At 49.9% G+C, this 423,362-nt stretch carries 371 protein-coding genes, 2 tRNA genes and 2 pseudogenes (1 of these 375 only partly in view); 146 read left to right on the plus strand and 229 right to left on the minus strand.

Translation table 11 applies throughout. The features are described from left to right. From FCL47_RS04445 to FCL47_RS04485, 9 genes are all read right to left on the minus strand, one after another. Nucleotides 1–662, minus strand: partial view of a zinc-dependent alcohol dehydrogenase family protein gene (locus FCL47_RS04445; protein ID WP_136812272.1) — the 5' portion only. The gene continues 367 nt to the left of window position 1, outside the view; the window shows 662 of its 1,029 coding nt (coding positions 1–662); its start codon is at nucleotides 660–662; the stop codon falls past the left edge of the window. Nucleotides 663–804: 142 nt separating this feature from the next. Further along, the gene (locus FCL47_RS04450; RefSeq protein WP_136812273.1) at nucleotides 805–1,098 is read right to left on the minus strand and encodes a Smr/MutS family protein; all 294 of its coding nucleotides are present in this window, start codon (nucleotides 1,096–1,098) and stop codon (nucleotides 805–807) included. After that, the gene (gene lpxB / locus FCL47_RS04455; protein ID WP_136812274.1) at nucleotides 1,095–2,249 is read right to left on the minus strand and encodes a lipid-A-disaccharide synthase; all 1,155 of its coding nucleotides are present in this window, start codon (nucleotides 2,247–2,249) and stop codon (nucleotides 1,095–1,097) included. The genes FCL47_RS04450 and lpxB overlap by 4 nt, the downstream gene beginning before the upstream one ends. Next, entirely contained in the window at nucleotides 2,246–3,232 is a 987-nt protein-coding gene (locus tag FCL47_RS04460) for a Gfo/Idh/MocA family protein (RefSeq protein WP_136812275.1), read from the minus strand. The genes lpxB and FCL47_RS04460 overlap by 4 nt, the downstream gene beginning before the upstream one ends. A 233-nt stretch (nucleotides 3,233–3,465) precedes the next feature. After that, nucleotides 3,466–4,173 (minus strand): ABC transporter ATP-binding protein, encoded by a 708-nt coding sequence (locus FCL47_RS04465; protein ID WP_136812276.1) that lies wholly within the window; start codon nucleotides 4,171–4,173, stop codon nucleotides 3,466–3,468. After that, the gene (locus tag FCL47_RS04470; protein WP_136812277.1) at nucleotides 4,166–4,957 is read right to left on the minus strand and encodes an ABC transporter ATP-binding protein; all 792 of its coding nucleotides are present in this window, start codon (nucleotides 4,955–4,957) and stop codon (nucleotides 4,166–4,168) included. The genes FCL47_RS04465 and FCL47_RS04470 overlap by 8 nt, the downstream gene beginning before the upstream one ends. Before the next feature lie 80 nt (nucleotides 4,958–5,037). Beyond that, complete coding sequence (locus FCL47_RS04475; RefSeq protein WP_136812278.1) at nucleotides 5,038–6,267, minus strand: branched-chain amino acid ABC transporter permease; 1,230 nt, start codon at nucleotides 6,265–6,267, stop codon at nucleotides 5,038–5,040. Between the two features lie 25 nt (nucleotides 6,268–6,292). Continuing rightward, nucleotides 6,293–7,195: a branched-chain amino acid ABC transporter permease gene (locus FCL47_RS04480; protein ID WP_136812279.1), complete on the minus strand. Its 903-nt coding sequence runs from the start codon at nucleotides 7,193–7,195 to the stop codon at nucleotides 6,293–6,295. A gap of 80 nt (nucleotides 7,196–7,275) precedes the next feature. Then, nucleotides 7,276–8,406 (minus strand): branched-chain amino acid ABC transporter substrate-binding protein, encoded by a 1,131-nt coding sequence (locus tag FCL47_RS04485; RefSeq protein ID WP_136812280.1) that lies wholly within the window; start codon nucleotides 8,404–8,406, stop codon nucleotides 7,276–7,278. A gap of 292 nt (nucleotides 8,407–8,698) precedes the next feature. Here FCL47_RS04485 and lpxK point away from each other — a divergent pair, with 292 nt between their 5' ends. Continuing rightward, nucleotides 8,699–9,760: a tetraacyldisaccharide 4'-kinase gene (gene lpxK / locus FCL47_RS04490; protein WP_136812281.1), complete on the plus strand. Its 1,062-nt coding sequence runs from the start codon at nucleotides 8,699–8,701 to the stop codon at nucleotides 9,758–9,760. Between the two features lie 214 nt (nucleotides 9,761–9,974). Further along, a complete protein-coding gene (lpxC, locus tag FCL47_RS04495; RefSeq protein ID WP_136812282.1) occupies nucleotides 9,975–10,958 on the plus strand; it encodes a UDP-3-O-acyl-N-acetylglucosamine deacetylase in 984 nt (327 codons plus the stop codon). A 98-nt stretch (nucleotides 10,959–11,056) separates the two neighbouring features. Here the strand turns inward: lpxC and FCL47_RS04500 are convergent, their stop codons facing one another. Further along, nucleotides 11,057–11,473 carry a secondary thiamine-phosphate synthase enzyme YjbQ gene (locus tag FCL47_RS04500; protein WP_136812283.1) on the minus strand — a complete coding sequence of 139 codons (417 nt, stop codon included), beginning with the start codon at nucleotides 11,471–11,473 and terminating at the stop codon, nucleotides 11,057–11,059. Nucleotides 11,474–12,150: 677 nt separating this feature from the next. On the opposite strand from FCL47_RS04500, the gene FCL47_RS04505 reads away from it, so the two are divergent. Continuing rightward, nucleotides 12,151–12,513 carry a cell wall hydrolase gene (locus FCL47_RS04505; protein ID WP_136812284.1) on the plus strand — a complete coding sequence of 121 codons (363 nt, stop codon included), beginning with the start codon at nucleotides 12,151–12,153 and terminating at the stop codon, nucleotides 12,511–12,513. Nucleotides 12,514–12,578: 65 nt separating this feature from the next. On the opposite strand, the gene FCL47_RS04510 is transcribed toward FCL47_RS04505, so the two are convergent. Next, on the minus strand, nucleotides 12,579–13,781 hold the full coding sequence (locus FCL47_RS04510; protein WP_136812285.1) for a DegT/DnrJ/EryC1/StrS aminotransferase family protein: 1,203 nt from the start codon (nucleotides 13,779–13,781) through the stop codon (nucleotides 12,579–12,581). Between the two features lie 39 nt (nucleotides 13,782–13,820). After that, on the minus strand, nucleotides 13,821–14,516 hold the full coding sequence (locus tag FCL47_RS04515) for a tetratricopeptide repeat protein (protein WP_136812286.1): 696 nt from the start codon (nucleotides 14,514–14,516) through the stop codon (nucleotides 13,821–13,823). Between the two features lie 197 nt (nucleotides 14,517–14,713). Between FCL47_RS04515 and xseA the strand changes: the two genes are divergently transcribed. Continuing rightward, nucleotides 14,714–16,078 carry an exodeoxyribonuclease VII large subunit gene (gene xseA, locus FCL47_RS04520; protein ID WP_136812287.1) on the plus strand — a complete coding sequence of 455 codons (1,365 nt, stop codon included), beginning with the start codon at nucleotides 14,714–14,716 and terminating at the stop codon, nucleotides 16,076–16,078. Nucleotides 16,079–16,146: 68 nt separating this feature from the next. Here xseA and ndk read toward each other — a convergent pair whose 3' ends face one another. The 17 genes from ndk to FCL47_RS04605 all read right to left on the minus strand — a co-directional run bounded on the left by ndk (nucleotide 16,147) and on the right by FCL47_RS04605 (nucleotide 33,860). Then, complete coding sequence (ndk, locus tag FCL47_RS04525) at nucleotides 16,147–16,560, minus strand: nucleoside-diphosphate kinase (protein WP_136812288.1); 414 nt, start codon at nucleotides 16,558–16,560, stop codon at nucleotides 16,147–16,149. A 27-nt stretch (nucleotides 16,561–16,587) separates the two neighbouring features. Then, nucleotides 16,588–17,577, minus strand: a complete 990-nt coding sequence (cbiB, locus tag FCL47_RS04530; RefSeq protein ID WP_136812289.1) for an adenosylcobinamide-phosphate synthase CbiB — start codon at nucleotides 17,575–17,577, stop codon at nucleotides 16,588–16,590. 28 nt (nucleotides 17,578–17,605) lie between these two features. Further along, nucleotides 17,606–20,170 carry a cobyric acid synthase gene (locus FCL47_RS04535; protein ID WP_136812290.1) on the minus strand — a complete coding sequence of 855 codons (2,565 nt, stop codon included), beginning with the start codon at nucleotides 20,168–20,170 and terminating at the stop codon, nucleotides 17,606–17,608. Between the two features lie 21 nt (nucleotides 20,171–20,191). Next, entirely contained in the window at nucleotides 20,192–20,971 is a 780-nt protein-coding gene (cobS, locus tag FCL47_RS04540; protein WP_136812291.1) for an adenosylcobinamide-GDP ribazoletransferase, read from the minus strand. Between the two features lie 15 nt (nucleotides 20,972–20,986). Further along, nucleotides 20,987–22,054, minus strand: coding sequence for a nicotinate-nucleotide--dimethylbenzimidazole phosphoribosyltransferase (cobT, locus tag FCL47_RS04545; RefSeq protein ID WP_136812622.1), 1,068 nt, complete (start codon nucleotides 22,052–22,054; stop codon nucleotides 20,987–20,989). A gap of 33 nt (nucleotides 22,055–22,087) precedes the next feature. Further along, nucleotides 22,088–22,630 carry a bifunctional adenosylcobinamide kinase/adenosylcobinamide-phosphate guanylyltransferase gene (cobU, locus tag FCL47_RS04550; RefSeq protein ID WP_136812292.1) on the minus strand — a complete coding sequence of 181 codons (543 nt, stop codon included), beginning with the start codon at nucleotides 22,628–22,630 and terminating at the stop codon, nucleotides 22,088–22,090. 4 nt (nucleotides 22,631–22,634) lie between these two features. Further along, entirely contained in the window at nucleotides 22,635–23,222 is a 588-nt protein-coding gene (locus FCL47_RS04555) for a histidine phosphatase family protein (protein WP_136812293.1), read from the minus strand. 222 nt (nucleotides 23,223–23,444) lie between these two features. Continuing rightward, nucleotides 23,445–23,906, minus strand: a complete 462-nt coding sequence (locus FCL47_RS04560) for a universal stress protein (RefSeq protein WP_167496362.1) — start codon at nucleotides 23,904–23,906, stop codon at nucleotides 23,445–23,447. A 17-nt stretch (nucleotides 23,907–23,923) separates the two neighbouring features. Beyond that, nucleotides 23,924–24,406 (minus strand): universal stress protein, encoded by a 483-nt coding sequence (locus FCL47_RS04565; RefSeq protein ID WP_136812295.1) that lies wholly within the window; start codon nucleotides 24,404–24,406, stop codon nucleotides 23,924–23,926. 18 nt (nucleotides 24,407–24,424) lie between these two features. Continuing rightward, entirely contained in the window at nucleotides 24,425–25,276 is an 852-nt protein-coding gene (locus FCL47_RS04570; protein WP_167496363.1) for a universal stress protein, read from the minus strand. A 233-nt stretch (nucleotides 25,277–25,509) separates the two neighbouring features. Then, complete coding sequence (locus tag FCL47_RS04575; protein ID WP_136812297.1) at nucleotides 25,510–26,895, minus strand: sigma-54 dependent transcriptional regulator; 1,386 nt, start codon at nucleotides 26,893–26,895, stop codon at nucleotides 25,510–25,512. After that, complete coding sequence (locus FCL47_RS04580) at nucleotides 26,895–29,420, minus strand: PAS domain S-box protein (RefSeq protein WP_136812298.1); 2,526 nt, start codon at nucleotides 29,418–29,420, stop codon at nucleotides 26,895–26,897. The genes FCL47_RS04575 and FCL47_RS04580 overlap by 1 nt, the downstream gene beginning before the upstream one ends. Before the next feature lie 343 nt (nucleotides 29,421–29,763). Beyond that, nucleotides 29,764–30,978, minus strand: a complete 1,215-nt coding sequence (gene ahcY / locus FCL47_RS04585; protein WP_136812299.1) for an adenosylhomocysteinase — start codon at nucleotides 30,976–30,978, stop codon at nucleotides 29,764–29,766. Beyond that, entirely contained in the window at nucleotides 30,914–31,711 is a 798-nt protein-coding gene (locus tag FCL47_RS04590; RefSeq protein ID WP_136812300.1) for a putative manganese transporter, read from the minus strand. Before FCL47_RS04590 ends, ahcY begins: the two co-directional genes overlap by 65 nt. Before the next feature lie 89 nt (nucleotides 31,712–31,800). Next, nucleotides 31,801–32,283, minus strand: a complete 483-nt coding sequence (locus FCL47_RS04595) for a flavodoxin family protein (RefSeq protein ID WP_136812301.1) — start codon at nucleotides 32,281–32,283, stop codon at nucleotides 31,801–31,803. A gap of 75 nt (nucleotides 32,284–32,358) precedes the next feature. After that, the gene (locus FCL47_RS04600) at nucleotides 32,359–33,408 is read right to left on the minus strand and encodes an Mrp/NBP35 family ATP-binding protein (protein ID WP_136812302.1); all 1,050 of its coding nucleotides are present in this window, start codon (nucleotides 33,406–33,408) and stop codon (nucleotides 32,359–32,361) included. Continuing rightward, nucleotides 33,405–33,860, minus strand: a complete 456-nt coding sequence (locus FCL47_RS04605; RefSeq protein WP_167496364.1) for a NifB/NifX family molybdenum-iron cluster-binding protein — start codon at nucleotides 33,858–33,860, stop codon at nucleotides 33,405–33,407. The genes FCL47_RS04600 and FCL47_RS04605 overlap by 4 nt, the downstream gene beginning before the upstream one ends. A gap of 599 nt (nucleotides 33,861–34,459) precedes the next feature. Between FCL47_RS04605 and FCL47_RS04610 the strand changes: the two genes are divergently transcribed. Next, nucleotides 34,460–35,956, plus strand: coding sequence for an SDR family oxidoreductase (locus FCL47_RS04610; protein WP_136812304.1), 1,497 nt, complete (start codon nucleotides 34,460–34,462; stop codon nucleotides 35,954–35,956). A gap of 5 nt (nucleotides 35,957–35,961) precedes the next feature. On the opposite strand, the gene FCL47_RS04615 is transcribed toward FCL47_RS04610, so the two are convergent. The 4 genes from FCL47_RS04615 to FCL47_RS04630 are packed head-to-tail and all read right to left on the minus strand — an operon-like array spanning nucleotide 35,962 to nucleotide 40,239. Next, nucleotides 35,962–37,161 carry an ABC transporter permease gene (locus FCL47_RS04615; protein ID WP_136812305.1) on the minus strand — a complete coding sequence of 400 codons (1,200 nt, stop codon included), beginning with the start codon at nucleotides 37,159–37,161 and terminating at the stop codon, nucleotides 35,962–35,964. Nucleotides 37,162–37,167: 6 nt separating this feature from the next. Further along, nucleotides 37,168–38,373 (minus strand): ABC transporter permease, encoded by a 1,206-nt coding sequence (locus FCL47_RS04620; protein ID WP_136812306.1) that lies wholly within the window; start codon nucleotides 38,371–38,373, stop codon nucleotides 37,168–37,170. 4 nt (nucleotides 38,374–38,377) lie between these two features. Next, complete coding sequence (locus FCL47_RS04625) at nucleotides 38,378–39,091, minus strand: ABC transporter ATP-binding protein (RefSeq protein ID WP_136812307.1); 714 nt, start codon at nucleotides 39,089–39,091, stop codon at nucleotides 38,378–38,380. After that, nucleotides 39,088–40,239, minus strand: a complete 1,152-nt coding sequence (locus FCL47_RS04630; protein ID WP_136812308.1) for an efflux RND transporter periplasmic adaptor subunit — start codon at nucleotides 40,237–40,239, stop codon at nucleotides 39,088–39,090. The genes FCL47_RS04625 and FCL47_RS04630 overlap by 4 nt, the downstream gene beginning before the upstream one ends. 620 nt (nucleotides 40,240–40,859) lie before the next feature. Here FCL47_RS04630 and FCL47_RS04635 point away from each other — a divergent pair. From FCL47_RS04635 to FCL47_RS04645, 3 genes are read left to right on the plus strand one after another with little or no spacing between them, the layout of a single operon-like run. Beyond that, nucleotides 40,860–41,741 (plus strand): metal ABC transporter solute-binding protein, Zn/Mn family, encoded by an 882-nt coding sequence (locus FCL47_RS04635; RefSeq protein ID WP_136812309.1) that lies wholly within the window; start codon nucleotides 40,860–40,862, stop codon nucleotides 41,739–41,741. A gap of 13 nt (nucleotides 41,742–41,754) precedes the next feature. Beyond that, complete coding sequence (locus tag FCL47_RS04640; RefSeq protein WP_136812310.1) at nucleotides 41,755–42,516, plus strand: metal ABC transporter ATP-binding protein; 762 nt, start codon at nucleotides 41,755–41,757, stop codon at nucleotides 42,514–42,516. After that, nucleotides 42,509–43,360, plus strand: coding sequence for a metal ABC transporter permease (locus tag FCL47_RS04645; RefSeq protein WP_136812311.1), 852 nt, complete (start codon nucleotides 42,509–42,511; stop codon nucleotides 43,358–43,360). Before FCL47_RS04640 ends, FCL47_RS04645 begins: the two co-directional genes overlap by 8 nt. Nucleotides 43,361–43,389: 29 nt before the next feature. Here the strand turns inward: FCL47_RS04645 and FCL47_RS04650 are convergent, their stop codons facing one another. The 8 genes from FCL47_RS04650 to FCL47_RS04685 form a co-directional block, all read right to left on the minus strand. Continuing rightward, nucleotides 43,390–43,980, minus strand: coding sequence for a class I SAM-dependent methyltransferase (locus tag FCL47_RS04650; RefSeq protein WP_136812312.1), 591 nt, complete (start codon nucleotides 43,978–43,980; stop codon nucleotides 43,390–43,392). A gap of 88 nt (nucleotides 43,981–44,068) precedes the next feature. Further along, a complete protein-coding gene (locus tag FCL47_RS04655; protein WP_136812313.1) occupies nucleotides 44,069–44,596 on the minus strand; it encodes a (Fe-S)-binding protein in 528 nt (175 codons plus the stop codon). A 75-nt stretch (nucleotides 44,597–44,671) separates the two neighbouring features. After that, nucleotides 44,672–45,205 (minus strand): hypothetical protein, encoded by a 534-nt coding sequence (locus FCL47_RS04660; protein ID WP_136812314.1) that lies wholly within the window; start codon nucleotides 45,203–45,205, stop codon nucleotides 44,672–44,674. 134 nt (nucleotides 45,206–45,339) lie between these two features. After that, on the minus strand, nucleotides 45,340–45,936 hold the full coding sequence (locus tag FCL47_RS04665) for a class I SAM-dependent methyltransferase (RefSeq protein ID WP_136812315.1): 597 nt from the start codon (nucleotides 45,934–45,936) through the stop codon (nucleotides 45,340–45,342). Between the two features lie 220 nt (nucleotides 45,937–46,156). Next, nucleotides 46,157–46,459: a ferritin family protein gene (locus tag FCL47_RS04670; RefSeq protein ID WP_136812316.1), complete on the minus strand. Its 303-nt coding sequence runs from the start codon at nucleotides 46,457–46,459 to the stop codon at nucleotides 46,157–46,159. 234 nt (nucleotides 46,460–46,693) lie between these two features. Continuing rightward, entirely contained in the window at nucleotides 46,694–47,152 is a 459-nt protein-coding gene (locus FCL47_RS04675; RefSeq protein WP_136812317.1) for a cupin domain-containing protein, read from the minus strand. A gap of 61 nt (nucleotides 47,153–47,213) precedes the next feature. Next, nucleotides 47,214–47,798: a uracil-DNA glycosylase family protein gene (locus FCL47_RS04680; protein WP_136812318.1), complete on the minus strand. Its 585-nt coding sequence runs from the start codon at nucleotides 47,796–47,798 to the stop codon at nucleotides 47,214–47,216. Nucleotides 47,799–47,953: 155 nt separating this feature from the next. Then, on the minus strand, nucleotides 47,954–48,439 hold the full coding sequence (locus FCL47_RS04685) for a BCAM0308 family protein (protein WP_136812319.1): 486 nt from the start codon (nucleotides 48,437–48,439) through the stop codon (nucleotides 47,954–47,956). Between the two features lie 76 nt (nucleotides 48,440–48,515). Between FCL47_RS04685 and FCL47_RS04690 the strand changes: the two genes are divergently transcribed. Next, the gene (locus tag FCL47_RS04690) at nucleotides 48,516–49,073 is read left to right on the plus strand and encodes a hypothetical protein (protein WP_136812320.1); all 558 of its coding nucleotides are present in this window, start codon (nucleotides 48,516–48,518) and stop codon (nucleotides 49,071–49,073) included. Between the two features lie 35 nt (nucleotides 49,074–49,108). Further along, complete coding sequence (locus FCL47_RS04695; RefSeq protein ID WP_136812321.1) at nucleotides 49,109–49,528, plus strand: VOC family protein; 420 nt, start codon at nucleotides 49,109–49,111, stop codon at nucleotides 49,526–49,528. Nucleotides 49,529–49,698: 170 nt separating this feature from the next. Here the strand turns inward: FCL47_RS04695 and FCL47_RS04700 are convergent, their stop codons facing one another. The 4 genes from FCL47_RS04700 to FCL47_RS04715 are packed head-to-tail and all read right to left on the minus strand — an operon-like array spanning nucleotide 49,699 to nucleotide 54,103. Next, nucleotides 49,699–50,373 carry a lysophospholipid acyltransferase family protein gene (locus FCL47_RS04700; protein WP_136812322.1) on the minus strand — a complete coding sequence of 225 codons (675 nt, stop codon included), beginning with the start codon at nucleotides 50,371–50,373 and terminating at the stop codon, nucleotides 49,699–49,701. A 7-nt stretch (nucleotides 50,374–50,380) separates the two neighbouring features. Next, nucleotides 50,381–51,691, minus strand: a complete 1,311-nt coding sequence (locus tag FCL47_RS04705; protein WP_136812323.1) for a glycosyltransferase — start codon at nucleotides 51,689–51,691, stop codon at nucleotides 50,381–50,383. Further along, complete coding sequence (locus FCL47_RS04710) at nucleotides 51,688–53,943, minus strand: hypothetical protein (RefSeq protein ID WP_136812324.1); 2,256 nt, start codon at nucleotides 53,941–53,943, stop codon at nucleotides 51,688–51,690. Before FCL47_RS04710 ends, FCL47_RS04705 begins: the two co-directional genes overlap by 4 nt. After that, nucleotides 53,903–54,103 carry a hypothetical protein gene (locus tag FCL47_RS04715; RefSeq protein ID WP_136812325.1) on the minus strand — a complete coding sequence of 67 codons (201 nt, stop codon included), beginning with the start codon at nucleotides 54,101–54,103 and terminating at the stop codon, nucleotides 53,903–53,905. The genes FCL47_RS04710 and FCL47_RS04715 overlap by 41 nt, the downstream gene beginning before the upstream one ends. Between FCL47_RS04715 and FCL47_RS24310 the strand changes: the two genes are divergently transcribed. Further along, nucleotides 54,095–54,262: a hypothetical protein gene (locus FCL47_RS24310; protein ID WP_153306348.1), complete on the plus strand. Its 168-nt coding sequence runs from the start codon at nucleotides 54,095–54,097 to the stop codon at nucleotides 54,260–54,262. The two genes, FCL47_RS04715 and FCL47_RS24310, sit on opposite strands and share 9 nt — an antisense overlap. Nucleotides 54,263–54,508: 246 nt before the next feature. Here FCL47_RS24310 and FCL47_RS04720 read toward each other — a convergent pair whose 3' ends face one another. From FCL47_RS04720 to FCL47_RS04740, 5 genes are all read right to left on the minus strand, one after another. Then, nucleotides 54,509–54,979 (minus strand): GtrA family protein, encoded by a 471-nt coding sequence (locus FCL47_RS04720; protein WP_136812326.1) that lies wholly within the window; start codon nucleotides 54,977–54,979, stop codon nucleotides 54,509–54,511. A gap of 50 nt (nucleotides 54,980–55,029) precedes the next feature. Continuing rightward, a complete protein-coding gene (locus FCL47_RS04725) occupies nucleotides 55,030–56,712 on the minus strand; it encodes a long-chain fatty acid--CoA ligase (RefSeq protein ID WP_136812327.1) in 1,683 nt (560 codons plus the stop codon). Between the two features lie 317 nt (nucleotides 56,713–57,029). After that, complete coding sequence (locus tag FCL47_RS04730; RefSeq protein ID WP_136812328.1) at nucleotides 57,030–58,133, minus strand: carboxypeptidase-like regulatory domain-containing protein; 1,104 nt, start codon at nucleotides 58,131–58,133, stop codon at nucleotides 57,030–57,032. A gap of 200 nt (nucleotides 58,134–58,333) precedes the next feature. After that, nucleotides 58,334–58,597, minus strand: coding sequence for a hypothetical protein (locus FCL47_RS04735; protein ID WP_136812329.1), 264 nt, complete (start codon nucleotides 58,595–58,597; stop codon nucleotides 58,334–58,336). 175 nt (nucleotides 58,598–58,772) lie between these two features. Then, nucleotides 58,773–59,840 carry an RES family NAD+ phosphorylase gene (locus FCL47_RS04740; RefSeq protein WP_136812330.1) on the minus strand — a complete coding sequence of 356 codons (1,068 nt, stop codon included), beginning with the start codon at nucleotides 59,838–59,840 and terminating at the stop codon, nucleotides 58,773–58,775. A gap of 714 nt (nucleotides 59,841–60,554) precedes the next feature. Here FCL47_RS04740 and acsA point away from each other — a divergent pair. Both acsA and FCL47_RS04750 read left to right on the plus strand, forming a co-directional pair. After that, entirely contained in the window at nucleotides 60,555–62,324 is a 1,770-nt protein-coding gene (gene acsA, locus FCL47_RS04745; protein WP_136812331.1) for an acetate--CoA ligase, read from the plus strand. 18 nt (nucleotides 62,325–62,342) lie between these two features. Continuing rightward, nucleotides 62,343–65,036 carry a bifunctional acetate--CoA ligase family protein/GNAT family N-acetyltransferase gene (locus tag FCL47_RS04750; protein ID WP_136812332.1) on the plus strand — a complete coding sequence of 898 codons (2,694 nt, stop codon included), beginning with the start codon at nucleotides 62,343–62,345 and terminating at the stop codon, nucleotides 65,034–65,036. Nucleotides 65,037–65,057: 21 nt separating this feature from the next. Here FCL47_RS04750 and FCL47_RS04755 read toward each other — a convergent pair whose 3' ends face one another. Then, on the minus strand, nucleotides 65,058–65,309 hold the full coding sequence (locus FCL47_RS04755; protein WP_136812333.1) for an acyl carrier protein: 252 nt from the start codon (nucleotides 65,307–65,309) through the stop codon (nucleotides 65,058–65,060). A gap of 164 nt (nucleotides 65,310–65,473) precedes the next feature. Here FCL47_RS04755 and FCL47_RS04760 point away from each other — a divergent pair, with 164 nt between their 5' ends. The 4 genes from FCL47_RS04760 (at nucleotide 65,474) to ppsA (ending at nucleotide 69,703) form a co-directional block, all read left to right on the plus strand. Further along, nucleotides 65,474–65,962: a ferritin family protein gene (locus tag FCL47_RS04760; protein WP_167496365.1), complete on the plus strand. Its 489-nt coding sequence runs from the start codon at nucleotides 65,474–65,476 to the stop codon at nucleotides 65,960–65,962. 621 nt (nucleotides 65,963–66,583) lie between these two features. Then, nucleotides 66,584–66,985 carry a response regulator gene (locus FCL47_RS04765; RefSeq protein WP_136812335.1) on the plus strand — a complete coding sequence of 134 codons (402 nt, stop codon included), beginning with the start codon at nucleotides 66,584–66,586 and terminating at the stop codon, nucleotides 66,983–66,985. Nucleotides 66,986–67,018: 33 nt separating this feature from the next. Next, on the plus strand, nucleotides 67,019–67,216 hold the full coding sequence (locus FCL47_RS04770; RefSeq protein ID WP_136812336.1) for a hypothetical protein: 198 nt from the start codon (nucleotides 67,019–67,021) through the stop codon (nucleotides 67,214–67,216). Nucleotides 67,217–67,288: 72 nt separating this feature from the next. Further along, nucleotides 67,289–69,703, plus strand: coding sequence for a phosphoenolpyruvate synthase (ppsA, locus tag FCL47_RS04775; protein WP_136812337.1), 2,415 nt, complete (start codon nucleotides 67,289–67,291; stop codon nucleotides 69,701–69,703). 12 nt (nucleotides 69,704–69,715) lie between these two features. Here ppsA and FCL47_RS04780 read toward each other — a convergent pair whose 3' ends face one another. The 15 genes from FCL47_RS04780 to FCL47_RS04850 form a co-directional block, all read right to left on the minus strand. After that, complete coding sequence (locus FCL47_RS04780; protein WP_167496366.1) at nucleotides 69,716–70,588, minus strand: F0F1 ATP synthase subunit gamma; 873 nt, start codon at nucleotides 70,586–70,588, stop codon at nucleotides 69,716–69,718. 1 nt (nucleotide 70,589) lies between these two features. Then, the gene (locus FCL47_RS04785) at nucleotides 70,590–72,128 is read right to left on the minus strand and encodes a F0F1 ATP synthase subunit alpha (protein WP_136812339.1); all 1,539 of its coding nucleotides are present in this window, start codon (nucleotides 72,126–72,128) and stop codon (nucleotides 70,590–70,592) included. Then, nucleotides 72,118–72,885 (minus strand): hypothetical protein, encoded by a 768-nt coding sequence (locus FCL47_RS04790; protein WP_136812340.1) that lies wholly within the window; start codon nucleotides 72,883–72,885, stop codon nucleotides 72,118–72,120. The genes FCL47_RS04785 and FCL47_RS04790 overlap by 11 nt, the downstream gene beginning before the upstream one ends. A gap of 3 nt (nucleotides 72,886–72,888) precedes the next feature. Continuing rightward, a complete protein-coding gene (locus FCL47_RS04795) occupies nucleotides 72,889–73,167 on the minus strand; it encodes a F0F1 ATP synthase subunit C (RefSeq protein WP_136812341.1) in 279 nt (92 codons plus the stop codon). Between the two features lie 14 nt (nucleotides 73,168–73,181). Further along, nucleotides 73,182–73,865, minus strand: a complete 684-nt coding sequence (locus tag FCL47_RS04800) for a F0F1 ATP synthase subunit A (protein ID WP_136812342.1) — start codon at nucleotides 73,863–73,865, stop codon at nucleotides 73,182–73,184. Further along, complete coding sequence (locus tag FCL47_RS04805) at nucleotides 73,849–74,151, minus strand: ATP synthase subunit I (RefSeq protein WP_136812343.1); 303 nt, start codon at nucleotides 74,149–74,151, stop codon at nucleotides 73,849–73,851. Before FCL47_RS04805 ends, FCL47_RS04800 begins: the two co-directional genes overlap by 17 nt. Further along, complete coding sequence (locus FCL47_RS04810; protein ID WP_136812344.1) at nucleotides 74,144–74,467, minus strand: AtpZ/AtpI family protein; 324 nt, start codon at nucleotides 74,465–74,467, stop codon at nucleotides 74,144–74,146. Before FCL47_RS04810 ends, FCL47_RS04805 begins: the two co-directional genes overlap by 8 nt. Nucleotides 74,468–74,557: 90 nt before the next feature. Further along, nucleotides 74,558–74,941: a F0F1 ATP synthase subunit epsilon gene (locus tag FCL47_RS04815; RefSeq protein WP_136812345.1), complete on the minus strand. Its 384-nt coding sequence runs from the start codon at nucleotides 74,939–74,941 to the stop codon at nucleotides 74,558–74,560. 24 nt (nucleotides 74,942–74,965) lie between these two features. Continuing rightward, nucleotides 74,966–76,348, minus strand: coding sequence for a F0F1 ATP synthase subunit beta (gene atpD, locus FCL47_RS04820; protein WP_136812346.1), 1,383 nt, complete (start codon nucleotides 76,346–76,348; stop codon nucleotides 74,966–74,968). A 37-nt stretch (nucleotides 76,349–76,385) separates the two neighbouring features. Then, nucleotides 76,386–77,834, minus strand: coding sequence for an efflux transporter outer membrane subunit (locus FCL47_RS04825; protein WP_136812347.1), 1,449 nt, complete (start codon nucleotides 77,832–77,834; stop codon nucleotides 76,386–76,388). A gap of 72 nt (nucleotides 77,835–77,906) precedes the next feature. Next, nucleotides 77,907–79,745 (minus strand): ATP-dependent zinc metalloprotease FtsH, encoded by a 1,839-nt coding sequence (gene ftsH / locus FCL47_RS04830; protein WP_136812348.1) that lies wholly within the window; start codon nucleotides 79,743–79,745, stop codon nucleotides 77,907–77,909. A gap of 23 nt (nucleotides 79,746–79,768) precedes the next feature. Further along, nucleotides 79,769–80,893 carry an ABC transporter permease gene (locus FCL47_RS04835; RefSeq protein WP_136812349.1) on the minus strand — a complete coding sequence of 375 codons (1,125 nt, stop codon included), beginning with the start codon at nucleotides 80,891–80,893 and terminating at the stop codon, nucleotides 79,769–79,771. A 2-nt stretch (nucleotides 80,894–80,895) separates the two neighbouring features. After that, nucleotides 80,896–83,634 carry a ribosome-associated ATPase/putative transporter RbbA gene (gene rbbA / locus FCL47_RS04840; RefSeq protein WP_136812350.1) on the minus strand — a complete coding sequence of 913 codons (2,739 nt, stop codon included), beginning with the start codon at nucleotides 83,632–83,634 and terminating at the stop codon, nucleotides 80,896–80,898. After that, a complete protein-coding gene (locus tag FCL47_RS04845) occupies nucleotides 83,631–84,629 on the minus strand; it encodes an HlyD family secretion protein (protein WP_136812351.1) in 999 nt (332 codons plus the stop codon). Before FCL47_RS04845 ends, rbbA begins: the two co-directional genes overlap by 4 nt. Before the next feature lie 348 nt (nucleotides 84,630–84,977). Then, entirely contained in the window at nucleotides 84,978–85,421 is a 444-nt protein-coding gene (locus FCL47_RS04850; protein WP_136812352.1) for a universal stress protein, read from the minus strand. A 709-nt stretch (nucleotides 85,422–86,130) separates the two neighbouring features. On the opposite strand from FCL47_RS04850, the gene FCL47_RS04855 reads away from it, so the two are divergent. Beyond that, complete coding sequence (locus FCL47_RS04855) at nucleotides 86,131–88,827, plus strand: bifunctional acetate--CoA ligase family protein/GNAT family N-acetyltransferase (protein ID WP_136812353.1); 2,697 nt, start codon at nucleotides 86,131–86,133, stop codon at nucleotides 88,825–88,827. A 214-nt stretch (nucleotides 88,828–89,041) separates the two neighbouring features. Here the strand turns inward: FCL47_RS04855 and FCL47_RS04860 are convergent, their stop codons facing one another. Further along, entirely contained in the window at nucleotides 89,042–89,272 is a 231-nt protein-coding gene (locus tag FCL47_RS04860; protein WP_136812354.1) for a hypothetical protein, read from the minus strand. A 288-nt stretch (nucleotides 89,273–89,560) separates the two neighbouring features. Here FCL47_RS04860 and FCL47_RS04865 point away from each other — a divergent pair, with 288 nt between their 5' ends. The 4 genes from FCL47_RS04865 (at nucleotide 89,561) to FCL47_RS04880 (ending at nucleotide 94,060) form a co-directional block, all read left to right on the plus strand. Continuing rightward, nucleotides 89,561–90,907 carry an ATP-binding protein gene (locus tag FCL47_RS04865; RefSeq protein ID WP_136812355.1) on the plus strand — a complete coding sequence of 449 codons (1,347 nt, stop codon included), beginning with the start codon at nucleotides 89,561–89,563 and terminating at the stop codon, nucleotides 90,905–90,907. After that, nucleotides 90,904–91,572 (plus strand): response regulator, encoded by a 669-nt coding sequence (locus FCL47_RS04870; protein WP_136812356.1) that lies wholly within the window; start codon nucleotides 90,904–90,906, stop codon nucleotides 91,570–91,572. The genes FCL47_RS04865 and FCL47_RS04870 overlap by 4 nt, the downstream gene beginning before the upstream one ends. Before the next feature lie 205 nt (nucleotides 91,573–91,777). Next, the gene (locus FCL47_RS04875) at nucleotides 91,778–93,463 is read left to right on the plus strand and encodes a murein L,D-transpeptidase (RefSeq protein ID WP_136812357.1); all 1,686 of its coding nucleotides are present in this window, start codon (nucleotides 91,778–91,780) and stop codon (nucleotides 93,461–93,463) included. Nucleotides 93,464–93,529: 66 nt separating this feature from the next. Then, nucleotides 93,530–94,060: a DUF882 domain-containing protein gene (locus FCL47_RS04880; protein ID WP_167496367.1), complete on the plus strand. Its 531-nt coding sequence runs from the start codon at nucleotides 93,530–93,532 to the stop codon at nucleotides 94,058–94,060. Nucleotides 94,061–94,174: 114 nt separating this feature from the next. Here FCL47_RS04880 and secD read toward each other — a convergent pair whose 3' ends face one another. Next, complete coding sequence (gene secD / locus FCL47_RS04885) at nucleotides 94,175–96,736, minus strand: protein translocase subunit SecD (protein ID WP_136812359.1); 2,562 nt, start codon at nucleotides 96,734–96,736, stop codon at nucleotides 94,175–94,177. A gap of 408 nt (nucleotides 96,737–97,144) precedes the next feature. On the opposite strand from secD, the gene FCL47_RS04890 reads away from it, so the two are divergent. From FCL47_RS04890 to FCL47_RS04915, 6 genes are all read left to right on the plus strand, one after another. After that, nucleotides 97,145–98,029 carry a universal stress protein gene (locus FCL47_RS04890; RefSeq protein ID WP_136812360.1) on the plus strand — a complete coding sequence of 295 codons (885 nt, stop codon included), beginning with the start codon at nucleotides 97,145–97,147 and terminating at the stop codon, nucleotides 98,027–98,029. A 21-nt stretch (nucleotides 98,030–98,050) separates the two neighbouring features. Next, a complete protein-coding gene (locus tag FCL47_RS04895) occupies nucleotides 98,051–99,298 on the plus strand; it encodes a cation:proton antiporter (RefSeq protein ID WP_136812361.1) in 1,248 nt (415 codons plus the stop codon). 223 nt (nucleotides 99,299–99,521) lie between these two features. After that, nucleotides 99,522–100,151, plus strand: a complete 630-nt coding sequence (locus FCL47_RS04900) for a DUF47 domain-containing protein (protein WP_136812362.1) — start codon at nucleotides 99,522–99,524, stop codon at nucleotides 100,149–100,151. Then, nucleotides 100,144–101,154 (plus strand): inorganic phosphate transporter, encoded by a 1,011-nt coding sequence (locus FCL47_RS04905; RefSeq protein ID WP_136812363.1) that lies wholly within the window; start codon nucleotides 100,144–100,146, stop codon nucleotides 101,152–101,154. Before FCL47_RS04900 ends, FCL47_RS04905 begins: the two co-directional genes overlap by 8 nt. Before the next feature lie 33 nt (nucleotides 101,155–101,187). Beyond that, nucleotides 101,188–103,461 (plus strand): NADP-dependent malic enzyme, encoded by a 2,274-nt coding sequence (locus FCL47_RS25405; protein ID WP_136812364.1) that lies wholly within the window; start codon nucleotides 101,188–101,190, stop codon nucleotides 103,459–103,461. An 83-nt stretch (nucleotides 103,462–103,544) separates the two neighbouring features. After that, on the plus strand, nucleotides 103,545–104,708 hold the full coding sequence (locus FCL47_RS04915) for an AI-2E family transporter (RefSeq protein WP_136812365.1): 1,164 nt from the start codon (nucleotides 103,545–103,547) through the stop codon (nucleotides 104,706–104,708). Nucleotides 104,709–104,729: 21 nt separating this feature from the next. On the opposite strand, the gene FCL47_RS04920 is transcribed toward FCL47_RS04915, so the two are convergent. The 7 genes from FCL47_RS04920 to nhaD all read right to left on the minus strand — a co-directional run bounded on the left by FCL47_RS04920 (nucleotide 104,730) and on the right by nhaD (nucleotide 113,291). Then, nucleotides 104,730–105,371 (minus strand): septation protein A, encoded by a 642-nt coding sequence (locus FCL47_RS04920; protein WP_240744136.1) that lies wholly within the window; start codon nucleotides 105,369–105,371, stop codon nucleotides 104,730–104,732. A 182-nt stretch (nucleotides 105,372–105,553) separates the two neighbouring features. Further along, nucleotides 105,554–107,035: an SLC13 family permease gene (locus FCL47_RS04925; RefSeq protein WP_136812367.1), complete on the minus strand. Its 1,482-nt coding sequence runs from the start codon at nucleotides 107,033–107,035 to the stop codon at nucleotides 105,554–105,556. Between the two features lie 23 nt (nucleotides 107,036–107,058). After that, entirely contained in the window at nucleotides 107,059–107,601 is a 543-nt protein-coding gene (locus FCL47_RS04930; protein WP_136812368.1) for an HPP family protein, read from the minus strand. Nucleotides 107,602–107,687: 86 nt separating this feature from the next. Next, a complete protein-coding gene (locus tag FCL47_RS04935; RefSeq protein WP_136812369.1) occupies nucleotides 107,688–108,128 on the minus strand; it encodes a response regulator in 441 nt (146 codons plus the stop codon). A 133-nt stretch (nucleotides 108,129–108,261) separates the two neighbouring features. Continuing rightward, nucleotides 108,262–110,103, minus strand: coding sequence for an ATP-binding protein (locus FCL47_RS04940; RefSeq protein WP_136812370.1), 1,842 nt, complete (start codon nucleotides 110,101–110,103; stop codon nucleotides 108,262–108,264). Nucleotides 110,104–110,475: 372 nt separating this feature from the next. Beyond that, nucleotides 110,476–111,825: a sigma-54 dependent transcriptional regulator gene (locus tag FCL47_RS04945; RefSeq protein WP_136812371.1), complete on the minus strand. Its 1,350-nt coding sequence runs from the start codon at nucleotides 111,823–111,825 to the stop codon at nucleotides 110,476–110,478. Nucleotides 111,826–111,998: 173 nt separating this feature from the next. Next, the gene (gene nhaD, locus FCL47_RS04950) at nucleotides 111,999–113,291 is read right to left on the minus strand and encodes a sodium:proton antiporter NhaD (protein WP_136812372.1); all 1,293 of its coding nucleotides are present in this window, start codon (nucleotides 113,289–113,291) and stop codon (nucleotides 111,999–112,001) included. 423 nt (nucleotides 113,292–113,714) lie between these two features. Here nhaD and FCL47_RS04955 point away from each other — a divergent pair, with 423 nt between their 5' ends. After that, nucleotides 113,715–114,977, plus strand: a complete 1,263-nt coding sequence (locus FCL47_RS04955) for a putative sulfate/molybdate transporter (protein ID WP_136812373.1) — start codon at nucleotides 113,715–113,717, stop codon at nucleotides 114,975–114,977. Nucleotides 114,978–115,325: 348 nt separating this feature from the next. Here the strand turns inward: FCL47_RS04955 and FCL47_RS04960 are convergent, their stop codons facing one another. Beyond that, entirely contained in the window at nucleotides 115,326–116,573 is a 1,248-nt protein-coding gene (locus FCL47_RS04960) for a YibE/F family protein (RefSeq protein ID WP_136812374.1), read from the minus strand. A gap of 78 nt (nucleotides 116,574–116,651) precedes the next feature. After that, nucleotides 116,652–118,145: an alkaline phosphatase gene (locus FCL47_RS04965; protein ID WP_136812623.1), complete on the minus strand. Its 1,494-nt coding sequence runs from the start codon at nucleotides 118,143–118,145 to the stop codon at nucleotides 116,652–116,654. A 498-nt stretch (nucleotides 118,146–118,643) separates the two neighbouring features. Here FCL47_RS04965 and FCL47_RS04970 point away from each other — a divergent pair, with 498 nt between their 5' ends. The 3 genes and pseudogenes from FCL47_RS04970 to FCL47_RS04980 all read left to right on the plus strand — a co-directional run bounded on the left by FCL47_RS04970 (nucleotide 118,644) and on the right by FCL47_RS04980 (nucleotide 120,711). After that, nucleotides 118,644–119,024, plus strand: coding sequence for a helix-turn-helix transcriptional regulator (locus FCL47_RS04970; protein ID WP_136812375.1), 381 nt, complete (start codon nucleotides 118,644–118,646; stop codon nucleotides 119,022–119,024). Between the two features lie 39 nt (nucleotides 119,025–119,063). Beyond that, on the plus strand, nucleotides 119,064–120,167 hold the full coding sequence (gene arsB / locus FCL47_RS04975; protein WP_136812376.1) for an ACR3 family arsenite efflux transporter: 1,104 nt from the start codon (nucleotides 119,064–119,066) through the stop codon (nucleotides 120,165–120,167). 108 nt (nucleotides 120,168–120,275) lie between these two features. Beyond that, nucleotides 120,276–120,711, plus strand: a pseudogene (locus FCL47_RS04980) (arsenate reductase ArsC). Here the strand turns inward: FCL47_RS04980 and FCL47_RS25565 are convergent. Further along, nucleotides 120,651–120,917: a DUF533 domain-containing protein gene (locus FCL47_RS25565; protein ID WP_205747228.1), complete on the minus strand. Its 267-nt coding sequence runs from the start codon at nucleotides 120,915–120,917 to the stop codon at nucleotides 120,651–120,653. The pseudogene FCL47_RS04980 and the gene FCL47_RS25565 sit on opposite strands and share 61 nt — an antisense overlap. Nucleotides 120,918–121,126: 209 nt before the next feature. Here FCL47_RS25565 and FCL47_RS04990 point away from each other — a divergent pair, with 209 nt between their 5' ends. Beyond that, nucleotides 121,127–122,806: an LTA synthase family protein gene (locus FCL47_RS04990; RefSeq protein WP_167496368.1), complete on the plus strand. Its 1,680-nt coding sequence runs from the start codon at nucleotides 121,127–121,129 to the stop codon at nucleotides 122,804–122,806. 230 nt (nucleotides 122,807–123,036) lie between these two features. On the opposite strand, the gene FCL47_RS04995 is transcribed toward FCL47_RS04990, so the two are convergent. Beyond that, on the minus strand, nucleotides 123,037–123,576 hold the full coding sequence (locus tag FCL47_RS04995; RefSeq protein ID WP_136812378.1) for a bifunctional 2-polyprenyl-6-hydroxyphenol methylase/3-demethylubiquinol 3-O-methyltransferase UbiG: 540 nt from the start codon (nucleotides 123,574–123,576) through the stop codon (nucleotides 123,037–123,039). A 769-nt stretch (nucleotides 123,577–124,345) separates the two neighbouring features. Between FCL47_RS04995 and pyk the strand changes: the two genes are divergently transcribed. Then, entirely contained in the window at nucleotides 124,346–125,773 is a 1,428-nt protein-coding gene (gene pyk, locus FCL47_RS05000) for a pyruvate kinase (protein ID WP_136812379.1), read from the plus strand. Between the two features lie 72 nt (nucleotides 125,774–125,845). Continuing rightward, nucleotides 125,846–128,548: a cation-transporting P-type ATPase gene (locus FCL47_RS05005; protein WP_136812380.1), complete on the plus strand. Its 2,703-nt coding sequence runs from the start codon at nucleotides 125,846–125,848 to the stop codon at nucleotides 128,546–128,548. Nucleotides 128,549–128,613: 65 nt separating this feature from the next. On the opposite strand, the gene FCL47_RS05010 is transcribed toward FCL47_RS05005, so the two are convergent. The 8 genes from FCL47_RS05010 to FCL47_RS05045 all read right to left on the minus strand — a co-directional run bounded on the left by FCL47_RS05010 (nucleotide 128,614) and on the right by FCL47_RS05045 (nucleotide 135,527). After that, nucleotides 128,614–129,654, minus strand: a complete 1,041-nt coding sequence (locus tag FCL47_RS05010; protein WP_136812381.1) for a GGDEF domain-containing protein — start codon at nucleotides 129,652–129,654, stop codon at nucleotides 128,614–128,616. Then, nucleotides 129,590–130,450, minus strand: a complete 861-nt coding sequence (locus FCL47_RS24750; RefSeq protein WP_205747229.1) for a hypothetical protein — start codon at nucleotides 130,448–130,450, stop codon at nucleotides 129,590–129,592. The genes FCL47_RS05010 and FCL47_RS24750 overlap by 65 nt, the downstream gene beginning before the upstream one ends. Nucleotides 130,451–130,674: 224 nt before the next feature. Continuing rightward, complete coding sequence (locus FCL47_RS05020; protein ID WP_136812382.1) at nucleotides 130,675–131,127, minus strand: DUF302 domain-containing protein; 453 nt, start codon at nucleotides 131,125–131,127, stop codon at nucleotides 130,675–130,677. Between the two features lie 153 nt (nucleotides 131,128–131,280). Then, nucleotides 131,281–131,769: a hypothetical protein gene (locus FCL47_RS05025; protein WP_205747230.1), complete on the minus strand. Its 489-nt coding sequence runs from the start codon at nucleotides 131,767–131,769 to the stop codon at nucleotides 131,281–131,283. A gap of 117 nt (nucleotides 131,770–131,886) precedes the next feature. After that, nucleotides 131,887–132,918, minus strand: a complete 1,032-nt coding sequence (locus tag FCL47_RS05030; RefSeq protein ID WP_136812383.1) for a mechanosensitive ion channel family protein — start codon at nucleotides 132,916–132,918, stop codon at nucleotides 131,887–131,889. Nucleotides 132,919–133,053: 135 nt separating this feature from the next. Beyond that, the gene (locus FCL47_RS05035; protein ID WP_136812384.1) at nucleotides 133,054–133,512 is read right to left on the minus strand and encodes a DNA-binding protein; all 459 of its coding nucleotides are present in this window, start codon (nucleotides 133,510–133,512) and stop codon (nucleotides 133,054–133,056) included. A 190-nt stretch (nucleotides 133,513–133,702) separates the two neighbouring features. Further along, nucleotides 133,703–134,203 (minus strand): GNAT family N-acetyltransferase, encoded by a 501-nt coding sequence (locus tag FCL47_RS05040; RefSeq protein WP_136812385.1) that lies wholly within the window; start codon nucleotides 134,201–134,203, stop codon nucleotides 133,703–133,705. A 1,090-nt stretch (nucleotides 134,204–135,293) separates the two neighbouring features. Continuing rightward, the gene (locus FCL47_RS05045; RefSeq protein ID WP_136812386.1) at nucleotides 135,294–135,527 is read right to left on the minus strand and encodes a hypothetical protein; all 234 of its coding nucleotides are present in this window, start codon (nucleotides 135,525–135,527) and stop codon (nucleotides 135,294–135,296) included. A gap of 281 nt (nucleotides 135,528–135,808) precedes the next feature. Here FCL47_RS05045 and FCL47_RS05050 point away from each other — a divergent pair, with 281 nt between their 5' ends. Continuing rightward, nucleotides 135,809–136,426 (plus strand): hypothetical protein, encoded by a 618-nt coding sequence (locus FCL47_RS05050; RefSeq protein WP_136812387.1) that lies wholly within the window; start codon nucleotides 135,809–135,811, stop codon nucleotides 136,424–136,426. A gap of 11 nt (nucleotides 136,427–136,437) precedes the next feature. Here FCL47_RS05050 and FCL47_RS05055 read toward each other — a convergent pair whose 3' ends face one another. From FCL47_RS05055 to FCL47_RS05105, 11 genes are all read right to left on the minus strand, one after another. Then, nucleotides 136,438–137,007 carry a glycogen-binding domain-containing protein gene (locus FCL47_RS05055; protein ID WP_136812388.1) on the minus strand — a complete coding sequence of 190 codons (570 nt, stop codon included), beginning with the start codon at nucleotides 137,005–137,007 and terminating at the stop codon, nucleotides 136,438–136,440. Continuing rightward, nucleotides 137,004–137,483, minus strand: a complete 480-nt coding sequence (locus FCL47_RS05060; protein ID WP_136812389.1) for an RNA polymerase sigma factor — start codon at nucleotides 137,481–137,483, stop codon at nucleotides 137,004–137,006. The genes FCL47_RS05055 and FCL47_RS05060 overlap by 4 nt, the downstream gene beginning before the upstream one ends. 191 nt (nucleotides 137,484–137,674) lie before the next feature. Then, nucleotides 137,675–138,583 carry a hypothetical protein gene (locus FCL47_RS05065; RefSeq protein WP_136812390.1) on the minus strand — a complete coding sequence of 303 codons (909 nt, stop codon included), beginning with the start codon at nucleotides 138,581–138,583 and terminating at the stop codon, nucleotides 137,675–137,677. A gap of 191 nt (nucleotides 138,584–138,774) precedes the next feature. Beyond that, nucleotides 138,775–139,191: a septal ring lytic transglycosylase RlpA family protein gene (locus FCL47_RS05070; protein WP_136812626.1), complete on the minus strand. Its 417-nt coding sequence runs from the start codon at nucleotides 139,189–139,191 to the stop codon at nucleotides 138,775–138,777. A gap of 272 nt (nucleotides 139,192–139,463) precedes the next feature. Beyond that, nucleotides 139,464–139,850: a response regulator gene (locus FCL47_RS05075; RefSeq protein WP_136812391.1), complete on the minus strand. Its 387-nt coding sequence runs from the start codon at nucleotides 139,848–139,850 to the stop codon at nucleotides 139,464–139,466. Next, entirely contained in the window at nucleotides 139,843–142,443 is a 2,601-nt protein-coding gene (locus tag FCL47_RS05080; RefSeq protein ID WP_167496369.1) for a PEP/pyruvate-binding domain-containing protein, read from the minus strand. The genes FCL47_RS05075 and FCL47_RS05080 overlap by 8 nt, the downstream gene beginning before the upstream one ends. Before the next feature lie 84 nt (nucleotides 142,444–142,527). After that, nucleotides 142,528–143,187, minus strand: a complete 660-nt coding sequence (locus FCL47_RS05085; RefSeq protein ID WP_136812393.1) for a hypothetical protein — start codon at nucleotides 143,185–143,187, stop codon at nucleotides 142,528–142,530. Nucleotides 143,188–143,227: 40 nt separating this feature from the next. After that, the gene (locus tag FCL47_RS05090) at nucleotides 143,228–144,571 is read right to left on the minus strand and encodes a sulfite exporter TauE/SafE family protein (RefSeq protein WP_136812394.1); all 1,344 of its coding nucleotides are present in this window, start codon (nucleotides 144,569–144,571) and stop codon (nucleotides 143,228–143,230) included. A gap of 69 nt (nucleotides 144,572–144,640) precedes the next feature. Next, nucleotides 144,641–145,069 carry a sigma-54 dependent transcriptional regulator gene (locus FCL47_RS05095; RefSeq protein ID WP_136812395.1) on the minus strand — a complete coding sequence of 143 codons (429 nt, stop codon included), beginning with the start codon at nucleotides 145,067–145,069 and terminating at the stop codon, nucleotides 144,641–144,643. 53 nt (nucleotides 145,070–145,122) lie between these two features. Beyond that, nucleotides 145,123–146,778, minus strand: coding sequence for a PAS domain-containing sensor histidine kinase (locus FCL47_RS05100; protein WP_136812396.1), 1,656 nt, complete (start codon nucleotides 146,776–146,778; stop codon nucleotides 145,123–145,125). Nucleotides 146,779–146,789: 11 nt separating this feature from the next. Beyond that, nucleotides 146,790–147,401, minus strand: coding sequence for a hypothetical protein (locus FCL47_RS05105; RefSeq protein ID WP_136812397.1), 612 nt, complete (start codon nucleotides 147,399–147,401; stop codon nucleotides 146,790–146,792). A gap of 585 nt (nucleotides 147,402–147,986) precedes the next feature. Here FCL47_RS05105 and FCL47_RS05110 point away from each other — a divergent pair. After that, nucleotides 147,987–148,379 carry a hypothetical protein gene (locus tag FCL47_RS05110; RefSeq protein ID WP_167496370.1) on the plus strand — a complete coding sequence of 131 codons (393 nt, stop codon included), beginning with the start codon at nucleotides 147,987–147,989 and terminating at the stop codon, nucleotides 148,377–148,379. Nucleotides 148,380–148,389: 10 nt separating this feature from the next. Here the strand turns inward: FCL47_RS05110 and FCL47_RS05115 are convergent, their stop codons facing one another. The 10 genes from FCL47_RS05115 to FCL47_RS05160 form a co-directional block, all read right to left on the minus strand. Continuing rightward, nucleotides 148,390–149,796, minus strand: coding sequence for a sigma-54 dependent transcriptional regulator (locus FCL47_RS05115; protein ID WP_136812399.1), 1,407 nt, complete (start codon nucleotides 149,794–149,796; stop codon nucleotides 148,390–148,392). Further along, on the minus strand, nucleotides 149,774–151,264 hold the full coding sequence (locus FCL47_RS05120; protein WP_136812400.1) for an ATP-binding protein: 1,491 nt from the start codon (nucleotides 151,262–151,264) through the stop codon (nucleotides 149,774–149,776). Before FCL47_RS05120 ends, FCL47_RS05115 begins: the two co-directional genes overlap by 23 nt. 119 nt (nucleotides 151,265–151,383) lie before the next feature. Further along, nucleotides 151,384–152,028 carry a HAMP domain-containing histidine kinase gene (locus FCL47_RS05125; protein ID WP_136812401.1) on the minus strand — a complete coding sequence of 215 codons (645 nt, stop codon included), beginning with the start codon at nucleotides 152,026–152,028 and terminating at the stop codon, nucleotides 151,384–151,386. 86 nt (nucleotides 152,029–152,114) lie between these two features. Next, nucleotides 152,115–152,537, minus strand: a complete 423-nt coding sequence (locus FCL47_RS05130; protein WP_136812402.1) for a response regulator — start codon at nucleotides 152,535–152,537, stop codon at nucleotides 152,115–152,117. Beyond that, the gene (locus FCL47_RS05135; protein WP_136812403.1) at nucleotides 152,524–154,245 is read right to left on the minus strand and encodes a PAS domain-containing sensor histidine kinase; all 1,722 of its coding nucleotides are present in this window, start codon (nucleotides 154,243–154,245) and stop codon (nucleotides 152,524–152,526) included. Before FCL47_RS05135 ends, FCL47_RS05130 begins: the two co-directional genes overlap by 14 nt. Further along, on the minus strand, nucleotides 154,242–154,601 hold the full coding sequence (locus FCL47_RS05140; RefSeq protein WP_136812404.1) for a hypothetical protein: 360 nt from the start codon (nucleotides 154,599–154,601) through the stop codon (nucleotides 154,242–154,244). Before FCL47_RS05140 ends, FCL47_RS05135 begins: the two co-directional genes overlap by 4 nt. A gap of 10 nt (nucleotides 154,602–154,611) precedes the next feature. Next, on the minus strand, nucleotides 154,612–156,015 hold the full coding sequence (locus FCL47_RS05145) for a sigma-54-dependent Fis family transcriptional regulator (protein ID WP_136812405.1): 1,404 nt from the start codon (nucleotides 156,013–156,015) through the stop codon (nucleotides 154,612–154,614). A gap of 95 nt (nucleotides 156,016–156,110) precedes the next feature. Next, nucleotides 156,111–157,634, minus strand: a complete 1,524-nt coding sequence (locus FCL47_RS05150; RefSeq protein ID WP_136812406.1) for an SLC13 family permease — start codon at nucleotides 157,632–157,634, stop codon at nucleotides 156,111–156,113. A 165-nt stretch (nucleotides 157,635–157,799) separates the two neighbouring features. After that, nucleotides 157,800–158,240 carry a response regulator gene (locus tag FCL47_RS05155; protein WP_136812407.1) on the minus strand — a complete coding sequence of 147 codons (441 nt, stop codon included), beginning with the start codon at nucleotides 158,238–158,240 and terminating at the stop codon, nucleotides 157,800–157,802. Nucleotides 158,241–158,311: 71 nt separating this feature from the next. After that, nucleotides 158,312–159,538 carry a response regulator gene (locus FCL47_RS05160; RefSeq protein WP_167496371.1) on the minus strand — a complete coding sequence of 409 codons (1,227 nt, stop codon included), beginning with the start codon at nucleotides 159,536–159,538 and terminating at the stop codon, nucleotides 158,312–158,314. 673 nt (nucleotides 159,539–160,211) lie between these two features. Between FCL47_RS05160 and FCL47_RS05165 the strand changes: the two genes are divergently transcribed. The 4 genes from FCL47_RS05165 to FCL47_RS05180 all read left to right on the plus strand — a co-directional run bounded on the left by FCL47_RS05165 (nucleotide 160,212) and on the right by FCL47_RS05180 (nucleotide 165,142). Next, complete coding sequence (locus FCL47_RS05165) at nucleotides 160,212–160,697, plus strand: universal stress protein (RefSeq protein WP_136812409.1); 486 nt, start codon at nucleotides 160,212–160,214, stop codon at nucleotides 160,695–160,697. An 11-nt stretch (nucleotides 160,698–160,708) separates the two neighbouring features. Next, nucleotides 160,709–161,173: a universal stress protein gene (locus FCL47_RS05170; RefSeq protein WP_136812410.1), complete on the plus strand. Its 465-nt coding sequence runs from the start codon at nucleotides 160,709–160,711 to the stop codon at nucleotides 161,171–161,173. Between the two features lie 25 nt (nucleotides 161,174–161,198). Continuing rightward, nucleotides 161,199–163,898: a sigma 54-interacting transcriptional regulator gene (locus FCL47_RS05175; protein ID WP_136812411.1), complete on the plus strand. Its 2,700-nt coding sequence runs from the start codon at nucleotides 161,199–161,201 to the stop codon at nucleotides 163,896–163,898. Nucleotides 163,899–164,494: 596 nt separating this feature from the next. After that, nucleotides 164,495–165,142 carry a histidine phosphatase family protein gene (locus tag FCL47_RS05180; RefSeq protein WP_136812412.1) on the plus strand — a complete coding sequence of 216 codons (648 nt, stop codon included), beginning with the start codon at nucleotides 164,495–164,497 and terminating at the stop codon, nucleotides 165,140–165,142. Nucleotides 165,143–165,169: 27 nt separating this feature from the next. On the opposite strand, the gene FCL47_RS05185 is transcribed toward FCL47_RS05180, so the two are convergent. From FCL47_RS05185 to FCL47_RS05210, 6 genes are all read right to left on the minus strand, one after another. Next, nucleotides 165,170–165,472 (minus strand): Dabb family protein, encoded by a 303-nt coding sequence (locus FCL47_RS05185; protein WP_136812413.1) that lies wholly within the window; start codon nucleotides 165,470–165,472, stop codon nucleotides 165,170–165,172. A 157-nt stretch (nucleotides 165,473–165,629) separates the two neighbouring features. Next, on the minus strand, nucleotides 165,630–166,268 hold the full coding sequence (locus tag FCL47_RS05190; protein WP_136812414.1) for a flavodoxin family protein: 639 nt from the start codon (nucleotides 166,266–166,268) through the stop codon (nucleotides 165,630–165,632). Nucleotides 166,269–166,300: 32 nt separating this feature from the next. After that, entirely contained in the window at nucleotides 166,301–167,221 is a 921-nt protein-coding gene (locus FCL47_RS05195) for a bile acid:sodium symporter family protein (RefSeq protein WP_136812415.1), read from the minus strand. 82 nt (nucleotides 167,222–167,303) lie between these two features. After that, nucleotides 167,304–168,605, minus strand: a complete 1,302-nt coding sequence (locus tag FCL47_RS05200) for a radical SAM/SPASM family putative metalloenzyme maturase (protein ID WP_136812416.1) — start codon at nucleotides 168,603–168,605, stop codon at nucleotides 167,304–167,306. A 111-nt stretch (nucleotides 168,606–168,716) separates the two neighbouring features. Beyond that, nucleotides 168,717–169,391 carry a nitroreductase gene (locus tag FCL47_RS05205; RefSeq protein ID WP_136812417.1) on the minus strand — a complete coding sequence of 225 codons (675 nt, stop codon included), beginning with the start codon at nucleotides 169,389–169,391 and terminating at the stop codon, nucleotides 168,717–168,719. Between the two features lie 114 nt (nucleotides 169,392–169,505). Next, nucleotides 169,506–170,159 carry a flavodoxin family protein gene (locus FCL47_RS05210; protein ID WP_136812418.1) on the minus strand — a complete coding sequence of 218 codons (654 nt, stop codon included), beginning with the start codon at nucleotides 170,157–170,159 and terminating at the stop codon, nucleotides 169,506–169,508. Nucleotides 170,160–170,465: 306 nt separating this feature from the next. Between FCL47_RS05210 and FCL47_RS05215 the strand changes: the two genes are divergently transcribed. The 10 genes from FCL47_RS05215 to FCL47_RS05260 all read left to right on the plus strand — a co-directional run bounded on the left by FCL47_RS05215 (nucleotide 170,466) and on the right by FCL47_RS05260 (nucleotide 181,105). Then, complete coding sequence (locus FCL47_RS05215) at nucleotides 170,466–171,212, plus strand: N-acyl homoserine lactonase family protein (RefSeq protein ID WP_136812419.1); 747 nt, start codon at nucleotides 170,466–170,468, stop codon at nucleotides 171,210–171,212. Nucleotides 171,213–171,454: 242 nt separating this feature from the next. Next, nucleotides 171,455–173,368, plus strand: a complete 1,914-nt coding sequence (locus FCL47_RS05220) for a hypothetical protein (RefSeq protein WP_240744139.1) — start codon at nucleotides 171,455–171,457, stop codon at nucleotides 173,366–173,368. 492 nt (nucleotides 173,369–173,860) lie between these two features. Beyond that, on the plus strand, nucleotides 173,861–174,337 hold the full coding sequence (locus tag FCL47_RS05225) for a hypothetical protein (RefSeq protein WP_136812420.1): 477 nt from the start codon (nucleotides 173,861–173,863) through the stop codon (nucleotides 174,335–174,337). Further along, entirely contained in the window at nucleotides 174,327–174,833 is a 507-nt protein-coding gene (locus tag FCL47_RS05230) for a cytochrome c3 family protein (RefSeq protein ID WP_136812421.1), read from the plus strand. The genes FCL47_RS05225 and FCL47_RS05230 overlap by 11 nt, the downstream gene beginning before the upstream one ends. A gap of 10 nt (nucleotides 174,834–174,843) precedes the next feature. Beyond that, nucleotides 174,844–176,163: a 4Fe-4S dicluster domain-containing protein gene (locus tag FCL47_RS05235; protein WP_136812422.1), complete on the plus strand. Its 1,320-nt coding sequence runs from the start codon at nucleotides 174,844–174,846 to the stop codon at nucleotides 176,161–176,163. Then, on the plus strand, nucleotides 176,160–177,155 hold the full coding sequence (locus FCL47_RS05240) for an RnfABCDGE type electron transport complex subunit D (protein WP_136812423.1): 996 nt from the start codon (nucleotides 176,160–176,162) through the stop codon (nucleotides 177,153–177,155). The genes FCL47_RS05235 and FCL47_RS05240 overlap by 4 nt, the downstream gene beginning before the upstream one ends. After that, nucleotides 177,148–177,735 (plus strand): FMN-binding protein, encoded by a 588-nt coding sequence (locus tag FCL47_RS05245; RefSeq protein WP_136812424.1) that lies wholly within the window; start codon nucleotides 177,148–177,150, stop codon nucleotides 177,733–177,735. Before FCL47_RS05240 ends, FCL47_RS05245 begins: the two co-directional genes overlap by 8 nt. 13 nt (nucleotides 177,736–177,748) lie before the next feature. Beyond that, the gene (gene rsxE / locus FCL47_RS05250; RefSeq protein WP_136812425.1) at nucleotides 177,749–178,366 is read left to right on the plus strand and encodes an electron transport complex subunit RsxE; all 618 of its coding nucleotides are present in this window, start codon (nucleotides 177,749–177,751) and stop codon (nucleotides 178,364–178,366) included. A gap of 11 nt (nucleotides 178,367–178,377) precedes the next feature. Further along, nucleotides 178,378–178,950, plus strand: coding sequence for an electron transport complex protein RnfA (locus FCL47_RS05255; RefSeq protein ID WP_136812426.1), 573 nt, complete (start codon nucleotides 178,378–178,380; stop codon nucleotides 178,948–178,950). Nucleotides 178,951–178,972: 22 nt separating this feature from the next. Beyond that, a complete protein-coding gene (locus FCL47_RS05260; protein ID WP_167496372.1) occupies nucleotides 178,973–181,105 on the plus strand; it encodes an FAD-dependent oxidoreductase in 2,133 nt (710 codons plus the stop codon). A 128-nt stretch (nucleotides 181,106–181,233) separates the two neighbouring features. On the opposite strand, the gene FCL47_RS05265 is transcribed toward FCL47_RS05260, so the two are convergent. Both FCL47_RS05265 and FCL47_RS05270 read right to left on the minus strand, forming a co-directional pair. Then, nucleotides 181,234–181,998, minus strand: coding sequence for an acyl-CoA dehydratase activase (locus FCL47_RS05265; RefSeq protein ID WP_136812428.1), 765 nt, complete (start codon nucleotides 181,996–181,998; stop codon nucleotides 181,234–181,236). 18 nt (nucleotides 181,999–182,016) lie between these two features. After that, nucleotides 182,017–183,294: a double-cubane-cluster-containing anaerobic reductase gene (locus tag FCL47_RS05270; RefSeq protein WP_136812429.1), complete on the minus strand. Its 1,278-nt coding sequence runs from the start codon at nucleotides 183,292–183,294 to the stop codon at nucleotides 182,017–182,019. A gap of 538 nt (nucleotides 183,295–183,832) precedes the next feature. Between FCL47_RS05270 and FCL47_RS05275 the strand changes: the two genes are divergently transcribed. Then, the gene (locus tag FCL47_RS05275) at nucleotides 183,833–186,247 is read left to right on the plus strand and encodes a Lon protease family protein (RefSeq protein ID WP_136812430.1); all 2,415 of its coding nucleotides are present in this window, start codon (nucleotides 183,833–183,835) and stop codon (nucleotides 186,245–186,247) included. Nucleotides 186,248–186,719: 472 nt separating this feature from the next. Here the strand turns inward: FCL47_RS05275 and glgB (FCL47_RS05280) are convergent, their stop codons facing one another. From glgB (FCL47_RS05280) to FCL47_RS05315, 9 genes and pseudogenes are all read right to left on the minus strand, one after another. Then, on the minus strand, nucleotides 186,720–188,624 hold the full coding sequence (gene glgB, locus FCL47_RS05280; protein WP_240744140.1) for a 1,4-alpha-glucan branching protein GlgB: 1,905 nt from the start codon (nucleotides 188,622–188,624) through the stop codon (nucleotides 186,720–186,722). A gap of 52 nt (nucleotides 188,625–188,676) precedes the next feature. Next, nucleotides 188,677–188,826, minus strand: a complete 150-nt coding sequence (locus FCL47_RS24315) for a hypothetical protein (protein WP_153306349.1) — start codon at nucleotides 188,824–188,826, stop codon at nucleotides 188,677–188,679. Between the two features lie 28 nt (nucleotides 188,827–188,854). Beyond that, complete coding sequence (locus FCL47_RS05285) at nucleotides 188,855–190,105, minus strand: glucose-1-phosphate adenylyltransferase (protein ID WP_205747231.1); 1,251 nt, start codon at nucleotides 190,103–190,105, stop codon at nucleotides 188,855–188,857. 285 nt (nucleotides 190,106–190,390) lie between these two features. After that, nucleotides 190,391–191,413, minus strand: a complete 1,023-nt coding sequence (gene gap / locus FCL47_RS05290; RefSeq protein WP_136812431.1) for a type I glyceraldehyde-3-phosphate dehydrogenase — start codon at nucleotides 191,411–191,413, stop codon at nucleotides 190,391–190,393. 242 nt (nucleotides 191,414–191,655) lie between these two features. Beyond that, the gene (pfkB, locus tag FCL47_RS05295; protein WP_136812432.1) at nucleotides 191,656–192,585 is read right to left on the minus strand and encodes a 1-phosphofructokinase; all 930 of its coding nucleotides are present in this window, start codon (nucleotides 192,583–192,585) and stop codon (nucleotides 191,656–191,658) included. Nucleotides 192,586–193,270: 685 nt separating this feature from the next. Beyond that, nucleotides 193,271–193,828, minus strand: a pseudogene (locus FCL47_RS25570) (PTS transporter subunit EIIC); the annotation flags it as partial. 1,451 nt (nucleotides 193,829–195,279) lie between these two features. Further along, a tRNA-OTHER gene (locus FCL47_RS24320) sits at nucleotides 195,280–195,373 on the minus strand. 46 nt (nucleotides 195,374–195,419) lie between these two features. Continuing rightward, entirely contained in the window at nucleotides 195,420–196,757 is a 1,338-nt protein-coding gene (locus tag FCL47_RS05310) for a (Fe-S)-binding protein (RefSeq protein ID WP_136812433.1), read from the minus strand. Between the two features lie 93 nt (nucleotides 196,758–196,850). Further along, nucleotides 196,851–197,192 (minus strand): IscA/HesB family protein, encoded by a 342-nt coding sequence (locus FCL47_RS05315; protein WP_136812434.1) that lies wholly within the window; start codon nucleotides 197,190–197,192, stop codon nucleotides 196,851–196,853. Between the two features lie 680 nt (nucleotides 197,193–197,872). On the opposite strand from FCL47_RS05315, the gene FCL47_RS05320 reads away from it, so the two are divergent. Further along, entirely contained in the window at nucleotides 197,873–198,319 is a 447-nt protein-coding gene (locus tag FCL47_RS05320; protein ID WP_136812435.1) for a hypothetical protein, read from the plus strand. A 65-nt stretch (nucleotides 198,320–198,384) separates the two neighbouring features. On the opposite strand, the gene FCL47_RS05325 is transcribed toward FCL47_RS05320, so the two are convergent. From FCL47_RS05325 to FCL47_RS05345, 5 genes are all read right to left on the minus strand, one after another. After that, nucleotides 198,385–199,050, minus strand: coding sequence for an amino acid ABC transporter permease (locus FCL47_RS05325; RefSeq protein WP_136812436.1), 666 nt, complete (start codon nucleotides 199,048–199,050; stop codon nucleotides 198,385–198,387). Between the two features lie 18 nt (nucleotides 199,051–199,068). Further along, nucleotides 199,069–199,854: an ABC transporter substrate-binding protein gene (locus FCL47_RS05330; RefSeq protein WP_136812437.1), complete on the minus strand. Its 786-nt coding sequence runs from the start codon at nucleotides 199,852–199,854 to the stop codon at nucleotides 199,069–199,071. Between the two features lie 32 nt (nucleotides 199,855–199,886). Then, nucleotides 199,887–200,405 (minus strand): CD3072 family TudS-related putative desulfidase, encoded by a 519-nt coding sequence (locus FCL47_RS05335; RefSeq protein WP_136812438.1) that lies wholly within the window; start codon nucleotides 200,403–200,405, stop codon nucleotides 199,887–199,889. 433 nt (nucleotides 200,406–200,838) lie between these two features. Next, nucleotides 200,839–201,918 (minus strand): hypothetical protein, encoded by a 1,080-nt coding sequence (locus FCL47_RS05340; RefSeq protein WP_136812439.1) that lies wholly within the window; start codon nucleotides 201,916–201,918, stop codon nucleotides 200,839–200,841. 9 nt (nucleotides 201,919–201,927) lie between these two features. Beyond that, nucleotides 201,928–203,067 carry a cysteine desulfurase family protein gene (locus tag FCL47_RS05345; RefSeq protein ID WP_136812440.1) on the minus strand — a complete coding sequence of 380 codons (1,140 nt, stop codon included), beginning with the start codon at nucleotides 203,065–203,067 and terminating at the stop codon, nucleotides 201,928–201,930. Nucleotides 203,068–203,530: 463 nt separating this feature from the next. On the opposite strand from FCL47_RS05345, the gene FCL47_RS05350 reads away from it, so the two are divergent. Beyond that, the gene (locus tag FCL47_RS05350; RefSeq protein ID WP_136812441.1) at nucleotides 203,531–203,788 is read left to right on the plus strand and encodes a hypothetical protein; all 258 of its coding nucleotides are present in this window, start codon (nucleotides 203,531–203,533) and stop codon (nucleotides 203,786–203,788) included. Nucleotides 203,789–203,864: 76 nt separating this feature from the next. Continuing rightward, nucleotides 203,865–204,575 (plus strand): GAF domain-containing protein, encoded by a 711-nt coding sequence (locus FCL47_RS05355; protein WP_136812442.1) that lies wholly within the window; start codon nucleotides 203,865–203,867, stop codon nucleotides 204,573–204,575. 93 nt (nucleotides 204,576–204,668) lie between these two features. Here FCL47_RS05355 and FCL47_RS05360 read toward each other — a convergent pair whose 3' ends face one another. Beyond that, the gene (locus FCL47_RS05360; protein ID WP_136812443.1) at nucleotides 204,669–204,920 is read right to left on the minus strand and encodes a hypothetical protein; all 252 of its coding nucleotides are present in this window, start codon (nucleotides 204,918–204,920) and stop codon (nucleotides 204,669–204,671) included. A gap of 213 nt (nucleotides 204,921–205,133) precedes the next feature. Here FCL47_RS05360 and FCL47_RS05365 point away from each other — a divergent pair, with 213 nt between their 5' ends. After that, nucleotides 205,134–206,774, plus strand: coding sequence for a glutamate synthase-related protein (locus FCL47_RS05365; RefSeq protein WP_136812444.1), 1,641 nt, complete (start codon nucleotides 205,134–205,136; stop codon nucleotides 206,772–206,774). A gap of 130 nt (nucleotides 206,775–206,904) precedes the next feature. Here the strand turns inward: FCL47_RS05365 and FCL47_RS05370 are convergent, their stop codons facing one another. The 6 genes from FCL47_RS05370 to FCL47_RS05395 all read right to left on the minus strand — a co-directional run bounded on the left by FCL47_RS05370 (nucleotide 206,905) and on the right by FCL47_RS05395 (nucleotide 216,498). Continuing rightward, nucleotides 206,905–208,218, minus strand: a complete 1,314-nt coding sequence (locus FCL47_RS05370) for a helix-turn-helix domain-containing protein (protein ID WP_136812445.1) — start codon at nucleotides 208,216–208,218, stop codon at nucleotides 206,905–206,907. 407 nt (nucleotides 208,219–208,625) lie between these two features. Beyond that, nucleotides 208,626–209,468, minus strand: coding sequence for a universal stress protein (locus FCL47_RS05375; protein WP_136812446.1), 843 nt, complete (start codon nucleotides 209,466–209,468; stop codon nucleotides 208,626–208,628). Nucleotide 209,469: 1 nt separating this feature from the next. Further along, on the minus strand, nucleotides 209,470–211,887 hold the full coding sequence (locus FCL47_RS05380; RefSeq protein ID WP_136812447.1) for a Lon protease family protein: 2,418 nt from the start codon (nucleotides 211,885–211,887) through the stop codon (nucleotides 209,470–209,472). Between the two features lie 490 nt (nucleotides 211,888–212,377). Further along, on the minus strand, nucleotides 212,378–213,814 hold the full coding sequence (locus FCL47_RS05385; protein WP_136812448.1) for a carbon starvation protein A: 1,437 nt from the start codon (nucleotides 213,812–213,814) through the stop codon (nucleotides 212,378–212,380). A gap of 181 nt (nucleotides 213,815–213,995) precedes the next feature. Beyond that, nucleotides 213,996–215,720: a LytS/YhcK type 5TM receptor domain-containing protein gene (locus FCL47_RS05390; protein WP_136812449.1), complete on the minus strand. Its 1,725-nt coding sequence runs from the start codon at nucleotides 215,718–215,720 to the stop codon at nucleotides 213,996–213,998. Nucleotides 215,721–215,724: 4 nt separating this feature from the next. Then, nucleotides 215,725–216,498: a LytTR family DNA-binding domain-containing protein gene (locus tag FCL47_RS05395; protein ID WP_136812450.1), complete on the minus strand. Its 774-nt coding sequence runs from the start codon at nucleotides 216,496–216,498 to the stop codon at nucleotides 215,725–215,727. 516 nt (nucleotides 216,499–217,014) lie between these two features. Between FCL47_RS05395 and FCL47_RS05400 the strand changes: the two genes are divergently transcribed. Together FCL47_RS05400 and FCL47_RS05405 are read left to right on the plus strand one after the other, a co-directional pair. Continuing rightward, nucleotides 217,015–218,271, plus strand: coding sequence for a putative DNA modification/repair radical SAM protein (locus FCL47_RS05400; protein WP_136812451.1), 1,257 nt, complete (start codon nucleotides 217,015–217,017; stop codon nucleotides 218,269–218,271). A gap of 1 nt (nucleotide 218,272) precedes the next feature. Further along, nucleotides 218,273–219,076 carry a TIGR03915 family putative DNA repair protein gene (locus FCL47_RS05405; protein ID WP_136812452.1) on the plus strand — a complete coding sequence of 268 codons (804 nt, stop codon included), beginning with the start codon at nucleotides 218,273–218,275 and terminating at the stop codon, nucleotides 219,074–219,076. 237 nt (nucleotides 219,077–219,313) lie between these two features. Here the strand turns inward: FCL47_RS05405 and FCL47_RS05410 are convergent, their stop codons facing one another. Beyond that, entirely contained in the window at nucleotides 219,314–220,513 is a 1,200-nt protein-coding gene (locus tag FCL47_RS05410; protein ID WP_136812453.1) for an MFS transporter, read from the minus strand. 573 nt (nucleotides 220,514–221,086) lie between these two features. On the opposite strand from FCL47_RS05410, the gene FCL47_RS05415 reads away from it, so the two are divergent. Both FCL47_RS05415 and FCL47_RS05420 read left to right on the plus strand, forming a co-directional pair. Next, entirely contained in the window at nucleotides 221,087–221,329 is a 243-nt protein-coding gene (locus FCL47_RS05415; RefSeq protein ID WP_136812454.1) for a hypothetical protein, read from the plus strand. Between the two features lie 166 nt (nucleotides 221,330–221,495). Beyond that, complete coding sequence (locus FCL47_RS05420; protein ID WP_136812455.1) at nucleotides 221,496–222,497, plus strand: NAD(P)-dependent alcohol dehydrogenase; 1,002 nt, start codon at nucleotides 221,496–221,498, stop codon at nucleotides 222,495–222,497. Between the two features lie 123 nt (nucleotides 222,498–222,620). Here the strand turns inward: FCL47_RS05420 and FCL47_RS05425 are convergent, their stop codons facing one another. From FCL47_RS05425 to FCL47_RS05440, 4 genes are all read right to left on the minus strand, one after another. Further along, the gene (locus FCL47_RS05425; RefSeq protein WP_136812456.1) at nucleotides 222,621–224,366 is read right to left on the minus strand and encodes a YcaO-like family protein; all 1,746 of its coding nucleotides are present in this window, start codon (nucleotides 224,364–224,366) and stop codon (nucleotides 222,621–222,623) included. Between the two features lie 74 nt (nucleotides 224,367–224,440). Then, a complete protein-coding gene (gene tsaE / locus FCL47_RS05430) occupies nucleotides 224,441–224,926 on the minus strand; it encodes a tRNA (adenosine(37)-N6)-threonylcarbamoyltransferase complex ATPase subunit type 1 TsaE (protein WP_240744141.1) in 486 nt (161 codons plus the stop codon). Between the two features lie 165 nt (nucleotides 224,927–225,091). After that, nucleotides 225,092–225,307 (minus strand): cold shock domain-containing protein, encoded by a 216-nt coding sequence (locus tag FCL47_RS05435; RefSeq protein WP_136812458.1) that lies wholly within the window; start codon nucleotides 225,305–225,307, stop codon nucleotides 225,092–225,094. A 199-nt stretch (nucleotides 225,308–225,506) separates the two neighbouring features. Continuing rightward, the gene (locus tag FCL47_RS05440; protein ID WP_240744142.1) at nucleotides 225,507–227,324 is read right to left on the minus strand and encodes an extracellular solute-binding protein; all 1,818 of its coding nucleotides are present in this window, start codon (nucleotides 227,322–227,324) and stop codon (nucleotides 225,507–225,509) included. 210 nt (nucleotides 227,325–227,534) lie between these two features. Between FCL47_RS05440 and FCL47_RS05445 the strand changes: the two genes are divergently transcribed. Both FCL47_RS05445 and FCL47_RS05450 read left to right on the plus strand, forming a co-directional pair. Continuing rightward, nucleotides 227,535–228,818 (plus strand): 3-isopropylmalate dehydratase large subunit, encoded by a 1,284-nt coding sequence (locus tag FCL47_RS05445; protein ID WP_136812459.1) that lies wholly within the window; start codon nucleotides 227,535–227,537, stop codon nucleotides 228,816–228,818. A 22-nt stretch (nucleotides 228,819–228,840) separates the two neighbouring features. Continuing rightward, nucleotides 228,841–229,377, plus strand: a complete 537-nt coding sequence (locus FCL47_RS05450) for a 3-isopropylmalate dehydratase small subunit 2 (protein WP_136812460.1) — start codon at nucleotides 228,841–228,843, stop codon at nucleotides 229,375–229,377. Between the two features lie 61 nt (nucleotides 229,378–229,438). On the opposite strand, the gene FCL47_RS05455 is transcribed toward FCL47_RS05450, so the two are convergent. The 4 genes from FCL47_RS05455 to FCL47_RS05470 all read right to left on the minus strand — a co-directional run bounded on the left by FCL47_RS05455 (nucleotide 229,439) and on the right by FCL47_RS05470 (nucleotide 233,218). Then, entirely contained in the window at nucleotides 229,439–230,365 is a 927-nt protein-coding gene (locus tag FCL47_RS05455; RefSeq protein ID WP_136812461.1) for a DnaJ C-terminal domain-containing protein, read from the minus strand. Nucleotides 230,366–230,560: 195 nt separating this feature from the next. After that, nucleotides 230,561–230,989: a single-stranded DNA-binding protein gene (locus FCL47_RS05460; RefSeq protein WP_136812462.1), complete on the minus strand. Its 429-nt coding sequence runs from the start codon at nucleotides 230,987–230,989 to the stop codon at nucleotides 230,561–230,563. A 245-nt stretch (nucleotides 230,990–231,234) separates the two neighbouring features. After that, nucleotides 231,235–232,356, minus strand: a complete 1,122-nt coding sequence (locus tag FCL47_RS05465; RefSeq protein WP_136812463.1) for a spore photoproduct lyase family protein — start codon at nucleotides 232,354–232,356, stop codon at nucleotides 231,235–231,237. After that, the gene (locus tag FCL47_RS05470; RefSeq protein ID WP_240744143.1) at nucleotides 232,349–233,218 is read right to left on the minus strand and encodes a glycosyltransferase family A protein; all 870 of its coding nucleotides are present in this window, start codon (nucleotides 233,216–233,218) and stop codon (nucleotides 232,349–232,351) included. Before FCL47_RS05470 ends, FCL47_RS05465 begins: the two co-directional genes overlap by 8 nt. A gap of 161 nt (nucleotides 233,219–233,379) precedes the next feature. Between FCL47_RS05470 and FCL47_RS05475 the strand changes: the two genes are divergently transcribed. Both FCL47_RS05475 and FCL47_RS05480 read left to right on the plus strand, forming a co-directional pair. Continuing rightward, nucleotides 233,380–234,879: an Rne/Rng family ribonuclease gene (locus FCL47_RS05475; RefSeq protein ID WP_136812465.1), complete on the plus strand. Its 1,500-nt coding sequence runs from the start codon at nucleotides 233,380–233,382 to the stop codon at nucleotides 234,877–234,879. A 50-nt stretch (nucleotides 234,880–234,929) separates the two neighbouring features. Then, nucleotides 234,930–236,303, plus strand: a complete 1,374-nt coding sequence (locus FCL47_RS05480) for a M23 family metallopeptidase (protein ID WP_136812466.1) — start codon at nucleotides 234,930–234,932, stop codon at nucleotides 236,301–236,303. Nucleotides 236,304–236,372: 69 nt separating this feature from the next. Here FCL47_RS05480 and FCL47_RS24325 read toward each other — a convergent pair whose 3' ends face one another. After that, entirely contained in the window at nucleotides 236,373–236,540 is a 168-nt protein-coding gene (locus tag FCL47_RS24325; RefSeq protein ID WP_153306350.1) for a hypothetical protein, read from the minus strand. Nucleotides 236,541–236,693: 153 nt separating this feature from the next. Here FCL47_RS24325 and lptF point away from each other — a divergent pair, with 153 nt between their 5' ends. Both lptF and FCL47_RS05490 read left to right on the plus strand, forming a co-directional pair. Next, complete coding sequence (gene lptF / locus FCL47_RS05485; RefSeq protein ID WP_136812467.1) at nucleotides 236,694–238,121, plus strand: LPS export ABC transporter permease LptF; 1,428 nt, start codon at nucleotides 236,694–236,696, stop codon at nucleotides 238,119–238,121. Nucleotides 238,122–238,167: 46 nt separating this feature from the next. Next, nucleotides 238,168–239,772, plus strand: coding sequence for an NAD(P)H-hydrate dehydratase (locus FCL47_RS05490; protein ID WP_136812468.1), 1,605 nt, complete (start codon nucleotides 238,168–238,170; stop codon nucleotides 239,770–239,772). A gap of 7 nt (nucleotides 239,773–239,779) precedes the next feature. On the opposite strand, the gene ung is transcribed toward FCL47_RS05490, so the two are convergent. The 9 genes from ung to FCL47_RS05535 form a co-directional block, all read right to left on the minus strand. Continuing rightward, nucleotides 239,780–240,481 (minus strand): uracil-DNA glycosylase, encoded by a 702-nt coding sequence (ung, locus tag FCL47_RS05495; protein WP_136812630.1) that lies wholly within the window; start codon nucleotides 240,479–240,481, stop codon nucleotides 239,780–239,782. Between the two features lie 20 nt (nucleotides 240,482–240,501). After that, complete coding sequence (locus tag FCL47_RS05500; RefSeq protein ID WP_136812469.1) at nucleotides 240,502–241,737, minus strand: chemotaxis protein CheB; 1,236 nt, start codon at nucleotides 241,735–241,737, stop codon at nucleotides 240,502–240,504. A gap of 66 nt (nucleotides 241,738–241,803) precedes the next feature. Then, a complete protein-coding gene (nadD, locus tag FCL47_RS05505; RefSeq protein ID WP_167496373.1) occupies nucleotides 241,804–242,457 on the minus strand; it encodes a nicotinate (nicotinamide) nucleotide adenylyltransferase in 654 nt (217 codons plus the stop codon). Further along, nucleotides 242,454–243,710: a glutamate-5-semialdehyde dehydrogenase gene (locus tag FCL47_RS05510; protein WP_136812471.1), complete on the minus strand. Its 1,257-nt coding sequence runs from the start codon at nucleotides 243,708–243,710 to the stop codon at nucleotides 242,454–242,456. The genes nadD and FCL47_RS05510 overlap by 4 nt, the downstream gene beginning before the upstream one ends. A gap of 36 nt (nucleotides 243,711–243,746) precedes the next feature. Continuing rightward, nucleotides 243,747–244,904 carry a glutamate 5-kinase gene (gene proB, locus FCL47_RS05515; RefSeq protein WP_136812472.1) on the minus strand — a complete coding sequence of 386 codons (1,158 nt, stop codon included), beginning with the start codon at nucleotides 244,902–244,904 and terminating at the stop codon, nucleotides 243,747–243,749. A 105-nt stretch (nucleotides 244,905–245,009) separates the two neighbouring features. After that, entirely contained in the window at nucleotides 245,010–246,014 is a 1,005-nt protein-coding gene (gene obgE, locus FCL47_RS05520; RefSeq protein ID WP_136812473.1) for a GTPase ObgE, read from the minus strand. Nucleotides 246,015–246,147: 133 nt separating this feature from the next. Beyond that, nucleotides 246,148–246,405: a 50S ribosomal protein L27 gene (gene rpmA, locus FCL47_RS05525; RefSeq protein WP_136812474.1), complete on the minus strand. Its 258-nt coding sequence runs from the start codon at nucleotides 246,403–246,405 to the stop codon at nucleotides 246,148–246,150. A gap of 73 nt (nucleotides 246,406–246,478) precedes the next feature. Next, nucleotides 246,479–246,790, minus strand: a complete 312-nt coding sequence (rplU, locus tag FCL47_RS05530; RefSeq protein WP_136812475.1) for a 50S ribosomal protein L21 — start codon at nucleotides 246,788–246,790, stop codon at nucleotides 246,479–246,481. Between the two features lie 269 nt (nucleotides 246,791–247,059). Then, entirely contained in the window at nucleotides 247,060–247,506 is a 447-nt protein-coding gene (locus tag FCL47_RS05535) for an AP2 domain-containing protein (protein ID WP_136812476.1), read from the minus strand. 287 nt (nucleotides 247,507–247,793) lie between these two features. Between FCL47_RS05535 and FCL47_RS05540 the strand changes: the two genes are divergently transcribed. The 9 genes from FCL47_RS05540 to dusB all read left to right on the plus strand — a co-directional run bounded on the left by FCL47_RS05540 (nucleotide 247,794) and on the right by dusB (nucleotide 256,502). Then, nucleotides 247,794–248,189 (plus strand): MazG nucleotide pyrophosphohydrolase domain-containing protein, encoded by a 396-nt coding sequence (locus tag FCL47_RS05540; protein ID WP_136812477.1) that lies wholly within the window; start codon nucleotides 247,794–247,796, stop codon nucleotides 248,187–248,189. A gap of 207 nt (nucleotides 248,190–248,396) precedes the next feature. Beyond that, nucleotides 248,397–248,816 (plus strand): 30S ribosomal protein S6, encoded by a 420-nt coding sequence (gene rpsF / locus FCL47_RS05545; RefSeq protein WP_136812478.1) that lies wholly within the window; start codon nucleotides 248,397–248,399, stop codon nucleotides 248,814–248,816. 48 nt (nucleotides 248,817–248,864) lie between these two features. After that, nucleotides 248,865–249,110, plus strand: a complete 246-nt coding sequence (gene rpsR, locus FCL47_RS05550; RefSeq protein WP_136812479.1) for a 30S ribosomal protein S18 — start codon at nucleotides 248,865–248,867, stop codon at nucleotides 249,108–249,110. A 26-nt stretch (nucleotides 249,111–249,136) separates the two neighbouring features. Then, the gene (locus FCL47_RS05555; RefSeq protein WP_167496374.1) at nucleotides 249,137–250,108 is read left to right on the plus strand and encodes a DUF2232 domain-containing protein; all 972 of its coding nucleotides are present in this window, start codon (nucleotides 249,137–249,139) and stop codon (nucleotides 250,106–250,108) included. Nucleotides 250,109–250,181: 73 nt separating this feature from the next. Further along, complete coding sequence (gene rplI / locus FCL47_RS05560) at nucleotides 250,182–250,634, plus strand: 50S ribosomal protein L9 (protein ID WP_136812481.1); 453 nt, start codon at nucleotides 250,182–250,184, stop codon at nucleotides 250,632–250,634. Between the two features lie 193 nt (nucleotides 250,635–250,827). After that, nucleotides 250,828–252,213, plus strand: coding sequence for a replicative DNA helicase (gene dnaB / locus FCL47_RS05565; protein ID WP_136812482.1), 1,386 nt, complete (start codon nucleotides 250,828–250,830; stop codon nucleotides 252,211–252,213). A gap of 192 nt (nucleotides 252,214–252,405) precedes the next feature. Then, entirely contained in the window at nucleotides 252,406–254,898 is a 2,493-nt protein-coding gene (leuS, locus tag FCL47_RS05570; RefSeq protein WP_136812483.1) for a leucine--tRNA ligase, read from the plus strand. A 61-nt stretch (nucleotides 254,899–254,959) separates the two neighbouring features. Further along, a complete protein-coding gene (lptE, locus tag FCL47_RS05575) occupies nucleotides 254,960–255,484 on the plus strand; it encodes an LptE family protein (RefSeq protein ID WP_167496375.1) in 525 nt (174 codons plus the stop codon). A gap of 85 nt (nucleotides 255,485–255,569) precedes the next feature. Next, a complete protein-coding gene (gene dusB / locus FCL47_RS05580; RefSeq protein WP_136812485.1) occupies nucleotides 255,570–256,502 on the plus strand; it encodes a tRNA dihydrouridine synthase DusB in 933 nt (310 codons plus the stop codon). 16 nt (nucleotides 256,503–256,518) lie between these two features. Here the strand turns inward: dusB and FCL47_RS05585 are convergent, their stop codons facing one another. The 4 genes from FCL47_RS05585 to FCL47_RS05600 are packed head-to-tail and all read right to left on the minus strand — an operon-like array spanning nucleotide 256,519 to nucleotide 261,421. Then, nucleotides 256,519–257,943, minus strand: coding sequence for a M48 family metallopeptidase (locus FCL47_RS05585; RefSeq protein WP_136812486.1), 1,425 nt, complete (start codon nucleotides 257,941–257,943; stop codon nucleotides 256,519–256,521). Further along, complete coding sequence (locus FCL47_RS05590; protein ID WP_136812487.1) at nucleotides 257,925–258,947, minus strand: NAD-dependent epimerase/dehydratase family protein; 1,023 nt, start codon at nucleotides 258,945–258,947, stop codon at nucleotides 257,925–257,927. Before FCL47_RS05590 ends, FCL47_RS05585 begins: the two co-directional genes overlap by 19 nt. Then, the gene (locus FCL47_RS05595; RefSeq protein WP_240744145.1) at nucleotides 258,914–260,548 is read right to left on the minus strand and encodes a fatty acid CoA ligase family protein; all 1,635 of its coding nucleotides are present in this window, start codon (nucleotides 260,546–260,548) and stop codon (nucleotides 258,914–258,916) included. Before FCL47_RS05595 ends, FCL47_RS05590 begins: the two co-directional genes overlap by 34 nt. A gap of 18 nt (nucleotides 260,549–260,566) precedes the next feature. Next, complete coding sequence (locus FCL47_RS05600; protein WP_240744146.1) at nucleotides 260,567–261,421, minus strand: alpha/beta fold hydrolase; 855 nt, start codon at nucleotides 261,419–261,421, stop codon at nucleotides 260,567–260,569. A 531-nt stretch (nucleotides 261,422–261,952) separates the two neighbouring features. Between FCL47_RS05600 and FCL47_RS05605 the strand changes: the two genes are divergently transcribed. After that, nucleotides 261,953–262,153: a cold-shock protein gene (locus FCL47_RS05605; protein WP_136812488.1), complete on the plus strand. Its 201-nt coding sequence runs from the start codon at nucleotides 261,953–261,955 to the stop codon at nucleotides 262,151–262,153. A gap of 82 nt (nucleotides 262,154–262,235) precedes the next feature. Here the strand turns inward: FCL47_RS05605 and maeA are convergent, their stop codons facing one another. After that, complete coding sequence (gene maeA, locus FCL47_RS05610) at nucleotides 262,236–263,972, minus strand: oxaloacetate-decarboxylating malate dehydrogenase (RefSeq protein WP_136812489.1); 1,737 nt, start codon at nucleotides 263,970–263,972, stop codon at nucleotides 262,236–262,238. Between the two features lie 76 nt (nucleotides 263,973–264,048). On the opposite strand from maeA, the gene FCL47_RS05615 reads away from it, so the two are divergent. Beyond that, nucleotides 264,049–265,098: a KamA family radical SAM protein gene (locus tag FCL47_RS05615; RefSeq protein WP_136812490.1), complete on the plus strand. Its 1,050-nt coding sequence runs from the start codon at nucleotides 264,049–264,051 to the stop codon at nucleotides 265,096–265,098. A gap of 138 nt (nucleotides 265,099–265,236) precedes the next feature. After that, nucleotides 265,237–266,787 (plus strand): GGDEF domain-containing protein, encoded by a 1,551-nt coding sequence (locus FCL47_RS05620; RefSeq protein WP_136812491.1) that lies wholly within the window; start codon nucleotides 265,237–265,239, stop codon nucleotides 266,785–266,787. 17 nt (nucleotides 266,788–266,804) lie between these two features. Here the strand turns inward: FCL47_RS05620 and priA are convergent, their stop codons facing one another. Both priA and galU read right to left on the minus strand, forming a co-directional pair. Next, on the minus strand, nucleotides 266,805–269,339 hold the full coding sequence (gene priA / locus FCL47_RS05625; protein ID WP_136812492.1) for a primosomal protein N': 2,535 nt from the start codon (nucleotides 269,337–269,339) through the stop codon (nucleotides 266,805–266,807). Beyond that, entirely contained in the window at nucleotides 269,336–270,208 is an 873-nt protein-coding gene (gene galU, locus FCL47_RS05630; protein WP_136812493.1) for a UTP--glucose-1-phosphate uridylyltransferase GalU, read from the minus strand. The genes priA and galU overlap by 4 nt, the downstream gene beginning before the upstream one ends. 147 nt (nucleotides 270,209–270,355) lie before the next feature. Here galU and hrpA point away from each other — a divergent pair, with 147 nt between their 5' ends. Next, the gene (gene hrpA / locus FCL47_RS05635) at nucleotides 270,356–274,111 is read left to right on the plus strand and encodes an ATP-dependent RNA helicase HrpA (protein WP_136812494.1); all 3,756 of its coding nucleotides are present in this window, start codon (nucleotides 270,356–270,358) and stop codon (nucleotides 274,109–274,111) included. A gap of 154 nt (nucleotides 274,112–274,265) precedes the next feature. On the opposite strand, the gene FCL47_RS05640 is transcribed toward hrpA, so the two are convergent. The 3 genes from FCL47_RS05640 to kdsB form a co-directional block, all read right to left on the minus strand. Next, on the minus strand, nucleotides 274,266–276,263 hold the full coding sequence (locus FCL47_RS05640) for a response regulator (RefSeq protein WP_136812495.1): 1,998 nt from the start codon (nucleotides 276,261–276,263) through the stop codon (nucleotides 274,266–274,268). Between the two features lie 20 nt (nucleotides 276,264–276,283). Next, on the minus strand, nucleotides 276,284–278,563 hold the full coding sequence (locus tag FCL47_RS05645; RefSeq protein ID WP_136812496.1) for a gluconeogenesis factor YvcK family protein: 2,280 nt from the start codon (nucleotides 278,561–278,563) through the stop codon (nucleotides 276,284–276,286). A gap of 67 nt (nucleotides 278,564–278,630) precedes the next feature. Continuing rightward, complete coding sequence (gene kdsB, locus FCL47_RS05650) at nucleotides 278,631–279,392, minus strand: 3-deoxy-manno-octulosonate cytidylyltransferase (protein ID WP_136812497.1); 762 nt, start codon at nucleotides 279,390–279,392, stop codon at nucleotides 278,631–278,633. Nucleotides 279,393–279,476: 84 nt separating this feature from the next. On the opposite strand from kdsB, the gene FCL47_RS05655 reads away from it, so the two are divergent. Then, a complete protein-coding gene (locus FCL47_RS05655) occupies nucleotides 279,477–280,271 on the plus strand; it encodes a class I SAM-dependent methyltransferase (RefSeq protein WP_136812498.1) in 795 nt (264 codons plus the stop codon). Between the two features lie 196 nt (nucleotides 280,272–280,467). On the opposite strand, the gene FCL47_RS05660 is transcribed toward FCL47_RS05655, so the two are convergent. Beyond that, nucleotides 280,468–280,932, minus strand: a complete 465-nt coding sequence (locus FCL47_RS05660) for a 23S rRNA (pseudouridine(1915)-N(3))-methyltransferase RlmH (protein WP_136812499.1) — start codon at nucleotides 280,930–280,932, stop codon at nucleotides 280,468–280,470. A gap of 9 nt (nucleotides 280,933–280,941) precedes the next feature. Next, nucleotides 280,942–281,340, minus strand: a complete 399-nt coding sequence (locus FCL47_RS05665) for a YkgJ family cysteine cluster protein (RefSeq protein ID WP_136812500.1) — start codon at nucleotides 281,338–281,340, stop codon at nucleotides 280,942–280,944. A 702-nt stretch (nucleotides 281,341–282,042) separates the two neighbouring features. Here FCL47_RS05665 and FCL47_RS05670 point away from each other — a divergent pair. Continuing rightward, on the plus strand, nucleotides 282,043–282,927 hold the full coding sequence (locus tag FCL47_RS05670) for a glycosyltransferase family 10 domain-containing protein (protein WP_167496376.1): 885 nt from the start codon (nucleotides 282,043–282,045) through the stop codon (nucleotides 282,925–282,927). A 7-nt stretch (nucleotides 282,928–282,934) separates the two neighbouring features. After that, on the plus strand, nucleotides 282,935–284,140 hold the full coding sequence (locus FCL47_RS05675) for an O-antigen ligase (RefSeq protein WP_167496377.1): 1,206 nt from the start codon (nucleotides 282,935–282,937) through the stop codon (nucleotides 284,138–284,140). Nucleotides 284,141–284,183: 43 nt separating this feature from the next. Here the strand turns inward: FCL47_RS05675 and FCL47_RS05680 are convergent, their stop codons facing one another. Further along, nucleotides 284,184–284,759 carry a YqgE/AlgH family protein gene (locus FCL47_RS05680; protein WP_136812503.1) on the minus strand — a complete coding sequence of 192 codons (576 nt, stop codon included), beginning with the start codon at nucleotides 284,757–284,759 and terminating at the stop codon, nucleotides 284,184–284,186. A 244-nt stretch (nucleotides 284,760–285,003) separates the two neighbouring features. On the opposite strand from FCL47_RS05680, the gene glgB (FCL47_RS05685) reads away from it, so the two are divergent. Continuing rightward, the gene (glgB, locus tag FCL47_RS05685; RefSeq protein ID WP_136812504.1) at nucleotides 285,004–287,217 is read left to right on the plus strand and encodes a 1,4-alpha-glucan branching protein GlgB; all 2,214 of its coding nucleotides are present in this window, start codon (nucleotides 285,004–285,006) and stop codon (nucleotides 287,215–287,217) included. Nucleotides 287,218–287,468: 251 nt separating this feature from the next. After that, nucleotides 287,469–287,615 (plus strand): hypothetical protein, encoded by a 147-nt coding sequence (locus FCL47_RS05690; RefSeq protein WP_205747232.1) that lies wholly within the window; start codon nucleotides 287,469–287,471, stop codon nucleotides 287,613–287,615. Between the two features lie 38 nt (nucleotides 287,616–287,653). Here the strand turns inward: FCL47_RS05690 and FCL47_RS05695 are convergent, their stop codons facing one another. The 7 genes from FCL47_RS05695 to FCL47_RS05725 all read right to left on the minus strand — a co-directional run bounded on the left by FCL47_RS05695 (nucleotide 287,654) and on the right by FCL47_RS05725 (nucleotide 296,530). Then, nucleotides 287,654–288,802 (minus strand): glycosyltransferase family 4 protein, encoded by a 1,149-nt coding sequence (locus tag FCL47_RS05695; protein ID WP_136812506.1) that lies wholly within the window; start codon nucleotides 288,800–288,802, stop codon nucleotides 287,654–287,656. Beyond that, entirely contained in the window at nucleotides 288,778–289,779 is a 1,002-nt protein-coding gene (locus FCL47_RS05700) for a mitochondrial fission ELM1 family protein (RefSeq protein ID WP_136812507.1), read from the minus strand. The genes FCL47_RS05695 and FCL47_RS05700 overlap by 25 nt, the downstream gene beginning before the upstream one ends. 18 nt (nucleotides 289,780–289,797) lie before the next feature. Further along, a complete protein-coding gene (gene pilB / locus FCL47_RS05705; protein WP_240744147.1) occupies nucleotides 289,798–292,005 on the minus strand; it encodes a type IV-A pilus assembly ATPase PilB in 2,208 nt (735 codons plus the stop codon). A gap of 422 nt (nucleotides 292,006–292,427) precedes the next feature. Continuing rightward, a complete protein-coding gene (gene nifS, locus FCL47_RS05710; RefSeq protein WP_136812509.1) occupies nucleotides 292,428–293,609 on the minus strand; it encodes a cysteine desulfurase NifS in 1,182 nt (393 codons plus the stop codon). Then, nucleotides 293,609–294,451: a Fe-S cluster assembly protein NifU gene (gene nifU / locus FCL47_RS05715; protein WP_136812510.1), complete on the minus strand. Its 843-nt coding sequence runs from the start codon at nucleotides 294,449–294,451 to the stop codon at nucleotides 293,609–293,611. Before nifU ends, nifS begins: the two co-directional genes overlap by 1 nt. Before the next feature lie 95 nt (nucleotides 294,452–294,546). After that, nucleotides 294,547–296,283, minus strand: coding sequence for a phosphoglucomutase (locus FCL47_RS05720; RefSeq protein WP_136812511.1), 1,737 nt, complete (start codon nucleotides 296,281–296,283; stop codon nucleotides 294,547–294,549). An 82-nt stretch (nucleotides 296,284–296,365) separates the two neighbouring features. Next, nucleotides 296,366–296,530, minus strand: coding sequence for a Trm112 family protein (locus FCL47_RS05725; RefSeq protein WP_136812512.1), 165 nt, complete (start codon nucleotides 296,528–296,530; stop codon nucleotides 296,366–296,368). 232 nt (nucleotides 296,531–296,762) lie between these two features. On the opposite strand from FCL47_RS05725, the gene proC reads away from it, so the two are divergent. Then, nucleotides 296,763–297,578, plus strand: coding sequence for a pyrroline-5-carboxylate reductase (gene proC, locus FCL47_RS05730; protein WP_136812513.1), 816 nt, complete (start codon nucleotides 296,763–296,765; stop codon nucleotides 297,576–297,578). Beyond that, entirely contained in the window at nucleotides 297,575–298,444 is an 870-nt protein-coding gene (locus tag FCL47_RS05735; RefSeq protein ID WP_136812514.1) for an NAD(+)/NADH kinase, read from the plus strand. The genes proC and FCL47_RS05735 overlap by 4 nt, the downstream gene beginning before the upstream one ends. Before the next feature lie 6 nt (nucleotides 298,445–298,450). Here the strand turns inward: FCL47_RS05735 and FCL47_RS05740 are convergent, their stop codons facing one another. Both FCL47_RS05740 and FCL47_RS05745 read right to left on the minus strand, forming a co-directional pair. Beyond that, nucleotides 298,451–299,839, minus strand: a complete 1,389-nt coding sequence (locus FCL47_RS05740) for a sigma-54 dependent transcriptional regulator (protein WP_136812633.1) — start codon at nucleotides 299,837–299,839, stop codon at nucleotides 298,451–298,453. A 16-nt stretch (nucleotides 299,840–299,855) separates the two neighbouring features. Continuing rightward, nucleotides 299,856–300,722, minus strand: a complete 867-nt coding sequence (locus tag FCL47_RS05745; RefSeq protein ID WP_136812515.1) for a PHP domain-containing protein — start codon at nucleotides 300,720–300,722, stop codon at nucleotides 299,856–299,858. A 366-nt stretch (nucleotides 300,723–301,088) separates the two neighbouring features. Between FCL47_RS05745 and FCL47_RS05750 the strand changes: the two genes are divergently transcribed. From FCL47_RS05750 to FCL47_RS05760, 3 genes are read left to right on the plus strand one after another with little or no spacing between them, the layout of a single operon-like run. Continuing rightward, nucleotides 301,089–301,868, plus strand: a complete 780-nt coding sequence (locus FCL47_RS05750; protein WP_136812516.1) for a hypothetical protein — start codon at nucleotides 301,089–301,091, stop codon at nucleotides 301,866–301,868. A gap of 14 nt (nucleotides 301,869–301,882) precedes the next feature. After that, nucleotides 301,883–302,548 (plus strand): FlgO family outer membrane protein, encoded by a 666-nt coding sequence (locus FCL47_RS05755; protein WP_136812517.1) that lies wholly within the window; start codon nucleotides 301,883–301,885, stop codon nucleotides 302,546–302,548. A gap of 8 nt (nucleotides 302,549–302,556) precedes the next feature. Next, the gene (locus FCL47_RS05760) at nucleotides 302,557–303,387 is read left to right on the plus strand and encodes an SDR family NAD(P)-dependent oxidoreductase (protein ID WP_304992066.1); all 831 of its coding nucleotides are present in this window, start codon (nucleotides 302,557–302,559) and stop codon (nucleotides 303,385–303,387) included. 50 nt (nucleotides 303,388–303,437) lie between these two features. Here FCL47_RS05760 and FCL47_RS05765 read toward each other — a convergent pair whose 3' ends face one another. The 3 genes from FCL47_RS05765 to FCL47_RS05775 form a co-directional block, all read right to left on the minus strand. Further along, on the minus strand, nucleotides 303,438–304,136 hold the full coding sequence (locus tag FCL47_RS05765; protein WP_136812518.1) for a DVU0298 family protein: 699 nt from the start codon (nucleotides 304,134–304,136) through the stop codon (nucleotides 303,438–303,440). A gap of 65 nt (nucleotides 304,137–304,201) precedes the next feature. Continuing rightward, nucleotides 304,202–305,275: a DUF4388 domain-containing protein gene (locus FCL47_RS05770; RefSeq protein ID WP_136812519.1), complete on the minus strand. Its 1,074-nt coding sequence runs from the start codon at nucleotides 305,273–305,275 to the stop codon at nucleotides 304,202–304,204. A gap of 11 nt (nucleotides 305,276–305,286) precedes the next feature. Further along, nucleotides 305,287–305,616: a hypothetical protein gene (locus FCL47_RS05775; RefSeq protein WP_136812520.1), complete on the minus strand. Its 330-nt coding sequence runs from the start codon at nucleotides 305,614–305,616 to the stop codon at nucleotides 305,287–305,289. Between the two features lie 221 nt (nucleotides 305,617–305,837). Here FCL47_RS05775 and FCL47_RS05780 point away from each other — a divergent pair, with 221 nt between their 5' ends. Both FCL47_RS05780 and FCL47_RS05785 read left to right on the plus strand, forming a co-directional pair. Next, nucleotides 305,838–306,386, plus strand: a complete 549-nt coding sequence (locus FCL47_RS05780; protein WP_136812521.1) for a shikimate kinase — start codon at nucleotides 305,838–305,840, stop codon at nucleotides 306,384–306,386. Between the two features lie 258 nt (nucleotides 306,387–306,644). Then, on the plus strand, nucleotides 306,645–307,004 hold the full coding sequence (locus FCL47_RS05785) for a nitrous oxide-stimulated promoter family protein (protein WP_240744149.1): 360 nt from the start codon (nucleotides 306,645–306,647) through the stop codon (nucleotides 307,002–307,004). A 106-nt stretch (nucleotides 307,005–307,110) separates the two neighbouring features. On the opposite strand, the gene FCL47_RS05790 is transcribed toward FCL47_RS05785, so the two are convergent. The 8 genes from FCL47_RS05790 to FCL47_RS05825 all read right to left on the minus strand — a co-directional run bounded on the left by FCL47_RS05790 (nucleotide 307,111) and on the right by FCL47_RS05825 (nucleotide 315,606). Next, nucleotides 307,111–308,007, minus strand: coding sequence for a phosphoribosylaminoimidazolesuccinocarboxamide synthase (locus FCL47_RS05790; protein WP_136812523.1), 897 nt, complete (start codon nucleotides 308,005–308,007; stop codon nucleotides 307,111–307,113). A 37-nt stretch (nucleotides 308,008–308,044) separates the two neighbouring features. After that, nucleotides 308,045–308,896 carry a DUF3108 domain-containing protein gene (locus tag FCL47_RS05795; RefSeq protein ID WP_136812524.1) on the minus strand — a complete coding sequence of 284 codons (852 nt, stop codon included), beginning with the start codon at nucleotides 308,894–308,896 and terminating at the stop codon, nucleotides 308,045–308,047. Further along, nucleotides 308,896–309,774: a UbiA-like polyprenyltransferase gene (locus FCL47_RS05800; protein ID WP_240744150.1), complete on the minus strand. Its 879-nt coding sequence runs from the start codon at nucleotides 309,772–309,774 to the stop codon at nucleotides 308,896–308,898. The genes FCL47_RS05795 and FCL47_RS05800 overlap by 1 nt, the downstream gene beginning before the upstream one ends. 127 nt (nucleotides 309,775–309,901) lie before the next feature. Further along, nucleotides 309,902–310,750: a menaquinone biosynthetic enzyme MqnA/MqnD family protein gene (locus FCL47_RS05805; protein WP_136812525.1), complete on the minus strand. Its 849-nt coding sequence runs from the start codon at nucleotides 310,748–310,750 to the stop codon at nucleotides 309,902–309,904. 27 nt (nucleotides 310,751–310,777) lie between these two features. After that, nucleotides 310,778–312,013 (minus strand): amidohydrolase family protein, encoded by a 1,236-nt coding sequence (locus FCL47_RS05810; protein ID WP_167496378.1) that lies wholly within the window; start codon nucleotides 312,011–312,013, stop codon nucleotides 310,778–310,780. Between the two features lie 26 nt (nucleotides 312,014–312,039). Then, complete coding sequence (gene mqnC, locus FCL47_RS05815) at nucleotides 312,040–313,101, minus strand: cyclic dehypoxanthinyl futalosine synthase (protein WP_136812527.1); 1,062 nt, start codon at nucleotides 313,099–313,101, stop codon at nucleotides 312,040–312,042. A gap of 25 nt (nucleotides 313,102–313,126) precedes the next feature. After that, nucleotides 313,127–314,224 carry an aminofutalosine synthase MqnE gene (gene mqnE / locus FCL47_RS05820; RefSeq protein WP_136812528.1) on the minus strand — a complete coding sequence of 366 codons (1,098 nt, stop codon included), beginning with the start codon at nucleotides 314,222–314,224 and terminating at the stop codon, nucleotides 313,127–313,129. 53 nt (nucleotides 314,225–314,277) lie between these two features. Further along, nucleotides 314,278–315,606: a sigma-70 family RNA polymerase sigma factor gene (locus tag FCL47_RS05825; RefSeq protein ID WP_136812529.1), complete on the minus strand. Its 1,329-nt coding sequence runs from the start codon at nucleotides 315,604–315,606 to the stop codon at nucleotides 314,278–314,280. 395 nt (nucleotides 315,607–316,001) lie between these two features. Here FCL47_RS05825 and malQ point away from each other — a divergent pair, with 395 nt between their 5' ends. Both malQ and FCL47_RS05835 read left to right on the plus strand, forming a co-directional pair. Then, the gene (malQ, locus tag FCL47_RS05830) at nucleotides 316,002–317,552 is read left to right on the plus strand and encodes a 4-alpha-glucanotransferase (protein ID WP_136812530.1); all 1,551 of its coding nucleotides are present in this window, start codon (nucleotides 316,002–316,004) and stop codon (nucleotides 317,550–317,552) included. An 87-nt stretch (nucleotides 317,553–317,639) separates the two neighbouring features. Continuing rightward, nucleotides 317,640–317,715: transfer RNA gene (locus tag FCL47_RS05835), tRNA-Glu, on the plus strand. A gap of 82 nt (nucleotides 317,716–317,797) precedes the next feature. Here FCL47_RS05835 and FCL47_RS05840 read toward each other — a convergent pair. Together FCL47_RS05840 and FCL47_RS24330 are read right to left on the minus strand one after the other, a co-directional pair. After that, on the minus strand, nucleotides 317,798–318,181 hold the full coding sequence (locus tag FCL47_RS05840; RefSeq protein WP_136812531.1) for a DDE-type integrase/transposase/recombinase: 384 nt from the start codon (nucleotides 318,179–318,181) through the stop codon (nucleotides 317,798–317,800). Nucleotides 318,182–318,203: 22 nt separating this feature from the next. Continuing rightward, entirely contained in the window at nucleotides 318,204–318,365 is a 162-nt protein-coding gene (locus FCL47_RS24330; RefSeq protein WP_153306351.1) for a hypothetical protein, read from the minus strand. A gap of 545 nt (nucleotides 318,366–318,910) precedes the next feature. Between FCL47_RS24330 and FCL47_RS05845 the strand changes: the two genes are divergently transcribed. From FCL47_RS05845 to FCL47_RS05890, 10 genes are all read left to right on the plus strand, one after another. Next, complete coding sequence (locus tag FCL47_RS05845; RefSeq protein WP_136812532.1) at nucleotides 318,911–319,510, plus strand: YceI family protein; 600 nt, start codon at nucleotides 318,911–318,913, stop codon at nucleotides 319,508–319,510. An 81-nt stretch (nucleotides 319,511–319,591) separates the two neighbouring features. Beyond that, entirely contained in the window at nucleotides 319,592–320,380 is a 789-nt protein-coding gene (locus tag FCL47_RS05850; RefSeq protein WP_167496380.1) for a tyrosine-protein phosphatase, read from the plus strand. Then, the gene (locus tag FCL47_RS05855) at nucleotides 320,377–321,615 is read left to right on the plus strand and encodes a CDP-alcohol phosphatidyltransferase family protein (protein WP_136812534.1); all 1,239 of its coding nucleotides are present in this window, start codon (nucleotides 320,377–320,379) and stop codon (nucleotides 321,613–321,615) included. Before FCL47_RS05850 ends, FCL47_RS05855 begins: the two co-directional genes overlap by 4 nt. A 59-nt stretch (nucleotides 321,616–321,674) precedes the next feature. Then, complete coding sequence (locus tag FCL47_RS05860; protein ID WP_167496381.1) at nucleotides 321,675–322,712, plus strand: lysylphosphatidylglycerol synthase transmembrane domain-containing protein; 1,038 nt, start codon at nucleotides 321,675–321,677, stop codon at nucleotides 322,710–322,712. 150 nt (nucleotides 322,713–322,862) lie between these two features. Then, entirely contained in the window at nucleotides 322,863–323,591 is a 729-nt protein-coding gene (locus tag FCL47_RS05865) for a dihydrofolate reductase family protein (protein WP_167496382.1), read from the plus strand. Further along, nucleotides 323,588–324,640, plus strand: a complete 1,053-nt coding sequence (locus FCL47_RS05870; RefSeq protein WP_136812537.1) for a zinc-binding alcohol dehydrogenase — start codon at nucleotides 323,588–323,590, stop codon at nucleotides 324,638–324,640. The genes FCL47_RS05865 and FCL47_RS05870 overlap by 4 nt, the downstream gene beginning before the upstream one ends. A 4-nt stretch (nucleotides 324,641–324,644) precedes the next feature. Beyond that, complete coding sequence (locus FCL47_RS05875; RefSeq protein ID WP_136812538.1) at nucleotides 324,645–325,022, plus strand: 6-carboxytetrahydropterin synthase; 378 nt, start codon at nucleotides 324,645–324,647, stop codon at nucleotides 325,020–325,022. Then, a complete protein-coding gene (locus FCL47_RS05880; protein WP_136812539.1) occupies nucleotides 325,022–326,182 on the plus strand; it encodes a glycosyltransferase family 4 protein in 1,161 nt (386 codons plus the stop codon). The genes FCL47_RS05875 and FCL47_RS05880 overlap by 1 nt, the downstream gene beginning before the upstream one ends. Continuing rightward, nucleotides 326,169–327,134: a bifunctional 2-polyprenyl-6-hydroxyphenol methylase/3-demethylubiquinol 3-O-methyltransferase UbiG gene (locus FCL47_RS05885; RefSeq protein ID WP_136812540.1), complete on the plus strand. Its 966-nt coding sequence runs from the start codon at nucleotides 326,169–326,171 to the stop codon at nucleotides 327,132–327,134. The genes FCL47_RS05880 and FCL47_RS05885 overlap by 14 nt, the downstream gene beginning before the upstream one ends. Next, a complete protein-coding gene (locus FCL47_RS05890; RefSeq protein ID WP_136812541.1) occupies nucleotides 327,131–328,729 on the plus strand; it encodes a hypothetical protein in 1,599 nt (532 codons plus the stop codon). The genes FCL47_RS05885 and FCL47_RS05890 overlap by 4 nt, the downstream gene beginning before the upstream one ends. A gap of 1,006 nt (nucleotides 328,730–329,735) precedes the next feature. On the opposite strand, the gene FCL47_RS05895 is transcribed toward FCL47_RS05890, so the two are convergent. Then, a complete protein-coding gene (locus FCL47_RS05895; RefSeq protein WP_136812542.1) occupies nucleotides 329,736–330,257 on the minus strand; it encodes a hypothetical protein in 522 nt (173 codons plus the stop codon). 229 nt (nucleotides 330,258–330,486) lie between these two features. Here FCL47_RS05895 and FCL47_RS05900 point away from each other — a divergent pair, with 229 nt between their 5' ends. After that, complete coding sequence (locus FCL47_RS05900) at nucleotides 330,487–330,714, plus strand: RNA-binding S4 domain-containing protein (protein WP_136812543.1); 228 nt, start codon at nucleotides 330,487–330,489, stop codon at nucleotides 330,712–330,714. Nucleotides 330,715–330,755: 41 nt separating this feature from the next. Here FCL47_RS05900 and FCL47_RS05905 read toward each other — a convergent pair whose 3' ends face one another. Both FCL47_RS05905 and FCL47_RS05910 read right to left on the minus strand, forming a co-directional pair. Then, a complete protein-coding gene (locus FCL47_RS05905; RefSeq protein ID WP_136812544.1) occupies nucleotides 330,756–332,303 on the minus strand; it encodes an adenylate/guanylate cyclase domain-containing protein in 1,548 nt (515 codons plus the stop codon). 79 nt (nucleotides 332,304–332,382) lie between these two features. Continuing rightward, on the minus strand, nucleotides 332,383–333,903 hold the full coding sequence (locus FCL47_RS05910) for a leucyl aminopeptidase (protein WP_240744152.1): 1,521 nt from the start codon (nucleotides 333,901–333,903) through the stop codon (nucleotides 332,383–332,385). 193 nt (nucleotides 333,904–334,096) lie between these two features. Between FCL47_RS05910 and FCL47_RS05915 the strand changes: the two genes are divergently transcribed. Then, nucleotides 334,097–335,164 (plus strand): hemolysin family protein, encoded by a 1,068-nt coding sequence (locus tag FCL47_RS05915; protein ID WP_167496383.1) that lies wholly within the window; start codon nucleotides 334,097–334,099, stop codon nucleotides 335,162–335,164. A gap of 116 nt (nucleotides 335,165–335,280) precedes the next feature. On the opposite strand, the gene mgtE is transcribed toward FCL47_RS05915, so the two are convergent. Further along, nucleotides 335,281–336,663, minus strand: coding sequence for a magnesium transporter (gene mgtE, locus FCL47_RS05920; protein ID WP_136812546.1), 1,383 nt, complete (start codon nucleotides 336,661–336,663; stop codon nucleotides 335,281–335,283). A gap of 260 nt (nucleotides 336,664–336,923) precedes the next feature. Then, nucleotides 336,924–337,124, minus strand: a complete 201-nt coding sequence (locus FCL47_RS05925; RefSeq protein ID WP_136812547.1) for a DUF2065 domain-containing protein — start codon at nucleotides 337,122–337,124, stop codon at nucleotides 336,924–336,926. A gap of 200 nt (nucleotides 337,125–337,324) precedes the next feature. Between FCL47_RS05925 and purM the strand changes: the two genes are divergently transcribed. Then, the gene (gene purM, locus FCL47_RS05930) at nucleotides 337,325–338,380 is read left to right on the plus strand and encodes a phosphoribosylformylglycinamidine cyclo-ligase (protein WP_136812548.1); all 1,056 of its coding nucleotides are present in this window, start codon (nucleotides 337,325–337,327) and stop codon (nucleotides 338,378–338,380) included. Nucleotides 338,381–338,440: 60 nt separating this feature from the next. On the opposite strand, the gene FCL47_RS05935 is transcribed toward purM, so the two are convergent. Both FCL47_RS05935 and fusA read right to left on the minus strand, forming a co-directional pair. Further along, complete coding sequence (locus FCL47_RS05935; protein WP_136812549.1) at nucleotides 338,441–338,941, minus strand: molybdenum cofactor biosynthesis protein B; 501 nt, start codon at nucleotides 338,939–338,941, stop codon at nucleotides 338,441–338,443. 129 nt (nucleotides 338,942–339,070) lie between these two features. After that, a complete protein-coding gene (gene fusA / locus FCL47_RS05940; RefSeq protein WP_136812550.1) occupies nucleotides 339,071–341,134 on the minus strand; it encodes an elongation factor G in 2,064 nt (687 codons plus the stop codon). A gap of 463 nt (nucleotides 341,135–341,597) precedes the next feature. Between fusA and murJ the strand changes: the two genes are divergently transcribed. Then, nucleotides 341,598–343,190: a murein biosynthesis integral membrane protein MurJ gene (gene murJ, locus FCL47_RS05945; RefSeq protein WP_240744153.1), complete on the plus strand. Its 1,593-nt coding sequence runs from the start codon at nucleotides 341,598–341,600 to the stop codon at nucleotides 343,188–343,190. 127 nt (nucleotides 343,191–343,317) lie between these two features. Here the strand turns inward: murJ and FCL47_RS05950 are convergent, their stop codons facing one another. The 3 genes from FCL47_RS05950 to FCL47_RS05960 all read right to left on the minus strand — a co-directional run bounded on the left by FCL47_RS05950 (nucleotide 343,318) and on the right by FCL47_RS05960 (nucleotide 347,117). Beyond that, nucleotides 343,318–343,644 (minus strand): phasin family protein, encoded by a 327-nt coding sequence (locus tag FCL47_RS05950; RefSeq protein WP_136812551.1) that lies wholly within the window; start codon nucleotides 343,642–343,644, stop codon nucleotides 343,318–343,320. A 108-nt stretch (nucleotides 343,645–343,752) separates the two neighbouring features. Continuing rightward, entirely contained in the window at nucleotides 343,753–344,742 is a 990-nt protein-coding gene (locus FCL47_RS05955; RefSeq protein ID WP_240744154.1) for a tRNA-dihydrouridine synthase, read from the minus strand. Nucleotides 344,743–344,762: 20 nt separating this feature from the next. After that, complete coding sequence (locus FCL47_RS05960) at nucleotides 344,763–347,117, minus strand: Crp/Fnr family transcriptional regulator (RefSeq protein ID WP_136812552.1); 2,355 nt, start codon at nucleotides 347,115–347,117, stop codon at nucleotides 344,763–344,765. 392 nt (nucleotides 347,118–347,509) lie between these two features. On the opposite strand from FCL47_RS05960, the gene FCL47_RS05965 reads away from it, so the two are divergent. The 14 genes from FCL47_RS05965 (at nucleotide 347,510) to FCL47_RS06025 (ending at nucleotide 360,397) form a co-directional block, all read left to right on the plus strand. Beyond that, a complete protein-coding gene (locus tag FCL47_RS05965; RefSeq protein WP_136812553.1) occupies nucleotides 347,510–348,748 on the plus strand; it encodes a beta-ketoacyl synthase in 1,239 nt (412 codons plus the stop codon). Between the two features lie 164 nt (nucleotides 348,749–348,912). Continuing rightward, nucleotides 348,913–349,164: an acyl carrier protein gene (locus FCL47_RS05970; protein WP_136812554.1), complete on the plus strand. Its 252-nt coding sequence runs from the start codon at nucleotides 348,913–348,915 to the stop codon at nucleotides 349,162–349,164. Nucleotides 349,165–349,168: 4 nt separating this feature from the next. Continuing rightward, a complete protein-coding gene (locus tag FCL47_RS05975) occupies nucleotides 349,169–350,569 on the plus strand; it encodes an NAD(P)/FAD-dependent oxidoreductase (protein ID WP_136812555.1) in 1,401 nt (466 codons plus the stop codon). Nucleotides 350,570–350,722: 153 nt separating this feature from the next. Continuing rightward, the gene (locus FCL47_RS05980; RefSeq protein ID WP_136812556.1) at nucleotides 350,723–352,126 is read left to right on the plus strand and encodes an NAD(P)/FAD-dependent oxidoreductase; all 1,404 of its coding nucleotides are present in this window, start codon (nucleotides 350,723–350,725) and stop codon (nucleotides 352,124–352,126) included. A gap of 32 nt (nucleotides 352,127–352,158) precedes the next feature. Then, nucleotides 352,159–352,899 carry a 3-oxoacyl-ACP reductase FabG gene (gene fabG / locus FCL47_RS05985; protein WP_136812557.1) on the plus strand — a complete coding sequence of 247 codons (741 nt, stop codon included), beginning with the start codon at nucleotides 352,159–352,161 and terminating at the stop codon, nucleotides 352,897–352,899. After that, complete coding sequence (locus FCL47_RS05990; RefSeq protein ID WP_240744155.1) at nucleotides 352,896–353,363, plus strand: beta-hydroxyacyl-ACP dehydratase; 468 nt, start codon at nucleotides 352,896–352,898, stop codon at nucleotides 353,361–353,363. The genes fabG and FCL47_RS05990 overlap by 4 nt, the downstream gene beginning before the upstream one ends. 354 nt (nucleotides 353,364–353,717) lie before the next feature. Continuing rightward, nucleotides 353,718–354,419 carry a protein TolQ gene (tolQ, locus tag FCL47_RS05995; RefSeq protein ID WP_136812558.1) on the plus strand — a complete coding sequence of 234 codons (702 nt, stop codon included), beginning with the start codon at nucleotides 353,718–353,720 and terminating at the stop codon, nucleotides 354,417–354,419. A gap of 1 nt (nucleotide 354,420) precedes the next feature. Then, nucleotides 354,421–354,837 (plus strand): protein TolR, encoded by a 417-nt coding sequence (tolR, locus tag FCL47_RS06000; RefSeq protein WP_136812559.1) that lies wholly within the window; start codon nucleotides 354,421–354,423, stop codon nucleotides 354,835–354,837. A 31-nt stretch (nucleotides 354,838–354,868) separates the two neighbouring features. Continuing rightward, nucleotides 354,869–355,969 carry a cell envelope integrity protein TolA gene (tolA, locus tag FCL47_RS06005; protein WP_136812560.1) on the plus strand — a complete coding sequence of 367 codons (1,101 nt, stop codon included), beginning with the start codon at nucleotides 354,869–354,871 and terminating at the stop codon, nucleotides 355,967–355,969. A 34-nt stretch (nucleotides 355,970–356,003) separates the two neighbouring features. Continuing rightward, on the plus strand, nucleotides 356,004–357,287 hold the full coding sequence (gene tolB / locus FCL47_RS06010) for a Tol-Pal system beta propeller repeat protein TolB (RefSeq protein ID WP_136812561.1): 1,284 nt from the start codon (nucleotides 356,004–356,006) through the stop codon (nucleotides 357,285–357,287). A gap of 37 nt (nucleotides 357,288–357,324) precedes the next feature. Continuing rightward, nucleotides 357,325–358,437, plus strand: coding sequence for a tetratricopeptide repeat protein (locus FCL47_RS06015; protein WP_167496384.1), 1,113 nt, complete (start codon nucleotides 357,325–357,327; stop codon nucleotides 358,435–358,437). Nucleotides 358,438–358,449: 12 nt separating this feature from the next. Beyond that, nucleotides 358,450–359,196 carry a TlyA family RNA methyltransferase gene (locus FCL47_RS06020; protein ID WP_136812563.1) on the plus strand — a complete coding sequence of 249 codons (747 nt, stop codon included), beginning with the start codon at nucleotides 358,450–358,452 and terminating at the stop codon, nucleotides 359,194–359,196. A gap of 55 nt (nucleotides 359,197–359,251) precedes the next feature. Continuing rightward, nucleotides 359,252–359,407, plus strand: coding sequence for a hypothetical protein (locus FCL47_RS24335; RefSeq protein ID WP_153306352.1), 156 nt, complete (start codon nucleotides 359,252–359,254; stop codon nucleotides 359,405–359,407). A gap of 66 nt (nucleotides 359,408–359,473) precedes the next feature. Further along, nucleotides 359,474–360,397 (plus strand): hypothetical protein, encoded by a 924-nt coding sequence (locus tag FCL47_RS06025; RefSeq protein ID WP_136812564.1) that lies wholly within the window; start codon nucleotides 359,474–359,476, stop codon nucleotides 360,395–360,397. Nucleotides 360,398–360,581: 184 nt separating this feature from the next. Here the strand turns inward: FCL47_RS06025 and FCL47_RS06030 are convergent, their stop codons facing one another. After that, complete coding sequence (locus tag FCL47_RS06030) at nucleotides 360,582–361,511, minus strand: manganese-dependent inorganic pyrophosphatase (RefSeq protein ID WP_136812565.1); 930 nt, start codon at nucleotides 361,509–361,511, stop codon at nucleotides 360,582–360,584. Nucleotides 361,512–361,828: 317 nt separating this feature from the next. Between FCL47_RS06030 and FCL47_RS06035 the strand changes: the two genes are divergently transcribed. From FCL47_RS06035 to ettA, 7 genes are all read left to right on the plus strand, one after another. Next, complete coding sequence (locus FCL47_RS06035) at nucleotides 361,829–362,842, plus strand: hypothetical protein (protein WP_136812566.1); 1,014 nt, start codon at nucleotides 361,829–361,831, stop codon at nucleotides 362,840–362,842. Nucleotides 362,843–362,854: 12 nt separating this feature from the next. Next, complete coding sequence (locus tag FCL47_RS06040; protein WP_136812567.1) at nucleotides 362,855–364,168, plus strand: M18 family aminopeptidase; 1,314 nt, start codon at nucleotides 362,855–362,857, stop codon at nucleotides 364,166–364,168. Further along, nucleotides 364,169–364,801: a lytic transglycosylase domain-containing protein gene (locus tag FCL47_RS06045; protein WP_136812568.1), complete on the plus strand. Its 633-nt coding sequence runs from the start codon at nucleotides 364,169–364,171 to the stop codon at nucleotides 364,799–364,801. Between the two features lie 293 nt (nucleotides 364,802–365,094). Further along, a complete protein-coding gene (locus FCL47_RS06050) occupies nucleotides 365,095–365,685 on the plus strand; it encodes a molecular chaperone (protein WP_167496385.1) in 591 nt (196 codons plus the stop codon). Beyond that, nucleotides 365,660–367,903: a molybdopterin-dependent oxidoreductase gene (locus FCL47_RS06055; protein ID WP_136812570.1), complete on the plus strand. Its 2,244-nt coding sequence runs from the start codon at nucleotides 365,660–365,662 to the stop codon at nucleotides 367,901–367,903. The genes FCL47_RS06050 and FCL47_RS06055 overlap by 26 nt, the downstream gene beginning before the upstream one ends. A gap of 35 nt (nucleotides 367,904–367,938) precedes the next feature. Then, nucleotides 367,939–368,754 (plus strand): 4Fe-4S dicluster domain-containing protein, encoded by an 816-nt coding sequence (locus tag FCL47_RS06060; protein WP_136812571.1) that lies wholly within the window; start codon nucleotides 367,939–367,941, stop codon nucleotides 368,752–368,754. 210 nt (nucleotides 368,755–368,964) lie between these two features. Further along, nucleotides 368,965–370,650 carry an energy-dependent translational throttle protein EttA gene (gene ettA, locus FCL47_RS06065; RefSeq protein WP_136812572.1) on the plus strand — a complete coding sequence of 562 codons (1,686 nt, stop codon included), beginning with the start codon at nucleotides 368,965–368,967 and terminating at the stop codon, nucleotides 370,648–370,650. Here the strand turns inward: ettA and FCL47_RS24340 are convergent. From FCL47_RS24340 to purD, 4 genes are read right to left on the minus strand one after another with little or no spacing between them, the layout of a single operon-like run. After that, complete coding sequence (locus tag FCL47_RS24340) at nucleotides 370,637–370,795, minus strand: hypothetical protein (protein ID WP_153306353.1); 159 nt, start codon at nucleotides 370,793–370,795, stop codon at nucleotides 370,637–370,639. The two genes, ettA and FCL47_RS24340, sit on opposite strands and share 14 nt — an antisense overlap. A 9-nt stretch (nucleotides 370,796–370,804) precedes the next feature. Continuing rightward, nucleotides 370,805–371,128 carry an Hpt domain-containing protein gene (locus FCL47_RS06070; protein WP_136812573.1) on the minus strand — a complete coding sequence of 108 codons (324 nt, stop codon included), beginning with the start codon at nucleotides 371,126–371,128 and terminating at the stop codon, nucleotides 370,805–370,807. A gap of 36 nt (nucleotides 371,129–371,164) precedes the next feature. Further along, a complete protein-coding gene (locus FCL47_RS06075; RefSeq protein WP_167496386.1) occupies nucleotides 371,165–371,797 on the minus strand; it encodes an L-threonylcarbamoyladenylate synthase in 633 nt (210 codons plus the stop codon). Continuing rightward, nucleotides 371,790–373,565: a phosphoribosylamine--glycine ligase gene (gene purD / locus FCL47_RS06080; RefSeq protein WP_136812575.1), complete on the minus strand. Its 1,776-nt coding sequence runs from the start codon at nucleotides 373,563–373,565 to the stop codon at nucleotides 371,790–371,792. Before purD ends, FCL47_RS06075 begins: the two co-directional genes overlap by 8 nt. A 186-nt stretch (nucleotides 373,566–373,751) precedes the next feature. Between purD and FCL47_RS06085 the strand changes: the two genes are divergently transcribed. Next, nucleotides 373,752–374,354 (plus strand): TetR/AcrR family transcriptional regulator, encoded by a 603-nt coding sequence (locus tag FCL47_RS06085; protein WP_136812576.1) that lies wholly within the window; start codon nucleotides 373,752–373,754, stop codon nucleotides 374,352–374,354. Between the two features lie 50 nt (nucleotides 374,355–374,404). Here FCL47_RS06085 and greA read toward each other — a convergent pair whose 3' ends face one another. The 4 genes from greA to FCL47_RS06105 all read right to left on the minus strand — a co-directional run bounded on the left by greA (nucleotide 374,405) and on the right by FCL47_RS06105 (nucleotide 381,329). Next, nucleotides 374,405–374,890, minus strand: a complete 486-nt coding sequence (gene greA / locus FCL47_RS06090) for a transcription elongation factor GreA (RefSeq protein ID WP_136812577.1) — start codon at nucleotides 374,888–374,890, stop codon at nucleotides 374,405–374,407. 76 nt (nucleotides 374,891–374,966) lie between these two features. Beyond that, nucleotides 374,967–378,923 carry a hypothetical protein gene (locus FCL47_RS06095; protein ID WP_136812578.1) on the minus strand — a complete coding sequence of 1,319 codons (3,957 nt, stop codon included), beginning with the start codon at nucleotides 378,921–378,923 and terminating at the stop codon, nucleotides 374,967–374,969. Between the two features lie 119 nt (nucleotides 378,924–379,042). Beyond that, entirely contained in the window at nucleotides 379,043–380,230 is a 1,188-nt protein-coding gene (locus tag FCL47_RS06100; RefSeq protein ID WP_136812579.1) for a DegT/DnrJ/EryC1/StrS aminotransferase family protein, read from the minus strand. Between the two features lie 82 nt (nucleotides 380,231–380,312). Next, nucleotides 380,313–381,329 carry an RNA polymerase sigma factor RpoD/SigA gene (locus tag FCL47_RS06105; protein WP_136812580.1) on the minus strand — a complete coding sequence of 339 codons (1,017 nt, stop codon included), beginning with the start codon at nucleotides 381,327–381,329 and terminating at the stop codon, nucleotides 380,313–380,315. A 253-nt stretch (nucleotides 381,330–381,582) separates the two neighbouring features. Here FCL47_RS06105 and lepA point away from each other — a divergent pair, with 253 nt between their 5' ends. The 4 genes from lepA to FCL47_RS06125 all read left to right on the plus strand — a co-directional run bounded on the left by lepA (nucleotide 381,583) and on the right by FCL47_RS06125 (nucleotide 386,663). After that, complete coding sequence (lepA, locus tag FCL47_RS06110; protein WP_136812581.1) at nucleotides 381,583–383,376, plus strand: translation elongation factor 4; 1,794 nt, start codon at nucleotides 381,583–381,585, stop codon at nucleotides 383,374–383,376. A gap of 38 nt (nucleotides 383,377–383,414) precedes the next feature. Next, on the plus strand, nucleotides 383,415–384,047 hold the full coding sequence (locus FCL47_RS06115; RefSeq protein WP_136812582.1) for a DUF4136 domain-containing protein: 633 nt from the start codon (nucleotides 383,415–383,417) through the stop codon (nucleotides 384,045–384,047). Then, nucleotides 384,044–384,670 carry a lysophospholipid acyltransferase family protein gene (locus tag FCL47_RS06120; RefSeq protein WP_136812583.1) on the plus strand — a complete coding sequence of 209 codons (627 nt, stop codon included), beginning with the start codon at nucleotides 384,044–384,046 and terminating at the stop codon, nucleotides 384,668–384,670. The genes FCL47_RS06115 and FCL47_RS06120 overlap by 4 nt, the downstream gene beginning before the upstream one ends. Nucleotides 384,671–384,902: 232 nt before the next feature. Beyond that, nucleotides 384,903–386,663: a DUF342 domain-containing protein gene (locus FCL47_RS06125; protein WP_136812584.1), complete on the plus strand. Its 1,761-nt coding sequence runs from the start codon at nucleotides 384,903–384,905 to the stop codon at nucleotides 386,661–386,663. A gap of 3 nt (nucleotides 386,664–386,666) precedes the next feature. Here FCL47_RS06125 and FCL47_RS06130 read toward each other — a convergent pair whose 3' ends face one another. Further along, a complete protein-coding gene (locus FCL47_RS06130; protein WP_136812585.1) occupies nucleotides 386,667–387,332 on the minus strand; it encodes a Crp/Fnr family transcriptional regulator in 666 nt (221 codons plus the stop codon). 444 nt (nucleotides 387,333–387,776) lie between these two features. Between FCL47_RS06130 and dinB the strand changes: the two genes are divergently transcribed. Both dinB and sppA read left to right on the plus strand, forming a co-directional pair. Further along, nucleotides 387,777–388,868: a DNA polymerase IV gene (gene dinB, locus FCL47_RS06135; protein WP_136812586.1), complete on the plus strand. Its 1,092-nt coding sequence runs from the start codon at nucleotides 387,777–387,779 to the stop codon at nucleotides 388,866–388,868. Nucleotides 388,869–388,968: 100 nt separating this feature from the next. Further along, on the plus strand, nucleotides 388,969–390,819 hold the full coding sequence (gene sppA, locus FCL47_RS06140; protein ID WP_136812587.1) for a signal peptide peptidase SppA: 1,851 nt from the start codon (nucleotides 388,969–388,971) through the stop codon (nucleotides 390,817–390,819). A 7-nt stretch (nucleotides 390,820–390,826) separates the two neighbouring features. Here sppA and FCL47_RS06145 read toward each other — a convergent pair whose 3' ends face one another. The 12 genes from FCL47_RS06145 to ileS all read right to left on the minus strand — a co-directional run bounded on the left by FCL47_RS06145 (nucleotide 390,827) and on the right by ileS (nucleotide 404,609). Beyond that, nucleotides 390,827–391,201 (minus strand): hypothetical protein, encoded by a 375-nt coding sequence (locus FCL47_RS06145; protein WP_136812588.1) that lies wholly within the window; start codon nucleotides 391,199–391,201, stop codon nucleotides 390,827–390,829. Between the two features lie 147 nt (nucleotides 391,202–391,348). Then, nucleotides 391,349–394,255: a pitrilysin family protein gene (locus tag FCL47_RS06150; protein WP_136812589.1), complete on the minus strand. Its 2,907-nt coding sequence runs from the start codon at nucleotides 394,253–394,255 to the stop codon at nucleotides 391,349–391,351. 121 nt (nucleotides 394,256–394,376) lie between these two features. Next, a complete protein-coding gene (locus tag FCL47_RS06155; RefSeq protein ID WP_136812590.1) occupies nucleotides 394,377–394,586 on the minus strand; it encodes a hypothetical protein in 210 nt (69 codons plus the stop codon). A 30-nt stretch (nucleotides 394,587–394,616) separates the two neighbouring features. Continuing rightward, on the minus strand, nucleotides 394,617–395,303 hold the full coding sequence (bioD, locus tag FCL47_RS06160; RefSeq protein ID WP_136812591.1) for a dethiobiotin synthase: 687 nt from the start codon (nucleotides 395,301–395,303) through the stop codon (nucleotides 394,617–394,619). Nucleotides 395,304–395,317: 14 nt separating this feature from the next. Then, nucleotides 395,318–396,106: a malonyl-ACP O-methyltransferase BioC gene (bioC, locus tag FCL47_RS06165; RefSeq protein ID WP_167496387.1), complete on the minus strand. Its 789-nt coding sequence runs from the start codon at nucleotides 396,104–396,106 to the stop codon at nucleotides 395,318–395,320. A gap of 22 nt (nucleotides 396,107–396,128) precedes the next feature. Next, nucleotides 396,129–396,818: a DUF452 family protein gene (locus tag FCL47_RS06170; protein WP_136812593.1), complete on the minus strand. Its 690-nt coding sequence runs from the start codon at nucleotides 396,816–396,818 to the stop codon at nucleotides 396,129–396,131. 13 nt (nucleotides 396,819–396,831) lie between these two features. Next, on the minus strand, nucleotides 396,832–398,016 hold the full coding sequence (locus FCL47_RS06175; RefSeq protein ID WP_136812594.1) for an 8-amino-7-oxononanoate synthase: 1,185 nt from the start codon (nucleotides 398,014–398,016) through the stop codon (nucleotides 396,832–396,834). Further along, complete coding sequence (gene bioA, locus FCL47_RS06180; protein WP_136812640.1) at nucleotides 398,013–399,302, minus strand: adenosylmethionine--8-amino-7-oxononanoate transaminase; 1,290 nt, start codon at nucleotides 399,300–399,302, stop codon at nucleotides 398,013–398,015. The genes FCL47_RS06175 and bioA overlap by 4 nt, the downstream gene beginning before the upstream one ends. 37 nt (nucleotides 399,303–399,339) lie before the next feature. After that, nucleotides 399,340–400,311 (minus strand): biotin synthase BioB, encoded by a 972-nt coding sequence (gene bioB, locus FCL47_RS06185; RefSeq protein WP_240744157.1) that lies wholly within the window; start codon nucleotides 400,309–400,311, stop codon nucleotides 399,340–399,342. Beyond that, nucleotides 400,308–401,255, minus strand: coding sequence for an ACP S-malonyltransferase (fabD, locus tag FCL47_RS06190; RefSeq protein ID WP_136812596.1), 948 nt, complete (start codon nucleotides 401,253–401,255; stop codon nucleotides 400,308–400,310). The genes bioB and fabD overlap by 4 nt, the downstream gene beginning before the upstream one ends. Before the next feature lie 50 nt (nucleotides 401,256–401,305). Then, nucleotides 401,306–401,764, minus strand: coding sequence for a signal peptidase II (lspA, locus tag FCL47_RS06195; protein WP_136812597.1), 459 nt, complete (start codon nucleotides 401,762–401,764; stop codon nucleotides 401,306–401,308). A 22-nt stretch (nucleotides 401,765–401,786) separates the two neighbouring features. Then, on the minus strand, nucleotides 401,787–404,609 hold the full coding sequence (ileS, locus tag FCL47_RS06200; protein ID WP_136812598.1) for an isoleucine--tRNA ligase: 2,823 nt from the start codon (nucleotides 404,607–404,609) through the stop codon (nucleotides 401,787–401,789). Between the two features lie 537 nt (nucleotides 404,610–405,146). On the opposite strand from ileS, the gene ftsE reads away from it, so the two are divergent. The 4 genes from ftsE to FCL47_RS06220 all read left to right on the plus strand — a co-directional run bounded on the left by ftsE (nucleotide 405,147) and on the right by FCL47_RS06220 (nucleotide 409,403). Next, on the plus strand, nucleotides 405,147–405,848 hold the full coding sequence (ftsE, locus tag FCL47_RS06205) for a cell division ATP-binding protein FtsE (protein WP_240744158.1): 702 nt from the start codon (nucleotides 405,147–405,149) through the stop codon (nucleotides 405,846–405,848). Next, the gene (locus FCL47_RS06210) at nucleotides 405,845–406,732 is read left to right on the plus strand and encodes an ABC transporter permease (protein WP_136812599.1); all 888 of its coding nucleotides are present in this window, start codon (nucleotides 405,845–405,847) and stop codon (nucleotides 406,730–406,732) included. The genes ftsE and FCL47_RS06210 overlap by 4 nt, the downstream gene beginning before the upstream one ends. A 64-nt stretch (nucleotides 406,733–406,796) precedes the next feature. Further along, nucleotides 406,797–408,014 carry a murein hydrolase activator EnvC gene (locus tag FCL47_RS06215; protein ID WP_167496388.1) on the plus strand — a complete coding sequence of 406 codons (1,218 nt, stop codon included), beginning with the start codon at nucleotides 406,797–406,799 and terminating at the stop codon, nucleotides 408,012–408,014. Nucleotides 408,015–408,083: 69 nt separating this feature from the next. Then, nucleotides 408,084–409,403, plus strand: coding sequence for a S41 family peptidase (locus FCL47_RS06220; protein ID WP_240744159.1), 1,320 nt, complete (start codon nucleotides 408,084–408,086; stop codon nucleotides 409,401–409,403). Nucleotides 409,404–409,437: 34 nt separating this feature from the next. Here the strand turns inward: FCL47_RS06220 and era are convergent, their stop codons facing one another. Continuing rightward, nucleotides 409,438–410,355 (minus strand): GTPase Era, encoded by a 918-nt coding sequence (era, locus tag FCL47_RS06225; RefSeq protein ID WP_136812601.1) that lies wholly within the window; start codon nucleotides 410,353–410,355, stop codon nucleotides 409,438–409,440. Between the two features lie 235 nt (nucleotides 410,356–410,590). On the opposite strand from era, the gene FCL47_RS06230 reads away from it, so the two are divergent. Next, nucleotides 410,591–412,591: a ribonuclease catalytic domain-containing protein gene (locus FCL47_RS06230; RefSeq protein WP_136812602.1), complete on the plus strand. Its 2,001-nt coding sequence runs from the start codon at nucleotides 410,591–410,593 to the stop codon at nucleotides 412,589–412,591. A gap of 106 nt (nucleotides 412,592–412,697) precedes the next feature. Here FCL47_RS06230 and FCL47_RS06235 read toward each other — a convergent pair whose 3' ends face one another. Beyond that, on the minus strand, nucleotides 412,698–412,904 hold the full coding sequence (locus FCL47_RS06235) for a hypothetical protein (RefSeq protein WP_136812603.1): 207 nt from the start codon (nucleotides 412,902–412,904) through the stop codon (nucleotides 412,698–412,700). 340 nt (nucleotides 412,905–413,244) lie between these two features. Between FCL47_RS06235 and FCL47_RS06240 the strand changes: the two genes are divergently transcribed. After that, nucleotides 413,245–414,192, plus strand: coding sequence for a helix-turn-helix transcriptional regulator (locus FCL47_RS06240; protein WP_136812604.1), 948 nt, complete (start codon nucleotides 413,245–413,247; stop codon nucleotides 414,190–414,192). Between the two features lie 13 nt (nucleotides 414,193–414,205). Here the strand turns inward: FCL47_RS06240 and FCL47_RS06245 are convergent, their stop codons facing one another. Beyond that, entirely contained in the window at nucleotides 414,206–414,433 is a 228-nt protein-coding gene (locus tag FCL47_RS06245; protein WP_136812605.1) for a hypothetical protein, read from the minus strand. 447 nt (nucleotides 414,434–414,880) lie between these two features. Here FCL47_RS06245 and FCL47_RS06250 point away from each other — a divergent pair, with 447 nt between their 5' ends. Together FCL47_RS06250 and FCL47_RS06255 are read left to right on the plus strand one after the other, a co-directional pair. After that, complete coding sequence (locus FCL47_RS06250) at nucleotides 414,881–415,324, plus strand: YMGG-like glycine zipper-containing protein (RefSeq protein WP_167496389.1); 444 nt, start codon at nucleotides 414,881–414,883, stop codon at nucleotides 415,322–415,324. A gap of 233 nt (nucleotides 415,325–415,557) precedes the next feature. Beyond that, on the plus strand, nucleotides 415,558–416,997 hold the full coding sequence (locus FCL47_RS06255) for a DNA integrity scanning protein DisA nucleotide-binding domain protein (protein ID WP_136812607.1): 1,440 nt from the start codon (nucleotides 415,558–415,560) through the stop codon (nucleotides 416,995–416,997). A gap of 42 nt (nucleotides 416,998–417,039) precedes the next feature. On the opposite strand, the gene FCL47_RS06260 is transcribed toward FCL47_RS06255, so the two are convergent. Both FCL47_RS06260 and rpmB read right to left on the minus strand, forming a co-directional pair. Further along, complete coding sequence (locus FCL47_RS06260) at nucleotides 417,040–417,294, minus strand: hypothetical protein (protein WP_136812608.1); 255 nt, start codon at nucleotides 417,292–417,294, stop codon at nucleotides 417,040–417,042. 88 nt (nucleotides 417,295–417,382) lie between these two features. After that, complete coding sequence (rpmB, locus tag FCL47_RS06265; protein ID WP_136812609.1) at nucleotides 417,383–417,577, minus strand: 50S ribosomal protein L28; 195 nt, start codon at nucleotides 417,575–417,577, stop codon at nucleotides 417,383–417,385. A 374-nt stretch (nucleotides 417,578–417,951) separates the two neighbouring features. Between rpmB and FCL47_RS06270 the strand changes: the two genes are divergently transcribed. From FCL47_RS06270 to FCL47_RS06280, 3 genes are all read left to right on the plus strand, one after another. Then, nucleotides 417,952–419,274 (plus strand): cytochrome c biogenesis protein ResB, encoded by a 1,323-nt coding sequence (locus FCL47_RS06270; protein WP_136812610.1) that lies wholly within the window; start codon nucleotides 417,952–417,954, stop codon nucleotides 419,272–419,274. Nucleotides 419,275–419,310: 36 nt separating this feature from the next. Further along, nucleotides 419,311–420,162 (plus strand): c-type cytochrome biogenesis protein CcsB, encoded by an 852-nt coding sequence (gene ccsB, locus FCL47_RS06275; RefSeq protein ID WP_136812611.1) that lies wholly within the window; start codon nucleotides 419,311–419,313, stop codon nucleotides 420,160–420,162. Nucleotides 420,163–420,312: 150 nt separating this feature from the next. Continuing rightward, complete coding sequence (locus FCL47_RS06280) at nucleotides 420,313–420,744, plus strand: cytochrome c3 family protein (protein ID WP_136812612.1); 432 nt, start codon at nucleotides 420,313–420,315, stop codon at nucleotides 420,742–420,744. A gap of 94 nt (nucleotides 420,745–420,838) precedes the next feature. Here FCL47_RS06280 and glyS read toward each other — a convergent pair whose 3' ends face one another. After that, complete coding sequence (glyS, locus tag FCL47_RS06285) at nucleotides 420,839–422,914, minus strand: glycine--tRNA ligase subunit beta (RefSeq protein WP_136812613.1); 2,076 nt, start codon at nucleotides 422,912–422,914, stop codon at nucleotides 420,839–420,841. Between the last annotated feature and the right edge of the window lie 448 nt (nucleotides 422,915–423,362).

The raw sequence follows: 423,362 nt of genomic DNA on the forward strand, positions 1-423,362 counted from the left end.
TCTCCTGCCCAGACCGCGCCAAGTCCTCTTGCGAACTCCTGTTGTTCTCCTCCCCTGGCAAAAACAAAAACTTCCGACTTCGGATACAGGTGGCGGACCATTTTTAAAACGAGATGGCCGGAGGCCCCGAATCCGGTGAGTCCCAGATTTTGCCCATCCTGAAGCCCGGTCAGCCGCAGGGATCGATACCCGATCGCCCCGGCACAGAGCAGAGGCGCCACCTCCGTATCGCTGAGACCTTCGGGGATGGGATAGGCAAAATCTTCCGGAACTGTCATATACTGCGCATAACCGCCGTCGGCATCCCGGCCTGTGGCCTTGAAGTCGCAGCACAAGTTCTCCCGGCCACTCCTGCAGAACGTGCAGGCTCCGCAGGCGGAGTAAATCCAGGCAATACCGACAGTATCGCCGGTTTTAAAGACGGTGGCTTTTTCGCCCGATGCCTGGATCCGACCAACCACCTGATGACCTGGAATCAAGGGCAAGCGCGGCGGAGGCGTGCGGCCTTCAATTATGTCAAGCTCGGTATGGCAGACCCCGCACACAGCAACCTGCACCAGGATGTTATCCCCCGTGGGCACCGGATCGGGCAGGTCCATCAGTTGCAACGGTATCGTGTTTTCCTTGAGATTACAGAGCTGCTGTAAAACCATCGCTTTCATTTGCTGGCCGCCTTGTGGTTTCTGCTGATTTTTCCACCTTGAATTTTTCCTGTTGGGTTATTGACTTAGACTAGTTCGCGCACTGGAAACAGTTGAATGAGGAGTGAATGTTTTTTACAATCAACGCATGCCGATGATTGTCTCACTGATTCTTCAGGCGCACAATGGTCGCCCCCCAGCTGCCGGAGTGCAGATCGGCCTGCCGGTATTCTGCGACCAGAGGATCACGTTCCAGAAGAGCATGTACGGAACGCCTTATGTTGCCTATCCCTTTGCCGTGGATGATTTTTATGTCCATGATTCCCTTTTCTTGACACTCCTGCAGATAATCGGGGATGAGCGTCTTCAAATCTTTTGGTGAAAAGGCATGGAGATCGAGAATACCGTCTATTTCTATGGCGAAGGGATCATTTTCATTGGGGGTGTCATCACTCATTTTGAACCTTCCAGCATCTGCAGGGCGACAGCCGCGGCCTTTGCCGATGCTCCCTGCTCACCGAGTTTATCCCTTACTTCTTTCAGGGCCTGTTTCATTTTGTTTTTTCTGGCGGGCAGTGTGGTTATTGCGGAGAGTTCTGAAGCAATACCGATTGCTGTTACTTCATGCTGCAGAAGTTCAGGAACCGCAGCGTACCCGGCAATGAGGTTTACCAGCGAAAAGTGATCAATTTTAACGAGAAGTTTACCCAGGCGGTAGGTAAGTGGAGCCAGCTTATAGACCACAATCATGGGGACCTGGAGGATGGCCAGTTCCAAGGTTACGGTACCGGATGCGGTAACCACCGCATCGCATGCGGCCATCATATCATATCGGTCCTGCTCAATAATTCGTATGTCGAGAGTTTGTTGATATTTATCAAGTCCGGCTGCAGTAAATTCCTGTATCCCGATAGTCGAAGCCCTGGGAATAAAAAAAACGATTTTTTCGGCGGAATTTTTCTGTAAAGACGCTGCTGCGCGCAGGAAAATGGGGAGAAGAGAAGAAATCTCTCGCTTCCTGCTGCCGGGGAAAAGACCGATACATCGAGTATCTGGCGGGATGTTGTGCAGTTTTAGATATTGTTCCCTGGTTGTACTGGTAGTGACGGTATCGAGTAAGGGATGACCTACATATACCGCCTCAACGCCCCGCTGATGATAGAACTCTTCCTCAAAGGGCAGGATGACACCTAGCCTGTCCACCCTCGCCTTGATCGTCTTGACCCGTCCTGAGCGCCAGGCCCATAACTGCGGGCTGATATAGTAAAATACGGGAATGCCGAGTTTTTTTGCCTTTTTAGCGAGCAGCAGATTAAAATCGGGCAGATCGATGAGAATAACAAGATCCGGAGGATCTTCAGTTAATCGCTTTCTCAAGGCTCGCTGGGCAAGCCAGATATCTTTCAGATGGACAAACACTTCAAAAACCCCGACCACCGAGACCTTCGCCGCATCATAGAGAATTTCCATGCCAAGCGCGGCGAGCTCCGGCCCGCCCATGCCGCAAAATTGCAGTTCGGGTTGGTGTAGCCGTAAGGCTTTGACCAGATTTGCCCCATGAAGGTCACCGGAAGCTTCACCGGTGACGATCATGATTTTGCGGTTCATGCTTTCTTCTTCGGCAGAAGGTTTTTGAATAAATCAAGTTTCTGATGCTCTTTAATCTGCTCCATAACCTGCAAGGCTACAGCCAGTGCCCTCCGGCCTTCATAACCTGAGACGGCCGGTTTGGTTCTCTCCCGGACGTGCTGAACAAAGGATGTAACTTCACTCAGCAAGGCGTCTCCATCGGCAAAGGTACGCATTTCGACCGCCTGTTTGGGCATGCCGCTATCCTCGCGCAGGTCCTCCGAAAGTTGTATAGTCATCACACTTTTATTGCCAAAATCGACGTTTATATAGGACCCTGGCTGAAAGATGCGCATTTTCCGTACATTTGTTCGGGAAATCCGGCTGACGGTAACATTGGCGGTTGCGCCGTTTTCGAACATCAAACGGGCGTTGGCGATATCGGTATTGGCTGTTGCGACGGGAGCGCCGACGGTGTGGATGGCCTTAAGCGGCGACTTGATAATATTTAAAATAATATCAATGTCATGGATCATTAAATCCAGAACGACATCAACATCCGCGCCTCGGTGTTTGAAGGTGGCAATTCTATTGCTTTCGATAAAGACCGGCGTGGTGAGAAAAGGCTCCATGGCCTGAACCGCCGGGTTGAATCGTTCAAGGTGGCCGATCTGCAGGATGAGTTTTTGGCCCTCTGCCTTGGCGATGAGATCATCTGCTTCACCAAGAGTGACGGTCATTGGTTTTTCGAGCAGAACGTCGATACCTGCATCCAGACATGCACCGGCAACTTGATGATGGTAGGGCGTTGGCACGACGATAGACACGGCGTCAACTGCGGGCAGCAGTTGCGTATAGTCGGTAAAGCTCTGACAATTGCACTCTTGTGCAACCTGCTGACTCTGTTTGCTGTCGATATCAGCGACCCCGACCAGGTCAACCCCCTCGAGCGCCGCATATTTCTGGGCATGAAACCTTCCGAGATAGCCTACCCCGATAACTCCGACCTTTATGTTTTTCATGTTAAAAATTCTCTCTGATAGTTGAACTGCATTGCATGAATGACTGAGATATAATTTTCTTGTGCGGTGTACGAGAAAATTATCTCGTGCGGGGGCCTGTACCCCCAAGGGAAATGAAGAACGTACCCGTCAGGCGAGTACTAAAAAGAGTACCCGTCAGGCGAGCATTAAACAGCATCCCGGCTTATCCCCCGTTTGCCGGGGGGAGTCAGTAAGGCGGCAAACACTCCCTGCTATATACCCAGGTATGCCTTCTGGATATCTGTATTGGCGAGCAATTCCTGTGCTGGTCCAGACAGAGTAATTCGGCCATTTTCCATGACATAGCCCCTGTCTGCAATATGCAGAGCCTGATTGGCGTTCTGTTCAACTAGAAAAATGGTCGTATTATTCTCTTTATTTATCTGCTTGATGATTTCAAATATCTGCCTGATTACCAGGGGTGCCAGGCCCATCGACGGTTCATCCAGCAAGAGCAGTTTTGGTTTTGCCATAAGGGCTCGGGACATGGCCAGCATCTGCTGCTCGCCACCGCTCAGGTTGCCGCCGTCCTGATGTCTTCTTTTGTAGAGGATAGGAAAAAGAGAGTAAACATAGTCCATATCCTTTTTGATGGCCTCTTTGTCGTTTCTCAGAAACGCCCCCATATCGAGATTTTCCTTAACGCTCAGCTGGGGGAAGATATGGCGCCCCTCCGGAACCTGACAAAGCCCCATCTTAACGATGGCATCAGGTGCCATCCGGTGGATTTCCTTATCCTGAAATTTTATGGTTCCAGCACGGCATTCCACAACATTGCAGATGGTCATAAGCGTGGTGCTCTTCCCTGCTCCGTTGGCGCCGATGAGGGTGATTATCTCCCCATCTTCTACCTTCAGAGAGACGTCTTTAATCGCCAGTTTATTGCCATATCCGGCCTGTACCTTGTCTAACTCAAGCATCGACTTCCTCACCCAGATACGCTTTTATAACTGCAGGATTAGCCCGAATTTCAGCAGGGGTGCCCTGGGCTATTTTTTTGCCGTAGTCCATTACAAAAATACGGTCAGACAAACTCATGACCAGCTGCATATCATGCTCGATCAGCAGTATCGCCTGCCCTTCCTGGGATATTTGTTTGATTAAATGATCCAGATCCAGGGTTTCCTGCGGGTTCATACCGGCCGCGGGCTCATCGAGCAGCAGGAGCAGTGGCTCGGTGGCGAGAGCCCGGGCTATCTCCAGGCGTCGCTGTGCCCCGTAGGAAAGATTATCGGCAAATTCATTTGCATGTTCGGCCAGACCTACTTTTTCTAAAATGGCATAGCTGGTCTCCAGGATACTCTCTTCTTCCCTGCGCGTTGCTGCTGTTCTGAAAATAGCCCCGAAAATAAATGCCTTGGTCCGACAGTGCCGTCCGATCATGACATTTTCCAGAACGGTCATCTTGGGGAAAAGGCGAATATTCTGGAACGTACGGGCAAGTCCTCTCTCCGTGACTTTATTGGGCTTTAGTCCTTTGAGAGAGACTTTTTTCGATTTATTGGGCAGACTGAGCAGGATGTCACCGCCCGTTGGCTGGTAAATTCCGGTTATACAGTTAAAAAAAGTCGTTTTTCCTGCACCGTTTGGTCCAATGAGAGCTACGATTTCGCCACTGTTCACATCAAGATCAACGGAGTCAAGGGCGCGAATTCCTCCAAAATCCATGGTGAGATTCGTTACGTTTAATATGGGTTGTTTCATTATTTAGTGCCTTACTTCAGAAATTCCATCAAGAAAACAAGAAAACCGAGAGTATCTTTAACATTAGGAAAGAGTTCCTCCTACCTGACCGGTGGGGGCGATTTTTTCTCAAATTTATAGGTGCGCCGAATATTGGAAATCAGTCCCTGGGGTCTGAATATCATCATACAGACAAGAATTGCGCCAAAGGCCAGCATGCGGTATTCCGACAGCGCCCGCAGATATTCCGGCAGCAGGATGAGGATCAGGGCGCCGAAGACCACCCCAACGATAGAGCCCATTCCTCCGAGCACGACGATAGACAGGATAATAGCCGATTCGAGGAAGGTGAAACTCGCCGGATTGATAAAGGTTGTCTTCGCCGCAAACATGACGCCGACTATGCCGGCCCAGAATGCCCCAAGTGAGAAAGCGACCAGTTTTGTTTTCCGCTTGTCGATGCCCATGGCCTGGCAGGCAATTTCGTCCTCGCGCAGGGCAATCCACGCCCGCCCCAGCCTTGAGTCCTGCAGCCTGTTGACGATAAAGATTGTCACGATGACTAAAATTATCATCAAATAGTAGGTATAGAGCACAGACTGCTCAAGATTGAAATGCATACCGAAAAAACCGGGGCGCGGGATGTTCGAGATGCCGCTTGGTCCCTTCGAAAATTTTCCCCAGTTCTCCAGGATAAGACGAATGATTTCGCCAAAACCCAGAGTGACTATCGCCAGATAATCACCACGGAGGCGAAGGACGGGAAAGCCCAGCAGGATACCAAAAGTTGCCGCCAGAAGGCCACCAATGGGCAGAACTGTCCAGAAGCCGAGGCCGAAATGAAGATTCAGCAGCGAGTAGGTGTAGGCGCCGACGGCATAAAATGCCACAAACCCAAGATCGAGAAGTCCGGCCAGCCCGACGACAATGTTCAAACCAAGACCCAGGACAACATACATCAGGGCGGTGGTCATAACATTGGTCTGGTAGGTAGAAAAAATATGTGGAAAAACAATGGAAATTGCAGCGACGATACCGATAAAGATGTTCCGTTGAACGGGATTAAGGAGAATTCTATGGATCAGCGAGCTGATTGGCAGCTTATTTTCGCCGGCGTCACTACTTTTGGGCTGGTTTTCTTTTCTATGTTGATAAAATTTAACCAGCAAATAAATAGAAAAAGTACCAACCGCCATATAGAAAGCATTCTGCCAGCGCCAGAAGACTGTTCTTTCTATGGGGTCCACTTTAATAACAACAATGGGAAATGTTAAAAAAACGAACCAGAGAGAGGTAAGCAGAGCTTTTTTGAATTCTTTTAATAAAACCATAACTGACGTGTGTACACTTTTTGGTTTAAACTTTTTCGTTAGATGCCCTGCCGAGCAGGCCTGATGGTTTAAATATGAGAATCAGAACAAGCAGGGAGAAGGCAAAAACATCTTCATAGTCACTCGAAACATACCCGGTGGCAAAGCTCTCCGTCAGTCCCAGAACAAAACTGCCGAGAACGGCACCCGGTATTGAGCCGATTCCACCCAGAACCGCAGCCGTGAATGCTTTGATTCCGGCAAGAAAACCGATGTAAAAATTTATCTGGCCGATATGCGCCGCAACAAGCATCCCGCCGATCGCGGCAAGGCCTGAGCCAACGATGAAAGTTGCCGAGATCACGTTGTTGACATTGATTCCCACCAGGGTAGCCATCGTTCTGTCCTGAGCGGTGGCGCGCATTGCTTTGCCAATTTTAGTAAATTTTATAATCAGGGTAAGCAGCACCATGACAACAATTGTGGTTACCAGGATAATAACATCCGTGGTGCCGATAATATGGGCAATCGGCTCCATGAATTCAAGATCGGGAAAGAGCGTGGGGAAAGGCAGAAAATCTGATGTCTGGGCCAGCAATACGTAATTCTGCAGGAAAATCGACATCCCGATAGCGCTGATAAGAGGCGACAAACGCGGTGCATGCCTGAGTGGTTTGTAGGCAATTTTTTCGATTGTATACCCATAGGAACTCGCCCAGACGACTGCAGCCAACCCGGAAATGATCACGATGGAGACGAGAGGGAAACCATAAACCGAGAGTACCGTGGCAACGATAAAAGCGGTAAACGCCCCGATCATATAGATTTCCCCATGGGCAAAGTTGATAAGCCCGATGATGCCGTACACCATGGTGTAACCCAAGGCGATAAGCGCGTAGATCGAACCTCGAGTCAAACCGCTGAAAAACAATTCAATAAAATAGTCCATGCCTGCATAAAAAAATATCTGAAGTAAACAAAGAAAAATCTATGTTTACTTCAGATATTAAAAGGTTAACCAAGGAAATGTTATTTGACGACGACGTATTTGCCGTTTTCTACAACATACATTGAAAATCCTACACCGACTGCGTCGCCATTCTTGTCAAAGCTGATATTGCCGACAGGAGTCGCCACTTTTTCTGTTTCCAGAACTTTCTTCAAATCGGCAAGTTTGGTTGAGCCGGACTTCTCGATTGCATTGAGTATTGCCACAGTCGCAGCATACGCGCCATCATAAAATGCACCGGGATCACTGCCAAACTTTGCCTTATGCTCCGCTCTTGCTTCGGCAGCCTGGGGATTGTTAGAGTTGTCCTGCGGACCGGCAGCGTAGACACCTTCCGCGGCATCACCGGCAACCTTGATAAAGGTATCGTCTTTAACGCCATCATCAGACACGAATTTGGTCTTGAGACGCTTTTTCTTCATAATTGTGACAATTTTGGAAGCTTCTGGATGATACCCGCCAAAGACGACAACATCTGCACCTGACTGCTTGATTTTCTGGACGATAGCTGAATAGTCCATGGCACCGGGAGTAATACCTTCGAACAGAACAACCTGTCCTTTGCCGGTTTTTTCGACATACTTTTTGGCACCTTCGGCAAGCGGTTTGCCATAGTCGCCTTTGTCGTGGATGATGGCAATTTTTTTCAGCCCCAGTTTATCAACGGCAAAATCAATCATCGCCGGTGACTGCGCAGCATTGGGGGCAATGGTCCTGAAGAAATTAGGATAGTCGCCGCTCAAAGTCAGCTCATCGCTGGTGGCAGATGGCGACATAACCAGAATTTTGGCATTTTTATAGATAGGCATTGCCGCTTTGGTCGCACCGGAACAAATATGGCCCAGGACCACTTCCGCACCGTCCGAGACCAGTTTGGTTGCAGTATTGGTGGCAATTTCAGGTTTGCAGACATCGTCCTCAATGAGCATCTCCACCTTTTTGCCGTTGATTCCGCCTTTGGCATTGACTTTGTCAATAACGACCTTGGCGGCATTGACACTGGGCAGACCATAGGACGCGAGATCACCACTATGCGGACCAGCGACACCAAATTTTATTGTATCGCCGGCAACACCAAGTGCCGGAGCCGACAGTGCCAACAAAGCACAGGCTGCAGTTGTTAGCAATTTACCACGCAGATTAACCTTCATCCTTTCCTCCCTGAAAATTGTTATGTACCTTACAGATTATTTTTGTTGGATTTTACTAAAAAACAATCTATCTCAAGCCAGCCTCGCCCTTCGATGGACCGTGCAACACGACCGGGGGTGGTATCCCGGCTGTTGGATCGTTGGAGCGTATTATTTGCGGATCAAAGCAGAAAGTCACCCGAAAAGAGCGAGCATATACCGCGAAGTCATGATATTAGTCTTTTACACACTGTTTTGCAAAATCTAAAGTGAAAAACTGTCCTTTCTGTAATCAATTTTATCTTTTAAAGCCATGTCAAAAGGTTTGGATCTCTTCTTTTTCTTTGGTCGCCCCTTCAGTCCTGTCTATAGTGTTCTCATGAAATCGCGGGAAAAACTCTATCGTCGAGGAATATTTCGCGGTCATTCATTACCCGTCCCGGTCATCGCTGTCGGCAATCTTGTTTTGGGTGGGACCGGTAAAACGCCTACAGTTCAGCATATTGCCAGGGTACTTCTGTCTAAAGGTTATCGCCCGGCAATTATCAGCCGAGGATACGGCGGCAAAACCAAAGAAGCGGTGAACGTCGTATCTGACGGGGAAAATATTTTTCTGTCGCCGGAGATAGCAGGAGATGAACCGTGCATGCTTGCCGAGAGCTTAGCCGGGGTAGCGGTACTCACCGGAACACGGCGTATTTTCCCCTGTCGGCATGCTATTGATCACCTCCATGCCGATGTCATTATCCTCGATGATGGATTCCAGCATCTCAACGTCAAGAGAGATATTGATATAGTTCTCTTTGATGGCACCGTCCAGGCCGGAAACAGCCGGGTTTTCCCCGGGGGTCCCCTGCGGGAACCGGTTTCCGCTCTGAAGCGGTGTCATGGCTTTCTTTTAACCGGGGAAAATCCGGTGAACAGAGAAAGAACGCAAAAATTTGCCACCCTTTTGCAGAAAAAATTTCCGGCAAAACCGGTATTTATTTCTTCTCTGGAGGCATATGAGCTTCAAGGACCGGATGGGTCGGTTGCCGCAGAATCTGTCTCGGGCAAATTTTATGGTTTTTGCGGCATCGCCAATCCTGGGAGATTTGCGAAATCTCTCGCCGATTATGGACTGCCGCTCGCAGGCTTTCATGCTCTAAAAGACCACATCTCATACAATCAGGAGTCAGCTGCGCAACTTAGTAAAAAAGCGATCGATTGCGGCGCGGCAAACCTGATAACGACAGAAAAGGATTACGTTAAGCTGCGTACGCTCGACTTGAGTCTGCCGCTCTTTGTTCTCAAGGCACATCACAAGGTGGAGCAGGCGTTTGATGACTTTCTCCTCGCAGAATTAGAGAAAACAGGCAAGCCCCATCCTGGATGATCCCGGCAATCAGTACATTTTTGTGTGTGAAAATCGACACATCAGCGTATTGTGTTGCTTTTCACACACTCTGTGTTGGGGGTGCTGGCTCTGCGTGATCTGCTTACTACTCCGATATCTATGGATTTATTCAAAGGTAAAAACCGACTGCTTTGGCGGCATGCAAATTGCATATGAGGGGGTGCTTCACACTCTTACCTCATAAGGAATAGCTATGTCTGCACAGATGGATCCATATCAACATACTTTACGAAAATCAGCGAGCTGTTGCGGAGTCGGCCTGCATTCCGGCCGAACCGTCAATCTCGCAATAAAACCGGCGCCGGTTAACAACGGCATCCGTTTCTTTCGGTCCGATGTGCCGAATGGCGGCCATATTCAAGCGTACATGGACAGGGTCGTTGACACGCAGCTGGCGACAACTCTTGGCAATGAGCACTTCAGGATTTCAACGACGGAGCATCTCTTGGCGGCTCTGCGGGGGGTTGGCATCGATAATGCCAACGTGGAATTGGATTCGGGTGAAATTCCAATCATGGATGGCAGTGCCGAGCCGTTTTTCAAATTACTGAAGATGACGGGTAGGTCGAGGCAAAACGGACTTAAAAAAATTCTGCGCATTATAAAGCCTGTCACCCATAAAGACGGTGATAAACATTTGACCATATCACCTTACAATGGTTTCAGGGTGACCGGGGAAATCTGTTTTGACGACACTCTGATCAAGAAGCAGCGATTTACCTACGATCTTGCTGCTGATCGCTTTGGTGATGAAATAGCCCGAGCCAGGACCTTTGGCTATGTCGAACAGGTCGAGGAGTTATGGGCTAACGGGCTGGCTCTAGGCAGTTCGCTGGCAAATGTCATCGCTATCCACTGGAATCGCAAGTCAGTCCTCAATGAAGACGGTTTGCGATATGATGATGAGTTCATCAGGCATAAAGTTCTGGATCTCGTTGGAGACCTGACACTCTTAGGCTACCCTGTTCTGGGGCATGTTACGGCCTATAAAGTCGGCCATACGCAGCATCTGGGCCTGATGCAGGCTATCGCTGCTGCACCGGATTGCTGGGAAATTGTGCAAATGAAAAAAAATGGGCAGAGTACCGCCCTCTCTCGTATCGCTGCGAAGTCGCGAGAGGCAGGTGATGCACCTGTGCCTCTTTTCAATTACGAGCCCCGCGCCTCTGCCGCCTGATCCGTCAAGTATCACCCCGCACTGTATATAAAGGCAGGGTGGTGCCTATTCTTGCGGCGCCGAATCGGCACAATAGCACAACACGTGCACCGGCTATGTCATTCTCCAATTATCTTGACTAAGACACGTTTTTTCCGCTTGCCATCAAATTCTCCATAAAATATCTGCTCCCATGTTCCAAAGTCCAACCTGCCTTCCGTAATCGCTACCACAACTTCTCTTCCCATTATCTGACGCTTCATGTGCGCATCGGCATTATCCTCGTACCCATTATGTCTGTATTGCTCCACAGGTTCATGGGGTGCAAGCTTTTCAAGCCATACCTCATAATCATGGTGCAGCCCGGATTCGTCGTCGTTTATGAAGACAGATGCCGTTATGTGCATCGCGTTGACAAGGACTAATCCCTCAGTAACCTTGCTTTCTAGCAAACATGTTTCAACCTGCGGGGTAATGTTTACGAACCCTCTTCTGGCCGGGACTTCAAAAAACAGCTCTTTCCTGTAGCTTTTCATTTCTACCTCCTGCTCATGTCATCTCTTTGAAAACGGGACATACATCTACGATCTTCGGCTCTGGTACAATAATAGTTCGTGATATTTTCAGGTCAGCTCACCATAGCAATATATTAAATTTTGTCTGGACTGACGCTGCGTAACAATATCAATTAAAGGTAATTTTGCGATAGTATATGGTAAAAGCAAAGCAACATGAAAGGCGAAATGGGAATCTAATCTATAAAATGGAAATGTATGAAATATTTATCAACAGGAGACAGAAGCATGGTTGTGCATTCATCAACGAAATCGAATTTTGCGAGGGTACAGGACATCTAATACAATATTAGAAAGATAGGATGGTTTTAACTCTCCATGCTCGTTCTTTAACATCTGAATCTGAACCAAATTTTATACATTATCTATCTGATATTATATCACAATTTTAAAAAACTATTTCTTTTGAGAAATATTCTCATATACTCAGCTAAAAGTTGACGACATATCCAGATGTTGTATATTCACCAGTATGAGGTGCCTTCAGTTACCCGTAAAAACAGTTAGGTATTTTCGCATACATGATCAGTATTGGGGAGAACATTGCTTGTTTTCCTTTGTACTTAGACAGGGCCGTAAAGTGATCGGCTTTGGGCTTGTTGAGTAGTACATACCGAAAAAATCAGGAGAAATTACGAATGACTTTACTTGAAGGCTTATTGTGGCTGACTCTCAATGTCTACCACGAAGCACGCTCGGAACCACAGATCGGCCAGATGGCGGTGGCTTTTGTCACCTTGAACAGGGCCAATGAAAAACATCGGCCGATAAAGGAGATAGTTCAGGAACCCTACCAGTTCAGCTGGACCTTCCAGAAACAGTCGTATCTGCCGGATGACCCGAAAGCATTTTTGAACTGCATGAAATCAGTGTATATTGCCCTTCAGACCAAAGATTTCACCGAGGGAGCGACGCATTATCATCTGGACAGTGTCAATCCTCACTGGTCAAGCGAATATACCTACCTGGAGCAATACGGTTCCCACAAATTCTATAAGTGATTGCAGTCTGCAAAAGGCGGCAAGGGCAGCCAACATGCTGCATTTGCCGCCTTTTTTATTTCCTCTTACACCTTCGTGGCATTTTTTAAAGCCCTGCATTGCGCTTCGAGTTTTTCAGCCGGCATTTTGATTCCAACAGGATATACGAGCGTTCGCTCAAGCAGAGCCGAGGATTGAGGCAACGCAAGAGGATCGTAGACAATTCTTCTCTTTCCACCCGGTTCGGCAAATGGATAGCCGGATTTGGTCAGAGTCTTCCCACCGAGCAAATGTTCCCACTTCGGATAAAAATGCCAGGTATTCTCTGCAAAATTGATTGCCCCATGCCCGTCTTTTCGAAGTGATTCATTCACTCTTTGACAATGCTGACGATCCTGGAGAGTGAACGTCAAAAAAGTCGCTGAATCACCTTTTTCATCGATCAGCTCCCGAAATGCCACTCCAGGTATACCGGCAGCGGCCTCTTTGAGTATTGCTTTGTTCTTTTGTTGTGCAGCAACAATATTGTCAAGCTTGGCAAGTTGCGCGATGCCGATTGCTCCCTGGAGTTCCATCATCCGGTAGTTGAATCCGATAAAATTCCTGCCTTCCCCCCCTCTTGTCCCGGGATTCACTTTGTGGTCGTGTCCATGATCATGGTATTCCGACATGGCCCGCCACAGCTCGGCATCATCGGTAATAATCATGCCGCCCTCACCGGTCGTTATCGTCTTGACCGAGTCAAAGGAAAAAGTGCCGCATGTTCCAAAAGAGCCAAGGTGTTTGCCTTTTATCCGGCCACCTGCTGCCTGGGCGGTATCTTCGAGAACAGGAATTCCGTGTTGTGCGGCGATATCGACAATAGTCTCAATTCTTGCCTGGGCACCAAGCATATGGACGGGAATGATGCACCTGGTTTTGGCGGTGATTTTCTTTTGCAGATCCACCGGATCCATGTTCAGTGTTGCATCGACCTCGGTAAAAACAGGCACAGCCCCAACCTCAAGAATTGCTTCCCAGGTGGCGACAAAGGTAAACCCCTGGGTGATCACCTCATCACCTGGACCGACTCCCAGCGCAGTCAGCGCGACCTTCAGGGCGGCGGTTCCCGACGTTACCGCCTGAGCATGTGATGCATCACAGTATTGAGCAAATTTTTCCTCAAATTCCCGAACCTTATATATTCCCTTTCGCTGATCATTGAATTCATATCGAAAGAGAACACCCGTATCGAGGACATCCATGATTTCTTTTTTTTCTTCTTCCCCGAATAGTTCAAATCCCGGCATGACTCACTCCTCTCATTGTACGTTGTATGGAAAATATTTTTATTGCCGAGCCTTTAAGCGGGCAACCTTGGCCTTGATTTCTGCTTGCGTTTGCGCATAAGCCGCATCGTCGCCCATAAAGAGCAGGAAATCATTATAGATGGCAATTGCTTTATCGATATGGCCTTGTTCTTCTTCGATTCTCCCCCTGCTGGTAAAGGCTATTTGCTCATATCCTTTGATATCTTTTAAAGTATCATATTGTTTGGCAGCCTCTTCGAAACGCTTATCGCCTTCCAGGGCCTGGGCCAGACCGAAAACCACCAGCGGGTGCAAGGGGTTGGAGGTTTTGACGTCGGGCAATACCTCGGCATATTTTTTTGCGGCATCGGCATAGGAGCCGTTCTTCATATCCAGCTGAGCAATATCAATTCTGGCCCAGAGTGCTGACGGGGTACCGGAATATTTTTCAACAACGGCGCTGAGTGCCGTGGCCTGAGTGGCCTGGTCGGCTTGCAGAGCCGTTGCCAAGGCAGTTGATGACTCCTCTTGAATGCGCTCGCGATATGATCCGTACAGTGCCCAGGAGACTATGGCAATAACGATAATCACTAAACCAATCTGCAGGATCCTTTGATTGTCTCGAATAAAATCTATCGCTTTGGGAGGAAGATTGAAATGTTCCAACAGTCCTTCAACCTTATCCATATTTGATTCGGCAGTCAGTTTTTTATCAAACGCACTCTCACCGGCCATGCTGCTTACCTCCAGGTAATTTTTATGTTATGATGGCCTCGCAAACCGGGCCATCTTAAAATCGAGATTTTTACGAGATGATGTCTTGGACAACACATGTTAATTTTGGAAACAAAGAAAGCAATATAATATATAGCTGTATCTCTGTCCATGCGTAAACAAGCCGCCATCTCTTTCGTTGCATCAAATACGGGCCAATGAACACATCAACCACGCCAAATATCCTCACGGTCAGTCAACTGACCCGGTCCATAAAAACAATTCTTGAAAGTGAGTTTCGATTTGTCCGGATAAGCGGTGAAATCTCCAATTTCAAAATGGTCTACTCCGGACATTCCTATTTTACTTTAAAAGACGGCGCGGCGCAGATACGGGCGGTACTTTTCAAACAGCAAAAACGATTTGTCGAATTGGCCTTGCAGGATGGTCAGGATGTCGTCTGTTTTGGCAGAATTACCGTGTACGAGCCACGAGGGGAATATCAGCTCGTGGTCGATTCGGTAGAGCTTTTTGGCACCGGCAGGCTGCAAAAAGAATTTGAACAGTTAAAACTCCGATTAGCCCAGAAAGGTTATTTTGCTGCCGAAGCAAAAAAAACGCTGCCGCCCTACCCGGGAAAAATTGTTGTCATCTCTTCACCAACCGGCGCTGCCATCCATGATTTTCTGAAGATAGTTACCTTGCGAAAATCACCAATTCTGATCCAGATTCTTCCAGTGAAGGTGCAGGGCAATCAGGCCGCCGGTGAAATTGCCGAAGCAATCCGGACCGCAAACAGTCTTGATGATGTAGATGTCATTGTCCTGTGCCGGGGAGGCGGATCGCTCGAAGACCTCTGGGCCTTCAACGAAGAGGTGGTCGCCGAGGCCATCTATCACTCGGTCGTGCCAATTGTGACGGGAATAGGCCATGAAGTGGACTTTACTATTGCCGATTTTTGTGCCGATTTTCGTTGTCCGACCCCCACCGGAGTCGCCGAAAAACTGATCCCCGACACCCATGCCTTGCGTCAGCATCTGGCGGCGCTGCAAAACAGCCTGGTGAACAGGATGCAGCGGAAAATGTCGTTTCATGAGCAGCGTCTGCGCCATAGTCTCCGTATGCTGGGCAATATGAAAAACATATTCAAGGATTCTGAATTGCGGCTCCAGCTCAGCAAGTCCTATCTGTATCAAGCAGCAACAAATAATCTGCGCCGGAGGGAGGGGAAACTGGAAGCCTGTATCCGCAGACTGCAGGGGCAGGCACCTTCCCGTTGCATCGAATTACAGCAGAAACATCTCCATTTTCTGACCGCGCAACTGCACAACCATATCCGACGGATCCTTGAGCGAAAAGAGATGGCTCTCGCCGAACAGGCCACCCTGCTCAACAGCGTCAGCCCCCTGGCCACCCTTGGCAGAGGCTATTCCATCGTCAGAAAATTCAATTTACAAGATGGTTCCTACCAGGTCATTACCAGATCCGCCGATACTTCCGTGGGCGAAGAACTGAATATCCTGCTTCGTGAAGGGCAACTGGACTGTGTCGTCCAAAAAAAAGTAATAATTTACCGGCAATGACAATCAGGTGCAGGCGATATGGGCTCAGGCCGCCTTCGTGTCGGCAGCCTGAGAAGCAACTGTGCTGTTTACAGCAGCTCGAGGCCTGAGAAAAAGTAGCCAATTTCAAAAGCTGCGGTTTCCGGGGCATCGGAGCCATGGGTGGCATTTTCGCCAAGAGAGGCACCATACAGACGCCTGAGGGTCCCTTCGGCCGCATCAGCCGGATTGGTCGCCCCCATCAGATCGCGCCACTTGGTTATTGCCTTGTCTGCTTCCAGGACCATCACGATGCAGGGTCCGCTGGACATGAAATCGGTGAGTTCGCCAAAGAAGGGCCGTGCTTTATGGACGTAGTAGAAACCCTCTGCTTCGACTTTGCTTAAATAGAGTTTTTTAATGCCAACAATCTTGAACCCTTCCTCATAGATGCGGCTGATTATTTTACCGCTGTTACCATCGGCAAACGCATTTGGTTTAATAATGGCAAATGTCCTCTCCATATTCATTTTCTCCTCGAATAAAGTTTTTTAGATAAGCACCAAGCGTACGCCGGTTAAAAGGATACAAAAAATGATTGAACCCACTATGACCAGACGGTTTACTCTCTTGATATCTTCCGGAACAGGTTCACAGGCCGCGATGCCGATATACGGTTTTTCAACCACTTTATCAAAATACACCGATGGGCCGCCAAGTCGGACACCAAGTGCCCCGGCAGCGGCCGCCTCGGTATGACCGGCGTTCGGGCTTGCGTGATGCAGTCGGTCTTTTAAAAATACCTTTGCGGCTCCTCTGTAATCCAATTTCAAAAAAAATGCAGCTATTATCAAACAGGCGCCGCTGAGCCTGGCCGGGATAAAGTTTACCGCATCATCGAGTCTGGCGGCAACTCTGCCGAACTGGAGATATCGTTCATTTTTATAGGCGATCATCGAATCCATGGTGTTGATGGCCTTGTACAAAAAGGCGCCGACAACGGAACAGCTGATGGGGGAGAGCTCGAGAACAGGCGCAAGGCAGCCGGCAAGAACGGCGAAAAAAATTGGCGCGGTGATCCCATCGACCATGTTTTCAGCAACGGTTTCAATTGTGGCGCGGCAGATACCGTCTTCATCCAGTTTACTGGTATCGCGACCAACTATCCTGCCAACAGCATTACGGGCGTTTACCAGAGAAATATCCTCCTCCAGGTGAACATATACCGCATTGCTGTGCACCAGCAGGTCTCTGGCGGCAATGGTGGTATAGAGGAGGAATACGGCGACAAAACCGCCAAGGACCGGAGAAAATGAGGCAGCGATGAAGAGTATCAGGGAGACGATCCCTGCCGTCGCACCGATAACCATCATAACGGTCAGCCCTCCCGCCAGATAAAGATTACCGGTTTTCGACCGGGTGATACGTTCACTCCAGGCAATCAGTCGGCCGATTGCCCGCACCGGATGCGGGAACCAGCAGGGATCACCGATAAGGGCGTCTAAAACAACAGCTGCGAGAAGTTGCAGATAATAGATCATAATCGTCAGGAGGTTGAGGTATCGGCCATTATATTTTCAGCAGGCGATAGAGAGCGTCCATATCGACATTTTCCCGAACACAGGCGGCCAACCGGTCAAAGCCGATTTCCAGGTTATAGGGCGCGAGTATTTCGCCTGCCGGCTGCAGCCCGGCCCTCTGGCGCAGGTTGTCAATAAACCATCTTCTGAACTCATCGCTGTCAAAGATGCCATGGAGATAACAGCCCCAGATTTTTCCCGAATGCTCCATCTGGCCGCAGCTGGTCCCGTCATCAAAGTGCAGTACCGGCCTTCCGCTTATGGATGAAATGCCGTGGTGTATCTCGTAGCCGAAGATTTTTTTGCCGGAGAGTTGGTGTGTTCCGGATTTGCGGGTGAGGTTTTTGTCGCGCTCAATAACGGTTTCCATCGCGAGATAGCCAAGGCCCGACAGCTGGCCGTCGACCGATTCAATTTCGTACGGATCGTGGATCAGAGTGCCAAGCATTTGATATCCGCCGCATATGCCGATGATTTCACACCCCTTCTCCAGGCACCTGCCGATTTTCTCGGCAAAACCGCCGTCTTTGAGAAAGCGGAGATCATGAATGACATTTTTTGATCCCGGGAGGATAATTGCCTGCGGCGAACCTATATCCGCCGCATTGTCGACAATGCGCAGCGTGACATCCGGCTCTTCCAGAAATGGCTCGACATCGGTGAAATTGGAGATATGCGGAAGGTTGATGACGACAATTTCAATACCGTCTCCTGCGTGTTGCTTGTTAAAGCTGCCTTTTTTAAAGGAGACCGAATCCTCTTCCGGCAGCCCTAAGTTTTTCAGATACGGGACAACGCCGAAAACACTGCGGCCGGTATGCATTTTCACATAGTCGTGGGCGGCTTCAAGCAATGAGGCCTGACCGCGGAATTTATTGACCAGGAAACCAGCGACAAGCTGTCTTTCCCACTCGGCAAGCACCTCCATTATCCCGACAAAGGAGGCATACACCCCCCCGCGGTCGATATCGCCCACTAGAATAACCGGTGCCTCGGCGTATTGAGCCATTCTCATATTGACGATATCATCGGCCTTGAGATTGACTTCTCCCGGGGAACCGGCTCCTTCGAGGACGACAACATCAAATTCCTCCGCCAGGGCGTCATAACTTTTACAGACAGACCCCCAGACCTTGGGTTTATAGCTGTTATAATCGAGAACCGACATGTTGCCGACCGGCTTGCCGCAGACAATAATCTGGCTTCCCGTGTCAGAATTTGGCTTGAGCAGGATCGGGTTCATCCGGCAATCCGGATCCAGGCGTGCCGCCTGGGCCTGAACAACCTGCGCGCGGCCCATTTCGTCGCCCTGCAGCGTGACAAAAGAATTCAGGGACATATTCTGGGCCTTGAAAGGGGCAACCCGCACCCCGTCCTGATATAAAATCCGGCACAGGGCTGCGGTCATTATCGATTTTCCGGCATCGGAACAGGTTCCCTGAAACATGATAGACCGGGCCTTTCTGCGCGGCGTCTTTTTGATCCCATCCCGGGCAAAAAAGTCATGGAGCACGGCAACCAGGCGCTGATTTTCCTTTGCAGTTCGAACCGCCACCCGAAAAAACAGGTGCGAGGAGGCAAGCCCTTGATAGTTCTCACAGCGACGAATCATGATGCCATGCTCAAGACAAAAATCCGCTACCGCCCCCGCGTCGCCGCCGCTGACAACCTTGACAAAGAGGTAATTCGCCTCGGCATCATACACTTTCAGCTGGGTAATATTGCGCAGTGCCCTTTCCAGCTCCCGGCGCAGGTCGCGGCAGATCTGCCGCGTTTTTACCTGATACGCATTATCTCGAACCGCCGCCGTGCCGACCGCCTGGGCCAGGCTGTTCACCGTCCAGGGCGGAAGATTTTCTTTTACCTGAAGTGCAAGAGAGGGCGATACGACCCCGTAACCAATACGCAAGCCGGGAACCCCATAGAATTTGGTCATGGAATTGAGGGTCAGGATATTGGCTGCCTCTGCACCCAGCGAACGGCTTGCCTCGATAAAATCGAGAAAAGCTTCATCGATTAAGAAATAACTGTCCGGAAAATCCTTGATGAGTGAGAGCAACTCCGCGCGGTCAACGGACTTACCGGTGGGATTATTGGGGGTGGCAATGATGACCAGATCTTCCGGCTGAATCATGGCGCTGAGGGTGCTCAGATCAAGGGTGAAATCATCTTCTTCCCGGATAGTGCAGAGAGCAACCGGCCATCCGGCTATTGCTGCCGCCCGGGCATAGTCGACATAGGAAGGTACGGGAATAACGACCCGTTTACAGGGAAGCACCCGCATAAAAGCATACAGCAGCTCAGTGGTGCCATTGCCAACGACAATATGTTCTTTCGATATTTTGGTATGTTCGGCAATGGCCTCGATAAAACTGGTATTCTCGGGGTCCGGATAATGGATAAGCTTTTCCAGCTGGCTGCTGATCAGCGGGCGAAACCATTCCGGGGGGCCAAGTGGGTTTATATTCGCACTGAAATCGAGAATCTGCCCGTCTTTGTCTGCTGCTTCGCGGAGTGTTTTATGGATATTGCCGCCATGTTCGAACGTATTCATAACTGTTTTATTGCGTTGCTGTTATAAAAAAGAAAAGGAAGCGGTAAAGGCGACAGCCGTAATCGCCTCGGTCAGTTCGCAGACCGCCCCGAGGGTGTCGCCCGTCGCTCCCCCCAGGCAATTCTTGCACCATCTGCCAAAAAAATAATTCATCGCCAGTATCGCGATAAGCGTTACAATTAACCGCGACGGCGCCAAGGCTGCAAGCAAAACTGCCAGGAGCAGAAAGGCTGACAATGCCGCGGTCTTGCTCCGGTCGGAATAAAAAAGATTGCCCAGGCCTCCTTCGGCTCTGGCATACGGCAGACGGGCCATTGATAAAAGGATCGCACTTCTGCCGGCAAGCGGCATGAAAAAGATTGCCAGGCACAGCGTTTTCGGGGCCATTGCGCTGAGGGCGCTGTATTTGGCAAGAAGAACACAGACCACGACGACCACGCCCATCGCCCCCGCCCGACTGTCTTTCATGATACGCAGACAATCTTCGCGGGGCCGGGAACTCAACATCCCGTCAGCGCTGTCGGAGAGTCCGTCGAGGTGAAGAAAACCCGAGATAAACGCAAGATAGACAAGGGCAATGACAGCCACGACCTGCTGCGGGAAAACGAGCAGGAGAAGATGTGCCCCCAGGAATCCCGCAGCACCGATAAGCGCCCCGACAATTGGAAAAAAGATCAAGCATTTATTGAAATGGTGCAGGTCGTCTGCTGCCCGCCAGGATACCGGCACAATAGTGAGAAACCGGATGGCGGTGCACAGCTGCGCCAGTCGACGTGGCCATCTTTTTTCCGGGGTGATCATAATGTCCTGAACCGATTATTTGTCGGCCTGGGCGACTGCGGCTTCCGCAAAGGTTGCCATCTTGGTCAATATCGCAGCAGCGCCCTCAACCAGATTCATGGCCACTGCGGCTCCGGTGCCCTCCCCCAGACGGAAATTCAAATCGAGCAGTGGTTTTTTACAGCCAAGGGCCTGTTGCATCGCTTCGTGGCCGGGCTCGACGGATCTGTGGGAAAAAATCAGGTAATCCCTGGTAAACGGTTCAATTTTATAGGCTATCAGGGCCGCTGCTGTCGAGATAAAGCCATCTATTACCACGGGTTTGCCGTTCGCGGCAGCACCGAGGATCAAGCCGGCCAGACCGCCGATTTCAAAGCCGCCGACCTTGGCCAGGATATCGAGTCCGTCCTTGGGGTCTGGTTTATTCACTTCCAGGGCTCTTTTAATGACCGAGATTTTATGTTTGACCTGCTCGTCATCCAGCCCGGTTCCCCTGCCGGTCAGCCCGGCAACATCTTTACCGGTGCAGACAGCAGCAATCGCCGTGGACGGCGTCGTATTGCCGATCCCCATATCGCCGGTACCAAACACATCGAAACGGGTTGACAGATCGTTGGCGACATCGATGCCGGACTCTACGGCCCGTTTGGCCATGGCCTTGCTCATGGCCGGTCCGACCGCCATGTTGTCGGTTCCCAGGCCGACCTTTTTGTTGATGATTTTATTGCTCTCGACCAGATCTTTCAGGTCGGCTGCGACCCCCATGTCAACGACGAAGACTTCAGCTCCGGCCTGGGTCGCGAGCGCATTAATGCCCGCCCCGCCGGCGACAAAATTGTAGACCATCTGCGGAGTCACTTCACTCGGGTATTTGGAAATATTTTCGGCAACCACGCCATGATCGCCCGCCATGGTGACAATTGCCTTTCGCTGCACCCTGGGTTGCGTTGTCCTTGTCATACCGGCAATATCAATGGCCAGGTCCATTAAATCGCCAAGGGCCCAATAGGGGATGGCGAGGTTGTCCAGTCGATTTTTTGCTGCATCCCGGCTCGCTGAATCCTGCGGGTAAATTTTTGCAATTGTTCTTTCCAGAAGGCTCATGATTTCTTTTCCTTTAGCAGTCATTCTCGGTTCTTATTTTTTAAGCACGAGAGGTATCCCACAGCTCACCAGGATAACCTCATCTGCCCATTTTCCTATCATTTGATTGCAGGTTCCGACGAGATCGCGGTATTTGCGGGCCAGTTTATTGTCCGGCACGATCCCGAGCCCCACCTCATTGGTGACACAGATCACCGTGCCGGTAAAGCTGCGGGTAGCCTCAAGCCATTCGCCACAAAGTACGCCGATGCGGTGGTCATTTATATCGGCTCCCTGCCCTTCATCGGTAAAAAGAATATTGTTCACCCACAGGGTGAGACAGTCAATCAGCACGACATCAATTCCCTCGTTCGGCTGTTGGAAAACGGCAGCTAAATCCGTTTCGCTTTCTCTGGTGATCCAGCCCCGCCCGTGTCGTTCCTGTTGATGGCGCCTGACCCTCTCCGACATTTCAGGGTCAATTTTCGGGCAGGTTGCCACAAAAAGACGTTTGGTCGACAGTGACTCGGCACGCTCCAGAGCATATGAGCTTTTACCACTTCTTGCTCCTCCGGTCACAAGAATAATTTTTGCCATTTTCTCAACCTTTAATATTAAAACCGGTAAGAACCCCGCCTTCGGGATAAAGACGAATCGAACAGAAACAACCCGGTCTGATATCAAAAACCAGGTATTTTTCGGCAGGAAGCCTCAGCAACTGGCAGAGGAGATGCCGGATAACCCCGCCATGAGCTACCACCAAGAGAGTATCTTCTCCCATCTGCTCCAGCTCGGTCTTAAAAGCTGCTATGCGGTCGGTAAAAGAAATCAGGGATTCCCCGTCAGGGAAAGTAAAACGATGGGGATCTGCCACCCAGGCATCAACGAGGTCTTGATCACATTGGACAATTTCGGCGAAATTTTTTCCTTCCCAACGACCGAAATCTATCTCCCGCAGCAGGTCATTGAAATTGCAGGCTGCCGGAAGATTGAGCTCTGTCATGGTCTGTCGGCACCGAAGCAGTGGACTGCACTGTATCCGGGCAATACCTTTTTGCCGCAAGACCATGCCCGTTTTACGCACCTGTTCCCTTCCCTGTCGGGTCAGCGGGGCATCCGTTGCACCAATGTAGCGGCCCTGCAGACCGGTATCGCCATGACGCAAAAAGTAGAGCTCTTTTTCCTGCATACGTATCTATCCTTTGGAAAATCGGGGAGCAGGATTCTGCTTTCCCCGTTCTTCAGTACCCTGAGACAGATTATCTTCCTGTAAAAATAGCGGAAAGTAATCTTTCAGGCACTAAAAGTCTACGATATTTAAAGGATAGAATTGGAAATGTGGCAGATCCGGGGCAAATCCGGGGGAAGAAAAAAGCGTTTACAGCAGAGGTCGGTAAACGCTTGCCACCTTTTATAGCAGGTTGCAGCTCAACACGGAAATGGGGGAATGCCGGAAGATTTTTTCCGCTGTCGTACCAAACATATAATCCTGGAAATTGGTCCTGCCCCGTGAGCTTATGACCAGGATATCGGCTTTTTCATCATCGACAACCTGCAGAATCTGTTCATATGGAATTCCGTTTTTGACGACGGTCCTGAAAGAAACCTCTGCCGATACCCATTGCGGCAGGAGTTCTGTCAGTTGCTGCTGACGTTTTTGGGTCTCGTCCTGGATAAATTTCTGCACGACTTCGCTGGTAAAATGTTCATCATTCAAGTCTGCAGCCACCTCTTCAATACGGGTTTGATTAATGACATTTACCGCCACAATTTCCGCCGAATTATTTTCTGCAACCCACGAGGCGTATTCGAGGATTTTGGGGGAATAGTCAGAAAAATCGATACCGACCACAATTCGTTGGATGTTTTTCATTGGTATTCCTCTCCGGATCATTGATGCCGACTGAATTTTTCGCGGTTTCTTACACTGAGCACAGGGACCGGTGCATGCCGAAAAACTTTTTCCGCAGTGGAGCCATGCAAGGTCCCGATAAGATTGCTTCTGCCCTTGCTGGCGATCACCACAAGATCAATTTTTTCTGTTTCTATGGCATGCAGTATTGCATCATAGGGGATGCCGACGTGAAAAAGAATTTTCAGCCGCGCCCTGTCATCCTGGAAATGGTCCATGATCATTTTCTCGAGTAATTTTCGCCGTTCCGTCTCCACTCCTTTTACATAGTCCTCAGGACTGATCATTTCCGGAAAATTATGACTTATTTTCTCCACCACATTGACATCTTTTTTGTCGATAACATTAAAGAGTACAATTTCCACCTGCTGCCCTTTCGTCATCGTGAGGGCGGATTCTATAGTTTCTAACGAATAATCGGAAAAATCGACGCAAGCCATGACTCTTTTGACAGTCTTCATTGAATCGCCCTCCTTTTTCTACAAGCCTTTGGCAATCAGGACATCGCAGGGTGGATCGGACAGAATTTCCTTCGCCGTTCCGCCAAGTTTATAGGGCATGATACTGACCTGGCTATGCGTACCGATGGCAATCAGGTCGGGTTTTATCTTAGCCGCCGCATTCAGCAGGCAGGCATACGGTTCGCCTTTTACCGTACCAGGATGAAAATCCTGTGGAGAAATCTTATGTTTTTTAAGTATTCCCTTGCTCTTTTCGACAAATTTTTCCAGTTTGTCCCTGGCCAGATCTGCGAGAACGTCTTCCATATACCTGGCCATATGCCCCCCCATATACATGTACGAATGGACCAGGTGAAACTCGGCCTTGGGAGCGAGATCAAGCGCGATATGGAAAGCCTGGGTCGACCCGTCGGAGAAATCAGTCCCGACCAGAACCTTGCCATACCCGGCGCTTGGTTTATCCCTGACCATTAAAACGGGAGTCATTCCTTTGCGAATCACCCTTTCAATTGTTGTTCCGACAAACATATCAATCAATTTCACCTTGCCATGGATCCCCATGACAATCAGTCCGGCCTTGACTTTTTTTGCCTGGTCAATAATTTCGGCAAACGTTTCGCCACCTTCGATCACGGTAAGGGAAGTTTGTGATTTTTTTAATCCTTTGACGGCTGCCAGAGCATTTTTCAAAGTTTCTTCAGCATCCTGTTTAAGGGAAATTGTTGTCTTTTTCTTGCTGGAGAAGGCGTAGACCGGGCAGATATGGACGACGTGCAATTTGGCCGCAAGGGTTGACGCAAGGTGAACTGCCCGGCCCAACGCACGATTTGTTTCGGTTGAAAGATCTGTCGCCAGAAGTATATTTTTCATATTTTGCTCCTTTTCTATTGATACCTGCAGGGCCCACTCCGGCTCTTCCATAGAGTACGCATGTCTTCATGGTGATGAATTGCAGAGAATGTGCCAAAGCCTGAAAATTTGCAAATGTTTAATAATTACAGATTAATATACGAGTGTATCAATACAATTAAAGCAGAGGTGAAGGTGATCTACAAAAAATTGCAGATTGTGCTTTGCAGCTTTTTGCAGGCTGGAGCTGCCTGTTAAGGAATGTTGAGAATTCTTCGACGGTAGCGAAGCGTTGAATATTTAACACGAAGCAGCTTGGCTGCACTGGTTTCATTGGCACCTGTCAGCCGCAGGGCTGCCGCGATATACTCTTTTTCAATAGATGCCAACAGGGAAGGCAGGTCAATCCCTTCCTCCGGGAGGGTGACGGTCAACTGGTCAGGCTGGTGCTGCACATTCTGGTCGGAACAGATATGCTGGCCACCGAGATCTTCCAGGGTCAGTTGCGGCCCTTTGGCAATAAGGGTCGCCCTTTCGATAATGTTTCTTAATTCACGAATATTTCCCCGCCACTGAATGTGTTGCAGTTCTTGTTCGGCCCTGGGCGTCATACCCGTCAGCGACTTGCCGAATTTGTTGTTGAATTCGACCAGAAAATGTTTGGCGATCGGCAGAATATCTTCCGGACGCTTATTCAGGGAAGGAATTTCAAGCTTGATAACCCCGATCCTGAAAAAAAGATCTTCGCGAAAAGTGCCTTCATCTATCATTTTTTCCAGATTTTTGTTGGTAGCCGACACCACCCTGGTCTGGACGTGCACTATTTTTGTGCCCCCGACCTTATAAAACTCTCCCGATTCTAGAAAACGCAGCAATTTGGCCTGGGCGGCCAGGTCCAGATCGCCAATTTCATCGAGAAAGAGCGTCCCGTCAGCCGCTTGCTCTATTAAGCCTTTTTTGCCGGAGGAATGTGCGCCGCTGAAAGCCCCTTTCTCGTAGCCGAACAGCTCACTCTCCAACAGGTCTTTGGGGATGGCTGCGCAGTTGACCGGGATGAGCTTGCCTTGAAAATTGGGACTTCGGAAGTGGATGGCACTCGCAATGAGCTCTTTGCCGGTGCCCGACTCCCCGAGAATGAGAATAGGGGTATCAGGGCTCTTGGCGACGGTTTCAATGTAGTGCATTACATCCTGGATAACCTTGCTTTCGCCAATAAAAAATGGCAGATTTTCCTTGAGATATTTTTCCTGCAGCGACTGCACTTCCTTTTTCAGCCTGATGCTCTCCAGCCCATGTTTTATGGTCACCTCCAAACCATCCATCTGCAGAGGTTTTACCACATAATCGTAGGCCCCGAGACGCATCGCCGAAATAACCGTTTTAATATCCTCAAAGGCGGTTATCATGATGACCACAACGTCAGGATATTCCTCTTTGATCTCCCGCAAGGCATCAATACCGTTCATTTTCGGCAGGCCGATATCAAGCAGGACCAGGTCGGGGACCTCTTTTTTCATGGCGTTGAGAGCTGTTTCCGCGGTGAGGAAAAACTTTGTCTGATAGTCCTTTTGCAGGCTTATGGCTATTCCTCTGGCCAGAGACTGTTCGTCGTCAACGATATAAAGGGAATATGGTTCCATCAGCTAGTGCCCTCGCTTTTGACCGGAAATTCAGCTGTAAAAAGTGCCCCCCCCCAATGACTTGCGGCTACATGGAGAGAGCCGTGGTGGTCACTGATTATTCGGTGGCAGATACTGAGTCCGATCCCAGAGCCATAATTCTTGGTGGTGAAAAACGGATCGAAGATTTTGTCTCGCAGCTCAGGACCAATGCCTGACCCGGAATCAGCAACGGTTATGACTATATACAGTTGTCCATCGGCACCGATTTTTTTTGCTGTCTGTACCAGCAGCTGTCTTTTTCCCTGGATCTCCATCAATTCTTCTATGGCATTGGTGAGCAAATTTAATACCAGTTGTTCCATCAACTGCCCGTCCAGATAACATTCAGGAAGGTTCTCCGCCAGCTGAATTTCCAGGGCAACTCCGCTTTTTCGTATGGTCACCGCCGAAAGATCGATAGCATTGCGCACGCACCGGTTCACTTCCAATAACTGCATGGTGTGCTGGCTCGGTTTGGAAAAATCCATCACCCGCCTCACCACAGTTTCAATTTTATGCGATGCCGTGTCCATTTCGGCAATGGCTTCTTTAATATCAGGTAAGCTGGCTGTATCCAGATAGTCCCCGGCCAGCAGCCTCTTTAAAATGCTTAAATAAATATTGATGGTCGAGAGAGGATTTCTGATTTCATGCGCAATACCTGCAGCAACCCGACCAAGAGAGCCCATCTTGTCCTGGATGGCGACAAGACGCTCCAGCTCCCTGCGCTCCGTGATATCGCGGGCGAAAATGCAGTTGTATTCCCTGCCGCTAAAGGCAATATGATTAATATGGATCTCAACCGGGATGGCCTCCCCTGCCATGGCAGAGTGGCTGGTTTCCATTCGCCAGTTTTCCTGTTGTTTTATGATTTGCCAATCCTGCAGAAACCTGGCAAGAGTCAGGCCGGGGGTGATGTCGAACACGGTCATATCCAGAAGTTCTTCTCTGCTATAGCCAAGCTTGCTGCAGGTGGTGTCGTTCACATCAACGATTCTGCCCTCAGGATCGACCCAGTAGATCATATCATTGGCGTGATCTATCGAAAAACGGGTGAACTGCAGGGCCTCGTTTACCTGGTGTTTTTCGGTTATATCCTGGGCGGTGGAGATAATCAGATTCTGTTCAAATAACGGAATCCCGCGAACCGTGACGATCCGCTGTTCCCCGGATTGGGTGGTGGGAAGGAGGTTTTTCCATATCATTTTTTCCGGGTCGCGGGTTGCGATATCGCGCAAGACTCTCTTTTTGATCACTTTCCTGTATTTCGGATCAGGGTAGACGTGATCGAAAAAAGCATCGAAACTGGTCAGGGCATCTTTGGGCCAGCCGTAAATATGGGTGAATTCGGCATTCATATAGTGGACAGCGCCGCTGTCGAGCGTATGTACGGCGAGCCCAATCGGCAAATTGTCGAGGATGGTTTCGATGAATTTTTTGCGTTTTCTCAACTCCTCCTCGCTGGCTTTGAGTTCTTCGTAGGCTTTTTTGCGCCCATTCCCTTCTGCTAAAAGCCGGGAATAGGCGGCAGAGAGTTCTTCGGTTCGTTCGTTTACCCGTATTTCCAGCTCTTCCCGTTCCCGACAGAGAACCGACTCAAGCTGTTTGCGCTTGGTAATGTCCCGATTGCTTGCCCGTCGACCGAGGTTTTCTCCCGCACTGCCAAATACCGGCTGGCAGGAATGCGATATCCACTTTTCTTCGCCCTGGCGGGTAATAATACGAAAATCCAGGTGCGATGCCTCGTCTCTTTTTATCTCTTTGTGCAGATGGTGGGAGAGCACCGGCTGATCGTCCGGATGCGTTATAGACGCGAGCAGGTCTTTATTTTCGATAAACTCTGTTGGGTCATACCCGGTGATCCGCTTACAGGAGGGGGACGTGTAGATATGGGTGCCATCGGGCCCTATCCAGTATTCCCAGTCATAGGTGAACTCGGCGACGGCGCGGAATTTGTTTTCGCTGAGTCGAAGCGCCTCCTCAACTCGTCTCCGCCGGACAATCTCCATTTTCAGATCCGCATTCATTGCCGTAAGCTCTGAAGTGCGCTCGTCAACTCTTCTCTCTAGTTCCTGTTGCGCCCTGCGCAAGGCCTCCTCGGTTTGCCTGCGGACGGTGATATCCTGTAAGGTTTCCACGGCGCCAATGATGTTTCCCCGGACATCTTTTAACGGTGCAGCGGTAAAGAATACCCACCTGCCGTTATCACCCAGACCGGCAAAGAAACACTCAGCTTCATACGCGCCGTCAACGAGAGTCGATGCTACGATTTCCTGGCCAAAATGGCTGATCAGGGTTTCTTTTGATGCTTGATCCACAATAAGATCGGCCAAGACCGGTTTTTCTTCCCGATAGAAGGCCTGCCACTGTTTTCTGGTGCCAATGATACTGGCCGCGGCAATTCCCGTCAGTCTCTCACAGGCAATATTCCAGTGGGTGACCCTGTGGTTGTGGTCTATCACAAAAGTTGGGATCAAACTGCCTTGCAGAATTTGTGCAATCATTTTGCCCCCTTGGACAAAGTAAGGCCTGCCTGTTCTCTGTACTCCGATTATCAATTAAGTTCAGTACAGTAGGTCCATAGGGATATGAATTTACCATCTTTTCCCGTAACACCAATATTTTTTGTTTTTTGTCCGTCATAAAAGCGGTACGATCCTCGACAAATCGAGGCCGGATCTGCAAAAAATTCCATTCTGGTAAAATTTGCAGGTATCAGGGAGAAGACTGGGTGGAAGTGGAGGTCTTCAGCCAGAAGAGACTGAAGATATCGAAAACATATCCGTAAAGGATCTTATGGCGCCCAAATTTATGGACGCCGATCCGGGCAGGAACCTGAAGGCGTTTTCACGTACCTTCCCGCCAGGAAGATACATAAATTTCCTGTTCTTTTGTAAGCGTATCGATAGGTATTTGCATGGCTTCAAGCTTCATGCGGGCAATTTTCTGGTCAATTTCGGCAGGGACAGGATGGACTTGAGGCGCCAGCTTCGATGTATTGTTGCAGATAAAGGCAGCACAGAGTGCCTGATTGGCAAAACTCATGTCCATCACTGCAGCTGGATGCCCTTCGGCTGCAGCCAGATTGACTAACCTTCCCTCGGCAAGCAGGCGGATAGTTCGCCCCCCGGGCACCAGGTACTCATCAACATACGTGCGCGGCTGCTTTTTCTTGCGCGAAAATTTTTCCAGCGCGCAGATATTTATCTCAATGTTGAAATGACCGGAATTGGCGATGACGCAGCCGTCTTTCATCACTTCAAAATGAGCCAGGTCGATGACATTTTTATCTCCCGTGGCCGTAATAATAAAATCGGCCAGCGCTGCAGCCTCAAGCATCGGCATGACCCGAAAGCCATCCATAACCGCCTCCAGTGCTTTGAGTGGATCAACTTCAGTGACAATTACATTTGCGCCATGCCCCTTCGCACGCATGGCAATACCCCGGCCGCACCAGCCATAACCCGCCACGGTAAAGACTTTTCCGGCCAGTAAAATGTTGGTGGCCCGGACAATCCCATCAATGGTGCTCTGGCCGGTGCCATATCTGTTATCAAAGAGATGCTTGGTCATTGCATCATTGACAGCAATAACCGGAAATTTCAATGCGTTATCGCGGGCCATTGCCCGCAGGCGGATAACTCCGGTTGTGGTCTCCTCCGTCCCACCCAGCATGTCGCCGAGCAGTTCGGGACGACCTTTATGCATTTCGCTCACCAGGTCGGCTCCATCATCCATGGTCAGCTGCGGCTTATGATCAAGCGCTGCGGTAATATGTTGATAATAGGTGTGATTGTCCTCTCCCTTAATGGCGAAGACGGGAATGCGATAGTGTTCCACCAGCGCTGCGGCCACATCGTCCTGAGTACTGAGCGGGTTGCTGGCACAGAGCACCAGATCGGCACCTCCAGTCTTCAACACACGGGCGAGATTAGCGGTCTCGGTGGTAATATGCAGGCACCCGCTCATGCGTATCCCCTCCAGTGGCCTTTGCCGCTCAAAACGTTCCAGGAGATGCCGCATGACCGGCATCTCCTTCAAGGCCCATTCCGTCCAATACATATAGCAGCAGGAGGGCGCCGAAGGTCCAGAGAAAGATTCTTAACACATGGGTTTTCAGCACATGATTCCACAGATGCTCATCCAGAAAGTGTTCCGGAACCGTCGACACAATAAAGAGCGCAATGGAGGAAAGGATAACCAGCGTCACCCGAATCCAGTTCCAGGCAGTTGGACCTAACTGACCGCTCACAACGCCAAAGAGAAACAACAGGACGATGGTCCCGAGAACTCCTCGGGCCAAGGAACACTGTGTCCATTGCTCCCGGAGCTGCCCCCAGGGAAAACACCTGCAGACATTCTTTTCATGAAGATAAAACTGCGTCGGACAGGCTGCCCGGTTTGATGCTTTCTTGCCAAAAAAGATATCAGTGAGAAAGCCGGCAGCAATACCAATAAAAAAAAGCAGGATAAACACAGATGGTGCCTGTTGCGGAATCATGGACAGCATGACAAATGCTTCATCACCACTGGTGGCCACCATGGCTGCCACCATCGCCCCCAGAGACACTTCTCTGTGGGCATACAGAGAAACGACAGCGAAGGCACCCAGGCATCCCGGACTTGCCCCTAAAAAGCCCGCCAGTACATACTGTCGCCAGCGGCCGCCACGCAAACCCCGTTGCAGGACGCCCCGGGAGATAACATTGAGGTATTCGATGATCAGCATCATCATGAACACAAAGCCGGTTATCATTATGGCCTGTGTTATTGTCTGCTGCAGTACGGTACTCATGTGCGTGTCTCTTCTGAAGGGATCAAGACCTGCGTCGCCTCATTACGGCAAAACGGTGTCGTAATGGACCTTCCGTCAACGAATCTGACTCAAGGTAAATTCAAATCGTTAAATAAATGAATAAACTGCCTGATGTCCTCTGCATCCGGATGTCCTTTGGCCGCAGGCGCATCGGCTAGCCACACCGGCTTCGGATCTCTTTTTCCTGCTTTTTCGAGCACTTCTTCAGCCACCTGGCCGGGACAGCTGAAAACGCCGCAGATTCGTGCCGGGGAAGCCAGTTCCTTCGCCTTATTTAAGCCATTTCTTGCATGGTCCGAATCCCTTGCCGCACCATGGGTGGCAAATAAAAAAACTTCCTTTTCGCCAATCTTCGGTAAAAAATCCTGGGATGCGGTATCCGGCAGGCCTCCCCTTAGCCAGAAACCAACTGCGACAAAATCATAGCCCGACGGGTCCGGGTTGTCAGAAACGGAGAGTAAATCTTTTTCACACTGCAGTGCGCCAAAGAGTGCTTCGGCCAGCTTTCTGGTATTTCCGGTTTTGCTTGAATACACAACAAGTGCTTTCATTATATATGCTCCTGATTTGAAAAATGAGTATAGGCGGTTGCATCGTTTCATCCGATGGTGGTGGTGCGGGCTGCATTATTGGCAGGACGGCAGCCGGTCGGCCACCTGCCTCGCTATCGTCAGGAAAATCGCGCCGGTGGCAGAATCCGGTGCCGACACCATCAATGGCACCCCACTGTCTCCCCCCTGGCGCACCTCGAGATCAAGAGGAATGGCACCAAGCAGGGGAATATCCGATTCCTTACTGAGCTTCTCCCCTCCTCCTCTTCCGAAAATATCGATCGGTTGAGTCGAATGCGCGCAAAGAAAATAGGACATATTTTCAACAAGACCGACGATTGGATGTCCGGTCTTGTTAAACAGCGAAATAGACCGCCGCACATCCGCCAGGGCAACTTCCTGCGGCGTGGTAACCATGAGTATTGCGCAATGGGGCAAAGCCTGGGCAATGGTAATAGACGGGTCGCCGGTTCCCGGGGGAAGATCAATGACCAGATAATCGAGTTCCCCCCAGTTTACCTGATCGAGCAACTGATGAATCATCTTCGAGACCAATGGGCCTCGCCAGATAAAAGCATCGTTTTGCCCGGCGGTCATACCAAGGGACATGATGCGCAGGCCATACTTTTCTCTGGGCACAATCATATTGCCCTGCTGCTCCATGGCGTTTGACAGAGCAAGCATCACGGGAACGCTCGGTCCATAGACATCTGCATCCAAAAGACCTACGCTATATCCCTGTTTGACAAGGGCCAGGGCGACATTAACCGCAATTGTCGTTTTGCCGACACCGCCTTTCCCGCTGGCTATTGCCAGAAATTGTTTTACTTTTGCAATACCTCGTAACGGGGCTTTGGGAAATAACTTCTCTGCTTCTTCCTGACTTAAGGTTGCAACCTGCACTGTAACTGCAGAAACCCCGGGCACGGCCGTCACCGCTTTTTCAATTTCGTCGATAAAAACCTTTCGCAGCGGAGAGCGATCATTTTTAAGCGCCAGGGTAAGCGTGACAACATCTCCTTGTGTCGAGATGTTACGAATCATGCCGATATCGATGAGACTTTTTTTAAGTTTAGGATGCAAGACTGTCTGCAGGACCTGGCGGATTATGTTTTCCTCTATCATTGTCTTCCTCTGCCCCCGCCCATCCCGCGTCCTTGTCCCTGTCCTCGCCCACCCCCTCCGCCCCGACCAAGACCTCTGCCTCCACCCGTCCCGCCTGACGGAATATCTGCCTGGGCCGGAGTGTCGCGATATTCGCCTTTATTGAATCTGGCCAATGCCTCCTGTACCGTATCTTCAGGTGAGGCATCCTCGAAAATTTTAATACCCGATGTTTGAAATACCCTCAGGGCATTGGGCCCGACACGGCCAGTGAGAATCCCATCCACACCTTTATCCAGCATCTGGGTGGCCGCACCAATCCCTGCCCCCTGTCCCTGTGCGGCAGCACTGTTTTCAACAACTTCCACCGAACCGGTGTCCGTATTAATAATCAGGAAATAAGGTGCCCGGCCAAACCTGGCATCTACCTTTGCTCCCATTTCCTGCCCTGTGGACGTTATGCAAAGTTTCACGGTATCCTCCTTGAGTTGATGGCTTTCAGGTATCCTGCCTGGTTTTTCTTGCTCCATCGTCTGTCAGCTTCTACCGCAAAAGAGGAGCAGAAACCGTGCCAGCTGGAAATTTCAATCTGATTACCCCTCATGTTCAGCCGCTGCACCAGGGTGTGCACTGTTCGTGTCCCGGGACGCCGTAAACCCATCCCTGGCTGCATGCATCGTGCCCGACAACATCTGAACATCTATGGCCCTGGTCGAATTGCTGGAGAATTGGAGTTGGCAGAGCCGGCGGCCCGGTAATCTGCAAAAAATTGTAAATTTAATATGAGAATTTTAGCAGTTTTCCCTGAGGTGTGGGCGAGTGCGGTATCAATCGCGCTGCAATATACCCAACTATTCGGAATGATTTTGTTTTTAATTTACTGAGAATGCTGGCACTGGTGCGTTGCCGGTGTTTGTTAACCGCACAGAAAGATTGCGAAAATCAATTTTGAGTGGTAGTTTCGCGCTCTGTCTTGAGCAGCCTCCAGAAAAAAGATGTTCTGAACCGGTGCCTTGCTATAGCTCACTGTCTAACAAAGTTACTTGCATCAAACGGGAGAAAAAGGATTAAAATGGATTGCGGGGATAAACCGGTACTGGTATTGGGAGCCACCGGCTATGTTGGTGGGAGGCTACTGCCCGTTCTGCTCGAACGAGGCTGGAAGGTACGCGCGGTCGGACGTTCCGCAGGCAAGATCCAGTCCAGGTCCTGGGGCAGCCATCCCAACCTGGAGATCATTGTCGCCGACGCCCTGGACACTGCGGCGCTAACCGAGGCCATGCGCGGCTGTCGGGCAGTGTTTTACCTCATACATTCCATCAGGCCCGGGGAACATGATTTTGCCACCCTGGACAGGCGAATAGCTTACTCCGCGGTACAAGCTGCGCGAGCGGCCGGGATGGACTGGTTTCTTTATTTCAGCGGCCTGGGCAATCCGGCGCATCTTTCCGAGCAGCTGCGCTCGCGTTATGAGGTCGGAGAGATCCTGGCCCTGGGTGGTGCCAGAGTAACTCAGCTGCGTGCGCCTTTTGTCCTTGGCTCGGGTGGAGCCTCTTTTGAGATGATACGCGCCTTCTGCGGCTATCTGCGGATTATGCTCGCCCCGCGCTGGATGGATACCAAATGCCACCCCATCGCCATCGCCAACGTGATCAATTACCTGGCCGGCTGCCTGGAACACCCGGAGACTGCCGGGCAGATCTACGAGATCGGCGGCCCGGAGGTTCTTTCCTGGCGGGCGCTCTTTCGTATATATGCCGAAGAAGCCGGGCTGCCGCCCCGTCTCGTCCTGGTTCTGCCCCTGCGCATCAACCTTATTTCCATTGGCTGGATGAACCTGGTCACCCCCGTCTCTGTGGCTCTTATCCGCCCCCTGATAGAGCGCATGCGCGATGAAATTCTCTGCCGCGATGAGCGTATCAAAGAGATTGTGCCGCAGAGGCTCCTCTCCTGCCGCGAGGTCATTATCCAGGCCCTGGACGAGGTGCGTCAGGGTGAGGTTGCGTCCAGCTGTTTTGACGCCGGCTCAACCCGTCTGCCGGAGTGGATTGAGGGGCAGGCCCACTCTGAGGCCAGGTTTTTCCGGGACACCTTCTTTGTCACCCTGGACGGCCCGCCGGAGCTTGCCTGGAACGTAGTCAAGCGTATCGGCGGCAACACCGGATGGTACTTTGGCACCTTTCTCTGGCAGGTGCGCGGTTTTGTCGACAAAATGCTCGGTGGTCCGGGCCTGTCCCGGGGCCGCCGCCATCTGGATTCCGTGGGTGTTGGCGACAGCCTGGATTTCTGGCGGGTCGTTGCGGTGGAGGAGTGCAGCCGCCTGCTTCTCCGGGCTGAGATGCTGGCCCCCGGGGATGCCTTTCTCGAGTTCCGGGTGCAGGTGCTAGGTGACGGCTCCACCGAGTTACGCATGACCCCGAGCTTTGAACCACGCGGTGTCTGGGGAAGGGTGTACTGGTGGATCATCGCCCCGTCCCATGCCCTGCTCTTCGGCTCTATGCTCAGGCAGATGGCCAAAGCTGCCGGTGCCAACGTTCTGAGCGGGCCGTCATGCGTAAGACAATGCTGACCCTGCTACTCCGCCCGCAAGGCCTCAACCGGATTTAGACCGGCTGCATGGCGAGCCGGGAGTACGCCGGCCAGAAGACCTATGCCGATCGCCAGGAGTTCGGCATAGACGGCATAGATCCAGGGGGTATGGGTTGGCAGGGCCGGAACAAATGTCCCCAGCAGCCAGGCGATCACCGTGCCGAGAAGAAGCCCGGCGAGTCCGCCGATTCCAGCCAGCACCGCCGCTTCGCCGATAAAGAGCCAGAGGATCTGCCGACGGTCGGCGCCGATGGCCCGCAACAGACCGATTTCCGGCGTTCGTTCATTGACGGCAATGGTCATGATGGTCACGACCCCTACCCCGCCGACCAATAGAGATATGGCCCCCAGCCCGCCGACTGCCATGGTCAAAATACCCAGTACCGACCCCAGGATCTCCAGCATCTCCTCCTGGGTGGTGATGGTAAAATCTTCGGCTCCGTGTCTGCTTTTCAGCAGTTTTTTGGCCCGTTCGGCGATGGTCTTCGATTGCAGATCGTTCTGGTACAGAAGATCGATCTCCATCAGGCTTTGCTGGTTGAAAAGACTCATCGCCCGAACCGTGGGAATATACACCGCATCATCCAGATCAAACCCGAGCATCTGGCCCTTTGACTCCATCACCCCGACCACCCGATAGCGTTCGCCGGCAACCCTGACGATCTGGCCAAGGGGGTTGGCATCTCGAAACAGCTCATTTTTCACCTTGCTGCCCAGCACCACAAAGGACCGGGCCGCACGGCTGTCATCCGACGGCAGAAAACGGCCTTTTGCCACCTTGATCTGCCAGACTTTGGAGGCTGATGGGCCCGCGCCGAGTATGGTGGTCCGGCGGCTGCGCTTGGCAAATTCGACCGGTCCATTGCCCTGAATCACCGACACCGTATCGAGCACGCCGGGGATCCGCCGCAGCGCTTCTTCGTCGGCAATGCTGAGTGGGCGGACATTGTTGATAATCGCCCCCGAGGTGCCGAGAGTGGTCGACCGGCCTGGATTTATGCCGATCAGGTTGGTGCCGAACTGGGTGAATTCAGCAAGGGTAAACTTTTGTATTCCCTCGCCGATCGAGGTCAGCAGCACCACGGCGGCGATACCGACGCTGATGCCCAGAATGGTCAGAAAACTGCGCATGCGCTGGTCCATCAAAGAGCTGAGGGAAAGCCTGACAATGTCACGAATAAACATGAGTTCTCACCGCCGTGAAAGCGAAAGTACCGGGTCGAGCCGCGCGGCGCGCATCGCCGGCAAAACCCCGAAAACAAGACCAGTGACAAGTGACACAACCACTCCTGCCACCAGAGACCATAAAGGCATAGTGAGCGGGAATTCCGGGAATGCCCGTTCAATGCCCCAGGTACCGGCTGCCGCGACCAGCAGCCCCAGGGCCGCACCGAGAATCGACAGGATGGCCGACTCGGCCAGGAACAGGGCGATGATCTGGCCATTTCTTGCACCGATGGCTTTCAGCAGGCCGACTTCGGCACGACGCTGCGAAACGGCGATGAGCATAACATTCATGATCAGGATACCGGCCACGGCAATACTGATGGCGCCGATCCCGGTCACCGTCAGGGTCAGGGTGGTAAAGATACGATCAAAGGTTGCCAGTACCGCGTCCTGGCTGATAACGGTGACATCATCCTCGCCGTCATGCCGCGCCCGGATGATTTTCACCACCGTATCCTTGGCCCTGGCAATGGCATCCCGGTCCACGGCCTCAATCATAATCCTGAACAGAGACGCACTGTTAAACAGCGCCTGGGCCGAAGCCACCGGAATTATCACGATATCGCCCATATCCATCCCGATTGACTGCCCTTTTTTCGCCAGAATACCGATCACCCGAAAACGCCAGTCGCCAATGCGAACCGTCTCCCCAAGGGCCGGGGTACTGCCAAAAAGCTCCTGCTTAATCTTATATCCCAGGACGCAGACGGCGGAAGCTCGGCTGGCATCGCCCTCCGGCAGAAAGCGCCCCCCTGCCATTTCCAGCTGGCGGACCTGGAAAAGATGCGGGGTGGAACCGAGAATCGTCACCTCTCTTTCCAGTCCTGCCCTGGAAACGGGGGCGGCGCCGAGGGTAATCGGTGCCACATAGCGGATATATGAGGATCGGAGCAGGGCCGTGGCATCCTCCAGGGTCAGGTCCCGGGGGGTGATTCCCAGCAGAGGCGGCGGCCCGCCGACCGTCTCGGAGCGGCCCGGCAAAACGATGAGCAGATTGGTCCCGAGCGAGCTGAACTGGCTGATAACATAGTTGCGCGCCCCATCCCCCAGAGTCGAAAGCACCACCACCGATCCCACGCCGATAGCCATGGCCAGAAGCATCAGCAGGGTCCTGGTCGGATAGCCGACGGAGGCGCGAACGGCAAAGCGTATGATATCGGTTATCTTCATACCGTTATTCTCGTGGCTGCTCTGCCGGGCCCTTCTCGTTAATGGACGGACAGCGATCCGACTCGATCCGGCCATCCACCATATGGATCTGCCGCCTAGCCCGCCTGCCAAGTTCCGGATCATGGGTCACCATGATCAGCGTAATCTGCTGCCGATTGAGACTTTCCAGAATGTCGATAACCTCGTTGCCCGAGACCCGATCCAGGTTGCCGGTGGGTTCGTCGGCCAGCAGGATATGGGGCTGCATGATGGTCGCCCTGGCAATGGCCACCCGCTGCCGCTGCCCCCCCGAGAGCTGATCCGGCCGATGGCGTGCGCGATCAGTCAGGCCAAAGGCCTCGACCGCTTCCTCGACGCGTTTTTTCCTCTCTGCCACAGCCATGCCAGCGAGCATCATGGGCAGTTCGATATTTTCCGCCGCCGACATCCTCGGCACCAGGTGAAAAAACTGGAAGATGAAGCCGATCTTATGGCGGCGCAGGGCTGCCTGCTGGCTGTCGTCCAGCCTGGTCATATCCTCGCCTTCCAAAAGATATGTGCCGCTGTCCGGCCGGTCGAGCAGGCCGATCATGTTCAGTAAGGTGGACTTCCCGGATCCCGAAGGCCCCATGATCGAGACATACTCCCCGGTGTCGATATCCAGGTCAACATCACGCAGGGCGTTCACCTCTTCGTCACCCACGGTAAACACTCGTTTAATCCGGCTCAGGCTGATCACGGTGACTCCTTGGCTCTCATCGCCGATACACCGTCCTTCAAGCCGGGTTTATCGACATTGACCACCACCAGCTGATCTTCTTTCAATCCCGTAACGATTTCGGTAAAAGCCCAGTTGGCAAGCCCCAGGGTGACCTCAACTTCATGAACCTTCTGCTCATCAGCCATAAAAACAAAGACCTTCCTGCCGTCAATAATAGCTTCAGTGGGGATTTGCAGCCTGTCGGGCCGACTGGCGATGATGATTTCGACATCGGCGCTGTACCCTGCCAGCAGATTTTTGAAATCATCCTTTCTGGCAAAAGAGGTCTCGACGTCAACAGTCCGGGCCTGTTTCTCCACATCAAGGACATACGGGGAAATACGTCGCACAGTCCCGGTAAATTTTTTGTCTTTAAAGGCATCAAGGCTGATTCGGCTGTCCATGCCGACGCGGACCGCCGCCGCATCCACCTCGTCGATAGGAGCAGAAATATAATAGCAGTTGTTTTCGATGAGATCGATCGCCGGAGGAGTCGGGACGCCGATGGGGGACGGGGTGACATACTCGTTCAACTCCCCTTCTATCTTGGCAACCACGCCATTAAAGGGGGCCACAAGGCGGGTCCGGGAAAGATTTGCCCGGGCGACATCAACGCGGGCACGGCCCATGAGTTCGGTCGCCCGGGAAGCCTCGCACTGGGCCTGAAGCGACTGGGCCTGGGTGACGGTGCGATCGGTCTGCTCCGCTGAATCAACCTTGTTGCGGAAGAGCCGCTGCGCCCTTTTCGCCTGCCGGCCTGCTTCCTCCGCCGACAAACATGCGGCTCTCGCCTGAGCCTCGGCGACCGCGGCCTCGCGCTCTGTCAGGTTCAACTGGGCTATGAGGTCATCGTTCCAAATCTCCAGCAACAGGTCGCCGGTCTTCACCTGGTCCCCTTCATGGACAGGCAGACGCGCTATCTGCCCGCCAATACTCGGCGAGAGCTTGGCCCTGCGGCAGGCGTTCACGGTTCCGGCCCGGGTATTGGCGACAGTCTTTTCAATTACGCCGCGGGTCACCGGTTTGACCACCACCTCAAGGGGGGATGGCCGGGTCTTCTGCCAGATAAAAAAAGCAATACCTGCTACAACCCCCAGGGCTACCAGCCAACGACTCAGCCTCCCCATCCCTGCACTCCTTTCGGTTGATATCAATTAATTCTTTTTTAAGTTTATTCTCAAATGTGATTACGACTAAACCTCAGCTCTATAGGGATATGAGATGCCCTATGCACGGGACGCCATAAACCCATCCCTGGGGGCTTGACCGCAGCCATCCAGGCTGCGGAACACCCGTGCAAAGGGCATCTCATATCCCTCTGGACACCTACTAAGCTGAACTTTAGTGGTCATCACATCCTCAAATGGATATGCGTTGGTACTGTTCGTCTCCGATCTTACATGGTTTTAAAATCTTTTGACATGCAAGTTTCAGGACATGCATCAAACAGCACTGCCTGGGAATTAATAAAATAGCGCAATTTGTGAAATGATAGTACCTTGATATTTATTAATAAATGTTCATAGTTAGACTGCTTGTCAACAAAAGGCACCTTGCTCTTTTCCGGCATAGAAACAGTAAGAAACAAGAACACCGATTCATAATGATGCCAGGCCGCGTAACAGGGGCCATTTGCCAGCTCGAGATCACCTTTATCATCACGATAAGAAAAATCGCTCGAAAATGGTTTCCAAGTTTGTAACAGGATAGTAAAAGGAGTGTCAAACAGTGACACCGGGGAGACAACGTGACAACATTCTTAGGAAAAGCTATTAGAAATACGGTACTTTTAGGTACTTTTTTGGGGGGTATGCTCTTTGTTGCCCAGCAAGCAGTGGCTGCGGTCGAGGTCTTTGTCTCCATTCCGCCTCAGAAATGGCTGAGCGACAAAATTGGCGGCGAACATATCACAACCGGCGTATTGATCCAGAAAGGACAGGATCCGCATACCTTTGAGCCAACGCCCCGACAGGTAATGGCACTGACCCGTGCACAGCTCTACTTTACGGTTGGAATGGAGTTTGAAAACCAGATTATCGAGAAACTTCGGCAGAGTTCCATGGAGCAGAAAATTGTCGATTCCACGGCCGGTATACAAAGAATCGCCCTCGTGAAACATGATCACAATCACAATCACACCGGGTTCGACCCGCATGTCTGGCTGTCGCCTGTCAATCTGAAAACCATGGCGGCCAGAATGACCAGCGCCCTGATTGGTATAGATCCGGAAAACAGCAGTGACTACAAGGTAAACCTCGACAAGCTGAACCGGGAACTGGATGCGCTGGACAGCGATATTGCCAGCCAGCTGCAAGCCTATGCCGGGGCGACATTTTTTGTATTTCACCCATCCTTTGGTTATTTTGCCAAAAGATATGATCTGCACCAGGAGGCGGTTGAAGTAGAGGGGAAATCCCCGACTCCGAAACAGCTTGCAAACCTCATCGCTGAGGCGAAGGCCGATAAGGTAAAGGTTATTTTCGTGCAGCCGCAGTTCGACCCTCGCAGCGGTCAGGCGATCGCCAGGGCCATTGGCGGGGAAGTGGTTCCGCTGGACGCCCTGGCTGAAGATGTGACAGGAAATCTTAAAACTATTGCAGCGAAAATATCTGCTGCTCTGGCCCAATAGCAGCAGGAGTACCATGACCGGAAAAAACGCAGCCATCGAGATCCAGGGGGTTTCTTTCCGCTACGATGAAAGGCAAATTCTTGAAGACGTTAATCTGACGATTGATCCTTACGATTCTGTCTGTATCGTCGGACCGAATGGCGGCGGAAAAACCACCCTGATCAAATTGATCATCGGCCTTCTTACGCCAAATACCGGATCAATCACCATTTTCGGTAAACGTCCGGAGGATGCGCATCGACTTATCGGCTATGTGCCGCAATTCGCCCAGTATGACCGCCAGTTCCCGATTTCGGTGCAGGAAGTGGTATGTATGGGCCGGTTGGGAAACTCCTTTACCGGCCGATACAGCCGTGAAGATAAACAAAAAACCCTCGATGCGCTGGGGGAAGTGGGCCTTGCCGGTCTGCAGGACCGTTCTTTTTCCGCACTTTCCGGCGGGCAGCGGCAAAGGGTGCTGATTGCCCGGGCCCTGGCCTCCGGCGGGAAGATACTCATATTGGATGAACCCACCGCCAATATTGACCGGGAATCGGAAACGCAATTTTTTGATCTATTGCGAGAACTGAACAAGCGGATGACCATCCTGATGGTCACCCATGAAATAGGCTTCGCTTCATCTTTTTTCAGTCGGATTGCCTGTGTTAATCGGGAAGTAATTATTCATCCGACCAGTGAACTGACCGGCAGACTTATTCGGGACATGTATGGCGGTGACCTGCAGATGATTCGCCACGACCATAGATGCAGTGACGAAGGACATAAACATGTTTGATTTTTTTGCAGCACTCGGCGATCCGAATCTGCCTTTTTTTCGCTACGCGGTAATCACCGGCCTGCTCGCTGCCGTGCCTTTTGGCATTATCGGCACCTATGTGGTGGTGCGGCGAATCAGCTATATTGCGGGGGCTATTTCACATTGCATGCTTGGCGGTGTCGGACTGGGCCTGTATCTCCAGAATGCCGTGGGAGTCACCTGGTTCGGCCCGCTGCATGGCGCAATTCTTGTCGCCCTGCTGTCGGCGGTAATTCTGGCCATGGTGAGTTCTTTTGCCAAACAGCGAGAGGACAGCGTGATCGGGGCCCTATGGTCCGCCGGCATGGCCATTGGTCTGCTCTTTATCGCCAAAACGCCGGGCTATACCGACCCGATGAGCTATCTCTTTGGTAATATACTGCTTATTACCCGCAACGATATCTTTTTTGTTCTCCTGCTGGATCTGCTCGTCGTCTGTATTGTCGGAATTTTCTACAATAAATTTTTAGCGATTTGCTTTGATAATGAATTCGCTGGATTGCGCGGTGTCCACACCAACTTGCTGTACCTGACCCTGCTCTGCCTGACCGCCCTGACCATTGTCCTGCTGGTGCGTATTGTCGGTATCGTCATGGTAATCGCCCTGCTGACCCTGCCCGCGGCTATCGCTGGGAATTTCGCGACGAGTATCCGGCAGATGATGCTGCTTGCGGTCTTGCTCTGTGCGATTTTTATCCTGTCCGGCCTTGGCATAAGCTACGAACTCGATCTGCCCAGTGGTCCGGTCATAATTACTATCGCCGCCGTGGTCTATCTGCTGGTATCCGTCGGGTTGAAATATCTGCCCGGCGGCAAGGCATAACTCCCGCGCCTGACTGGCACCGAGACTCGTCAGGAACTCTTTTCCCACTGGAAAATGCGCATAGGCGGAATGTTGCGCAGCTCGATCGAGGTGCGCCAGGGCCCCAGGAAAGGCTCGCATAATTCGGCAACCTGATCTTTCACCTGGTATGCCACAAAGCGTCCGTTGGGCGGGAGTACAGAAGACACTGCCGCAACGATCTGCGAGCCGGTGTCGCGGCTCATGGTTGAAAAAGGGATGCCGGAGATTATTGCATCCGGGGGATCCAGATCATATTGCGCGATGATTTCTCGCAGTTCACTGGCGCTGCCCAGATGCACTATGAGCCGGTCGTCTTCAATTTTGCTTACCAACCCATGGAAATTGGGATTTATTTCGATACTGAGAAGCCTGGCCCGCTGCGGCATCGTACGCAATATTGCCCGGGTGACTCCTCCTATGCCAGGCCCTAATTCGATGATGACCCTGGCCGAAGCAACTGCAGAGGCCTGCACAATCCGTCTCTCCAAAAATCGAGAACTTGGAATAATCGATCCGATCTCCAACGGGTGTTTTAAAAACTCCCGAAAGAAAAACAGGCGACCATTCATTTTAAAGATGTTACCTTTCTTGTCTGGCATCGGTTTATTCCTGAGGATGTATCCTGAAGAGTCTGAGGAGAAGCCATCTTTCAGACTGGTGAGCCCTCTTTGCCGGGCAATATTCTGTTTAACAATCGGTAAAATCGAACTGGCTGAGATAGTTGGTTAAGAGCTGTTTCTTCTCACCGGCCAATGAAGGACAATCCTCTATGCCCTTTGCCCCTTGAAGAACCAAGGTTGAAAATACAAGGCAGGTTGGCTGCCCGCATTCCCGGCAGTTGGTTTTCGGTAAAAGCTTTAAAATCTGCATTATTTCCGGTTTTTTTGGGACATCGTATTTCGGTGTTATCCGGTGTCGATTCTCCCAGGCATCATTAATCTCATTTTTCATCCATGCCACAACTTTTTCAGCTTCACTGGCATCCTTTAACGCATTTACGGAGATTCTGTCCGGGTGCACAGTGATAAGCCGGCCATGAATTTTAAACATAACGGAAAGTGGCGATGCGGTGAAACCCGTGCCGCCAAGTACACTGTTCAGGTACGGAATGACTTCACTGATATCCTGTTCAAGATGGGCATAACAATTGAGGGATTGAAAGCTAGCATTACACCCTGGCCTGAACATTTCGATTCTGTATTTTTTCAGCAGCATGGCGGGTCCTGATATGTTTGTTGCGCAATATTTTAACGCAGCGTTAAATCGTTGTCTGTCCTCTTGGACAACGGGTTAGGCGCCTGGCTGGTCAGCTGGCCCGGGAGCGGTCTCAAATTTACTGATGATGTCGGTCACGAACCTTTCAGAGAAGCCGGCGACAAAAGACCAAAACATCATTTTTGCATAATCGACCGATTCCCCGTGCACCGCAAAGATCGTCGAGAAGCCTTTCTTTACTTCAATACACAGCTCATTGCTATCGGGAATAAATTTTGGAAACAGGTCTCCGCTTATGAGTGTTGAAATGAACAGCACGTAAAGCACCACCGCGAGGATTCCGCCGACGAGTGGCGACAGGCACACATATACCCACGAATTTGCCAGCAGTGCCAAATCATCTTCCGACATGAGTTTCAATCGACGCTGCAGACCAACAAAACCGCCGATAATTCCCGCCGAAAACGCCGCTATAGGCGCAGTGACGAACTTGCCTTCGGGTCTGTGGAGCGTCAAAAATGCGCCACAGATCACCAGGAGCACCAGGACCGCCAGCGCAATTGCCAACCTGTTGCTGATTTTGCGAATAGCCTGCAATTTTTCAGTCATGGGGCTCCCCCTCCAAGTGTGAGGTGGCTACTCTTCAGTTTCAAGGTCACGTCCGGCGGCGCAATCAATGCAGCATGAAAATGTAGCCCTGCCGGGATCAGTCTTCCTTTTGATTGGTGTCTTGCATATATTATTCAGGAGATTTTAATCATTTTTTTGAAATTAATCGTATAATTTCGCTTGCTGCCAAATACCGCGCTTACGGTAAATCCGTGGGCTATGACGAGAGACTGCAGCTCATCCATACTCAGCTTGTCTGGATCACCGGCCAATTCTGAAATAGACAAGATTCCGTCTACCTTCAGAATTCTATAGATTTCCTTCAGGTAGCCCGTTTTATTTTCGACCTCGCCAATGACCGTCACCATAAAGACTCTATCGAAAAAATCACTTTCAAGATCCAGGCTGATACCATCCGTTAATGTGTAGATAACGTTGGTTATTTTTCTTTTATCGAGTCGTTTTTTGGCGATATCCAGCATTTCCTGCTGGATATCGAGTAAATAAAGCCTGCCTTTCCGCAACTTCCTTGCGACATAGGTGCTGAAGTATCCGGGGCCCGGGCCTATTTCCAGGATTGTATGGTCTTCTTTTAGATCTAATCTTTGGATCAGCTTTTGGGGAGAGAGAAAGATGTTTCTGAGAGGAAACAGCAAGGTAAAGGCATATTCAGGGGGAAATACACCTTTTCCTGAAAAACTATTTTTGTATGGTTTCCCGGTTTTTGCCATTGTTAACCCTCGCAGGGAGTACGGTAAGGCAATTGTGGTGCTGGTGATGACGTCGTTTCATTATGAGATGCAATGGAACGAGCAGGTAGTCTCCCTGAAAGTTGTGGCAAGTTTTGTCTGAGGGGGTCTGTTTGCTCGCGCCAGCGCGTACTGCGCTGCCGGTCAACACGAAGCCCTGTCATGGGAGAAAGGCACGACTTGGTGTTGACCGGGAGAAAATTTATTTCATTTTCTTGATTTCTTCTTCTACCTCTTCTGCTCCCTCAGCATAAAATTTGCCTTCGTCCGGAGCAAGCTCTCGAAGCAGTCGGAGAAACTCGCCTGCATGCACACGCTCCTCGTCGGCTATATCCTTGAGCACCTCGATGGCAAGTTTGTTATCTGTTGACTCAGCAAGCTGCATGTAGAGTTGAATCGCTTCATACTCTGCGGCAATCATGAAACGAATTGCCCTGATGAGTTCCTCATTGGTCAGTTTCCTGTCATGTGCTAATCCTGAAAACGGTGTTCCAAATTCTGGCATGATCATTCTCCTCTACGTGTGTTTGTACGATTTCCGCCCGACGGCTGAGGTGTGCGGAAGTGGCCCCGTGCGTCCGCGAGTGATCGGTATCGCCCGGCTTGCATGGAGATTATGGGGTTACGGTTCACAGTGCGTTATTTCATGTGAAGTCTGCAAGTTAACACAGGATACTAACTGATTTCAAGAGCATTGTCGCCCGCCGGCAGCATCGGTCGTTTGTTTTGCAGTCGCTCGTTAAGGAATAATGAATTTGACACATTCTGGTGCTATGGAGGCCAGCAGTTTGCCGGCACCCGACTCGGGAGCAATGAGCTCAAAATCGGCGAACTCAAACCCTGGCGCGACAGTACAACCAAGCAGAACCGTATCACAGACTGGTTCCGCAGCCTGCCAGACACCTGCAGGTATGACAGTACAGAAACAATTGTCCCGGAGGGATAATGTTATGCACTCCGGCGGCGTCTCTGTGCCGTCCCAGGTGTAGAGACGCAGTCCTGTCCCTTGGTAAAGGTTCCAGACTTCATCCGATGTAACCTTGTGAAATCTGCTTTTTTCATCTGCATGGAGAGAAAAATAAATATGGGTCAGTGCCGACCGCTCTGCTCCCTGATCTGTAACAATGGTTTTCGCGGACCTGAAGACCTCGCGATACCTGCCTCCTTCGGGATGTTCTGTGAGATTAATAGGCTTCATGGCTCTGGGGCGTGCAGCTCCTCAAGGTGTAGAGTGATTCAGATATACCGCCGGTGGATTTTTAGCAATAATCTGAATGATGTTCGGCGTTTATTAATTCACGGTATTTAACAACCACACGCTTGAAGTCTTCCCAGCCAGGACGTTTCAGCTGCGGATTTCGCAATAGTGCGGAAGGATGATAGGTAGCGAGTGCCAATCTACCCCTCCAGTCGATCCACTGTCCCCGTATCTGGGTAATTTTGGCGTTTGGATGAATCAATCCTTTTACTGCTGTTGCACCCATAAGTATAATGATTTTAGGGTCTATTATCTCTATTTGCTGATATAAATACGGCAGGCATGCTGTTTTTTCGGTTTCGTTGGGTGGTCTATTCTTCGGTGGGCGGCATTTCACAATATTGCTGATGTACATATGTACATTTCTGTTAAAACCACTTGCCGCAAGTATTTTATCTAAAAGCTCACCTGATTTTCCTTGAAATACCTGGCCGCTTTTATCTTCATAAAAACCGGGAGCCTCTGCGATGAGCAGTATCGCAGCATGAGGATTGCCATTACCAAATACGGCATGCGTTCTCGTTTGATGCAATGGACATTTGGCACAGGACAAAACTTCCTGTTTTAATTCTTCAAGATCACGCATCACAATCACTCAGCTGACAGTCAGGCACCCGGAATTATTATATTTTTACGCAAAATGATCATGTGCCTGCACAGCCGTTGCAGGATGGATCTTTTCCCAACATGCCCTTTTCTCTATTGACGAATGTCGTACTCCTGGTCCGTCCAGCCAGCTGCTCAAGGACGTTCCCACACAACGCGGATCGATTTTTCTCCGTCCCCATAGGTGAATGACAGCTCCCCTTTATAGGCCCGGGAAAGCGCCTCGCCAATGCGGCGGGCGATATGAATACCGGTAGTCGTTATCAGGGTCTGCTCCTCATCCTCGGCTATGTCCATGATTCTTTCCAGCGGACGCTCACCTTTTTCGTCCTTTTCTTCGTTGCGGATGAGATTCAGCATCTCCTCCTGATGCTCCTTGAAAAAGGATCCCTTCAACTCCAGGTACCCGGCCGGGTAGCTTTCGGCAATGCGTCGACAGGCGGGGCAGACCACCTTGTTTGCCTTAAAGGGTGGTTCATACCAGGTCCAGCGGCCCTCGATGTAGACAGCATTGCATTCGGTACATGCTGTCGGCTCCGGCCACTTCTTATTGTCTCCGTAGGTATCGTGATGTTTTTCCTGCACTAATCTGTCTCGTCGTCCGTATTGACTCTTGTCCATTGAGCATCCTCCTTTGTCTGTCGAAACATTGCCGGCCAGTTCAGCCGGAAAGCAATTCCGGGGATGATTCCCTTACATGGTCTTCAAGACTTCAATACCGCTTTTCACCTCCCGTTTTTATCCTTGCTGGTCCTGTCATTTTTTACCTGGTGTCGCTGGCATTGCCGCACTGAAACATCCCCGTACCATTTCTTTCACCGGTCGTAAAAATTGCCAAAAAACAGCGAAGCCCCCTGGGGATGGCTTTACGGCCTCCCGGGCAACGAACGGTCCACTCCCTGGTTCAGCGGCTGAACATGAGGGGCAATCAGATTTTATTATTACAGTATACTCCATCGCCGTCGAAATCAACCATCCGTCTTCTCTGACAGGGAGAAGGCGCTCTCTCGCCTTGCCTGCCAATCTTCAGGGAGTGCAGACCAGTTTTGATATTGACCTCCAGCGATTCAATGCTAATGATTGCTGGGTACCGCCCGGGTGCGACTGGTTTATCGTCGATACCGACGGGGTAATCAAAAATACTGAAGGTCATGCCGACCAAACCCGTCGGCCGGAGCCTGGCGAACTCGTCGATTTCTCGCAGTCAATTGCTGCACAGATATGGCTGCGTCCGATTGGATCGGTCGCTGCGTGAGGGCCATCAACTGGAATTTAAGTGGAGAAGGAAATATGAAGTTTCTGCATACAATGGTGAGGGTGAAAGATCTGGATCAGTCGGTTGATTTTTTCACAAAAAAACTCGGCTTGATTGAAACGAGGCGAAAAGACTACGAGGACGGGCGTTTCACACTTCTCTATCTTGCAACAGGCCCGGGAGAACCTGAAGTAGAGCTGACCTACAACTGGGACCAGGAGACCGCTTACAGTGAAGGGAGAAATTTTGGCCATTTAGCGTTCAGTGTCGAGAACATCTACGACTACTGTCAAATGTTAATGGACAAAGGGGTTACCATTTTAAGACCGCCCAGGGACGGACATATGGCCTTCATCCGTACCCCTGATCAGATTTCGATTGAACTCCTGCAGGAGGGAGAAAAACTGCCTGTCCAGGAGCCTTGGGCCTCCATGGAAAACAAAGGGAGCTGGTAGCGCTTCAAGCCGTCATCGACGGCAATACACTGGACGCATTTGCAAACCCCGCATTTTCGGCAACGCTCAAGGGGTTCGCGGCGGGAAAGTTCCTACGCGCCCTTGCCAGCATTTTTTTCAAATGATCATTCTAACAAGCCGCTTGGGTCAATTGTGGCAGTTCAAAAAGCTCACAGCAATAATTTTTCGAGCAGGTAATCGGTATTGTCAATATGCGCCTGCACCTTGTCGGTCCAGTTCCCGAGCTCGTCCGGCTGTACCTCGGCAGGTATTCTGAAGGGCTCCCCGACGCCCAGCAGGACACGACTGAAAGGAAGCGGAAACTCCATTTTGTCCCACCTTTTTTTCATAATGAGTTTATGGCGGGCTGCCATAGAGAGCGGCACCACCAGAAGCTGGAGATGGGAAGCAAGACGAACAAGGCCAAATCTTGCCAGATGATAAGGCCCGAGAGGACCGTCGACCGCGATAGCGAGACAACGGTGCGTTTGCAGAAGGTCGTCAAGCAACTCCTGCAGGGCACTGCCGTGCTGGTGATCCAGGATAATACAGTGATAGCCAAAGCGTCTGCAGAGGCCGGCAATCACTTCACCCCGGAATGATCTGCTGGTGAGGACACAGGCATCATATCCCTCCACCAGAGGGAAAAGCGCGACATGCTTGCCGTGCCAGAAGGCAATCAGCAGACGCTCCTTCCTGTCCAGGGCCTGACGGATGATGTCCAGACCGGTCATTTCCAGGCGCCAGGACGCCTTTGCCAAACGAAGCAACACGGCAAACACCGCAGCAATCCCATCGGCTGCAACAGATGAAACTTTCGGCCAGGTGCGAGGCTGTCTGCTCATGGATCTCTCAGTCCTCTTTTGGTCCCTCTGGTTTTTGCAGCTCTTTTGTCAGGGGCAGCCAATGGATGGTATCTTCTATTGCATGTCCGTAATTCTTTAAAATTTCAAACTCGGTGGAAATCCGTTTTCCTGCTTTCTGCCACAGGCTGTCATTTATTTGCGGCACGGACGATTCAGCATTGATATATTTGTTATACAGGTCAAGCATTTTCCGGACAGTGTTCTCAAGGGAAAACTGCTCCGCAGTCTGCTTGGCATTTTGCCGCAGTCGATCCCGCTTCTCCCCGGGAAGCTGCGCTACCCAGTCCAGGGCCTGAACAAAACTGCTGAGTTCCTCGACCGGAAGAAGCCGGCCGTTCTCGGTATCGACGACTACCTCCCGGACTCCCGGCGCATCAATCGCCACCACCGGTGTCCCGGCGGCCATGGCTTCGGCTATTACCAGCCCCTGGGTTTCTGACTGCGAGGTGAAAACAAACACATCCATGCAGCGGTAGGCTTTTGCCAGGCTGCGACGATCCAGGACCCCCTGCAGATGAATCCTTTCCTGAAGACCCTGTCGAGCAAAAGACGCAATCAGCTCCTCTTTGGCGGGGCCCTCGCCAATGAGCAGAAAATGAGCGGCGGGGTTCTGCTGCAGAAACCTGCAGACCGAGTCCCCGAGAAAGGAAAGATTTTTCTCCGGAGCCAGGCGGCCGACGTGACCGACCATAAAAACATCCTTTGCAAGACCAAACCGATCGCGCCACGAGTCTTCTTTCGATGCTGCAAAATACAGGGGATCGACGCCGGTTGGAATCACCTCAATCGGTGCCTCAATCCCCTGCTCCTGCAGCATATCGGCAATCGACCTGCTGGGAGCGATCACCGCATTGCAGAGGTTGCAGTAACCGCCTACCAGGTCAATGACAAAATGTTTAAGCGGGGCGGAATCGCCGGGCAGATAATGGGTGTACTGTTCGTAGCGGGTATGATGGGTAAAGACGACAGGCACATCACAGGAGACCGCAATCCGCAGGGCAGTTTCGCCGAGGAGGAAAGGATGGTGACTGTGGACAATATCCGGCTGGAAATCTTTAAGGACCCGGGCCACTGTTATCGGCACCGGCATCGGCAAAGAAAAATCGCTCCCGTTAAAGTTCTGCACCGCAGGTATCCGCAGCACACCGTTTTCGTTTTCATCCACACCCTCAAAGCGTGGCGCTACCACCAGTACGTGGTGGCCAAGCCGCCGCAGTTCATCGACCAGCCCCTGGACACTGCGGGCCACCCCGCCCACATGGGGAGTAAAAGTATTGGTGAACATGGCGATATTCATATTTTATCACTCCTGTTGATTTTCACATGAGCGGCCCCGGCCTCCGGAAAAACGACGGGAAAATTTGGCAGGCAGACAGATATCCGGGGGGGCACAGAGTGCCATTCCCCCTGCCAGGCAACGGTGATAGAGTCATCCTCCGGCGTAACCCGTACCGTCACCTTGCCAAAGGGAGTGGGGGTCGGCCCGAAGGATAATGGTTTGGGCTGGGACAGCCATTCCCGGAAAAGACCGGCTCCCAGCACCAGACTCTCCCCTTCTTCGCGGACGAAGCTGTTCCGCTGCATAACCACCCACTCTGCCGAAGCCCAGACATGATGACCGTCTCCCATGCAGCCGCCAAGTGTACGAGGATGTATGGCCTCGGGCCACTGACCGGTTGGCGAGGCGAGTTCGGCCACGGTACGAAAGAGAGCGAGTCCCCTGAGATCGCCTGCCCGCAGCAGTATCTGGGCCATGTGCAGCGTCAGGTAGCAGTTAATCCCGGAATGGATGACATCCTGGAAAAAGCCGCCTTGAAAAGTGCATTGCTCAAGGAGAAAATCAACGGTGGCCAGCAGCCTCTGATCATTGGCGGCGAAAAGCTGCAGCGGATACCCGGCGACCAGGGAACCAATCGCACCCGGATCCATTCTCCTGAAGGGAGAGGCCGGCATCCCCTTCTGATTCAATCTTTGAGCGACACCAGCCAGGCTTTCCTGCACACAGTCAAAGAGATGGTCGGCCTCCCGGCGAAAACGCTCGACAAATGGCAATTCCCCTGTTCGTTCAAACCAGTCGGCTGCTGCCCGCAAGCCGGCCACACCCCAGAAATCATCCCAATAATAGTAGTCGTTCGGTCCTAAGTGTTCCGCTGAAAATCCGGCCGGCAGCAAGCCGGCAAACGGGGTCCCGGTACCAGCAGGCAGCCGTTTGCGAATGATCCATTCCGCGCCGCGATGGATGGCGTCACTCCATTGCTTTCTGGGGGCCTTCCCCGACAGTCTACAGTATTGCCGGAACATCCACAGGACCTCCCCATTGGAATCCCACTCCCCCTCCTGGGAGTGAAAAAAACCGGTTACCGACTGGCGGCCGGGGAAGCTGTCGAGAAGGCGCTCCACCCGTGACAGTAAACCAGCCGCGAGCATGGCATGCAGAGCAAAGACCGCATCCCTGAACCAGAATCGTTTATAGGTGAATGGACCGGGGTAGATCTCTGCGGGGGAATGCAGAACAAGTGAGCGCAATGCTGCATCATAGAGGTATTGAAACAATGGCTCCGGGACTTCCAGCACTGCCGCCTCGGCAAGCGCCCCGCTCCATCCGGCAATCGATTCGGCAGAATGCTGTTTGCTTTCGGCGGCCAGAGGAATTGTGGCTTTTACCGTGATATTTCCTTCGGATACCCTGAACAGGGCAGCGGCGGTTGCCATCCCCACACGACATTGGATATCCTGCCGATCAGGAGCGGTGAACAGGCTGTTTTTCACATCTCCCTGACGGTAATAGGAAAAACTGGTCTTATCCGGATGCCGGGAAAACCTCACCTGATGCTTCCTGTCCACCAGCCAGCCGTCTTTTTCCGGCAGCAGATTGATATCATTTATAAAACTGACTCCTTCCGGATTATACGGCCGCAGGGCGACAACCAGCCATCCGGATTCCTGACTGCCCACCGACAGGTCGATGACACAGGCGGGAGAACCATCCTCCGGCAATTGAGCCGTCACCCGGGAAATCAGCTGGAGGCTTTTGTGGTTTACAACCGTCACCACGGCAACTGCCCCGATCATATCGAGATACTGGTTAACGGCAGCAAGTCTGGACGGATAAATGTTTTCCCCCTGGTCCGTCACAATCCAGGCATCGATGGACCAGCCGTCCCAGAAGGGGGTAACCAGGCCCCGAGGATCGACGATTGGCAGTGCATCAATGCCGGGAATGCCAACTGCGGTCCAGTTCCGGCAAGTCAGGTTGACGTGGGTTATGGAAAATGATCGGGGAATAAAGGCATCATCATGGGGATTATACTGGCGTTCTACCCAATAGGGCCAGACCCAGTCAAGATTGTGTTGAATGGCACCGGTATTCAACAGTCCACGGGCGTGAAAGACCATACCGGCCCGCAGCAGTTCCAGCGGTTCCCGAACTTCCAGAGGCTGTCCGAAGCCCTCCAGGCGGGACAGCAGCGAAACCGGATCAATAAACCCTCGGGATCGGGCAAGCGAGCTAATTATCCGTTTCCAGGGAACCCATCTGCGCAGTATCATAGCAGTTCCTCCCACAGCGAAAAGATCGGCGTATCTCGTGTGTTTCGGGCTTGTCAGGGGTGAAAATCAGACAGCCCATGGCCAACTGGGCGATATGGTGTCTGCCGATCACCCGAACACTGCTTCTTGCCCTGGGGACTTCACTGTCTTCATGTTGCACAAAGCGGACCTCCATACCGACCGCCAGATGGTCAAAATCACCGGCGGGAAGACTGTTCCGGTGAAAAGGGATTTCCTTTCCGTCAGAACGTTCGATCGTGCCGCTGTCGTCCGCCGGGAACAGGGTGAGAATCCATCGATATTTTTAAACTGGATGTGAACTGGTGATTGCATGGCGCCCCCCTTGTCAGAGTAAGTAAAGGAGTGGAAAAGCATCAGCAATAGGAGTATCGACGAAATAACTTGCCGACATCAGTTAAAGGATAAGAACATACTGAACGAATACAACTAAAAAGGCCGCTCATGAGAAGGTGTCGGATCAGATGGCGTTGTACTCGTAAAACAATTTTTCAGAGCATTGCAGGAAAACTGCTGCTTATTGCATGACCGACCTCACTTTTGTTCTCTAGCCTTTAAAAATAAAAAACTTGCGCATGGCGAAGTTGAAAATGACTGCGGTCAAAATGTTGGAGGCAAAGGCGTAGGTGGTGAGGAGGCCAAAGCGCCTGATGAGGATACCCATCAACACTGTGCCAAGGAAAGTACTTACGCTCGAAACCGCATAAAAGAGCAGGATTTCAACAACGAAATGGTATTTGCCGCCTTGAAAGACATAGAGAATGTTGATGACATAGGCAACCATGTTGGCAAAGAGAAAGGCGATAAAATTGCCGATCATCGAATTGCGGGCCCTCGTGGCGTCATTGATTTTCCGGATGGTCAGATTGAAAAACCGAACAGCGTGATCCTTTTCCTGCAATGCGGGAAAGATCTTCCAGGCAACAAGATGAAAAACTATGATATGGGTAATGCCGGCAAGAACACCGGCTAAGGCGTATTTAATAAACTGGCAGATGAAAGGGTTGGCTAAGCTCATGTTGTATCCCTTTGCGGAAGCACCTATGTCGACTATTTGCCGTTCTTTTCTCAGAATGGAGCATTTTTTCTTGCAACCTCCCCTTCAAGCAGCTTGCGTCGAAGGAGTTTCCCCATGACATTCTTTGGCAGTGACTCGACAAATTCTATGGATGAAGGGACTTTGAAACGTGCAATGCGGCTTTTAAGGTATTCGGTAATCTCCTCGCTTTCTGCACTTTTCCCCTCTTTGAGCAGCACGTACGCCTTGATTACTTCACCACTGTATTCATCCGGTATGCCGACAACTGCGGCGTCCTGCACACCGGGGTGGGTGCAGATGACTGTTTCCACCTCCGTTGGGTACACATTGAACCCTTTGACGATTATGATATCTTTCGCCCGGTCAATGATCTGGAAATAGCCATCCTCGTCCATCCTGGCGATATCTCCGGTATAGAGCCATCCGTCCCGGAGTACTCTATCCGTGGCTTCGGGGTGTTGCCAGTAGCCTTTCATGACCTGGGGGCCTTTGACAATCAGTTCGCCTTCTTTGCCTGCCGGGACATCCTGCCTTCCCGTTTCCATATCGACGATCCTGCACGCAGTATCCGGCATGGGAATACCGATATATCCTGTTTTATTGACCCCGTTGATCGGATTGGAGTGCGTAACAGGTGACGCTTCGGAGAGGCCGTATCCTTCAACCAGCTGAGCTTCGGTGACCGTCTCGAATCTCTGTTGAACACTCTTCGACAGCGGTGCACCGCCGCTGAGGCAGGCTCTGATGGATTTGAGATTATATTTTGCGACGTTTGGGTAATTCCCAAGCGCAGCATACATAGTCGGTACGCCCGGCAGGATCGTTACATGCTCTTTTTCGATCATTTTGAGAATATAGGCCAGATCCTTGGGGTTGGGAATCAGGACCAGTTCGCCCGCACAGGAGATGGTAAAACTGAGGCAGGCAGTCATGCCGAAGCTGTGAAAGAACGGGAGCCAGCCAAGGGTGACTTCCTCGCCGTCGACAATATCGGTGACCCAGCTCTTACATTGGAGTGCATTGACGACGAGGTTATAGTGGCTCAGCATGACGCCTTTTGGCGTTCCGGTCGTGCCACTGGTATACTGGAGAATGGCAATGTCTTCATGATTGACGTTGATTTTGGGTCTGGCAGCAGAACATTGCCTCAGCAATGTATTCCAATCATGATCTGCCGCATCGAGGGTGACCCGATCCTCTTTTTCTTTCAGGAGGGTGAAAAGGATTCTGGTAATTGCCGGAAAGTACGTTTTGACATTGGTGACGATAACGTTTTTTAATCCGGTGTTCTTTCTTATCTTCTGGATGATCGGATAGAAACGGCTCATAACAATGATGGTTTCAGCACCAGAGTCATTGAGTTCATATGCCACTTCGGAGGACTGGAAGAGCGGATTGACCGGAACGGAGATGGCTCCTATTTTTAAAGCCCCGTAGAGTGCAATGATAAACTGGGGTGTATTGGCCAGATAGATCGCCACCCTGTCGCCTTTACGTACCCCAAGCTGGAGGAGCATGTTGGCCGCTTTGTTGACCAGTGTATCAAGTTCGGCGTAACTGATGCGACGTCCCAGATAGGAAAGTGCCTGGTTGTCGGGAAATTTTTTCGTCGCCTGTTCCAGGAAATCATACAGCGGCACCTGTGGATATTCGAGCCCGGCGGGAACATTTTTTTCATAATGCTGCAGCCAGATCTTTTCTTCGTATCCCATGTTTTATTTCCCCAGGAAGATTTATGATCATTGGCCCGATCGAATTTTCATTACATTGAATGCTCCTTTTATCTATAACGTATTGTGCTGATGTCCCCCGTAGTCAAGAAAGCACCGTTGCCTGTAGTTCAACCATCTAATCGCCTCAGCAAAAGTCCTCATATTCACATATAACTGATCCAGGGTGTGCGCTGTTCGTTTCCCGGGACGCCGTAAACCCATCCCTGGGGGGCTTCGCTGCAGCCGTCCTTGGCTGCAGAGACCCGAAAAACGAACAGCGCACACCCTTCCATTCCGATAAAAATTGCCCGGCACCTTTATTTTTCTAAAAAATTCGCCATGCCTTTGTCCTGGGCCAGGGGGGCTGCCGTATTTGCCGACAGGCACTGCTTCAGCAGGGCAATGGAGGCACGAAGACGATCGACCTCACCACTGGAAAGAGAAAAATCGCGATGGAAAGTCTTGGCTTGATTTTCTGCAACCACGTCAATCTTCAAATGCCATTCCCCTTCGCGCCAGGCGAAATGTTCTTCGGCGAACGCCTTGGAAATCGCGTAGGCATCGTCGCTCATTGGATCGACCGAGCCGTTGAATTTCTGCACACATGGCGGCTGCAGCTTATATTCCGGCAAGGCACCAACCTTGCTGTAGAGACTGGCAAAGTTCATACCCGGCATCAGAAACACTCGCAGATCCAGCCTGGCCCCGGCAAGAATCGGGAACGGCCCCGTTACCGGGGCAAAAGGGCCAAACGGATTAACGATTGTCCAGAAGGCAGGTGACAGAACGAATGAAGCATCTTTGGTTACCAAGGTGGCGCGTATTTCGTTGATCGTGGTCAAGGATGCACCGGCATTCTCGACCCGCAGAGACACCAAAGCAAAAGGATTTCCAAAATATTGCCCGATATACAGCGGCGGTCCGAGGGTCTTGACAAGTTCCGGAGGAGCCGGCTGCAGACGTATCTCGACATTTTGCATCTCCGCGGCGCTTTTCGTCATAACATCGGGTGTTTCATAGCCGGGCGCCTTGACCTGAAGTTTGTATTCCTTCTGCATTCGATCTTGGGGCACGGTAATGTCGAATTGGCCGACCCCATTGGTCGATACCGTCGCGATGGTTATCAGATTGACAGTCGCGCCGGCAATGGGGTCACCCGTCGTTGACAGAACTGCCCCATGGAAGACTTCACTGCTGTTCATCCAGCGATTAAATGATGGTCCCAATGTGGAACTGAGCACGCCAAGGACCAATGCAATGATGGCCGTCTGGAAGATACGGTTGATGACGAGGCGATTGATCGCCGCAGAAGGAGTCCATTTTCCCGAGCGCACCAGAAGCCGTAACACGCCAAAGACCAGGAGAAGGAACAGGGCCGCGAGCTGGAGAGGTGTACCTATTTCTTGTATTATGGATGCCATTGAATGTACCCGGTTGATTCATTGTTTAGTTGAAATCCGTAGATCCCTGCCCTCTGCCGTTTCCTTACGCTTAATCTTTACCCCGCATCTGCTATATCGATCCCCAGGTCGCCGTGTCCCGTCAGCTGGATGCTTTGCATTACTTCTGGTATGTCGTGCATAGTGGTTTCCTTTGAGTGCTGCGTCTTGTGAGACGTACTTCATGGAGTTGACCACACTGCACCATTGTCCGAGGCAGACTGGTCAAAAGTATTGGCAGCTCGTCCCATGATATTTCCTATATCCTGGAAAACAGGTGCATCCGTCGCGTTATTGGGAAATCTTTGATCAGAGAAGCAAAGATCCAGCTTGCTATCGATGAGATAACAGAGGGAGTACGCAAAGGTACCCTCCTGGATCTGTTTGATGAAAAAGACAGGGATAAACTGATCGTGGGAATTAGGGTACGGCTGGTATTTTGCCACAGCTTCCCTCCCCTGTTTGTCATGACTGAGTGGTCAACTGGCTGGTTTTACGTGATATCATACCAGTAAAGGTCAGTTTTTACGATACTTTTTACCTTTTCCTACAGGCTCAACATTGAATTCACTGGTTTCGCGCTGTTTGCGAAACCCAGTGGAATAACTGGTTAGGTAAATATTATAATACTTCAGCAATTCCAAAGTGGAAGTCATACGAAACTTTACGCATAATTAGCTTATTAATGCACTTTATGCTAACTTTACCTTCAGCGACAGGCCTACCAAATATTGCCAAATTTGGAATTGATTTTGCTTCTTCATAATCCCTATACTGAGGTATCATCCTATGCGAAATTCCATAAACAGTTTCGAAAGGCGTTGCTCCCGTACGTAGTAAACTGAAATACGAAGGATATATTATTCCGTCATAACCTGCATCATGTGCAGAAATTGCAATGCTTTTTGTTATGTGATATGAATGAGATGATGCAAGAAATAACATATGAACTGCCATATCAAGGCTTTCAAACTCCGTTACGCCATTTCCCTCATTTAGCAGTACAGACATATCAAGCAGGTTTAGCTCAGATGATGCGGAAAGCGTTGCCACGTACAATTCATCCTCTGCCGTAAATCTACTCTCATGAACGCAAACTTCTAAGTCAGGGCTAGCATACAAAACAGGTATTTTATTTGATTCGAATCTTCCTGAACCTGACAAATTAGATGGTGGACTATCGTACTCCTCAGGATTAGTTGGTTTTTTTGGTTCCTTCCTGATTCTATAGAATAAAGTATTTTGGTCTAAAATCCTTTGAGGATACTCAGACACTATTCGTTTAACAATTTGTGGCCGAGTGGCATCTTTTTGCAGATCTTTCAATGGTTCAACTTCACCCACCATCCACATTCGAGGACCATAATGAAAAAAGCCTACACCTAATATTTGACTTATTAAATTTACGTCGTTTTTACACCATTCAGGTACTCCTATGCTATTTTTTTGATGATTATTGAATTGCACACAAGGAGCGGCTCCGTAATCACAACGTACTAATGATCCCCAAACGAAATAGCCATATGCTAGCGTTTCTAGATGCACCATTTTTAGCTTATAGCCGTCCACTGCTTTGCATACAGGACAAGTTATATCATCGACTATTCCAATTTTTTGAGCATCTATTTTTAAACCGTGATCTTCGAAACAATTTGAACAAGCAACTATGTCTACACTTTCATCAATCATTGAATACCTAACATTTAATATGCCGCGTTGGCTTTTCGGGGGATATCGAATCAATCGTGGCAATTTTGATGCTTCTTTGACGGGGAGAACACAGGCGATAAAGCTGCATGATCCACTGTAACCCTGTAACCCTGTCTGGGTGTTCCTTCATATCTCATAGAAATTAAATAATATTTCTGCATAATAAGTGAGATATTTGTCACTTGCAAGAAAATTCAGTTAGGAATTTATTATGCCGCTTTTTGGTAATATAGCCCTGTTATATCGCGTCTGTATAACAGGGCGTTCTGTTATTTTTGAATACAATTATTAGCCAAATTGGGCCTATTATCTGCGCTCTTTGCGTCATTTGGGGAAATATCGACTGTTAGACGGAGGCTGGGATATGTTGGAAATAACTGGTTCAGGTTGGATATCTGCTATGAAAACCGACAATTGAGACGGGCTGTTTATGGGGGGATTGATCCTCGCACTTCGACCCCTCATGGTTCTGCTGATGCAACCAGGCAAAATGAGCATGTTGCTGAAAAAATGGGCTCGTGCTGGGGGGTATAAGCTGGCATAGATTCTGCAAAGATTATCGTTGAGAAGGCACCGAAAGGGTATGGAAACCATCTTTTTATAATATCGATGCCACTACTGGCTTCTCAGTGCTGACTGTACCGTTGCACAGGCTGTTTCCTTCATTTCCACCTTATGCGAAAAGGAGAGACTATGCACTGGCCCCCAATAAAAAAAATTCCAGAGGCTTTGACCCCTCAACCACATTTGGTGGATTATGATCAGACTTGTGCAAATTTTTCCTGGGAGGATGTTCTGCGTGAACTAGATGGCTCCGAGGGCAGTGCGGGGTTGAATATTGCCCATCTGGCGGTAGACCGGCATGCCGATGGACCCTTGTCTGCGCATCTGGCTCTGCGCTGGCTTGGCGGTGACGGGACCACCATCGATTTCAGTTATCGCGATCTCCAGGAAGAGTCCAACCGGTTTGCCAACCTCCTGGACCAGTTGGGTGTCGGCAAAGGGGATACGGTATTTTGCTTTACCGACCGGATTCCGGCGCTCTATTTTGCCGCCCTGGGGGCCTGGAAAAACCTCAGTGTCTTTTGTCCGCTCTTTTCGGCATTTGGCCCGGAGGCAGTTTATCAGCGCATGCAGCGTGGAGATGCCAAGGTTCTGGTAACGACGTCCCGGCTCTATCAACAGAAAATTGCAGCCTTGCGCAAGCGTCTGCCGAAGCTTGCGCATGTGCTCCTTGCCGATGTTGCAGAAGATCTGCAGGAAGGGGTGTGGTCACTGCCCGGCCAAATGGCCGCGGTTTCCTCTTCTTTTACTCTTCCGCCAACCGACCCGGAAGATATCGCCCTGCTGCACTTTACCAGCGGCACAACCGGCATGCCCAAGGGAGCCCTGCACGCGCACAAGGCGGTACTGACCCATTATATCACCGGCAGATATGTGCTGGATTTTCATGGGGACGATATCTTCTGGTGCACGGCCGATCCCGGCTGGGTCACCGGTATTTCCTATGGCATTATCGCCCCGCTGGTTTGCGGGGTCACCAACATCATCGATGCGGAAGAGTTTGATGCGGAACGCTGGTACAACATTCTCGAGAGCGAGAAGGTCACCATCTGGTATACCTCGCCGACCGCCGTGCGGCGGTTGATGTGCCTGGATATCAAGCCCCTGGAAATCTTCGACTTACACCACCTGCGGGCAATTCACAGTGTGGGCGAACCTCTCAACCCTGAGGCGGTGTTATGGGGGCAGAATGTCCTTGGCCTGCCAATCCACGACAACTGGTGGCAAACGGAGACCGGGGGCATCATGATCGCCAACTATCTGGCCCTGGAGATTCGACCGGGTTCCATGGGTCGTCCCCTGCCCGGCATTGAAGCAGCTGTCGTGCGACGAGTTGATGATTCGGCAGAAATTATCGAAGACGTTGAGGTCCAGGGAGAACTGGGCTTGCGTCCCGGCTGGCCGTCGATGTTTCGCGGCTATCTGCATGAGGAGGACAGGTATACTAAATGCTTTGCTGGCGACTATTACCTCACCGGCGATCTGGTTCGGCGGGATGCCGACGGGTACTTCTGGTTTGTCGGCCGGGCCGACGATATCATCAAGACTGCGGGTCATCTGGTCAGCCCCTTTGAAGTGGAAAGTCTTTTGATGACCCATCCGGCGGTCGCCGAAGCCGGGGTGATCGGCAAGCCCAATGCCATGCTGGGGGAGCTGGTCAAGGCCTTTGTCGCGGTCAAGCCGGACATTACTGCCGATGACCAGCTGCGTCTGGAGTTGATCGGCTTCACCCGCCGCCTGCTCGGCCCGGCGATCGCCCCAAGAGAGATTGAATTCAAGGCCCATCTTCCCAAGAACAAGGCCGGAAAAATCATGCGACGCCTGTTAAAGGCCCGGGAAATGGGTCTGCCGTTAGGCGATATTTCGACGCTGGAGCTCGAGGGTAACAATAAAAAATAGTTTTTCGGAGATGCAGTTATGACGATCAGAAACCTCAATTTTCTCTTTGACCCGAAGTCGATAGTCCTGATCGGCGCCAGCCAGACCCCCGGCACCGTCGCCGGCGTGCTGACCGGGAATGTATTCGGTGCCGGGTTCAAGGGCGAGATCTTTCCCATCAACCATATAAACCAGAACAGTGAAGGTATCGCCACCTACCGGGATATTGCCAGCCTTCCCCTGGCCCCTGATCTGGCGGTAATTGCCGCGCCGCCGGATACAGTGCCGGGTCTGATTGACGAACTTGGTAAGCGGGGCACGAAGGCGGCGGTGATCACTGCGCCAAGGCTTGCGACAATCGCCGGGCCACAGGGCCAAAAAGTGAACAGCGCCATGTTGAGCGCAGCCAGGCCGCATCTGCTGCGCATCCTCGGACCAAACTGTCTGGGCATAATGGTACCCGGAATCGGCCTGCATGCCGGCTTTGGCCATCTTCATCCCCTGCCCGGAAACATTGCCTTTGTGTCGCAATCCGGGGCCGTCCTGACAACGGTGCTCGACTGGGCCACCTCACGAAAAATCGGTTTTTCCCATTGTGTTTCCCTGGGCGATATGATCGATGTCGATTTTGGCGATATGCTCGATTATCTGGCAAACGATTACTCCACCCGGGCAATCCTGCTGTATCTTGAAAATGCAACCAATGCCCGAAAATTTCTCTCCGCCGCCCGGGCAGCCGCCCGCAATAAACCGGTGATTGTGGTAAAAACGGGAGAAAGTGGTGAGAGGTGCCGGTTTGCAGATGCCCCTGCCGGAGTGACCACCAGTTCCGATGCAGTGTACGAAGCTGTCTTCCGGCGGGCAGGCATACTGCGGGTTAAAGATTTACAGGCCTTATTCGATGCGGTCCAGACTCTTGCCATGACCAGGCAGGTAGCCGGGGACCGCCTGGCAATTGTTTGCAATGGCGGCGGTATTGGCGTCATGGCTGCCGACACCCTGATCGATCGCGGCGGCCAGCTGGCGTTGCCGGGCCAGGCAACCATGGAAAGCCTTGACCAGCTTCCTGCAGCCAGCTGGTCCCAGACCAACCCGATAGTTATCGACAGTGATGCGGCCGACAACCACTATGCCGATGCCCTGAGAATTCTCGACCAGGACAAAGAAACAGACGCCATTCTGCTGCTCCACTGCCCCACCGCCCTGACCTCGCCCACCACGACGGCCGAGGCGGTAATAAATACGGTTAATGGCCGAACGTCCACCTACCGGCAGAAAGCGGTATTGACCTGCTGGCTGGGCGATGCCTCGGTTGCCGAGGCCCGCACTCTTTTTGCGCAAAACAACATCTGCACCTATGCCACCCCTACCGAGGCCGTGCGCGGATTCATGCAGATAGTGCGCTACCGGAAAAGTCAGCAAATGCTGATGGAAACACCGCCCAGCATCGCCGATAGTTTTACCCCGGACACCTCCGGGGCCAGGCAGATCATCGCCGGTGCACTGGCGGACAACCGTACCTGGCTGTCGAGCGCGGAGGCCAGGGAACTCCTCATCGCCTACGCTATCCCCTTCGTCGATTCCTATACGGCCAGCTCTCCGGAAACGGCGGCCGAGCTGGCTGGCAAAATAGGCGGGTTAACGGCGCTTAAAATCCTCTCCGCCGATATTACGCATCGATCCGAGGTGAGCGGGGTCAGCCTCAATCTTGAAACCCCGGTGGTGGTGCGGGAGAACGCTGCTGCCATGCTGCAGCGGGTGACAGAAATACGGCCCGATGCGCACATAGAGGGGTTTACGGTTCAGCCGATGGTGCATCGTCCCCATGCCCTTGAATTGACGATCAGTATGGTGGAGGACGAACTGTTCGGTCCGGTTCTTATGGTCGGTCAGGGGGGGATTGCCGACGAGGTCATCGGCGACAAAGCACTCACCCTACCGCCGCTCAATTTGCATCTGGCCCATGATGCGCTATCGCAGACCAGGGTGTACAGGCTTTTGCAGGGTTACCGGGGAATACCGGCCGCGGATCTTGCATCCATTGAACTGACCCTGATAAAGGTATCGCAATTGATCTGTGATATCGCCGAAGTGGCCGAACTGCATCTTAATCCGCTGCTGGCCGATGAACATGGGGTGCTGGCTCTCGATGCCCGTGTCAGGGTGGCCAAGGCGGAGGGTGCGGCAGTCGACCGGCTGGCGATACTGCCCTACCCCAAGGAGCTGGAAGAAAGTCTGCGCCTGCCGGATGGGCAGCTCCTGCTGATCCGGCCGATCCGACCGGAAGACGAGCCGAATTTTCAAAATATCTTTGCCGGACTCACCCCGGAAGAAATCCGCCTGCGGTTTTTGCATCCGATGAATACGCTGCCGCATAGCCTGGCGGCGCGGCTGACCCAGATCGATTACGACCGGGAAATGTCTTTAGTTGTGGAGGGGAAAAATCCCGTTGGAGAGCCGGAACTGTATGGCGTTGTGCAGATCACCGCCGACCCGGACAAGGAACGGGCGGAGTTTGCCATCATGCTGCTCCATGACATGACCGGCCTGGGTCTCGGACCCATGCTGCTGCGACGCATAATCGAGTATGCCCGCAGTCAGGGCATTGGCGAGATTTACGGCGAGGTCCTGGGTGACAACAGATCGATGCTCAAGCTCTGTCGCGTATTCGATTTTGAAATCAGATCGGACCGGGAAGACCCAGGCATCAAGCAGGTTTTACTAAAACTCTAAGGCCTGTACTATTCGCCCGTCTCACTTGCCGCCCGATAATTTTTCCAGGTAGGCAACGCAGCCGTCCAGGGTTATCAGTTGCGGGTAGTCTGTTTCCGGGATTTTCACCTTGAGTGCCTGCTGGAGATGCTGCACCAGGTTCACACAGTCGACTGAGTCGAAGTCGAACTGGTCCCGGAACCGGGCCGCCGGATCCAGGTTTTCAAGATTCGCTTCTGGGGCAATCTGGGCAATTGCCTGCAGGACTAGGGCTGAAATTTCTGCGGGTTTCATAATTTTCTCATCCAGATATGGTTAGAAGAAGTTATGTTTTCAGAAATATTTCTTTCACTATTAGGATCGTATTACTATAACATAGCCAGAAAGTTTCGTGTGGTAAGATTTGTCCGCAACGACAGTTGCCGCATAGCGCATTAAAAAAAATGAGGAGACTTATCATGAACGTATTTGAATTTGCGATGCAGATGGAAAAAGACGGGGAAGCCTTTTATCGGCAGATTGCCGCAAAAACCAAGAATCCCGGCTTGCAGAAGATTTTCACAACCCTGGCAGACGAAGAAGTGGAGCACTACAAGACCTTTAAAAAATATTATGAGAAAACTCCGGTTCCGGTCAGCGAAAGCAATGTGTTCGATAAGGTGAAAAATATCTTCGTTGAGCTGAAAGACGCCGGGGGCCTGGATGTAACCGCCGAAACCCCGCAGACCGAAGCCTACCAGAAAGCAATGGAAGCCGAAAAGGAAGCGTATACCTTCTATGAGAAAAAAGCGGCTGAGACCGATTCTGCCGACGAAAAGCAGGTGTTTCTCGCATTCGCCAAGGAAGAACGGCGCCATTACCGACTGCTGGAAAACGTGATCGACTTCGTCGCCAGACCGCAGGAATGGCTTGAAAACGCCGAGTTTGCTCACATGGGGGAATTTTAGTGAATTAGAAATAATATTCTTGTGTGCTGTGCACAAGAATATTATTTCGTGAATGAACTTATCCCGCAATGCTGTTAGGCGGGATTAGTGAGAATGAGAAGAATGAACTTACACCCCTCAAGGGGGTACTGAACAGAGTCCCGCAATGCTGTTAGGCGGGATTAGTGAGACCACCTCCGAACATCACCCGCAATGCTGTTGGGCGGGATTAATGAGACGACCTCCAAACCTACACCCCTCAAGGGGGTACGAAACAGAGTCCCGCAAAGCTGTTGAGCGGGATTACCCAAACCACCAGCAAATCACTTACCCCGCCATCCAGCGGGGTAAGTGATCCAATCCTCTCGAAAGACAGCTTCACCACCACTAAGCACCCCACCCCCACCACCCAAAATAATCTGCAAAAATCTGCAACTCAAAATAACAATTTTAGCAGTTTCCCCCACCTCACACCAGCCACCCACTCCCCACCCTCAAAAAACCCGACCGGCAACTGGCAAACGAGTCACTATCGGCTGGCATAGTTTCTGCAACATCCAATACTGACGAGAACCATGGAGAGTGCTTTCGTGGAGGAACTTGTCCCGTAAGGATCTTTGAACGGCGCTAGTGAGGAACATCTTGATTTTAACCCATAAAAAAATGCTTCTTATCGATGGCGATGAAGGGATCAGAAAATCGCTGTCACTATTTTTCGGGTCACGTCATTGTCGCCTGGACACCGTGGAAAATGGTGCACAGGCGTTGAAGGCAGTAAGCACCGAACCGTATGACGTCATCCTTTGTGAAGAATTATTGCCCGACATGAACGGCCTCATTTTCTTCAAGATAGTAAACGATCGTTGCTGCGATGCGATAAAAATCCTCATTAGCTGGTACGGCAATAACACTGCTTTTGCTGATATTCATGGCAAAGGAATCGATTTTCTGCTGACAAAACCTTTTTCCGGTGATGATGTCGAGGCCGCAGTTATCAAGTTGGTCAAAGCCAGATCTATCAGGAACGGATCGGACTGTACTTGAAAGTATGACAGAAAAAACAAAGGGGAAAAAACTATGAGAAAAAAAGATGATTCAAAAATGGTACGCAGGGGCGTTGATTCCGGTGCAGCGGCAAGTCATAAATCACTTTACTTCGATAAGCATTTTCCATTTCTGCACAGGAAACAAACCGCTCTTCTCACGTCGCCGATTGGCACCCAGCCGTTACTGACGGCGTCGTCCCCGGCCTATCCAATTATAAAAGCCATTTAAATTGTCGGTAAAGAAATGCTGCAAACGTTGTAAGTCAGAATTGACGGCTCAGTCCGTCCTGGAGAAAAACAAATGAAGCTGGATGCGAATTATATACGCTGGTTTAAAGAAATTACTCTTGAGGATGTTCCCCTGGTTGGCGGCAAAAATGCGTCCCTGGGGGAAATGTACTGTGAACTTACCCCGCAAGGGGTAAAGGTTCCCAATGGTTTTGCGACAACGGCTGCAGCATACTGGCATGTGGTTCATTCGGCATCGATACTCGAGCCACTGCGAGACGCCATGGCTGGTCTGGACAAGACGGATGTCGACAATCTGGCAATTCGGGGGAAAAAGGCCCGCGAGCTTCTTGTCGGCGCCGGGATTCCCGATGATTTATGGGCGGAGATAAAAGCGGCCTATGACAGCCTCTGCGAGGAGTATGGCCCGGAGACCCACGTTGCCATACGGAGTTCGGCAACGGCCGAGGATCTGCCCACCGCCTCGTTTGCCGGGCAGCAGGAAACGTACCTCAATGTCAGCGGCTACGCTGCCCTCAAGGAGGCCTGCAGCAAATGTTTTGCCTCCCTGTTTACCGACCGGGCCATCAGTTACCGGATCGACAATGGTTTTGATCATTTCAAGGTTGCACTATCGATTGGCATCATGAAGATGGTCCGGTCGGATCTGGCCAGCAGCGGGGTTATGTTCACCATCGATACCGAGACCGGTTTTCGTGACGTAGTCTTTATTACCGGTGCTTACGGCCTGGGCGAAAATGTTGTCCAGGGGGCGGTAAACCCCGATGAATTTTATGTTTTCAAACCCACGCTGTTAAAGGGGTTCAGGCCGATCATCAGAAAAAATCTCGGTGAAAAAAAGATCAAGATGATCTATGGCCAGTTCGGCTCAAAGGCCCTGACCGAAAATATCGACGTCCCCGAACAGGAACGGAAGCGTTTCTGCCTGAGCGACGATGACGTCCTGCGTCTGGCCGGACAGGCGATCACCATTGAAAACCATTACTCGGAGAAAGCCGGAAAGGACCGGCCTATGGATATAGAATGGGCCAAGGACGGGTTGAGCGGGGAGCTGTTTATTGTCCAGGCACGGCCTGAAACCGTCGAATCGCAGAAATCTCTAAATATCCTCGAGGTGTATCATCTCGACACCAAAGGTCCGGTGCTGTCGAGGGGCAAGAGCGTGGGGGAAAAGATTGCCAGCGGCAGGGCCCGGAAGATTGACGATGTGGCACATCTGTCCTCGTTTCTGCCAGGGGAGGTCCTCATCAGCGATACCACCATGCCCGACTGGGAACCGGTGATGAAGACAGCGGCAGCCATTGTCACCAACAAGGGAGGCAGGACCTGCCATGCGGCCATCATCAGCCGCGAGCTCGGCATTCCGGCCGTGGTCGGCGCAGTCGATGCCACCGAAAAGATCAGTACCGGCCAGAATGTGACGGTCAGCTGTGCCGAAGGCGACGACGGAACGGTATACGACGGCATGCTCCCCTTCCATGTGGAGACCGTCAGTCTCAGCGACTTGAAGCGGCCGAAGACCAAGATCATGCTCAATCTGGCCAATCCGGAGATGGCCTTTTCCCTGTCGAAAATCCCCAATGACGGGGTCGGCCTGGCGCGGATGGAGTTTATTATCAACAGCTATATCAAGATCCACCCCATGGCCCTGGTCCATCCTGAACGGATAACAGACACCAGCGAACGGGAAAAAATTGGTGCCCTCACCTTTGGCTACAAAAATAAAGTGGACTACTTTGTCGACAAACTTGCCGAAGGTGCGGGGACCATCGCCGCGGCCTTTTATCCAAAACCGGTGGTAGTGCGGCTGAGCGATTTCAAGACCAATGAATACGCCAGCCTTCTCGGCGGCCGATACTTCGAGCCGGAGGAAGACAACCCGATGATCGGCTTTCGCGGTGCGTCGCGCTACTACGACGACAAATACCGGGAAGGCTTTGCCCTCGAGTGTTTGGCGATGAAGCGGATTCGCGACGAGATGGGGCTGACCAATCTCATTATCATGATCCCCTTCTGCCGTCGGGTCGATGAGGGCGAAAAAGTACTGGCCGAGATGGCAAAGAACGGACTGGTACGCGGCGAAAACGGACTCGAGGTCTATGTGATGTGCGAGATCCCCAATAACGTCCTGCTGGTTGATGAATTCAGCAGGCTGTTCGACGGCTTTTCCATCGGCTCCAACGACCTGACCCAGCTGACCCTTGGGGTCGATCGGGATTCGGCCCTGGTCGCCCACGATTTCGACGAGCGGGATGCCGGCGTGATGAAGATAATCTCCATGGCTATCCAGGGTGCCAGACGCAACAACCGCCACAGCGGTATCTGCGGCCAGGCGCCCAGCGACTATCCCGATTTTGCCGAATTTCTGGTACGGGAAGGCATTGATTCGATGTCGCTCAATCCCGACTCGATCATGAAAATCACCGCCAGGATCACGGAGATGGAAAAGAACCGGTCAGCTGGCTGACGCAGATGAGAATCAGTGGGGGGTCAGGGCTTCAAAACCTGAGATGATATCCAGCAGCTCGGCCGTTATGGCGCTCTGCCTGTTCTCGCGAAACTTGCCCTGGAGCTTTTCTTCAAGCTCCAGGATATTTTTTTCGGCGGCCATCATCGCGGAAAGGCGGGCACCATTCTCGCAGGCCAGGGACTGGGCAAACGCTCGGTAGATTAAAGCAAAAAGATGTTCCTGGAAAATATGCTTAAAAAAATCATTTACTTCCATGCCGACCACCGGTAAACAGCGCGACGGCCAGACTGCCTCTTTTTTTTGCCTGCTCCACTGTGCATCAAGAGGCAGGACCTGTACGGCGACCGGTTCATACGCACCTCCCCTGCCCAGCCGGTTAAAATAAAGCACGAACGTCTCAATATGATGCACTTCGTGGAGATCGGCAAAATCATGCACCATGGCCAGCATTAAATCCCCTATGGCATCGGTGGAAGATGGCAGGGCAAAATGGTGCTCTATGCTGGTTACTTCGTCGAATGCCACACGCACGCGTTCGCCTGCCGTCCAGTAATGGATCTTTATGCCGTTTCTTTTAAGAGAATCGATGTGTTCGGTGGCAAAGCGGACGACGGCATCATTAAACTGGCCGCACATGCCCTGGTCGGAACCAATCACCAGGCAGACGGCAGCCGACGAACGGGTGCGGCTCTCCATATGGACATTGTTGCGCAACAAAGCCTGCCAGCCAATTTCTATTATATGACTGTACTTGTCCATGGACCTGGCAGCTGACTCAAAATGCCTGATATTGACGGCGGCCAGCCCTTTCATGGTTTTCACGACCGAGAGCAGATCATGCGCTGTTCTGATTTTCCTGCTCAGCCTTGCAACATTCTCCATGTCATGCATCCTCTGCAGCGACAAGCGCGTACTTGGCAATGATCTTTTCGAGCAGCGTTTCAAGTTCCTCCCAGACAGGATCTTCCCTGGCTGCTGCGTCGATGGCCCGTGATAATTCTGTACTGTTTCGGACTACCCCGACAATCTCCTCCTCCATTACACCAAGGCTGGTGAGCGGCAGCAAATCCGCCATCCCTGTATTGACAGCGTACAGCACCGCAATCTGCTCCGCCGCACTGAGAGGCATATACTGTTGCTGCTTGAGCGTTTCACGGATTCGCCAGCCGTGCTGCAAAATCTTTTTGGTATTTTCATCAAGACGGGTACCAAACCGGGCAAAGGCCTCGAGCTCCTGAAACTGCGAGTAGGAGAGACGCAGGTCGGCCACGACCTTGCGATATGCGGGAAGTTGGGTCTTGCCGCCCACCCGGGATACGGATTTTGCGATATCGACTGGTGGCAAGACCCCTTTCTGGAACAGGTCCGGCGACAGATAGATCTGGCCGTCGGTGATAGAGATAAGATTTGTCGGAATATAGGCGGAAATATTTTGCGCTTCCGTTTCAATGATCGGCAATGCGGTCAACGAGCCACCCCCGTGCTCAGGGCGGAGCCGGGTTGAACGTTCGAGCAGGCGGCTGTGCACATAAAAGATATCTCCCGGAAAGGCCTCCCGGCCTGGCGGGCGGCGAAGCAGCAGAGATATTTGCCGATAGGCCAGAGCATGCCGGGTCAGATCGTCATAAACGATGAGGACATCCTTTCCGCCGGCCATGAAATACTCTGCCATGGAGGTGGCGGCATACGGCGCAATATACTGTATACCGGGTGAATCACTGCCTCCAGCCACAACCACGGCGGTGTAATCCATCACTTTGTGCCGTTCAAATTCGGCCACCACTTTGGCCACCGAGGAACCGCGCTGCCCGATGGCGCAGTAAATACACACCACATTTTTATCGGCCTGGTTGATAATGGTATCAACAGCTATCCCCGTTTTCCCGGTCTGACGATCCCCCAGAATGAGTTCCCTCTGACCGCGGCCAATCGGGACGAGGGCATCAATGACCTTGATGCCGGTCTGCAGCGGTCTGTTTACCGGACCTCGGGCCATTATCGGCGGCGCCTCCCTCTGGACGGCCAGCAGTGTGTCCTTTTCAAGGGGGCCTTTTTCATCAAGAGGCCGACCCAGCGGATCAATGATCCGGCCGATGAGGTTCTTCGTGACAGGCACTTCCAGGATCCGGCCGGTTCTTCTTATTTCCGACCGGGCTTTTATGCCGGTATCCTCGTCAAGCAGGACAATGCCCGTTTTCTCCGGCAGGATGTCAACCACCAGACCGATGACGCCATTGTCGAAGTACACAAGTTCTTCCGATTTCACCCGTTTGAGCCCTTCCGCCCAGACTATGCCCTGGCCGCAGGAGAGAACCCTGCCCACTTCTTCCTCGATGACTGAGGCAGTGAATTTTCTTACCCCATCTTCAAGTTCCTGCGCAGTATCGTCGAGTAGCTGGTCGAGGATGTTTTTATTGTCCATGCGACACCCCGGAAAGAGCCCTGGCGGCAGTTTCAATTTCCGACTCCAGCTCAAGCAGGTAACGGTTTACGTTCCATTCCCACTTCTGGTCTTCGCTATAGAGCCTCAGCCCAAAACCCAGGTCTCTGTCTACCGCAAAACTGATGTTCCCGCCCTGTTCGACAAATGGCGCGAGCGCCATTTCCAGTTTTTCTTTTTGCGGCATACTGAGCGGAAATCCGGTGATACAGGTGATCTGGCCGGCCGAGGCAGACAGCAGCGCAGCAATTCCCTGATCTTTCCGGCTGATTTTGGCGATAAAATTTTCGATAAGCCGAGCTTCCAGATCGTCGTCGGCGAGATCGGTCAGCGCCTTTTGGGCAATCAGGAAAACCTGTCGGTTGATGATTCGTTTGAGCTTTTGGAGAAAGTGGGTTTGCTCTGCGAGAAGACCACTCTGCCAGACAGCGCGCTTTTCATCGAATTCGGCCTGAAGGTGTTTCAGCGCATTATTTTTCCAGATTTCCACCTCCTCCCTGGCCTGCGACAGCATCTCTTCCCTCGATCTGGCAAAATTTTCCTGTTCTTTCGCCAGCTCCGCCGCTCTTTCATTGGCGATTTTTTCCGTCTTTGCCGCTTCCGCCAGCCGGGCCGCGACCTGTTGTTCCCGCTTATCCATGGCGCCTGTTATCGGGCCGTACAGAAAACGCTTGAGGAGTGCGATCAGGATCAAAAAATTTATGATCTGGAAAATGACTGTGGGCCAGTCGATAAGCATGGTTTACCCTCCAGCCTTGGCAATAAAATGATTCCAGAAGGGATTGGCGAAAATCAGTATCATCGAGACGACAAAACAATAGATAGCCGTTGACTCAATCATGGCCAGACCAACAAAAAGCGTCCTGGTTATACTGCCCGTTTCATCGGGCTGCATGGCAATGGAGTTTAATGCCGTTGCTACAGCCCGCCCCTCGCCAAGAGCCGGGCCTAAGGAGCCGATACAGATGCAGAGGGCGGCGGAAAAAATCGAAATTACTCCAATCAGGGTTAAACTGTCCATGGCAAGCTCCTGTATTAACGTTTTTCTTTTTCTTCATGCACCTTTAATCCTGCGGCGATGTATACTGCGGCCAGGATCGCAAATATATAGGCCTGGACCATACCGGTCAGCAAACCAAGCAGTTGCATGACAACCGGAAAAATCAATGGGGTTACCGCAAGAAGAATCCCGCCGATCATCTCACCGCTCATGACATTCCCAAACAGCCGGACGGCAAGAGCCAGGGTACGGCTGAGTTCACCCAGAATATTAAAAGGCAGCATCATCGGGTTTGGCTGCAGATATTTTTTCAGATATCCACCGAAACCACTGTCACGCACGCCATAAAGCGGTACCGCCACCAACACGCTGAGGGCCAGACCCGCCGTTGTCGATAAGGAGCCGGTCGGGGACAAAAATCCAGGAATAATTTCCAGCAGATTACAAACGGCAATAAATATAAACAGGGTGCCGATAAAGGGCAGAAACCGGCGGGGCTCCTGCCTGGTGACATCGCCGATCTGCCCGAGCAGCAGGGTGACAATGCTCTCCAGGCAACTCTGCCACCGCGAGACTTGCGGACCGGTGGACAGACGCCTGGTTGCCAGCCATGAACCAAGTGTTACCAGGGCCATGACCAGCCAGGTAAAAAGGATAGTGCCATTCAGCGTAAAATACGCATTCTCGAAAATGGTTATACTGTCAGGACTCAGCCGCATGCATCCGCCTCCCGTCGGTTACCCCCACCCGCCGAAGCACAAAATAACGGCTCCCGAAAAAACCGGGCAGCATACCCAAAAAAACAGAGGGATACTCCCGGCCGACAATATATAAAATCAGGAGTGTCGTGCCAAGGCGCAGCGCAGTACTTACCAGGAGGAGCTTGTGCGGCGCACGGCTGGTTGGGATTTTTCTGACCGTGAGCCATAGCCCGCCAAAATACAGGCCGCCGAGAATCAGGCCGCCGAAAAAGCCGAAAGCATACTGAGGAAACGTTTCAATCATCACTCTGATCCCCTTGTTTAGTGATTGAATCCCGTTCTTTCTGCAACCAATACCAGACGTTATAGCAACCAAGACCGAGACCGATGATAAAGAGCATCAGTGACCACGAATATCCGCCGGATACGTGGCTGTCCAGCCATAAACCGAAAAAAACGCCGATGACCGCCGGAACCGCAACGGACCAGCCGACCAGGCCGAAAAGGCCGAGCCCAAACCAGACCGGCTTTCCTTGTTTTAAGCTTCGCAGGCGTCGTTTTTCCCGACCGTGGACCTCGTTTGGAAAATCGTCAGGTTTTTTTCCCCGAGAGGCTTTCATGCTCATTATCCTTGCCTCACCGGCCTCCTCTGGTTCCTCTGCACCGCAGGGGAAGCTGAGAAGGCCAGCAGAAGAATATTTTTTATTGAATCATCGGTGACTGAATTCCATAAAGCGCCGCAAAAATCCCGCCTCAAGTCTGACAACTGCCGATTTATTGATTTTCTCCCGTTCCGCACTTGCTGCGATCATCTGGTCAATTTCCCGATGCAACTGGCCGAGCTCTCCGGCAACGACCCGCCGTGCGGCAACCATTACTTCCGGCCCCTGCTTAACAAGTATTCCGTTATCAAGAGCCAGATAAAATTCCTTCCCGTCCAGATCTGCATAGGAAAAAATGGACGGAACGAGCGCTACAACGTAATCGATATGGTGTGGCAACAGGCAGAAGGCTCCTGCCGGACTCTCTCCTTTGACTTTACTCACCTCGCTTTCAAGAAATATGCCCGATGGCAGGTAGATTGTCAGATCCATAGCCGTGCCTGGAGTATTTTTCGATTATTCCGCATCTTTTTTTGCCTCACTGACGGTTCCGATCATATACAGGGCTCTTTCACTTACCTCAGAGAATTCATCGTTTAAAATCCTTTCACAACCATCGATCGTGTCGGCAAGATCGACTATTTTTCCCTCTAGTCCGGTGAAGTGTTGTGTGGTGAAAAAAGGCTGGGTCATAAAACGCTCGAGCCTTCTGGCCCGATAGACGGTTCTCCGGTCTTCCCGGGCAAGCTCTTCTATGCCGAGCATGGCAATGATATCTTTCAACTCCTCATAGATAGCCAGGGTCTTTTTCACCTCACGTGCCACGTCATAGTGTCGCAGTCCGACAATGCGCGGATCGAGCATCATCGAATGGGACTGGAGCGGGTCGATGGCCGGATAGAACCCTTCGCCGGCGAGTTTTCTGGAAAGTACGATACTGGCCGAGAGATGGCTGAAGGTGTGGACTGCGGCGGGATCCGTCAGATCGTCGGCCGGCACATACACTGCCTGGATTGAGGTGATCGAGGCATTTTTTGAGCTGGCGATCCGCTCTTCGAGGTCGGCAAGTTCCGTTGCCATGGTCGGCTGATAGCCCAGTCTCGACGGCAGCCTTCCAAGGAGGCCGGATAATTCCATGCCGGCCTGGATGAATCGAAATATATTGTCGATAAGGAGCAGGACATCCTGGCCACAATCGTCCCTGAAGTACTCGGCCATGGTCAGGCCGGTATGGCCGACCCGGAAACGCGCCCCGGGGGATTCGTTCATCTGGCCAAAGACCATGACGGTATTCTGCAAAACACCGGCCGCAGCCATCTCCCGGTAGAGTTCTTCGCCTTCCCGGCATCTCTCACCAATCCCGCAAAAAATGCTGATACCGTGATGTTTACCGACCATATTGTTGATAAGCTCGGTAATGACCACCGTTTTGCCCACGCCGGCGCCACCAAAGAGACCTGCTTTGCCGCCCCGCTCCAGGGGGACGAGAAGATCGATAACTTTTATTCCGGTGAGAAAAATTTCCTCCGTCGTTATTCTTTGCGCAAGGGGAATTGGCCGCCGGTGGATAGAGCGTTTTTCCATCCCTTCGACCTGGGGTTTGTTATCAATAGCCGCACCAAACAGATTGAACATTCGGCCCAGCAGCTTGTCGCCAACGGGAACCATTATAGGCGCACCGGTACCTTGGGTTTTGTCGCCCCGTCCCAGGCCGGCTGTAGGCGTCAGCGCAATACAGCGGACCGTGTTTTTGTCAAGATGATCGCTCACCTCAACAATCACCTCATTGTTATCACCGGTAAAGAGCAGGCCGTTTACAGGAGGCAGACCCTCCTCAAAGACAATATCAACTACACTGCCCCTGACGGCGGCAACCCGGCCAACATATGTTTCTTCCATCAGATTTCGCGTGTCCTCCTGCTGTTGTGCCGATCATTCAGTTAGATGTGCGCTCCTTCAGCAACGGGGCAACCGGCGTCCACCCGCCTCCCAGTGCCTTATACAGTCCGATGAGATTGGACGTTACCCCTCTTTTGCTCAGGGCCTGCTGATTTTGCAGAGACAGGAGGGCCCGTTGTCCGTTGAGCACATTCTGAAAATCAGTCAGCCCCGAGGTGTATTGATCTTTGGCCATCAGAACGGCGCGCTGGGCTGCCTGCTCGGCCCGCTGGAGCGACTGCTGTCGGAGTTGTTCGTCAGCATAAGCGACAAGTGAATTTTCAACGTCGGCAAGCGCTGTCAGCACCGAAGACTCGTAGGTGAGCAGGGCCTGCTCCTGGATGGCGTTGCGCACTTCAATGTTCTGCCGTATGCGTCCCGCATCGAAGATATTCCAGGCAAAAGAAGGTCCGAGGGCATATGCCCCGCTTCCGCTTTTAAGCAGGGTGTTCAGGGACAGGGACTGAAGGCCGACGACACCGGTCAAGGTCAGCTTAGGATAGAGTTCGGCAGTGGCGACGCCAACTGCAGCCGTCTGGGCGGCGAGCACTCTCTCGGCCCTGCGCACATCAGGCCTGCGACGCATCGCATCGGCCGGCACGCCTACGGCGATCTCCGGAGGCGGAGCCGGGATCTCTTTGCGTTCGGCCAGTTCCTCTTGTAAAAAGCCCGGTTTTTCGCCCAGCAGGACCGCGAGGCGGTTTTTCGCCTGTTCCAGGCCGATCTGTAAAGGTGGAATCTGTGAGCGGGTTTCTTCCAGATTGTACCTGGCCTGTTCAACGTCAAGACTGCTGGTCAGCCCTGTCTGGCTGCGCGTACGGGTCATGGCATATGTCTGTTCCTGGGCGGCTCTGTTGGCCTCCGCGATCGACAACCTGGTCTGGTACGAACGCACTTCCACGTAGTTGAGGGCAACTTCGGCGAGCAGGCTCACCATGACATCATGCAACCCCTCTTCGCTTGCCTGCAGTGCAGCTCCTGCTGCCTCCACCGAGCGGCGAACCCGGCCGAACACATCGAGCTCCCAGGTGGCATCGAAGCCTGCGATGTATAAGTCGCTCTCGATATCGACACCTGTTGCGGCACTGGTGCGAAGTTTCATAGCGGCAGCACCGCTGTTCAGAGTCGGAAAACTCCCTGCTTCGGCAATCCCGCGGCGCGCCCGAGCCTCGCGTACATGCGCCCGGGCCAGACCGAGGTCGAGGTTGCCAGCCACCGCACGGTCGATTAATTTCGTCAGGACAGGATCATTAAAAGTCGACCACCAGGCGGCCAGTGTCCGGGGATCCACACTTTCCCCTTTCAATCCGCCAGACAGCTGGGTGTTCCATTCTTTTGGTGTGGATACCTCGGGCGGCACATAATCAGGACCGACTGCGGCGCAGCCGACAAGCAGGAGCCCGGTGCAGAAACCCAAAAGAGTAAAACTCATTGCTATGCTTCTCATGGTGATCATCCCTTTATTGTGACGTTTCATGCTATATATACGAACTGCACGCAAAATCTTTGACTGATCCCATTATGGCCGGCCGTCAGATTCAACGGGGGCATGAGCGTCCCATACCGGTTTGGGCAACTCTTCGGCAGACAGGGTTTCCTTCTTCAGGAGCTTTGCCGAAGTTTCCTCCAGCAACTGCCTGTTCTGTTCGAGGATTTTCGTCGCCAGCCGGAAGGCCTGGCCTATTTTGTTGCGGACCGCTTCGTCGATTTCACGCGCTGTTTTTTCACTGTATACACGGGACTGGAATTGCGGCATGCCGCTGGTTGCCAGGTATGGGGATTGCTCCTCTGCATAGGTTGCCAGCCCGAGAGTCTCATCCATGCCGTAACGCATGACCATGCTGCGGGCAATATCCGTTGCCTTATCAAGGTCGTTGGCGGCTCCCGTGGATAATTTATTGAACACCAGCATTTCAGCCGCACGCCCTCCCAAGAGCGAAGCCATCTTATGCTCCAGTTCTTCGCAGGTCATCAGGTAACGGTCTTCGGTCGGCCGCTGGATGTTGTATCCCAGCGCCCCGATACCGCGCGGAATAATAGAAACCTTCTGGACCACATCGGTCCCCGGAAGAGCCAGGGTAACCAGGGCATGACCGGTCTCATGGTACGCCACGACCTTGCGTTCATAGGGGTTGAGCAGGCGATTTTTCTTTTCAAGTCCGGCAACTATACGTTCAATGGCCATGGTAAAATCATCCAGGGTCACTTCATCGGCATTGCGCCGGGTGGCAAGGATTGCCGCCTCATTGACCAGATTGGCAAGGTCAGCACCGGTGAAACCGGTGGTCAATGCGGCAATCTGTTCCAGATCCACATTGTTTTCTATCTGGATATGCTGCACATGGACTTTCAGAATGGCTATCCGACCTGGTTTATCGGGCCGATCAACGAGTATCTGCCGGTCAAAACGGCCTGCCCGCAACAGGGCAGGATCGAGGATCTCCGGCCGGTTAGTCGCTGCCAGCAGGACAATCCCCTGTTGCGGATTAAAGCCGTCAAGTTCACTGAGAAGCTGATTGAGCGTCTGTTCTTTTTCATCATGGCCTCCGGAAAGCGGACCGGCACCACGGGCGCGTCCGAGGGCGTCGAGTTCATCGATAAATATAATACAGGGCGCGTTTTTCCTCGCCTGTTCAAACAGATCGCGTACACGCGCCGCCCCGACCCCGACGAACATTTCAACAAACTCCGAACCATTGATAGAGAAAAATGCAACAGCCGCTTCCCCGGCCACCGCGCGGGCGAGCAGCGTCTTGCCGGTACCCGGAGGACCGACCAGCAACACGCCTTTGGGAACACGGGCGCCGATCCGACCGTATTCCCTCGGATTTTTAAGAAAGGCGACAATTTCTTTCAGTTCATCTTTTGCCTCATCGACACCGGCTACTTCATCAAAAGTGACCTTTATATCTTTTTCCAGATAGATTTTCGCCTTGCTCTTGCCAACCGACATAAAACCCGCACCGCCCTGCTGTCCGGCGATCTTCCGCACGAAATACATCCAGATAGCAAAAAATACCACGGTAGGAATGATCCAGGACAGAATGCTGTTGAGAAGTTTATTCTGCGCCTCGCCAGAAAACTGGACATTGTATTGCGAGAGGTCTTTGGCCAGATCCGGCTCGACCCGGACGGTGTAAATTTCCCGGCGGCCGTCGGGCAGAGGCTCCTTGAGTTGCGCGCGAAGGCTGGAATCAGCAACCTTGATATCGGCAATTTTCCCGTCCTGCAGCAGTTGCTGGAACTCGCTGTAGGGTACTTTCTCAATCGGACCTGCTCCGAGCCATTCCTGCAGGATCATAATTCCCAGAAAAACAAAAATGAAATACCATAGGTTGATATGTGCTTCCTTTTCCATATCCTCTCTCCTTTCACGACACCTTAAACAGTCGTGTTGATGCTCTTACGGAACAGGGCCAGGGCGGCCATGAAAAAAACGAAACCAATGGCGATAATCGCCAGAATATTTTGCCAGATCAACTCAAAACCCGCGCCACGATACAGAACGGCCTGGGCGAGACTGACAAAATGCGTTGTCGGAGCCAGCTCCATGATGGCCTGGACGATTTTCGGCATGCTCTCCCGTGGCGTAATTCCGCCGGAGAGCATCTGCAGGGGCAAAATGACCATGATCATCAACAGGCCGAGTTGCGGCATGGAGCGGGCAATGGTGCCAAGAAAAATACCCATGGAGGTGGTGGAAAAAAGATGCAGAGCGGCACCAAAGAGAAAGAGGGCAACGGAACCGGCGACAGGTACAGCCAGTACCCCCTGCACCATTAAATAGAGGGAAAGTGCCGCTGCGGTCAGCACTACCAGCCCCATGGCCCAGATCTTGGACAGCATGATCTCAATCGACGTGAGCGGCATCACCATGAGATGCTCGAGCGTGCCGTGCTCCCGCTCCCGGACAACCGCTGCCCCGGTGAGGATCATCGACAGCATGGTGATGTTGTTTATCACTTCCATAACGCTGCCGAACCAGGCAGAAGTGCGGTTGGGGTTGTACTTCGTGCGAATGGCAAGTCCGATCGGCAGTAGAGATTCCCCTCGGTATCTTTGCACAAATTCGTTAACCTCACCGGTTACGATGTTTTCGATATAGCCGGACCCGATGAAGGCCTGGGTGACCATGGTCGCGTCGACATCAACCTGAAGCGCCGGATGGCGACCCGCCAGCAGGTCTTTCTCGAAATCGGGCGGGATATCAATGGCAAAGATGTATATGCCCCCATCCATGCCGGAATCAACCGCATCCAGGGAAATCAACTCCGGCGGTTTAAAATATGGGCCGTAAAAGGCATTGATGATGCGCCCTGAAAGCTGGGACTGGTCTTCGTCGGTTACGGCGAGAGGCGCGTTGTGTAATTCCATGGATGTGGTTGTTGCAATACTGTAGATGCCCCCGGAAAATGTCCAGACGATTAAGACAATCAACACCGGATCACGAAGGAGGATGCGGAGTTCCTTGATACCAAGGCGGAAGATATTGGCACATTTATCCATGATCATTTTTCCTGTTTCTTCAGAAAGAACAGGCTCAGTATTGTCAGTGCCGGAATAAACCCGGCAAGGGCGAAAAAGTTACGGGAAAGCTCACTGAAGCCGAGTGCTTTGGTAAAGATGCCGCGGCTGATGATTAAAAAATAGGTCGTTGGAAAAAAATTCCCGATCACGGCTCCGATGCCGGCCATCGACGACACGGGATTGGTCATCCCAGAAAAATTCAGCGCAGCCAGCAGCGTGACAATGGCGGTGACGGCGAGGGCCGCGACCTGCGTGCTGGTAAAGGCCGACATCAGCAGGCCAAGACCGGTGGTGACCGTCACATAGAGCAGGGCAGCAATGGTCAGGGCGGCAAAGCTGCCTTTAAGCGGTACCCCGAACACCATGACTGCCAGCGCGACCAGACCGAAAAAGCTGATCATACTCACCCCGATGTAGGGCAGCTGTTTACCGAGAAGAAACTCCAGGCGGGTCACCGGGGTTGCATACAGGTTGGTGATTGAGCCCAGTTCCTTTTCCCTCACCACGCCAAGGGCCATGAGAATCGCCGGGATAAAAAGCAGCAACAGCGGGATTACGGCCGGAACCATGGCGTAAATACTCTTGAAATCCTGGTTATAGCGGTAGCGCACCTCGATATCGGCCCTGGAAAATCTGGGCACGCGGCCGAAGTGGCGCAGCGACAGATCAGCCAGATATGCATAGTGCATCCCCTGCAGATAACCGGTGATGGTCTCGGCCCGAAAGGGCATCGCACCGTCGACCCATGCACCGATTTCGGGGTTGCGGCCGCGCCTGAGGTCTTTGCCGTACCCCGGGGGAATTTCCAGGGCCAGGCTTAATTCGCCGCTGCGCATCCGCCGGTCAAGATCGGTATCGTCGACAATCGGCGATCGTTCAATGAAGTAGCGCGAACCGGCTATGTGCTGAATGTAATCAACACTCTCCGGGGTCTGATCGCGGTCCAGCACGCCAAACGAGATATCCTCTACATCCATAGTGATGCCGTAGCCCATAATGAACATCAGCATAACCGTGCCCAAAAGAGCAAAGGTGAGCAGGACGGGGTCTCGCCGTATCTCCAGCGTCTCGCGGTGGGCATAGCCGAAGAGGCGCAAGAAGCTGAACACACTCCTGGTCCTGCGCCTGGGTGGAAGATCAGCCCTGTCGGCTGGCGGGCTCTGCAGAGTACTCGTTTTTTCGTCCACAACCTCTTCCAGATAGTCGATGAAGGCATCCTGCAGACAAGTCTTCCCCCGGGCCTGTACCAGGGCCGCCGGTGTATCGGAGGCCAGCACTTTGCCGGCATGCATTAGAGAAATGCGGTCACAGCGCTCGGCCTCGTTCATAAAATGGGTGGACACGAAAATGGTAACCTTGTCCCGGCGGGAAAGTTCAATCAACAGGTGCCAGAACTGATCGCGGGCCACCGGATCGACCCCGGAGGTGGGTTCATCGAGGATGAGTATTTCCGGGCCGTGAATCACCGCCACGGCCAGAGAAAGACGCTGACGGATACCGAGCGGCAGGCTGGCGGATATTTCGTATGTATACTCCTGTAGGGTAAAGCGTTCGATCATTTCAGCAATCCGGGCTGCTATCCGATCCTGCGGCAGGTGAAATAGCCGGGCATGCAGTTCCAGGTTCTGCCGGACGGTCAGTTCGGTGTAGAGTGAAAACCCCTGGGACATGAAGCCTACCCGCCGGCGAACCGCAAGGTCATGGGCATCCACCGTGCGGCCAAACAGCAAAGCCGTCCCCTCTGAAGCGGGCAACAGCCCGGTGAGCATCTTCATGGTGGTGGTCTTGCCGCAGCCGTTGGAGCCGAGAAAGCCAAAGATCTCCCCCTGGCCAATCTCGAAATTGACATGGTCGACGGCAATGAAATCTCCGAAGCTGCGGGTCAGTCCTTCCGCCTTGATAGCCGGGGGGCCGTCGGCAGGTGCAGTGCGCGGCGGAACAACCAGGGCTTGATGATCTTTGCGTTTCTCTTCAGGCAACAGGGAAATAAACGCCGCATCCAGGTCGCTGGTGCCGGTCTGCTCCAGTAATTGCCCGGGGCTGCCGGTGGCCAGCACCCGGCCGTCATCCATGGCCACCAACCAGTCAAATCCTTCGGCTTCCTCCATATAGGCGGTGGACACCAGTACGCTCATCCCATTGCGGCGCGCACGAATAGTATCTATCAGCTGCCAGAACTGGCGGCGAGATAGCGGATCGACCCCGGTGGTCGGTTCATCCAGGATAAGCAGGTCAGGGTCATGGATAAGCGCGCAGCACAACCCTAATTTCTGTTTCATGCCCCCGGAAAGCTTGCCGGCTGGACGGTCCCTGAAAGGTGACAGCCCTGTCGCACCAAGCAGTTCGTCGGCGCGGCTCTGCCGTTCGGTACTTTTCTGGCTGAACAGGCGGCCGAAAAATTCGATATTCTCAATTACCGACAAGGTCATGTACAGATTGCGGCCCAGGCCCTGGGGCATGTACGCGATGCGTGGGCACACCAGGGCACGGTGCTGCCTGTCACGCATATTGCCGCGAAGAACCTCGACGGCCCCCTGCTGTATTTTGCGTACCCCGGCAATCAACGCCAGCAGGCTCGATTTCCCCACGCCGTCGGGCCCGATCACCCCTGCCATACAGGCGGCAGGAATCTGCAGATCGATTGCCTCGAGTGCCGTAGTCCGGCCATAGCGATGGCTGAGGTCCGCAACACTCGCTATGCAGACATCCGGCTGTTTCATGGCAGTTTCCTGTGCCGTACATCTTCCGGCCATTGTGCCTGCGGGTCGAGACGTACATAGGCGACACCCGGCACCCCGGTTTTCACCTGTTCGAGATGGCTCATCAGTATTTCTGGCGCAATTTTAACCTTAATGCGAAACATGAGCTTTTCCCGCTCCGTTCTGGTTTCAACCGCCTTGGGGGTAAACTGGGCATTGGGGGCAACAAAGGAAACTTTGGCCGGAACGGCAATATCAGGCAAGGCATCGAACACCAGCCGGGCATCCGCCCCTATGCGCACCCTGCTTGCCTGGGCAGTCGGCAGAAAGATGGTCATATAGACATCGCTCAGATCAAGCACGGTAAGGACCTTGCCCCCGTCCGGCAGGATCTCCCCAGGTTCGACCAGGCGGTAGAGCACCCTGCCCCGGATAGGAGTCGTAATGACACAATCACTGAGGATCGACTCGATTTCTTCCTTTTTGCCAAGAGAAACATTGATCACGGCCTCGGACTGGAGAACCTGCGCCTCGGCTTCAGCGAGCAGTGCCGCGGCTGCTTCCATCGCTGCGCGGTCATGATCGAGCTGTTTTGCGGCAATGGCAAATTTATTCGATTGATAGGTGGCCTGCGAGCGTTCATAGTCCTTTCTGGTGACGACCACTTCGCTCTTTCTTTGCTGTACCAGCGCCTGGGCGTATTTTTTCGCCTGGCGTGCCTGTTCGACGGAGGCCTCGGCCTGCCGGTGCATGGCCTCCAGGGTCTTCGTATCTATGCGAGCCACAACCTGGCCTTCCTGAAGGAAATCACCTTCATGGCAGAGTATTTCGGCAATACGACCCTTGTTCTTCGTTGCTATGTCCACCTCGGTTGCCTCGATCCGGCCGTTACCCGAGGCAATGTCCTCAGGCTGTCCCTCCCCTTTGTTCCAAAGCCACAGCCAGCCGGCCGTCCCGGCAACCGCGACGAAGATAATTACGATAATAAGCCTGTTTTTGAATGTCTTGTCAGCCATGCGATGCTCCACCGGGTTAAGTCTTTGTGCATAAGTTTTACCTGCTTCAGGATTGCAGAAAACATGCCACCTGACAAAACAAGACTGAGACAACGCAATATGAGCTATTTATTTGGAAAAAGAGGAAAGTTGGCTGGTTTTGTACGAAACACTAAGAAAATTTGCAGCCTATCTACAAAAATTTGCAGAATCAGCAAACGTTTTGTTATGTTTGAGATTATCGGTAAAACAGCCCGATAACAGCGTGCCGGCAGGATGCCGGTGGATACAGGCTGAAAACAGTCGGGACTCGGTTCAGGAGCCCCCTGCGGGGTACTGAACCGAGTGACAGGAATTCGGGAGCAGGCACTAATATGGATTACAGCTCAGTGTCGGACAGGACGCTCGTTTTATCACCCTCTCGGCCACACTCCCCAGCCACATTTTTTCAAGGCCTTTTCTGCCATGGGTGCCGATAATTATCAGATCGCCATCTATTTCCTGGGCATAATCGATAATGGCATCAACAACAACCCCCTGACAGACTTTCCCTTCACACCCCGGGCCGGCTGTCTTGGTCTTGTCGACCAGCTGCTGCATCTTCTCTTCAGCCTTTTTAACCATTTCGGTATTAAAGAGCACCATGGAGGGAGGAGGAAAATCATAGTCACCATAAAGATGTGGATTTTCAACCACATTGACAAAATACAGGGTAGCCCCAAAACTTTTGGCAATATACACCGCATATTCCACCAGCTGGTCGGTATGCTGGAGAAAATCTATCGGCACGATTATTTTGTGAATTTTTTTCATCGCAATTCTCTTTAGTGACTTAGAAATACTTCTCCTGAGCTTTTTCAGGAGAAGTATTTCGTGAAGGAACTTATCCCGCAAAGCTTTTGGGCGGGATTACCGAGGTACCGCTAAACATCCATTGTTATTCACAAGTTAAGTATTTCGTGAAGGAACTTATACCCGACACGCGAGTACTGAAAAGAGTCCCGCAAATCCCTTGGGCGGGATTCTCTTTATTAACTCGCCACACCATGTCTCAACGAAACAGCCCTGTCAGCAACTGGCCACTTTGCCTGACCATGGTGCATGTAATATAAATAAAATTATGCAAAATCGGTTCCCACATCCCACTCAGCAGCTCATCCCGACTTCTTTTCTGTACCCCTTCTGTTTTGTCATTTTTTGCATAAAACCTGTCGACATCCCCCCTGCCTTCGTTCTGCTGGAACGCTTTATGCTGGTTATGGTAATTACAGTCGCAGCAGAACACGCACCCGGGACCATAACCAGCAACAGTAGAGGCAGAAATGAAGAATACAACGTCCACTTTTCACGGAGGATGGCCATGCAGCACCCCCGGTGACACCGCACCTGCATAGCACGATCTCCTGGGCAAAAGAGCGCAGGGAAGGTGTCAGGAAATTTGCCAGAGTGTAAAATAATCAGTTTGCAGGAAAAGCCAGCCGCATAAAAATAGAGCAAGTGTCTTCAAAATTGGAGCTGAAACATGGGACAACATAATCTGGATCGTATCATCAGGCCGCAACGGTTAGCGGTCATTGGCGCAAGCGAAAAGTCCGGCACGATTGGTAACGTATTGATGAAAAATCTCATTGACGCCGGTTTTCCGGGATTGGTGCTGCCGGTAAACCCGAAATATCAAGAGATCCTCGGCTGCCGGACTTACAAGTCAGTTTCCGATCTCGACGTCGGCGTGGATCTGGCGATTATCGCAACCCCGATCCAGACCGTACCTGAGATAATCCAGGAGTGCATAAGCAGAAAGGTCGGAGGTGCTATTGTGATTTCCGCCGGCGGGAAAGAAGCTGGTGTATCCGGGAATGAAATTGAACACAAAATCCGCCGGGTAATCGCCCATACGGGGTTTCGGATTATCGGCCCGAACTGTCTTGGGATAATCCAGCCCAGTGGCAGACTCAATGCCACTTTTATTTCCGGGATGCCGCCCCAGGGTAACATGGCTCTTGTTTCGCAGAGCGGTGCCATCTGTTCGTCGATCCTTGACCTGGCCTTCAAGGAACAGATCGGGTTCAGCAATTTTATCAGTATCGGGTCGATGCTCGATGTCGATTTTGGCGATATGATCGATTATCTCGGCAACGACAATTCGGTTAAAAGTATCCTGCTCTACATTGAAAATTTAACAAACTTCCGGAAATTCATGAGTGCGGCGCGCTCCGTATCGCGGGTAAAGCCCATTATCGTGTTAAAGGCAGGACGGAGCAAAGCCGGGGCCAAAGCCGCCGCTTCCCATACCGGGGCCATGGTCGGGGAAGACGCGGTCTATGACGCGGCCTTCAAGCGGGCAGGCATCGTCAGGGTGGACACCATTGAAGAACTTTTTGATTGTGCAGAACTGATGGCCAAACAACCCCGCCCACATGGTCCGCGCCTCGGTATTATCACCAATGGCGGCGGGCCCGGGGTAATGGCCGCCGATTATCTCGCCAGCCTCGGTCATGAACCGGCAGTCCTTGATGCCGAGATCGTCAGCAAACTCGATGCGGTCCTGCCGCCATACTGGAGCCGCAACAACCCCATTGATATTCTCGGCGATGCCTCGGCTGAAAGATTTCGCCAGGTACTGGATATCTGTCTTGACGAACGAACCTTTGACGGAGTGCTGGTCATCCTCGCCCCGCAGGCCATGACCGAGCCCATGACTGTGGCAAAGGCGCTTGTTGCGGCGATGCATGGCCATCAATACCCGATCTTTGCCAGTTGGATGGGCGGAAAAAGTGTGGACCAGGCGGTGGAATTCCTCAACGAATCGGCCATCCCAACCTTTGACACCCCGGAAAGGGCCGTACGCGCCTTCCTGTATATGGTGAGCTTTGCCAGAAATCAGGAGCTGCTTCTGGAGGCACCGCCAAAGGTCAGCCGGGATATGGTATTTGACAATACTACCGCCAAACACATTTTTGCATCCTCAACAGCAAAGGGTTTTCTGCCGGAATCAAAAGTATGGCAGCTTCTTGCCGCCTATGGTCTTCCAGTGGTTCAGACGGTTGTTGCAACAAGTGAAGAACAGGCCTCTCAGGTGAGCAGCGATATCGGATACCCGGTTGTATTAAAACTCTTTTCTCCGGATATCACCCATAAAACCGATGCCGGCGGCGTACATCTTGACCTTCGGTCTGATCTCGATGTTCGCAAGGCGTATCAACTGACCATGTCGTCTGCGCGGCAATATCGACCTGAAGCCCGGATCGAAGGTGTGACAATTCAGCCCTATCTGGCCAATCCTGATTTTGAAATTCTGCTCGGGGCGAAACGGGATCCTGATTTCGGTCCGGTGATTCTTTTCGGGATGGGGGGAATATTTACCGAGATTCTGCAGGACAAAGCGCTCGGACTGCCGCCGATGAATAGACTGCTGGCCCAACGTCTGATCCAGGAAACCAGGGCCTATAAGCTGCTGCAGGGATTTAGAAACCATCCTCCGGCAGATTTCGAGAAACTCGAGGAAATTATCATCTGCCTCTCCCAGCTGCTCATCGACTTCCCGCAGATTTCCGAACTCGATATGAATCCGATCATGATCAAGAATGGCAAACCAACCGTCGCCGATGCCCGTCTGCTGGTTTCCCCGATTGATGTTATATCTCCGCTCCACCTTGTTATCAGCCCGTATCCCGGTGAAAAAATATTTCGCATGACGACGGAGAGCGGCCTGCATCTTGTAATTAGACCGGTAAAACCGGAAGATGCACCGCTTTTCACGAATCTGTTTGAGGTTTTATCACCAACAAGCATCTATTATCGATTTTTCGGAGCGTTGCGGATGCTGCAGCCGGCGATGCTGTCCCGTTTCACCCAGATCGATTATGACCGGGAAATTGCCTATGTGGCTCTCGATGAAGACTCTGAAACCGAACTCATGCTCGGGGTGGCCAGGATTATCGGAGACCCAGACGGTACAACAGGAGAGATCGCAGTTCTGGTGGGCGACCCCTGGCAGGGCAAGGGGATCGGTGCCAGCCTGATGCGGCAATGTCTGCTGGTCGCACAGCAACGGGGTTTTGCCCATATTCACGGCATTGTCATGAAAGAAAACACGCAGATGCTGGCCCTGGCGAAAAAACTGGGATTTGCGATAAGCACGGGAAAAAATGGGAGTGAGTATGAAATCGAAATCAACTTCAATTCCCCGGACATGATCGAAGGGCTTACTGCTTTTTAGTACCTTACTTCAGACAGCCTGTTACAAAAAAAACCACCGGCAACGCTGCAATGTTGCTGGTGGTTTTTTAGTACCTTGCCCTCTGCAAGGGGTACTCTACTGAGTCCCGCTTATGTCATGTTTACCGGGGTTAATATAACAAAGAAAATCGTCAATTTACTGTTGCAGAACGGTCACGTCGGACAAATTCCTGCGCGCTGTTACGATTCCAGCGTTATTTCATTTTAACAACAGCTTTCAAGGCACCATTAACTTCCTGGCAGGTTGCTGCAACTTTTTTGCCTTTTTTGTGCATGGTCACTGCATCACCGACAGCTTTACCTGCACAGGCAGAGACAGCGGTGTCTTTATGAGCAGCGGTTTTGGTGGCAGCAAAGCTGGCTACGGGGATCATAAAAAGACATGCGGTAAGTACGATAGCTTTTTTAACGGATAACGATTTCATGACGGCTCCTTATTTTTTAAATAGCTGAGAGAGGTACATCCAATCTCATGATACGAAGATACAAAATGAGTATGGAGCAATTATGGAGTAATTATGGAAAAACAGCCTGTGCCGGAAAAAATATGATGCTGTTTCGAAAGAGGCGTATTACTTCTTTGGGCACACGGAGTCTCACGTGTCAAAGAACTCGTGCCCCTCAGGTGCATGCCAGAGTCACCGCCCGCTTACATCTTGTTTGCCGGGCTTGGAATCCAATAACGAGACCTCCTTGCAGGAGTTTGGCAAAATATGAAAAAGAGGATGCTGCAGCGCCTGTTTATCGCAATTCTCACCGCTGCCGTTCTGGCGGTCATCTGTATGTTTTTTGTCATGAGATGGAGTTTCAGCCGGGGGCTTCTCGACTACGTCAATAATACGGAGCAGGAGCGCATTTCCAAGGCGCTTGTTCAAGCCTATGAAGAACGGGGCAACTGGGACTTTCTCGAGGATGACCCTGCCCTGTGGCCGGAAAGCCTGAAGCAGATAATGTTGATCAGCAAGGAAGAGCCGCGACTGCTCCTGCTCGATGACAAGCTTGAACCGCTTTATGGCAATATCGGCACGAAAAAAAATGACAAACTCTCCCCCATTAAGAATAACGGGAGAATTGTCAGCTACCTGCTCGTCCCCCCGCAAAAAAAACTCTCAACGCCTTATCAGTTGAGTTTTATAAAACAGCAGGAACTGGCAATGCTCATTATCGTCGCAACCATCCTGTTGCTGTCGATATTCATTTCCGTCATTGTCGCCCGCAGGCTGGTCCGGCCGATCAATACCCTGACCAAAGGTATCCATCAGCTGTCCACCGGCGATTATACCGTCCGGGTACCGGTCACCTCCACTGATGAACTGGGTCGATTAGCCGGTGATTTCAATGCCCTCGCCCTGGCCCTTGAACATAATGAGGAAAGCCGGCAGCAGTGGGTGGCGGATATTTCCCATGAATTACGGACGCCGCTGACAATTCTGCGGGGAGAGATCGAGGCCATCCAGGACGGCATCCGCCCAGCCGACGCCAAGGCTCTTGATTCCCTGCATTCGGAGATTATGCGCCTGGGCCGCCTGGTTGACGATCTCTATCAGCTTTCACTCTTTGATGTCGGTGCCCTTACGTATCGTAAGGACGGTATTGACCCGATAAGTATTCTCCGCCAGGTCATGCTCCTGTTTCAAGACGAATTCAAGCGCAAGAATATAGTGATGACAGCGTTTTTCCCCGAATCTCTCAATCCTCCCCTGATCTTTGGCGATGCGGAACGCCTCGAACAGCTCTTCACCAACCTGTTCGAAAACAGTCTGAAATACACTGACTCTGGAGGGGAAATGCAAATACATTGCAGGTACGGCGAGGGGCGACTGTACATAGCCATTCAGGACAGCCCACCCGGCGTACCGTTGCCGGAACACGAAAAGCTGTTTGATCGCCTCTACCGGGTAGAAGCCTCGCGCAACCGGGGAACCGGCGGGATGGGTCTCGGTTTGACCATCTGCCAGAACATCATCAAAGCCCATGAAGGAACTATTGCAGCCTGCCCTTCCCCCCTGGGTGGTCTGCAGATAAACATTTCTCTTCCGCTTATCGAGGAGCTGCAATGACCGCCACTATTCTTATCGTTGAAGACGAAGAAAAGCTCGCCCTCCTGCTCAGCGAATATCTGGGACAGGCCGGATTTTCCTCATTTTGTCTGCATAATGGACTGGAAGCAATTTCCTGGATAAAAGAGCACAAGCCGGACCTGATCATCCTTGACTTAATGCTTCCGGGCCGGGATGGTCTTGAAATATGTAAGGAAATTCGAAGCTTTTCCAATGTGCCCGTTATAATGATAACCGCCCGCGTGCAGGAAATCGATCGGGTGGTGGGCCTGGAAATCGGCGCCGATGACTACGTCTGCAAACCGTACAGCCCGCGCGAAGTCGTCGCGCGGGTGAAAGCTGTGCTTCGGCGAATGCAAACTCCGGAACAGGGGTCCGGAAAAGGTCTGGAATTAAATGAACTCTGTTATAAAGCGACCTATAATCAGCGCGACCTTGGCTTAACCGTGGTGGAGTTTAAACTGTTGAGCATTCTCAAAAACAATTCAGGACGGATCTTTTCTCGCGATCAGCTGATGGAGAAAATTTATCCCGACCGTCGCATTGTCAGCGATCGAACCATCGATTCCCATATTAAAAATCTCCGTAAAAAAATCGCCCTCCTTGCCGAAGATCGTGAGCTGGTACGTTCCATTTATGGCATAGGGTATCAATATGAAAACTGAGATGCTTCAACCGGCAACAGGATGAGCTGCCCCTTCTTGTTTCCGGGACAGGTTTTGCCTGCACACGCATAATCACCCACCTGACGTGTTGACTGATACCATATAAATGTAACAGCAGTTTGCAAATATCCTCGAGTAATGGTACAAGAGCAGAGAATAACTACCCATTACTCATTCATTTTTCCCCAGCAACAGTTGATACCTTATGTTTTCACATCTCACCCCGTCAAGACAGCTCCTCAAATTTCCTTTTAAAAAAGTTTTCGGTTGCTGTCTCATGCTGCTGCTGACCGTTGCCGACAATGGCTATAGCCGTCCGACCGATGCCGAGCTGTCGAAGGCAATATCCAGCCATCTGTTATGTTTTCCCCTGGCAACGATGGAGCCCGACAAGAACCTCCCTACTTTCACCACCCAGAATCTCTGTCTGACGGAAATTTACAACAAAACCGGGGTAGAGCCGCTCTGGGTAAGCACTGAAGGTCCCACTGAAAAAGCACAAACAATCCTCAATTACCTGACAAATGCCTACCAGCATGGACTCAACCCTCAGGAATATAAGGTGGATCGCCTGGGAGAACTCTGGCCGGCCGAAGATGCCGAGAAACTCGCAGAACTGGATACCGCCCTCACCTACAATCTGGTCAAATACATTCACGATATCAGTTACGGCCAGCTGAAACCATTGGCATCAGACCCTGAGCTGTTCGCCGAAGCAGGAGAAAAAACCTTCAACCCTGTTTTGGCCATGAAGCATGTACTTTCCACCGGCAATCTCAATGACTTCCTCGCCAGCCTGCCGCCCCAGCATCATCAATACCGAGGCCTCAAAGCAGGTCTCGCTCACTATCGGAAAATCGCTGAAAATGGCGGCTGGACAACTGTCCCGGGTGGTCCAAGCCTGCGCCCGGGAGATATTGACCCGCGCATCAGCGCTGTAAGAAAAAGACTGCAGGTAACAGACCCCTTATTGGGGCCCGCCCAAGGAAGTGCCGCCACCGTCTTCGACCCAATGCTGAAAGAGGCTGTTCTGGCATTTCAACGGCAAAACGGTCTCACCCCTGACGGAATAATAGGTAAAAATACCATCAGTGCCCTGAATATATCCGTTGCTGAAAATATTGCCACGATTCGGATTAATATGGCCCGCTGGCGTTGGCAGGCTCATGATCTGGGGAAAAGATACGTTCTGGCGAATATTGCCAGTTTCAATTTAAAAGCCTTTGAGGACGACGAAATTGTTCTGGACATGCCGGTCATTGTTGGCCAGGAACAGCACCAGACGCCTGTTTTCAGTGGGAAAATTAAATATATCGATGTGAACCCCTTCTGGAATATCCCCCCAAGTATTGCCCAAAAGGAGGAATTGCCGGCGCTGCGCAAAAACAGCAATTACCTGGTGAACCGTCATGTCCGTCTCTTTTCCAGCTGGCGCCCGGACGCCGCAGAACTTGACTCCAGGGCAATCGACTGGCATACTGTTACCCAAGACAAGATGGCCGGGTATAAACTGCGGCAGGACCCCGGCCCCTGGAATGCCCTTGGAAAAATAAAATTTGTTTTTCCAAATACGTATTCCGTCTATATGCATGACACTCCGGCACATAATCTTTTTGATCGTACCAAAAGAGACTTCAGCCACGGCTGTATCCGGGTGAGTAACGGGCTCAATCTGGCCCTTTTTCTCCTGAAGGATCAAGCGGAAGCCTGGCCTGTGGAAAAGTTTAAGGAGATCTATAATCAACTGGATCGCAAAGTGATTCAGTTACCTGTCCCCGTACCCGTCCACATCACCTATCTGACGACATGGGTTGACAAAAATGGCACGATATTATTTAACCGGGATATTTATGCAAGAGATGCCAAGCTGTACAGCACCCTCTTGAAGTAAGTATTCCACGAACAATAATAAACTACTTAATTAAGGCGCATTACTGAACAGAAAAACAACCATTCTATGAATCGACGCACATTCCTTCTTAGAGCGGCACAACTGGCAGTCGGCTTGAGTCTGACAGAGCCACTTGACCTGCTGGCCCGAACCTTCCCCAATAATATAATCTCTTTTTTTCATACCCATACCGAAGAAAGGTTCGATTTGCGTTTTGATGGCCGGTTTTGCCCTCGATCCACCAAGATAAAGCTTTTCTCCTTTCTTCGTGATTTCCGCACTGGAGATGTACACCCAATCGATCTGGGACTTATGAAAATTCTTCTCAAGATCCAGAAAGAAACCGGCAGCAAGGGGGTGTGTGAGGTGATTTCCGGATACCGGTCGCCAAAGACCAATGCATCCTTACGGAGCAGAAGCAGCGGTGTCGCAAGGAACAGTCTGCATCTACAGGGGAAAGCCATTGATATCCGGCTCTCAGACGTACCCACGAAAGAACTGCGCGATGCGGCAATATCGCTTAAGGCTGGAGGGGTCGGGTATTACGCGAAGTCGGATTTCGTCCACATCGATACCGGTGATTTTCGCACCTGGTAATGGAGCATCCCGGTTCCGACAGAAGTACACCGCCGGAACCGTCTCTTTGGGGGTATAATTGCTGGTTCCCATGCGCTCCATGGGAACCAGCAAAAACCTGAAACCAAGACGCCGTTAATTTTTCTCCCAGAGAGTCAGGATAGGACTGGCGACGAAAATTGATGAGTAGGTGCCGATGAGCACGCCAAGCAGCAGGGCAAACGAGAAATCGTGAATTACTGAGCCGCCGAACAGATAGAGCGCCATAACACTTAAGAATACCGTGAACGAGGTGACTATCGACCGGGACAGCACCTCGTTGATACTGTTGTTGATTCCCTTCAACAAAGACGGGGTCTCGGATTTTTTCATGTTTTCACGGATTCTGTCGAAGATTACCACTGTATCATTCAATGAATACCCTGCCAGTGTCAGCAAGGCCGTGACCATGAGCAGGGTCATCTCGATATTCAACAGCCAGCATATGCCCAGCACAGCCAGGACATCATGAAAGGTGGCAACCGCCGCGCCGATGCCGAAGCTGAGATTGAAGCGAAACGCGAGGTAAACAACAACTCCGCCCATGGACAGGGCGATGGCGAGCATTGCCTTGTTGCGCAGCACCGCGCTCACCGATGAGCCGATTTCCGTCTGACTTTCCAGAGAAAATTTCTTATCGGGAAGCTGCTTATTGAGCACCGCGGTCACCTGCTCGTTCAGCTCAGAGGCAATGACCTTCGACGATTTTTTAATTTTCACCATCAGCCGGCCTTCACTTTCAACCTTCTGCAGGTCAATACCTTCCAGCCCGCTTTTGTCAAAGGCCGTACGTACCTCATTCATCGTGAAATTTTTCTCAGCTTTATACTGCAGCAGTGATCCGCCGGCAAAGTCGACTCCCATATTGGCGTTGCCGAGCATAATTTGGACAAAAGCGACGATCCCCAGGAGAACCAGCGCGCCGGAAAGACCAAAGGCGAATTTGCGCAGTTTCATATAGTCAAGATTTGGTTTCTTGATAAACTGCATATAGTGAATACGCTTCATCCATTTAAGAGAGGAGACGCCGTTGAAGATCCAGTGGGAATAGTAAATGGAGGTGAAGAGATTGAAAATGATACCCAGAGAAAGGGTGACGGCGAAACCTTTGACGGGGCCGGTACCGAATAAAAACAGCGCCAGGGCGGTAATCAGGGTCGTTACGTGGGCATCGATAATGGTCAGGAAAGCTTTGCTGAAACCACCGTCAATGCTCGACTTGATCGATTTGCCAAGTGCGGCTTCCTCCCGCATCCTTTCAAAGATAAGAACGTTGGAGTCGACCGCCATACCGACGGAAAGCACGATACCGGCGATACCGGGCATGGTAAGCGTCGCACTGAGGATGGCCAGTCCGGCAAATAGAAACAAAATATTCAGGACCATGGCGGTATTGGCGATGACCCCGGACAATCGATAGTACATGAGCATGAAGCCGACAACCAGCAGGGCGCCCAGCATACCGGAAAAAATGCCCTTCTGGATGGAATCCTGACCCAGACTTGCGCCAACCGTCATGTTCTGGATAATATCAACGGGTGCAGGAAGTGCACCAACCCGTAAAACAATGGCAAGATCGGTTGCATCTTCATGGGTGAAACTGCCGGAAATCTGGGCTGAGCCACCGAGTATTTTTTCGCGAATCACCGGAGCTGAGCGGACGATATCGTCCAGGACAATCGCCATTCTTTTGCCGACGTTTTTCTCGGTGAGATTGCCAAATACCCTGGCCCCGCTGCCGGTCAGATCGAGACTGACATAGGGCTCGTTAAAGTTGCCGCCCACCCGAACCCGGGCATCCTTAACCATCTCACCGGTCATCAGAACCTTGTCCTGCAGGAGCAGTGGCCGGCTGATCTCACGTTTGGTATTCGGATCGACTTCTTTTTCAAAATAGATCGAGGTATCTCTGGGCAGGCGGTTTTCCAGGAGCTGGTTAAGTTTTTTGACACCTTCGCCCTCATGCCAGGCCCCGGAACGAACTGTCTGGGCCACCAGTTCGGCGACATTAATACCTTCGGGGTCAGCTACCATCTTAAATTCGAGCTGGGCGGTATCGCCGAGCAGTTTCAAGGCTCTTTTCGGATCTTTCACCCCCGGCAGCTGAATAACAATTTCATCGTCACCCTGACGGATAATCACCGGTTCGGCGACACCGAACTGGTCAATCCTGTTCCGCAGAATTTCAAGCGACTGATTTACCGCATTTGCCTTGATATAGTCGGTTTTTTCTTTCGACAAGCTGACAAATATGCGTGGAAACGTTCCCTCTTTCGTCTCGGTGCGAATGACGACATCCGGATCTTCCTTGGCAACGGCGGTAACTTTTTCAACAGCATTGGCATTGGGCAGGGTGAATATTATCGTTCCAGCCTGCTGCGCTTTGCTTTGCACGATACTGATAGACTGTTCTGACAGCCGATCCTTCAAGTCATTGGCAACAAGTGTCAACGAATTCTGTGCGGCACGCTCGAGATCCACCTTCAAGACCAGATGCATTCCGCCCTGCAGGTCGAGGCCAAGATGCAGGCCGCCTGGCGCCAGATATTTCTTCCACCAGGTCGGCGTCCCGGCGTAAAACGATGGAAAAATTGTCATGAGGGCAAAAAGCACAAGAAAGAAAACAGCTCCGAGCCTGAGCCTGAGTGAAGTGTTCATGGAACTCCTTGTAAATAAACGAAAAAAATAAAGAAAGAGGCCTTTGGGGCAGGAAAGGTCTGTTATGTATATCCTATGTAATAATACCGTGTTTACTAGTTACCATATGATTGTGAAAATATAAATCGAAAGAACAAATTTTATGCGAGGCGACCGGCAGGTTTCTCACTGGCCGACCACATAATATGGTATATTGCAACCCGGGTAAAGAAGAAACATGCCGCAACTCTCTTTAGTGCCTGCTTGACGGAATAATTTTTCTGGAGAAACCGCCGGCGAATTACTTCCAGCTTTCTTAAGCACCGTACGAGATGGACATGAAAGTCATCAGAAATGTAATACGAGAACTTCTGCCTTGCCGTAGAAGAGAAAAACAAGACGTAAAATTCTGATTTTTTAAGAAAAAACATGGACCATTGCCAATTAAAAGGCCGCCCGCCCTTCCCCTTCGAGACCATTGCCCTGGTCGTTACTTTTTCTGTAAGCCTGAGCCCGCTGCTCAGCGAGGCAAAACACCTGGCGGATGCCTTTAAGGCCCAATTGATCCTGATCTCTATCGACGAACAGACCCCCGACAGACAAACCCGTTTGCACCAGACCTGTCAGAAAACTGGTATTGGAAAAGAGGTACGGGTTATCTGGCCAGGTGGCGATCCGATCGTGTCGCTGCTTGGCATCTGCAAGGAAAACATGATTGATCTCCTGGTGCTCGGGGCGTTGCGACGGGAGACGGCGTTACGCTATTATCTGGGTTCCGTGGCGAGAGGTCTGAGCCGGCGTGCCAAATGTTCTCTGCTGCTGATGACCGAGCCAAAGATTGGTGGAAGTACCTTCGGCAGGATTGTGACGGACTGCGTTGATCACCGGAAAACAATCCCTACTTTGAACACCAGTTTTTATTTTGCCCGCCTGACAGGCTGCCACGAGATGCATATCGTCAAACAGGTAGATCAGACAGGGCTGGCGATGGCAATGTCAGGCGACAGCACCACCGGCGAACAGTCTGCGGTGAAAACGCAGCTGTTCAATGATGCGGAAGATGCAATACGGGAGGCAATCGGCCATTGCCAGGCCGGGGATATCGAGGTCGTCAAAACGGTACTTCTCGGACGACCGGGGTTTATGATTCGCAAGTACGCTGAAGACTGCAGAGCAAACCTTCTGGTTATCAATTCTCCTGACAGCCGGTATGGACTGATTGATCGAATTTTCCCCCATGATATGGAGTACATTCTGAAACAACTGCCGTGCAATGTACTCATAGTTCACTCACGATTCACCAACGACACCTGATTTCTTCCCCCATTCCCTGCCATGGTCAAACTGAGTCAAAATGATCTTGTAATCCTGCTGGTGGCGATCAGCATTATGCTGATTTTCTCGCGCATCGCCTCAGAGCTGGGCAAGAGAGTCGGCATGCCGATGGTCATGGGGGAGCTGATTGTCGGGGTAGCTCTGGGACCTACCATTTTCGGCACCATTACACCACACGCATACACGACACTATTTCCCTTTACTGAAAACGCGCATTTCTCTCTTGCTCTGGATGCAATTTTGTCGTTGTCGGTGATATTGCTTCTCTTCATTACCGGCCTTGAGCTGCGTTTTTCCCTTTTTCTCAGACATGGCAAGACGGCTCTTTCCACCGGTCTTGGCAGTATGGCTCTTCCTTTTGGTTCCGCTTTCATCCTGGCCTGGTTCTTCCCACACTGGTTCTTTGAGGTCAAAGATGGCCCGACCCACCTGCTTTTTTCCTTGTTCCTTGGAACAGCAATGTCGATTTCCGCTCTGCCGGTAATTGCCAGAATTCTCCTTGACATGAAGTTGCTGAAAACCGAGATCGGTGCGGTGATCATTGCTTCCGCGGTCTTTAACGATGTTGTGGGCTGGATCAGTTTTTCCTTTATCCTCTCCCTGGTCAACAAAAATACCGGCGGCGGAAGTGTCTTGCAAAATCTGGTCTTTATTGCAGTCTTCGCCATTTTCATGCTGGTGGTGGGCCGGTTTGTCCTCAACCGCAGCCTGCCCTGGATTCAGACGAAACTGAGCTGGCCGGGCGGCGTTCTGGCCTTCAGTCTCAGCCTCTGTCTGCTCTGTGCCGCATTTACCGAATTTATCCATATCCACGCAATTCTTGGCGCCTTTATCGCAGGACTTGCCATCGGGGACTCGGTTTATTTTCGCGAGGAGGCACGGGAGATAATGCACCAGTTCGTCACCAATTTCTTCGCCCCGCTCTTCTTTGTTTCCATAGGCTTAAAGGTGAATTTCATTGAACACTTCGATCCACTTGTGGTGATGATAGTCCTGCTCCTGGCATTTGGCGGCAAGGTTATCGGAGCAGGCATCGGCGCAAGACTTGGTGGCATGTCTTCCCGGAGGTCCCTGGCAGTTGGCTTCGGGCTGAATGCCCGAGGTGCCATGGAGATGATTCTTGGTTCTCTGGCCTATGACGCCGGTCTTATCAATCAGGCGGTTTTCGTTGCGCTGATTATCATGGCGCTGGTGACCAGCATCACCAGCGCCCCGCTGATGCGCTTTTTCCTTGATGAAAAGAATTAACCTGCCATGTGTCATGACGAATTGAATTGGGAAAAATGCAAAATTCGATTATTATTCTTCTTGATTAAACAAAACCACAGGCTTTCTGTGCCTCCTCCGGTTTTGAATTCTTTCTGATCTTCCAACAGGCGCTCAAGGAGCGTCACAGGCAAATCACCATTTTCCAAGTCTTTCAACTATATTTACTAACAAGCCGCTGAAATAATCCGGCAGGAGTGCAATAATGGCCTTCACCTTGTTTCCCAGGGCAATCCGGTTCTACGATATGCTAATCGAACAGAATCAAATCCTCAAGGATGTCGCTGCTGATCTTGAATTTATTTTTGAGGATTTCACCACAATTGACAAAGTATTCAAACGTATTGATGCCAGGGAGTCGGAAGCTGACGAACTCTGCCATGAAATTTCCCGGCAGTTGTCGCAGACTTTTATCACCCCTATTGATCGGGAAGATATCTACCAGATCACGATGACCCAGGAGGATTCGATCAATTTTTTTAAAAATATTGCCGCCAGAACCAGGGTTTCAGGGATTTCCTACATCCGTTTTCCCGCGAAGAAAATGATCCACAATGTCAAAAAGATGGTCAATCTCACCGGAGAAATGATCATCGCCCTTCGGGATAAACAGGACGTCGCACCGTTTGTCCGACAAATAAAGAATCTGAAAGGCGAATGCGATATGCTTCTCAGCACCGGTTTGTCAGAGCTGCAGGATGTTGAAGTGACGGAATTCAAAGGTGTTCTCGACATAATTAAATGGGTCCAGGTTTACGATCGAATCGAGCAGGTCATCGAAAGGGTCGACGACCTGTCCGACGCCATTGAGGAAGTGGTGTTGAAAAATGCTTGATATCCCGGTGCTGCTTATCTTTATAGTGTTTGTTGCCCTGATCTTTGACTTCACCAACGGAGCACATGACTGCGCCAATGCCATTGCCACGGTGGTTTCAACCAAGGTGATCTCCCCTCGAATAGCCGTTTTTATGGCCGCCGTTCTGAATCTTGTCGGAGCGCTCCTTGGCACGGAGGTGGCAAGCACCCTGGGAAAGGGTATCGTTAATACCGATGTGGTCATGGGCAGTCAGATTCTGGTGCTGGCGGCTCTTATCGGGGCGATAGCCTGGAACCTGCTTACCTGGTACTACGGCCTCCCCTCCTCTTCCTCGCATGCCCTTATCGGCGGACTTATCGGTGCTGCAGTAACCCATGCAGGTTTTTCCAGTCTCAATTCGGCAAGTATCGTGCATAAAATCCTGCTGCCGATGGTTTTTTCTCCCCTGGCCGGTTTTGCCGTGAGCTATCTGGTCATGATTGGTCTGATGCTTATTTTTTCGCGGGTGAACCGGCGCACGGTCAACAAAAACTTCAAGAAATTGCAAATCGTTTCGGCGGCCTTTATGGCCACCAGTCATGGCTTCAATGATGCCCAGAAAACTATGGGGGTCATTGCTTTGGCGCTTTTTCTTTTTCATAAAATTGATGTCATTTACGTGCCCTTGTGGGTAAAACTATCCTGTGCCCTGGCGATGGCGCTTGGCACCGCGCTTGGCGGGTGGAAAATCATCAAGACGATGGGCCATCGTATTTTCAAACTCGAACCGATCCACGGCTTTGCCGCGGAAACTTCTGCGGCGATGGTTATCACCGGGGCATCTCTTTTTGGCGCACCGGTTTCCACTACCCACACCATTACCGCCTGTATATTCGGGGTGGGATCCACCAAACGGTTGTCGGCCGTTCGCTGGGAAATTGCCGCCAACCTGGCTGTAGCCTGGGTTATCACTATTCCGGCGGCTGGAACGATTGCCGGTCTGAGCTATCTTCTGCTTGAGTTTCTTCAGTCTGCCAGGTAGTCAAAAAATTATAAAGGAAATGGAGAAAGAGAAATGCGATACTATGACGAAGCACTCCGCTATCACCGGGAGCCACGACCGGGGAAGACCGAGGTTGTCCCGACCAAGCCGTTTATAAGTCAGGCCGATCTGAGTCTCGCCTATACGCCAGGGGTGGCCGCACCTTGTCTTGAAATTGAAAAAGATCCGCAAAAATCGTTTGAATACACCAACAGGGCCAATCTGATCGCCGTTATAACCAACGGCACCGCGGTGCTCGGCCTTGGCGCAATCGGCGCTTTAGCCGGCAAGCCGGTTATGGAAGGCAAGGCGGTACTGTTTAAACGATTTGCCAATATTGATGTTTTTGATCTGGAAATTGATACGACCGACCCGGATGAATTTATTCGCACGGTCAAACTGCTGGAGCCGACTTTTGGCGGAATCAACCTGGAAGATATTAAGGCTCCTGAGTGTTTCTATATTGAAGAACAGCTGAAAAAGCAGATGTCCATTCCGGTTTTCCATGACGACCAGCATGGCACGGCAATCATCTCGGCGGCGGCTATGATCAATGCGGCGGCGCTGACCAAAAGGGATCTTGCCGGGCTGCGTGTCGTTATTAACGGAGCGGGAGCCGCGGCCATTGCCTGCGCCCGCTTGTATGTCCTGCTCGGGGTCGCGCGAGAAAACGTGATGATGGTTGACACCAGAGGCATTATCTATAAAGGACGGGCTGAAGGAATGAATCCGTACAAGGAGGAATTTGCCAACGAGACCGAGCGCCGAACTCTGGCCGACGCGGTGCGGGGCGCGGATATGCTTGTCGGGCTTTCGGCAAAAGGTGCCTTTACCGCGGAACTGTTGCAGCAGATGGCCCCCTCGCCGATAATCTTTGCCCTGGCCAACCCGGATCCGGAAATTGACTACGATGAGGCAAAGGCCGCACGGCCTGATGCGATTATTGCCACCGGTCGATCCGATTTCCCCAATCAGGTCAACAATGTGCTCGGTTTCCCCTATATCTTTCGCGGGGCTCTCGATGTCGGGGCAACCTCCATCAACGAGGATATGAAGGTTGCGGCCGTGCATGCCCTGGCTGAGCTCGCCCGAGAAGATGTGCCCGACGCGGTGATCCGGGCCTATGGCGACAAGCCGATCCGCTTTGGAACTGATTATATAATTCCCAAACCGTTCGACAGCCGGGTGCTGCTGAAAGTTGTGCCGGCAGTGGCCGAGGCCGCAGTGGCAACCGGCGTGGCCAGGATCGCTTTGCCGGAACGGACACTGTACGTGAATAAACTGGAGACAACCCTTGGTCCGGAACGCGAACTCATACGCAAAATCATCATGCGCGCCCAGCAGGATCCCCGGCGAATCGTGCTGCCGGAAGGCAGTTTGCCGGTCATTATCCGGGCGGCCTATCACACCCTGCACGACGGGATTGCCAAACCGGTGCTGCTCGGGAATCAGGAAAAAATTTCAGCCATTGCCAGAGGTCTGCAAATCCCGCTTAACGGTATCGAAATCATCGATCCTGAACATAATCCTTACCTGGAATCTTTTGCCGATAAGCTCTTCGTGCTGCGGCAGCGGCGCGGCTGGTCCATGGAAGAGGTGCAGCGACAGCTTCTGAATCCCTATGTCTTCGGGGCCATGCTGGTTCGTGAAGGTCTGGTTGACGGCCAGGTTCACGGGGTGGCCGACTCCTACCCCAATGCCATTCGCCCTGTATTGCAGGTCATCGACCGGCGGCCCGGGGTGACCAAGGTATCAGGTCTGTACCTGATGATTTCGAAAAACCGGACGCTTCTGTTTGCCGATGCCACGGTCAATATTCAGCCCAACGCCGAAGACCTGGCGGAGATCGCCATCCTGGCCGGGGAAATGGCCCGTTTCTTCGATATGGAGCCGCGGGTCGCCATGCTTTCTTTTTCCAACTTCGGCAGTGTCCACCATCCCGAAGCGGACAAAGTGACGGCCGCGATGCATCTTGTCAGACGCCGGCGGCCGGAGCTGCTCATCGAAGGTGAGATGCAGGCGGATACCGCCGTGGTCGAGACGATCCTGAATGAAAGATTCCCCTTCAACCGTCTGGGCCAGCCGGCTAATGTCCTCATTTTTCCGGATCTTACCTCAGGCAACGTTTCATACAAGCTTCTTGATCAGTTGGGTGGTGCCAAGGCTATCGGGCCGCTGCTCATGGGTCTCAGCCGGCCCTTTAATGTGATCCAGCGCAACAGCGATATGGAAAATGTCTCCACCATCATCGCCTTTACCGTCGCCCAGGCCCAAAATCAGAAAAATCTGGGTAACATGGAACAGTAAGCGATCAACACAAGCTGCAAAAGAGATCTCAGCAGCATTACTTTCTTTTGCAAGAACATCAACACAAACGCCTTCTGCCTGTAATGAAAACCAGCCATCCACCATTCAGTTCTTTGCCGCAACCCTGGGATCGGATCGTTCCGCATATTGCCACAATCATGGTTTGGGGGATGTTGTTTGGTCTGGTTTTTCTGCTTCGATCGTTCTTTCTTCTGCTTTTTCTTACCTTTGTTTTTTCCACGATACAGGCAAACGTGGTCGCCCGGTTACACAAATACATCAACAACCGGACGATCCGGGTCGTTCTTGTCGAAATTCTGTTCCTGATTATTCTGAGTATGGTCGGCGTATTTCTGGTGCCCAAAGTGAAAGTGCAGACGGAACTTTTCATGAGCCAGTTCCCTGCGTACCTGGAGCGGGTGGATCAGGAGATTTTTGAGCTGAGCAGCAGGTATCCCCTGCTCACCGAAATCCTGCCGGAACTCGTCATCGAAACATCGGAGACCAATAAACAGGCGGTGATGAGCAATGAGCCTGCGTTTTCGCCATCCCGCTCGATGCTCCAGCAGCTGCTCAAGGTCGGCCAGGAATCAGGCGGCATCGAAAATGTCAATCATGTTCTGGGAACTTTAGGCAATATCGGCGGGAAAATTGCCGCGGTCACCTCAACTTTTCTGCTTTCCATACTGTTTTCTTTTCTGATCCTTCTCGATTTGCCGCGACTGGCGGCAAGCGTTCGCGGCCTGGAAGACACCAAGCTTCGCTTTATCTACCTGAGTGTTGCCGATGATATCCGCGACTTCTCCCAGGTCCTGGGGCGGGCACTCGAAGCGCAGTTGATCATTGCCACAGTTAACAGCATCTTGACCGCCATAGGCATAACCATACTCGGCATCGGCCAACATGTAGCCTTTCTTTCAGTCATCGTCTTTTTCTGCAGCTTCATTCCGGTCGTCGGTGTTTTTATCAGCTCGGTACCCATCTGTCTCATTGCTCTGCAGAGCTCCGGGATGCAAATCATGTTTTTAGCGGTGCTGCTCATTGCGGTAATCCATCTGATTGAAGGCTATATCCTCAATCCGAGAATATATGGTTCGTATATGCGGATCAATCCGGTCATTATCCTCATTATTCTGACCATTGGCGGGAAAGTGTTCGGCTTCTGGGGCTTGCTTTTAGGTGTGCCGATCTGCACCTATCTTTTTGGTTATGCAATTCGCATCAGAGACCGGAGTCAGTCAAGGTAGAGGGATACCGGTTCATCTGGTCTATTCGTCGTCGGACTCCGTTATATAGCGCGAGAGGAAAAGAGTCTGCACGACGATAAACACTATAGTCAATCCAAGTATGCCGAAAACCTTGAAATTAACCCAGGTGTCGCGGTCGAAGTGACTCATGACATAGAGGTTGGCCCCGCCAAGAAAAAGAAAAAAGACCACCCAGGCAAGGTTCAGCCGCCGCCATACCGGTCCGGGCAAAAGCATGCTGCTCCCCATTAACCGCTCGATGGCGGTTGTTTTACCAAAGATGTGACTGGCTAGAAACGCCCCGCCAAAGAGCCAGTTGATAACGGTAACCTTCCATTTAATGAACTGTTCGTCGTGCAGATAGAGTGTCATGCCGCCAAAAACGATGATGATTGCCAGCGTGACCAGCTGCATAGTCGCCACCTTGCGGGTTCGATACCAGGAGATGCCGACCTGGAGGAAGGTCGCGGCAATGGCCACTCCAGTGGCGACATAAATACCGAAAAACTTGTAGGCGATGAAAAAAAACAGCACCGGGAAAAAATCATAAAGTTGTTTCATGGGTGTTGCGTCGCGGGAGTTTTCGAAAAAATCGTTCTCCTGCGCTCCTATGAGAGTTATTGAAGTAAGGATTCGGCTTGAAGTGTTTACAATGTATGGCATCTGCCCACTCTTCATCAAGGGCACTTCAACCGCAAGTCTGAGGATAAAGCAAGGAGAAAATGTATGATGCACTGCGGCGAATCCGAGGGAATCGTTTTTCCAATGCAGGGTGATGCGATCAGGAGAACGTCAGCGGCCACTCCAGAGTGTGCCGGGCACCTCTGATGTTCTCCTGAAGGGAATTACTTTGCCAGCAGAATAGGCATACCCATAATCGGCCAGATGACCGTGACCATGACCCAGACGGCAAACATCAGCACAATACTCGCCAGAACACCATAGCGGAAGAACTCGCCGGCGGTGAACTGCTTGGAGCCGTAGGCGATGGCGTTCGGTGCCGCGCCGATCAGCAGAAAGAACGGCATTCCCGCTGTTGCCAGAGCCGAGAAGAAAATAACGTGACCGGCAACCCCCAGGTATGGGGCGACAACCAGGGCTACGGGCAGGGAAATTGCTATCGCCGCCACGTTCATGATGAAATTGGTCATGACCATGACAAAGAAGGCAATGCTCAAAATGAACAGTATTGCCGGGGCCTCTTTAAAGAGTCCCAGCCAGTTGACCGCCAGCCACTCGGCGGCATGGGTCTGCCAGAGACAAAAACCGATAGACATCGCCCCACCGAACAGCAGGATGATATTCCATGGAATATCCTCGAGATCCTCGACCGTCAGGATATTGAAAACAAAAAACAACAGGGTCGATGACAGAAGGATTGCGGTTTTATCGATGGTCTTCAGGGCCGGCACAAAGTTCTTGGCAGCTATGAGCGCAATGACAGAGAGAACGATAACCAGGGTCATAACCTCGTTTCGGCTCCAGCTGCCCAGTTCAGCATACATGCGTTGGGCGCGTTCCTTGAGTCCGGGGATAACCGCTTTTTCCGGTTTGAAAAAAAACATCATCATGACCCAGATCAACGCCACCATAATCCAGCCGAGCGGGAATAAGTAATAGGTGAGTTGAAAAAAACTGATCTCCACCCCGGACATCTCCTTGAAAAAAGCAATGCCCACCGCAGCGCGGGCCGAACCCAGCAGGGTAATGATACTGCCGGCACCGGCAACATAGGCCATACCGATAAAAAGACCTTTGCCGAACTTGGTCGGCTTGTCGTCTTCGGAGTACAGGGCGTTAATCGCCATCAAAAGCGGGAACATGGTGGCTGCCACTGCAGTGTGGGCCATCAGGTGGGTCAGGGCGACGGTCATGACGAAGCAGCCGAGGTAGATCATGCTGGTCCGCTCCCCGACAACCGACAGCATTTTATAGGCCATCCTTTTGGTCAGGCCACTCTTGGTGAAGACCAGGCCGATAACAATGGAGCCAAAGATAAAAAGGACCGAGGGATCCATAAAATCCTTGAAAGCCACCTCCGGCTTGCGGATGAGAAACATCGCCTGAATCACCCCGATAGCAATGCCGGTAACACCAATCGGAAGCACCTCGAAAATCCACCAGGTGGCGGCAAGGGCAAAGAGTGCCAGGGCGCCTTTCCCCTGTTCGGACAGGACGAAATGCTTGCCCATCGGATCGATGGCATCCGGCCAGGCGGGCGCATAATAAATGATGCTGAACAAGGCTACGCCGAGAAAGAGAAAGAACACCCTCTTCCAGTCAAACGGGGTTTTAGCTTCCGCTGCTGCACTGAATGTTGATGACATAGTATCTGCCCTTCCTTAATGATTTATGGTTTATTGTTTATTGATAGAAGCGTGTCGCCGATGGCGCCGAAGATCTCGGCCAGCTTGACAACTCCGCAAAGTACACCGTGTTCCTCGACCGGGAGAACGGTTTCTCCCCCCAGGACCATGATCGACATGGCCTGGATGAGATCAGCTGATACCGGCAGTACCCTGATTTCTTTTTCTATGACTGACGAAAGGCCGGCCTTGAGGTGATTGACCCCTTCTTTTATGAGGACGCCGTTCAGCAGGGTCGACAGGTCACTGTATTCCAGGGTCCTCCCCTCAAAGGGCTTAATGCCGGCGGGATCGAGCAAGGTAGAAAAAAGTACTTTTAAAATGCCCTGCTGGGTGACCCGGCCAATCAGGCCGCCCCTGTCGTTCACGACCATCAATTCATTGAAACCGCAGGGGCCGGAACTGCCAACAGGGCAGAACGACCGCAGCTGTTGAATCGCCTCCTGAACCGTGCTGCTCTCCTTGAGACAGGGGAAGCCGGTCAGGGGAATCATGATGTCTCGAATAGTCTGTTTTTCTGTACTCATTGATAGTCTCCTTCTGCTAAATTGACTGCCTGGGCCAAAATCGCTCTGTTCCACAATTCAGGCAAACGAGCGCAATGCAATTGCTGCTACCAGGCTTTAGTTTGCAAGATCTGCTCGATATCTTTGACGCTCTTGTTCTGCAGGATGTGCATCCGTTTATCCTTGGCCTCACTGATTTTATTTACCAGCTCGACAATGTTGACCGGTTTCTGCAAAAAATCCTCGGCGCCCGCTTTCATCGCCTCGATTCCGGTTCTGATGGAACCCTCCCCCGTGAGTATGATGATTTCAGCATCCGGCTGCTTGGCCTTGATTTGTTTCAAGGTTTCCAGGCCGTCCATGCCGGGCATGGACAAGTCAAGAACAACAAGATCAAATGCCTGCTTGTCAACCATCGCCACTGCATCTTTACCTCTTGTCACGGTGCTGACCTGCATACCGCGCACTTCGAGTCTTTTGGCCAATGTCGTCAAAAACAATTCCTCGTCATCAACCAGCAGCACCTTCGCCTTTATTATTTCCGCCATGTTTAAATCCTCTCTCAGTTGAGCAGATGTTAGAGGTGCGTGCTTTGCCAACGCACCTTGATTGATACCTTCAAAAAACTGCCTGGTAACGTCAGGCATTATCGTTAAGTCTTGCGAGTCTCCGCCCTGGCACCTAACACGGGTATATCGGCACCGTGAAAGTGAAGGTGCTCCCCTTTCCCGGACTGGATTCAACCCAGATTGTGCCGCCATGGGCACGAACTATTTCCTTTGAGATGGCCAATCCAAGCCCTGTCCGCCCACTTTCGTGTTTATTGACCTGGACAAATTTCTGAAATATTCGTGTCTGATATTCTGGCGGAATTCCAATACCATCATCGGCAACGGAGATATGGATCTCGTCCCCCACTCTTTTCGCGCTGAGCCGTATATAACTGCCCTGATCAACATACCTGAGGGCATTTGAGACGAGATTGGAGAGAACCCAGACAATCTTGTTGGCATCTGCCTGAACAGATGGCAGATCTTCCGTATCCTCAATATACAGTCGGATATGCTTCATGCTGACCTGCCCTTTAAAGGTATGGCGGGCATGCTCAAACAGCGCACCGACCGGGATACTTTCAAATTCCAGATCAATTCTGCCCGCCTCAATTTTTGACAGATCAAGCAGGTCGTGGACCATTGCCTTCATCCGATGAACCTCGTCGTGGGCGGCCTCGAGGAGCTCTCTTTCTTTATCGGGAAGAAATTGGACAGCATGTTCGAGAAGAAGGTCAATACCCATCCCCAAGCTGGTCAGAGGAGTACGCAGTTCATGCGATGCGGCCATGACGAACTCATTTTTAAGCCGTTCGACCTCACGCAGCTGGGTGATGTCTTTTAACAGCAGGACAACGCCGGAAAGTTTTTGATCAGACTGGCCAATAGCCGTTACCGAAAAGAGGAAATGACGGGTGCTTCCCTCCAGCTGAAAAGTGGTTATCCTGAGATCCTCAGGGATATCGGGCGGTCTGCCGGAAGTTATTGTCTCGGTGATTATCGCACAGATGTCCTGTTCAGGAAGAATCTGCTCACAAGACAGAACATCGTTTTCACTGAAATCTATGTTCAGAATTCGCCGCCCTGCCGGATTTATACCTGTAACCCTGTGTTCCGTATCAAATACGACCATACCGTCCTCGATACTGGCCAGGATCGCATCGGCCTTATTTTTCTCGGCGATGATTCGATGCACATTCATCACGTGATACTGGCGAAGCTGCGCGGTCATCCGGTTAAATTCCACCGCCAGCTGACCCAGCTCATCCGCAGTCTCGACCGAAAGCTGAACCGAATACTCCCCGGTAGTGATTTTTTGGGCTGCGTCGACAAAACGCCGCAAGGGAAGCACGAGTTTTTCGGCAAAGACCAGGCTGAAGATCAACGCAAGAATTGAGGCGGTTGATGCGACGAACAGAGTCGACCAGATCGCCCGTCGAGAAATTTTTCCCGCTTTTTCGCTGACCGTGTACATGGTCTGTTCATTCATGTTCCGCAGTTTCATACAGGTGGCCCTCACCTGGCTGAATACCGGAAAAATGATGTTGTTATAGGTTTCCAGGGTCAAGGTGTAACTCGGTTTTTTCTGACCCTGCACGCCGGTTATGAGAATGAACTTGTTGCGGTAGTCGCTGTACATTTTTTCGATATCACGAACGACTTCCGACTCCCCCAGCACGGTGATACTTTTTTTGGCACGGGCGAGTCCTTCCAGGAAAAGCATTTCGTTGTCGCGATACTGCGCAATACCTTTGTCAAAATCCCCCAAAAACATGAGAAGCATTCCGCTGTCCTGTCTAGCCAATGCGTCCTGCATATTTTCGACCGCAAGGATACTTCGATAGTAATCATGTAAGATAGCGTCTGTCGTCTGCCCCAGGGACCATAAATTCAGGATTGCCCAGGTAACAACGAGGCCCATCAGGGTTAAAGCGACCCCATAGCCTACTAATATTTTCTTTTTTAAATTCATCGAGCTATCCTGTGTACTTTCAATGACGGCGATCCAGCCAACGTAAGTATGAAAGCAAATATTATGCCACACTCAGGTTGTGCGCTATTGGCTGATATTTATATACATCCGGTGCCGGAGGATTGAATAATGTGATTACCACTAAAGTTCAGCCTGGAAGGTCCAGAGAGGGATATGAGGTGCCCTTTGCACGGGTGTTCCGCAGCCTGGATGGCGGCGGTCAAGCCCCCCAGGGATGGGTTTATGGCGTCCCGTGCAAAGGGCACCTCATATCCCCATATAGCTGAGGTGTAGTGCTAATCACATTGAATAATGAAAGGTCGGAGGGGAAGGTTCTTGAAAAATGCAAGGTCAGTTCACAGATACACCGGTTCAGATTCCGTATGTTTTCCTTCTTCGCCATAAAGTTGCCTGATCTATGCCAAGAATACCAGCCGCTTCCTGGATCGAGGGGGTTTTCTTCAGGACTTTTTTGATATGGATTTCTTCAATAGTCGACAGGGGTAAAAGGTCACCAAGCACAGGAAAGTTGGTGGATGGAACAACCTTTTCGGGCAGGTCGTCGGCGGTTATCTGTTGACCGCTTCCGAGTATCACCGCCCGTTCGATAGCATTTCGAAGCTCCCTGACATTGCCGGGCCATGAATGCTCCAGCAATGCCCGTTCAGCGCTTTGATCAAAACCGGTGATGTTTTTATGGTTGGCGAGGCTAAAAAAAGCACAGAAATCCTGGGCAATGGCCATAATATCCTCCCGCCTCTCTCTGAGAGGCGGGACATTTACACTGATTACATTTATCCGATAAAACAGATCTTCCCGAAACAGACCTTCGGCTACCCGCTGTTCGAGATTGACATTGGTCGCCGTCACGATTCTCACATTCGCTTTTCGAGACAGTGATTCCCCGAGGCGCTCATATTCCTTATCCTGGATAAAACGCAGCAATTTTGCCTGAATAGGCAGGGCCATGTCACCGATTTCATCCAAGAAAAGCGTCCCGCCCTCGCATGCGGCAATACGTCCGGGGCTTTCTTTTACTGCACCGGTAAATGCCCCTTTGGCGTGGCCAAACAATTCACTTTCGAGAAGTTCGCTCGGAACCGCAGGACACGAGACAACCATCATCGGCTTTTTGGCTCGCGGACTCGAATTATGAATGGTCTTGGCAAAGATGGATTTGCCGGTGCCGCTTTCACCCCGCAGCAGGATAATCGCTTCCGAGAGGGCGGCTTTCCGGAGCATCTCGAGGATGCGAAACATTTCCGGATTTTTGCTCTGCAACAAAGCCTCCGGAGCAAATCTTCGACTGTCTTCTTTCAGAACAGTTATTTCATTTTCGAGATCCCGGATATGCCCCAATGTTCGCACCAGAAGCTTAACCTGGGCACTGGTGAAGGGCTTTTCGATATAATCGGATGCGCCGCGCCGCATCGCCTGGACAGCACTCTCGATTGTCGCATTGGCGGTGATGACGACAATTTTCAACCAGGGCGATTCGGTCAGCAGCGGCGGGATAAGGTCCATCCCGTTTTCGCCATCCAGTCTCAGGTCAATGAAGGCTATATCGAAAGAGCATCGTCGCCCCTCATTGAGGGCTTCCTGCGAATTGGCTACCGCGACGACAGTATGGCCCTCGGTTTCGAGGCAATACGAGAGTGTCTTGCGGATATTTTTTTCATCATCAACAACCAGAATATTGAGAAGCCCTTGTGAATACGTCATCGATCAGTTACCAGATGAAAAAAAATAGCATTATCAGAGTACCGGGCCAATACCAATCGTACAGAATACCTCATGCTGCTATTGAGCTTAGCATATTTATTTTTTCTACTCTACTCATTCCCTGCATCAGTCAATACGTTTCACTAACCTCTTTTGTATTTACGGCTTGTTTTTCAACCAACTGCGTGCAGCAGCTTGTACTGCAGAATATATACAACAATGCCACTAAAATACCCCAATGCCGCCAAGCCACCGATTTTCCGGGCATACCAGATAAAATGGATCTTTTCCAGCCCCATGGCGGCAACCCCCGCCGCTGAGCCGATGATAAGGATGGACCCCCCGGTTCCGGCACAGTAGGCCATGAACTCCCAGAGGAAACTGTCGGCGGGGTAGGTCTGCATATCATACATGCCCATGGAAGCGGCGACCAAGGGGACGTTGTCGACAACCGCGCTGGCGAGACCAATGAGGGTGACAATGACATCCATACGGCCGACGGTATGATTAAGCCACTGTGCCAGAGAAGCGAGAATATGGCTGTGCTCCAGGGTGGCAACCGCCAGCAGGATACCGACGAAGAAGACGATGCAGCTCATATCGATGCGCTTTAATGCTGCAACCAGGGTGAGATGCTCCTTGAATTCATCGAGTTTATTGCGATGCAGTATCTCACCTACCAGCCAAAGAATGCCCAGGCCGAAAAGTATTCCCAGAAAAGGCGGTAAATGCGTAACAGACTTGAAAACGGGTACAGCAACAAGGGTACCGATGCCCATAAAAAACATGAAATTTTGTTCAAACAGGGTCGTCTGGATTTTTCGGCCGTTACCGTTGTTCTTCGGCTCAACGACCACCTTGCCGCGCAGGACAAAGGCCATCAGGGTTAAGGGGACGACCAGACAGGCGATTGACGGCAGGAACACTCCCTGCATGATATTCAGGGTGGTAATCTGACCGCCGATCCACAGCATGGTCGTTGTCACATCGCCGATCGGCGTCCAGGCCCCACCGGCATTCGCGGCAATAACGATTATGCCGGCAAAAAACAAACGATCATCATGCCGATCAATCAGTTTCTTCATGAGCGAAATCATGACGATGGTGGTGGTCAGATTATCCAGAATCGAACTGAGGAAAAAACTGACAAAGCCGACCAGCCAGAGCAGAGTCGTAAGTTTTTTTGTTTTGATACGGGAGGTGATGACATAAAAGCCGTTGTGGGCATCGACAACTTCAACGATAGTCATCGCGCCCATGAGAAAAAATACAATCTGGGCCGTGGATGCCACCGATTCATTGAGATTTTCCGAGACGAGATGATGATCCCCGCCCATTAAGGCGTAAACTGTCCACAGCAGTCCGGCAGCAATAAGCGCTGAGGCTGATTTATTGACCCTGAGCGGATGTTCAAGGGCAATTGACGCATAGGCGACGACAAAAATAATGACCAGGGTAGTAAGCATGTCTGCTCCTTTCAAATCATAGAGTTGAATTTTTGGCGTAATCCTCCAAAAAATTCCCAATTTCTTCGCTGTTGACGGTATCTTCTTTCGAAAAAGAAGTTTGTGTATCAGCTACGCTGTCAACAGCGGCGAACCAACCGACATATCCCGTTGAGCAAATCTTATGCCACTTTATATCTCCCTGATATCAAAAGACATTGAGGATATCACCACACTTTGAGGATTGAAAATTGAAAGGTCGGACAAGAGGGTATATTGAAAAATGCAAGGTTCAGGCACGTTGCGACCACGTCCGTTACCGCGCGCTTTCCCCTTAGTGCTGAGAAATCAGCTACTGACACGAATATTTATATTGTCGTGTCAGTAGTTGCGCATTATAAAGAAAGGGTACAGTTTCTTTCAAAGAAATAGTGAGGTGCACTGATGACAAAAAGGGCCAACGACGAAATGGATCCCACCCATGGACCAGACTCCCCTCAACTGCAGGAAGCCGACAAAGCATCCGCTGACGGACGACGCCTTCGGTTCGACCGGGTGGAACTGGCTGGGGCCTTCGGTGACTTAGGCACATTGCTGCCTATTGTTGTTGCCATGATTTTCATCAACAAATTAAGTCCTTCCTCGGTTTTCTTAGCATTTGGCCTCTTTTACCTGGCAGCCGGCTATTACTATCGCCTGCCGATACCGGTACAACCCCTGAAAGCGGTCGGAGCCATAGCTATCGCGTATCCAGCGGTTATTACCGAATCGGTAATTGGTGCTTCGGGCATCATTTTTGGCATCTTCCTCCTGCTCCTGTCACTGTCCGGGATGATTGACCAGATTGCCAAGCTTTTTTCCCAGGCCGTTGTCCGGGGTATACAACTGACGCTGGGGCTCATATTCCTGAAAAAAGGCATCGAACTCATTATCGATAAAAATATTTTTATGTCCGGGACACCGGGCAGATTGGCCGAATATCCCGTTAACCTGATCATCGGCATTCTGGTTTTTGCCCTCGTCCTGCTGCTGCTTGACAACAAACGCTTTCCTGCGGCCTTGGCTGCACTCGTGATCGGCATCGTATCTGGAATCGCCTTAGGCGGTTTAACCGGACATTCCCTTTCTCTCGGTCCCACAGAAATGCATCTGGTCATCCCCGGTATGAAAGATTATTGGACCGCCCTGATAATGCTGATCCTGCCGCAGATTCCACTCACCATTGGCAATGCCTGCGTTGGCACGGCAGACACCTGCAGCAACCTTTTTAGCGGCAACCCACAACTTGCAAAAACCAAGGCCGGAAAATTTGCCTTTTCAATGGGCGTCATCAATCTTCCGGCTGGTTTTCTGGGGGCGGTGCCCATGTGTCATGGCACAGGCGGGCTGGCGGCACATTTCAGGTTTGGCGCCAGGACCGGCGGTGCACCAATCATGATTGGCATTTTTTTTGTTGTTATCGCCCTGCTGCTCGGCGAACTTGGCTTTACCCTGCTGGCCATCATCCCCAAGTCCATCCTTGGCGTGCTTCTGGTCTTTGCCGGCCTCGAGCTTTGTCCGCTTTTAAGAAGTCTTAAGACCAATGAGGAGTATTTCATCGCCCTGCTCATTGCCGGCATCGCCCTGGCCGTACCCAATATGGCATGGGCCTTTGCAATTGGCATCGGGACTGATCTCTTTATCAGAAAGATGAAGATCAAGATTTAACCCGGGGAAAACCGTGTCCTTTCCCCCAGAGACTTTATATGGTTCGGGCACATTTCCGGGGGGCTCAGCAGATTGCAAAACGACGACGTGCAACATGCTGCATTTTTTTAGACTCTCCAGCTTTGTTTTTCCCGTGTGTGAGCAATAATTTTTCGCCATGCGGGGGGTATTTTTTTTTGATCAACAGAATCGGTCCATTTTTCCACAATCAGCATAAGCGGCGAATAAACTGGTCGCAGACTCCTTTTGGTCATTTTCATGGAGGTGTTGAAAGCCAGCAAAATCGAGCAACAAGCGCGGCTATCGGACACTCGCTTACCTCCTGACTCTTCCCCTTCTGTCACTCGTCTATTTCTTTACTACCCGTACCAAACCTGAGATTGTCCCCAGCTTTGCTCGCCACAGCGCGACGGGAAGCGGAAACATCTTTTGCCGAAGCTGATTGCCGACGTAACGAGGATGCGCATTGTTGATACCCTGATGATTGCCGAATCGATAAAGAAATCCTGCCACCAATGCGGTGAAGGGGGCCACGGTAACCAGCCCGAAACTCCCCACCAGGATGTTCAGCACTTCTGCGGCCACAAAGGGAGCATTCAGGATATTTACCGCAGGGAGACCTTTGGCAATAAAGAGCAGAAACATGGCAATATGACTACTCGAATAGGCTAAAAGCAGGGTTGTCGTCATGGTGCCGGTGACCGCGCGACCGACGCGCAGGCCGGAGCAGATATGTTCCAGCAGACCAATATCCGGATGTTTGCGCTGCAATTCGTCCATGCTGGCCGCAATATCCATGGCCAGATCCATAACGGCACCGGAAGAGCCGATGAACACGCTGGCAATAAAGATGTTCGTCAGATTCAAATCATAGTGGCCTGAATAGAGCAGGGTCTCAGCAAAAGGTCGTATTGCTCCGTGCAGTCGGAAAAGGCCGGTGAACCAGACGGCGAGAGCGCAGGTAAGTAAAATCCCCATCATGGATCCCGCAAAAGTTGCCAATCCACGATGATTTACCCCGCCCACGGTAAAAGTGATCACCGCAGTAAGCAGTGCGACCACGGTGAGACCGGTAAGAAGCGGCGGATAGCCTAGCAGCAACAGAGGAAAATACAATTTCCACAGGACCATGGCCACGAAAATAAATGAGAACATTGCTTTTACCCCGGTAACTCCGGCGACCAGCAGAAGCAAACCGCCGAAAAGCGCGATAAGCACGATCTGCAAACGCAGCCGATAATGCCCTCTCGCCAGACCGTTTTGCGGCTTTCCATCCTTATCGACCCCATACTCCACCAGCAGTTCTTCACCGGTTTGGTAGAATTCGTCAAACTCCATTTTCCCGGTGAGCATGTTGGTAACGGACATTTTCTGATCTTTGTGAGGCCCGTTCAGCAACTGTACCGTCAAAACCTGCTCTTCCGTCTTGACAATCAGATTGACCCGCACCTGGCTGTTGTCCACTGCGACGATCAGACCTCGGCAGTGCACCCCGCTGGGAGCCTGTGGAATATGCGCCAGATCCAAAAAAGACAGGCCAACAGAGATGAGTGCAATAATCAGCAGAAAAAGCCATTCACGTTTCGGTAGAGACATCTCAACACCCCTGGTTACTGAAAAAAGCGGCGTCTCTGGCCAGAGACGCCGTTCCAATTGACTGCACCTTCCTGCCTGTTACCTGATAACCGGGAGGGCCTGGCGGATGTTCATGGCTTTGGCCATCTTTTTTGCGATATCGGTATTGTCGAAAAACCCGCCGAAAAGTTCCGCGTCCTGGCCGATGGAATAGACCGGCACCGGCACACCGGTGTGCGAATAGGAGGTCCAGCCGATACTGGCGTTCTCATTCAGGATGTGCGTGAGCGTCACCGTGATGGGGGTATAGGAGCCGTACAAAAAGGTGTTTTCCGATTCGCTGTTGTCGTTCCCTCCGCACAGAGATTTGGCATAGGCGTCGTTCAATTTTTCCTTTTGATAATCGTTGAGGGAATTGAAGTCGAGACCAAACATACTCTTGACCAGAGCCTGAAAATCCACATCCGATTCAAAGGTATTCTTGCAAGCCAAGGTAGGCAGAACTTTCTGGTCGAAATAGGTAAAACTATTCTGCTGGCCAAGGAGCTTATCGTAATGGGCGCTGTACTGGGTAGTCGCATGACCGATGGTCATACCGCCGGTTTCGTGGTCACCGGTAACGACAATCAGCGTTTCATGGGGGTGTTTCTGATAGAATGCCAGAGCAACGCCAACTGCATCGTCAAAATCCAGCATGTCGCCGATGGCCGCCATGGCATCGTTGGCGTGGCAAGCCCAATCGATTTTGCCACCTTCGACCATCAAGAAAAAGCCGTCATCCTTATCATGCTTTTGCCAATTTCTGCCGTGCTTCCAGCCTTTACCCTGTTTGTCGTCCTTGAGTACTGAAATAGCAACCCCTGTCATCTCCGCCAACGAAAGGTTGGTGTCCGGTCTGTCGATCGCATACGGCATCGCGGCGGAATCCTGCAACCAGGGATTGATACAGATAACTTTATCCCGAGGAGCATCCTTGAGAGCCATAATCGATTCGCGATCATTCAGCACAGTGTACCCTTTCTCGCCAACCGCCTCTGCGCTTAATACTTTCAGACCGCCACCGCCGAAAAACTCATATCCGCTTGCTGCCAGCTGCTCGTCAATATCGCCATACTGATTGCGACTCTGAACGTTTGCGTAATAAGCTGCCGGGGTCGCATGATCAAGGGAAACGCTGCTGATAACGCCAACTTTCATACCCCGCTCATGGGCGAGCTGGGCGATGCTTTTGTAGCCAACGGTCCCTCCGGGGTCCATATTGATGACGCCGCTTTTGGTTTTGATGCCACAGGAGAATGCCGTGGCCGAGGACGCCGAATCGGTCATCAGCGAAAACGCGTCATAAGTGGTCTGCATGCCCTGGACTGGCAGCTTGGACATATTCAGGCGGTTCTCAGGCTGCAAAAGATCGGTGGCCAGGGAAGCTGAGCCACCGTTAAGGGTGGTCAGGTAAGCTTCAGTGGCCTGGATCTGGGCGTTTGCCATACCATCGCCCAGGAAAAAAAACACGTATTTTGGTTCAGAGGCGAGTGTTGCTGTGGCAGACAGCAGCATTGCACCAGCTGCCACCAAGATCAATCTGTTTCTCCGCATTTTCATTACTGTTTCCCTCCATGTAATATTTTAAACATTTGATACCATCGACTCTCTTTATTCTCTAACTGATCTCACTTAATTGTAAGCGTGCCAAGCTCCCGCAAACTTGTGCCTGGAAATTGATTTCACCTCCTCTATGTTGATTTTTTTTGTTAGAAAAACCATTGCCCAAGTCTTAAATATTTCTTGAATTGAAGGAATTGTGCTCCCTCATATTGCGCTGGACGCATGAGTTTCATCCCATGTCATGCTCGACAGTAATAAACGACTGATATATTGGTTTCAGTTTAGTAAAAGGATAAAAAACGGTTAGGCCTTCGTTTGCAGTTCGGGCCTCTGTCGGTTCATCCGGAAAGCTGTGCCTGAAAATTGGCTTGCTTCCTTCCGAAAAGGTGTTATCTTTGGTTACCAACGAATCCGCATATGCACATGTGTTGGCGTACGTTTGACCAGCGTGCACCCTGCAATGAACAACATCTGCCAAGAGACAACCCAATGAAAAACCTGCAGACTAACAGCCCCGACACGAACAGCCTGGACTACCCGGTGCAGATATTCAAAGCCCTCGGAGATGAAAACCGACTACGGATTCTGAGCCTGCTGCGCCACGGAGAGCTTTGTGTCTGTGATATCATGGACGTTCTGAAGCTGCCGCAATCAACCGCATCCAGACATTTAGCCTATCTGCGTAACGCAGGATGGGTCAACTCACGACGTGGTGGAAAATGGATGTATTACAGATTGCGCATCGAACCGCAAAACGAGGCGATTCGTTCCTGCGTCGTCAGTTACCTGTCCTCCCTGCCGCCATTACAGGAAGATCACCTGGCACTGGAAACGCACCTTGCTCAAAAAAACAAAGAAGCATGTAAGTAACCGTCATTCACTAATCATCTTTACGATCATATTATCCCTATGAAAACTGCACCAAAAAAACTCTCGTTCCTTGATCGTTTTCTGACCCTGTGGATTTTTCTGGCAATGTTTGTCGGTGTGACAGTCGGATACAGCTATCCACCAGTACAGAGTATTATCAATTCGTTCCAGGTTGGCACGACCAATATCCCGATTGCCATTGGCTTGATCATGATGATGTACCCACCACTCGCCAAGGTCAAATATGAAGAACTCGGGCAGGTTTTCACCAATGTCAAAGTACTTTCATTGTCGTTGGTGCAGAACTGGGTGATAGGTCCGATCCTGATGTTTCTTCTGGCAATCACCTTTTTATCCGGCCATCATGAGTACATGGTCGGTCTCATTCTGATCGGCCTCGCCCGGTGCATCGCCATGGTCATAGTCTGGAATGAACTCGCTGACGGGGACTCTGAATACTGCGCCGGCCTGGTTGCTTTCAATTCGATTTTTCAGGTAATCTTTTTCTCCCTTTACGCCTGGATTTTTATCACCATAGTTCCCGGATGGTTTGGACTGACAGGAGCAGTGGTCGACGTCTCCATTGCGGATATCGCCAAATCGGTCTTTATCTATCTCGGCATCCCGTTTTTCGGGGGCATGATTACCCGGTTCATAGGCATAAGGAGTAAGGGCAAAGACTGGTACGAGAATGTTTTTATCCCGAAGATCAGTCCGCTGACCCTCATTTTCCTGCTTTTCACCATCCTGGTAATGTTTTCTTTAAAAGGCGAATACATAGTCCAGCTCCCCTTCGACGTGCTGCGGATTGCCCTCCCCTTGACTATTTATTTTCTGGTGATGTTTTTGGTGTCCTTCTTTCTCTCAATGCGGGTTGGAGCTACCTACGAACAAACCGTAACACTGAGTTTTACGGCTGCGTCCAATAATTTTGAACTGGCTATCGCCGTCGCAATTGCGGTTTTTGGCATCAACTCCGGAGAAGCATTTGCCGCGGTGATCGGACCTCTGGTTGAGGTGCCGGTTCTCATCGCGCTTGTCAATGTCGCACTTCGTTTTAAAAAGAGGTACTTCCCATATGTAAAGAAAACCCTCACCAGGGTTTGTCATGTACACACCAGGGAGCAAACTGAAAGCCAGTGACCCAAGAGAAACAAAAAAATACAGCTGTCTGGCCCCCATGCAGAGAGGCGGATGCTGTTGTCGTCAGCAACTCTGCGTTTTACTAAAGAGATGAGGAGACTGAACATCATGGGTTCGACAAACGCAAATACAATTAAAATTCTGTTTTTATGTACCGGGAATTCCTGCCGCAGCCAGATGGCGGAAGGATGGGCCAGAACGCTGAAAAAAAAGGAAATTGACGGCCTATTCCGCCGGGATAGAAAAGCATGGCTTAAACCCACTGGCGGTCAAGGCAATGGCAGAGGCCGGGGTGGATATTTCGTCACAGAAATCGAAGACTGTTGACGAACTGCCGGTTCGTGAATTTGACTGGATTATTACACTTTGCGGTCATGCGAACGAAAACTGCCCCTATTTTCCGGGGAAGACTGTCCACCATGGGTTTGACGATCCGCCGCAATGTGCCTCGGAGGCGAAAAATGAAGAAGAAAAGCTCATCCCCTACCGGAGAGTTCGAGATGAAATCCGTGATTTTGTCGCCGCACTGCCCGATTCACTTTGACGCATCTTGCACCGGTCTTCCGGCAGGAAACCGGTGGCAGATGCAGTGACAGGCAGGGGCGACGTGGCACCCTTGTTGTTATAGCGCTGGTATGCAGTGTAAGCAGGTGCACCTACTGCAGCAACTCCGCCCAATTTGAGCGCTTTACTACCCGGCTTTCGTCCTTTCTTGCTGGTCAGCATGCTGCTGGCAAGCTTACCAGCCAAACCTCCTGCAAATCCACCAGCCGACCATTATATCTTTTTTGCTAGTAAGTTAAGGGAAGTGGTGGTTAAAATGCGGAATTTATAGTACAGAAAGAAGTTCTTGACACGCTTGCTTATTTCTTCTCCAGCAGTTTTCACAGACGCTCCAGCATTCTGCTCTTAATTTCAAAAAAAGAACCGTCTCAATGGCATTGAAAGGATGTGCGACGATGATTCGTCTGGTATGTAACCGTTACACGGCTTTTTTACTGTCTGCCCTTATTTATTCGCTGCTGGTCCAATCTCAGGGCGGGATTCGTGGTGGCTGGAGATTTACTGGTCAGTATCTGGAGATACCCATTCTCCTCTATCTGTACTGGTACCTGAATTCAATTCTGCGTCCCGGTCGATGGACAGCATTGCTGGCCGCCATACCAATCCTGTTGGCCTACATCGGGCAGGACATATTTTACCTGCTGCTGGGCAAGATTTTCCGGGTTGCCGAACTGGCCGAGGTCGGAGAATTGATGCAGGTTATGACTCTCAAATACCAGATAGTGCTGGTTGGCATTGGCGCGGCGTTTTTTCTGGCTTTTATCAGGTGTCTTGACAAGCGCCGAATTCCTCTCGCCATTCATGGAATAGTGCCTGTTGCTGTCGTATTGGCGTGGGTTGAATTTTGGCCTCAGCAATTTTCCCGTACTTTTGAACTGGCGAGTAAAGAATTAATCAACTGGTCAGATGTCCGTCCTGTGGAGACGAACGGACGCTTCTCCATGCTGCTCTATCGAGAGGCGCAACGGCGTATTTCCCTGGAGAAAACCTCCTCGTACCATGACCGTGTCACCTACGATGAGGATGCCCAAAAACAATCGTTCTGGCTCATGGAGCATGGCCGGAAAAAGAATGTCCATGTCATAGTCATGGAAAGCCTGATCGACCCATCATTGTTTACGAAAGCCAGATTTTCGACCAATCCTCTTCACCCCAAATACAGCGCGCTGATCGGTAATGCCGGAGGGTTCTCAGTCTCACCGATCTTTGGGGGCAAGACCTCTCAGGCCGAATTCGAAGTTCTCTGCGGCGTTCCAGCCTTCCAGGAACTTTCTGGTGTTGAATTTAATTCATTCAGCGGCAGCGCTGCCCACTGTCTCCCGGATATTTTAGGTCATGCTGGGTACCGAACAACTGCCTCCAACGCCTATGAACCTTCATTTTTCAATGCTGTAAACGCCTATAAGGGAATGGGCTTTGCTGAAGAATATTTTCCCATCGAATTTTCCCCAAACAGACAGACCTACCTTTCAACGGGTGACACCACCGGAGAAATTTATATGTTCGACAGCGTACTTTTCTCCCAGAACCTGAATTTTATCAAAGATCATCTCCGCCACAACCCTGGACGACCGTTGTTCAACTATTTACTGACCATGTACGGGCACTCCCCGCATGTGCTCAACAAGAAGAAACGACCACAGATCATTAAGCTTATTGACAACTTGAATGACCGACAACTGGAACGTGTGGCAAATCAGTTTTTTTATAGATCAGAAGCAATTGCCAACTACTTGGATGAGTTACTGGCGATTGACCGTGACAGCCTGATCATAATTGTTTCCGACCATCTGCCGCCATTGGAGGGCATAACTACCTATCATAAACTTGGCTACCTCGACAACAAGCGGAACAGCATCTACCTCAACAGGCTTATTATAATAGAAAATGGCGTGGTTACCTCTCTGCCGACTATTCACCATTACGAAATCCCGCAAGTGATTCTTGACTATCTCAGTGCAGGGATGTACTGCCATGCAAATGCCTGCAACTTTGACGAGGGGAGTGTTTTGACTGACAACAATAAGATGCGTCACGAAAAGTATCTGCGCCTAATGGCCCATGCCATCGAATGAACCTGACAGGCTGCCTTCCGAGTGCGGCGCTGGCCGATCAAGTGAAGTGCCTTGATTGGGGTGTACGCAAGGCAGGTCGTAAACGAACGGTTTCATTTCCTGAACTGACCGAAGTGAAAGCGAAAACTCCTCTCTCATCGGAAATCCATGAGGAAAAAGCAGGATGCTGTTAAAGGATGTTTGGCCTATAGGTGGGTTTATCCGTGGACGGATTTTTCGGCGGCTCCGGCTTATAACCCCTTTTTAATGGCAACAAGAGCGACGGTTTCATCAAATTTCTCAGAACAGTCTGATTTTTTTTCTTCATAGTACACGATGTGGAGTGACTGAAAGGCGTGAAGCAGCTCATTTTGTTTCAGACAATATTCATTTTTTTTCTTATCAATAAAAGATTCAAAAATCAGCACACCTCCAGGCCTCAGTCCGTCCTTAATCAGGGGAAACAGACGTCTGTCTAAAAAGCGGATGTTGACGATGAGTTGATATCGATTCCGGGGAATTGTCCAGTCATCGATATCCTGGCAGATGACATTTATCTTCGGGTCAGAGCCTGCCAGATAATTTGTTGCAACCGTTGATATATCAACCGCATCGACCATAAATCCCATTTTAGCCAGGAAGAGACTGTTTCTCCCGTTTCCGCAGGCTATATCCAATGCATTGCCACAGGACGCAAGATTCCAATAATCAGTCAGGATCGTGGACGGCTCTGCGCCTCCAAGGTTTGCAACATATCTCGAATCCCATTTTTCACGATCTGTATCGGCCATAGTCCTGAGTAATCCTCTAACGGTAACTGCCTGCAGCCCCAATAGCACACACAGTAAAGGGTATATGAAGCAGCTCTGCATCTGCCTGTCTGGATAATATGAGACAATACAGCAAGATTCTAAGATTACAATCTTGCTTACATGGATGAGATCTGCACAGGTAATACTTTGCATTGCAATTGACTGTCTCTTACCACCAGCCTGTTGCATAGATGGTTTCCATCCTGAAACCACCCTGTTGTCCGATCTCATCGATATTCGGTATTATTTCTATACTGGCAATGTCAGGTACATGCACCTCAAATGGTCATTAAAGCCTGCGCCTTTCTCCCGCAGCGTACCCAAAACATGCTCGATTTCCTGTTAGGGCTGGCCCAGTCTCGCTCTGGTAATGGAATCAACGAATATTTCCGTCGGCTGTGCACTTTGGTCGCGTATGTCTGCGGACCTTATTCAAACACCAGACGTGACCATAGCTCTGCGTACAGTCGGTATTGGTCAATATTGTTCTGCATTACAATCGTACGAACTGGAATTGAGTGTATGATTACCGCTGCGTTATCTTTGCGACAGCATCTCGATTTTACAGGGGACGATGCCTCACCTCCTGAGGGTTACACCTTTTCTTCCAACAGCAATAGACTGGTAAAAAAAATCTAATCAAGTTAGGCTGACAAAAAACAATACACTCCCTATGTTTAGGATGTTGATCACCGTAGAACAAACCCTTCAATCCAGCCCCACCAAACTATACCAGGAAGATATATTCATGCGCCGGAAAACTAAAATTGTTGCCACTATCTCAAACCAGAACTGTTCGGTACCATTCATTGAACGCCTGTATGCGGCGGGCATGAATGTCGTTCGACTCAATACCGCCCACATGAGTCATGAGGATGCCCTGGAGGTAATCAGGTGCACCCGGGCGGTATCAGATAAAATTGGGATTCTTCTCGACACCAAAGGGCCGGAGATCAGGACATGTTTAACAGACACCGCTCTGCGTGTGCAATTCGGCGATATCATCCGGATCAAGGGCGCACCTGATGAAAAATCCCATGACGATGTCATCTGTGTATCCCATGCCGATTTTGTCAAAGACGTTCCGGTCGGCAGCTCCATTCTCATTGACGATGGATATGTGGCCCTTGCTGTCATTGACAAAGATGATGAGTATCTGAAATGCCATGTGGAAAATGATGGAATCATCAATCAACGAAAAAGCATTAATATTCCAGCCGTTCACGTCAAACTTCCGGCATTGAGTGAAAAGGACAAAGGTTTCATTCGCTTTGCCGCCGAGCAGGACCTGGATTTCATCGCCCACTCTTTTGTCAGAAACAAGGAAGATGTCCTGGCTGTGCAGGCCATTCTTGATGAGAAAAAGTCGAGCATCAAAATAATAGCCAAGATCGAAAACGCTGAAGGGGTGGAAAATCTAACAGAAATCCTCGACCATGCCTATGGAATCATGATTGCCAGGGGCGATCTGGCGGTGGAAATCCCCACGGAACGCATTCCTCTCATCCAGAAAAAAATAATCAAAGTGTGTATTGAAAATCGAAAGCCCGTCATCGTCGCAACCCAGATGCTCCATTCGATGATTGAATCACCCAGACCGACGCGGGCAGAAGTGTCAGATGTAGCCAATGCCTGCCTCGATCACACCGACGCACTGATGCTGTCCGGCGAAACAGCCAATGGAAAATATCCGGAACTGGCAGTCCGCATCATGGCTAAAATTGCCATGGAAGTTGAAGGCAAGACACGTGACAATATTGACATCCCTTACAGCAGCAGTAATAAACTCGCGGCATACCTCGCGAAAGCAGCGGTTAAAGCAGCGCTTCGCCTGCAGACCAAAGCGATTGTGGCGGATTCCCTCACGGGCAAATCAATCCTGGCCCTTGCTGCGTATCGCGGGTCAAATGTTATTTACGCCCAGGTATATAACCGACGCGTAGTGCGTCAGCTCTCTCTTTCGTATGGTGTGTATGCGGATTACATCCCCATGGATCTGACCGTCAACCAGCCCCTGCAGCAGTCCATCTGCCGGCTCCTTGCGGAAAATCAGTTCAAGGATAATGACCTTATTGTCATTCTTGCCGGTAGTTTCGGACCCAAGCAGGGTGCTTCTTACATTGAAATCAGTTCGGCAGGAAATTTCAGGCAGAAATGCGGTCGATTTCAGAAATGATATTTCTTCGCTGAGATCTTCAACTCATTGCCTTGTATGCCATATAAATCCATCCATTAAAAAAATACAGGAATGAAGATCACACCGGAAAAAAACTGGCATCAGCTGTCAGGTGACCAGATTATCGCTCTGCTGGAGAGTGACCCTGACCATGGTCTTGATGGAGAAGAGGTACGACGGCGCCTCGAGCATTTCGGACCCAATTCCCTGTCCATGAAGCAGACGACAAGCGACTGGATACGCTTTCTGCTTCAATTTCATCAGCCGCTTATCTATATCCTGATCGTCTCAGGCATCATTACTGCAGGCTTGCAGGAGTGGGTCGATTCCGGGGTTATTTTCGGCGTGGTGCTGATCAACGCCACCATCGGTTTTATCCAGGAATCAAAAGCGGAAAATGCCCTCGCCGCCCTGGCAGATACCATGGTTGCTGAGGCGACTGTGCGCCGGCAAGGCGAAAACCAGCGCATCGTGTCAGCGGAGCTGGTACCGGGCGATATTGTACTGCTGCGCGCAGGGGACAAAGTTCCCGCCGATTTACGACTGCTTGCGCTACGCGAACTGCAGGTTGATGAATCAGCCCTGACCGGGGAATCAATGCCCGTTGAGAAGACGATGGAGCCGCTTGGCCATGCAACGCTTCTCGCCGATCGGACCAACATGGCCTATGGGTCCACCATAGTCACCCACGGTACGGGAACCGGCATAGTTATAGCGACGGGCGATAAAACCGAAGTGGGCCATATCTCCCGACTTATCTCATCAGCACACGACCTGGCGACGCCGCTCACCCGAAAGATTGCCCATTTCAGTCAGCTGTTGCTCTATGCCATTCTCGTGCTGGCCGCAATAACTACGGCGATCGGTCTCTGGCGTGGCCAGCCCCTTTTTGACATGTTTATGGCCGCCGTTGCCCTGGCCGTCGGTGCAATCCCGGAAGGACTTCCGGCGGCGGTAACAGTTACCCTGGCCATTGGCGTCTCCAGGATGGCTCGCCGCCGGGCGATTATCCGCAAACTGCCGGCTGTTGAAACCCTGGGCAGCACCACGGTGATTTGCTCGGACAAGACCGGGACGCTGACAGAAAACCAGATGACCGTGCAGCAGATACTGGCAGGAGGCCATTCTTACCTGGTCAGCGGAGCCGGATATGGTCCCGACGGTCGCATTGACCAACACGGCACAGCGGAAAACGCAACCACCTCCGTCGCCCTTAAGGAATGCTTGAAAGCGGGCATTCTCTGCAACGACAGCATCTTGCAGGACAAAGACGGCTGCTGGCTTGTCCAGGGCGACCCAACCGAGGGAGCATTGCTCGCGGCAGCTGCCAAAGGCGGCTTCAAGGAAAAAGAAAAACAAACACTCCCGCCCCGTCTTGATTCGATTCCGTTTGAATCCAGACACCAGTTTATGGCCACCCTCCATGATACCGGGATCGGCAAGGGCAATGTTGTCTACATAAAAGGCGCGGTCGAGCAGATACTCGCCAAGTGTTCGCTGGCAATCACCGCAGATGGCAATTCTGTCCCGTTGCAAAGAGACACCATTCATGAGGTCGTCTCCGACATGACGGCAAAAGGACTGCGCGTGCTGGCCTTTGCCCGCAAGGAACTGGCAAGCGATGCCGGCGAAATCACCCTGGACGATCTCAAGGACGGCCTCATCTTTCTCGGGTTGCAGGGAATGATAGACCCGCCGAGAGCGGAGGCAGTCGCCGCTGTTAAAATCTGCCGGGATGCCGGGATCATGGTAAAAATGATCACGGGAGATCACCCGCGTACGGCGGTTGCCATTGCCAGGAAGATTGGCCTGCTTTCGGGTGATATGGACGCTGTCGGATCGAAAAATGTGCTCACCGGTCAGGATCTGGAAAAACTTTCGGACGAACAACTGCTGCACGCCGTCGAAGAGACATGCGTATTTGCCAGAGCCACCCCCGAGCAGAAAATTCGCCTGGTACGCGCGCTGCAGGCAAACGGCCATGTCGTTGCCATGACCGGCGATGGCGTAAACGATGCGCCGGCGCTGAAACAGGCGGATATCGGCGTAGCCATGGGCATAACCGGCACCGACGTGGCCAAAGAGGCCGCCGACATGGTGCTGACCGATGACAACTTCAGCTCCATTGAGGCAGCGGTTGAGGAAGGCCGCGGAGTGTTTGACAACCTGACCAAGTTCATCGTCTGGACCCTGCCTACCAATCTGGGCGAAGGACTGGTTATTCTGACGGCCATCTTGTTTGATATAACCTTACCTATCCTGCCGGTGCAGATCCTCTGGATTAACATGACTACTGCGGGATTTCTTGGCCTGATGCTGGCCTTTGAGCCAAAAGAAACCGACATCATGCACCGCTCGCCACGCAACCCTGACACCCCTATTCTTACCGGCGAATTAAGCAGCAGGATTCTGCTGGTGGGGACCCTGCTGCTGATCGGTGCCTTCGGCCTTTTCGAGTGGGAACGGGCAACAGGCGCTTCCCTGGAAAAAGCACGGACGGTGGCGGTCAATACCTTTGTCGTCATGGAACTGTTCTATCTCTTCAACTGCCGTTCCATGCACAAGTCGATCTTTCAGCTGGGCATCTTTACCAACGTATGGGTTTTGGGCGGTGTCGCCCTCATGCTGCTGATACAACTCGGCTACACCTATCTCCCCTTTATGCACCGTTTGTTTCAGAGTACCGCTATCGGATTTGCCTCATGGACACGGATTCTGCTTGCCGGGCTTGTCGCTTACGCAATAATTGAATTGGTCAAGAAACTGCATCGCTGATCCCCTTTTGCAGACTTGGCGATTCTCACCAGGATTACTGCGAAAGCATCTGGCAGACAGCAGAGTCACCCACCCTGCTGTCTGCCGTACTCGGCGAACAACATGCTGTTTTTGCCTGATTTCTTCACCTGGTACATCAAGTCATCAGCGAACCTGATTGCTTCGTCAGGGTTCGTTTCGCACCGGTGGAAGACGGCAACGCCGATGCTGCAGCCAAGGGGCCATTGTTTGGCAGCAGCGAGATCGAGAAGGCTCTGGTGCAGCTCCGCAAAAAACGTGCGTGCGCCAATGAGAGTCGTCTCTGGAAGCAAGATAGCAAATTCGTCACCCCCGAGACGTGCGCCGATGTCCGAAACACGCAGCCTTTTGACTAAGGTATCTGCTACGGCTTTCAGTACCTGGTCCCCCACACTGTGACCAAGACTGTCGTTAATGGTCTTGAACCCGTCAAGATCTAGGTAGCCAAGAGTCAAATGGTGTTGATGACGATGAGCGAGATTAAAGAGCAATTCACATCTTTGCCTGAAGGTACGAGCGTTCATCATGCCGGTAAGCCCATCAAGTTGCGCCAGAGATACCTGAATCTCAAGCACCGATCGAATGCGGCCGAGTAAATGTGCCACGACAACAAAAAAGCCGAGACGAACGCCGGCGTTCCAATATTCTATGACGGGGTTGCTGTAGTTATTCCCCGCCATGAAATCGACGATAAGCCAGGTAAAGGCTGCAGCGATACAGACAACAGCTCCAAAGCGCTTTCCTGAATACCACGAGCCGACACCAACAGGAAGGAGATAAAAGATCGAAAAAGAAAGCTCATATCCGGTAAGGAGATCGAGCGCACCGACAATGGCTATAAGTAGAAATGAATACAGCTTTAAGGCAAAGGGACCTTGAGCAGAGAGAAAAGAATCAATTTTACTGAGCATGGCAGCGACCTCGCATTCGGTGCCTACAGTGAACATCAAATACGGAACCACAGCCGATTTAAGGCGGGTTCGTCCTTTTCCCGTCAACTCCGGTTTTTGATTGTACCCCGGGTCATTCTTTCTTGTAAAGGTCGATTTCCGGATATAATTTTTCGGCGCAGTCAGGGCAGATCCCATGGCTGAATTGCGCCTCAGAATGACTCTCTATATACGATTCGATCTGATTCCAGTACCCATGGTCATCCCTGATTTTTTTACAGGAAGCACATATTGGCAAAAAACCGCTCAAAAGTTTTACTTCAAATAGCGCCTCTTGTAAATTTCCAATTGTATTGGCCATTTCTTCTAAAATTGGATTGGATATTTTGAAAAACACCAGCATGCCCAGTGAAATTGCCACGATGCCGATCAACAGGATTAAGGCAATGGCGTTAATAAATGGGGATCTGATTTCCGCGATATTTATTTTGGCCACAATGCCGCAATCAAGCTCCGGCATATACCCATAAGCCGCCAAAACCCGCTCCCCGGAATAATCCATGCCGGTGACGGTACCTGACTGGCCAGAAATGGCTAACAGCATAGGCGTATCCATGCTGAAATTAATCGCAACCGGGCCTGGTGCAATAATACGATCCTGCAGGTGGCCGAAGATAAAATGGATTTTGTTATCTCTTTTTTCAGCGACCAGGATTTCACCGGTAGCACTGAATTTTTCATAGCGGTTATGAGAGTCCACAAGCTGGCTGAGAGTAGCCTCTTTAGCACCGTTAGGATATTGACTCTCGTGTTGTTTATTAAATCGATAAACAGATTCTATGAGGCTGATCTGACTGCTTATTAGTTCTGAAAGGCTCTTGCTTTTTTCACGAAATGCGGCCTGGTAAAAAATACTTACCGCGGTTATACCGATAGTGAGCGCTACAACAACCAGTATTGCCAACAACCAGATAATTCTTTTTCGTAACTGCATCGTATCTCCCATTGGCTAACGGCACGTAAGCGTTGTGATTCTCGGTGGCGGCTCCGTCGAGGAAAAACGATTCAGCCGATTTTTTTTGCATTGGCTGAAGCGTTTTGACCAGTCTTCACTCGTGGCGCAGTGCTGAGATGGAAAAATTCAATTGATCAACAAACTGGCGGGTAAAAAACGATGAAACGGAGCGCTGCTTTAACGTCTGTCAGAAACTTTGCACCTTATTGGGTTGATGCTGATTTTGCTATGCCAGCCAGTGCCTTTTCTATTTTGGCGATAACCTCTTCACAACCGGTGATATTATGCCTTTTCTCCAGATATCTTGGGTCGTTATAGGATATCCAGACCTTCGCATTGGTATCCTGCCAGATTAATGCTTTTTGCGGTAAATCCAGAGCAACGCTCTGCTGGCATTTCATCAGGGGGCTGCCCACTTTTGGATTGCCGAAGATGATTAATTCGGTATCACGCAGTTCGATGCCGGCCTTGCGCGCGCCCTCGGAATGATTTATTCGGTTGATTAGTGTCATTCCCTTTTGCTGCAGTACATTCTCCATTCGATCTGCAGTTTCTTTAACACTATAAACACTTGGGACATTCACGACCCCATCTGCTGCGGCAGCGGTGATAACACTGCAGAATACCAACACTGCGGTGAGAAGTAATTTTGTCATTTTTTTCTCCTGTACTCTTTTATCGGCGTGTAAAAATCTGCAAAACCTCTGTATACCCTGTAATCACGCCAATGCCCTTTGTCCTCTAAACTGCACAGAACAAAGTGGAGCACACAAAACCATTCTGCTTTTATCTACAATGTTGCGCCAAATTTATTTCGGCGGAACAGGCCATTGAATGTATGGAGTTTTTGGCACCCCTCCCGGTGGAACATAGGCGGGGACGGTGCTTGCAACGAGGGCAAGACTTTTGATGTATTTATAAAGTGCCAGCAAATCCCCATCGGTCATCGCATTTAACGCCCACCAGGGCATAGGTGGTCTTGCTTTGAGTGTCCTGGCAAGATCGACCCAATCCCCTTCGGAGATTTCACTGACATATGTACGCAGATTATTTGGGTAGGTAGTTCCCCAGGGACCCCGAAAACCAAGTTCATCTCCCAGCAGCCATTTTGCCTCTGGCACCAAACCACCACTCTGTGCATACCCAGAAGTGTGACAATCATTACATCCAGTTATTTCTATGAGATATTTACCTTTCAACGCATCCGTATCCATTGCTTTATCAGCACTTGCTGCTATTGGCATGAAGAGAGCTGTTGTGCAGAGTGCAGCGGTTAACAGGAAAGCTTTAGTGAACATACATTAACCTCCTTTGTTGATTTTTCATGAACTGAATGAATGTCTCCAATCAGGCGCCCGGCTAGAGAAGGAACCCGGCAGAATAGACCTCCGCTGAGTGTGGTTTACTCTTGTAGCTCAGGTTTCTGTCTGATTGGTTGACTGCTGCAGTGCCTCAAGAATTTTCTTCCTCTGTTCGATGACCTGCTGTTGCACCTTCTTGTGTTCTTCATCCTTGATTTCCTTTAAGTTATCTTCCAGGCTGCCAATTTCCAGAATAAGTTTGTTCTTTTGATGTTCTAACTCCTCTGCCTGCTCAGCTTTGTCAAAGACGATTTCTTCTGCAAAGGTCTGTTGATCGTCAGGTGCTGACGTGACTTGCGTTGCGGGTATAACGTTTGTTCCTTCACGAAGTTGGCGCTGGTTCATGTAGGAAGGTGACATAATTTCAATACCCTGACCGTGCAGGGTATCTAAAACGCAAGCATAAAGACTCGACTGCACCGAAATCAGTCGTTTGTAATCCTTGAGAAAACCGGACACACGATACGTAACCGCAAAGTTGCCCAATTCCAGAATATGGACAAATGGTTCATCCAGGCCACAGGTTCGAGCTGCCTCCATGAGCAAGCGTTCAACCCGGGTATGATCGATCTCGTACCCCAGAGAAAGCGATGCGGAGATAATGGTTCCAGAGCTGCGAATCGTTGCCACGGGATTGCTGATACAGTACGTGTTGGGCAGAGCTATAAGCTCCCGTGTTTCCGTTTGAATCTCCGTGTCAAACAACCCCCGCGCCGATATCCGGCCGCAATGATCGCCAATGCGAATAAAATCGCCAACCCGGAAAGGCTTGGTAATTCGAAGCAGTACGCCGGCCATGAGATTGGAAATGATCGTTGTCGAGGAAAAAGCGAGGACTCCCGAGATCACAATGCCAATAAGCCCAATCAATTGATTGCGCGAACTCTCACTGACGGGCATAGAAAGAACGACAGCAAGCAGGCCAAGCACCGTGAGCCCGAACATTATAAGCTGGCGCGGAAACATTCGTTCATTGCCGATATCCTGATGTCGCTTTATGATGAACCAATGCGCTGCCGAGAGCGTGCCGCCAACCGCTATGATTGTCCCTAGAAAAGGCACAAATGTGCGTGCTGATTCGAGCATATCTGTCGACTCCTGAAGAATTCGTTGCTATCGGCACCGGTGTCAATATTGGGGCCAGCCGCTAAATTGATGGGTCAGAGTTCAATTTTAATTCTGTGTCACCTGAAGATGCTCTTTGGTCATCACCCAGGGCGGCTACCTTCGCCTCCAGCCGCTCCAGACGGGAATCCCGCTCGCATCGCGAAGTGTCAGAACCTTGTCTGCCATCGTCACTTCTGCAGCGATTATGGCGGGTTTGCCCGCAAAATCGATGCGTGAGCCTTTGACTTCGATCTTGTCATTGGGCGCAATATGGACTTCCTGGTTTTCAATATACCAAGCAGGACCGAGATGCACGGAAATCGTCTCCTTATCTGTCTTAACGACCACATGCACGCCACCGTTCATGCCTTGCATCGGGGTGATCTGGTTGACTGATACGACTGCTCCCCTGATCGTTTCGACGGTTTGCGGGTTGTACAGCCTGCCGTAGCTTGTTCCGGGGCCCCAGCCGCCCCCGCCTTTCCCCATCATTTTTTTCTGCGCCAATGCCCCGTCACCGGAAAAGAGACCAATTGTTGCCATTACTGCAAGTAATATCATCAAATTTTTCATTTGCTCCTCCTTTGGTACAGGTTAAAGAAAAACACGGATACTCACTTGCCCAACCGTCACATCTGTTCCTTTTACCCTCTCCTTCTCCCTGCACCAGAGTTTCAAGCGGCCTGATGCGCGACTACGATGCCAGGCTTAAGCGGAGATCTGCAGTGCGATGGGCAAATGCAGGTCAGACGTGGTGCAATTGTCAGCCATTTGCCAGGAACCCTTCATGAAACACAACGGTACCCTTCGGAACCTCGTCACTGAAAGGTAAAACCAGAAAAAATTGTTGCGGTATTCCCTCATACACCAGGTCCGGAAAATTCATAAAACCGAACCCTTTATAATAGCTCGGATTACCAACAAGAGCGCAACCTTGTCCACCCAATCGTTTGAGCCGGGACAAACCATCGTTGACCAGCGCTTTCCCAATGCCTTGCTTCTGATATTCAGGCAGTACAGAAACCGGCCCCAGACCATACCAGCCCGTAGTTCCATCTGAAATTATTACAGGTGAAAAGGCGATATGTCCGACAACCCGTCCATCAATTTCGGCGACAAGAGAGAGAGTCAGCACATCAGCTGCGCGTAATGCACTGACAATGAATTGTTCTGTATGGTTGCTGACAGCAAGGGTTTTGAAAGCAGCGATGGTGACTTCGGTTATTGCTTCAATATCGGCGCGCGTTTCTTTTCTAATGATCATGCGATTCTCCGTTTTATCTGGAGTATTCGGTTCGACTTGTGAGGCGGGCTGAACAGCAGCAAAAAGAGTTGGGCGCATTATAAGAGTGTGCTGCGAGTCCGCCACGTACCGCACGCCCCGGAGACAAAATCGCTGCCCGGCGAAAAAATCCCACGGTAGACCGACTGCCCCCATAGTGACCAAATATCAATTACTTACAACAAAAATAAGTATACCACGAGTCACGCAGAAGTAAATCTATTTGACACCCCCTTCTGGCAACGTCATCTGAATTGTCCTGATCGCCAGAAAAGAGCGGTATACCTATTGCGAGGCAGCAAAAGCCTATGTCCATTGGCGCACCAATTTGTTTGGTTTGGGAAGGCGCTGGCGGCTGCTGCCTTTTCGAAATCCTCCGGTTTTAACAGGGCACCTGCATCAGAGCCTGACGATTTCCACAACCCGGTATGTAATTCTCTCCTGGCCTGCAATGAAATATTGATAAGATGATACTTTTTCATCTCATTATTTTTTGTGATTACCACAAAGTTCAGCTTGGAAGGTCCAGAGGGCCATGAGGTGCCCTTTGCACGGGACGCCATGAACCCATCCCTGGGGGCTTGACCGCAGCCATCCAGGCTGCGGAACACCCGTGCAAAGGGCACCTCATATTCCCATATCTGATTACCCCTCAAGCTCAGCTTGTCGAAATGGAAGGGTGTGGGCTGTTTGTTTTACGGGTCTCTGCAGCCAAGGATGGCTGCAGCGAAGCCCCCAGGGATGGGTTTACGGCGTCCCGGGAAACGAACAGCCCACACCCTGTTTCAGTAGCTGAACTTGAGGGGTAATCAGATTCCCATATAGCTGAGGTTTAGTGGTAATCACATTTTTATATAAAATTCTGACTCCCCTAATATTCAGCTACTGAACCAGGGTGTGCGCTGTTCAGCGATACATTACCAGAGAAGAAGAGTTTTATGCAATAAACGAAGGCGGGCCTACTAATTATGGCGATTAGTGTGAATGAATTGACAGGATTGACGCTAAAGAGGCTCCCCCGCCAAGCAGAGGGATAAAAGCGGAAGTGTCTGTTAATTATTCTGACAGACAATCAAATTTTGCTTCTCTCTGCGTCTATAATCTCAATGAGTGCTTTTTTTGCTCTATCGAGCATCCAGTTGACATTCGGTCCATCGGCTATTGAAGAGGCAAAAAACTCCCGGCCATCCTTGTACGTACCGATGATAACTACGTCCCTGAGCTCACCGATTGCCGCCTCGAGCACATCGTCGACTGGAATATCCGAGCACGTCAGTCCAGGCACGATTAAAAATCTGTTACGCATTGCTCTTCCCTCTTCGGGTCTATGGAGAAAAAAACGGGTTCAAATAACTCTTGTCCTATCTCGGAAATGCATTATTCTGGTCCTGAAATAGTAACGATAAATCTGACACATAGTTACGTTTATCCTTGAAATAATTATTGAGCGCAGGTCGAAACAGCTAATAGCTGCTCGATGGATCTTTTTGTTGTAACCTTTTCCGGGGTAAAACGTTTATTTTATAGAGTCAGACTTCTGGTGGGATTGTCAGGTCAACACCATCTATTCTAGCAAGAGGAAGACGCATGTCCAGATCCTTACTATCAAGTGGAAATCCAGTAGCTGGTCTGTCGAAACTCAAGATTGATAACCTGCATCACCATATAGGGGGAGTGATTATTGACAGGCTTCCAGCTTTTCTCTATTTGCTTGCCCAGGACTATACGCTCCAGTATGCAAACGGATATTTTCACCGTCAGTTTGGCAGCTCAGATGCATCAACTCCCTGCTACGCAGCGATGCGTGGCCGCACGTCTCCCTGCAAAGACTGTCCGGCACAAACAGTTTTTAAAGAACAGAACGAACAGGTATGGATATGGCGGGACAAGCTGCGCGGACAGCTTTACGAAGTACATGATTATCCCTATCCGATTGAAAAAGACAAAATTCTGGTCCTTGGACTGGGGATAAATATTAGCGGACAAAGAAAATCGAGGAAAATACAGGAAACAGTTGAGAGTTGTCACGATGTCTTACACATTTGCTCTCACTGCAAAAATATCACTGAAGAAAAGAACAAAGGAGAATGGAAACCCGTTGAAACCTACCTCGAAAAGCACAACGGCGTACAGTGTTCCCAAGGTATTTGCCCTGAATGCCTGGTAAAGTATTACCCAAACGCGGCAAAGAAAATTCTACGGTAGAGAGTTGCTTGTCAGGCTTGCTTATCCACTTTTAAAATTGAATTTTCCCCGCCGAAATCATCGTTTTCCCGCGTGGGTTGTGTCGGGTCGGCGATTCTCCTGGAACCGTCAAGGATATAGGCAAAACGGTATTCTCCTGAAGAAAGCTGGACGTTCAGCTCCCAGTATCCGGTCGTTCCAATCTGGTGCATCGCCACTCGCTGCCATCCATTAAATGTTCCGGTCAGTTCAACTCGACTCGCAGCCGGTTCATAAATCACAAATCTGTTAACCGCAGCTAATTGACTGGTTGAAACGGGCCTTAGCGCAAATAAAACCAGGGTTGCAAAAGCGAATCCAGCGCCAGCATACACTAAAGGGTGAAAAACTTTCCCGAGCCACTTTTTCAGGTCAAAGCGTACACGCGTTTCTACCGGAATCATGAATTTTTCCGGTATGGTACGCACCTGTTTTTCCTGCACCAGAAGATCAACGGTCTGTTGATAAAAATCCTGTTCCGAGTGAATTTTCTCGATAAACCGGACCTTTTCCTCGAGATCGAGTTCGTTGTCGATATACATACTGCCAAGATAGTCCATCATGTACCTCCATTGCTCAATATTTCCTTGAGCCTGAGCCGGGCCCGGTGCACTTTCACTTTTACGTTTGTCTCACTGATGCCCAGAATGCGGCCGATTTCGGCATAGGTCAGGTCTGCTCCGGAGAGCAGCGAAATCAATTCGCGATCGATAACCGACAGTTGCTGTATTGCCGCCATCACCCTGTCATATGACTGCCGGTCATCGAGTTGCTGTTCGGGATTGTTATTCTGGTCGGCATAGCCATCAGGATTCAATTGATCGACTTTCACCTTCCGGAAAGTATCCATGGCCGCATTTCTGGCGATGGTGTACAGCAGGGAGCGACTTCTTTCGCCGATGTCACTATAACGCTGCAGATAGCGGCTGAAGCTCTCCTGTACCAGATCGCAGGACAGATGGTAATCTCCAGTCATTCTGAGTAAATAAGCGAAAAGACCGTCTTTGCTTCTTGTATAGAAAACATCGTATTTTTCCATAGGAAGTTGTTGCAAAGAATACCCTGTCCCGGATATCTTTATCCCCCTCTACATATTTTTTTTTGCAGTTCCCGCCTGATCGTTTAAAACATGGAAAAACTGGCAGGATACGCGCACCGGGTGGATGGGGTACTACCAAACCAAACGGTGCTACATATGGCTAGGCAAAAGTGCACCGGTTGAATCTGCTCTTACCCCCTGCCGCCACCGCCGCCACCGCTGCCACCGCTGCCGCCACCGCTGCCGCCACCAGAACCGCCACCGGAACCGCCGCCACTGCCGCCACTGCCACCGGAACCGCCGCCATTGCCGCCAGAACCGCCGCCGTTTGACCCCCCGCCGCCGGACCCTTTACTGCCCGGGGTACCGGCGCCTTTCCCGATAGATCCGGCATACTGGTGCGCCAATTGTCTGGCTGACGTATGTTGGGCTTCCCGGGAAAATCGAGACCGCAACTGTTCCATGTTCCGCGCAGTATATCGTTGTTGCAAAGCCTGGCATACGGTATCTGAAGTGTCCGTCGATCTGGCACCCAACCGCATCATTGACCGGACGGTCAGCAGTGTCTGCAATGACAGATCGTCAGTCTGCATTCTATTTTGCTGGCGGGTCTGGAGCCGTAAACGAGCCATTATCGTGTCCATTTCCCGAGGTGCCATCCCTGCGGCCAGGCTGTCAACAATCGCTTCTGCGATGGACCTGTTGATTTTCTTGTCTCCTGACACCGATCTGGCCTCTCGGTAAGCATAACTATAACGATTGCGTACCGCCTCCATGGCCGCGACCACCTGCTCCTGCGGAACCTGTTTTGCCAGACCTTCCATGGCCTTATTCATGACCGGTTCTGTCGGCAGGTTTTCCCTGGCAGCATTGAGGACGGTCTGCTGGGCACGGACGATGTTTTGTTCCTGGTATTTATTCTGATGCATCAGGGACAACATTTTTTGTGCCTGCTCTTCCGGTACACCCAGGCCACTCATTTCCCGGGTGAGTTCGCGGACGTTATTCTGCTCCTGCTGCGTCAAGGTCTGAGACTGGACAGCATGAGCCCATATGGACATGACAAAGACAGCAATAATACATAGACGCGTAGTTTTCATATGCACCTCCCTTGGGCAGATTAGTTTTATCAGTATAACGCCCGATGGATTGAGAGGTTACAATATTGTTGAAAAAACACTGTTTTCCAGGTCAATTTCGTTCTTTGCCTCATGGGACAGGCGGGGAGGACTATCCTGATACAAATACAATCCGGTGGATTGGCGACGCCAATGTACCGCCCATCGGCCCTTTATTCCACAACCCTGATTTCTACGGTTGTCACTCCTCTGCTGATATTTTCAATTTTTGCAAATGCCGCCCGGCTAAGATCAATAATTCTCCCTTTAATGAATGGACCCCGGTCATTTATTGTTACCTGGACGGATTTACCGTTACCTACGTTTTTGACGACGACACTGGTGCCGAAGGGCAGGGTCCTATGCGCCGCTGTCATTAAATTGTTGTTGAAGATCTCCCCGCTTGCAGTTGGTCTGTTCTGATGCTTTTTGGCGTAACAAGAAGCTATTCCCGTCTTTTCATAGGTAAACGGCCCTGGCTGCAGAGTCGGCCTCTGGAGGCTGCCGCACCCATTAAGCGACAATAGAAACACTATTACGAGGGGATAAACACAGCTCAGGCGTAAAGAAGAGAACCCGAAGGGTGGCATCTGCGTAGCTGGAAATTTCACAAGTATTCCTGCAAATAAAATGGGAGATCAGTCCGACAGGTGCCGGGGAAGAGTCATGCCGCCTGAAAAATCATTGCAAATCGTTGGCTGATTCTACACCATCTTTGAAAAAAGTTTTAGGGGTAAATAGTGACATGATGCGCCAGCGATGGATTGTCGGCAAGACGGTGACGGGGAGGTTCAATCAAGGTTATATTCCTGTCGGCAAAGGTCTGACGACAAGGAGTCTTATCACGGGGATATCGGTCTTATCAGTAGTCTTTGGCAGCGGCTTTTTCCTTGGCCAGCACAATTTTTTCCAGCAGTTCATCAAAATCGACAGGTTTCAGGCAATAGTCGAAAGCACCCTTCTTCATGCCGTTGATTCCAACATTAAGCGAGGCATGACCGGTAAGAATAATGACTTCAAGATCAGGCTGCACCTTTTTCATTTCAGCCATGCATTCGATACCGTCGAGCCCGGGCATACTGACATCCATAACCACCACATCGAAACAGCCCTGGCCCAGCAAATCAAGGCCCTCCAGGCAACTGCCGGCGGTCTCGAAATCAATTTTTCGTCTCTGAAAAAATTTAGCCATAATTTCACGAAAATTCAGCTCGTCGTCCACCAGCATAATTTTGCATTTCCTATCCATGACTCGGTTCCTCGATGGTTAAGGTTGATTTCCGGGAGAGCATCTCATCAATATCCTGGATAAACTTATTCCGGTATTGTTCAACCGCCTCCGGTTGATTCATAACCATATCCAGTTGTCGCGCATGGGTGATAAGGTAGCCCAATATCTGTAAGCGCTGTTCAAGATACTCCACCGGCTGTTTTTTGATCCGGGCCAGCAGCGCATCCGAACGTAATTCAACCCGGAAATCATAACGCTTGAGGATGTCGGCGAGCAACCGTGCCCGCACGGCCTTGCGCCGCATATCGGCAGCTCCGCCTTTAAAGCGGAAGGTCACATAACTTTCGGTCAGCAGGTCGCTTAGATAGGCCTCAATCATCGCATAATGGTAGCCCAGACGAACACTGAGATTACAGAAATTTTGCGATACCAGAAAGTAGTTTTTTGTCGTCAAACCTGATGCCACTGACGGATCGAGATCCGGCCGCATGGTTGATTGAAAAATTATCGACCCAAACCCTCTGGCACTGATCGGTGGCGGGCCCTCCCATGGAAAAGCTGAAATACCATGCCAGATGGCCTGCATCGGCACGGAAACTATGTCCTCGACACGCACCGATTTATCTTTACTGTCCAGCCCCGGACGAAATCCGTCCGCCAGATCGATCACCCACCACTCAAGTGGAACATCGCCCACCAACCGCTTGGCCGCCCCTTTGTCAAAATGGTGTTCCTTACCGTAGTTAAACATCTCCGAGACGGATTTTTCATGACAGAATCGAGTGATATCATGCAGGGTTTCACACCAGGTAGATTTAAAATGGGTCGATGCAGGGTCATTCAGGTTGAGCGGAGTAATATATTGCAGGGATTCGGTAACAATCCTCTGCACCGGGCTCCCCGCCATGATATCTCTTTTGACAATATTGAGGCGCAGCAGGTCTTCCCGGCGGCCTTTATACACGGCCCGGGCCGAACTGTTTATCGTTATAGTCTGACCATTGACCAGTACCTTCATTGCCCCGTCCAGGCTGAACAAGGCAGGAATGCCGAACTCCCGGGAAACAGTGGCTAAATGCCCGGCTTCCGAGCCATTCTCGGCAATCACCGCCGCGGCCCTGCCCAGCAGCGGCGCCCATTCCGGCAGCGGGTGCCTGATGACCAGCACGCCACCCTTGGGGAATTTTTGTATCTGCTCTTCGGAATCGACCAGGAAGACTTCGCCACTGGCGATTCCGCCGCTGGCACAGATCCCGCCGGTCAGAAATGGCGGCTCTGCGGTTTCACTCGGCCCAGTCGCCTCTACCGCATTCTGTGCTGGTTCTTTCCTGCTGGCGGGTATCGGTCTGCTCTGGAGGATATACAGATCGCCCTGACGGTCAAACGACCATTCGATGTCCTGGGCTTGCCCAAAATGGCTTTCGAGCTGCAGGGCGGTTTCGGCAAGTCTTTGAATCTGTTTGACGGTGAGAGAACCGGTGTCGGCAGCGTGTTCCCTTCCCGTACCCCGGCCTTGCCGCATTTCTCGGTAAACGACTGAAAAAGGCTGCGTACGGCTGACCAGGTAAAGGTCGGTCACCGTCGTTCCGTCGACCACGCCCCTGGCGATCCCCGATGTTGCATTGATACGCATTACCGCACTATTTTCTTCTTCGGGATCCCTGGAATAGACGACTCCGCTTACCAGTGCATCGACCATGAGCAGACAGCCGACACACATCTCTATATCTTCATGCCGATAGCCCCGTTTTCGACGATAGGCAATGGCCCTTGGGCCATACTTGCTGGCAATAACTTTCTTATACGATTCAGAAATCATGCTCTTGTCGATATCAAGAAAGGTACTGTATAAGCCGGCAAAAGAGACCCCGGCCGTATCTTCCCCCTGAGCGCTTGAGCGCAAGGCGACCTTGCATCCGGGATGACTCCCTGCTTCCAGACGATTGACATGTAGGTGCAGCGATTCTTCAAGATCCGGCGGCAAGGGTGTGTTCATGACTATGTTCTGCATTTTTTCGCAGGCGCTGTAGAGATCGTCGAGATTATCCGGATCAAGCACCTGCAGCAGTCGATTGATCTCGGCGATGTGGTCCGGCGTCAAAAAATGTCGGGTAGCCGAAGCCGTAACGACAAAGCCAGGTGGGACCATAATTCCCGGCAATGCAGCAAGCTCGCCGAGATTGGCCATTTTTTCACCGGCCTCATCCTTGTCTTTTCTCCGCACCTCATTCAACTCAAGAATAAAGGGGCCCTGTTGAAAATTACGTTTTCTCTCAACTATTTCACTAATATCATTACTTATTTTATCAAATATCGGTTCAAGTTCCTTATATTTCCCATCCGACATGGCGAGGATGTTGCGAATCATCTTATACACATTGATCAAAATGGTCGAAATTTTCGATCGAACAAAGGCCATTCGGTAACTCTCGCCGCTGTAGTAGACCTTTTCCAGTTCGGCCATGGCCTGCAGGGCATTGTTGTTCGCCGTGAGTAAACTTCTGAAATGGGTGTAACGTTTGGCAAAGGCGATGCGCAGTTCTTCGGGACTGGCGCTTGACTTGGACTCGGGAAACAGGGTCTGTTTTATAGCGGCAAAAATGCGATGCATATGCGGAGATCCTTTCCAGCTCTTACGACGTGTGGCGGGAAAATTCCCGCCACACGTCATGAAGTTTGCCGAATTGTCAGAGGATTAATGGCCGATCTTCAACCCCAGGCCTTCAAAAAGATACATGAGGCCAAATCCGTACCAGACAGTATACACCACGTAGAAAAGAAGCGCAGCGGCAATCAGGCCGATATTGTCCTTATAATTGCTGGAGGCGACTCCGTAATAATTATAGGCCGGTTCAAGAGCCTTTGAGCGGATGGAACTGAAGGCCTTTGCCTCTTTAAAATTCTCTTGCGCAGTGAGAGATTTGTCTATCGCCTTAAACGCCATCCACCAGTTATAGATTGCCTCTTTCTCATTAAAACCGTATTTGCTCGCTACCGGTGCACCATTATTGTGATACATCTGCTCGGCATCGGCAAGGCTGCTCTTCAGCATCAGGCTTATATCCCCCTTGATCGCCAATTCCTTGCCGGAAACAGTAGCCTCTGCACCACCGACCTGGAAGAGTTTGGCCGTATTGATGGCCTGCTGCTCATTGTCCATTTTAATCTTCACGTCTATCATCTGGCCGGCATATTTGTCACTGGATTTAAGTGAATCCGCAATAAAATACGATGAGCCCTTGGAAATCGTATTGAACAGGTTGTCCATAAAATCGAGTCCGTTCACCTTGCCCGCCTTACCCGGAAAAATGGGGGTGAAGATTGCGCCTAATAAGATGAAAAACCCTATCAGCATCACGATTCCTCTTGTTTTTAACTTATTTTGCATACTCATATCAGTTGCCCTCCGTTCTCAATTCTTTCAGGTTGGAATCTTTAGTGATCGGCTTTTCAAGATGGGAGAAGGACTCTTCCGATCTCAATTCGTTAATATTTTTGAAGAATACATAAAAGACCCAGAGGGTAAAGGTGCCAATAGCCAGGAAGAACAGGCAATTACCCACCGTATTGAGCATTGCGCCGGTACTTTTCGTGATCTGGAGGTACCCAAGACTCTGGAGTTTTTCCGGCATGGCGAAGAAACGATTGATAAAACCGGCGGTTACCGCGAGGGCGAAGAAACCGCGAATCATGATTCCCGGCACCACCTTGGTGACGAGCGATCCAATCTGCACCCCGATCAACGAGCCAAGCAGCATACCCATAGCCAGCGTATAGAAGACAAAGCCGTAGAATGCATACTGACTGAGGGAACTGTATCCGGCGGTGAAAACGATCTGGAAAATATCCGTGCCGACCGTGGTCATGGAGGAAACACCCAGGCCGTAGACAAAGATCGGGAAGGTCAGAAAACCACCACCAACGCCCATGATGGAGGCGGCGAGGCCGACAATCAGGCCGCTTATCACCAGAAAGATAGCCGATATTTTACGGCCGCCGGGAGTAACACCCTCATCAAAGGTCAGCATTGGAGGAATATGGATGGATTGCAGACGTTTGCCCATCGGCGGAACCTGTTCTTCGCGAGATGCTTTCTTATCCGCCTCTTTCGTCTTCGCCTCGCCTTTTCTGGCAGTCCAGTAGTCAGCCATGGCATAAAAGGAAAGAAAACCAAGGATAAAGACATAGACCGTCGTAATAAACAGATCGCTCAGCACTGGATTCAGGTCGTACAGATATCTGTTCAACATACCACCCAGAGTTGCCCCGGCGATGGAGCCGACCAGAAAGGTCGTGGCCAGGGAAACGGAGATATTGCCCATTTTTCGGTGCAGTACGCTGCCCATGATCGCCTTGGCAAAGATATGAAACAGATCGGTACCGACAGCAAGGATACCTTTTACGCCGGCACTCATGAGGGCAGGGGCGATGATAAAGCCGCCGCCCGCGCCGATGCAGCCGGTGATGAGACCGGCGCAGACCCCGACAAAAATTGATGCAAAGAAAATTACGTTGGTGTAATGCGACGGCATGTATGCAGTCTTACCGCCAATCATATGCGGCAAGCCGTCGCCGGCAGCCAGAGCTATCCCGCCGATCACGATCGGCAGGAGCAGGAGAAAAAGTATCCCCATTCTTTTTCGGCTTCGCAGGATATTGGTTGATGCTTCCAGGTCCCAGCGCGCGTATGCCTCGGACCCCCTGACCATCATCTGATAAAACTCCCTGAAATAGTTCATAAGTCATTCCTCTTTTTTAAGATTTTTATATCCAACCTGTTATTGTTCGTCACACCTGTTCATCGCCAATCAGACAGGCATTGACATATGTTTTTTCATGAGTGCCTGGTCGATCTTTTCCTGATGCAACCGCTTCTTCTCGTAGGCTTCGGTGAGTTTTTCCAGAAGCGGATCGGTCTCGATGGGTTTCATCAGATAATCAAAGGCCCCAAGCTTCATCCCCTCGATACCCGACTCCACGGAAGCGTGACCGGTCAGAAGCACCACCTCGACCAGCGGTTTGATGCTGCGTATCTGCCTCAGGGTTTCAATGCCGTCCATGCCCGGCATCTTCACATCGAGCAGCACCACATCGGTGCGGCTGTGTTGTAGAATTTCCAGCGCTTTCTCACCGCTCTCCGCGCTCTGCACATGCAATCCTCTTTTGGTCAGAATTTTCGAGGTCATTTCCCGAAACTCATCCTCGTCATCTACAACCAGTACGTTGAAATCTTTCATTATTTCCATCTCCTTTAGAATCTTAAATTGGCAGTAGGAGTTCATCATTCGCCTCATTTCTGTGTGCCAAAACTAATGACCGGCAGAACAATGGTGAACATGGCACCCCCGTTTTTTCTGTTTTCGACGGATATCGATCCTCCAAGTTTTTTAATGATGTCATAGCATATATAGAGTCCAAGACCGGTCCCCTTGCCTGGATCCTTGGTCGTAAAAAATGGATCGAAGATCTGTTTGAGGTTTTCTGCCGGAATTCCAGGTCCGCTGTCGGCAAATACCATCTCCAGCTTGCCGTCATTTCTCAGTTTAGAACTGATCTCAATCCTGCCGTCCTGACCAATAGCATCCACGCCATTATTGATCAGATTGAGAAAAACCTGCTGCAGCTGTGGGCCATCGATCATGGTGGCCGGCAGATTCGGGGCCAGATTTTTCTCGATGACAATATTGTGATAACCGGCTTCTCGTTCAACAAAGGAGACAGTCTCCTCGACAAGCTCGTTGAGTTGCACTTTTTCCTGTTGATTGGACATTTTCCTCGAGAAACCAAGGAGCCGGTGGGTGATAGTTCCGGCCCGTCGAACATGATGTTTGATCTGTTCGACGGCCTTTTGATATTCGCCCAGGTTTTTTACGAGCGCCGGATCCTCATCCGGCAGCAGTTCGCCAATCCAGCCCGCCTGATTGGTGATCATCTGCAGGGGATTATTGATTTCATGGGCAATCCCCGCGGCTAACCGGCCCACTGTGGCCATTTTTTCCACCTGGACAAACTGAAGACTCAGGGCTGCATACTCCTTGTCTGCTCTCTCAAAATTCCTGGAAAGGACGAGGCTGATAAATGTAGCCGCGGCCATGGAAAAAAGTGAAATAACGATGACGATGAGAATGATTTTGTCGCGAAGACGGAGGTAATAGCCAAGAGAATCGGCTATATTGGCTTTCAGAATCAATAACCAGTGCCCCCTGTCTATGAGACGGGTCGTATAGATATCGGTGTTCGTGATGAGCGATGCCGGTCTGCTATCAAAGGAAATGAGTTTTTTGTCCGTTTCCGACAAAGCCGTTTTACCGAGCAGACTTGGGGTTTGCAGTTCTCCTGCGTGGTTGACAATAAAAGCATCGCCATGGGGACCGAGTTGGGCGGAATGGAGTAAAGAATTAAAGATGCTCGAATTGATGGTTGCCCTGAGCACGTAGTTCTTGAGGGGATCGGTGACGGCCACGACAAAATGCGGTGTATTCCGATATCCCGTAAAGACATCGCTGACATGCACACCACTGATCAAGGTCTCCCGAAACCACTGCGCATCATCATATCTCTTGCCCGCTACTTGGGCCCGGTACGGTCCGACATAAGCATGCTGTGTTCCGGTTACGTCTATGACCTGGAGATCAACGATGTTTCCCTGATTATTCATGGCAAGAAACACTTTTTCTACATTTTTCGAATCGAAAAAGAAATCTTTCGGATAGAGCGAAACCAGCCTGCTGAGCATATTGATTTTGTCATTCAGGAACTGGGAAATAACCTCGCTCCGATGTTCAATGGTGCTGATTGCGAGCTCGTTGAGCTTTATGATATTGGTATCTTCAACCGCATCTTTCATGACCCAGGCAAAACTGACGATGGGCACGATGCTCAGAAAGAAAAAAGCGACAAGCAGCCTTTTGGTGATAGAGTCGTAATAATGTTTTTTCCTTTCCATGGCCGCCCCTGTCAATTGTCAAAGACCCGGCTCAAATTCGGGAGCACTTCATCTATCGGCAGCGTATCGCCTACGATGAGATGAGGTGCCGGAAGTTTCCCCAGCTCCCGTTCGAAATCGGTTTTGATTGATTCGTCTATAAACAGGATCATTTTCTGCTCAGGAAAGTTCGTCAGCAGATGAAAGGTGTTGATGGTTTCCCGGCTGCAGGACTTGACAAAAATGACCACCAGGTCAGGAGAAAAGGTGAGCAGGCTCAGGTCAGCCGCCTTGCCTGCAGTTGATGTCTCCACAAGGATATTGCAGTTGGTGGCCAGAACATGACACATCCGGTCGAATTTTTCGCATTTATCATGAAACTCACTTTCTTCGTTGGCGACAAAGAGGATCTTTTTGGTTTTCGGAGGCAGTAGCGACGTTGCTACGGGCATGCTGTTTTTGACCAGGAACCAGACAACCTCGGCAGCATCAACCAGTTCATTCCCGGCGGGTCCCGGTTGCCGGATCTTGTCGGCAAACCATCTTTTCGCCTCCTGACGGGATACACAGCACCCCTCGGCTATTTCGTCAATCGCCAGGAGACGCTGTCCATTTTTGATACTGTGATACCATCCTCTGATCATTACTGTGTGCTCCGTCAGACTCTTTGGTGGAGATACAACTTTCAATTCTAAGAGGGGATACGCAACCGGCGTGCCACGATTACGACAGCATGTAAAAATAATTATTATTTGTTTATAATCAGCATGTTACTTTATTTCAGGAAAGCCGGAATTTTACCTGGGCCGGGTTTTATCCCGTTGCACATCTCCATAGCGTCCGGTTCCTTAACACCGTGTAAAAGGAACTGACACCGCACCCGGTTGGGCCCCAGCCGGCCGCGGTCGTTATATTTGAGAATATGTTCTAAAATCAGCGCTCTTTCAGGCTTTGCAGACTTCTCGAAAGGATACGATGCCGAACACAACAACCAATGGCATGTTAATTGCGTAAAGAAATGACAGCAGAACCTTGTCGGCTGCGTTAAAGGGAATCGTCCTGAAAACGAGAGGAGGTAGGAAAGGGTCAGTTATCTGTTGTCTGGTGCGGTAATGACTTCGGTGAACCAGCTGCTGAAAAGAGCATCCGTACAAGCAGGACGAACGAGAAAAGACACTTTTAAGAAAAATTTTGACAATAAATTTTCCAGAGGACGGAACATTTCATCTATGCGATCCCGTGATACCTTTCATATTGTGGTGACCGATATCAATCATAATGTTCGTGATTTCCTGCAACGCGAACTGGAAAAAGAGGGATACACGGTCGCCAGCGTCAAAACCGGTATAATGGTGCTCGAACACATCGCCAGTCCGCACCCGTTGGATCTCATTATTCTCGACCCGGAACTCTTCCATGGTTTCGACGAAGAATTCATCGACAAGATGGTCCGTCGACGCCCCTCGCTGCAGATAATCATGCATACCTTTGCTGATTGGGCTGCCACTATTCAGCCAGGCCATAATATCCATCTGGTTGAAAAAGACGGCCAGAGCATCGGCGCTATAAAATCAATAGTCCAGACCTGCTTCACTCGTTTTCAGGAGAAGAGCACAGCCTGATGCAGTGGAGTTACCGAATCTTGAATTTTTCCATTTTAGCATGCAGGGTCGGCCGGGATATACCGAGTAATTTCGCAGCGTGCGACCTGTTTCCCTGGGTCATGACAAGGGCTTCCTGGATGAGAAGCGCAGCAACGTGATCGAGACTGGAATCAAACAGTCTTTCTTGGTTTTCCGTTCGCAAAAGAGCGCGAATCCATGATTTGAGATTCCCGGCAATTGCCTGATTTACCGTATCACCCTGCGCTGTCTTTTCCTGATCAAGGGTAATATCTTCTGGTAAGAGTGGCGCACCTCGGTTGAAGATCAGGGCTTTTTTCATGCTGTTCGACAGCTCGCGAATATTACCGGGCCAGTCGTACTGTTTAATTTTATGCAGTGCCTCGGCGGTAATACCGGGGTTGGCGAGGGACATTTCAGCCGACAACCTGGTCAGAAGATATTCGACCAGGGCATCGATATCCTCCTTACGTTCCCGGAGAGGGGGCATGGTCAGGGTAACCACGCGCAGCCGATAGTATAAATCCTCCCGGAAAGTTCCCGCGGCAACGGCCGCCTCCAGGTCCCGATTGGTTGCGGCAATAACCCGGACATCTACATCGATCGGCTCCTTGCCACCCAGTCTTTCGATACTGTTCTCCTGCAGCAGCCGGAGGAACTTGGACTGGATACTCAGCGGCATGTCGCCAATCTCATCGAGAAAGACCGTGCCTCCCCTCGCCTGTTCGATTTTACCGACCCGTTTGTGCACCGCACCGGTGAAGGTCCCTTTTTCATAGCCGAACAGCTCACTCTCCAGCAGGGTTTCCGGTATCGCAACACAGTTGACAACCACATAGGGTTTATCCGCTCGATTGGAATGGTTGTAAATTGCCCGCGAGGCAAGTTCTTTCCCGGTACCCGACTCGCCCCTGATCAGCACCGTCGCATCCGTTGCCGAGACCCGGCCAATAGCTTTATACACCTCCAGCATGCTGCTGCCGCTGCCGACCAGCGCTTCCCGGCCGGAGAAAATTTCTCCATCGGGATTGACGTCAACCGGCGAGGACATGCAGTGTCCGGCGGCGACCGCTTTTTCGATAACGAGCAACATATCCGGGACATCAAACGGTTTGTAGATATAGTCAAAAGCGCCTTTCTGAATAGCTCCGATGGCGGTTTCGGTGCTGCTGTACGCGGTGATGATAATGACCGGAAGTTTTGGAAACAGGTCATGGATCACTTCGAATACCTGCAGTCCTCCCATATCCGGCAGACGGATATCGAGAATAACCAGGTCCGGCGGTTTATTCTTTACCGAGTCGATTCCCTCCCTGCCGGTAAAAGCGTTTTCGGTCTGATACCCTTCCTGCGACAGTATTTTAGCAAAACTTAAACCCAGCGGCTGATCATCGTCAATTATCAGAATCCGATTCATGATCCTCTCCCCCTATCGGCAATAAAATGGCACATTGCGTCCCCTCGCCCGCATTGGAGGAAACAATGAATTTACCGCTGTGCTCCCGCACAATTCTGACCACGATACTGAGACCAAGACCTGAGCCGTCTTCCTTGGTAGTAAAAAAGGGAGTGGTCACCTTATCGATGATCGCTTCAGGAATTCCCGGCCCTGTATCACTGACGGTGACGGCCATGACATCACCGAGTTTCGCATGCGTCTCATGCCGTTCGGTGATGGTGATACGGCCACCGGTTTCCATCGCCTCGCAGGCATTGATCACCAGGTTAACCAGTGCTTCCTTGATCCGGTCGACATCCACTCGGACCAGTGGCAGGTCAGGTTGAAACTCATACTGCATCGCAACGTTATAGGCCTTCAGCCGATATTCCAGCAGGGTCAATACCGAATTGATCACATCCCCCAGACGACATTCTTTCAACCGGAGTTTCGGCGGTCTGGCAAATTCGAGAAAATTCTCAACAATTCGGTCTATTCTGGCAATTTCATCGGAGATAACCTGCAGATCTTCCTCCTGGGTCTCCGTCAGTTTGAGGGAACGCCCCAGGGAAAACATCCTCATTTTTATTGAAGTAAAGGGGTTTCTGATAGTGTGCGCCACCCCTGCCGCCAATTCTCCTACCATCACCATGCGTTCCGCCTGCAGCAAGTTCTTGCGACTTCTGGCCAGTTCATTGCTGGTCTCGCCAAAATCCCGCATCATCCCCTTGAGCGAATGGGTCAGGGAATGCACTTCATCTTTAGAGCTTTCCTGGGCGGAACTGCCCGTCTCAAGGGCCAGCCCCCGAATCGGACCAAGAATGTGCCGATAGAGGATAAAGAGAAAGACTGTGCCCAACAGGGTAAACATGGCAATGGCGATAAAGGCGACCGCTCGCAGATTTTGCGAAAGAATTTTACTCCTTTCTTCGGTTTTAACGATGACCCGCCACTGGTCCTCGCTAAAAGCCCGGCAAAGCCCTAAAACCCCAAAGAAAGCATCTCGCTGTTTTTCATGCAGGCTGGAAATACTCCCATGAAAACGGTCGCTTTTGTAATTTTCGATGGCTCGGTCCTTTTCCTGGGTATACACTCGGTATTTATCAGAAATAACCTGTAAGGCCTCGCGCTGCTTGGGGGTAAGATCCAGGCGCTGGGCATCTTCAATGATCTGATAGAAAATCTGCCGATACTCGCCAAGCGATTTCAGCCATTTTGCGTCACCATCGACCAGATAATAAGTGAGGAGTCCCTTTTGATTGGCCAGTGCCAGCTCCATATTCTGAGCGGTCTTGTACAGGATGAAATCCTTATTGACCATGGACACCAGCACGGTATCCATCTGATGCGTATACCAGAGCATGCTCCCCCCGCCAATCATCACGATGATGGCAATCGCACTGAAAATAACACCTATTCTGGACCTCAGACTTAACGCAGCCAACATGCCTCTCTCCTTACGATACACCAGGCTTTCCGTTCATTTCAACCTCGACAAACGCTGAAGACTCCTCAGAATCCACAGCTGTTCTGAGGAGTACTTTTTTTCTGTCAGGATGTCAAATATTAGCTTACAGCACAAGGAAAGCTCAAAAAAAGCTGGTTCTCTTCAATGCGGCAGGAGGCGGCTATCTGTTCGGCAAGGGCTTTCTGATCATCGTCGGGATAGTTTGCAAAAGGATGGGCAGCACCACTTTGCACAGTAAAGCAGATGGTGATTTTCGGTGTCTCGTCTTCTACCTCAATAGCGAGGGTGCTTCCTTCTGTACTGGCTTGAAAAAGAGCCAGCACGGTCAGATAAACGAGCGATTCAAAAGTAATAAGATACGTAGAAAAGGCAATATCGGGGGGGCAGTGCAGGGTTGTGGTAATATTTTTCATCGCGGCCTGGCGGTCAGTCAGAGCAACGACCAAGGCAAGCGTTTCCTCGAGATTGCCATGGGCGACATAGTTATCCGCACTATGGGCGAAACGGTTGAGATTTTTCATGATGATATTGGACCTGTCGACCTGTTTGGCGATGGTCTTCGTAACGGCGTGTACCCGCTCTACCGCCACCCCGACACCTTCTTCCGCCATATGCGCAAAATCATCGAGCAGTCCGGCGTTTTCATTGATTATCGACAGGGTATTTTTTATCTCATGGGAGATTGACGCCGAGATCTTGGCAAAGACCTGCACGCAGATCCGGTCTGTAGTAGCTTTTTCCATAATTGTTTCGGTCTCCAGCTTGGGAACATGTTTTCAACTGCCATCTTTCCAATCATCAAAAAATTAACTTCGGCGCAATCAAGGTATCACACAGCAGACTTGCCATCAGTTTTTTCGCTTTGCTTGCCTTTCGATTGAAAGGCATCTTCAATTTTACTGATCAACAGATTGAGATCCACCGGCTTCATGATATAATCGAACGCCCCCAGTTCCATACCCTGCCGTCCCGCTTCAAACGAACCGTGTCCGGTTAAAATAATAACCGCCAGGCCGGGATGGTTCTCCTTGAGACTGGCCAGAACCTCCAGGCCGTCAAGGTCAGGCATCTTCAAATCCAGAAGCAGAACATCCGGTGGATCCTGTTCAATCGCGGCCAGCGCTTCTTTTCCAGAATTGGCCATAGTCGCGGCAAATTTTCGCAGGTTGAGCCTGGTGACTATGGTTGAGGCGAACTCGACTTCGTCATCGGCGATCAATACTTTGAGATTATTTCTTTCAATTGTTGTCATGTTCTTCACTGTGTATGGGGAGAGTTATGGTAAATGCGGTACCCTGACCGACATGCGACCGTACGGTGATGTCGCCGCCCAGTTTTTTCACTAAACCATAGGTAATCGATAAACCCAGCCCTGTCCCTTTGCCCGTCTCCTTGGTGGTGAAAAACGGTTCAAAAATATGCGGCAGGATTTCGCTGTCTATACCGGAACCATTATCCTGAATGACCACCCGCACTTCTCCGGCAACCAGATGGGTCATAATGTTTACCAGGCCATCCTTGCCGATGGCATCGATTGCATTGTTAATGATATTTAAAAATATCTGCTGCAGCTGGAGGTGATCGCTGGTTATGAGCGGAAGATCCTCCTGCAGCTGGAGTTCCAGGCGGATACGGCTGTGCATCAGCGAATTCTCCAGAAATTGCATCACTTCCTTGATAACGTCATTCACCTGCAGAACCTCATCATGCACATCGGCACGCCTGGCAAAACCGAGCAGGCGGTGGGTGATTGCCTTGCATCTTTCGACACTCTGGTCAATAACCTTGAGACACCCCTCGATAGCCTTCTTGTGCTCAAAATCCGGCGAGATAAGGATCAAGTCCTCGGCAAGTCCGGTCTTCTGGTTAATTATCGCCAGCGGGTTGTTGATTTCATGGCCGACACCTGCAGCGAGGCGGCCGATCGACGCCAGTTTGTCGGTGTGCTCGGCTTCCTGCAGCATCGTCAGCTGCATCTCATCGGCCTTACGAATAAGATTGGTAAGCATGGTAACAAGGCCGTAGACAACCAGCAGATTAATCACCAGACAAGCTATTACAATGATAAGAAGTCTGGAACGAAAGGTCACCCAGTCCTGATGATGGACATATCTTTTTTCAACCAGAATCACCGACCATGGCGTATTTTTGATTTTGCCCTTGGCATAGAAAATATTTTCTCCTTCTTTTGACACACCCTGCTGCAAGCCGGGCTTGATATCGGCTACCAGTTGGGTGAGGTTCTGACCATAATTTTCCGATGAGGTTTGCAGGTAGCCGGCATCATCGACCAGAAACAGATCATCCGAGGCGTTGGTTTTAATCGTATTGACAAAATTTTGCAGCGTTACCGCATCAATGGTTGCCCGCAGAACCCATGTTTTCTTTGTGGTTGGATCATGATTCGCAACAGCAATGGCAAAATGCGGCACATGACGATAGCCGGTATAGACATGGCTGATATACACTCCCTTGTCAATAACCTCCTTAAACCATTCTTCTTTAGAGTAATCAGTACCTTCCAGGTCATAGGGTCCCCAGTAGGTTTGCTGGATACCTGATTGATTAATAACCCCCAGATCGGCAAAATACTCATACTGGCGTTTGATTCTGGCAAACAGTTCCTCCAGATTTTTGCCGGTGGTCAGTTCAACGTAGCGATTCTTACGGGCAACAAACACCACGACCGATTTGAGACTGTCGATCAGCGCTTCTATTGCGTGACTCGAACCCGTCAATCGTGCTTCCAACTGGCCACGCTCCTCCTTCTGCAGAAGATCTTTGTAGTTGTAATAGCCAAGACCGGCAGTCATTATGACCGGTCCCATGGCAATGGCTATCATGACCAGAAAAAGCAGCAGGCGAAACTGGCTGTAGCTTCTCCGGTGAAGGCCAAAATTGATCGAATCCTTAAATGTATCGGGCAGGATTTTATGCAGAAAACCAGGTAATGCATTCATAATGTCAACGATTCGTCCTTATTTGAATGTAATATTTCTCCCTGAGACAGGGTACCGGCAACACCTTTTTCAACCGCTTTTCGCCAGTTTCCTATGACAGCATCCAACACGGCCACTTTTTTCCAAACCAGAAAGTTGTAATGCACTTCCTCAATGCCACCACAAATGATATCGGTAATGTTTTCTTCGACAGCCATCTGGCACAATGCTTCATCGGATGATCTTTCCATGATGATCATTTTCGGTTCCCCGATAACGTTGCCCTTGTCAAACTGAACCATAAGAACCTCCGTGGCCAGATCAAAACGTGGGGCAACAAAATCTCCCTGAATGAGGACCATCATTTTTTGCATCATTTCCCCCCTGCTATTGCTGCAGCCCGTATTTTTTCATCTTACGCCAAAGCTTCATCCGGCCCCAGCCGAGTTCTTCAGCGACCCTCGTTCTATTGCCCCGGTGATCTTTGAGGATATCGACAATCAACTGACGTTCAATTTCCGACCAGCTCTCACGGGCATCTGAAGGTGCCGTATATCCTGCCGCGCTATCGATCTTTTTCGCTTCGCGAGAAAATTCTCTGGGGGAGCTGTCCGCAGCGGGAATCCGATCCGCCTGCTGGTCAAAAATATAGGGAGGCAGATGGTCCGGATTAATTTTTTTTCTGGGGCAGATATTTACCGCATATTCAACAATATTACTTAACTCGCGGACATTGCCGGGATACTGGAAATTCAGCAGCGCCTGCAGGGCTTTGGGGGCAAAGCCAAGAATTGGCTTGTTCAGGGCTTTGGTAAATTTTTGCAGGAAATAGTCAAGCAGGTACCGGACGTCCCCCTCGCGTTCCCGTAAGGGCGGCAGATGAATCTGCAGCACATTGAGCCGGTAAAAGAGATCTTCCCGGAATTTATGTTTACGCACTTGATCGCGAAGCGGCCGATGGGTTGCAGCAATAATACGGACATCGACACTGATTTTATTTTCGCCGCCAACAGGGACGAACTCGCGGTCATCAAGGACCGAGAGAAGTTTTACCTGCAAAGGCAGCGGCATGTCACCAATTTCGGTGAGAAAAAGAGTTCCTTTGTCGGCAAGGCTGAACATCCCCGGCTTATTGCGGGAGGCCCCGGTGAATGCCCCCTTAACGTGGCCGAAAAGCTCAGATTCCAGCAGACCTGGAGGGAGGGCGCCGCAGTTGACCTTGATGAACGGAAATCTTGCCCTGGACGACTTCTGGTGAATGATTTCGGCAACCTTGTCTTTTCCTGTGCCGGTTTCCCCGGTAATCATGACAGAAGTATCCGTTTGGGCCAGCAGCAGAATCATATCAAAGACCTTCTGCATCTTTGCACTGTGGCCGATCATCTCCATTGTTGAATAATTGGCGATCCCCGAACTATTGACAATTTCCCGACCGGAGAGATCTTCGACAATAACCAGCAGACCGCAGTGTCTGCCGGCATTGTCATCCAGAACAGCGATGGAGTATTGTACGGCGATTTTCCGGCGATACGAATTAATGATATCCCCGGTGACGGAGACAGACACCCCGGTCTGCATTACGTTGCTGTACAACTGTCCCCTGCTGTTACCGGTATTCGAGCGGATAATCAGTTCCCCGTGAATACCGGCAACGCTTTCGGCATCATAGCCGGTCATTGCCTCCAGCAGCCGATTTAAGGCAACGATTCGGAAGTTTTCATCCAGAATCATTGCCGGATGCGGAAACCCTTCCAGCAACAGAGGAATATTGACATCAAAGGGGAAATTCATCTCATTTCTCACCGTTTTTTTCATCCGTCAGGAAAACTTCAGCGTCTATCCCCCTGTAACTCTACTGCATGACCAGTCGCCCGGCAATACTCCCATCAACCAGCGACCGGTATCTTGACCGCCATTCCCATCAACGGCCAGATGACCGTAATCGCCAACCAGACAACCCCCATCAGCAGAATACTCGCAGGTACTCCGTAGAGGAAAAACTGACCGGGTGTAAACTGTTTGGAGCTGTAGGCAATAGCGTTTGGTGCCGCGCCAACCAACAGAAGAAATGGCATACCGGCGGTGAGCAGGGCAGAAAAGAGAATGACCTCTCCAGCCACGCCAAGATACGGCGCGATGACCAGGGCAACCGGGAGAGAGATGGCAATTGCCGCAACGTTCATGATAAAGTTAGTCATGATCATTACAAAAAAAGCCATGCCAAGAATAAAGACGACGCCGGACGAATCCTTAAACAACTGCAGCCAGTTGATCGCCAGCCATTTAGCAGCGCCGGTGTCCCAGAGGCAGAAACCGATAGACATGGCCCCGGAGAAGAGCAGCACAATATTCCAGGGGATGTCTTCGAGGTCTTTGAGGCTGAGGATATTTAACACAAAGAATGAAATCGTCGACAGAAGCAGGATGCCGGTTTTGTCGAGTTTGGCCAGCGCCGGGACGAAATTTTTCAGGGCAATTATCAGGATAACAGAAAAAACTATCGCTACCACCAGGATTTCATCTTTGGTCCATTTCCCCAGGCCACTGTACATACTCTTCGCCCGCTCTTTGAGGCCGACGATCCGGTCTTTTTCGGGTTTACAGACAAGCATGAAAAAAGCCCACAGCAGAAAAACCATAAGCCAGCCAATCGGGAACATATACATGGTCAGTTGAAAAAAGGATATATCTACATGCATGATATCCTTGTAAAAACCTAACGCTACCGCGCCGCGGGCCGCACCGAGCAGGGTGATGATACTTCCGGCACCGGCGACATAAGCCATGCCGATAAACAGGCCTCTGCCAAAGCGAGTCGGCCCTTCTTCATCAGTATAAAGGGCATGAATGGCCATGAGCAGGGGAAACATAGTCGCGGCGACAGCGGTATGGGCCATAAGATGGGTAAGTAAAGCGGTCATCACAAAACAGCCCAGATAGATCATGCTGGTCCGTTCACCGATGATGGAGAGCATCTTGTAGGCAAGACGTTTGGTCAATCCGGTCTTGGTAAAAACCATACCGATGACCAGCGATCCGAAAATAAAGAGCACCGAAGGGTCCATAAAATCTTTGAAGGCCACTTTCGGATCCCGAATGAGGTAGAGGGCCTGAAGCGTGCCTATTAAAAGACTGGTAACCCCGATTGGGACGACCTCAAATACCCACCAGACGGCCGCAAGCCCAAAAACGGCCAATGCGCCTTTCGCCTCTCGACTCAGCTCAAAGCTGACGCCCAGAGGATCAATGGCCGCTGCCCAGGGTGGAGAGTAATAAATCCCAAAAAAAAGTCCGATGCCTAACAAAATAAAAAACACACGCTTCCAGTCAATTCGTATCGGTTTTCCCTGACCGAGCTTATTGACTCCGACCAGATCGGAATTTTCCGCGATATCCTTTGAAATCGACATAATGTTCACCACCTCTATTGTACCACGCCTTAATACGTGGAAAAGACGCAAGAATAGCATTCCGCAAAGATTGTCTGCGGCGCTGATCGTTTATTTGTAAATCTCAGGCAGCTCTTTTGCCTGGCAGAACGAATTCTCCCAGCATACACAGCCCGGGAGGTACAGTTACCAGGATTTAGTCTTGAGGATGTGGTCGATTTCCGCCATCGATTGCTTTTCCAAAACCAGAATCCGCTTGGTTTTCATTTCATCGATTTTCTCCAGAAGTTCTTGCATATTGACAGGTTTTTCCAGAAAATCCTCAGCACCGAGCTTCATCGCTTCTATGCCCGACTTGACAGTTCCCTGCCCGCTCAGCATGATAATTTCCGCATCCGGATGACTTTCCTTGATCCTTTTCAAGGTTTCCAGACCGTCCATGCCGGGCATGGCAAGATCGATGACAATGGCATCATAATTCTGTTTGTCCACCAGATTAACAGCCTCTTCTCCCCGGGTTGCCCCGGTTACTTTCAGACCGCGCATCTCTAATCGCTGGGCGAGAGTTTTGATGAACTCTTCTTCGTCATCCACCAGTAAAACCTTGGCTTCCAGTTTTTTTTCCATCGTTGCCCCCTCTGTCATGAAGAAATATGTATATAATTGATAGTGTGTTAAAAAAATAACACCGCTCTGTTTTAAGCAACCGAGGCTTTCTTCTGCATTGCATGAACCTTGTCATTGGCAGCCTTAATGGTTGCAGAGAGCTCTTCTATATTAACCGGCTTATTCATGTACGCAAATGCCCCAAGCTTCATACATTCTTCCATATCTTTGGTCGTGCCATGCCCCGTAAGAATGATAACCTCAATATTCGGGGCGATTTCCTTGGCCTGCCGGAGCACCTCAATGCCATGCAGTCCCGGCATCTTCAGATCGAGAACCATGACTTCAGGGCAATCCTCAGCAATCAAGTCCAGGGCCTGCTGGCCATCATAGACGCCATATGTGCCGACATCCCGGCTGATCAGACGCTGGGAAACCGTCTGGACGAATTCCCGTTCATCATCAACAAAAAGAACCTTGGAGGGCAATTCAAATTTTTGCTGGCGGTACACCGTTTCAACATAGCTTTTATGCTTCTCGATGGTAATTTCCTTGATGCCGGGAATCTGCCTGATAAGATCGGTAAGATCCTGTTTCAAGCCATTAAAATTGAGAACGCTGTTTTGGATGACCAGGGTAACATTGCCCTCTTTTGCTTTGATGCCCAGCTTATGGCCATGGGCCAGGAGGAGGTTCTCGATTTCGGCGACCATCTTCATATCCTTGACCGCACTCTGGGACTCGGGGGTACGCAAAACTGAAGTTCGGTGAAAACAACTGAGTATTTCTTTGGTTACTTCTCGGTGGTCTTTTGCTTCAACCGGCACAACCAGATCATAGAGTGAGCTGTCGTAGGCTTCTTTGGCAAAAAGAAAATCGGTCCAGCTGAACGCGCTGATATCATGGTTGCGAATCTTCTTTTTTGCTTCCCCTTTGCTCAGTCCCATCTTGATCGCACGGTCAATCCGCCCTTCTTTCTTGTCGACAACCAGGACTCTTAATACCTCTGTGACTTCAGCCGGAATGAGAGAGGTGAGGAAACCATGGAACAGATACTGTTCGGGGGCGGCAAGTTTATCAGCGAGCACCATGCGGAACATGTTGACAGCTTTCTCTTTTTCAAGAGTGAACTGATTGAAAACCGATGTCCTGCTGTACATCATTTTCTTCAGACGTTCAGGATCCCCGCCAAATCTTGCAACCGTGTCGCCAAAAAGGTTTTCATCGGTGTAGACTTTTAAGGTAAGAATACTCGATAATTCGCCGATAATGCCCGAATCGAGTGTCGAAAGACATGGAAATAACGCTATTGATGACATGTGGTTCCTCCCTGATAAAACGTTTATGGTATAAACTGTATGCAAACCTCGCGATTTATTCTTCATTTTCTATAAAGCATAATTCATGCCAAAATTTTTTATACATAATTCATCGTGATTACATAATGTTACACTATGATACGGTCACATGGTAACACTGTACTGTTTTGTAACATATACTCATGATGTATCGTTTCGTATCACTATGTATCTCCACGATATTTTTGCTTGATGCCCCTCCTGCCGGGAGAGCTGCCTGAAACTGCACCGAAGATTCCAACCCATTGTATTTATTACTCTGTCGGTTGTATCAAAGGCCGAAGTGTCAGCAATCTTTACAGACTGGAAAGCATCTTGTCAGTCTGTGGCCATCTGCTGGTTGAAAGATATGGCATTATGACAACTCCCCGAAGGTATGAGAAGATTCATCGCCGTCTTTTTTCCGATGATCGCATCCACCCGCCGTTTCATCAGGTCAGCAAACCTGCACAACGAGAAAACGCACAGGAAACGGCAGGGTGTCGTTCCCCCGACTAGTGGCACAATAATTGCTCCTTTTTCTTGAGAGCCGGCTCCGGCATTTATGATGCTCTTGCAGGATGCAAATAATCTTCAGGGCACAGGACACATCATTTGTCCATATGGTAATGACTTGGGAGTGAAGGGGGTTGAAATGACTGATATTGGGAAAGTAATGGCTTGTGTTGATCTGTCTGACTATACCAGGATGACCATCGAGGAGGCAGTGACGGTCACGAGAGGATTACCGGCGGAAATTGTACTCTTGAATGTCATCAACAACCGGGATGTCGAGGCGGTCAGGACCGTAAGCCCCTATCTTCCGGAGGGCCTTTCTGTTGAAACCTACATTGAACGGGCAAGTACAGAACGTCGGGAGCACATTAAAGAAATCATTGATCAATTTTTTCCTGCCGAGAAACCACGCATGAGGATTGTTATTCACGTTGGCATTCCATACGAAGCCATACTCCGAGCCATAGAAACGGAAAAAGTCGACCTGGTTGTGCTGGCCAGCAAAGGAAAAAGTAATCTTATCGGCACGCTGCATGGATCAAACGCGGAGAAAGTGTTCCGACATTCCCCTGTTCCCGTGCTGAGTGCCAGAAGCCGGGAAAATTTCAGCAGGAAGCGTTTTTAGGGAGAAAAACAATGAAAAAATTGGATAAAATTATCGCCGGTATCGATTTTTCTGTCTATTCCGCCAGGATTTTGCAATATGCGGCAGGGATCGCTGAACGGAACGAGGCTGAACTCATTGCAGTAAGCGTCATTAATAAACGACAGATTGACTATATAAAAGAAGTATGCAGACATGAGGACCCCGGCACAATCACCCTGGAAAAATTCATCAACGATGAGACCAGGAGGCGCACCGTCAATCTAGAAGATATGTTTCGTCAGTACGTCCCGAAAATGGTTGCCACCAGATCAATCATCAGAAGCGGTGTGCCCTTTGAGGAGATTCTCCTGGCTGTCGCCGATGAAGAAGCCGATCTGGTCGTTATCAGTTCAAAAGGGAGAACAAATTTTAAAGATTACATGTTCGGTACTACTTCGGAAAAAATTTTCCGGCATTGCCCGGTATCGTTACTGAGTTTAAATCTGCGGCAGTAATGCAAACACCTGAACGGATTCACTGGTGAAGCGATGTGTCAAGGAGGCGACTGAACACGGTATGGTAATGGTGCTGGATATGCATAATGAGGAAGAGCTCAGACAGAACCTGCAAAACTCTGTCCTTTTCAGGGATGTCGCAAGAGAAGAAATCGACCACATTATCGACGCCGGCCAGTGGCGAAGAGTCAGACAGGGTGAGTACGTCTACCGTCAGGCTGAAAATGACCGCAAATTTTATATCGTTGCCGAAGGGGAAGTGGAGCTGACCCTGAATTCCGAAGGAGACAGCCAGCTTATTGTCGGTCATATCGGCCCGGGCGGCCATTTCGGTGAAACGTCGCTTTTGACCAACAGCGGCAATCGCCTGAACGTCCGGGCTATGAGCGAGCTTTCACTGCTCTTTTTTGACGCCGACACCTTCAATTCAGTCCTGTTGAACAACAATGCGATACAGCGGCAACTGAGTATCGCCCTGGCAAATCGTCTGCGGGTCTCATTCCATGACCATGCCCAGGCTCTCAGTAAATCGAAAAATTCCCGCAATAACGGCGACGACAAGCTGGATTCGACGTTTTTTTCGGAGACGAAACATTTTGCGGGTGGCGAAAAAGCATTTCTTGACAGCGAACGCGGCTCCCGCCTTTCGGAATCGACCATTGCCCGACAGATAAGAAAAGCAGTCCAGCGGTTCAGCGACAATCTTGCTCCGGTACTCCTCACCGGGGAAAACGGCACCGGACGGCGGATGGTTGCCTATGAAATCCATCGGGCCAGTGCCTATAAAGACGGCCCTTACATCGAAATTGATATCAGGGAAATCGATCCAGCACAGCTGGAAGTAGAGCTATTCGGCTATGCGCGCGATTCCTCGGCGTTTTCCCAGGTCGACCAACTGGGAGTATTTGAACGGCTGCAGGGAGGGACTGTCGTTTTAAACAATGCCGAATACATGGAACCTGATTTTCAGCGGCAGCTGGCCACAATCATCAGCAAAAAAGGGTTCTGCAAGGTGGGCGGCGGCACCAGAGTGCCTCTGCGTTCGCGGCTTATCCTGATCTGCCAGGACAAACCCCGCCAGGAGGACGGTCATGACCGGCTGCTCCCCTCACTCTATTCCCTCGTCGCTGACCAGCATTTCCGGGTGACCCCCCTACGGGGACACCGCCGTGATATTCCGCGCCTGGTGCAATACTACCTCAAACGCTATAGCCTGCAATACGCCAAGAATATCAACCGGGTCGACGAGCAGACCATGGGCATGTTCATGAATTACGACTGGCCGGGCAATCTGACCGAAATGGCCAGCGTGCTGCAGCGTGCCGTTATTCTGGGCAAGAGCAATGAACCGCTCAACCACCAGAACCTTCTCGGGGTGCCCAAGTCCGAGGGCAAGTGGGAGTTCAATCTGCTCCGCCTTGCCCCCATACGCGCCTTTTTGACGAGTCCGCTTTTCCCGGTACTGCCCAGGGCTATCGTCGGCGCCTTTTTTATCCTCGTCCTGGCGATTTTGTTTTTCGGTCCGGTCGCCGGGGAAAAAAATATCGGCCTGACCCTCAGCTGGGTGGTCGGCTGGCCGCTGCTGATCTTTGCCTTTTTTTTCTTCGCCCGCACCTGGTGCAGTGTCTGCGGTCTGTCCGTTCCCGGCTGGCTGGCCCAGAAGCTCCTCAAGCCCGAGAGGCCGACCCCGCAGATAATTCGCCAGTATTCCGGCTGGATAATGACTGTTCTCTGCATCACCCTGTTCTGGATCGAGACCGCCTGGAATGCCTATGCCTCCCCGCGGCTGACAGCCTGGATCATCTTCACCATCACGCTCAGCGCACTTTTTTTCAGTGTGTTTTTTAAACGCCGGGTCTGGTGCCGTTATATCTGCCCGCTCGGCGCAATCAACGCGCTTTTTTCCATGCCATCCATTCTCGAACTGCGGGCCAACAGACATGTGTGCATGAACCGCTGCGTCGAACAACTGTGCTACAATGGCGACGAGCACGCGGCTGGCTGCCCGATGTTTCGCCATCCTTTTCTGGTGGACAACAATCGCGACTGCATCCTTTGCGGGCAATGCATCAAGAACTGCAAACTGAACTCCATACACCTCAATCTCCGCCTGGCCCCCCAGGAACTATGGAATCTCCAGTCGCCGCGCCTGGAAGACAGCGTGCTGGTGGTCAGTCTGGCCGCTATCTTTTATCCGTTTGCCATCAACCAGAAATATGCCGGGTTTACGACCGGCTTGACCAGTATGATCCATGGACTGGGACTGCCCGACAGTCAGGTCCTGGCCTCGAGCATCTTCTTTTTCGCCTGCATTATAATCTACCTGAGCGGGTATGCGGTTATGTCGAGAATAATGGCCAGGCTTACCGGAAGCAGCTGGAAAACGACGGCATCCATACTCGGATACAGTATGATTCCGCTGGTACTTGGTGCCTTCATGACTGCACACCTGGAAATCTTTGTGGGCGGCATCTGGCTGCTGCCTGCCAACCTGCGCGATATCATCGGCCTGGGCAGTGAGTACAACCCGAGCCGCCTGATAAGCTCGGACGCCACTTTCATCCTGCAACTCATTACCATCGTCGGCAGCCTGATCGCCTCGCTCTATGCGACACAGCGCATTGTTAAACGGTTGGCAGCAGACCGTTTATACAGGCCGCGAATGTTTGTACTTCCGGCCTTTTTGCTCTGTCTCTCGGCTATTGCCTACCTCAAGTTTGCATGACCTGTACCGTATTAACGTACACCCTTTTTCTTTCCTCGAAAGGCGTTACAGGGAATAACAGCGTAAATCCCTCTACATCCAGTCACTCATTGTCAAGACAGATCCCCATCTTCAAAAATGGCACACGAGAGCTCTGCCGCAGCGGCTGCAGAGCTCAATAAAAATCTCATTATAGTAAGGACGATTTCGCTTTCTCCTGGTGTGGCGAAACCTGCGATTGCAGTATCTTCTGGTCATCGCAGCTAAACTTCAGGACGTATGATGCGTAATGTTCTCATACGAACTGATCCTGCTGCGCCAGCCGGGTTTCTTGAACGGGTACTGTAATTTTCGAGAATACAGCGTCTCGACTTGAAGCCGCACGATCCGGTATTAGAATGTTCCACGGCTTTGCAACAACGGTCTCTTGTGCCCCAAAGGGTACATTTAACGGTCAGCCAGCTGCCGTTAAATCTTCGATGAACTCAGGGAAAGAATTGCGGCAGGTCAAAGGTAAAATAATAATCCCGGGCAGAAGATGCGTCCGGCAACACCCCGTTGACCTGCAATCGATTGGCAGCAATATTTATTGAAATGCTTAAAAGGATAGGCAAAAAGTGATAAACAGTAAACCGTCAGGCAGTCGAATTATACTCATCCGGCATGGGGAAACAGAATGGAATCGGTTGCATCGCTTCCAGGGACGGAGCGATTTACCTCTCAACCCGACGGGAAATAACCAGGCGCGAGCCTTGGCATCGGCATTAAAAGACGAGGCCATCACCGCCATTTATTCAAGTCCTCTGAAGCGGGCCATACAAACGGCATTACATATCGGCAGATTTCACCCGTTAACGCCTTTGATCGAAGAATCGGGATTTATGGAAATGGATCTGGGAGACTTTGAAGGGATGGAAGCGCATCGGTGGGCAGTAGAGCATCGGGAGTTTCGAAAGAGTTGGGAAGAAAATCCCGCCACCCTGACCATGCCGGGGGGAGAGAGTCTCGAGAAAGTCCAGCAGCGTGCCGTTGAAACGCTGATGCGGATTTCCGAGCCCTACCCCCCCGGCACTACTCTGTTGATCTGTGCACACAATTTCGTCATCATTTCATTATTATGCTTTGCATCGAAAACCTCCCTGAATCAATTTCGGGAGTTGCGACAGGAGACAGCGGCCCTGAATATCATTCATAGGGATGGAGTAGATTTTCAGATTGAAAAGATCAACGACTGCCGACACCTTCAGGAAGATCATGAACGTTGAGGCTCGGGTGCACTGCACATCAAAAGGTTACATCTCAAAATCAACGGCCCTTCTCTCGGCGATCACTTTCTTGCCAAAAGCAAGGATTTTTTGATGTTCGGGGTGGTTGTTATATTTTTCAAGATCATTCAAGCTGTTGAACTCTGACAGCAAGACGAGATCAGATGCAGTCTCACCTGGCAGAATATTCTTGCCCGTTTTCAAGCTGACAATCTCATCGATTACGCCGACAAGCGCTTCCAGTCTGGAGGCGAACTCATTTATGTTTTCTTCCCGCGTGTTGTTCAGCGCACTCTCTTTGAACTTCCACATTACGATATGCTGAATCATGATTTCTCCTGAAGATACTTTGGGTAATTATTATCCTGCCGGAATTATCTACTCACCATCAGAATATGACTCCCCCTGAAACAAGTTATGTTTTTCCGGGTTGTCATTGAGCGGTATAGTTACAAGCAGGCTGTTTGCAGTGATACAGGTTCGTTTGTTATTTTTTCGGTAATATTCTGTTGAGCAGCTCCGCTGTGCTGCGACATTTACTCATTGACTCCGGCTGTTTATCAAACTCTGGCGGCAACATGTCGGGCGTAACTTCCGCGACAAAACCATTGTTTTTAACAACATTTCCATCAGCGCAAGTCCGACCGTACGTACAGCGGTAACACTGAGAATAGGCACCCACCAGAAACTTTGCAACGGTGTTCATTTTATTCATAGTCATAAAATGTTCGACTATTTTTAACACCTGGCTGTTTTTTTCATCAGAAGAATAGCCGGTGGACAAAACGACGGCAAGTTTGTCTTGTAACAGAAATGCGCCCCGATGACGGAAACAAAAACATCGTTCCAGCAGACAATGGGATAAGCCATTGGGAACGTCGTAATAATTGGGGATACCAAATATTATGGCGTCGGCTCGCAGCATTTCCTTGGCTATCACCTGAAAATCATCATTTACAATGCATCTGTTGTCAGTTATACACCCCAGGCAGCTGATGCAACCACCTATATGCTTTCCTGCAAGAGAAATATATTTTGTATCGCCATCACATTCAGCAAGCACCTCTTTGACAGCACTTGCAGTAATTCCATGTGGTCTTGGACTTCCCGATATACCCAAAATCATGTCAATACCTTCGCATTTTTTATGGCTGCGCCTCATCCAGCAACACAGTCCGGCTCAGACCTGTTGCCCACTACCGAAAAAAAGACAACAAATCCGTAATACGGAATCATGTAGAAAGCCGCTAATGTTGCCGCCAGCGGCAGGTTCATGTGCACGGCCAGGGCGATGATTAAAATATTATTAACCCAGACCTGGCTGCCTGACGCTGCTACCCTGTAAGCCCAATTCCTTGTCCGTGCTGCCCCCCATCCCAGCAGGGCCAGTACCATAGCGAGGGCAACAGAACAGATTGCACAATAAAGAATCTGCTCAGGGTTGCTTTTGAGATAAGGAAGATATCGGCCGAGAGCCCCGAAATTAATACCTGAGATCACCACCAGTGAAATCGGATAACTCATTCGATTCATCGGCACAAGCAGGCCCGGCATAACCATCCTGAAGAGAAATGCTGCAACCAGTGGAACAAAAATAATCATGCCGAGAAACAGGGCCATGGCAGCAAGATCATAGCGCAGGGTGGTATCGGACAATACGTCTACCATCACCGGCAGGCTGATCGGCAAAAGCAGGCTGGTCACCACGGCCATGACCAGACAGTACGAGATATTGCCCCGGCACAACGAAGTAAAGAATGGGGCTGACACGCCTGTGGAGGCCCCGGCAAGCAAAAGAATGGGGAGTGCCAATGGCGGATACAGTGCAAGAGTCACCCAATAGGCTATTGCCGGTGCAACCACCAGGCGCAACAGAGTGCCCCAGATAAGCCCTCCCCAGCAGGATATCAGGGCCCTGCCGACATGAGCCGGAGATATTTTTATAAAGGCCAGAAAGAGCATGGTCATCATCAGGTACTTGATGACCTCGGAAACAACAGCAGAACTCTCGGGAAAAAATATCCCTCCAAAAAGAGAACCATAGAGCACGGCGATCAATATATAATCTTTCTTTCCCATCCATCTTTACCTGAAAGGCGACAAATAAAGATGCCGGCCTGTTTCCCGCATCCACCCTTTTCTGGAATCGATCATTTCGTCCCTACAGACAACGAATACCACCGAGGTTCCACTGACAATGCCCACAGGGGACACTGCTGCCATAACAATCATTGGCAAAATGATTTTCATCATTGACGAGTGTAGCGCACGGCCCCTGGGAGCAGCTCCAGCATGGGCTGTAGTTATACTCCCCGGCTTCTTTTCTGAAATCTTTATACTCTTTCTGTCGCCATATCTGCTCGAGTGGTTGCTCGGAAATATTGCCAACTATTCGCTTTTGAACATGGATATCTTCATTCAGCACCCGGCAGGAATAGGTGTGCCACAGAAAATGACAGGGCATTACATCACCGTTGGGGGCAATAAATGTCGCGTTGGTCTCAAGAAAGGGACAATGTCGCTGGGAGTCCGCTTGCAGCGGTGGGAGGAAAAGCTCAATGCCTCGGCTCTTCGCCAGATGTTGCGCTTTGTTGAGATAAGGCTGGATCTCGTTCGTCAGCTTTTCATTGTGAGCTGCCAGTGTATCGAGGTTCAGTCGGATATCATTGTTCTGGGCCTCTTGCCGCATGTCGAAAAAAAGCGGCAAAATTTCACCATCAGTCTGGGTCCCGGCAGATTTTCGGTACGTGCCGATGCTGCCTGCGAGGTCAATGCCCCTGGCGGTTGCAATCTGGTTGTACTTATTGAACAGCCGGACAGCTTCCGGCGTGTTGGGGTTAAACAGATTGGCACTCTCTGTTGCTTTATCATATAAAATAAGGTGGGTCGTAAGAATATAATCTACCCCGTTATCCGCGGCCCAGGCAACCAATGCGGGCAAATCATAAATGCTTGTTTTGGACAGAACCATCTCCAGGCCAATTTTAAGCGTACCGCCAACCTTCTTTTTTGCCCAAAGCAGGTTGGCAACGGCTTCTGCAACTGCAGCAAACGAATGCTCCCCTTTACCAACGTTACGGCGCAAAACATTGTCATCGAATCGGTCTACGGAGAGGCAGAGGGAATTCAACCCCGCCTGCACCAGATGTAAAGCGGCCACTCTATCAATCAGTAAACCGTTACTCTGTAAGCCAATCGTCGCTTCTCCCGACATCCGTTCACGGGCCAGACGAATGATTTCTACTAAATCTGCATGCAGCGTGGATTCCCCGATGCCGTTAAGAATAAGGGTATCCGCATGGAGTAGAGAGGGAAGCAGACGTCGAAATACGGCCACGTCCATATCGGCTTCTGCGATACAACTGCCAGCCATGTGCTTTACACACATCTGACAATGCAGGTTGCAGCGCGTGGTGAGTTCCACATAAATTTTCTGAGGGGAATGCTCTGTTGTGTTCTTCATAATGAGTTCAATATTTTTTCTTCCGAGCAGGCCTGGTACGTATGATAATTCCCGGCAAAAGCTGATCAGATATTTTCGTTTGATCAGCCATGCGAGAGACACTGTCAAAGCTTATTCAAACCCGCACCACCTCGTAACTGTATCAACGGATTCACGGGGAGTTTCCAATCGATTTGCCGGGAAATCCCAATTGGGATATCCAATGGCAATAGCGATTACGATTTGTTTAATTTCAGTAATATTACAGAATTTTCTTACTATATCAGGGTACATTACGCCCTGCTCTTCAATGCACGTTCCAAGGCCGTAGTGCAAGGCAGTTAAACAGATAGTCTGGGTAACCGCCCCGATGTCAAATATCGGTGTTCCCTCAGCGAGCATTCGGTCAACACAGATAATTATTGCCGCGGGAGCATTAAAATAACGAAAACCTCGCTCGATCCATTGCGAGCGTTTATCTGCGTCCTCTTTTTTAATATCCATGAGCTGAAAAAGAGACTTGGCGAGCTCTATCTGACGCAGGCGATATACACTGTCTGAAGGCCAACCCGCAACACAATGTTCCGATCGAGGTTTTTCACCGGCTGTTAATTTATCGACAGCCGCTTGTCTCATCGAATCCAGGGTGTCTTTTGCGACAACAGTGAATTCCCACGGCTGCGTATTCATGGCTGATGGCGCACGGCATGAAATTTCAAGGATTTCTCGAAGAACATTCTGCGGCACCGGATCATCTTTGAAGTCTCTGATACTTTTTCTCTTTCCAATCGCTTCGATAATATCCATTGCAGTCTCCCCTGTTGATTGTTTCAGTAGTTGCACTGTTACAACCTGTCCGTAGCAAGATGTGCTCACTTGAGCTTTGTGAAGGGAAAAATACTCCAGTGCGCGCCGTTCATGTCACATCATGTATACTTTTCTCAGTCGTGCCGCTATTTCTTTGCCGAGGTTTTCGGCCGCCTGCCATGTGTCTTTCTGGTCCTCGACCTGGCAAAACTTTTCCGGGGTGATTTTCGTGTCGTCGCCAAAGACCCATGGCAAAGCACTCATAGGACAGCTCTGGCCAAAGCCGCAAACCATACATTCCGGATTTCCCGTCACTTTAAGCTGGCCCAATACTTCCATGCCTTCCATGGTCAACGCCTGGGCGACTTGATTGCTCGCCTCTTCCAGCCCAGGCGCACCCCGGCCGATCCCGGTCACTACCGTCACAGCCAGTTTTCCACGATTGAGGCCGTTTTGATGGCGAAGGGAAAAGAGTCTTTCGAGAAAGGCCTTGGTGAATGCATCAATACTCGCATAGGGAGGATACCCTCCCACCACAATTGCACCTGCATGTTTCACCTTTTCCGCTATCTCCTGAAAGTCGTCTTTCACTTTGCATACATTGTCTTTCGTGCAGCCAAGACAGGCAATGCACGGTTGAACCCTGCGCTGGGACAGCTTGATAAATTCTGTTTTCAGACCGGTGCTTTCCAGCACAGCCTTGATTGTCCTGTCGGTGTTTGAATTCTTGATGGGGCTGCCCGAAATTCCAATTACCTGTGGTTTCATTATCTACTCCCTGGAATACGTTATTAAGAACTTTCAGTCCTGATTCTGAATGATCGAGAAGATTGTTGTAACAGCTGCGACAATCTTTGAAAAGAGGCCTTCATTCTAAAAGAAGTTGCAGAAGATATCTGTAACAACTGTTACAGTGTCCAGATAAACTCGAATCCTAGAGTGGATCTACTGGATTTAACATGGCATTCTTCTTACTATTACAGCTGGTTCATCTATCAGTGACTCAACCATCCAGGCCATATTTTATCGAGGTGCACGCGCTGGTCTCTCGATAGCGAAACAGGAGGAACGGTAATGACGACCTATACGATTCACCCGATTGTCCTCGGGACCAAGGTGTTTGACAAAAGCATGATGACCTATCAGCATGGAGCTGGAGAGAGCTACACCATCCCCATCTACAGTTGGTACATCAAAGGCGGAGAGCAGCATATTCTGGTGGATACCGGCGAGATATGTCCCATCCAATCTGAAGCCCGACAAAAGGCCATCGGCGGCAAGATTTATACCTTTGAAGAGGGACTGGCCCGATTTGCCCTTACCCCAAAAGACATAGATATCGTCATCCACACCCACCTCCACAATGATCATTGTGAAAATGATTACAAATGTACCAACGCCAGGTTCTATGTTCATGAGCTTGAGCTGCAGCGTATTCACCATCCGCATCCACTGGATTTCCGCTACCTGGAGGATTATATACAAGAGGTTGAGCAAAACGGTCAAATCAGGGTTATGACCGGGGATACGCAAGTGGTACCCGGGATCACCTGTCTGCATACCCCAGCGCATACCGATGGTGGCATGAGCGTGGTTATCGACACTGTGCAGGGCAAGGCGGTAATTACCGGATTTTGTGTTATCCGGGAGAATTTTGAACCGCCCAGGGAGGTCCGGGCCATGGAGATGGAGGTAATTCCCCCGGGCACGCTGGTGAACGCCTGTGCTGCGTACGATATCATGTTGAAAATAAAGGAGATGGCCGACATCCTCCTGCCTTTGCATGAGCCGTCTTTTGCCGCAGTTGAGGCAATCCCCTGAGTTGCCTGTAATGGTATCTTTTACCGGGTAACTCTCCTGTAGCCAGGACCACCACAAGGTCAAGAAAATCGGCCTGACCCTGTAAAAATCGGCGACTCCCGTTACAGCTCCGATAGCATCCCTGAGCCATGTCCCGATTTCGGATTATCTTGACAAAAGACGTATACCAACCATATAGAATACGGTTGGAAATTTTTAACGGCTGCAGCAAAAGCCGATTCAAGAACGGATGGAAAATGCAAATGCGGATCATTCAAAAACAATTTATCTCGGGTTTACAGTCGGTTGTAATTCTTATGTGCATCCTGTTTTCCGGGTTGTTTATCCCCGGGGAACTCCGGGCGGACCCCAATAAAGACCAGGCGCAGCTCCAGGTGTTGCAATCCTTAAACCTGATTGCGGTCTCTTTGACCCATATCATGACCTATAATGACAAGGTGGTTCTTGACCAGGAATACAATACCATTATCAATAATTTGAATTTGAGCAATATTCCTGACGCCGACATCATCACTTTGCTCCAGGAACTCATGGATCTGCTCACCAGTTCGAAAATTCGCGATCATGACAGGGAGTATATTTTAACCCGCTTCGATAAAAATATCCAAAACGAGCTTAAAAACAGAATAAGATCGCGTATTTTCGACACTGACCTGGTTCTCAATCCTTATGCAGGCCTTTTAACTGCGGTACTTCGTACCGGGTCATTTTATTTTAATTACCGATCCCAGATGGATACATATGCAAAAGAAAAAGAAGAAGGAAAATGGGCAATTGAAGCAAAAACCATGGAGGGGCTCAACAATTTTTACAAAAAGCTGCTGAAATACTCCTGGGACCTGATGCGACGCTATAATCTGCCTGATGAATGGCGATTGAATGAAAAACAGCTCAGCGATTATACTGATATCTTGAAGGAACCCGACCTTGACCGGCGGTATCGCAAATTGGAGCGGATAGAAAGCAGTTTCCAGAAATTTCCGCCCTACTGGTACTACCGCGGCCAAGCGGCCCAGGAAATCGGCAAAAATGAGGAGGCGCTTCATTGCTTCAACCAATTTCAGCAAATCAATCAGCGGATTTTGAGAAAGGACCCTTATGCGGCCTCCGTGGCCATGTGCAAAACCATGTTGAAAGCGGAAGAGTCAGATCCTCGCATGCTTAAAAAAGATTTGGATTTGATTTTAGCCAATTCAGAGGATGCCGATTGGGGAAATATCCTGTTTGTGGCCCTTCAGTATGAACGTTTGGGCGATTCTGACACCGCGGGAAAGCTGATTCTGCGTAATCTGGATAACGGCCATATCGCATTTATCGACACCCCTGATATGATCCGGACGGTCGGTCCGGCTTTGCTGCTGAATGCTCGGCCCGATGTTTTCAATCGCATCATGGACATGGTAGTGAAAAACAATAAGGTTAATAATTATGACCTGTTATGGCTCTACGGGAAAATTCGCAACAGTGATATCTTAAAAAAAATACAACCGGAATTTGACCGCGTGCTGCTGCAGGTTGCGGATAAGTCCCTGCTCAACCCCCTCAATGTTTTTAAGGGTGATAACATCACACTTTTTTTGCCTACGCGCTGGATGACTGAAAATGCCCTGGTGACGTTACGTTTAAAAAACGAGGCCGGGGAAAAAGATTTCTATCCTGCCGACGCGTCCGTGATGCCTGATCTTCCGGCAATGACTGTACTGACCTTTAAAGATGTATTGCCGATCTCATCCTTTATAAAGAAAAAAAGTTCTGCGGAGATCTCCATCTCTCTCATTCGCGAAAAACTTGCGGCGGACAATTCTGAAAAAAAAGCCTATGATATTGAAATGGTCTTCAAATCGCAGATCATTCGCTCCGACGAGCAATTAGCCAAAACGATAAAATATACCAATGATCTCTACCAGGTTGGTACACCTAACCTCGCCGGTGACAAAAAGAAGCAGGATTCAGACGATTTGACAATCTGGTTCAATAAGGAAAAAATCATCCTGAACGGAGAAGCTTTCAAATGGAGCGACAACGGTGTCACCCAGGCCAGCAAAAAAGCCAATCCGCCGACACCTTCTCCCCAGCCGCCTCCTCCGGTAATAGAAGACGATATCCCTCCCCCTTTGCCAACTGATATTCCCCCTCCTTTGCCTGCCCCGCAATGAAATACGATCACCGGCGAAAATGACTGAAATTCTATCCTCCAGTCATTTTCGCCACAGCTGCTTTGTATCGACATGATGGTACTTTTTCAACAATATTGCTGATACATCCGGGTTAGAAAAAGTTGCTGAATCTCTTGCATTCCCCTTCGACGCAAAATGATGGTTATTCCCCAGGTGACAAGTCAAAAAAAATAATTGGCTCAACATACTGTCTTTCCCGAATGTTTGCACAATCTGCACGCCCAGATCTCCTGCTCTAGCAAAAAAAAGTTGCCTAGATACAATTGATTGGCTACTATCGGTTCTTTACAGAAAATTTCCAATGTATCTAACGTATTGTTTTATTTGATTTATTTGCTGGGCCCAAAGAGAGTGGATTGCATATCAACTCCTTACCACTTAGCTGCTTCGCATTCAGTCACACCTGCATAGTATTCAGTTACCGGTATCCACCAAGCATTATCAAAAAACACTGCATCCAGGGAGTTCCAGATGAAAGACAAAGGTACACGTACGCCAACTCGTTGGGAAGAAGAACTATGGGAATCCCGCCCACTTATGGAGAGATCCCAAATCAAACAAGGCACCTATCTCAATTGTTGGTGTCCCCATTGTGCACAACCACTCAATGAGGATGACAAGGCTGTTTTTGAAATCATCAACAATCAGGGACAGGTCGGAATCAGTAAGGTTTCGCCTTATCTGAATGTTCTGGACCGGGAAAGCACCATACAGGTAGAGGACGATGAGGAACTGTCCGATGTACGATGTCCGCATTGCCATACATCCCTCATTCAGCCCGGCCTGCTCTGCAAAGAGGATGCATGCAAGCTTATGGGCTTCAATGTCTCGGTCTCCAACTCGATAAAGCTAAAACTCATCGTCTGCATTCGTCGTTCATGCCGCTGGTACACGATGAGTGAAGAGGACAATGAACGACTTATTTTAAGGAATAGTCATGAGTGGTAACATACGGGGCCGAAAAAACTGGACCCGGTCATTAACGGTCGCAGTGATCATTGCGATTTGTGCCGTCGTTATCGGCTGCATGGTTAAAGGCAAAACCAATAAAACAGATCGGCTTTATTTCAAGAATACGGCCGGCGCCGTACTCTTTGATCACGGAGCACACGGCCAGTTAGCTGATTCATGTGTCACCTGCCATCATAACATTAAAACCGAAAACGAGGCCGGCTCATGTCGGGAGTGTCACCCAGGCGTCCAGGCAAGTGAAACAAAGACGCTCGCTTGTATCACATGCCACGATGACAGCTATACCTCCGATATGATGGAGCATGAGGAATATCTGGAGATCGAGGATCACAGCTGTCTGGGCTGTCATACCCCGATATCCGTATCCAGCGCTTACCACAAGAATTGTTCAGATTGCCACCTGAAAAACTCTCCGGAAAAATTCACCACAGCCAACGGCGAGCTACTCTGCGCGGCTTGCCACTTACGATGAGAATGTTGTCATGCAAGGATTGTTGAAGCTAATCAAAAAATCGCCGATACTGCCGGGCGTATCGGATTATGACCCGGTAATCCGTCAGGTTGAGGACCCGGATCGTGTGGTTGTTCCCCTCGATTATCCCGGCCGTGTACGCTATTTCCCCACCGTGGAAGCAGGAGAAACGGTCCGCAAAGGTCAGGTCATCGGCAAATCACGACTCGGTAATTGCGCATTCGCTACCATCAGCGGAACCGTCCGAAATATGACCTCCGTCTGGACCGCGCAAAGCATCCATTCTCCAGCCATCGTCATAGAAAACGACGGCGGTCAGCCACTGTCTCCCGAAGAAATTTTCGACGGCCCGGTAGCTGCCACTGATAAGGAAGCCGTTGTTGCCAGAATGCGTGCCGCCGGAGTCAACCCACCCTGGACGTTTAGCGGCCGTGACTATAGTGAAGGGGCAATAGAGGACATTCCCTCAATAAAATCGGTCATCATTACCGGTGTCAGGCAGGAAACTACGGTGCTCACCTCCCAGCTGCTCCTGCAGCAGGAAGCTGAAAAGGTTGCCGACGGGCTGCAACGAATCCGGACCTTGCTGCCAGATGTCCGTCTCTGGCTTACCGTTCCAGAGCATCTGCGTTTATGGGCCGAGCCGAGATTTTCCCAGCTGGCTGAACTCGCCTTTCTGCCGGATAATTATTCCGCCCGTATTGAGAGAGAGGTTGTCGCCAAGCTTTTAGGCCGCCGCATTCCAAGCCGGGAGAGCTATCGTTCCCACGGGATAGCCGTGATGGATCTGGAATATGTGCTGGCAACAGTGGACGCACTTGATGGCGTTTCCCCCTTTATGCAGAAGTGCCTGACCATAAGCGGTGAAGGTATAGACAAGGCAGTGACTGTCAGGTTTCCACTCGGAACGTCTCTCAGACATATACTCGCCAGCCAGGGCCTGAACGCCTCGGACTATACCCGTCAGATTGTAGGTGGCCCCATGATGGGGTTTGCGCAGTATTCAGACAAGACGCCTATTACCTACAACAACGGTATATTTCTCATCACCAGCGACGTCAAGCCGTTCGACGCCATCGCACCGTGTATTTTCTGCGGTCGATGCACCAGGGTGTGTCCGGTAAATATCCAGGTGCACATGCTCAATCGAATGATTGAATTCGGCAGACTCGATTCCACAGCAGAATTGCACCCGGAAGCATGCCACGAGTGCGGTTTATGCGCCCATGTATGCCCGGCGGAGCGACCTATCGTCCAGCTCCTGCATTTCTGCAATCATGAAATGAGTCACGGCGAGCGTTTCAACTGGACCGACGGAGGCAATCCATGAAAGAACTCAAAATAGTCCAGCTACCTACACCGGCAAAGAAACCACTGCTCGATGTCGCTGTAGGCCCCCATTACCGGCATGGATCGGGAATAGCGCAAATCCAGCAGTGCTGGGTAATTGCCCTTATTCCGGCCATGCTTGCAAGCCTGTATTTTTTCGGCCCGGCAGCCCTCCGCGTATTCGGCCTCTGTGTCTGCTTCTCCGTAGGCTTTGACCTCCTGGCGGAAAAACTGGCCCCATCACGAGACCTCACCTCCAACTGGAGCAGCATTGTTCTGGCCCTGCTGCTCGGTTTTATGCTGCCACTCAATGCACCATGGTGGTTAATCATGATCGGATGCTTCTTCATGGTGATTGTGGGCAAAAAGTTTTTTGGCGGAATTGGTGCACATCCGGCGCATCCGGCGGTGCTGAGCCTGGCCATCCTGCAACTCTCATGGCCCGGCCGCATGGATAACACCGATGCGCTGAAAAATATCGATTGGTCAGTTACGATGATCGAACCCATGCGTCTGTTAAAAACATTGGGCGCATCAGCCGAGGGGCAATATACCTGGTTCGATCTTCTTGTTGGCCACCAGGTCGCCGGGACCGCTAACGGCATGGTGCTGTTCATACTCCTCGGCGGGATCTTTCTGCTATTGGCGCGCGAAATCCAGTGGCAGCTGCCGGTTGGGTTCCTCATTGGTTTAATCGGCTCCGCGACGATACTACACCTTACCAATCCTGACGTTTTTGCCACTCCGGTATTTTATCTCCTCAGCGGCGGAACGGTCTTCATGGGCTTCTTTCTTATCACCGACCACACCACTTCCCCGGTAAACAGAACCCCCATGCTGCTCTACGGAATTCTTGGCGGTGTGCTGCTGATCCTCATCAGGGGCTACTCGCAGCATATCGATGGTATTGCGTATGCAATCCTCTTACTCAATCTCTGTTCACCGCTCATGGACATGATCAAACCTAAGATTAAGGGAGCTGAAGATGTCTGAGATAATTCGGATGGTCGTGGTGCTCTCGGTAATCGCCGGTTTTTCCGCCGCAGCACTCACCACGGCTAATATTCAGTTAGGCCCCCGTGTTGACGCGCAAATTGACCTTTATGTGCGTGGCCCGGCATTAGAGCGGCTGTTTCACAAGCCTGCCAAAGATGTCCTTGGCAACAAGGTTGTCATTGATGTAGATGGTGTCGGCATCCCGGTTTTCTATACCCTTCAGGATAAGGTCGTCTCGACTCTGGCCATCGAGGCCATAGGAAAAGGCGGCTTTGGGGGTGACCTTAAGCTTATGGTCGGTATTGATCTTATCAAGGAACGGCAGACAGGGATCGAGGTGGTGAGCCATAGCGAAACCCCGGGTCTGGGCGCTCGCATCGTCGAGATTGCCTTTCGCCGCCAATGGCAGGGCTTACCTATCGATACTCCTGTAGCACTGACTGCTGATGGCGGCGCAATCGATGCTATCAGTGGCGCCTCGACAACCTCCAGGGCCGCTGTCAATGGCACCAACAGTGCACTGGATTTTGTCCGTGAGAGAAAAGCTGAAATTCTCAAATTGATCGCAGAGCGTTAAGAGGATTATACAAATGCAACAAAAATTTACTGATGTCTTGACCGCCGGACTGTGGAAACGTATACCACCGTTCCGTTTAGTTCTTGGTTTATGCCCATCGCTTGCGGTGACCATGTCCGCAGAGAACGGCCTTGGAATGGGGCTGGCTACGGCGTTTGTTGTGACCCTCTCCAATGGTGCCATCTCAAGTCTCAGGAATGTTATTCCTGCCAAGGTGCGCATCGCCTCCTATATCGTCGTCATTGCCACCCTTGTTTCCATTGTGGAAATTCTCATGAAAGCCTTCTTTTTCCCGCTTTCAGAGCAACTTGGCATTTATATTCCCCTGATTGTGGTGAACTGTATCGTTCTTGGTCGCGCAGAAGCTTTTGCATCCAAGAATCCCCCGTTCATTTCCATGGTAGACGGGTTCAGTGTTGGTGTCGGATACGCCATCTCACTGACTCTCATTGGTTCCCTGCGGGAAATATTCGGGGCAGGAACATGGTTCGGGCACCTGGTGTTTGGAGAAGCATTCGAGCCGATGTCTTTTCTGGTATCGGCTCCGGGAGCATTTATGACTATCGGCACTCTGCTTGCTCTGCAAAATCTCTTCTCCCGCTGGCGCGGTGAAAAATTCATACAGGGATAAAGGAAATTCATATGGATCTCGTCTATCTGGCTATCTCAGCTACCTTTGTTAACAATATTCTGCTCGCCCAGTATCTAGGCAATTGTCCGTTTCTTGGCGTATCAAAGAAACTGGAAACGGCACTCGGCATGGCTGCTGCAGTCATATTTGTCAGTGTTCTTGCGGCAACCTTCACCTGGATGGTTTCCACCTATGTGTTACGGCCATACGGTCTGGAGTTTCTGCAGACGCTGACCTTTATTCTGATAATCGCTTCACTGGTTCAACTTGTTGAAATTATCATGAAAAAAATGAGCAGAACGCTCTACAATGCACTCGGTGTCTATCTTCCCCTGATTACCACGAACTGTGCTGTTATGGGCATTGCGCTGCTCATCGCCAAGAAACAACTGCCGTTTATTGAAATGCTGGTTTTTGCCTGCACCAGTGCTGTTGGATATGGTTTAGCTCTGGTTCTTTTTGCCGGTCATCGTGAACGACTGCAGATATCGGCGGTACCGGAAAGTTTGCAGGGTACTTCCATCGCGCTGATAACCGCCGGCATCATGGCCCTTGCTTTTATGGGCTTTAAGGGAATGGCCTAACAGGGAAAAAAGGAGAACTATTGTGACTGCACCAATACTCCTGCTCGTCGGAATCGCCTTTGTAGCGGCTATCATTCTGGGCATAGCAGCAAGAGTTTTTTACGTCGAAGAAGATCCACGAATAGAGGCCGTAGTAGATTTACTGCCCGGCGCCAATTGCGGCGGCTGCGGACAGGCAGGATGCAGTTCAGCTGCCGAGGCAATGGTGAAGGGAGAAATCCCGGTTAACTCTTGCGTGGTTGGCGGCAACGAAGCCGCAGAAGCTGTCGGTACCTTCCTCGGCTATGATGTGACGGGTGCTGAACCGACACTTGCCTGCGCAACCTGCGAAGGCGGTTACCGTGCCGCACGCAAATACAACTATTCAGGTCTTCAGGATTGCCGGGCAGCCTTACAGCTGTACCATGGTTTTATCCGCTGCGAAAACGGCTGTCTCGGAATGGGTTCGTGCAGGAATGCCTGCAAGTTCGGGGCAATCCAGATGAGTTCGGCAACCGGTCTTCCCGTTTTTGACCCGGAACGCTGCGTTGGCTGCGGAAGCTGCGTTGCCGCCTGTCCGAAAGGGATCATCTCGCTGGTTGGCGAGCAGACTAAAATCCTGCACTGGAACCAGTATACCCAATGTCTGTCACCATGCAGACAGCGTTGCCCGGCACAGATCAACATTCCCAAATATCTCGCTCACGCCAGAAAAGGTGAGTATGCCGCGGCCCTGTTGACCGTCAAGGCCAACAATCCACTGGCAATAGCTACGGGGCGTGTTTGTCCCGAGTTATGTGGTACTGAATGTCGTCGGCAACTTCAGGATGATTCGCTTGCCATCAATGCCGTCAAACGTTTCCTCGCTGACTGGGAACGGGAAAGCGGCGAGAGATTGAAAGTACCCGTTGCCCCGGATACCGGCCATAGAGTCGCAATTGTCGGCGGGGGGCCTTCCGGTCTTGCCGCTGCATATTACCTGGCCCGCCTCGGTCATCGGGTTGAGATTTTTGAAATGATGCCGAAACTCGGCGGGATGCCACTTTACGGGATCCCTGAATATCGGTTATCTGAAGAGCAGTACAACTGGGACATTGACGGCGTACTGGAACTCGGTGTTAAAGCCCACACTGGCGTTGCCCTTGGTAAAGATATCACCATCAGGTCTCTGAAAGCGGTTGGCTTTGAGGCGGTATATCTTGCCATAGGCTTATGGCATGGACGCTTGCTGCCGTTTGAGGGCAAAGAATTACCCGGAATTTACAGTGGTATTGATTACCTCCGGCGTTTTCATACCGAGGAGGAAATCATCACCGGCCAGCGCTTTGTCATCATCGGCGCTGGCAACGTGGCAATGGATTGCGCCCGTTCCGCACTGCGAGCAGGCGCATCTAAAGTTATCCTTATCTTCCGCTTCTCACGGGAGTTGATGGAGGCCAATCCGCATGAAATCACCGATGCTGAAAATGAAGGCGTTACCATGCGTTGTCTCCTTTCTCCGGTACGCTTTATCGGTGAAGACAACCAATTAACCGGAATTGAAGTTGAACAGGTAACCCTGAAGGCCAACCCAGGCGGAATGCCCGACGTTACCCCGATTGAAGGATCAAAAGAAATCATTCCGTGTGATGTGGTTATTCAGGCCGTTGGCCAGGCGGCAGACCTCGATGCCATTGTCGAAGCTGACGGGATAGAAAAAACCCGCTTCAGCACCATCGATGCGGACGAAGAGACATTACAGACCAACATCCCCGGGGTATTTGCCGGGGGTGACTGCTTTACCGGTCCACGCCTTCTGGTCGAAGCGGTGGCAAGCGGTAGATTTGCTGCCAGATCTATTCATTATTACATTACTACCGGTGAAATCCCACCTATCGAAGATAGACAGCGTGAGATGATGCCACCTGCAATGGTCGATTCGTTGACTAATGTTAAGCAGATTGCAACCCGGGCAGTCAAACCGATGATTCCTGTCCAGGAACGCATCGGCGATTTCCGGGAAGTGGAAGGGACTATTAGCGAGGAGCAATGTCGGTCTGAAGCCGGACGCTGCCTGAATTGCGGTATCTACTGTTATGATCAGGATGAGTTGCCTTCATCCGAAACACGTACCGCAACCTCCTGCCCGAACGAACCACACATCGTGGAAAAAGAAAAAGATACCGTTGCAGGCTGACAGTTTTCTGCTGCTTTGGGGTACAACCCAAAGCAGCATCGGAGAGCTTTTCCGCAGCGGCTGCAATCTCAAAGGAAGAAAGACATAAAGGGAAGACAACCGGCGATTCGTCCACGCCCTTTTGTCTGTTATTGACCACCATGCGCCTGCATTGTCAGCAGGGCGGCGCCAAACGCACCCACCGCCTGGGGATCGTCCGGGATGAACACCCTGCACCCGAGTTTTTCCGCCAACGACCTGACAATGCACGGATTTTTTGCGACACCTCCGGTAAATACAATATCCCCCCCCTTGCCGGCGGCCCGGTTGACCATGGCGGCCGCCCTTCGAACCACGCTTTCATGGAGTCCCCGGGCAATTTCACGCCTGCCCTCCCCTTTGGCAATGAGCGATGTCACCTCCGACTCCGCAAAAACCGTACACATGGAGGAAATGTTGAGATAGCTCTCGGCAAGCATTGCCTCGGGACCGAAGGCATCAATATCGTAGCCCAGGCTCCTGGCCATAATCTCAAGGAATTTTCCGGTCCCCGCAGCACAACGGTCGTTCATTTCAAACTTTTTCACTCTTCCGTTATTAAGCAGAGACATCGCCTTACTGTCCTGCCCGCCGATATCGAGAACTCCGAAAACTCCAGGAAACAGAGCCCATGCTCCGGTGGCATGGGCCTTGATCTCTGTAACCGTAGGCGAATCGAAGGCTACTTCAAAAAGATTCCTCCCATAGCCTGTGGCGGTTATATGGTCGAAACTCACTTCACTTAACAGTTTTTTGGCCTGCACGATAGGATCGAAACCGGTATCAGCCTGCAGGCTGTCCTGTGCCACGCCCCGATCATCCACAACCACCAGTTCTATGGTCCGGGAACCAATATCAATGCCTGCATATCGCATATTCGGTCACTCCGCTGGTTATCTCAGCTGCTCAATAAACGCCTCGACACGAGTCTTCAACTGCCCGACATCCTCCATCGAATAGTCGGTGTCTATTCGCAGACAGGGTATACCTTCCTCTTCAAGGGCATTCTCAACAGGGATGGATTCCATGAGGTAGGGCTGGCAGAACTGCAAGCCGTAATGGATAACACCGTCGGCCTTGTATGCTGCCGCCATTTCCTTGATATGATCCAGTCGCTCCGAATTAGGAGTAAAGATGGCACAATCCACCTTAAAGTAGCGATCGACCAGACTTTCCATCATTTCGTCTATTGTAGAGCCAGTCTCACTGGTAAGATTGCGGGTACCGCGTTCCCCGACACAGGATTCTTCTCCGACAATAACCGCCCCGGAAGTTTCAATAATCATCGGCAGCTTCCAGTTCGGCACAGCCTGTGGGCAGCCGGAGATGAGGATGCGCGGCGTGCGTTCAGGGAAGACGCCCTGATGGGCCTCAACTCTCTGCTCCAGTTCGTCGCAGATCTTGTTGACGGACTCCGTAAAACGCGCTGGATTATCATAAAAAAAGACCTGATTGGCAAGCAGCGCATCCAGTCCTGAAATGGGGGCGGGGTCGGCTTTGCGAAGGGCAGACAGACGATGGATCGCAGCCCGCTTGGCATTGACGGTCTGTATTGCTTGTTTGAGGCTTTCGGCTGTTACAGCTATCCCGGTGAGCTGCTCAACAGCTTTTTTGAACCGATAATACTCCGCCTTCAGCAACCCTTTGCCGTGCTCCGATTTAACCTGGGGTAGATCCATCACATAAAGGTTCTCCACCATCTTTCCAAGAATCTCGTATGCCTTTTTTTTGCCGTCGCAGGTATTTTCGCCAACCACCATGTCGGCACTTTCCAGGTATGGGCAGACCTTGCCGATCTTAAATCCGAAGGACGATTTAATCAGGGCGCAGGTGTTTCTCGGCAGCAGCCTTTCCACTTCCTCTACAGCAAAATCCGCACCCGAGCATAAACCGACCAGGGTTGCATTGGCGGCAAGGGCGATTTCTTCCGGGACGAAGACACAGTAGGAACCGATAATTTTTCGTCCGGCCTTTTTCTCGTCCAGCAGCTCCCTGATCCGCAGACCGTGCACCTCACTCATCACGAAATCAAAATACGACATGCCCAGAGGCCTGTTTTTCTGGGCCAGGTAAATATCTCCGTATGCCTGACCCAGAACTCCAAGCAGCGCATCGTGGGCTTCAAGATCAAGTCCCAGTTCCTGCCACATCAAACGATAGTCTTCTCCCATCTCTCTCTCCTTATTTTTGCACATTGCAAAGGTGTCCTCAGTGCAAAACGCCTTCATCTCTGTAATGTAATAACACGATGCAGCAGACACGCATCGGTCCAGACTGCCAGGCCATATAAAAGAGAATGTAATTATATGTCCAACTGGAAATTCCTATGTAAAAAGAAAATATCATTACAATTTCCAATGCTGCAGCTGGGATTCAGGACTTTTCAGCGCCTCCCCCACCTGCATGTCGAAGTATTTAGTCTCAATAGATGTGGCAGGCCGGGCCCCTTTCAGCTCCAGCTGAGACTTGCGGCACTCGCTCTTCAGGCAATAACCTGAAAAGTCATTGACTTCTAACTTTCTATTTTTTAACGTATATTGAATTAGTTCGCCTTCGATGCTCTATGTTGGCGGAGATTGTGGTGAGCAAGACAGTCGTCAAGGCGACTGCAGATTCCCGATGGGCCCTGATTCTGACGGTTCACTCTGACCTTTCCCCCCTTCCTCTTCGCCTGAAAGCTTTTTTTATCAGCTTATCATCGCACCGCCTATGCCCATCTCGAAACTCACCGTTGCCGAACTTCGCCTCACCGTCAATCCCGACACCCTGGGCTTCGTCGACACTTCGGAATTACTGGACAAGAAGTTGCCCTGGATTGGCCAGCACCGCGCGGAAGTCGCCGCGCGTTTCGGCCTTGAAATGGACCAGACGGACTATAACCTGTTCGTGCTGGGTGAAGTCGGCAGCGGCCGTTCTTCCCTTCTGAAACAGGCGATGCAGGAAGCAGCCGCCAAACTGCCCACCCCGCCGGATTTGTGTTTTTTGCACAACTTCGACGCACCGGAGCATCCCCGCGCAGTGCGCCTGCCCGCTGGCCAAGGTCGTTTACTCCGGCAGTATATGGCACGCATGATAAAGGCACTGTTGACGGAAATTCCCCTCCAGCTTAATGGACCAGATTTCAAACTGGAAAGCGAACGTATAGAGACGTCCTACAACGAGGAAGAATCCAAGGCCTTCGCTGCGCTTGAAACCTTTGGCGAAGCACGACATTTCAGGATGCACCGGGAATCCAATCAGATACTCTTCACCCTGTGCGGCAAGAAAGGTCACGCCATGACCGAGGATGAAATGCTTTCGCTGCCGAAGGAACGCCGGGCCGATATTGCCCAGGCAAAGAAGGAACTGATCGTCGAAATCAACCGGTATTTTGAGAAAACCCGCCCCATGGAACGGGCGATGAACGAGGCCCTTACGGCATTGCGCCAAAAGATGGTCACGCCGCTGCTGAAACGCGAATTGCAAAAAATCCGCACCTCTCTGGAAATTAGGGATCCGGCCAAAATCGACGCCTATCTGGATCAGGTCATGAACGACCTGCTCGACAACCTGGACGTATTCAAAGCGACGGAAAGTGACGACGAGTTGCCCAAAGCGACGTTAAACAAGGTACTGTCCCACTACCAGGTTAATCTGGCCGTGGACAACGGCAGTTTGCATGGCGCACCGGTGATCGTTGAAGACAATCCCCTGTTCCGCTCCCTGTTCGGCAGCATCGAATATCAAACCGAAAGCGACGTGCTGGTCACAGGCTTTTCCCGCATTCGTGCAGGCAGCCTGCACAAGGCGCATGGGGGTTTTCTGCTGCTGCACCTGCAGGACCTGCTTACTGACGCTCTGGTGTGGGAAAAGCTGCGGCGTTTTTTTCGCAGCGGTCGCCTGCAGATTGAAGAGCCGGGCATGGCCTTCGCTCCGATTGCGGCGGTTTCACTTGTTCCCGAAGCGGTTGATGCCACGGTAAAGATTATCCTGATCGGCTCCCGCGACCTGTATTACGAGCTGCAGGAGGGCGATCCCGAGTTTGCCCGCCGCTTCCGCGTTAAAGTGGATTTTGCCGATAGATTTGCCGCCAACGCCGAGACACATCACGCCTCGGCTATCTTTGTCGCCCAAACCTGCCAGAAACTTGGCCTGCCACAGTTTACCGCAGGCGCGGTCGCCCGCCTGCTGGAACAAGGGCATCGCGAAGTAGAAGACCGCACCCGCCAAAGTGCCATCTTCGGCCACATCAAGGCGTTGATAATGGAAAGTGCTGTTCTGTGCCGAAAAAAAGACGTTTGTCTGGTTGATGCGACAGATATCGATGCGGCACTGGCCGCACGCAAACTGCGCCATGACTATCCTGAGCAGCGGATGCGCGAAGCCATCACTGAAGGCGATGTGGTGATCTCCCTGCATGGCGAGCAGGTGGGCCAGCTTAACGGCTTGACCGTAGTGGATCTGGGGGATCACCGGTTCGGCTTTCCGATACGCGTCACCGCGCGCACCTATGCCGGTGAGGATGGACTGATCAACATCGAGCGCGAGGTTGCAATGTCCGGTCCTGTCCATGACAAGGGCGTGCTCATCCTGCACAGCTATCTTTCCGCACTGTTTGCCCACAATGCCCCTCTGGCGCTCAATGCCGCCATTGTATTCGAACAGGAATACAGAGGCGTCGAGGGCGACTCTGCCTCCTGCGCCGAATTGTATGCATTGCTCTCGTCACTTTCCGGCCTGCCGATCAAGCAGGGCATCGCTGTGACCGGTGCGCTCAACCTGCACGGCGATGTGCTCCCGGTGGGCGGCATCAATGAAAAAATCGAAGGCTATTTCCATATCTGCGCCACAGCCGGGCTCAACGGCAGCCAGGGTGTGCTGATTCCGCATCGCAACCGTCGCCATTTGATGCTCGACCGCCAGATACTTGAAGCAGTCGCCCGGGGCCTGTTTCATATCCATACGGCGGAGCACGTGACCGAAGGCCTGGAACTGCTCACCGGCGTGGCAGCGGGCTGCGCTGACAACAGCGGCGTTTTTCCGCGCGACAGCGCGTTGGGCCTTGCCCAGAAAACCCTGCTGACTTACCGCAAGGCTTGTCAGGCCTCGCAACCCAACAGGAAGGTGCGCAAGCGTTCGCATTGAAGCCGAGCCTGGAAAAGATGGACAACAGGTGGGGCCGCTCTCGATCATAAATATGTGCAGCTCGTTGCCTAACAGGCGCTATCGCGACGGTTCTCTCAAATAGTGCGCAGGATCGAGGCTGGCAGTCTCGGCCCTCTTTATTGCAGCGCGGGCTTTTCATAATGTGATTACCACTAAAGTTCAGCTTGGAAGGTCCAGAGGGATATGAGGTGCCCTTTGCACGGGTGTTCCGCAGCCTGGATGGCTGCGGTCAAGCCCCCAGGGATGGGTTTATGGCGTCCCGTGCAAAGGGCACTTCATATCCCCATATAGCTGAGGTGTAGTGGCAATCACATTGCATAAAAAGAACGATACACTAACCAAAAATTACCCCCCGGAATATCGACTATATGCCGGCGGTTAAATGTATCGAACGCCTGGATTGAGAACAAAATGACTCGTTTCAGAATGAAAAATAACCATTGGGTTATATTCAGGTTTTTAATTTAAGCATGATGGTTGAAAGCGGTGGCAATACCAGCGATAGCGACTGGGAATGCCCGTGCATCGGTATCAAATCGGTGGCCTTGCCCCCATCGTTGCCCATGTTGCTTCCCCAATAGCTGACAGAATCACTATTGAAGAGCTCACGATAATATCCTGGCTCTGGCACGCCAATCCGATACCCCTGCCAGGGAACCGGTGTAAAATTGGAGACGATGAGCAGGAACTCATCGCTGTTTTTTGCTTTGCGGATGAACGACAGTACGTTGTTGTCGGTGTCGCTGGCGTCTATCCACTCAAAACCACTTGCTTCAAAGTCGTTTTCATAGAGAGCGGGTTCTTTTTTGTAGAGCTGGTTCAAATCCCGGACAGCTCTTTGCAAACCCTGATGATTAGGAGCATCGAGTGCCGCCCATTCCAGACTCGTGTCGAAGTTCCACTCCTGCCACTGGCCAAACTCACAACCCATGAACAATAATTTTTTTCCTGGATGGGCCCACATAAAGCCATAGTAGGCCCGCAAGTTGGCAAATTTCTGCCATTCATCCCCTGGCATTCTGGTAAGCAGCGAGCCTTTGCCGTGTACCACCTCGTCGTGGGATAGGGGCAAGATGAAGTTTTCACTGAACGCATAGAGCAAACCAAAGGTCATATCATTCTGGTGATATTTACGATGGATCGGATCTCGGCTCATATAGCCGAGGGTATCGTGCATCCAGCCCATATTCCATTTAAGGCTAAACCCGAGGCCGCCAGTATAGGTAGGCCGGGACACCATCGGCCATGAGGTTGACTCCTCTGCCATGGTCAACACTCCAGGAAATACACCGTGAACAACCTCATTCATCTTGCGTAAAAAGCTTATCGCTTCTAAATTTTCCCGCCCTCCAAATTTGTTTGGAAGCCACTGCCCATCTTCGCGCGAGTAATCGAGGTACAGCATGGAGGCTACAGCATCAACCCGTAAACCGTCAAAGTGATATTTTTCTATCCAGAATAACGCGTTAGAAATAAGAAATGCCCGGACCTCATTTCGCCCGTAATTAAAGATCATGGTTCCCCAGTCCTGATGTTCCCCCTGGCGTGGATCTGTGTGGGCATAGAGATGGGTGCCGTCAAAAAAGTTGAGGCCGGCACCATCCTTGGGGAAGTGGGCAGGAACCCAATCGAGGATGACCCCCAGATGATTCCGGTGACACATGTCAATGAAATACATCAAATCCTCCGGAGTGCCAAATCGACTGCTGGGCGCGTAAAAGCCCATCACCTGGTACCCCCAAGAAGCATCAAAAGGATACTCAGCTATGGGCAGCAACTCAAGATGCGTGTAGCCCATCCCGACCACATAAGGGATGAGCGCATCGGCCAGTTCACGGTACGTCAAGTATCGAGAGCCCCACTTCTCGTCGGCAACCTTGCGCCAGGAGCTTAAGTGTACCTCATAGATGGCTATAGGGCAGTCCAGTCCCTGCTGTTCGCCGCGACGACTGATCCAATCCTTGTCAGTCCATTGATACCGGTCCAGATCCGCTACCACTGATGCAGTTCTGGGACGTTGCTCCATAGCAAAACCATAGGGGTCTGCCTTATCAAAACTTTCCCCAGCCTGACTCACAACCCGATATTTATATACTGCGTTCTCGGTCAAGCCCGGCACAAACAAGGTCCAGATGCCGCTGTCACTGGAACTGAGCGGATGGCTTTTACCATGCCACTGATTAAAATCACCAATAAGGAAAACCTGGCGAGCATTAGGAGCCCAGACGGCAAAATGCACCCCTTTTTCGCCATTCAATTCCACCAGATGAGCCCCCATTTTTTCAAAGGTTCGTTCGTGGCTTCCTTCGCCCATCAGGTAGTGATCAAAATCGGTTAATATGGTTGTGGTCTTCAAGACTCTCTCCTTTCTGTGCTTTACTCCAGAAACTCCGTCACGCAGTGCACGTTTACGGGGTTAGTGCCGACAAAAAATTGTGCCCTTTCACTAATGAAGGGAGTACCTCCCCCGCTGGTGCGTGGCCAACACCGCCCATCAGGTAGAGGTGATCGATGGCCAGGCAGTTCAGAAAGCGCATTTGATTCGGAAATACTTCCATTGATGCTCTCCCTTTATAACACCATAAATCAGATCACGGTATTATCGGGAATTATCGCACTCTTCGGGACGACCACCAAGCCATCCCGGACAACCCAGTTTTCATCATCGGAATCGGGGCGGTCAGGCAGGCAACGAATATGGACATTCCGACCAATCCGGGCTTTCGAGTCAAGAATTGCACTCTCGATTATTGAGCCGTTGCCAACCCCGATATCAGGTCGGCCTAACTGCCTGTTTTCTGCACGCTGTTCGTCGGTTTCATAATAGTCTGCCCCCATCATGACCGTGTCGCGAACAACCACATCCGAACCAATAACGCTCCGGATACCTACTACCGAGTTGCTGATCTCAGCATTGCCGATATTGCACCCTTCTGCAAGTAGAACCTGAGAAAGAGTCGCTCCCTGGAGTTCGGTGGGAGGCAGAAAGCGAGCATTGGTGTAAATGGGCTGAGAAGGATTGTTCAGCTCAAAGTGCCGGGTGGTCGCCAGCTCCAGACTTACCTCGTAGAAGCGGCGAATCGTACCAATATCGGCCCAATACCCATCGAACACATATCCCTTCACCCGATGATTAAGCATGGCTTCAGGGATTATATCGTTGCCAAAATCGTCACCCGGCGCAGATAGTAACTCAGAGAGCAGATCGGTGGAAAACACATAGATCCCCATCGAAGCCATGAATGGTTTATCTGAACCGGGTCTGCTTGCCAGATCACCCAGAATATCAGCAGGCGGTTTTTCAGTAAAGCGGACGATATCGCCGTCTTGACTCCGCTTGAGAATACCGAAAGATGAGGCATCCCTGGCGTCTACCGGTTGAACCGCCAGGGTAATATCTGCCTTTGTGTCAACGTGGTATTGGACAAATTTACGATAGTCCATCCTGTAAAGATGGTCGCCGGCCAGGATGAGAACATATTTGGTACCCGAGCTTTTTATCTCCACCAGCTGCTGCCGAACCGCATCGGCGGTTCCCTGGTACCAGCCGGTGCTTTTCGGTGTTTGTTCGGCTGCCCATATCTGGACCCAGCCATCCGTAAACATATCTCGCCGATAGGTCCGGAAAATATGCCGATGTAACGAGACAGAATTGAACTGAGTCAGAATCGCAATCTTTTCGATGCCGGAATGCATACAGTTGCTGATGGGAACATCAATCAATCGATACTTGCCCGCAAAAGGCACTGCCGGTTTCGACCGTTTCTGGGTGAGCGGAAAGAGTCGGGTTCCTCGTCCCCCACCCATAATTAATCCCAAAACATTGTTCATCATCATCGCCACCTTATATCTCTATAAAAGGTTTTTTCCGGACTGTTTACAGCGCCAGCACTGCCAAGCCGGTTGGTATTTGACCTGCTACTTCATTGATTAATGTGATTACCACTCAACCTCAGCTGTATGGGGATATGAGGTGCCCTTTGCTCGGGTGTTCCGCAGCCTGGATGGCTGCGGTCAAGCCCCCAGGGATGGGTTTATGGCGTCCCGTGCAAAGGGCACCTCATATCCCTCTAACCTTCTAAGCTGAACTTTAGTGGTAATCACAGTGATGCATGTGTGTGCTTATTTCATTAACTTTCCCAAATGGTCCAATGTTCTGATTAATTGACTGACATAGCTCATTTCATTGTCATACCAGGCGACCACCCTCACCTCATAAATATTGGTGCCACAACGTTGTGCGAGTGTTTGCGTAGAATCAAAAAGCGAGCCGTAACTCATACCAATTGTGTCGCTTGAGACCAGCTCTTCGTCAGAATATCCAAAGGATTCATCGGAAGCCTTTTTCATTACTTCATTGATCCCCTCAACAGTTACAGAATCGGTCTCATCTTTTAACGTCGCATCGAGGATAGTGATGGAGCCAGAAGGAACCGGGACGCGTTGTGCGGAGCCGATCAGCTTTCCGGCAAGTTCAGGAATGACAAGACCGATCGCTTTCGCAGCACCGGTTGAATTAGGCACAATGTTGATTGCACCGGCTCTTGCACGACGCAAGTCACCTTTACGGTGTGGTCCATCAATAATCATCTGGTCACCCGTATATGCATGAATCGTGGTCATGAAGCCTGTTCGCAACTCGCGGTAATTATTCAACACCTTTGCCATAGGAGCGAGGCAATTGGTTGTACAGGAAGCACCAGAGACAATGAGATCCTCATTTTTCAGGGTATGATGATTTACGCCATAAACAATGGTTGGAAGGTCATTGCCTGCAGGAGCTGAAATAAGAACCCGCTTTGCACCTGCATCAATATGCGCCTGACTCTTGGCCTTTGAGCAGAAAAATCCGGTACATTCTAAAACAATGTCCACCCCAAGGGCGCCCCAAGGAAGATTCTTCGGGTCCGGATCTTTGTAAACTCTGATTTCCTTGCCGTCAATGATAAGAGAATCCTCCCCATAAGCGACAGTATGGCCTGAGTAATGCCCCTGTACACTGTCATACTTCAGAAGGTGAGCAAGCATCTTTGGCTCTGTTAAATCGTTGATTGCCACAACCTCAAAACGATCATCGCCAAAGATTTTTCTAAATGAGAGTTTCCCTATTCTTCCAAAACCATTTATTGCTATACGGATTGTCATTTCTATTCTCCTAAGACTTCACTTTTTAACAAATTTTGCATCGTTTCAAGCTTTTCCGGCGCTGCCCCGCACCGTCATGATTTTCATTATTTACCCCCCTTTCAGCATCGTCTGATGATAACCTGGCTCGACGTGTCCCCATCCCTCAACAGCGGAAGGCTCATCGGAGGTAGTGCAGTGTGGGGGATACCCTCAATCATTCTATAAAAAACCAGGCCGAACAGCAAAACGTAGGCAACCGGTTATACTTCTCTCAGTTGAACCTGTGCCAACAACTCGTTTACCTGCCGAAGGGAGCCAACCGATGTCCCTTTCTGGCTCGCGGTTGCCGCCCCGCAGGCAATTCCTTTGCACAGGGCATCCTGCATGCTATCCCCCTGGCTGAGACCCCAGACAACTCCAGCAACCATGGAATCCCCTGCCCCAATCGGGTTGGCCGCAACTATTGTGGGACTGGCCGCCAGCCACGCCTTGTCTTTATCGACCAGTACGGCGCCCTCTTTGCCAAGAGAGATAATGACGCTGCCAGGACCCATAGCCGCGATTGCCCTGCCAACTGCGGCTATCTCTGCAGGCGTGCTGACTGGAAGTCCGGTCAGTGCGTGCGCTTCTTCATCATTTGGTTTAACCAGCTGGGGCTTGGCCTCGCAGTTCAGGCGCAGGGCCTCATCGCTGGTATCTAAGAATACTTTTGCCCCAGCCGACTGGATGATGGCAATGAGCTCAGTATAGTAGGTTGGCGGCACCCCGGGAGGCAGACTGCCGGCCAGTACCCACCAGTCTCCGGCATGGACCCGATCGCGTATCTTTTGTGCCAATTGCGCAAGATCGGCTTCAGTGATGGTCGGCCCCGGCTCATTGACCTTTACGTAGTGTCCATCTTCGCTGCTGACAATGGAGACATTGGTACGGGTTTCTCCCAGAACCCAGACAAAATCGGTTTCAATTCCCAACGCCTGGAGCTTATCGTTCAGCAGTTCCCCACTTTTACCGGCGGCAAAACCGAGCGCCACACTCGAAATGCCAAGTGACTTCAGCATCCGGGCAACATTAAACCCTTTGCCGCCGCAGTCTACCCGCCAATCCGAGGCGCGCAGCACAGTATCAAAGGCGATCCGGTCAACCGTCATTTCCCGGTCAACTGCTGGATTGAGCGTTACCGTGAATATCATGTTCTCATCCTTTCCAGTATTTTTCAAAAAGCGCTTCCTCCGCCTCAACCGTCCACATGTTGCCGGGTTCAAGTTTTTCGGCGATATCGGGGTGAATTTCGTGGAGTTCATCAAGCCCTATCAGCGGCAGATCGGGGATTTGCGGGAAAATAATAATCTTGCCGGCATACCGGCCGTCAATCATCGCCTGGATCCCCTCTCTGGCGGCATTCATGCCGCCAATAGCTCCAACGCTACGGCCTGGATTCAGGCTTCCCTTTGCGGCCTGGTCCAACACCTGAAACTGATCGTTGAGGCTGAGCCCGGAAGTACCGGTGTATTGGGCATTGCTCATATACACTGAGCTCAGGTTTAAATGGGCCATTGTTCCGTTCGGAACACCGGCAAAAAAGACCAGCATGCCATCCTTGTGCATCAAGGTATCCGCCTCGGCCATCACCGCGGCAATTGGTACGCTGACCACAACATCCTCGGCACCCTGTCCGCCGGTGATTTCCATGACAAAATCATGGAGTGATTTTTCACTCGTCTGGGGATTAAAGGTCAACAGTTCACAATTATTCCTGACTGCCAGGGGACCAAACCGCTCCTTAAGAGCGGCCAGCCTCAGGTCACTGACCTCGGTGGCGATCACCTTGCTCGGCCCGTTGGGAAGCTCGATGGCTCTCTGCACGTGCATTTGACCTTTTGCAGGTTCAACAATGATTGACACCAAAGGCAAGAGAGACATGTGCACAATCCACCCCACCCCTGACGCCAGTGCCTTGGTAACTATAGAAACGAGCGGGCCAATGACTGCGTAGGCAATTAAGGCAACCAGCATGGAGATGACGCCGAGCGAGAAATTGTTGACCAGCATTTCAAATCCAGGTTTGATTTTCCCGTGAACTTTCTGATCAAATTTCGTTATCGCCAAACCTCCCAGTGGACCCGCAATCATCGCTCCCATAAACATCGGAATACCACTGCCGACAATGACCCCCATCGTCGTAACGGCTCCTGCTACGGCCCCACGGTCACCACCAACAATCTTACCACCGGTATAACCAATCAAAAGCGGCAGCAAGTAGGTAATTATGGGACCAACCAGTGACGCTAATTTTTCATTCGGCAACCAACCGGTTGGTATAAACATCGCAGTAATCAAGCCCCAAGCGATAAAAGCACCAATGTTGGGCATTACCATACCGCTCAGGAACCTGCCAAATGACTGGACACCTACTTTCAAAGTATTACCGGACATAAGCCTCCCTCGCAGATACATGGTTATTAAATTATCCGCAGTCAAATCTCGGGTGTTAAAAGTACCAATGTCGGAAGGGAGATTATCCCGGCCACAAACCGGCAATTCCTTGAACTGTCTCTTTCATTTCAAGGCCTCCTTGTTGAATGGGTTGGTGTGAGTTGGCCAAGCGCTGTACTTACAGAAGGTAATCTGGCGTGCCCCCTTTCAGTCTGAAAAACCGACGCACTGAGCACTCACACTAAATGTAAACGTTTACATATTATATGTCAAACACTTTTTCCGTTCTTTTTAATGTGAACTTGCGAGTTAATAAACTCAACTTTTTATGCATTTGTTTATATTATATTTATTCAGAAATTATTTGTTAAAATTATGCAAATATTTTTGCCTTGATTTCTCATATTTGTCATTTTTCACAGTAAACGATTACACGATATGCTGTGAGATGTATCCGAGACAAACTGCGAACAAGGATGCATTGACAGCCATTTGTCCGGAACGCTCAGATCAATCTTTCCCAACGGGGCCGATCCTTCGTGCATTATATTTACACCTGTCCGGGTTATCAATAGCATTGATACATATTATTAGCCATTTTAGGTAGAGATACGCAAAATGTGCCGGCTAGGCAACGGGAAACCAGCACGTCTTTCTTTTTAATACCAGCTGTTGCAAAAGTGTAATTGACCAAGGTTATGTAAACGTTTACATGGCAGTGACAGGCGTAACAGCAGGCGCAACTAGGAAAGTGATAGTCACATGGTTAAAATAAAAGATGTTGCCAAAGCCGCTGGTTGTTTCCGATATCGAAAACCCGTTTTTTCAACGCGTCAGCCCTGCTGTTGATGATACAGCCCATGAACAGGGTTCATATTGTGATACTCTGTAATACGGATGAAAATGCGGTAAAAGAAGAGTCCTGCCTGAATCTCCTTCGCGATGAGAATGTTGCCGGGGCTATTTTATCACCGACACGGCATAGAATTGAAAATTTTACCGAGATATCCTCTCTCAATATGCCGGTAGTTACAATTGATCGCCATGTAAACAATTTGGACGTCGATAATGCCTCATTGATAATGTTCAGACGGCCTACACGATAACAAGCCATTTAATTGAGCACGGTTTTCAAAGGATAGGTGGGGTCTTTGGCGCGGGAAGTTCCATCGGAAGTCTGCGCACGAAGGCTGTATACGTGCCTTAAAGGATCACAGCATCAAGCCAGCAACTGACTTGATAAAGACTTCTCGTCAAGAGGATTCAGGGTCCGACGCGTTCAAATCGTGAAGTTGTTCTGAAAACAAAACTCATTGTTCGTCAGTCTTGGGGCTGTCAAAAATCACAAGAAAAATTAATGATCAGGGGGCTTAAGCTGGGCTGGCAAACATCGGGGCGACAGGTGAGAAGTCATCCCCTTTGATCAAGCCATCTCAGACTTTCTCCTTTTATGGAGGCTGGGTTCGGAGTTGAACCGAACAAGACCGATTCAGAGTCTTCAACGGGTTTGCAGTCCGCGGAGAGCACCGGCTCTCTTAACCAGCCTGAGTATCCATTGATTGGCTTCGTCTATCTTTTGCCTATCAACATACTACCTGCCAGCCAGCGGGTTCGGTGTATTCGGTTGCCCGGGCAGCCAGGTATCCCTCAGGTCGTCGCAAAGGTCCTCCCGTTCGTTTTCACCCAAAACACCGAGGGAAAGTGCGAGAAAGGTCCAAAGATTACTCACATAAAAATCGCCAGCGAAATGATGGGCGAGATCGTGTATCTGGGCATGGCAGTTGTGGCAGGGAGTGATGCAGTATTTGGCGCCAGTGGCCATTATTTGATCGAATTTTATTTTTCCATAGATATGTCGTTCCTCATTGAACCCCGATTGCAGGTAACCACCCCCACCTCCGCAGCAATAGTTATTCGACTTATTTGGAATCATATCAATAAAGTTTGTCTCGCCGACACAGCTCTTGACCACAAAACGCAGGTCGTCGGCATAGGCGTCACCGTATTCCTTTCGCACCTGGTTGCACGGGTCCTGAACGGTGAAGCGCATCTTCAGTTTGTTATTCCAGTCGCTGCTTGGCCTAAGTCTTCCTTCTCGAATCCACTTGGCGTAATAATGAACAACTATCTTAACAACCAGATCAGTCTGGATATGAAACCGCCGGATTCCCTGGTTGACTGAAAATGTCGAATGGCCGCATTCGGTATTCAGGTAGACCTTACAGCCAAGTTCCTCGGCTTTTTTTACCGTCGCCGTGGTGATTTGCTGCCAACCCGGGTCATCCGCCAGGAACATACAGTAATTTTCCCCGGCCCAGGCGGTGCTGCCATAGGTCCAATCGGCACCGGCCAGATGCAGAATTTTCCACAGGGGTACCATCTCATCGGGTAAGGACACAGGTTCCCGGGAATTCTGGCTGAGGAAAAATGTGGCGCCCTGTTTGTCGATAGGAGCCTGAAGATTTTCCCAACCGGGTTGGGTCCCGCGCACTTCTTCCAGAACATCCTCGATGACATAACGAAAATCATCCGGAGGTGTTCCCGTAGCGCTGGTGCTAGGATTTCTCAGGGCCATATCACAGGATTTCAGGATACCGCCAGGTCGATCTTCCCGCGGCCACAAGAGCCTGCGGCCTTCCATGATTAATCCGGCAATGTTAATCTCCATCGGACAAACATATGTACAGCGCATACACATGGAGCAGAGCCAGACCCATTTGTTCGCGCTCAACTCATCGTCCAAGCCCATGGCGGCCATGCGCAGGAATTTGCGGGGATCCATATCCAGCAAGCCAGTTGCTGGACAGCCTGCGGTACAGGCACCACAGGTCAGGCAAAGATTCAGATTACCGCCTTTGGGCAATTCTTGACGGACTTTGTCCAGAAAGGTCTCGCGTTTTGCTGAGTTGATGCGCAGTTCTTTGCCCATGGTCGTTCCTTGATATTTGTGGCACCGTCTTTTCCTATCCCAGCTATCCCCCGTGACAGGACAATTTCCTTTTGATCCGATGAGAAGGCAATATCAGCAGCCGCATCCGCCCGAACCACAGGAGCCGGAACTGCAACCACCTCCTGTATCAGGCAACGGGTTTGTGGAAGTGATGGTAAATCCGGAACGATTGCCCGCTTCGGCATAATCAACTTTAATGCTGCCGCATTGTTGCAAAAGGTCCTTCTCAACAAGGAAGGTCAGGTTTTGCCGTTTGAACAGTTCATCTGTCGGCTTTTCTTCATCCAGGGCCAACCCAAGCGAGGGACCAGAACATCCACCTTGCATCACCGCAACCCTGAGCGAAGATGAGATATTATTAGCCTGCAAATATTCGATTAGTTTTTCATTAGCTTGAGTAGTAATTTCCAGCATGCCATTTCCTTTTTGTTATATTTAGTACGTTGCAGAATATTTTCCGGCCTGTGAGCCTGGCAATAGACTGAATCCGAAATGCTTGTCCCCCCAAGGGGTATTCCAAAGTATCCCATTGCACGAGGTTAAACTGGTTAAGACGGATGGTTGTAGACAAAGTTGCTGAAAGATTCCTGGAAAACACAGAAGCTCTCAGAACTCTCAGGGATGCAGACTATCAATATGTCAAACGGGAGTCAAGAAGGTGTTTTCGATATTATCTATTTCAAGTATAGGTTATACCTATTTAAATACCGTTGATACCGGACTAACGAATCTGAGCTCGAAATCAGCCAATGGTGATTATCGTTGTCAATGCTCTCAAGAAAGAAAACGTATCTTCCGTGTCATTTTCTTAACCACACCCTACATAAAATAATGAGAAATACCTGGTCAATACTTGATCCTTAATCTGTCGTTTAGCGCACGGCGGCCGGTCCGTGGTCGCTTTCATAGGACGGACCAATTCCAGCTCCCCAACACATAGGAATTATGAATTTGACATATTGAGACTCACGATGAATCTTATATCAGTTTAGTCCGGAATCAGTGCCATTGCATATACGTTTAATGGAGGATTGTAAGCGTTGCGTTACCTGCATATTTCCAGAAACATGGATAGATACATTGACAGATTACGTATGAGAGGCAGACAAGGTGCCTTGGCGGCATCACAATATCTGGAAATTATAGAATGTATCAGACAAGCTAAGTGGCGCAGTGATGTTATTAATTGTAAACGGACCAAGAAGGGCGAATACCGGTTAAAAAATTGTATTAAATACGATCTTGGCCACGGGTATCGGCTTGTCACGGTCAAAGATGGTCATAACCTTTTCATTACTTTTGTCGGCAGCCACGACCAGACAGATCGCTGGATTGAAACCCATCGTTATGACTGCTTCTGTGAAGATGATTCCCTGTATTTCTCTGAAATAATCGATACCGAGGCAATAAATACGACCGATGAACCCGCAGAACCTCTCCCCCCAAAATCTACACTTGAATCGGACGAGTACGAACAGCAGCTTATCGCTAAAGTTGATGAGGCAGTGCTGAAAATGGTTTTCCCGGGATTATACCGCTAACCGGCCCAGGGGCCGACGAAAATCAATGGCGAGAAATCATGGTACGCGTAAAGACGCTGAGGCCGTCAGGAAATCCGCCCTTCGATTTTGAATTTCATTTCGAGGTATCGTGAAAACCATGACGCGCAGTATGTCAAAATGAAGTAGAGGCAGCCAATGGCAAGATAGATTTCAAATGCCCTGAATGTTCTGGTATAAATCAGCTGGCCCACGCGGGTGAGTTCGGTAATAGCCAAAACAGAAATCAGCGATGTATCCTTGAGCAGGGAGGAAAAGGCATTGACCAACGGTGGGATGGCGACGGTAAAGGCCTGGGGAAAAACGACATACAGCATTGACTGCGTCCAGGACAACCCCAGGGCATAGGCTGCATCCTGCTGATCCTTTTCTACAGAGAGCAGTGAGCTTCGGATAATTTCCGAGATATAAGCCCCTCCGTTCAGACCCAGGCCGATACAGGCCGCCGAGAAGCTGCCCAGAGTAATCCCGATGGTGGGAAGCCCATAGTAGATAAAAAAGAGTTGGGTCAGAAGCGGTGTGCCCCGAAAGATTTCCACATAGGGCGCAAAGAGCAGATACAACCGTCGTGAGCGAGAACGGGCCACTCCCACGACCGCCCCGATGAAGACGGCAAGGAGAAACGAGATAAAAGAAATCTTGATCGTGACCAAGGAGCCTTCCCAAAGTATCGGCAAGGCACCTTGCAGGATATCAAATTGAAAATCAATCATGGCATGACTGGTCGCAGATCAATCTACCTTCAGCCATTTGTCATGGATCTTCTGGTAGGTGCCGTCGACCTTGATTTTCGCCAGGGCTCCGTTGATTTTCTGGGTCAGAGCGTCAGCCCCCTTTGGCAGAACCACAACAGTCTCCGCCACGGACAGTGGTTCCCCGACAATCTTGTAGGAAGGGTCGACCTTCATCTGGGTGACGGCATAAGCGTATCCGACCAGCACGGCATCGATACGCTTGACTTTCAGGTCGGTGAAGGCCTCAGGATTGTAGTTGTAGCGTTTGATATCCTTGAAGGTGGCCTTCATGCTGTCTGCCAGCTGCTCGCTTCCTGAACCGAGCTGAACACCGACGATCTTGCCTGTAAGATCATCCTTGCCCTTGACCGCCGCCTCATCTTTACGAACCACGATGACATCGGGAAGATTGTAATAGACATCGCTGAAGTTGGTATTCTGTCCACGGGCCTCGGACTTCGACATGCAGGTAATCAATACATCATAATCTCCCTTCTTCAGGCCAGCCAGAAGCCCCTGCCACTCCGCATCGATAAATTTCGGTTTTACCCCCATTTCCTTGGCCAATGCCTCGGCTAAATCCACGTCAAATCCTTCAAATTGACCGGTCTTTTCATTTTTTGACTCAAACGGCGGATACTGGGCACAAAATCCCACGACTATTTCCCCCTTATCGCTGACTTTTTTCAGCGACGAATCAGCCTTCACATCCGACAGCAGAAAAGAAGATACGATAAGAACAGCAAGCCCAACACTTGTCAGAACCAATTTGAAACGTCTCATTATGACCTCTTGTTAATTTTAAATAGCTGGAATTACACAGCCTGTTCTTCATCAACCGCCGAAAAGCGCAGTGATATTTTTTCGCTCGCAAGCATTTCGGCAAAGATTTCCATGAAAACACCCGGCCCTGATGCATCAACGAGCAGTTCCTGTTGTCTGGCAATATCGACCTGGGAACAGATCTCTCCCCCGATGAACCCCGTACAGGTCCGGGAAATGCCGCAATTGGGACTGCCATCCATCCCTATCACCCCAATTATTTCATATTCGGCCGCAACATAAGCCTTGATCTGATACATAATGGGTTTAAGTATTTCCCGACAGAACTCCCTGAAATGCAGATGATCGTATTGATCCCGGGTCATGCCCCAACGATTCAACCCCAGGTAACCGGTTTCGGGGCAAGGCAATTGGATTAACCCCACTCCATCCTCAATATATTTTTGAGTCACTTGTCGATACACCCCGCCACAGGTAGCCAGTGGAAAAATCTTGGCATTGGCGTTCAGTAGACAGTGGCAGAGAATGAGAATTTTTTTACTGCGCTTCATTGTTGTAAACCATGGTGCCTTTGCATGAGGATCTTCGTCAATGGATCGTTGAGGACAGGGCTTTACTTTCGAAAAACGCGATTTTAAAAAGGTATCCATTTCAGTAACATGGAACCGACATTTAGAATTTATCGACTGGAGCAATAATCTATTTCAGGCTATAAAACAAATAGTTATTACCTATAAAAAGATCCGTTTCTATAGGTGATCCGCAGATCTAGAGATCAACGTAGTAACTTCGAAGAGAGCCCTTTGCCGGGCCACAGGTGTACCGGCTGGAGAAAAATTTAGGTATTTGTCAGGGAAACCACCGGTGGTTGCACGGTACCACCTGGCAGCATTGTGGGACTGCGTTGAGGAATTTTCATGCCCCACCCTGCGCTAGTGCGCCGAAGCGAATTCGCGCGAAAATTACGATGACCTTACGGGGGGTTCAGCTGTTTACGTTACGCCAGTCCGGCAACTGCAACTGCTTGAAGCGGGCATGATGATCGAAATATGTTCTGCAGTAGTTGCAGCCGGTGCAGTCCTGCCCGCAGGTGGACAGTACATCCAGGAAGTCTTCAGGGATATCGTCATTGGAAATATACCAGCGATCGGCCATCCAGTGGGCGGCATCGAGAAGGTCGAGGAGGTTGCCGCGGTAGCGGCCTTGGACGAATGCTTCCACTGCGCGTTCCAAAAATCCCGCACCGAGCGTGCGGCCGCAGACTTTGATGAGGTCGGCCGAGCCTTCGTAGCGGCAGACATCCTCCGGACGGATGAAGGGTGAGGCCAGTATTCGGTGGGGTATCCGGGTCAGCTGGCGCTGGCAGGCAAGATCGCGATTGAGGCGCTGCGTGTCGAATTGGCCATCTGTACGCGCAGCATTGTTTGTTGCGGCAATAAGTGCCTCGTGGGTAAACCGAAAGGGGCAGTGAATGAGACACCCCTCATTGGCCAGGAGTTCGATTTTTACCGTCGGCCAGCGCCGCCGAATCGCGGTCGAGAGCGAGGCGAGTTCGACAGGATGGCGGTTAAGCTCGCGGTCCACGGTGATCTTGCTCGGCAGGCGAAAACCGCTTGCTGAAACCAGATCCATTAAGACCTGCAGTTTTCCAATGCTGTCGATACTAAAGTTAACGCTGGGGACGGCCTCCAATCGGGTGACAATTGCCGGAGCTGTGTCGCCTAAGGCGGTGAGCAGGTAGCTGTCAGCGAAGATCAAGCCGTCAAGAACCCCTGCATCCAGCAATTTTTCCAATCGTCTGGTCAAGCCGGACAACCCGACAGGGCCTGTATATGTGCCTGTCGGTTGGAACCGCCCATTGGCGAGAAGGTATTTTTTGGGGCCGGGCAGGCGCCCAAGCGAGTCGATAAGAGTGTGTAATGATGCTTGCTCCAAACGAACCCGTGCATCACACAGGACGGGGTCGTGCAAGCTGAAATGCACTGCATGTAAACGCGGTCCCAGGTCGTTTAAAAAGCGTATATATGATGCTTCAGGCAGAAATGGTACGTTGAGAGGCAGCATAACCGTATCCTAGGCCCGCAACTTCTTTATCGCTGTCACTATCGCCTCCAGGGCACGATCGATCTCTGCTTCGGTAGTGTACTTTCCGGTAGTAAAACGCAGGGTGCCCTTGGCCCATTGCTTCGGCACTTTCATGGCCTTCAGAACATGCGAGATTTCTACCTGGTCGGCGTGGCAGGCGGCACCGGCCGAGGCGGCCACATTGAGTCCGATCTCCTCCAGGATACGGGTTGCATCCAGATCAAGGAAGGAGACGCTGCATGTGTTGGGCAGTCGAAGTTCTCGGTGCCCGTTAAAACGGATGTCCGTGCATGCCGATGCCAATCCCAGCTCCAACCGATCGCGCATTTCCTGCATGTGTCGCGCATGTTGCTCCAGTTCTGCTGCAGCAATCGCACATGCCTGGCCCAGGCCAACGATTCCAAGCACATTCTCGGTCCCCGCCCGGCGGCCGTTTTCCTGGCCGGCACCGTGACAGAAAATTTCAGCTTCGATCCCCTCTCGGATGTAGAGCCCTCCTGTCCCTTTGGGACCATAGATCTTATGTCCAGCTATAGAAAGAAGGTCTACTCCTAATTCGTCCACCTTTGTGGAGATTTTGCCCATTGACTGGGCGGCGTCCGTGTGCATCAGAATCCCCTGCCGGCGAGCCAGTATGGCGATCTCGGCGATAGGTTGAATGGTGCCCACTTCATTATTGGCATGCATGATCGAAATCATAATGGTTTCTGGCCGGACGGCGGCCGCCACATCGGACGGGCTGACCAACCCATCCGCATCAACCGGGAGGACTGTGACGGCAAAACCGTGTCCTGCCATAAAGCGGCAAACCTCCAGGATAGCCGGATGCTCAATGCTGGAGGTTATGATGTGGCCCCCCTGGATGTGACGGGCACCGGCAAAACTTTTGATGGCATGATTGTTGGACTCTGAACCGCCGCTGGTGAAAATTACCTCAGAAGTCATGCAGCCGAGAATCCCAGCAACTTGTCCCCGAGCCGCCATGACCGCTTGTTTAGGTTTTATGCCATACCAATGGTTACTGGAAGGGTTGCCGAAATCCGTCGCTAGAAAAGGACGCATGGCATCTATCACTTCAGGTGCCAGGGGGGTGGTGCCGTTGTAGTCCAGATAAATGGGCAAGGTCATGATCGTCAGCTCCTCGAGTATGCAATGGTATGCGGCCTAATATACCATATTTACAGCTCACGACCAATCTCATCCTGCAGATTGAGGACACGGGGAAACAATCCGCGCTGAAGTCGACAACCTTGCTATTGACAGAGATATCCATTGGCCAACGTAAAGCTGCAATGTTCTTGAGCCTTGCAAAATAGCGCGCTCATTTTACTCCCACTGATTTGATTTTCCATGGGTCTGCTTGCATGCAAACGGCAAATACTCGTCAACAGAATCCTCATGAAAAATGGATCACTTGCAACTTCTGTTGCGAAAATTAATTTTTGCTATATTTAATACATTAAATTAATTAATAATTAATTTTTTAATTGCCATTCACCTCTTTTTATTATAAAACTGAGACCTAAAGAATGCCGTTTGAACGAAACATCCACGAACGACCTGGCCCCCTCATCCCCAGCAGGAGGTAGCGATGTCACTCCATCAACATAAGCTTCAAGTCCTTGCCATTCTCGCGGCAAATTTAGGCAATCCCCAGCCCCAGCTTGTCTCGACCGCTACTTTAGCCGGGAACATGGACATACAATTGCCGAAACTCCGTCAGGTTTTGAAAACCATGGACGGGATGGGCATTATCCAGACCGACTCCGATCTCCAATACAGCCTTATCACCCGAAAAGGTTTACATTATCTGGGTGAGCGACAAATGAGCGTTTCCACTACTTTTTAAAGCATGTGGCCGCAACCAATCAACAGACACGACAGAAACCGCCAGTGCAAGTCAACTTCTTTAGCGCAAAAGCTGCATGAACACATCTCCTCAATACACCTATGATCACTATGTTAAGGCGCTGATGGACATCAGCCAGGCAATCACCTCTGATCTTTTTTTAGAGGATCTGTTCAAGCTGATTGTAATGGTCACCGCCAAGGTCACGGGAGTTGCAATATGTTCATTATGGCTTGTGGATGAAAATGAGACCCCTCCCCTCATCAAGTTGAAGGCCACCCAGTCCTTTGAACCGGAATATGTGAAAGACAGAGCGTTGCGACTACATGAAGGTGTCGTTGGGTATGTGCTCTCCACTCAGCGCCCCTACGTGATTGCGGATGTGAAAAATCATGACCGATTCAAAGAAAAGGAGATGGCCAACAGTCTTGGTCTCGTCTCAATGGTGAGTGTTCCTCTCCAAGGGAAGGAAGAGAAAGTTATAGGGGTACTCAACTGCTTTACCTGCCAACCTCATGAATTCTCTGAAACAGATATCAATATGCTCAGCGCGGTTGCGAACCAGGCAGCCGTTGCGATCCACAACACCGAACTAATCATCAAAACAAGGGTAATAGAACGGGAGCTCCAGACCAGAAAGCAAATCGAACGGGGAAAAGAGATTCTCATGGACCGACGCCGGATGAGTGGAGAAGAAGCATATCGCTGGATTCAGAAAAGAAGCATGGATACGCGTAAATCCATGCTGGAAATTGCCGAGGCACTCATTTTGTCAGCAGAACTTTAATTCTCGTATCCTGTTTTTCTTGACAAGAAAATTAAGTGCAGCTACATTAATTAACATTATATTATCGAACCGACACAAAGGCGTGTAGGCTCTTCATACAATTAAGACAAAGGTGTCTGCTTCCTCTATCCGAGGACAGATGCCTTTTTTTGTGTCCGCACAAAACTTCGCAACTGGCCCCTGTTCGTGGAAAAACTTCTGAATATTATTGATGCCACGAGGTTTTATCAAAAAATAATCGCCCATAGCAGATGGTTCGCAACCAGACTGCCTGAGCATAATCGACAATAGCTCATCCACACGCTTAGCATTGTCATACAGGGAACGATTCATAAGAAAAAACATTCTGATTACCCCTCAAGTTCAGCTACTGAACCAGGGTGTAGGCTGTTCGTTTCCCGGGACGCCGTAAACCCATCCCTGGGGGCTTCGCTGCAGCCATCCTTGGCTGCAGAGACCCGTAAAACGAACAGCCCACCCCCTTCCATTTCGACAAGCTGAGCTTGAGGGATAATCAGAAAAAACACTATTCATTTAACCAGAAAAGGAGACAACCAAATGATTCAATGGCCAAAAAGTAATGATGCTCTCGGTACCGTCAACAGAGGCAATCCCTGTGAATCCGGTTTATGCACTCTCTGCAGCTCTGACTGTAAAGGCAAGTGTGAAACCTGGATGTCTTCCTTGAGGGGCCGCAAAATGCTCTATCCCAGGAATTTCGGTAACATTACTTCTGGGTCAGGTAATGTTACCTCCCTTGGCCTGGGGTATCATGCCCTGAGAATCCAGGGATATGCGTATGGATCCAATGGCTTAAGTGAAGGGATGAGCAAAGATGCCGACGACTGTGTCTTCACCAACGTCAATACCGAAACGGTTATCGGTAATGAGATCAAGGCAAAATGCCGTGTCCCCATTATGACCGGCGCTCTGGGGTCAACCTTTATCGCTACTAAATATTGGAATTCATTTGCCACGGGTGCAGCTCTTTGTGGATTTCCTATTGTTATCGGTGAGAATGTCGTCGGTGTCGACCGGGATTCGAAATTTAGCCGGGGAAAAATAACATCAGCACCTGAACTGGATAGACGTATCGATGTTTTTAAACGTTATTCAGACGGGTATGGAGCAATTTTCGTGCAGCTCAATGTAGAGGACACCCGAAACGGAGTGGCTGAATATGTCATTGATAAATATGGTGATGAGGTAATTATTGAGCTGAAATGGGGACAGGGTGCCAAGGTTATCGGCGGTGAGATCCAGGTGAAATCAATTGACTATGCTATCTTCCTAAAAGATCGTGGCTATGTCGTCGATCCTGATCCAACAAATCCTGCGGTACAGGAGGCCTTTGAGCGTCGCGCCATTACGTCTTTTGCCAGGCATAGCCGACTTGGAGCTACCGATTTGGATACCGTTGCCCAGGTTCGTGAATCTTTTATGAAATCAGTGGCATATCTCCGAAGTATCGGTTTCAGGAGAATTTCTCTAAAAACCGGCTCTTACGGCATGGAGGCCCTTGCCATGGCCATTCGATATTCTGCGGATGCCAGGCTTGACCTGCTGACCATTGACGGTTCTGGCGGCGGCACGGGTATGAGTCCGTGGAATATGATGGAACACTGGGGGGTTCCATCCCTGGCCCTCCATGCCAAAGCTTATGACTACTGTAAGATTCTCGATGATAAAGGTATCAGGGTTCCGGATATCTCTTTTGCCGGCGGTTTTGCCCGTGAAGATCATATTTTTAAGGCCCTGGCTTTAGGTGCACCCTACACAAAACTTGTTTGCATGGGCCGTGCCCCGATGATTCCCGGATACCTGGGCAGCAACATTGAAGGGACTTTTTACCCTGAGAGAAGGACGGAAATAAATGGCAACTGGGATCAACTTCCGGCTACCGTCAAAAGCTTTGGCAAGTATCCGGAAGAGATTTTCTCAGCCTGGGAAGACGTCAAGCAGAAAGTAGGTGCTGATGAAATGAAGCATATACCTTTTGGTGCTGTGGCCATAGCCGGCTATGTTGATAAGCTCTCGTGCGGTCTGCAGCAGTTGATGGCCGGTGTACGGAAATTCAATCTATCAGAGATTACCAGAAATGAATTATTCAGTGCCAACCGTGAGACGGAACGGGAAACAGGCATCCCGTTCCTGACGGAAGCTCAAAAAGAATCGGCTGACGCGATTCTTAAAGCATAATCTCAGGGTAAGAGGTTTTATATGGCACATTGAGCAACTGACTCGATGTGCCATCTTTTCCTGATGGATCCTCGCAACATCAAGCGCACAGCTGCCATGTTAATTTGTCAAGCCAAAGAGATGCGGGGTGTTATTCTGTCCACCTCAGCCAGAGAAGTTCAGCATTATGTTCTGAGATGTTGCTCCAGCTTCCGGGAATAACTGTCTGCAGATAAATGGTGTCACCTGGGTTGACTTTGTATAATTGATTATCAACCGTCATCGTCAATTGGCCGGAGATGAGATAGCCCAACTCACTTCCTTTATGAGCAAAAAAATGACCTGCCAGTTTTTTCCCAGGTCGAATGCGTATAATTGTTGCCTCTACTGGCGTATCAATATCAGGCGGCAGCAACAATTCCGCGTGGGCGTTGTCTTTGACAATTTTGGCCAGGGATGTCGCAGATCGGCTGTCTACAGGATATACATAGACGTTTTGCTGAGCCCCATGCTCCTTGAACAGCGTGGCAACCTCGATCGAAAGACTCTCCGCGATACGAAACAGCGCGGGAAGCGATGGATAGATAAGGTTCTTTTCCACCTGTGAGATTGTACTCGGGGTTACACCGGTGAGGCCGGCGAGATCCTTTTGCGAAATTCCACGCATAAGCCGGACCGATTTTATTTTTGCTCCGAGATCAAATCTGGGCTTGAGCTGCTGCTGGCTCGCAAAAACGATATTCGAGCCCTCACAGAGATACTCATGATGCTCGTTGAGGAATTCAGAGTTCCTCTTCTCTGCCTTGAGGATCTTGACCGCTGATTTTCCCCGGCGTACCGAGAGGTCAATGACGACCTGCGCAATCTTGTTGATATTTGCTTTTAACTTGCCTGAATGTGCGCCTTTTTCGATAAGCCAATAGGCGATGGTATCCAGCTCATAAAGTCGCGGGCAGGTCTTGCCATAAAAATCAATAACCTGATCTTCTCCACCCCAGAGCGACTGCATGCCTGTCAGGCTGTCGAGAATAAAATGAACTTCTCCTGAGAGATTGCTGTGTAGACCGTACATGGCCTCGCCGACATGGTCCGAGTTCGTCGGGTCGTTCACCCTGATCACCTTGTAAGGCCACAGCGCACCATCTTTCTCATAGAACTTATTGAAAACCTCCGATCGATGCCCCTTACCATTCGTAAAGCAATCGAGTATCGTCAAATTCTGGCTTTGTGCTTGCGAGCCAAGAAACGAGACAACATTTTTGGGCGAACGATCAAACGTCACATAGATTAACGGTCTCCTCTCTGCCAGTGTCTCTTTAATAAAGTTCAGGCAGAATGCAGAAGAGAAGCTGCTGACATCTTCGTACCAGAGAACATTGTCACCGATATACAGGTCTCCCATTAACCGGTCCAACTCAGGTATCCCCGAGGAAACACGTTTCTTTTTAGTGCTGGATACGGACATTTATCTCAATGTATTTCCAATTGAAAGCGGTGTAGAAACTTCTCCAAGACAAGGGCATTAACCCAGCGTAAAAACGAAGATTATCACCATGAATAAGCACTGAATCTAGCAAATCCATTTAAGTTAATCAATGTATTTCCCCCAACTTCTGGTATTCAGGCTCTGGGGAAAATATGCATCGGATGGTGATGCACTGCTTGTTTGCTTTGCACTCCAAGATGAATGTTAATCAACGGACGCCTGAGTAAGAGGTACAGCCGTCTCCTTGCTGCTGCCTGATCCTTCAGAATTTCCAGTGTCTTTTCGTTATTTTCAATGTGATTCCCACTCAAACTCATCCTGTCGGAAAGGAAGCGGGAATCAGAGTTGCAATGAATGCGGATCCCGTGTCATCATTGCGGGCCGCTTTATTTTACCAGCAATACCGGGTTGGTAATTTCCTCTAACAGGGAACACAGATGTTCTCCCGAGACACGTTTCTGATTGCAGGGAAGAACGATCGGGCCAGCGTTTTCACTTCTGAGCATCCAGGTAAGATTTGCAAAATCGGGACGGACCAAGGTCCGAAAAGTGGCGCAGCCGCCGAGTTCCTTAAGTTTATTGGAGACCTCAAGTCGCAGTTCATGCCCCTTTTCCTGGCTTTCCGCCACAAGGTAAACAATAAGTCCGCTGTCCTGAGACTCCTGCAGCGAAAAGGCCACCAACAATCCTTTTCCTGCACTTTCGCTGCCATCGTAGGCAAGCACGACAGGCCTGATAGCTGCGCCATCGAGATGCCAGACCAGGGTCATCCCCGGCCGCCGGACGACGACACTGCGAACAGTGGATCCGAACCTGCCAAACCCCGGTAACGATCGACCGGTTTTACCCAGCATCAGAAGATCCGCGTCCTTGCTTGCAATGAGAATTTCCTCAGCAACAGATCCCCGGACCACTTGAAACCTGGCAGACAGGTTTTTTGCATGAGTAATCCGTTCCATAATCCGCCGCACCCTGTCCGCCTGGACCCGCAGCTGCCGCTCCAGTTCCAATGCTTCCAGGCGCCTATACCCCGAGCTGAACATACTGATTTCCTGAGTAAAAGGCAGCTGTGTCGCCCTGAGCAGGTTGATATCTTCCACAAACAACCCCACCAGCTCAGCGTTCAGGCGAACCGCGAGTTTAACGCCACTCTCGAGTGCCGATATACTCGACTGAGAACCATCCAGAGCAACCAGAATTTGCTTGATCGAGCTCATTTGTTTCTCCATCTCACTCCTCCTTGGCAGAGAAGGCCGAGCGCATATCTTTCAGCCTCTTTTCGGCCTGGTCGGCAAGAACCGCAAAGACTTTACCGTTGACGCTGTCCTCCGGATATCTCCCCGATTGATCGGGCTCCCCGGCCTTTATGCCCGTGAGCAGTTCAATTCCCTGGTCGATGGTTCTCACCGGATAAATATGAAACTTGCCGTCTCTGACAGTATCGATGACATTCTGACGGAGCATAAGGTGTTTGAGGTTGGCTTGCGGGATTAAAACCCCCTGATCACCATTGAGACCGCGTGCCCTGCAGATATCAAAAAACCCTTCAATTTTCTCATTTACGCCGCCGATAGCCTGCACATTTCCGCCCTGATCGACGGATCCGGTAACCGCGAAACACTGCTTGATCGGCACCCTGGAGATCGAGGACAACAGGGCGTACAATTCCGCCGAGGAGGCACTGTCGCCTTCAATGCCGCCGTAGGATTGTTCGAAAACCAGACTGGCCGACAAGGACAGGGGATGCTCAGTGGCGTAGCGCGCGCCAAGAAAGCCGGAGAGTATCAGGACGCCCTTGGAATGGATAGGCCCTCCCATGGCGACTTCCCGCTCGATATCGACGACATCGCCCTTGCCGATACGTATGCTGGCCGTAATGCGACTGGGGCGGCCGAAAGCGAAACCACCGAGCTGCAGCACCGAAAGACCGTTTATCTGACCAACCCGGAGGCCCTCGGTTTCGACAGTGATAATATCCCGATAAATCTGCTCCTGCATGCGTTCCCGGATACTGTCAGAACGATAGGTCCAGGAATCTATTGCCTGCTGCACATCTTCCCGTTCAACCTTGCTATTGCCGTTTTGTGACGCCAGGTAGTCTGATTCCCGCAGCAGATCTGTGAGTCCCTCCATATGCATTGACAGTTTTTCGCCGTCACCCGCGATACGTGAACTGTGCTCTATCACCCGAGCTACCGCATCGCGCGTGAAAGGCCGCAGCTCTTCATTATTAACCGCCGTGGCGATTATCCGGGAATATTCTCTCTGGTTTTCACTGTTGCGGTCAATTGCATAGGTGAAGTCGGCAGCCACCTTAAAAAGCTCGCCAAACTCGGGATCAAAATGCTTGAGCCGGTAATAGATCAAAGGACTGCCAGTGAGAACCACCGTTACCTTGAGCGGCAAAGGCTCCGGCTCCAGGGAAACTGTGCTGATGAGACTATACCTCTGACCGAGGGATTCGATTCTTAACTCTCCCGAGCGTAGAATTCGCTTCAGACCTTCCCAGGTGAAAGGCTCCATAAGCACCTTAAGGGCGTCCAGAACCAGATAGCCGCCGTTGGCTCGATGAAAAGCTCCGCTGCGAATCATATGGAAATCGGTGATCAACGTCCCCATCTGCGCCATGTGCTCTACGCGGCCAAAGAGATTTTGGTAACTCGGGTATTCCTCATGAACAACCGGGGCGCCTTTACTTTCAGAGTGATCGATTATCTGATTGACTTTGTAACGCCTCAAGGCCTGTGACTCCCCTCCCCTGCCGCCGGTAGGAGAGGCCAGTGCCGCCTGTTGTCCTTCGTCCTGAAAAAATAAATACACATTCTCGATGATGTCCATCTCCACCGCCGTCAAATATTCCAGGACCTGATTGTTGTCGTGAAATTTGTCCCGTAAATCCTGGAGCAAGGGGCTGATCGTATATTGGATGACCTCCCTGTTGAATTGCTTCTGTTTTTCATTGATCTCCCGTTGCCATTGGGGCATTTTCTGGAAAAGTCGCTGCGCCTCTTTTTGCAGGTCAGCGGCTTTGTCTTCCAACTCTTTCCGTTCTTCTTTCGAGAGATTCTTCAGTTCATCGGGCCGCACGACTTCGCCGTCTTTGACCGGGGCAAAAATTAGTCCGGCGGGAGTCCGCAGTGGTGCCATGTCGTGTTCCGCGGCCTTATTCTGAATGGTCTGGAAAATTTCCTGCTGTTTCTCCTTTATTTCTTCGCCAATACTTTGCAGCCTGTTCTGATAATCCTCGCTTTCAAAAGCGGCTCGCAGCCCAGTCCGGATCTCGTCCTCAAGATTTTTCATGCCTTCGGCGAGTTCCTTGCCTTTTCCGGCCGCCATACTCAGAAGACGGGGCTTATACTGTTCCTTGAAATTATTCACATAACAGAGATCTTCGGGCACCTGCTCCCCTTCGGCATGTTTGTCCAGAATATGCCGGATCAGAGAATATTTTCCAGTTCCCGTCTCACCAAGGGCAAAGACGTTGTAGCCTTTCTTATCTATGCCGATGGCGAAATTCAGCGCTGCCACAGCCCGAGGCTGGCCGATAACCTTATCCAGTGGGCCCACTTCATCTGTGCTGGCAAAGGGTATGCTCTCGGGATCGCACCTGTGACAGAGCTGGTCTGCAGTCAATTCTCTAACATTCATAAGTCGTCTCCCACTCTATTGTTAATAAAGAATGTTATTACCACTAAACCTCAGCTGTATGCGGATATGAGGTGCCCTTTGCACGGGTGTTCCGCAGCCTGGATGGCTGCGGTCAAGCCCCCAGGGATGGGTTTATGGCGTCCCGCGAAAAGGGTCCCTCATATCCCACTGAACCTTGTAAGCTGAACTTTAGTGGTAATCACAATAAAGAATGATCGGTAGATTCGGCACAAAACAGTGCAAACCAAAGGCCTTATGTTGCATGTGGCCGTGGTCGCTATGCACCTGGAGATGCATTACGAGCTTGCTCTTGCAATAACTCTAACCATTGACTAGGAAAAAATAAATTGGGGAGGATCAATTCAGAGATGTGAGAATAAACCATCTTGGTGGGGTTTGATTATATGGGGGGAGACACCAGGCAAGAAAAAGCCAAAAAGCCGTATAGAATATCCATCTTTCTATACGGCTAAAATGGGGAGGATCCAGATTATAGCGATTGCTCAAGTTCAAGTTGATCGATCGCCACAGAATCCGGTTTTGCGTTTATTATAAACAATGCAAGAACCGCAATTGCAACAGCCACACTGGCAATGTTGGAAGGAGTGGCGGGTAGATTAAGGCCGATCTCTGCCTGCAGGATGAATGCGACATTTACTGCGGTCATAAAGGCTGCAGGAAGTGAGCATATCCAGTGAAACTTATCTTTTTTCGCAAGATAAATTGCGGCGCACCACAGAACCATCATCGAAAGCATCTGATTCGACCAGCCGAAATAACGCCAGATAATTTTGAAGTCCACCTGGGTGATGATAAATGCCAGGGCAAAGAGAGGAATAGCGATCAACAACCGCTTTGCGGTTTTCGATTGATCCATTTTAAAGGTCTCAGCGATGATCAGTCGAGTAGATCGAAACGCCGTGTCGCCACTTGAGATGGGCAGAATAACCACACCAATAATTGCCAGGAAACCGCCAACAGGACCAAGAAGGGTATTACATGCCTCATTTACCACAGCCGCAGGTGACCCAGCAGCGATAACAGCATTCATGGCATCGGGTCCGGTGTAAAATGAAAGCCCGACAGTTGTCCAGATAAGAGCGATGATGCCTTCCATGATCATCGAACCATAAAATACCGATCGTCCGTTGCTTTCGTTTTTTAAACAACGAGCCATGAGTGGTGACTGGGTTGAATGAAAACCGCTGATGGCACCGCATGAAAGAGTAATAAACAAGAGAGGCCAGATCGCCTTGCCGCCGGGATGGGTATTGCTCGCAAAATCCAGGTTCGGCAAAATCTCATAGCCATGATAAACGAGGCCGACCATAATACCGACGGTCATAAAGATAAGAAGAGCACCAAAGACCGGATAAAGACGACCAATTATTTTATCAATCGGGAGGATTGTCGCGAGGAAATAGTAGAGAAAAATACAACCAACCAGAATCTGCACATTGATTCCGGTCAGGTTGCTGAGCAGCTTCGCCGGTCCAAGAATAAAGACGACACCAACCAGCAGGAGAAGCACGACAGAGAAAATACGCATGACCTGCCTCGCCGGCATTCCCATGATATCACCGACAACTTCCGGAATTGATTTTCCGCCACCGCGTACAGAGAGCATCCCGCTGAAATAATCATGTACCGCACCACCAAAAATACAACCGATGACTATCCAGAGAAGAGCAGATGGGCCGTAGAGGGCACCAAGAATCGGTCCAAAAATAGGCCCTAGCCCGGCAATATCCAACAACTGGATAAAGAACACCTTCCAGGTGGGCATGGCAATGTAATCGACGCCATCCTCTTTGGTGAGACAAGGGGTTAGCCTATTCGTCTCGATGCCAAAGATTTTTTCGACCAAAACACCGTAGGTTAAGTACCCCAGGATTAACAACCCCACACAGGTAAGAAAAAATAACATTGTGACCCTCCACGCTAAATTGATATTTGAATGCAGTCCGTTGCCAACATTTTCAGTATGCAGCGTATCCGGACAATGCCCTTGTATCAATTCATTGGCGATGAAATGTCGTTTTATCCTCCTGAAGTGTCAGATACACCGTTTGAAGTGTTTTGAGCCCGGGTGCAGATTCTTTTCTATTTCAGCTGGCGGCAACATAAGAAACATCTTCCTGGAGATGCGGGATGCGAAAGGAGATCATGGTCCCTTTTCCTGAGCTACTGGTTACCTCCATACCAAATTCAGGACCATAGATCTGTTCCAGGCGCTCATTTGAATTCCGCAGGCCAACCCCTTCCGTATGAGATTCCAGATCTTTTTTCAGTAAAAGCGTATCGAGTTTTTCTTTTGCAATGCCCTGGCCATCGTCCTCAACAGTAACCTCCAGCATATCAAGGTTTCTATAGATTTTAAGGCCAATGCGCCCTCCCCCTTCCCTGCTTCTAATGCCATGTTTGATCGCATTTTCCACCAGGGGCTGGATAATAAGAGAAGGAATTGGCCAATCCTCACACCCCGGTTCCACATCAATCTCGATCTGAATCAGGTCGCCAAACCGCGCCTTTTCAATGGCCAGATAAGAATTGATCTGTTCCAGCTCGCTGGAAAGTGGAATATAGCCTCGGCTGGAATCGAGATTCTTGCGCATATACAAGGAGAGATCGAGAATCAATTCTCTGGCCTTTTCCGGGGTGGTCCTGCAAAAAGATGCGATTGTGTTCAGTGAATTAAACAGGAAGTGCGGATTGATCTGTGCCTGCAGATGCTTGATTTCTGCATGGGCCAGCAATTTGTCTTTTACCTGAATATCCTCAAGTTCCAATTGAATGGAAAACAGATCGGTCAGTCCTTTGGCAATTTCAAACTGGATCCGGTTGAGTTCCATCGTGGCGGAACCATAGAACTTCAGAGTACCCACAATGGTCCCGCCTTTTTTGAGAGGAACAATTATGGCGGAGTAAAAAGGACATTCCTCATGACTGCAGCCAATTTGAGAATGACGCCGCAAAAAAATCGGTTTACCGGTGGCAAGGACATCACGGGTGGACTGCGTTCTAATGGGTTTCCCGGCAAGATGATGGTCGTCACCTGCTCCAACATGAGCCAGAACCTGGGTTGTGTCGGTGATGGCGACCGCCGCAACAGGGAGGCGCTGGTGAATGATATCTGCTGTGGCAAGAGCTGTTTTCTTATTCAGACCGCCACGAAGATAACGCACCGTATTGTTGGCAATATCAAATATTTTGTGCGCCTGGGTGGAGTCTTTTTTTTCCCTGAAATCCTGAAGAGACTTGATAACATGGATAAAAAGACCAGCTCCCAGGGTGTTACCAATAAGCATGGGTAGTGCTATAACCTGAACCAATGCTACTGCCTGATCGAATGGTCGTGAAAAGAGAAGGACCAGGCTCATATGAAACACCTCGCCAATAAAGGCTAATATCATCCCCTTGGACCAATCCAAACTCCTTTCTTTGTACCGCAGATGCATATACCCTGCGAAAAGTCCCTCGAAAATAGTCGCCAGCGAACAGGCAACGGCACTGAATCCCCAGGGATCAATGATGAATCGGTGCCCACCTGCGATAAGCCCTGCACCAAATCCCACCAGGGGCCCGCCAAAAAGGCCCGCTGTAACAACTGCCATCGCCCGCAGATTCGCAATGGAATGAAAGATAGCGTTGCCGCTATAGGTCCCTAAAATGCCAAAAAACCCAAAAAAAACGATGAGAAACAGCCGGTTATATATAGAATTTTTTTTAAAATTCAAGTCCTGTACCGGCGAGAGAGAGAGGAGCACAAAAGCGCCGGCCACAAGCAAACCGACATGTTTAAGGAGAACGGTTATAAGAGTGGTAATAGACATAGAGCTAAATTCCCAGTCGTTTTTTAAAATCCTTGACGCGCGTCCGACTCACTACCAGCTCGGTGCCTTTGTCATCTGACATGATAAGATTATACTTCCCATTAAACCATGGGCTGAACTCGCGAATACAATCGAGATTGACCAGAACTCCCCGGTGGGCCCTAAAAAAGGAACAGCCCACCAGGTGTTCAGCGAGTTTATCCATGGTGGATATGCTGTAGACTGGATATTCCTCCGTGACTGTATGCACCAGGATACGGCCGGATTCGTATGAGCAGTAGACAATTTCTTCAGGCGACAGAAGTTGCATCCTGCCATTGTTTTCAACTGAGACCCTCACGGCTTCCTTTGGACCAGCCATCTGGGCAAGAAGCGTCTGTAATTTGTCCTGAATTGTGCCCTGGGTTTCTTCTCTTACGTATCGGCGCACTCTTTCTATCGTCAGTGCCAGCCGCTTGACTGAAAGTGGTTTCAGGAGATAGTCAATGGCGCTTTTTTCAAAAGCCTCAACCGCATAGTTATCATATGCGGTTACAAATACAAACAAGGGCATTTGCGCTTTGAGAGACAAGGTTTTAATGAGATCAAAACCTGTTCTGCCAGGCATTTGAATGTCAAGAAAGACGAGGTCGGGTGACGTTTTCTCGATAAGAGATACAGCTTTCCCGACAGAATCGACATCACCAGTAATTTCGATATCGGTAAAAGAAGAAAGAAGATAACGTAATTCGTCCCGTGCTGGTTGTTCGTCGTCGACGATGATGCATCTGATTATCATGACAAGTGTTAGTGAACGAGTGAGTAAAATTCTAATAATACAAGCAGATTACCACTAAACCACAGCCATAGGGGAATATGAGGTAAGCTTTTTTATGGGGGCTATTATAACGCGGCTGACCGAGATTTCCTGTGACCACCAGAGCTGGCCAGCAAGTATTGCATGCATGGAATGATCTCGACTCTTGACGAGAACATTCTTCCAAAAAAAACCGGGAAATAGTAAATTATTGCCAAGTTACTCAACAATATAGGCAATATGAAAAAAAATTCATCTCTGATTGATGCTGTGCTGCATTAAATTACTTGACACCGCAGAAGTGTCTGCCGACAGCGACAGATATACCACTCATATTTGACCATTTCATGATAGAATAGCACTCTTCGGCAGTTTGTTGTTGCTGGAAATGCATACCTTCTGGTCCCGGCAAACGCAAAGAAAACGAGGAATTTTTCAGAGCCCCGTGCGGGATATACCTCTCGTGAGAGAATTTATTTTTTGGCAAAAAGCCACTCCATGAAGACATCAGAGAAACTCAAGATCCTCGCAGATGCCGCCAAGTATGATGCATCCTGCTCCTCAAGCGGGAGCAATAGAAAAGCTGCGCCGAACGGAATCGGCAACGCTGCTGCGAGCGGGATATGCCACAGCTGGGCTGCGGATGGCCGATGCGTCTCCCTGCTTAAAATATTACTTTCTAATGCGTGTGTATACGATTGCAGCTATTGCCTTAATCGTCGATCCAACATGCTGGATCGCGCAACATTCACCCCCGAAGAGGTGGCCGATCTCACCATCAATTTTTATCTGCGCAACTATATTGAAGGGCTGTTTTTAAGCTCAGCCGTCTATGCATCCCCGGATAAGACCATGGCGGATATGGTAGAGGTGTGCCGGCTCTTACGCCAAAAACATCGATTCAACGGCTATATTCATCTTAAAGTTATCCCCGGTGCCGCAAACGATCTGGTTCTGCAGGCCGGTTTTCTTGCTGACAGGTTGAGCGTAAATATAGAATTGCCTTCAGAGGCATCGCTCAAGAGCCTCGCCCCGCAAAAATCAAAGCAGGGCATACTCGCCCCGATGAAGCGGATCGGTGAGAACTTTACCGGTTTCCAGCTCGAACGAAAAAAAAGCAGAAACAGTCCGAGTTTTTGCCCCGGAGGACAGACCACCCAGATGATCATCGGTGCATCGGCAGAAAGTGATCTCCACATCCTCAATCTGACGGAAAATCTCTATAACAAAATGAGTTTGAAACGGGTCTACTTTTCAGCCTATATCCCGGTCAATGAGGGGCCTTTACTCCCTGCCCTGGCAACAGCGCCGCCGCTTATACGCGAACATCGCCTCTACCAGGCCGACTGGCTGCTCAGATTCTATAAGTTTCAGTCCCATGAAATCCTCTCCCCGGCCTTTCCCAATCTTGATGAACGTCTCGACCCCAAGGCGGCCTGGGCGTTACGCAATTTCGATCTTTTTCCCCTTGATATCAACAGGGCAAGCTACGAAGAGTTACTCCGTATTCCAGGTGTCGGCGTCACGTCAGCCAGGCGTATTATCCAGACGCGCAGGGTCGCTGCCATCCGGGAACAGGACCTGAAGAAGATTGGCATGGTTCTAAAACGCGCCAGATTCTTTGTTACCATCAATGGTAAATATCTCGGGGACACATCCTTATCATATCATCGTGTGGTGAGCGCACTGTGCAAGGCTGAGCCACCCGGCACCAATAAACTTCTGCACCACAGTCGCCAGCTGCGACTGTTTTAGTATGGATTCGATCATCTACCTCCATGACGGCACTTTTGAAGGGCTGCTGCACGCTGTTGCGTCGGCGGTAAAATCGCCAGAAGACGTTCAGGGAATTTATGCCAGGCAGGGGTTTTCACCACAAATTTTCGATACCCTCATTTCCCTGGAGACGGACAGGCAACAGGCCCTCCGGCTTTTTGCGTACCTGAAACAACTCAAGGGCAGTGCTGCCCGCTTTGCCGTACATGGCTTTCTGAGCGATGACCGTGAAGTGGGAATGCATCTTTACCAGATGGTTCGGGAATGTCTTGTTCGCGGCGCAATGGCCACCCAGTTCTACACCCATGATTCGATCAGGTACCTTGACAAACTGTCCCAAAAGGTCGGATCTGAGGCCCATAGATTGATCGGACTCATTCGTTTTCGGATTCTTGAAGACGGCCTGCAATATGGTCCATTTGAGCCGGACTGCAACGTGATGAGCCACTGCGCCCTCCACTTTATGCAGCGGCTCAAAAATCAGCGGTGGATACTGCATGATATTCGCCGTAACCATGCCCTGTACTGGGATCGTTCTTCCCTGCAGGCAATCGATATTGACGACGACTTCACCAACCAGGTGCGACACTCTGGAGAAATCCCCGAATCAAGACTCAGCGAGCCGGAGCGGCACTACCAGGAACTCTGGAAAACCTTCCATACCGCTGTCGCCAATACGGACAGAAAAAACCTGGACCTGCAGCGCCAGTTTATGCCGCGACGCTACTGGAAATATCTTGTCGAGATGCAAGAGTTCCCTCTTGGCACTCCACGTCTCCCCTAAGCCGTAGGTGCAAGCCTAATTGGTGGCTCTCCATCCCATTGCTGCCGATGCCAACCAGCATCTCTGCATGTTTCTCATCCGGAATGGCAAATCTGTTCTGTCTGCCAAACATTGTCCCGGCACACCAGAAATACTCTGTCAACTTCTGGGCAAGAGCAGAATAGTGGTACTTCGAACCTCGTCCGCGCATCAAGGATGTGCCGAATCCCGCCTCAAAATGTGAGCCCTGGCACTCTCCTACCCATGCATCCTTTCCATCGCCATATGTCTCAGAAACAGCCACGCCAATGGTGGCAGCAGCATCGCGAAAGCCACGCAAAGCAGGAGAAAAGTCTGCTGAACGCCAACCTTATCAGCAAGTATGCCGACCAGTGGACCAGTACAGACGAAACTGAGGCGGAAGACAAGTGACTGCAGGGAAAGGATACCGGCACGATTGGCCGAGGGAATCTCCTGTTGGGCGTAGTTGAGCAGCATCGGACCACGCAGTCCGCGCATACTGGTCAACAGGTAATAGAAAAGAAATCCCCAGAGCCCGCCATACAGTCCGAGCCCCAGATAGCCTGTGACGATCAACAGAACGAACAGCACCACCATGCGCCGGTCGCCCAACTTCAGATGACTGCGATAGCTGGCCAGAGCAAATAGGGCGACACTCAGATTGGCAACAGCCCAGATAGGTCCGAACCAGACCAGTGGAACCCCGCCGTCCTGCATATAAGGCTGAATCAGCCAGACCGGATAAAACGAAGCCATGCCTAATACCAGATTCAGGAAAATAGTGTAACACAGTCGCCGGTTTTCAATAAGCGCGTAGCGGGTGGACAGCCAGGCCTCGACAACATGGCTGGCCGGAGTTTTGAGTTGTCGCGCCGGCTCGATCAGGGTGCGGGTCAGCAACAAGGCCAACCCCCAGACAACCACCTGAATCATGAAAGGGAGCAGCGGAGCGGCCGCATAAAGCAGACCGGCAAAGATCGCGCCGCAGGCCTCACCGATCTGGCCCAATCCGTTCATCCGCCCTTCGTGACGGGCATAGGTATGTTCTTCTGCTTCGGCCTTCAGGCTTTCGTAAAGCAGGGCGCTGTCTGTGCCGCTTATAAAGGAGAGGGAAATCCCGAGGATAATCTCTGCGACCAGAACCTCGGTAAAGGAACCCGCAAAGGAATAGAGCCCCCAGCCGATGATCCCCAATAGGGAGGCGAAATTCAGGGCCGACCGGTAACCGATCCGGTCGCTCAGATAACCGGACGGGTACTCCATAATCACCATTGCGACAGAAAAGATCCCCTGCAGCAGCAGAATCTGCGTCAGGCTCAAGCCGATCTGATCCTTCCAGAACAGCGTAATGATCGCCATCGGAAACAGGCTCATCTTCAGGAAAGAAAAAAGGTAGAGCTTCTTGATGTTGGCATGGAAAGTGTTCCTGGATGGCATAAAATTCCTTTTTTTGCCTTGAAATGATCAGATCAGCGAAAACTATTCTGCAGTTTTGCCGTCCCGCCTGAAGAGACATCAGCTTTCCCTTGGCACTACCGAGCTCAATCCACGCCATCATAACGGCTCTCTATCATTCTGCCGAAACAATTAAGGACGAATACGGTTTTAGTTTCCTCTGGCATCTTACTTGTCTCTATTTCCAACAGATCCGGATATGATTTAAAAATCTAAAAATCAATGTGATTACCACTACACCTCAGCTATTTGGGGATATGAGGTGCCCTTTGCACGGGACGCCATAAACCCATCCCTGGGGGCTTGACCGCAGCCATCCAGGCTACGGAACACCCGTGCAAAGGGCACCTCATATCCCTCTGGACCTTCCAAGCTGAATTTTAGTGGTAATCACAAAAATCAATGTGGATGATTTCTGCTATAAAATCTAAAATGCAGTCAAGAATGATTACAATACGTTTATATCGATCAATGCAGTATTGCAGACATTTGCAGGAGAACATTAGGGAATTTATCCTCACCGGACCAGGACGGACCTGAACAGGAGCTCATATTATGAAAATTAAAGTCAGCTTATTGATACCCATAGCACTGGGGTTGCAATTATTGGCATTGCCCATATCTGCCGGGGCAAATGATATAATCGACCAGACGCAGTCATCAACAAACAAAATCGTCACGCAATTCAAATCTGAGCCAAAGCAGGACAGTATCACAGAGTCAGACGCGAGACGCCAAAAGATCATAAAAACAAAACGGATACGCAGACAGATTAAAAAGCTCAGAAGTGGGAAATAACCTTTGTCACTGCCTCGACTTCATTTATAGACTTGCCCTGGCCGACTCACAGGCAGTGAGCTCCTGATAAATTATAGTTCGATCCGCTGCAGCCATTTATTTTGGTACCGGTCACCCTTATTCTGTATGGCAACGCACCCATCCTCACCCATAAGGAGAAAGCAATATGATACGAGCATATGCGGCATTTGCGGCTGGAGGGGAACTTCAGCCTTTTGACTATGACCCCGGGGAATTAAACCAGAACGAGGTTGAAATAGATGTTGTATTCTGCGGAATCTGTCACTCGGACCTCAGTATGGTGGATAACGAGTGGGGTATTTCCCAGTATCCGCTGGTACCTGGCCATGAAGTAGTCGGCACAATCGCTGCCAGGGGCGAAAATGTGACCAATCTGGAAGTCGGCGACACGGTCGGCCTCGGCTGGCATGCCGGATACTGCATGACCTGCAGCAATTGTATGCAAGGCGACCATAACATGTGCACCAGTGCCGAGGGCACTATTGTCGGCCACCACGGCGGTTTTGCCGATAAAGTCCGTGCCCAGGCGGCAAGTGTCATCAAGCTGCCGGAGGGAATTGATCTGGATAGCGCCGGCCCGCTGTTTTGCGGCGGCATCACCGTATTCAATCCACTGATCCAGTTCGGTATCAAGCCGACCGATAGCGTAGCGGTGATAGGTATTGGCGGCCTTGGCCACATGGCATTACAATTTTTAAACGCCTGGGGCTGCCAGGTGACCGCCTTCACATCCAGCGAGGCCAAAACCAAAGAGGCCATGGAACTGGGAGCGCATCGGGTCATCAACTCCCGTGACCCGGAGGCCCTGGAGGGTGCGGCTGGTCAGTTCGATCTGGTGCTGTCTACAGTCAACGCTAAAATGGACTGGAATAAATATATCGCAACCTTGAAGACCAGAGGCCGTTTACACCTCGTCGGCGCCACCCTGGAACCGCTGGACCTCCACCTGTTCCCGATGCTGATGGGCCAACGCTCCGTGTCGGCCTCCCCCGTCGGGGCCCCTGCCAACATCGCCCGAATGCTTGAGTTTGCCGTCCGGCACAATATCAAGCCGATTATTGAAAAATTCCGGTTCGACCAGGTAAACGATGCTCTTGCCCATCTGCGCAGTGGTCGTGCCAGGTATCGAATTGTCCTGACCAAATAGGCGGTGGACGGATGCAGCATAACCGCATCCGTCGCAGTCTGTTTAAAGGCGCTTGGCGGACATTCTTTCAGACATCCTGATCATTTGAGCTGCCTGCTGCGCGAAAAAATCATGGTCAAATGGTCATTCACTTTCCAGTTCCGCGAGTAATCCCCGGGCAAAATCAAGGCTTGGATCAAGAGTGAGCGCGAGATGGAGAAACTCAACCGCCGACTCTTTATTGCCAATTTTATTGTAATTGACGCCAAGATTGGCATAATCGATCGCCGATGCCGGGTTGAGGTCTACCGCCCTTTGAAAGTGGATGATGGCTTTTTCATAGGTCTGCAATTTAAAAAAACAGACGCCGAGCGTGTTATGCAGGTCTGATCTTTCTTCGTCCTCGGCAAGCCCTTTATAAAGGATTTGAACCGCTTCTTCATAGCGCCCAAGTTCCTTTAAACAACTGCCCATATAGGAATATATATAAGGCAGATCTTCTGTCTCCGGCCGCATGGCAAGCGCCCGCTTAAAGTGCTCCAGGCCCGATTCGGGAAAGCCCATATCGGAGAAATTCCGTCCGCGGTAGAATTCGAGATAGTAGGCCTGGGGCAGAAGTTTTTCCATCTGTTCCAGCTTTTTTTCCAGAAGCTCGGAATCGTTGACCAGCTCAACGAGAAGTTTGGCGGAAAAAAGTCCGACATCGTTGATCATCGACCTTTCCCGAAAATGCGCACCGGGAACTATGGTGTATAACGCTGGAATATTCAGTCCATCATGGGTCACATCGATCATCAGAACGTCCAAGCCGATATTCTTTAAGGCGGCAAGACAATTGTCCACCTCGACCTTGATATTGTTATCCGACAGATCAGCCATCTCATCTATGGTGATGGTCTCGGGTGATTCGGTGAGATATTCGACCTCTTCCATAGCCAGCGGTTTCGGCAGTCCCGAAGCAATATAGTTGGCATCGGTATTAAAATCGCCGGCCAGTTGGGCCACTTCGGTGATTGCCCTGATCAGTGCTTTTTCCGGGTCGGGAGTTGTCCCGGCGGTATAGACAATCTCACTTTTCCCGGGGAAAGTCGACCGATCAATAGCCAACGCAGCGACGGTACATATCCCTGTATTAAGAGTAAAATCATTAAGATACAGCTCTATATTATGTTTGCGAAATTTCTCGACAAGTTCTATGGCCACGGCATCCTGCAGAGAATCCGGGTTAATTTTCGGAGTGACGCCTTTGGTGTTGTTAACGACGGAGCAGACGTGCCGTTCGACAATCTCGCAAATACCCTGCAGGGCGGCTTCCTCGTAGGTATTGCCTGCCGAAGGGCCATTGAATTCATTGATGGCAAAAAACCAGGAAAACGGGATGAGCACATCCTGGCCGGTGGTGACATTGGTGCCCCAGGCCCACTGCATGGGAATATCGGCGAGTAATTGTTCCAAGAGTTCAAGGGAGGAATGCGTGTCGTGCACCGAGGCAAGCAGATACTGCAGATCGAGTACCGGATACCCCGCCCGGTCCATGGTTTTGTAGTCCCCGGACAAAAAGTTACCGGAATTATTCTTAAAAGAAAAAAACGAGAAGCGTTCGGCAAGTTCCATGCACGCAGAGGCTTCGGCCTGGACCGGTGAGGCACCTTTCCCCATCTGCTTTTTCGTGCCGGTCAAGGCAAGGGCATCGTCGCCGCAGACGCTGAAGAAAACCGGAATGTCTAGACGTCCGTTATCGATTCTGCGCACTTCATTTAATATTTTCAGATCAAGTGACTCGACCCTTGCATAAAAGTTTTTCAGAGTCTGTTCCGGGCTTATCGCTTTATCCTGGTCGACCGTAAAGGTCTTGGGACAATCATTGAATCGAATAGATTTTTTTTTCATTTTATCCTGGCTTGTATTAAAACGTGAAATGGGTCCTCGAACCGGAAGACTTTTTCCAGCTCTGGTCTCCCGGCTCAAGCATTATTTTCGTTAAATTCCCGGCTGATATGACGCAGCAGAGCAGCATATCTGCTGCTCCCCTGCACAGTAACCGTGCGGGTAAGATCGGCATTTGGCACAATGTTGATGTTCAAACGCTCCTCGGGAAGGACCTCGATCGCCCTGCCGGCCCATTCAATCACCGTCAGTCCCTGTTGATAAAAGTACTCGTCAAAGCCGAGATCCAGAACCTCGCTGACATCCTGCAGGCGATAGAAATCCATATGATACAGCGGTAATCGTCCCGGATACTCGTGCAACAGCGCAAAGGATGGACTGGTGACATAGCAGTTGTCCGGCACGTCAAGGCCACGGGCGATGGCCTGGGTCAGGGCGGTTTTCCCAGCGCCAAGATCACCGTTAAGACAGATCACATCCCCCGGCATTGCCAGGCGACCAAGGAGTCTGCCGAATTTTTCAGTGTCGCTGAGAGTCTGCAGCTGGATGCGGGTTGTGTCCACAGATACCTCCGGTAAGTTCAAAAGACCGGCAATGTATGCCATGTCTCCTGAGGAAAAGCATTAAAAAATTATTTCTTGCATAGAAACAGCGAACCCCGTTCAGGCTTGGACAGCTCTCAATCCTGAACGGGGCATATGACTGGACGTTCCGCAGAAGGCCTTGGATCAACTCACCTTGTCAACTTTCTCTGCCTGCAGGCCTTTATCGGTTTTAGCAATTGAAAACTCAACCATCTCCCCTTCGTTCAGACTTCGAAAGCCATCACCCTGGATAGCACTGTAGTGAACGAACACATCCGATTCACCGTCCGGTCTCTCGAGAAAACCATAGCCCTTGCTTGCATTAAACCATTTCACCTTGCCCCTGATACGTTCTGACATACGGCACCCTCCCCAGGAATGAGCGGATACGACCACAGCAGTGGGATAACGTATAGTCATATCCCTGTTAAAGACAACTTTCCTAACAAACTAAAACACCTGCGTATATTATCAGAAAAACAAATAGAATGTCAACTCAGATCCGTCTATTCCAGCGCATAAACAGCGACTTCTTCATTAGTCAGGGTCAGACTCTCGGTTACTTCTTCAACCACCATGTCATAAGTAATTGAAATGGATCGTAATAGAGTGGTAAAACCGATGGAGCGAGGAACTTATCCCGATAACTCAGCCGATACATCGGCAAATACCAGTTGGGAATCAGGTAATACCCATACCAGAGCACTCGATCAAGGGCACTGCATGCAGCGACTAATTCGTTTTTTGTGCCGGCATAAATAATGCGATCGACAAGACCGTCGACCGCCGGAGAGCGTATTCCGGCATAATTCTGTGAACCAATTTTGTCGGCGGAAGACGACTGCCAGTAATTGCGCTGCTCGTTGCCCGGCGACTGTGACTGGCCATAGACGGCGACAATCATATCGAAATCAAACGTTTTCAAACGTTCCACATACAAGGTTTGATCAAGTGTCCTGTAACTCGCCTGTATACCGAGTTTTTTCAGGTTTTTCACATAGCTTGCCATCACCCTTTCAAATGCCGGGGACACCAGCATGATATCAAATACAAACGGTCTGCCCTGCGCATTGGTGAGCACCCCGTCCTTTACGTGCCACCCGGCTTCATTTAACAGTGTTTTGGCCTGCAGCAGATTTGCCCGCAAAGCCTGTTGATCACCGGTAACAGGGGCGCCAAGGGGGGTTGTGAAAACTTCCTGCGGCAGAAGCTGGCGATACGGTTCCAGGTATTCCAGCTCCAGTCCCGTGGGAACACCCTTTGCCGCCAGATAGGAATTACTGAAAAATGAATTATTTCTAGTGTATTGATCGTGAAAGAGCGATTTATTGATCCAGGAAAAATCGAGGGCCAGCCCCAAAGCCTGTCGCACTTTTCGATCCTGGAACAGCTCACGCCGGGTATTCATCAAAAAACCCTGTATGCCGGCATTGTTCAAATGTGGGAAAGTCTTTTTAACCAGTGTTCCGTCGGCAAATTTTCGGCCATCCATATCTCTGGCCCACTGTTTGGCAATATTGATAGAGATAAAATCGAACTCACCGGCTTTGAAAGCCTCCAGGGCAATTATCGGATCTTTGTAATATTTAACAATAATTGTATCATAATTGAAGATCCCCTTACGAGTCGGATGGTCTTTCGCCCAATAGTGCATGTTCCGCTTGTACGTAATCGACTTGCCGATATCCACACTGGCGACGACATACGGACCGGAGCCAATCGGCAAAAGCAACTCCCGCTGCTCCTGGACCTCGGCAAAGCCATTCTGCTCATGATATTTTTTGGGTAATATATTTATCTGGGTGGCAATCATATGCAGTTCTCGATTGGGCCGTTTAAAATTAAACCGGATTTTCCCCTCTCCCAGCACATCATAGCCGGCGATATCGGCATAGTAATAATTGAACTGGGGATGAACCTTATCGCTTTTCATGAGATCGAGTGAATACGCAACATCCGCTGTGGTTACCGGGCTCCCGTCGGAAAATCTGGCCAGTGGATTAAGGGTAAAAGTGACCGATTTCTTATCTGCAGCAACCTCGATATCTTTGGCCAGAAGACCATACTGTGAAAAAGGTTCATCCAGCGCGGCAACAGCCAGCGGCTCAAAAATCAATGCCTCCAGGCCATATGGCGGGGAACCCTTCAGGGTAAAGGGATTCATTTTGTCAAAGCTGCCGATATCATGCAAAATCAACGTGCCACCCTTTTCGGCCTTCGGCGAGGTGTAGTCAAAGTGAGAAAAGTTTTCAGCGTACTTCAAGCTGCCATCGAGAGACACTCCGTGGCTGCCCAGTGCCTGATGAGCAGGATAAAAAAGAGCGCTGAAAAAAAGAGTCATAAAAAAAAGATGAAAAAATGTTCTATCCAAAACCATTGATGGTGATCTCCTTTATACCATGCGGCAATAGTCTTCTGGCGCCGGCGGACGCAGTGGGAATGTCTATTATAGACTGGCAATATTACCATCATTTGTGTATTGTGTCTAACTTTGCTGCAGGCAGCCGACAAGTGTCGGAAACCAGTCCTTGTCGATCGCCAGCGGTACCACAACAACGGATATCCCCTTTCTTCTCCGGAGTAAAAAATGGGCAAAACAATAGCCGAAAAAATATTTGCGACACATCTGCGTGAGAAACCCTCCCCGGACAACATGATCCTTGACCTTGATGTGGTGATGTGCCATGAAATCACCACCCCCATAGCCATCATGGACCTCATCGAAAAAGGTATGGATAGTGTTTTTGACCCCACTAAGATTAAAGCGGTTATCGACCATGTGACTCCTGCCAAAGACTCTAAAACGGCGATGCAGGGAAAAATCATGCGCGAATGGGCCAGAAGACATCACATAGAAGATTTTTTTGATGTCGGCGCCAATGGGGTCTGCCATGCTCTTTTTCCTGAAAAAGGTTTTGTACGGCCTGGCTATACGGTTATCATGGGCGATTCGCACACCTGCACCCACGGCGCTTTCGGGGCTTTTGCCGCCGGCGTCGGCACGACCGATCTCGAGGTCGGTATCTACAAGGGCGTTTGTTCTTTCCGTGCGCCGCAAAGCATGAAGATCAACATCACCGGCATACTGCAGCCGCGGGTGACCGCCAAAGACGTTATCCTGTCGATTATAAAAAAAATCACCGTCAACGGCGCAACCGACCGGGTCATTGAATTTACCGGGCCGGTAGTTGACTCTTTTTCCATGTCGGCAAGAATGACCCTATGCAATATGGCAGTTGAAGCCGGGGCGACCTGTGGAATCTGCATGCCGGACCGGGTGACGGCTGAGTACCTCTGGCCTTTTATCAAGAACGACTATCCAACTATCGACGCAGCTGTTGCGGATTATCGCCAGTGGCATTCCGATGATGACGCGGTTTACACCGAAATTATTGAACTGGACATAAGCGCCCTCGCGCCCCAGGTCACCTACGAATACAAGCCGGATATGGTCAGGGATCTCAGCGAAATGGCAGGAAATCCCGTTGACCAGGTCTATATCGGATCATGCACCAACGGCCGGATTGAAGATTTACGCAACGCCGCCGAAATCCTGAAAGGGAAAAAGCTGGCCGCCGGGGTCAGAGGCATCGTCACCCCGGCCACGCCCCATATCTACAATATGGCTCTTGAGGAAGGCATCATAAAAATATTTATGGATGCAGGGTTCTGCGTACTGAACCCGACCTGCGGGGCCTGTCTCGGCATGAGTTCCGGCGTTTTGGCGGAAGGTGAAGTCTGCGCCTCGACCACCAACCGTAATTTTAACGGACGCATGGGCAAAGGCGGTATGGTTCATCTGATGAGCCCGTTTTCCGCAGCAGCCGCAGCAGTGACCGGAGTACTTACCGATCCAAGAGATATCAAGTAATTATGAGAGAAGGTGGCACAAAATGAAACAATTTGGCGGTCCGGCAATTTTTCTGGACAGAAGCAATATCAATACCGACGAGATCATTCCGGCTAAATATCTGACGGAGATTTCCAAGACAGCTCTCAAGCCGCATCTCCTGGAAGACCTGCTGCTTGATGGCAAACCTTTCGATCCTCAAGCCGAAGAAATGAAAAACGCCCGGGTTGTCATTACCCGGGCCAACTTTGGTTGCGGCTCTTCACGCGAGCATGCCGTCTGGGCCTTTGAGGTCAACAATATCAACGTCGTCGTTGCCGAGAGTTTTGCCAGGATCTTTCGCCAAAACATGTTCAACTGCGGTATCCTGGCGGTGGAACTGGATTCGATACAGCTTGACAGCCTCTTTGCCATGAAGGGACGGATCACCATTGCAATAGATCTCGAAAAAGACCGGATAAAAGCTACGTCAGATAATCCAGAGCAAGAAATGATACTCTGTTCTTTTGCAATTAATGCGTTCGATAAGGAGTTGGTCGCAACCGGCGGCTGGCTGGCTTACGCCGACAGCCATTACTAACTAAAACATGCATTGTCGCCGGCGGGCAACGCAAATTTTTGTTACGTGCCGCCGGCGAAAATTATAATCCTGATGCCTGGAGTTGCTCGACAACTATTTTCTGGTCGTCGGTCAGCTCTCTTGGCACCTTTACCCCGATTTTAACATAAAGATCGCCCCGTTCCCCCAAGGGACCAACCGGTAAACCGTACCCTCTGATCCGCAACCGGGAATCATGGACCGTGCCCGGGGCCACGTTGACCATAAATTTCTTGCCTTCCAGGGTCTCAACTTCCATTTTTGTGCCAAAACACGCTTCACTAAATGAGATGAGCTTCTGCACCACCAGGTCATCGCCGTTTCGGGTAAATGAATCGTTGGAGGCAATTCCGACTTTAAGATACAGATCTCCGGGAGGCCCGCCGTTTTTCGACGCCCCGCCTTTCCCCTGCAACCGCAGTTTTTTGCCCTCTTCGATGCCTTTGGGAATTTTCACGGAAACATTGTGTGATCGGCCATTTTTACGCAAAGTGATGGTTCTTTCCGCACCGTTCAAGACTTCTTCCAGGGTAACAGTGATCTGATAGGTCATATCCTGACCTTTTTCCGGCGCCGCCTGACACCCGCCACCACAACCACCGCCAGGGCCCTGGCTGAAAAATGAGTTAAAACGGCCGTTTCCTCCCATGCCGTTACGAAAGTTAGCCGAGGAGCCCGAACCGCCCACGCCGAACTGCCGGAGGATATCGTTTAAATCAAATCCCCGGAATATATCTTCCTGGGAATATCGTTGATGAAAATCAGTGGAACCATAGGTGTCATACTGCTTTTTTTTATCAGGATCCGACAAGACAGCGTAGGCCTCGCTGATTTCCTTAAATTTATCTTCCGCCTTTTTATCACCCTTGTTTTTGTCCGGATGATATTTGAGCGCCAGTTTTCGATAGGTCTTTTTAATTTCCGTAGGGGTCGAATTTTTTTCCACCCCGAGAGTCTCATAATAATCCATAGCAACAGTCTATCCAGAGGAACATAAACAAAGAAAAAACAACTTGATATTTGTGCTTCAACAATAGGAATTGTTATGTATACAGTCAACCACCTATTCCGGGGCCCGTCAATGTTGTGTGCAAATAAAAAAGGAGTATATTCCGCATAGGAACACCACTCCTTTTCCTCGTATCGAGCCGGGCTTGGGATTTTTTTAAAAAGGCACATCCTCGCCGGTACCGCTGCCGCCTGTTCCACCGTCAAACGGCTCCGGTGGCAATGGTGGCTCCTGGTAACCGCCACCGCCGCCTTCACTCCCTCTCGGAGTGAGGTTCTGCACCGTATTTGCTATAATTTCCGTAGTATATTTATCATTGCCGCTCTGGTCCTGCCATTTCCTGGTCTGCAATCGACCTTCGACATAAACTTTCGAGCCTTTTGACAGATAATTACTGCAAAATTCCGCAGCTTGAGCCCAGACAATGACCCGATGCCACTCCGTTTCTTCCTGCGGATTCCCTTCCTTATCCTTCCATTTTCTACTTGTCGCAACTCTGAGCGTGGCTACCGCAGTTCCGCTTGGTGTATAGCGCATTTCAGGGTCTGCGCCTAAATTTCCAATGAGTATAACCTTGTTTATCATGATACAATCCTCTGGGTGTAAGAAAATTAAGGAAGATGCGCCGATCTCCTCTCGATTTATGTAGTGCCTTACTCGCTAAAACATGCAATAACAACATGAAATTCTAAGATAATTTTAAAATAAGAAGCTTAGAGTCATCTCCGGACACGCATACCCTTGTGGGGTGCTAGAGCCAATATACGATACCACAAAGAAAGAACAAGATCAAAATACCATAAGGCGCTGCAAGCAATATATTGCAACACTCAGGAGGAACGCATCGCCCTGTCGAGCATTACCGGCAGACCGCCTCGCTCTTTGGGAATATAGCCCATCACTTCGTGCCAGATCTCATCACTTTCCATACAGAAATAGATACAGGTTGTGTCCGCCGCCTTTTGTTTCAGCTGCCGATAAAGATGTTGGTACAGGGCAACCCGGTTCGGCCGGAAATATCGGGCTTTTCCATCCAGCCCCTGGATAAACTCGTTATAATAGATTCTCGATGCCGGAAACCTTTTGATGCCGATCTCTTTTAAACTCGGCAGAAATCGTAAGGCGCCGAGTGAAATCCAAACTATTGCCTTGGCAGGTACCACCTCAAAAAGTCTCTCGATAGTTGCCGTATACCCTTCCTGCCAGCCGGGATGATCAATTACAGGATCAAAGTGAAAGGCCAGCTTGTAGCCCCATTCGGCACATTTTTTCGCCGCGTTCAGCCGCTCTTCGAGGGTTGCCGAGCGCATTTCCTGATTTTTCATGATAAACGGACTGTTCAGCGACCAGGCGACAACGGTTTTATCACGATGCTCCAGACTTTCCAGATTGTCAACAACCCCGCTTTTGGTCTTTAACTCGAGCACGGCATTGTCCCAGCCGGCGATGAAAGGCACCAGTTTTCCGCTCAGCTGCGTCAATCGATCAATGGCCAGGGAGTCGGTAAATTCTCCGGTCCCGATGCGAAAGAACTGCTGAGGATTGGCGGAAAGTGTTGCGGTAAGCTCAGTAAACATCTGGGCAATATTTACATAACAGGTGAGCCAGGGAGTATTAAGATAGGCCTGGAGTATACAATAAACACAGTCGATCGGGCAGTTTGTACCGGTATTGAGGACCTGATAATCACAGCATTGGTATTCCCGGGTTCCCGGACATGGTTTGAAGAACACGCCCCGATTGTTGCAGAGATACAACTGCTTTTTCCCGGCAGAAAGATTCTCCACGTACGCCTCCGCCAGACTGTTTGGTTTCTGTCTCTCCGGCACAACAGACCAGGGAAGCCCGGCCCGATCGATGATCTCCCGGGTGTATTCAAGATCCAGACAGGACTCTTCGATAAAGATCTTGTTTATATAGTACGAGGGATCCTGCCAGCTGTGATTATGCATCAAAACACTCTTTCAATATTGGATATTTTGTAACGGCCAGGTCTTCGTACCTCTCTATCAATTCAAGGTACGAACGACCGAGCTCTGTTTTTCCGTGCTTCAGACAACCTTTGCCGAATATGGTGACCTTGGTTTTAAACGCATCAAGCGCCATCCTGTACCGAGGAAGATCAAGCACGTCTGCGTCGAGCAGCTTTTTCAAGCTGTCTATCCGCATCCGATCCATGCCGCGACGATATTGAAACGAAACCTGATCTTCCCGTCCCCCCTCTTTAATGGTGAGGGATTCGTCAATCAATAAGAAAGGATATCGACAGCTCACGCGCAGCCATAGATCGTAATCCTCGCAGCACGGCAGGGATTCGTCAAAAAGTCCAACATGATCGAACAATTCCTTTTTCATCATGACGGTGGACATGCCGACCACACAGAGCTGGAGGCAATGGTCAAAAATATCGCCGTGGCGGGGAATATGTTTTTCCTTTTGATTCAAATGGTGCCCTTTTCGAATCCATTTTTCTCGAGTATTACTGATCCAGTATTGCGGCTGGTCGACAAGGGATCGATATTGTTTTTCGAGTTTGCGCTTATGCCAGTGGTCGTCGGAATCGAGAAAAGCAACAAAAGCAAACCTCGCCTCGCGTATCCCGACGTTGCGCGCCGCGGCCGGCCCCCGGTTTTCCTGCCGGCAGACCCGGATTGGTATTTGCGCCGCGGGTGAGATATTGCTGAGCAAGGCCTGGGTGTCATCTGTCGACCCATCATCGACGATAATGAGTTCCGAACATAAAAACGTCTGGTCGAGCACCGAGGCAATAGCCCGTCCAAGAAAACCGGCCCGGTTAAACGTTGGAATAATCACTGATACCGGACACCTATTCATCTTTCCTGGCTTATGGGTAGACCTATAAAATATATATTACATATGGCATTTTCCGTCATCTATACTGTATACTATAAAATTAAAAAAAATATACCCCTTCCAGTACGGAAGTTTCAAATTTCGATATAGACGGTTCCAAAATGACCACAGAAATACTCATTAACGCCACAAGCTACGAGGTGCGCCTTGCCCTTGTAGAAGATGGAAATCTGAGCGAATTCCACATGCAGCGGCCTACGGAAAAGGGGCTCATGGGCAATATTTACAAGGGCAAAGTGGTTCGTGTGCTCCCGGGTATGCAGGCCGCTTTCGTTGATATTGGTCTTGACCGAACCGGTTTTCTGTACGTAGATGATATCTGTCTCGCTGCACCCGATTCCTCCGATTACAATCCCTGTATTACCGATTGCGCGATCACCCATGTCCGCACCCAGGGCCTGCGCATCGAAGATCTTCTCCATGAAGGACAGGATATCCTGGTCCAGGTCAGCAAAGACCCCATCGGCACCAAGGGAGCCAGATTAACCTGCCATATAACGCTGCCATGCCGCAACCTGGTGTTTATCCCACAGACCGAGCACATAGGAATATCCCGGAAAATCGAAGACGAGGATATCAGAGACAAACTCAAGCAGCTTATCCAGGAGATACGACCTCAAGGGACCGGTTTTATCGTACGCACAGTTGCGGAGCATGCAACCAGGGAAGAACTGGAAGCGGACATGGAGTTTTTAATGCTCCTGTGGGATGATATTGTTGACCGGGCTGAAAACAGCGAATCGCGTTCCCTTATTCACCGGGATCTCGATATAACTTTGCGTTCCATCAGGGACTTTTTCACCACCGACGTCGATAGCCTCATAATCGATGATCCGGTTGCCCATGAAAAAATTGTCGGTCATGTGAAAACTTTTGCCCCGCAGCTGCTGGACAAAATTTCGCTGTATCAAGAGAGCACCCCTCTCTTCGAAGCATATAACATTGAAGTGGAAATTTCACGGGCCATTGAGAAAAAAGTCTGGCTGAGATCCGGAGGGTATATCATTATCGAAAGTACCGAAGCTCTGTCGGTTATCGATGTTAACACCGGAAGATATGTCGGGAAAAGCGATCTGAACGACACCATATTCAAAACCAATATGGAAGCGGCAGTCGAGATAGCCTATCAACTGCGCTTAAGAAATATCGGCGGTATTATCATCATTGATTTTATCGACATGGAAAATGACAGTCACCGGGAGCAACTGTATACGACGTTTAAGGAGGCGGTAAAAAAAGACAAAAGCAGAAACAATATCTTAAAACTCTCGGAATTTGGTCTGGTACAGATGACCAGAAAACGCATCAGCGAGAATCTGCACCAGCTGATGTGCGAACCATGCCATTATTGCGGTGGTGAAGGAATGATTAAATCCCGCCGGACTATCTGCTACGATATATTCAGAAAGATCACCAGGAACGCCAAAAAACATAAAGGCGGCAACGTCACACTGCAGGTGCATCCAAGAATTGCCAACTTGCTAAATAACGAGGAAGAGCTTACTAAGATAAATGTCGAAAAAGAAATTGGCAAAAGAATTATTGTTGCGCCCTCCAAAGAACTTCATATTGAAAAATATGAAATCATCTGGCAGAGATAATTCTCTCTCCAGCCTCTCCGCCTTAATTCAGCAAAGGAAAATGTTGTCCTATGTCACTTCGTAAGAAACAAAAACCCAAAGGGTCTCACCTGTTGTTAACCACTTTTTTATTCACCCTGCTTGTTGCCGGAGCGGCTGCTTTTATTCTTTTTTTCGAGGGCGAAAAACCGGGTATCAATCTGCAGCAGTCCAGTGCTTTTCTGGGCAGAAACGCTATTATCAATTACACGGTCACCGACACCAAAAGCGGAATTCACAATATCTTCGTCTACGGGACCCAGGGCAATGAAAAGAAATTGCTCCATTCGGCGTCCTTTCCCAGAACCGGGTACACCGGCACCATCGGCCCTCTGGAAAAAAGTGAAACGGTTACCTTTGACGTGCAGAAAGAAGGCTTTGTCGATGGTCCAATGACCATTACCATCGAAGCAACAGACTTTTCCATGCGCGGCTGGCTAAAAGGCAACGAAACGATTGCCTCCAAACAGGTCACTGTCGATACGGTACCTCCGAAAATAGAGATACTCCACAGTGAAAAATATATCTCGCCCGGCGGCACCGGCATTGCGATTTATCGCCTCTCCGATCAGGACAGCACAAACGGCGTAGACATGAATGGTTTATTCAATCCCGGTTTTCCAGTAGGCAACGGCCACGACGATATCTACATTTCCTTTTTTGCTCTACCCTTTAATACCGAAAAAATTGACAGTTTGCACGTCTCAGCGACAGACCCGGCTGGGAACAATACAATTGTGCCATTTACAACCGTCTTCAAAAAGGCCGATCAGAAACAGGATACGATTACTATAAGCGATGGTTTTTTGGATGCAAAGATTCCGGAATTTCAGCAACACTATCCGGAAATGAAAGGAGAATTCATCGACAAATATCTTTATGCCAATTCATCGGTACGAGATCAGAATAACAGCAAGATCAGTGAATTATGCAAAAGCTCACTGCCTGAGCGGCTCTGGAAGGGCCATTTTGCACGTATGCCCGGAAGTGCAAGGGCGGGATACGCCGACCATCGAACATACCTCTACAAGGGACAAGCAATCGACCAGCAGGTCCATCTCGGCATGGACATTGCTTCAACCAGTAGAGCTGAAGTACGGGCGGCCAACAATGGGAAGGTTATTTTTGCAGATTACCTCGGCATTTATGGCAACATGGTAATGGTCGATCACGGACAGGGCGTTTTTAGTCTTTATTCTCACCTGAGCCAGATAAATGTTGCCCCAGGCAATATGGTTGACCTGAAAAGCGTTCTTGGTTTAACTGGAACCACCGGGATGGCAGGAGGCGATCACCTCCACTTTTCCATGCTGGTCAATGGCGTCTTCGTTACCCCTAAAGAATGGTGGGATCAGCATTGGATCGAGGTGACCATTGAACGCCCGATCAGCGATGTGAAATCTTAAAAGTCTTCGGTTAGATGCAGCGCCGCAGGTAAAAAGAGCAGGACCCTCTCTATTTTTCCGGCGGCGCTGTCAGTCCTCAAAATCATAATCAGGATGTCCACAAAGTGAACAACGAAGAGTCTGATCGTGTTTGTCGAAGCACCACTCCCATTTTTTTTCGCTGATCATGGCTTCTTCTTCAACTCCGCAGGTGATACAGACCCACTTATCTCCATCTTCAGTTGCAAACAAATGCATAATTCACCTTCTTTACGCAGCGAGCGTGGTTAAGTACAGCAAAAGGGCAAGCCTACTGTCTCGTGACAGAAAGTCATCCTTATACAGCATATCCATGGAAAATACAAAACCAGCGTATATTTTTTTTCCTGCACTTGAACTCCCAATGGCACCATGAAATTTCAGGTCAAAATACCTCGGCTTCTCGGCAGTTATCTGGCAACGGAAATGCTGGCCCCATTTTTTGCCAGTTTTCTCGTTATGAATTGTGTCTTTTTTCTGGCCAAACTCATCCCCTTTCTCGACTTCGTGCTTGAGCTAAACATTGGACTGGCTGATTTCATCAGGCTCTTTTCCTACATCTTTCCCAATATCTTCCTCTACACGATACCCATGGCAGCCATGATGGGCGTAACTATTGGTTTTGCCAGACTGTCAAGCGATTCCGAGATTCTGGCCTTGAAAGCAAGCGGCATCAGCATGTATCAGATCCTGCCCCCGGTGATAATTGTCGCCGCTCTCATTGCGCTTTTGACCAGTTTTGTCTCCATAAAACTGATCCCTCTCAGTGCCGTGTCGATGCGCACACTGTCATACCAATTATTAAAGGAAAAAATAAGCAACGGGATCAAAGAGCATGAGTTCACCGAAGCCCTGGGGGATGTTGTCGTCTATGTCGACAAAATAGACAAAAACTCAGGGCGGTGGTCCAATGTCTGGGTCTCGGATATGCGTCAGGTCGACAATCCCGTCGTTACCATGGCATCTTCCGGCAGGATGAACAGCAATATTAAAGAGATGATGGTGTCCATAGAACTGAAAGACGGCAGTTTGCATAAACCCGGCATGAATAATGCACAGATCGTCCAGTTCGATCAATACCAGATTAACATCCCGCTTCATCTCCCCCAGACCAGTGCCACCCGCCTGAACAAGACTGACCTCACCATGGGCGAGTTGCTGGAGGAGGCCCGCAAATCCGAGAACAATCCGGCGGATAAGCGCAGGATGCTCATAGAATTCCATAAACGGCTCGTCTTGCCGGTTGGCGGTCTGATGATCAGTCTTATCGGTCTGCCCCTTGGTTTACAGGCACGACCTGGCAAAAAAGCTATCGGCATTCAAGCGGGAATAGCCATCTTTATTCTCTATTATATTCTATTCACCTTCGGCAAGGCCTGGGCGGAGAAAGGTGTTTTCCCAGTATGGCTGGCCATGTGGGTGCCGAACTTTCTTTTCTTTGGCCTGGCGATATTCTGGATAACGAGGGTCTCGAATGAGCAACCCCTTATCCCGGAAACAATCAGGCTCTTCATTGCAAAAATACTTGCTGCGATAATGGTTCCGCTGAAGACTCTCTGCGGGCCCCTTGTACACAAACTCAAATTGTGGTACCCAAAGCCCAATCGCAGCACGTCTTTTGAGTGTATGTCGAGTATGACTCCCGTCATAAGAGGCGATGCCGAAAGCAAAGAGTTCCACATCTCCAGCTGTGAAAATTACTTTGCCGAGAATTGCACGATGATATTCAAGGACATTCATGTTGCTCGTGAGGCCGGCTTTAAACCTTGCGAAAACTGTCAGAGGCTGCTTGATAAGTAAGTAACCTAATGAAAACCGGTTGACCCAGGGGAATGAAGGAGGACTCATGAAACTGCCCACTGCTCAGGAAATGAAAAATCTCGATCGCTCAGCGACGGAAATGTTCGGCATCCCAAGTGTTATCCTCATGGAAAATGCGGGTCTCGGTACGGTGCGGATGTTAGAGAAGGAACGGGGTTCGTGTAAGAATACTTTCGCCCTGATATTTGTCGGCCCTGGAAATAATGGCGGGGACGGTCTGGTTATCGGGCGTCATCTCCACCAGCGAGGCTGTCAACCTGTTTTCTTTTTTCTCGTTAACCCGGACTCCCTGACCGGCGACCCTGCTGTTAATCTGCATATTATCCGCAAACTGCGGCTCCCGTTTCATGTGGTTGATTCCCCTGCGAGGGTGGGAACTATCCCGGTCCTGATTAAACAACTCGAATCGCGGGGCCTGCCTTGCTACGCTGTCATCGATGCGATCTTCGGTATTGGCCTCTGTCGGGAAATAACAGGCCATTTTGCCGATACTATAAATCTGATCAACTCCTATAATTTCAACCATACAACCCCCATCGTCGCCGTCGACACTCCCTCGGGAATGGATACAGACACCGGCAGAATTCTGGGAACCTGTATCCGGGCCGACCTTACCGCCACGTACTGCTGCGCAAAACCCGGTCACTTTATTCATGACGGATCTTCGTGGACCGGCAAGTTGGATATCATTGATATCGGCATCCCGCCGGAAGCAATACAGAATGCCGATATAACAACAAAGCTTGCCACTCTCGAAACATGCACGGCGCTGATTCAGCCCCTCCAGCGCAAAAAAGCGGCCCATAAAGGCAGCCATGGACATCTGCTTATTCTGGCTGGATCGACCGGCAAAACAGGAGCGGCTATTCTCTCTGCCAGGGGTGCACTGCGATGCGGTGCGGGTCTTGTCACTCTCTGCGTTCCTCATGACCTGAACGTAATTTTTGAAACAACCCTGATAGAGGCAATGACTCTTCCCCTGGCAAACAGTGGACAATGCCTGTCACAACGCGATTGGCCAACTCTCTCTCAGCAGATTGCAACCAAGCAGGCAATCGTTATGGGCCCAGGCATTGGACTTGATTCCGAAACGGCGGAGCTCGTCCTGCAAGTCTACCGCTCCGCCCAATGCCCGGTCATCGTCGATGCCGATGCCCTGACTGTCCTGGCTGCGTATCGAGACCGACTCGAACCGCCTGCCGGTCCAAGAATATTCACGCCGCACCCTGGTGAACTCGCTCGATTGCTGGACAAATCCGTTGCCGATATTCAAGCTGATCGGCTCGATGCCGCCATTTTAGGTCATAACCTTTTCAGCAACGATTTACACCAGACAGTAATGATTCTCAAAGGCTCAGGTACTGTCATCGCCGCCGACGATGGCTCGACTACAATCAATACGACCGGCAATCCGGGGATGGCGTCAGGGGGGATGGGTGACGTGTTAAGCGGGGTTCTCGGAGCCCTCGTCTGCCAGGGGCTTTCTCCGCTCAATGCGGGGGTTGCCGGGGTTTACCTGCACGGTGCTGCGGCAGACCGGCTCTATGAAAAATCGGGCGCAGGCTTTCTCGCCTCTGAGGTTGCTGAAATGATTCCAGCCATAATCAAGGAGCATCTTGATCGTCAATAAGCCCACTTTACCATGCTATTGGCTGCAGGTGATGCTGCCGGAGATAGGCATTACATTTGACAAAAACATTTGAACCCAGAAACCCCCGGTGGGCAGAAAGCGGGGATGGATGGCTGGTGGCCAGGATCAGATGTTTTCGGGAGTCGATCAGGACCTTTTTTTTCTGGGCAAACGCCCCCCAGAGCATGAAGACGACATGTTCTTTTTTATTGGAAACAGTGGCAATAATATCGTCAGTCAGCGCATGCCAGCCGAGCTGGACATGGGAATTGGGACGCCTGGCCATGACCGTCAGACTGGCATTAAGCAGTAAAACGCCCTGCCTGGCCCACCTGGTCAGATCGCTGTCGACACTGACCTTTTCACCGTTATATACGCTGCTGTTGACTTCCTGCAGGATATTGCGCAGAGATGGTGGCACAGGAATTCCCTGCTGCACCGAAAAACATATCCCATGCGCCTCCGGTCCTTTCCCGGGATGTTCATTGAAATATGGGTCCTGGCCTATTATTACTACCTTTGTCGCGGCAAGACTTGTCAGCCGCAAGGCCGTAAAAACATTCTCCCGAAGCGGATAAACACGGCTCTCCCCCGCCCCTTCGTAGGCTCGTTTTACCAACTCCCTGTGCAAGCCCTGCTGCATGAGAGGGACATTCTCCTCCCAGAGGACAGCCTGGACGTCAGTCTGCTGTTTCACACCATTCTCCATTGCCTCGGGCAAACAAGGCATTACTCGACAGCACCGGCATCACTGCTGTCGTCTTGAGCTGTCGTATGGATCCCTTTAATCAACTCCACCAGCTTTTCCATTGATACCGTTCCGGCAAGGCTGCATTTTTCCACCACCTGTCGACCCATGTTTTTATGATAACACTCCTCCTCTCTGAGAACGGCGTGCATTCCTCCGTTTTTCAAAAGCAGGGCCATCCCCTTGTCCCCATCGTTGTCATCGCCGGAAAGTATTATCCCGGCGGCTCTTTTTTTCAAGACGGTACTCACCGAGGCCAGAAGAATATCGACTGGTCCGCCATTCAAAGATGCTTTGGGCACCTTCTGGAGGGTCAATTGTCCGTTGTATGGCTTGATGTTCATGTAGTCAGAACCGGAAGCCAGATAACAATTACCGCTTTCGATGGTTACCCCTTCCCTGGCCCGGATTACTTTTATCTCCGAGATAGCATCAAGATACTCGGCAAAGCTATTGACGTGCTCAGGCGTCTGATGAATCACCGCAATGAGAGCACCATGCAAGCTATCGGCGAGCTGAGGAACTATCTGCAACAAATTAAAAAAACACCCTTCTCCGCCACCGAACACCGAGATACAGTTGTTCAGCTGATCCTGCGACGCCGGTGAGGATCTCAGCTCAATAATGTCGCCACACTCCGAACAGATTATAGTATCGACAGGCTGAGATCTTACAACCGTGATCACCTCTCCGTTGCCACACTCTTCACAAAAGACCACTCTCTGCTCTGCTTCCGGTGCACTGCCCGCCGCCCCCGGAGCTGTAAAAACCGGTTCTTTCGCCTTAAGACGAACAGCAGCAGCCCTCTTCACCTTGTCGATGATTAGTTTCTTGTAGGTCTGCTGGCTACTTTTCTGAAAGATAAAATCCTTGCAGACAAAATCGACCGCGCCATTTTTCAGGGTATCGAAACATCGGGCGGTCCCTGTTTCGGTAAGACTGGAAAACATTATGGTCGGCGTCGGCCGGTGAATCATCAGATGTTGCAGCGCGGTCATACCATCCATCAGCGGCATTTCCATATCGAGCAGGATAACGTCCGGGTTTTTCTTCAATACCAGATCAAGGGCCTCAATACCGTTCTGGGCCTCCCCGACAATATCAAGCTCCTCACAATCATTAAAAATATCTTCCAGAAATTTTCGGAAAACAAGAGAATCATCGACAATCAGAAGTGATATCTTCGAGGAAGAATTTTTTTCATTTTCTTGCTGCATGTACGTAGTTCCATTGACATATCATCCAGGCAAATATGCCGGGACAGGAATTTCATCCTGTATTTATTATTGGTAAAGCTTATGTTTTTCTATATAGAGTATAACAGATGGCGGCAGAAACTGCTCTACCGACTGGCCCTGGGCGATCATGGTCCTGATTGTCGATGAGCTCTGCTCGCCTGGCGTTCGTGCTAATATGTAAATATCTTTTTGGCCATCGTCTGCATGCCAACAGCCCTGACTGGCCATATACCCCAGGCTCTTCAGCAAATAGGCCAGCCGTTCGCCTTTATAGCCCTTTCTCCGGGAGAGGATAATATGGACCGCACGTAAAACATCCCGGTACGACTTCCAGCTGAGGATTTCCATGAAGGCATCAGCGCCGATCATGAAATAAAGCTGGTAATCGTTATGATACTTTTTTCGGTAATGTTTCTGCAGAACCCGCAGCGTATCGATGGTATAGGAGGGCTTCGGCAGGATGCCTTCGATCGCGTTACATTCAAAACCTTTCATGCCCAGCGTGGCCAGTTCCAGCATGGCCAGCCGGTGATCAAAGGAACTTACCGCAGTAGTGTTTTTGTGCGGCGGCTCGGCGGCAGGAATAAAAACCACCTTGTCCAGCGCGCATTCCGCCAGAGCCGATTCTGCCAGCTGCAGATGTCCGTAGTGCACAGGATCAAAGGTCCCGCCAAGTAACCCGATCTTATTTACGGTCACTCTCGGACTTGTCCCTGACCAAAAACTACAAATTTCCGGGTAGTCAACTCCTCAAGCCCCATCGGACCGTAGGCATGCAGCTTGGTGGTGCTGATACCTATTTCCGCACCAAGTCCGAGCTGCCCCCCATCATTAAAACGCGTTGAGGCATTGACCATTACCGCAGATGCATCAATCTCGGCAATAAACCTCTGGGCGGTACTGTAATTTTCCGTAACGATCGATTCGGTATGCCGGGAACCGTACGTTTGAATATACTGTTTGGCTTCGCTAAAGCCCTGCACCACTTTTACACAGAGAATCAAATCAAGAAATTCGGTGCCCCAGTCTTCCTCTGCCGCGGCTTGTATTCCTGCGGCTATTCTGACGCTTTGGGCGCACCCGCGAAGTTCCACACCGTTCGCGGTAAGCTCTTTTACTACCCGCGGCAGAAAAGTTTCCGCGATATCGCTGTGGATCAGCAATCCTTCAAGGGCATTGCACACGCCAGGCCGATGGATCTTGGAATTAAGCACCAAGGGGATGGCCTTGTCCAGATCGGCATCTTTATCGATATACAGATGACAGACGCCTTTATAGTGCTTGAGAACAGGAATTCTGGAATTCGCGGCAACAAACCGGATGAGTCCCTCTCCGCCACGCGGGATGACCAGGTCGATGTCCTCCTCAAGGGTGAGCAGATGAGTGATTGCCAGCCGGTCGGTGACAGGGATAACCTGCACCGCACTCCTGTCGATGTTGTGCTGGGTGAGCGCCTGTTGCAGAAGAGTTGCAAGAGCGAGATTGGAGTGAATGGCTTCTGACCCGCCCCGCAAAATTACCGCGTTGCCTGTTTTAACACAGAGGGCAGCGGCATCCACAGTTACATTGGGCCGGGACTCATAGATCATGGCGATCACCCCAAGAGGCACCCGCATTCTCCCGACCTGAAGACCGTTGGGCCGTTTTACAAAATTTTCTATTTTTCCAATCGGATCCGGCAGGGCGCAGAGTTCCAGGAGCCCGGTAATCATGGAATCGATAACCGCATCGGATAAGCGCAGCCGGTCAAGCATGGCTGGCGACAATCCCTTTTCAACCCCTGCTGCGAGATCCTTGTCATTTTCAACTTTCAGATGCTCTCTTTGCCGCGCCAGCAGATCGGCAACAGTGGTCAGGACATCATTTTTGGTCTTTGTTGAAAGAGCCATCAGATCTGCCGCAGCAAGCTTCGCTCTTTTCGCTAATTCGTCAATTGTCTGTTCCAGTGCCATGAAGCTATCCTTTAATATTTCTGTCAGGTATTCAGCTCAGAGGATGACCAGATTATCCCGATGCATCACCTCGTCACTTTCTTTACTGCCTAATATCTGCACAATGTGATCGGTACGCACACCTTTAATTTTGTACAGATCGACCGAGCTGAAATTGGTTAAACCGACAGCCACCGGCTTGTTGTCCATGTCCAGGCACCTGACCGCATCGCCTACATCAAAATGGCCTTCAACTTCGATTATACCGGATGGAAGCAGGCTTTTGCCGTTCTGGCAGATTGCCTTGCAGGCCCCGCGGTCCAGGACCAGACTGCCTTTTGGTTTCAGGACATAGGCTATCCAGCGCTTACGGCTTTGCATTTTTTCCTGTCGCGGCAGGAAAAACGTGCCGATAATCTCGCCGGAAAAAAGATGCTTGAGGATATCCGTCTGTCTGCCAGGGCCGATAAAGGAACTCCCTCCACCGGCAGAAACCATTTGAGCAGCCTTAATTTTACTACACATGCCGCCGGTTCCCAAAACACTTTTACTGTTGCCGGCCATGGCCATAATCTCGTCGGTGACCTCAGCCACTGTATAGAGAGCCCGGGCGTTTGCATCGGTCACCGGATTACGGTCATACAAGGCGTCGACATCGGTCAGGCAAATGAACATATCCGCCTCAATCAGGTTAGCAACCAGGGCACCTAAATTGTCATTGTCGCTAAACTTCAACTCCTCGGTTGAAACCGTATCATTTTCATTGATGACCGGAATGACACCATATTTAAAGAGCGTGAGAATCGTGTTGCGAACGTTGAGATATCTTTTGCGATTGGCGAGGTCAGAATGGGTCAGCAGTATCTGAGCGATATTTTTACCATAGACGGCAAAAGATTCGTCGTAATCATGCATCAGGCTGGACTGGCCGATTGCAGCGAGTGCCTGCTTCTGCTTAATCGTCAGTTCCAGCTCATCGCTTATATGGATTTTTCTTCTTCCGGCAGAAACTGCACCGGAGGTGACCAGAATCACCTCTCTGCCGGTATTATGCAGAAAAGCTATCTCTTTGGCAAGATTATCGACAACCTGCTTGTTAATCCCATCGGCACCGGTCAGGATCGCGCTTCCCACCTTCACCACCACCCTTTTTGCTTTGTCGAAAAGAGTCTGTCGATAATAGAGTCCGTCTTCAATTTCTAAATTCGAATTCATAAGATGTTGAACCCGCTTAAATACGTGATGATGAGCGAAGAGAAGAAGGTTTTCACCTTGATCCGATCAAATTCATACAGAGACCAGCCAGTAAAAGCATGCCTTTTATTGGTGCTCTTTTTCACCTTGTTCCAGGGTTTCCAGCACAAGTTCTTTCAGGCCATCAATCCCCTCTCCGGTCATTCCAGAAACACTGACAACATGCTGTCCCATCTGCTGAAACATTGTTGTCAATTTCCTGAGCTCCGACTCTTCGACCAGATCCCGTTTATTTAATACCAGAAGCTGCATTCTGTCGACGAGTTCCTCTTTGTAGAGAAGAAGTTCATTGGCAATTATACGAAAATTTTCCTCGACATTTTCATCGGCTGCATCGATTACGTGCAAGAGCATGCTGGTCCGTTCTACATGACGAAGAAATTTATGTCCAAGGCCGATCCCATTATGCGCACCTTCGACAAGTCCGGGAATATCGGCAATTATACAGGGCTTGAACCATTTGTGCTGCAATACCCCAAGCTGCGGTTCCAGAGTGGTGAAGGGGTAGGACGCTATCTTCGGATTGGCGGCCGAGAGCTTTGACAAAAGAGTCGATTTACCTGCATTGGGCAAGCCAACCAGACCGACATCAGCAATAAGTTTAAGTTCTATTTTCAGCCAGAATTCTTCACCGGCCTCTCCATTGGTTGCGACTCGGGGAGTACGGTTTGTCCCGCTGGCGAAATGAGGATTACCCAGCCCCCCATCTCCACCTCTGGCGATAACGACTGAATCTCCAGCCGATGCGAGATCGGCAAGTACCTCCCCGCTCTCGTTATTTTTTATCACGGAGCCGACAGGAACGTCAATAAAACAATCCTTTCCGGAGCGTCCATGCATATCTTTTCCCTTGCCGTGAACCCCCCTCTCCGCTTTAAAATGAGACCGATAACGAAAATCAATGAGTGAGTTCAAAGAGTTGGTGGCTCGAATGATCACACTTCCACCGCGCCCTCCGTCTCCACCATTTGGCCCACCCCGAGGTACAAATTTTTCTCTGTGAAAACTGACACAGCCATTTCCGCCATCACCGGCTTTCACAAAAAACTTTGCTTCATCAATAAATGCCATAACCCTCCTGCAGGGTATCAATACCTGTAGACTGAATAAAAAAAAACTCGACCATCAATAAAGCATTGAGGCCGAGTTCAAACGTACCGGGTGACGGTCTGTACACGTCATCCGGAAGCGATATTTGATAAAATCAAGCTACAGGATAAATGCTGACTCGTTTTTTATTTTTACCAAATTCTTCGTATGTCACAACACCCTCAATCTTGGCGAAAAGCGTATAATCGCGTCCGCAACCCACATTGGTTCCTGGATGGATGACGGTTCCGAGCTGACGAACCAAAATATTACCAGCTTTGACTACCTGTCCGCCAAATCGCTTAACACCGCGTCGCTGGCCAGCACTATCCCGACCGTTTCTAGAACTACCACCTGCTTTCTTATGAGCCATCTTCTACCCCTTTTTTCCAACGTAAATCATGTTAAATATACTGTTGTATCCGTAATTTTTTCGGCAATGACCGTTACGCAGAAATATCTTCGATTTTCAGCGCAGTGTACGATTGTCTGTGACCGTTTTTTAATCGATACCCTTTGCGGCGCTTTTTCTTGAAAACAATTACTTTTTTTGCTCTTCCCTGTTCAGCGATTTTCGCAGTGACTTTGGCATTTTCAAGAACCGGCTGACCAACTTTTACGCCATCATCGCCAACAACCATGAGAACATCAACCAAGTCTATATTGTCGCCAACGTTGCCTTCGAGTTTTTCAACCCGAACCTGATCTCCGCACGCAACCTGATATTGTTTTCCACCTGTACGAACTATAGCATACATATATGAACCTCTTTGAGTGAATCTACTCTATTATTAACATAGCCAAATTATTTTACAAGAACAGAGCATTCAACCGTATTGTGCCTCAATTGTCAACACAAATTAAACTTTTCCATCTTTTCTGGCGCACACAACGTATCTACTGAACGTATTGGGCGAAAAACACGCGAAAGTTGTTTCGCATCACGTGCTCTGCACACTGACGGGACGTTTTTGACAGATTTCAGACTGTCCTGCAATCAGGAGAGAAGAGCCATAATGCCACCACCTCAACCGGAATATTCCAGACGGGCTTTTTCCTTTTCGGTACGGATAGAACAAGCTCTGGCAAACGCCGCTTTTTTTCCATGTTTGGAAATAGACACAGAGGTTTTCCCCTGTTTTCCCTGATGGGTCACCCAACTCACCTCGTAGCGGTTAAGTTTATCGTTGAGGCGGACACCGACAACACCGGTTCCAGAGTTACTGACCGTAACCATATGTTTGTTTGTCCTGACTTTGCCGAGTTTTTTCTCAGTCTTGTCACGCCAGGAAATCGCCGACAACAGACTGGAATAACGTCCACCACACTTTCTATCGGAAAAGAACTTCGAGTGGGTTCTCCCTAAAAACCTGACTCTCACATACCAACCGTGGGTTCTTTTTGACTCCTGGTCTATCCTGGCAATATCTTTATGCTTTTCAAGAAGCAATTTTTGTTTTTTGTCGTCTTCCATGAGTATACCTCTATTATTTAGGACACATAATGCTCAATGAGGAGTCCTGCTCCTCCATGCAACTGCACACCAATAATCCGCATGTACATTTTGCAAAAAGATGGTATTCTTGGCAGGCAAATGCACAAAACCTGACAACACCTTCCAGCAGAGCTAAATAGTTCTTCAAGGGTTGAATGTCAACTCCTTTTTACTAATATAATTGAAAAACAGTTCCAGCGTTTCCAGTCTGTTTACCTTTGTAAAAATCTTTTTTTCACTCTATTAAGCCTAGCATTAAAAATCAAATGACCAATTGTGATCCCAAATTATCTGAACTCATTTCGACCATAAAAACTCTTAGAGGAGAAGACGGTTGTCCCTGGGACAGACGGCAGAACCACATCTCTTTACTCAAATATCTCAAATCGGAATGCCAGGAGCTCATTGATGCCATAGAAAATGATGACCCCGTAAACATCTGCGAAGAACTTGGCGACCTTCTCTATCTTATAGTTATGATTTCTGAGATAGGCAATGACCAGGGAAATTTCGACCTCTCCGATGTTCTTAGAACCGTCAATGAAAAACTCATTCGTCGTCATCCGCATGTTTTCGCCGGCCAGCCCTATGAAAATGAAGAACAACTGGCCGCGCAGTGGGAAGCCATCAAAGCAGAGGAAAAGAAAAAAAATACTGTTTGACACATCTTCCCTGCCTATGTAATATAGTCAGTTTTTTACTGAGAGGCAAACCGCAGAATTCATTTTTCAGGTGCACCTTCAGTATACTCATAATAACAATGTGTTATTATGACCTTCTTGCTCTCTCCCATGATTGATTCAAGGTGTGAGGGCCGAAAATTGCGGGAATGAGACCCGCAAAAACCATACGTCCACGAGGAGGAACGCATGCGCAGGTACGAAACGATCTTCATTCTACGCCCGAATGCCGGGGAAGAAGAGATCAACCGAGTTATCGAAAGCACCAGTAAAATTATTCTCGATGAAAAGGGAACAATTATCGAGTTGGCCAAGTGGGGCATGAAAAAACTGGCCTATCTCATTAAAAAAGAAAGCCTTGGCTACTATGTTTATTGTGACTATGCCGGTACCCCGGCGGCAGTTTCGGAAATTGAACGAAAATTCAGAATCGATGACCTCGTATTGAAATATCTGACCATCAAGACTGCAAATTCCATCACCGAAGAGGGTATCGAAGAAGCGATGGCAGCAATAGCCGCCAAAGCCACTGCCCTGCAGGAGAGTGAGGAAACGGATGATGGCGAATCTGATGACGTTGAAAACAATGACGATGAAGACGCCGAGTAAAAATTACTCGGTATCTTGTCAAGATCTTTAATCCCGGAGGGTACTTTCATGGCTCAAAGACCACAAAAAAAACTTTTCACCCGCAGAAAATCCTGTCGATTCTGTGGTGAGAAAGATTTAGTTGTTAACTATAAAGACGTAAAAACACTTAGAAATTTTGTTTCAGAGAGAGGGAAGATCATTCCTCGCCGCATTGTCGGAACATGTGCCACACATCAGCGTCAACTGTGTGAGGCCATCAAGCAGGCACGGCAGATCGCTTTTCTGCCTTATGCTGGATCGTCTCAGGGATAATCTACAGGGAACAGCAGGGAATTAAGGTGACCAGCCAGGGAAATCAACAGCCGAGAATAGGCCGAATTGCCCGGACGATTCTGTTTGCTTCCCTGGCAATCATTCTTCCTGGAGTACAGTGGTCCCTGTTTGGCTGGCTGTATCTATTTTTGCCGCTGGTGGCTTTTTATACACTGTCCAGCTACGGAGGATTCATCGGAAAACGGTTGCTTGGCGTCACCGCGGTCATAGCATTCGTTGCGTATCTCCTGCTAAATAATATTGAATTTTTCGGTTTTTCTTTCGCGCTGTTATTTTCCGGGTACGTTCTCTTTGTTTCGGCGGACCGGCACGACAGTCCTGCAATAAGCGGCCTGAAAAGTTCTCTTGCGCTGGCCGGCAGCTGGGTCGTTATTTTCACCGTGCTTTCTATCGGTTCGGATGTATCGGCTTATGGACAGTTTCTAAACTCTCTGGATGAAGGAATTACCGAGGCAACCAACTATTACCGGCAGAATAATGATATTTCAGCAGATACCCTGCTGATGCTTGAAACCACCCTCCACTGGATGAAGGTATATATCCCCCTGATAATGCCTTCAATTCTTGGTAGTTTCATTCTGACTCTTACCTGGTTTACCATGGTGGTTGGCAACGTACTTCTCCCGAAAACCGGAGGCAGTGCGCCATGGATGAGTTATCAATTCTGGCAATTGCCGGAGAAAACTATCTGGCTGGCTATAGGTGCCGGGCTATTCGTTCTTCTGCCTATCCAGATATTGAGAACCATCGGCATCAACGTTCTCGTTTTATTAAGCATGATCTACTGCTTTCAGGGGTTGTCTATCGCCGTTTTTTTTATGATTAAATGGAAAGTACCCCTGCTGCTCAGATCTTTTTTTTATGTAATGATCATTTTTCAGTCGTTTGGTACAATCCTTCTGCTTGTCTTCGGTATTGGCGATATCTGGTTTGATTTTCGCAAACTCAAGCAAAAGGAAGGGAATCAACCAAAATAATAATTACCGGCACGGTGTTCTCTTAATCACTGAGCCCGGTTTATGAGACCTATTTTCATAGGAGTTTAGGAATATGGAACTTATTTTAAAACAAGCAATCAGCTCTCTCGGCCTCGAAGGGGACGTCGTAACAGTCAAACCCGGCTATGGTCGTAACTATCTTCTTCCACAGGGCAAAGCTGTTCAGGCGACTGCAGCTAATCTTGCCCTTCTTGAAAAAGATAAGGCAGCCATCGAAGCTCGACGTGCCAAAGAACAGAAACAGGCTGAAGACGTTGCCAAAAAAATATCCGGACTTACCATTGTCATCGAGCAACTGGCCGGTATTGACGAACGCCTTTTCGGTTCGGTCACCACCGCAGATATCTGTGCAAAACTCGCTGAGCTCGATGTGACTGTTGATAAAAGACAGATCCTGTTGAACGAGCCGGTTAAAACCCTTGGCGAAACAAAGATCCAGGTAAAGGTTGGTTTCAATGTGACCGCTGAGTTCACGCTCAACGTTGTACCTATCCAGGCTGGCTAACACGGCCCGGAGCGTTGGCGGCAACCATCGACTGCACGGTAATGGGTTCTCAGACCAGTTCCTTTTACCGGTTATTCGAAGATGAAAACACACCTGGAGGCTTGACCTTCATGGTGTGTTTTTGTTTAATGGCTCCCTGGGTATCCGGTACTCCTTCATACCAGCCAGGCAAGATTTTATTTTTCGGTTAATAATGAACAATTTTGAGAAGATACCTGATCCTTCGCGATCAGTGGTTCCCTCTGGGATACCGCCGCAGAATGTTGAAGCGGAACAGGCCGTCCTCGGCTCGATTCTGCTTAAGGCGGACCTGCTTGGTGCGGTTCTTGAAATTCTTACCCCTGAGGATTTCTATAAAAACAATCATCGTCTGATTTATGACGCGATGATTGATCTGTTTGAAAAAAACGAACCGCAGGATCTTCTTACCGTCTCGAATTTACTGAAAAACAATAATACGCTCGATCAGGTTGGTGGACCGACATATCTTGCATCGCTCACCTCGATTGTGCCGGTAACCGCCAATGTTACAAGTTACGCCAAAATCATCCGTGAAAAATCGATACTGCGCAGGCTTATCTCGGTCAACACCAATATTGCCGCCAGGTGTTATGAAGAACAGAATGATATTGATATTCTGGTAGATGAGGCAGAGCAGGCAATTTTTGACATTGCCGGATCCAAAGGAAGCCAATATTTTACCCACATTAAAACAATTGTTCCAAAAGCCTTTGCCACCGTTGAGCAGCTATACAAAAGAAAAGAATTCATCACCGGAGTTCCCACAGGCTATAACCTGATTGACAAAATGACAGCCGGGCTCCAGCCTTCGGATCTTATTATCATCGCAGCCAGACCATCCATGGGTAAAACCTCCTTTGCCATGAACATTGCCCAGCATGCTGCCCTCGTCGAAAAGACCGGAGTGGCTGTTTTCAGTCTGGAGATGTCAAAAGAACAGTTGGTTATGCGTCTGTTAAGTTCGGTAGGAAGGATAGATTCCCAGCGCATCAGAACCGGCAACATGCACAGCGAAGACTGGCCAAAACTGACCCGAGCCGTAGGTATGTTATCGGAAGCTCCCATCTTCATCGACGATACACCGGCCATCTCTGTGCTGGAAATGCGGGCAAAAGTACGAAGACTGGCGTCGCAGCACGAGATCGGCCTGATCGTCGTCGACTACCTCCAGCTCATGCGCGGACGGAGCACGGAAAACCGAACCCAGGAGATCAGTGACATCTCCCGTTCTTTGAAAGCCCTGGCCAAGGAACACGCAATTCCGGTTATGGCCCTGTCACAGCTGAACAGAGGACTGGAGAGCCGAACCGATAAACGCCCCATGATGTCTGACCTCCGCGAGTCCGGTGCCATTGAGCAGGATGCCGATGTCATATGCTTCATCTACCGTGACGAGGTCTACAATAAAGCAGAAGACAATCCGGAGCGAGGCTCGGCCGAGATCATTATCGGCAAACAGAGAAATGGACCTACCGGCGTTGCACGATTGACATTTGTCAAAGAATTTACCATGTTTGAAAACATGAGCAATTATGAAGAACAGGAAGGGTTTATCTAACCCCGGTAAACGGAAAATAAGCCGGGATTATTTTTAATACTCGCTTGTCGGGTGCTCTTTTCAGTACCCCCTTGAGGGGTGCTCTGTTTAGTACCCTGAGGGGTATAAGTACCTTACAGATTATTGACACCTTTATTTCTTCTTTTTCAATAGACAGGAAACATTTTAACAACTGTATTTTGAGGCAAGACAATGACCGAAGATAACGCCATTTCAAATAAGTACGACTTTAAATCCATTGAGGCTAAATGGCAGGCAGTATGGCAAGACGGCGAAGTATATAAAGTTACTGAGGACGATTCGAAAGAAAAATATTACCTGCTGGAAATGTTTCCTTATCCTTCCGGACGCATTCACATGGGCCACGTGCGCAACTATTCAATTGGCGATGTGGTCGCGAGATACAAACGGATGCGCGGCTATAATGTCCTCCACCCGATGGGCTGGGATGCCTTCGGTCTGCCCGCGGAAAATGCCGCGCAAAAAAATAACAGTCATCCCGCCACCTGGACCTACGACAATATAGATTACATGCGCAACCAGCTGCATCAGCTTGGCCTGTCGTACGACTGGAGCAGGGAAATAGCCACCTGCAACCCGAAATATTATCAATGGGAGCAACTTCTTTTTATTGAGATGTACAACAAGGGGATCGTCTACGAGAAAGTCACCACCGTTAACTGGTGTGAATCCTGTCAGACCGTCCTGGCCAATGAACAGGTCATAGAAGGAACATGCTGGCGCTGCGACGAACCGGTCTATCCCCGAAAGATGAATGGCTGGTTTTTTAAAATCACCGACTACGCGGAAGAACTGCTCCGTGACCTCGACCAGCTTACCGGCTGGCCGGAAAAAGTACTGACGATGCAGCGCAACTGGATCGGCAAATCCACCGGCCTCACCTGCGATTTTGCGGTGGCGGATCTGGATTGTACCATTTCCATTTTCACCACCAGACCGGATACCATTTTCGGGGTCACATTCATGTCCATTGCCGCCGAACATCCGCTGCTGGACACCCTTATTGCCGGCACCGACCGGGAAACTGAAATCCGCCGCTTCACCGAAGAAATCCTCACCCAGAAGCAGCGGCAATCGGTTGAAGTCGTGCCCGAAAAAGAAGGTATTTTTACCGGCCGCTACTGTATCAATCCCTTTAACGGCGAAAAACTGCCGATTTATGTGGCGAATTTTGTGCTGATGGAATATGGCACCGGTGCGGTTATGGCGGTACCGGCGCATGACGAGAGGGACTTTGAGTTTGCCCGAAAGTATGGTTTACCAGTCAGTCCGGTGGTCGTACCCGAAGGCATCGAGCTTGATCCGACAACTATGCAGGAGGCATCGACCATTCCCGGCATACTGGAGAATTCTGGCCAGTTCAGCGGGATGGATTCTCTTGCTGCCCAGGCGGCAATAATACAATTTGCCGAAGAAAACCACTTCGGTTCCGCACACGTCACCTATCGGCTGCGTGACTGGGGTATTTCCAGGCAACGATATTGGGGGGCCCCCATTCCGATGATCCATTGCGACCGATGCGGCGTGCAGCCCGTGCCGCTTGACCAATTGCCGGTGGTACTGCCTGAAGATCCCGAGGTCGGCAGCGCCTGCCTGCCTTTACATAAACGCCCGTCCTTTATCGCCACCAGTTGCCCGAAGTGCGGCCAGCCGGCTGAAAGAGAAACCGATACCATGGACACCTTCATGGAATCCTCCTGGTATTTTGCCAGATACGTCTGTCCGCGGCATACCGATTCCCCCATTGACCGCGACAAAGCCGCCTACTGGCTGCCGGTTGACCAGTATATCGGCGGGGTGGAGCACGCCATCCTCCACCTGCTCTATTCCCGCTTTTTCACCAAGGTTCTCCGGGACCTCGGCTACCTTGATATCGACGAACCGTTCACCAATCTTCTCACCCAGGGCATGGTTATCAAGGACGGTACCAAGATGTCCAAGTCAAAAGGCAATGTAGTCGATCCCAACGATTTAATTCAGGAGTACGGCGCCGACACGGTCAGACTGTTCAGCCTGTTTGCCGCGCCTCCGGAAAGAGATCTTGAATGGAGTTCCCAGGGAGTTGAAGGATCTTCCCGATTTTTAAACCGGGTTTACCGGCTGATACTTGCCTGCAATGAACTACTCGACTGCGATCCGAACATTCCCGCGCAACTGAGTGCCCAGGGCAGGATTGTTCATCGGAAAACACATCAGACCATAAAACGGGTGACCGAAAATATTGAACAAAATTATCATTTTAATACCGCAATCAGTGCCATGATGGAGCTTTTTAACGTTCTTTCGACCTCGGTTGGAGAAAATGCGCAGGAACAGGTAGAACCACCGGTGATCAGGCAGGCAATCTCCGTGCTCCTGCTGCTGCTCTCCCCGATGGTGCCGCATTTTGCCGCAGAAATGTGGGAGAAAATTGGCAATACGGAACTCATTGAAAAACAACCATGGCCTGAGTTCGACGCAGAAGCGGCACAGGAAGATCTGCTCACCATCGTTATACAGGTAAACGGCAAAGTCCGATCACGGCTTGAAGTGCCTGTCGAAGTTACCGATGAATTTCTTATCGAGAAAGCGCTGGCGGACGAGAACACTGTCAAATTCATCGACGGAAAAACAATTAGGAAAACCATTGTCGTCAAAAAGAAGCTGGTCAATATTGTTGTCTGATACTCATGGTGGTGCCTGCTTTTCTACAAGTAGAACTCTTCCACGAAACAGGAGATGCACAGTGAAAACAGTCCGGCATTTTTTTGCCATACTCGTAATGGCGGCAATGGTTTCAGCCTGCGGCTACCATAATCCCAATGTCTACAATGGTCCGTCTAAAACCATTTATATGACCGAATGGAAAAACAGAACCAGTGAACTGGGGCTTGATTCAGAAATATACAGATCCTTGACCAAATGGTTTCAAAAATCGGGGTCCATTGCCACGGTTCGCACGAAAGAAGGTGCAGATCTGATCTTTGCCGGGGAAATCATCTCACTGGAGCTGCCGAGTCTGGCCTATGGCGAGAACAGTATAACCACCCAGGTCAAAGTGATCCTAAGAGTTCGCTACATCCTGAAAGATTTTGCCACGAAAAAAATTGTCCTCGAGGTACCGAGTGAAACCTGGACCAAAGAATTTCTCGTAGGTGACAGTTCCTCCTCAAACAGCAGTAATGAGAAGGAGGCTCTCGACACCATTATCGATGATATGTCGAAGAGAATATACCAGCGCACCATTACAAAACTACGCACTGTACCCTGATTAATAACCTCTCTCCGATAACCCAGGCAGAGCCAGAACTTGAATTTTCCGGCTCTGCCTTTTCCCAGTCGCTTTCGCTCACTTCATGCTTCGTATAGGTAAACTCGCATTTGACTCCCCTTTTGTCCTGGCCCCGCTTGCCGGATACACCGACTTGCCATTCCGGCTTCTCTGTCGCAGCTTTGGCGCCGGATACTGTGTCTCAGAGATGATCAGCTGCCATGGTCTTGTTTACCGTCAGGCAAACACCCTGAGAATGCTTGCATCGATCGCCGAGGAAAAACCCGTCGCCTTCCAGCTCTTTGGGGCGGACCCGGAAGCGATGGCCGATGCAGCCGAAATACTCGCGGCCTATAACCCGGATATGCTCGATATCAACATGGGCTGTCCGGTTCGAAAAGTCACCAGGAAAGGCGCCGGTGCTGCGTTGATGACCGATCTTCGCCTGGCGGAATCGATCCTGGCTAAAGTTGTTGCACGGGTCTCGCTGCCCATTACGGTCAAGATCAGATCAGGAAAAGACAGCCAGTCGATCAACGCTCCCGCCTTCGCCAGAATGCTCGAAGATACCGGGGCTTCGGCCATTACCGTACATGCCAGAACCTGGTCGCAGGCTTTTTCCGGTACCATAGACCAGGCTATCATCAGCCGGGTGAAACAGGCGGTCGCCATTCCGGTTATCGGCAATGGCGACATATTATCCTCTGCAGATGGCCGGCAGATGATGGAGGAAACCGGCTGCGACGGGGTGATGATCGGGCGCGGCGCCTTGGGCAACCCCTGGGTTTTTCAGGAATCCGGCCGCCCGAGCGAGGTGCGGGAGATTATGGCTGTTGCCGGAAGACATCTCGCCTTGATTGAGAAGTTTCTGCCGGCGGAAAGAGTGCTCGGCTACATAAAAAATCATATGTGCCGCTACTTTAAAGGACTGCCGGGCAGCTCGACGCTTCGGCAGAAAGTTTTGGCAGCACCGGATCTGCCCGCACTGAAAAGGCAGCTTGACCCTGACTTTCTGTAATTCCGTTACCTCAGTTTCATTTCTGCAGCTTAACTATTTTCTTAAGAAGATCTTTACTCTCCTGTGTTCTTTTATCCGACATTGTTTTCGAACGCAGCGCAATTCTTATATTGTGCTCTGCCTCCTTCAATTTACCTTCATACAAATAATATTTGCCGAGATAAAAACTCGAATCGCCTGTCCTTTGCTGATCCGAGGCAATTTGACCCAATTCAAAATAGACCTTGGCGCATTCGGGTAACTCATAACTGACTTCCTGTAAATATTTTTCAGCCTCAGCGCTGCGATGGGACCTATAGAGTAATTTCGCCAAAGTAAAAGCAGCATACATATCCGAACCATTACCCGCCAGGGCGTCTCGAAGCGTCTTTTCAGCTTCAATGAATTTCCCATCGGCAAAGAGTGCTACCCCCTTGTCGGTCTTGAGAATATTTTTGTCGGGGAAATATGCTGTCACTTTTTCCAGCAGGGCCAGACTCTTGGGAAAGTCGTTTTCGTTTGCGGCGATCTGTGCCAAACCGTAATCTGCCATCATCTTCCTGAATGCACTGGATCTGCTGTCGGCGATAATGTTGGCAAGATACATCTTGAAATCCCGGGGATCTTTTACTTTTGCGAGAATCCGGTATTTAAAGCGGAGAAACTCGAAATCGTCGGTGGCCGTAACGTTCGCCTTGCTCGTTTTATGATCGTTTTCCACCAGCGATTCTATGGTATTGAGCCTTTCCTCGGGATTGGGGTGGGTCAGCAGGTATTGCGGTGGTTTCTCACTCCGATATCTCGCTATGCGCCGCATAGATTCGAGCATTTTTATCTGTCCCTCGGGATCCCGATGAAGGTTTTTCATCCAGCCATAGGCCAGAAGATCCGCTTCTTCCTCATCTTGCCGGCTGAAATGCAGATTGATGCTTTGCCCTGTGGCCAGCGCACCGGTGAATAGAGCCGGGGCTGCCGCTCCGCCGAAGGCCAAGGCGGCCAAGGCCAGACCAAGTGAGCCGATGGTGGTGTATTTTCCTTTCTCCATCCTGGAGGCGAGATGACGCTTCACGATATGACCAACTTCATGGGCCAGAACAGAGACCAGCTCGTCTTCAGAATTCATGGTCTCAATCAAACCGGAGTGGAAAAAAATCAACCCGGAAGGAGCAGCAAAGGCATTAAATTCTTTATCGTTTATAACAAAGAAATGATAATCGAAATACTGGATTCCGGCTACTTCCAGAACACTCTGGCCAAGTCTGGTTATATATTGGGTGATATCCGGATCATCGATGACCTCGAATGCGGATCGCACCGAATAGAGTAATTTTTCACCGACTTCCCGTTCGTCGCCAATGGTGAAAGCCGACACCGGGGCCACCGTACTAAACTGTAAAAACAAACCAATCAACAACCAGACAAAAGATTTCATAAGGCTTTTCTTCATTGTTCCTTCAACCATTGCACTGTCCTGCGAAGGCCCTCTGCAGTAGAAATAACAGGTTCATACCCCAGATCCTGCCGGGCATTCTGGAGAGAAAAATAATGCGACTTTGCCAGTTGCTCAGCAAGAAACCGAGTCATTCTGGGTTCTTTTTTTAATTTTGCAAGAGTATAGACAGTTTCCATAACTGCACCCAGACGGTAGGCAACAGGAAAAGATATCGACGTCTTAACCTTCTCAACCTCCATTGCCACAAACAACTCATTTATCCAGTCCCAGAGATTGACCGGTTCCCCCTGACTGATGAAATAAGGTTTCCCCGCAGCCGTTCCTTTTCCGGCCAGGTTCCTGGCGGCCAGGATATGGGCGTCAGCTACATTGTCAATATAAGAAATATCAACAAGATTGGAACCGTCCCCTACTCGTTTCAGCATTCTTTTCCTACCGCTTGCCAGCAGTCGCGGAAAGAGGTGGGGATCGCCAGGTCCCCAGACCAGGTGAGGCCGGAGGGCACACGTTTTAAGAGTTGTGCTGTTGGCGGCAAGCACGCATTTTTCGGCTATAACCTTACTTCTGGCATAATGGCACAGGAACTTGTCCGCATAGGCAAGACGTTCATCGCCCCCTCTGATGTCGACCCGGTTAAAGACAACTGAAGGGGTTGAAGTATACACCAGCATTGGAACATTATTTCTCCGACAACTTCCGAGCACCGCCTCAGTACCGAGCACATTGGTTGCATGGTAATCTGCCCAAGGCCCCCAGATACCAGCCAATGCGGCGACATGAAAAACAATATCGACGCCTTCTGTGGCTCTTTTCATCACGTCAGGATCGACTATATCGCCAACAATACACTGTCCACCGATTCGCTCTATTTCCGGGTACCGGTGCCGGCCGATAACTTTTGTCTCAATCCCAAGCCCGATAAGCCTTGTGACGACGGCCTTTCCGACAAATCCGCCGCCGCCGGTAACCAGTGCCCTTGCTATCGGCCCGGGAAAATTTTCTTTTGTGCCCATAGTGCCAGTTTTTCGCGAAATATTTTGGCGTTGTGCCTGATGTCTACCGGAAAGTTTTTATGCACCAGAAAATGTTTAATGTCACGGGTCAGTTCTGACTGGGCAGCTCTCTCTTTCACTTCCTCAAGCAGCTTGTTTGTATCGATTTTCGTGTCCTTTTCCGGCTCAATAACGAGCACTGGTATTTTTATTCCAGCTTTTACAATACCGTCATTTATGCCAACCAGGGCTGATCGGTACACCTCGGGATGTTCGTTTATTATCGCCTCACAGGGTACAGAAAACAGCGTGCCCAGTGCTGTTACCACTCGATGGGCGCGCCTGCCGCAAAACCAGAGACGATGTTCCGGATCGAGATAGCCGACGTCACCCATCCGATGCCAGGAAGTGTCGCCATCCAGAATCTTTGCCATTCTCGTTTCTTCGGGATTATGCAAATACGCCCTGGTAACCACATCTCCTTTGACGATAATTTCTCCAATCTCTCCATCAGCTGCCAACATCTCTTTCGTCAATCCGGGAAGAGGCGTATCGGAGATGTGAATGATCCTGATCTCGATCCCCGGCAGCGGGCGACCCACGCAGGTCCCCTTCCCCTGGCGGCTTTGTTTCCATGTCTTTGCAACAGCTTCACGTCCTTCTATTGAGACAATCGGCAGGCTTTCCGTAGCGCCATACGGCGTGAAGGTTTCTGCATCAGCGGGGAGTATCTCCTGCACCCTTTTCAGCAGCTCACAGGGAACAGGTGCTCCGGCCATTAACACTTTACGCAGCGAATGCAGGATGATCCCATTATCCAGGCAATATCGGCTCACTACATTCCAGATAGCCGGAGAACCGAAGGAATAGGTAACCTGGTGTTTTCGGATGGAGGCCACAAATTTTCTTGGATTCACCTGGGCGGGCTTGGTTGGATCCATATCGGGGATAACGGCACAGGCCCCAAGTGCTGCAGAAAAAAGCGCAAAAAGTGGAAAACCAGGCTGATCCACATCTCCTGGGCCAATGGCATAATATTCCTTAATCAGACGCAGCTGTGCACTGAAAATCGAATGCTCATAGCGAACCCCTTTCGGAGGCCCGGTAGACCCGGTAGTGAAAATAATTGCCGCAAGATCAGTTTCCGTTGGTTGGTAGACCGGATACTCCACGCCAATTCCATTATTTAACCGGATATCGGGACCGAGAAGCCCCAAGGAATTACCGCAGCAAAAGGTTTTCTCCACCGTCTTAAAAGCTTTACGGAAAATTTTGGAAAACAGGACAGCTTTAGGAACCCCAACAAGATATTTTGGTCCAACCCTGGCAATGCAACGCAACAGATTTCTATAGCCCATTCCGGGATCAATCAGGACAATAGGACTGCCAATCTTGAACAGGGCCAGCGTCAGACAGATAAAATCAACGGATGGACGCACCATCAGCATAGTTATGTCGCCGGGGTTAACACCAGCTGAGGAAAAATAGTCGGCATAGGTATTTGCCCAGCCATTGAGTTCTTTAAACGATATTTTTTTGCGGGTCCGCGCCTCTATAATGGCTATCCGATCTCCCTGTTCTTTTGCTGCACCAACAAACGATTCGGCGATATTGCGTGTCACTCCACACCTCCAGCTCGTTCAAACTCGAAAAAACGACGTGAGTAGAGGAACGATTTCTTCCCGTTTATCTTCCAGGATATAATGCCCACCATCTGGGAAATAGTGATATTCGGCCTCAGGGAACCTCGTCCGCCATTCCTTAAAAAAATGGTCGTTGAAACAAAAATCGCCACCACCCCAGACTATCAGCAGAGAAACTGCATGAGCTCGAAGCAACGGCAGCTTTTTCTCAATATCGACCAGGGTGGCATAGCTTGGATGTTGAGCATCAAGCGGAATATCCCGGACGAAATTGTACACCGCCACCCGATTTTGCCAGTTGTTATAAGGAGCGAGATACGCTTTTGCCACAGTCGCAGCCAGTTTCTTTTTGACCGCCATAAACTGCGCCGGCCATGCAAACCCGTTCAGCATCCTGACGATTACTTCGCCCGCCAGCGGGAGGCGGCAGAGCCGTATTCGCAGCGGTATTCGAGAGGAGCGAAACGCGGCGGTATTCATGACTACGATTTTATCGACGCTGCTTATGTGATTCACGGCACAGCCTATCCCGATTGCTCCTCCCCAGTCGTGAACTACCAGGGAAAAACGGTCAATATGCAGATGAGTGAGCAGCTGTTCCATATTTTCTATATGCTGCGCCAGGCAATAGGAATACTTCTGCGGTTTTTCGGAAAGCCCGCAGCCGATGTGATCAAGTGCAATAACCCGATATTTGCTGCGCAGGAGAGTAATCAGATGCCGGAAATAGTAAGACCAGGTCGGGTTACCATGCACCATGACAATAACCGGGCCACTCCCTTCATCGATATAATGCATTCTGCCGCCATCGAGTTGCAGGTAATGCGACAAAAATGGGTAGTCAGGGTACACTGTTTTTCACACCGTTAATAAGTTATCACATGCAAACTGCTGCAGCACGTCGTCGTTACAAAACATCAAAGCCTATCATCCCGGCTGGTTCATAGAGTATGTTCCGTCAAATGCGACAGCGGACAAAACTCTCCTAAGAGAGATGAACATTTCTCCAGGCTTTCTACCTCTCTCCCAGGGCAAGTGTCAACTGTTTACCATTTTTACCCTTGGCAGTCTATCTTTCATCGTTGTCATGGGTAGAGAGGATAAAGCATTCCCCCCCTGCACCACAATAGCCTGAGAATAATTCCTATCCCACTGCTATCTTTATTAAATTTGAAATATTTTGTTGCCTTTCGAGAACAAACGTGCTAAACGAATCAGTTGTTGTGATACATAACTTGTGTATAAACGATCAAAAGAAAGACAAGCCAATTGAAGACTTGCGTCAATATCTTTATATCACGACAACAACGGATGTCCGACCAGCAAGTGGTCGGGAACATATTAACGGTTCGACTTTGAACTGAGGGCAAAAGGAGTAGTACAATGGCAGAAGGTACAGTAAAGTGGTTTAATGATGCGAAAGGTTTTGGTTTTATCGAACAAGATGGTGGGCAAGATGTTTTTGTACATTATTCCGCTATCAAAACTGAAGGCTTTAAGTCCCTTGAAGAGGGTTCACGGGTATCCTTTGAGATAGTTGACGGCCCGAAAGGTCCTGCCGCTGATAACGTTCAGAAACTTTAATTATATTTATATCAGAAATAAAAAAGCCCCCTGTGCAGACAATGCACAGAGGGCTTTTTTATTTGTCCTCCGACCTGACAACCTACATGGAGACGAGAGGGAGGTATTCAGGATTCCAGCGGATCCTGTCAATTATGGTCCTCATCCTCGCCTCATCGTTGTTGTGCTGAAAATCGCTATAAACACAAGGTCTGCTCACTCCTCTTTCCACCGCGCACATGGCCACCGCCAAGGCGACTTTTACAGCCACTTTTCGAATATCGTTGATCGGTGGCACCAGCCTTCCCTTATCGAGTTGTTCCGGGGTCATCATGTCAGCAATTGCCCTGGCCGCCACGGTAAAAAACTCCGGCAGCACCTCCCTGGCACCTGAAACCAGTACCCCCAGCCCAACCCCGGGAAAGACAAAAGCATTATTGCACTGACCAATATGACAGATATTGTCTACTTCCTCGACGGTGGCGCAGGGATTACCGGTCGCCACCAGAAAACCTTGCTCACTCCACTTACCGATATTCTGGCAAAAGACCTGCGGTGTTGAAATATGCTGAAAGAGGGGTAATATCAGCGGCTTACTGGTATTTTTCTTAATCTCTTGTATGGCCTCTTCGTTAAAAAAGAATTCCTGCCCAGTCGTACCAATCAACATGGTAATGCCGGCTTTACGTATTATTCCCGGGATATCAATTCGATCGATCTCTCCAAGCCATGGATGACTCGCCTTATCCTTGGCAAATTTCTTTTTATACCGTTCCAAACTGCTTTTCCCGACAAGCAGTCCTTTTGAGTCGATCATGAAGATACGATTGAGGGCTTCTTTCTCCGAGAGACCTTCGGCGATTAACGCATTCATGATCTGTTCACCAATCCCAACCCCGCCGGCCCCGCCGCCGTGGATAAGAATTCTCTGATCGGCGAGTTTTTCATTTTTTATTTTAATGGCCGACAGAATAGCCGCAAGCGCAATCGCCCCGGTCCCCTGGATATCATCATTAAAGGAGATCAGTTCATCAACGAAGGCATCGCGAATACTAAAAGCATTCTGCTGCAAAAAATCTTCCCACTGGCACAGGGCATTGGGAAATACATTTCTGAAGGCCCGGACAAACCTGCCGATAAACGATAAATATTCCTCTCCTTCCAGCCTCCGGTGCCGCCACCCAAGGTATTTATTGTCGGCAAGAAGCTTTTCGTTATTCGTCCCGACATCGAGGGATATAGGCAGACAATGCCAGGGTGCAATGCCTGCGCCCTGGGTATAGAGCATCAACTTCCCGAGACAAACGGCAATGCCGCCTGCACCCTGATCCCCAATACCGAGTACCCCCTGGTTGTCGGTTACGACGGCGACCCGTATATCCCGGTGGGCAGACCTGCGCAGAATATCTTCGGCTCTGTCAATATTGCCCGGATAGAAATGCAGCCCGTTGGCCTGCCTGAACATGGAGGAATATTTCTGGACGGCCATGCCGATGGTCGGGGTATATATTATCTTTATATAGTTTTTAATATCACTTTTTATCACCGCATGGGCAAGGGTGGTGTTCCGGTCAAACATTGAACGGATAAAAATAAATTTTTCGATATCGTCCACTTTCTCATGCATTTTCGATCGGGAACTCTCTACCTGTTCCTCAAGATTTCGCACGCCCGGCGGAAGACTTGCCTCCAGCCCCAATGCTTTTCTTTCTTCATGACTGAATGCCGTCCCTTTATTTATATAGCTGCAGGACCGAGCGGCGGACCCGCTGGCGTAGACAACGATCTCCCGCGTATTGCCATACTCATCATATTTGAACCTGTACAGATTTGTTGACATTCCAAGCCCCCTTCATCATCTCAAAATAAAAATGTGCAATTGACAAGTACTCTACTTTGCCCCATAATGGCAAGCCATGGAACCCTGGCAGAAAATATTACAGAGCAGCATAACCACTCCCAATGGTTTGCAGGAGCATGTGGATTGTGATAGTAACGCATTACTGGATGTAATAGCAAACTTTCCAATGCGCATAAATCCATATTTTTTAAAATTGATTCAGCATCCAGGCGATCCGCTCTGGAAACAGGCTGTCCCCGACCCGGCAGAGATACACGACGGGATCTGCACGGACGATCCCCTCGGTGAGGAAAATCTGAGCCCGGTACCTAATCTCGTTCATAAATATCCGGATAGAGTGCTGTTTCTGGTGTCAAATACGTGTGCCATGTATTGTCGATTCTGTACCAGAAAACGTAAGGTGGGTACAGATAAAATGAGGATCAGTCCCGACACCTTGAATGCAGGATACGCTTACATGCGACAACATCCTGAGATCAGGGAAGTCCTTATTTCAGGAGGAGACCCCTTACTCTTGCCGGATGAAGACATCGCGGCCATTCTTCACAACCTCCGTTCTATTCGATCAATAGAAATAATCCGCATCGGCACCAGAGTACCTTCAGTCCTTCCTATGCGGATCACCAGGAAGCTGGTTTCGATCCTGAAAGCGCATCATCCGCTCTACATCAATACTCATTTCAACCACCCCAATGAAATAACGGCAGAATCGAGCAAGGCCTGTACAATGCTCGCTGACGCGGGTATACCGATGGGCTGTCAGACCGTGTTGTTAAAAGGAATCAACGATGACGCCCAGACGCTCAAAAAACTTTTTGTCGGCTTGTTGCGCATCCGGGTAAAACCCTATTATCTCTTCCAGGCGGACCTGACCAAAGGCACGAACCATTTCCGCACGACAACAGAAACAGGAATAGCAATCATGCGCCAGCTCTACGGCCATATCTCCGGCATGGCTATTCCCACCTATGCCCTCGACGGACCAAACGGCAAAGGCAAAATCCCCCTGACGCCTCAATACATTATGGAGCGGGGCGATACTCTGGTCTTTGAAAATTTTAAAGGAGAGATCTGCACTTATCCTGAGGCAGGCGAAAGCTGCTAGTTCGGTTTACCGGGCAAAACAATACCTGCGGTTATTTTTAACTGAAAAACTTGCTTATCCTCTCTAATAAAAGCTATAATTTTCTTGAGTTTTCATTGTATTCTCTGAAAATAATCAACCACTCCGACAAAACACACCATGATTAAAGAAAACCTGTTGCAGAGGATTCTCAGCTCTGACGAGTTGCCGACCTTACCAACTGTCGCCTCGCAGCTGATTACCCTGACATCGAGAGAAGATGCAACCCTCGCCGATATAGGTGAGCTGGTTTCCCAGGACATTTCACTGTCAGCCAAAATTTTAAAGGTGTCCAACTCCGCTTTTTATAGTTTCCCTCAGCAGATTGGCTCGATTAAACAGGCGGTCAGTATTCTTGGTATGAATGCAGTTCGCAGTCTTGTGCTGTCTTTTTCTTTTTTGAGCATGAAATCCGGAAAAACGAAAAGCCGCTTTAATTTCGAAAAATTCTGGGAAAAATCCCTTACCTCAGCCGTTACCTCCAGACTCATTCTCGACGAGGTAAAAGGCGCAGATATCGAAGAAGTATTTGTTTCCGGACTCCTGCAAAACCTCGGCGAACTTATCCTCGCCAGATCCTTTCCGGAGGAATACGACAAAGTCCTCCAGGCAGTCGAGGACGATCAGCACGACACCTTAACCGCTGAAGAAACCGTTTTTGGCATGAACCATACCATTGTCGGAACCGAGGTAGCCAGAAGTTGGGGATTTCCGGAAATATTGCTGGCGCCCATCCAATACCATCATAACCCAACCGGGTATACCGGCAAAAATGTAAACATTCGCGCGACAATTCGGGCGGTCTACCTCTCCGACCTGCTCATGAAAATCCTTTTTTCAGACAAACCGGAAGTCTATCATCAGCAGTTTCGAAAAGAAGCCGGTAAGTTACTGGGACTTACCGCGGAAAATATAGAGTCGATCCTCGAACAGGTGCACATAAAAGTCAAGGAGGCCGGAACGTATTTCAATATCAAAATACAGCCGCCCCACTCCGTGCAGGAAATTCTCCAGGAGGCAAACATTCGGTTGAGTCTGATTAACCTGGACTACGATCAGATGAACAAACAACTAATCCTGACCAAGATCCATCTTGAAAACCTGACCCGCGAACTGGAAGAAAAAAACAGGAAGCTGGACAATCTGGCCAATATTGACGGGTTGACCGGTATATACAACCACAGATATTTCCAGAATGTTCTTGAGCAGGAGTGCAAACGAGCCACCCGGAATAACTCAACACTTTCGCTCCTGCTCATTGATATCGATCACTTTAAAAAGGTCAACGATACTTATGGCCATCAGGTGGGCGATTTTATTCTGGCAGAGTTTTCCAGAACCCTTCAGGACAATATCCGTCAATATGACGTTCTCGCCCGCTACGGTGGGGAAGAGTTTGTCATCATTCTTCCCGAAACAACCGTTGCGGATGCGTTCGTTGTCGGGGAGAAATTACGGACCATTATCGAGTCAACGGTTTTCCAGGATAAACGTGAGAAATATCGCATCACAGCCAGTTTCGGACTGGCTGGCTGCACCCCGGCCACCGAGGATAACTTCCACAAAAGCACCTTGATCAGTCACGCCGATCAGGCCCTCTATGAAGCCAAAGAGAAAGGGCGCAATAAAGTGGCGGGGTATAGTCCTAAAAAGAAATGGTTCGCTTTCTGAGGAAGACAGGCACGTTCTTACATCATGTTTTCCGGATCAACGTCGATAACCAGGGTGCACTGATTTCCAACCAGGTCCTGCCTGGCCTCTTTTATCGCGGTGCACAGGGCATGCATTTCATCTGTATTTTTCCCCTTTAAGAGAATCTGCCACCGATAGTTGTCTTTTATTTTATCGAGTGGCGCTGGTGCCGGACCAAGGGTTTCAATGGTGAATTTCTCTTTTTTTACCGTCTGGCGACAAAACCCGGCAAGCCGCGCCGTCGTTTGCTGTACCGCTTTTTCGACCCTCCCCTGAAGGCGCAGAGCCGTCAGACGCAGATATGGGGGGAAGGCCGGATGGCGACGCAGTTTCATCTCGTGACCAAACATCTTACGGTACTGGTGATCTCTTGAATAGGCGATCGCATAATGATCCGGTCGCATGGTCTGGATGATAACCTCTCCCGGCTCATCACCTCGTCCCGCCCGACCGATCACCTGGGTAATGAGTTGAAATGTCCGCTCCGCCGCTCTGAAATCGGGCATACTCATCCCACCATCGGCCCAGACAACACCAACCAGGGTAACATCAGGAAAATGGTGGCCCTTGGCAATCATCTGGGTGCCGATCAGGATATCAATTTTTTTATCATGCATCTGTGCGAGGATGGCCAGAAACTTTTTCCGATCGGACGCGGTATCCGAATCGAGTCTTTTGACCCTCGCCTCCGGAAAAAGCGCGACAACCTCCTCTTCGACTCGTTCCGTGCCGTATCCGGCGGGAATCAGATCTGTAGATCTGCACTGCAGACAGACACTGTTGTGCGCCATGGAAAAGCCGCAATAATGACAGATGAGCTGATTTCTGCCTTTATGCAGGGTCAGGGAAACATGACAATGGCTGCATTGCACCGGTGTGCCGCAATCCCGGCACAACATAACTGTTGAAAACCCTCTCCTGTTCAGCAGCAGAATGCTCTGCTTGCCGCGGGCAAGGTTTGTGGCCAGCTTGTCGTGGAGTTCCTTTTTTATGATGCCTTTGGTCTCTTTAGCCTTATTTTTATTCAGATCAACTATGGTAACAACCGGCAACGATCTTTTCCCCACCCTGTCTTTCATGGTAAGAAGCGTATACTTACCGGATTGCGCATGGGCAAAGCTGGTAATCGACGGGGTTGCTGAGCCCAGAAGCACCACCGCGTCATGGTGTTTTGCCCGTAACACCGCAAGATCGCGACCATGATACCGAAAACTGTCGTCTTGTTTGAAGCCGGCATCATGCTCTTCATCGACCACGATTAGACCGGGATCTCGGCAAGGAGCAAAAAGAGCCGATCTGGCACCGATAACAACCTTGGCCTTACCGGTCAGGGCCAGGTAAAATTGATCGAATCTTTCCGCCTCAGACATGCCGGAGTGGAGCAGCACAACTAATTCACCAAAACGTGAAAGCAGATGTGCCTCCAGCTGAGTGGCGAGGGCAATTTCAGGAACCAGGATGATAACGTCCCTGCCGATTGCAAGCGTCTGTTCTGCCGCCCGCAGATACACTTCGGTTTTACCGCAGCCTGTCACCCCATGCAGCAGAAAGGGATGAAAACTTTTGGTCCTTAGTGCCGGGAGTATGCTGTCTAGAACGGTTTGCTGTTCAGAAGTAAGAAGTTCGGGCCGGGGATAGTGCTGCAGCTGCTCACCAAAAGGGCTGCGCATGACTCTTTGATTTGAACGAACCACAATCTGTTTTTCTTCCAAAGAGACTAATGCCTTGGGGGCGCCACCATACTCGTGCCGCAGATCCTTTAAGGCAATGGTTGGACAATTTTTTTTTTGGCTCAGCTGCTGCAGACTATACAGGGCTTTCACTTCTGAAATCTTCAGATCAATGCCGGCATCCCGGCTCATTTTGAGCTGGTACTCCTTTATGCCCTCCGGGGCTGCGTCAAGCTCTGATGGTGGCAGAAAATCAGGTGAGCTCAGGCCATAACAGATCTCACTTTTTTCCTGAACGCCATCGCTTGCCATGACATCAGTTACGCCGATCACATCGATTTTAACCAGGTGACCGACCGTTTTTTTTGCCTGCCGGTCGCGCAATATCTTTGCTGTCTCGGCGGCACCGAGTTCGCCAGCAGTCGCGATTTTCTCTGCCCATGCAGGTATTTCTGCCTGGGCAAAGAAAGCTAAAAAATTATCGGCATCACCCTTTAATACGAGTTTTTTCCCGCTCTTTGGCGTAAGTCCACCCGGCAGGGCCGTTTTAATAACCAGCCCCAGCGGATAATGATAATAATTTGCCACCCATCGGTAGAACGGAACGCTATTCTCATGAAAGAGAGGATACTCATCGAGAAAGGCACCTATTTTCCTGACCTTATACGGAACGTTCTCGACAATCGGCACCACGGCAAGGACATAACCGGTCACCCTTCGATTGCCAAGCGATACCAGCACCCGGCGTCCGACATATGTCCGGCAAAGCTCGGCGGTAGCTTCGTGGCCGGTGGTCTCAGCTAAACAATATGTTAAAGTCTGTTCCAGGGGGGCAGCTACGGCGACCTCCAGATGGATCATAGAGTGGCTACAACCTTTTGCAAATGTTCTTTCAATTGTTTACCTAATGCGGGATGTCTGAGGCCATAAGCAATAATTGCTTTCAGATAGCCCATCTTATCGCCGGCATCAAACCTCGTCCCCTCAAACTCCATGGCATACATGCCTCTTTGTTTCGTCAGGGCCAGCAGCGCGTCAGTCAACTGAATTTCACCGCCATGGCCTGGGGTCGTCTTATCCAATATAGTAAATATCTCCGGCATGAGGATATATCTGCCGATGATTGCCATATTCGAATCCGTTGTGCCGGGAGCCGGTTTTTCAACCATTCGGGTAACTTTATAGGTGTTGTCCCGATCAATCTTGTCTCCTTCTACGATTCCGTATTGCGGGGTTTCCTCCATAGGCACTCTCTGGATGGCAACAATGGATTCGCCCACCTCATCGAAGAGATCAAGAAGCTGCTTGGCACAGGGGGTCTTGCTTAAGACCATATCATCGCCCAGCAAGACCATAAAGGGCTCGTCGCCGATAACATTCCGCGCGGTCCAGATTGCATGGCCCAGGCCCAGTGGCTTTTTCTGGCGCACGGAGACGATATCTATAAGATTTGAAATATTATTCAGTTCTTCACCCAGGACCACTTTCTTTTTTTCTTTCAGGACCGCGTCGAGATGAAAATTGAAATCAAAATGGTTCTCAATAGCCGATTTCCCCTCGCTGGTAATAAAAATAATCTGATCAATTCCTGATGCGACGACCTCTTCGACGATATACTGTATAGTGGGTCGATCCACGATTGTGAGCATCTCTTTGGGGATTGCCTTCGTGGCCGGCAGGAATCTGGTCCCGAGACCAGCAACAGGAATGACAGCTTTGCGTACTTGCATAGTAACCTCAATTTTTTGGTAACAGAAAACCATCTGGTATGGTATCTACCCCGATAAAGGGGGGAGGAGTCCTTTTTTATCCCCCGCTGCTGGAGCAGATCTCTAACCGACACTTAACACACTTTACAAACGACATCTATTTTTTTCATGAATTTTTACTACCCTGATACCCTGCCGATAACAGGTCACAAAGATACCATCATCGACAATATTATACGTCACCAGGTTATCGTCATTGCCGGAGACACCGGTTCAGGAAAAACAACGCAGCTGCCCAAAATGTGCCTTGAGGCGCTGCCCGAGAATAATCTGCTTATCGGCTGCACCCAGCCGCGGCGTATCGCCGCTTCCACCGTCGCGAGCAGAGTTGCCGAAGAGCTGGGGGAGGCTGGCGACCTCGTCGGCTATAAAATCCGCTTTCATGATTATACGACGCCTGCGACAAAGATCAAGTTCATGACCGACGGTGTGCTCCTGGCCGAAACCCGACAGGACCGGCTTCTGTCCAGATATGGCGTGATAATCGTCGATGAAGCCCACGAAAGAAGCCTCAATATTGATTTCCTGCTCGGCTACCTCAAACAGCTGCTGGCAACGCGTAAGGATCTCAAGCTCATCATCACCTCGGCGACAATAGATACTGCCGCTTTTGCCAGACATTTTAATAACGCACCAGTCATCAAGGTTTCCGGACGGACCTATCCCGTCACCGTTCGTTACCGTCCGCCGGAAGATGATGGTTCCGGTGAAAAAACCGGCGAACTGGAGCACACGGTGCAAACGGTTTACGAGCTGTTCACCCATGAGGCCAAAGGTGACATTCTGGTTTTTTTACCGACCGAGCGAGATATCCGTGACTGTTGCCAGCTGCTCGAAAAAAAAATTCCCCAGGCAGTCGTTCTGCCGATCTTCGGCAGACTTCCGGCTGGAGACCAGAAAAGAATTTTTCAGAACTTCAATCAGGTGAAGATTGTCGTTGCCACAAATGTCGCCGAAACATCGGTCACCGTGCCGGGAATACGATACGTTGTCGATAGCGGACTGGCCCGCATTTCTTACTATAATGTCCGGGCCAAGACCACCAGCCTGCCGGTCAGCAGGATCTCCAGAGCCAGTTGCGACCAGCGCAAGGGACGATGCGGCCGGATCGCCCCGGGTCTGTGCATCCGTCTTTATTCGGAAGAGGACTACAACGACCGGCCCGAATACACCCTGCCCGAGGTAAAACGCTCCAATCTTGCCGAGGTCATTTTACAGATGATATCGCTTGCTCTGGGCGATCCGGAAAAATTCCCTTTTCTTGACCCTCCCTATAAAAACGCCATCCGGGAAGGATATCAGCTGCTTCGCGAACTCGGTGCCATCGATAATCATAAAAAATTAACCCGCCGGGGACGGATCATGGCCGATCTGCCCATCGATCCCTGCATTGCCAGAATCATCATCGAGGCCAAAGACCATGATTGCCTGCGGGAAGTGAAGATAATCTCCGCGGCACTCGCCATCCAGGATCCACGCATACGTCCTGCCGACCATGAAAAAGAGGCCGATATGGCCCATCAGCTTTTCAGCCACCCCCATTCCGATTTCATGGTCCTGCTCAATATCTGGAACACCTTCCACCAGGCAGATGACCAAACCAGATCATGGTCAAAACTGAAGAAATATTGCACAACACATTTTCTGTCCTTTCAGCGAATGCGTGAATGGTTCGATCTGCACAGCCAGTTAAGCCGAATAATCGATACGAGGGAGGGCTTTGCCGAAAACGCTGCCGACGCATCCTATGAGCAGATCCATAAATCTTTTCTCGCTGGTTTTCTGCGTAATCTGGCCCTAAAGAAACAGGGTAATCTGTATCTGGGCACCCACAATAAAGAACTGATGATTTTTCCCGGCTCCCACCAGTTCATGAAAGCCGGTCAGTGGCTGGTGGCCGCATCGTTTGTCGAGACCAGCAGACTTTACGCCCTCACTGTTGCCACCATTGAGTCCGACTGGATCGAAGCGGTTGCCGAGCACTTATGCAAATATTCCTGGTCCAGTCCTCACTGGCAGAAGAAAACCGGCCAAGTCGTGGCCGACGAGAAGGTGTCGCTGTTCGGCCTGATTATTGCCAGCGGGCGAAAAGTCAATTTCGGCAGAAGGAACAAGAAAAATATTGCGGCCGCCAGAGACATCTTTATTCAGTCGGCCCTTGTTGGTGGTGAAATCAACGGGTCCTATCGCTTCCTGGAGCACAATCTGGCACTCATCAAAAAATGGCAGGACGCTGAAGAAAAACTGCGGGTGCGAAATATTATTGCTGATGAACTGACCCTGCATGCATTTTATGACCAGAGAATTCCCGCCGAAGTCTATGACCAGACTACCCTAAAGCGCTTTTTGCACGCCGTCAAAGACACCTCTTTTCTGCTCATGCAGGAGAGTGATGTGCTGCGCCGCCGCCCCGAAGAAAGAGAGCTGGTTGATTTTCCCCCGATGCTTACCGTTGGCAGCATGCAGCTGCGCCTGGAATATCATTTTGAACCCGGCTCGGACAACGACGGCGTCACCTTCCGCATCCCGTATAATTCTGCCGCCACCTTATCCCCCGACCTCTTTGAATGGCTGGTGCCCGGGCTGCTCCAGGAAAAGCTGACCTTTCTCCTGAAAGCACTGCCCAAAAGCATCAGAAAGAACCTGGTGCCGATCAGTGAGACGGTGGTCAGCCTGCTCGACGATATGAACCACGGCTCAGGCTCTCTGCACACTGCGCTGGAGACAGCCATTTTAAAACGATCCAGGCTGCTCATTCGTCGTTCTGACTGGACCGACAACCTGCCGCTGCATCTGCAGCCTCGTTTTCTCCTGTTTGATGATGCGGGCAATACGGTCTGCGTCGGGCGCAATCTGCGCCAACTCCTGGCTGCACCGGACGCAGGCAAGTGCCCGGTCCTGCAGAGCACCTTGCGGGATGCAGAACAAAAACGCATTGACCGCTGGGACAACACCACCCATACTACCTGGAATTTCAAGGGGCTGCCCGAAACCATCCCCACCTTCACCCCACAGGGAGAGGTCGCCGGTTTTCTCTATCCGGTACTGCTTGCAGACCCAGAACACAGCCAGGTCAGGATTGCCTTTGAAAAGGAGAAGAGGGTTGCCGAAGAACTGAACAGGCAAGGCACCCTGTTCCTCTACACCCTGCAGTTCAAAACGCAATACAAATCCTTGAAACAGCTCTGCACAACGACACTCTCCGGCCCCTCTTCCGTCTGGCTGCTGCGCATCGGTACAACCCGCAAAGAGGTAATCGACAAGCTGCTGCAGGCTATTCTCGCCGCCATTTTTGGCCCGATACCCCCAGGAATTGTGACAGAAGCAACATTTTTACAAACCGTCAGGCAAGTCGAGGCTCGTGGTTTTTTTGCAGCCGGTCAGGAGCTTTGTCAGCAAATCATGGCACTTGTCCGGTTACGGCGAACCGTGGAGGAATCCCTGCAGAAAATTTTCACCCAGCAGTCTCATAAATTTCTTTTCCCGCCGGACAAAAAAGCCGATTTTCAGGCGCACCTGCATGATATCTTTCCAATAGAGCTCTTTTCAGACCCGACACCAATAGATTTCCACAACGTCAACAGACAGCTGCAGGGGCTTCTCATCCGGCTGGAGCGATTTCAGGGGAATCCCGGCAAGGACAACCAGAAAGCCCTGCAGATTCAACCGTATCTTTTGCAATTGCATCAACTTGAAGAAAAAAGAGCGACATTGTCAGAGGAGGCACTTGCCCAGGTTTTCCGGTTCAGAGATCTTATCAATGAATACAGGATTTCTCTTTTTGCACCGGAAATAAAAACCCGAGAACCTGTTTCACCTAAAAAGCTCGATCAGCAATGGAGACTGACACTGACCAAGTGTTAAGGGGATTTATGAGCAAGGTTACGCTGGGAGTGTTACTCTGTCTCTCTTCACTGATTTTAATGCACCGCAATCAAGCCGCAATCGGCATAATCACTTTTATAGTCGGCATCGTCCTAATGAATGGATGGCAATGGCCAAAGCGATAATCTGTTGTTTATGATGCCAAAACGGTATGGATTATATGCTTGAGACTATCCATGGTGAATGGTTTTGGCAAAGTGTTGACAAACCCGTATTCCCGACAGTTCTGCATGACTGGATCCAGGATCATGCCACTCATGGCGATAACCTTGAGCCCGGCATCCATCTCATGCAGTATACGGCAGGTTTCCACTGCCGACTCGTCATTTTTATCAGAATGGGCAATAATAACCAGCGGCAATGGCAACCTTGGCTTACCAGAGAAACGCTGCAGCTCACGTATCGCCCCGGCACGGTCAGCAACCGCTGTAACCGAAAAACCGAGATAGCCAAGCATTATTTTTCCTACCTCAGCCATCTGCTCGTCAGGCTCTATCAGCAAGACAAAGCGATCGACGGCGAGCGGTGCATCGTGCACGGCAAGCTGGGATTGACTTTCAGCCACCGCCGGAAGATAGAAAGAAACAATGGTCCATTTATTAAGTACGGAGTTGACCACGACATATCCGCCATGATTGCGAAGAATCGCATATACGACGGTGAGACCGAGCCCCACACCTTTGTGTGCGCCTCGCTCTTTGGTAGAATAATACGGATCAAAGATTCTGAATATCTGCTCAGGGCTGATGCCCCGGCCAGCGTCACGGATGTCAATTCTGACATACTTTCCGGCAGGAACGTACTGACCCGCCATCAATTGCGGAGTGGCAAAATCATCTTCATCAATAATAACATCAAGCTTCTGCCCTGCAGATGCCTCGACCGCATTCTGCAGCACCCTGACAAGCGCTTGGGACAATTCCTGCGGGTCCCCGTGCACAAGAGCGTTAGGGGCGATTACCTTTATCCGGCAGAGATCGCTTCCCGCTTTAAAAAAATTGGCAACGACTTCTTTTACCAGAGATTCTATCGGAACATTTTCCCTGCTCACTATACCAAAATTAGAAAAACAGGATATCTGCCGGGTAAGGTCAACAGCCACAAGGGCGGCCTGTTTCGCCTGCTGTAACATTTGTCTACGGACTAACGCGCTCCGTCTTTCGTCATGCAGAGTAGCAATGTCCAGATTTCCGCATATGACGGTCAACAGATTGTTGAAATCGTGGGCAAATCCACCGGCCATGCAGCTCATGGCATCCATTTTTTTGACAAGTTTCAAGGCATTGTCCAATTCTTTCTGATACTTCTCCGCGTTAAATTGGCGAGAAATATCACGGAGGATACAGAGGCCAAAGAGGGAACCCTTTTCCTGTATTGGAACAAAGGATGCGGTTAAAACCAGGTTATCGAGGAAAAGAGGGGCATCTTCCACAATATCATATTTTCCCATTCCGCATGCGAGAAGCTGTTGTTCGACCCATTCATGAACAGCTTCATTGAAAGGTTCCCAATCGATCACTTTCAAGAGCGGCATGCCAATAATAGTCTCCTCCCGGCACGAGAATATTTTCAGGGCAGAACTATTTGCGGCGATCACTTTGCCCTGAAAGTTCAGCTCGAGAATCCCCTCCTCAAGATTGCTCAATATCTCTGTTAGATGATATTTTTCTATCAAAAGTTCACTTGTCATATGTGATGGCTGCAGACCTTCTGGAATACGGGCAGCCAACCGGGGTGTGCCGGGAAATTTGGTTTTTTCGGCAGCATATACCCGCAACGCATGCTGGAGATGCTGGCGGATTTCCTGCAGACTTCCCTTGGCTATGCAGATATCATAAGGTATTTCCCGGAGAATCCGTTCAATATCCTCGAGGACAATGGCGGACAAAATGACAATAAAGACTTTCTCGTATTTTTGGGTGTTGCGCAGGATTCTGCACAATTGTTCGCCGCTGACCATCGGCATGATGAGATCGGTAAAAACAATATCCGGCGCAAAGTCATCAATGACCTCAAGTGCGGCCAGCCCGGTATCGGCGGTGTGCACAGTACACCCCTCCTGCAGGAGGATCGCAGAAACAGCACGCAGCAGGACGGGATTGTTGTCTACCACAAGGGCTTTTATTTCCATATATATATACCTTGGCCTTCTTATCTGAAAACGACTTCCTTGAAAAATTTGATCATCTTTCGCCGTCTATCGACCATTTTCAATTGTTCCGGTATCAGGTCGGTCTGATTAATCTTCATGACCGACATTTTATATTCAATATGGGTTGCAAACCGATTGTCCACATACCACGCATACATAAGCCCCATCAATAACCCGGGGGGGGTGAACCGTTCGTTGTTGTTCACCAGCCGGGTATAATGGTTCTCATCATTGGCAGCGCACATCCGGGCAAGCAGGAGAAAGGTTTTCAGCTGTTCATGATTGAAAAAACTCAACCTCTCATACTCCGCTTTGAGGTAAAGATGATACACCCTGCCGAGATGCACCTCGTCGATCTCAATACTTTGCATCGTTTTTTTCGCGGCATAATCGCCAAGAAGAGATTCCCCCAGGGCGATCATCAACGCCACTTCAAGGTTGTGTCTATTGCCAATCTGGTCTCCTCTGATTTTAATACATCTATCCTCAAGATCAAAAAAAGAAAACACATTGTCCCATTGTTGATCCCGGTGCCAATACTCCCGGTCGATGCAATGCAGCTCTTTAAAATAATCCAGGTGGCTCAGAGGAATAACGGGATGATCGAGAAAAATATCGGCGAGGGTTGATTTCAACGCCTCTTCATCCATGCCGCTGCGGCCCCCGACAAAGACAAGTTTCAGGTTCTTCAGTCGCTCCATGATGCCGACATAACGTTGAAAGGGCTGGATATGTATGCTCCCCGACAGCTGATATGAGGTCGGCAGAGGCTCTGTGTGAATTCCTGTCTTACCAGAAGCATCAGCAAAACAGCTTCGCCCGTTATATAATCCTTTAATGGCCAGGGCGAGGGTATCCGGGTCATGCTGGATAACACCTCTTTCAGCAAGGGCATCCAGTGAATACACCCCGCATTCAACCGGAATATAGTTATGCTTGGTCAACTGCTCCTTGTCTAAAAAGATAGGGATTTTACCCTCAACCGCGTATCTCTGCAGAACAGAGGCAGGGATATCATGCAGCGAAATACACAACACTTCGTTAAAGAGTCCTTTGGTGCCACCGGGAATGTTTTTTTCATAGGCCCGAATCATGTCTGATACATGGAATTTCCTTTCCGGGTCGGCAATGGACAGATCGGTCTCCCCTGCCTGCACCCAGAGGTTGGAGACGAGCACCTTCAGCGCGTTTCTGTTGTTCCGCACAGCATCGGCCAGCCCGGGAACCTTGAAGACGGGAATGATTGAGGAATACAGGCTTCCCGGGGCGAGGATAACAATATCGGCCGCGCGGATATCGTCGAGAATCTCATCGTAAACCCTTACCGTATCGCAGTAATCCACAGAAACACTTTCGACGGGAAAGCCTCTTTCAGCCTCGCTTAATTTATGCTCACCAACTATCTCTACCCCATTGGTATAGAGCACCCGCAGCTGCGCCGGCGTGGAAGTACAGGGAAGCACCGCCCGCTCCCCTGCGCCAACAGCAAGGGATAACGCGTTCAGACCGGTAAACATTGCCCTATGCAGCAGATCTTGATTGTGAACCAGATCGATATTTGTTATCGACGGGTCAATCTCCCGGAATATAGCAGCTGCCAGAAGCAGATTCCCCAGGCAATGAGAACGTTTCAAGGTAGCAGCAAGTCTCGGATCTCTGAAGAGAGAGTTGATCAGAGCTCTCAGAAATTGCGCGAATGACCGGGGAAGTAAGTTGACTTTTTCCTCAATAATCAGCAAATCCGGCCGGTTACGAACTAACGGACCGGTAAAGCGCCAATTGAAGACATCAGAGAGAATGGCCGCCACCTGAGCCGCTTCCATCGCATCGATATTGTATCTCTTTTGTAAATTAGCCAGTTGAATGGAAGACAGCAGCACATGCCGCATGTCTCCGACCGCAACTATCGGCAGATCTTTCAGTAATTCGCCTGTCGATCCACCGTTATCGGTAATACAGACGACAGAATGTGTTTGCGGAAACACCTCTTTCAGACCGACGAAAGGCTTCTGCGCCCAGCTGGCAAGCCGGGAGTCGCCGCCGATTAAATTGGACAATCCCGTTCCGCCGCCAAAAACCACTACTTTGACGTTTTCAACACTTTCAGCCAGCAGCTCCTGTCGAAAAGAATGCAGATGAGCTTTAGCAATGGAATGTGCACCAGCGGGAACCCCCCGCAGAACAAGATCAATAATCTTCTCGCGCAGGTCCTGCTGGGGCAGCCAGTCCAGGGGGGAAAGACGGACTTGCCGAATGTCATGAAGTTTCTCTGCTATCAAAGCAAACCTCGATCAAATAGATCAGATTAAGAATAGTGGCTGTTGCGTATCCCGCACAGGCAGAGTGTTACACATCCTTCTGCAGATACTTTTCAACCCGGAGGAGATCTTCCGGGGTATCCACTTCTATCGAATCATGCCCGGTTACGGTAACCTTTATTTTGTAGCCAAACTCAAGAGCGCGCAGTTGTTCAAGTTTTTCAAACCTCTCCCATTCTCCCTCGGGTAAAGCGACAAAATCGAGTAAAAAGCTCTTTCTATAGGCATAAAGACCAAGATGCTTATAATAAGTCGGTTTTATTTTTTCATCCGGATTTCGCTGGAAGGGAATCGGCGATCTTGAAAAATAGAGCGCAAAATTATTCCTGTCAAACACGGTCTTGACATGATTGGGGTCCTGTATTTCCTCGGAACGGATGATTTTAAATATCAGCGTCGACATCGGCAATGTCGGATCGTCCAGCAATGGCTGCACCAGCTGCTCCACGACTTCAGCGGGAAAAAGCGGCTGATCTCCCTGAATATTGACGACCACGTCATGTTCAGATATTTCAAGAATCTCTGCTGCCTCGGCCAGCCTGTCCGAACCGGAAACATGGTCTTTTCTGGTCATTACGTATTCTCCGCCGAACTGCTCGACGCACGTGGCAATGCGTGAATCGTCGGTTGCGACAACCACCCGGGAGAGTATTTTAACTGCTTGCGCGCGTTCTACTACGTGCTGAATCATCGACTTACCGGCAATTCTCGCCAGTGGTTTTCCTGGAAATCGATTTGAATCGTAACGAGCAGGTATGATTGCTATGACTTCAGTTTTTTGATTTGACATGGTATGCTTGATGAATATGAGTTGCTGGCGAATACGTTTCCAGAATGAAACTGTTCTTAATTACTCCCCAAAAATGTACGATTCATGCTCCCTCAGAATGCAATATCTGTTTCATCTACAATAGATTCGTCGATAATTCTACAAAAAGCGATTGCTTTAGCGGTAAAACTCAACCTTCCATTCGCTCCTTCGATTGAGCAGCGAACAACTGAGTTTGTTCTGGCATATACGCCAAAGGGACTGCAATTTCTGCATATGCCGGCTGGCACACAAAAATCCTTTTGCCTGCTGTTTGTCGATTTTATTCATGGCAAGAACGGTTTTAGACTGGCCAGGGATTGCACCATCAAACAACCACTCGCCCGCGCTGCAGGACTTAAACCCGGTTTCAGACCAACCATCCTCGATGGAACAGCCGGCAATGGTGCGGATGGTTTTGTCCTGGCCAGTCTTGGCTGCCGGGTAACCTTATGTGAACGATCACCAATCATCGGAGCACTTTTAGAAGACGGCCTCGCTCGAGCCGCCGGGGAGCAGAGAACAGCCGAGATCGTCGAACAGCGGATCAACCTGAAGCTCGGGGATACCCGCGATTACCTTGCGAATTCGAGTGAAACCTTCCACACAATTTATCTTGATCCGATGTATCCGCATCGCCAGAGCTCGGCGCTCAACAAGCAGACGTTGCGGACAATCCGTTCACTTGTCGGCGGTGATTCGGATGGAGCAGACCTGCTTGATAAAGCACTTGTAAAAGCCGAGAACAGGGTCGTTGTCAAACGACCGCACAAAGCCCCTTTACTTTCCTCTATCCAGCCATCCCACGTTATTTCAATGAAAAACAGCCGCTATGATGTCTATTTGACCTTCAAGGCATGATGAACTCGTAAAAAGTCCAATTTCAAGATGGCTCAGTAAAAAGCTTCATATACGAGGCGTATGCATTTCATTATTATTTCGGCGTACTCAGGTACGTCGTAATGATAGTGGATGCAACGCCCGAAGGAAGTGCCCTTGGGGTACAACGAAGTAGATGAAGATTTCTATGCCCTTTGGGTAATTATTACGACGTCATTCACTTGTGATACTGCTCTCCGGCCTTAATAGTATACGCCCTGTACAGCTGCTCTACGAGCAGCATTCGTGCCATATCATGGGTAAAGGTCATTTTTGACAGTGATATGAGCAGATCTGCCGCAGCGATCACGGCAGGCGGGTGACCATCCGGTCCACCGATCAGATAATATATTTCTTTTTGCCCCTGCATTTCCCATTGATCGATTTTCTGGGAAAAAGCCTCTGAAGAAAACTGTTTTCCCCGTGAATCAAGGACGACGACCATCGCTCCGGCGGGTACCGCCTGCAGAAGAATCCTGCCCTGTTCTTCAGAAGACTGCGCTTTGCCCCGCCCTCGACCTTTTTCCTTGAGAATCGTGATGGAAAAAGTGGTGTAGTGCTGCAGGCGAGAGGCATACTCCGCGACTCCGTCTTCTATAAATTTATCTTTTATTTTTCCAAGAAAGAGAAGCTGGTGTTTCATTGCTGCTGATCAGCACAGTATGATGGATTCATCCATCAGTTTTTTGAGAATTTGACAAAATTTATCGTAGCCGATGTCTTTTTTTATACCGGGACAGGAATCGGCAATAGTGTGGAAATTATTTTCATCCGACAGGATAGACGGATGCAGAGGCCATTGACCGCACCGCCATGGCCGGCCTTTATGAACGGTACAGCCGTCATCATAGAAAATACAATGGCCGTCGACTGTCTTCATCTGAACAGTCTTGCCAGTCAGTCGCCAATATTTTTGCTCAACCTCTTTTTCAGACATGTCGAGAGCTCTAATCATCCTGGCCTGATCACTCGCGTCAAGCGAAACTGTGGTCTCACCATGACAACAATACCCACATCGAGTACAGGAAAATATCTGTTCGGTTAAAGTCATTACCTGCCTTTTCTGTTACCTGTTTTGTATGCTGGACAATAGCAGCCATACATTTAAAAATGCTCTCATCCTTCTTTTTGAAGTGATGATAAAACATACATCTCTCAGCCGCGAGATTCACCTAAAACTAACAGATGCATAAAAAAATTCTGATTACCCCTCAAGCTCAGCTTGTCGAAATGGAAGGGTGTGGGCTATTTGTTTTACGGGTCTCTGCAGCCAAGGATGGCTGCAGCGAAGCCCCCAGGGAAGGGTTTACGGCGTCCCGGGAAACGAACAGCCCACACCCTGGTTCAATAGCTGAACTTGAGGGGTAATCAGAAAAAAAATTGCTGAATTTTGCTGAAAAGAGTAGCTTAGCAACGCTTCAAGGACTGCAACCGTTCACCTGTGCCCAACACCATAATGAGATCTTTTAAACCTGCCGACTACATCGAAAGGTCGAAAATAAGCTGATTGTACTGATAAAAGTTACACATTCACTCAATATCCTGGTAACCCTGCGCATAGCTTTAACGTATCTGTATGCTGCGAGATATTCTCTTCTATATAAATCGAGTTTCTAAATTCTTTCGAGAAACATTCCTTTTTCTAGTTACGTTAATCAGGCATTGGCGGGAAAAAAGAGGCGCCAATGCCGACATTCGTGTGGCATATAATGGGTATTCTTCCGGACCAAAGAAGGATTGGTTTTATATCTTTATGAAAGAACTCACCGGCGCGCAGATAGCAGTCTCCTGGTATAAACCTTCGCTTATTATCTGCTCATCTTTTGGAAGTTTTTGGCTGTTGAAGGTTATTCTTTGGGCAGCGAAGGCACCAAGTCTCTTTTTCACTGAAGAAAATCTTTCAACTTTAAAAAAGTACCGGGAATATAGAACTTATTTAGCGGGTCAACCTTCTCTCGCCATGGGATTTGACTATAGCTCTGCCGCCAATTATCGACGCTTTCCTCTTTGGCTGATGTATCTTTTCCCTGCTGAATTTGCAGCAACAGCTTCTGTTGCTTTAATCCAGCAGCGACTGAACCAGATAGAAAAGCAATGTTTTCATCCGAAAACAAAGTTTGCCGCCATGATTGCCAGCCATGATGGTTATGCATCAAATAAAAAGGTTTTTGGATGTACACAGAATACATCGAGATCGGCTATTACCAAGCAACTGACGACTATTGATTTTGTGCATTGTCCCGGGAAGTTACTGCACAATGACGATTCACTGCTCGCGGAATACAATGATAACAAAATTTCCTATCTGAAACATTTTGTCTTTAATATTTGTGCAGAAAACGCCGCGGTTAAAGGCTATGTGACTGAAAAGATATTTGAAGCGATAGATGGGGGGACTATCCCAATTTACTGGGGTGCCGAAAACCCTGAACCGAACATACTCAATCAGCAGAGAATAATCTTCTGGAACGAGTGCGAGATTGAGCAGACTTTAACAAAAGTGAAAAAATTATATATGGATGCGGACGCGAGAGCAGGCTTTCTCCGGCAACCAATTTTCACAAGCGATGCAGCAGTCGAAATACATTACTATTTTGAACAGTTACGAAATGACCTTAAGAAGTTGCTCCGCAAATAAATATACTATGACCACAAAAATTATCAGTCACTCAGAGCGATGGCAGGGGTACGGCATTTATGCCCTGTATCTCACTTGTTTTTCCTGTCTGCTTTCGTCGTCGATGATAGCACTTTTCTCTACCGTCATGCTTATCTGCTGGCTTGCCTCAGGCACCTTTAAAAATATTCCCGGCATAATAAAAGAGAATTCCATAACAGTTTTTGGAATTATTTTTTGTTGTCTATTACTGATCGGCGTATCTTACTCCCCCGCCCCTCTTATCGACTCGGTGGGTTTTTTAAAAAAATACCGCCTGCTGCTGTTTATTCCCATCGTCTTATCACTCACAAAAGGACATGTTAATGTGCCGAGAAATGTGGTGAATGCCTTTCTGTTGGGCTACCTGGTGGTTCTTGTTAATGCCTACCTGGTGCATTTTCACCTCCTCGAACCTAATGTAATGTCGGTTAAGAGGAGCGGCGGTGGCTTCCTGGTAATTTTTGCCTATCTTGTTCTTCAAAGAGCCCTGCAGGAAAAAACGCGGAGGGTTTTATGGACAGGTTTTTTTCTTGTGCTGTGCTATGATATCTTTTTTATCCTTCACACCAGAACAGGCTGGCTGATTTCTATCGGCCTGGCGCTGCTTTTTGTTGTGCAGCATTTCCCGCTGAAAAAACAAGGAATAGCTCTCGCTCTGACCGTCTGTCTGGGGGTGGGGGTATTTTACACATCACAATCCATTCAGCAACGAGTCCAACTGACAATCAACAATTTAAAAGCCTATCACCCGGAAGAAAAAAATTCCCGGACAAGTATTGGACTGCGATTAGACTGGTATCAGGACAGCATCGACTTGATCAAAGAAAAACCACTATTTGGATATGGCACCGGCAGTTATGCGACAGTGCAGAAAAAGCTTATAGCAGGTACAGCCACGGAGGCGGCAAGCGACCCGCACAATGAATTTCTGTTAACAGCGGTACAGATAGGGCTGGTCGGATGCGTTTTCTTATTATTATTCTTTCTGGATCCAGTGATACGTTCGTTCCGGTTGCTCCGTTTACAAGAGCGCGAACAGGCCTTTGCTCTTCAGGCCACGGTACTGTCCTTAGTGATAGGGTGCTTTTTTAATTCGTGGCTGCTCTCCATGATACCGAGTCATATTTTTGTATTGCTCATAACTGTATTTTATCCAGTCAGGACGAGGCACGAGCAGATCGACGCGTCATAAATGAGGCCCAGTAAGCGTGAAAGACCAAGAATCAGCGGGGCTATCAGGCGTTACCGATAACATCTTCAAAGGTGGCTATATCTATGCCATATTCCATCGCAGCGGCCTTCCATTTGAGTTCATCAGGCATATCGAAAATAATGGAGTCATTGGCAGGTAAGGTCAGCCAGCCGTTATTCAACAGTTCATTTTCCAGCTGCCCCGGTCCCCAACCGGTATAGCCTAATATAAATAAATAGGTGGCAGGCCCGCCGCCTCTGGCAATTTCTTCCAAAACTTTTATTTCTCTGGTCAGGGAAACCGTCCGGCTGATATCAAGCTTATGTTCCGCAGTATAATCCGAGCGATACAAAATAAAGGCAGACTCTAAATCAACCGGTCCGCCGATATGTACCGGTGCCAGTTTTTTATCCGGAACCGGTAAATTAGCGCCCTGGAGTATCTCAGCCAGAGAGAACAACGGATTAGGCCTGTTGACGGAGACTCCCATTGCCCCATCTGCGTTATGGGCACACATGTAAATGACATGCTCCTCAAAGCGGGGATCAGGCATTTGTGGGGTAGACACCAGAAAGCTCCCCGCCAGAGAGTAGTTTCCGTGGTTTGCTTGTTCATTCATAGCAGTATATCCTGAAGAAACGGGAGGACTGGCAAACAAAAAAATCTTGTCTTTCCCTGTAAATCTAACAAACCATGGTTATTTGCGTCAAGAGTCGAATGGAAAAAGGACAATTCCGCCCGGAGGGGAGATTGACCATGACAAATCACCGATTATACCATACTATTAACAACTGGAACGAGAGGACACAACCCTCATGCCGGCAACTTCCCGAAAAACCTGATCAAGCCTGAGCAGACACACCATGCAAAGTGATGTAGATAAAATTCTGAACTGTTGTCACCATGATCCTTTTCATTATCTCGGAGCCCATTTTTCTGGTTCCCATGATGAATCAGTGACCCTGCGAACCTTTCAACCCCACGCCTCCGCGATAAAACTGCGTCTTGAAGGGAAAGCGTACGACATGGAACGCATCCATGGGGACGGTATTTTTGCCCTTACCCTGGAGACCCAGCAGTTAAAGAATCCATCTTTAAACCCCGATGCCTACCAGTACGAAATACACTTTTACAATGGAACAGTATGGTCAACAAACGATCCCTACAGGTTTACGGTCCAGCTGAGCGAAGAGGATCGCTTCCTGTTTAATGGAGGGAAAAACTATAAATTATACAATCATTTAGGTGCACATAAAACAAAGATTTACAATGTCTGCGGCACTATTTTTCGGGTATGGGCACCAAATGCTCAAGCAGTCTCCGTAGTCGGCAACTTCAACAGCTGGGATGGGCGGGTGCATCAGATGCGAAGCCTTGGCGCTTCCGGCATCTGGGAACTCTTCGTCCCCCATCTGCAGGAAAATGAAATTTATAAATTTGCGATAAAGACCCAGCAAGGGCATATTCTGGAAAAATGCGACCCATTTCAGTTTTACGGAGAAATACGCCCCAAAAACGGATCAATCGTCCAATCACTGGATACCTTCAACTGGCATGACCAGCAATGGCAGGAGGCAAAACGAAACACCTCTCCTTACGATGGGCCACTGTCCATCTATGAAGTCCATCCCGGTTCCTGGAAGAGAGATCCAGATGACCCAGATCGTTTCCTCACCTATCGTGAACTTGCCGATATCTTAATTCCCTACGTGCAGCAGCTCGGTTTTACCCATATCGAACTGATGCCGGTTATGGAGCATCCGCTTGACGAGTCGTGGGGCTATCAGGTCACGGCCCCATTCAGTATCAGCAGCCGATACGGAACTGCGGACGAGTTCATGTATTTTGTCGACTGTTGTCATAAAAATAATATCGGGGTGATCCTGGACTGGGTGCCGGCCCACTTCCCCAAGGACAACCACAGTCTGGGCCAGTTTGACGGCACAGCCCTCTATGAGCACGAGGATTTTCGGCGGGGTTCTCATCCGGAATGGGGTACCTATATATTTAATTATGGCAGAAACGAAGTGAGTAACTACCTCATCGCCAATGCCCTTTTCTGGCTGGACACCTACCACATTGATGGCTTACGTGTCGATGCTGTGGCGTCGATGATCTATCTTGATTACGCCAGAAATGACGGAGAATGGCTGCCCAATTGCCATGGCGGCAAAGAGAATCTCGAAGCAATCGAGTTTCTCCGCCACCTGAACTCCATCGTCTATGATATCTTCCCGGACACCCTGCTCATCGCCGAAGAATCAACAAATTTCTATGGCGTATCAAAACCGACCGACCAGGGTGGCCTGGGTTTTGGGTTCAAGTGGAATATGGGGTGGATGAACGATATTCTGAACTATTTCGCCAAAGATCCGCTCTATCGAAAATTTCACCATAACAGCCTTACCTTTTCGATCATGTATGCATTTTCGGAAAACTTCATCCTGCCCCTGTCCCACGATGAAGTTGTCCACGGTAAAAAATCGCTTCTCGATAAAATGCCCGGTGATTTATGGCAAAAATTCGCCAACCTCCGCCTGCTTCTCCTGACGATGTGGATGCATCCTGGCAAGAAACTGCTCTTTATGGGCGGGGAATTCGGCCAATGGTCGGAATGGTATTGCAAGCGGAGCCTCGACTGGCATCTCTTGCAGGAAGGCGTTTATCATGGGCAGATGCAGCAGTTCGTTGCCGAACTCAACAGGATGTATAAAGCGCAACCTGCGCTCTGGCAACTTGATTTTTCTGGAGAAGGGTTTCGATGGCTTGACCTGGAAGACAGGAACAATTCCATCATCTCCTTTGCCAGATATGGCAAAGATCGGGCGCGGCATCTTGTTGCCGTTTTTAATTATACGCCGCAGACATTTGTATCGTACCAGGTGGGCCTGCCCGAAAATTGCAAATATCGCGAGGTTTTCTGCTCCGATGATTCAAGATTTGGCGGCTCAGACGCCAGCGATAAAATAGACTACAGTCCGATACAGAGCCCTTTCGCCCAGGCGCCTTTTCATACGATTATGACAATTCCCCCTCTGGCCGGAATCATCCTTGAACCGATGAGAGAAGAGTTTTAATTCATACATGTGATTACTGCTAAACCTCAGCTACATTGGGATATGAGATGCCCTTTGCACGGGACGCCATAAACCCAGCCCTGGGGGCTTGACCGCAGCCATCCGGGCTGCGGAACACCCGTGCAAAGGGCATCTCATATCCCAATGGACACCTTCTAAGCTGAACCTTAGTGCTCATCACATTCATAAATGACTATTAATAAAAGGTACACCCTATGCCCAAAACGACGATCCATCCCCCCGGGGACAAAATGCAGAAAGCAATCAAGGAATTTTCAGAGCTGGTAGAGGAAAAGCCGGAGACAGCACGCTGGAAACTGCTTGAAAAAGTGGTTAAAAAATTCGATTTGTCGCCCAAGGAGTGTGAATTCCTCGAACGCCATTGTAAAAGGGAATAACTGTTATTGCCAACTGAGAGGCAGTCTGCTTTTTCAGTTCAGCGTCTTTTTTCCTGCCGGGCCTCATAATAGAGTGCAACAGTTTTTTCACACATGATCTGTGCAGTGAAATGTGTATTTACCCATGCCTGCCCCTGTCGACCCATTTTTTCAGCGGTGAGCGGGTCCGAGAGCGCCTCGCTGATAGCCTCCGCCATCGCTCTTGCATCAAGCGGCGGCACCAGCCAGCCGGTCTTCCCCGGCATGACTGTCTCCAGACTGCCGCCATGGGCCGTCGCGATAATCGGTTTGCCCATGGCCATCGCCTCGATGGCCACTTTGCCAAACGCCTCCGGCCTGGTGGAAGACGCCGAAACAACGATATCCGCCAGAAGCAGTGCCGCAGGCATATCGCTGCAGTGCCCTGCGAGCAGAACTTTATCTTCGAGCCCGTATAATTGTATCTGATCACGCAATTTCTGGGTAAATGCCGGATGTTCTTCAGTATCTCCTACGAGCAGACAGACAAACTCCCGGTCTTTGATGAGAGCGAGACTTTCAATCAGAACATCTTGACCTTTCAACTGGGTAAACCTGCCGGGAAGAATAATAACGGGTCTCCCTTCATGGCCGGTCAGCCACCTATTATGTAATTGCCGAATGCGATCAACTGAAACGGCATCAGGAGAAAATGCTCTGCTGTCAAATCCACCATAAATCAAGCTGATGATCTGAGGATCAACCCGGTAGTTATCGAGGATATGCTTTTTTATAATCTCCGATACAGCAACCACACGTTCCCCTTTGGTCATTATCGCTGAATAAAAATTTATGGAGTGAAAGCCATGAAAAGTGGTGATAAGCGCCGGTCTTTCGGAAGTCGGCAGAAGTTTCCAGGCAAGATAGCCCACCCAGGCCGGCAGGCGTGATCGCAAATGCAGCACATCAACCTGCTCCGCGATCAACAGGGAGCGCAATTTCGAAATATATGGCAGACAACGCACACTCTTTTCCCCAATATGGGGCCAGGTTATATGCACGCACCCGGCCTGCTCCAGTTGTGCCACCAGTCGGCCCCCGCCGGAGATGACTATGGATCGATGCCCATGCGCTGCCAGGTAGACGGCAAGATCAAAGGTCTCCCCCTCTACCCCGCCCTCGTCAAGTTCCGGCAGAATTTGCACTATTGTAAGTTTTCCGGCCACCATTTCGCTAAGATCCGCTCAGCACATCGTTGTGCTTCATTAAGGTTTTGGCCGTCGCCCTGGTTCATCTTACCCTCTTCCCATGTGGCAAAGGGGGTTACCAGTTTTTTATTGATCAGAAGAAGTTCGTTTCTTCTGAATTTGCTGTTTTCACGCAGCCATTGCATGGGAAAGATGCCCACCCGACAGCCAGCGGTAATGGCCTCATAAATCATGGAAATAGAATCGGCGGTCACCCACACCACACTGTTTTTGTCATATTGCTTTTCTATCCAGCCGGGAGGGGTGTCTCTGTAATCAAAAAAATGGATGTTATCGTATGTCTCCGAAAGCGCAGAGATCAAAGCCACTGTTTCGTGCGGAGTCCTGGGAGAGGAAGAAACCGTCCAGATTTTTCCCGTATCCGTGCTCACTATTTTTTCGACCATCTCGACAATCTGGCGACTCTCCCATCGATGGCTTTTGGTATCCACCCCACCCAGCAGAATCAGGCCGCATTCTGCCTGGTGTTCTCTTTTGTCGATCGAAGCATTAGGAGCACCAACGGTGAGTGCAATATTGCCGCCCTCACGCTTGCCGTCATGTTCCGGCACAAAACACAGATCGAACCGATGCTGCAGATACCAGGGCGGCGTCATGCAGGTAACAGCAGGAATTGCATATTTTTTCTTGTAGAAAAGGACCGGAAGATGCGTACGGCTGCCGGTACCAATCAACAGATCGGCCTCAGCAATTCTCGGGTCATCCGCCCCGCCCACACTCCCGGGGAGCAACAGACGAATCGTTTGCAGCGCCTCATCCAGCAGGGCCAAACGTCCGACCTTTATCGAAACAATCTCGACGGAGCATCTTTGTTGAAGCGCATGGATGATGCCCATGGTCTGTTTTTCATGACCGGGTCGCCCGTCAAGCAGCGCCACTACGCGCAGCTCCTTCTTTACCGATTTAACGCTTCCCACTGAGGTCGAGCCGGCCAACATAACCAAACCTGCTGCCGTCTACGATCTGGCCTGTTGCGGCGGCGGTCCGGTGGGCGGTCGACGCCCTCCACCGGCAAGTTTGACGATGATCTGGTTGGATTTTTGTAAACGCCTGGTCATGGTCTTAAAGAGATAATTGGAGACATCTGGATATTTTTCTATTATTTCCTCAAGCTTGTCTCCGGGAAATCGTTTTACCGTCGATCTTCCCTGGGATATGATCGAGGCAGTTCTATGCTCTCCGGTAATCGAGGCCATTTCCCCGAAATATTCTCCGGGTTCTGTGAGTTCGGCAATTTTTTTGCCGCCTTTGACGACCGTAAGACCACCACGGATCAGTTTGAAAAAATCTATATCCTTATTCCCCTCCCGGATAATGACATCGCCGTCTTCATACTGCTCCTCATCCGGATTGACCATGTATGCCGGCAGGCTATCTTTATGGGCGACCGTTCGCCGCAGGGCTTCCTCGATACTGGTAATCCCCGCCCTGACTTTCTGCAGGGCCGCTTCCCGCAGCGGCGTCATGCCCTCCTTGACTGCTACCTTTCGCAGCTGGTCCTCAGGAACCTCGGCACTGATCGCTTTGGCAACCTCCTCGGTGATTTCCATCAGCTCGAAAAAACCGACCCGCCCTTTATAACCGAGGTTATTACACTCCTGGCAGCCGTTCGGTCCGTATATTGTCAGATTGGCCACCTCTTCTTCATGGAAACCGACCTTGATTAGCTCCTCAGGGGAATATTCGACGATTTTTTTGCATTTTGAACACAATTTCCGTCCCAACCGCTGGGAAAGCACCATGCTCACGGAAGAAGCGAGCATATAGGGTGGAATACCAATATCGACCAGACGACCGATAGTAGCAGGACTGTCGTTGGTATGGAGCGTGGAAAAAACGAGATGGCCGGTCATGGCTGCCTTAATGGCAATTTCAGCCGTCTCAATATCCCGTATCTCACCTACCATGATTATATCTGGATCCTGCCGGAGAAAAGCCTTCAGGGCAGCGGCAAAAGTCATGCCTACTTCCTGATGGACATTGACCTGATTGATACCTTTAAAGTTGAACTCGACCGGATCCTCGGCCGTGAGGATCTTTATATCTTCACTGTTCATGGAGTTAAGGGCGGAATAGAGGGTAACCGTCTTGCCTGAACCGGTAGGACCGGTTACCAGCAGCAAGCCCTGGGGATTACTGAGACATCTTTTCAGCATTTCAAAGGTCTCAACCTCAAAACCGAGCTTAGTGAGATCGACATTCAACGAAGATTTATCGAGAATACGCAGAACCACCGATTCGCCATACAAAGTAGGCAGGGACGAAACCCGAAAGTCGACGGATCGATTCTTGCCCATGCGCATCTTGATGCGCCCATCCTGGGGAACTCTTCTTTCGGTGATATCCAGGCCGGACAGAATCTTCATTCGGGCGACCAGGGCATTTTTAATGGTCAGAGGCAGATTCATCGTTTTAAACAGGGATCCATCCTTACGATAGCGGACCTGCATACTTTTTTCATAGGGTTCGATATGAATATCGGATACCCCATCCTGGACAGCTTTGATCAGAATACCGTTTACCAGTTTGATAATGGGTGCATCCGATGCGGCGAACTGTTCGCCTGTGTCGTCGGTGTCGTCGACCTCCAGTTCAAAGTCGTCGGCGGCTTCAGCAACGATCGAACCAAAATCATCGACATTGGTTATATCGAGTTCGTCTTCGACTTCTTCTTTAACACCTAGAAAAGACTCTGCTTCCTCCTCGCCAATGCCATAATATTTCTGATAGGCATCAACAATATCCCGCTCTGTCGAGACACAGACGGATAACTCCATATTCACCAGATTCTGAATCTCCTCCACCGCGGTGGAATTAGAAGGTTCAGCCATGGTGATCTGCAGCGTGTTACCGGCCATGCGCATGGGAAAGGCCAGGTATTCTTTGACCTGCTCATATTTCAGCAGTTTGAGGGCTTCCTTTGAAGGCGGTTCGTTCTTGATAACAACTGCGGGATAATTATGCTGACGACTGAGAAAGGTAAAAACGGTGTTTTCGTCGATATATTCCAACTGCCGTAAAATGGTACTAAGCCTGCCGCCACTTTTCTGCAGTATTTTCTTGGCCGCCTCCAGCTGCGTCGGGGTTATATAGCCCGCCTTGCTTAACAGCTCGCCAATCTTAATTTTTCCTGCACCCGACTGATCCTTCACTGTCTGTTTCATTGAGGATCGACGTTGTGTCCCAGTACTTCTTAGCGCCATAACCGATAACCATTAAAAATATAGAATTGTGAACCATTGCAAAAGAAGGCTCAAAAAAACACGCCACTCTTAAAATAAACCACACAATCCGTCCAGATAAAAGGAATTCCTATTCATGAGGATGAATAACACAAAAAAAAAATCTTCTCACCTCGATGCTGCATAGAGGTAAGAAGATTCAAAGAAAATTCTTTTAGTGGCGGCGATTAATAATTTTGTGCTTTTAAAGAAGTCATCCCGTGAGGGACATTACCCCGCTCTTTGCAGCGGGGCAGGAGGGTGCTGTTGCGTACGCCAAAAGAATTATGGGTCATACAACTCGACGCTATCAGTAATCTTTCAAACAGTATGCGCAAAAACAAAAGAAACGAGGGCAGAACGCCTCATCCCTTCCAGAACGGTGACATTTTCCTCAAAGACGCTATGATGGCAGGCATTTTTTCAATTACAAAATCGACCTCTTCTTCGGTGTTATAGACACTAAGAGAAAATCGGATTGAGCCATGAGCTGCAGTAAAGGGAACCCCCATCGCCCGAAGCACGTGCGACGGCTCGAGAGACCCTGACGTACATGCGGAACCTGATGAAGCACAAATCCTGTGTTGATTCATGTGCAGCAGAATTGCTTCACCTTCGACAAACTCAAAACTGATATTTGCGGTATTGGGTAAACGGGCTGTTTTGTGTCCGTTCAGCATGGACTTTGGCACTTTTGCCAATAAGCCTTCTTCGAGCTTATCACGAAGCTGCTTTACCCTCCCGTTTTCCTCAGCCATTTTCTCGCCGGCAAGCTCACAGGCGCGACCCAGACCAACAATCGAGGCGACGTTTTCGGTACCTCCCCGTCGACCACTTTCCTGGTGACCTCCGGTTAAAAATGGCACAAAGAGCGTCCCTCTCTTAATATACAGCACCCCTATCCCTTTGGGGGCATGCAGTTTGTGGCCTGACAAGGACAAGAAATCAATATCCAGTTGGGCCAGGTCGATATCTATTTTGCCAACAGCCTGCACTGCATCAGTGTGAAAAAGAATACCTCTCTGTTTGGCCATTGCGGCCATTTCTTCAACCGGGAATATGACACCCGTCTCGTTATTGGCCCACATCACACTGACAATGGCCGTATCGTCGGTAAGAGCTGCTTCGTATTCGGCCATATCCAGCATGCCTTCCGAATCAACTTTCAATCGAGTGACCTTGTATTTATGACCGGTTACCGTTTGCAGACTGTCGCAGAGGTTTTTAACCGCTGGATGTTCAACCCTGGTTGTGATTACGTGTCTTTTTTCGGGAAAGGTCCGCAACGCCGAAAGGATCGCAGTGGAATCACTCTCGGTGCCGCAACTGGTAAAGGTTATTTCCTCGGGATCAGCCCCCAGCAGGTCTGCCACTTTTTTCCGTGCCGTCTTGACTGCTTCTCCTACCTGGCCGCCGAAGGTATGCATGCTCGACGGATTACCGTAGGACTCCGTCAGATATGGCATCATTGCCTCAACAACTTCCGGTGCAACCCGAGAAGTTGCATTGTTGTCCATATAGATGGTTTTTGGGTTTGCCGAGGCCATTAATTCTCTTCCTCCACGATCAAGCTTTCCAGAACTAGTTCGCGTAATTTCTTTTCCACATATTCCTTTATGGTGGTTTGCGACTTATGACAGCTTTTACAGGCTCCGCGCAGGGAGACGATGACAAAATCACCATCCACATCAATCAGCTCAATATCTCCACCATCTTTTCTAAGGCCTGGCCGAATCTCCCGCTCAAGGACTTCCTCTATTTTCTTTATCTTCTGCAGCGAGGTCATTCTCTTCGGTTTAAGCTTTACATTTACCGGCACCGCTGATTCCTTGCCGCTTACAGTTTGTTGTAAGATTTCCCGCAGCTTATCTTCACATTTTCCGCATCCGCCGCCAGCCTTGGTGAAATTGGTGATTTCTTCAACAGAACGCAGGCTCGATTCTTTTATGGCCCTGATAATCTCAAGATCGGTCACGCCGAAGCATTCACAGACAATTTCGCCTTGCGCCATCGGTAAAACCTGACCGCGATAGTCGGCAATCGCCGCCTCCAGGGCCTCGCGACCCATTACGGAACAATGCATTTTTTCTTTTGGCAGCCCGCCCAGCGCACTGGCAATATCTTCATTGGTAATTTTCGCGGCTTCATCCACCGACATACCGGTTACCATATCCGTCAAAACAGACGATGATGCAATGGCACTGGCACAACCAAAAGTCTTAAATTTGGCTTCGGTAATGATATCGTCCTTATTAATTTTAAGCGTCAATTTCAACGCATCTCCGCAGGCAAGCGAACCGACATCCCCTGTCCCGCTCGGCTTTTCAATTTCTCCCACATTGTGCGGGTGAAGAAAATGTTCCTGCACCTTGTCAGTATATTCCCACATACACAGCTCCCGAATTTAATAGAATAAATATATTTTTTACTACAAGCTGACAATAATACCTGAACAGCAAAAGGCAACCAGCCTGAAGAGACGCTTTACAAAATTCCAATCTCGGTCAGCATTGCTTTTGCAGCGGTAACAAGTTCAGCTGTTCCGCTTGCTGTCCTGGATTCAACATAAAAACGGACCTTAGGCTCTGTCCCTGAGGCGCGTATCATCAACCAGGACCCATCCTCAAAGACCATTTTTCGACCATCGATGGTGATCACTTTTCTAATGCGCCGGACCGAATCACCGATCGCCACAGTGCTGCCTTCACCATATTTTTCGAGGCCGGCCAGAAGAGACTGCAGTTCTTCCCCCTTGGCACGCACCTCGATCCCGTCTCGATCCGGATAAAAAGCACCAAACTGGCCTTCAATCTCACGCAGATAGTCGCCAAGGTTCATTTTCGTGGCAAGCATCATCTCCAGAGCAAGGAGCAGACCTATATAGGCATCCTTTTCAGGGGTATGTCCTATTATCGATATCCCGTCTGATTCCTCAAAATAAACCAGGGCACTGCCTATAACCGGCTTGAAATTTTTAAATCCGACACTTGGTTCAAACAACTCTTCCTGAAAATTCTCGGCGATACTGTTGGCCAGATTCGAGGTGGCGACCGTTTTCGCCACCATCCCCTTTTTCTTTTTATATTCGTGGAGAAAATGATAGGCCATGGCGCCAAACTGGTTCATGCCTATTTCCGTGTGTCCATCGGTAAAACGGATTCTGTCCCCGTCCGGATCAATTATCGCACCCAGTTTCAGCGGTTCCTTCCGTTCCTTGAGAATACGCACAACTTCCTGCATATTGGCGGTCGATGGTTCCGGGGCCACCCCGCCAAAGGTTACGTCCGCATTATTGCGCAGCAGAATCAACCGGGAGCATGAACAGTCATTGAACAGAGCATGGATGTGCAGACGGCTCGCACCATGCACGCAATCGACAGCGATAACCATGTCGTTCTGCTTTAAAAATGCACCGATTGAACCGTTAAGATCCAAACCATGCGCATGGTGGTTCTTTTGCACCAGATTTTTCCAGCATTCGAGAGAATCAAACGGCTGCACATGATCAAGAACCTTTATGTCCTCTGCTGAACGGCACGGAATCGTCGTATAGGAAAATTTGCCGCCGGCAAGGGCGCGAGCATTGCCGGTAATCCTCGCGGTAATCTCCGATGCCGCAGGCCCGGCATCGGCTGCGTTGAACTTGTATCCGCCGTACTCCAGAGGGTTGTGCGAGGGCGTGAGGTTGATCGAAAAAGCCGCACGCTTCTCCAATACCGCCGCTGAAAGCACTCCGGTGGTTGATTCTCCGGCATACTGCACCGTAAAACCGCCACTGCTCAGAACAGAAGCCACCTGACAGGCTAAAAGCTCGCCGGCAAACCTGTTGTCAAAGCCGAGTACACACCCACGTTTTTGGGCTTCAGCCAGGCTTTTCACCCCAAGCAAAGAGCCAAGATCAGGGTCACTGTCGACGGCCTGGTACATTTGCACAATTGCGGTTGTGACCAGGGCCACGGAATGGCAAAACACATCCTTGCCCAGTTTTCCCCGCCAGCCTGAAGTGCCAAACGCAATCAATTGGGTCGGCTTACCTTGGTTTTCCAGAATTTCCCGTCGAACCAGATCATATGCCGCATCAATTGGCTGTTGCCAGACCGCACCTTCGTTTTGTCTGTTGGCTACCAGTTCTTTTATCAAGCCAAAATAATCGCTCTCGGCATGGTTTCCTTTAACCGTGAAGCGGTCAAACAACAGGGTCGATTTTTCAGCAATGGACATGCTCTCCCTCCATTTCAAACGAGCAACCGATCTTAAATGCTGTACAGGTCAAGAGACCTTCACTGTGAGATAAAAATATAAGCTATTCTATTTTTTTGGCCTTATCGATGAGCATGATCGGGATATCATCTCTGATTTCATACAAAAGCATGCACTTTTCACACACCAATTCTTTGTCGTCTTTCAGTTTTACCGGGCCTTTACACTGGGGACAGGCCAAAATTTCTAATAAGTCTTTATGGATCATTCGTTCCTCTCGATTTATGTTTTTTTTATGGTGAGACTTCAACCCCGCGAAAGTTTTTTGCGCGATACATTATTTCCACGTCACTCAGCAAGGCTTGTATACGCTGGTTATATGAAATTGGTAAATGATTGAATAAATGTATTGGATTTGATATTTACCTGAAACCGATTATGATTGCATAGAAATTTTTCTTTTTCATCCTTCCAGATATTCCACTCAACCGAGGAAAATTATGAAACAGCAGATAGGTTTTATTGGCGGCGGTCAGATGGCTGAGGCGTTGATCAGAGGAATTATCGCCTCAGGTCTGTACCGGGAAAACGATATCCTCGTGGCCGAACCTAATGACTTCCGGCGTGACCATTTGGAACAAACCTACTCGGTTAAGACTTTTGAGAGCAATGTGCCGATTTTTGACAACTGCCGAATCATCATTCTTGCTGTCAAGCCGCAGACCATGAAGGCCCTGCTGCTTGACTGCCGAGAACGGGTCCAGTCGCATCATATTATGATCAGTATTGCCGCCGGTCTGCCAATTTCCTTTTATCTGGAAACAATAGGTAAAAACGATACGAAGATGATCAGGGTTATGCCGAATACACCGGCATTAGTGCTGGAAGGCGCATCAGCTCTCAGCAGAAACGACAATGTCAGCGATGAGGAATTACGGGCAGCCGAGGAAATCTTTCTCGCCGTTGGCGAAGTTGTTATCCTGGACGAGGTACATCTTGACGCGGTAACCGGGCTGAGCGGCTCAGGTCCGGCCTATGTCTTTTCGTTCATCGAGGCCCTCATTGACGCCGGGGTAAAATCCGGACTTACCCGGGTTGTTTCCGAAAAACTCGCACTGCAGACCGTCTCCGGTTCGGTGAAACTGCTCAAAGAAAGCGGCGAACACCCGGCAGCACTGCGCGGCAAGGTTACTTCACCCGGTGGAACAGCCATCACCGCCATACATGTTCTAGAAAAAGTCGGTTTTCATGGCATTATCATGGACGTGGTCGAAGCTGCGGTCATTCGCTCAAAAGAGCTCGGTAAAGTGGAATGACCGGCAAAAAAACGGTTTTCAGAACTGAGACCAGCCTCGTTATCAGCACAGTCGGCATCATCACAAAACTCGACGATGCCCGGTCCGACAGTTACGCAGCAACCTTGTCGGATTGGTTACAGCAGCGGAATATCGTTGTTTATCTCAATGAAATCACCCCGCGTCTCGACATAATCATTGTCCTGGGCGGGGACGGGACCCTGCTGCATATAGCCGAAAAAGCCGCTCGACACGCAATCCCGGTGCTGGGTATAAATCTCGGCAATCTTGGTTTTTTGACCGAATTGACTGAAAAAGAAACATTTCAAGCCCTTGAACGTATCCTGGCGGGGGAGCTGACCATTGAGAACCGGCTGATGCTCAAGGCACGACTCATCGCCAAAGATCAGGTCACCGACTATCGCTATGCCCTCAATGATGTAGTCATCACCAAAAATGTTCTCGATCGACTCCTCCGTCTTTCGACCAAAGCTGATGACGAATACATCACCACCTATAAAGCGGACGGCCTGATATTTTCTTCCCCTACCGGATCAACAGCCTACAACCTTTCTGCCGGTGGACCACTGGTGTATCCGGGACTTGCGACCATCACCGTGACCCCAATCTGCCCTTTCATGCTCAGCAGCAGACCAATTATTCTGCCGGCGGATAAGCGCATCAGAACCCGTTTTGATGCCGGCCGCGGCGCCGAACGGGCCCAGATCATTATTGACGGCCAGGCCTTCTGGGAAATGCGCGACGGCGACGAACTGGAAATCGAAACCGCCGGACAAACGCTGCAGCTGATCGTCTCTTCGACCCGGGATTATTTTACCATCCTGCGCAACAAACTGCACTGGGGCGTTTCCGGAGAACGATCCTGACCCGTCTCACTTCTTCTTTTGAATCTGGTACTTCTTCATCTTATACTGAAGAAGACTTTTGGTAATACCGAGATTCTCTGCTGCCCTGGCCTGCACATAATCGGTTTCGATCAAGGCCTGAGTGAGCATTTTTTTCTCTACTGCATAAAGGACCTCGTTCAGTCCGGCATTCTCAGGAACTATTTGGCGCAGATCCATATCCTGGCCCCATGCCGGCCGCTCGTCGCTATACAGGGTATCCGGCTGAACATCTTCAGCTTCTATAACATCGCCCGAGCACAATATTGCCGCCCGCTCAATGGTGTTTTCCAGCTCCCGGATATTTCCCTCCCAGGGGAGTTTCATCAGCAGTTTCATGGCGTCACCGGAAATTCTCAGGGCCGGTTTCGCGAGCTCTTTCTGATATTTGGCGATAAAAAAATCAGCGAGAAGCCGCATATCGTCCATTCTTTCCCGCAGGGCTGGCAGATTAACCGGAATAACATTGAGCCGGTAGAAAAGATCTTCTCTGAACCGACCTCCGGCAACTTCCTCCCGCAGATCCTTGTTTGAGGCGCTGATAATACGTACATCAACCTCAATGGTTTTTCCGCCGCCGACACGTTCAAAGGTTTTTTCCTGCAGAACCCGCAGTAATTTGGCCTGCAGCGCAAGGGGAATTTCACCGACTTCATCGAGAAAAATTGTGCCCTGGTCGGCAAGCTCGAAGCGCCCTTTGCGCATGGAGACCGCCCCGGTAAATGCACCCTTCTCGTGACCAAAGAGCTCGCTCTCCAGCAGATTATCCGAAAGCGCGGCACAATTGACGGCAATAAACGGTTGTGCTTCCCGCGGACTGTTCATATGGATTGCCTTGGCAACCAGTTCCTTGCCGGTTCCACTCTCGCCGGTGATGAGGACCGATGCATGGGTAGGTGATACCTTTTCTATAAGCTGGTAGACCTGCAACATCTTTGGATTTTTGCCGACCATGCCGCTGAAGCCGCTTTTACCTTTGATCTCATCCCGCAACCGGGTATTTTCCCGGATAAGCGAATAATGCTGGGCGCCTTTTTTGAGAGTTATTATCAGCTCATCATTGGAAAAAGGTTTGGCAAGATAGTTATAGGCCCCGGCCTGCATGGCCGCGACCGCCTTATCCACCTCGGCAAAGGCAGTTATAACAATAACCGGCAGGTCAGGGTTCTTGGCCTTTATTTTATCTAAAAACTGCAAACCATTCATATTGGGCATCTGCATATCAGTGATGACAATATCAAGGTCTACATCATCGATTATTTTCAGTCCCTGCTCCCCGTCAGAAGCGGTGAAAACTTCAAAACCTTCATCCTTCAGCAGCTCCGATAGAACGACGAGATAATTTGGTTCATCATCAACTACCAGGATCGAGTACATCGTCATAATTGTCCTTTTAACACCTTTTTTTGTTGTTATGCCTGCTTTGTTCAGCGCGCTGTTTCATGTCGACGAGCAGCTTTGCCGGTACGGACACATTCTTCCCGCCGGCCAGAGTTGTCCCGGGCCTGATGCTCCCGTGGAAATCACTCCCTCCGGTCATCAGCAAACTATATTTTTCGGCAAGAGCTATAAGCCTTTTTCGAAATGACCTTGAGTGATTGGGATAATACACCTCAATTCCATCTAACCCCATATCGCGCAATTGTTGCACCGCATAATCAAGGTTATCAACCGATTTATCGAGTTGCAGCGGATGAGCCAGTACAGCAACTCCCCCAGCTTTCTGAATAAAGGAGATGGCTTCTTTTGCCTCATAGACAAATCTGGAAGTATAGGCGAGCCCTCCCTGGCCAAGATATTTTTCAAAAGCTTCATCCATCGATTGAACAAAGCCTTTCTCCACCATGAGCCGTGCTATATGCGGTCTGCCGGTTTGTCCGGAGCCGGCGGATTCTTCCAGTTCATGTAATTGAAGAGCAAGGCCAAGTCGGTTGAGCTTCACGATAATTTCTTTATTTCTCGCAATTCTTCCAACCTGAAGTTGTTCCAGGGCTATATGGAATTCCCTCTGTCGATAGTCAAAAAGATATCCAAGTATATGCACGTTATGATTTGAATACTTCACACTCAACTCAATCCCCGCGACAACTTCCAGGCCAATATTCTGACCCGCGGCAAGAGCCTGATCAACGCCATCAATAGTATCGTGGTCGGTAATCGCAATAGCCGACAAGCCCTTTTTATGAGCATAATGAACGAGTTCGACCGGACTCATGGTCCCATCGGACGTTGTCGAGTGGATATGGAGATCTATAGACATTAATCCAACGTGTTGTAAAAAATGAGATAACGGAAAGATTCGATTCTGGTACACAAAGGTACCAGTTTGCTGTCTCTCCTGATAGTATAAGTATTTAGTGACTTAGAAACAGTTTTCTCGTGCTTTTTACGACAAAACTGATTCGAGAAGGAACTTATCCCGCGCTCGTTAGCGGGATGAGATCATTACGCATCCAAACAATTCCGAAACAAAAAAGACATCCCTTTGATACAGGAACACTCCTTCATTTGCCAGAGGATTAGTATAAAACAGCGCTTTAAAGTCACAGAATTCTCTTTACTTTTTCGCCGACAGACCGATACAGTTTCTATGCAATATACATTTCAAAGTCAGCGGAGAATCTCCATGCGGTCGTTTTATATCTGTCTTCCGTTAATCTTCCTGCTGTGCAACTGCAGCAGCAGGATCCCGGAACCAATAAGTTATCCCTATTCGCAACAGAAAAAAATGCAGGCAGCTTCCCATTGGGATGTCCTGGCAAAAGATCTGGCAAATCGCATCAATAATCAGCTCATCCTCACTGAGAATCACGACAAAGCGGTCTTTGTCAAGACGCCCTGCGGCGACGAAAATTCCTCTTGTCAGGCCAATGAGACGAGTACCTTCAATGAAGCATTCCACGATTTACTTATCACCAACCTTTTCGGTTATGGTATACCGACCAAAAGTCAGGCCGATCAGCAAGCAATCGAGGTGAGCTATAAAGTGCAGGTCGTCTACCACAACAGCGATCGGGTCCGCAGCCTGCAGCCGGGCCTGCTGACCGGGCTGTCTGCTGCCGTCGTAGTGCTCCGTAATGCACCCGTCGACCTGATACTCCTTGCCGCTGGTGCCGCAGCCGATGTCGCCAATACCAGTCTGGTTGACAGCGGCCACTACGAGATCATTATAACGACCTCCATGATAACCGATAGTCAATATCTCTTCCGGGCATCTGATATCTATTATATTAATGAAAAAGATTTCTACCAGTACCAGCAGAGTATGCCCCAGACAAAAACTATCAAACTCACCAGCAAAAGCGCGCCAGGAACAATGGATCCCTTCCCGCAACCAGCTTCCATTGCCGTCCGCCCCGCCAAGACCGACACCGGTAAGAAAACGGTTTCTAAAACAGCACTGTAGAGTAGAATCAAGCCATGCACAGAGAAAACAGCACCAGCCTATTTTTCACGAAATTTTCAGTACAGCGACTCACTGCCCTCACGGTGCTAACCGGCATTCTGCTGTGGTACTGCGGCTGCACTTCCTTTAACGGCACCCGGCTTGAACCGTTCCTTGGCGGGGAAACCGACCTGATCCAGCTGTCCTACAGCATTGCCGACCACCTGGCGGAGAGAACCATGCCGCCTATGATACCGCACCAACCGGAGATGCCTGTCCTGGTTACCACCTTTGTTGACAATAACGACCTGGAACAAACGTCGCACTTCGGCCGTGTTCTCCAGGAACACATAACATCAAGACTGGTTCAACTTGGCTATACGGTCAGGGAGATGAAACTGGCCAATACACTTCATATAGAACCGAAATCAGGCGAGACAATATTGACGAGAGACCTGTCCCAGCTCAGCGCGGGGCAACAGGCTCAAGCCATACTGGTCGGGACAATCTCAAGGTCCGACCGAATACTGTATATTTCCGCCCGGCTGATAAACCCGGTCAACAACAATATTCTCGCCACCGATGATTACCGGCTGTGTATGGACGATAACATTCTCGCCATGTTCCGCCTGCAGCGTCAGGATGCTATCGACACACCGATTGCGGAACCAGCTCGACCCATCCTCAACTCGATTTTATAAATACCCAGATGATGCGCCTGCAAGGAAAAAACGTTCTCATCCCAGGGGCTTCCCGACCAATTGGTCGGGCTATTGCCCGAAAATTTGCAAACCATGGGGCAACTCTCATCCTGCCGGTCTATGACTGGCCGGAGTCCATTGCAGAAATGGAAGCGGAGTTTACCGCGGCCGGGTACCATTACCTCACCTTCCCTGCCGATCTGCGGCAAAAAAACGCGGTAGTGCAACTCAGAGAATTTATCAGCAGCCAGACAGGGACAATTCATTTTCTTATCAATAACATCGAACGCGGCGGCATGCCTGTGGTCCACGGCAGCTATGATCTCCCCCACAACACGGATCAGTGGGACACTGAATTCGACACTACGGTGAAGGCTAAATGGCTCCTTTTTCATCATCTCTTCCCGCTTCTGCCAAAAGAGACCGGGGGAGCGGTAGTAAACATATCGTCAATCGCCGGTAACACTGGACGAAGCGGACCGGCGGCAGTCTTTTTTAACGACGGCTACAGTGCCGCCAACAAGGCCATCCAATCGTTTACCGAGACCTGGGCCCGGCAGGCAGCACCTGGCATTCGCGTCAACGAACTGATGCTCGGCCTCATAGAAAGCAGACATGGAGAGGGTACGCGAGGGTGGGCGAACCTCTCCAGACAGGAAAAAGAGGCAATTTATGACACCATTCTCCTTGGCCGTACCGGCTATGTGGACGAAGTTGCCATTACCGTCTACTTTTTAGCAGTTGAAGCCACGTATATTACCGGGGCAATTCTACGCATGGATGGGGGCTTTATTCTCGGTGGCAGCAAAGTGCCACCGATGCCGACAGGAATTCTTTGAGAGATGAGGTTCAATAAAAGGTGATGAATGAGATCTCCGGCCGTATAGCCCTAATGGACCCCGAGCGCTTGCCGGACAAGTTCTGCCACTGATATTTCTTTTATTTCGTTATCGATAAAGAGACGCAGTGGTTCCTGACACGTCTCGAAGCGACAAATGGCATCAATCTCAGCCGCAACACCCAGCAGCCCCAGACACCTTATAGCTAAGCCAACGACGTGCATATCGGAAGACTTGAGGTAGGCACGCAGATCAGCGACTATTCCACGTTCGAGCATCTCCTTTTGGTGCTCCTGACAAAGTCTGCCGATGCCCCACAGCAGTCCTCGCTGAAGCAGGGGCAATTCAAGATAATTACCGTCCTCAAAAAGATTTTCGCCGTCCTCGCGCATATATGATATAAGCATATGCAGGTATTCATGACGCAGCCTGGGGTTATGACACATTATCTCGCCCATTGCTTCCGGCGATCCCCAGCCTATCCCTCCCGATTCATCATTGAGTGACCAGAGAAAACGGCGCATGACAATCCGGGCAGCCTCCATCTCTTTTTCGGCCATGGCCGGAACCAGCCATCCAAAACAGAGCACTGCATTCCATCGAGCTCTTTCAACCGGATCACAGAGTGCAAGAAACAGAGGATTGAGCAGACTATTAGCCGGGTATTTTTCCAGTTCTGGTAATATCTCTGCAAAATTCGCCTTCTGCAGAAGGTTCAAGACATCGTTTTTCAACAGTCTTCTGTTCATCACCAATTAACCTATGCGAAAAAATAATCATTGGCTGTTTCGTGCATGACTGCAGGATGTCCGATTCAATGATGCGTGTCATCCAGGCGCTTCATTCCTTCCATAAGCATACCCATAAAACCGCCAAGAACATCGAGCGATTTTTCCTTGGCCGTTAACCCCTGGCTGAAATTAAACCGTCCGGTGTCGATGGTAAGTATCTGGTAGAAAGCTTCCCTGCCAACCATAGTATCCAGTTCGGCATGCACCAGTTCCCCCTCATTGAACATGATCAGGGCCCTTTTGTCCTCACTTTCAATGTTGAGTTTGCCGGTTTTCTGATTGGAGTTAATCATCTGGCAGAGTTCCACGGGCGAGATATCCGAGAGCTGCCCGACCATCCCGGAAGCCAACTCTTCGGCCCGCTGCATATTCATTTTGGTGATCCTGCTGACGAGCAATTTATAGAAAAATATCTGGAGAGCGGGAAAGCGGTTAAGCACATGCCGGAAGTTTTTTTGATTCATAACGGCAACCTGGCATGTCTCCGCAGTCATGATGGTCGCGGAAACGCGGTCCCCGGAAAGCAGGCTCATCTCCCCGAAGACTTCACCTTTCTGCAACTCCGCAATGGCTACACCATTATCATCAATAACCTCTGCCTTGCCGGATAAAAGGATAAACAGCCGGTCGCCCGGATCACCCTTTTGCGCAATGGGAAACTGCCAGGGATATTCATTGAGTTCCAGCAGAGTGGCAAGATCAAGAAGATCTTCCGGAGAAAGGGTGGAAAAAATATCCACCGAGCGAAGCAGCCCGGCAAAACTACTTGTTCCTTTAATTTTCTCACGTCGCTCAGCGGCGGCGAGCAACTTCATCTGCAGCGTGGCAAAGCCTTTATCCTTTTTATATTCAAAACGGATCAATCCAGTACAACCGCCGCATTCGAATTTGGCTTTTTGGTTCATTCCCTGGGAATAATTTTCATAGCTGCTTCCAGCCGATGCTATCTCAATTAATTCTTTGGCAAGGGTCAAGCAGGTGGGTTTACCTGCCGGCAAGGACAGGCCACCTTCACTCAACTTCAGTTCTTCACGGACATTGTACAGAGGACAATGGTCTTCCTCCGTTATGATAAATATACCATTTCTAAACTGCATAATAATCCTGATTAATCTGATCTGCCAAACAGGAGATAGATGACAAAACCCAACACCGCGGCTCCCCCAAAGATAACCGGCAGAATTTTTTCAATTTGGATCTCACCATTTACCAGCAGTGAATTCATATAATCCGTGCCGGAAACCCACCAGATTGCGACCAATATGGTAATAATGATAAGATCCTTCCACTTTTGCCTGAAAAGCATATAGCAGACCATCAGACCAAAGGGAATGATAAACCACGGGTTAGTAAATAGCCCCGCAAAATCGACATCTTTGATCTGTTCCTGCAGATGTGTTGCCACAAACCATTCCTGGAGGTTTGTAAAAAATTGCATATCCTTTATCTCCGAGGTAAAGAGAGCGTTGCTGTTTGTTGTGTTGCTGACGACTGGTGATTTTCACCTGCAGAAGTATAGCATAATTGCCCTGCATTTTCCCTATACTAAAATTGCGACAATACCACAAAAATAGAAATCCCAGATAAAGTATTGCGATAAAAACCGCCTGCTATACTGTGTCCACTAGAAACATTTAACAAAGGTCCCTGAAAACCCATATGAGTAAAGAAAAATCCAATATCATATTGATCGGAATGCCTGGTTCCGGCAAAAGCACCGTTGGAGTAATCCTAGCAAAAATGCTGGCGAAAAGATATCTCGATACCGATATTTTAATCCAGAATATTGAAAAAAGAAGCCTGCAGGACATCGTTGATAAAGAAGGTCATATGGCACTGCGGGAAATTGAACAAAGAGTACTGCTCGGCGTACACTGCCGCAACCATATCGTATCTACAGGAGGCAGCGCCGCTTACAGTGAGCCGGCGATGATGCATCTCAAGCGAGACGGAATTATTGTTTTCCTCGATGCGGACCTGCCGGCTCTGGAGCAGCGAATCCATAATTATCAGACCAGAGGCCTGGCCAAACGACCGGAACAGAGCTTCCAGGATCTGTTCAATGAAAGGTTGGCGCTGTATGAAAAATATGCCGACATAACCGTGGAGAGTTCAACTCTGACCCAGGACCAGGTCTGCGATGCTATCGTTGATCGACTCTGGATCAATCCTCCATATGTCTCGTGCAAGACACAACCCGCGGCGTGATCACCGCTTGCCAGAAATGAAATATTTCGGAGTCGCTGTTATCTGTGCCAATCCCGCCCAAAAGATTTGCGGGATTTTTTTTTAGTACTCGCTCGACAGGTGCTCTGTTAAGTACTCGCTCGACGGGGAGAAGTTCCTTGATAATATATTTCACTAATCCCGCCCAAAAGATTTGCGGGATAAGTTCCTTCACGAAATACTGTTCTTGTAAAAAGCACAAGAACAGTATTTCTAAGTCACTAAAAAATGGAAGTCGTCATGTCCCTTTCTCCCCGCCTGGATCGTGAATTAAAAACAATTACGGTTATGGTGCAGATATATTGTCGCAATCATCATAAGTCTGCCGCGACACAGGCTAATACACTATGCGAAGATTGTAGCGGCTTTCTCGAATATGCCCGGAAAAGACTTGCCCATTGCCCCTTTGCACAGCAGAAGCCGACATGCGGCAACTGCACTATCCACTGTTATAAGAAGGATATGCAGGCCAAGGCAAAACAGATAATGCGATATTCCGGTCCGAGAATGCTTTGGCGTCATCCGATACTCGCCATCTTTCATCTTCTTGATAGCCGGAAAAAATCCCCAGATCCCAGTCACCGGCACCAAAAAAAGTGAAATTCCGGATAACCGGGAGTTCCGGATCAGCTGCCAGTTCCCTGGCAGCTGATCTCTTTTGTCCACTCCCGTATCAGTCATACAACGGACGTCAAGACTGTAGCATTTACTGTTTGCCGGTAATCTTCTGCACTGCTTCCTCGTATCGCAATCTGGTCTTTTCCGTGATCTCGCGCGGCAGAGGCGGTGGAGGCGGCGTTTTATCCCAGGTTAAGGACGAGAGATAATCTCGCAAAAACTGTTTATCAAAACTGGGCTGAGACTGCCCGGGAGTATAAAGGTCAACGGGCCAGAAACGCGACGAGTCGGGAGTGAGAACCTCATCGATCAAAATAAGCCTGCCGTCAATTTCGCCCAGTTCAAATTTGGTATCAGCAATGATAATTCCCCGGGAAAGGGCATAGTCAGCAGCTTTTTTATAGAGAGCGAGACAGGTGCGAGCGATCTCTTCGGCCCGATCAACGCCGACAATCTCCTGCATTTGCGCCAGGGATATGTTTTCATCGTGATCGCCAAGCTCCGCCTTGGTTGATGGAGTAAAAAGCGGTTCGGACAGCTTATCTGATTCCTGCAATCCCTGGGGCAGATGAAAGCCGCAGACCAGCGGATTCTTTTTATAAGCACTCCAGAACGAGCCCGAGATATAGCCCCGGACGATACATTCTATCGACAGCGGTCTGGTCTTTTTTACCAGCATCGACCTGCCCTGCAACTGCTCGGCATATGGCTTACAGACCTCCGGATACTTAGCGACATCGGCGGTAATGAGATGGTTTTCAACAATATCTCCCAACAGATCAAACCAGAAAAGTGACAACTCGGTTAATATCGCTCCTTTTCCGGGAATGGCGTCGTCCATTATGACATCATATGCCGAGATTCGATCTGTTGCGACCATGAGTAATTTGTCATCATGGCCGGGTATACCGTACATATCGCGGACTTTTCCTCTGTGCTTGAGGATCAGGGTCGGGAAATCGGTGGTGAGTACCGGTGTTGTCATGTTCTGCTGCTCCTTTAAATCCGTTCTCGAATTATTTTTATTTGATTCCAGCCTGATACCGTGTGCAGGCGGGATTTTTGTATGCCCTCAGTTCAGCCGTCAGGGAACCGATCACAATTTTAGAATGTATCCGAACCGGGACCCGGCATTCATCGTCAGTGTACCAGATCACCGTGTCGCCCCGCTTATCGTACAATCCCCTGAAGGTCATTACCGGCATGATCGCAACTGCTGTAACCGGGCCGATAGCGGTCTGCTCGATTTTTTCTTTTGCAACAACATTGACCACGACTTTTACCCTTCGTTTATCGGCAAAAGTTGGCACTATAAAGTGGCTGCCGACGACCAAGGGCATCAAGCGGCTGTTGAAAAAGGCGGAAAACTCGTTGTTTGTTTCTCCATTAATGTAATACTCGCCATCAAGCCGGTCATTTTTCATATACCGAATATATCCATTTTGTTGATGATATTCGATCACCCGATGCGCCCTGTACCGATAGCCTTCTTGTTGCCAGATTTCATAATAATACGGGAGCCTGGCCGCTCCCTTAACTTTTGTTACATGTAAATCTTCAAGAGGATAAATCCAGTTCAAAGCACCATTTTTTGTAGAAACTGCCGCCCTTATTTCGTACCCATCTGCAATTGTCGGCAACGAATTGACTTCCAGGGTCAATTCCCCGATTTTTATTCCCCCCGTCCAGGAAACATCATAGACAAGTTTCTCATGTCCGGAATAGCCGATAGGCAGGAGTTGCGATTCTATCACTCCCAATGGTGGATCAGCTACGGTCTTTGTCTGCAAGGGGGTATCTGCCGACCAGGCTTGCCCCGCCTGCATAAAAAAAACCGCCAGTATAATGCCGACATGGACAATCAGCCTGATCATTAATCGCCAAGGGTAGCCAGAGAAAGCCAGGTGGCAATAAAGACGGTAATGCTGATAAAGCCGTTCATCGAAAAAAATGACGCATTAATGCGTGATAAATCTTCGGGCTTCACCAGAATATGCTGGTAGAGAAGGGCCGCCGATGCCAAAGCAATGCCCAGATAATAAAAAATATTTAGCCCGGCGTAATAGCCGGTTAAGGCGAAGAAAACAAAGGCCAGGATGTGAAAGCCGCCCGCCAGGCGAAATGCATTTTTTTTGCCCATCCGCGAAGGCAGGGAATGCAGCCCTTCCCGCCGATCGAAATCAGCATCCAGACAGGCATAAATGGTGTCAAAACCAGCCACCCAAAAGATAACCCCGACAGAAAGGACAAAGGGATAGTCAAGCAGGCTGCCTTGCACGGCAACCCATCCGCCCAAGGGGGCAAAAGCCAGAGCCACGCCAAGGATCAGGTGGCAAAGGAAAGTAAACCTTTTGGTAAGGGAATAAAACAGCGTCAAGCCAAGGGCAAGAGGAGACAACAGCAGGGTGAGTTGATTGAGGTTCCAGCAGGCATACAGAAACAGTCCGCCGGAGGCAAGAATCATCGCCCAGGCCTCAGAAAACCTGACTTCTCCTGCAGGCAGCGCCCGGCTCGCGGTTCGTGGATTAGCCTTGTCGAACCTGTAGTCAACAACTCGGTTAAATCCCATGGCGCAGGTCCTGGCACCAACCATGGCGACAATGATCCACAGCAGTGACCTGCCATCAGGGATGCCTCGAGAGGCAAGAAATGCGCCGGTTAAGGCAAACGGGAGGGCAAAGATGGTCAGCTTGAACTGGATCATTTCCAGCAAAATCAAAACCTTTTTGCCAATAACAGCTAGCTTTTCCATCTTTTTCGATTGAGTATTAAAAGACCGGACTTACTGGTGAAACGCGACAACCCCTTCGATTCAGCCTCGCCCTGCATTTCTATTTGTATCGTACCGGCCATGGAAACAGTCGAGATCCGTCTCCAGTTCACTGGAGATTGGCATAAATTTTCAGAGGCAGGGCTTTCTTGTCAATATCTCCACGCTTTATCAGAAAGTCAAAAAACGTTTCCAGCGCTTTACGTTTCTGTTCGCCAAGATCGTACTCTATTCCGCTCAGGTATTGGTAACATTTTTTCTTGGACATCGGTATCCGCTGAGCTGCAAGGGCACATATCTCTTCGAGATCTTTTTTCCCTTCGTCCCGGCACTTCAGCAGGTGGCGATGTATTTCAGCCAGCATTTCTGGCTGGCCGGTACAAAACTCATCACGAACGACACACAGAGCAAAAACAAATGGCAGTCCGGTTTTATGTTTCCAGATATCTGCTAAATCATACTCATACAGATACGTCGATTTTTCAGCAAGTCTCAGCGCATCGTCGCCGATAGCCAGTACGGCTTTAAATTTTTCATCAATGGGACTCTGGAGATCTCCGGTCGAATAGCATGGCTGTACCCCTTGAAATTCCTCGAGAATGATCTTTACCAGGCTGACTGAGGTTTCCGACTGGGCACTGAACAGCACGGGGGCTTTATCAAGCTGGCTCATGGGTACATGGGAAAAAAGAAAAACCGACCCGACCGGCCCGTTGGCGCTTATGGAAAGCCCCGAAAGTATCTTGTATTTTTCCGAGTGTCGACCGTATTCGTAACTGGAGACAAAGCCCATGTCAATTTCCCCTGCCGCCAGCTTTTTGTTTAAGGTGGCTGGAGGAGCCTCCACGAGTTGCCATCTATCAGTTTGTACCGTGCTTTTCCACTTTTCATGAATGGGCGCGGTGTTGAGGTAACTAACCATGCCGATCCGGGCAACAGTTTTTTCTGACTCTTTCATATACAGCACCTCTGGTTTTCAACAAATTCAATCATAAACACTCGAGACCCACTCAATTTCCGCCGGTTTTCCATTTGCAACCAGTATATCCATCAGGTGTGCACTGTCATTGCAGATACGAAGATCCGGAGATGAAACATGGATAAATTTTGCACTTCGCCCTACCGCGAGACTGCCATATTCGGTCTCATGCAAAAGAGCCTGCGCGCCACCCATTGTCGCCATGGCCAGGATATCTGCGGGGGCAATACGGGTATGGTTCACGGCCAGTATCTGCATTTCGCGCCAGATATCGAGCGACTGATTCGAGGCAGCGGAATCACTGCCCAGTGCGGGCAACAGGCCAAGATCAACCATCAGTTCCACCGGCGCATGTCCGTTTGCCAGAAACCCGTTACTGCCGGGACAAAGGCAGATTTTAGCGCCACTGTCCTTGATCACCAGGAGCTCTTTTGCAGAAACATGGACGCAATGAACCAGAAGGGTCGTATCATCCAGCAGACCCAGATGAGCAAAGTATTGTATAGTACCGGAAAAACCGGTCTCGGAAAAAGGAAATATGCCATCCCAGCTGCTTTTCTTCTCCAGAAAATCGCGAAAACAGCCCGTGCCGGTCTGCAAAAATTCACGTTCATCTGCACATTCACACGCATGGATAGAAAAGATATGCTGCAGCCGACGACATCTCTTTTTAATTTCTTTCAGGAGATCAGGAGCGGTTGAATATGGAGCGTGGCCAGTGGCGGCGGTGTTTTCATCAAGGTGCAACAGGTTTGTCATTGCCGCTTGACAACCCTTTTTATTCGGTCCGATAAATTCAAGCATCCTGACAATTTTGGGCTGCAGCCCGCCGGCGACACCATCCAACTCATCGTATTGTTCATTGCCGATATCACCAATCAGCGCCACCCCGGAGTTATATTGCTCTTTCAGCGCTGTCGTAAAAGCGGCGACAATTTCGTCTCGACTCTCTTTATTTTGCGCTCTCCGAGCAATCAGTGCATCTATCCATTCGGTGAATTTCTGCGCCGGCAGCGAACAAAAACCTCCGGCCAGATGCGTCAGCTCCAGGTGCATGTGCGCATTGACTAGCCCCGGCATGAGCACACAGGGGTACTTGATTTCTGAGGATTGCGGATATTTACCAATAATATCGTCCCGCCTGCCAATATCGAGTATACGGCCGCCGGTGACAACGATGCTGCCATCACGGATAACCGGGACGGCCACAGGAACAACCCATGGGGCAGAAATAATTACCATTTTTTCCATTGGTTCAATGGTATAATTTAACGCTCTGCGACAAGTGTATAATCCATCAGCCGTTGCCTCGGCGAAAAGCCGGCATCCGTGACAAGCCGCCTGATTTCCTGTTCAGACAACCTGAAACTCACGCCGGCCGCGGCTACCACGTTTTCTTCGATCATCGTACTGCCAAAATCATTGGCACCGAATGAAAGTGAAAGTTGTGCTATTTTCGGCCCCTGCGTGACCCAGGAGGCCTGAAGATTGGCAAAATTATCGAGATAGATTCTGGAAAGTGCCAGCATCCGCAAATAGGCAAACGCCGTGGTTTTCTCCAGCTCGGCCAGTACAGTATGACCTGGTTGAAATGGCCACGGAATAAATGCGGTGAAGCCCTTGGTGCGGTCCTGCAGCTGTCGCAGCCGGCGCAGATGCTCCAGCCGCTCATCGCTCGTTTCCACATGGCCAAACATCATGGTAGCGGTGGTGCGCAAGCCCTGGCTGTGTGCTTCTTCCATCACCTCGAGCCACTGATCTGCCGTGCACTTTCGCGGTGCAGTCTGCTGCCGTACACGATCGCTGAGAATTTCCGCACCGCCACCGGGAATAGACCCAAGACCTGCAGCAATGAGCCTCTCGAGAACTTTTTTAATGGGCAAACCAGAAAGATTGGCAAAATGATAAATCTCCGGAGGGGAAAAGCCATGAACATGTATCCCAGTGGCCTTAATGAAGCGGACCATCTCTTCATAATATTCCAGTGCCTGCCCCGGGTGGAGACCTCCCTGCAGAAGTATCTGAGTGCCACCGAGAGCCTGTGTTTCCCTTATTTTTTCCGCCAGCTCATCGAAGGTGATCAGGTATCCGCGGTTGTCCTCCGGCGGCTTGAAAAAAGCGCAGAATTTACAGGCGGAAATACATATATCGGTATAGTTGATATTCCTGTCAACGACGTAGGTAACGATATTTTCCGGGTGTTTTCTCTGCCTGATAACATTGGCGAGAATGCCGAGCTGCAGCAGATCACCCTCTTTCTCCAGTACCAGATAATCATCGTCGTTAATACGCCCGCCGCTATAAACCTTATCAACTACTTCCTTTAACATCCTGTTTGTCTGCACTTTTAACCTTTCAGCTGTGTACTTCAATGACATTATACAGCGTATCGCGCTCAACGGGTACGCGACCAGCTTCCTTGATAAGCCGTACCAGCGTAGCGCTGCCTATCGTCTGGTCCGTTTCGGCACCGGCCATATGGGTGATGACCTCCTCTTTAACCGTTCCGTCCATGTCGTCGGCCCCGAAGGCAAGGGCAATCTGGGCCATTTTAGGACCAATCATCACCCAATAGGCCTTGATATGTGGAAAATTATCGAGAAAAAGCCGGGCAACCGCTATGTTTTTCAGGTCATCGATCCCGGTTGTTTTCGAGAGATCGGCCATAGCGGTATTTTTCGGATGGAAAGCCAGGGGAATAAAAGCCAGAAACCCGTTGGTTTCATCCTGCACGCCACGCAACGCTTCAAGATGTTGAAGACGCTCATCAATTGTCTCGATGTGGCCGTACAACATGGTGGCATTGGTGTTCAGTCCAAGTCGGTGTGCTGTTTTGGATATATCGAGCCACTGGCTTCCGGGTATTTTTTTTTCGCAGGTCAGTTGGCGTATGCGCGGATGAAAGACCTCCGCCCCGCCACCAGGCAGTGACCCAAGTCCGGCATCTATCAGCATGCCAAGCGTGTTTTCTATTGAAGCACCCGCCAACTCAGCAAAATGGGCGATCTCTACACAGGTGAAAGCCTGGATATGCAGGGAAGGACGCACTTCTTTTATACCACGTAACAGTTCCAGGTAATAGGTAAAAGGCAGATCAGGATGTATGCCGCCCACCATGTGTACTTCGGTAATCGGTTCATCAAGCCGGTCTCTGACCTTTTGCTTTACCTGCTCAACACTCATCTCATACGCGAGATCCGAATCTTTCTCCCGGCCGAAAGCGCAGAACTTACAGAGGTTCGTGCAGATATTGGAATAATTTATGTGCTGATTATAGATAAAATAGGCATTGTCGCCATTCACTCTGTTGCGGACGATATTGGCAAGGTAGCCAAGAGCAAGGATATCGTTGCTGTTGAAGAGCGCGCGCCCATCGTCAACACTGAGTCTTTCCTCTGCCTTAACCTTGTCCAGAATCCGGCCGAACCCTGCCTTTTGAATATAATTTTCCACGATAAAATAAAAAGCCGGGCACAAACCCGGCTTTTTCCGAAATGAAAGGATTATCAGTCTATGAAAAACTTCAGTTTTTCACGGCGGCTGGAGTGACGCAACCTGTTCAGGGCCTTTTTTTCAATCTGTCGGATTCGTTCCCTGGACACATTGAAAAGTTTGCCGATTTCCTCAAGAGTATATTCGGCCTTCTCACCGATACCAAAACGCAGACGAATAATTTTTTCTTCTCTTTCACTGAGGGTTTCAAGGATATCATTCACCCGACCGGACAATTCTCTGGTCTGGACGGCATCATAGGGGGATTGTGATTCCTGATTCTCAAGAAAATCACCCAGGGTGGAATCATCGTCCCCAACCGGCGTCTCAAGAGAAATAGGTTCTCGCGATGCTTCCAGAATCGACAGGATTTTATCCATCGGCAGACTCGTTGCCTTAGATATTTCCAAGGGGGTGGGTTCACGGCCAAGTTCTTTGAACAGCGCATAGAAAGCCTTGAAAAACTGGCTTCTCAGCTCGAGAAAATGGACCGGTAAACGGATCGTTCTGGTTTTATCGAGAATGGCCCGGGTAATGGCCTGGCGTATCCACCAACTGGCATAGGTCGAAAACTTGTTGCCCTTGGTGTAATCGAATCGAAAGACTGCCCGCATCAGGCCAAGATTGCCTTCCTGAATCAAATCGGCCAGGGTCAGCCCCTGATGCATATAGCGCTTGGCTATGGAAACCACCAGTCTCAGATTAGCCCTGATCATGGTGTCTTTGGCTACTTCAATGGATCTGCTGTACGCCTCAAGCTTAGCCTGTAGCTCAAACAACTCCCTTATATCATTGTATTTTTTTGCAGCACTGATGACATTGTACCGCATGAAATTGAGCTGTTGTTTTTTCGGCTTGAGGGTCGGATCCCGTTTTTCCCAAAGATCTATCCTTTCGCAGAGCACCTGAATCTCTTTGGTGCCGGAAGTATCTTCACGGATCGCCGCAATAATAGCCTCAAAACCCTGCCGAATAGTCTTACTGTATTTGGCCTCTTCTTCCGGCGTCAACAGATCGAATCGCCCCATCTCCCGCAGATAAGTGGTGGTCGTTTCTTCCGCTTCATGAGTTTCCTCATCAGGAAGAGCCATCTCGTCCTCTTGATTGGCACTAGAAGTCGAGGCGTCGTCTCGTTCCCAGATTTCCCCGGATAAAGTACGCTTCTCACCATTTTCTTCAACGGTTACAATTTCAATTGAATGCGCACCGAGAAAATTGAAGATAGATTCTATTTCATTAGGATCCTTTATCTCATCGGGCAACAGTTCATTTAAATCATCAAAGCTAATACAGCCTTCTTCTTTTCCTGCTTTTATTAGGTTTTCTTTAAGTTCAGGCAGCACCAGACAACCACTCCATTTCTTGAATTAATAAGACTATCTATTGTACCCTTGCATGAAGTGCATCGTTGCAATAGTCTCGAGAAGACCAACAAGGCGATTTTTTTAATGATTTTTTGACAAAAAAAAAGCCGACGAGAAAGATCCCGCTAGCGTGTAGTAGTTTTCAAAAGACTATACTATTACAGCAAATGAAAATAAAAATCAATTTTTAATAGCTGCGCTTCCGACAACTCGGTAAATATCTCCCCACTTTTTTGTATTGCACTTATAATATAGCATCGATCATATGAGATACAAGGAACGAGAGTCGTTTTATTTTCCAATCTCCGGCAAACAAGAGCTGCAACTGCAACCTTTTTATGCCGGGGCATTTTCTTCCCTTTTGCGAGACAACAATGATAGACCGACGAGCCAGCGGCATTCTTGCCCATATCACCTCTCTGCCATCAGCTTACGGGATTGGTGACATTGGCGTTTCCAGCTATAATTTTATAGATTTTCTCGTAGCCTGCGACCAGAGTTATTGGCAATTTCTGCCGACAGGTCCCATACACCCACCTTTTGACTACTCCCCTTACATGAGCAGTTCCGCATTTGCTGGTTCCTCTTTATTGATATCGCCGGAACTTCTTTTGACAGCAGGCCTTATTTCCCGGAAAAGTCTTGCTGATCATCCAGACTTTTCACCGTATCTGACGGACTATCATCAGGTCGAGGAATTCAAGAAGAAATTGCTGCAGGAGGCATACAATACGTTTCGTCCGGATAATTTCCCCGGGTATGCAGATTTTCTCGCGACAAATTCATGGCTGGATGACTACGCAATTTTCATGACCGCCAAAGAGATGTACAACAATGCAGGCTGGTTCTCCTGGCCCCAGGAAATCGCTACACGGTCGGAGAGCAAACTGGCACAATTTGCCGAGCAGCACACTGGTCGGATCAACTACTACCGTTTCGAACAATTCGAATTTTTCCGGCAATGGAACCTTCTCCACAGTTACGCCAGAGAAAAGGATCTGCAGCTGTTCGGGGATTTGCCTATTTATATCAGCTACGACAGTGTCGATGTCTGGGCGCATCAGGAGATTTTTACCCTGGACCGCAAAACCCTCAGGCCAACGCATGTCTCCGGTGTCCCGCCAGACTATTTCAGCAAGACAGGACAGCGCTGGGGGACACCTCTCTATGATTGGCAGAACAACGACAAACAAGTGCAGGACCAACTTATGCAGTGGTGGACGAACAGACTGAGCCACCTTTTCACCCTGGTCGATATTGCCCGCATCGATCACTTTCGTGGCTTCGAGTCCTATTGGTCGATTCCGGAGGAATGTACCACCGCGGTTGACGGTCAGTGGGAAAAGGGACCAGGCAAGACCTTTTTCACCCAGATAGCCGAAAATCTCGGTCCTGTTAATATTATCGCGGAGGACCTGGGCATAATAACCCCCGAAGTGGAAGCGCTGCGTGATGAACTTGGCTTTCCGGGAATGAAAGTCCTGCAGTTTGCCTTTGACGGCAATCTCGACAACAGTTTTCTCCCCCATAACTTTACTTCACCGCAGAGTGTGGTGTATACCGGAACCCATGACAATGACACCACCGTCGGCTGGTTTCTCAGCGACAGGCTCGACGACCGGCAACGGGAAAATATCCGGTTGACTGCCAACAGAGCGCCCCACGACCAACGGGGAATTCACAACGATTTAATCTATCTGGCGCAATCCTCCATCAGTGTTTTGTGCATTTTCCCGCTTCAGGACATCTTAGGCTTTGGTGGCGACTGTAGAATGAACACTCCGGGGATAGCTGAAGGAAACTGGAGATGGCGGTGTAGTGGCGAGTTTCTGATTCCTGCGGTAGCAGACCAGCTGCGGGCTATAACGCGGCGCTTTAATCGAGGCAATAAAAAGCGGATGCAGCAAACACCACAATCATCATGAGACACAGTGCAAGCAAAAAAACGAGTTTATTTCCATCAACAAAGTATTGACAAGCTCTGCGGTCTCAGTTATAAGACAGCACAATTTGGCCCCATCGTCTAGTGGCCTAGGACACTGGCCTCTCACGCCGGTAACAGGGGTTCGAGTCCCCTTGGGGTCACCAAGTAAATTCAGCCACTTAGATTAATTTCTAGGTGGCTTTTTTTATCTCTTTTTACCGTGACGGCTCCATGACGGCTTTGTGCTCAAACCATTTTACATTTCAGACAGAATTCAGTGGCGAAGGTGTTGGAAAGCTCCCAGACCAGAATTTTCCTGGAATACCAATCTATTATTGCAAAAAGACACATAATTCCTCGCCGCAGTGGAATGTGCGTGATATCTGCACATACCACCTGATTTGGTCTGTTTATGTCTAACCCTCTCAGGCGGTATGGGGAAATACCTGAAAGACCACCTGGAATTGTTGTTCTCTTTCTTGGATATACTGCCACTAACCCCATGAGTCGCATTAAGCGGCAGACACGCTCTCTGCCGATCTTTTTTCCTGTTAATCGCCTCAGATATTTATCCATGCGGTGAGATCCTGCAGATGGATCTGTCATATGCAAACGATCCATCGCCTCCATAAACTGCAGGTTCTCAAGAGATTCACCGGATAAGTATTCCCAACTGACGGCACTTTTGTTCGAGGAAATCTACCTCCATTGTCAATTGGCCGACTTTACCGTGGAACTGTTCCTTCTCCCGGTCGTTATCTTTATCTTTCCTGGCACTTTTATTATCGAAAAGTTCCGGTAAATGCCCAAGCATTTCTTTCTTCCGCAGTTGCCAACCATTGCTGGATGTATTTCGTATTCTGCGGCTATTTCGCTCAGGGTCTTCAGACCTCGGACGGCTTCAAGTGCAACCCGAGCCTTCAATTCATGAGTGTTTTCTCCTGTGCCTTTTTATAATTTCTTCTTTAAAGTGGTTTTGAGAAACTATGCACATTTTTAATGCTTAGCCAGTGGTCCTGCTTCCTGGGTCCACTTCTCCTGTAAAAAACTGTCAAGTTGACATTCGCATTTCATTTTATATCAATACCAACTCCTGCTTTTGATCCCTCAACAAAACCCTACCAGAAAAACAACCACATTCAGACTCAAATTCCACCGCAAAATTCTCGTCTGCATCAACCACCCTAACAATCACCACCAACGCAACTGTCTGCACTTGCCCGGTTTACATACCGTAGATCTTGCCTTTCTTTAAAGAACTTTTATTATTTGACTTGAGCATGGGAACCTTACCCTTATAAACCTCGAGACATTAAATATATTCATCCGAGGTTTGTTTTTTCACAATCGGAGGTGCACATGAACAAGAAATTACTTGTTTTCCTCATTATCGTCTTAAACGTCGGACCAATAATACGCTCCCTGCACGCCGAGGTTCGTCCCTGGAAGATTGATGAAGAGCATACAAACCTTTATTTCAGCGTCGATCATATCTATGCTAAAGTTCAAGGCCGCTTCACCGATTACAGGGGAACGCTTCGCTTTGATCCGGACAACCTCAAGGACAGTACAATTTCCTTTGAAATCAAAGTAAAAAGTGTTGACACCGGGATAGGCAAGCGTGACAGGCATTTACGGTCAGCCGATTTCTTTGATGAGTCAAAATATCCATTCATGACATTTACCAGCCAGAGTATTACCAAGGCAGAGGAAAACATTTACAACGTGAGCGGTATATTGACCATAAAAGATGTTTCTAAAGAGCTGGTTCTACCTCTTACTTTTGAGGGAATGAGAGAAAATCCTTTAGCACCTGACATGGAAGTGGCAGGGTTTAATGGTCGTTTGACCCTTGACCGACTGGCATATAACGTTGGCGATGGGAAATATTACCAGATGGGTGCAGTCGGCAAGGACGTCGATATTCTGGTAACAATCGAGGCACTGCGGAAAAAATGATCCAGATGATGAAAGACACTCATGCCCCCATACTCTATCGACAAAGTCCAATTCCGGCGGGTGTTTTGTCTTGCTTGCCAAATGACTGAAAATACCGATACTTTTCCTGGAGATCGCAGATTACCGCTCACAGGGGCAACAAATTTTCGCGACCTTGGCTGGTACCCGACAGCCGAATTTCGCCGGGTAAAGAAGGGACTGGTCTATCGTTCGGATCACCTCTCCCGCCTCACTGCGGAAGATCAACAAATTCTCGAGAGTCTCCGGTTCAAGTTGGTTTGCGATCTAAGAACTGTGCGCGAGCAGCAGAAGGCTCCGGACCTCCTGCCCGTAAGCGACACAATGCGTCTGCTTTCTCTGCCCATAGAGGCCCAGGGCTTTGACCCGTCGACAGCCATCGACCGACTGCGGAAAGGAGACGACAGATGGCTGTCCATGGATTTTTTCATCGAACTCTACCGGCGATATCTTGACGATTTCGGACCTGTGTGGGGCAAAGTGATCAGTCTTGCTGCCTCTTCCGCCAATCTGCCGCTGGTCTTTCACTGTACCGGCGGCAAGGATCGCACTGGAATCTGTGCAGCATTGCTGCTCAAAGTACTTGGCGTGCAGGAGGCGAACATCTTCTTTGATTATGATCAGTCAAATATCTGCAATGCCGAACGGCTGCAATCGATTTATGCCGAGTTTGCTGCTTTGGGTGTAGGGCCCGAAAAAGCCGCACCTTATCTACAGGCACCGACCGAACTCTTGGTTGCCATGTTTGATCACCTTAAAAAAAACTACGGTACTATCGAAGACTATCTGACAAAAAAGGCGGGGCTGCAAGAGACAACGATCATAGCCTTACGGGAAGGATTGTTGCAATGAAAAATCCGTCAGATACCACTGGAGGACATCCAGAAAAGTTCATCTCCCAAGACGAGCACCGACAGGAGGCACTGTTACGATTGCGGCACCAATCGCGGTTTGCCGCAATGCTCCTTTTCTCCCCCTGGTTGACGACCGTATTCCTTTTCTGGTCATTCCTTCAAGACGAACCGATCACCGTCCTGGCGCTTCTCCCCGGGCTGGTGGTAGCGATCTACCTGCAACAATATCTGTCAGGTCATCTGGCGAGCAACCATCGTTTTTTTGAAGAGGGCCAGCTCTTTTCTACCCTGGGAGCAGCCAACTGGATCACCCTGCTCCGTGCCGGGGCTATTGTAGCACTTGCCGGATTCCTACCACTGGCCATGCAGAGTCAGGGACTGGAAATTTCAAATGGACTATCCTGGGCTCCAGGGCTCATCTATCTCGGCATCTCCCTGGCTGATCTATGCGACGGTTTTGTTGCCAGAAGGCAAGGCAAGGAGACAGAACTCGGCAAACGGCTGGACATTGAAACCGACGCCGCAGGCCTGCTGGTGGCCTCCCTGCTGGCCGTTGCTCTCGGTCAAGTGCCGGTTATCTACCTCCTGGTGGGACTGGCCTATTACCCGTTTATCCTCGGTATCAGTTTGCGGCAAAAGAGCGCTCTTCCCGTGGTCGCTTTGCGGTCGCGTCCCTATTCGCGGATAATCGCCGGCTGCCAGATGGGCCTGGTGGGGATGGTCCTTTTGCCGATCTTTAATCCACCGTTCACCTTTGTTGCCGCCTATATTTTCATGACGCCGCTGTTAGTCGGTTTCTTACGGGACTGGCTGGTCGTGTCCTGCCGGATAAAAACAGATGCGGACCAGCAGGCAGGCCTGGATCATTGGTTAAGGTCCTTGATGACAAAGGTGCCAATTGTCCTTCGTCTGATAATTCTGGTTGGCGGGATATACTCCTTCATCGACCCCGGCGATTATCGACTCCCCCTGGCCTGGCAACTGGCGTTGAGCCTCTGCATTCTGGCAGCAATTGTTGGCTTTATGGGCCGCAGCGCAGCTCTTTTTCTGGTCCTGCTGCTTGGCAGCACGCTATCGCCATTAGGAACATCCTTTTTTTCAGGGACTCTTTTTGTCTCCGCTGCCGCACTGATGTTGAGTGGCACGGGAACCATGTCCCTCTGGGCGCCTGAAGACAGGATACTCTATCGTCGTAACGAAAACGCAGTCATGAAGTCAAGGAAGGTCCCATGAGCCCGCCTCCCACATCAACAGCCGAGGGTTCATGCATATCTGCCACTCTCAGGCGGGCGATGTCACGGAGCAGGCGCTGGCTTTTCGGGCTGCTCGGTTTGGCACTGGCCTGGCATGCGCTGCGGGGTGTCGCCTGGCTCGAGGTGTGGGCTCTTTTGGCCGGAATCGGCCCCTTGGCCATCCTGAGCATTGCAGCTGTCAACCTGCTGTTGCTGACCTTGATGACGGCCCGGTGGTGGTTACTTTTAAGGACCCTGGGGTCGCCGGTCGGTTTGCTCCCTCTCTGCGCCTATCGCACCGCCGCCAACGCCATCAGCTACCTCACCCCCGGTCCCCATTTCGGCGGAGAACCCCTGTCTATATACCTTCTGAACCATCGACAAGAAACGAGTCTGTCTTCTGCTTCGACATCGGTGATCGTGGACCGGTTGCTGGAACTTCTGGCAAGCTTTGTCGTCCTGTCCCTCTCCATGGGCATTCTGGTCCTTACCGAAAACGACATCTTTGCCGGGAGCAAGGGTCTGTTCTTCGTCATTGCCGTGCTGGCGCTTTTTACTTGGATTCTGTCCGCACTCTTTACCGGCAGAAGACCACTTTCCCGGTCTGTCTTTCTGCTCAAGAGGCTTTGCCCTTTCATTCCATGGACCAATGGAGCTTTGATGGAAATCATTGTCCGGGGAGAGACTACGGCCGAATCTGTCTTTCGGGGGAACCGCCACCAATTTCTGTTTGCCAACCTGCTCTCGCTGGCTCACTGGCTTGGGGTCTTTACCGAATTCTGGTTGATGTCCCTCTTTCTTGGCTTTCCTTTGTCGCTTTGGCATCTGACCGCGGTGGTCGTGGTCGCACGCCTGGCCTTTTTCACGCCCTTACCGGCGGGTATCGGTGTTCTCGAGTCAGCTCTGCCCTGGGTTACCGCAACCCTTGGGCTGGGGGGCACCTTTGGGCTGAGTCTCTGCCTGATCATTCGGTTCCGTGATCTTCTCTTTACACTGGCTGGCATAGGGCTTGCCATGAAGTATTTGACTTGCCGCAGGAAGGCCGTTATCATCAAGGGTACATTAGCTGAGCCAGTGTCAAACGATGCCCTGAAATAACCGCAGAATGGCGGAGCAACGCAGCCCATTTAGCGGAAAGATTGAAAATCCTGTCAACATGGTATTTGACGGACTACACCAAATACCTACAGCTACGCGGCACGGAAACAGATCGGATATTTTGCTTTGCGTCGCCGCTAAAGGATGCCTATGGATGATCGTCACCAGGAAGTCTGGCTTGACCAACTGCCAAGTCTGTCAAGGGAGTTCTTCGAACGTCACCACCGGCCGCTGGTCATTGTATCCTACGCCCAGAGTCTGGACGGCAGTATTGCCACCCGGAATCGAGAACCGCTTCGGTTGAGCTGCAACCAGGCCATGGTCCTGACCCATCGCATCCGTGCCGCCAGCGATGCCATTGTCATCGGGATCAATACCCTGGTGGTCGACAACCCCCAGCTGACCGTACGTCTTATCGAAGGAACAAACCCCCAACCAATTGTTCTCGACAGTAAACTGCGCATCCCTTTGCGGGCACGGCTGCTTGAGCGGACCGACCACCGTTGCTGGGTGGCCTGTGTCGACAGAAGCGACCCCGAGCGAATCCGGGTTGTGGAAAGTCGGGGCGCAGAGGTCATTCGCTGCAACGGTGATCTTCTGGGCAGAGTTGCGCTGCCGCATCTGCTGCATCAACTTGGCGAGAGGGGCATCAGAAGCATCATGGTGGAAGGCGGCAGCCAGGTAATTACCAGCTTCTTCGAGGCACGTCTGGTGGACCAGGTCATCATCACTATCGCCCCTCGCCTGGTGGGAGGCCTTACAGTATTGAGCCGGCATGTTGTCGGTGATGGTTCTCAGCTGCATCTCAATCCCGCGTCCTACCAATCCTGCGGCTCGGATGTCATCCTCTGGGGTAGGCCGCAGTGGCAGACGCAATGAGGCAGCATCGACTCGAATTTACCGAGCCGGGCCGGGTTGAGGTAAAGATCGGGCAGGCACCGCAACCCGCCGCCGATCAAGTTCTGGTGCAGACGTACTGTTCGGCCGTCAGTCCCGGGACGGAGATGCTGGTTTACCGGGGGCAGTGGCCACCGGGAGTCTCGGTAGACAGCACCATTGCCGCCCTTGAGGGAACCTTTGCCTACCCTCTTGCCTATGGCTACTGTGCGGTAGGCCGGGTAGTTGCCAAGGGGGCGACCGTATCAGCCGACTGGCTTGGCCGCCGGGTCTTCGCCTTCCATCCCCACCAAAACCTCTTCTGCGCGAAACCTGACACCCTTCATCCTGTTCCTGATGACCTGGATAATGAAACTGCCCTCTTTCTGCCCAGCATGGAGACTGCGGTTAACTTGCTGCTGGACGGTTCTCCGCTGATCGGCGAAAATATTGTTGTTATCGGTCAGGGCATCATTGGTCTTCTCACTACCGCTCTGCTCGCCCGTTTTCCTTTGACCACTCTCGCGACGCTTGACGCTCACCCGCTGCGGCGCAAGGCCTCCATTGCTCTTGGTGCCGGCGAGAGCTTTGCCCCTGAGGATGCTGACTCCTTCAGCTGGTTGGGCGGGGTTCCGGGCCAGGGTGGTGTGGCGGATCTGGTATACGAACTCTCTGGTAATCCGTCGGCACTGAATACCGCTCTTTCGCTCACCCGCTTTAATGGCCGGGTGGTGGTCGGTTCCTGGTATGGCGCGAAAAAGGCGGAACTGGACCTCGGCTCCTTCTTTCACCGCGGCCGTATCTCGCTTATCAGTTCCCAGGTGAGCAGTCTGGCCCCTGAACTGACCGGTCGATGGCAGAACCGTCGACGGCTGGATCTGGCCTGGGAGATGTTGCGGCAAGTTCGCCCCTCAGGCTGCATCACCCATCGATTTGGTCTGAAAGATGCGGCCTTAGCCTATGCCCTCATCGACCACAGGCCTGGAGAGACGATTCAGGTCATCTTCGACTATCAAAGCACAGAGGAACTGTCTGATAAAACAAGGAGATAATGCCATGTACAATCTCGGAGTAGCGCGCGAATTCAATGCCCGGCATTACCTTATCGGTGGTGACTGGGGTGAGGAGAATGTCGAACATTCCCATCATTACCGAATAGAGCTGATTCTGGAGAAAAAGGACCTGGACCGCCATGGCTTCCTGGTTGATATTGTCGAGGTGGAACGCCATCTGGACGAGGTGGTCGCAGATTTCCAGGGCCAGACCCTCAACGCGCTCGACGCCTTCGCAGGCATCAACCCCAGCATCGAGCGGCTGGCCACAATATTACAGGAAATTTTCAGAGAGCGGCTTGGGTCATTGCAGCTCGAAGCCCTTACCGTCAAAATCTGGGAGAACGATATCGCCTGGACTTCTTACCGCACCACCATCTGATGCGTATCGGCTTTATCATATACGGCAGCCTTGATACTCTCACCGGTGGCTATCTCTATGACCAGATTGTGGTTCAAGGTCTCAAGCGGCTTGGCCATGAGGTGGAGGTTATCAGTCTTCCATCCGGCTGCTATCTCCAAAAGCTGCTCTGTGGTTTTTCCCAGTGGCCTGCTCGCTGCATGCTGAATAAAAAGTTCGATATCATTATTCAGGACGAACTCTGTCATCCGTCGCTTTTTCTGCCGAACAAACAACTCCTTCGGCAGAAAACCCGTCCCCTTCTGGTGGCCCTCGTCCATCATATCCTCTGCGACGAACCACGCCATCGCTGGCACAATATGCTGCTGGCTTTCGCCGAAAGGAGCTTTCTTGCCTCGGTTGATGGTTTTATCTGCAACTCGGAAACTACCCGCAGGAAAGTGAGATCCCTGGTCGACCATAATCGGCCCGAGCTTATCGCCTACCCGGCCGGAGACCGATTGGGAAGCCCTCTCTCAGCTCAAGTTATCGAAAAACGAACCCAGCGCCCCGGGCCCCTGGAATTATTCTTTCTTGGTATTGTGATCCCCAGAAAAGGCTTGCTGCCATTGCTCAGAGCGCTGCATAAGGTTGACCGAAAGGTCTGGCGCTTGACAGTGGTTGGTGGTCTTGACTTCGATCCCGCACATACAGCCGAGGTACGACAACTCTGCTCGCAACTTGACCTGACCGATTCGGTCCGGTTCCTCGGCCCCCTGCAGGATGCCCGACTGATTGAGGTTCTGAGCAACAGCCATCTCTTCTGTATGCCCTATGCTTACGAGGGTTTTGGTATCGCGATCCTGGAAGCCATGGCCTTTGGCCTGCCGGCCATCGGTTGCCAAAATGGGGCTGCAGGCGAAACCATACATCATGGGGTGAACGGCTTTCTGCTGGCGCCTGACGACCTCGCTGGATTGGGGCCGCTGCTCATCAAACTACACAAAGATCGACAGGATCTGCAGCGTCTGGCGCTTGCCGCCTGTGCAACCTATGCCCGCAGCCCGGGCTGGCAGGACAGCGTGGCAGCCATTGACTCCTTTCTCCGGGAAATGAAGGGTTTTCAGGATCAAAGAGAAATTACCGGGCGGTCTCGAAATCCTAAGACCTCCAGACGGGAAGACTTCGATGCGACAAAATAATCGCATAAACAGTGAAAGTCGCCAAGCGATAAGGGATGCAGCCGATCGCAGCTTTGATTCCCGTTACCTCGCCGCCAAGAAGACCATTGATGACCAATCGCTTAATCACCATGTGTGGAAGACACTGCACTCCTCCCTGCAGCAGACCCCAAGGAGTAAGCCGCTGAATATTCTTGAGATAGGCGCCGGTATCGGCACCATGTTCGAACGAATGGTTGACAGGGGTTTGCTGACCGGTCCTGCTACCTATGTTGCCACCGACAGTGATCCCGGCCAACTGGCAGCGGCACGGCAATATCTTTCGCAGTGGGCAAAGCGTCGTGGTCATGCTTTGTTGTGGTCGGGTGAATATGGTGGTGATCTGCACACGTCAAGGGCTGATATCTCGCTGAGCCTTGCTCTTGCCAGTGCCGAAGAGCTCGCCGACAGGGCGGATGCACTCACTCCTTTTCATCTGGTGATAGCCCATGCCGTGCTTGATCTGGTTGATTTTCCAGTTGTGCTTCACCGACTTTTGTCACGCCTTGCCGCTAATGGCATGGCCTATTTCACCTGCAACTTTGATGGCGAGACCCTTTTCCTGCCGGAGAATGAAGATGACCAGGAGATCATTGGCCTCTATCATGCCTCCATGGAAACGCGGCTCAGAGGGGCAAGCCACACGGGTCGAAGACTTCTGGGCTTTTTGCAAGGTCCGCCCCTGGATCTTTTGGCTGCCGGAAGTTCGGACTGGATCGTCCATCCCCGTGATCGTCGTTACTCAAAAGATGAGGTTTTTTTCCTGCATGCAATCATTGATACTGTGGAGAAGGAACTTGCTAAAAAGCCCAGCCCGCCATCCAGCCTGGCTGCCTGGGCAAGTGTGCGACGCCGTCAGGTCGAGGCCGGTGAATTGTCACTTCTGGCTCGCCATCTTGATATCCTGGCCCGACGCCTTCCAGCCCCGCCATGAAACCGGGATATTTCCTCTTCTCATCACTGTTCAAACTTTCGGCAGCTCTTCTCATACTCAGCGTCCTGCTTAACCTCAACTATCCGGCCAACTATGTTTGGTCCTGGCAGCTCTTGCAGCCTTCTCCTGATGTCTGGCTGTTGCTTAGCCTACTCGCCGTGGCGGCCTGTTTCGGAAAACGTCCTCTCTTTGTGACCAGCCTGACGGTATGGGGGGTTTTTCTTGCCCTGCGCCTTTTCCGCATCGGGGATACCGGTGTGCCCATGTATCTTAACCGGCCTTTGAACCTCTACATCGATTCCGCTTACCTCCTCGGGCTTTATGACTTGCTTAAGACATCCTCCCGCCATGGAGATTTCCTGCTGATGTCTACAAAGGTGACGGTGGTAGTGCTGGGAGCCATAGTTGCGAGTTGGTACGCCTGGCAGACCGCGGCAAGAACGCTTTTAGACAAGCGGGTTCGGCTCTTTTTTTTGATTCTGTCGGGCTCTCTTCTTTGCACAGGCCTCATCTGGGAATGGCCAACGGTCAAGCCCCCGGTCACCGCCCGCCTTGGCCAGCAGACCCTCCTTATCCGGCAGCAAATCAGCCACCAGCAGGCCATTGTCAATCGCTTGCAAAAAACTGCCCGGGACAGGGGAACAGGCCCCTTCCCCCTCAACGGTCTGCAAGGTGCCGATGTCCTGTTGTTCATGGTTGAGTCCTATGGTCACGTCGTTTTCAGCCAGCCTCGTTACCGACAGGCGATGGCGGCCACCATGACCGACTTTACCAAGATCCTCGATCGGCACGGTTTCACCGCCGTCTCATCATACCTTGTCTCTCCAACCTACGGCGGCTCATCCTCGCTGGCCCACAGCTCTCTGGAGTTTGGGGTGAAGGTTGGAAACCATCTAGAGGAGAAAGCATTGCTGCACTCCGCTCTGCCGCCTCTGGCCTCCTATTTTGCTGAAAGTGGCTATCGTACAGTCTCTGTGATGCCCGGAACCCGCTTTGCTTTTCCTGAAGGGTCCGCTTTCGGTTATGACCAGTATTATTACGCCTGGCATTTCAATTACCGGGGGCCAACTTTCGGTTGGGCCCCGATGTCAGACCAGTTTGTGCTCGACTGGGTTCGCCGCCGGGAATTCGTCAAACGCCAGCAACCGCTCTTTGTCCGCTACGTGCTGATCAGCAGTCACGCGGCCTTCAGTATTCAACCGCCATTCATTACCGATTGGGAAGGTATTGGTGACGGCAGTGTCTATAAAGACCGCCAGCTGATCTACTACCCCATTTATTGGCCTGATCTCAAAAATGCGGGAGAGGCCTATCTTCGCTCTTTGGACTATGAATTCACCATTCTGGGGGACTACCTTGCAAAGTATGTCAGTACCGACAGCTTGATCATCATCATGGGAGATCACCAGCCAAATCTCCAATTGACCGGTGCAGGAGAACCATGGTCGGTGCCGGTGCACATCATGAGCCGGAATGCTCATTTACTGGAACCGTTTAGCAACCGGGGCTATACCCCCGGCCTCATTCCTGCTCAATCACCTCCCCATGCTGGGATGGAGACTTTTTTGCCACAGTTCATCGAAGATTTCAGGTAGTTTTTGGCATGCAGATAGCAACAACTCTACAGGGACAGCCATATCGATCATCTCCTGGGATCTTTCCAGGGCGGGTTGTTCATGTGTTGCCACCAGTTCTAATCTCTCGACTCATCCGGCTCTTCATGTCCCACTCGGTGAGGTTTGCATCACTCGAAGGTTCCTCCCATCGCAGGTTGACCAATAAGTAACTTCAGACATGTTCCCCCCTTCGCGCCACCCATTACAGTGACTTGATCACTATTACGAGGTAATCCGCCCCTGTGCTCCGCATCGGTACTCTCATCCTTGTGGGTCCTCCACTTGGATTTCTCCCATGGCATCGGTACGACAGGTTCCCACGTTCCACATCAAAGCCAAGATCACGTACACGCCACCTTTATGCCGGTCGCCGATCGGGCAGTAAACATTTTTTCACCGAACTTATCCTGGACTAGAAACAGTTCCCAGTTTTGACGACACCCTTAATCTTTCGACACTTCATCAGTGGTTCGGTTGCGCTCGTCTCCATAATCCATGCCTAACCTGTTTTTGCCGAGCCATTTCCTTAACGTTTACCACCATCGCTCGTTACCACAGCAACTTAAGGTGGTTTGAAGCCTGCTCCTGCAAGCCGACTCCGAGAAACCTACCCTCATCTTTTGTGCAGTTACGAGCAAGAATTACTTGCTCTCGCAGCTCACTGATTCCAGATTGTTTTTGATGATCTCTTCGGGAAAAGCGTTAGGCAGCACGACTGATACCACGACACTACCGAGAAGAGCCAGACTGTTGTTTTCATTGCACATAAGAACAAGTTGGCTAGTCCTACAATTTGAGAATATTCCTGTTATGTTGAAGAAGCATGCAACAAAAGGGGTTCTCACGCCGGGAACAGGGGTTCGAGTCCCCTTGGGGTTGCCATGTGACAAAAAAACCACTTGGCAATATTCTTGCCAAGTGGTTTTTTTGTTGCCTTTTGTCGTGATGGAAAAGAAGGTCGCGCCTCTCCCCCACCCTTGACGCTTTACTGCTGAGTCGGTGCAGCAAAGCCTTTATTTTGATTGACCGCATCCAGGTCGATCGTCACGTAAAACACGGCCTCCGTTTTGCCGTATGTTCCACCAATGCCTTCAGACAATACAACCATGCATGTTTTATTGGGTTTCAGGAAAGCGAGCATGATATTTTTATACGAGGCCTCGCCAACCAGTTTCCACTTGTTGTTGCGCATTGAGCTGACGATATAGTCTTTGAGTGAACCAATCTGCACCCGCCCGCTGTAGCTATGAATACCACCCTGGAAAGAATTCGTCTGCATGGCAATGCTTTTATCCGATGAAAGACTCATCTCAAGGGGCAGTTCGATATCACCGTAGCCGTCCACCATGGTGGCCATTGCATCCAGACCATCACTTCCCTTCGGCGCGCCGGCTCCTGCTCCGCCGAACATATTGTTGGCACATCCGCTCAGGATTCCCAGCAAGGCCAATAACGCCAGGATACCGCCGACATTTCTTCCAACCGATTTCAATTGCCTCATCTGCATAGCCACAACCCCCTTTTAAAATTATTAAACGTGATTTCCAGCGTTTCTCCATGTATATATCTTTACATCCTGCCGGGTCCGTATCGCGGTAAAGCATGAACGAAAAGAATAAATAAATCAACAAGAAACAATAAGTGAAAATTTATACCATAATATTTGATTTATTTGAACAATTTTACCTTCGCCCCACCCCCTGAGCATCCCTCAGGCCAACTGGAGATCATAAAATATGTCAGCACAAAAAAAAACAATAAAGGTAACGACTCTGCCGATTCGGCTCGGTCAGTTCCTAAAGCTCGCAGATCTTGTCCAGGATGGAATTGAAGCAAAAATGAGGATCCAGAACGGAGAAGTAATGGTCAATAACCTTCCCGAAACCCGGCGGGGAAGACAGCTCCGGGATCTCGATGAGATCACCCTCGACGGAAGAGAATATATTGTCGAATTTGCACAGTAATGACGCATCAACAGGCTCTGGCACAGCAATATATTCCACCATTAATCAGATGCAGAAGCCGACAAGGAATAGACCGCAACCTCAGACTCCATGCCTCGCAGCAGCATATTGTTTTCGGTTCTGATCGGGAAAGCACCATCCAGGGTAGCATAGACCCGGTCGGTTATGAGTATTTGTCCTGAATCCGTTATCGCCGCCAACCGTTGAGCGATGTTCACATCCTGGCCGATGACCGTATAATCGAGCCGGGTGGAAGAACCGACATTCCCTAAAAACATCGGTCCCCGGCTGATGCCTATACCCAGCCCCACATTTTTAAAGATGGCGTTTTCCTGCTCCCAGACAATCCGTATTTTTTCAAACTCGGCCATAATGTCTCGCGCCGCAGAAACCGCAGCGACATTTGGATTATCAAGTTTAACCGGGGCACCAAAGACAGCAAGCGCAGCGTCGCCCATAAATTTATCGAGCATCCCCTGTTGAGAGTACACAACACTCGCAAACATATCGAAAAAACTGCTGAGAAATACTCGCAGATGGATTGGTTCCAGATATTGGACGAGCAGGGTAAAATTTCGTATGTCGGCGAAGAGAACAGTCAACTGCTGAACACTTCCGACATCGGTTAGAATCTGATTTTTTTGCACCAGCATGTTGGAAACTTCAGGAGAAACATACTGTTCAAGCTGGGCCCTGATCCTGCTGCTCTCTTCCTTTTCCCGGATGAAACGAATATTTTCCAGCGCCATCATAGCCTGACCGACGATGATCGACAGCATCTCGATATCTGCTTCTCTGAACAAAATGCCGTCCTTGGTTTCACTTACGTTGAGAACCCCAAGTACTCTGCCCTTACTGACAATCGGCAAGGAAATAGCGGCCGACAGCTCTTTTCGCTTCATCAGATCATGATAAGGATTCAGATGATGATTGGCTTTATTGAGAACAATCGGCCGCTGGGACTGAAACACCTTACCGGCAATCCGCTCGCCGGGTTTTATCTGCAGATCTTCAACATAACTGGCAACAAGACCACGATAAGCAACGATTTTTAAGGAGTTGACACTTTCGTCGAACATCATCACGGACACCGACGGAACGTTCACCTCACGGGCAACCGCATCGGCTAGTTCCTCGTAAATATCCTGCTCACATTCCGCTGCAATGAATCTCTGGCCGAGAGTATAGAGTGGCAACAATATTTTCATCCGGGTTACATCTTCCCGAAGATCGGTTATTTTCAGAATTTCATGCACTGCCTCGATAAGCTGGGGCGCAGCAAGTGGTTTTTTGCAAACTCTGCTGAACCCCTTATTCATGGCGTCAATGACTATTTCCGAGCTGGCATGGCCGGTAACCAGTATTCCGGCAAGAGCCGGGTTGGCCTGCCGCATGGTTTCAAAAGCGGCAATCTCCGTCATATCCTCAAGGATTCCATTAACTATGGCCAGGACATAACTGTCTTTATCCGCAATGGCGGCAACCTGGTCTTCACGTACGCAACTCACCCCGTACCCAAATTCAGCCAAGGCGGTTTGGCAAGTCTTACAAACGAGGTCTTCGTTATCAATTACTAAAATTTTACGCAAAATTTCTCCGCTTTATATTTGCTCATCCAAGCCATCCACACTCCTGCGCTCGCACCGGAATTTTTTATCCCATCGCCGGTTATGCTGGCACGCCTGTCAATGCACCTTGCTCCCATCGCCTGAGCAGCTCGATCAACGTTCGCACCCCGACACCGGATGGGCCTTTGGGAATATATGATTTTTCTGTAAAATCCCAGGCTGTGCCGGCAATATCCAGATGGGCCCAGGGAACCTCACCGACAAACTGATGCAAGTACTCCGCCGCCGTAATACAGCCTGCCGGCCTCCCTCCGGTATTCTTGGTGTCGGCAACTTTTGATTCCAGCTGTTTGCTATACATCTTCCCCAGCGGTAAGCGCCAGAGAGGTTCACCGCATATGCTGCCGGCTTCGGCAAGTTTTTCAGCCAGCACATCACTATTGCTTAACAACCCGGAATAATGATGCCCAAGGGCAATGATGACAGCGCCGGTTAGGGTCGCCAGATCGATTACACAGGTGGGCTTAAATTTTTCTATGCCATAGGCCAGGGCATCGGCCAGGATAAGACGGCCTTCCGCATCAGTATTCTCGATCTCGGAGGTAATTCCACCATAATGAGTAATAATATCCCCAGGTTTCAATGCTCCACCGCCCGCCATGTTATCCGTTGACGGAACAAGAGCCACCACCCTTATTGGCAACTTTTCCCGGGCAATGGCCTCTATTGCCGTCAGCACTGCGGCACCTCCGCACATGTCATATTTCATGTCCATCATGCCCTGGGCCGGTTTGAGACTTATACCACCCGAATCGAAGGTGAGTCCTTTACCGACCAGCAGCACCGTCTCGCCATTTTTCTGGGGGTTATATTCAAGAACAATCAGCTTTGGCGGTTCTTCCGAACCTTTGTTTACCGCAAGAATCCCGCCCATACCAAGTTTAACCATATCGGCCTTTTCCAGAACGGTGCAGTGCAGCTGCAGCTCTTTGCCGATCTTCTGCGCATATTTAGCAAAATGGCGGGGGGTCCAGCCATTCCCCGGCTCATTGGCCATATCCCGTGCAGCACATGCGGCCAGGGCACTGCTCCTGCCCCTGTCGGCTGCTTTGCCTGTTTTTGATCTGCCGGAACTTGAAAACAATTCTAGCTTCTTGAGCCCAGGATACGCATCGTCATCTTTTTTCTTATATTTTAAAAACTGGTACGCCCCAAGAAGTGTCCCTTCGGTCACATATTCTCCCACGGTTTCAGGATCCAGCCCGGGGAAAGATGGGATGCAGACAGCAACGGTTTCGATCTTGTTTTGCCGGCACTGACTGGCAATGGTACCGCCGGCAACTCTCAGCATCTCTCTCGTCTCGTCGACCTGTGCGGCTTCACTCAACTCCCCGAGGCCAAGCAGCAGAAGCCTCCTGCATTGCAGTAAGCTTGCCAGTCGACCAGCTTCCGGATACAAAAGAAGAGATTGCTCTTTTTTGCCGGTGAACTCCTTTAAATTCTCCAGCCATTGCAACGTTGAGTCGGGGAGCGTATCGCAGATAAGAGCTCCATCGGTATTCCGGGCAACAAAGAGCACCAGTAATGGTCCAGAATATTCTTCCACTTTTTTTTGTGACATAACTATTTTTGCACTCTTCATTCTTCACCTTTATATTTGTTTATTTTCTCGCTCTTTACCATCCGGTCATTTACAATATAATTCAAATATCGATTGAGAATAGTTATATATTCAGTCTTCAATTCAATTATTCCCACGATCCCTGCATATTCTGCCGTTCAGGATCGGATAAACTTATTGAGGTTACCGTACAGTGCTGCATACATTAATTATTTCAATAGCTCTTGCCATAACTGTCTCCGCCCTGTGCTCCATATGTGAAGCGGTACTATATACTGTTACGGCAAGCCAGGTGGAAATGTTAAGGAAAAATGGCCATGCCGCAGCTGAGCACCTGCAAAATCTCCGTTCAGACATAGAACAGCCCATAACGGCAATACTCACCCTCAATACCATCGCCAACACGATAGGTGCCTCCGTTGCCGGTGCCGCTGCTGCAAAACTTTTCGGCGACGAGAATCTTATTCTTTTCTCTGCAGCTTTCACCCTGTCAATTCTTGTTTTTTCCGAAATTTTACCGAAAACCATCGGGGTGGCCTATGCCATCAAGCTGGCACCGACTATTACCTACCCCTTGCGCGCTATGGTTTTTTTGCTCAAGCCGGTGGTCTGGGTATCGAGATCCATGACCAAGCTGCTGCCGGACCGAGCTGAGGACAGCATATCTTCCCAAGAAATACAGACTATTGCCGCCCTTTCCAGACAATCGGGAGATATTGAAGAAAATGAGGCGCAGGTTATTAACAATATCCTCGATTTGAAAGAGAAAATTGTTCGGCAGGTAATGACGCCACGCACCGTAACTTTTTCCATAAATGAACATATAACTGTCGGGAATGCCATGGCTACACTCACCGAGTTGAGCAGTCACAGCCGCATCCCCGTATACAACCGGGAACCTGACAATGTTACAGGTATCGTCATGCGTAAGGATGTGCTGCAGGCAGCCGCGGAAGGCAAAAACAAGCTCACCTTGTCCCGGTTCAAAAGGCCCGCCCATTTTGTTCCGGAAACCGCGCCACTGCATCGCATCCTCATCGATTTTTTCGATCGGCGACAACATCTTTTTATCGTCGTCGACGAATACGGGACAATGACCGGGGTCATTTCCATGGAAGACGTGCTCGAAGAAATTGTCGGCCGGGAAATCATTGATGAATCTGACAAAACAAAGGACATGCGCGAGCTGGCCAGGTCGAGAAATATCGAGTCACGCCAAAATCTGAAAAAAACGGCACAGAAAGACCAGCCTGGGAAATAATGATTTAAAACCTGTCCCCATGAACGTCTAAAAGCGAATTGGATAGATGCGAGGTGGTCAGGCAGCAATGATTATATGCGGGGTATTTCGTGAGAGCACGGCCTGAGGCCGTACCATTACAGTCGGAGGAAAAGCTTGGCGATGGAAAAATACATAAAAACGCCAAGGATATCAATAGAGGTAGTCACAAAAGGACCTGTTGCAATGGCCGCATCGATGTCGAATCTCTTGAGAATAAGCGGTATTACCGTCCCCAGAGTAGCCGACATGACCATACAAAAGAAAATCGACAACCCGACGACCACACCCAGTAGCGCGGGTTCTGAGAATCCCAGGTAGGCAACAATACCTAGAAACAGCCCATAGATTAGTCCGAGCATGAGCCCCACCTGCATCTCTTTCAAAACCACTCGATAGGATTCATCAAGATTTATTCTGCCGGTGGCAATCCCTCGCACCACAATGGTGGAAGACTGCGTGGCAATATTGCCTCCCATGCCTATTACTATCGGAATAAAAGAGGCAAGAGCTATTATCCTGGACAGCTCTTCTTCAAACGAACCGATAATAAACATTACCGTCACGCCGCCTACCCACGAAGCCAGGAGCCAGGGAGCCCTGATCAGCGCGCTCTGCCTCGTTGATTTGAGCAAAATTTCCCGGTCTTTTCCTGCTCCTGCCATCTGCAGAAAATCTTCCGTAGCCTCCTCCCGGATAACGTCGATAATATCATCAACTGTAACAATGCCGACCAGAGTATAATTTGAGTCCACCACCGGTACCGCCAGGATATTGTACTTCGCCACAACATGAGCAACTTCCCCCTGGTCGGTATCGGTTGTCACGGAAATGACATTCGGGTTCATTATTTCTTTGAGTTTTCTCTCTTCGGGATGCATCAGCAATTCCCGCAGCGAAACAACTCCAGACAGCTTATGTTCCCCATGCGTGATATAGAGATAAAAGACCATCTCTTTCTCTTCACTTCGTTTCTGCACGCTTTTTATGGCCTCGCTGACCATCATTTCTTCATCGAGATACATAAAATCAGGCGACATTAGCCCACCGGCCGTCTCCGGATCGTACTGCAGAAGCTCTTCAACTTCATCCCGATCCTTCTGATCCATGTGCTCTCTGATTTCATCGGCAATAGGATCGGAGAGCACCTCGAGAATATCAACCGCGTCGTCTGACGGCATATCCGAGAGAACCTCTGCCATATATTGCGGGGTGAGTCCATCGACCAGAGCAGTGACAAGCAGGCCATCGAGTTCACTCAAAAATTCCCCGACCGAGCCCGTTTTGACAATAATATTGAAGACAGCTATCCTTTCAGCTTCGGTCAGATGCCGGTAAACCCAGGCCATGTCGGCAGGATGAGTCTTCTTGATGAGCTTCATCAAATGTTCATTCGCGCCGCGCCGATTCAAGCGCCGGACCATATTGAGGATGACCATCCCTTCATTACCTATGAGCTCTGTTTTATTACTATTTTCCATACCTTCCACCGTTCATTATTATATATTTAATGTGTCAGGGTTGAGGGGGGGGCATAGCTCGTACGTCACGCAGTTTACACCGCAGTTGCCGGCCAGGCTCTATTTTGATATTTTTTGCTAACGACACCAGCCAGATGGTGACATTGCGGCACATTCAAACAAAGAAGACGCCCAAGACAACGACAACCACGGAACAGACAGGGTGAAGAGGCAGGAAATTCCTGGAAGGTCATCCTGCTGCCGGACGATCAAAGGGCTGGCTAAAGGAAGAAAGAGGTTCTCTGCACCACGAAAATAATCACTATGCCGATTACCATCGCAAAAAGTCCCATAAACCGAAGTTGGGCAGGCCTGATGCCACTCAATTTTTTGAGCCAGTCCTGCATCGCTTCCGGTGCAGCAACATACGGCAGACCTTCCAGAACCAGAATAAGACCGATAAGAAGTGTCAATAATTTCATATCAAGGTTATCTAACAAAACACCGGTTTTTTTTCAACCTGCACGTAACAAGGCTCTGCCTTTTGTGATAGATTTATTGTGATATGGTGTAATTGCATTGCTTTTTTAGATCACCCCTAATAATATAGCTTTTCATATACTCCTGTATTTTGATCTATTTCCAGATCCCAAAAAAACAACAAAGACAACAACCTGTTACTATGAGCGAGTCACATAAGAGTAAGTACAGCGAAGCCGGTGTAGATATCGACAAAGGCAATGCATTCATCGAAGAAATCAAAGAAATTGTCGCCACCACCCATCAGCGCGGCGTACTGGGTGGTATCGGTGGTTTTTCATCGCATATTGCTATCGATACCAATAAATACAAAAAACCGGTTATCGTCAACTCAACCGATGGTGTCGGCACAAAATTGGCTATCGCTCACCTCTGCAACAAACATGACACGATCGGAATAGATCTGGTGGCTATGTGTGTCAACGACCTTGTGGTCGGAGGTGCCACCCCTTTATGTTTTCTCGATTATTTCGCCGTCGGTAAACTGGAGATGTCCATCGCCAAAGCTGTTATTTCCGGAATTGCTGAAGGGTGCCGCCAGGCGCACTGCTCGCTTGTTGGCGGAGAAACGGCTGAAATGCCAGGATTATACCAGAACAAGGATTACGATCTTGCAGGATTTGTCACCGGCATTGTCGACCGGGACGCCATAATTGATGGCTCGGATATCCGCGCCGGCGACCAGATCATCGGCCTCACCTCCAGTGGCCTGCATTCGAACGGCTATAGCCTGGTGCGTAAAATCTGTTTTGCCGATCATAAACTGGATGTCGGACAGTACATAGAAGAGCTCGGCTGTGAGCTGGGACAAGAACTTTTGAAACCGACGAAAATATATGTTCAGTCGGTTCTGAACGTCTTAAAAAACTACCCTTTAAACGGCATGGTGCACAACACCGGCGGCGGATTTATCGACAACATCCCACGCATTCTGCCCAAAGGGTATAAGGCAGTCCTCAATAGCACTGCCTGGCCCCTGCCGCCCATTTTTCCATTCCTGCAGAGACTCGGCGATATCCCTCAGAACGAGATGTATCGCACCTTCAATATGGGCATAGGCCTCCTGGTGATCGTCGACGAAGCACAGGCAAAAGATATCCAGCACCACTTTGAAGCGGTCGGAGAAGAGGCCTACATCATCGGTGAAATTGCACCGATGGCTGAAGGAGAAACCACAACGGTTGAGATACGACAATAGGCGCACTATCAGGAAAATAGAAAAGGAGAGTGTCGGACATCCATCACTCTCCTTTTTTATTTATACGACTCCGCAGTCACTCTCCCCTCCCAGTATTTTTTCCAGGGCGTGGGGAATAACCGGCAGTACTACTTCCAGATTTTCTTTTACAGCCTTTAAGCTGCCGGGCAGGTTAATTATCAGGCTCTCTTTACGTATGCCGACCTTGCCCCGAGACAACATGGCACGGGAAGTTTTGGCAAGGCTGGCATGCCGCATTGCCTCGGCCATCCCGGGTATCTCCTTTTCAATGACCTGAGTCATCGCCTCTGGAGTTATATCCGATGGCGAAACTCCAGTCCCCCCGGTGGTGACGATAAGGGATATCTTCTGCATATCGACCAGGTCGAGAAGACTATCGATGATTTGCTGTTTGTTGTCGGCAATCACCTGATACGACTGGAGAATATACCCTTCTTTGCGCAACCTCTCCTGCAGATAGGCGCCACTGGTATCTTCCCGCTCCCCGCGCGAGCCTTTATCGCTCATGGTGAGAACAGCAAAAGAATAATTTTCGTGCATAGCAGCTACAATGTGTCCTTAGTAACTAAGAAATACCTTTCTTGTTTTTTACAAGAAAGGTATTTCGTGAAGGAATTCCCCCCTTCGAGAGGGGGATTGCATAGATTCCCGCAAAGGTTGTTGCCGGGGTTAATTGTTTTCCTTGTTTGCCTCAGCAACGATCTTTTCAGCTATTTGTGCCGGAACTTCTTCATAGTGCGAAAAAGAAATATTGAAACTACCAAGCCCGCCGGTCATCGACGTCAGATCTGTTGCATAGGACAAAATTTCCGATTGCGGCACCTGAGCATTAATCACCTCCAGCCCATCCGCCGAGTCCATCCCCATAACCTTGCCGCGACGGGAATTGAGATCGCCCATAACATCGCCGACACTGTCTTTTCCTACCTTGATCTCCATATTCATATAGGGTTCAAGTAAGATCAGTCCTGCTTCCTGGGCCCCTTTCTTAAACGCCAGAGACCCGGCAATCTTAAAAGCCATTTCAGAAGAATCGACATTGTGGAAGGATCCATCAACGAGGGCAATTTTTACATCGATCACCGGGTAGCCGGCCAGAACGCCTTTTTCCATCGCCTCCTGAATACCTTTATCGACTGCCGGCCGATATTGCTGCGGAATTACCCCGCCAACAATTTTATCCTCAAATTCATACCCACCGCCCGGTAAAGGAGATATCTCAATCCAGCAGTCGCCAAACTGGCCTCTGCCGCCACTTTGTTTTTTATGTTTCCCCTGCACCCGTGCCGATGACCGAATGGTCTCCATATAAGGAATTTTGGGGGTACTCAACTCCATCTGCACTCCAAATTTCCTCTTGATCTTTGCACCGACCACATCAAGATGCACTCTGCCGACTCCCGAGAGAAGAACCTGCTTGGTTTGCGGCTGCCTGGTGAGCCGTAAGGTCAGATCCTCATCAAGCATCCTGGTAATAGAAGAAAAGACCTTTTCTTCTTCACCTTTTTTGGCACTTACGGCAAAAGATATCACCGGTTGCAGCGGCTCAGGTGCATCCAGCACAACCGGGTTTGCCGCATCACAGAGCGTATCCCCGGTCGCCGTTTCCTTCAGTTTGGCAAGAGCGATGATCATGCCCGGCCCACCACTCTCGACCGGCTTTTGCTCTTTTCCTTCGAGCACATACAGCTGCCCGAATCGTTCTGATGTCTTCTTTGTCGAATTGTAAAAGGTATCGCCCTGCAGAACACCGCTGAAGATGCGTAAAATAGTGAGACGACCGGCATAGGGGTCGGCCATGGTCTTGAAAACCAGCGCAGAAAAAGGTGCATCTGCCGTTGGTTGAATCTCGACCATCTCATCCCTGCCTTCTTTTTTAGCCAGGATAGGCGGACGATCAGACGGACACGGCATCAGGTCGTTGATGATGTCCAGCAGAGGGGCGGTCCCTTTATTGAGCGTTGCGGCACAGACGCAGATAGGGGCTAATGCCGCAGCCGCAATGCCTTTTTTCAGACCAGCCAGCAATTCTTCCTCGGTCAGCTCCCCTTCTTCCAGAAATTTTTCGATCAAATCATCATCAGTTTCCGCCACATTTTCCATCAGAGCTTCCCGTAACGAAGCCACCTCGCTGGCTAATTCCGCCGGAACATCAACGGATTGCACCCCGCCTTTTTCGCCATCAAACAGATATGCCTTGCCACTGATGATATCAACATAGCCTTTAAAATTATCCTCGGCGCCAATGGGCAGCTGAACAATGACCGGATTAAAGGCCAGTGATTCCTTAATTTCATCAACAGTCTTGTGAAAATCGGCACGCTCACGATCCATTTTATTGATGGCAATGAGCGTGGGTAATTTTCTCTCTTTAATAATATTCGAGAATTTAACGGTCTGCCCTTTTACCCCGAGCACGGCACCAATGGTAAACAAAGCACTGTCGCAGACATGGGAGGCAAAAACGGTTTCATTGAGAAAATTATCGTCACCGGGGGTGTCGATGAGAAATACACTGTGTTTTTTCCAGCTGTAATTGTGAAAACTGGTGTTGATGGATATTTTTCTGGCAATCTCCTCTTCCTCATAATCCATGGTTGCATTGCCGTCATCAACCTTACCAAGTCTGTTTATTTTTCCGGCCGTAAAAAGCATTGCCTCAGCAAGAGAAGTTTTACCACAATTACCATGACCAATTATTGCAATATTCCTGACCATATTTGTTTCCTGCATTCGTATCTCCTCTCAAACAACGATTTATCAATGCAATATTGAAATAACAACAGCTCACTCAACTCGCGCTGGACTCCGCTGGCCTGTATTACGTACGAAAGACTGTACTCATATATTCAATTTCAAAAGACAAAGTCAAGAGAGAACAGCGAGGGCAAAGTGTTTCAAAAAAAATAATTCTATCGCGGCAGCTGATTCAAATCAATATAATGATTTTGTGGCATATTTTCTATAAGCGGGGTATTCTGCCCGCGCGAATTACCATTTTCGTCCCGTACAGCTGATCCACCGTCATGAAACAACAGTGGAATCAAACGTATGTTTAACATGAACACTTTAGATGCATCATCACCCCTTTACAAGAGTACGAATAAGTGTGCCAACAGGGGCATTGAATGAAACCCGGCTTATTTTCCGTTAACGGGTGAGTGCCTTAGAAATAATTTCCCCGGATACTTTTCAGTTGCAGACACCCAGCAAAAACACCATAGCCAAATCGGCGGCCACTGTCGGCATCGCGGTAATGTGCAGTCGCGTCCTCGGCCTGGTCAGGGAACAGGTCTTCGCCGGGCTTTTTGGCGCCGGATACACCTACGATGCATTCGTTGTCGCCTTCCGGATACCTAACTTATTGAGAGATCTTTTTGGTGAAGGCGCGCTGTCGGCCGCATTTGTGACAGTATTCTCCGCTTACGATACCAATCGCAGCCAGGAGGACACCTGGCGCTTAGCATCCAACGTTCTCAACTTTATCCTCGTTGTCCTCAGTGCAATCACCCTGCTTGGCATAGTTTTTGCCGGCCCGCTGGTCTCTTTGCTGGCACCGGATTTCAGTCTCATCGCCGGCAAAACTGCTCTCACCATCCAACTCACCCGGATAATGCTGCCTTTTCTTGTGGTTATCTCTCTTTCTGCAGTGGTTATGGGGGTTTTAAACACCAAAGGTCGTTTTTTTGTTCCGGCAATAGCATCCAGTTTCTTTAATCTCGGTTCGGTGATCGGCGGCACCGGACTGGCATTCATCCTGCCTCATTTCGGCCAGCCGGCGATAGTGGGCATGGCGGTCGGCACACTCATCGGCGGACTGCTGCAGCTTGGCATCCAGCTGCCCACACTGTTTAAGACCGGCTTTCGATACAGACCGATCTTCGATATTACCGACCCCGGCCTGCATCGCATTCTCAAGTTAATGATACCGGCAACCATCGGCCTTTCCGCCACCCAGATCAATATATTCATCAACACCAACTTTGCCTCTTCCTGCGCTGAAGGCTCGGTTTCCTGGCTATATTACGCCTTCAGACTTGTGCAATTGCCCATTGGTGTGTTCGGAGTGGCCTTATCGATTGCTACCTTGCCTTTACTGGCCCGTCAGGCAGCGAAAAAAGATATCCCGGAGATGAAAAAAACCATGGTGTCTTCCCTCACCATGGTTTTCGCCTTAACTCTCCCCGCTACCGCCGGGCTTATCGTCCTTGCCGAACCAATTATCCGGTTGATTTTTGAGCATGGCGCCTTCACCGCGGCAGACACCCTGGCCACCGCCCAGACCCTGGCCCTGTATTCCATCGGCCTGTTTGCCTACTCAGCCAACAAAGTCCTGGTGCCTGCTTTCTACGCTCTCGACAAGACCCGTTATCCGGTCATTGCCAGCTTTATGGCAATTATCTTCAACGTCATTATTATCAAGCTGACAATCGACCACTTTCAGCATCTTGCGATTGCATTCTCAACCTCCTGCACGATGCTGATCAACTTTATCTTTCTCATGATCGTGCTGCACAAAAACCTGAACGGATTATCTCTCGTATACCTCGGTAAAAGTCTGGTCAAGATACTGGCGGCCACCGCCGTTCTCACCGGCTTGCTCTGGTTTGCCATGCCCTGTTTTGCACGGTGGCTGCACGGTTCCGTCCTCGGCCAGGGCGCGGCCCTCTGCGTGCTCATCACATCGGCTACGCTCCTGTACTGCCTTGTCCTCCATCTCCTCAAGCTCAGCGAGATGAATATCTTGACCACCATGCTCCGCAAAAAACTTTTCCCAACATCCCGGTAAAAGGGACTTACGCCGGGAGTCTTTGCAATCCCCCCTTGTCAGGTGCTCTTTTCAACCCCCCTTTGAGGGATGCAAGTGCATCGTGACTTCAGGGAGCAAGGCACCAATAGCCGGCAGGCAATCCTTTCTACTGCTTTGCTTTTTTATCAACTTTCGGCAGAGCGGCAATCTCCGCCCGCAACTGCTCCACCTCGGCTTTCAATTGCTCAAAATCCTCAATCTGCACCAGATGCATCTTAGCTATAGTGCTTTTAACCAGGCTCTCAGTCTGGCTTTTCAGGGATTCACGAGATTCCTCCGCCCGGTTGAGCATTTCCTGCACTAATTTCTCCCCCTCCTGCTCAGAAATCTTCCCTTTATCGATTAATTCTTTCGCCAGATCTTCCACTTTGTCCTTGGTCAATGCAGCAATGCCGACCCCTGTTAAGATTGCCTTTTTTATCAGATCTATCATCTCATGCTCCTTGGTAAGGTAGAAATTAGGTATATGTCTTTTGCCCCCTGCCATCTCAACAGGAAGGAATCAAAAAAAGCATGGCGAGCAACAATTATGCTTCTTTTCTCATGTCGATCGATCAAAAAAAACAGCCGCTCGGTGGCGTGCCTCAGCAATACTGTCACTATTCTGGATGGATGCAGCAAAGTGATGGCCGAACGGAAACGAAGCAGCAAAATAACGCGTAAACTGTTTCAACCTTCCCAGACGCCTTTCCGGGGCGAACCGCTGCTCGAGCAATGCAATAAAGTGGGCGTAAATATCCTGACTCTCTCGTTTTTCGGCAGTGCTGTCAATACCATACACTTCACTGGCAATGTCAGCACACAACCAGGGTCTCTCCACAGCACCCCGGCCTATCATCACCCCGTCCGCATGGGAGAGTTCAAGGCATCTTTTTGCATCACCTGCGGTAAAAATCCCCCCATTGGCCAGAACAGGCACCGAAAGAGCATCTTTTACGGCTCCTATCTGCTCCCATCGAGGTTTGCGGCAGAATTTTTCTCCATGCAGCCTCGCATGAATTGTAATCATGTCTACTCCTTCTGCCTCAAGAAAGAGACCAAAAGATCGCAGGGAATCGACATCAAGACTCTGCCCCAGGCGAATTTTCACACTGACTGGTAACTCCGTACTTTTTCTCAGCCGGCGCAGCACCTTGCGGAGCACCGCCTGATTGCCGGCAAGAACCGCCCCTGCACCTTGCCTTTTCTGCATTGGTGCAGGGCAGCCAAGGTTGAGATCGATACCGTCAGCGCCAAGTAAGTGCAATTTATCCACTGCGGGCGCGATGTCCGCCTCACTTGCCGCGATTATCTGGTAAAAAAGAGGTTTTTCCGATGCATCCCTGATCAACAGGGGCGAGCAAAATGGATTATCATGAGGCAGCCTTTTTGCTGCCAGCATTTCCGTAAACAATAACCCCACCCCTCCCTCAGCCTGAACGAGGCTGCGAAATGCCGAGTGAGAGATACCTACCATAGGTGCGAGAACAATTGGCGGCGAGATAGCCAGTCCGCGAACCAGAATTTTATTATTAAAAAATGGAGGTGACACAAAACCCTGCGTGTGTAGTGTTAATCCCGCTTCGCAGAGGCCATTAACTTTTTATAAGTTGTTTCATCCATTTTTTGGGTGAGTTTAATATGGATGGAAAAATCGAGCATTGTCGGTTCATGCAGTTTGACACCGACAATAACCCCATTTTGCTGGGGCAGTTCCTCGTCTCTGGTAATTATGGTTGTGACAATATGCCTGCCAAGAAGCAGTCTGGCGTTCTTCCAGTTGGATATTTTTACGGTAAACGCCAGTCCCTGCCTGGAAAAATCCAGGAGTTCCCCTTTAAATTCACGTTTTCCTTTGTAGCCATAGGGGTCCAGCAAAATACTTCTTGTCGGGAGAACCACAGGGTATCGGGGATATTCCCTGCGGTCATCGCCAGACATTTTCAACAATTCCGGCACCTGGGTATTTTTTCGACAATATTTCTGCAGTTTATCTTCAAGTTCCGGAAACTGTTCGGCAATCTGATTAAATTTAGCAAAATCGAGAACATGGACCTGAATTTCACTCAAGGCCTTGAGGGTAACCGTCCATATGGAAGGGGAAAAAAACTGCTCCGCCCCGAGGATATTACTTGGCTGCATTCTTTTTAGAAAGGTCTCTTTTCCGCCAATAACAGCACTAAGACTTATATATCCGGAGTTGAGGAAATACAGATTCGTGTCGGTTTCGCCGATTTGCACAATGATATCACCTTTGTGATAATTTTCCTGGTGCAGGGCATAATACAGCGCATTGAATTCCTCGGTGGTCATTTCTTCATAAAGCTCGCTCCAGATCTGCAGATGATGGCTGGTAATAGAACTATTTTTTTGTTCTTCAATAAGTTCTCCCAACTGGACTGCTTCTTCCAGCGCCATCGGGTTGATTTCCAAAAACCTGTCTCTCAGCAAGGCAGCCGCAGAAAAATCCTTCGTTCTTGCCGCCGCGACGGCTTGATTGTACACCAGCCGACCCGCCTGTTGTACATCACCCGCATGGACAAGAGCCTGTATCTCATCCTCCGTTTCTTTTACCTTCTTAAAGGCACGCAGCTGTTGAACCTGATCGTTATCAAAACAGACATCATCCGGAAAGTTATCTATATTCTGGAGGTTATGACGCATCTTCGGTTGAAGAACCTTCAATGCTTCGCCGATGTGCAGTAAAAGCTGATCCGTACCCGCTTTACCGGTGTATTCGTCCTGCATTTTCTCGAGCTGGAGAATGCTTTCCCGGCACGGGAATTTCTTCAGGGCGGCTACAACGGCAAACAAAAGTTCGTGGCTCGCCGGGTAAAGATCTTTTGTTCGCTGTTCAGCAAATCCGAGCAGCGCAGTTTTAACCCTTTCATCGCTCCCTGACTGCTCGACTAGCAGGCGAAGAATATGCGTTTTCAACCGGTCCTGGACAACCTCAAGTCCCTCAAGCAACCTCGGAGTCATCATCTGGCCCCCTAATTTCAGGACACAACAGATCATTTCGTGCTGTACACGCTCGTCGGAATGGGCAAAATATTTCTCCACCAGCCAGTAATATTTATCCTTGCCAATTTCAGAAACGATATAGATAACGTTGCGTATGACTGCCCAGGGCGGTGATTTTTTCAGACAATCTTCAAGAATAGGAATAACCGTACTGCCAAATGTCGGGAGGAGATTCAGCAAAACAATTCTTTCGGCCCGGTTATGACTGTGAATGACCCTGTTCAGGAGATATATAGCTGCTTTGTGACCAATCGAATTCAGTATATTCTGAAAGAGATACTGCTGCTTATTTTCAAGAAGATATCCTTCCGTCAATCTTTCAACGATGTCCTTTTTCTTCAGATTATGGAGAGTTTTACTGACAATACTCTGAATTGCCTTGCTTTTCTTCAGGCTGCCGCATTGGATGCGATAGAGAAGGACAAAGACCTCTTCTGCTTCCATCCAGTATGAATTATTGAGAAACCAGACCAGTACATCCTCCAGTCTCTTGTTCAAAACAGACAAGCCGGGAAGAAATTGGGTCTCGAATCTCAACCACTGGCATATTCCATCAACCAGCACAAAAATAATTTCAGCCTGATTCTGGTCAAGATACAACTGGGTAGAAGACGACAGTAATGCCAGCGCCCTCTCCCTGACGGGGACCGAATCAGAAACAGCACCTTCCCCAAGTCGGACGAGAAGTTTAATCAACTTCTCTTTATTTTCAATGGGATGACCAAGAACATATATTTCAAGCTCGGCATAAAATTCATCATTTTTAAGGACCTGGACGTTCCCTTTTAAAAATTCGTTGAAATTGTAGGTTAACCGGAGCTCTCGTCGCTCTTTTTCAGCAGCGGCGATGTTCTGTTTGATATTTTCCAGGACTTCGGGGCGGTGAGCACCTTTAATTCTCATCAGACAACACTCATAATGGAGAGGATCTTGAAAAATGTAATCGATTTAAAAAGAGTCGATAATCGGAAAACTTTCGGATAAGCATAAAGTTTATTATAAATACACTTCAAATTCCAGTGTAACCAATAAAAATGGACGAGGAAAGAAAATTGCGGCATTGTTGAGCTTCTCTGTCACCATCTCCATCACAAACGTATGTACAGAGCGTAATCCCCGGTGCATCATGACAGCTTGCCATTGCTCTATGAATTACCATACTTACTATTGTTGTTGAATTTTCAGGCCAATTATTCTAGAGTTTGGGCCTTTTATCGCGATAGAAGGTTTGGACGTTGCCATCGTTATCCGCCGACTATATACAATTTCATACTTCCCAGCAGACATCATCTACCATGCAAAACAGAAGAATAGTTATCACTGGAATAGGTCTTGCCGCGCCGAATGGCAACAACCTTCACCAATTCAGAGAAAAATTAATCAACGGTGTCAGTGAAATCCAGGAGATCGAGCTGAGATATTTTGGCAAGGCCCCGGCCGGCATATGTTCCTTCCCTGAAACGCTGTATCGGAAAAAGAAAGAAAACAAAAAAGGCACCCGTGCCGGCTGCCTGGGGGTATACTGTGCCAACGAAGCATTAAAGAACGGCAATCTCGATATCGCCAGTTACGACCCCGCCAAAATCGGGGTCTATATCGGTCTGACCGAACATGGTACTGTAGAGACCGAAAATGAAGTTTACAATATCAGCCAATACGGTCACAATACGGATTACTGGACGCATCATCATAACCCGCGGACGGTTTTGAACAATCCTGCCGGTGAAATTACCATGAACCTCGGTATTACCGGTCCACACTACGTGATCGGCGCAGCCTGTGCAGCCGGCAATGCCTCGCTTATTCAGGCAGTGCAGATGATGCGGCTGGGCGAAATCGATATGGCCATAGCCGGCGGCATCTCCGAATCAGTTGGCTCCTTCGGAATTTTTGCCAGTTTTAAAGCACAGGGGGCCCTGGCGGAAGCAAAGGATCCACGACTTGCGTCCAGGCCGTTCGATAGAGACAGAAACGGCATAGTTATCTCCGAAGGAGCCTGTGTGTACACCCTGGAATATCTTGAACAGGCCCTGGCGCGAAAGGCACATATTTATGGCGAAATTGTCGGCTATGCCATGAACTCCGATGCCAGGGATTTTGTCCTGCCCTATGGCAAGCGACAAGCAGAATGTATGCGCCTTGCCTTGCAGAGAGCAGCCCTGAAACCCGAAGATATCAGCATCATCAACAGCCATGCAACAGGAACAAAACAGGGCGATATTGAAGAGTGTAAAGCCATTCGGGAAGTTTTTACCGACTGCCCGAACACCTACATAAACAACACCAAAAGCATCATTGGTCACGCGATGGGCGCAGCCGGCGTGCTGGAGTTGGCCGGCAACCTGCCGGCGTTCGATGACGGTATAGTTCATCCGACTATCAATATAGAAAATCTTGATCCTGAATGTGTACTCAACAACCTGGTGATCAACGAAGCCGTGCAGGCCAAATCTATAGACACCATACTGAACAACTCTTTCGGCATGGTGGGCATTAACTCCACCGTGATTGTAAAAAAATACAACGCGAACTGATTTTGGCAGATTTTTTCCATGTGTTGTGAAAATAATTATAAACAAGAAAGCACAGGTATGTTATAGGAAGTGTTTTGCCATTGATATACTACATACTCTCATTCCTCACAGAGAATCATAATAATTGAACCGTTTATACCCACACGTCGAAGCTGGAGAAATACATGACAAGTGATGAAATTAAAGATTTGATACTGGAAATTATTGAAGATATAGATGACGAGGCGGATTTCGCCAGTCTGGATGCAGACCAACCACTCCGCGACCAGCTGGACCTCGACTCAATGGACTTTCTCGATATAGTCATGGAACTCAGAAAAAGACATAAACTGCAGATCCCCGAAGAAGATTACCCCCAGCTCGCCAGCCTGAACAGTTGTGCCACCTATCTGGAACCGCTTCTAAAAGACGCATAATGCTGTGAGAGTTCCCCTTCTGGTTATTGGTGGTGGTCTATCAGGTCTGGCTGCCGCCATCCGCGTAGCACGATTCAATTCCGATGTCCTTCTCCTGGAAAAACATGTTCGACTTGGTGGACTCAACTCCTATTTTTATCGAAACGGTATTCTTTACGAGACAGGCCTTCATGCCATCACCAACTACGCCGACCCGACCGAGAAGAAAGCACCTTTAAACAGGTTGCTGCGCCAATTAAAATTACCCAGAAAAAAGTTCAGCTTCTGCCAGCAGTTACAGAGTGAAGTCATATTCCGGAACCAAACTTCGTTGAAGTTTTCCAATGATTTTGCCCTCTTCCAATCAGAAATCGGCGCGAATTTTCCGCAGGCCATAGATAAATTTCAACATTTGCTCGCGTTCCTTACAGACTTCGACCCATTTGCTGACGCACCTTTTCATTCAGCAAAGAATTTTCTTCTCGATCTGCTGCAGGACCCGCTCCTTGTGGATATGATTCTCTGTCCGCTGATGTATTATGGTTCAAGCGTGCAGGATGATATGGATCTCTCGCAATTCGCCATAATGTTTCGCGCGATTTATCAGGAAGGAATGTTTCGTCCAGAAGGTACCATCAAGGAGTTTCTCGATCTCTTGGTTGACCATTACCAGCTCCTTGGCGGAAGTCTGCGAACAAGCTGCGGTGTGGACAGAATTCTCCACCAGAACAAGAAGGCAACCGGGGTAATCCTAACCACCGGAGAGCGTATCGACTGTGACCATATCCTCTCCACCATAGGTCACGACGAGACCTTCCAGCTGCTCGAAAAAAAATCGGGCCTTGAAGACAGACCTGCCGATCATCATCCACGCCTCGGTTTCTTTGAGACCATATTTCAAATTCCTGAGCAGTCTGCCCATCATCTTGCCAAAAATAAAACGATAATTTTCTATAATGATGCGGAGCGGTTTTCCTACAAAATCCCCCAGGATTTTATCGACTTTTCAAGTGGTGTCATCTGTTTCCCTGGTAATTTCGAAGGGATGCCAGCAACTGACAGACGAGAAATCCGCTCGACCCATTTAGCCGATTACGCCCGGTGGAAAGCACTGGCCGAAGACCCTGCCCTCTACAAAAAACAAAAAAAAATCGCAGCCCGCCAATCCAGCCAGCGTATCGAAAATATAATCGGCAGCTTTACCCCAAATATTGTCTATGAAAACTCGTTTACTCCTGTTACCATAGAACGTTACACGGCAAAGATCGGGGGGGCCATATATGGCAACCCGACCAAGACCAAAGACGGCAACATCGGCTTTTCCAATCTTTTTCTCGCCGGTACCGACCAGGGCTTTCTTGGCATCATCGGTTCTATGCTCAGTGGTGTATCAATTGTCAATCGGCATATACTGCCCAGGTTGTGATGGTGTTGTAAAATTGTTTCCTCGCTGCAACCCCCGATACCTTTTTTGGGTGGAGTGCGGAGGCAGCCTTGCAGGTCTTCATTTCGTTTTGCACGCAATCATCCGGTTACTAAAATGTAATTAAATTATTCTCTTTTTCCATCACGCTATTTTATGCCTGTTTCATTTTCCCAATTAGACAATTCCTACGATGTCGTTGTCATAGGTTCCGGCCTTGGCGGACTCACCACGGCCAACCGCCTCGCCTATTGCGGTCATAAAGTCCTGATTCTCGAGCACCATCATCGATTAGGGGGACTGTCCACCTGGTTTAAGCGCCGGGGGCATATTTTCGATATCTCCCTGCACGGCTTCCCCTATGGCATGGTAAAAACCTGCAAAAAATACTGGAACAAGGAGATTATGCAGTCTATTGTCCAGCTGCCTCATATCGTCTTTGATAATCCACAGTTTTCTTTGCGCACAACCTTCGACAAAATAGATTTCACCAAGCTGCTTAAAACCCATTTCAGGATTTCCGGAGAAGTTATCGACAAATTCTTTGCCACCGTCGCAAAAATGAATTTTTATGATGACCAGACGATGACGACCAGAGAATTATTTGAACGCTTTTTCCCGGGAAGAAGCGATGTGCACCGGTTACTGATGGAGCCGATCACCTACGCCAACGGCTCCACCCTTGATGACCCGGCGATTACCTACGGTATCGTTTTTTCGAACTTCATGAATAAAGGGGTTTTCACCTTTGAAGGTGGTACCGACAAGCTGATCGGCATGATGACGGATGAACTGGAAAAAAATGGCGTGACCATCTGTGCCCGGGCCAAGGTTGACAAAGTTATCACTGAACAAGGCAGGGTCCGGGGGGTCTCTGTCCATGGCAAAACAATTACCGCCAAAGCGGTTGTATCCAATAGCGGCATAACAAATACCATACAAAACCTCACCGACCGTGATCTCTATTCAGACGAATTCTACGAAAAAGCTGAGAAGATTCGAGTCAACACCTCTAGCTGCCAGGTGTATCTCGGTATTCGTCAGGGTGAAAAAATAGATGATGTCGGTGATCTCCTGTTTACCTCCAAATCGCCGGAATTCGACTCGGAAGAACTGCTCGATATGAAGACCAAGTCGAAAACATTTTCAATTTACTACCCGAAAACCAGGCCGGGATCCGACCAGTACACCGTCGTCGCTTCAATGAACAGCCGCTACGACGACTGGGCACATCTTGATGAAGAGACTTATCAGATGGAAAAACAGTCTCTTATCGCACGATCCATAACCGATCTGGAAAAATACCTGCCGGGTGTCAGTACCAAAATAGACTGGTCGGAGGCTGCTACTCCGAGAACTTTCAACAGCTATACCCTGCATACCCGGGGAACATCCTTTGGCACCAAGTTTGAGGGACTGGATATCTCCCGATCAATTTCCAAAGAGGTGGCCGGACTGTTTCATGTTGGCTCGGTGGGAATAATTATGTCCGGCTGGCTCGGAGCAATCAACTACGGCGTTATCGTCGCCAACGATGTAGATGTTTTTCTCAAGTCATGACTGTTGACAGAAAGGATGACAGAGGAGTAGACATGGAAAATTTCAGTGGTCGGACCGCCGTGGTCAGTGGGGCAACAAGAGGCATAGGCAAGGCCATTGCCGGCAAACTGCTTGAAGCCGGGGCAAATGTGATCGGGATATATGCCGGGAATACGGAAGCTGCTGCATCCTTTGCCAGTGAATATGACCAGTATTCAACCCGACTCGAACTACAGCAATGCGATATCGCCCGAGAAGCGGAGGTAAAGTCCCTTTTTGCCATGGTAGAAGAAAAATACCCTAGCCTGGATATTCTGGTCAACAACGCAGGGATTCGTAGAGATGCAATGCTCGCGTTGATGCAGACCGAACAATGGCAGCAGGTTATTGATATCAATCTGACCGGGACCTACTTCATGGCGAAACAGGCAGTGCTGCTTATGATGCAAAACAAATACGGTCGCATCATCAATATTACCTCGCCGGTCGCCCACCTCGGATTTCCCGGGCAGGCCAACTATGCCGCCTCCAAAGCGGGACAGGTCGCCTTGACCCGAACCCTGGCTCAGGAAGTGGCGAAAAAAAAGATTACCGTCAATTGCGTGTCCCCCGGCTTTATAGCCACCGATTTTATTAAGGATCTCGACAAGGAGCAGCTGACGGCATATAAGAAAATGGTGCCGATGCGTCGTTTCGGCACCCCGGAGGAAGTCGCCGATGCCGTCTTGTTTCTTGCTGGCCGTCAGGCGGCTTATATAACGGGTACCGTCCTGGAAGTTAATGGTGGCTTATGACTATGGATGTCTGTGCCGAAATTACCCGCCTTATCCCCCATCGACCACCATTTCTGTGGGTAGATAAAATTATCTCTTTTGCAGACAACACAATTATAACGGAAAAAACGATTCCAACCGATCTGGATGTTTTTATCGGCCATTATCCGGGCAACCCCATCATGCCCGGCGTACTGCTCTGCGAAGCTATTTTCCAGAGTGGAGCCTTGCTCTTCGGCAAAATGCAGCAAGCCAATGCGGCGGCCATATCGGAGGATCGTCGTAGTGCATCCGTCCCAGTATTGACTCGTATCAGCAATGCCAAGTTTAAGAGAAATGTTCTGCCGGGAGATATTGTTCGAATCAAGGTACAGCTGAAGGAAACCCTAGCTGCCGTCAGTTTTTTCAAAGGCTCCTTGAAGGTGGGCGATAAAACTGCTGTGCAGGTAGATTTTGCCTGTGCCATGGTTACCGCCAATGCATAGGTTTTCTCTCTTTCTGACGCAAGGCTGCTCCTGCCGGATAAATACTCTTCCCGCAATTGATCTATTGAATTTTTAACAAAAATAGGTAAGATACTTTTTTTTAAAAATTCAAACTCTATGAAAATTTATTTTTCACGGATATAAGATATCCATGACATATTTATAACAAGTCAGAGTGAACCCGAGATCCGGTCGGATCAAATGCTTGCTCTACGCCCACGGAAGGTATACTGAGGCGTAGAGCAAGCATTTGATCCGAGCCTCTGGGTTCTTTTTGCGACATCGTCAACCAAAATCACAGTATCAACAAGCTCGTCTTATTCTTCCCACATTTTTCTCATTAAGGACTCATCCGTGCAACTATCAATTACTGCCATGATTTTTCATGCTGGCCCAATCGGCCAGCTGGTAATGCTTACCTTGCTCATTTTCTCGATTATATCCTGGACAATTGTAGTAATGAAGGCGCGATTATTTAAAAAAGTCCGCCTTGATTCAGAGGACTTTATTGAGTCGTTCTGGAACTCCTCCAACCTGAGCGAGGCATATGCTGCCGCTTCGGATTATGAATACGCTCCCCAGGCAGAGGTTTTTATTGCCGGTTTCGGTGAACTCGAAAAAATAAATAAAATTCGTAACCGAAAAGACGAAAATCGAAGGGCAGAAACCCTCGATATGCAGCTGGCCACCATGGATAATCTCAAACGGGCGGTGCGCAAAGCAGCTACACAGAAAGTCAACCAGATCGGCAGCAGCCTCCCTTTCCTTGCCACAACCGGCAGTGCAACGCCTTTTATAGGCCTGTTCGGCACCGTTTGGGGAATTATGGCCTCCTTTCACGATATAGGCCAGAGGGGCTCAGCTTCTCTGGCAGTAGTTGCCCCAGGAATTTCAGAAGCACTGGTCGCCACGGCAGCGGGTCTCGCGGTTGCAATCCCAGCAGTTATCTTCTATAACTTCTTCTCGAACAAGCTGGACGAAGTTGACGCTGAAGTTTCTGATTTTACAAATGATTTTCTCAATCTCGTAGAACGGGATCTGATGAGTAGAGTATAAAATGGGCCCGACTAAAAGTAACGGCAGGAAAAGACTGGTATCGGATATCAATGTGACCCCGCTGGTCGATGTCATGTTGGTATTATTGATAATATTTATGGTAACTGCGCCAATGATGACTCAGGGAGTTGACGTTGATCTCCCTGAAACAACTGCAAAATCCCTTCGTCAGGAAGAAAACCCGGTGGTGATTACCCTCACCAAAGAAGGAGATTTCAGTATTAATAAAATTCCTCTTGTCCGCGCCCTTTTGATTCAGGAGCTGCAAAAAAAATATGAATCAAACAAGAAGCAGCCGATCTATGTCAGGGCTGACAAGAACGCACTTTATGGCAGTGTTGTCACCCTTATGGCAGACATAAAATCGGTTGGTTTTGATAAAATCGGAATGATTACCGAACCACCGGAGAAAGAGTAACAGAGTGGACCAGGCTTATCGCACACACACCATGCAGTCAAAGGATTGGAAACTCCCACTGAATGTGGCCATCGGCATTCACGTGCTGGTTTTTCTCGGGGCTCTATATTTACCGGGAATCTTTAAGGCCAAGCCGAAATTCGCCGACGTTTACACGATCAGTGTTATCAACGTAGCCGAGCCGAACAATGGACCGCAGGCTGCAGCCAAGGCGCAGAAAGCCGCGCCGCGTCCTGCGGCAAAGATGCCAAAAGCAGCGCCGTCTCGCCCGGCTAAAATCCAGGAGGCAGCGCCGCCTCCTCCCGCGGTTATCCCGCCGGTCAAGCCAAACAAGGTTGCGCCGATTGCCGAGACGCCAAAACCAGTGGAACAGGCTCCGCCAAAAGCTATTTCGCTCAAACCCATCAAAAAGAAAATAGTTCAGGAAAACAAGGAGCTTGAAGATCTGGCCCGCAAGCAGGACCTTGAACGAAAGCAGGCACTCGAACGCAAGCAGGACCTTGAACGGAAGCAGGATCTTGAACGTAAGCAGGCGCTCGAACGCAAACAGGAACTTGAACGTAAGAAAGAACTTGAGCGAAAGCAAGAGATCGCACGGAAGCAGGAATTAGATCGAAAACAACGCCAGCAAAGACAAAAACTGGCAGATGCACTCCAGGAAGAAGAACTTCTGGCGGAAAAAGCCAGATTGGCGCAGGAAGCTTTAGATGATGAACGAAAGATTCTCCAGGCGTCACAGCAGCTCGACAGCGCCCTGGCGACCACATCTTCGACAGCAGCATCAGCTGCATCCGGCAGCCAGACCTCAAGTGCATCCGCTGCCTCCAACGGCAGTTCAAATCTTCTTGAGAGCCAATATCTGGCGTCGGTCTTTAATCGATTGCATCAGTTCTGGACGCCACCTGAATATCTGCAGAAAGATCCAAATCTAACTGCTATTGTCGTAATTACAATTAACCTTGACGGCACAGTCGCCGACATGCATTTTGAAAATAAATCAGGCAACCGGATTTTTGATCAGTTTGTCAGTAAAACCATTGAAGATGCAGCTCCACTGCCACCGATTCCGCCCGCTTTAAAGAAGCAACGTTTTGAAGTTGGTTTGCGGTTCAAGCCGGGCAGTATACAATAAGCTCAAAATACATTACGAGAGGATCCGATATCCAATGAAAATCACTACACTACGATATGTCCTTTTCCCCTTCATTCTGCTTTGTTTATGCCAGAATGCCATCGGGGCTGACCGCGTATACCTTGATATTACCGCGTCAGAGACCAGAAAAATTAATATGGCCATCCCCTATTTCCAGAACAAGGGGCTCAACCAGCAAAGCCAGGTCCCAGGCCGGGAACTGGCCGACATTCTTGGCCGGGCTTTGGTTTTTCATGGTATTATCTCCTTGGTTCCCAGCACACAATACGCCGGCAACCAGGACGCCGATTGGAAAAAGCTGGGAGCTGATTATTCTATCCTCGGTCAGTATGAAATTGCCGCCGGCAACATTTCACTGGAAATGCGCCTGCTGGATGTCGCCGCTAATGAGGTAATCATGGGCAAAAGTTTTTCCGGCTCCCCGCAGCAAAAAGAGCAGATGCTCTTTAAGTTTTGCGACAGTGTCATTGAGACGCTTACCGGCAAACCCGGGATAGCAACGAGCAGAATTGCTTTTATCAGTGGCGATAGACATGCCAAAGAGGTCTACCTGACCGATATATTAGGCACGAATTTCCGACAGGTCACCCGTCATAAGCACCTGACAGTCTCCCCCCGGTTTGTTCCCGGTGGAAGCAATTTAACGTATACCTCCTATCATACCGGCAATCAGAATTTATACATAACTGACTTACGACAAAATAAAACCACCAAGGTGCTCTCCCGGCGCAAGGGACTGAACATGGCGCCAGCCTGGGCACCAGACGGTCGTACCATGGTGCTCACTCTTTCCAAGGGAGGCAGCCCGGATCTTTACCTGCTTGATGCTGGTGGGGAGATCATCGAACAGCTTACCGACAGAGCCGGTATCAATGTTTCTCCGACCTTTTCGCCTGATGGCAATCATCTGGTCTTTGTCTCCGACCGCAGCGGCAAACCAAATCTCTATCTCATGGACATGCGCACCAGAAAAGTTGCCAGACTTACTTTTGAAGGCTCGGAAAATGCAGAACCATCCTGGTCCCCTGTTGAAGACCTCGTTGTTTATTCGAGCCTGAGAGACGGGGTATACCAGCTCTTTACGCTCAATCCATTGAGGAACGATCCACCGGTTCAACTCACAACTGATGCCACGTATCATGAATCGCCCTCATGGTCGCCTGACGGAAACCAGATTATATTTACAAAACGTGATGGCAATAAGAAGCTGATATACGGTATAATGAAAAATGGTTCATTCCAAAGAAGACTTTTCACTCTTCCCGGCAGCCAGGGGTATCCCCAGTGGTCAAGGTAAGACAATCAGAAAAAAATTATATCCAATACATTATATTATGAAAAAACCCGTATTTAATTTTTTCCTTCTCGTCTCAATTGCCCCTTTCCTCGTGCAATGTGCCTCACAGACCGATCTTAACGAATTACGGTACCAACTGCGTATCGTCAATAAAAAGATCGAAGATGTCAAGGCCACAACTGTCGGCCAGCTTCAACAACGTCAGGCTGCCGCTTCAGGGCAGATGGATCAGCTTGAGCAGGATATTGCGCAGCTGAAAAGTCAGCTTGAGGAAACATACCATTTAAACCAGAGACTCAAGGAACAGAACAAAGAACTCGAGGCAACAATTTCCAGTGTTGCCGAGACTGAAGCGGCCAAACGAGACGAGGCCATGAAGCAATTCGAGGAAGCCCAACGTGAGAAAGAAGCAAAACTCACCGAGGCTCTGAACGAAAAGTTGCGGGTACAGCAGGAAAGCGTCAAAGCCATCCAGCAGGCTCGTATTATGGAGGCCGAGCGTAAAGCCAAAGAGGCCGCTCTGGCCGCGCAGTTGGCGAAAACTCGTTCCAAATCCGCCAGTTCTGAGATGCAGTCATCCATTTCCCCCAGCCATATCCGCCTGGACCAGAAAAAAGTCAAGTTGAGCGGTGCGGCAGAAACTCCGCCACCGGCTAAAATAAAAGCCCAGGCAACCGAAAAAGTAGTTCAGCCCGCGGCGCAGCCCACTGAATCAGCCCAAACAGAGACCCCGGCAGTAAAGCAGGCTCCTGTCGCCAGCCAGCAAAAACCTGCAGGCCCGGATCAGTCGTCAGACAATTATGCCAAGGCGCAAAGACTGTATGAAGGCGGAAAATACAAGGAGGCATTGCCATTATTTGAACAGGTGGCTGCCAATTCCTCCGACAGCAAAAGTGTCGATGCCCGGTTTATGATGGGCGAGTCGCTCTTCAACCAAAAAGAATACGATAAGGCAATTATGCAGTATCAAAATATCATATCCCAGCATTCAGATAATGCCAGATCGCCTGAGGCGATGCTGAAGCAGGGTATGGCGTTTGAAAAACTTGCCGATAAGGATACCGCCAAAGTCATTTATAAAAAACTTATCAAAAAACATGGTTCCTCTCCTGAAGCTGCCACCGCCCAGGAAAGACTTGGCAAACTCTAGCAAGGCAGAAAGGTGGCTGTTAAGGATCGTCTAGATCAATTGCTCGTCAGGAAAAAACTTGCCCCGACCATCAAAATGGCCCGGGCAATCATCTACGCCGGAGAAGTATACATCGAGGAGCGGACAGCTGATAAACCAGGGCTGTTACTGCCTGTTGATATCGAAATCCGTTTGAAAGAAAAATGTCGATATGTTTCGCGGGGAGGTCTGAAGCTTGAGAAGGCTTTAGTACATTTCGGAATCACTGCCGCCGGTCAGCTCTGCCTGGATATAGGTGCCTCGACCGGCGGCTTTACTGATTGCCTTTTGCAACACGGAGCCCGGAAAGTACACGCCGTGGATGTGGCTTATGGACAGCTGGCGTGGAAAATCAGGCAGGACCCCAGGGTTGTTGTACTCGAACGGTTCAATGCAAGAAACATCACCCCGGAAGATATACAGCAGGATCAGGTCCAACTGGCTGTTATGGACGTTTCCTTTATTTCCCTGACAACCATGCTGCCCCCCATCACTCGCCTCTCCACCGAGAAGATTACAATACTTGCCCTGATAAAACCCCAATTTGAGCTTCCCCGTGAGGATATCGGCCCTCGAGGGGTGGTGAACGAACCTTCACTGCACCAGAAAGCAATCGACAAAATTGATGCTTTCGTCCATCAAACCGGTATGAGAAATCGAGGGGTCGTCCCTTCTCCCCTGCTCGGACCGAACGGCAATAGAGAGTTCCTGGTTCATATCGAGTACACCCCGTCTGCTTAGCACTGCCAGAAGAAAGGGCAGCTAATTACCCCGTATCCAACAAATGAGATCCCCCATGAAATCGTTTTTTATGTTCCAGTTGTCGCTCTTGACGTGTCTTTCACTTACCGCTGTTGCTTTCAGCCAAACAGCCAAATCTCTTGCGCCGATGTCATACACCCTGCTCTACTCGAGCAATGTTTCGGGGGAATATGAGCCCTGTGGCGGCTGAAAATCGAATCGGCTGGGCGGTCTGTCCGGCAAAGCACAATTACTTCAAAAAATACGTACGGAAACATTGCAGCCGATAATCGTTGTCGATGCCGGCAATCTTCTTTTTCAAAAAGAGCTGTCCGTTCCAGACAGAGCAGACAATGCGCCGGCTCTTATTACCGCCCGCGGTATCGTCAAAGCCTATAAGGCGATGGCATATGACGCAGTCGCCCTGAGTACCGTTGATCTCTCAGCGGGAGCCGCCTTTTTCCAGCAGCCCCCCGCCAAAGGCCTGCCTTTCGTTGCGGCAAATGTCTTTGATAAAAACAACAATCGACTGGTTGTCCCACATATTATAAAAAATATTCCCAATGGCTCTCTTGGCATAATCGGTTTAACAGGTGGAAAAGCAGACAGCAGTGATAATTTTGTTATCGTCGACTGGCGAAAAACGCTGCGCGATGAGGTAGCCGCATTAGATAAATGCACCATGCTTGTCGTTCTTTCCAGTCTAAGCAAGGAGGAAAATGACGAACTGCAGAGAGATTTCGCCCAGGTAGACATCATTGTTACGGCCGACAAGAAAGGGGCAGCCATTCAACCACGCAGCTCGCAGCATTCTCTTGTGGTCCAAAGCGGCAGCCGGGGAAAATATATTGGCAGACTGGATATCACCAGGTATGGCGAAGGCAACTGGTCGATTGCAGGCCCGGACCCGCTGGAGCAGCCGTGCAACGAACTCAGGTCCATTGATCAGCAGCTGAGCCAGCTGGGCGAACAGACGCAAGGCACAGGCACGGTATTGTCACAAACCAAGGCCAGACTGCAAGCAAAACGACAAACATGCTTAGACCGAATAGCCAGACAGAAAACCGAGACCACAGGCAATAATCAGCCAGGCAAGAAATATCAGTCATTTTTTCTGATGGTCACCCCGATCATTGCAGAAGATAGTGTCGGGATGATCGTGCAGGAGATTAAGGCAGGCATCAAAACCAGCCGCAAGTAAGCAGCCGGCTATCGCAGAATTCAAGGTGCGCGCAGCAGATACACATCCGTTTGGCCTGCTGTGCTGGGCCCGGTTATCAAGTATATCAAACAAGAAAAAGGGCAGCTACATTGATATGCAGCTGCCCTTTTTCATCTTTTCCGGTAAAAGCCCGAAAGTTGAACGTGTACTCTGACCGTCGGAATTAACAACCGAAAGCTTTCTGCAGGTTCGGAACCGTCTGCTTTTTACGGCTCATCATGCCGGGAATCCACATGGAATTTCCAGAGAGTTTTCCGTCAAACGCTTTTTCAATCAGGGCCGGGTCATCAGAGAGAACAACCAGCTCAGTTCCCTCTTTGACAACATCAGTAAGCATCAGCAGGACAGAGTGACGTCCGTCTTTTTTAACTGCTTCCATGGCTTCGACAAGGGCCTGGCGAACATTGGCAACCTGGTCAAGAGTGGCAAGTTCAAGCTGACCAACACCAACTTTTTGCCCCTTCATATCGAAGTCTTTGTAATCACGGAACAGCAAATCTTTAGCAGGCACCCCGTCGACTGCCGACTTGGCCTTTAACATTTCCATGAACAGCTCTTCAGTATCCGTCACGCCGGCAACACTTTTCAGATCCTTTACGGCAGCTTTATCATCTTCCGTGCAGGTCGGGGATTTGAAGTTGACAGTATCGCTCAGGATAGCAGCCAGCATTCCACCAGCAACATCTTTAGGAATAGCCACTCCCGCTTCTTTAAACATCTTGTTCAATACAGTACCGGTACACCCGACAGGCTCTGCACGAAAAAGAATCGGATTATTCGTTGTTACATCACCGATTTTGTGATGATCTACAATGGCAACCAATTCGGCTGAAGCTAAATTTGCAGGCCCCTGGGCGAGATCACTGAAGTCAACCAGGGCAATCTTTTTACCGGCGGCATCCATCAGCTGCTCAGGAGCTGCGAGACCGAAGCGTTTTAAAACGGTTTTTGACTCAGGATTGAGATCAGCAGCCCCAATTTGCATACAGGCTTTTGCTTCCATCCCTTGAGCGTTGAGCAGAGTAGCAAGTGCAATCGCAGAAGTTACTGAATCGGTATCAGGATTTGCATGTCCAACAACAGAAATAGCCATTAACGTTCCTCCAAATTAAATTAATAGTAGTAACCAAAATCTCGTCGCCTTAATCTATTATATTATTTACTTAAATTTCATTCGGTGTATAAATTTGACATCCCAAAATAGTGTGTTCAACGATATCAGTCAAGCATTAAAAACGACAGGCCTGCAATGACACGGCAAACGCACAGGCAATACAGCTTCTGTAGTGACGATACCCGTTTTGCCGCAGACCAAACTCTTCTTCCGTGACTTTGCCAAGGGTTTGGGGTATCTTTTCCTTATTTTATACCAGATCACTGCTTCCCTCCTTTAACAAGAGTGCATCACCTATGGTTCAAAAAGATGGCAGGAGCTCACTCCAACCACGGACAGGGAAAAAATCCAATTCCCTTCTGTTCATCACTATTACTGTTTTAGCGATTTTATCCATTGGCCTTTATTATTACCTGCAGAAAAGGCCCGCGACTTCTCTGGTCAAATCTACCGGAGTGGCAGATGAACAACTGTTACCGCAGAAAGACTGGCCAACGCAGGATCGCAGCATGCAGGACCAGCAGGGGCAAATGGTTCAGGAGGCCGCACAACCGACGCAGGATCTGCCCACCTCAGCAGACGAAGATCAAATCAACAGTCAAGCAGCGGGAGCTGCCGGAACTTCTACCGGCTTGGCAGCTGAAAATTCTCTACTCGTCCGAGATGATACCGAATCCGCCACCCCTGAACAGAACCAGCAGCTAGTCGACACAATTAACGCCTTTTACGCACGGCTCGATCAGCAGCCTTACATACAGGATCTTGAGTTGAAAGAGCCGAGTAAAGTGTATTTTTCCAGTCTTATCCAAAAGCTCGCCGACCACCCTCCGACTGTGATCCGGGAAACAGATAATCTCTACACCTTGTTAAATAATACGGCACATCTTTACCGTATCCTGGGGAAGAAAAACCTTATCGTCAGCAAGAAAATACTCGCGGCGGAGTCCGGTTCTATTGAACAGCTGGCACGCGCTTTTTATGCACTCACCGCCCATCCGGAATATCTGAAAAAAGAATATGCACTCGCCATCCCTGCGCAGGTTATGACAGATTATGCCGTTTTTTTTCTTAACACCATGGGCGGGCGACTGTATTTGTTTCGCCGCGATTCCACGACAAGAATGGTCATCAGCTATTATGCGATCATGACTCTTGACCGGGCCAACATCGCCGGTAACAGCGGCCACGGAGTTGATCTGCGGCCGGCAATTTTCGCGCTGATAGAAGAAATGGAAAACGGCGGCAAACGCCTCCAGTTCAAAGCACAATATCTTGATGCATTATATGATCTTCAGGAAAAATACAATTAACTAAGAAAAATCATGGACCAGGCGCAATACAACAAAAGTCTGTTTTCGTTTCTCACTTCTTCCCCTACGCCGTATCATGCAACGGCCGGCATGGAAGATTTTCTTCGTTCACACGGTTTTGTGCAGTTACAGGAAAATAATAAATGGAACCTGCAGCAAGGTCATTCCTATTATGTAACCAGAGAAAACAGTGCGACCATTGCGTTTACTCTCGGCAGTAACGAAGAGGTGGTGCACGGATTCAGGATGCTCGCCGCTCACACCGACAGCCCATGTCTGCAGATTAAGCCACGGCCTGACGTTAAGACCGGCACGTACCATCAGCTTGGCGTCGAAGTTTACGGAGGGCCTCTGCTTGGATCATGGTTCGATCGGGACCTCTGTCTTGCCGGTCGAGTCGTCTGTACAACAGATGACCAGAAACTTGCTGTACTGCTGGTCAATTTTAATCGGGCCCTGCTTACCATCCCCAGCATAGCCATCCACTTCAACAGAGAAGCAAATTCCGGCACCAGCATTGACAAGCAGAAACACCTGCCGCCGATCATTGCCCAGGCGCTCGACCAGCAACTCCCCGAATTACACGCACTGCTTCGCGGGCAACTGCAGCTCCAGCATCCGAGGGTCAAATTTGGAAAACTTCTGGCATTTGATCTCTTTTGCTATGATTTTCAGGGACCGGGCTATCTCGGCATAGATAATGAGTTCATCAGTTCGGCACGACTGGATAATCTACTCAGCTGCCACGTCGGCATAATGGCGCTTGGACATGCCGACAGAACGAAAAACACGTTGCTATTCTGCGCCAACCACGAAGAAAATGGATCCACTTCTGCAACAGGTGCCCATGGATCGTTTATCGATTCGGTATTGGATCGGCTGGCCGACGACGCCGAATCCAGACGGAGAGCCCTCAGTAATTCCTTTCTTGTTTCCATGGATAATGCCCATGCTGCCCATCCCAATTTCATGGACAAAATGGATCCGCACCATGACATTCATCTCAATAAGGGCCCGGTCATCAAAATAAACGCCAATCAACGCTATGCAACATCCAGCCTCAGTGCCGCCATTTACAAGGATATCTGCGGGGAGATCGACATTACCCCACAGGAATTTGTCATGCGCAGCGATTTGCCCTGCGGCAGTACGATCGGTCCCATCACCGCTGCCCGTCTGGGAATAAAAACCATAGATATCGGAGCACCAACCCTGGCCATGCATTCCATCCGCGAACTGACCGGCAGCGGCGATCCGTTCCTTCTTTACCGGACTATCAGCCAGTTTCTCCACGCTGATACCCACCATAAATTATTGCACATCTAGATGAAACAGAGGCGACATCATATTCCCCACCTTCTTTTGACAATTGTCTTTATTCTGGCGAGTTGCACGCACGCCCACAGCAGCCTGTATGGTGCACTGCGTAAATATAAAAATAAACAGGTCAGCCAGCAGGCCATAGAAAAGCTGGCCCAGTATGATCACCTCATTCGCTATTTTTCAGGTTTCTCCTATTTCCTCCCCAAACATAAAGTCAGTCCTGATTTCATCCGGGCACTCATCCTTGCCGAGTCAGGGGCCGACCATCTGGCAGTTTCTAACAAAAACGCCCTCGGCCTCGGCCAGATTCTGTTGACCACCGGCATGGAAGCTGCCAAGGAACTCGCGCAATCGGAAACCCAGTTTCGTTATGTCTCCAAAGAGAATCTTGACAACCTTGCGCCGATGGATCTGTTTGACCCCGCCATTAATATCCTTTTAACCTGCTATCTGATAGCTAAATACAATTACAAATTCGACGGCAAACTCGATCTGGTCGTCTCGGCCTGGAACGCCGGAGAAAATACCGAGTCACTCAGTGAGGGGCGACATGCGCCATATCAGGAAACTGAAAATCTCATCGGGAAAATCAACGCCTATTACCTCTATTTCCGGAAATACGGGATCTTTCATTGATTCTCAACGTAGCCAATAACAATACATTTCAGTTTTTAATGTATTGATTAAATTCTTTTTCATCACTCACCTCACCTTATTTTATTGGATTTATTGTGTTTTTATGCTTAACTACACCATGTTATATAAAATAAAGCGACGTGAATAAGCACATTGTGGTATTTACAAAATCATATCAACTAGGTAATATAGCGACCAGATCACAATGTAGTACTTCCAGCTCAACATCATAACCTTCCCGAGGTTTTTATACCATCTCTGCAACTCATCTCCCTATGGTCACCAATCCGAAAATGCCAATCCAGTCAGCGACAGATCACATTGCAACGCTCTATCGCTTTTGCGCCCAGAGCATGCAATACCCGGATTCCGAATGGTTTTCGGAAAATTACCTGTCGAGTTTATATGGCCTGCTCGACGCCCTTGGCGGCAGCGCCGAAAAAGAAAAGTTGCAGACCGCCTTCAGCAGAAGTAAGGATATTCTTGAAGAACTCCAGATAGAACACACCAGGCTGTTCATCAATGGCTTGCCCCATGTAGCAGCACCGCCATACGGATCCGTCTATCTCGACAAAACGCTCAGAGGAAAATATTCCGACGACATATTACTGTACTATCGCTCCCTGGGCTATGACCTTGCGGCACATGCAGACCTTCCCGACAGTCTGATACATCAGCTGGAGTTTCTCTCTTTTCTGGCAGAAGATGGCAACAGAGAGGGTGAAGAAGAGTTTCTGGCCCGGTTTTTTCTACCATGGTACCCAATGTTCGCAGCACAAGTAAAAGAGGAAGCTCAGCATCCTTTTTACCGAATCATCGTAAGCTTTATTGATTTTTTCACACAGGAGGAAAAGGAGTATGGCGTTCAACATAACGAGGCGTAAATTTTTGCAATCTGCCTCATTGGCAGCTGTCGCATTACCCCTTTCTGGAGCGATCGCTTCAGAGAGTGGCATAACGCGTTCCCCCCTTGAACCAAAAGGCTCATTGAAAGATGAAACCGTCGTGGGTGGCGTTTGTGAAATGTGTTTCTGGAGATGTCAGCTCGTCGGCAAGAAGCGTGGTGACCGACTGGTAAAACTCGAAGGAAACCCCAAATCGATTGACAATGGCACGACCATATGCGGCCGCGGCAATGCTGGAATTCAGCTCCTGTACGATCCCGATCGCTTAAAATACCCACTGAAAAACGTTGGGGAGCGGGGTAACCCTAAATGGAAAAGGATCAGCTGGAAAGAAGCGCTGGATGAGTGCGGTACCAAATTGAAAGCCATCCGGGACAAATACGGTCCCCAAGGGTTGTGCATGTTTCCCCATGGAGCAACCGCCAAATATCCCATGCACTTCATGGAGCGGACCATCGGCACCCATAATGTGAGCGAGGCATCTTTCTTCCAGTGCCGGGGAATTCGCGATACCGCCTATCTCGCCACTATTGGCAAGGCGCCGAATGAAGATGTCGATATGGCCAATGCCAAGGTTATTTTCCTGCTTGGTTGCCACTTCGGCGAGAACGTGCACGTCAGCCATATCAAACGATATATCCAGGGTCTGCAGAACGGCGCCAAACTGATTGTCGTTGACCCACGCTACTCGGCATCTGCCGCCAAATCGGATATCTGGGTGAAAATAAAGCCGGGTACCGATACCGCCTTCCTGCTCGCCATCATGAACTACCTGGTCGTGAACAAAAAATATGATGCCGAGTTTATTGACGAGTATGGCGAAGGCTTCGAAGAATTCAAGCAGGGGATCAAAGACTGGAGCCTTGCGAAAGCGGCCAAAGAATGTGAAATTCCAGTCGCTCAAATCAAAGAAGTTGCGGACATGCTCGCAGCCAACGCGCCCAATGTTTCTATCCATCCTGGCCGACACGTTTCCTGGTATGGCAATGATTTCCAGCGACAGCGATCGCTTGCCTGCCTCACCGGACTCCTTGGCGCCTATTTTGTCAAAGGCGGCTGGGTGCCTGGAAAAGCACCTAAGGTAGGGAAAACCAGCTGGGCCAAAAAAGATCATGGCGACGAACACAATCTGAACAGGAATGCTGACGAGGAACCGCTTTACCCCTACTCGCCTCCCGGTACGCCGACGGATTTGATCAGGGATGCCGCCCTGACCGGTAAACCATATCCGATCAAGGGCGCTGTTATCTGGGGTCAAAATCCGATCCAGACGATCCCCGGCCAGGAAAAGATGAAAAAAGTTCTCCAGCAGATGGATTTTGTCATGTGTGTCGACGTGATGCCGACGGACATAACCATGTGGGCGGATATCCTTTTGCCGGAAGCGAGTTATCTTGAACGACACGATCTGATAAAGACCGGAACCCAGTGGGATTTTGCCGATAAACAGCAACAATATATCACCGCCAGAATGCCGCTGGTCGCTCCGATGTTTGAAAGAAAAGACCATGTTTACATCACCAACGAAATTGCCCGGAGAATGGGGTATGAAAAAGATATTCCCGTTCAGACCGTGGCGGAACTGGTTGATAAAGACCTCAGTGTCGCAAAATTATCTCTTGCCCAATTAAAAAAAGAAGGGGGCATTCATCTGCTGGAAGGCAAAAACCCCTACGAGATGCCGGATGATTTTGAAATCTATTTTTATAACGAAGATATCGCTGATGCCGGTTTTCCAGGTGTACCTACCTATGTACCAGTAGAACAGAGCCCTGCCGGGTATGCCAGGCTCCTTTACGGTCGCGTACCGCTGCACACCTTCAACAGAACCCAGAACAACGTCTGGCTGCACCACGCCATGCCCGACAATCCGGTCTGGATCAACGATAAGGTTGCCACGAAAATGGGCCTCAAGGACGGAGATGTGGTCGGTTTTATCAATCAGGAGGGCGTGAAATCCCGTACGACCACCACCGTCAAGACAACTCCGGGTATCCGCACGGATGCTGTTTTCATGGCCCATGGTTATGGCACTGCCAACCCTCTTATGAGTGTTGCAGTGAACGCCGGTGTAGATGACACGAGCCTTATAACAAAAATTACAGTTGACCCTGAGACCGGCGCCCATGGAATGCGTACCAACTTTGTTAAATTGACCAAAGATGGCAAGGTTATTGACATTCCGGCTGCCGTCTAGATTCGGCTTTAAAGGTATTATTTCAGGAGGATACAATGCAATACGGAATGATTATCGACCTTGAACGATGTGTGGGCTGCCATGCCTGCACCATTGCCTGCAGAGCAGAATGGGAGGTCCCTGTAGAATTCTATCGAAACTGGGTGTTTAGAATGGGCCCCAGCATGGTCGGCAAAGAGTTGGCCTCAACCTATTACCCAGGCCTGTGCAACCACTGCTCCGAACCGCCGTGTGTTGCCGAATGTCCGGTTGATATGGAGGAAAGAACTTTTACCAATTTTAAAACGGGGGAAACCAAAACAATGGAGACCGCCGCCACCTGGAAGGACCCATTTGACGGTACGGTACAGATCGACAAGAATCGCTGTATCGGCTGCGGCGCTTGCGTCGATGCCTGCCCTTACAATGCCAGGTATGTCAACCCAGCTCTGGTAGATGACGTTTCAGATGACGGAAAAGCCGACAAATGCACCTACTGCAAACCGCGGGTGGAAGCTGGATCGGCACCGGCCTGTGTGCAGACCTGCATTACCGGCGCAAGGATATTCGGCGATCTGGACGATCCGAAATCAGCTGTTTCCCTGTACGTTAAAAAAGGTGCCAGGGGCATCGAACCAAATGGCGGGGAGCTGGGACCCAACAGCAGGTATTATGGCAAGAAAAAGGATATGGATCTCCTATTTGCCACCCATACGCCTGAACTTGCCAATCTGGATCAGGTAAGAAGAAGGGCCATGCTCGCCTCTATGGTCAAGCCGACGATGAAAAAGATTAGAAATCTTGGCCTGCTCGGTGTGGTAGGCGCCCTTATGGCCAAAGGGATAGTAGAGCAGAAAAAGAACGAGGAATAAATTTCGTCTCGAAATATCAACCAGTATCTTGTTGACGGGCGAACCCCGGGAAACGTGAAATAGACCGGCATAAACACCTTCTTCTTCAGATACTGCAAAGCGCGATAATCTCCTGTTTGATTATCGCGCTTTTTTTTGTACTATCAACCCGCACAAGCAATGTATTTTTACCAGCGGCATTCTGTATCTTTTATAAAAAAGGATTTTACCATGAGCACAGACGATAAAAAAATCATCTATTCGATGATTAAAGTCAGCAAATATTATGAAAGCAAACCGGTCTTAAAAGACATCTCTTTATCCTATTTCTACGGCGCCAAGATCGGCGTTCTCGGCCTGAACGGATCCGGCAAGAGTACACTTTTGAAAATTCTCGCCGGTATCGACAAAGACTTTAACGGAGAGACCCATCTTGCCCCGGGACTCAAGGTGGACTATCTGCCACAGGAACCGGAACTCGATCCGGAAAAAACCGTCAAACAGATTGTCGAAGAAGGCGTCCAGGAAACGGTTGATCTCCTGGCCGAGTTCAACGAAATTAATGAAAAATTTGCCGAACCCATGAGCGACGACGAAATGCAGGCCCTCATCGACCGCCAAGGGAGCGTGCAGGATAAACTCGATCATCTCTCGGCGTGGGATCTGGACAGTCGTCTGGAAATGGCGATGGATGCGCTGCGGTGCCCACCGTCGAACACCAAATGCGGTATTCTTTCCGGCGGAGAAAAAAGGCGGGTAGCTCTCTGCAGAATCCTCCTCAAGCAACCGGATATTCTGCTGCTCGACGAACCGACCAACCATCTTGATGCCGAATCCGTTGCCTGGCTGGAACAGCATCTCCAGGTCTATCCCGGTACGGTCATAGCCGTTACCCATGATCGTTATTTTCTCGACAATGTCGCGGGCTGGATCCTGGAGCTGGACCGGGGACTTGGTATTCCATGGAAGGGCAACTACTCGTCCTGGCTGGAACAGAAAGAGAAGCGACTGGCGATGGAAGAAAAGAAAGAAAGTGATCGACAGCGGACCCTGCGCCGGGAACTGGAGTGGATCAAGATGAGTCCAAAGGGCAGAAGAAGTAAATCCAAGGCGCGTATCAGCTCCTATGAGCAACTGCTCTCAAAAGAGAGAGAAGATCTGGCCAAGGAACTGGAGATATTCATTCCGCCAGGACCACGTCTGGGCAAGGTGGTCATCGAGGCTGAAAATGTCAGCAAATCCTTCGATGATCGCCTGCTCGTTGAAGATATGAATTTCAGCCTTCCGCCTGGCGGTATCGTCGGCGTCATCGGTCCCAACGGTGCCGGCAAGAGCACCCTGTTTAAAATGATTATCGGCCAGGAAAAACCCGATTCTGGAACAATCCGGTTGGGTGAGACGGTCAAACTGGCTTATGTCGATCAGAGCCGCGATCAACTCGATCCCGAACAGACGATCTGGCAGGCGATTTCCGGCGGCCAGGACACCGTCTGGCTGGGGACCAAAGAGGTCAACAGTCGCGCCTATGTCGGGAAATTTAATTTTTCCGGGACGGATCAACAGAAAAAGGTCGGCCTGCTCTCCGGTGGTCAAAGAAATCGTGTGCACCTGGCCAAAACGCTCAAAGAAGGCGGCAACGTGCTGCTTCTTGACGAACCGACCAACGACCTGGATGTCAATACCCTGCGGGCCCTGGAAGAGGCACTGGAAAATTTTGGCGGTTGTGCGGTGGTAATAAGCCATGACCGTTGGTTTCTCGACAGAATCGCGACCCACATCCTGGCATTTGAGGGGAATTCACAGGTAGTCTGGTTTGAAGGCAACTATTCCGATTATGAAAAAGATCGAAAAAGCCGTCTCGGTGCGGCAGCAGACCAGCCACACCGTCTGAAATACAGAAGCCTTACCAGGGGTTGACAACAGTCAGAAAAGGCAGTTTCACCGGTACTGTTTTGCCCGTACCGGTGAAACTGCCTTGTTGCCCGGGGAACAGCAGATAGTCGAGATGCCCTGTCAGTGACCGTTCATATTCATTCCGCGAGGTGTCACCGGCAGGAAACAAGAGATCACATCAGAGACGCTTGAGTTCCTGCAGTAATGCCTGCAACACCGCAATGTTTTCACGGGCAAGGTCTACCCCCCCTCCCCTGCTGTCATCTTCGATCTGCATGGCAAGCTCGTGTATACCGAGTATTCCCAGACTGGCGGCGGCACCTTTTATCGAATGCGCGGCGGCCATTATTTTCCCGGCGGAATTTTCCGCCAGCCCCTGCTCGAGGAGACGCAAATCCGACTGAAAAGAATCCTTGAAAATTTCCAGCAGCTCCTCTAACAATTCAGCATCATCGCCTGCCTGTTCCAGGGCATATTTTTTGTTCCATTTCAGTGCGATCATCGTGCAATCCTGTCAGTAATCCCAAAAGGCTCCATATTATTTCTCATCTCCCGTTTCAGCCAGTTCTTCAGATAAAATGAGCTGTCCACGACGAAACAGAAACAGCCGGTTATTTCTTATACCGACCACCGTCGAACACAATCCGCCACCAGTTATACCCCCATCAACTATGTAATCGACTCGATCACCTAACATGGCGATCACTTCCTGCGGTGATCGTGCCGGACTGAGACCGGATATATTGGCAGAGGTGGCGGTAATCGGCTTCCCCATCCGCTGCACCAACTGCTCTGCAACAGGATGGGGCGAAATACGGATCCCAACAGTTCCGGTTTGTCCTGTGATCTGCGGATTGATATGCCTTTGAGCGCGAAAGATGAGAGTCAACGGTCCCGGCCAATATCTCTTCATCAATGGTTCGTACAACTGCGGTACATCCTGCACTATGGTTGTCAGTTGCGCCTTGTTTTCAATGAGCAGTAATAACGGTTTATGTTCCTGTCTTTGTTTTGCAGCAAATACTTTTGTTACGGCAAGTGCGCAATCGGGGTCAACCGCCAGACCGTAGTAGGTTTCAGTTGGAAAGGCGACAATCCCACCCCGGCGTAAATGTTCTGCCGCAAGGGTGAGCGATGTCCCTACACGATCGCTGGATAAACTTTTACCCATTGATTTTCTGAGCTTTTTCTTCGACATCCAACACCATGTCATGACGCAACTTAACCAGTTTCTTGCCCAGTTCCGGATTGACCAAAGCAAGGATTTTCAAGGCCATTACCGCGCCATTTTTAGCGCCCGCCTTGCCAATTCCCATGGTCGCCACGGGAACACCAGGCGGCATCTGCACAGTCGACAGCAGTGCATCCAACCCCCCAAGAGAAGAGGAATCCAGTGGAACACCTATAACCGGAAGATCGGTGTGTGCCGCAAGTACACCGGCCAGATGCGCCGCCATGCCTGCACCGGCAATGATGACCCGTAAGCCTCTCTGCTGCGCTGTTTTGGCATACCCAACGGCTTTCTCCGGAGTACGGTGCGCCGAGGCGACGGTCATCTCACAGCAGATATCGTTTGCCCGCAAAAAATCTGCGGCAACTTTCATTGTCGCCAGATCGGAATCGCTGCCCATGACAATGCCAACGAGCGGTGACGGCACTCCCGTCAAATTGCGCCGTAAGGCTTTATCACCAATATCCCGCCGGTAATAACAATTGGTCCATTTAATGACATCCACCGCCGTATAAGCTCTGGCAATCGCATCTTTTAAGGTGTTGCCTACCGCAGTAACGCCCAGAACCCGTCCGCCGCTGGTAACAATTCGACCATTTTTTTTGGTAGTTCCGGCATGAAAGACTTCCACTCCCGGACATTCAGCAGCCTTGGCCAAACCACTGATAACCTTGCCTGTCTCATAGGCCCCGGGATATCCTCCGGAAGCCATGACCACACAGACAGTCGGCCGTGGATCAATTTTCATCTCAACCCGTTCCAGTTTGCCATCAATCGCTGCCTCAAAGATGTCGATTATGTCGCTTTTCAGCCGCATCAGCAGCGGTTGCGCCTCCGGATCACCGAACCGACAATTAAACTCAAGCACATTGATGTTCTGACCATCAATCATCAATCCTGCATAGAGCATCCCTTTATACGGTCTCCCTTCAGCCTCCAGACCTTTTATCGTCGGCAACATTACCCTGTTCATGACAAAATCAGCAATCTCGTCGGTCACCACGGGGGCTGGGGAATACGCTCCCATTCCACCGGTATTTGGCCCCTGATCTTTGTCAAATACTGCTTTGTGATCCTGAGACGTGGGCAGGGGGAGCACGGTCTTCCCATCGGTAAAGGCAATAAAGGAGGCTTCCTCTCCGGTAAGGCAGGTTTCAATTATAATCTTGTCCCCGGCACTGCCAAAAGCCTTGTCCGCCATGATCAGATCTACCGCCTGTTTCGCTTCTTCCACCGACCTGGCAACAATAACCCCCTTACCGGCGGCAAGCCCATCCGCCTTGACTACAAGCGGGGCGCCATGGGAATCGATATATTTTTTCGCCTTTTCACCATCATCGAATACCGCAAAAGACGCGGTCGGAATATTATATTTTTCCAGAAATTCCTTGGAGAATACCTTGCTGCCTTCAAGCTCTGCCGCTTTTTTGGTGGGTCCAAATATCCTCAGACCATTCTCCTCAAAGATGTCGACAATACCGGCCACCAGAGAGGATTCGGGCCCGACTACTGTCAGATCAATGTGTTCTTTCTGGGCAAATTTAAGCAGTTTTTTAACATCGGTCACCGAGATATCGACACAATCTGCCAGGCGGCTTATACCGGCGTTGCCCGGGGCGCAGAATATCTTTTCGACCTTCTTACTCTGCTTTATTTTCCATACAAGCGCATGCTCACGCCCACCAGAACCAACAACAAGAATCTTCATAGGCTACTCCAGTACGTTTTATTTTTATCTAGAGGGAAATATTGTTTTTACGAGAAAATCCGCCAATCATCCCTGTCGTTTTGATTGATCGTTGACAAACGGGATGTGAAATATTACATGAATGAATAGTCATTCATAATTTGCTCGTTTTTGTTGTTTTACTACTTCGATCTTTCTCTGTTGGGAATGAAAGCAGAAAATAAACATTCAAAAATTATTTCGGCGGCCACCAAAGTCTTTGCCAAAAAAGGATTTTTCACTGCCAGGATATCCGATATTGCCAAAGAAGCCAAGGTTGCTGACGGAACAATTTATCTCTACTTCAACAACAAATACGATATCCTGCTCTCCGTATTTGAGGAAGAGGTGGGTAAAATTGTCGAAAAAACCACTAAGCTCCTCAGCAACGAGGAAGATCCCCGAAAAATGCTGGAAATCTTTACAGTCCAGCATCTGACAGCCATGAAGAAGAACAAGAACCTTGCCGAAGTGATTCAGATCGAACTGAGACAAACCCACAAGGTCATAAACGAATATCGAAATAATAAATTCAGCGAATACATCGGTATAATCGCCAACATAATCAAAAAAGGCCAACAAACAGGAGTTTACAGAGCAGACGTCAAGCCTGACCTTGCCAAACGAATATTTTTTGGCTCTCTGGATGAGGTTTCAAGAGTCTGGAATGCATCACTTGAAACCCACTACACGGTTGAAGAAGTTGCTGATCAGGTTCTCACCATGTTCCTGGCAGGAATTCTGCAGACCTCCGCCAAGAATTCCGAGTAAGTTCAAGCAGTACAACACCTTCCCCGCACAATACAACGGTGCAGGCGACCTTATGAAAATTCAGAGGGTCGAATTGCGATCACCTCAAATTCTCTTTTTCCACCAGGTGTTACCGCCAGGACTTCATCACCTACCTCTTTGCCAAGCATACTTTTGCCAAGCGGCGACAGAACCGAGATGGAACCTTTTTTAACATCTGCCTCCTCCGGACCCAACAACTGATACGTGACCTCCTCGTCTGTGTCGAGATCGAGTAATTGAACGACAGTTCCGAATACAATACTGTTGGTCTTCACCTGTAAGCAGTCTATTACCTCTGCACGCGACAATTTGTCTTTGAGCTCCAGAATGCGTCCTTCGATATGGCCCTGCCGGTCTTTGGCCGCATGATATTCAGCATTCTCCTTCAGATCGCCATGCTCCCGCGCGACTTCAATAGCCTTGACAACCACACTCCGTTCCACCCTTTGCAGATGCTGCAATTCTTCCCGTAACTTTTGATTGCCGCTTTTGGACATTGGTATTCGTTGTATCATTTAAATCTCCATAAAAAAATCCTGCAGGGTTCCAAAGCAAATAAGACCCATGCAGGAGGTACCGACAAAATAACTATCACCACCGATAGTGCAGTGACAGAAACAATCCTTTATCCTCAAAATCATCACTTCTAGATAAAGTAAAGTTGCCTTTTAATAAAAAATGTGGGCTCATTTCAAGGAAAATATTGAAATTGGTAGTAAAAGAGAGATTTTCATTATCTTCGAGGCCAATGGCATTGTCGATCGCATAATAGCTCATGCCCTTCTTTTCCCCTTGCTGATAGCCCAGGAAATCGTGCTGAAAATGCAGATTTACCCGATGTTCGGTAAAGAAGGAAGGACTCCAGTAAAAGAGTCCATCCATCGACTCCCCGACAGTTCCCGGGGCTTTGTTTTCATCATCGTTGATCAGATACTGGTAATCATACCGTACTGCCACCTGCAGGGATTCACCAAAAATACTGTACGATGAATAGCCGTGGAATCTGTTCTCGCCGTTCCCGTCATTGTAATAACGATGCCGTAAATCCCCGCCAAAAGACAGACCAACAGGGGTTTCAATACTCAAGCCGGTTTCAAACGACTGGTATGTTATTTGTCGCTGTATAGCCTCGATGGTATCGTATACCTGTTTTTTATCAAGCAGCACATACGCATTGACATAATCATCCAGCTGCCCTTTCAATTCGACTTCGTACTGAAATCCTGGATTACTGTTCCCAGTAATCTTTTCCGCTCCGCCCCCCAGAATCAATTCGTAGGCTTTGGTAAACTCATAGGTTGCGACGGTGTAAAGATAGTTGCTGCCGGTCGAACCTTCGGTATCCAGCGACGCGAAACGGTTATTGGTATAACGAATCCGAACGTCTTTATCAAGATCGGGAGTAAACCAGAAAGACGTTCCGACAGTCGTTCTCGCCACATCGATATGACCATCCCTCCCCTTTTTTTCCTCGTATTCAGCATTAAAGACACTCTGGGGACTGATCTGCAGAGTGGTACGTTCGATAGACTTTTCTAACTCGGGAGAAGTGGTTCCACTTTTCTGCATGGCATCATACACCTGCGCCTCTTTACGATACTTGCCAATTTTACCATAGATATTTGCAAGATCACTCATTCCTTCGGAGGAATCTTGTTTTGAAAGTCGTTTATAACTTTGTTCAGCGTAATAATAGTTACGATCAAAAATTGCTTTTCGTGCCGTATATTCACTGGCGATCAGTTTTTGCCAACTATATTTTTCAAATAATCCGGAGACAATTTTTCCCGCTTCATTGTCTCGATTATCGAGCAGAAATTGCGGTCCCATAAATTCAGCAATGATGTCGGGTTCAGACCGCAACAGCAGCATCATCTGGTTCCAGAAACTGTTTTCCCGGGAGAGATAATGATAATTTATCTGATTTTGCCTGAATTTTTCGCCGAGCAAATCCTGGACAGGTGGCGTCAGGAGTTGCCGGTAAATCTTTAACGCTTCAGCCTGCTGCTTATCCCCCCATAACAGCCTGGCAAGAACGAGGAGATCTTCAGTACTGTCTGAAGAGGTGAGTTTTGCCGCCAGATTCTCTATGCCGCCCCCTCCTTCTTCTTTTGTAAAGAGTACCAGTCCCTGTCCATACATCCCGCGGCGTGCTTCCACTTCGATGCGCTTTTTTTGAAAATATGGTTCCCCGGGATATTGGCGGATCAGCTTCGACAAAGCGACAACCGCATTTTGGCTCGTCCCCGTTGCAACCATTAATTCCGCCCAGACAGCTTGACCAACAAGAGAGTCGGGATATGTTTCAAGCGCTGCGGCGGCATATTTTCTGGCAGCACCATATTCTCGATACTCCATCTGTTTTAGAGCGACCGCCAGATATCTGGAAACCACCGGAGTGCCTTCAATGAGAACTTTATCATCGACGCCTGTTCCGTCATCTGTTTTTTTCAGCTTGCCCAGGAGCAAGCCTTTAAGGGTGATCAATTCAGGATCGAAAGGGCCATTGTCCAAGAGCGATCCGCATTGTCGATATGCCTCCCGTACCTCGCCCCTGTAGTAACTCAGCCAGCAGTGTTTTTTCTCTAAGGCTACCAGAAAAGGCAATAATTCTCGTTGCGTCGACAATTTCCCGGCCGCTGTCAGATAGAGGTCGATGATCTGCTGGGCTTCTGCATATTCCCCTTCCGCCTGCAGCATCTCTACTCGCACGAGCAGCAATCTGGCACCATGAGGGTCATAAGAAAATTTAGCATCGCGCTGCCCTGTGGTCTTCAGCAATTCCTGATACCAGCTCTTTGCACCAGCTACATTTTTATCGTTTACCGCATCTTCAGCCAGTTGAAAAAGGACATCTTCAACGAAGATATTACCCAGCAGCAGTTGGCGCAACAATTGCTCCGCCCGTTTCGTTTTTCCTTCTTTGCGCAGAGACCCCGCCATATGCAGGTCTATCCTGGTGGTTATCTCCGGCCAACCGGCGAAGCGTTCTTTCGCCCACTTACAGGTTCGCGCATATTCTTCAAACAGGAAATTATAAGAGAGCAGATCGAGATATGCCAACACGAAACGACTCAACACGCCTGCATCGGTTTGATATAGACCCCCTGTAAAAAACGATTTCAGTTTATTGCCGTTACCGATTTTTCCGGCAAGCAGCAGACATTTTTCTCGAAGCGCGAAATCATGCGGATCAAACGCCAGGCTCCTCTCATAGGAGGCGAGCGCTTTGATTTCCAGGCCCAGATGCTGCTCGGCATCGCCTTTCATGAGGTAGTAGAATTTTGATTTGTTTTTCTCGGCAGCAACCAAAGAAAGATACTCAACGGTCTTTTTATACAGCGCTTTCCGGTAATATTGCTCTGCAAGACGCAGGGCGATATCATCATCCCGGGCCGAGTGTTTAAAAAGAGTCGTCAGAACATCAATCAACTGTTCATGGTTGCCTTTCTTTTCCAGCAGATCAGCCATTTCAAGATACATTGCCGGTCGATCAAGAGTGATATCAGCAAGATCATTCCACAGCTGTTCAGCGCCTTCTTTTTCGACAATCCTCAAAAAATCAGCCGCGAGGATTGATTGTATCTCAGAGATTTTCGCTTTTACACCCCCGTCTTCCGGATGCTTTTGCAGGTATCTTTCGTAAAAAAACAGGGCTCGATCAGGCCGGTGCAGATCATCCTGGCTGATCTTTCCTGCCGTCAGCAGAAAGTGGTCATTATTTTGACTGTTATCGACGAGATACTTTACCTGCAGCAAAGCCGCTTCAAAGGCGCCAGCGTCCATATAATACTGGGCGAGCTTTTGTCGAAACGGTATATAATCGGGATGTCGATTAAGATATTCCTGCCAGAGTTCGCTTCTTTTTTTTTCGTAACCCGGTCCATCGAAAACCTGAACTGCCTGGAAGATTACCTGATCGCCTACAGACGGATTTTCCAGCAACTGACTGTAGAGTTTTCTGGCTTTGTCGTCTTTGCCGAGGCTATGCGCATCATCGGCCAGGGTGCGAATTACCGCGTGATTTTCCGGATGACGCAGGCTGTACTGCTCGAAAAGTGTAAAGGCAAGCTCTTTCTTGCCCTGATCCCTGAGACTGGTCGCAAGACCAAGAAGAGCGGGATCAGAGTTTGCCCCGTTCGGATCTTTTTCCAGCACTCTGCCGTAATAATCAATTGCTGTCGCATAATTTTTCCAGTGCAATGCCACAGCTCCGCCGGTCAGGAGATACTGACTATTATTGGGATCTTTATCTATCAGATCACCGACAATCTTCCCTGCGGTTGAATAATCGTCAACTTTGAGGAGAACCTTGCAATATTCCCAGTTGGCTTCTTCTATATTCGGCTTTAAGCTGTATAACTGGGCATAGGCATTGACCGCGAACAGGTAGTTTTCATCGCGGACAAATTCTCTGGCCTTATCCCACAGGATTTTCCATTGAGGTGACTCCAGTTCGCCCTGGATCATGGAGATATTTCTCTCCGGGGCAATTCTGTCGCCGGCAAAACAACCCGGCGCAGTCGCCCCGACAGAAATGATAAGCAAAAAAAATAGTTGGCTGTAAATAACGTTCTTCAGCCTGGATAGGATCATTGGCAAAGGAGGGTTTATACAATTGGCTCGCTCGTGTTATCTCTGTACTTGTCACCCCTCACGGTAACCTGTTAGCTATAAAACTGCACTATTTTCTCAACGACATATTCCTGCATCGCCTCGGTCAGCTCTGGATAGATGGGCAGTGCTATGGTGGTGTCCGCCGCCTTTTCAGCCTCCGGACACTGAACACCGGCACCAATGTCTCCAAGGCACTCCTGCTTGTGCAGGGGCACGGGGTAATACACTTCGCAGCCAATGTCGTTCTTATTCAGCCACTCCCGCAGCTCGTTGCGGCGCGCTACACGAAGTATATACTGATTATAGATGTGCACGTTCGGTATTCTGCCATCTGCTCCGGGCGTCTGGCTGTACACCACTTTCGGCACGACAATCTGCTGCGCATCAACTAGACCTGACTGCAGGAAAAGACTATCGTAGCGCCTCGCATTTGCGCATCGGCCGGCATGCCATCTTTCAAGATATGGCAGTTTTACCCGCAGGGCGGCAGCCTGGATCGGGTCCAGGCGAAAATTGCCGCCGACCAGCTTATGATAATATTTTGGATGGGCACCGTGATTTCGCATTAAAACGAGACGTTCGGCAAAATCTTTATCCTGGGTGACCACCATCCCGGCATCCCCTATCCCACCGAGATTTTTACTGGGAAAAAATGAAAAACAGCCGGCCAGTCCCATCGACCCTGCTCTTTTGTACGTCCCCTTGGCTGCACCTGCTGCAGGCAGAGGATACTCAGCGCCGATTGCCTGAGCGGCATCTTCAATGACAGGGAGACCGTAGCGGGCAGCCATCTCCATAATTGCCGACATATCGGCACACTGGCCATAGAGATGCACCGGAATGATGGCTTTTATTTCCCGGCTGGTATCAGCTGCCAGCACCTCTTCCATCTTTGCCGGATCGATATTAAAACTTATCGGATCAATATCGGCAAAAACTGGTATGGCGCCAACTCTGAGGATAACCCCCATCGTCGCAAAAAAAGAATAAGGCGTAGTCAGCACCTTATCTCCAGGCCCAATGCCAAGGCTCATCAAGGATATCAGCAAGGCATCGGTACCGCTGGTAACCCCAACTCCGTAAGCTGCCCCGCAATACTCCGCTATCTCCTTTTCAAACTCTTCAACTTCAGGACCCTGGATATAACGGGTAGATTTAACAACGCGGGTGACAGCAGCAAGAATATCATCTTCGAGGTATTCCAGCTGGGCCTGAAGATCTAATAAAGGTACTTTCATAGTAGTGAATTGTGGTGGAGTTAATTGATGGCGTGGTGAAAATTGACTGTTTACGAAATCATCGTCTGGAGACGATACCGGATCAGGATGACGAGTTGATAACTATTTTCTCACCGTCAAAATAATCTACGATATCGGGCATTTCTGCCTCAAGATATTTCTTCATTTTTTTCAGAAGATTTACTTCAATCTGCCGTACACGTTCTCTCGAAATATCAAAACGGTCGGCAATATTCTGCAGGGTCAGTGGTTCATCGGTCAACAGTCGCTTTTCAAGGATCATCTTTTCCTTGTCGTTGAGCTTGACCTTGAGAATTTCCAGCAGCTCCGTCAGCTTCGCTTTGACTTCCTTGCCGGCCACCGTTGATTCGATCCCCGGTCCGTCGCTGGGGAGGAAATTTTTCTGTTCGTCTTCTGAGTCCGAACGTACCGGACTCTCCAGAGAGACATCCCAGTTATCCATTCGCTGACCCATTTCAACGACTTCGCGCTCCTTGACATTGAGACGTTCCGCCAGTAATTTCGGCTCAGCCGCAAATCCCTGGCCTTCAAGAAGCTTGCGTTCCTTATTGAGACTGAAAAAAAGCTTACGCTGCGCCTGGGTTGTACCTATTTTCACCAGACGCCAGTTGTCCATGATGAATTTCAAGACATATGCCCTGATCCAATAGGCGGCGTAGTAGGAAAATTTCACCCCGCGGTAGGGGTCGAATTTCTTGGTGGCCTGGACCAGACCAACATTTCCTTCCTGAATGAGATCCATGAAATTCTGCATCCAGTACTTCTGAAAATCCATGGCCACTTTGACCACCAGTCGGAGATTAGAACTCACCAGTCGGTATGCGGCATCCTGATCGCCGTCTTCACGAAAGCGCACCGCCAGTTCATCAGTCTCTTCTCTGGTTAGCAGTTCATATTGACTGATTTCCTGAAGATAGCGATGAAGAGCCGGGTTGCTGAGGGCAGGCAGATTCTCTTCATCAGCAACGTCCACCAGAGGATTCTCGTAGGCTTCGTCAATACTTCTGGTTGAATCGAGCTCTTCCTCTTCTAAAGAATCTATGTCTTTATCAGAATCGATTATATTGTTTTTGCTCATTTATTTGTCTCTCCGGAAAAATATACCCAGAAAATTAAGAAAGATTATGATATTACTCTACCTGAGCGAAAGTGCAATCATATTGTGCCGAAGAAAATGGGAATCAGCTTGACACCTGACGAGTAGTTTACTCGAATTCGCCAAAGGTACGTATAATATTTTATTTTATTAGTTCACTGGATGTGATAAATGATCAAATCGTTTAAAGTCGAATTAACCTGTCTCTCTTCACGGCCCACCTCAAAATAAAAAAATGAATAACATCAGAAACTTCAGTATAATCGCCCATATCGATCACGGTAAATCAACTCTTGCCGACCGCATGATTCAATTTTGCGGTCTGGTCACCGCCAGGGAATTCAAGGACCAGCTCCTCGATAACATGGATATAGAAAGGGAACGGGGGATCACCATTAAAAGCCAGACTATCTGTCTGCCGTATACCGCAAAAGACGGACAGCAGTATCAGCTCAACCTGGTAGACACCCCCGGTCACGTTGACTTCAGTTATGAGGTATCAAGGGCTCTCAGCTCCTGCGAAGGCGCCCTGCTGCTCATTGACGCTGCGCAGGGGGTCGAGGCCCAGACTCTCGCCAATCTCTATCTGGCCATGGAAAACGACCTGGAAATTATCCCGGTCATCAACAAAATCGATCTGCCCTCTGCCGAACCGGAACGTATTGCCCTGCAAATAGAAGAGGATCTTGGCCTTGATGTTGATCTGGTCCAATTCTGCTCCGCCAAAAACGGCACCGGCATAGAAGGTATCTTCGAAACCATAGTGGCCCATATTCCCCCACCGAAAGGCGACCCCAAGGCCCCTTTGCAGGCATTAATCTTTGATGCGAATTACGATTCGTTTCGCGGCACCCTCATCTCGGTCAGGATTATGAACGGGACAATAAAGCCCGGCGATATCATGTTTTTCATGGCCAACGGGGTCGAATACAAAGTGGATGAGGTCGGTCTGTTCAAGCTAAAAAGACAGCCGCAAAAACAGCTTAGCGCGGGACAGGTCGGCTATATTCTGGCAGGTATAAAGACCGTTGAAGATACCCGGCCGGGCGACACCATTACCTTGCGCGATCATCCCGCAGAGGCACCGCTACCAGGCTTCAGAGAAGTGCAGCAGGTCGTTTTTTCCTCAATCTACCCGATCGACACCGACGAATACGAAGACCTGGCCGCAGCCCTGGAAAAACTCAAGCTCAACGACGCAGCCCTCACCTTTGAGAAGGACTCGTCCGCCGCCCTTGGCTTCGGGTTCAGGTGCGGCTTCCTCGGACTCTTGCACCTCGAGGTTATCCAGGAGCGTCTTGAACGGGAATTTGATATTTCACTGATTCTGACGGTACCGTCGGTACAGTATATCTTCCACCTCACCGATGGCTCCACCATTCACGTCGACAATCCGGCTCATTTTCCAAACCCCTCTCATATTAAAAAGATAGAAGAGCCGTATATCAAAGCGACCATTTTGATGCCCGAAAAATATATGGGTACAGTTATGACCCTGTGTATGGAGCGGCGCGGCGAAAACACTACCTTCAACTATCCGATGCCCGGCCGAATTGAGCTGCAGTGCGAACTGCCGCTGGCCGAGGTTATTTATGACTTTTATGACCGCTTGAAATCCGTCACGCAAGGCTATGGTTCGTTTGACTACGAGATGCTCGATTACCGCAAAAGCGATCTGGTCAAACTCGATATTCTGGTGAACAGTGAACCCGTCGACGCCTTGTCGCAGCTGGTCCATCGCAGCAGCTCGAGAGCCAGAGGGCTCCACGCCTGTGAGATGCTGAAACTGGAAATTCCCAGACAAATGTTTAAAATAGCTATACAGGCTGCGATTGGCGGAGCTATTATAGCCAGAACGACCATATCGGCACTGCGCAAAGATGTCACCGCCAAGTGTTACGGGGGTGATATCTCGCGCAAAAGAAAATTGCTCGAGAAACAAAAGGCTGGCAAAAAGCGAATGAAAACCATCGGCAACGTCGATATTCCGCAGACGGCTTTTCTGGCAGTATTAAAATCCGAACAATAACCGTCACGGACTCAATCCTTAAAATTTTCGGAGGCTCAATGAAAAAACAACACATCGTCTCCTCCCGGCTAGGCGGCTGTTTCAGGGTGCCTCCCCTGTTATTTTTCATCCTTGCGGTGGTTGCACTTTTCCTGTCATCCTGCGCGCAGGTGGAGGTCAGTCAGGACTTTGACACAGGCTACCTCTTTGATAAGAAAAACACCTATGGTTGGAACACAGCGATACCAGCAGGTAACGGTGACCTCCTTTTGAGCGATGAACTGCTGGCCAAAAGGTTTAAATCCGCGATAGATACAACGCTTGCCAACCGTGGTTTTATCCAGACCCCGCAACCAAATTATCTTGTCTCCTGTACCTATACAATCAAGAGCAGACTTGAGAGTGATACCTTCGATTCGGGTTTTGGTTTCGGTTTCGGTCGCTTTGGCCGTTATGGCGGAGTAGGCATGAGTACAGGGAGCACAATCCGGCAGTATGATCAGGGCACCCTGGTCATCAATATTCATTCAGCCGCAACCAAAAAGCTTATCTGGAAAGGTACGGGGAGCCGCGAGGTTTTTATCCACTCGACCCCGGATGAAATAACCCGCAGTGTCAACGAAATGGTTGAAGCAGTACTGGCTCAGTTTCCTCCGGTACAACAAACCACACGCACCAGTTACAATCCATGATCCAGTCCCTGTCAGCATCCCTTCTTTCCCTGCTCGGCTGGCATCTTGCCCCGCAGGTTCCGGCCGATACTAAAATCATCATCATAGGGGCACCGCATACCAGCAACTGGGATTTCCCCATGACCCTGCTGGCCTTATCTGCACTTGGGCTACGATATTCATGGATAGGCAAACATACCATGTTCAAAGAACCTTTCGGGAGCTTTTTCAAGAAAATAGGCGGCATACCCGTTGATCGAAAAGCGAGAAGTGGATTCATCGACGAAATGGTACGCACCTTTGCGGAAAGAGACCGGCTCGTACTGGCAATTGCGCCTGAAGGTACCCGGGCCAGAAAAGATCACTGGAAAGCAGGTTTCTACCAGATAGCCGTGCAGGCCCATGTCAACATCTGCCTGGGATATATTGATTATCCGACCAAGACCATTGGCCTTGGCCCAGTCCTGGTGCCGACGGGGGATATCCTTGGAGACTTCAATGTAATAAAGGCTTTTTATCAGGACAAGAAAGGTAAATACCCACACAAAGCAAGTACAATCTGCCTTCGTGACAAAGAAATTGCTCTTTTGCAGCAGCAACACCAAAAAGATCAAAGTGCTCCCGATAAAATAGACGTCGAATAAACGACAGCGAGTACGGTATCGTCCAGTTATCTCCGCCCACAGCGTCAAGAGCATTCACCCAGCGTTACCGCAACTCACCTTTGCCCAGATACAGCAGGAAGACCGGCCGGAAGATTTACTTGTCCATTTATACCCATTCTAATTTAAAATTATTATCTTACCGATAGGTATATCGATGGCATAAAACCTGGGTAGATTTTGATCATTTATAGCTTCAGAACTGGAATACTTAATGGATGTACAAACGGAAGAAAAACATGGCCGTAAAAAAATTCTAGAGCCGACCTACCATTTTTCATCGGAACTCATCAAAATTGGTGATGATTACACAACGGACAAAATTGCTGTTTCAGAGCTGGTGCGGTCAGGCCAGCTCCTCGTAGATTTTCCCAATTTTCAGCGGTTCGCCAACAAAGGATTTACCAAGCACGCTATTGAGCCCGGTGCCTGTGCCCACCTCTCGGAAGACGGGGAATCAATTCATGCAACAGTTGCCGGATATCCTAAAATCCAAATAATTCGTCGCCCTGATAGCCCTGATCCCCTTACAGTTATTTCGGTAGAACCTCTCCTGATTATTGCACAGGACAGAATGCAGGTGAGCCTTGCCATCCATCCGCCGCTCGAAAATGGTCATTCCCTGCAAAAAGAAGACATCAAGGAGCTGCTTGCTGAAGAAGGAATTGTTTTCGGAATAAATCACTCAACGATTGAAGAAATTACCGCTTTTATCAACGAAGAAAGCAACGAATTCAAAAGTTTTGTAATCGCCAACGGACAGACTGCTGGAAAAAGCACCAATGCGTATCTCAGGTATGATATGGAAATTGGGCCGATTGCCGGAACTGTTCTCGATAATGGCAATATTGACTTTCGGGAAAGGCGGATTATGGTCGGAGTGCTCGCCAACCAGTGTATTGCCACCAAAATTCCCGCCATTCAGGGAAAACCAGGGATCAATGTCTACGGGCAGGAGACACCCGCCCCTCCCGGACAGGATATTATCATACGAGTTCAGGGTGATGCGCGCTTCAGCGAAGAGACGATGCAGGTCACCGCCACCAAAGACGGTGTTCTTTCCATCGTCAATAATCACGTTATCAAAGTTCTTTCCCATCAAACCATTTCCAGCAATATAGACTTTGAGACGGGAAATATTGAGAGCATGAATGCCATCACTATCCTCGGTTCCGTGCAGCCGGGGTTTCGTGTCACCGTGGGGGGCGATCTCAAGATATCCGGCAGCGTCCTCTCTGCCTCGGTCATCTGCAACGGCAATCTGGTAGTCAGGGGCGGAACGACGGGAAAGAACTGTACCCTGCAGGTGCAGGGCGATGCCGATATCAATTTCATTGAGCGGGGATCATTGCAATGCGGTGGTATTGCCGTTATTCGAAAACAATCCTACTATAGTGAAATTACTGCCGGCTCTGATGTCCGGTGCCAAAATCTGAGCATCGTCATGGGTGGTCGAATCGTCGCAGAAGGCAATATAACCCTTGGCAATGTAGGCTCAGAAAACAGCACCCCGGCACTTATTGCTGCCGGCACCGTGGCTGAGCGACTTGTCCATCTACAGGAGCTCAAGACCAGTATTGTGCAGCAGCAGGACGCCATTATTCAATGGATACAGAGATATCGGGGAAGCTCCACATCAAAAAAGATACGCCGTATGGAGCGGCAGCTCGCGGAGACCAAGCTCCTGCTGCTGCGCGTGAATCTTATTCCGGGAACCGGTAGATATTCGCGAATTGCCGGCTCGGATGAGCAAAACAAGGTCGATATCGGCAAAGTCGAGCAAGACGCTGACTACAGCAGCGACGGTGCTATCGCTATCGAAAACATTAAAATCGATGTGGTCGGAACCATCTTTGCCGGTACCATTATCCAGATCGGCAATCGAACTCTGAAACTTGACAAGACGGTGTCAAAGAGGCAGTTTAAACTGCATGCCAACGGCAAGCGGATTCTCGCTGTCCCTCTTAAACGATAAAGATTATTCCTTTTCGCTTAACCTCTGTCGATCGAGCAGACTAATTTTTCTGCCGTTTACCTCGATGAGGCCTTCATCGCTCATCCGGGCGAATATGCGCGACAAGGTTTCAGGGATTGTGCCCAGCAGGCTGGCAAGCTGACCCTTGGAGATATCGAGTTCGACTTCGTCATCTTCACCCTGCTCCTGACTGAGGTAAAGTAAATAACCAGCGAGTCGGGCCGGGACTTCTTTTAACGAGAGGCTCTCAATCTGACTGGCGAACTTACGTAAGCGATGCGACAGCACGGCGAGCATATTTAAAGCGAGCGAGGGATTGGCCTCGACCAGCAGGATAAACTTATCGCGGGGAAAAAACAGAGTAACGGTTTTTTCCAAGGCTTCAGCCGTGGCCGGAAACGGCTGGCCATGAAACACCGGGACCTCGCCAAAAGGTTCGCCTTGACCGAAGATATGCAGGATATGTTCTTTCCCGGCAAAAGAGACCTTAAAAATCTTTACCCGGCCCTCTCCGACCATATAAAAACCGATTCCTTCATCGCCTTCAAAAAAGATATTTTCTCCCCGCTGGAAAGTTTTTTCAACCGCAATATTGGCAAGAGCTTCCACCTGTTGAGCAGGAAGACCTTCGAAAAGCAGGCTCGATCCGATAATTTCTTTTTTATGCATAGTGTACCATCGACAGCATCACCGCTGTCGCCAAGAGTAGAGGTATTGGTATGTCCTTTGCCGTTAATCCCTTGAGATACCATATTTCTCGCCGTTGATGAAGCTGAATATACTTTTGCGGTATTTCTCGAATCCTGCAGCATCATAAAATAATCTGATTACCTCTAATGTTCAGCTACTTAACCAGGGTGTGGGCTGTTTGTTTTACGGGTCTCTGCAGCCAAGGATGGCTGCAGCGAAGCCCCCCAGGGATGGGTTTACGGCGTCCCGGGAAACGAACAGCCCACACCCTTCCATTTCGACAAGCTGAGCTTGAGGGGTAATCAGATAAAATAATGTCCACAAGGCGAAAAAATGTCGTAAAATTTTCCTGAAAAGGCCAATATGGATATCAATAACTACACGTACCCAATACCTGTTTTCTGGTTGTCATCCCATTAAGAAATGTACAGTAAGCGAAAAATCGTGCACATCGACATGGATGCATTTTTTGCGTCCATCGAGCAAAAAGATACACCAGCCTTCCAGGGGAAACCGCTGATTGTCGGAGGCAGACCAGAAAGCAGAGGTGTCGTCGCCGCCTGCTCGTATGAAGCGCGCCGCTTTGGAATCCACTCGGCAATGCCATGCTCTCAGGCGATACGGCTCTGTCCGCAGGCAATTTTTACCAAGCCGAGAATGGACAGATATCGGGAAATTTCAACGCAGCTGATGGCTATTTTTCGTCGTTTCACCCCGCTCGTCGAACCGCTGTCCCTCGACGAAGCCTTTCTTGATGTAACGACAAACAACCAGAATCATCCATCCGCCACGATACTCGCGCAAAGAATTCGCTCCGAGATCTTCGAGGAATTGCACCTGACCGCCTCAGCCGGAGTTTCCTTTAATAAATTTTTAGCAAAAGTTGCCTCGGACTTTAAGAAACCAAACGGGCTCACGACAATTCCTCCGGAGAAAGCTGTCGACTTTCTTTCAGTGCTGCCTATTCGCAGGTTTTTCGGAGTGGGCAAAGTTACCGAAAAAAAAATGCTGCGCCTGGGCATTAAAACCGGGCATGATCTTCGCCGGATGGATAAAGAAACGCTCGTCTGCCATTTTGGCAAAACGGGTTTGTTTCTGTATGACATTGTTCGCGGCATTGACAACAGGCCCGTTGAGCCGACTCGGGAACGGAAATCGATCGGCAGTGAAACGACACTCTGCTGCGATACCAATGATAAGAATGAAATACACACTATCCTGTCTCATCTCGCCGAGCAGATTGAATATTCGCTGAAGAAGAAACAAACCGGCGGCTACACACTCACCCTTAAGGTCAGGTACCATGATTTCACCACGATAACCCGGTCGCAAACCGTCCAGGCGCCGATCTATTCAAGTGCCGGTATTCTTTCTCTGGTCCCAGGGTTGCTCGCGACGACCAGGGTGGGCGCCGCAAAAGTCCGACTGCTTGGCCTCTCCATCTCAAAACTTACCGGCAACAAAAGGATACCCCGCCAGCTGGTCCTTCCTTTTATGCAGCAGGGCAGCCTGTAACCGGTTATACTTATCTATATTATTGTTATCCTTGACCAGATGCTGCTGATACGACTTTATTTCTTATTTCTAAGTCACTAAAAGAGTCTTCACACACACCATGAAAAATATCATTCTTTTTATAGTTAACCTATTTAAATATATCGGCAAATTTTTTACCTTCATCAGAAACGTACTGTTCAACGGGCTGCTGCTCCTCGCCGCGGCAGCAATAATTTTTGCATTCGTACCCCGAGAAGTACAACAAATCCCCATCGGGGCGGTACTCAGATTGGATATTTCCGGTGATATCGTCGAGGAGAAAAAACTGCTCGGTTCTTTTGAAAGACTCTTTGGCGAATCGTTGAATATGGATGTTCCGGAACCTGAAACGGCCCTGCAGGACATTCTCGATGTTATCGATAACGGTGCGGCAGATGATCGAATCGCCGTCTTGCTTCTCAATTTAAAAGATATGTCTCATGCAGGCCTGAACCAGCTGCAGACCATTGGCGAGGCCCTCGAACGCTTTAAAGAAACCGGCAAGAGCGTGATTGCCGCAGAAGACTACTACACCCAGGCCCAGTACTATCTGGCGGCGTATGCGACCAAAATCATGGTCAACCCGATGGGCGGCGTCGATATTCACGGCTTCGGTGTCTATCACCTCTATTTTAAGGACGCACTGGATACGCTTAAGGTCAACTACAATGTATTCAAGGTAGGTACGTATAAATCCGCCCTTGAACCTTTTACCCGCAACTCAATGTCACAGGCCGATCAACAGCAGAATACAGTGTGGCTGTCGGCTCTCTGGCAGGTGTATACCAACGATATAGCCAGGCAACGGCATATTTCTCCAGAGGCTATTGAGCACTACACTGGCAATATAGCCGCAGCCCTCCATTCCACCGGCGGCAATACCGCCCAACTGGCCCTTGCAACCGGCCTGGTGGATCAGATTGCCACCAGACAGGAAGCCGCTGCATACCTGGATTCGCTCAATCCGAAAGCTGCCGGCCCGGCCAAAATACTGGCATCGGCTGACTATCTTAACTTGCTTACCCCATCATACCAGGGGGGCAATACGGAACAATCAAAGGTGGGACTTATCATTGCCGAAGGCGCAATTCTGCCGGGAAAACAACCCCCGGGCATGATTGGCGGTGATTCGCTGGCACAACTTATCAAGAATGCCCGGGAAAGCACACCAGTCAAGGCACTGGTCCTGCGCATTAATTCGGGGGGAGGTTCCGCTTTTGCATCTGAAGTAATCCGCCAGGAGCTGCTCGAACTCAAAAAAAGCGGTAAACCAATTGTTGTGTCGATGGGCGCCGTTGCGGCCTCAGGTGGGTATTGGATCGCCGCTGATGCTGATGAGATATGGGCCTCTCCGGCAACAATTACCGGTTCCATCGGTATTTTCGGAGCCATCCCAACCTTCGAGAACACTTTAGCTGCACTCGGGGTGTATCGCGATGGTCTTGGAACTACGCCACTGGCAGCGGGACTCGATATCACCCAGCCTCTGCCGGAACCGCTCAAGAATGCTATTCAGCAGACAATCGATTACAACTACGATCAATTTCTGCAGATAGTCGCAAGTGGCAGAAATATGAGCAAACGCAAGGTCGCCGAACTCGCCGAAGGTCGGGTCTATGACGGCCAGACCGCGCAGACCCTTGGCCTGGTCGATAATCTGGGTTCCCTTGACGAAGCCATTGATGCCGCGGCCCAACTGGCCAACCTGCAGGAGTATGCCACGGAATATATCCGCCTGCCAGAGTCAATCAAAGATCAGTTTCTGCAGTTTCTGACTACCGGACAAGCGTTTTTGGCGAACATACAGGGAAGCCAGATACCAGCCGTCGCGCAATTCCAGAAAACTGTCACCCGCCAATTGGCGCAGATCCTGCCTGTGGACGACCCCCGTGGCGTTTATGCACAATGCCTCGAGTATTTGAGCTGGTAGTTTTACTTCATATACGGTTTTTTCGCATGGTAAGCTCCAGCCACTGCCATGGGGCATCGAGTATTTTAAACCCGATGTCCCTATGGTAGGCACCTTTTTTTCTGCTCCAGCAAGGCTTCACCAGCATTCTATAATGTTTGCCGCCACCGGAAAGAACAGTCGTGTAGTGGTGTTTTTCGGCGGTAAACGATTTGGGCAGGTTGGTGATCTCAAACCCACCGGGGGAAATGTTTTCGACAAGGCCGCCAACTACTTTCCGGCCATCGGCCAGGTCTCCTGTAAAATCCGGAATAAGAGTACGACGATATTTTCGTCGGTGTTGACCGGATTGTAAGGTTCTGTTCCTCGTTTTCCGGTCATTGTCAGTCTTCGTCAAATGCATAGCAATCCCTCCCCCATCCATTTCTTGCCGCACAATTGCCTGTCTTTCCTTTTCCTTCAAGTCCGTCGATCCCCGCCTGCAATAAAACCATAACAACTTAAGCCAGTAACTTCCAGGCCATAAAATATCTTTAGGAGGTCCCGGTTATTATTTTTTACTGAAAGCCAAGTTGCCCTTACCTTTGCGCACATCTACATCTTCCGGTGTCACCCTCGCTATCGCAGCACGATCATTATGCAGATATCTGGCAGCCAGTTCATTGACGTCGGCAACACTGATCGAGGAAAAATCGCTGATAATTGTATCCGGCCATACTAATTGCTGCGGGTAGCGCACGGAAAGCGCCAGCACAGAATTCAGCCAGTACTGATTCGTACGGATATTTTCCTGCAGCGACGTCAGGAGCGGTCCCTTGGCACGAGTCAGTTCATCGTTGGTAATACCCTCTTTTTGCAATTGCTCGCTGATTCGGCATATCTCCGCGACGATGGCATTTTCAGTCCCCGGTTTAACCAGCACCTGGGAGATGATATAGCCATAGCCCTGGAAATCACGACTACTGAAACTGGCAACATTGGGCGAATAGCTGGCAGCTAATTTCTCCCGGATGACCTCCCGCAATCTATCACCAAACACACTGGCCAAAAGATGCAATCGTCTGGTTCTATGAATATCCCAAAAATCGTCAGTCGGCCAGGCAATGACGATCAAAGACTTCTCGACCGAGGTGTTAACTTTAACGACAAGTTTTTTACCGGCAGGAAATTGCAGCTCAGGCAAGTCAGGGACTTTGGCGGGACGCAGGGCCAGACCCGAAAAATATTTTGTCAGCACGGCAACGATCTTGTCCCGGTCAAAATCACCCACTACGGATATTTCCAGGTCTCCCGGTCGGAGAAGAGGAGAGGCCCATTTCTGCAGGGAGGTGAAATTCACCTGGGCCACATCCGACCAGGGCGGCAGGCCGAATTGTTTATTATAATCGGCTAAAAACGGCTGGACCGCAAGCGGCATCGCCCCCTCAATATCCTGACTTATCTTTTGATACATCTGCTCATAGTTTTTTCTTGCTCTGGTAAAAATATTTTCACGAAGCCCGGGATCGACAAGACGGTGGTACAGGACCTGACTGTAAAGCTCGAAATCCTTGGCCAGTGCAGTGCCGGTCCAGGAAAAATCAGATTCGTCAACTTTAAATGCCATCTGTATCGAGCTGCTGGCCAGCACCTCATCCATCGCCGATTGACTGAGACTCCCACTCCCCGAGCCATTAACCACATCCTCTAAAAACATGCCCACACCTGGTACAGGTTCTTTCATTTTACCTAAACCAAACACCGCTTTAACCCGTACTCTGTTTTCTTCAAAGGGGGTTTTTTTCAGGTTAACGACCAGGCCGTCGGGAAATACCAGTCGTTCAACATGAATGTCCTTGAGGTAACTTGTTTGCGGAGGCCCACTGGGAGGCGCCGGTTGTAAATAAGGGAATATCTGTTTTTGCTCGCTGATCGAGGCAATTACCGGCTCCTTCGTCACTTCCCGGTAAAGAGATGCAATCTCTGCTCTGCCCGTATCGCCCAGGGCGATATCGCCGGTCACCGAGATCAACCTGTTGTTATGGCTCCATCTCTCCTGAAAAGCCGCATTCACCTCGGCAGGAGTAATTTCCCTGGTAAGAGGCCCATACAACTCTTTTTCCTGTGTGGCAGACTGATAGACTCGATTATTACCCAGATGATCGATAATCCTGTTGGCAATTGTTCGGGAATCTTCCGAGTCAGCTGTCAGGACCCTGGCGTCCAGCTGGGCCAGAATTTCTTTTCTCGCCCGTTCGACCTCATCCTTTGAGAATCCATACACTAAGGCCTGACGCAAGATCCGGTCTAACGCAGTCACGGTCTCCTGCCAATGGCTGCCACCGACCTGGGCGACAAGGGATGCATAGCCGATACGGTTGACGATATCACCGGAGTAATAACCGGCACGGACGAAGGGTGGTTTGGCTTTTTCCTGTATCCGCTGAAGCCGGTAGTCGACAATCATCGAACCCATTAGACCGAGCAACTCTTTTTTTTCTAATTCGAGAGAATCGTTTTCCAGCGGCAGATCCCAGACACTCTGGATAGATACGTTGGTTTTGCCTAGTTCCGGCTCATAATGGTAAAATGCTTCGACTCCTTTTTGCTGCAGTTTGCCAAAAGCAGGGCATTCGGGCGCCGGGCCTGCCGGCGTAAGTGGCGAGAAATGTTTGTCTATGAGATCTGCGGTACGTTGCGGATCTATATCGCCAACAACGACTATGACCATATTATCCGGTCGGTACCATGCATCATAATAAGATTTAAGCAGAGCATGATCAGCTTCTTCCAGAGTCTTTGTCGTACCGATCGGCATCCTCTCCGGATAGCGCGTTCCGCGAAAAGCAAAATCACTGCCGGCAACGCTTGTCCTGTATTCGGCAGAATCCCGGGCCCGTTTTTCGGCCAGGATGACTCCACGCTCCCGGTCTATTTCACTCTCAAGCAGCAAAGCCCCCCGGGCATAATCAGCCATTACGCGCAGTCCGGAAGCGAGATCTTTCTCGGAACCACTCGGCAGAATAATATTGTAGACGGTCTGATCGTGGGTGGTCCGGGCATTGGTATCGCCGCCAAAACTCATCCCCAGCGATTGAAAATAGTTTACCAGACTGCCTGGAGGAAAATGCGTCGAACCGTTGAACATCATATGTTCAAGAAAATGAGCCAATCCCCGCTGGTTATCAGTTTCGTTAAGCGATCCAGCCTGCACGGCAAGATACATTGCTACCCGATGCGCCGGCTCCTGGTTCTGCTTCAGGACATATCGAAAGCCATTTTTCAGTTTCCCGCGCACTAAAGACGGATCCGGAACCAATTGGCTCACCTCGGAAGGCCAGCGTGTCGACAGACAGGCGGAAGTGGAATCAGGAGGGGAAGAAAGAGCGGTACCGGTAAAACCGGCTAATGCAAAAACCAGGGCCAGAAAGGCTGTTGTTTTACGAAAGGACAGGAACTTGAAACGTAGAAAGAACACATATTCACCATGGAAGATAGAAACAGCGGAACAGTTGCACGGAGACCAGGCACTTGGCTTGTAATCATCGCAGAAACTGTCAATGTACCAGCAGTTACTATTGAACCGGTGAACGTAGTTGTCAAACTGCTAATTCGTTGGTTTTGGCCTTTATCCAGCCCAGTCGGATAAAATATTGCTGACCGCAGTCGCGCCATTTGAGACAATGATCATTCTTATCCATCACCGGATAGTTTTTATCTGTATCTTTATCCACGCGGCAAAGGCCCGCATCAACGCTTTCCAGCCGAAAATACTTACAACGCAAACATATCTTCTGTCCATTGTGCATATACTTTTTACCTCTGGTGTTATGTGTGTTTCAGATGTCCCAGACATCTAATTTTTCCAGACCTTGCTGATATTTTTCAAGATGAAAAAGATCGATTACCGGACCCACAAAACCGTTTTTTTGCATATATCTGGTAAACACCTCTCTTGAATCCTGCTCTATCCGCGGATCAGAGCCACCAAAGCGATTATACAGGATCGCCGCCACCTCTATATTTCTTAATCGAGCCAGTTCCAGGGCAGCGAGCGTGTGGTTTATCGAGCCCAGCCGGGAACTGCTCACCAGAATGAGCGGATATTGTTCCATCTCAAGATAATCGATAAAGGTCTCCTCTTCGTTCAAAGGCACAAAGAGACCTCCGGCTCCCTCAAGAAAGACCAGCTCATACTGCTCCAGGAGCGAGGCTGTGGCCTGGCGTATGACATTGCAGTCAATTGTCTGTTTGTCCAGTCTGGCTGCCAGATGCGGCGAACATGGCACCGGGAAGACGTAGGGACAGGTGAGACCGTTTACATCAACCGGCTGCAGTTCAATGCCCATAATTTGCCGGTGCCGGACAATATCCTCACTGAGACCAAGACAACCGGTCTGGACAATTTTCTGAGTGATCGTCCTGAAGCCCTTGTCCCGAAAAGATTTGGCAAGAAGCCCGGTGGCAATGGTTTTGCCGATATCGGTATCAATGCCGGAGATACAATATACTCGCGGTGTCGCCATCGTCTTCCTGCTGGCTATATTTTCTCTGCGACGACAAACGTCGACGCATAGCTGACCGGAAAACCGCTGTCCGTTGCAAAACGGCTGCGATATTGCCGACTGAATTCCTTGAACTTGCCTGGCAGCCATTGCGTGCGATCAAGCCCGCCGACCCCCGTCTGCCGGATGTGCCGCAGCACCTCCTTGACCGTCGGGAAAAATACCTGCCGGGTCTCGCTCGTAAGCGAAATAATGCGAAACTGCTCGCGCAGCATCCGACTCAGGTCCTCTTTTGTATGATACGACAGCCCTCGACCGGTCAGCTCACGTATTTCTCCCATGGTGCCGGGACCGAATATCGAAAATACTAAATATCCGTCGGCGCGAAGAGCTTGGTGCATTCTGGCGAGCAGAGCCGGCAGATCAGCCATCCACTGAAACGTAGCCGAGGAAATAATCATGTCCAGCCCTTCCGGCAGGACGCATTTTTCGATATCGCCAGGCAGAGATTCAACATGTACGACACGACTGGCGACACGCTCGCGGGTGGTTGTGCAGAACTCCTCGACTATATCGTTGAGATACAGCGTGTTAATCGTCAATTGCCCGACCAGCAGTTCCGTCAATATCCCAGTGCAACAGCCGATTTCGAGAATCCGTGCAGAATGTAACGACTTGAGATTCTGGACACATGTCACAAGCTGGCGGCTTATTTGCCTCTGTACCGTGGCATTTTCTTCATACGTTGCGGCACTCGCCCGGAAGGATTGAGCGATGAGCTGTTTGTCAAGACGCAGCGATTGTGAGGTATCTGTTGTTTTCAAAGCATGATATCCGAGAATGATTTTACCCTCTTGGACCAGAAGTTGTCCCGGTACAAGCCAGAAGCTGCTCCCAGCTGGACCAAAGATTAAACAGAAAATGAAACCCGGAGACCGGCGTCACCTGCTTGTCCTGCCAGAAACGAAACTGGTTGGCGGTGGGCACAATATAATCTTTATCCGCGACAATGATCTCTTCATACAGCGATTCTTCAGCCGGACGACAATCGACCGTTTTTTTTAAAGCGGCCAGCTCCACCGCTTGATCTTCAGGAGAACGGCGCGGCTGCCTGGCCAGAAATGCTCGGTAATTCTCTTTTTCCCGGCACATTCTTTTGTAGAATTTCAGGCGGGTACTTTCGCCGAAATCGGCCATTGTCGCATCAAAAACCTGCACCGGAATACCGCGCGTATCGTCAATCGGGCAAAGGGTCCCGTTGATGGCGATCGTCCGGTGAAATGTATGCCTTCTATCGGCAAAAAGCTTCTGCCCCGCCCAAACGCCCATCGACCAGCCGATCAGAACGATCTGACAATACTGCCTGGTTATTGTCGAAAAATCAGGAGCTCCATCCAGTTTGCGGTAATCATAGAGCATATACACATCGTAATCCACGCAACTGAGCGATTGAAAGGGAAAACCATCCATTCCCCAGCCGTTGCAGAAGATGATGAGGTGCGGTCGATCGTTCTTATGGAGCCAGGCTGCTTTCATTTTATCCTTTAACTTATGCGATAAAATGCGGCATCAACTGAGCAATATTTTCAGCTACCCCGGCAATATCCGTCCAGTGCATATCAGCGGTGAGCGACAGCCGGAATCGTGCCGTCCCCTCGGGGACCGCCGGCGGTCTGACGGGAAAAATAAGATAGCCACGCTCCTGCATGGACTCCGCCAATGCCACTGCCAGACTGTCATCGCCTAGCAGTACCGGAACAATATTCGTCGCTCCGTCGGTCCGTAACCCATGGCTGATCAGACTCTGCCGCAGCTGGGCTGACAGTGTTTTGAGTCCACTTCTTTCGCTACTTCGATGCAGCATCTCCTGGAAAATAAAATGGTCCCAGTGCAGGACCACCGGCGGCAGGGCAGTGGTAAATATCAGGGACCGGCTATGGTTAATGAGATAATCACGCAGCACCGCAGAACAGAGAACAAAGGCGCCGACTGAAGCCAGGGCCTTGCCAAAGGTGCCGACCAGAAGATCAACGGCATCCAGCTGCCCCTGTTCCTCGGCCATGCCAAGACCTTGAGGTCCATAAAGTCCAAGAGCATGTGCCTCATCGAGATAGAGCAGGCAATCGTATTCGGCTTTCAAGCGGGCGATCTGGGCTATATCAGCGACATCTCCATCCATACTGAAAACCGACTCGCTGACGATGATGACCTTGTGAAAATCCTTCCGAAATTTATGCAGCAGCTCGGCAAGATGCGCGTAGTCGCAGTGCCGGAAGCGTTTGTGCCGGGCCAGGCTCAGGCGCATGCCGTCCACGATGGAGGCATGGTTCAGCTTATCGGACAGGATAAGATCATTTTTGCCAAGCAGGGCCGGCAGGATACCGATATTGGCATGATACCCTGAATTGAAAAGCAGGCAGGCCTCTTTGTTATAGGTTTCCCGCACAGTCTGTTCCAGCTGGTGCGACCGGATGCTGTCGCCGGTCAGAAGACGCGAGGAAGCGGCGCCGAGACCAAAATCGTCGAGCAGATTGCCACCGGTCATAGTGCGGTAAAATTTTTCATGCAGCCGCTTATCGCCAGCCAGCCCGAGATAATCGTTGGAGGTAAGATTGAGCATCTGCCGTCCGCGATAGTCAATACGACAGCCGCTCCGGCCGGTGAGCGGTTTAAACTCCCGTAGCCTGCCCTCGGCCAGCAGTTTTTGCAGAGATTGTTCGTAAAAATTACTCATACCGATAATTCTGCCTCCACGACCCGGCATATAGCTCCGGTCAAAAAACCCAGATCCTGATTATCGATGATATAAGACGGCATGACATAGACCAGCCGGCCGAAAGGACGGACCCAGACCCCGTTGTCGACAAATCTTTGTTGGATCCTGGCCATATTCACCGGACGATCGAGTTCGACCACACCAATGGCGCCGAGAACACGTACCTCTTTCACCCCAGCCAAAGGCCCGCACGGTTCAAGACCCTTTTTCAATTCCGCCTCAATGCGACCAATGTTGCTTTGCCAGTCGGATGCCAGGAGGAGTTCTATGGAGGCAACGGCCACACTGCAGGCAAGCGGATTGGCCATAAAAGTGGGCCCATGCATAAAAACGGAGGGCTCGCCCCGGGAGATCACATGGCCGACCTCAGCAGTCGCCAGAACAGCGGCCAGGGTCATGTAGCCACCGGTCAGGGCTTTGCCCAGGCACAGTATATCCGGTGAAATTGAGGCATGATTACAGGCGAACAGCTCCCCGCTCCGGCCAAACCCGGTGGCTATTTCATCGGCAATCAATAAAACCTGATATGTGTCGCACAGTTCTCGAGCCCGGCGCAGATACTGCGGATGATAAAAACGCATCCCGCCTGCCCCCTGGACAATAGGTTCCAAAATGACCGCACAGATGGTGGAGTGATTTTCTTCCAGTAGTTTTTCAAGCGAAAGTACATCCGCCTCATCCCAGTCGCCGGCAAAACGGCACCGGGGCATGTCGGCGAAAAAATACTCGGGAAGAATCCCCTGATAGATCTGATGCATGCCACTGACAGGGTCACAGACCGACATGGCATGAAAGGTGTCACCGTGATAGCCGGCTTTAATGGTTAAAAAGCGATTCTTCCCGGAAATCCCTTTGGCATAGTTATACTGGATCGCCATTTTCATGGCGACTTCCACCGCCACCGAACCGGAATCGCAGAAGAAAACCCGTTCCAGGCCCGCAGGCGTATTGGCAATCAGCAATTGTGCGAGTTGTATGGCCGGCTGGTGCGTCAGCCCACCAAACATAACATGCGCCAGTTTTGCGGCCTGGTCTTGAACTACTTTGGTAAGATGAGGATTATTGTAGCCGTGGATCACCGACCACCATGAGGCCATTCCATCGATCAGCTCACGTCCGTCATGCAAGCGAATTCTGACCCCCTCTGCCGATTCTACAAGAAACACTTCCAGTGGGTTATCGATTGAGGTATACGGATGCCAGATATGCTCCCGATCAAACCGCAACTGCTCGGCTGCTTCCATTTCCACGCGATGCCTTGCTCCTCGCCTTATCGATCTGTTATTGTTTTTTGGGATCAGCCACATCAAACCCAAGGGCCCGGAACATGGCAATATCCTCGGTAAGATTATTGCCTATGGTAGTCAGATAATTCCCGACGATGGCGCCGTTGGCGCCGGCGCTGAAACATCTGTCCTGTTCCTCGCCCAACAGATTACGACCGCCAGCCAGCCGAATGACCGCCAGCGGATTAATAAAGCGGAACATGGCCACACAGGTGAGAACCTCCGCCACACTGAGAGGTGTAATATCGGCAAAGGGCGTCTCGGCAATAGGGGTCAGGATATTTAAGGGTATTGACAGAATTTCGAGTTCGCGGAGCTCAAAGGCCAGCTCAAGACGTTGTGCAAGACTCTCCCCCATACCGACAATACCGCCGGAACAGATATCAAGTCCGGCATCCCTGGCAATCTTGATGGTTGCCACTTTTTCATCCCAGGTATGACTGGTGCAGACCTGCGGGAAAAAACTTCGGCTCGTTTCAAGGTTGCAGTGATATCGACTGACGCCCATTTCCTTGAGCTTTTGTGCCTTTTCCGGGGTCAGAAACCCCATGGACGCACACAGCGAAAGCTGCGTCTGGTCCCGGAGCTGCTGATATATTTTTCGAAACTCCTCGAGATTTTTTTCAGAGACGGACCGACCGGCGGTGACGAGAGAAAAGCGCTGCACTCCATGTTGTTCATTTTCTTTGGCAAGAGTTACCGCTTTGACCACATCGACTGTATCATAGGTAATAACTTCGACGTCGTAATGTGAAGACTGTGCACAAAACTTACAGTTCTCTTCGCATTTTCCCGACTTAGCATTGACGATGGAGCAGAGGTCGAGACTGTTCTTATGCAGCTTTTGCCGCAGTTGATCCGCCGCCTGATAAAGTTCAGCCGGATCGGCCGTCGTGGCCAGTTCCAGTGCTTCGCCAAACGTGAGGCTGCGCCCGGCCAATACCTTGTTTTTATATTTTTCAATCACGTTTTTATCTTCTCTATACATTCTGCAAGTGATGCCGGAGTGTCAAATTGCATGGTTGTTACTTTGGTCCCTTTGGGAACAATTTTTCGCATCATTCCTGTCAACACTGTCTTGGGACCAACCTCAATAAAGGTATCGACTCCCTCAGCCAGCATAGCTTCAATGATCCCATACCAGCGTACTCGGGCAGCTATCTGGCTGGCCATCATTTCCTTGATTCTCTGCGTATCCGTCTCCGGTGCCCCGGAAACATTGAAATAGACGGGTATTTGCGGTGGCTTGAATTCAATATCTTTCATGAACTCAGCGAAATCCGGTACCGCATCGGCGACCAGCGGGCTATGATTGGCAACACTCACATTCAAGGCAATGATCTTTGCCCCCTGCGCTTCAAAATTCCTGCCAATTTCGTCCAGTGCGTCCATGGACCCTGATATAACAATCTGCGCCGGGGTGTTATGATTGGCAACAGTCACCCTGCCGGGTCCCCGATAGTTGCCGATGAGTTTCTCAATGGTATCAATATCCAACCCAAGAACGGCCCGCATGCCGCCTGGGTATATCTTCCCTTCCCGCTCCATCAGTGCCCCTCTCTTGCTGACGAGTCGCATGGTGTCCTCAGCGCTCATGACTCCGGCAGCAAACAGGGCTGAATATTCCCCCAGGCTATGCCCGGCAAAACAGCTCACCACAGCTGCATTCCCCAGCGCATTCTTGAAGGCCTGCCAGCAGATAAGATTGGTAATAGTGATTGCCGGTTGCAGATTGGTAGCTCTTGTCAACTCTTCCATCGGTCCGTCATTGCACAAATCGCCAAGGTTCAGCTCACAGGCAGCCTCGGCCATTGCCATAAGAGCGGCACATGCAACATCGGTTTTGACAAATTCTTGCCCCATGCCCAGGTATTGCGAGCCCTGGCCGGGAAACAGCACAGCAATTTTCATTAATTGTTCCTCAAATCCTGTTATCGTATTTCAAAAAAAAGAACTGCAGTTTATTCTCCGGTTTTCGGGATAAGCAGAAAAAGCCCTACCCCAATGCAGATTGCCGAATCGGCGACATTAAAAGCCGGCCAGTGCCAGCTGCCTGCATAAAAATCAAGAAAATCAATCACCGCTCCAAACCGAACCCTATCAACCATGTTGCCGGCGGCCCCCCCGGCAATCAAGGCCAGCGGCCAGCAATAAAGGGGATTCATCCTTCTCATTTTCCAGTAAGCGATGGTCAGCCCGACAAGCGCCACCGAACCAATGCCAAGAAAAAAATAATGCCGCCAGGGCGAATGTACATCAGCCAGAAAACTAAAGGCTGCGCCGCTGTTGGTAACATAGACCAGGTTGAAAAAACCCGAAATAATTTCCCTGGACTCATATAAGCGCAACGACCCGACAACAAGTGATTTGGTCAGTTGATCTGCAATTATTGTTACCAGAATGATTACAAAATACGCCACGCTTTATACCACGCTGTATACGTTAAGACGGTTCGGCCATTTCCGCCAGAACATCTGCACACCGGCTGCAGATTTCGGGGTGCGCCGCATTCTGCCCTACCGTTTTGGAGCGCAGCCAGCATCTCAGGCATTTCTCGCCCGGTGCCGGTTGTACCTGGATGACAAATCCGGGGATTTCTTCACTGCTGAATCGCACGCCACTTAGCACCATATCAGCAGACAGGTCGGAAAGTTCGGAGATGATCGATATCTCTTTGACCGTCTTCCACTCGTTTTTGAGAAACTGCGCAAATTCTCCTTCCGCTTTTACCAACACTTCCGCTTCCAGTGGATGGCCGATGACCTTGTCCCGACGGGCAATTTCCAGGGCCTTGGTAATCTCCGAACGAACCTTGATAAGCTTGGCCCATTTGTCCATCATCAGGGAGTCAACTTCTATTTTTTCTTCGGGTGGAAACTGGGCGAAATAGATGCTCCTGTCATCAACCGGTCCATTTTCGGCAAGACCATGAAGAGCATCCCAGGCCTCGGCGGCGGTGAAACAGAGGATAGGGCTCATCAGGCGGAGCAATCCATCGAGAATTGTATAGAGAACTGTCTGCGCCGAACGTCTGAGATGCGAATCAGTGCCGGAGGTATAGAGGCGATCTTTTAAAATATCGAGGTAAAAAGAACTCATCGTCGTCCCGCAGAAGTAATTCAACCTCTGATAGATACCGTGAAATTCGTAATTTTCATAGCCCTTGATGACTTTCACCTTCAGTTCCTCGAATTTCGCCAGAGCCCAGCGATCCAGCTCCGGGAGTTCACTGTAGGATACCCGCTGTTTTTCCGGTTGAAAATCAGCCAGGTTGCCTAGAAAATAGCGAATGGTATTGCGGATTTTGCGATAGGAATCAGAAATCTGCCGCAGAATTTCATCCGAGACCTTAATGTCGTCCTGGTAATCCTCACTGGCGACCCAGAGGCGCAGGATTTCGGCACCGTATTTTTCAATGACTTCCGAGGGGAGCACGACGTTGCCGACGGATTTGGACATTTTCTTGCCCTGCCCGTCTACCACATAGCCATGGGTGAGCACCCCTTTAAATGGTGCCCGGTCACGGGTTCCCGTCGATGTCAGCAGCGAACTCTGAAACCAGCCACGATGCTGATCGCTGCCTTCCAGGTACAGGTCAGCTGGGGATCGCAGCTCTTCCCGCTGTTCGCAGACCGCGGCATGGCTTACTCCCGAGTCAAACCAGACATCGAGAATATCATTTTCCTTCTCAAATTCAGTGGCACCGCACTTGGCGCAGCTCCTGCCGGCAACCAGAAAGTCAGCGACATCATGACTGAACCAGGCATCCGCGCCTTCTTTTTTAAACAGGGCGTCGATTTTTTCGACAACAGCCTTGCTCTTGACAACCTCGCCGCAGGACTTGCAACTTATGACCGTCAGCGGCACGCCCCAGCTTCGTTGTCGCGACAAACACCAGTCCGGTCGCCCTTCCACCATCGAATAGATCCGTTGCATCCCCCATGCAGGCGTCCATTTTACCGTCTCAATCGCTGCCAGCGCTTTGGCCCGCAGCTGATTGTTCTCCATGGAGATAAACCATTGCGGCGTAGCCCGGTACATAACCGGTTTCTTACAACGCCAGCAGTGGGGATAGCTGTGGTTAATCGACGCTTCATGGACCAGCGCACCGGATAGAGCCATATCTTTATTGATGACTGTATTGACCGCCGGAATTTTCTGGCCGGCATAGGGACCCGCCTCTGCAGTGTACATACCGTCGGCATCAACAGGAGAGAGGATATCCAGTCCATAGCGCAATCCGGTTTGATAATCGTCCGCACCATGACCGGGGGCTGTATGAACGCAGCCACTGCCCGCTTCGATGGTCACATAGTCGGCGAGTACCAGCAGAGACTCCCGTTCCATGAAAGGATGGCGGCATTTTCTGTTTTCAAATTCTTTCGCACCAAAGGTGCCCTTGATGGTAAAATCTTTCTGCCCGATCTCGGCCATGACTTTATCGACCAGATCGCGGGCAAGAATCCAGGTTTCGTCGCCGACGGCAACCGCGGCATAGATAAAATCCGGATGCAGGGCAACGGCCAGATTAGCCGGCAACGTCCATGGGGTCGTCGTCCAGATCACAAAATAGACCTTCTCCCCATCAAGAGAGGGATCAATGTCGTCCAGCTTGCTTTCTGACTGAAACTTGACATAGATCGAAGGTGAGGTATGGGGATGATATTCGACTTCGGCCTCGGCAAGCGCCGTGGTACAGGTTGCACACCAATACACCGGCTTGCGGTTGCGAATGACCGCGTCAGAGAGAAGAAAGGCATTAAATTCCCTGGCGATGGTTGCCTCGTACTCGTAATTAATGGTGAGGTAGGGATTGTCCCAGTCACCCAAGACCCCCAGTCTCTTAAACTGCTCTTTCTGAATTTTGATCCATTTATCGGCGTATTTTCGGCAGGCACTTCTTTTCGACAGAATGGGAATGGTCTTTTTCTTTTCGCCCAGCTCGAGATCAACGTTATGTTCGATAGGCAGTCCATGACAATCCCACCCCGGTATATACGGGGCATTAAACCCGGCCATCCTCTTGGAACGAAGAATAATGTCTTTGAGAATTTTATTAAAAGCAGTCCCCAGGTGAATATTGCCATTGGCGTATGGAGGACCGTCATGAAGGACAAAAAGCGGTTTATCTTTGCTATTTTCCTGAACCCTGAAGTAGAGCTGATCTTTTTCCCATTGTTTGAGAATAAGCGGTTCTTTCTGGGCGAGATTAGCCTTCATTTTGAACCCGGTATTGGGTAAATTAAGGGTATCCCTGTAATCCATGTTCGTCTCCTTCATACAAATTCTACCGGCCTTAAAATGGTGCGCAGTTGCCGCCAAAACAGCCTGTTTATCATAAATAGTTTCTTTGGTGCAATCTGACTCCACTCAACTTCTAGAAGAGTGAAACAGAGCACAATAACAACTGCAGGTGAACTTGCAAGGGTAAATTGACAGTATCCGTCACTCTGGCCGGGCCAGCGCAAATATCGCGAGCATTTTCCAGGTCGAAACTGAGCACTGTGCCATACCGATCATTTTGGTGCCTGAGAAAAAAGTTTTTAATGCATCGCTCCATAAATAATTACCTGCAGGAACTCACCCTGCTCTTTTCAGCGGGACTCGAGTGCAATGCATTGCGTTTATGCCTGCGATACTATATATTTTTACAAACCCCGGTAAATGAGAAGTAAGCCGGGATAACTACCTTGAGATAGATTATTTTCTTGCCAAAAACACGGAAGTAATCTGTAAGCTACTAAAATGAAGTTCACTTGACAAAGGTAAACCACACGCCGACCCGGCAAAAGAATCAATGCGATGAGTAAAACTGCAGAAACGATGATCGAAATGATCAAAGTCTCAAAAATTTATCCCCCCGATGTCGTTGCCCTGAGAGATATTTCCATATCCATAGACGTTGGGGAGATGTTTTTTATAATCGGCATGAGCGGGGCAGGCAAGACAACCCTTCTGAAACTCCTCTGCAGCATGGATTCTCCCAGCAAAGGTTTGATTGAGATAGGTGGAAAATCCATTAACCAGCTGAAAGGATCCAAACTGGCCAGGCTGCGGCAGAAAATAGGCGTGGCATACCAGGATTTCAAGCTCCTCACGGATAGAACGACCGCTGAAAATATTGCCATTTCCATGGAAGTCTCCTACAAAAAGCCGCAAATGATCAGAAACAGGGTGCGAACTTTGCTTGAGCAACTCGACCTCGCCGATAAACACGATACCATCACCGGCGAACTCTCCCGAGGTGAGCAGCAGCGCGTGGCCCTGGCACGGGCCATCGCCAACTCACCGACCATGATTTTAGTCGATGAACCGACGGGAAATCTTGACGCGACGACGACGGAAAGGGTTATGCAGCTGTTGACCAATTGTAACAAAGCGGGAGCAACGGTAGTTATCGCCACGCATGACCAATCGCTTTATCAACACACCTCTCATCGAGTCATGGAACTCCGCAAAGGACAGCTGCATGCCCTGGCTGAAACAGGGGGGAAGACTTCATGAGCTTCTGGTTCACGGTGATCCGTCAGGTCGGTCGAAATTTGCGTATGACGTGGGGCTCGCAGATAATGACCCTGTTGACCGTCAGTCTATCGGTTCTGATTTTTGCTTTTTTTTACCTCATTTACACCAACATGCTCCACTTCGGCGATAAGCTCGGCAACGATCTCAGTCTCATTGTCTACCTGGAGGAGGAACCGGTTCCGGAAATGCAGCAGCAACTGATCTCCAAAATCAAAGCGTTTGATGATGTCGAAGAGATCCGCTTTATTTCCCGCGCCCAGGCCTACCAACGATTTGCCAGCCAGCTGGGGAAAAATCAGGATGTCCTCAATGATATCCCCAAAGATTTTCTGCCTCCGTCAATCGAGGTAGTCCCGATGAAAAACCTGAGAAGCCTCAATCAGGTCAAGCTGTTCTCGGCCTATCTCGCCCGTCTTCCAGGCACCACCAAAGTACAGTACGGTCAGGACTGGGTCGAAAGATTTTATTACTTCACGAAACTCTTATCAATAATTGTTCTGCTCAGCGGGACGCTGCTCATCCTGACGACTATTTTCATGGTAGCGTACACCATACGTCTCACCATCCTCGGCAGGCAGGCTGAACTTGAATTGTTAAAACTGGTAGGAGCCACCAATAATTACATACGCACGCCATTCTTACTGGAGGGGCTGTTCCAGGGCATCCTTGGATCATCGCTCGGCATCGCCTCACTGTTCGTGCTTTTTCAATGGATTAAGCTGCACTTTTCCGGCCCTGGATTTCTGAATCTCTTTGAATTTTCTTTTTTTTCTCCGATGGTCGGGCTCACAATTATCGGTGTTTCCATACTGCTCTGCACGCTGGGAAGCTATTCGACCATGCAGAAATTTTTACGCATTTGATCCCTTGTCTTCCATCAATAAAATACGGGTTATGAGAATTGGCCGGATCCATGCACCAGCGGGTATGCGCAATATCATTTATGGGGTAAGACGACGATCGTCATCTGTTGCGGCCATTATGATCTGCGCCATCACTCTGGTTGGACTTTTCGCAACACCGTTGTTTGCCCTCGATAAAGCGGCAGGCACGAAAAATCTCTCTGTTTATCGACAGTCTATCAACCGGCTTCAGGAAGGCATCCTCCAGCAGGAAAACAAGCAGGCTGAGACCCAGACGGTAGAACGTAATATACTGGCCGAACTTGAAGTCCTCGACAGAAAACTGGTAGGCCAGCAGGAGAAAATCGACACCCTAGAAAAACGAATGCATGACCAGCAGGAGATGATCGACCAGAAGGAAAATGCCCTTCGCAAGATCCGCGCGAAAAAAAAACTTGTCGAATTTCACCTGCAAAAACGAATAACCGCCTATTACACCATGGGCAATATTGGCCTGTTTAATGTGACTTTTTCCACCAAAACGCTGCCGGAACTGCTCACCTTTCATGACGCCTTCGACACTCTGATCAAATACGATCAGGAAGTGATCAAGTCCTACCGGGAGACCATCGACCAGCTTGTCCGGGCGACCACCGCGCTCGATCTTGAAAAATCGGTATTGCAAGATTTCATTGAACAAAATGAGCAGGAAAAAGTAGCGCTGCTGCAGACCACCACCGAGAAGAAGACCCTGCTGACCCAAGTCAAGACCCAGGAACAGCTTCACGAACAGGCGATCACTGAAATGCAGCAGGCGTCCGACGACCTGGCCAAATCCATAGCCATCTTGAAAAAGAAAAAAACGGTGGCACAGCAGAATTTTCTCACCCAAAAGGGTAAGCTCCCACCTCCGGTCAATGGCGCGGTCATCACCCTGTACCATCAGGAAAAAACCAATACCCTTGGCATATCCAGCAGCTCAGAAGGTATTGCATTCAAGGCACCCGATGGCACCAGAATCATTGCCGTGAGTGACGGCGAGGTGTCTTTCTCAGGATATTTGCGAGGATTTGGCAATACAGTTATCATTCATCATGGTTTTGAATATTATACAGTTACGTCGAGAATCGAAAAGATTTCGGTTAAGAAGGGACAAAAAGTCAAACAGGGACAGAGCATCGGCGTCACGGGAGACACCGCGACTCTTTTTGATGAAGGGCTTTATTTTGAAATTCGTCATGGCAGTGAATCCCAGGATCCTTTACTATGGCTCAACCCTGACAAGCTGTCAATACTACACTAATGCCCGCCCGACCAGTTAGGTGCGGAAGGTTTTGTTCACTACAAATATATTTCAGGACCGAGGTCACATATGTCTTTTTCCAACTGTATGTCACGCCGTTCAGCTTATTCCCTGGCTATCCTCCTTTTTTTCCTCTGCACTCCAGTGCTTGCAGAAAATGCTGATGATGCAAAAACAGCGACCTACAAACAACTGGAAATTTTTTCGAATGTGCTGAGCATCCTCCAGGAAAATTATGTTGAAGAAATCGATACCAAAGAAGTTATAAACGGTGCAATCCGGGGCCTGTTATTCTCCCTTGACCCGCATTCATCCTACATGCCCCCGGATAGTTTCAAAGACCTCCAGGAAGAAACACGGGGATCTTTTTCCGGTATCGGTATCGAGGTGACCATAAAAAACGATCTTTTAACCGTGGTCAGTCCGATAGCAGACACGCCTGCGGATCTGGCTGGCTTGAAGGCAAACGATACGATCATCGAGATAGACGGGGTGAATACCAAAAACATGGGTCCGGATGAGGCGATCAAAAAACTGCGTGGCCCGGCAGGATCGAGTGTCACGCTGTCCATTCACCGGGAAGGCTGGGATAAGCTCAAGGTCATCACACTGAAACGAGAAATTATTCCCATCCAGTCGGTTAAAGCGGAGTTTCTCTCGCCGGGCTTTGTCTACACCAGAATTACCAACTTTCAGAGCCATACCACCGCCGATTTCAAGGAAAAGTTACAGGTATTGCAAAAGAAACACCAGATAGATGGGCTCATCCTCGACCTGCGTAATAATCCGGGCGGTTTGCTCAATCAAGCCATCAGTATCGCCGATATTTTCCTGAACAAGGGGACAATCGTCTATACCAAAGGACGACGGGAGGACCAGAATAACATCTATACAGCCCACGACAATGGCGAAAAAAGGATGTACCCGCTGGTTCTGCTGGTAAATGAAGGCTCGGCCAGCGCCTCGGAGATTGTTGCCGGTGCCATACAAGCGCACAAGAGAGGCATAATCGTTGGCACCAGGACATTTGGCAAAGGATCAGTGCAGACCATTATTCCTCTGCCCGACGGTGCCGGGATGAGAATAACCACGGCAAAATACTACACCCCCGACAATCGCTCAATCCAGGCACTGGGAATCACTCCGGACGTTGAAATTCCCTTTATTGCCTGCGGGCCCTCGGCAGACTCTGCGGAATCAACGAAACTCTTAAAAGAAGAGGATCTCGCCCACCACCTGCCGGGTGCACCGGCAGCGAGGGGAGTCGACCAGGAGAAAACAGCTCGGCAGCTGGAAGCGCGCCTGCAGACAGACAACCAGCTGCGCACTGCCTATAATATCATTAAGAGTCTCACACTGTATTATGACTTTAACAAAACCGTGAAATAACACGACCAGGAGAAGGAGAAGAATACAGCCGGCGCTACTGGTAACCGAGTTCTTTCAGGAACCGTTCATCCTGCGACCAGTTCTTTTTCACCTTAACCCACAGTTTCAAAAGGACGCGCTGACCGATCAGGGCTTCAATGTCCTTTCGGGCCGCTATGCCGATGCTTTTTAGTTTCTTGCCGCCCTTGCCGATAACAATCCCTTTCTGGGATTGTTTTTCGAGAATAATTGCCGCATGAATCGTTACCAGCTGCTTTTCTTCATCCTCCTTGAAGGACTCGATCATAACAGCCGTCGAATAGGGGATTTCCTGACCGGTCTGCAAAAAGACTTTTTCCCTGACTATCTCGGCACACAAAAAACGTTCCGAGGCATCGGTGGGAATATCTTCCGGGAAATATCTCGGTCCCATCGGCAATAGAGCGAGAATTTCCTTAAAAAGGCTGTCCAGCCCATCGCCACCCAGAGCCGAAACCGGAATCAACGCATGGAAAGGAAAGAGCCTGGCATAGGAGTCGATCAACGGAAGCACCTTCTTCCTGTCGATCAGGTCAATCTTATTGAGCACCATGATCGCCGGCCCCTTGATCCGCTGCATGTACTCGGCTAGCTCCGCCGCCTTTTTCTCCTGCACCTTTTCCGGCAGGGGCAAAGACACATCGACCAGAAACAGGACAAGATCAACTTCGGTAAGACTTTCCATGGCCACCCTGACCATCTCCATATTCAATGGATCCCGGGATTGGTGTAATCCCGGCGTATCAAGAAAAACCACCTGATATTCTGTATCATTGACTATCCCGACAATGCGATTGCGGGTCGTCTGAGGTTTCGCGGTGACAATTGATATCTTCTGCCCCAGATAATGGTTCATCAATGTCGACTTGCCGGCATTTGGAGGCCCGACAATTGCTACCATACCGGACTTCACCGGCTTGTCTAATAGATCCATAGTATAATCAGAAATGTAATTTTGAATTGTTACAATAAAAAATGATGGCGACATGGCCATCTCTGCGGTTCACTTTGATTTTTTACAACGACATCAATAATAAGTGTAGGCAAAATAGCATACCACACTATACTGTGACACCTTAGTCCGTAATCGATAGACAAAAAGACTTAAATAAAATTATAATACGCTGCGAACAGATAGCTTACACTATTATTGAACAATTAGTGATTAAATGATTCCAACGGGAAAACTGATAGAATACCTTGATAACGGCAAGTTTATTTGTGCACTGGTAACCGAAAGCCAGCCCAAACGATTACGCCTCATCAATCAAAACGGACGGGAACTGAACCTGCCGCTGTCACGCGTCGTGCACAGCTCAAAAGATACCCATCCTACTGAAATCAGCAGAGAACTGCTCACAAAACTTCTGCAGGATACAACCGAAAGACGAAGCTCACTCATGAGTCTCATCAATCTTGAGGAAATATGGGAACTGACCGCAGAAGACGGATCGAATTCCTTCAGCCCTGTTTTTCTGGTAGAACTGATTTTCGGTTCAGAAGCCACAGACGATACGGTCTCCGCCTTTCTTCGCTGTATTTTCGCCGACAAGTTATTCTTTAAATACAAAGAAGGCCGGATCCATGTCAACAGCCCGGAAAAAGTCGAGCAATTGCAGCTGCAGCAACAAAAGGAAGCCAAGCGAGCCGAACTTATCCGTGAAGGTGCGGGAATTGTAACGCGAATCATGGAATCCAGCATCTCCTCAGAAGATTTTGGTCCCATCGAGTTCGAGATTTTAGGCATCATCCGTGATTTCTATCTTTTCGGCACGGATGCCGCGGATTCCGACATAGCCAGAAAAATCCTGCAGTCAGCAGGGCTGCACAAGGCTCATGACCCCTTTTATTTACTGGTCAAAGCCGGACTGTGGAATGCCAACGAAAACATCCCGCTGCTGCGTCACGAACTGCCCGTCAATTTTTCTCTTGCCGCCAGGCAACAGGCCGAGCTTATTTTACAGCGTGGCCAGAATGAACTTTTCGACGACGCCGGAAGAAGCGATTTGACCCATCTTTCACCCATCACCATCGATGGACCAACCACACTTGATTTCGACGACGCCTTGACTGTTGAGGAGTTCGAGGGCAACTACCTGGTCGGTATCCACATCTCCGATGTAGCCCATTATGTCCGCCCTGGAGATCATCTCTTTGCCGAAGCAATGCGACGGGGTACATCCATCTATTTCCCCGAAGGACAGGTGCCGATGCTCCCCCGCCACCTCTCCCAGGGCATCTGCAGTCTCATCCAGGATGAAACCAGGGCGGCCTTAAGCTTTATGATCCTGCTCTCAGCTGAGGCTGAAGTATTGCGGGTCCGGGTCACTCCTTCCATCATCCGGGTAAAACGACGACTCACCTACGACGAAGTTGACCGGATGCTGACGACCGACCGGGAGATACAGCTTCTGGATATGCTTCGCAAAAAACTGCGAACCAGACGACTGGCAGCCGGAGCACTCCTGCTTCCTTTTCCGGATGTGAATATCTTTATCGATCATCACGGCAAGGTTCACGTCAGTCTGGCGAAAAGCGACACCCCGGCCAGGACCATCGTGTCGGAGATGATGATTCTCGCCAACAGTGAGGCGGCAAAATATGTCGCCGACCGGATGGTACCGGGGATCTTCCGATCTCAGGCCCCGCTGCAGAAAAGGATCGTCCATGGCGAAGATGACAATCTTTTTCAGAACACCCTGCAGCGTAAAAATATGTCGAGGGGGGAACTGTCAACTGTCGCCAAAGCCCACAGCGGCCTTGGCGTATCCCACTATACCACCGTCACCTCACCTATCAGGCGATTGCTAGATCTGGTCATGCAGCATCAGTTGAGCAGCATCGTCAGACGACAGGAGCCCTGTTTTACTGAGGAGATGTGCAAAGATTTTACGTCAGTCCTCAGCCGCACATTAACCACTGCCAACAATGTCCGTCATCAGCGCCAGAGGTACTGGCTGCTTAAATACCTGGCTGATCGGCAGGGACAATATATTGATGCGCTGGTCATTCAGGTCGGCCCCAAACGAATCAATCTGTTGCTTCTGGATATTCTCATGGATTTTGATCTTCCCGCACCGGGCTCAAAAGAAATCAAGCCTGATACGATCGTCAAGGTACGGATTGTTAAATCAGAGCCACTCGATAACATAGTGCGCTTCGACTGGTAGAGAGTGGTTCTCTGTACCGGTGATATGTTTCTCAGCAAAAATGGCTGCCCTGAAAAATACTGCCAGTCATGAGCAGCTGCCAGTCGTCTGGGTCCGATGCAGGCAACTATTTATTCTGGTCATCTTTTTTCTTTTCAGTTTTGATTTTGATTTGATTGCCCTTGGCAAATCCTTTGTTTTGTTCACTGCACTCAATCACCATCTGCGTTCCATCGACCCGGACAACTGTGCATTTTCCGGTCGCAGCCAGTACCCTCTCCGCTCCGAATCCAATGGCTGTCAAGATGCAGAATATCATCACCACATTTTTCATATGAACCACCTTCTCTTCTGTTAAACTGTTTAGTACCTTATGACTGAACGGCTGCTATAAAAACAACAAACCCGAGCGTACGTATAGCATCGATAATCTGCATGTGCCACCAGGATACTCATCCCCCGTTCCTCACGTTCACCGGGGTCTGCTTATTTCCTCCAAAGATATAACATTTCAGATGAAAAACCTAGGCCGACATAGGGGGAAGTCGAGCGATGTCTACCATAACACCGGTAGCAAAGCGTACAGCCTTGAGAGTTTATTCTTTAACGGGCAACCGTAACTTGGTATAACCAATGCAGACAAAACAATCAAATCTGATAACTCCTGAGAACACATGACTGATAATCCCTTTGCCGGCCCCATGAGCATGGTTAAAATCGATGGGGCCAAAATAAAATTGCTGCGCGAGCAGCAGGGCCTTACCCAACTGTACCTGGCAACAGCGGTTGAGGTAACCACCGATACTATCTCAAGATGGGAAAATCGACGATATCCCAGCATCAAGAGAGACAATGGCCTTAAACTGGCCGAAGCACTCAATGTTCAACTTGAGGACATCCTTGAAGATATTCCTGCTGAAACGCCGGAAGAGAGCATGTCCCTCCAGCCGCCGCACGCAGACAATCTTCCGACAGCAGATCCTCCGTCCCCCCACCAGAGACCAACAAAAATGTGGCCCCTGCTGCTCCTTTCCGGCACCCTTTTGCTTATTGTCTCAGCCTTCATCTGGTATTTTTATCAATCCCAGACCGCCGGCGAGTTTACCACTGCACGAATCCTGCCCCCCCACTGTATTGCCGGCCAGCCCTTCCCGGTGGTTATACAGGTCAGCGGGGCGGCGGACAGTCCTACTGCCCTGATTATAAAAGAAACTCCGCCGGACAACAGCATCATAAAGGCAACCTCGCCGAAGGTTACAACCGGTGGTTTGAAAAATAAACAAATTAAATGGCTCAAAAAAATTCAAGGCAAAGCTTTCTTTGCCTACATGGTCGCCGTGTCCGGCAAAGAGCAGGAGACGGCAGAATTCAGCGGTACAGCCGCCATCAGCCACGAATCGGAAGCCCCGATAACCGGTGCGACCGACATTGTTCTCAGTCACTTTCACTGGGCGGATACCAACAAAGACAATATCATCAGTGACGACGAGATTCTGGCAGTTTACGAGCAATACGGTGAAATTACCGATATTGACCTCGATATCGATCTGATCGAAGAAATATGGCTGGGCTCAGCCTACCAATGGGATGCAGCGACCGCCAGCTATAAAATTATCGATTGAAGCGATCATGGTCTTACATCTCCAGTAATGCCAGGTGCCCGGAGATAAACCACATCGTCACACACATAAAGACATTGCGAATCTGCCAGGAGAGTATCCCCTCGCAGAACGGAGCGGGCAGCGAGCCACCGAAAGAAAGTGAAAAATCCAGACTCATCCAGCCTATAGACGATACAGACGCGCCCATGGCAAAGAGATAACGATCCTCTGCCGAAACATGCCAGAAAAACCTGCAAACCATTCCATCCTAAAAAAGCAATACCCAACCAGGCAGCGCCGGTCTGCAGAACAGGATTTCCGGCAATAATTGTCCCTCACCCGGCTGCACCGACCCAGATAAGCCTTACATCTCATACTGCAGATCGCTGCGAAGGCCAGTGGTACTGCTTTCCAATGCCCTGCGACTCTGCCTTGACAGACTTTACCGCAAATTTTTACCTTCGACAAAGTCACGTGTTGGACGCATCGCCAAAGCTCCCTTCCTTTCCCCTGTTCCATGTCGCTCTCGCTATTTTGTTCTAAACCATCGGCAATCAGCAACCAGAAAGCTCGACCTTAAATCGGGCCGACGTCGGGTGCCCCGGAACCCAATATCTCCTGATGTCCGCTATCAAAAGGGGGCGATTGCGCATACAAATAGACAAACGGGCAGGCAATGGCCCACAACTCAAGTAAAAGGAGAATTATTATGAAACGGATGCTTATGGCGATAACAATTCTGGCCTTGTCAACTCTGCTGCTGACCAACGCCGAAGCCGGAGACAGAAGAGTGGGCGGGATCATCCTGGGCGGTGGTACTGGCGCAATTGTCGGCCAGGCGATTGGACACAATGTTGAATCGACAATTATTGGTGCAACAGTCGGCAGCGTCACCGGACTTCTTATCGGCAATGAAATACAGAGGCACCACGGTCCAGTCTACCATCCGGTTCAGACTACCGTCTATTCGAAAGGTTACGGTGATCGCCGTTACAAGAAAATATACCACCCGGCATATCGAGGGTATCGTGACACCTGCAGAAAATTCGTTACGATAAAAAACGGCCCTCACCGAACCAAACGAGTCGTAACGACCATCTGTAACAATGACTACCGAAACCATAACAAAGACAGGTTTAGAGGCCGATTCTGATCTTACCGCCAGTATCAGCTCTGCATCCCTGCAGCTATGCGCTATTGGATGCAGAGTATTTTCCTTGCTTTCGCAATATTGATTGTCCCGAACAATGACAACCGAGCGGCCTGACAGCTCTCCCGATTCGTTGTCTAAAAATTATGAAACCGGCGATGAATATGGTAGAATAGAAAAAGTGTTGAAATTACAACTTGCTGAATACACGCTCGCGCTGAAGCCCAGGTGACAATGTGCAGGAAACCTATTTTATTAACCGTTGCATTAGTGAGACGCTGAGTGGCTTGCGCGATGGTTTAACCTTGTTTTCCGGAGCCAGCCGTGCAGCCGTAATTTTTGCGTTAAAACCAACCGATCCCCTGTCTGTCTGTGATCCGCAAAGTTTACTGCGGGGCTATGAACCAAAGCTGAAAGCTCTCTATATCGACAATGGCGACTGGTGCAAGCCAATCGACCGCCAGAGTCCCTTTTGCGCATACAACCATATTGAAACACAGCCGAATCTGCAACTGGACGGCCTTGTTTCCCACGGCGGCAGTTCCAGCTCAGTGTACTACCAGATGTGGTTTACCGAGCATCACCCAAACATCTGTTCCCTTTGTCCGACCGAGTGCTGGCTGGAACATGCAGTGTTAAGATTTTCCCATGACATGGCCAACGACTGCAATCTGTATACCGGCATCTCAGGAAGTTTTCTCCGTGAATATGCTACCCATGCCGTCCATGACTGCATTGTCGATGAGGCAGGGCTTATTCTTGGTCTCGATGTGCAGATCCATATCTATCCAATGCTCGATGCAATCCTGGGCATTTCAAAGACCAATGAAGAAGGAGCACGGCCCCACGGTTCCTTGACATTTATCGAACCGCGATTTCTGAAAGACATCCACTTTCTGGCCCGGTTCCTCAGTACCGAACAGCCCCTGCTCAGCAACTTCAAACATGTCCGTAAACTCCTGCAGGCAGTAGAACATTCCGATCGAACCCTCATCTCCGATGGGGTCAACATTCTCGGCATCGCCGAAAGTAATATAAGCCCCTTTCATATCAGCGCGGATTTTCAGGGCAAGCTGGGATTCCTCTTTGTCAGGGATGAAGTGATCTGCAGTTTTCAGGACGGCAGCTACAGTTCCGATACCCACCGGGCGAAGCTGTTTGAAGTGGAAGAGGCCTTGCTCGATTACAATATCGACGCAACAATCAGAAACGATATGTTTAAAATTATTGCGGCGCTGGTCCACAATGCAGAAGACAATATGTTCGGCTGCACCTTTGTAATCGATCTGGCCCCCCAACCGACCGTGATTGCCGGGCAGGTCTTGACCCCGCCGGTCAACCTGCGGGAACACAACAAACTGCGGCTTGCGGCGGGACTGTCAAAAGTCGATGGCGCCCTGCATATTCGTGCAGATCTGCATCTCTATGGATTTGCCTGTCTGCTCGATGGTCACAGGGTGGATAACGAGGACAGGGCACGGGGGGCGCGATACAACTCTGCGCTGCGTTTTACTTCACAGCACTCCGAAACTATTGTGGTGGTTGTGTCGTCAGACCGGCCCGTTTCTATCTTTCAACAGGGGCATGAGATAATAAACCGACACAACAGCACCCCGTCGGCACAATGTGCCCTGTACCCCCTGCCGCTCACCCAATGGCTGGAGGAGGCTGAATAAATGCGAACTGGTTCCCATGCATCGCATGGGGACCTGCTGTCACTAGAGTTCCGTTACCCAGTCCGGGATATGGTTGATAATATAATTATGGACGGCTTCTTTTCTTTCACCCGCCGGAGCATTCCCGACAGCCGCCATTACTTCCTCAAAGTCAAACCAGCAGAGTTCCCGGTCGTCCTTACTGTAGACAGTCAGGATCCTTCTGTTGGTCTGCTCAATATCTTCCTCTTCCTGAATAGCACCAACCAGCCTTGATGCCTCGGCGGCACTAAGAAATTTGATAATTTCCTCATTCATAACATTTCCCCGAAAATGATATCTCCAAATACGAAAAGGCGAGCAGGAAAAAATCCTCTCGCCTTACACACCCTGAGAACGAAAATCTTCAGGCAGCTTTTACCACTGCTCCGGACCTTATACAACGGGTACATACTTTGGTTTTCTTTTTGTTTCCACCTGCATCGACCATGCGCACCATCTTCAGGTTTGGCAACCAGCGTCTTCTAGTCTTATTATGTGCATGAGAAACATTATTTCCAACCATTGGTCCCTTTCCACATATTTCACAAACTTTGGCCATTGTTATCTCCTTCTATCCCATTCACCCGCCGGACGACGGTTCAAATGAGGAATGCATATATTGTATGTGAGTAAACGATTCTTCAGAATCTGACTTTTTAACCTCTTTTAAAATTTAAGGCAAGATATTTCCCTTATCAATTATGGAATTGGCAACTTTTCCGGCGCCAATGGCAAAGAATTAGTGTTCTGGAAGTAAATAACAATTAGATTGTCATCCATGTTATCTGCTTAATAAGCCTCAATAATGGCTTGATAAAAAACCACCATTTTTGTTCAAATGCACAAGTACACCTTCTCTCTCATTGCAATCTTGCAAAACCTATTGTAGTACTTCTTCGTTTAACAATAATTCTCACTTTAAATACAGGTCTTATGATTATATTCAATCAACTCTGGAACTTTTTTTCTTCCGTTAAACTGGCGATATTTACACTCTGCGCCCTTGCTGGTACTTCCATCGTCGGTACCATCATCCCACAGGGAGAATCGACAAGTTTTTATGTGCAAAATTTTGGTCGGGAAACCGCCCATTTTTTTCAGATTCTTGATATCCCCAACATGTATTACTCCTGGTGGTTTCTCGGCTTGCTGGGTATCCTCAGCACCAACCTCATTGTCTGCAGCCTGGACCGGTTCCCGGCAGTTTGGAAAATAATAAAAGCCGATAACCTTGCCATCGAGCCTGAGCGTATAGAAAAAATGGCCAATTTCAATAAATGGGAGTTTGGCACGGATAAGCTCAACCATATCGATCTTGCCCAGCTCCTCAAGCAAAACGGCTGGCATGCACAATCTAAAAAGATTGACAGCAATGAGCTCTTCTTCTGCCAGAAAGGCCGCTGGAGCCGTACCGGAGTCTACATTGTCCATCTCTCCATCCTGCTTATCTTTACCGGGGCCATTATTGGCCACATCTGGGGCTTTAAGGGAAGCGTCATGATACCGGAGATGAGTTCGACCCAAAAGGTTTTTGCGTTCAAGGAAGGGGAAGCCTTAGAGCTTGGTTTTACCGTGCGTTGCAACTCCTTTGCCATTGAATTTTATAACAACGGCATGCCCAAGGAATACAAAAGCAGTCTGACAATTATTGAACAAGACCAGGAAGTACTCACCCGAGATATAGAGGTGAACAGTCCACTCACCTATAAAGGAATAACCTTTTACCAATCCAGTTATCAGGGCTATCAGGATTTTATCCTTTCCATTACCGAAAACAGTTCCGGGGAATCGAAGGTTTTCACCCTCCCCTTTCAGAAACAGATGATCTGGGAAGGCAAAGACCTTCATTTCGGCATCGTCAATGCCGAGGCGGTAGGACAAAGAGTCGTACGCGCGAAAGTATGGTTTAAATCCGGGGACAGCCCGGCGTCCATTGAGTGGCTGAACGACAATGTGAATACCACTTTCACCAGCGGGGCAAAAGAATATACTCTTGCCGTCAAACAGATGTACGCAACCGGCCTGCAAGTCGCCAAAGATCCGGGGGTATGGGTGGTTTATATTGGCTGCGGATTGATGTTGCTGGGACTCTATGTCGCTTTTTTCAGATCACATCAAAGGATATGGCTGTTCAAAAAAAATGGCTCATCAACGCCCCAGCTCTGGTTGTCCGGTTCAACCAACAAAAACAAAATGGCATTTACTCAAGTTTTCGAAAAGCTCAAAAATCGTATTGAACACGCCGTCCAACGATAACAACCGCCTGATGGAATGAAACGGAGTATATAAAATATGGATAGTTCACAACTACTCGGCATCACAACCTTCACATACATGCTCTCAACAGTGTTGTACATTGCAATACTGGTGTTTAAGACCCCTCGACTTGGTGGTATTGCCACTCTGTTTACCGCGCTGGCATGGTTTGTCCAGACCGCGGGACTCGTCATGCGGTGGATCGAATCCTATCAACTGGGCATCGGCCATGCACCGCTGACTAATATGTATGAGTCAGTGGTCTTTTTTGCCTGGACGATCATCCTTCTCTATCTCCTGATCGAATGGAAATTCAAGACCAAAATTATCGGCGCCTTTGCCGTTCCTTTTGCCTTTCTGGCCATGGCGTATGCCTCTTTTTCCACCGATCTCGATAAAACAATCAATCCCCTGATTCCAGCACTGCAGTCCAACTGGCTTATCGCCCATGTGGTCACCTGTTTTGTCGGCTACGCCTCCTTTGCCGTGGCTGCGGCCCTGGGCATTATGTATCTGCTGAAGAATAAATCGACAGCATCCGGGAATGCATCGGCAGCACTGTCCAGCCGCTTCCCTTCTCCTGTAGTCATTGACGATATTATTCATAAAACCATGGTGTTCGGCTTTATCTGGTTAAGTGGAGGCATCATTACCGGCGCCGTCTGGGCGAACTCGGCATGGGGTACTTACTGGAGCTGGGACCCAAAAGAGACCTGGTCACTCATTACCTGGTTTTTTTACGCCATCATTCTTCATTCCCGATATACTCGAGGGTGGTCCGGTAAGAAAATTGCGGTGTTAGCCATTTTTGGATTTCTCTCGGTTCTCTTTACGTATTATGGGGTTAATTTCCTCCTTTCCGGCTTGCACAGCTACGGTTCGAGTTAAACCTCCGGTGCGGCCACATTGTAGCACTATTCCCAGTATTACTGAGAGTTAACAGGTTTGACAAGTTAAAGGAAAAACTGTATATACAGCATTATTAAAGTGCAGCGCAATGTAAGTGCCTTATTAAATTCTATAGAAAGGAGAGCAATTATGTTGAAAAAATTTGTAGTCTGTAGTGTTGTCTCGTTGTTTGTAATGGGCGGTGCTGTTATCTCATCGATGGCGACCGGTGATACAGGACCAGCGGATATCAAAATTGTCGACAGCACCAGTGCCAAGCCAAAACCGGCGCAGTTCCCCCACAAGGTGCATCAGGATAAGTTCAAATGTGGCGAGTGCCATCACGGCATGGCTGATGGCAAGCAGGTAGCATACACAGAAGGCATGAAAATTGAAAAATGCGAAAAATGCCATACTGGTGCTACCCTTGCCGGTAAAATGAAAGACAAACTCAAGCTCGACACCCTCAAAGGTGCCGGACATGGTAATTGCCTTGAATGTCATAAAGAGATGGCCAAAAAAGATCCCGCATTAAAAGAAAAGAAAATCGACAAATGCGCCACCTGCCATCCTAAAGCTTAATCTGTTCTTTAATTAATCACCAAAAAAGGGGGTGTTCGCGATTGCGAACACCCCCTTTTTTTTCTTTTTGTACCTGATATTTTGACTGGGTAGTTTAGTTTTCCTGCAGCTTTGAGATATCGCCAATCTGCAAAATAAGATCGCCCAGGGCAGTCAACAGATTGAGCCGGTTTTGCCGGACAGCCATATCGTCAGCCATAACCATCACTTCATCAAAGAAGGTATCGACCGGTTCTTTCATTTTCAGCATTACTTCAAGAGCCTTCAGATATGCTTTTCTCTCAATGAGCTGTTCCATTTCCTGGCGCACCTCACCAAAAAGTGTATGCAGGCGTTCTTCTGCTTTATGCTCAAGCAAATCGGCAGAAACGGATGTCTGCCGGTTATCTTTGACAATATTTCGAATGCGCTTATAGGAAGCGGCAAGAACCTTGAATGCAGGCAGCAGGCTGATTTTGATAATTGCATCAATCCGTTGCCGACAATCGTTCACATCATCAAAATTCACTGAGACGGCGGCATCGACAGCCTCTGCAGCCAACCCTCGACTGACACAATCGTTGGCAAAACGTCCTTTGATAAAATGTATCACCGCCTCAACAGTCTCGTTTCCACCATCTACCTTGTTGCCATAAAGAGCCAATGCTTTATGAACAATCTCCCGAAGCGAAAAAGTATAGCCTTTCCCTTCAATAATATGCAGGATCGCAAGGGAAATACGGCGCAAGCCAAAAGGATCAGCGGTGCCGGTCGGCACCTGACCGATGCCGAAACAACCGACAAGGGTATCGAATCTGTCGGCAAGACCAAGCAGGGCCCCGATATCTGTGGACGGAATGTCGGCCCCCGCCCGTTTGGGCATATAATGCTCTTTAATCGCCGTCGCTACGCTTGCTTTCTCACCATCATGCAAGGCATAAGCCCCTCCCATGACACCCTGCAAAGACGGGAATTCACCAACCATATCGGAAAGCAGGTCAGTCTTGCAGAGCAGGGCCGCACGGCAGCACTCGTCTACCAGTGATGGCTTGAACTGTTCGGCCAGAATTCTCACGAGCTTGACGAGCCGTTCGTTTTTCTCCAGCATTGTGCCCAGCCTGGCCTGGAAAATAATCCCCTGCAGCTTGTCGATCCGACTTTCAAGCCGGACCTCACTGTCGCTGTTGAAAAAGAACAGAGCATCTTCAAGTCTGGCGCGTAAAACCCGCTGATGGCCCTTGCGAGTTATCGCGCTATCATTGACTCTGACATTATTCACTGCGACAAAACCGGGGAGCAATTCGTTTTTTTCGTTGACGACGGGAAAGTACTTTTGATTGACCCGCATTGAGGTAATAAGGACCTCCGAGGGAAGCTCGAGAAATTTACGATCAAACACGCCGCAAACACCAAATGGCATCTCCACGAGATTATTCACCGTATCGACGAGATCTTCGTCAATTGCCACATGGCCGCCTGCGAGGTCGGTGGAATCGGCCACTGCCTGTTTAATTTCAGCCAGGACGGCATTCTTTCTTTTTGCAGGATCAACCATAACAAATCGTTCGGCCAGCTGTTCGACATAGCTTGCCGCGTTTGTTATGGTAAATTGCTCCCCGGCGAGAAATCGGTGACCGCGGGTCTGGTTTCCTGATACAATGCCTTCATGATTGACAGGGATTGTCTCCTGACCGAAGAGAGCGACAAGCCATTGAATCGGCCGGGCAAAGGTGATCTGATTGTCTCCCCAGCGCATCGACTTGGGGAAAGACAGGCCGACGATGAGAGATTGCAGCATATCCGGCAAAAGATGCATGGTATCCTCGCCCTGAACCTCGCGCACAAGCATAAGATAGTCGCCCTTGGGGGTTTCTACCACCTGCAAGGCACTGACCTCGGCTCCTTTGGACCTGGCAAAGCCAATGGCGGCTTTAGTCATGTTCCCCTCGGCGTCAAAGGCAGCCTTTTTCGAGGGACCAAGGAGTTCTTCTCTGCTATCATCCTGCCTTTCAACAACATCTTGTACGATCAACGCAAGCCTGCGCGGGGTACCCAGCACCCTGACAGCTCCGTGGCCGATTTTCAGCTCAGCCGCCTTCCGGCAAAACAGTGTCTCTAGCTGGGTAAGCGCCGGATCAAGATAACCTGCCGGAATTTCTTCTGTGCCGATTTCAAAGAGTAGATCACGCATGTGGATACAATATTAATTAAGGGTTTAATAAGAGGACTGCATGACGGAGTTGGCCCCGGTACACAAATAATCAATCTCAAGTCACTTACCCCCGCCAAAAGATTTGCGGGACTCCGTTCAGTGCCCCCTTGAGGGATATAAGTTCCTTCACGAAATAATTGTCTTGTGAAAAGCACAAGAAACATTTCCATTTGGCCACTAACCCCGCCTAAAAGATTTGCGGGACTCCGTTCAGTGCCCCCTTGAGGGGTAAGTTCCTTCACGAAATAATTGTCTTGTGAAAAGCACAAGAAACATTTCCATTTGGCCACTAACCCCGCCTAAAAGATTTGCGGGACTCCGTTCAGTGCCCCCTTGAGGGGTAAGTTCCTTCACGAAATAATTGTCTTGTGAAAAGCACAAGAAACATTTCCATTTGGCCACTAACCCCGCCTAAAAGATTTGCGGG

Source organism: Desulfopila sp. IMCC35006 (genome assembly GCF_005116645.1).
In the GTDB taxonomy this organism is placed as follows: domain Bacteria; phylum Desulfobacterota; class Desulfobulbia; order Desulfobulbales; family Desulfocapsaceae; genus Desulforhopalus_A.

Excerpts from the sequence above, each read along its gene's own strand:
- FCL47_RS04450 (WP_136812273.1), bottom strand. The coding sequence starts at position 1,098 with ATGAGTGATGACACCCCCAATGAAAATGATCCCTTCGCCATAGAAATA.
- lpxB (WP_136812274.1), bottom strand. The coding sequence starts at position 2,249 with ATGAACCGCAAAATCATGATCGTCACCGGTGAAGCTTCCGGTGACCTT.
- FCL47_RS04460 (WP_136812275.1), bottom strand. The coding sequence starts at position 3,232 with ATGAAAAACATAAAGGTCGGAGTTATCGGGGTAGGCTATCTCGGAAGG.
- FCL47_RS04465 (WP_136812276.1), bottom strand. The coding sequence starts at position 4,173 with ATGCTTGAGTTAGACAAGGTACAGGCCGGATATGGCAATAAACTGGCG.
- FCL47_RS04470 (WP_136812277.1), bottom strand. The coding sequence starts at position 4,957 with ATGAAACAACCCATATTAAACGTAACGAATCTCACCATGGATTTTGGA.
- FCL47_RS04475 (WP_136812278.1), bottom strand. The coding sequence starts at position 6,267 with ATGGTTTTATTAAAAGAATTCAAAAAAGCTCTGCTTACCTCTCTCTGG.
- FCL47_RS04480 (WP_136812279.1), bottom strand. The coding sequence starts at position 7,195 with ATGGACTATTTTATTGAATTGTTTTTCAGCGGTTTGACTCGAGGTTCG.
- FCL47_RS04485 (WP_136812280.1), bottom strand. The coding sequence starts at position 8,406 with ATGAAGGTTAATCTGCGTGGTAAATTGCTAACAACTGCAGCCTGTGCT.
- lpxK (WP_136812281.1), top strand. The coding sequence starts at position 8,699 with ATGTCAAAAGGTTTGGATCTCTTCTTTTTCTTTGGTCGCCCCTTCAGT.
- lpxC (WP_136812282.1), top strand. The coding sequence starts at position 9,975 with ATGTCTGCACAGATGGATCCATATCAACATACTTTACGAAAATCAGCG.
- FCL47_RS04500 (WP_136812283.1), bottom strand. The coding sequence starts at position 11,473 with ATGAAAAGCTACAGGAAAGAGCTGTTTTTTGAAGTCCCGGCCAGAAGA.
- FCL47_RS04505 (WP_136812284.1), top strand. The coding sequence starts at position 12,151 with ATGACTTTACTTGAAGGCTTATTGTGGCTGACTCTCAATGTCTACCAC.
- FCL47_RS04510 (WP_136812285.1), bottom strand. The coding sequence starts at position 13,781 with ATGCCGGGATTTGAACTATTCGGGGAAGAAGAAAAAAAAGAAATCATG.
- FCL47_RS04515 (WP_136812286.1), bottom strand. The coding sequence starts at position 14,516 with ATGGCCGGTGAGAGTGCGTTTGATAAAAAACTGACTGCCGAATCAAAT.
- xseA (WP_136812287.1), top strand. The coding sequence starts at position 14,714 with ATGAACACATCAACCACGCCAAATATCCTCACGGTCAGTCAACTGACC.
- ndk (WP_136812288.1), bottom strand. The coding sequence starts at position 16,560 with ATGGAGAGGACATTTGCCATTATTAAACCAAATGCGTTTGCCGATGGT.
- cbiB (WP_136812289.1), bottom strand. The coding sequence starts at position 17,577 with ATGATCTATTATCTGCAACTTCTCGCAGCTGTTGTTTTAGACGCCCTT.
- FCL47_RS04535 (WP_136812290.1), bottom strand. The coding sequence starts at position 20,170 with ATGAATACGTTCGAACATGGCGGCAATATCCATAAAACACTCCGCGAA.
- cobS (WP_136812291.1), bottom strand. The coding sequence starts at position 20,971 with ATGATCACCCCGGAAAAAAGATGGCCACGTCGACTGGCGCAGCTGTGC.
- cobT (WP_136812622.1), bottom strand. The coding sequence starts at position 22,054 with ATGAGCCTTCTGGAAAGAACAATTGCAAAAATTTACCCGCAGGATTCA.
- cobU (WP_136812292.1), bottom strand. The coding sequence starts at position 22,630 with ATGGCAAAAATTATTCTTGTGACCGGAGGAGCAAGAAGTGGTAAAAGC.
- FCL47_RS04555 (WP_136812293.1), bottom strand. The coding sequence starts at position 23,222 with ATGCAGGAAAAAGAGCTCTACTTTTTGCGTCATGGCGATACCGGTCTG.
- FCL47_RS04560 (WP_167496362.1), bottom strand. The coding sequence starts at position 23,906 with ATGAAAAACATCCAACGAATTGTGGTCGGTATCGATTTTTCTGACTAT.
- FCL47_RS04565 (WP_136812295.1), bottom strand. The coding sequence starts at position 24,406 with ATGAAGACTGTCAAAAGAGTCATGGCTTGCGTCGATTTTTCCGATTAT.
- FCL47_RS04570 (WP_167496363.1), bottom strand. The coding sequence starts at position 25,276 with ATGAAAAATATACTTCTGGCGACAGATCTTTCAACCGAAACAAATCGT.
- FCL47_RS04575 (WP_136812297.1), bottom strand. The coding sequence starts at position 26,895 with ATGGAACCATATTCCCTTTATATCGTTGACGACGAACAGTCTCTGGCC.
- FCL47_RS04580 (WP_136812298.1), bottom strand. The coding sequence starts at position 29,420 with ATGATTGCACAAATTCTGCAAGGCAGTTTGATCCCAACTTTTGTGATA.
- ahcY (WP_136812299.1), bottom strand. The coding sequence starts at position 30,978 with ATGTATTGGACGGAATGGGCCTTGAAGGAGATGCCGGTCATGCGGCAT.
- FCL47_RS04590 (WP_136812300.1), bottom strand. The coding sequence starts at position 31,711 with ATGAGTACCGTACTGCAGCAGACAATAACACAGGCCATAATGATAACC.
- FCL47_RS04595 (WP_136812301.1), bottom strand. The coding sequence starts at position 32,283 with ATGAAAGCACTTGTTGTGTATTCAAGCAAAACCGGAAATACCAGAAAG.
- FCL47_RS04600 (WP_136812302.1), bottom strand. The coding sequence starts at position 33,408 with ATGATAGAGGAAAACATAATCCGCCAGGTCCTGCAGACAGTCTTGCAT.
- FCL47_RS04610 (WP_136812304.1), top strand. The coding sequence starts at position 34,460 with ATGGATTGCGGGGATAAACCGGTACTGGTATTGGGAGCCACCGGCTAT.
- FCL47_RS04615 (WP_136812305.1), bottom strand. The coding sequence starts at position 37,161 with ATGTTTATTCGTGACATTGTCAGGCTTTCCCTCAGCTCTTTGATGGAC.
- FCL47_RS04620 (WP_136812306.1), bottom strand. The coding sequence starts at position 38,373 with ATGAAGATAACCGATATCATACGCTTTGCCGTTCGCGCCTCCGTCGGC.
- FCL47_RS04630 (WP_136812308.1), bottom strand. The coding sequence starts at position 40,239 with ATGGGGAGGCTGAGTCGTTGGCTGGTAGCCCTGGGGGTTGTAGCAGGT.
- FCL47_RS04640 (WP_136812310.1), top strand. The coding sequence starts at position 41,755 with ATGACCGGAAAAAACGCAGCCATCGAGATCCAGGGGGTTTCTTTCCGC.
- FCL47_RS04645 (WP_136812311.1), top strand. The coding sequence starts at position 42,509 with ATGTTTGATTTTTTTGCAGCACTCGGCGATCCGAATCTGCCTTTTTTT.
- FCL47_RS04650 (WP_136812312.1), bottom strand. The coding sequence starts at position 43,980 with ATGCCAGACAAGAAAGGTAACATCTTTAAAATGAATGGTCGCCTGTTT.
- FCL47_RS04655 (WP_136812313.1), bottom strand. The coding sequence starts at position 44,596 with ATGCTGCTGAAAAAATACAGAATCGAAATGTTCAGGCCAGGGTGTAAT.
- FCL47_RS04660 (WP_136812314.1), bottom strand. The coding sequence starts at position 45,205 with ATGACTGAAAAATTGCAGGCTATTCGCAAAATCAGCAACAGGTTGGCA.
- FCL47_RS04665 (WP_136812315.1), bottom strand. The coding sequence starts at position 45,936 with ATGGCAAAAACCGGGAAACCATACAAAAATAGTTTTTCAGGAAAAGGT.
- FCL47_RS04670 (WP_136812316.1), bottom strand. The coding sequence starts at position 46,459 with ATGCCAGAATTTGGAACACCGTTTTCAGGATTAGCACATGACAGGAAA.
- FCL47_RS04675 (WP_136812317.1), bottom strand. The coding sequence starts at position 47,152 with ATGAAGCCTATTAATCTCACAGAACATCCCGAAGGAGGCAGGTATCGC.
- FCL47_RS04680 (WP_136812318.1), bottom strand. The coding sequence starts at position 47,798 with ATGCGTGATCTTGAAGAATTAAAACAGGAAGTTTTGTCCTGTGCCAAA.
- FCL47_RS04685 (WP_136812319.1), bottom strand. The coding sequence starts at position 48,439 with ATGGACAAGAGTCAATACGGACGACGAGACAGATTAGTGCAGGAAAAA.
- FCL47_RS04690 (WP_136812320.1), top strand. The coding sequence starts at position 48,516 with ATGGTCTTCAAGACTTCAATACCGCTTTTCACCTCCCGTTTTTATCCT.
- FCL47_RS04695 (WP_136812321.1), top strand. The coding sequence starts at position 49,109 with ATGAAGTTTCTGCATACAATGGTGAGGGTGAAAGATCTGGATCAGTCG.
- FCL47_RS04700 (WP_136812322.1), bottom strand. The coding sequence starts at position 50,373 with ATGAGCAGACAGCCTCGCACCTGGCCGAAAGTTTCATCTGTTGCAGCC.
- FCL47_RS04705 (WP_136812323.1), bottom strand. The coding sequence starts at position 51,691 with ATGAATATCGCCATGTTCACCAATACTTTTACTCCCCATGTGGGCGGG.
- FCL47_RS04710 (WP_136812324.1), bottom strand. The coding sequence starts at position 53,943 with ATGATACTGCGCAGATGGGTTCCCTGGAAACGGATAATTAGCTCGCTT.
- FCL47_RS24310 (WP_153306348.1), top strand. The coding sequence starts at position 54,095 with ATGTTGCACAAAGCGGACCTCCATACCGACCGCCAGATGGTCAAAATC.
- FCL47_RS04720 (WP_136812326.1), bottom strand. The coding sequence starts at position 54,979 with ATGAGCTTAGCCAACCCTTTCATCTGCCAGTTTATTAAATACGCCTTA.
- FCL47_RS04725 (WP_136812327.1), bottom strand. The coding sequence starts at position 56,712 with ATGGGATACGAAGAAAAGATCTGGCTGCAGCATTATGAAAAAAATGTT.
- FCL47_RS04730 (WP_136812328.1), bottom strand. The coding sequence starts at position 58,133 with ATGGCATCCATAATACAAGAAATAGGTACACCTCTCCAGCTCGCGGCC.
- FCL47_RS04740 (WP_136812330.1), bottom strand. The coding sequence starts at position 59,840 with ATGATTGATGAAAGTGTAGACATAGTTGCTTGTTCAAATTGTTTCGAA.
- acsA (WP_136812331.1), top strand. The coding sequence starts at position 60,555 with ATGCACTGGCCCCCAATAAAAAAAATTCCAGAGGCTTTGACCCCTCAA.
- FCL47_RS04750 (WP_136812332.1), top strand. The coding sequence starts at position 62,343 with ATGACGATCAGAAACCTCAATTTTCTCTTTGACCCGAAGTCGATAGTC.
- FCL47_RS04755 (WP_136812333.1), bottom strand. The coding sequence starts at position 65,309 with ATGAAACCCGCAGAAATTTCAGCCCTAGTCCTGCAGGCAATTGCCCAG.
- FCL47_RS04760 (WP_167496365.1), top strand. The coding sequence starts at position 65,474 with ATGAACGTATTTGAATTTGCGATGCAGATGGAAAAAGACGGGGAAGCC.
- FCL47_RS04770 (WP_136812336.1), top strand. The coding sequence starts at position 67,019 with ATGAGAAAAAAAGATGATTCAAAAATGGTACGCAGGGGCGTTGATTCC.
- ppsA (WP_136812337.1), top strand. The coding sequence starts at position 67,289 with ATGAAGCTGGATGCGAATTATATACGCTGGTTTAAAGAAATTACTCTT.
- FCL47_RS04780 (WP_167496366.1), bottom strand. The coding sequence starts at position 70,588 with ATGGAGAATGTTGCAAGGCTGAGCAGGAAAATCAGAACAGCGCATGAT.
- FCL47_RS04785 (WP_136812339.1), bottom strand. The coding sequence starts at position 72,128 with ATGGACAATAAAAACATCCTCGACCAGCTACTCGACGATACTGCGCAG.
- FCL47_RS04790 (WP_136812340.1), bottom strand. The coding sequence starts at position 72,885 with ATGCTTATCGACTGGCCCACAGTCATTTTCCAGATCATAAATTTTTTG.
- FCL47_RS04795 (WP_136812341.1), bottom strand. The coding sequence starts at position 73,167 with ATGGACAGTTTAACCCTGATTGGAGTAATTTCGATTTTTTCCGCCGCC.
- FCL47_RS04800 (WP_136812342.1), bottom strand. The coding sequence starts at position 73,865 with ATGCGGCTGAGTCCTGACAGTATAACCATTTTCGAGAATGCGTATTTT.
- FCL47_RS04805 (WP_136812343.1), bottom strand. The coding sequence starts at position 74,151 with ATGATTGAAACGTTTCCTCAGTATGCTTTCGGCTTTTTCGGCGGCCTG.
- FCL47_RS04810 (WP_136812344.1), bottom strand. The coding sequence starts at position 74,467 with ATGAAAGCCTCTCGGGGAAAAAAACCTGACGATTTTCCAAACGAGGTC.
- FCL47_RS04815 (WP_136812345.1), bottom strand. The coding sequence starts at position 74,941 with ATGGATCTGACAATCTACCTGCCATCGGGCATATTTCTTGAAAGCGAG.
- atpD (WP_136812346.1), bottom strand. The coding sequence starts at position 76,348 with ATGGAAGAAACATATGTTGGCCGGGTTGCCGCCGTCAGGGGCAGTGTA.
- FCL47_RS04825 (WP_136812347.1), bottom strand. The coding sequence starts at position 77,834 with ATGAGAAGCATAGCAATGAGTTTTACTCTTTTGGGTTTCTGCACCGGG.
- ftsH (WP_136812348.1), bottom strand. The coding sequence starts at position 79,745 with ATGGAAAAGGAAGCACATATCAACCTATGGTATTTCATTTTTGTTTTT.
- FCL47_RS04835 (WP_136812349.1), bottom strand. The coding sequence starts at position 80,893 with ATGGATAAATGTGCCAATATCTTCCGCCTTGGTATCAAGGAACTCCGC.
- rbbA (WP_136812350.1), bottom strand. The coding sequence starts at position 83,634 with ATGAAACAGCCGGATGTCTGCATAGCGAGTGTTGCGGACCTCAGCCAT.
- FCL47_RS04845 (WP_136812351.1), bottom strand. The coding sequence starts at position 84,629 with ATGGCTGACAAGACATTCAAAAACAGGCTTATTATCGTAATTATCTTC.
- FCL47_RS04850 (WP_136812352.1), bottom strand. The coding sequence starts at position 85,421 with ATGAAAAAAATTCACAAAATAATCGTGCCGATAGATTTTCTCCAGCAT.
- FCL47_RS04855 (WP_136812353.1), top strand. The coding sequence starts at position 86,131 with ATGGGACAACATAATCTGGATCGTATCATCAGGCCGCAACGGTTAGCG.
- FCL47_RS04860 (WP_136812354.1), bottom strand. The coding sequence starts at position 89,272 with ATGAAATCGTTATCCGTTAAAAAAGCTATCGTACTTACCGCATGTCTT.
- FCL47_RS04865 (WP_136812355.1), top strand. The coding sequence starts at position 89,561 with ATGAAAAAGAGGATGCTGCAGCGCCTGTTTATCGCAATTCTCACCGCT.
- FCL47_RS04870 (WP_136812356.1), top strand. The coding sequence starts at position 90,904 with ATGACCGCCACTATTCTTATCGTTGAAGACGAAGAAAAGCTCGCCCTC.
- FCL47_RS04875 (WP_136812357.1), top strand. The coding sequence starts at position 91,778 with ATGTTTTCACATCTCACCCCGTCAAGACAGCTCCTCAAATTTCCTTTT.
- FCL47_RS04880 (WP_167496367.1), top strand. The coding sequence starts at position 93,530 with ATGAATCGACGCACATTCCTTCTTAGAGCGGCACAACTGGCAGTCGGC.
- secD (WP_136812359.1), bottom strand. The coding sequence starts at position 96,736 with ATGAACACTTCACTCAGGCTCAGGCTCGGAGCTGTTTTCTTTCTTGTG.
- FCL47_RS04890 (WP_136812360.1), top strand. The coding sequence starts at position 97,145 with ATGGACCATTGCCAATTAAAAGGCCGCCCGCCCTTCCCCTTCGAGACC.
- FCL47_RS04895 (WP_136812361.1), top strand. The coding sequence starts at position 98,051 with ATGGTCAAACTGAGTCAAAATGATCTTGTAATCCTGCTGGTGGCGATC.
- FCL47_RS04900 (WP_136812362.1), top strand. The coding sequence starts at position 99,522 with ATGGCCTTCACCTTGTTTCCCAGGGCAATCCGGTTCTACGATATGCTA.
- FCL47_RS04905 (WP_136812363.1), top strand. The coding sequence starts at position 100,144 with ATGCTTGATATCCCGGTGCTGCTTATCTTTATAGTGTTTGTTGCCCTG.
- FCL47_RS25405 (WP_136812364.1), top strand. The coding sequence starts at position 101,188 with ATGCGATACTATGACGAAGCACTCCGCTATCACCGGGAGCCACGACCG.
- FCL47_RS04915 (WP_136812365.1), top strand. The coding sequence starts at position 103,545 with ATGAAAACCAGCCATCCACCATTCAGTTCTTTGCCGCAACCCTGGGAT.
- FCL47_RS04920 (WP_240744136.1), bottom strand. The coding sequence starts at position 105,371 with ATGCCATACATTGTAAACACTTCAAGCCGAATCCTTACTTCAATAACT.
- FCL47_RS04925 (WP_136812367.1), bottom strand. The coding sequence starts at position 107,035 with ATGTCATCAACATTCAGTGCAGCAGCGGAAGCTAAAACCCCGTTTGAC.
- FCL47_RS04930 (WP_136812368.1), bottom strand. The coding sequence starts at position 107,601 with ATGAGTACAGAAAAACAGACTATTCGAGACATCATGATTCCCCTGACC.
- FCL47_RS04935 (WP_136812369.1), bottom strand. The coding sequence starts at position 108,128 with ATGGCGGAAATAATAAAGGCGAAGGTGCTGCTGGTTGATGACGAGGAA.
- FCL47_RS04940 (WP_136812370.1), bottom strand. The coding sequence starts at position 110,103 with ATGAATTTAAAAAAGAAAATATTAGTAGGCTATGGGGTCGCTTTAACC.
- FCL47_RS04945 (WP_136812371.1), bottom strand. The coding sequence starts at position 111,825 with ATGACGTATTCACAAGGGCTTCTCAATATTCTGGTTGTTGATGATGAA.
- nhaD (WP_136812372.1), bottom strand. The coding sequence starts at position 113,291 with ATGCTTACTACCCTGGTCATTATTTTTGTCGTCGCCTATGCGTCAATT.
- FCL47_RS04955 (WP_136812373.1), top strand. The coding sequence starts at position 113,715 with ATGACAAAAAGGGCCAACGACGAAATGGATCCCACCCATGGACCAGAC.
- FCL47_RS04960 (WP_136812374.1), bottom strand. The coding sequence starts at position 116,573 with ATGTCTCTACCGAAACGTGAATGGCTTTTTCTGCTGATTATTGCACTC.
- FCL47_RS04965 (WP_136812623.1), bottom strand. The coding sequence starts at position 118,145 with ATGCGGAGAAACAGATTGATCTTGGTGGCAGCTGGTGCAATGCTGCTG.
- FCL47_RS04970 (WP_136812375.1), top strand. The coding sequence starts at position 118,644 with ATGAAAAACCTGCAGACTAACAGCCCCGACACGAACAGCCTGGACTAC.
- arsB (WP_136812376.1), top strand. The coding sequence starts at position 119,064 with ATGAAAACTGCACCAAAAAAACTCTCGTTCCTTGATCGTTTTCTGACC.
- FCL47_RS04990 (WP_167496368.1), top strand. The coding sequence starts at position 121,127 with ATGATTCGTCTGGTATGTAACCGTTACACGGCTTTTTTACTGTCTGCC.
- FCL47_RS04995 (WP_136812378.1), bottom strand. The coding sequence starts at position 123,576 with ATGGCCGATACAGATCGTGAAAAATGGGATTCGAGATATGTTGCAAAC.
- pyk (WP_136812379.1), top strand. The coding sequence starts at position 124,346 with ATGCGCCGGAAAACTAAAATTGTTGCCACTATCTCAAACCAGAACTGT.
- FCL47_RS05005 (WP_136812380.1), top strand. The coding sequence starts at position 125,846 with ATGAAGATCACACCGGAAAAAAACTGGCATCAGCTGTCAGGTGACCAG.
- FCL47_RS05010 (WP_136812381.1), bottom strand. The coding sequence starts at position 129,654 with ATGGGATCTGCCCTGACTGCGCCGAAAAATTATATCCGGAAATCGACC.
- FCL47_RS24750 (WP_205747229.1), bottom strand. The coding sequence starts at position 130,450 with ATGCAGTTACGAAAAAGAATTATCTGGTTGTTGGCAATACTGGTTGTT.
- FCL47_RS05020 (WP_136812382.1), bottom strand. The coding sequence starts at position 131,127 with ATGACAAAATTACTTCTCACCGCAGTGTTGGTATTCTGCAGTGTTATC.
- FCL47_RS05025 (WP_205747230.1), bottom strand. The coding sequence starts at position 131,769 with ATGTTCACTAAAGCTTTCCTGTTAACCGCTGCACTCTGCACAACAGCT.
- FCL47_RS05030 (WP_136812383.1), bottom strand. The coding sequence starts at position 132,918 with ATGCTCGAATCAGCACGCACATTTGTGCCTTTTCTAGGGACAATCATA.
- FCL47_RS05035 (WP_136812384.1), bottom strand. The coding sequence starts at position 133,512 with ATGAAAAATTTGATGATATTACTTGCAGTAATGGCAACAATTGGTCTC.
- FCL47_RS05040 (WP_136812385.1), bottom strand. The coding sequence starts at position 134,203 with ATGATCATTAGAAAAGAAACGCGCGCCGATATTGAAGCAATAACCGAA.
- FCL47_RS05045 (WP_136812386.1), bottom strand. The coding sequence starts at position 135,527 with ATGCGTAACAGATTTTTAATCGTGCCTGGACTGACGTGCTCGGATATT.
- FCL47_RS05050 (WP_136812387.1), top strand. The coding sequence starts at position 135,809 with ATGTCCAGATCCTTACTATCAAGTGGAAATCCAGTAGCTGGTCTGTCG.
- FCL47_RS05055 (WP_136812388.1), bottom strand. The coding sequence starts at position 137,007 with ATGATGGACTATCTTGGCAGTATGTATATCGACAACGAACTCGATCTC.
- FCL47_RS05060 (WP_136812389.1), bottom strand. The coding sequence starts at position 137,483 with ATGGAAAAATACGATGTTTTCTATACAAGAAGCAAAGACGGTCTTTTC.
- FCL47_RS05065 (WP_136812390.1), bottom strand. The coding sequence starts at position 138,583 with ATGAAAACTACGCGTCTATGTATTATTGCTGTCTTTGTCATGTCCATA.
- FCL47_RS05070 (WP_136812626.1), bottom strand. The coding sequence starts at position 139,191 with ATGCCACCCTTCGGGTTCTCTTCTTTACGCCTGAGCTGTGTTTATCCC.
- FCL47_RS05075 (WP_136812391.1), bottom strand. The coding sequence starts at position 139,850 with ATGGATAGGAAATGCAAAATTATGCTGGTGGACGACGAGCTGAATTTT.
- FCL47_RS05080 (WP_167496369.1), bottom strand. The coding sequence starts at position 142,443 with ATGCATCGCATTTTTGCCGCTATAAAACAGACCCTGTTTCCCGAGTCC.
- FCL47_RS05085 (WP_136812393.1), bottom strand. The coding sequence starts at position 143,187 with ATGCTGATAGGGTTTTTCATCTTATTAGGCGCAATCTTCACCCCCATT.
- FCL47_RS05090 (WP_136812394.1), bottom strand. The coding sequence starts at position 144,571 with ATGAACTATTTCAGGGAGTTTTATCAGATGATGGTCAGGGGGTCCGAG.
- FCL47_RS05095 (WP_136812395.1), bottom strand. The coding sequence starts at position 145,069 with ATGAAAGATTTCAACGTACTGGTTGTAGATGACGAGGATGAGTTTCGG.
- FCL47_RS05100 (WP_136812396.1), bottom strand. The coding sequence starts at position 146,778 with ATGGAAAGGAAAAAACATTATTACGACTCTATCACCAAAAGGCTGCTT.
- FCL47_RS05105 (WP_136812397.1), bottom strand. The coding sequence starts at position 147,401 with ATGATCAGAGGATGGTATCACAGTATCAAAAATGGACAGCGTCTCCTG.
- FCL47_RS05110 (WP_167496370.1), top strand. The coding sequence starts at position 147,987 with ATGCGATCCCGTGATACCTTTCATATTGTGGTGACCGATATCAATCAT.
- FCL47_RS05115 (WP_136812399.1), bottom strand. The coding sequence starts at position 149,796 with ATGAATCGGATTCTGATAATTGACGATGATCAGCCGCTGGGTTTAAGT.
- FCL47_RS05120 (WP_136812400.1), bottom strand. The coding sequence starts at position 151,264 with ATGTTGGCTGCGTTAAGTCTGAGGTCCAGAATAGGTGTTATTTTCAGT.
- FCL47_RS05125 (WP_136812401.1), bottom strand. The coding sequence starts at position 152,028 with ATGGAAAAAGCTACTACAGACCGGATCTGCGTGCAGGTCTTTGCCAAG.
- FCL47_RS05130 (WP_136812402.1), bottom strand. The coding sequence starts at position 152,537 with ATGACAACAATTGAAAGAAATAATCTCAAAGTATTGATCGCCGATGAC.
- FCL47_RS05135 (WP_136812403.1), bottom strand. The coding sequence starts at position 154,245 with ATGAATGCATTACCTGGTTTTCTGCATAAAATCCTGCCCGATACATTT.
- FCL47_RS05140 (WP_136812404.1), bottom strand. The coding sequence starts at position 154,601 with ATGATGCAAAAAATGATGGTCCTCATTCAGGGAGATTTTGTTGCCCCA.
- FCL47_RS05145 (WP_136812405.1), bottom strand. The coding sequence starts at position 156,015 with ATGAATTTCCCCTTTGATGTCAATATTCCTCTGTTGCTGGAAGGGTTT.
- FCL47_RS05150 (WP_136812406.1), bottom strand. The coding sequence starts at position 157,634 with ATGTCGATTTCAAAGGATATCGCGGAAAATTCCGATCTGGTCGGAGTC.
- FCL47_RS05155 (WP_136812407.1), bottom strand. The coding sequence starts at position 158,240 with ATGGAAAAAAAACTGGAAGCCAAGGTTTTACTGGTGGATGACGAAGAA.
- FCL47_RS05160 (WP_167496371.1), bottom strand. The coding sequence starts at position 159,538 with ATGTCATCAATAGCGTTATTTCCATGTCTTTCGACACTCGATTCGGGC.
- FCL47_RS05165 (WP_136812409.1), top strand. The coding sequence starts at position 160,212 with ATGACTGATATTGGGAAAGTAATGGCTTGTGTTGATCTGTCTGACTAT.
- FCL47_RS05170 (WP_136812410.1), top strand. The coding sequence starts at position 160,709 with ATGAAAAAATTGGATAAAATTATCGCCGGTATCGATTTTTCTGTCTAT.
- FCL47_RS05185 (WP_136812413.1), bottom strand. The coding sequence starts at position 165,472 with ATGATTCAGCATATCGTAATGTGGAAGTTCAAAGAGAGTGCGCTGAAC.
- FCL47_RS05190 (WP_136812414.1), bottom strand. The coding sequence starts at position 166,268 with ATGATTTTGGGTATATCGGGAAGTCCAAGACCACATGGAATTACTGCA.
- FCL47_RS05195 (WP_136812415.1), bottom strand. The coding sequence starts at position 167,221 with ATGGGAAAGAAAGATTATATATTGATCGCCGTGCTCTATGGTTCTCTT.
- FCL47_RS05200 (WP_136812416.1), bottom strand. The coding sequence starts at position 168,605 with ATGAAGAACACAACAGAGCATTCCCCTCAGAAAATTTATGTGGAACTC.
- FCL47_RS05205 (WP_136812417.1), bottom strand. The coding sequence starts at position 169,391 with ATGGATATTATCGAAGCGATTGGAAAGAGAAAAAGTATCAGAGACTTC.
- FCL47_RS05210 (WP_136812418.1), bottom strand. The coding sequence starts at position 170,159 with ATGAAACCACAGGTAATTGGAATTTCGGGCAGCCCCATCAAGAATTCA.
- FCL47_RS05215 (WP_136812419.1), top strand. The coding sequence starts at position 170,466 with ATGACGACCTATACGATTCACCCGATTGTCCTCGGGACCAAGGTGTTT.
- FCL47_RS05220 (WP_240744139.1), top strand. The coding sequence starts at position 171,455 with ATGCGGATCATTCAAAAACAATTTATCTCGGGTTTACAGTCGGTTGTA.
- FCL47_RS05225 (WP_136812420.1), top strand. The coding sequence starts at position 173,861 with ATGAAAGACAAAGGTACACGTACGCCAACTCGTTGGGAAGAAGAACTA.
- FCL47_RS05230 (WP_136812421.1), top strand. The coding sequence starts at position 174,327 with ATGAGTGGTAACATACGGGGCCGAAAAAACTGGACCCGGTCATTAACG.
- FCL47_RS05235 (WP_136812422.1), top strand. The coding sequence starts at position 174,844 with ATGCAAGGATTGTTGAAGCTAATCAAAAAATCGCCGATACTGCCGGGC.
- FCL47_RS05240 (WP_136812423.1), top strand. The coding sequence starts at position 176,160 with ATGAAAGAACTCAAAATAGTCCAGCTACCTACACCGGCAAAGAAACCA.
- FCL47_RS05245 (WP_136812424.1), top strand. The coding sequence starts at position 177,148 with ATGTCTGAGATAATTCGGATGGTCGTGGTGCTCTCGGTAATCGCCGGT.
- rsxE (WP_136812425.1), top strand. The coding sequence starts at position 177,749 with ATGCAACAAAAATTTACTGATGTCTTGACCGCCGGACTGTGGAAACGT.
- FCL47_RS05255 (WP_136812426.1), top strand. The coding sequence starts at position 178,378 with ATGGATCTCGTCTATCTGGCTATCTCAGCTACCTTTGTTAACAATATT.
- FCL47_RS05265 (WP_136812428.1), bottom strand. The coding sequence starts at position 181,998 with ATGCGATATGCAGGCATTGATATTGGTTCCCGGACCATAGAACTGGTG.
- FCL47_RS05270 (WP_136812429.1), bottom strand. The coding sequence starts at position 183,294 with ATGGGAGAAGACTATCGTTTGATGTGGCAGGAACTGGGACTTGATCTT.
- FCL47_RS05275 (WP_136812430.1), top strand. The coding sequence starts at position 183,833 with ATGCCCATCTCGAAACTCACCGTTGCCGAACTTCGCCTCACCGTCAAT.
- FCL47_RS24315 (WP_153306349.1), bottom strand. The coding sequence starts at position 188,826 with ATGGAAGTATTTCCGAATCAAATGCGCTTTCTGAACTGCCTGGCCATC.
- FCL47_RS05285 (WP_205747231.1), bottom strand. The coding sequence starts at position 190,105 with ATGATGATGAACAATGTTTTGGGATTAATTATGGGTGGGGGACGAGGA.
- gap (WP_136812431.1), bottom strand. The coding sequence starts at position 191,413 with ATGACAATCCGTATAGCAATAAATGGTTTTGGAAGAATAGGGAAACTC.
- pfkB (WP_136812432.1), bottom strand. The coding sequence starts at position 192,585 with ATGATATTCACGGTAACGCTCAATCCAGCAGTTGACCGGGAAATGACG.
- FCL47_RS05310 (WP_136812433.1), bottom strand. The coding sequence starts at position 196,757 with ATGGGCAAAGAACTGCGCATCAACTCAGCAAAACGCGAGACCTTTCTG.
- FCL47_RS05315 (WP_136812434.1), bottom strand. The coding sequence starts at position 197,192 with ATGCTGGAAATTACTACTCAAGCTAATGAAAAACTAATCGAATATTTG.
- FCL47_RS05320 (WP_136812435.1), top strand. The coding sequence starts at position 197,873 with ATGAGAGGCAGACAAGGTGCCTTGGCGGCATCACAATATCTGGAAATT.
- FCL47_RS05325 (WP_136812436.1), bottom strand. The coding sequence starts at position 199,050 with ATGATTGATTTTCAATTTGATATCCTGCAAGGTGCCTTGCCGATACTT.
- FCL47_RS05330 (WP_136812437.1), bottom strand. The coding sequence starts at position 199,854 with ATGAGACGTTTCAAATTGGTTCTGACAAGTGTTGGGCTTGCTGTTCTT.
- FCL47_RS05335 (WP_136812438.1), bottom strand. The coding sequence starts at position 200,405 with ATGAAGCGCAGTAAAAAAATTCTCATTCTCTGCCACTGTCTACTGAAC.
- FCL47_RS05340 (WP_136812439.1), bottom strand. The coding sequence starts at position 201,918 with ATGCTGCCTCTCAACGTACCATTTCTGCCTGAAGCATCATATATACGC.
- FCL47_RS05345 (WP_136812440.1), bottom strand. The coding sequence starts at position 203,067 with ATGACCTTGCCCATTTATCTGGACTACAACGGCACCACCCCCCTGGCA.
- FCL47_RS05350 (WP_136812441.1), top strand. The coding sequence starts at position 203,531 with ATGTCACTCCATCAACATAAGCTTCAAGTCCTTGCCATTCTCGCGGCA.
- FCL47_RS05355 (WP_136812442.1), top strand. The coding sequence starts at position 203,865 with ATGAACACATCTCCTCAATACACCTATGATCACTATGTTAAGGCGCTG.
- FCL47_RS05360 (WP_136812443.1), bottom strand. The coding sequence starts at position 204,920 with ATGTTTTTTCTTATGAATCGTTCCCTGTATGACAATGCTAAGCGTGTG.
- FCL47_RS05365 (WP_136812444.1), top strand. The coding sequence starts at position 205,134 with ATGATTCAATGGCCAAAAAGTAATGATGCTCTCGGTACCGTCAACAGA.
- FCL47_RS05370 (WP_136812445.1), bottom strand. The coding sequence starts at position 208,218 with ATGTCCGTATCCAGCACTAAAAAGAAACGTGTTTCCTCGGGGATACCT.
- FCL47_RS05375 (WP_136812446.1), bottom strand. The coding sequence starts at position 209,468 with ATGGAGAAACAAATGAGCTCGATCAAGCAAATTCTGGTTGCTCTGGAT.
- FCL47_RS05380 (WP_136812447.1), bottom strand. The coding sequence starts at position 211,887 with ATGAATGTTAGAGAATTGACTGCAGACCAGCTCTGTCACAGGTGCGAT.
- FCL47_RS05385 (WP_136812448.1), bottom strand. The coding sequence starts at position 213,814 with ATGTTATTTTTTCTTACCTGTGTGGGGTTGTTAATCCTGGGGTACTTA.
- FCL47_RS05390 (WP_136812449.1), bottom strand. The coding sequence starts at position 215,720 with ATGTCTATTACCACTCTTATAACCGTTCTCCTTAAACATGTCGGTTTG.
- FCL47_RS05395 (WP_136812450.1), bottom strand. The coding sequence starts at position 216,498 with ATGATAATCAGATGCATCATCGTCGACGACGAACAACCAGCACGGGAC.
- FCL47_RS05400 (WP_136812451.1), top strand. The coding sequence starts at position 217,015 with ATGAAGACATCAGAGAAACTCAAGATCCTCGCAGATGCCGCCAAGTAT.
- FCL47_RS05405 (WP_136812452.1), top strand. The coding sequence starts at position 218,273 with ATGGATTCGATCATCTACCTCCATGACGGCACTTTTGAAGGGCTGCTG.
- FCL47_RS05410 (WP_136812453.1), bottom strand. The coding sequence starts at position 220,513 with ATGCCATCCAGGAACACTTTCCATGCCAACATCAAGAAGCTCTACCTT.
- FCL47_RS05415 (WP_136812454.1), top strand. The coding sequence starts at position 221,087 with ATGAAAATTAAAGTCAGCTTATTGATACCCATAGCACTGGGGTTGCAA.
- FCL47_RS05420 (WP_136812455.1), top strand. The coding sequence starts at position 221,496 with ATGATACGAGCATATGCGGCATTTGCGGCTGGAGGGGAACTTCAGCCT.
- FCL47_RS05425 (WP_136812456.1), bottom strand. The coding sequence starts at position 224,366 with ATGAAAAAAAAATCTATTCGATTCAATGATTGTCCCAAGACCTTTACG.
- FCL47_RS05435 (WP_136812458.1), bottom strand. The coding sequence starts at position 225,307 with ATGTCAGAACGTATCAGGGGCAAGGTGAAATGGTTTAATGCAAGCAAG.
- FCL47_RS05440 (WP_240744142.1), bottom strand. The coding sequence starts at position 227,324 with ATGGTTTTGGATAGAACATTTTTTCATCTTTTTTTTATGACTCTTTTT.
- FCL47_RS05445 (WP_136812459.1), top strand. The coding sequence starts at position 227,535 with ATGGGCAAAACAATAGCCGAAAAAATATTTGCGACACATCTGCGTGAG.
- FCL47_RS05450 (WP_136812460.1), top strand. The coding sequence starts at position 228,841 with ATGAAACAATTTGGCGGTCCGGCAATTTTTCTGGACAGAAGCAATATC.
- FCL47_RS05455 (WP_136812461.1), bottom strand. The coding sequence starts at position 230,365 with ATGGATTATTATGAGACTCTCGGGGTGGAAAAAAATTCGACCCCTACG.
- FCL47_RS05460 (WP_136812462.1), bottom strand. The coding sequence starts at position 230,989 with ATGATAAACAAGGTTATACTCATTGGAAATTTAGGCGCAGACCCTGAA.
- FCL47_RS05465 (WP_136812463.1), bottom strand. The coding sequence starts at position 232,356 with ATGCATAATCACAGCTGGCAGGATCCCTCGTACTATATAAACAAGATC.
- FCL47_RS05475 (WP_136812465.1), top strand. The coding sequence starts at position 233,380 with ATGACCACAGAAATACTCATTAACGCCACAAGCTACGAGGTGCGCCTT.
- FCL47_RS05480 (WP_136812466.1), top strand. The coding sequence starts at position 234,930 with ATGTCACTTCGTAAGAAACAAAAACCCAAAGGGTCTCACCTGTTGTTA.
- FCL47_RS24325 (WP_153306350.1), bottom strand. The coding sequence starts at position 236,540 with ATGCATTTGTTTGCAACTGAAGATGGAGATAAGTGGGTCTGTATCACC.
- lptF (WP_136812467.1), top strand. The coding sequence starts at position 236,694 with ATGAAATTTCAGGTCAAAATACCTCGGCTTCTCGGCAGTTATCTGGCA.
- FCL47_RS05490 (WP_136812468.1), top strand. The coding sequence starts at position 238,168 with ATGAAACTGCCCACTGCTCAGGAAATGAAAAATCTCGATCGCTCAGCG.
- ung (WP_136812630.1), bottom strand. The coding sequence starts at position 240,481 with ATGGAGAATGGTGTGAAACAGCAGACTGACGTCCAGGCTGTCCTCTGG.
- FCL47_RS05500 (WP_136812469.1), bottom strand. The coding sequence starts at position 241,737 with ATGCAGCAAGAAAATGAAAAAAATTCTTCCTCGAAGATATCACTTCTG.
- FCL47_RS05510 (WP_136812471.1), bottom strand. The coding sequence starts at position 243,710 with ATGGCACTGGAACAGACAATTGACGAATTAGCGAAAAGAGCGAAGCTT.
- proB (WP_136812472.1), bottom strand. The coding sequence starts at position 244,904 with ATGAATTCGAATTTAGAAATTGAAGACGGACTCTATTATCGACAGACT.
- obgE (WP_136812473.1), bottom strand. The coding sequence starts at position 246,014 with ATGGCATTTATTGATGAAGCAAAGTTTTTTGTGAAAGCCGGTGATGGC.
- rpmA (WP_136812474.1), bottom strand. The coding sequence starts at position 246,405 with ATGGCTCATAAGAAAGCAGGTGGTAGTTCTAGAAACGGTCGGGATAGT.
- rplU (WP_136812475.1), bottom strand. The coding sequence starts at position 246,790 with ATGTATGCTATAGTTCGTACAGGTGGAAAACAATATCAGGTTGCGTGC.
- FCL47_RS05535 (WP_136812476.1), bottom strand. The coding sequence starts at position 247,506 with ATGGAAGACGACAAAAAACAAAAATTGCTTCTTGAAAAGCATAAAGAT.
- FCL47_RS05540 (WP_136812477.1), top strand. The coding sequence starts at position 247,794 with ATGACCAATTGTGATCCCAAATTATCTGAACTCATTTCGACCATAAAA.
- rpsF (WP_136812478.1), top strand. The coding sequence starts at position 248,397 with ATGCGCAGGTACGAAACGATCTTCATTCTACGCCCGAATGCCGGGGAA.
- rpsR (WP_136812479.1), top strand. The coding sequence starts at position 248,865 with ATGGCTCAAAGACCACAAAAAAAACTTTTCACCCGCAGAAAATCCTGT.
- rplI (WP_136812481.1), top strand. The coding sequence starts at position 250,182 with ATGGAACTTATTTTAAAACAAGCAATCAGCTCTCTCGGCCTCGAAGGG.
- dnaB (WP_136812482.1), top strand. The coding sequence starts at position 250,828 with ATGAACAATTTTGAGAAGATACCTGATCCTTCGCGATCAGTGGTTCCC.
- leuS (WP_136812483.1), top strand. The coding sequence starts at position 252,406 with ATGACCGAAGATAACGCCATTTCAAATAAGTACGACTTTAAATCCATT.
- dusB (WP_136812485.1), top strand. The coding sequence starts at position 255,570 with ATGCTTCGTATAGGTAAACTCGCATTTGACTCCCCTTTTGTCCTGGCC.
- FCL47_RS05585 (WP_136812486.1), bottom strand. The coding sequence starts at position 257,943 with ATGGTTGAAGGAACAATGAAGAAAAGCCTTATGAAATCTTTTGTCTGG.
- FCL47_RS05590 (WP_136812487.1), bottom strand. The coding sequence starts at position 258,947 with ATGGGCACAAAAGAAAATTTTCCCGGGCCGATAGCAAGGGCACTGGTT.
- FCL47_RS05605 (WP_136812488.1), top strand. The coding sequence starts at position 261,953 with ATGGCAGAAGGTACAGTAAAGTGGTTTAATGATGCGAAAGGTTTTGGT.
- maeA (WP_136812489.1), bottom strand. The coding sequence starts at position 263,972 with ATGTCAACAAATCTGTACAGGTTCAAATATGATGAGTATGGCAATACG.
- FCL47_RS05615 (WP_136812490.1), top strand. The coding sequence starts at position 264,049 with ATGGAACCCTGGCAGAAAATATTACAGAGCAGCATAACCACTCCCAAT.
- FCL47_RS05620 (WP_136812491.1), top strand. The coding sequence starts at position 265,237 with ATGATTAAAGAAAACCTGTTGCAGAGGATTCTCAGCTCTGACGAGTTG.
- priA (WP_136812492.1), bottom strand. The coding sequence starts at position 269,339 with ATGATCCATCTGGAGGTCGCCGTAGCTGCCCCCCTGGAACAGACTTTA.
- galU (WP_136812493.1), bottom strand. The coding sequence starts at position 270,208 with ATGCAAGTACGCAAAGCTGTCATTCCTGTTGCTGGTCTCGGGACCAGA.
- hrpA (WP_136812494.1), top strand. The coding sequence starts at position 270,356 with ATGAATTTTTACTACCCTGATACCCTGCCGATAACAGGTCACAAAGAT.
- FCL47_RS05640 (WP_136812495.1), bottom strand. The coding sequence starts at position 276,263 with ATGGAAATAAAAGCCCTTGTGGTAGACAACAATCCCGTCCTGCTGCGT.
- kdsB (WP_136812497.1), bottom strand. The coding sequence starts at position 279,392 with ATGTCAAATCAAAAAACTGAAGTCATAGCAATCATACCTGCTCGTTAC.
- FCL47_RS05655 (WP_136812498.1), top strand. The coding sequence starts at position 279,477 with ATGCTCCCTCAGAATGCAATATCTGTTTCATCTACAATAGATTCGTCG.
- FCL47_RS05660 (WP_136812499.1), bottom strand. The coding sequence starts at position 280,932 with ATGAAACACCAGCTTCTCTTTCTTGGAAAAATAAAAGATAAATTTATA.
- FCL47_RS05665 (WP_136812500.1), bottom strand. The coding sequence starts at position 281,340 with ATGACTTTAACCGAACAGATATTTTCCTGTACTCGATGTGGGTATTGT.
- FCL47_RS05670 (WP_167496376.1), top strand. The coding sequence starts at position 282,043 with ATGAAAGAACTCACCGGCGCGCAGATAGCAGTCTCCTGGTATAAACCT.
- FCL47_RS05675 (WP_167496377.1), top strand. The coding sequence starts at position 282,935 with ATGACCACAAAAATTATCAGTCACTCAGAGCGATGGCAGGGGTACGGC.
- FCL47_RS05680 (WP_136812503.1), bottom strand. The coding sequence starts at position 284,759 with ATGAATGAACAAGCAAACCACGGAAACTACTCTCTGGCGGGGAGCTTT.
- glgB (WP_136812504.1), top strand. The coding sequence starts at position 285,004 with ATGCAAAGTGATGTAGATAAAATTCTGAACTGTTGTCACCATGATCCT.
- FCL47_RS05690 (WP_205747232.1), top strand. The coding sequence starts at position 287,469 with ATGCAGAAAGCAATCAAGGAATTTTCAGAGCTGGTAGAGGAAAAGCCG.
- FCL47_RS05695 (WP_136812506.1), bottom strand. The coding sequence starts at position 288,802 with ATGGTGGCCGGAAAACTTACAATAGTGCAAATTCTGCCGGAACTTGAC.
- FCL47_RS05700 (WP_136812507.1), bottom strand. The coding sequence starts at position 289,779 with ATGTTGGCCGGCTCGACCTCAGTGGGAAGCGTTAAATCGGTAAAGAAG.
- pilB (WP_240744147.1), bottom strand. The coding sequence starts at position 292,005 with ATGAAACAGACAGTGAAGGATCAGTCGGGTGCAGGAAAAATTAAGATT.
- nifS (WP_136812509.1), bottom strand. The coding sequence starts at position 293,609 with ATGGCCTCGGCAAACCCAAAAACCATCTATATGGACAACAATGCAACT.
- nifU (WP_136812510.1), bottom strand. The coding sequence starts at position 294,451 with ATGTGGGAATATACTGACAAGGTGCAGGAACATTTTCTTCACCCGCAC.
- FCL47_RS05720 (WP_136812511.1), bottom strand. The coding sequence starts at position 296,283 with ATGTCCATTGCTGAAAAATCGACCCTGTTGTTTGACCGCTTCACGGTT.
- FCL47_RS05725 (WP_136812512.1), bottom strand. The coding sequence starts at position 296,530 with ATGATCCATAAAGACTTATTAGAAATTTTGGCCTGTCCCCAGTGTAAA.
- proC (WP_136812513.1), top strand. The coding sequence starts at position 296,763 with ATGAAACAGCAGATAGGTTTTATTGGCGGCGGTCAGATGGCTGAGGCG.
- FCL47_RS05735 (WP_136812514.1), top strand. The coding sequence starts at position 297,575 with ATGACCGGCAAAAAAACGGTTTTCAGAACTGAGACCAGCCTCGTTATC.
- FCL47_RS05740 (WP_136812633.1), bottom strand. The coding sequence starts at position 299,839 with ATGTACTCGATCCTGGTAGTTGATGATGAACCAAATTATCTCGTCGTT.
- FCL47_RS05745 (WP_136812515.1), bottom strand. The coding sequence starts at position 300,722 with ATGTCTATAGATCTCCATATCCACTCGACAACGTCCGATGGGACCATG.
- FCL47_RS05750 (WP_136812516.1), top strand. The coding sequence starts at position 301,089 with ATGCGGTCGTTTTATATCTGTCTTCCGTTAATCTTCCTGCTGTGCAAC.
- FCL47_RS05755 (WP_136812517.1), top strand. The coding sequence starts at position 301,883 with ATGCACAGAGAAAACAGCACCAGCCTATTTTTCACGAAATTTTCAGTA.
- FCL47_RS05760 (WP_304992066.1), top strand. The coding sequence starts at position 302,557 with ATGATGCGCCTGCAAGGAAAAAACGTTCTCATCCCAGGGGCTTCCCGA.
- FCL47_RS05765 (WP_136812518.1), bottom strand. The coding sequence starts at position 304,136 with ATGAACAGAAGACTGTTGAAAAACGATGTCTTGAACCTTCTGCAGAAG.
- FCL47_RS05770 (WP_136812519.1), bottom strand. The coding sequence starts at position 305,275 with ATGCAGTTTAGAAATGGTATATTTATCATAACGGAGGAAGACCATTGT.
- FCL47_RS05775 (WP_136812520.1), bottom strand. The coding sequence starts at position 305,616 with ATGCAATTTTTTACAAACCTCCAGGAATGGTTTGTGGCAACACATCTG.
- FCL47_RS05780 (WP_136812521.1), top strand. The coding sequence starts at position 305,838 with ATGAGTAAAGAAAAATCCAATATCATATTGATCGGAATGCCTGGTTCC.
- FCL47_RS05785 (WP_240744149.1), top strand. The coding sequence starts at position 306,645 with ATGTCCCTTTCTCCCCGCCTGGATCGTGAATTAAAAACAATTACGGTT.
- FCL47_RS05790 (WP_136812523.1), bottom strand. The coding sequence starts at position 308,007 with ATGACAACACCGGTACTCACCACCGATTTCCCGACCCTGATCCTCAAG.
- FCL47_RS05795 (WP_136812524.1), bottom strand. The coding sequence starts at position 308,896 with ATGATCAGGCTGATTGTCCATGTCGGCATTATACTGGCGGTTTTTTTT.
- FCL47_RS05800 (WP_240744150.1), bottom strand. The coding sequence starts at position 309,774 with ATGGAAAAGCTAGCTGTTATTGGCAAAAAGGTTTTGATTTTGCTGGAA.
- FCL47_RS05805 (WP_136812525.1), bottom strand. The coding sequence starts at position 310,750 with ATGAAAGAGTCAGAAAAAACTGTTGCCCGGATCGGCATGGTTAGTTAC.
- FCL47_RS05810 (WP_167496378.1), bottom strand. The coding sequence starts at position 312,013 with ATGGTAATTATTTCTGCCCCATGGGTTGTTCCTGTGGCCGTCCCGGTT.
- mqnC (WP_136812527.1), bottom strand. The coding sequence starts at position 313,101 with ATGTTAAAGGAAGTAGTTGATAAGGTTTATAGCGGCGGGCGTATTAAC.
- malQ (WP_136812530.1), top strand. The coding sequence starts at position 316,002 with ATGATAGACCGACGAGCCAGCGGCATTCTTGCCCATATCACCTCTCTG.
- FCL47_RS05840 (WP_136812531.1), bottom strand. The coding sequence starts at position 318,181 with ATGGAGGCGATGGATCGTTTGCATATGACAGATCCATCTGCAGGATCT.
- FCL47_RS24330 (WP_153306351.1), bottom strand. The coding sequence starts at position 318,365 with ATGCTTGGGCATTTACCGGAACTTTTCGATAATAAAAGTGCCAGGAAA.
- FCL47_RS05845 (WP_136812532.1), top strand. The coding sequence starts at position 318,911 with ATGAACAAGAAATTACTTGTTTTCCTCATTATCGTCTTAAACGTCGGA.
- FCL47_RS05850 (WP_167496380.1), top strand. The coding sequence starts at position 319,592 with ATGACTGAAAATACCGATACTTTTCCTGGAGATCGCAGATTACCGCTC.
- FCL47_RS05855 (WP_136812534.1), top strand. The coding sequence starts at position 320,377 with ATGAAAAATCCGTCAGATACCACTGGAGGACATCCAGAAAAGTTCATC.
- FCL47_RS05860 (WP_167496381.1), top strand. The coding sequence starts at position 321,675 with ATGTCACGGAGCAGGCGCTGGCTTTTCGGGCTGCTCGGTTTGGCACTG.
- FCL47_RS05865 (WP_167496382.1), top strand. The coding sequence starts at position 322,863 with ATGGATGATCGTCACCAGGAAGTCTGGCTTGACCAACTGCCAAGTCTG.
- FCL47_RS05870 (WP_136812537.1), top strand. The coding sequence starts at position 323,588 with ATGAGGCAGCATCGACTCGAATTTACCGAGCCGGGCCGGGTTGAGGTA.
- FCL47_RS05875 (WP_136812538.1), top strand. The coding sequence starts at position 324,645 with ATGTACAATCTCGGAGTAGCGCGCGAATTCAATGCCCGGCATTACCTT.
- FCL47_RS05880 (WP_136812539.1), top strand. The coding sequence starts at position 325,022 with ATGCGTATCGGCTTTATCATATACGGCAGCCTTGATACTCTCACCGGT.
- FCL47_RS05885 (WP_136812540.1), top strand. The coding sequence starts at position 326,169 with ATGCGACAAAATAATCGCATAAACAGTGAAAGTCGCCAAGCGATAAGG.
- FCL47_RS05890 (WP_136812541.1), top strand. The coding sequence starts at position 327,131 with ATGAAACCGGGATATTTCCTCTTCTCATCACTGTTCAAACTTTCGGCA.
- FCL47_RS05895 (WP_136812542.1), bottom strand. The coding sequence starts at position 330,257 with ATGCAGATGAGGCAATTGAAATCGGTTGGAAGAAATGTCGGCGGTATC.
- FCL47_RS05900 (WP_136812543.1), top strand. The coding sequence starts at position 330,487 with ATGTCAGCACAAAAAAAAACAATAAAGGTAACGACTCTGCCGATTCGG.
- FCL47_RS05910 (WP_240744152.1), bottom strand. The coding sequence starts at position 333,903 with ATGTCACAAAAAAAAGTGGAAGAATATTCTGGACCATTACTGGTGCTC.
- mgtE (WP_136812546.1), bottom strand. The coding sequence starts at position 336,663 with ATGGAAAATAGTAATAAAACAGAGCTCATAGGTAATGAAGGGATGGTC.
- FCL47_RS05925 (WP_136812547.1), bottom strand. The coding sequence starts at position 337,124 with ATGAAATTATTGACACTTCTTATCGGTCTTATTCTGGTTCTGGAAGGT.
- purM (WP_136812548.1), top strand. The coding sequence starts at position 337,325 with ATGAGCGAGTCACATAAGAGTAAGTACAGCGAAGCCGGTGTAGATATC.
- FCL47_RS05935 (WP_136812549.1), bottom strand. The coding sequence starts at position 338,941 with ATGCACGAAAATTATTCTTTTGCTGTTCTCACCATGAGCGATAAAGGC.
- fusA (WP_136812550.1), bottom strand. The coding sequence starts at position 341,134 with ATGCAGGAAACAAATATGGTCAGGAATATTGCAATAATTGGTCATGGT.
- FCL47_RS05950 (WP_136812551.1), bottom strand. The coding sequence starts at position 343,644 with ATGATAGATCTGATAAAAAAGGCAATCTTAACAGGGGTCGGCATTGCT.
- FCL47_RS05960 (WP_136812552.1), bottom strand. The coding sequence starts at position 347,117 with ATGAGAATTAAAGGTGCTCACCGCCCCGAAGTCCTGGAAAATATCAAA.
- FCL47_RS05965 (WP_136812553.1), top strand. The coding sequence starts at position 347,510 with ATGCAAAACAGAAGAATAGTTATCACTGGAATAGGTCTTGCCGCGCCG.
- FCL47_RS05970 (WP_136812554.1), top strand. The coding sequence starts at position 348,913 with ATGACAAGTGATGAAATTAAAGATTTGATACTGGAAATTATTGAAGAT.
- FCL47_RS05980 (WP_136812556.1), top strand. The coding sequence starts at position 350,723 with ATGCCTGTTTCATTTTCCCAATTAGACAATTCCTACGATGTCGTTGTC.
- fabG (WP_136812557.1), top strand. The coding sequence starts at position 352,159 with ATGGAAAATTTCAGTGGTCGGACCGCCGTGGTCAGTGGGGCAACAAGA.
- FCL47_RS05990 (WP_240744155.1), top strand. The coding sequence starts at position 352,896 with ATGACTATGGATGTCTGTGCCGAAATTACCCGCCTTATCCCCCATCGA.
- tolR (WP_136812559.1), top strand. The coding sequence starts at position 354,421 with ATGGGCCCGACTAAAAGTAACGGCAGGAAAAGACTGGTATCGGATATC.
- tolA (WP_136812560.1), top strand. The coding sequence starts at position 354,869 with ATGCAGTCAAAGGATTGGAAACTCCCACTGAATGTGGCCATCGGCATT.
- tolB (WP_136812561.1), top strand. The coding sequence starts at position 356,004 with ATGAAAATCACTACACTACGATATGTCCTTTTCCCCTTCATTCTGCTT.
- FCL47_RS06015 (WP_167496384.1), top strand. The coding sequence starts at position 357,325 with ATGAAAAAACCCGTATTTAATTTTTTCCTTCTCGTCTCAATTGCCCCT.
- FCL47_RS24335 (WP_153306352.1), top strand. The coding sequence starts at position 359,252 with ATGAAATCGTTTTTTATGTTCCAGTTGTCGCTCTTGACGTGTCTTTCA.
- FCL47_RS06030 (WP_136812565.1), bottom strand. The coding sequence starts at position 361,511 with ATGGCTATTTCTGTTGTTGGACATGCAAATCCTGATACCGATTCAGTA.
- FCL47_RS06035 (WP_136812566.1), top strand. The coding sequence starts at position 361,829 with ATGGTTCAAAAAGATGGCAGGAGCTCACTCCAACCACGGACAGGGAAA.
- FCL47_RS06040 (WP_136812567.1), top strand. The coding sequence starts at position 362,855 with ATGGACCAGGCGCAATACAACAAAAGTCTGTTTTCGTTTCTCACTTCT.
- FCL47_RS06045 (WP_136812568.1), top strand. The coding sequence starts at position 364,169 with ATGAAACAGAGGCGACATCATATTCCCCACCTTCTTTTGACAATTGTC.
- FCL47_RS06050 (WP_167496385.1), top strand. The coding sequence starts at position 365,095 with ATGCCAATCCAGTCAGCGACAGATCACATTGCAACGCTCTATCGCTTT.
- FCL47_RS06055 (WP_136812570.1), top strand. The coding sequence starts at position 365,660 with ATGGCGTTCAACATAACGAGGCGTAAATTTTTGCAATCTGCCTCATTG.
- FCL47_RS06060 (WP_136812571.1), top strand. The coding sequence starts at position 367,939 with ATGCAATACGGAATGATTATCGACCTTGAACGATGTGTGGGCTGCCAT.
- ettA (WP_136812572.1), top strand. The coding sequence starts at position 368,965 with ATGAGCACAGACGATAAAAAAATCATCTATTCGATGATTAAAGTCAGC.
- FCL47_RS06070 (WP_136812573.1), bottom strand. The coding sequence starts at position 371,128 with ATGATCGCACTGAAATGGAACAAAAAATATGCCCTGGAACAGGCAGGC.
- FCL47_RS06075 (WP_167496386.1), bottom strand. The coding sequence starts at position 371,797 with ATGGGTAAAAGTTTATCCAGCGATCGTGTAGGGACATCGCTCACCCTT.
- purD (WP_136812575.1), bottom strand. The coding sequence starts at position 373,565 with ATGAAGATTCTTGTTGTTGGTTCTGGTGGGCGTGAGCATGCGCTTGTA.
- FCL47_RS06085 (WP_136812576.1), top strand. The coding sequence starts at position 373,752 with ATGAAAGCAGAAAATAAACATTCAAAAATTATTTCGGCGGCCACCAAA.
- greA (WP_136812577.1), bottom strand. The coding sequence starts at position 374,890 with ATGATACAACGAATACCAATGTCCAAAAGCGGCAATCAAAAGTTACGG.
- FCL47_RS06100 (WP_136812579.1), bottom strand. The coding sequence starts at position 380,230 with ATGAAAGTACCTTTATTAGATCTTCAGGCCCAGCTGGAATACCTCGAA.
- FCL47_RS06105 (WP_136812580.1), bottom strand. The coding sequence starts at position 381,329 with ATGAGCAAAAACAATATAATCGATTCTGATAAAGACATAGATTCTTTA.
- lepA (WP_136812581.1), top strand. The coding sequence starts at position 381,583 with ATGAATAACATCAGAAACTTCAGTATAATCGCCCATATCGATCACGGT.
- FCL47_RS06115 (WP_136812582.1), top strand. The coding sequence starts at position 383,415 with ATGAAAAAACAACACATCGTCTCCTCCCGGCTAGGCGGCTGTTTCAGG.
- FCL47_RS06120 (WP_136812583.1), top strand. The coding sequence starts at position 384,044 with ATGATCCAGTCCCTGTCAGCATCCCTTCTTTCCCTGCTCGGCTGGCAT.
- FCL47_RS06125 (WP_136812584.1), top strand. The coding sequence starts at position 384,903 with ATGGATGTACAAACGGAAGAAAAACATGGCCGTAAAAAAATTCTAGAG.
- FCL47_RS06130 (WP_136812585.1), bottom strand. The coding sequence starts at position 387,332 with ATGCATAAAAAAGAAATTATCGGATCGAGCCTGCTTTTCGAAGGTCTT.
- dinB (WP_136812586.1), top strand. The coding sequence starts at position 387,777 with ATGTACAGTAAGCGAAAAATCGTGCACATCGACATGGATGCATTTTTT.
- sppA (WP_136812587.1), top strand. The coding sequence starts at position 388,969 with ATGAAAAATATCATTCTTTTTATAGTTAACCTATTTAAATATATCGGC.
- FCL47_RS06145 (WP_136812588.1), bottom strand. The coding sequence starts at position 391,201 with ATGCATTTGACGAAGACTGACAATGACCGGAAAACGAGGAACAGAACC.
- FCL47_RS06155 (WP_136812590.1), bottom strand. The coding sequence starts at position 394,586 with ATGCACAATGGACAGAAGATATGTTTGCGTTGTAAGTATTTTCGGCTG.
- bioD (WP_136812591.1), bottom strand. The coding sequence starts at position 395,303 with ATGGCGACACCGCGAGTATATTGTATCTCCGGCATTGATACCGATATC.
- FCL47_RS06170 (WP_136812593.1), bottom strand. The coding sequence starts at position 396,818 with ATGAAAGCAGCCTGGCTCCATAAGAACGATCGACCGCACCTCATCATC.
- FCL47_RS06175 (WP_136812594.1), bottom strand. The coding sequence starts at position 398,016 with ATGAGTAATTTTTACGAACAATCTCTGCAAAAACTGCTGGCCGAGGGC.
- bioA (WP_136812640.1), bottom strand. The coding sequence starts at position 399,302 with ATGGAAGCAGCCGAGCAGTTGCGGTTTGATCGGGAGCATATCTGGCAT.
- fabD (WP_136812596.1), bottom strand. The coding sequence starts at position 401,255 with ATGAAAATTGCTGTGCTGTTTCCCGGCCAGGGCTCGCAATACCTGGGC.
- ileS (WP_136812598.1), bottom strand. The coding sequence starts at position 404,609 with ATGGATTACAGGGATACCCTTAATTTACCCAATACCGGGTTCAAAATG.
- ftsE (WP_240744158.1), top strand. The coding sequence starts at position 405,147 with ATGAGTAAAACTGCAGAAACGATGATCGAAATGATCAAAGTCTCAAAA.
- FCL47_RS06210 (WP_136812599.1), top strand. The coding sequence starts at position 405,845 with ATGAGCTTCTGGTTCACGGTGATCCGTCAGGTCGGTCGAAATTTGCGT.
- FCL47_RS06215 (WP_167496388.1), top strand. The coding sequence starts at position 406,797 with ATGCGCAATATCATTTATGGGGTAAGACGACGATCGTCATCTGTTGCG.
- FCL47_RS06220 (WP_240744159.1), top strand. The coding sequence starts at position 408,084 with ATGTCTTTTTCCAACTGTATGTCACGCCGTTCAGCTTATTCCCTGGCT.
- era (WP_136812601.1), bottom strand. The coding sequence starts at position 410,355 with ATGGATCTATTAGACAAGCCGGTGAAGTCCGGTATGGTAGCAATTGTC.
- FCL47_RS06230 (WP_136812602.1), top strand. The coding sequence starts at position 410,591 with ATGATTCCAACGGGAAAACTGATAGAATACCTTGATAACGGCAAGTTT.
- FCL47_RS06235 (WP_136812603.1), bottom strand. The coding sequence starts at position 412,904 with ATGAAAAATGTGGTGATGATATTCTGCATCTTGACAGCCATTGGATTC.
- FCL47_RS06240 (WP_136812604.1), top strand. The coding sequence starts at position 413,245 with ATGACTGATAATCCCTTTGCCGGCCCCATGAGCATGGTTAAAATCGAT.
- FCL47_RS06245 (WP_136812605.1), bottom strand. The coding sequence starts at position 414,433 with ATGGTTTGCAGGTTTTTCTGGCATGTTTCGGCAGAGGATCGTTATCTC.
- FCL47_RS06250 (WP_167496389.1), top strand. The coding sequence starts at position 414,881 with ATGAAACGGATGCTTATGGCGATAACAATTCTGGCCTTGTCAACTCTG.
- FCL47_RS06260 (WP_136812608.1), bottom strand. The coding sequence starts at position 417,294 with ATGAATGAGGAAATTATCAAATTTCTTAGTGCCGCCGAGGCATCAAGG.
- rpmB (WP_136812609.1), bottom strand. The coding sequence starts at position 417,577 with ATGGCCAAAGTTTGTGAAATATGTGGAAAGGGACCAATGGTTGGAAAT.
- FCL47_RS06270 (WP_136812610.1), top strand. The coding sequence starts at position 417,952 with ATGATTATATTCAATCAACTCTGGAACTTTTTTTCTTCCGTTAAACTG.
- ccsB (WP_136812611.1), top strand. The coding sequence starts at position 419,311 with ATGGATAGTTCACAACTACTCGGCATCACAACCTTCACATACATGCTC.
- FCL47_RS06280 (WP_136812612.1), top strand. The coding sequence starts at position 420,313 with ATGTTGAAAAAATTTGTAGTCTGTAGTGTTGTCTCGTTGTTTGTAATG.
- glyS (WP_136812613.1), bottom strand. The coding sequence starts at position 422,914 with ATGCGTGATCTACTCTTTGAAATCGGCACAGAAGAAATTCCGGCAGGT.